General features: G+C 45.1%; 380 protein-coding genes, 7 tRNA genes and 2 riboswitches (2 of these 389 cut by a window edge). Of the genes, 232 read left to right on the top strand and 155 right to left on the bottom strand.

Annotated features, from left to right (window positions below; all coding sequences use genetic code 11):
- Together AAHN97_RS19445 and odhB are read left to right on the top strand one after the other, a co-directional pair.
- Nucleotides 1-2,394, top strand: partial view of a 2-oxoglutarate dehydrogenase E1 component gene (locus tag AAHN97_RS19445; protein ID WP_343303739.1) — the 3' portion only. The gene continues 369 nt to the left of window position 1, outside the view; 2,394 of the gene's 2,763 nt are visible here — the last part of the coding sequence; the start codon falls outside the window, past its left edge; the stop codon is at nt 2,392-2,394.
- Between the two features lie 72 nt (nt 2,395-2,466).
- Nucleotides 2,467-4,041, top strand: coding sequence for a 2-oxoglutarate dehydrogenase complex dihydrolipoyllysine-residue succinyltransferase (gene odhB / locus AAHN97_RS19435; protein WP_430516949.1), 1,575 nt, complete (start codon nt 2,467-2,469; stop codon nt 4,039-4,041).
- 343 nt (nt 4,042-4,384) lie between these two features.
- Here the strand turns inward: odhB and AAHN97_RS19430 are convergent, their stop codons facing one another.
- Genes AAHN97_RS19430 through AAHN97_RS19415 form a run of 4 tightly spaced genes read right to left on the bottom strand, consistent with a single transcriptional unit; the run spans nt 4,385 to nt 10,771 of the window.
- Nucleotides 4,385-5,374, bottom strand: coding sequence for a DUF5007 domain-containing protein (locus AAHN97_RS19430; RefSeq protein ID WP_343303738.1), 990 nt, complete (start codon nt 5,372-5,374; stop codon nt 4,385-4,387).
- Nucleotides 5,375-5,382: 8 nt separating this feature from the next.
- The gene (locus tag AAHN97_RS19425) at nt 5,383-6,066 is read right to left on the bottom strand and encodes a hypothetical protein (protein WP_343303737.1); all 684 of its coding nucleotides are present in this window, start codon (nt 6,064-6,066) and stop codon (nt 5,383-5,385) included.
- A 25-nt stretch (nt 6,067-6,091) separates the two neighbouring features.
- On the bottom strand, nt 6,092-7,594 hold the full coding sequence (locus AAHN97_RS19420; protein WP_343303736.1) for a RagB/SusD family nutrient uptake outer membrane protein: 1,503 nt from the start codon (nt 7,592-7,594) through the stop codon (nt 6,092-6,094).
- A gap of 21 nt (nt 7,595-7,615) precedes the next feature.
- Nucleotides 7,616-10,771, bottom strand: coding sequence for a SusC/RagA family TonB-linked outer membrane protein (locus AAHN97_RS19415; RefSeq protein ID WP_343303735.1), 3,156 nt, complete (start codon nt 10,769-10,771; stop codon nt 7,616-7,618).
- Between the two features lie 984 nt (nt 10,772-11,755).
- Here AAHN97_RS19415 and AAHN97_RS19410 point away from each other — a divergent pair.
- Nucleotides 11,756-12,085 carry a hypothetical protein gene (locus AAHN97_RS19410; protein WP_343303734.1) on the top strand — a complete coding sequence of 110 codons (330 nt, stop codon included), beginning with the start codon at nt 11,756-11,758 and terminating at the stop codon, nt 12,083-12,085.
- A gap of 360 nt (nt 12,086-12,445) precedes the next feature.
- Here the strand turns inward: AAHN97_RS19410 and AAHN97_RS19405 are convergent, their stop codons facing one another.
- The 8 genes from AAHN97_RS19405 to AAHN97_RS19370 all read right to left on the bottom strand — a co-directional run bounded on the left by AAHN97_RS19405 (nt 12,446) and on the right by AAHN97_RS19370 (nt 24,128).
- Nucleotides 12,446-13,534 (bottom strand): TlpA disulfide reductase family protein, encoded by a 1,089-nt coding sequence (locus AAHN97_RS19405; protein ID WP_343303733.1) that lies wholly within the window; start codon nt 13,532-13,534, stop codon nt 12,446-12,448.
- A gap of 17 nt (nt 13,535-13,551) precedes the next feature.
- Nucleotides 13,552-15,048 (bottom strand): PKD-like family lipoprotein, encoded by a 1,497-nt coding sequence (locus AAHN97_RS19400; RefSeq protein WP_343303732.1) that lies wholly within the window; start codon nt 15,046-15,048, stop codon nt 13,552-13,554.
- Nucleotides 15,049-15,066: 18 nt separating this feature from the next.
- A complete protein-coding gene (locus AAHN97_RS19395) occupies nt 15,067-15,780 on the bottom strand; it encodes a DUF4843 domain-containing protein (protein WP_343303731.1) in 714 nt (237 codons plus the stop codon).
- Between the two features lie 14 nt (nt 15,781-15,794).
- The gene (locus AAHN97_RS19390; RefSeq protein WP_343303730.1) at nt 15,795-17,279 is read right to left on the bottom strand and encodes a RagB/SusD family nutrient uptake outer membrane protein; all 1,485 of its coding nucleotides are present in this window, start codon (nt 17,277-17,279) and stop codon (nt 15,795-15,797) included.
- A gap of 17 nt (nt 17,280-17,296) precedes the next feature.
- Nucleotides 17,297-20,737: a SusC/RagA family TonB-linked outer membrane protein gene (locus AAHN97_RS19385; RefSeq protein WP_343303729.1), complete on the bottom strand. Its 3,441-nt coding sequence runs from the start codon at nt 20,735-20,737 to the stop codon at nt 17,297-17,299.
- A gap of 127 nt (nt 20,738-20,864) precedes the next feature.
- Nucleotides 20,865-21,968, bottom strand: coding sequence for a FecR family protein (locus tag AAHN97_RS19380; RefSeq protein WP_343303728.1), 1,104 nt, complete (start codon nt 21,966-21,968; stop codon nt 20,865-20,867).
- Nucleotides 21,969-22,043: 75 nt separating this feature from the next.
- Entirely contained in the window at nt 22,044-22,610 is a 567-nt protein-coding gene (locus tag AAHN97_RS19375; RefSeq protein WP_343303727.1) for an RNA polymerase sigma factor, read from the bottom strand.
- Between the two features lie 102 nt (nt 22,611-22,712).
- Complete coding sequence (locus AAHN97_RS19370) at nt 22,713-24,128, bottom strand: serine hydrolase domain-containing protein (RefSeq protein ID WP_343303726.1); 1,416 nt, start codon at nt 24,126-24,128, stop codon at nt 22,713-22,715.
- A 21-nt stretch (nt 24,129-24,149) separates the two neighbouring features.
- Between AAHN97_RS19370 and AAHN97_RS19365 the strand changes: the two genes are divergently transcribed.
- Nucleotides 24,150-25,340 carry an RsmB/NOP family class I SAM-dependent RNA methyltransferase gene (locus AAHN97_RS19365; RefSeq protein WP_343303725.1) on the top strand — a complete coding sequence of 397 codons (1,191 nt, stop codon included), beginning with the start codon at nt 24,150-24,152 and terminating at the stop codon, nt 25,338-25,340.
- A 354-nt stretch (nt 25,341-25,694) separates the two neighbouring features.
- Here AAHN97_RS19365 and mnmA read toward each other — a convergent pair whose 3' ends face one another.
- Complete coding sequence (mnmA, locus tag AAHN97_RS19360; protein WP_343303724.1) at nt 25,695-26,786, bottom strand: tRNA 2-thiouridine(34) synthase MnmA; 1,092 nt, start codon at nt 26,784-26,786, stop codon at nt 25,695-25,697.
- A 245-nt stretch (nt 26,787-27,031) separates the two neighbouring features.
- Between mnmA and AAHN97_RS19355 the strand changes: the two genes are divergently transcribed.
- The 5 genes from AAHN97_RS19355 to AAHN97_RS19335 are packed head-to-tail and all read left to right on the top strand — an operon-like array spanning nt 27,032 to nt 32,937.
- Nucleotides 27,032-28,531: a tagaturonate reductase gene (locus AAHN97_RS19355; protein WP_343303723.1), complete on the top strand. Its 1,500-nt coding sequence runs from the start codon at nt 27,032-27,034 to the stop codon at nt 28,529-28,531.
- Nucleotides 28,532-28,539: 8 nt separating this feature from the next.
- Nucleotides 28,540-29,934, top strand: coding sequence for a glucuronate isomerase (uxaC, locus tag AAHN97_RS19350; protein WP_343303721.1), 1,395 nt, complete (start codon nt 28,540-28,542; stop codon nt 29,932-29,934).
- The gene (locus AAHN97_RS19345; protein ID WP_343303720.1) at nt 29,934-30,932 is read left to right on the top strand and encodes a sugar kinase; all 999 of its coding nucleotides are present in this window, start codon (nt 29,934-29,936) and stop codon (nt 30,930-30,932) included. Before uxaC ends, AAHN97_RS19345 begins: the two co-directional genes overlap by 1 nt.
- Nucleotides 30,933-30,938: 6 nt before the next feature.
- On the top strand, nt 30,939-31,601 hold the full coding sequence (locus AAHN97_RS19340) for a bifunctional 4-hydroxy-2-oxoglutarate aldolase/2-dehydro-3-deoxy-phosphogluconate aldolase (RefSeq protein WP_343303719.1): 663 nt from the start codon (nt 30,939-30,941) through the stop codon (nt 31,599-31,601).
- A gap of 40 nt (nt 31,602-31,641) precedes the next feature.
- Nucleotides 31,642-32,937 (top strand): MFS transporter, encoded by a 1,296-nt coding sequence (locus AAHN97_RS19335; RefSeq protein WP_343303718.1) that lies wholly within the window; start codon nt 31,642-31,644, stop codon nt 32,935-32,937.
- 71 nt (nt 32,938-33,008) lie between these two features.
- Here AAHN97_RS19335 and AAHN97_RS19330 read toward each other — a convergent pair whose 3' ends face one another.
- The gene (locus AAHN97_RS19330) at nt 33,009-34,655 is read right to left on the bottom strand and encodes a UxaA family hydrolase (protein ID WP_343303717.1); all 1,647 of its coding nucleotides are present in this window, start codon (nt 34,653-34,655) and stop codon (nt 33,009-33,011) included.
- Between the two features lie 260 nt (nt 34,656-34,915).
- Here AAHN97_RS19330 and kduI point away from each other — a divergent pair, with 260 nt between their 5' ends.
- The 9 genes from kduI (at nt 34,916) to AAHN97_RS19285 (ending at nt 44,224) form a co-directional block, all read left to right on the top strand.
- The gene (gene kduI, locus AAHN97_RS19325) at nt 34,916-35,758 is read left to right on the top strand and encodes a 5-dehydro-4-deoxy-D-glucuronate isomerase (protein WP_343303716.1); all 843 of its coding nucleotides are present in this window, start codon (nt 34,916-34,918) and stop codon (nt 35,756-35,758) included.
- 30 nt (nt 35,759-35,788) lie between these two features.
- Complete coding sequence (locus AAHN97_RS19320) at nt 35,789-36,892, top strand: DUF4861 family protein (protein WP_343303714.1); 1,104 nt, start codon at nt 35,789-35,791, stop codon at nt 36,890-36,892.
- Between the two features lie 14 nt (nt 36,893-36,906).
- The gene (locus tag AAHN97_RS19315) at nt 36,907-37,677 is read left to right on the top strand and encodes an SDR family NAD(P)-dependent oxidoreductase (RefSeq protein ID WP_343303713.1); all 771 of its coding nucleotides are present in this window, start codon (nt 36,907-36,909) and stop codon (nt 37,675-37,677) included.
- An 11-nt stretch (nt 37,678-37,688) separates the two neighbouring features.
- Nucleotides 37,689-38,735: a LacI family DNA-binding transcriptional regulator gene (locus AAHN97_RS19310; RefSeq protein WP_343303712.1), complete on the top strand. Its 1,047-nt coding sequence runs from the start codon at nt 37,689-37,691 to the stop codon at nt 38,733-38,735.
- A gap of 18 nt (nt 38,736-38,753) precedes the next feature.
- A complete protein-coding gene (locus AAHN97_RS19305; RefSeq protein WP_343303711.1) occupies nt 38,754-39,944 on the top strand; it encodes a glucuronyl hydrolase in 1,191 nt (396 codons plus the stop codon).
- A 138-nt stretch (nt 39,945-40,082) separates the two neighbouring features.
- Nucleotides 40,083-42,347: a cation:proton antiporter gene (locus AAHN97_RS19300; protein WP_343303710.1), complete on the top strand. Its 2,265-nt coding sequence runs from the start codon at nt 40,083-40,085 to the stop codon at nt 42,345-42,347.
- 10 nt (nt 42,348-42,357) lie between these two features.
- The gene (locus AAHN97_RS19295) at nt 42,358-42,729 is read left to right on the top strand and encodes a hypothetical protein (RefSeq protein ID WP_343303709.1); all 372 of its coding nucleotides are present in this window, start codon (nt 42,358-42,360) and stop codon (nt 42,727-42,729) included.
- Between the two features lie 33 nt (nt 42,730-42,762).
- The gene (locus tag AAHN97_RS19290; RefSeq protein WP_343303708.1) at nt 42,763-43,008 is read left to right on the top strand and encodes a hypothetical protein; all 246 of its coding nucleotides are present in this window, start codon (nt 42,763-42,765) and stop codon (nt 43,006-43,008) included.
- A 178-nt stretch (nt 43,009-43,186) separates the two neighbouring features.
- Nucleotides 43,187-44,224, top strand: coding sequence for a LacI family DNA-binding transcriptional regulator (locus AAHN97_RS19285; RefSeq protein WP_343303707.1), 1,038 nt, complete (start codon nt 43,187-43,189; stop codon nt 44,222-44,224).
- Between the two features lie 394 nt (nt 44,225-44,618).
- Here AAHN97_RS19285 and AAHN97_RS19280 read toward each other — a convergent pair whose 3' ends face one another.
- Nucleotides 44,619-44,924, bottom strand: a complete 306-nt coding sequence (locus AAHN97_RS19280; protein WP_343303706.1) for a hypothetical protein — start codon at nt 44,922-44,924, stop codon at nt 44,619-44,621.
- A gap of 99 nt (nt 44,925-45,023) precedes the next feature.
- On the opposite strand from AAHN97_RS19280, the gene AAHN97_RS19275 reads away from it, so the two are divergent.
- The 3 genes from AAHN97_RS19275 to AAHN97_RS19265 all read left to right on the top strand — a co-directional run bounded on the left by AAHN97_RS19275 (nt 45,024) and on the right by AAHN97_RS19265 (nt 52,017).
- The gene (locus tag AAHN97_RS19275; protein ID WP_343303705.1) at nt 45,024-47,933 is read left to right on the top strand and encodes a SusC/RagA family TonB-linked outer membrane protein; all 2,910 of its coding nucleotides are present in this window, start codon (nt 45,024-45,026) and stop codon (nt 47,931-47,933) included.
- A 23-nt stretch (nt 47,934-47,956) separates the two neighbouring features.
- Complete coding sequence (locus tag AAHN97_RS19270) at nt 47,957-49,603, top strand: RagB/SusD family nutrient uptake outer membrane protein (protein WP_343303704.1); 1,647 nt, start codon at nt 47,957-47,959, stop codon at nt 49,601-49,603.
- A gap of 125 nt (nt 49,604-49,728) precedes the next feature.
- Nucleotides 49,729-52,017: a GH92 family glycosyl hydrolase gene (locus AAHN97_RS19265; protein WP_343303703.1), complete on the top strand. Its 2,289-nt coding sequence runs from the start codon at nt 49,729-49,731 to the stop codon at nt 52,015-52,017.
- A 94-nt stretch (nt 52,018-52,111) separates the two neighbouring features.
- Here AAHN97_RS19265 and AAHN97_RS19260 read toward each other — a convergent pair whose 3' ends face one another.
- The 3 genes from AAHN97_RS19260 to AAHN97_RS19250 form a co-directional block, all read right to left on the bottom strand.
- Nucleotides 52,112-54,394 (bottom strand): GH92 family glycosyl hydrolase, encoded by a 2,283-nt coding sequence (locus AAHN97_RS19260; RefSeq protein ID WP_343303702.1) that lies wholly within the window; start codon nt 54,392-54,394, stop codon nt 52,112-52,114.
- A gap of 62 nt (nt 54,395-54,456) precedes the next feature.
- The gene (locus tag AAHN97_RS19255; RefSeq protein ID WP_343303701.1) at nt 54,457-55,059 is read right to left on the bottom strand and encodes an N-acetyltransferase; all 603 of its coding nucleotides are present in this window, start codon (nt 55,057-55,059) and stop codon (nt 54,457-54,459) included.
- Between the two features lie 2 nt (nt 55,060-55,061).
- The gene (locus tag AAHN97_RS19250) at nt 55,062-55,430 is read right to left on the bottom strand and encodes a DUF7674 family protein (RefSeq protein WP_343303700.1); all 369 of its coding nucleotides are present in this window, start codon (nt 55,428-55,430) and stop codon (nt 55,062-55,064) included.
- 227 nt (nt 55,431-55,657) lie between these two features.
- On the opposite strand from AAHN97_RS19250, the gene AAHN97_RS19245 reads away from it, so the two are divergent.
- The 5 genes from AAHN97_RS19245 to AAHN97_RS19225 all read left to right on the top strand — a co-directional run bounded on the left by AAHN97_RS19245 (nt 55,658) and on the right by AAHN97_RS19225 (nt 63,071).
- The gene (locus AAHN97_RS19245; RefSeq protein WP_343303698.1) at nt 55,658-56,812 is read left to right on the top strand and encodes a FecR family protein; all 1,155 of its coding nucleotides are present in this window, start codon (nt 55,658-55,660) and stop codon (nt 56,810-56,812) included.
- A 48-nt stretch (nt 56,813-56,860) separates the two neighbouring features.
- Nucleotides 56,861-57,067 carry a hypothetical protein gene (locus AAHN97_RS19240; RefSeq protein WP_343303697.1) on the top strand — a complete coding sequence of 69 codons (207 nt, stop codon included), beginning with the start codon at nt 56,861-56,863 and terminating at the stop codon, nt 57,065-57,067.
- Nucleotides 57,068-57,322: 255 nt separating this feature from the next.
- Entirely contained in the window at nt 57,323-57,856 is a 534-nt protein-coding gene (locus AAHN97_RS19235) for a sigma-70 family RNA polymerase sigma factor (protein ID WP_343303696.1), read from the top strand.
- A gap of 246 nt (nt 57,857-58,102) precedes the next feature.
- Nucleotides 58,103-61,669 (top strand): SusC/RagA family TonB-linked outer membrane protein, encoded by a 3,567-nt coding sequence (locus tag AAHN97_RS19230; protein WP_343303695.1) that lies wholly within the window; start codon nt 58,103-58,105, stop codon nt 61,667-61,669.
- A gap of 10 nt (nt 61,670-61,679) precedes the next feature.
- Nucleotides 61,680-63,071, top strand: coding sequence for a RagB/SusD family nutrient uptake outer membrane protein (locus AAHN97_RS19225; RefSeq protein ID WP_343303694.1), 1,392 nt, complete (start codon nt 61,680-61,682; stop codon nt 63,069-63,071).
- Nucleotides 63,072-63,140: 69 nt separating this feature from the next.
- Here AAHN97_RS19225 and AAHN97_RS19220 read toward each other — a convergent pair whose 3' ends face one another.
- From AAHN97_RS19220 to AAHN97_RS19210, 3 genes are all read right to left on the bottom strand, one after another.
- Nucleotides 63,141-63,410: a hypothetical protein gene (locus AAHN97_RS19220; RefSeq protein WP_343303693.1), complete on the bottom strand. Its 270-nt coding sequence runs from the start codon at nt 63,408-63,410 to the stop codon at nt 63,141-63,143.
- Nucleotides 63,411-63,509: 99 nt separating this feature from the next.
- A complete protein-coding gene (locus tag AAHN97_RS19215) occupies nt 63,510-63,959 on the bottom strand; it encodes a MauE/DoxX family redox-associated membrane protein (protein WP_343303691.1) in 450 nt (149 codons plus the stop codon).
- A gap of 248 nt (nt 63,960-64,207) precedes the next feature.
- Complete coding sequence (locus tag AAHN97_RS19210) at nt 64,208-65,182, bottom strand: AraC family transcriptional regulator (protein ID WP_343303690.1); 975 nt, start codon at nt 65,180-65,182, stop codon at nt 64,208-64,210.
- A gap of 852 nt (nt 65,183-66,034) precedes the next feature.
- Between AAHN97_RS19210 and AAHN97_RS19205 the strand changes: the two genes are divergently transcribed.
- Nucleotides 66,035-66,625 (top strand): hypothetical protein, encoded by a 591-nt coding sequence (locus AAHN97_RS19205; protein WP_343303689.1) that lies wholly within the window; start codon nt 66,035-66,037, stop codon nt 66,623-66,625.
- Between the two features lie 187 nt (nt 66,626-66,812).
- Here the strand turns inward: AAHN97_RS19205 and AAHN97_RS19200 are convergent, their stop codons facing one another.
- Nucleotides 66,813-67,184, bottom strand: coding sequence for a winged helix-turn-helix transcriptional regulator (locus AAHN97_RS19200; RefSeq protein WP_343303688.1), 372 nt, complete (start codon nt 67,182-67,184; stop codon nt 66,813-66,815).
- A 123-nt stretch (nt 67,185-67,307) separates the two neighbouring features.
- Here AAHN97_RS19200 and AAHN97_RS19195 point away from each other — a divergent pair, with 123 nt between their 5' ends.
- Together AAHN97_RS19195 and AAHN97_RS19190 are read left to right on the top strand one after the other, a co-directional pair.
- Nucleotides 67,308-67,880, top strand: coding sequence for a YceI family protein (locus AAHN97_RS19195; protein ID WP_343303687.1), 573 nt, complete (start codon nt 67,308-67,310; stop codon nt 67,878-67,880).
- A gap of 163 nt (nt 67,881-68,043) precedes the next feature.
- Nucleotides 68,044-68,679, top strand: coding sequence for a peroxiredoxin family protein (locus tag AAHN97_RS19190; protein ID WP_343303686.1), 636 nt, complete (start codon nt 68,044-68,046; stop codon nt 68,677-68,679).
- On the opposite strand, the gene AAHN97_RS19185 is transcribed toward AAHN97_RS19190, so the two are convergent.
- Nucleotides 68,676-69,149 (bottom strand): acyl-CoA thioesterase, encoded by a 474-nt coding sequence (locus tag AAHN97_RS19185; protein WP_343303685.1) that lies wholly within the window; start codon nt 69,147-69,149, stop codon nt 68,676-68,678. The two genes, AAHN97_RS19190 and AAHN97_RS19185, sit on opposite strands and share 4 nt — an antisense overlap.
- A gap of 56 nt (nt 69,150-69,205) precedes the next feature.
- Here AAHN97_RS19185 and AAHN97_RS19180 point away from each other — a divergent pair, with 56 nt between their 5' ends.
- Complete coding sequence (locus tag AAHN97_RS19180) at nt 69,206-70,165, top strand: hypothetical protein (RefSeq protein WP_343303684.1); 960 nt, start codon at nt 69,206-69,208, stop codon at nt 70,163-70,165.
- Between the two features lie 7 nt (nt 70,166-70,172).
- Here AAHN97_RS19180 and AAHN97_RS19175 read toward each other — a convergent pair whose 3' ends face one another.
- On the bottom strand, nt 70,173-70,643 hold the full coding sequence (locus AAHN97_RS19175) for a thermonuclease family protein (RefSeq protein WP_343303683.1): 471 nt from the start codon (nt 70,641-70,643) through the stop codon (nt 70,173-70,175).
- A 116-nt stretch (nt 70,644-70,759) separates the two neighbouring features.
- On the opposite strand from AAHN97_RS19175, the gene AAHN97_RS19170 reads away from it, so the two are divergent.
- Nucleotides 70,760-71,944, top strand: coding sequence for a glycoside hydrolase family 88 protein (locus tag AAHN97_RS19170; RefSeq protein ID WP_343303682.1), 1,185 nt, complete (start codon nt 70,760-70,762; stop codon nt 71,942-71,944).
- Nucleotides 71,945-72,054: 110 nt separating this feature from the next.
- Here AAHN97_RS19170 and AAHN97_RS19165 read toward each other — a convergent pair whose 3' ends face one another.
- A complete protein-coding gene (locus AAHN97_RS19165) occupies nt 72,055-73,287 on the bottom strand; it encodes a PepSY-associated TM helix domain-containing protein (protein WP_343303681.1) in 1,233 nt (410 codons plus the stop codon).
- Between the two features lie 2 nt (nt 73,288-73,289).
- On the bottom strand, nt 73,290-73,652 hold the full coding sequence (locus AAHN97_RS19160; protein ID WP_343303680.1) for a carboxypeptidase regulatory-like domain-containing protein: 363 nt from the start codon (nt 73,650-73,652) through the stop codon (nt 73,290-73,292).
- Between the two features lie 127 nt (nt 73,653-73,779).
- Here AAHN97_RS19160 and AAHN97_RS19155 point away from each other — a divergent pair, with 127 nt between their 5' ends.
- Entirely contained in the window at nt 73,780-74,007 is a 228-nt protein-coding gene (locus AAHN97_RS19155; protein WP_343303679.1) for a hypothetical protein, read from the top strand.
- On the opposite strand, the gene AAHN97_RS19150 is transcribed toward AAHN97_RS19155, so the two are convergent.
- Genes AAHN97_RS19150 through AAHN97_RS19135 form a run of 4 tightly spaced genes read right to left on the bottom strand, consistent with a single transcriptional unit; the run spans nt 74,004 to nt 78,248 of the window.
- Nucleotides 74,004-76,307 (bottom strand): hypothetical protein, encoded by a 2,304-nt coding sequence (locus tag AAHN97_RS19150; RefSeq protein WP_343303678.1) that lies wholly within the window; start codon nt 76,305-76,307, stop codon nt 74,004-74,006. The genes AAHN97_RS19155 and AAHN97_RS19150 overlap by 4 nt on opposite strands.
- The gene (locus AAHN97_RS19145) at nt 76,273-77,250 is read right to left on the bottom strand and encodes a hypothetical protein (protein WP_343303677.1); all 978 of its coding nucleotides are present in this window, start codon (nt 77,248-77,250) and stop codon (nt 76,273-76,275) included. Before AAHN97_RS19145 ends, AAHN97_RS19150 begins: the two co-directional genes overlap by 35 nt.
- On the bottom strand, nt 77,238-77,741 hold the full coding sequence (locus AAHN97_RS19140) for a class I SAM-dependent methyltransferase (RefSeq protein ID WP_343303676.1): 504 nt from the start codon (nt 77,739-77,741) through the stop codon (nt 77,238-77,240). Before AAHN97_RS19140 ends, AAHN97_RS19145 begins: the two co-directional genes overlap by 13 nt.
- Complete coding sequence (locus tag AAHN97_RS19135) at nt 77,742-78,248, bottom strand: hypothetical protein (protein WP_343303675.1); 507 nt, start codon at nt 78,246-78,248, stop codon at nt 77,742-77,744.
- A 111-nt stretch (nt 78,249-78,359) separates the two neighbouring features.
- Between AAHN97_RS19135 and AAHN97_RS19130 the strand changes: the two genes are divergently transcribed.
- Nucleotides 78,360-78,641 (top strand): DUF1330 domain-containing protein, encoded by a 282-nt coding sequence (locus tag AAHN97_RS19130; RefSeq protein ID WP_343303674.1) that lies wholly within the window; start codon nt 78,360-78,362, stop codon nt 78,639-78,641.
- A gap of 106 nt (nt 78,642-78,747) precedes the next feature.
- A tRNA-Asp gene (locus tag AAHN97_RS19125) sits at nt 78,748-78,821 on the top strand.
- A gap of 44 nt (nt 78,822-78,865) precedes the next feature.
- Here AAHN97_RS19125 and AAHN97_RS19120 read toward each other — a convergent pair.
- Complete coding sequence (locus AAHN97_RS19120) at nt 78,866-79,429, bottom strand: T6SS immunity protein Tdi1 domain-containing protein (RefSeq protein WP_343303673.1); 564 nt, start codon at nt 79,427-79,429, stop codon at nt 78,866-78,868.
- A 69-nt stretch (nt 79,430-79,498) separates the two neighbouring features.
- On the opposite strand from AAHN97_RS19120, the gene AAHN97_RS19115 reads away from it, so the two are divergent.
- Nucleotides 79,499-79,750, top strand: a complete 252-nt coding sequence (locus AAHN97_RS19115; protein WP_343303672.1) for a hypothetical protein — start codon at nt 79,499-79,501, stop codon at nt 79,748-79,750.
- Nucleotides 79,751-79,754: 4 nt separating this feature from the next.
- On the opposite strand, the gene AAHN97_RS19110 is transcribed toward AAHN97_RS19115, so the two are convergent.
- Nucleotides 79,755-80,642 (bottom strand): AraC family transcriptional regulator, encoded by an 888-nt coding sequence (locus AAHN97_RS19110; protein ID WP_343303671.1) that lies wholly within the window; start codon nt 80,640-80,642, stop codon nt 79,755-79,757.
- Nucleotides 80,643-81,091: 449 nt separating this feature from the next.
- Here AAHN97_RS19110 and AAHN97_RS19105 point away from each other — a divergent pair, with 449 nt between their 5' ends.
- The 9 genes from AAHN97_RS19105 (at nt 81,092) to AAHN97_RS19065 (ending at nt 98,957) form a co-directional block, all read left to right on the top strand.
- Nucleotides 81,092-84,373 (top strand): SusC/RagA family TonB-linked outer membrane protein, encoded by a 3,282-nt coding sequence (locus tag AAHN97_RS19105; RefSeq protein ID WP_343303670.1) that lies wholly within the window; start codon nt 81,092-81,094, stop codon nt 84,371-84,373.
- Nucleotides 84,374-84,403: 30 nt separating this feature from the next.
- Nucleotides 84,404-86,338: a RagB/SusD family nutrient uptake outer membrane protein gene (locus tag AAHN97_RS19100; protein ID WP_343303669.1), complete on the top strand. Its 1,935-nt coding sequence runs from the start codon at nt 84,404-84,406 to the stop codon at nt 86,336-86,338.
- Nucleotides 86,339-86,354: 16 nt separating this feature from the next.
- Nucleotides 86,355-87,572, top strand: coding sequence for a DUF4959 domain-containing protein (locus AAHN97_RS19095; protein ID WP_343303668.1), 1,218 nt, complete (start codon nt 86,355-86,357; stop codon nt 87,570-87,572).
- A gap of 30 nt (nt 87,573-87,602) precedes the next feature.
- Complete coding sequence (locus AAHN97_RS19090) at nt 87,603-88,829, top strand: DUF4998 domain-containing protein (RefSeq protein WP_343303667.1); 1,227 nt, start codon at nt 87,603-87,605, stop codon at nt 88,827-88,829.
- 162 nt (nt 88,830-88,991) lie between these two features.
- Nucleotides 88,992-90,023, top strand: coding sequence for an aldose epimerase family protein (locus tag AAHN97_RS19085; protein WP_343303666.1), 1,032 nt, complete (start codon nt 88,992-88,994; stop codon nt 90,021-90,023).
- Nucleotides 90,020-91,990, top strand: a complete 1,971-nt coding sequence (locus tag AAHN97_RS19080) for a glycoside hydrolase family 97 protein (RefSeq protein ID WP_343303665.1) — start codon at nt 90,020-90,022, stop codon at nt 91,988-91,990. Before AAHN97_RS19085 ends, AAHN97_RS19080 begins: the two co-directional genes overlap by 4 nt.
- Before the next feature lie 81 nt (nt 91,991-92,071).
- The gene (locus tag AAHN97_RS19075) at nt 92,072-93,418 is read left to right on the top strand and encodes a sugar porter family MFS transporter (protein WP_343303664.1); all 1,347 of its coding nucleotides are present in this window, start codon (nt 92,072-92,074) and stop codon (nt 93,416-93,418) included.
- A 1-nt stretch (nt 93,419) separates the two neighbouring features.
- Nucleotides 93,420-96,761 carry a DUF5107 domain-containing protein gene (locus AAHN97_RS19070; RefSeq protein WP_343303663.1) on the top strand — a complete coding sequence of 1,114 codons (3,342 nt, stop codon included), beginning with the start codon at nt 93,420-93,422 and terminating at the stop codon, nt 96,759-96,761.
- Between the two features lie 18 nt (nt 96,762-96,779).
- Entirely contained in the window at nt 96,780-98,957 is a 2,178-nt protein-coding gene (locus AAHN97_RS19065; RefSeq protein WP_343303662.1) for an alpha-galactosidase, read from the top strand.
- Nucleotides 98,958-98,971: 14 nt separating this feature from the next.
- Here the strand turns inward: AAHN97_RS19065 and AAHN97_RS19060 are convergent, their stop codons facing one another.
- A complete protein-coding gene (locus AAHN97_RS19060) occupies nt 98,972-101,293 on the bottom strand; it encodes a glycoside hydrolase family 95 protein (RefSeq protein WP_343303661.1) in 2,322 nt (773 codons plus the stop codon).
- A gap of 174 nt (nt 101,294-101,467) precedes the next feature.
- On the opposite strand from AAHN97_RS19060, the gene AAHN97_RS19055 reads away from it, so the two are divergent.
- Nucleotides 101,468-101,833, top strand: coding sequence for an iron chaperone (locus AAHN97_RS19055; protein WP_343303660.1), 366 nt, complete (start codon nt 101,468-101,470; stop codon nt 101,831-101,833).
- Here AAHN97_RS19055 and AAHN97_RS19050 read toward each other — a convergent pair.
- From AAHN97_RS19050 to AAHN97_RS19040, 3 genes are all read right to left on the bottom strand, one after another.
- Nucleotides 101,830-102,111 carry a hypothetical protein gene (locus tag AAHN97_RS19050; protein WP_343303659.1) on the bottom strand — a complete coding sequence of 94 codons (282 nt, stop codon included), beginning with the start codon at nt 102,109-102,111 and terminating at the stop codon, nt 101,830-101,832. The two genes, AAHN97_RS19055 and AAHN97_RS19050, sit on opposite strands and share 4 nt — an antisense overlap.
- A gap of 71 nt (nt 102,112-102,182) precedes the next feature.
- Nucleotides 102,183-102,830: an ankyrin repeat domain-containing protein gene (locus AAHN97_RS19045; protein ID WP_343303658.1), complete on the bottom strand. Its 648-nt coding sequence runs from the start codon at nt 102,828-102,830 to the stop codon at nt 102,183-102,185.
- A 53-nt stretch (nt 102,831-102,883) separates the two neighbouring features.
- On the bottom strand, nt 102,884-103,702 hold the full coding sequence (locus AAHN97_RS19040; RefSeq protein WP_343303657.1) for a phytanoyl-CoA dioxygenase family protein: 819 nt from the start codon (nt 103,700-103,702) through the stop codon (nt 102,884-102,886).
- A gap of 114 nt (nt 103,703-103,816) precedes the next feature.
- Between AAHN97_RS19040 and AAHN97_RS19035 the strand changes: the two genes are divergently transcribed.
- Nucleotides 103,817-104,701, top strand: coding sequence for an AraC family transcriptional regulator (locus AAHN97_RS19035; protein WP_343303656.1), 885 nt, complete (start codon nt 103,817-103,819; stop codon nt 104,699-104,701).
- On the opposite strand, the gene AAHN97_RS19030 is transcribed toward AAHN97_RS19035, so the two are convergent.
- Together AAHN97_RS19030 and AAHN97_RS19025 are read right to left on the bottom strand one after the other, a co-directional pair.
- A complete protein-coding gene (locus tag AAHN97_RS19030; protein ID WP_343303655.1) occupies nt 104,698-107,142 on the bottom strand; it encodes a hypothetical protein in 2,445 nt (814 codons plus the stop codon). The two genes, AAHN97_RS19035 and AAHN97_RS19030, sit on opposite strands and share 4 nt — an antisense overlap.
- A gap of 280 nt (nt 107,143-107,422) precedes the next feature.
- Nucleotides 107,423-107,599, bottom strand: coding sequence for a hypothetical protein (locus AAHN97_RS19025; protein ID WP_343303654.1), 177 nt, complete (start codon nt 107,597-107,599; stop codon nt 107,423-107,425).
- Between the two features lie 208 nt (nt 107,600-107,807).
- Here AAHN97_RS19025 and AAHN97_RS19020 point away from each other — a divergent pair.
- The 9 genes from AAHN97_RS19020 to AAHN97_RS18980 all read left to right on the top strand — a co-directional run bounded on the left by AAHN97_RS19020 (nt 107,808) and on the right by AAHN97_RS18980 (nt 113,459).
- Nucleotides 107,808-107,881 (top strand) — tRNA-Asp (locus AAHN97_RS19020).
- A gap of 168 nt (nt 107,882-108,049) precedes the next feature.
- On the top strand, nt 108,050-108,658 hold the full coding sequence (locus tag AAHN97_RS19015) for a hypothetical protein (protein ID WP_343303653.1): 609 nt from the start codon (nt 108,050-108,052) through the stop codon (nt 108,656-108,658).
- 148 nt (nt 108,659-108,806) lie between these two features.
- Nucleotides 108,807-109,145 carry a ubiquitin-like domain-containing protein gene (locus tag AAHN97_RS19010; protein ID WP_343303652.1) on the top strand — a complete coding sequence of 113 codons (339 nt, stop codon included), beginning with the start codon at nt 108,807-108,809 and terminating at the stop codon, nt 109,143-109,145.
- Between the two features lie 190 nt (nt 109,146-109,335).
- Nucleotides 109,336-109,713 (top strand): hypothetical protein, encoded by a 378-nt coding sequence (locus AAHN97_RS19005; protein ID WP_343303651.1) that lies wholly within the window; start codon nt 109,336-109,338, stop codon nt 109,711-109,713.
- A gap of 109 nt (nt 109,714-109,822) precedes the next feature.
- Nucleotides 109,823-111,223 (top strand): S41 family peptidase, encoded by a 1,401-nt coding sequence (locus AAHN97_RS19000; RefSeq protein WP_343303649.1) that lies wholly within the window; start codon nt 109,823-109,825, stop codon nt 111,221-111,223.
- A 75-nt stretch (nt 111,224-111,298) separates the two neighbouring features.
- Nucleotides 111,299-111,721 (top strand): DoxX family membrane protein, encoded by a 423-nt coding sequence (locus AAHN97_RS18995; RefSeq protein WP_343303648.1) that lies wholly within the window; start codon nt 111,299-111,301, stop codon nt 111,719-111,721.
- A gap of 33 nt (nt 111,722-111,754) precedes the next feature.
- The gene (locus tag AAHN97_RS18990) at nt 111,755-112,327 is read left to right on the top strand and encodes a Crp/Fnr family transcriptional regulator (protein ID WP_343303647.1); all 573 of its coding nucleotides are present in this window, start codon (nt 111,755-111,757) and stop codon (nt 112,325-112,327) included.
- A gap of 53 nt (nt 112,328-112,380) precedes the next feature.
- Nucleotides 112,381-112,824, top strand: coding sequence for a DinB family protein (locus tag AAHN97_RS18985; protein ID WP_343303646.1), 444 nt, complete (start codon nt 112,381-112,383; stop codon nt 112,822-112,824).
- Between the two features lie 5 nt (nt 112,825-112,829).
- On the top strand, nt 112,830-113,459 hold the full coding sequence (locus tag AAHN97_RS18980; RefSeq protein ID WP_343303645.1) for a hypothetical protein: 630 nt from the start codon (nt 112,830-112,832) through the stop codon (nt 113,457-113,459).
- Here AAHN97_RS18980 and AAHN97_RS18975 read toward each other — a convergent pair.
- The 3 genes from AAHN97_RS18975 to AAHN97_RS18965 all read right to left on the bottom strand — a co-directional run bounded on the left by AAHN97_RS18975 (nt 113,430) and on the right by AAHN97_RS18965 (nt 119,062).
- The gene (locus tag AAHN97_RS18975) at nt 113,430-114,077 is read right to left on the bottom strand and encodes a hypothetical protein (RefSeq protein WP_343303644.1); all 648 of its coding nucleotides are present in this window, start codon (nt 114,075-114,077) and stop codon (nt 113,430-113,432) included. The genes AAHN97_RS18980 and AAHN97_RS18975 overlap by 30 nt on opposite strands.
- 16 nt (nt 114,078-114,093) lie before the next feature.
- On the bottom strand, nt 114,094-116,832 hold the full coding sequence (locus AAHN97_RS18970; protein ID WP_343303643.1) for an endopygalactorunase: 2,739 nt from the start codon (nt 116,830-116,832) through the stop codon (nt 114,094-114,096).
- A gap of 124 nt (nt 116,833-116,956) precedes the next feature.
- Nucleotides 116,957-119,062, bottom strand: a complete 2,106-nt coding sequence (locus tag AAHN97_RS18965) for a GDSL-type esterase/lipase family protein (RefSeq protein ID WP_343303642.1) — start codon at nt 119,060-119,062, stop codon at nt 116,957-116,959.
- Between the two features lie 165 nt (nt 119,063-119,227).
- Here AAHN97_RS18965 and AAHN97_RS18960 point away from each other — a divergent pair, with 165 nt between their 5' ends.
- From AAHN97_RS18960 to AAHN97_RS18945, 4 genes are all read left to right on the top strand, one after another.
- Nucleotides 119,228-121,357, top strand: coding sequence for a GH92 family glycosyl hydrolase (locus AAHN97_RS18960; protein WP_343303641.1), 2,130 nt, complete (start codon nt 119,228-119,230; stop codon nt 121,355-121,357).
- 399 nt (nt 121,358-121,756) lie between these two features.
- On the top strand, nt 121,757-123,751 hold the full coding sequence (tkt, locus tag AAHN97_RS18955) for a transketolase (protein WP_343303640.1): 1,995 nt from the start codon (nt 121,757-121,759) through the stop codon (nt 123,749-123,751).
- A complete protein-coding gene (locus AAHN97_RS18950; RefSeq protein ID WP_343303639.1) occupies nt 123,738-124,346 on the top strand; it encodes an HAD family hydrolase in 609 nt (202 codons plus the stop codon). The genes tkt and AAHN97_RS18950 overlap by 14 nt, the downstream gene beginning before the upstream one ends.
- Complete coding sequence (locus AAHN97_RS18945) at nt 124,343-125,098, top strand: HAD-IIB family hydrolase (protein WP_343303638.1); 756 nt, start codon at nt 124,343-124,345, stop codon at nt 125,096-125,098. Before AAHN97_RS18950 ends, AAHN97_RS18945 begins: the two co-directional genes overlap by 4 nt.
- Here AAHN97_RS18945 and AAHN97_RS18940 read toward each other — a convergent pair.
- Nucleotides 125,052-125,561, bottom strand: coding sequence for a PPC domain-containing DNA-binding protein (locus AAHN97_RS18940; protein WP_343303637.1), 510 nt, complete (start codon nt 125,559-125,561; stop codon nt 125,052-125,054). The genes AAHN97_RS18945 and AAHN97_RS18940 overlap by 47 nt on opposite strands.
- A gap of 57 nt (nt 125,562-125,618) precedes the next feature.
- Between AAHN97_RS18940 and AAHN97_RS18935 the strand changes: the two genes are divergently transcribed.
- Nucleotides 125,619-126,830: a DUF763 domain-containing protein gene (locus AAHN97_RS18935; RefSeq protein ID WP_343303636.1), complete on the top strand. Its 1,212-nt coding sequence runs from the start codon at nt 125,619-125,621 to the stop codon at nt 126,828-126,830.
- Between the two features lie 40 nt (nt 126,831-126,870).
- On the opposite strand, the gene AAHN97_RS18930 is transcribed toward AAHN97_RS18935, so the two are convergent.
- Genes AAHN97_RS18930 through AAHN97_RS18920 form a run of 3 tightly spaced genes read right to left on the bottom strand, consistent with a single transcriptional unit; the run spans nt 126,871 to nt 129,394 of the window.
- Nucleotides 126,871-127,653 carry an MBL fold metallo-hydrolase gene (locus AAHN97_RS18930; RefSeq protein WP_343303635.1) on the bottom strand — a complete coding sequence of 261 codons (783 nt, stop codon included), beginning with the start codon at nt 127,651-127,653 and terminating at the stop codon, nt 126,871-126,873.
- Nucleotides 127,650-128,612 carry an alpha/beta hydrolase gene (locus tag AAHN97_RS18925; RefSeq protein ID WP_343303634.1) on the bottom strand — a complete coding sequence of 321 codons (963 nt, stop codon included), beginning with the start codon at nt 128,610-128,612 and terminating at the stop codon, nt 127,650-127,652. The genes AAHN97_RS18930 and AAHN97_RS18925 overlap by 4 nt, the downstream gene beginning before the upstream one ends.
- Nucleotides 128,613-128,614: 2 nt before the next feature.
- Entirely contained in the window at nt 128,615-129,394 is a 780-nt protein-coding gene (locus tag AAHN97_RS18920) for an alpha/beta hydrolase (protein ID WP_343303633.1), read from the bottom strand.
- A 143-nt stretch (nt 129,395-129,537) separates the two neighbouring features.
- On the opposite strand from AAHN97_RS18920, the gene AAHN97_RS18915 reads away from it, so the two are divergent.
- On the top strand, nt 129,538-130,386 hold the full coding sequence (locus AAHN97_RS18915; RefSeq protein WP_343303632.1) for an alpha/beta fold hydrolase: 849 nt from the start codon (nt 129,538-129,540) through the stop codon (nt 130,384-130,386).
- A 35-nt stretch (nt 130,387-130,421) separates the two neighbouring features.
- Here the strand turns inward: AAHN97_RS18915 and AAHN97_RS18910 are convergent, their stop codons facing one another.
- The 3 genes from AAHN97_RS18910 to AAHN97_RS18900 all read right to left on the bottom strand — a co-directional run bounded on the left by AAHN97_RS18910 (nt 130,422) and on the right by AAHN97_RS18900 (nt 134,963).
- The gene (locus tag AAHN97_RS18910; RefSeq protein ID WP_343303631.1) at nt 130,422-131,777 is read right to left on the bottom strand and encodes a sigma-54-dependent transcriptional regulator; all 1,356 of its coding nucleotides are present in this window, start codon (nt 131,775-131,777) and stop codon (nt 130,422-130,424) included.
- On the bottom strand, nt 131,774-134,029 hold the full coding sequence (locus tag AAHN97_RS18905; protein ID WP_343303630.1) for a histidine kinase dimerization/phosphoacceptor domain -containing protein: 2,256 nt from the start codon (nt 134,027-134,029) through the stop codon (nt 131,774-131,776). Before AAHN97_RS18905 ends, AAHN97_RS18910 begins: the two co-directional genes overlap by 4 nt.
- A gap of 118 nt (nt 134,030-134,147) precedes the next feature.
- Nucleotides 134,148-134,963 carry a helix-turn-helix domain-containing protein gene (locus AAHN97_RS18900; protein ID WP_343303629.1) on the bottom strand — a complete coding sequence of 272 codons (816 nt, stop codon included), beginning with the start codon at nt 134,961-134,963 and terminating at the stop codon, nt 134,148-134,150.
- Nucleotides 134,964-135,402: 439 nt separating this feature from the next.
- On the opposite strand from AAHN97_RS18900, the gene AAHN97_RS18895 reads away from it, so the two are divergent.
- Nucleotides 135,403-135,972, top strand: coding sequence for a hypothetical protein (locus tag AAHN97_RS18895; protein ID WP_343303628.1), 570 nt, complete (start codon nt 135,403-135,405; stop codon nt 135,970-135,972).
- A 37-nt stretch (nt 135,973-136,009) separates the two neighbouring features.
- Here AAHN97_RS18895 and AAHN97_RS18890 read toward each other — a convergent pair whose 3' ends face one another.
- On the bottom strand, nt 136,010-136,255 hold the full coding sequence (locus AAHN97_RS18890) for a hypothetical protein (protein ID WP_343303627.1): 246 nt from the start codon (nt 136,253-136,255) through the stop codon (nt 136,010-136,012).
- A 191-nt stretch (nt 136,256-136,446) separates the two neighbouring features.
- Between AAHN97_RS18890 and AAHN97_RS18885 the strand changes: the two genes are divergently transcribed.
- Together AAHN97_RS18885 and dapA are read left to right on the top strand one after the other, a co-directional pair.
- Nucleotides 136,447-137,400 carry an acetyl-CoA carboxylase carboxyltransferase subunit alpha gene (locus AAHN97_RS18885; RefSeq protein WP_343303626.1) on the top strand — a complete coding sequence of 318 codons (954 nt, stop codon included), beginning with the start codon at nt 136,447-136,449 and terminating at the stop codon, nt 137,398-137,400.
- Between the two features lie 91 nt (nt 137,401-137,491).
- The gene (gene dapA / locus AAHN97_RS18880; RefSeq protein ID WP_343303625.1) at nt 137,492-138,373 is read left to right on the top strand and encodes a 4-hydroxy-tetrahydrodipicolinate synthase; all 882 of its coding nucleotides are present in this window, start codon (nt 137,492-137,494) and stop codon (nt 138,371-138,373) included.
- A gap of 147 nt (nt 138,374-138,520) precedes the next feature.
- Here dapA and AAHN97_RS18875 read toward each other — a convergent pair whose 3' ends face one another.
- The 3 genes from AAHN97_RS18875 to AAHN97_RS18865 form a co-directional block, all read right to left on the bottom strand.
- Nucleotides 138,521-139,357, bottom strand: a complete 837-nt coding sequence (locus tag AAHN97_RS18875; RefSeq protein WP_343303624.1) for a hypothetical protein — start codon at nt 139,355-139,357, stop codon at nt 138,521-138,523.
- A 69-nt stretch (nt 139,358-139,426) separates the two neighbouring features.
- On the bottom strand, nt 139,427-140,335 hold the full coding sequence (locus AAHN97_RS18870; RefSeq protein WP_343303623.1) for a ribonuclease Z: 909 nt from the start codon (nt 140,333-140,335) through the stop codon (nt 139,427-139,429).
- 33 nt (nt 140,336-140,368) lie between these two features.
- The gene (locus AAHN97_RS18865; protein ID WP_343303622.1) at nt 140,369-140,740 is read right to left on the bottom strand and encodes an STAS domain-containing protein; all 372 of its coding nucleotides are present in this window, start codon (nt 140,738-140,740) and stop codon (nt 140,369-140,371) included.
- Nucleotides 140,741-140,992: 252 nt separating this feature from the next.
- On the opposite strand from AAHN97_RS18865, the gene AAHN97_RS18860 reads away from it, so the two are divergent.
- From AAHN97_RS18860 to AAHN97_RS18830, 7 genes are all read left to right on the top strand, one after another.
- A complete protein-coding gene (locus AAHN97_RS18860; RefSeq protein ID WP_074242769.1) occupies nt 140,993-143,524 on the top strand; it encodes an ATP-dependent Clp protease ATP-binding subunit in 2,532 nt (843 codons plus the stop codon).
- Between the two features lie 363 nt (nt 143,525-143,887).
- Nucleotides 143,888-145,672 (top strand): hypothetical protein, encoded by a 1,785-nt coding sequence (locus tag AAHN97_RS18855; RefSeq protein ID WP_343303621.1) that lies wholly within the window; start codon nt 143,888-143,890, stop codon nt 145,670-145,672.
- Nucleotides 145,673-145,765: 93 nt separating this feature from the next.
- A complete protein-coding gene (locus AAHN97_RS18850) occupies nt 145,766-147,070 on the top strand; it encodes a hypothetical protein (protein ID WP_343303620.1) in 1,305 nt (434 codons plus the stop codon).
- Between the two features lie 13 nt (nt 147,071-147,083).
- Nucleotides 147,084-148,688, top strand: a complete 1,605-nt coding sequence (locus AAHN97_RS18845) for a T9SS type A sorting domain-containing protein (protein ID WP_343303619.1) — start codon at nt 147,084-147,086, stop codon at nt 148,686-148,688.
- 89 nt (nt 148,689-148,777) lie between these two features.
- The gene (gene cmk, locus AAHN97_RS18840) at nt 148,778-149,467 is read left to right on the top strand and encodes a (d)CMP kinase (RefSeq protein ID WP_343303618.1); all 690 of its coding nucleotides are present in this window, start codon (nt 148,778-148,780) and stop codon (nt 149,465-149,467) included.
- Between the two features lie 577 nt (nt 149,468-150,044).
- Nucleotides 150,045-151,994 carry a tetratricopeptide repeat protein gene (locus AAHN97_RS18835; RefSeq protein ID WP_343303617.1) on the top strand — a complete coding sequence of 650 codons (1,950 nt, stop codon included), beginning with the start codon at nt 150,045-150,047 and terminating at the stop codon, nt 151,992-151,994.
- A 35-nt stretch (nt 151,995-152,029) separates the two neighbouring features.
- On the top strand, nt 152,030-152,791 hold the full coding sequence (locus tag AAHN97_RS18830; protein WP_343303616.1) for a LytR/AlgR family response regulator transcription factor: 762 nt from the start codon (nt 152,030-152,032) through the stop codon (nt 152,789-152,791).
- 211 nt (nt 152,792-153,002) lie between these two features.
- On the opposite strand, the gene AAHN97_RS18825 is transcribed toward AAHN97_RS18830, so the two are convergent.
- Nucleotides 153,003-154,232 (bottom strand): 4-hydroxy-3-methylbut-2-enyl diphosphate reductase, encoded by a 1,230-nt coding sequence (locus tag AAHN97_RS18825; protein WP_343303615.1) that lies wholly within the window; start codon nt 154,230-154,232, stop codon nt 153,003-153,005.
- Nucleotides 154,233-154,325: 93 nt separating this feature from the next.
- Here AAHN97_RS18825 and AAHN97_RS18820 point away from each other — a divergent pair, with 93 nt between their 5' ends.
- Nucleotides 154,326-154,799 carry a DUF4251 domain-containing protein gene (locus AAHN97_RS18820; protein WP_343303614.1) on the top strand — a complete coding sequence of 158 codons (474 nt, stop codon included), beginning with the start codon at nt 154,326-154,328 and terminating at the stop codon, nt 154,797-154,799.
- A gap of 50 nt (nt 154,800-154,849) precedes the next feature.
- Here AAHN97_RS18820 and AAHN97_RS18815 read toward each other — a convergent pair whose 3' ends face one another.
- Nucleotides 154,850-155,767: a bestrophin family protein gene (locus AAHN97_RS18815; RefSeq protein WP_343303613.1), complete on the bottom strand. Its 918-nt coding sequence runs from the start codon at nt 155,765-155,767 to the stop codon at nt 154,850-154,852.
- Between the two features lie 37 nt (nt 155,768-155,804).
- Nucleotides 155,805-156,290 carry a hypothetical protein gene (locus tag AAHN97_RS18810; protein WP_343303612.1) on the bottom strand — a complete coding sequence of 162 codons (486 nt, stop codon included), beginning with the start codon at nt 156,288-156,290 and terminating at the stop codon, nt 155,805-155,807.
- A 168-nt stretch (nt 156,291-156,458) separates the two neighbouring features.
- Here AAHN97_RS18810 and AAHN97_RS18805 point away from each other — a divergent pair, with 168 nt between their 5' ends.
- Entirely contained in the window at nt 156,459-157,166 is a 708-nt protein-coding gene (locus AAHN97_RS18805) for a response regulator transcription factor (RefSeq protein WP_343303611.1), read from the top strand.
- Complete coding sequence (locus AAHN97_RS18800) at nt 157,150-158,511, top strand: sensor histidine kinase (RefSeq protein ID WP_343303609.1); 1,362 nt, start codon at nt 157,150-157,152, stop codon at nt 158,509-158,511. The genes AAHN97_RS18805 and AAHN97_RS18800 overlap by 17 nt, the downstream gene beginning before the upstream one ends.
- A gap of 3 nt (nt 158,512-158,514) precedes the next feature.
- Here the strand turns inward: AAHN97_RS18800 and AAHN97_RS18795 are convergent, their stop codons facing one another.
- Entirely contained in the window at nt 158,515-159,411 is an 897-nt protein-coding gene (locus AAHN97_RS18795) for a rhomboid family intramembrane serine protease (RefSeq protein ID WP_343303608.1), read from the bottom strand.
- A 181-nt stretch (nt 159,412-159,592) separates the two neighbouring features.
- On the opposite strand from AAHN97_RS18795, the gene rpsA reads away from it, so the two are divergent.
- The 4 genes from rpsA to AAHN97_RS18775 all read left to right on the top strand — a co-directional run bounded on the left by rpsA (nt 159,593) and on the right by AAHN97_RS18775 (nt 168,116).
- Nucleotides 159,593-161,491: a 30S ribosomal protein S1 gene (gene rpsA, locus AAHN97_RS18790; protein WP_343303607.1), complete on the top strand. Its 1,899-nt coding sequence runs from the start codon at nt 159,593-159,595 to the stop codon at nt 161,489-161,491.
- Between the two features lie 116 nt (nt 161,492-161,607).
- Complete coding sequence (locus AAHN97_RS18785) at nt 161,608-163,275, top strand: GH39 family glycosyl hydrolase (RefSeq protein ID WP_343303606.1); 1,668 nt, start codon at nt 161,608-161,610, stop codon at nt 163,273-163,275.
- Nucleotides 163,276-163,377: 102 nt separating this feature from the next.
- On the top strand, nt 163,378-166,566 hold the full coding sequence (locus tag AAHN97_RS18780) for a SusC/RagA family TonB-linked outer membrane protein (protein WP_343303605.1): 3,189 nt from the start codon (nt 163,378-163,380) through the stop codon (nt 166,564-166,566).
- A 14-nt stretch (nt 166,567-166,580) separates the two neighbouring features.
- Complete coding sequence (locus AAHN97_RS18775) at nt 166,581-168,116, top strand: SusD/RagB family nutrient-binding outer membrane lipoprotein (RefSeq protein ID WP_343303604.1); 1,536 nt, start codon at nt 166,581-166,583, stop codon at nt 168,114-168,116.
- A gap of 59 nt (nt 168,117-168,175) precedes the next feature.
- Here the strand turns inward: AAHN97_RS18775 and hxpB are convergent, their stop codons facing one another.
- The gene (hxpB, locus tag AAHN97_RS18770; RefSeq protein ID WP_343303603.1) at nt 168,176-168,829 is read right to left on the bottom strand and encodes a hexitol phosphatase HxpB; all 654 of its coding nucleotides are present in this window, start codon (nt 168,827-168,829) and stop codon (nt 168,176-168,178) included.
- A gap of 537 nt (nt 168,830-169,366) precedes the next feature.
- Between hxpB and AAHN97_RS18765 the strand changes: the two genes are divergently transcribed.
- Genes AAHN97_RS18765 through AAHN97_RS18755 form a run of 3 tightly spaced genes read left to right on the top strand, consistent with a single transcriptional unit; the run spans nt 169,367 to nt 172,868 of the window.
- Complete coding sequence (locus AAHN97_RS18765; RefSeq protein WP_343303602.1) at nt 169,367-171,481, top strand: nitrite reductase; 2,115 nt, start codon at nt 169,367-169,369, stop codon at nt 171,479-171,481.
- Nucleotides 171,482-171,495: 14 nt separating this feature from the next.
- Complete coding sequence (gene cobA, locus AAHN97_RS18760) at nt 171,496-172,272, top strand: uroporphyrinogen-III C-methyltransferase (protein WP_343303601.1); 777 nt, start codon at nt 171,496-171,498, stop codon at nt 172,270-172,272.
- Nucleotides 172,273-172,283: 11 nt separating this feature from the next.
- On the top strand, nt 172,284-172,868 hold the full coding sequence (locus AAHN97_RS18755) for a precorrin-2 dehydrogenase/sirohydrochlorin ferrochelatase family protein (protein ID WP_074242786.1): 585 nt from the start codon (nt 172,284-172,286) through the stop codon (nt 172,866-172,868).
- Between the two features lie 167 nt (nt 172,869-173,035).
- Here the strand turns inward: AAHN97_RS18755 and AAHN97_RS18750 are convergent, their stop codons facing one another.
- Nucleotides 173,036-173,557: an acyl-CoA thioesterase gene (locus AAHN97_RS18750; protein ID WP_343303600.1), complete on the bottom strand. Its 522-nt coding sequence runs from the start codon at nt 173,555-173,557 to the stop codon at nt 173,036-173,038.
- Between the two features lie 272 nt (nt 173,558-173,829).
- Here AAHN97_RS18750 and AAHN97_RS18745 point away from each other — a divergent pair, with 272 nt between their 5' ends.
- From AAHN97_RS18745 to AAHN97_RS18730, 4 genes are all read left to right on the top strand, one after another.
- On the top strand, nt 173,830-175,485 hold the full coding sequence (locus tag AAHN97_RS18745) for a CTP synthase (protein ID WP_343303599.1): 1,656 nt from the start codon (nt 173,830-173,832) through the stop codon (nt 175,483-175,485).
- 118 nt (nt 175,486-175,603) lie between these two features.
- Nucleotides 175,604-177,436: a membrane protein insertase YidC gene (gene yidC, locus AAHN97_RS18740; protein WP_343303598.1), complete on the top strand. Its 1,833-nt coding sequence runs from the start codon at nt 175,604-175,606 to the stop codon at nt 177,434-177,436.
- Nucleotides 177,437-177,495: 59 nt separating this feature from the next.
- On the top strand, nt 177,496-178,425 hold the full coding sequence (locus AAHN97_RS18735) for a M20/M25/M40 family metallo-hydrolase (RefSeq protein ID WP_343303597.1): 930 nt from the start codon (nt 177,496-177,498) through the stop codon (nt 178,423-178,425).
- A gap of 77 nt (nt 178,426-178,502) precedes the next feature.
- Nucleotides 178,503-178,694, top strand: coding sequence for a hypothetical protein (locus AAHN97_RS18730; RefSeq protein ID WP_343303596.1), 192 nt, complete (start codon nt 178,503-178,505; stop codon nt 178,692-178,694).
- Nucleotides 178,695-179,119: 425 nt separating this feature from the next.
- On the opposite strand, the gene AAHN97_RS18725 is transcribed toward AAHN97_RS18730, so the two are convergent.
- Nucleotides 179,120-181,531, bottom strand: coding sequence for a penicillin-binding protein 1A (locus tag AAHN97_RS18725; RefSeq protein ID WP_343303595.1), 2,412 nt, complete (start codon nt 181,529-181,531; stop codon nt 179,120-179,122).
- Between the two features lie 165 nt (nt 181,532-181,696).
- Nucleotides 181,697-184,666 carry a tetratricopeptide repeat protein gene (locus tag AAHN97_RS18720; protein WP_343303594.1) on the bottom strand — a complete coding sequence of 990 codons (2,970 nt, stop codon included), beginning with the start codon at nt 184,664-184,666 and terminating at the stop codon, nt 181,697-181,699.
- 211 nt (nt 184,667-184,877) lie between these two features.
- Between AAHN97_RS18720 and AAHN97_RS18715 the strand changes: the two genes are divergently transcribed.
- The 5 genes from AAHN97_RS18715 (at nt 184,878) to AAHN97_RS18695 (ending at nt 187,033) form a co-directional block, all read left to right on the top strand.
- The gene (locus AAHN97_RS18715; RefSeq protein WP_343303592.1) at nt 184,878-185,267 is read left to right on the top strand and encodes a hypothetical protein; all 390 of its coding nucleotides are present in this window, start codon (nt 184,878-184,880) and stop codon (nt 185,265-185,267) included.
- A gap of 120 nt (nt 185,268-185,387) precedes the next feature.
- The gene (locus tag AAHN97_RS18710; protein ID WP_343303591.1) at nt 185,388-185,840 is read left to right on the top strand and encodes a bactofilin family protein; all 453 of its coding nucleotides are present in this window, start codon (nt 185,388-185,390) and stop codon (nt 185,838-185,840) included.
- A 1-nt stretch (nt 185,841) separates the two neighbouring features.
- Complete coding sequence (locus tag AAHN97_RS18705; protein ID WP_143197618.1) at nt 185,842-186,030, top strand: AtpZ/AtpI family protein; 189 nt, start codon at nt 185,842-185,844, stop codon at nt 186,028-186,030.
- Complete coding sequence (locus AAHN97_RS18700) at nt 186,020-186,409, top strand: hypothetical protein (protein ID WP_343303590.1); 390 nt, start codon at nt 186,020-186,022, stop codon at nt 186,407-186,409. Before AAHN97_RS18705 ends, AAHN97_RS18700 begins: the two co-directional genes overlap by 11 nt.
- 3 nt (nt 186,410-186,412) lie before the next feature.
- Nucleotides 186,413-187,033, top strand: coding sequence for a SprT-like domain-containing protein (locus AAHN97_RS18695; RefSeq protein WP_343303589.1), 621 nt, complete (start codon nt 186,413-186,415; stop codon nt 187,031-187,033).
- 56 nt (nt 187,034-187,089) lie between these two features.
- On the opposite strand, the gene AAHN97_RS18690 is transcribed toward AAHN97_RS18695, so the two are convergent.
- The 4 genes from AAHN97_RS18690 to sucC all read right to left on the bottom strand — a co-directional run bounded on the left by AAHN97_RS18690 (nt 187,090) and on the right by sucC (nt 190,443).
- Nucleotides 187,090-187,497 carry an OsmC family protein gene (locus AAHN97_RS18690; RefSeq protein ID WP_343303588.1) on the bottom strand — a complete coding sequence of 136 codons (408 nt, stop codon included), beginning with the start codon at nt 187,495-187,497 and terminating at the stop codon, nt 187,090-187,092.
- Between the two features lie 218 nt (nt 187,498-187,715).
- Nucleotides 187,716-188,741, bottom strand: a complete 1,026-nt coding sequence (locus AAHN97_RS18685) for a DUF4407 domain-containing protein (protein ID WP_343303587.1) — start codon at nt 188,739-188,741, stop codon at nt 187,716-187,718.
- Between the two features lie 143 nt (nt 188,742-188,884).
- Nucleotides 188,885-189,058: an OmpA family protein gene (locus AAHN97_RS18680; RefSeq protein ID WP_343308277.1), complete on the bottom strand. Its 174-nt coding sequence runs from the start codon at nt 189,056-189,058 to the stop codon at nt 188,885-188,887.
- 170 nt (nt 189,059-189,228) lie between these two features.
- Nucleotides 189,229-190,443, bottom strand: coding sequence for an ADP-forming succinate--CoA ligase subunit beta (gene sucC / locus AAHN97_RS18675; RefSeq protein ID WP_343303586.1), 1,215 nt, complete (start codon nt 190,441-190,443; stop codon nt 189,229-189,231).
- A 116-nt stretch (nt 190,444-190,559) separates the two neighbouring features.
- Between sucC and AAHN97_RS18670 the strand changes: the two genes are divergently transcribed.
- The 7 genes from AAHN97_RS18670 (at nt 190,560) to AAHN97_RS18640 (ending at nt 196,521) form a co-directional block, all read left to right on the top strand.
- Entirely contained in the window at nt 190,560-191,372 is an 813-nt protein-coding gene (locus AAHN97_RS18670; protein ID WP_343303585.1) for a purine-nucleoside phosphorylase, read from the top strand.
- A gap of 30 nt (nt 191,373-191,402) precedes the next feature.
- Nucleotides 191,403-193,403, top strand: coding sequence for a putative porin (locus AAHN97_RS18665; protein WP_343303584.1), 2,001 nt, complete (start codon nt 191,403-191,405; stop codon nt 193,401-193,403).
- A gap of 42 nt (nt 193,404-193,445) precedes the next feature.
- Nucleotides 193,446-193,850 (top strand): hypothetical protein, encoded by a 405-nt coding sequence (locus AAHN97_RS18660; RefSeq protein ID WP_343303583.1) that lies wholly within the window; start codon nt 193,446-193,448, stop codon nt 193,848-193,850.
- Nucleotides 193,851-193,906: 56 nt separating this feature from the next.
- A complete protein-coding gene (locus tag AAHN97_RS18655) occupies nt 193,907-194,662 on the top strand; it encodes an oxygenase MpaB family protein (protein ID WP_343303582.1) in 756 nt (251 codons plus the stop codon).
- A 29-nt stretch (nt 194,663-194,691) separates the two neighbouring features.
- Entirely contained in the window at nt 194,692-195,288 is a 597-nt protein-coding gene (locus AAHN97_RS18650) for a 2OG-Fe(II) oxygenase (RefSeq protein ID WP_343303581.1), read from the top strand.
- A 67-nt stretch (nt 195,289-195,355) separates the two neighbouring features.
- On the top strand, nt 195,356-196,069 hold the full coding sequence (locus tag AAHN97_RS18645) for an AraC family transcriptional regulator (protein ID WP_343303580.1): 714 nt from the start codon (nt 195,356-195,358) through the stop codon (nt 196,067-196,069).
- A gap of 38 nt (nt 196,070-196,107) precedes the next feature.
- The gene (locus AAHN97_RS18640; protein ID WP_343303579.1) at nt 196,108-196,521 is read left to right on the top strand and encodes an SRPBCC family protein; all 414 of its coding nucleotides are present in this window, start codon (nt 196,108-196,110) and stop codon (nt 196,519-196,521) included.
- Here AAHN97_RS18640 and AAHN97_RS18635 read toward each other — a convergent pair.
- Nucleotides 196,514-197,761, bottom strand: a complete 1,248-nt coding sequence (locus tag AAHN97_RS18635; protein WP_343303578.1) for a serine hydrolase domain-containing protein — start codon at nt 197,759-197,761, stop codon at nt 196,514-196,516. The genes AAHN97_RS18640 and AAHN97_RS18635 overlap by 8 nt on opposite strands.
- 99 nt (nt 197,762-197,860) lie before the next feature.
- On the opposite strand from AAHN97_RS18635, the gene AAHN97_RS18630 reads away from it, so the two are divergent.
- From AAHN97_RS18630 to AAHN97_RS18595, 8 genes are all read left to right on the top strand, one after another.
- The gene (locus tag AAHN97_RS18630; protein ID WP_343303577.1) at nt 197,861-198,649 is read left to right on the top strand and encodes a helix-turn-helix domain-containing protein; all 789 of its coding nucleotides are present in this window, start codon (nt 197,861-197,863) and stop codon (nt 198,647-198,649) included.
- A 27-nt stretch (nt 198,650-198,676) separates the two neighbouring features.
- Nucleotides 198,677-199,360, top strand: coding sequence for a bleomycin resistance protein (locus AAHN97_RS18625; protein ID WP_343303576.1), 684 nt, complete (start codon nt 198,677-198,679; stop codon nt 199,358-199,360).
- 37 nt (nt 199,361-199,397) lie between these two features.
- Nucleotides 199,398-199,937: an SRPBCC family protein gene (locus AAHN97_RS18620; protein WP_343303575.1), complete on the top strand. Its 540-nt coding sequence runs from the start codon at nt 199,398-199,400 to the stop codon at nt 199,935-199,937.
- Entirely contained in the window at nt 199,934-200,266 is a 333-nt protein-coding gene (locus AAHN97_RS18615) for a DUF1579 family protein (protein WP_343303574.1), read from the top strand. The genes AAHN97_RS18620 and AAHN97_RS18615 overlap by 4 nt, the downstream gene beginning before the upstream one ends.
- An 89-nt stretch (nt 200,267-200,355) precedes the next feature.
- Complete coding sequence (locus tag AAHN97_RS18610; RefSeq protein ID WP_343303573.1) at nt 200,356-200,739, top strand: HYC_CC_PP family protein; 384 nt, start codon at nt 200,356-200,358, stop codon at nt 200,737-200,739.
- Nucleotides 200,740-200,795: 56 nt separating this feature from the next.
- Nucleotides 200,796-201,341: a heavy-metal-associated domain-containing protein gene (locus tag AAHN97_RS18605; RefSeq protein WP_343303572.1), complete on the top strand. Its 546-nt coding sequence runs from the start codon at nt 200,796-200,798 to the stop codon at nt 201,339-201,341.
- Between the two features lie 12 nt (nt 201,342-201,353).
- A complete protein-coding gene (locus AAHN97_RS18600) occupies nt 201,354-202,220 on the top strand; it encodes a hypothetical protein (protein ID WP_343303571.1) in 867 nt (288 codons plus the stop codon).
- A 1-nt stretch (nt 202,221) separates the two neighbouring features.
- A complete protein-coding gene (locus AAHN97_RS18595; protein ID WP_343303570.1) occupies nt 202,222-202,794 on the top strand; it encodes an AraC family transcriptional regulator in 573 nt (190 codons plus the stop codon).
- Here the strand turns inward: AAHN97_RS18595 and AAHN97_RS18590 are convergent.
- From AAHN97_RS18590 to AAHN97_RS18570, 5 genes are all read right to left on the bottom strand, one after another.
- Nucleotides 202,777-203,016 carry a hypothetical protein gene (locus AAHN97_RS18590; RefSeq protein WP_343303569.1) on the bottom strand — a complete coding sequence of 80 codons (240 nt, stop codon included), beginning with the start codon at nt 203,014-203,016 and terminating at the stop codon, nt 202,777-202,779. The two genes, AAHN97_RS18595 and AAHN97_RS18590, sit on opposite strands and share 18 nt — an antisense overlap.
- A 188-nt stretch (nt 203,017-203,204) precedes the next feature.
- Nucleotides 203,205-204,596 (bottom strand): SusD/RagB family nutrient-binding outer membrane lipoprotein, encoded by a 1,392-nt coding sequence (locus AAHN97_RS18585; RefSeq protein ID WP_343303568.1) that lies wholly within the window; start codon nt 204,594-204,596, stop codon nt 203,205-203,207.
- A gap of 9 nt (nt 204,597-204,605) precedes the next feature.
- Nucleotides 204,606-208,088, bottom strand: a complete 3,483-nt coding sequence (locus AAHN97_RS18580) for a SusC/RagA family TonB-linked outer membrane protein (RefSeq protein ID WP_343303567.1) — start codon at nt 208,086-208,088, stop codon at nt 204,606-204,608.
- A gap of 256 nt (nt 208,089-208,344) precedes the next feature.
- Entirely contained in the window at nt 208,345-209,277 is a 933-nt protein-coding gene (locus AAHN97_RS18575; protein WP_343303566.1) for a FecR family protein, read from the bottom strand.
- Between the two features lie 43 nt (nt 209,278-209,320).
- A complete protein-coding gene (locus AAHN97_RS18570) occupies nt 209,321-209,878 on the bottom strand; it encodes an RNA polymerase sigma factor (RefSeq protein WP_343303565.1) in 558 nt (185 codons plus the stop codon).
- A gap of 382 nt (nt 209,879-210,260) precedes the next feature.
- On the opposite strand from AAHN97_RS18570, the gene AAHN97_RS18565 reads away from it, so the two are divergent.
- Together AAHN97_RS18565 and AAHN97_RS18560 are read left to right on the top strand one after the other, a co-directional pair.
- Nucleotides 210,261-211,679: a hypothetical protein gene (locus tag AAHN97_RS18565; protein ID WP_343303564.1), complete on the top strand. Its 1,419-nt coding sequence runs from the start codon at nt 210,261-210,263 to the stop codon at nt 211,677-211,679.
- Nucleotides 211,680-211,742: 63 nt separating this feature from the next.
- Nucleotides 211,743-213,395: a L,D-transpeptidase family protein gene (locus AAHN97_RS18560; RefSeq protein ID WP_343303563.1), complete on the top strand. Its 1,653-nt coding sequence runs from the start codon at nt 211,743-211,745 to the stop codon at nt 213,393-213,395.
- A 95-nt stretch (nt 213,396-213,490) separates the two neighbouring features.
- On the opposite strand, the gene AAHN97_RS18555 is transcribed toward AAHN97_RS18560, so the two are convergent.
- From AAHN97_RS18555 to AAHN97_RS18525, 7 genes are all read right to left on the bottom strand, one after another.
- Nucleotides 213,491-214,252, bottom strand: coding sequence for an SDR family NAD(P)-dependent oxidoreductase (locus AAHN97_RS18555; protein WP_343303562.1), 762 nt, complete (start codon nt 214,250-214,252; stop codon nt 213,491-213,493).
- A gap of 31 nt (nt 214,253-214,283) precedes the next feature.
- Nucleotides 214,284-214,658: a putative quinol monooxygenase gene (locus AAHN97_RS18550; RefSeq protein ID WP_343303561.1), complete on the bottom strand. Its 375-nt coding sequence runs from the start codon at nt 214,656-214,658 to the stop codon at nt 214,284-214,286.
- 98 nt (nt 214,659-214,756) lie between these two features.
- Nucleotides 214,757-215,161 carry a (R)-mandelonitrile lyase gene (locus AAHN97_RS18545; RefSeq protein WP_343303560.1) on the bottom strand — a complete coding sequence of 135 codons (405 nt, stop codon included), beginning with the start codon at nt 215,159-215,161 and terminating at the stop codon, nt 214,757-214,759.
- Between the two features lie 62 nt (nt 215,162-215,223).
- Nucleotides 215,224-216,276 carry an alpha/beta hydrolase gene (locus AAHN97_RS18540; RefSeq protein ID WP_343303559.1) on the bottom strand — a complete coding sequence of 351 codons (1,053 nt, stop codon included), beginning with the start codon at nt 216,274-216,276 and terminating at the stop codon, nt 215,224-215,226.
- 87 nt (nt 216,277-216,363) lie between these two features.
- A complete protein-coding gene (locus AAHN97_RS18535) occupies nt 216,364-217,242 on the bottom strand; it encodes a helix-turn-helix domain-containing protein (protein ID WP_343303558.1) in 879 nt (292 codons plus the stop codon).
- Nucleotides 217,243-217,295: 53 nt separating this feature from the next.
- Nucleotides 217,296-217,898 (bottom strand): class I SAM-dependent methyltransferase, encoded by a 603-nt coding sequence (locus tag AAHN97_RS18530; protein ID WP_343303557.1) that lies wholly within the window; start codon nt 217,896-217,898, stop codon nt 217,296-217,298.
- 67 nt (nt 217,899-217,965) lie between these two features.
- Nucleotides 217,966-221,016 carry a T9SS type A sorting domain-containing protein gene (locus AAHN97_RS18525; protein WP_343303556.1) on the bottom strand — a complete coding sequence of 1,017 codons (3,051 nt, stop codon included), beginning with the start codon at nt 221,014-221,016 and terminating at the stop codon, nt 217,966-217,968.
- Between the two features lie 195 nt (nt 221,017-221,211).
- Between AAHN97_RS18525 and AAHN97_RS18520 the strand changes: the two genes are divergently transcribed.
- Complete coding sequence (locus tag AAHN97_RS18520; protein ID WP_343303555.1) at nt 221,212-221,718, top strand: hypothetical protein; 507 nt, start codon at nt 221,212-221,214, stop codon at nt 221,716-221,718.
- Nucleotides 221,719-222,144: 426 nt separating this feature from the next.
- On the opposite strand, the gene AAHN97_RS18515 is transcribed toward AAHN97_RS18520, so the two are convergent.
- The 3 genes from AAHN97_RS18515 to icd form a co-directional block, all read right to left on the bottom strand.
- Nucleotides 222,145-223,275, bottom strand: coding sequence for a TlpA disulfide reductase family protein (locus AAHN97_RS18515; RefSeq protein WP_343303554.1), 1,131 nt, complete (start codon nt 223,273-223,275; stop codon nt 222,145-222,147).
- Nucleotides 223,276-223,364: 89 nt separating this feature from the next.
- Nucleotides 223,365-224,597: an NADP-dependent isocitrate dehydrogenase gene (locus AAHN97_RS18510; protein ID WP_343303553.1), complete on the bottom strand. Its 1,233-nt coding sequence runs from the start codon at nt 224,595-224,597 to the stop codon at nt 223,365-223,367.
- A gap of 72 nt (nt 224,598-224,669) precedes the next feature.
- Nucleotides 224,670-225,986, bottom strand: a complete 1,317-nt coding sequence (gene icd / locus AAHN97_RS18505; protein WP_343303552.1) for an NADP-dependent isocitrate dehydrogenase — start codon at nt 225,984-225,986, stop codon at nt 224,670-224,672.
- Nucleotides 225,987-226,046: 60 nt separating this feature from the next.
- On the opposite strand from icd, the gene AAHN97_RS18500 reads away from it, so the two are divergent.
- From AAHN97_RS18500 to AAHN97_RS18480, 5 genes are all read left to right on the top strand, one after another.
- Nucleotides 226,047-226,709, top strand: a complete 663-nt coding sequence (locus tag AAHN97_RS18500; RefSeq protein ID WP_343303551.1) for an FAD-binding oxidoreductase — start codon at nt 226,047-226,049, stop codon at nt 226,707-226,709.
- 120 nt (nt 226,710-226,829) lie between these two features.
- Nucleotides 226,830-227,540 carry a LiaF transmembrane domain-containing protein gene (locus AAHN97_RS18495; protein ID WP_343303550.1) on the top strand — a complete coding sequence of 237 codons (711 nt, stop codon included), beginning with the start codon at nt 226,830-226,832 and terminating at the stop codon, nt 227,538-227,540.
- Nucleotides 227,541-227,616: 76 nt separating this feature from the next.
- Nucleotides 227,617-227,970 carry a DUF4288 domain-containing protein gene (locus AAHN97_RS18490; protein WP_343303548.1) on the top strand — a complete coding sequence of 118 codons (354 nt, stop codon included), beginning with the start codon at nt 227,617-227,619 and terminating at the stop codon, nt 227,968-227,970.
- Between the two features lie 3 nt (nt 227,971-227,973).
- Entirely contained in the window at nt 227,974-229,041 is a 1,068-nt protein-coding gene (locus AAHN97_RS18485) for a sensor histidine kinase (protein ID WP_343303547.1), read from the top strand.
- Entirely contained in the window at nt 229,016-229,747 is a 732-nt protein-coding gene (locus tag AAHN97_RS18480; RefSeq protein ID WP_343303546.1) for a LytR/AlgR family response regulator transcription factor, read from the top strand. The genes AAHN97_RS18485 and AAHN97_RS18480 overlap by 26 nt, the downstream gene beginning before the upstream one ends.
- Nucleotides 229,748-229,832: 85 nt before the next feature.
- On the opposite strand, the gene AAHN97_RS18475 is transcribed toward AAHN97_RS18480, so the two are convergent.
- The 3 genes from AAHN97_RS18475 to AAHN97_RS18465 are packed head-to-tail and all read right to left on the bottom strand — an operon-like array spanning nt 229,833 to nt 232,787.
- On the bottom strand, nt 229,833-230,228 hold the full coding sequence (locus tag AAHN97_RS18475; protein WP_343303545.1) for a thioesterase family protein: 396 nt from the start codon (nt 230,226-230,228) through the stop codon (nt 229,833-229,835).
- Nucleotides 230,229-230,237: 9 nt separating this feature from the next.
- Nucleotides 230,238-232,118 (bottom strand): Nramp family divalent metal transporter, encoded by a 1,881-nt coding sequence (locus AAHN97_RS18470; protein WP_343303544.1) that lies wholly within the window; start codon nt 232,116-232,118, stop codon nt 230,238-230,240.
- 9 nt (nt 232,119-232,127) lie between these two features.
- Complete coding sequence (locus AAHN97_RS18465; protein WP_343303543.1) at nt 232,128-232,787, bottom strand: metal-dependent transcriptional regulator; 660 nt, start codon at nt 232,785-232,787, stop codon at nt 232,128-232,130.
- A gap of 107 nt (nt 232,788-232,894) precedes the next feature.
- On the opposite strand from AAHN97_RS18465, the gene AAHN97_RS18460 reads away from it, so the two are divergent.
- Nucleotides 232,895-233,821, top strand: a complete 927-nt coding sequence (locus AAHN97_RS18460; RefSeq protein ID WP_343303542.1) for a hypothetical protein — start codon at nt 232,895-232,897, stop codon at nt 233,819-233,821.
- A gap of 5 nt (nt 233,822-233,826) precedes the next feature.
- Nucleotides 233,827-234,216: a VOC family protein gene (locus AAHN97_RS18455; protein ID WP_343303541.1), complete on the top strand. Its 390-nt coding sequence runs from the start codon at nt 233,827-233,829 to the stop codon at nt 234,214-234,216.
- Here AAHN97_RS18455 and aat read toward each other — a convergent pair.
- Both aat and AAHN97_RS18445 read right to left on the bottom strand, forming a co-directional pair.
- Entirely contained in the window at nt 234,211-234,855 is a 645-nt protein-coding gene (gene aat, locus AAHN97_RS18450; protein WP_343303540.1) for a leucyl/phenylalanyl-tRNA--protein transferase, read from the bottom strand. The two genes, AAHN97_RS18455 and aat, sit on opposite strands and share 6 nt — an antisense overlap.
- A complete protein-coding gene (locus tag AAHN97_RS18445; protein WP_343303539.1) occupies nt 234,856-235,152 on the bottom strand; it encodes an ATP-dependent Clp protease adaptor ClpS in 297 nt (98 codons plus the stop codon).
- An 88-nt stretch (nt 235,153-235,240) separates the two neighbouring features.
- Between AAHN97_RS18445 and AAHN97_RS18440 the strand changes: the two genes are divergently transcribed.
- Nucleotides 235,241-237,415, top strand: coding sequence for a cation:proton antiporter (locus AAHN97_RS18440; protein WP_343303538.1), 2,175 nt, complete (start codon nt 235,241-235,243; stop codon nt 237,413-237,415).
- Between the two features lie 46 nt (nt 237,416-237,461).
- The gene (locus tag AAHN97_RS18435) at nt 237,462-237,629 is read left to right on the top strand and encodes a hypothetical protein (RefSeq protein ID WP_343303537.1); all 168 of its coding nucleotides are present in this window, start codon (nt 237,462-237,464) and stop codon (nt 237,627-237,629) included.
- Here AAHN97_RS18435 and AAHN97_RS18430 read toward each other — a convergent pair.
- Nucleotides 237,610-240,486 (bottom strand): glycosyl hydrolase, encoded by a 2,877-nt coding sequence (locus AAHN97_RS18430; protein WP_343303536.1) that lies wholly within the window; start codon nt 240,484-240,486, stop codon nt 237,610-237,612. The two genes, AAHN97_RS18435 and AAHN97_RS18430, sit on opposite strands and share 20 nt — an antisense overlap.
- Nucleotides 240,487-240,614: 128 nt before the next feature.
- Between AAHN97_RS18430 and AAHN97_RS18425 the strand changes: the two genes are divergently transcribed.
- Entirely contained in the window at nt 240,615-242,111 is a 1,497-nt protein-coding gene (locus tag AAHN97_RS18425; protein WP_343303535.1) for a PepSY-associated TM helix domain-containing protein, read from the top strand.
- Here AAHN97_RS18425 and AAHN97_RS18420 read toward each other — a convergent pair whose 3' ends face one another.
- The gene (locus AAHN97_RS18420) at nt 242,112-242,573 is read right to left on the bottom strand and encodes a YciI family protein (RefSeq protein WP_343303534.1); all 462 of its coding nucleotides are present in this window, start codon (nt 242,571-242,573) and stop codon (nt 242,112-242,114) included.
- Nucleotides 242,574-242,659: 86 nt separating this feature from the next.
- On the opposite strand from AAHN97_RS18420, the gene AAHN97_RS18415 reads away from it, so the two are divergent.
- The 6 genes from AAHN97_RS18415 (at nt 242,660) to AAHN97_RS18390 (ending at nt 247,872) form a co-directional block, all read left to right on the top strand.
- On the top strand, nt 242,660-243,343 hold the full coding sequence (locus AAHN97_RS18415; RefSeq protein ID WP_343303533.1) for an NUDIX hydrolase: 684 nt from the start codon (nt 242,660-242,662) through the stop codon (nt 243,341-243,343).
- 2 nt (nt 243,344-243,345) lie between these two features.
- Nucleotides 243,346-244,821, top strand: coding sequence for a nicotinate phosphoribosyltransferase (locus tag AAHN97_RS18410; RefSeq protein ID WP_343303532.1), 1,476 nt, complete (start codon nt 243,346-243,348; stop codon nt 244,819-244,821).
- Nucleotides 244,818-245,381 (top strand): NADAR family protein, encoded by a 564-nt coding sequence (locus AAHN97_RS18405; RefSeq protein WP_343303531.1) that lies wholly within the window; start codon nt 244,818-244,820, stop codon nt 245,379-245,381. Before AAHN97_RS18410 ends, AAHN97_RS18405 begins: the two co-directional genes overlap by 4 nt.
- A 13-nt stretch (nt 245,382-245,394) precedes the next feature.
- A complete protein-coding gene (prs, locus tag AAHN97_RS18400) occupies nt 245,395-246,237 on the top strand; it encodes a ribose-phosphate diphosphokinase (protein ID WP_343303530.1) in 843 nt (280 codons plus the stop codon).
- A gap of 141 nt (nt 246,238-246,378) precedes the next feature.
- Nucleotides 246,379-246,921 carry an RNA 2'-phosphotransferase gene (locus tag AAHN97_RS18395; protein ID WP_343303529.1) on the top strand — a complete coding sequence of 181 codons (543 nt, stop codon included), beginning with the start codon at nt 246,379-246,381 and terminating at the stop codon, nt 246,919-246,921.
- Between the two features lie 105 nt (nt 246,922-247,026).
- Nucleotides 247,027-247,872 carry a TIM barrel protein gene (locus tag AAHN97_RS18390; protein ID WP_343303528.1) on the top strand — a complete coding sequence of 282 codons (846 nt, stop codon included), beginning with the start codon at nt 247,027-247,029 and terminating at the stop codon, nt 247,870-247,872.
- Nucleotides 247,873-247,915: 43 nt separating this feature from the next.
- Here AAHN97_RS18390 and AAHN97_RS18385 read toward each other — a convergent pair whose 3' ends face one another.
- Entirely contained in the window at nt 247,916-248,353 is a 438-nt protein-coding gene (locus tag AAHN97_RS18385) for a VOC family protein (RefSeq protein WP_074242854.1), read from the bottom strand.
- A 243-nt stretch (nt 248,354-248,596) separates the two neighbouring features.
- Between AAHN97_RS18385 and AAHN97_RS18380 the strand changes: the two genes are divergently transcribed.
- From AAHN97_RS18380 to AAHN97_RS18370, 3 genes are read left to right on the top strand one after another with little or no spacing between them, the layout of a single operon-like run.
- Entirely contained in the window at nt 248,597-250,156 is a 1,560-nt protein-coding gene (locus AAHN97_RS18380; RefSeq protein ID WP_343303527.1) for a sensor histidine kinase, read from the top strand.
- Nucleotides 250,157-250,168: 12 nt separating this feature from the next.
- Nucleotides 250,169-253,705, top strand: a complete 3,537-nt coding sequence (locus AAHN97_RS18375; RefSeq protein ID WP_343303526.1) for a response regulator — start codon at nt 250,169-250,171, stop codon at nt 253,703-253,705.
- Nucleotides 253,702-254,526 (top strand): CheR family methyltransferase, encoded by an 825-nt coding sequence (locus AAHN97_RS18370; RefSeq protein ID WP_343303525.1) that lies wholly within the window; start codon nt 253,702-253,704, stop codon nt 254,524-254,526. The genes AAHN97_RS18375 and AAHN97_RS18370 overlap by 4 nt, the downstream gene beginning before the upstream one ends.
- Here AAHN97_RS18370 and AAHN97_RS18365 read toward each other — a convergent pair.
- On the bottom strand, nt 254,523-254,906 hold the full coding sequence (locus AAHN97_RS18365) for a response regulator (protein WP_343303524.1): 384 nt from the start codon (nt 254,904-254,906) through the stop codon (nt 254,523-254,525). The genes AAHN97_RS18370 and AAHN97_RS18365 overlap by 4 nt on opposite strands.
- A 190-nt stretch (nt 254,907-255,096) precedes the next feature.
- On the opposite strand from AAHN97_RS18365, the gene AAHN97_RS18360 reads away from it, so the two are divergent.
- Nucleotides 255,097-255,603 carry a VOC family protein gene (locus AAHN97_RS18360; protein WP_343303523.1) on the top strand — a complete coding sequence of 169 codons (507 nt, stop codon included), beginning with the start codon at nt 255,097-255,099 and terminating at the stop codon, nt 255,601-255,603.
- Between the two features lie 34 nt (nt 255,604-255,637).
- Here AAHN97_RS18360 and AAHN97_RS18355 read toward each other — a convergent pair whose 3' ends face one another.
- From AAHN97_RS18355 to AAHN97_RS18345, 3 genes are all read right to left on the bottom strand, one after another.
- On the bottom strand, nt 255,638-257,044 hold the full coding sequence (locus tag AAHN97_RS18355; protein WP_343303522.1) for an MFS transporter: 1,407 nt from the start codon (nt 257,042-257,044) through the stop codon (nt 255,638-255,640).
- Nucleotides 257,045-257,061: 17 nt separating this feature from the next.
- Nucleotides 257,062-258,099 (bottom strand): bifunctional transcriptional activator/DNA repair enzyme AdaA, encoded by a 1,038-nt coding sequence (locus tag AAHN97_RS18350; RefSeq protein WP_343303521.1) that lies wholly within the window; start codon nt 258,097-258,099, stop codon nt 257,062-257,064.
- A gap of 72 nt (nt 258,100-258,171) precedes the next feature.
- A complete protein-coding gene (locus tag AAHN97_RS18345; protein ID WP_343303520.1) occupies nt 258,172-258,870 on the bottom strand; it encodes a DUF2071 domain-containing protein in 699 nt (232 codons plus the stop codon).
- A gap of 183 nt (nt 258,871-259,053) precedes the next feature.
- On the opposite strand from AAHN97_RS18345, the gene eat reads away from it, so the two are divergent.
- Genes eat through eutC form a run of 3 tightly spaced genes read left to right on the top strand, consistent with a single transcriptional unit; the run spans nt 259,054 to nt 262,458 of the window.
- The gene (gene eat / locus AAHN97_RS18340; protein ID WP_343303519.1) at nt 259,054-260,364 is read left to right on the top strand and encodes an ethanolamine permease; all 1,311 of its coding nucleotides are present in this window, start codon (nt 259,054-259,056) and stop codon (nt 260,362-260,364) included.
- Nucleotides 260,354-261,727, top strand: coding sequence for an ethanolamine ammonia-lyase subunit EutB (locus AAHN97_RS18335; protein WP_343303518.1), 1,374 nt, complete (start codon nt 260,354-260,356; stop codon nt 261,725-261,727). The genes eat and AAHN97_RS18335 overlap by 11 nt, the downstream gene beginning before the upstream one ends.
- Entirely contained in the window at nt 261,727-262,458 is a 732-nt protein-coding gene (eutC, locus tag AAHN97_RS18330; RefSeq protein ID WP_343303517.1) for an ethanolamine ammonia-lyase subunit EutC, read from the top strand. The genes AAHN97_RS18335 and eutC overlap by 1 nt, the downstream gene beginning before the upstream one ends.
- On the opposite strand, the gene AAHN97_RS18325 is transcribed toward eutC, so the two are convergent.
- Entirely contained in the window at nt 262,453-262,617 is a 165-nt protein-coding gene (locus tag AAHN97_RS18325; RefSeq protein WP_343303516.1) for a hypothetical protein, read from the bottom strand. The genes eutC and AAHN97_RS18325 overlap by 6 nt on opposite strands.
- 88 nt (nt 262,618-262,705) lie before the next feature.
- Between AAHN97_RS18325 and AAHN97_RS18320 the strand changes: the two genes are divergently transcribed.
- The 4 genes from AAHN97_RS18320 to AAHN97_RS18305 all read left to right on the top strand — a co-directional run bounded on the left by AAHN97_RS18320 (nt 262,706) and on the right by AAHN97_RS18305 (nt 266,700).
- Nucleotides 262,706-263,314 carry a phosphatase PAP2 family protein gene (locus AAHN97_RS18320; protein ID WP_343303515.1) on the top strand — a complete coding sequence of 203 codons (609 nt, stop codon included), beginning with the start codon at nt 262,706-262,708 and terminating at the stop codon, nt 263,312-263,314.
- A gap of 5 nt (nt 263,315-263,319) precedes the next feature.
- On the top strand, nt 263,320-264,927 hold the full coding sequence (locus tag AAHN97_RS18315) for an ArnT family glycosyltransferase (protein WP_343303514.1): 1,608 nt from the start codon (nt 263,320-263,322) through the stop codon (nt 264,925-264,927).
- 74 nt (nt 264,928-265,001) lie between these two features.
- Entirely contained in the window at nt 265,002-265,343 is a 342-nt protein-coding gene (locus AAHN97_RS18310) for a YciI family protein (protein WP_343303513.1), read from the top strand.
- 112 nt (nt 265,344-265,455) lie between these two features.
- Complete coding sequence (locus AAHN97_RS18305) at nt 265,456-266,700, top strand: RNA polymerase sigma factor (RefSeq protein WP_343303512.1); 1,245 nt, start codon at nt 265,456-265,458, stop codon at nt 266,698-266,700.
- Here the strand turns inward: AAHN97_RS18305 and AAHN97_RS18300 are convergent.
- Genes AAHN97_RS18300 through AAHN97_RS18285 form a run of 4 tightly spaced genes read right to left on the bottom strand, consistent with a single transcriptional unit; the run spans nt 266,682 to nt 271,440 of the window.
- On the bottom strand, nt 266,682-268,571 hold the full coding sequence (locus AAHN97_RS18300) for a hypothetical protein (protein WP_343303511.1): 1,890 nt from the start codon (nt 268,569-268,571) through the stop codon (nt 266,682-266,684). The two genes, AAHN97_RS18305 and AAHN97_RS18300, sit on opposite strands and share 19 nt — an antisense overlap.
- 10 nt (nt 268,572-268,581) lie before the next feature.
- Nucleotides 268,582-270,702, bottom strand: coding sequence for an alpha-galactosidase (locus AAHN97_RS18295; protein ID WP_343303510.1), 2,121 nt, complete (start codon nt 270,700-270,702; stop codon nt 268,582-268,584).
- Nucleotides 270,703-270,730: 28 nt separating this feature from the next.
- The gene (locus AAHN97_RS18290) at nt 270,731-270,874 is read right to left on the bottom strand and encodes a hypothetical protein (RefSeq protein WP_343303509.1); all 144 of its coding nucleotides are present in this window, start codon (nt 270,872-270,874) and stop codon (nt 270,731-270,733) included.
- Nucleotides 270,871-271,440, bottom strand: a complete 570-nt coding sequence (locus AAHN97_RS18285; protein ID WP_343303508.1) for a winged helix-turn-helix domain-containing protein — start codon at nt 271,438-271,440, stop codon at nt 270,871-270,873. Before AAHN97_RS18285 ends, AAHN97_RS18290 begins: the two co-directional genes overlap by 4 nt.
- Nucleotides 271,441-271,612: 172 nt before the next feature.
- On the opposite strand from AAHN97_RS18285, the gene AAHN97_RS18280 reads away from it, so the two are divergent.
- From AAHN97_RS18280 to AAHN97_RS18210, 15 genes are all read left to right on the top strand, one after another.
- Nucleotides 271,613-272,608 carry a LacI family DNA-binding transcriptional regulator gene (locus AAHN97_RS18280; protein ID WP_074242871.1) on the top strand — a complete coding sequence of 332 codons (996 nt, stop codon included), beginning with the start codon at nt 271,613-271,615 and terminating at the stop codon, nt 272,606-272,608.
- A gap of 242 nt (nt 272,609-272,850) precedes the next feature.
- Nucleotides 272,851-275,964 (top strand): SusC/RagA family TonB-linked outer membrane protein, encoded by a 3,114-nt coding sequence (locus AAHN97_RS18275; RefSeq protein ID WP_343303507.1) that lies wholly within the window; start codon nt 272,851-272,853, stop codon nt 275,962-275,964.
- Between the two features lie 19 nt (nt 275,965-275,983).
- Nucleotides 275,984-277,819, top strand: a complete 1,836-nt coding sequence (locus tag AAHN97_RS18270; protein ID WP_343303506.1) for a RagB/SusD family nutrient uptake outer membrane protein — start codon at nt 275,984-275,986, stop codon at nt 277,817-277,819.
- Between the two features lie 21 nt (nt 277,820-277,840).
- Nucleotides 277,841-279,043 (top strand): glycoside hydrolase family 172 protein, encoded by a 1,203-nt coding sequence (locus AAHN97_RS18265; protein ID WP_343303505.1) that lies wholly within the window; start codon nt 277,841-277,843, stop codon nt 279,041-279,043.
- A 19-nt stretch (nt 279,044-279,062) separates the two neighbouring features.
- Nucleotides 279,063-280,892, top strand: a complete 1,830-nt coding sequence (locus AAHN97_RS18260) for a sodium:solute symporter family transporter (protein WP_343303504.1) — start codon at nt 279,063-279,065, stop codon at nt 280,890-280,892.
- Nucleotides 280,889-281,680 (top strand): glutamine amidotransferase, encoded by a 792-nt coding sequence (locus AAHN97_RS18255; RefSeq protein WP_343303503.1) that lies wholly within the window; start codon nt 280,889-280,891, stop codon nt 281,678-281,680. Before AAHN97_RS18260 ends, AAHN97_RS18255 begins: the two co-directional genes overlap by 4 nt.
- A gap of 1 nt (nt 281,681) precedes the next feature.
- Nucleotides 281,682-282,887, top strand: a complete 1,206-nt coding sequence (locus AAHN97_RS18250) for a hypothetical protein (protein WP_343303502.1) — start codon at nt 281,682-281,684, stop codon at nt 282,885-282,887.
- A gap of 9 nt (nt 282,888-282,896) precedes the next feature.
- Entirely contained in the window at nt 282,897-285,005 is a 2,109-nt protein-coding gene (locus tag AAHN97_RS18245; RefSeq protein WP_343303501.1) for a hypothetical protein, read from the top strand.
- Nucleotides 285,006-285,009: 4 nt separating this feature from the next.
- Nucleotides 285,010-286,182, top strand: a complete 1,173-nt coding sequence (locus AAHN97_RS18240; RefSeq protein WP_343303500.1) for a glycoside hydrolase family 172 protein — start codon at nt 285,010-285,012, stop codon at nt 286,180-286,182.
- 12 nt (nt 286,183-286,194) lie between these two features.
- Entirely contained in the window at nt 286,195-287,346 is a 1,152-nt protein-coding gene (locus AAHN97_RS18235) for a glycoside hydrolase family 172 protein (RefSeq protein ID WP_343303499.1), read from the top strand.
- Between the two features lie 38 nt (nt 287,347-287,384).
- The gene (locus tag AAHN97_RS18230; protein WP_343303497.1) at nt 287,385-288,398 is read left to right on the top strand and encodes a glycoside hydrolase family 43 protein; all 1,014 of its coding nucleotides are present in this window, start codon (nt 287,385-287,387) and stop codon (nt 288,396-288,398) included.
- A 19-nt stretch (nt 288,399-288,417) separates the two neighbouring features.
- Nucleotides 288,418-289,692, top strand: coding sequence for a histidinol dehydrogenase (hisD, locus tag AAHN97_RS18225; RefSeq protein ID WP_343303496.1), 1,275 nt, complete (start codon nt 288,418-288,420; stop codon nt 289,690-289,692).
- Nucleotides 289,689-290,627 carry a family 43 glycosylhydrolase gene (locus AAHN97_RS18220; RefSeq protein WP_343303495.1) on the top strand — a complete coding sequence of 313 codons (939 nt, stop codon included), beginning with the start codon at nt 289,689-289,691 and terminating at the stop codon, nt 290,625-290,627. The genes hisD and AAHN97_RS18220 overlap by 4 nt, the downstream gene beginning before the upstream one ends.
- 14 nt (nt 290,628-290,641) lie before the next feature.
- Complete coding sequence (locus AAHN97_RS18215) at nt 290,642-292,819, top strand: DUF2961 domain-containing protein (RefSeq protein ID WP_343303494.1); 2,178 nt, start codon at nt 290,642-290,644, stop codon at nt 292,817-292,819.
- 5 nt (nt 292,820-292,824) lie between these two features.
- Nucleotides 292,825-294,219: a sialate O-acetylesterase gene (locus tag AAHN97_RS18210; protein WP_343303493.1), complete on the top strand. Its 1,395-nt coding sequence runs from the start codon at nt 292,825-292,827 to the stop codon at nt 294,217-294,219.
- A gap of 202 nt (nt 294,220-294,421) precedes the next feature.
- Here the strand turns inward: AAHN97_RS18210 and AAHN97_RS28990 are convergent, their stop codons facing one another.
- The 7 genes from AAHN97_RS28990 to mtaB all read right to left on the bottom strand — a co-directional run bounded on the left by AAHN97_RS28990 (nt 294,422) and on the right by mtaB (nt 299,008).
- On the bottom strand, nt 294,422-294,688 hold the full coding sequence (locus AAHN97_RS28990; RefSeq protein ID WP_430516948.1) for a GIY-YIG nuclease family protein: 267 nt from the start codon (nt 294,686-294,688) through the stop codon (nt 294,422-294,424).
- 220 nt (nt 294,689-294,908) lie between these two features.
- Nucleotides 294,909-294,981: transfer RNA gene (locus AAHN97_RS18205), tRNA-Val, on the bottom strand.
- 49 nt (nt 294,982-295,030) lie between these two features.
- Nucleotides 295,031-295,103 (bottom strand) — tRNA-Val (locus AAHN97_RS18200).
- Nucleotides 295,104-295,152: 49 nt separating this feature from the next.
- Nucleotides 295,153-295,227, bottom strand: a tRNA-Val gene (locus AAHN97_RS18195).
- Nucleotides 295,228-295,770: 543 nt separating this feature from the next.
- Nucleotides 295,771-297,147, bottom strand: coding sequence for a hypothetical protein (locus AAHN97_RS18190; protein ID WP_343303491.1), 1,377 nt, complete (start codon nt 297,145-297,147; stop codon nt 295,771-295,773).
- A 92-nt stretch (nt 297,148-297,239) separates the two neighbouring features.
- Nucleotides 297,240-297,314, bottom strand: a tRNA-Val gene (locus AAHN97_RS18185).
- 416 nt (nt 297,315-297,730) lie between these two features.
- Nucleotides 297,731-299,008: a tRNA (N(6)-L-threonylcarbamoyladenosine(37)-C(2))-methylthiotransferase MtaB gene (gene mtaB, locus AAHN97_RS18180; protein ID WP_343303490.1), complete on the bottom strand. Its 1,278-nt coding sequence runs from the start codon at nt 299,006-299,008 to the stop codon at nt 297,731-297,733.
- A gap of 116 nt (nt 299,009-299,124) precedes the next feature.
- Between mtaB and AAHN97_RS18175 the strand changes: the two genes are divergently transcribed.
- Complete coding sequence (locus AAHN97_RS18175; RefSeq protein ID WP_343303489.1) at nt 299,125-299,889, top strand: lysophospholipid acyltransferase family protein; 765 nt, start codon at nt 299,125-299,127, stop codon at nt 299,887-299,889.
- Nucleotides 299,886-302,330 carry a replication restart helicase PriA gene (gene priA / locus AAHN97_RS18170; protein ID WP_343303488.1) on the top strand — a complete coding sequence of 815 codons (2,445 nt, stop codon included), beginning with the start codon at nt 299,886-299,888 and terminating at the stop codon, nt 302,328-302,330. The genes AAHN97_RS18175 and priA overlap by 4 nt, the downstream gene beginning before the upstream one ends.
- A 44-nt stretch (nt 302,331-302,374) precedes the next feature.
- Here the strand turns inward: priA and AAHN97_RS18165 are convergent, their stop codons facing one another.
- A complete protein-coding gene (locus tag AAHN97_RS18165; RefSeq protein ID WP_343303487.1) occupies nt 302,375-303,007 on the bottom strand; it encodes an NAD(P)H-binding protein in 633 nt (210 codons plus the stop codon).
- Nucleotides 303,008-303,052: 45 nt separating this feature from the next.
- Here AAHN97_RS18165 and murB point away from each other — a divergent pair, with 45 nt between their 5' ends.
- Nucleotides 303,053-304,069 carry a UDP-N-acetylmuramate dehydrogenase gene (gene murB, locus AAHN97_RS18160; protein WP_343303486.1) on the top strand — a complete coding sequence of 339 codons (1,017 nt, stop codon included), beginning with the start codon at nt 303,053-303,055 and terminating at the stop codon, nt 304,067-304,069.
- Here murB and AAHN97_RS18155 read toward each other — a convergent pair.
- From AAHN97_RS18155 to nagB, 6 genes are all read right to left on the bottom strand, one after another.
- On the bottom strand, nt 304,062-305,018 hold the full coding sequence (locus AAHN97_RS18155) for a YpdA family putative bacillithiol disulfide reductase (protein WP_343303485.1): 957 nt from the start codon (nt 305,016-305,018) through the stop codon (nt 304,062-304,064). The two genes, murB and AAHN97_RS18155, sit on opposite strands and share 8 nt — an antisense overlap.
- A 9-nt stretch (nt 305,019-305,027) precedes the next feature.
- Nucleotides 305,028-305,699 carry a type 1 glutamine amidotransferase gene (locus AAHN97_RS18150; protein ID WP_343303484.1) on the bottom strand — a complete coding sequence of 224 codons (672 nt, stop codon included), beginning with the start codon at nt 305,697-305,699 and terminating at the stop codon, nt 305,028-305,030.
- The gene (locus AAHN97_RS18145; protein WP_343303483.1) at nt 305,672-306,172 is read right to left on the bottom strand and encodes a GNAT family N-acetyltransferase; all 501 of its coding nucleotides are present in this window, start codon (nt 306,170-306,172) and stop codon (nt 305,672-305,674) included. The genes AAHN97_RS18150 and AAHN97_RS18145 overlap by 28 nt, the downstream gene beginning before the upstream one ends.
- Nucleotides 306,169-306,888: a YqjF family protein gene (locus tag AAHN97_RS18140; protein ID WP_343303482.1), complete on the bottom strand. Its 720-nt coding sequence runs from the start codon at nt 306,886-306,888 to the stop codon at nt 306,169-306,171. The genes AAHN97_RS18145 and AAHN97_RS18140 overlap by 4 nt, the downstream gene beginning before the upstream one ends.
- 5 nt (nt 306,889-306,893) lie before the next feature.
- Nucleotides 306,894-308,258 (bottom strand): DNA recombination protein RmuC, encoded by a 1,365-nt coding sequence (locus tag AAHN97_RS18135; RefSeq protein WP_343303481.1) that lies wholly within the window; start codon nt 308,256-308,258, stop codon nt 306,894-306,896.
- A gap of 69 nt (nt 308,259-308,327) precedes the next feature.
- The gene (gene nagB, locus AAHN97_RS18130; protein ID WP_343303480.1) at nt 308,328-310,250 is read right to left on the bottom strand and encodes a glucosamine-6-phosphate deaminase; all 1,923 of its coding nucleotides are present in this window, start codon (nt 310,248-310,250) and stop codon (nt 308,328-308,330) included.
- Nucleotides 310,251-310,605: 355 nt separating this feature from the next.
- Between nagB and AAHN97_RS18125 the strand changes: the two genes are divergently transcribed.
- On the top strand, nt 310,606-311,016 hold the full coding sequence (locus AAHN97_RS18125) for a hypothetical protein (protein ID WP_343303479.1): 411 nt from the start codon (nt 310,606-310,608) through the stop codon (nt 311,014-311,016).
- Between the two features lie 107 nt (nt 311,017-311,123).
- Here the strand turns inward: AAHN97_RS18125 and AAHN97_RS18120 are convergent, their stop codons facing one another.
- The 9 genes from AAHN97_RS18120 to AAHN97_RS18080 all read right to left on the bottom strand — a co-directional run bounded on the left by AAHN97_RS18120 (nt 311,124) and on the right by AAHN97_RS18080 (nt 323,799).
- Nucleotides 311,124-311,879 carry an alpha/beta hydrolase gene (locus AAHN97_RS18120; protein WP_343303478.1) on the bottom strand — a complete coding sequence of 252 codons (756 nt, stop codon included), beginning with the start codon at nt 311,877-311,879 and terminating at the stop codon, nt 311,124-311,126.
- 142 nt (nt 311,880-312,021) lie between these two features.
- Nucleotides 312,022-314,328, bottom strand: a complete 2,307-nt coding sequence (locus AAHN97_RS18115; protein ID WP_343303477.1) for a glycoside hydrolase family 20 protein — start codon at nt 314,326-314,328, stop codon at nt 312,022-312,024.
- 27 nt (nt 314,329-314,355) lie between these two features.
- Nucleotides 314,356-317,268, bottom strand: coding sequence for a GH92 family glycosyl hydrolase (locus tag AAHN97_RS18110; protein WP_343303476.1), 2,913 nt, complete (start codon nt 317,266-317,268; stop codon nt 314,356-314,358).
- A gap of 168 nt (nt 317,269-317,436) precedes the next feature.
- A complete protein-coding gene (locus AAHN97_RS18105) occupies nt 317,437-318,216 on the bottom strand; it encodes an endonuclease/exonuclease/phosphatase family protein (RefSeq protein ID WP_343303475.1) in 780 nt (259 codons plus the stop codon).
- A 91-nt stretch (nt 318,217-318,307) separates the two neighbouring features.
- Nucleotides 318,308-319,192, bottom strand: a complete 885-nt coding sequence (locus tag AAHN97_RS18100; protein WP_343303474.1) for an alkaline phosphatase — start codon at nt 319,190-319,192, stop codon at nt 318,308-318,310.
- Between the two features lie 115 nt (nt 319,193-319,307).
- Nucleotides 319,308-320,069, bottom strand: coding sequence for a copper homeostasis protein CutC (locus AAHN97_RS18095; RefSeq protein ID WP_343303473.1), 762 nt, complete (start codon nt 320,067-320,069; stop codon nt 319,308-319,310).
- Complete coding sequence (locus AAHN97_RS18090; RefSeq protein ID WP_343303472.1) at nt 320,069-321,124, bottom strand: N(4)-(beta-N-acetylglucosaminyl)-L-asparaginase; 1,056 nt, start codon at nt 321,122-321,124, stop codon at nt 320,069-320,071. Before AAHN97_RS18090 ends, AAHN97_RS18095 begins: the two co-directional genes overlap by 1 nt.
- A 97-nt stretch (nt 321,125-321,221) precedes the next feature.
- A complete protein-coding gene (locus tag AAHN97_RS18085) occupies nt 321,222-322,190 on the bottom strand; it encodes an ROK family protein (protein ID WP_074242902.1) in 969 nt (322 codons plus the stop codon).
- Nucleotides 322,162-323,799 carry an MFS transporter gene (locus tag AAHN97_RS18080; protein WP_343303471.1) on the bottom strand — a complete coding sequence of 546 codons (1,638 nt, stop codon included), beginning with the start codon at nt 323,797-323,799 and terminating at the stop codon, nt 322,162-322,164. Before AAHN97_RS18080 ends, AAHN97_RS18085 begins: the two co-directional genes overlap by 29 nt.
- Nucleotides 323,800-323,975: 176 nt before the next feature.
- On the opposite strand from AAHN97_RS18080, the gene AAHN97_RS18075 reads away from it, so the two are divergent.
- Together AAHN97_RS18075 and galK are read left to right on the top strand one after the other, a co-directional pair.
- The gene (locus AAHN97_RS18075) at nt 323,976-325,301 is read left to right on the top strand and encodes a sugar MFS transporter (protein ID WP_343303470.1); all 1,326 of its coding nucleotides are present in this window, start codon (nt 323,976-323,978) and stop codon (nt 325,299-325,301) included.
- A 105-nt stretch (nt 325,302-325,406) separates the two neighbouring features.
- Complete coding sequence (gene galK, locus AAHN97_RS18070) at nt 325,407-326,555, top strand: galactokinase (RefSeq protein ID WP_343303469.1); 1,149 nt, start codon at nt 325,407-325,409, stop codon at nt 326,553-326,555.
- Nucleotides 326,556-326,699: 144 nt separating this feature from the next.
- On the opposite strand, the gene AAHN97_RS18065 is transcribed toward galK, so the two are convergent.
- Nucleotides 326,700-328,097 (bottom strand): Gfo/Idh/MocA family protein, encoded by a 1,398-nt coding sequence (locus AAHN97_RS18065; RefSeq protein WP_343303468.1) that lies wholly within the window; start codon nt 328,095-328,097, stop codon nt 326,700-326,702.
- 205 nt (nt 328,098-328,302) lie between these two features.
- On the opposite strand from AAHN97_RS18065, the gene AAHN97_RS18060 reads away from it, so the two are divergent.
- The 24 genes from AAHN97_RS18060 (at nt 328,303) to AAHN97_RS17945 (ending at nt 363,833) form a co-directional block, all read left to right on the top strand.
- Entirely contained in the window at nt 328,303-330,327 is a 2,025-nt protein-coding gene (locus tag AAHN97_RS18060) for an alpha-L-fucosidase (protein ID WP_343303467.1), read from the top strand.
- A gap of 465 nt (nt 330,328-330,792) precedes the next feature.
- Nucleotides 330,793-331,563, top strand: coding sequence for a GNAT family N-acetyltransferase (locus AAHN97_RS18055; protein ID WP_343303466.1), 771 nt, complete (start codon nt 330,793-330,795; stop codon nt 331,561-331,563).
- 31 nt (nt 331,564-331,594) lie between these two features.
- Nucleotides 331,595-332,788, top strand: a complete 1,194-nt coding sequence (gene argG / locus AAHN97_RS18050; protein ID WP_343303465.1) for an argininosuccinate synthase — start codon at nt 331,595-331,597, stop codon at nt 332,786-332,788.
- A 4-nt stretch (nt 332,789-332,792) separates the two neighbouring features.
- On the top strand, nt 332,793-333,776 hold the full coding sequence (argC, locus tag AAHN97_RS18045) for an N-acetyl-gamma-glutamyl-phosphate reductase (protein WP_343303464.1): 984 nt from the start codon (nt 332,793-332,795) through the stop codon (nt 333,774-333,776).
- Nucleotides 333,777-333,809: 33 nt separating this feature from the next.
- Complete coding sequence (locus AAHN97_RS18040; RefSeq protein WP_343303463.1) at nt 333,810-334,937, top strand: aspartate aminotransferase family protein; 1,128 nt, start codon at nt 333,810-333,812, stop codon at nt 334,935-334,937.
- A gap of 8 nt (nt 334,938-334,945) precedes the next feature.
- Nucleotides 334,946-335,902 carry an acetylornithine carbamoyltransferase gene (locus AAHN97_RS18035; protein WP_343303462.1) on the top strand — a complete coding sequence of 319 codons (957 nt, stop codon included), beginning with the start codon at nt 334,946-334,948 and terminating at the stop codon, nt 335,900-335,902.
- A 49-nt stretch (nt 335,903-335,951) separates the two neighbouring features.
- A complete protein-coding gene (gene argB, locus AAHN97_RS18030; protein ID WP_343303461.1) occupies nt 335,952-336,734 on the top strand; it encodes an acetylglutamate kinase in 783 nt (260 codons plus the stop codon).
- 4 nt (nt 336,735-336,738) lie between these two features.
- On the top strand, nt 336,739-337,812 hold the full coding sequence (locus AAHN97_RS18025; protein WP_343303460.1) for a M20 family metallo-hydrolase: 1,074 nt from the start codon (nt 336,739-336,741) through the stop codon (nt 337,810-337,812).
- 6 nt (nt 337,813-337,818) lie between these two features.
- Nucleotides 337,819-338,400: a GNAT family N-acetyltransferase gene (locus tag AAHN97_RS18020; RefSeq protein WP_343303459.1), complete on the top strand. Its 582-nt coding sequence runs from the start codon at nt 337,819-337,821 to the stop codon at nt 338,398-338,400.
- Nucleotides 338,401-338,411: 11 nt separating this feature from the next.
- Nucleotides 338,412-339,743, top strand: a complete 1,332-nt coding sequence (gene argH, locus AAHN97_RS18015) for an argininosuccinate lyase (RefSeq protein WP_343303458.1) — start codon at nt 338,412-338,414, stop codon at nt 339,741-339,743.
- Nucleotides 339,744-339,851: 108 nt separating this feature from the next.
- Nucleotides 339,852-340,454: an RNA polymerase sigma factor gene (locus tag AAHN97_RS18010; RefSeq protein WP_343303457.1), complete on the top strand. Its 603-nt coding sequence runs from the start codon at nt 339,852-339,854 to the stop codon at nt 340,452-340,454.
- Nucleotides 340,455-340,519: 65 nt separating this feature from the next.
- Nucleotides 340,520-341,506, top strand: coding sequence for a FecR family protein (locus tag AAHN97_RS18005; RefSeq protein WP_343303456.1), 987 nt, complete (start codon nt 340,520-340,522; stop codon nt 341,504-341,506).
- A gap of 148 nt (nt 341,507-341,654) precedes the next feature.
- A complete protein-coding gene (locus tag AAHN97_RS18000) occupies nt 341,655-344,918 on the top strand; it encodes a TonB-dependent receptor (RefSeq protein ID WP_343303455.1) in 3,264 nt (1,087 codons plus the stop codon).
- A gap of 11 nt (nt 344,919-344,929) precedes the next feature.
- Nucleotides 344,930-346,552 (top strand): RagB/SusD family nutrient uptake outer membrane protein, encoded by a 1,623-nt coding sequence (locus AAHN97_RS17995; RefSeq protein WP_343303454.1) that lies wholly within the window; start codon nt 344,930-344,932, stop codon nt 346,550-346,552.
- A gap of 130 nt (nt 346,553-346,682) precedes the next feature.
- The gene (locus AAHN97_RS17990; RefSeq protein ID WP_343303453.1) at nt 346,683-347,282 is read left to right on the top strand and encodes an RNA polymerase sigma-70 factor; all 600 of its coding nucleotides are present in this window, start codon (nt 346,683-346,685) and stop codon (nt 347,280-347,282) included.
- A 67-nt stretch (nt 347,283-347,349) separates the two neighbouring features.
- Nucleotides 347,350-348,342: a FecR family protein gene (locus AAHN97_RS17985; RefSeq protein ID WP_343303452.1), complete on the top strand. Its 993-nt coding sequence runs from the start codon at nt 347,350-347,352 to the stop codon at nt 348,340-348,342.
- A gap of 321 nt (nt 348,343-348,663) precedes the next feature.
- Nucleotides 348,664-352,098 carry a TonB-dependent receptor gene (locus tag AAHN97_RS17980; RefSeq protein ID WP_343303451.1) on the top strand — a complete coding sequence of 1,145 codons (3,435 nt, stop codon included), beginning with the start codon at nt 348,664-348,666 and terminating at the stop codon, nt 352,096-352,098.
- Nucleotides 352,099-352,114: 16 nt separating this feature from the next.
- The gene (locus tag AAHN97_RS17975; protein ID WP_343303450.1) at nt 352,115-353,842 is read left to right on the top strand and encodes a hypothetical protein; all 1,728 of its coding nucleotides are present in this window, start codon (nt 352,115-352,117) and stop codon (nt 353,840-353,842) included.
- Between the two features lie 11 nt (nt 353,843-353,853).
- Complete coding sequence (locus AAHN97_RS17970; RefSeq protein ID WP_343303449.1) at nt 353,854-355,035, top strand: hypothetical protein; 1,182 nt, start codon at nt 353,854-353,856, stop codon at nt 355,033-355,035.
- Nucleotides 355,036-355,059: 24 nt separating this feature from the next.
- A complete protein-coding gene (locus AAHN97_RS17965; RefSeq protein WP_343303448.1) occupies nt 355,060-356,106 on the top strand; it encodes a fasciclin domain-containing protein in 1,047 nt (348 codons plus the stop codon).
- Nucleotides 356,107-356,110: 4 nt separating this feature from the next.
- On the top strand, nt 356,111-357,370 hold the full coding sequence (locus AAHN97_RS17960) for a fasciclin domain-containing protein (RefSeq protein ID WP_343303447.1): 1,260 nt from the start codon (nt 356,111-356,113) through the stop codon (nt 357,368-357,370).
- A gap of 32 nt (nt 357,371-357,402) precedes the next feature.
- Nucleotides 357,403-358,395, top strand: a complete 993-nt coding sequence (locus AAHN97_RS17955; RefSeq protein WP_343303446.1) for a fasciclin domain-containing protein — start codon at nt 357,403-357,405, stop codon at nt 358,393-358,395.
- A gap of 20 nt (nt 358,396-358,415) precedes the next feature.
- Complete coding sequence (locus AAHN97_RS17950) at nt 358,416-361,649, top strand: TonB-dependent receptor (RefSeq protein ID WP_343303445.1); 3,234 nt, start codon at nt 358,416-358,418, stop codon at nt 361,647-361,649.
- A gap of 18 nt (nt 361,650-361,667) precedes the next feature.
- Nucleotides 361,668-363,833: an IPT/TIG domain-containing protein gene (locus AAHN97_RS17945; RefSeq protein ID WP_343303444.1), complete on the top strand. Its 2,166-nt coding sequence runs from the start codon at nt 361,668-361,670 to the stop codon at nt 363,831-363,833.
- A gap of 93 nt (nt 363,834-363,926) precedes the next feature.
- Here the strand turns inward: AAHN97_RS17945 and AAHN97_RS17940 are convergent, their stop codons facing one another.
- The 9 genes from AAHN97_RS17940 to AAHN97_RS17900 form a co-directional block, all read right to left on the bottom strand.
- On the bottom strand, nt 363,927-365,039 hold the full coding sequence (locus AAHN97_RS17940; RefSeq protein ID WP_343303442.1) for a TlpA disulfide reductase family protein: 1,113 nt from the start codon (nt 365,037-365,039) through the stop codon (nt 363,927-363,929).
- A 10-nt stretch (nt 365,040-365,049) separates the two neighbouring features.
- Entirely contained in the window at nt 365,050-366,198 is a 1,149-nt protein-coding gene (locus tag AAHN97_RS17935; protein ID WP_343303441.1) for a TlpA disulfide reductase family protein, read from the bottom strand.
- Complete coding sequence (locus AAHN97_RS17930) at nt 366,195-367,652, bottom strand: RagB/SusD family nutrient uptake outer membrane protein (protein WP_343303440.1); 1,458 nt, start codon at nt 367,650-367,652, stop codon at nt 366,195-366,197. Before AAHN97_RS17930 ends, AAHN97_RS17935 begins: the two co-directional genes overlap by 4 nt.
- A gap of 17 nt (nt 367,653-367,669) precedes the next feature.
- Nucleotides 367,670-371,170 (bottom strand): SusC/RagA family TonB-linked outer membrane protein, encoded by a 3,501-nt coding sequence (locus tag AAHN97_RS17925; RefSeq protein WP_343303439.1) that lies wholly within the window; start codon nt 371,168-371,170, stop codon nt 367,670-367,672.
- A 129-nt stretch (nt 371,171-371,299) separates the two neighbouring features.
- Nucleotides 371,300-372,475 carry a FecR family protein gene (locus AAHN97_RS17920; RefSeq protein WP_343303438.1) on the bottom strand — a complete coding sequence of 392 codons (1,176 nt, stop codon included), beginning with the start codon at nt 372,473-372,475 and terminating at the stop codon, nt 371,300-371,302.
- Nucleotides 372,476-372,537: 62 nt separating this feature from the next.
- Nucleotides 372,538-373,101 (bottom strand): RNA polymerase sigma-70 factor, encoded by a 564-nt coding sequence (locus AAHN97_RS17915; protein ID WP_343303437.1) that lies wholly within the window; start codon nt 373,099-373,101, stop codon nt 372,538-372,540.
- Nucleotides 373,102-373,187: 86 nt separating this feature from the next.
- Entirely contained in the window at nt 373,188-373,925 is a 738-nt protein-coding gene (locus AAHN97_RS17910; protein ID WP_343303436.1) for an SDR family oxidoreductase, read from the bottom strand.
- A gap of 46 nt (nt 373,926-373,971) precedes the next feature.
- Complete coding sequence (locus tag AAHN97_RS17905) at nt 373,972-374,811, bottom strand: SIR2 family NAD-dependent protein deacylase (RefSeq protein ID WP_343303435.1); 840 nt, start codon at nt 374,809-374,811, stop codon at nt 373,972-373,974.
- Nucleotides 374,812-374,890: 79 nt separating this feature from the next.
- On the bottom strand, nt 374,891-377,263 hold the full coding sequence (locus tag AAHN97_RS17900; RefSeq protein WP_343303434.1) for a TonB-dependent receptor: 2,373 nt from the start codon (nt 377,261-377,263) through the stop codon (nt 374,891-374,893).
- 90 nt (nt 377,264-377,353) lie between these two features.
- A riboswitch (TPP riboswitch) is annotated at nt 377,354-377,446 on the bottom strand.
- A 189-nt stretch (nt 377,447-377,635) separates the two neighbouring features.
- Between AAHN97_RS17900 and AAHN97_RS17895 the strand changes: the two genes are divergently transcribed.
- The 6 genes from AAHN97_RS17895 (at nt 377,636) to AAHN97_RS17870 (ending at nt 381,619) form a co-directional block, all read left to right on the top strand.
- Nucleotides 377,636-378,016 (top strand): single-stranded DNA-binding protein, encoded by a 381-nt coding sequence (locus AAHN97_RS17895; protein ID WP_343303433.1) that lies wholly within the window; start codon nt 377,636-377,638, stop codon nt 378,014-378,016.
- Nucleotides 378,017-378,195: 179 nt separating this feature from the next.
- Nucleotides 378,196-378,267 (top strand) — tRNA-Met (locus tag AAHN97_RS17890).
- A gap of 180 nt (nt 378,268-378,447) precedes the next feature.
- Complete coding sequence (gene era / locus AAHN97_RS17885; protein WP_343303432.1) at nt 378,448-379,320, top strand: GTPase Era; 873 nt, start codon at nt 378,448-378,450, stop codon at nt 379,318-379,320.
- A gap of 21 nt (nt 379,321-379,341) precedes the next feature.
- Nucleotides 379,342-380,658, top strand: coding sequence for a ribosome biogenesis GTPase Der (gene der / locus AAHN97_RS17880; RefSeq protein ID WP_343303431.1), 1,317 nt, complete (start codon nt 379,342-379,344; stop codon nt 380,656-380,658).
- Nucleotides 380,659-380,740: 82 nt separating this feature from the next.
- Nucleotides 380,741-380,956: a hypothetical protein gene (locus AAHN97_RS17875; RefSeq protein ID WP_343303430.1), complete on the top strand. Its 216-nt coding sequence runs from the start codon at nt 380,741-380,743 to the stop codon at nt 380,954-380,956.
- 96 nt (nt 380,957-381,052) lie between these two features.
- Nucleotides 381,053-381,619: a hypothetical protein gene (locus AAHN97_RS17870; RefSeq protein WP_343303429.1), complete on the top strand. Its 567-nt coding sequence runs from the start codon at nt 381,053-381,055 to the stop codon at nt 381,617-381,619.
- Nucleotides 381,620-381,656: 37 nt separating this feature from the next.
- On the opposite strand, the gene AAHN97_RS17865 is transcribed toward AAHN97_RS17870, so the two are convergent.
- On the bottom strand, nt 381,657-383,261 hold the full coding sequence (locus AAHN97_RS17865) for a S41 family peptidase (protein WP_343303428.1): 1,605 nt from the start codon (nt 383,259-383,261) through the stop codon (nt 381,657-381,659).
- Nucleotides 383,262-383,374: 113 nt separating this feature from the next.
- Here AAHN97_RS17865 and AAHN97_RS17860 point away from each other — a divergent pair, with 113 nt between their 5' ends.
- The 8 genes from AAHN97_RS17860 (at nt 383,375) to AAHN97_RS17825 (ending at nt 393,011) form a co-directional block, all read left to right on the top strand.
- Nucleotides 383,375-384,223, top strand: coding sequence for an N-acetylglucosamine kinase (locus AAHN97_RS17860; RefSeq protein WP_343303427.1), 849 nt, complete (start codon nt 383,375-383,377; stop codon nt 384,221-384,223).
- Nucleotides 384,224-384,231: 8 nt separating this feature from the next.
- On the top strand, nt 384,232-385,044 hold the full coding sequence (gene murQ, locus AAHN97_RS17855; RefSeq protein ID WP_343303426.1) for an N-acetylmuramic acid 6-phosphate etherase: 813 nt from the start codon (nt 384,232-384,234) through the stop codon (nt 385,042-385,044).
- Between the two features lie 44 nt (nt 385,045-385,088).
- On the top strand, nt 385,089-385,652 hold the full coding sequence (locus AAHN97_RS17850; RefSeq protein ID WP_343303425.1) for a hypothetical protein: 564 nt from the start codon (nt 385,089-385,091) through the stop codon (nt 385,650-385,652).
- Nucleotides 385,653-385,756: 104 nt separating this feature from the next.
- Complete coding sequence (locus AAHN97_RS17845; RefSeq protein ID WP_343303424.1) at nt 385,757-386,440, top strand: succinate dehydrogenase cytochrome b subunit; 684 nt, start codon at nt 385,757-385,759, stop codon at nt 386,438-386,440.
- Between the two features lie 14 nt (nt 386,441-386,454).
- On the top strand, nt 386,455-388,428 hold the full coding sequence (locus AAHN97_RS17840) for a fumarate reductase/succinate dehydrogenase flavoprotein subunit (protein ID WP_343303423.1): 1,974 nt from the start codon (nt 386,455-386,457) through the stop codon (nt 388,426-388,428).
- Between the two features lie 32 nt (nt 388,429-388,460).
- Nucleotides 388,461-389,210, top strand: coding sequence for a succinate dehydrogenase/fumarate reductase iron-sulfur subunit (locus AAHN97_RS17835; protein WP_343303422.1), 750 nt, complete (start codon nt 388,461-388,463; stop codon nt 389,208-389,210).
- A gap of 244 nt (nt 389,211-389,454) precedes the next feature.
- Entirely contained in the window at nt 389,455-390,846 is a 1,392-nt protein-coding gene (locus tag AAHN97_RS17830) for a Gfo/Idh/MocA family oxidoreductase (RefSeq protein WP_343303421.1), read from the top strand.
- A 38-nt stretch (nt 390,847-390,884) separates the two neighbouring features.
- Nucleotides 390,885-393,011, top strand: a complete 2,127-nt coding sequence (locus AAHN97_RS17825; protein WP_343303420.1) for a S9 family peptidase — start codon at nt 390,885-390,887, stop codon at nt 393,009-393,011.
- A gap of 31 nt (nt 393,012-393,042) precedes the next feature.
- Here AAHN97_RS17825 and AAHN97_RS17820 read toward each other — a convergent pair whose 3' ends face one another.
- A complete protein-coding gene (locus AAHN97_RS17820) occupies nt 393,043-393,576 on the bottom strand; it encodes an HdeD family acid-resistance protein (RefSeq protein ID WP_343303419.1) in 534 nt (177 codons plus the stop codon).
- Nucleotides 393,577-393,718: 142 nt separating this feature from the next.
- Here AAHN97_RS17820 and AAHN97_RS17815 point away from each other — a divergent pair, with 142 nt between their 5' ends.
- Nucleotides 393,719-394,309, top strand: a complete 591-nt coding sequence (locus AAHN97_RS17815; protein ID WP_343303418.1) for an RNA polymerase sigma-70 factor — start codon at nt 393,719-393,721, stop codon at nt 394,307-394,309.
- A 32-nt stretch (nt 394,310-394,341) separates the two neighbouring features.
- Here the strand turns inward: AAHN97_RS17815 and AAHN97_RS17810 are convergent, their stop codons facing one another.
- From AAHN97_RS17810 to AAHN97_RS17795, 4 genes are all read right to left on the bottom strand, one after another.
- A complete protein-coding gene (locus tag AAHN97_RS17810; RefSeq protein WP_343303417.1) occupies nt 394,342-395,967 on the bottom strand; it encodes a hypothetical protein in 1,626 nt (541 codons plus the stop codon).
- Between the two features lies 1 nt (nt 395,968).
- A complete protein-coding gene (locus tag AAHN97_RS17805; RefSeq protein ID WP_343303416.1) occupies nt 395,969-397,627 on the bottom strand; it encodes a RagB/SusD family nutrient uptake outer membrane protein in 1,659 nt (552 codons plus the stop codon).
- Nucleotides 397,628-397,638: 11 nt separating this feature from the next.
- Nucleotides 397,639-401,025: a SusC/RagA family TonB-linked outer membrane protein gene (locus AAHN97_RS17800; protein WP_343303414.1), complete on the bottom strand. Its 3,387-nt coding sequence runs from the start codon at nt 401,023-401,025 to the stop codon at nt 397,639-397,641.
- 251 nt (nt 401,026-401,276) lie between these two features.
- Nucleotides 401,277-402,410 (bottom strand): FecR family protein, encoded by a 1,134-nt coding sequence (locus AAHN97_RS17795; protein ID WP_343303413.1) that lies wholly within the window; start codon nt 402,408-402,410, stop codon nt 401,277-401,279.
- A 186-nt stretch (nt 402,411-402,596) separates the two neighbouring features.
- Here AAHN97_RS17795 and AAHN97_RS17790 point away from each other — a divergent pair, with 186 nt between their 5' ends.
- On the top strand, nt 402,597-404,240 hold the full coding sequence (locus AAHN97_RS17790) for an ABC-F family ATP-binding cassette domain-containing protein (protein ID WP_074242941.1): 1,644 nt from the start codon (nt 402,597-402,599) through the stop codon (nt 404,238-404,240).
- Nucleotides 404,241-404,333: 93 nt separating this feature from the next.
- On the opposite strand, the gene AAHN97_RS17785 is transcribed toward AAHN97_RS17790, so the two are convergent.
- On the bottom strand, nt 404,334-404,729 hold the full coding sequence (locus AAHN97_RS17785) for a response regulator (protein WP_343303411.1): 396 nt from the start codon (nt 404,727-404,729) through the stop codon (nt 404,334-404,336).
- Between the two features lie 298 nt (nt 404,730-405,027).
- The gene (locus AAHN97_RS17780) at nt 405,028-405,993 is read right to left on the bottom strand and encodes a hypothetical protein (protein ID WP_343303410.1); all 966 of its coding nucleotides are present in this window, start codon (nt 405,991-405,993) and stop codon (nt 405,028-405,030) included.
- Between the two features lie 99 nt (nt 405,994-406,092).
- Here AAHN97_RS17780 and AAHN97_RS17775 point away from each other — a divergent pair, with 99 nt between their 5' ends.
- Nucleotides 406,093-406,818: a 3'-5' exonuclease gene (locus AAHN97_RS17775; protein ID WP_343303408.1), complete on the top strand. Its 726-nt coding sequence runs from the start codon at nt 406,093-406,095 to the stop codon at nt 406,816-406,818.
- A 7-nt stretch (nt 406,819-406,825) separates the two neighbouring features.
- Nucleotides 406,826-407,824, top strand: a complete 999-nt coding sequence (gene holA / locus AAHN97_RS17770; protein WP_074242944.1) for a DNA polymerase III subunit delta — start codon at nt 406,826-406,828, stop codon at nt 407,822-407,824.
- On the opposite strand, the gene AAHN97_RS17765 is transcribed toward holA, so the two are convergent.
- Nucleotides 407,813-408,742 (bottom strand): bifunctional riboflavin kinase/FAD synthetase, encoded by a 930-nt coding sequence (locus AAHN97_RS17765; RefSeq protein ID WP_343303407.1) that lies wholly within the window; start codon nt 408,740-408,742, stop codon nt 407,813-407,815. The genes holA and AAHN97_RS17765 overlap by 12 nt on opposite strands.
- 100 nt (nt 408,743-408,842) lie before the next feature.
- Between AAHN97_RS17765 and AAHN97_RS17760 the strand changes: the two genes are divergently transcribed.
- Nucleotides 408,843-410,021 carry an AIR synthase related protein gene (locus AAHN97_RS17760; RefSeq protein WP_343303406.1) on the top strand — a complete coding sequence of 393 codons (1,179 nt, stop codon included), beginning with the start codon at nt 408,843-408,845 and terminating at the stop codon, nt 410,019-410,021.
- A gap of 37 nt (nt 410,022-410,058) precedes the next feature.
- Here AAHN97_RS17760 and AAHN97_RS17755 read toward each other — a convergent pair whose 3' ends face one another.
- Nucleotides 410,059-411,747, bottom strand: a complete 1,689-nt coding sequence (locus AAHN97_RS17755) for a M56 family metallopeptidase (RefSeq protein ID WP_343303405.1) — start codon at nt 411,745-411,747, stop codon at nt 410,059-410,061.
- The gene (locus tag AAHN97_RS17750; RefSeq protein WP_074243277.1) at nt 411,744-412,115 is read right to left on the bottom strand and encodes a BlaI/MecI/CopY family transcriptional regulator; all 372 of its coding nucleotides are present in this window, start codon (nt 412,113-412,115) and stop codon (nt 411,744-411,746) included. Before AAHN97_RS17750 ends, AAHN97_RS17755 begins: the two co-directional genes overlap by 4 nt.
- A gap of 134 nt (nt 412,116-412,249) precedes the next feature.
- On the opposite strand from AAHN97_RS17750, the gene AAHN97_RS17745 reads away from it, so the two are divergent.
- The 3 genes from AAHN97_RS17745 to AAHN97_RS17735 all read left to right on the top strand — a co-directional run bounded on the left by AAHN97_RS17745 (nt 412,250) and on the right by AAHN97_RS17735 (nt 415,815).
- The gene (locus AAHN97_RS17745; RefSeq protein ID WP_074242948.1) at nt 412,250-412,942 is read left to right on the top strand and encodes a cell division ATP-binding protein FtsE; all 693 of its coding nucleotides are present in this window, start codon (nt 412,250-412,252) and stop codon (nt 412,940-412,942) included.
- Nucleotides 412,943-413,083: 141 nt separating this feature from the next.
- Nucleotides 413,084-413,356 (top strand): 30S ribosomal protein S15, encoded by a 273-nt coding sequence (gene rpsO / locus AAHN97_RS17740; RefSeq protein WP_074243278.1) that lies wholly within the window; start codon nt 413,084-413,086, stop codon nt 413,354-413,356.
- Nucleotides 413,357-413,442: 86 nt separating this feature from the next.
- Nucleotides 413,443-415,815 carry a polyribonucleotide nucleotidyltransferase gene (locus tag AAHN97_RS17735; protein WP_343303404.1) on the top strand — a complete coding sequence of 791 codons (2,373 nt, stop codon included), beginning with the start codon at nt 413,443-413,445 and terminating at the stop codon, nt 415,813-415,815.
- Nucleotides 415,816-415,987: 172 nt separating this feature from the next.
- On the opposite strand, the gene AAHN97_RS17730 is transcribed toward AAHN97_RS17735, so the two are convergent.
- Nucleotides 415,988-416,563 (bottom strand): hypothetical protein, encoded by a 576-nt coding sequence (locus tag AAHN97_RS17730; protein WP_343303403.1) that lies wholly within the window; start codon nt 416,561-416,563, stop codon nt 415,988-415,990.
- 117 nt (nt 416,564-416,680) lie between these two features.
- On the opposite strand from AAHN97_RS17730, the gene prmA reads away from it, so the two are divergent.
- From prmA to AAHN97_RS17715, 3 genes are all read left to right on the top strand, one after another.
- Complete coding sequence (gene prmA, locus AAHN97_RS17725) at nt 416,681-417,502, top strand: 50S ribosomal protein L11 methyltransferase (protein WP_343303402.1); 822 nt, start codon at nt 416,681-416,683, stop codon at nt 417,500-417,502.
- Between the two features lie 126 nt (nt 417,503-417,628).
- Nucleotides 417,629-418,279: a glycerol-3-phosphate 1-O-acyltransferase PlsY gene (plsY, locus tag AAHN97_RS17720; RefSeq protein WP_343303401.1), complete on the top strand. Its 651-nt coding sequence runs from the start codon at nt 417,629-417,631 to the stop codon at nt 418,277-418,279.
- Between the two features lie 77 nt (nt 418,280-418,356).
- Entirely contained in the window at nt 418,357-419,157 is an 801-nt protein-coding gene (locus AAHN97_RS17715; protein WP_343303399.1) for a M48 family metallopeptidase, read from the top strand.
- Between the two features lie 636 nt (nt 419,158-419,793).
- Here AAHN97_RS17715 and AAHN97_RS17710 read toward each other — a convergent pair.
- On the bottom strand, nt 419,794-420,663 hold the full coding sequence (locus tag AAHN97_RS17710; protein ID WP_343303398.1) for a transglutaminase-like domain-containing protein: 870 nt from the start codon (nt 420,661-420,663) through the stop codon (nt 419,794-419,796).
- 97 nt (nt 420,664-420,760) lie between these two features.
- On the bottom strand, nt 420,761-423,112 hold the full coding sequence (gene topA / locus AAHN97_RS17705; protein WP_343303397.1) for a type I DNA topoisomerase: 2,352 nt from the start codon (nt 423,110-423,112) through the stop codon (nt 420,761-420,763).
- A gap of 279 nt (nt 423,113-423,391) precedes the next feature.
- Here topA and AAHN97_RS17700 point away from each other — a divergent pair, with 279 nt between their 5' ends.
- The 9 genes from AAHN97_RS17700 to AAHN97_RS17660 all read left to right on the top strand — a co-directional run bounded on the left by AAHN97_RS17700 (nt 423,392) and on the right by AAHN97_RS17660 (nt 430,465).
- Complete coding sequence (locus AAHN97_RS17700) at nt 423,392-424,162, top strand: Rossmann-like and DUF2520 domain-containing protein (protein ID WP_343303396.1); 771 nt, start codon at nt 423,392-423,394, stop codon at nt 424,160-424,162.
- 17 nt (nt 424,163-424,179) lie between these two features.
- Entirely contained in the window at nt 424,180-424,713 is a 534-nt protein-coding gene (locus AAHN97_RS17695; protein ID WP_343303395.1) for a KdsC family phosphatase, read from the top strand.
- Nucleotides 424,714-424,748: 35 nt separating this feature from the next.
- On the top strand, nt 424,749-425,693 hold the full coding sequence (locus AAHN97_RS17690; RefSeq protein WP_343303394.1) for a geranylgeranylglycerol-phosphate geranylgeranyltransferase: 945 nt from the start codon (nt 424,749-424,751) through the stop codon (nt 425,691-425,693).
- Nucleotides 425,693-426,262 (top strand): Maf family protein, encoded by a 570-nt coding sequence (locus AAHN97_RS17685; protein ID WP_343303393.1) that lies wholly within the window; start codon nt 425,693-425,695, stop codon nt 426,260-426,262. The genes AAHN97_RS17690 and AAHN97_RS17685 overlap by 1 nt, the downstream gene beginning before the upstream one ends.
- Nucleotides 426,263-426,335: 73 nt before the next feature.
- The gene (locus AAHN97_RS17680; protein WP_343303392.1) at nt 426,336-427,121 is read left to right on the top strand and encodes a hypothetical protein; all 786 of its coding nucleotides are present in this window, start codon (nt 426,336-426,338) and stop codon (nt 427,119-427,121) included.
- Nucleotides 427,122-427,144: 23 nt separating this feature from the next.
- Entirely contained in the window at nt 427,145-427,975 is an 831-nt protein-coding gene (locus AAHN97_RS17675) for a hypothetical protein (protein WP_343303391.1), read from the top strand.
- Between the two features lie 14 nt (nt 427,976-427,989).
- Nucleotides 427,990-428,814 carry a hypothetical protein gene (locus tag AAHN97_RS17670; protein WP_343303390.1) on the top strand — a complete coding sequence of 275 codons (825 nt, stop codon included), beginning with the start codon at nt 427,990-427,992 and terminating at the stop codon, nt 428,812-428,814.
- Between the two features lie 20 nt (nt 428,815-428,834).
- Entirely contained in the window at nt 428,835-429,653 is an 819-nt protein-coding gene (locus AAHN97_RS17665; RefSeq protein WP_343303389.1) for a hypothetical protein, read from the top strand.
- An 8-nt stretch (nt 429,654-429,661) separates the two neighbouring features.
- Nucleotides 429,662-430,465 carry a hypothetical protein gene (locus AAHN97_RS17660; protein ID WP_343303388.1) on the top strand — a complete coding sequence of 268 codons (804 nt, stop codon included), beginning with the start codon at nt 429,662-429,664 and terminating at the stop codon, nt 430,463-430,465.
- 92 nt (nt 430,466-430,557) lie between these two features.
- Here AAHN97_RS17660 and AAHN97_RS17655 read toward each other — a convergent pair whose 3' ends face one another.
- Nucleotides 430,558-431,742, bottom strand: coding sequence for a homoserine dehydrogenase (locus AAHN97_RS17655; protein WP_343303387.1), 1,185 nt, complete (start codon nt 431,740-431,742; stop codon nt 430,558-430,560).
- Nucleotides 431,743-431,745: 3 nt separating this feature from the next.
- Complete coding sequence (locus tag AAHN97_RS17650) at nt 431,746-432,924, bottom strand: trans-sulfuration enzyme family protein (protein ID WP_343303386.1); 1,179 nt, start codon at nt 432,922-432,924, stop codon at nt 431,746-431,748.
- Between the two features lie 171 nt (nt 432,925-433,095).
- A riboswitch (SAM riboswitch) is annotated at nt 433,096-433,207 on the bottom strand.
- 119 nt (nt 433,208-433,326) lie between these two features.
- On the opposite strand from AAHN97_RS17650, the gene AAHN97_RS17645 reads away from it, so the two are divergent.
- Nucleotides 433,327-434,664, top strand: coding sequence for a DUF2851 family protein (locus AAHN97_RS17645; protein WP_343303385.1), 1,338 nt, complete (start codon nt 433,327-433,329; stop codon nt 434,662-434,664).
- A gap of 358 nt (nt 434,665-435,022) precedes the next feature.
- Here the strand turns inward: AAHN97_RS17645 and AAHN97_RS17640 are convergent, their stop codons facing one another.
- Entirely contained in the window at nt 435,023-435,430 is a 408-nt protein-coding gene (locus tag AAHN97_RS17640; protein WP_343303384.1) for an OsmC family protein, read from the bottom strand.
- Nucleotides 435,431-435,592: 162 nt separating this feature from the next.
- On the opposite strand from AAHN97_RS17640, the gene AAHN97_RS17635 reads away from it, so the two are divergent.
- The 3 genes from AAHN97_RS17635 (at nt 435,593) to AAHN97_RS17625 (ending at nt 438,313) form a co-directional block, all read left to right on the top strand.
- Nucleotides 435,593-436,423 (top strand): hypothetical protein, encoded by an 831-nt coding sequence (locus tag AAHN97_RS17635; protein ID WP_343303383.1) that lies wholly within the window; start codon nt 435,593-435,595, stop codon nt 436,421-436,423.
- 30 nt (nt 436,424-436,453) lie between these two features.
- Nucleotides 436,454-437,347, top strand: a complete 894-nt coding sequence (gene lipA, locus AAHN97_RS17630) for a lipoyl synthase (RefSeq protein ID WP_343303381.1) — start codon at nt 436,454-436,456, stop codon at nt 437,345-437,347.
- Nucleotides 437,348-437,419: 72 nt separating this feature from the next.
- Nucleotides 437,420-438,313 (top strand): phosphodiester glycosidase family protein, encoded by an 894-nt coding sequence (locus tag AAHN97_RS17625; protein WP_343303380.1) that lies wholly within the window; start codon nt 437,420-437,422, stop codon nt 438,311-438,313.
- Here AAHN97_RS17625 and AAHN97_RS17620 read toward each other — a convergent pair.
- Together AAHN97_RS17620 and AAHN97_RS17615 are read right to left on the bottom strand one after the other, a co-directional pair.
- Nucleotides 438,310-438,711, bottom strand: coding sequence for an SdpI family protein (locus tag AAHN97_RS17620; protein ID WP_343303379.1), 402 nt, complete (start codon nt 438,709-438,711; stop codon nt 438,310-438,312). The genes AAHN97_RS17625 and AAHN97_RS17620 overlap by 4 nt on opposite strands.
- 155 nt (nt 438,712-438,866) lie before the next feature.
- Entirely contained in the window at nt 438,867-441,578 is a 2,712-nt protein-coding gene (locus AAHN97_RS17615) for an AsmA-like C-terminal region-containing protein (protein ID WP_343303377.1), read from the bottom strand.
- Between the two features lie 88 nt (nt 441,579-441,666).
- On the opposite strand from AAHN97_RS17615, the gene AAHN97_RS17610 reads away from it, so the two are divergent.
- The 6 genes from AAHN97_RS17610 (at nt 441,667) to AAHN97_RS17590 (ending at nt 444,342) form a co-directional block, all read left to right on the top strand.
- The gene (locus AAHN97_RS17610) at nt 441,667-442,263 is read left to right on the top strand and encodes a TrmH family RNA methyltransferase (RefSeq protein WP_343303376.1); all 597 of its coding nucleotides are present in this window, start codon (nt 441,667-441,669) and stop codon (nt 442,261-442,263) included.
- Entirely contained in the window at nt 442,260-442,724 is a 465-nt protein-coding gene (locus AAHN97_RS17605; RefSeq protein ID WP_343303375.1) for a TlpA family protein disulfide reductase, read from the top strand. Before AAHN97_RS17610 ends, AAHN97_RS17605 begins: the two co-directional genes overlap by 4 nt.
- Nucleotides 442,721-443,212 (top strand): hypothetical protein, encoded by a 492-nt coding sequence (locus AAHN97_RS17600; protein ID WP_343303374.1) that lies wholly within the window; start codon nt 442,721-442,723, stop codon nt 443,210-443,212. The genes AAHN97_RS17605 and AAHN97_RS17600 overlap by 4 nt, the downstream gene beginning before the upstream one ends.
- A 46-nt stretch (nt 443,213-443,258) precedes the next feature.
- Complete coding sequence (locus AAHN97_RS17595) at nt 443,259-443,657, top strand: SMI1/KNR4 family protein (protein ID WP_343303373.1); 399 nt, start codon at nt 443,259-443,261, stop codon at nt 443,655-443,657.
- A 121-nt stretch (nt 443,658-443,778) separates the two neighbouring features.
- Entirely contained in the window at nt 443,779-444,051 is a 273-nt protein-coding gene (locus AAHN97_RS28985) for an energy transducer TonB (protein WP_430516947.1), read from the top strand.
- A 33-nt stretch (nt 444,052-444,084) separates the two neighbouring features.
- Nucleotides 444,085-444,342 (top strand): hypothetical protein, encoded by a 258-nt coding sequence (locus AAHN97_RS17590; protein ID WP_343303372.1) that lies wholly within the window; start codon nt 444,085-444,087, stop codon nt 444,340-444,342.
- Between the two features lie 61 nt (nt 444,343-444,403).
- On the opposite strand, the gene AAHN97_RS17585 is transcribed toward AAHN97_RS17590, so the two are convergent.
- The 3 genes from AAHN97_RS17585 to AAHN97_RS17575 form a co-directional block, all read right to left on the bottom strand.
- Entirely contained in the window at nt 444,404-446,776 is a 2,373-nt protein-coding gene (locus AAHN97_RS17585; RefSeq protein WP_343303371.1) for a ribonucleoside-diphosphate reductase subunit alpha, read from the bottom strand.
- Between the two features lie 51 nt (nt 446,777-446,827).
- Nucleotides 446,828-447,799 (bottom strand): ribonucleoside-diphosphate reductase small subunit, encoded by a 972-nt coding sequence (locus AAHN97_RS17580; RefSeq protein WP_343303369.1) that lies wholly within the window; start codon nt 447,797-447,799, stop codon nt 446,828-446,830.
- A 535-nt stretch (nt 447,800-448,334) separates the two neighbouring features.
- Nucleotides 448,335-449,888: a hypothetical protein gene (locus AAHN97_RS17575; RefSeq protein WP_343303368.1), complete on the bottom strand. Its 1,554-nt coding sequence runs from the start codon at nt 449,886-449,888 to the stop codon at nt 448,335-448,337.
- Between the two features lie 172 nt (nt 449,889-450,060).
- On the opposite strand from AAHN97_RS17575, the gene leuC reads away from it, so the two are divergent.
- The 5 genes from leuC to AAHN97_RS17550 all read left to right on the top strand — a co-directional run bounded on the left by leuC (nt 450,061) and on the right by AAHN97_RS17550 (nt 456,036).
- Nucleotides 450,061-451,458 (top strand): 3-isopropylmalate dehydratase large subunit, encoded by a 1,398-nt coding sequence (gene leuC, locus AAHN97_RS17570; RefSeq protein WP_343303367.1) that lies wholly within the window; start codon nt 450,061-450,063, stop codon nt 451,456-451,458.
- A 10-nt stretch (nt 451,459-451,468) separates the two neighbouring features.
- Nucleotides 451,469-452,068 carry a 3-isopropylmalate dehydratase small subunit gene (leuD, locus tag AAHN97_RS17565; RefSeq protein ID WP_343303366.1) on the top strand — a complete coding sequence of 200 codons (600 nt, stop codon included), beginning with the start codon at nt 451,469-451,471 and terminating at the stop codon, nt 452,066-452,068.
- 7 nt (nt 452,069-452,075) lie between these two features.
- The gene (leuB, locus tag AAHN97_RS17560; protein ID WP_343303365.1) at nt 452,076-453,155 is read left to right on the top strand and encodes a 3-isopropylmalate dehydrogenase; all 1,080 of its coding nucleotides are present in this window, start codon (nt 452,076-452,078) and stop codon (nt 453,153-453,155) included.
- Nucleotides 453,156-453,188: 33 nt separating this feature from the next.
- Nucleotides 453,189-454,694, top strand: a complete 1,506-nt coding sequence (locus AAHN97_RS17555) for a 2-isopropylmalate synthase (RefSeq protein ID WP_343303364.1) — start codon at nt 453,189-453,191, stop codon at nt 454,692-454,694.
- 133 nt (nt 454,695-454,827) lie between these two features.
- Nucleotides 454,828-456,036, top strand: coding sequence for a hypothetical protein (locus AAHN97_RS17550; RefSeq protein ID WP_343303363.1), 1,209 nt, complete (start codon nt 454,828-454,830; stop codon nt 456,034-456,036).
- 46 nt (nt 456,037-456,082) lie between these two features.
- Here the strand turns inward: AAHN97_RS17550 and AAHN97_RS17545 are convergent, their stop codons facing one another.
- From AAHN97_RS17545 to AAHN97_RS17535, 3 genes are all read right to left on the bottom strand, one after another.
- On the bottom strand, nt 456,083-457,423 hold the full coding sequence (locus AAHN97_RS17545) for a Gfo/Idh/MocA family protein (protein WP_343303362.1): 1,341 nt from the start codon (nt 457,421-457,423) through the stop codon (nt 456,083-456,085).
- A 104-nt stretch (nt 457,424-457,527) separates the two neighbouring features.
- Nucleotides 457,528-458,367, bottom strand: a complete 840-nt coding sequence (locus AAHN97_RS17540; protein ID WP_343303361.1) for a 3-keto-disaccharide hydrolase — start codon at nt 458,365-458,367, stop codon at nt 457,528-457,530.
- A 30-nt stretch (nt 458,368-458,397) separates the two neighbouring features.
- A complete protein-coding gene (locus AAHN97_RS17535) occupies nt 458,398-459,072 on the bottom strand; it encodes a M15 family metallopeptidase (RefSeq protein ID WP_343303360.1) in 675 nt (224 codons plus the stop codon).
- 115 nt (nt 459,073-459,187) lie between these two features.
- On the opposite strand from AAHN97_RS17535, the gene AAHN97_RS17530 reads away from it, so the two are divergent.
- The 3 genes in view from AAHN97_RS17530 to AAHN97_RS17520 are tightly spaced (at most 8 nt apart) and all read left to right on the top strand, a layout consistent with a single transcriptional unit that may run on beyond the window.
- Nucleotides 459,188-459,970, top strand: coding sequence for an SDR family NAD(P)-dependent oxidoreductase (locus AAHN97_RS17530; RefSeq protein ID WP_343303359.1), 783 nt, complete (start codon nt 459,188-459,190; stop codon nt 459,968-459,970).
- Nucleotides 459,970-460,722 carry a hypothetical protein gene (locus AAHN97_RS17525; protein WP_343303357.1) on the top strand — a complete coding sequence of 251 codons (753 nt, stop codon included), beginning with the start codon at nt 459,970-459,972 and terminating at the stop codon, nt 460,720-460,722. The genes AAHN97_RS17530 and AAHN97_RS17525 overlap by 1 nt, the downstream gene beginning before the upstream one ends.
- An 8-nt stretch (nt 460,723-460,730) precedes the next feature.
- Nucleotides 460,731-461,373, top strand: partial view of a fumarylacetoacetate hydrolase family protein gene (locus tag AAHN97_RS17520; RefSeq protein ID WP_343303356.1) — the 5' portion only. The gene runs 212 nt beyond the window's last position; the window shows 643 of its 855 coding nt (coding positions 1-643); it begins with the start codon at nt 460,731-460,733; the stop codon falls past the right edge of the window.

The following is a 461,373-nucleotide window of genomic DNA, read 5'->3' as shown; positions in this document are numbered from 1 at the left end:
GGCCAGGTGATCGGCCTCGGCAAAACCAGCCTGGATAAGATCTTGCAACACCTTAAATCTGTGTATGCAGCAGCAATAGGCCTGGAATTCACTTATATCAATGATGCCGCAAAGGTAGAATGGCTGCAGAAAGAGATGGAAACAACCATTCGCCAGCCACTCACTGTTGATCAGAAAAAACGCATCCTGCTTAAACTGAACCAGGGTGTGATGTTCGAAAAATTCCTCCATACCAAATATATCGGGCAGAAACGTTTCTCCCTGGAAGGTGGCGAAACCACCATCCCCGCACTGGATGCCATGATCAATACTGCTGCTGAATATAATGTGCAGGAAGTGGTGATAGGTATGGCACACCGCGGCCGTTTGAACGTACTGGCCAATATCCTGGGTAAAACATATGAGCAGATCTTCTCTGAATTTGAAGGAACTGCCATCCCGGATACCACCATGGGCAGTGGTGACGTGAAATACCACCTGGGCTTCCGTTCTACCATTCAAACCCCTGCCGGTAAAGAGGTGAATGTACAGCTCACGCCCAACCCTTCCCACCTGGAAGTGGTAGACCCTGTTGTGGTAGGTTTTGCCCGCAGCAAGGCAGATGTGATCTATAACAGCGATTACGACCAGATACTCCCCATCCTGATCCACGGAGACGCGGCTATTGCAGGCCAGGGCGTAGTATATGAAGTAGCCCAGATGAGTAAGCTCAGGGGTTATTATACCGGTGGTACCATGCACTTTGTGATCAACAACCAGATTGGTTTCACTACTGATTTTGAAGATGCAAGGTCTGCAGATTATTGTACCAGTGTAGCTTCTATTGTACAGGCCCCGGTGTTCCATGTGAACGGGGATGATGTGGAAGCCGCCGTGAAAATTGCGGAGATCGCTACCCGTTACCGCCAGGAGTTCAACTCCGATATCTATATTGATATGGTTTGCTACCGCAAACACGGTCACAACGAGGGAGACGATCCTAAATTCACCCAACCTAAATTGTACACAGAGATAGATAAACACCCTAATCCCCGGGAAGTATATTCCCAGCAGCTGATTGCTAAGGGAGATGTGGATGCTTCCCTGGCACAGGAAATGGAAAAAGCTTTCTGGGCAGACCTGCAGGAACGTTTGGATGATGTAAAACAACATCCGCTTCCATATACTTACCAGACCCCGGAAAAATGGTGGAAAGAACTGCGTAAATCCACACCGGCGGATTTCGATAAATCTCCGGATACGGCTATCTCCAAAGAGCAGCTGGAAAAACTTTTCCAGGGTATAATGGTTATTCCTAAAGGATTCAAACCATTACGTAAAGTGGAGAAACTGTTGCAGGATAAACAAAAACTTTACAGCGAACAGGGGCTGCTGGACTGGTCTTCTGGTGAATTACTGGCTTATGGCAGTATCCTCACAGAAGGCAGGGACGTGCGTTTGAGCGGTCAGGATGTGAAGAGGGGCACCTTCTCTCACCGTCATGCCGTACTGCGTAACGAAGAAACAGACGAAGAATACAGCCGCCTCAGCAAACTGAGCGATGAGCAGGGCAAGTTCCGCATTTACAACTCCCTGCTCAGCGAATTTGCCGTGCTGGGTTTTGAATACGGTTATTCCATTGCCAACCCTTACGCGCTGACCATCTGGGAAGCACAGTTCGGGGATTTCATGAATGGCGCACAAACATTGATAGATCAGTTCATCACATCTGCAGAAACCAAATGGCAAAAGCAAAGCGGCCTGGTGCTGTTGCTGCCGCATGGTTATGAAGGGCAGGGGCCGGAGCACTCCAGCGCCCGCCTAGAACGTTTCCTGCAACAGTGTGCTGAACAGAATATATTCATCACCAACTGTACAACGGCTTCCAGCTTCTTCCATGCTTTACGCCGCCAGCTGGCATTGCCTTTCCGCAAACCCATGATCAACTTCTCACCCAAAGCTAACCTCCGTCACGTAAGGAGTTACAGCCCCATTGCGGAATTTACGCAGGGCGGGTTCAAAGAAGTGCTGGACGATCCGTTTATTACGGATGCAGCCGGTGTGAAGAAAGTATTGTTCTGCAGCGGTAAGGTTTATTTCGACCTGAGCGAGAAGCAAATGAAGGAAGACCGGAAAGATGTGGCCATTGTACGGCTGGAACAGCTATATCCATTGCCGGTAGGGCAACTGGAAGCTATCCAGAAGAAATATAAAGGTGCCGCATGGTCATGGGTACAGGAAGAGCCCCTGAATATGGGTGCTGCCAGCTTCCTGCAAATGAACCTGAGCCAGATCAAATATGATGTAATCAGCCGTCCGGCCAGTGCTGCTACAGCAACTGGTTACAGTAAAGTGCATGCTAAAGAGCAGCAGGATATCGTAGAGGCTGCTTTTAAGGTTAAGCAAAAAAAATAACGCTGGTTTGTAATTCACTAGTAAATTCGCAAAACAAAACTTTACGCATAAGCGGAATGGAGGGTTTAACACATGATAATCGAAATTAAAGTTCCCACGGTAGGAGAATCAATCAGCGAAGTAACACTTGCAAAATGGCTCAAGAAAGACGGAGACGTTGTGAAGCAGGATGAGGTATTATGCGAAATGGAATCAGAAAAAGCCACCTTTGAGCTGAATGCTGAAAAGGCAGGCGTTCTGAAGATCATTGCAAAAGAAGGAGACACCCTGCAAATAGGCGCGGTAGCCTGCACTATTGATACAGATGGCGCAGCCGCCACTACTTCCGCACCTGCGGCAGCAGCACCGGCACCTGCAGCAGCTCCTGAAGCTCCCGCTCCGGCAGCAGCACCTGCAGCACCAGCAGCACCGGCTGTGAACAAAGGCACCATCGATATCAAGGTTCCCACCATCGGAGAATCCATCAGTGAAGTGACCCTCCTGAAATGGCTGAAACAAACCGGCGATTACGTAGAGCGTGATGAAGTATTGTGCGAACTGGAATCTGAGAAGGCTACTTTTGAACTGAATGCAGAAGAAGCCGGCGTACTCAAAACAATAGCGAAAGACGGAGATACTTTAAATATAGGAGACGTGGCCTGCCAGATAGATACGGCTGCACCACGCCCTGCCGGTAAAGCACAACCTGCACAACAACAGGCTGCTGCTGCACCAAAAGCACAGGCATCTGCACAACAGGCACCTGCTGCACCACTCCCCAACGATGTGAAAGCAACCCCGGTTGCTGCTGCTGTGATTGCAGATAAAAAAGTGGATGCTGCTTCTATTAAAGGAAGCGGTGCCCATGGCAAGATCCTGAAAGATGATGTGATGGCAGCCCTGGAAAATCCGGGTGTGGCTATTGGTCATGAACTGTTCAGCCGTGTGGAACGCAGGGAAAAAATGAGCAACCTGCGGAAAGTAGTATCCCGCAGACTGGTGGAAGCCAAGAACACAACAGCCATGCTCACCACGTTCAACGAGGTGGATATGACTAACATCATGGCTATCCGCAGCAAATACAAAGAGGCATTCAAAACAGCACATGGTGTGAACCTGGGCTTTATGAGCTTCTTTGCGAAAGCAGTTTGTTTTGCACTGCAGGAATTCCCTGCTGTAAATGCATACATAGATGGAGAAGAACTGGTGTTCCACGATTTCTGTGATATCTCTATCGCGGTATCTGCTCCTAAAGGACTGGTTGTACCTGTGATCCGTAACGCGGAAAGCATGGGTATGGCAGATATTGAAAAGAAAGTAGTGGAACTGGCTACCAAGGCAAGAGATAACAAACTCTCCATGGAAGAGATGACCGGCGGTACTTTCACCATCACCAATGGTGGCGTGTTCGGTTCTCTTATGAGCACACCGATCATTAATATTCCGCAATCAGCTATCCTGGGTATGCACAAGATCCAGGACCGTCCGATGGCAGTGAATGGCCAGGTGGTGATCCTTCCGATGATGTATGTGGCGCTCAGTTATGATCACCGTATCATTGATGGTAAAGAGTCTGTAAGTTTCCTCGTAAGAGTGAAGGAAATGCTGGAAAACCCTGAGCAGCTGCTGTTCGGAAGGGATCCGGTGAAGGCTTTGCTGAAACTCTAGTTTACCCGTAACGTATAATCGTATATCGTACTGCCTCCGGAAATGGAGGCAGTTTTTTTATGGGGATATGCCTGCAGCAAAGCTGTTTATGCCTGGAGCAAAACTTCTTATGCCGAAATGCCTGCAACAAAGCTGTTTATGCCTGGAGCAAAACTTCTTATGCCGAAATGCCTGCAGCAAAGCTGTTTATGCTTGGAGCAAAACTTCTTATGCCGAAATGCCTGCAGCAAAGCTGTTTATGCTTGCAGCAAAAAGCGTCTTCTTATGCCGTCATGCCTCCAAACAAAACCGCCCGGCCATACGGCCAGGCGATTTCGTCTTGATTGAGATATTAGCGTACTCTCTAAGGTTTTCTGGTCACCTTGGGTAATTTTACGGTGACTTCATATGTTCCTTTCACCAGCAAGCGGAATGCCCAGCGGGGATTCACGTTATAGGTCTGACCGGGAACGGGGTTTGTTACAACGCCCGGGTCAATAATAACTTTGTTACTGGGTATACGGTAATACATCAGGTAACCATAACCCGGATATTCCAGGATGGGGAAGGGGGTCAACTCATAGTTACACACCATGGTTGTATCTGTGTATTCTACCGGATTAAACTTAGCGTAGGTTTCAAATAAAGGCCTGTCCCCGCGTTTTTGCAACTCTGCCAGTTTAGGATTGAATGGCTGACCATTTTTGTCCACTACTTTCAGGCGAACCTGGTAACCATCGCTGGAAACCTTTTTATAGGTCACTGTAGGGGCGCCAATATCACCACTGGTATTGGTGCCATCTATAAAGTAAGCACAACCGCCTCCTTTATCTTCAAAAGGCTGGTCTATCATCTGCAATACAGAAATGTTCTTGAAGGTTTTGGTACCACTGCCATTGGTTACCTGCAGATCGAAAGCATAGTTACCGGCAGGGATCTCCAGCGAACCTTCATTGAGGATCAGTTGCCCGGATTTTTCTACTACTTCCAGGGAAGGCAGGGTTTGCTTGGTCCTTTTTTTGTTCAGTAATGCTACAGTAGTATCTGTATTTACATTGAACAAAGCATTCCAGATATATACCTCATGTGGTTCGTTAAAGAGATTGGTGGGTTTGCCGGTTGCAAGGTCCCGCACTTCCAGCAGTTTTACACTGATGGGGTAGTTGGAGCCATCCAGCTCAAAGCCCTGTGGATCGCTTTTATAATTGGTCCCTCTGGGGATACGGAAAGTATCACTTACATAACGGATCTGATCGCTGATATAACCAATCGGCACTTTTTCACAGGCCGTGATCAAACCAAGACCAAAGGCGCCCAGTATAAGGCAGTTGCGAAGAGTTTTATACTTGTTCATAGATGATCTTATTTAGGTGCAGTTGCAAATGTGAAAGTATGCCCGTTAGCCAGTACATGCAGTACGCCATTCGTTGTGATGATGCCGGAGGTTTGTGCTACAATGCGTGCATCTTTTTCTTCCGAAGGAACGGCTGAATTATCCAGGGGATCCAGGTCGCCAATAACTTTGGTGAAATAAATGTACCTGGGAATATTGGTGAGCCCGCCTGAAGAGTAACCACCGCTTGGGTCGTCACGTAGAGAGATGTGGCGTTTCTCTGCATCTTTCGCGTTATAGTATTTGCCGGTTGCATTAAGGCCTGCTCTTTCTATCTTTTCACCAAAGATGTAAGCGCGTACGGAATCTTTCAGCTGGGCAAAATCGAGGTCTTTGAAATCGAAGACGAGGTTCTCGTCATTTGCTTCCAGGCGTTTGCGTTCCTGTACTACATCCTTCACGTAGCTTTTGATGGAATAATCTGTAGGCGCAAAGAAGGTAGTGCCTGCTGCATTTATTTCATCTTTCAAACCTGTTTTATCTATCAGCAGCACCAGCGTATCAAAGAGCGGATTGGTCTTCAGATAGTCGTAGGTGGTGCCATTGAAATTAGGATTATGCAAACTGCCGCCGATAAAGTAATCGTTCTTTTTGCAGGATGCAAAGGCGGCAAGGAGCAGAAAGGCTGCCAGCCATTTTATGGAAAGTTTCATGATAGTCGTTTTTAGTTGATCAGATTTAGAGCCTGCCATTCCAGTAAGGTGTTTGTTTCATCATCAGGTTGTCTTTAAACAGCACACGCGGAATGGGCCAGTAGTTACGTCCAAAGGTGGCGCTGCCTGGATGCATGGCATCTTTGAAGATTCCATTGAAGGAATCAATACCAATATCAGTGCGTAGCAGGTCCCAGTAGAAATGTCCTTCTGCAAATAATTCGCGGCCTCTTTCCCAGATCAGTTCGTAGAAGAAATTAATACCTACCGCTGCAGGATCCACGTCCCCGATACCTGCACGGTTGCGGGTCTTGTTCAGCAGGATCCTGGCCTCAGGTTCCCTGTTCAGTTTATAGAGCGCTTCCGCCCTGAGCAGGATGATGTCAGACAAACGGAAGATGAGGATATTATTGGAATAGCGGGGATCCCTTCTCAGATCGCCGTCCCTGTAGATCACGTTGGAGTATTTCTTCAGCATCGTCATATCAAGCCTTACATCTTCATATAACCAGATCTTTTCACGCAGGTCGTTTTCTTCCCAAAAGAGGTTGTTCTTTGTACCTGGATGTACTCTCCAGGGCACGCCGTCTTTGTTGTTAGGTTCACGTGTTGCGAGGAAAGGCGCCCATAAAGTTTTCTGGCCTATTCCGTTCCAGGAAGCTTCACTTTGTTCATAGCTGATATTGATCTCAAAAATGGCTTCTGTGGATTTGCCGATGGCCATTTTGGAATATGCTGCGGAGTCTGTGATGAAAGTGAGCCCGTAAGTGCCTGGATTGGCTACCAGGTCGCGGGTGGCTTCTTCACATTTTGCATAATCCTTTATCCATGCATAGATATGTGCTTTCAATGCCAGCGCGCTTGCTTTGGTAGCTCTTATGCCGCGGTCGCTTGAGCTGATGGGGGATTGGGGAAGCATTTCAACTGCTTTGTCCAGATCGGCCAATGCCTGTTTCAGTACTATCTCCTGTTTCTCACGGCCATAGTTTTTAGCTTCTGCAACGTCTTCCACTGCTTCCAATACTAAAGGCACATCTCCCCATACGCGGGAAATAAAGAAGTAATTGTAGGCACGCAGGAAATAGGATTCTCCGAGATAATATTCCTTATGACCGGACTTGAAAGTATTTTCCGGAATGTCGGGGATCTTTTTGATCAGGAGGTTGGCTTGTGCAATGGCTTTGTAGAACTTGGTCCAGTTCTGCAGATTTTCCAGATAGCCATAATACACGCCATCAAAAGAACCATCGCGAAGCTGATGAATGGAATAATCGGAGGTATAGGTGATCTCAAAAGTATTGGCAGGTACATCGCCATACACATAATACCTGTTCTCATCTGTCAATGCATCGCGGAGCATGGAGTAACCACCCAGCAGGCCGGCTAATGCATCTTTATCTGTTTTCCAGAACTTATTGCTGGAAGGCACGTTTTTGCTCTCCAGTTCCAGTATTTTTTTACAGGAACTGCCTGCTATTAAGAACCAGGCGGTCATCAGTGCAGGAAGTATATATTTAAGTCGTTTCATGTTCATTCAGATTTGATGTGATCAGAAGCCAAAGTCTAAACCAATGGTGAATTTCTTGGGGATAGGATATCCGTCGCCGGTGTAAATACCATAGGCGTTCACGCCTTCTGCATCAGGGATATTGCTTTTCTGGAAGGTGTAAAGGTTATCTACTACCCCATACAGGCGGAGACGTTTGATCTTCAGTTTGTTCAACACCTGTTGGTTGAAGCTGTAACCCGCGGTGATGTACTTGATACGGAGATAATCGCCTTTCTCAATATACATGGTGGTCTTATCGAAGAAGCGGTATGGAGAACGTGTTCCATCTACGAGTGAAAAGGTGGGCAGCGTTGCATTGTCTCCGGGTTTCTTCCAGAAGTTCAGTTTGTTGATATCCATGATAGCTCTTGAGGCCAGGTTACGTTCACCATCCTCACCCGTAGCTTCGAAGAGGTATTCCAAACGGCGGTTCTCGTAGCTGTTCATGATATCTCTGCCTAATGTATAGCTCAGGAAAACACCCAGTGAGAAACCTTTATAAGTAAGATTGTTGAGGATACCACCATAGAATTTGGGATTGGGATCGCCACCAATGATCTGGTCCATAGGTTCTTTCAGGTCAAAGTTGCCATCCTGGTCTACCAGGATCGGGTCACCTGCATGGTAGTCCCAACCTACGAAGTTTTTCATCGGCTGACCGGTGAGCAGGTTGTAAGGCACGTCTTCCGGACGGGAGTAAATACCCTTGAATTCAAACACGTAGAACTGGTTTACAGGAAGACCAACTGAAAGCAGATAGTCTGAACCATATACGCCTGTATTATAATTGAAGATGATACTGCGTCCGCCGTTTGGCAATGCGGTGATCACGTTCTGGTTATAAGAGAAGGTAATGTCTGTATTCCATTGCAATGCGCTTTTTGGATTGAGGTTGCGGGTATTGATGGTTACTTCCACACCGGAATTGCGTAACCCGATGGCGTTGGTTTGTGCCAGGGTATAACCGCTCGCGTTAGGAAGCAGGAAGTCAAAGAATCCTTTCGTGAGTTCACGTTTGTATAGATCTACGATCAGGCGGATCCTGTCTTTAAAGAAACCTGCTTCCAACCCAAGGTTACCCTGCCTTGATTCTTCCCAGGAAAGATCTTTCTGCGCAATACCGGAGTAATAGTTTGGCGTGATCACAGAAGTACCGTTGTAAGAGGTTACCTCACCATTGTCTGCAAAGCCGGCCTGGTTCACGGTATAGTTATTGTATCCGAGGTAATTCCTTTCAGGCTGGTTACCGGTAATACCCCAGCTACCGCGGAGTTTCAGGAAGTTCACAAAGCCGAGAGAGTTTTCAAAAGCAGGTTCGTCTGATACGATCCATCCTAATGAAACGGAAGGGAAAGTACCCCAGCGGTTATCTTTACCGAATTTGGAAGACGCGTCCCTGTTGATCACGGCAGATAATAAATAGCGGTCTTTAAAGTCATAGTTCATCCGGAGGAAGATACTTTGCATGCCGGTTTCTTCTGTTGCAGAAGAGGTGTTGGAAAACTGTTTGTTGGCAACGTTCACCGCCCATGCATTGTCATTCGGAATGAGGTCTGCACTACCAAAGTTCCAGTTCCATTTAGTGTATTCCATATTGGTACCACCGATCAGGTTAAGATGGTGATTGCCGAATTTGGTGGAATATTCCAGTGTTGAAAAGAGGGATGCGATCTCTACTTTATCTGAATAGGAAGAAGCATATCCGTAACCATTATTCCGCACTACAGAAGGCTGAAAGTAGTTACGGCTGGAGTTCCTGTTTTCGTAGTTCACCGTTGTGTTGAACAGCAGGCCTTTTGCGAGGTCTACATTAAAGGCATTGGAGAACTGGAGGTTGTTGTTGATGTTTTTATCCTGGCGGTTATCATTGCCAAGCAGGTATTCCCTGGAGCTTTCCGTTAAGGAAAAGAAAGAGGAAGGAAGACTATAAGTGTCGAACGCAAAGAAGCTGCCGGTACGTTCATTGATAGCACGCGGGCGGTCTGTACGTGTTACACGGAAACGGCTTGTGCTGTTCAACCAGGGGGTTACCTTGGCATTGATACTGGCCAGGATGGAGTACCGCTTAAAGCCGGTATTTTTCACCACACCGTCTTCTTTATAGTGACCAAGACTGAGGCGGTAGTTGATAGCATCTGTAGCACCAGCCATGGAAAGATCATAGTTATTGATCATACCGGTCTGGTAGAAATAGCTTTGCCAGTCTGTTGCGTTGTTAAAGTCCGGGTTTAAGCTATCCGTTAACATCATCGGCAGTGTCTGGTTATCTGCAAAGCCGTTATAAAGGTTCAGTACATCCATTTTCATGCGGCGTTCTTCAGCGCCTGCCACTACTTCAATGAGTTTTGGCCTTTGTGTGATACCCACATAGGTGCTGAAATTGAATTCCGGTTTGCCGGTTTTTGCTTTACGGGTTTTGATGATGATGATACCGTTAGAGCCACGGGAACCGTAAATAGCGGCAGCAGAAGCGTCTTTGAGGATATCTATTGATTCTATATCATTGGGGTTGATACCGGCAATGGCGTTGGTACCTGTTCCGGATCCGTCTATACCACCAAATTCCGTCACGGAAGTAGGGATACCATCAATCACATAAAGCGGGGCACTCAATGCGCGTGCTTCATCATAACCACGCAATACAGAAGAGTTACCGCGTATTACAACGGAGTTACGGATCCCTGGTTCACCGGAAAAGTTTTGTACGTTCACACCGGATACACGGCCTTGCAGCATCATATCCACACTGGGGGCAGGAAGGTTGGCAATGGCATCACCTTTAACGGTAGCAATGGCTGCCGTGTTCTTACGGCGGGAAACTTCCTGGTAACCGATCACCACCACATCTCCCAGCATTTTGGAGTTTACTTCCAGCACTACATTCACGGTTGTTCTGCCGGCCACACTTACTTCCTGGTTATCATAACCGATAAAAGAGAATACGATGATCTTTGAATTGCCTTTTACAATGAGTGAGAAATTACCATTGACATCGGTAACCGTGCCAGTGGTTTTCAGGTCTTTGTCTGTGATTGTTACACCGGGTAAAGGAGCGCCGGTCTTGTCCTTCACGGTACCAGTCACCTTCTGTTCCTGTGCGAATCCATGCAGGCAAAGCAGGAGCAGGAACATCAGCTGGAGCGTTCTTTTAAACATAATTTTAAATTTTGGTTGTTGTGATAAGTTTTAGATCAGTGCTAATAATTCAATCAATAATTGGTACTAGGTCATTTTGTGTTTTTATGGTTAGGAATATATTTCAGCTATAAGCAGGCAATAAACGGCCATGCTGCTATGTAGGGATAGCAGTGTATATATTGCCCCGAGGGGCTTTAGAAGATGGCTATGTTGTTGTTAGGTGTTTATATTATCATGGTAAATACGTTAAAGAGTAACTCGTAAAGTCCCGTAATTAGATGCAAAATCGATTTAGTCAAATGTTCTGGAAGATATTCTCATTGGTTCGCTGATGTCTGATGATTAGTGATGTTTGATGATTAGCTGAATTTGTTGTTTTTCTGCGTCAAGTGTTTGATCTACTATCGTAGTAGTTTTTCTGATCACTGTTTTTGATGTACCATTTTTGGTTGATGTATTTGCGGATTGATCACTACATACCTGTTCGGTGTATAATGGCGTCACTATCCTGCTGGTAATCTTTTCTAAACTGATTTCGGTTCGCGATTTTGGTATATGATGCTCTACTCTGTGAATCTCGATCTAGATACTTTTGTTTTCTTATCCCGATTAAAAATGCTCTTTCTGCAACTAAACTATGACCTTATCCGGCAATATTAAAATTTGATAGTCCGATCTGACATAGTTGTGACTGATCCCGATTTCAACGATAAGATAAGCTGTTTTGTCGGTTAATTTTATAATTTCTTTAACAAATATCTGATGAACTTTTCTTGTGGGTGGGTGCCTTCTTAGATTCTTACACTGAACTGCTCATATTTTAACCCAAGTTCATGAGTGCTAAATACCTGGTTTATCAGGTTAGCAGGGCTCTAAATTGTCATGTATCTGTAAAGAGGGTCGCTTAGACGAAGTGTGCCGGTGAAAGCTTAATCGCTTAAAGTTTATTTTTTCGTATTAAACCCTGTTGTTCATTCCACGTCCAAATTCAAAATCACTTATATGAAAACAGGAATATTATTAGCCGCTATTGTTGGTTTCAGTTTTATAACTTCTTCTTCATTTGCACAGAAAAATCCTGACAGGCGTGAAGATGTGCGTGACCGCAGAGAGGATGTGCGTGATAGAAGAGAGAATGTACGCGATCGCCGTGAAGACCGCAGGGATGTACGGGAAGATGTACGTGATGCAAGACATGATGGTGGGATTAAAGACAGGATGGAAGATGTGCGCGATAAACGGGAAGATATACGTGATAGAAGAGAAGATGTGCGTGATCGCAAAGAGAACCGCAGGGATAGAAGGGAGGACAGGAGGGATAGGAAGTACTAAGGAGTATTCGTGAAAAGGAAACACTGAAAGGGATTGGCAATAAAGGAAACACTATTGGCCCATTCACAATAAAGAATACTGGCAATGCTAAGGCACATTCACAATAGAAAATACCGGCACTAAAGTACATTCACAATAAAGAATACTGGCAATGCTAAGGCACATTCACAATAGAAATACCGGCACTAAAGTACATTCACAATAAAGAGTACTGGCAATGCTAAGGCACATTCACAATAGAAAATACCGGCACTAAAGTACATTCACAATAAATATAACCTTGGAAAAAAGCAAAGAGGAATTGCATGTCCATGCAATTCCTCTTTAATTTGGGTTTTTCTATTTAAGAAGATAGCTACACTATTTTGAAAAGATAGCCTCAAGCTTTTTCTGCAATGCTTCTTCCCGAAGATCTTTCGCAATCACTTTACCGGAAGGGTCCAGCAGAAAATTGGTGGGTACAGCCCTGATACCGTATTCTTCTACAATAGCGCTTTTCCAACCTTGCAGATCACCAACATGCGCCCAGGTAAGACCATCCTTGGCAATAGCTGCTAACCACGCATCTTTCTTGGTATCCAGTGTAACACCTACAATAGTGAACCCTTTTTCATGGTACTTGTTGTAAGCAGCCACCACGTTCGGATTTTCCTTCCTGCAGGGACCGCACCAGCTGGCCCAGAAATCTACCAGTACATATTTGCCTTTGAGGCTGGAGAGTTTTAACGGAACGCCTGAAGTATCTGCGAGCGTGAAATCAGGTTTTGCCCCGATCCCAGTCTTAGAAGCAATCCTGCGGGTTTCTGTTATCTCTTTGCCATAAGCTGAATTTTGCGCGGCAGGTTTGAGCATAGCAAAAGTGCGTTCCACTTTTTCAGGTGCAGGATAATTGATGTAACGGTCAATAATGATAAAGGGAGAAACAGGTGAAGCGGGATATTTTCTGATGAAGTTCACTACAGCGGAATCCAGTTCATTGCCGAGATCATCAAAAGCTTTACGGACTGCGGCGCGGGCCACGGTATCCTTTGCTTTGTCAGCAGCAGCTGATTGCTCATATAGCGGCCCTGCCTTTTGCGCGATGGATTGCCAGGTTTTACTCCATTCTTTCCACTGCGCCTGACTTTCACTGCCACTGAACTGAACATCATTAAAAGTGCTGTCTGCCGTAATCGTCATTACTTTATTCTCTGCGAAGAAGCCGAAACCTCTGCGCATGCTATCTACACGGAGGAAATAGAAGTAAGCGCCGGGCGATTTCCCTTTAAAAGTAAAACTGCCATTCTTCATCATCACAGAATCTATGATGTTTTTCTTTCCTTCCTGGTGGGAGAGGTACACTTTTCTGTCAGGAATGTCCTTCACTTTCCCATTAATTACGAAGGACTGCGCTTGGGTTAAAGTGCTGCATCCTATCACGGTCATTAAGCAGGCGATGATCTTTTTCATGCAATGTATTTTTAAGGTTATGGTACTTTGTATCCAAGGTCTACGATCCTTGCAAAGCCACTGTAAACATTTGTATAAGTAGTGAAATCTCCCACGGCGGAAACATCGAAGAAATATACTTTACTTTCTGTGCCCGTCCAGGTCACAGCTACCAGTTGAGAAGTGCCGGCTGGTACGCGGTTGAACTTCATTTTGATAACCGTTTCACCTGCAGGGAAAGTGAATTGCGGAACAGTGATATTGGATGTGGTTTCGTATTTGTATAGCTTGTTACCTACACCGTAATAGATATGCGGAGTGAGGGTGGAAGATGCAGCCGCCGTCATGTTCACAATATCCGGCGCACTCATCTGTGTTTTAAGCAGGGTAATGGCAGGTGCCGCGGTAGTAGCCACTGTTTTGAACTTCAGCAGCCAGGGGGTATTGGTTTCGTCTTTGAATACGCAGTTGTATTCACGTACTACGTTCGCAGAATCCATATACAAGAGGTCCATGCCTACGTTGTTCATATCAAATACAGTACTGGCAGCCCCGGGGAACGCATTCAGCACAGTACCCCCTGCACTGTAGAAACGTTTGTTCAGTGCATCATATACTGTAACGGTATAAGTAGTACCACCGGCTACATATGGTGCCAGGGTATAATTCTGATTACCGGCAGGAGTGAGAAGGGATGCTCCCCATTTCTTCGATCCCGGGAAACCGCCCACCAGGTTGGTATGCAGCTTGCCGTCATTGATAGCCACACCTAATGAACCGGATAAGTTAACACCGGTACTGCTGCTGGCCCATGTATGCCTTGCAGGTTTTACGATGGATGGTGCAGCGTAGAAGAGGTAACCATAGTTGAATTTTTTCAGCATGGTCTGGTAGCTCAGTTCCATACCATCTGTTTCCGTGAGCAGATAGATCTTTTTGGAAGAAGGAGAGAGGTCGTCTGTGATCTGGAAAGGTGTGATCTCCAGTTTCACTGGTTTGCCCATTGGGTTTGCTGCGTTCAGGGAGGAATACACATTCCTTTCAACGCTGCCATTTGGCAGGATCATAGAGAAATCACCTACACCCGCTTTATCTTCCAGGAACATCCATCCCTGTGCATACTTATTAATGATGGTAAGATTGTAAAAGAGGAAAGAACTCACGCCGGTGCGTTTATCCGTTACCTTATAGGTAAGACGGTAGTTCTGGCCTAAAGAGAACGGTGGCTCCGTGATCTTTACCGCGAGGTTGCGGGTGGTAGCGATCACCGTTTTGGGTAAGTTGTAACTGCTGGCCGGAGAATTATCAAACACCATCCATTCAAATGTAAGGTTCTCTTCATTTGGTGCGGTAGTTTGCGTGATCTTCGGATTTATCTTCAGTGTATCCCCAAAAGTGATGGGAACATTAACTGCGCCATAGGTGTCAGTGATCTGCAGTTTGTTGAGCTCTGCATAAGTGTAGTTGCCCTTGTCTTTATAACAACTGCTGAACAACACGGTCAGTATGCATATGATGGTTAGATTAGCTTTCATGTAGATTCATTTGATCTGTTAAGGGAATACAACGCGAACGCCGTTTTCATCCAGCATGGGGCCATTGGCCTGTTCATAATTATAGAGTGCCAGCTTTACGGTTTGGATCAGGAAGTTCTGATCGCCCGGGAAAATGGTACTGTTCCAGTCTGTTTTACCAGTGGCCTGGATCATGAATTTGAACTTTGTAGTAGAGTATACACCAAAGCTTACGGCAAGGCGGGAATCCCATGATGCGGGTTTCAGCAATTGATCATTGAAGCTGATCTTATAATGCTGGCGGTCATACACGTTAAGCCCGGGTTTATCTCCATAACCGGGTTTAAAATCCTTGGATTCCACCACCGTAAAATCGATCGTAACGATGCTGTCTTTCAATCCTGGTTTACGATAGAGGTATACCGGTATCCTTACTTCATATGCATTAGCGGGCATTACCAGCGGCCCCATGTTATAATGGTAACCGGCTTTGGCTTTGGAAGAATCAGCGATCTTTAGTTTGATCTCTCTGTCTTTATCCGTAGCGGTACCCATGATACGTAGGGTGAGGTACACCGTGTCTGTCATCAACGTTGCAGCTTTAACACCGAAGGAATAATCCGTACTGTCAGGATTAGTGGCAAACCTGGAAAAGTAGACCCGGGGATCTTCCTTGTACATGAGCCTGTCGTCTTTGCCACAGGCGGCCAGTATCACTGTAAGCAGCAGGAAATAATATATATATGATCTCATCTTCTTTCCGTTTTTTATTTACCAAATTCAATTTCAGCCAGCGGCCGTGGGAAGATGTATTTCGCTTCCGTCATCGGGTTGCCTACACCATCAGGGATAGTTACCGTATTCTTGCGTTTGAAGTAGTACCATAGTTGTCCTTCTCCATAGAATTCTTTCCGGTATTCTTTCAGTATTTCAGCTTCCAGATTTGCGGATGTTGCCAGGGCAGGTAATCCACGGGCTACCCTCACTGTGTTGAGATAAGGTAATCCCTCATCTGCTGTGGCGGCAGCTTCTGCGGCGATGTAATACATTTCGGACAAACGCATTACAGGGATGAGTTTTTGTTTTACGTTATCCTGGTTATCCGTATGGTATTTCCTCGTGTATACATAAAAGATGTTCACGATGGTAGCGCTTGTCCACAAAGGTTTTGAAGCACCTGGTATACGGATGTCTGTTCCATAACCGGGTTGGGTCACTTCATACATGGCCTCCACTTTTGAGAGCGTGCTGTACAGGTCACGGAGATCGTTGTTGTTGTTGGACGATTGTTTGAAGATGTCTTCCACTACTCTTCTCAGATCAGACACATAAATGGAAAAGATGTGTTCTGATGAAAAGGTCATGTCGGAAGCAACACTGGCAGCATCGTTATTGATCTCTGCGGCGGTGATGAAACGGAACTTCTTACCATCTATCACTTCTTTGGCATACTTCAGGGCATTCACTTTATCTCCTTTATAGAGGTACAGTCTTGCCAGTGCAGCTTTCACCGCCCAGTAGTTCAGGTGGTTCTGGCGGTACATCAGGAAAAGGTCTACAGAAGTAGCGCCCTGGTTCTGAGCGATCTGATCTATGTCTTTATTTACAGCCAGCAATGTTTCTGCTTCCAGTAATTCCTTTTCGCACTTGTTCGTCACAGCAGCTACAGTTAGCCTGTCCTGCGGCAGGATAGTGAACTGCTCCATGTAAGGGATAGCAGGTTTTTCCATGTTGGCTGTATTGTAAGCCGGTGCATAGAGGCGCAGCAGGTCAAAATGCAGGAAGGCACGCATGCCGATGGCTTCTCCTTTAATGATGCTATAGGTATTATCGTCCAGGATATCCCTGCGGCTATCGATGTTTTTCAGGATGTAATTCGCCTGAGCAATGGCGGAATAAGCAGCACCCCATATTTCACTGATCTTACGTTCCACATTCAGCGCGCCGGTTGTAGTGGCCGTGTAATTATACCTGGCCAGGTTGCCATACCAGTTGCCGGTACTTGCTTTATTCTCATACCTGCCGGCCAGTACGTCCAGCACACCAAAACTCAGGCTTTGGCCATACAGGGAGTCTGTTGCTGTACGCTGATAAAGACCGAAGAGGGCATCAATGAACCCCTGACGGCTGGAGAATTGTTCCGATTCCTTGATCTGTGTTCTGGGTTTTACGTCCAGCCATTTTTTACAGGAGGCCAGTGAAATGGCAACTCCCAGTAAACAGATCAGGCTATATTTTCGACTGAATTGCATGTTCGTATTTTTAAGCACTAGAAACTGGTTTGTAATTGCAGGCTGAAAGTGCGGCTGAATGGATAGATCAGGCCGCGTTCCCTTTTAATACTGGTAAAACGGAACAGATCGCTGGTAAAGAAAGTGATGCGGGTATTCTGCAAACGCAATCTTTTATTCAATTGATCCGGGAACCGGTAATAAGCAGATAAGCTTTCGCAGATCAGTTCATTATTATCCTGTACAAACCGGGAAGAGGCTTTGGTTTCGTCTGTTTGCATGCCCCCGGCATTGGTGAAGCCTTTAAAGAAAGTATGGTCACCGGGTTTCATCCAGCGCTCTTCATACACTCTCCTGTCCACATTGTAATAGGTGTACGCCACATTCTCTACGCGGTCGATCAGCGTTTGGTTGTAAGCCTGCCCGCCGTAACGGAAGCGGAAGAATACATTCATCCCAATACCATTGATCTCTACATTGGTACCAAAAGTACCTTCTACACTAGCCCTTGTATCTCCCATGATCACCTGGTCCAGCGGATCGTAAGTATTGGTGAGGGTGCCATCTCTTTTCCTGTAGATCTCCACACCGGTGGATGGATCAATACCCAGTGATTCCACTACCCATATGGCTGAAATGGAACGCCCTGCTGCAAAGCGCGGCAGCGGCAGCGTTGATTTGGAAGTATCTGCCTTTTTGTTCATCTGGGCAATGGTATTCGAGATCCTTTCAATGGTGTTCTTCACAGAGAAAGCATTCACGAATATGGACCAGTTGTTCCTGTTCCTTGGATTATTGATGATATTGTAACGTGCGTTCACTTCCCAGCCTTTGCTCAACACATCGCCCATGTTATCAGAATAAGAGCTGAAGCCGGAAGAAGGAGCGGTGGAAATATTTACTACACTTCCTTTCGTTCTTTCAACAAAATAGTTGGCTGTGATATCCAGCTTATTGAAAAGGGTGATATCTGCGCCGAAGTTATTCTTGAAAGTTTGCTGCCATGCCAGTGCGGAATTGCCATACCCCATTAAACGGCTACCCAGTACGCCACGGTAGTCAACATCTGCATAATAACTACTGGTGGTGATGCCCAGGAAGCTGGGGAAGTTTTGTGAACCTGTGTAACCTACTGAGTAACGCAGTTTAAGACGATTGATGAAACTGAGGTCTCGTAAAAATTTTTCATGATGGAGGTTCCATCCGATACCGGCAGACCAGAAAGGTGCAAAGCGTTTTTCTGCTCCGAACTGGGATGATCCATCGAGGCGGTAGGAGAGATCTAAGAGATAACGGTTGTCATAAGAATAACTCATATTGGCGAGGTAACCTGCCAGCCGGGATATGTTTTCCGATCCGAAAGGTTTACCACCCGTAGGGTAGCGGCTGCCCAGGATGATCTGGTCCAGCCTCGGATTGGGGAAACCCTGTGCTTCATAGTATTCTATACCATTGCCTGTTTCCTGTACATTCAGGCCCAGGGTGGCAAATATAAGATGCCGGTCTATCTTCTTATTGAAATCAGCCATCAGCATCCCTTCCAGCATGTTCTGCCTGCCATAGTTCTTTACATAAGAACCTTTTTCGTAAGTAGGTTTGGCAACGAAAGAAGTATGTTGTGCAGGTTTGAAATCATTTAATTCATCCACCTGTTTTGTATAGGCAAGGCGGCCGGAAAAACGTAACCAGGGAAAGGCCTGCCATTGTGCAGACAAGTTATTGGTGATGGCCTGGTTCTTTGAAAAGCTGGCAATGTTCAGACTGGCATTATACAAAGGATTTACCGGCCTGCCCGCAGCACCGCCATCAAGATTGTCGTACCTGTCAAAGTTGGTTAACCGCACGCCGTCTACTGTACGTACATCTTCCAGGTAGATCAGCGGGTTACCTTTCTCATCATAAGGTGTCCAATAAGGATTTAAGCGGGAATACTGGCTAAAGGAACCGTAGGGGGAATTGTCTCCTCTGTTGAAACTCAGTGTGAGGTCATTCCTGAACTGGAAGTTCTTGAAACGGTAACTGAGATAGGAATTCCCCATGATGTTCGTACGGCTGGAACCTTTCATGGTACCCTGTATATTATCGTAGGTAAGGCCGACGCCATACAGGGCATCATTTGCGCCGCCTTCCACATAGATATTGTGTTTGTGGCCTACGCCGGTGCGCAGTGGTTTGGATAACCAGTCTGTATTCACACCACGTTCCACATTTGCTTTTCTCTGATTATAGTAGTATTTATATTGCTCATCCAAAAAATTGAAAGTGTTATTGTATACGCCTGTTTTCACTTCGAGGTCCAGTTTCTCACGGGCATTCAGCAGATCATAACCGGTAAGGTCTGGTACATCCGTTCTTAAGGTAGCATTATAGGTAACCCTCAATTGCCCGCTGGTAGGGCGGATGGTTTCAATCACTATAACGCCGTTCGCAGCCCGGGAACCATAAATGGCGGTGGCTGCGGCATCTTTAAGGATATCTACTTTAGCAATGCGGTTAAGGTCCAGATTATTGATCCGTGAAAGGGTGGTTTCAAAACCATCCAGGATAAACAGGGGCACATTGGGTGCGTTGGAATAGTTGAATACATTGGAAGTGCTGCTCTGGCTGGGATCAACCAAACTGTTCCCACCTCTCAACACAACTTCCGGCAACTTATTTGGATCGGAACCAAAGCTGATATTCTCCGGCATCTGGAAGGAAGGGTCCAGTGATTTGAGTGCCGTGAGCACATTTGAATTGGTTACTTTATTCAGATCTTCATTAGTGAAGGAAGAAGCAGCACCGGTGAAGTTTTGCTTAGGGCGGCTGAAGATCCCTGTGATCACCACATCCTTAATAGATTGCTGTGATGTTTGCAACTGGTATATAAAACGCCCGTCTTTATCCGGTTTCTGTAATTGCGTTTCATAACCCATGAAGCTGATCTGTAACTGATCGCCTTTATTGATCTTCAATACAAAGTCCCCGTTAAGATCTGTAATGGCACCGGTGCCGGTTCCCTTAACAGCAACGGTGGCACCAACTACCGGCTCTTTTGTTTTAGCATCCAGCACCCTTCCTTTTATTTCAATGGGAAGCACCTGTACCGGCTTTTCCTCTTTTGGTAAAGGAGCGGTTTTGAGGATGATGGTGTTGTTGGAAATAGTGTAGCTGAGCGGCTGACCTTTGAGTGCCAGCGCCATCACTTCTTCCAGTGATGCACCGGAAACCTGTATGGTTACAGGTTTGGTGGCTTGCAAAGAAGCGTTGTTGTAAAGGAAAGCAAAACCTGTTTGTTTCCTTACTTCCCTGAAGAGCCTGGTCAGCGGCATGTCTTTTACAGACAGCGTAACTTTTTGTGCATACACACTGGCAGTTGCCTGCATAAAAACAAGCAATAGGCATAGGGCCAGCAGGTTGGTTCTTTTACCTGGCCGCAAATGGGCAATACGAAGCCCTGCCACCCCGGGAGGTGACTTTAAATAGTCAGTTAGTTTCATACTAGACGATACTTTTTAAAAAGTAATTAATAGCAACAAATGCGCGCTCAGCCCGCGCGGAATAGCCAGTTATATCACTGGTCCTGATTCAATGGTTGATCGTTAATATCTGTTCCTGCCAGTATTATTATGGCATGGCAATAATTTTCTTTCTTTCTATCTCAAAATGTACAGCATCGGTAAGCTCCAGCATCTTCAGGACTTCCGATAATTTCTCATGTCTCGATATTTGGCCAGTGAATTCGTTGTTCCGTATTTTATCGGTTGAAAAACTTATTTCTACATCGTACCAACGGCTTAACCTGCGCATGATATTGTCCAGGTTATCGTTGTTGAAAACAAACATCCCGTCTTTCCAGGCGATGGCATCTTCCATAAATGGATCTGTTACCACTTTGAAGCGACCATCTTTGTAGACCTGCATTTGCTGACCGGGGCGAAGCAGGTTATCCTTTATTTTCACCGCTCCTTCAAACAGGGAAGTTTTGATAGCATGCTCATCCGTATAGGCCATTACATTGAAGTGGGTGCCCAATACTTCCACATTTACATCTGCCACGCTTACAATAAAAGGCGCCTGTGCATTGTGTGCTACTTCAAAGTAAGCTTCTCCGGTAAGTTTCACATTCCGTTCTTTCCCGGTGAATTCTGCAGGGAAGTACAGGGATGATTCTGCATTCAGCCAAACCTTTGTGCCATCGGGCAGCATGATCTGGTATTGTCCTCCGCGGGGCGTTACCACTTTATTATAATGAATCTCCTGGCTTGCAGGCTGGTTGCTGCTTTGGTAAGCGAGCTGTCCGCCGGCTGTTTTTAAGATCGTTGTATTACCCTGTTTGCCTAATGCGCCATTCCGGGAGCTATCCAGTTCAATGGTAGTGCCATCATACAGTGTAAGGATGGCTTTATTGGTACCGGGTGCTGCATCTTCTTTATAAGGATGCGTTTTGGTTGTTTGTACCTGTTTATTTCTTTGCAGGAAATAAGTTCCGGCAGTGATCAATAATAAGATGGCAGCAGCAGCAGTCAGGCGTTTTATCCATGGCTGGCGTTTAACCGTTTTATCGGCGATGGCCTGTTGCATGCGAAGACGGAGGGCTTCTCCGTCCACCGGCAATTCTTCGTGCACCTGAATGCTGTCGTACCAATCGTGCAGCATTTTTTGTTCTGCTTCAGTAGCCGTCCCTTCCAGGAACTTTTGTGCCAGTTTATTGATTTGTTCTTGTTCCATGGTTGATTGTGGAAGGGTGTTTCTTATATAGAGTGCTTTGGAATGCACTTACCCTTAGTGTGGAGAAAATATTTTTTACAGGAACCAGGAAAAGAAGTGAAATGCTTTTCCCAGGTTGAGGCGAATAACTTTTAAAGCTTTGGTGAGGTGGGCTTCTGCGGTTTTGCGGGATATATTCAGTTCACGGGCCACATCTTCAAGGGGCTGGTCATAGAGTTTATTGGCGCGGAATACCAGGCGGCACTTTTCAGGGAGTTCACAACTTAATTTATCCACGATCTCCAGCAGGAGTTTGTGATCTACATCTTTTGCATCCGTAACGGCAGGGTTGAGACCACCGGCGGAAAGCTGATGCTGCTGGCGTTGCTGTTCCCGGGCCATCCTGCGATAGACGGCATAACGGATCATGGCAGCCAGGTATTTGGAAAGACTTTCTATATGGAGGTCATGGCGTTTTTGCCAGATAGTGATAAATGCATCCTGTACTATTTCTTCTGCGGCGGTGGAATCTTTGAGATGATGAAAAGCAGTGGCATACAACCGGTCCCAGTATCGGCTGTAGATCTCATTGAACGCTATCCGGTTGTCTGCTTTGATTAAATCCAGTAATGCGTCATCCTCAAAAGTGGCCAGTGCATGCATAACAAAAACTAATACTGCATCTTATTTTTTGATAATTTCTATCTAAATGGTTGATTATTTGCACAAAATACACAATTATGGCTAATTGGCTGGTAATTTATTTTATTGCTTCGTAAAACGGATCTCCTGGCCGCCTTGCTTTACTACCAGGCCTCCATTCTCAAAACGGTTGTCTGAAGGCGCATCCATAATCACAAAATCCTTGTTGGAAGTAAAGTACATCTGCATGGTATTGCCCATATTCTGCCTGATGAAAAGGGTGTTATCCTTTTCGGTCACGGTAAGCGTGATGTTCTGGAATTTGTAAATGCCCGGGTATTGTTTCAGTGTGTCTGCAGGTACTGTAGCCAGTGAACGAACACTGGTCCTGTTGAATTCATTCCATCCGTAAGTGCTGCCTATGCTCCTCATTACTTCGGAGATCACTTCAAAATTATCAGAATTCACCATTACCACAACGCCATTGCCGCCTTCCAGGCTTCCATAGTATACACATCTGAAACCTGCGTTCCCGCCATTGTGATTAAACCATTTGTTATCCATGATGAAAACCCCCAGCCCTGCACTTTTATCAATATAAGGTGTGAGCCGCTTTTGGGTCATGGCCTGCGATAATACTTTGGAAGACTTGCCTTCATAAGCCAGTTGTGTTTCAATGATGTATTTACTCAGGTCCACCGGATTCGTCCATAAGCCGGCAGCGCCCATTTCAGGATAAACATGGTATTTTCCTTCCACCGGATTACCATTTGCCCGGTACGCCGTGGCCAGCAGGTCTTTTTTGGAAGCAGGGGCAGGTTGTGTATAAAAGCTGCCGGTCATGCCCATAGGGTCCAGCACTTCTTTTTGCTGGTATTGATCATAGGGCCTGCCGGTTTGTTCTGTAAGGATCAGTTGTGATATGGTGGTGCCGCCGCCGGAATACTGAAAGCGTTTGCCTGAAGCAAATGCAGGTTTCACTTCCGGGGAGTTGGCAGGTTTTTTTCCCTGCAGGATCTGTTGCACGGTAGGCAGCGTGTCCTTTACATCATAGCCTCCAAACCCGTGTACCGTAAGGCCCGCCGTATGGCTCAGGAGATTGGCGATAGTGATCTTACCGGAATCTGCAGAAGGATGCCAGCTTTTAAGGTATTTGTTGATGTCTTCGTCCAGGTTCAGTTTATTTTGTTCCACCAGTTTTAAGATGCCCACTGCATTCAGGGATTTACTGATAGAGGCGGCCTGAAAAAGTGTTTGCGTGGTAACGGGCCTTTTTTCTTCCACATCCGCAAAACCATAACCACGTGCCCATTCCAGTTTGTAATTCCTGATCACGGCAATGCTGATACCCGGCACCCTGTAATATTTCATCCGTTCCAGGAGGTTGAGCTTTACGGGAGGCGCATTGTCGAAAGACACCCAGCTGCCCAGGCTGTTTTCTACCTGGCGGATCTTTTCTTCTGTTTCAGCGGAATATTTTTCCTGGGAAAAGCAACTGGCGGTTAAGAACAATAGTAAAATGGATGTAGTGTAGCGCATTGGAGCAAGGTTTAGATTGATATGAAGATAACAAAAAAAGAGGCGAGTATCCCTATCTTTGCGAACATGACGCGTTGGGAAAACTACATCATTGCTGCAGAGAAGATCATCACAGGTTATAACGGAAGTTTACCCCTGCATCATTATCTTAAAACATTCTTCAAGGCGCATCCGCATATGGGAAGCCGTGACAGGAAAAGGGTGCAGCAATTGGTGTATCACTTTTTCCGGTTGGGCAACTGGCAGCAAAACCTGCCGCTTAAAGAAAGGATCTTGCTGGGCACCTTCCTGTGTGAACAGGGGCCGGATGAATTGCTGACCTTCTTTAAACCGGAATGGGATGTAACGGCTTCGTTTGAAGATAAACTTGCGGCCCTGGGGCTCCAATGGTCTGTCTTCCCTTTTGCAAAACATCTGTCTGCCGGCATTGATGCAGAACAGTTTACGCGTTCCTTCCTGCAACAACCTAAATTATTCCTGCGTGCGCGGCCTGGTAAATTAGCTGCCATTCTTCGTTTGCTGGAAGGGAATTACGTCTATGAACAGATCGGCGCTAATACGATTGCATTGCCCAACGGCACAAAAACAGAACTGATCATCCCGGATAAGAGCTGGTATGAAGTGCAGGACCTGTCCTCACAGGAAACCGGCCTCCGTTTTCATCCAAAGGCCGGAGAGCATTGGTGGGATTGCTGTGCTGCCAGTGGTGGTAAATCCATTCTGCTGCATGACCTGCAACCCGCGATTCATCTTTTTGCCAGTGATGTGCGAGCCAGCATCCTGGAGAACCTCCGCAAACGTTTTGCGGAAGCCGGCCTGAAGAATTATAGTTCAAAAGTGCTGGACCTTACTTCGCCTGCTTTGCGGGCATCTATGCCCCGCACCCAATTTTCGGGTATTATACTTGATGCGCCCTGCAGTGGTTCCGGCACCTGGGGGAGAACACCGGAGAGTATCACTTTTTTCAAAGAAGCACAGATCTCAGAATATGCCGCCCTGCAAAAACAGATTGCCCGTAATGTGGTTCCTTTTCTGGCGCCGGGGGGAACATTGATTTATATCACCTGTTCCGTGTTCCGGGAGGAAAATGAGGAGGCTGTGGCCTTCCTGGAGCAGGTCTGTGGGTTGAAGATAGAGGAGAGTGGGATTGTGAGCGGGTATCAGCGGAATGCGGATACCATGTTTGTGGCGGTGGCGAGGAGGGAAGGATAATGGTGGCGAAAGATTAATGGATTGCAGGCTGCTTTTGTGGCAAACAGTATCGAAAAATTAGCCAATAGCAGGCTGCTTTTGTGACAAACAGTATCGAAAAATTAGCCAATAACAGGCTGCTTTTGTGACAACCAGCCTTAGGACTAATTTATTGTCGCAAAACGCCCGCGGCGGGTAATCGACTTTTTAGCGTAAACCTGCCATGGTAGCTTCATCCTTGCTTCATCCTAGCTTCATGTTGCTTGCCAGAGCGGGTTTAAGCTACTTTGAAGCTAGGATGAAGCAAGGATAAGAATAAAAAAAGGGGCTGTTCCATTATGCCGGAACAGCCCCTTTTTGTCTTTATATTAGAATTTAACGGCGAATGATCCCGCCGCCTAATACATCATCTCCTTCATAAAATACGGCAGATTGTCCGGGTGCAATACCCTTCACCTGCTCATAGAAATTCACTTTCACGGTATCATTGGCGCCGGTGTAAACATTGGCCAGGGTACCTTTATCCTTATACCGGATCTTCACAATAGACTCTATGCCCTCCGGCAGATGGTCATATTTGCCGAAATTGATACCGCCTACCGTCATTTCACTGCGGTTCAGTTCATGTTCCTCACCCAGCACAACGGTATTGGTTTCCGGGATGATCTCTGTAACAAAGATGGGTTTGCCCAAAGCAATATCCAGCCCTTTACGCTGCCCGATGGTATAGAAGGGGTAACCTTTATGTTTACCCACGATAGTGCCGTCTGCGAGTACAAAATTGCCTCCGTTCACCCTTTCTTCCAGGCCATCCACTTTACGTTTCAGGAAACCGCGGTAGTCATTATCCGGCACAAAGCAGATCTCGTAGCTTTCCGCCTTTTTGGCCAGTTCAGGATAACCGAAGTCCATAGCCATCTGGCGGATCTCCGTTTTACGGTATCCACCCAGGGGCAGCAGGGTACGTTTCACCACATCCTGGTCCAAACCCCAGAGCACATAACTCTGGTCTTTGGTTTCGTCCACACCTTTGCTGATCACGCCGCGGCCATTCTCCATACGGAGTTTGGCATAATGGCCGGTAGCAATGAATTCACAATCCATCGCATCCGCCCGTTTCATCAGGGCGCGCCATTTTATATGCGTATTGCACAACACACACGGATTGGGTGTGCGGCCGGCAATGTATTCATCCACGAAATTGTTGATCACAAAATCCCCGAATTCATCCCTGATATCTAAAATGAAGTGCGGAAAGCCATGATGTACGGCAGCAGCCCGGGCGTCATTGAAAGAGTCCAGGTTACAGCAGCCCGTTTCCTTTTTGGAAGGTCCGGCAGAAGCGTAATCCCAGGTCTTCATGGTGATGCCCACCACTTCATAGCCTTGCTCATGGAGCATCAGGGCAGTGACTGTACTGTCAATCCCCCCGCTCATGGCAACCAGCACTTTTCCAAGCTTGCTCATCTGTTAATTGGTTAAGGATGCAAAATTACTGAAATCCTGTTAAAGGGGTAGGTTTAGCTTATAGATACTGATGATGGGCATATAGTTGCTAATTACCAGATACTGCATAAATATTAACCAATCAGGTATTTACAACGTTTGATTTGCATTATATCCGCAAATCTTTAGTAAATTGTCAATAATTTCGAATACTAACTATATATTTATCGGCTAAACAGTTTAGTTATTTAATAAATTTCGCATGCATGCTTTCGAGATTGAATAGAAAACACGTTATGAACAATCCCGCCTGGGGCATTACACCTGAATACTTCCATTATCCTGAAAAAGTGCTGCAGTTTGGTACAGGCGTACTTTTAAGAGGACTGGTAGATTACCTGATAGACAAGGCTAACAAAAAAGGTCTCTTCCAGGGAAGGGTGGTAGTGGTAAAATCCACAGATGGGCCGGCAGGCGCTTTTGCTGCACAGGATGGCCTCTTTACTACACATATTAAAGGAATTTCTCAAGGGGAGCCGGTTGATCAATACTTAGTGAACGCTTCTATTAGCCGTACTTTGCAATCGAATGCAGAGTGGGAGGCAATATTGGAAGCTGCCACACAGCCTGGCCTGGAGATTATCGTATCCAACACTACCGAAGTGGGGATCCAGTATGTGGAAGAGAATGTAGCCGCCGGGGTGCCCGTTTCCTTTCCGGGAAAATTGCTGGCCATTCTTTACAAACGATATAAGAAACACCCGGCCCAGGGATTCATTATCATACCAACTGAACTGGTGGTGGATAATGGCAAACTCCTCAAAGAGATCGTATTACAGCTGGCCGCCTTTAATAAAATGCCGGAAGCATTTGTTGAATGGATCTCTTCCGCCAACAAATTCTGCAGTTCCCTGGTAGACAGGATCGTGCCGGGTAAACCCAAGAACCTGAAGGAATGCTGGGAAAAAGCCGGTTATGAAGATGAGTTATGGATCGAATCAGAACCATTCCTCCTCTGGGCCATTGAAGGAGATGCTTCCGTTGCCCAAAAACTCTCTTTCCACCAGGCAGATGCCAGGATGCTGATAGCACCCAGCATTACACCTTATCGTGAGCAAAAATTAAGGATCCTGAATGGTAGCCACACCGCAGCTGTTGCCCTGGGTTACCTTTCCGGTTTGAATACCGTATACGAATGTATGCAGGATGCCTACATGCGCCGTTTCTTTGAAACTGCTGTGTTAGAGGAGATCCTGCCCACACTCAGTGCATTGGGGCCTCAGACTGCAGTATTTGCGCAGGATGTGCTCGACCGTTTTGCCAACCCTTCTATTGAACATAAACTCATAAGTATTACCTTTCAGCAAAGTTCTAAAATGAACGCCCGTAATGTGCAGACCCTGCTGCGCTACCGGGAAGCTAAAGGTGTATTACCCGAAATGCTGATCTTAGGGTTTGCCGCTGCGTTACTTTTCCTGAAACCTGTGCGCGTAACGGATGGTAAATATCAGGGACAACGCAAAGACGCGTTCTACGATATTACTGATGACAATGCACCCATTTTTGCAGCTTATTGGCAGTCCGTTGAAACCCCAGGCTACACGGAGGTTTCCGGTATGGTGCGCAGTATTTGTGGCGACAGCCGCCTGTGGGAAACTGATCTCAATAATATCCCGGGTTTTGCGGATACCGTAACCGATCACCTGGTTGGTATGATGCAGAATGGTGTAAAAGCATACGTTACAAATCACTCTAAGGTTTTATAAGCAGCGCAATGAAAACTTTCTTATCGGAAGACTTTTTACTCAAAACAGAAACGGCTAAAAAGTTATACCACGACTACGCGAAGGACATGCCGGTAATTGATTACCACAATCACCTGCCTCCTGATCAAATAGCGGACAACCATCAATTTGCTACCATCACAGAAGCCTGGTTAAAAGGTGATCACTATAAATGGCGCGCCATGCGTGCAAACGGGGTGAATGAAGAACTCATTACCGGTGGCTCGGATGACTGGACCAAGTTCAAAGTCTGGGCGGAAACGGTTCCCTATACCATGCGTAATCCTTTGTATCACTGGACGCATATGGAACTGCTGAATCCCTTTGGCATAAAAGAGGTACTGAATGGCGATAACGCTAAAAGCATCTACGAAACCTGTAATGCACAGCTGCCAAAATTCAGTACCAAGTCTTTGTTGCAGCATTACAAAGTAGATGCACTCTGCACAACAGACGATCCTGCTGATCCGCTGACGTTTCATGAAGCCATCAGCAAACAGGGTTTTGCCACTAAAGTATTGCCTACTTTCCGTCCGGATAAAGCCATGGCAGTAGAAGATCCTGCCAGCTTTAAAGCCTATCTGCAAAAGCTGGGCGCCGCTGCGGATATTGATATCAACAGTTACAGTGCATTGCTGGCGGCCTTGAAGAAAAGGCACGATTACTTCCATGCAAATGGCGGAAGACTTTCTGACCACGGGCTTAACTTCTTCATATATGCTGATTTTACAGAAGCAGCATTGGAGCAGGCATTTAAAGATGTAATGGCTGGCAAACAACTGGACGATGCTGCTATAGCTATGTTCAAATCTGCCACGCTTCATTTCATCTGCCTTTGGAACCATGAAAAAGGCTGGGCACAACAGTTTCACGCCGGTGCTATCCGCAATAATAATTCCCGTTTACTGAAACGTTTAGGCGCAGACGCGGGTGTGGATTCTATTGGTGACTGGCCTATGGCTGAAGCCATGAGCCGCTTCTTCGACAGGTTGGATAAAGAAGATAAACTGGCAAAGACCATCGTATATAATCTGAATCCTTCTCATAACGAAGTATATGCTACCATGGTGGGTAATTTCCAGGATGGAACGGTTGCAGGTAAAATGCAGTTCGGCTCCGGCTGGTGGTTCCTTGACCAGAAAGATGGCATGGAAAAACAAATGAACGCCCTCAGCAATATGGGCCTTCTGAGCAGGTTTGTAGGTATGTTAACTGATTCCCGCAGTTTCCTGTCATATTCAAGACATGAGTATTTCAGAAGAATATTGTGTAATTTGATCGGTAATGATGTGGAGAACGGCGAACTGCCAGGGGATCTTCCATGGTTAGGAAAGATGGTACAGGATATCAGTTACAATAACGCCAAAGCCTATTTTAATTTCTAATGCAGCCGGTATCAGTTATAACATTTGGAGAAATATTACTGCGCCTTTCCCCGGAATGGGCGCAGCAGCGTGCAGCCATCTTTGTAGGTGGAGCAGAAGCTAATGTGGCCGCAGCTTTAGCTACCTGGGGAAATACCGTGGCATATATCAGTAAAACACCTGAAAATGGCCTGAGCCGCCAGATCCTGGAACAGTTACAAACGATCGGTATTCAAACAGACAGGATGTTATGGGGAGGAGACCGCATTGGTGCTTATTACCTGGCGCAGGGATCTGACCTGAAACATGCAGAAGTGGTGTACGACCGCAAATATTCCAGCTTCAGTGAGATCAAACCCGGAACAGTGAACTGGGATGATCTGCTGGGCGATGCAAAATGGTTCCACTGGAGTGCTATTTCACCAGCCCTCAATCCGGATGCCGTGATCATTTGCAAGGAAGTGCTGGAAGCGGCTACCCGTAAGGGAATGACCATTTCCACAGATCTGAACTATCGCAGCAAACTCTGGCAATATGGTCAGCAGCCCATCAATGTGATGCCGGAACTAACCAAGTATTGCCATGTGATCATGGGCAATATATGGGCCGCCAATATGATGCTGGGCACACCGCTTAACCAGGAAGCCATTGCAGCAGATACAAAAGAACAATACCTGCAGGCCGCGAAAGATGCAGCTGCAGCTATTATAGCGCAATTCCCTGTATGTAACAGGGTAGCATTCACTTTCCGTTTTTCCAGTGCACCCTCGCATAATTTATATTATGCCGTATATTGGAAGGACGGGGAATTGTTTGTTTCCAGGCAATACGAAACAAATGAAGTGGTAGACAGGGTAGGAAGCGGAGACAGTTTTATGGCCGGCCTGATCCATGCCAACCTGAATGGATACTCGAACCAGGAAACTATTTCCTACGCCGCCGCAGCAGCATACACCAAGCTGTTCCGTACCGGTGATTTTAATTTGACAGCAAAGGAATCTATCACACAATTGATGTAAGAGAAAATGACACCACAGCCAGATATTATTTTAAAAGCATTTGAATCCTCCAAAATAGTACCGGTATTCTATCATGATGATCCGGAAGTTTGTTGCGATGTAATGCGTGCCTGTTATGAAGGAGGGATCCGTGTATTTGAATTCACCAACCGCGGAGAAAACGCCAGGCAGAACTTTGCCCGCCTGCGTGACCTGAAAACTACCACCATGCCGGATATGTATCTTGGTATCGGCACCATTAAAAGTGCAGCAGACGCAAAGACCTTCACGGAAATGGGAGCAGACTTTATTGTGAGCCCGATCGTAGATGTTGAAACAGGAAGTTATTGCCAGTCACAGAACATTTTCTGGGTACCGGGTTGTATGACGCCGTCTGAAATAGCAGTGGCAGAGAAAAACGGTGCCACACTCGTTAAATTATTTCCCGGCAGTTCATTAGGGCCGGGTTTTGTAAAAGCCATCAAACCCTTATTCCCCACTACCCGATTTATGCCAACCGGGGGCGTGGAACCGGAACAAAGTAACCTGCAAACCTGGTTTGATGCAGGCGTAGTGTGTGTAGGCATGGGATCTAATCTCCTGGCTAAATCCACTATTGAAAACAAGGACTGGAAAGGATTAAGTGCAAAAGTGGCGCAAACGTTTGCATTTATCAGGGCGTTGCAGTAATTTGACCGAAGAAGTATTTATCCTAAACAATCAATCTGAAATGAATTCCACTGTAATCGGGCGGTATCGCTGGCGCATCTGTGCTTTATTGTTTTTTGCTACCACGATCAATTACATTGATCGTCAGGTAATTGGAATCCTGAAGCCTATTCTGGAGAAAGAATTTAACTGGACTGAAAGTGAATACGGACAGATCGTAATGGTCTTTTCAGGTTGCTATGCACTTGGATTGCTGCTGTTTGGCCGTTTTGTGGACAAAGTAGGTACCAAGGTGGGATATACAGTATCTATTGTTGTATGGAGCATTGCTGCCATGGCGCATGCACTGGCTAAATCCACTTTCGGGTTTGGTGCTGCCCGTGCATTGTTAGGTATTGGCGAAGCGGGTAACTTTCCCGTGGCCGTTAAATCTACAGCAGAGTGGTTCCCTAAAAAAGAAAGAGCTTTAGCTACAGGTATCTTTAACTCCGGTGCTAATATCGGAGCGGTAGCTGCTCCTGCTATTGTGCCCTGGCTGGCAGGAACATACGGCTGGCAGGAAGCGTTTATCTGGACGGGTGTTATTGGTTTCGTATGGCTGGCTTTCTGGCTGGTGATGTATGAAATTCCTTCCAGGCATAAGAAATTATCTAAAGAGGAATATGCCTATATCCATAGCGATCAGGAAGATGAAACACAGAGTGCTAAACGTAAAGTGCCCTGGATGAAACTCTTTGCTATCCGTCAGACATGGGCATTTGTATTCGGTAAGTTACTGACTGATCCCATCTGGTGGTTCTTCCTGTTCTGGCTCCCTTCTTACTTCTCTACCACTTTCAAACTGGATATGAAAAATCTTGGTTTGCCGCTGATCATTGTGTATACAGCAACCACAATAGGTAGTATTGGTGGTGGTTATCTTTCTGGATGGTTCATCAGTAAAGGCTGGCCGGTGTTTAAAGCAAGAAAAGTAGCGATGCTGATCTTCGCGGTTTGTGTGGTGCCGATTGTTTTTGCACGTTACACTACCAATATGTGGTCAGTGGTAGCATTGATCAGTCTGGCTGCCGCAGCGCACCAGGCCTGGTCTGCCAATATCTTCACTACCGCATCTGATATGTTCCCCAAGTTTGCACTGAGCTCTGTAGTAGGGATCGGTGGTATGGCAGGATCAATAGGCGGATTATTATTCCCGATAGTAGTGGGTGGTTTACTGGATCACTTCAAAGCATTGGGTAATATTGGTGCAGGTTATAACATCCTGTTCCTCATCTGCGGTGCTATGTATCTGCTGGCATGGGTAGCGATGCACTTATTTGCGCCGCGTATGGAACAAGTGGTGATCAAAGAAGATTAGATTTTAATACAGCATAAATGAAGAAGGCCCGGAATATAATATTCCGGGCCTTCTTCATTTTTATCTTTTGATTATAAACTCACGCCACGTTTCCATGGAATGAAATCATCCTGGTGTAAGATCTCCGCTTTTGTGAAAATCTCTCCGCTCGCTACTTTCACCACATACTCAAGAATGTCTTCTCCCATTGCTTCAATACTTTTTGCACCGCTGATAATACTGCCGGTATCTATGTCTATGATGTCCGGCATACGTTTAGCGAGCCTGCTATTGGTAGCCAGTTTCACAACAGGTGCAATCGGGTTACCGGTTGGTGTTCCCAATCCTGTGGTGAATAATACTACTGAGGCACCTGAACCAACTTCTGCTGAAGTGGATTCCACATCGTTACCGGGTGTGCAGAGCAGGTTTAACCCTGGCCGCTTCACATATTCCGTATAATCCAGTACATCTGTTACAGGAGAGTTACCACCTTTCTTGGCCGCTCCGGCAGATTTGATAGCATCGGTAATAAGCCCGTCTTTGATATTACCGGGTGAAGGGTTCATATCAAAACCGGAACCTACTGCTTCTGCTGAATTAGCGTAAGCGCGCATGATAGAGATAAACTTATCAGCTGTTTCTTCTTTCTCGCAACGGTTGATCAGCTCCTGTTCCACACCGCAAAGTTCAGGGAACTCGGAAAGAATGGAAGTACCACCCAGTGCGATCAGCATATCTGAAGTATGCCCGATGGCGGGATTGGCGGAGATGCCGGAGAAACCATCTGAACCACCACATTCCAAACCTATCACCACTTTAGAGAGCGGTGCGGGTTTGCGTTCTATTTTGTTAGCTTCTACCAGGGCAAGGAAAGTATCCTTGATGGCATTGGATAACATCCTGAATTCAGAATCACTGGTTTGTTGTTCATACACCAGCAATGGTTTATCAAATTCAGGGTCCAGTTTTTTCAGTGCCGCCTGCAGGATAGAAACCTGCGCATGCTGGCAGCCAAGGCTCAGGATGGTAGCGCCTGCCACATTCGGATGGTGGATGTATCCTGCCAGTAATGCACAGAGTGCATCTGAATCCTGACGGGTACCGCCACAACCTCCTTCATGTATGAGGAATTTGATACCATCAATATTCTGAAATACCGGGTTGCGGTTGGAAGAATGCGTGATCGTTTCCGGTGCGTAATTCTTAATAGCGTCCAGGTCGCCGCTTTTGTACAGGCGCACAAGGTCGTTCACCTGCTCATTGTAAACTTCTGTAGGAGCAAAACCAAGCCCCTTTTCGAATGCAGTTTTGATAACGCCAACATTCCTGTTCTCGCAGAATACCATTGGTATTACGAGCCAGTAATTCCTTGTACCTACCTGCCCGTCTTTCCGGTGAAAACCATTAAAGGTCCTGTTTTTCCAGTGACTAACATCAGGCTGATGCCATTGGTAATTGCCGTCCTTTTCATGAAAAGCATTCGCATCATGGTGAACATTGTTCACGGTGATGGGTTCGCCTTCCTGGATAGGAGATACAGCTTTACCAACTAAAACGCCGTACATTACCACGGAATCTCCGGGCTGCAGGCTTTTCAGAGGGAATTTATGTTTAGCGGGAACGTTCTGCTTCAGTTGTACTGTTGAGCCGTTGAACTGTATTTGCTGCCCTGCCGGTAAGTCTTGTAATGCTACCAGCACATTGTCTTTCGGATGAATCTGAAGATACGTGTTCATGATCTTGCTAAAATAGCGCATTTGCAGACGCTGGTTTAATACTAAAATCTTGATTTTTGATTGGATATTAACCAACTGCAAAGTTAAATAAACACCAGCTCATAACTACGGTTAGATTCCTTTTCCTACGTAGATTTGACCGTTTTATAGCAATATCATGCAAACGTTTGCAATATTCATGTTTTCATATTACCTTTCCAGCGTTATTATATTTTTGTTTATATCTTTTAACTGAACAGGCATTTTATAAATCCACTTTGATGAGCACGTCTATAGAAACCAGATACGCCAGCAGCCCACAGGAAGCTAAATCCTGGGATACGGCACAGGCAAGACAAGCTTTACTGATCACACCTTTATTTGAAGCGGATGCCATCCGCCTGGTGTACAGTCATTATGACCGTTTTATTACCGGAGGCGTTATGCCGGTAAAAAAGGCGGTGAAACTGGAAACAGTAGATCCCCTGAAAGCAGCTTATTTCCTGGAACGCCGGGAACTGGGCATCATTAACACAGGTGGCGCAGGTACTGTAACAGTAGATGGGGAAGTATTCTCCATAGACTACAAGGAAGCTTTATACATTGGAAAAGGTAAACAGGAGGTGATCTTTGCAAGTAAAAATGCTGCAGAGCCCGCCCTTTTTTACATCAATTCCACGCCTGCCCACATGAATTATCCGACCCGCCACATCACCCGCAAAGAGGCAGATGTAGTGGTATTGGGGGCTCAGGAAACTTCCAATCACCGCACCATTAACAAGCTGCTGGTGAATTCTGTATTACCTACCTGCCAGTTGCAGATGGGGATGACAGAACTGAAACCAGGTAATACCTGGAATACCATGCCGGCGCATACACACGATCGCCGTATGGAAGTATATTTCTATTTCGAAGTACCACAGGGGCAGTCCGTTTGCCACTTCTGGGGCCAGCCGCAGGAAACAAGGCACATCTGGATGCAGAATAACGAAGCCGTTATTTCTCCGCCATGGTCTATTCACTCCGGCGCCGGTACCAGCAATTATACCTTTATATGGGGTATGGCAGGTGAGAACCTGGATTACGGAGATATGGACCATTGCGCCATTCCGGACTTACGCTAACGATTATACTTTCATCCTTCAAAACTATTCATGAAGCAAATTATCTCTTTGTGTTTATGGATGGGTGTGGCTTTTATCTGCCAGGCCCAGGATCGTTCCGTTACCTTATCCAATCCTGCAGCTACCACCAGTGACCTCGTGGAATTGGATTATGCACAGGTGGCCGGCTCGCTGAAGAAAGGACCTTTTAAGATCATCAACGCAGCTACCCGCAAGGAGATTGCGTACCAGCTGATCTATGAAGGCGGAAAGGAACCGGTGAAAATATTACTGGGAACACCCGTACCAGCTAAAAGCAAAATCAGCATCACTTTCGTGGCAGGCACTCCGGCGCCGGTACAACAAAAAACGTTTGGCAGATATGTACCGGAAAGGAAAGACGACTTTGCCTGGGAGAACGACCGTGTGGCTTTCCGTATGTATGGCAAGGCATTAGAGGCTACGCCGAAGGAAAATGCCTATGGCGTGGATGTATGGAGTAAACGTACGGAAAAACTGGTGATCAATAACTGGTACAAACGCAGCAATTACCATAAGGATGAAGGGGAAGGACTGGATTATTATCATGTAGGTTATACACTGGGAGGTGGTGGTATTGCTCCTTATCTGAAGGACAGTATCTGGTTCCCTAAGAACTATACCTCCTGGCGTATCCTGGACAGTGGCCCTTTGCGTACTACTTTTGAACTGAGCTATGATGCCTGGCAGGTGGATGGCGCTACGGTGAATGTAACCAAAACCATTTCCCTGGATGCCGGTGCACAGCTTAGCAAAATGCAGATCAGGTTCACAGACACGCTGCCTGTGGCCATTGGTATCATCAAACGGAATGAGCCGGGGAATATTTGGTTGCAGGAAGCAGCGGGTGTGATGGGCTATTGGGAACCTGTACATGGAAAGGATGGCACCACGGGAGTGGGCTGTATCATACTGAACCCCGTGAAGGAGATGGCAGTGGCTAAAGGCCACCTGCTGGCTGTTTCAGCTACAGACAAAAACAAAACAGTAACTTACTATACCGGGGCTGCCTGGGATAAAGCAGGGCGCATCACTAATGCCACCCAATGGTTCCGCTACCTGCAGGACCAGGCTGACAGGTTGAAGGACCCGGTTAAAATATCATTTACCAGATAAAATATTTTTGCACCATGAGCGTATTGAATCTTTTTAGTTTACAAGGTAAGATTGCACTGGTAACCGGTTGTAAGAGAGGGATCGGAAAGGCCATGGCAGTGGCTTTGGCAGAGGCCGGGGCAGATATTATAGGTGTATCTGCATCCCTGGAACTATCCGGCAGCGATGTGGAAAAAGAGGTACTGGCCACGGGCAGAAAGTTTAAAGCCTACCAATGTGATTTTGGGAAGCGCGAAGCATTGCATACTTTTATTGCAACGGTTCAGAAAGACTTCCCGGCAATCGATATCCTGGTGAACAATGCAGGGACTATCATGCGCAAGCCGGCAGCAGAACATCCTGATGAATATTGGGACGAAGTGATTGCCATCAACCAAACCGCTCAGTTCATCCTTACCCGTGAGATAGGGAAAGGGATGATCGCAAGAGGAAAGGGGAAAGTGATCTTCACTGCTTCATTGCTGACCTTCCAGGGTGGAATAAATGTACCGGGTTATGCAGCAAGTAAAGGCGCTGTAGGGCAACTCACCAAAGCATTTGCCAATGAGTGGGCTTCCCGCGGCGTCAATGTAAATGCTATCGCCCCCGGTTATATTTCAACAGATAATACTGCCGCCCTGCGCGCAGACGAGAAACGCAGCCAGGGCATCCTGGAGCGTATACCTGCTTCCCGTTGGGGAGAGCCGGAAGACTTTATGGGACCAGTTGTATTCCTTGCTTCTGACGCATCTGACTATATGCACGGTACCGTTATGACGGTAGACGGCGGTTGGATGGGCAGGTAAAACTTATAACTATGGCCATTCGTACTGAGAAAACAATTGTAGATATCGCCGATGAGCTGGGGCTTTCGGTGTCCACCGTTTCAAGGGCATTGAACGATCACCCCAATATCAGCATCAAAACCAAAGAACGCGTAAAGAAAATGGCCCGCAAGCTGGGCTATCGTCCTAACGCCATGGCAGCCGGTTTGCGGAATAATAAAAGCAAAACCATTGGCCTGATCGTTCCGCGGATCTCTATGTTCTACCCCGCAGCTATCAGTACGATCATTCAGAATAAGTTACAGGAGTATGGCTATAACCTCATCATCTGCCAGAGTAATGATTCCCTTGAACAGGAGATTGCATTGGTGAATACCCTGTATTCAGCAAGGGTGGATGGTCTGGCTGTATCCGCTACACTGTACACTTCTGATTTCTCCCACTTCGATATATTCAAACAACAGAATATTCCGCTGGTATTCTTTGACCGGGTACCACCTAAAGAATACAATGTAAAAGTGATCAAAGGAGATGATTTCCTAGGCGGTTCACTTGCCACGGAACATCTGATAGATAAGGGTTGTAAAGATATTGTACATATCTCCGGGCCGCTTACCTGTAACCTTTATAAGGAACGCCTGGCCGGCTATAAGGATGCTTTGCAAAAAAATAAGCTGCCTTACAAAAAGCCGAGAGTGTTCTTTCATGAACTAACAAAAGAAAATGCATGGCAGACTGCGGAGAAGATCTTCTCGCAGAAGCCTTACCCGGATGGCGTCTTTGCAACAAACGATACCACAGCGCTCACCATTCTGGAATATTGCCGCAAGAATGGCATACAGGTTCCGCAACAGTGTAAGATCGTGGGTTATTCCAACGATCCGCGCACAGAGATTGTAACACCTTCCATTACTTCTGTGGACCAATATCCTTCCACAATGGGAGAAAGGATCGTGGCTGCATTGATGGACCTTATCCAGGCTAAACATCCTGCGGCTTACCGCCATTCACAGGAAATAGTGCCTATTACCCTGGTAGAGCGGGAATCTACTGCAGGGCCAGGCAGGAAAAAGAAGTAATCCACAATTGAAAACGTTATGAAAACAAAGCTGGTCTTTTTATTACTCGCCTGCTGGCTGACCAATACACAGGCGCAAACAAAACTTTCCACGAAAAAAATGTTGTCACTGGTAGATGAGAACTTCCGCTTCTCCGCTGCCCAGTACAAACATATGATGAAGAGCCTGCCGGATTCGCTTTTCCCAAGATCAACGAATAAAGACGGCAGCCTGATGACGGCTAAATTTAACTGGTGGACAGCCGGTTTCTATCCCGGTTCCTGCTGGTACATTTACGAATACACAAAAGATCCTGCATTCAAACAGGAAGCCCTGAAACGCCAGGAATATCTGCTGCCGGATCAGTACAGGACCAATACGCATGACCTTGGCTTTCTGATGTATTGCAGCTTTGGCAATGGCCTGAGACTGGAAGGAACTCCTGCATACAAAGACATCCTGATGACGAGTTCCCGTTCCCTCATCACCCGCTTCAAACCTACTATCGGTGCTATCCGTTCCTGGGATCATGCAGGATGGAAATGCCCTGTGATCATCGATAACATGATGAACCTGGAGATGTTGTGCTGGGCTACAAAGAACAGCGGTGATTCCACTTTCTACAAGATTGCGGTAACACATGCCAACACTACCATGAAGAATCATTACAGGCCTGATTATAGTTCCTATCACGTAGTGGATTATGATACCATCACCGGTAATGTATACGCTAAAAAAACACACCAGGGCCATTCAGATGCTTCTGCATGGAGCCGTGGGCAGGCATGGGGATTGTATGGTTATACCATGATGTACCGGGAAACAAAAGATAAAAAATACCTGGACCAGGCCCGCCATATCGCAGATTTTATGCTGAACCATCCACGTATGCCTAAAGACCTGGTGCCTTATTATGATTATGATGCTCCTGAGATCCCGAATGCTATCAGAGATGCTTCTGCCGCTGCCGTAATGAGTTCTGCCCTGCTTGAATTAAGCCGGTACACGAATAAAGCAGAAAGCAAACGTTACTGGAATGCAGGTGCGGATGTGCTGATCAGCCTGGCCAGTCCTGCTTACAGGGCAAAAGAAGGAGCCAACAATAATTTCATTCTCATGCACAGCACTGGCTCTATGCCGGGTAAATCTGAGCTGGACGTGCCTTTGTCCTATGCAGATTATTACTTCCTGGAAGCTTTGTTGCGCTATAAAGCATGGGCAGCCCGCTAAATATTTTAAGGAAATTTTAATACAAGAATAGTCTGATCATAACAAGGAATGCGGCAGAAATGCTGCATTCCTTGTGCTTTATTAACCCTATCTCCCGGATTTTTTCGCTATTTTAGCCACCAACGAAATGACGGGAGTATGATTCATTTACCAAATCTTATTGCGGATCTGGCCCTTATCCTGGGTGCGGCAGCTATTACAACACTCATCTTTAAAAAGCTGAAACAACCACTGGTGCTTGGTTATTTGATAGCCGGCATCCTGGTAGGTCCGTATTTTGATTTGTTTCCTACCGTTAGAGAAGAAGAGAATATTAAGGTATGGTCTGAGATAGGTGTGATCTTTTTATTGTTCAGCCTTGGACTGGAGTTCAGTTTCAAGAAATTAATGAAAGTAGGCGGATCCGCTTCTATAACCGCATTCGTGGAAGTAGTGGTGATGCTTGCTTTAGGATATGGTACTGGTCAGTTGCTGGGATGGAATACCATGGACAGTATTTTCCTGGGAGGTGTGTTATCTATTTCCTCCACCACCATTATCATCCGTGCCTTTGATGAGTTAGGTGTAAAGGGGAAGAAATTCGCAGGTCTTGTATTTGGTATCCTCGTAGTAGAGGATCTGATCGCTATCGTGTTATTGGTATTGCTTTCCACATTGGCGGTGAGCCAGCAGTTTGCCGGTACTGAAATGCTTATTTCAGTGGTGAAGCTGGTGTTCTTTTTAATCCTCTGGTTCGTAGGCGGTATATTTTTCATTCCCACTTTATTAAAGAAAACCAAATCGCTCATGAGTGAGGAAACATTATTGGTAACCTCACTGGGTTTATGTTTACTGATGGTGGTGCTGGCCACACAGGTAGGTTTTTCAGCTGCATTAGGTGCATTCATCATGGGTTCCATCCTTGCAGAAACCACACAGGCAGAGAAGATAGAACATCTCATCAAATCCGTGAAAGACCTGTTTGGCGCTATCTTCTTCGTATCCGTTGGTATGCTCATTGATCCAAAGATGTTGCAAATGTATATTGGGCCTGTGGTATTGATCACCCTGATCACACTGATAGGTAAAACACTGAGTACCACAGTGGGCGCCGTATTATCCGGCCAGCCGCTGAAATCTTCTGTACAGGCAGGTATGAGCCTTGCGCAGATCGGGGAGTTCTCTTTTATCATTGCTACGCTGGGGCTTACACTGAAAGTAACCAGTGATTTTCTGTATCCCATTGCTGTGGCTGTTTCTGCGGTGACAACCTTCACCACGCCCTATATGATCAAAGTGGCGGAACCTTTCTATAACTGGCTGGATAAACGTTTACCTGAAAAATGGAAAGCCAGTCTGAGCAGGTATAGCAGCGGCGCACAAACCATTTCTGAAGCAAGTGACTGGCAGATAGTGCTGAAGGCCTATCTTACCAACACCGTTATTTGCACAGTGATCATTGTAGCCATTGGCATGCTTTCTTCCTTATACCTGCTGCCGAAAATGAATGAACTGATGGTGCCTTTGTGGGGCAGGATCATTACAGGTATCATCACATTCCTGGTAATGATGCCGTTCCTATGGGCTTTGGCAGTAAGGCAGGTGCAAACCACAGCTTTCTCCAACCTGCGGAAGCAGAATAAATATAAAGGTCCCTTATGGTTACTGCGGATAGCCCGCATTGGATTGGCCGTGTTCATGATCGGATTTATGCTGGACCGGTTCTTCTCTTTTGCCATTGCCCTCTCCGTTACTTTTATAATGGTGGTAGTGCTGGTATTGTTATCCCGCAGGATCCAGGTATTTTATAACAGGCTGGAAGACCGGTTCTTCAAAAACTTCAATGCCCGCGAAACCGCAGAGGCAGCGGCAAAAGCAGCCAAACCTGAAGCTGCCGTACTGGCTCCATGGGATGCGCACCTTGCCGCTTTCCAGGTCCGGCCGGAATGGGATGGTGTGGGCAAAACCCTGGAAGAGCTTATCCTGAGAGAAAAATACGGTGTAAATATAGCCATGATCGAAAGGGGCGAACGCCTGATCCCTATTCCTCCTAAAACGGAACGCCTTTACCCGGGGGACCGTTTGCAGGTAATAGGTACCGATGAGCAGATCATTTCCTTCCGCAATTATATCGACATGCATCTGCCGGAAATCAAACATACCAGAACAGAAGTGGAACTGCGCAGGTTTGATGTGCGTACCGGTTCCGCCGTGTTGGGTAAAAGCATTCGCCAGTCCGGTATCCGGGAACTGGCAAGGAGCATGGTGGTAGGCATTGAACGTGGCGACCAGCGGATCTTGAATCCTATATCAGATACCGTACTGGAAGATGGAGATGTAGTGTGGGTGGTAGGCAATCCTAAACGTACGGCAGCCCTGTTCCGTGTAAAAGGAGAAGCACCTCCCCAGATACAGCCCGCATAATGTTAGCAGTATGAGCAAAATATTCTTCCCTGTATTATTCCTGCTGTTTGCCTGCAATGAAAAGAAACTTTCTGCGGCAGAAGCGTCTTTCCTGTTGCAGTTACAGGATGAATGTGGTTGTGAAGCTTCCCTGATGCATGACAGAACTGCCATAGAAAACAATGCCAGTAATGGTGTTTTTCATATTGACCTTATTAATTCAACGGTATATTACTGCAATATGAGCCCGGCTGAATTAGAACGTATTGCTAACAACCTGGCGCGGAGGTTTGCTGTGATCATGGAACATAAAGGCAACTACAGTAATATACAGGTAGAGTTTTCGCAGATGAAAAAGGATGAGGTGAACTGTTCCCGTAAATTCATGGTGAGAAGGCCCTGATTATCTTCGTACCTTTAGGTAAATACGAAAGGTATGAAAGTTATCTATCGCAAACTGGGGAGAGAAAAGGCCTTTGGCATGTCCGACTATGGTGTAAATACCATTGTAATAGACAGCCGCCTGCATGGGCGCAAACATCTGGAAGTGAGCCTGCATGAATCTCTCCACATTTATTTTCCCGAGAAGAGTGAAACATTTGTAAAGAACACTGCGCGAAAGCTGGCGAATGTATTGTGGCGGATGAACTATCGCAGGGTAGATAATTCTTTGGGAATCTGATGTATGCCAACGGTTGAATGGCCTCCGGCAAAGCCGGTGTTATTTTATTGGGTCTAAGTACCGGCATATTCCGATTATTAACCGTAATTTCCATTCTTAGAAGGTCATTGATCCATTATACTGTAATCGTCAACCTCGAGCCGCAAGTTCCGGCCAATAAAAACAGCGCATAACCACCATGAAAGAAAAAGGCCAGGAAATGAAGCGTCTCTCCCTTAAAGATGTAGCCAGGATGGCTGGTGTAGCGCCATCCACCGTTTCGTTTGTATTAAATGGAAAAGCCCGCCAGATGCGGATCAGCGATGAACTGGCAGAGAAAGTGATGGCCGTAGTGAAGAAAACAGGCTATACCCCCCACTCCGTAGCTGTGAATTTGCGTACCGGTCAGTCCAAAACCCTTGGCCTGATGGTAGAAAGCATCTCCGGTAGTTTTTTTGCCGCATTGGCCAGAGTGATAGAATCGGAGGCAGACAAATATGGTTATAACATTGTGTATTGCAGTACAGAGAATAATCCGCAGAAAGGAGGGGACCTGATCCGCATGCTGGGCCGTCAGCAGGTAGATGGTTACCTGATCACTCCCGCACCCGGTATGGAAAAGGATATTCAGCAATTACAGGCACATAAACGCCCTGTGGTTTTGATGGACAGTTATTTCCCGGAAGTTTCCGTGCCCTATGTACTGATCGATAATGCAGGTGGTGTGAAACAGGGTGTAAAACACCTGGTAGGTAAGGGGTATAAGAAGATTGGATTTGTAACCGTAGATATGGAACTGGTGCAGATCCAGCAGCGTTTGCAGGGATATAAGGATACACTGCGGGATAGCGACATGCCGGTACGGAACAAACAGATCCTCAAACTTAGCTATAATATCCCCAGGGAAGAAGCCGTTAAGACCATCCAGGATTTTATAAAAGAGAATAAGGGCATGGATGCTATTTTCTTTTCCACGAACTACCTGGGTATCCTGGGGCTGGAAAGTATAGCAGGCCTGGGGCTTAGGATTCCTGACGATATGGCCATGATCTGTTTTGACGACCATGATATCTTCCGTTTATATCCCCCCGGTATAACAGTGGTGCAGCAGCCCATAGAAGAGATTGCCAAAACGGCCATGACCCTGTTGATGAACCAATTAGATAAAAGTAAACCCGCCACCCGTAAGAACCAGGTAGAGGTACCCGGAAAATTTATTCAACGGGGATCCGCCTGATAAGGGTATAAAATACCTCTGCCATCCTGTTTTTTTCATATACAGCAAAACCCTTTAGGGTAAAGTGTATACGGAAAACCGGACAATTCGTTTGAAGAAAAAATGTTAAAATTATTTTGATTCAGGCAAATTAATTATACATTTATGGTGTGCTTGTTAAGGTCAATTAACGCGCAGTGATCCTTTTGGGTCTTTTTTTAGAACACTTAGCTAAATCGATTTTGCATTTAGCACCCGGAAGGGAGAAGGTCTTATGGAAAAAGGAAGCCACAAAGAAGAGTGAACAAGGGATTTCAGGTTAACAGCAACCTAACTTTCGTGACGTTTTTGAATACATTTTAGAAGATAAATCGAACTAAACTTTATTTCCTGGTTGGGAGGTGACCCGCTAACGCTATACAGCCAGGGAGGGAATCAATGCTAACGTTAAACTAGAATTACAAAGAAAAATTACAAAGAAAACCTGATGGACTGCCGTGACGATTCCACTTTGGCAGGCATCACTTATTGAAAAGTTCAAATACCAAAAACCTTTATTTACAATGAAAAGATAGCAATCTGGCAACGCAGTATTGCCACCCAGGTTTCCGCCTTTAAAACCATCTGCTAAATCGATTTTGCTTGACATACCCAATATGTCAAGGCTAAATTCTTTTGCCCTTTCCTGACGCGTCCTTTTGGAGGTGAATGGGAATGCCATGCCAGATCATTAGTAACCGGGACGAAAGATTTTATACCCATAGTATTAACCAATTCAATTTCATTTGCAATGAACAAAAAATCCACGTATCTAAAGCGCGTGTGTTGGCTAAGCACCTTATTCCTGCTTATAGCCTCGCTTTCTTTTGCACAGACCCGTACCATCAAGGGCAGGGTAATAGATGCAAAAGACAATACGCCTCTCCCCGGCGTTACCGTTAAACTCAAGAACAGTAACAGTGGTACCGCCACGGGCGTAAACGGTACTTACAGTATTGTTGTTCCGGCTCAGACAACAGCCCTTGAATTTTCTTTTATCGGTTATGAAACAAAAGAAGTAAGGATCGGCTCTGGTGATGAAATAAATGTTGGCCTGGCGCTCTCTTCCAAAACATTGAATGATGTAGTGGTGGTAGGGTATGGTACATTAAAGAGAAGAGAGATCACTTCTGCAGTAACTTCTATTAAAGCAGAAGACTTTAACCAAGGCGGTACACGCAGTGCCATGGACCTTGTACAAGGTAAAGTAGCCGGTTTGAGTATCACCCGCACAAGAGGTAACAACCCTAATGAGGGCGCCTCTTTGCAATTAAGAGGTGTAACCAGTCTCAGTGGTACCAATGGCCCATTGATTGTAATTGATGGTATCCCCGGCGGTAATCTTGACCTGTTAACGCAGGACGATATTGCATCTATCGATGTATTACGGGATGGCTCTGCGGCGGCTATTTATGGTACGCGTGGTAATGGTGGTGTTATACTGGTAACTACCAAAAAAGGTAAATCCGGTGAGCCGCAGTTCAATTATTCTACTTATCTGCAAAGGGAAGTAGTGGACAAAAAGCCGGTAACCCTCACTGCAGAAGAATACAAAGCAGTTACCACACCTACCAATCACCTTGGTGCTGATGTTAACCTGTATGATATGCTGATCAACAAAGACAACCTCAGCCATTATCATAACTTTTCCGCAACCGGTGGTACAGATAAATCCAATTATCGTGCAGCCATTTACTACAGTGATGCGCAGGGTATTGCCATCCGCAATAACCGTCAGCAATATGGTGGCCGTTTGAACCTTAATCAAACAGGTTTGCAAGGCAAGCTCACCATGCAGATCAACCTGGCCACCAACTTCAATAAAGCCGATCTGCTGGGTGGCAGCACCGGGGACTTTGAACAGGCTGTACAAAGGAATCCTACGGCTCCCATCATCGGACCTGACGGCAAATACATTGAAACAACTGCTTTTAATAACTATAACCCTATTGCCCGTTTGCAACAGGAATTATCTGAGCGCGACCAGCAAACATTGTCCGGCGATGCAAAGGTTACCCTTGAAGTGATCAATGGCTTACATGTGTCTGCCTTTGGTGCTATCATGCGTAATAACTGGAACGACCGTCAATATCGCAACAGGGCTTCCCGTTCTTCCCAGAACGATTACCAGGGAGGTGGTTATGCTTACAAAAGGAATGATAACCAGGTGAACCGCATTTTTGAATCTACCATTGATTACTCTAAAAATATCGGTGGAGATCATGATGTACAGGTAGTAGGTGGTTACAGCTATCAGTATGCTACACAGGAATGGTTTTCTGCCAATAACTCCGGTTTCCTGACAGATGCTTTTGCTGACTGGAACCTTGGAAACGGTGTTTATCTCACACAGGGTAAAGCCGGTATGGGCAGTAACAAGGAAGACAATACGCTGATCGCATTCTTCGGAAGGGTGAACTATGCATTCCGTAAAAAATACATGGCGCAATTAAGTTTACGTCACGAAGGTTCTTCCAAGTTCGGCAACAATAATAAGTGGGGTAATTTCCCTTCCGTTTCTGTGGGATGGATGCTGAGTGAAGAAGAATTTATGAAAGCTATTCCTGCAGTGAATGAATTGAAACTGCGTGCAGGTTATGGCGTTACCGGTAACGATGGCTGGGCTAACTACTTATCCCAGGTAATGTTAAGCACCGGCGGTAGTTATCTGCAGAATGGCGTTTGGTACCAGACCTATGGTCCTTCCAAGAACCCCAATCCGGACTTACGCTGGGAGAAAAAGAAAGAGTATAACATTGGTATAGACTTCTCTTTATTAAACCGCCGCCTGGGTGGTTCTATCGACTACTATACCAGGGAAACAAAAGACCTGGCCATCAATGCGGTGGCACAATTACCGCCTTATGTAACAGAGAGTTTGTTCACCAACGTGGGAACTATCACCAATAAAGGGTTTGAGATCTACATCAATGCCATCCCGGTTCAAACCAAAGAAGTGACCTGGCGTACAGACATCACTTTCAACAACCAGAATAACAAACTGAAATCTCTTTCCAACGATAAGTTCAGCATTAACCTGCTGGAGTTTGGTGGTTTGCCTTCTCCCGGTGCTTTGGGTAATGCCATCCGCATCGTAGAAGGTGGAACGATCGGTAATTTCTACGGAAAACGTTTTGCCGGATTTACGGATCAGGGCAAATGGCTGTTCTACAAAAAAGATGGTTCCAAAGCAGAAGCAGCTGCTATGACGGAGGAGGACAAAACAGTACTGGGTAACAGTATTCCCAAATACATGGCTTCCTGGAGCAACACCGTACGTTACAAGAACTTCGATCTCACCATCTTCTTCCGCGGCAAATTCGCTTACAAGATCCTGAACCTTCAGGACCTGTACTTCGCCAACAAACAATGGTTGCCGAACAATATGCTGAAAAGAGGTCTTACTGTACACGGCAAGCTGAACGATGCGCCGCAGTATTCAGATTACTACCTGGAGAAAGGTGATTTCGTGAAACTGGACAACATTACGCTGGGGTATAATTTCAAATTACCTACCAAGTATATCCGCAGCCTGCGGTTGTATGCTACCGGCAGGAACATTGCCACTATCACCAATTACTCCGGGCTGGATCCTGAATTACAGGATAACGGTTTAACCACCGGTATTGATGAAAGAGGTTTCTATCCGAGAACAAAATCATTTGCGGTAGGCCTTCAAGTTGGATTTTAACAGGGATCTAAAAAATGAAAACAATGCAAAAGAAACATATATTATTGGGCCTGGCGGCTATGCTGACAGGTATGAATGCATGTACCAACCTGGATGAGAATGTATACAGCCAGGTGAATGCTGAAAAATTTTACAACAACCGGCAGGAAGTAATGGCCGCGGTGTTACGTCCTTTTACACATGCTAATGCATGGGCTGCTCCCACAGGGCAGGTAGGTTACTGGCGTGTAAATGAACTGGCCGGAGATCAGCTGGCCTGGCCACAGAAAGGAAGGCATGGTTATGATGGAGGGGACTGGATCCGTTTGCACCAGCATACCTGGACGGTAGATGATCCAAATGCCTGGAACCCCTGGAGGCTGATATTCTGGGGTATGGGCTTTTGTAACAACACCATTTCCGATCTTGAAAAGGTTGATTTCACCAAAATAGGAATGACGGAAGCGGACAAAGCCTCTATCATTGCGGAAACCAAAGTGCTCCGTGCCTGGCATTATTTAAAACTCATAGATCTTTACGGAAATATTCCTATTATTACAACCGTTGGAGAACCTTTGAATCCTCCCAATAAGCCCCGGGCAGAAGTCTGGGCCTTTATTGAGAAAGAGTTGAAAGACAATGTGGAACTGCTACAGCCGCTCGCACCGGCCATGGTAGGGAGGATCTCAAAAGCTGGTGGATATGCGATGTTGGCTGAACTATACCTAAATGCGCAGGAATGGGCGGGAACGCCGAAATGGGATGAATGCATTACTTATTGCGACAAGATCATCAATGGCGAAGGTGGTTCCCTTTTTGGAACTGTTCCCAAGCTGGAAACAGATATCATGAAGCCTTTCGGTAATGCCAACCATACTTCCCCGGAAAACCTTTTCCAGATTGCTTATGATTATACGGTAGGGAATGCCAGGTTTGGATGGAGTGGTGACTTATGGCACTATAACCAGCGTTTTGCCTACAATGCCACTTTCGGGGGCAACAACGGTATCGTGGTTATTCCAACAGCATTTGATGCCTTTGAAGACAAGGACCTGCGTAAAAGCAACTGGATGCTAATAGGTCTGCAATACAAACATCCGGCAATGAGAAGTGCAACGGACCCCGGGGATACGGTTTTAAGGGGAACGGAAGAATATAACAATAAGCCGCTTATTTTTGTGAAAGAGATCCGCCGTAATTCAGAAGGAGAAACAGGGCCGGGTGGCATGACAAGGGGAGAAGAGAACAGTGGAGCGCGTTTTGCGAAGTATCTGCCTGGTACTCAATTGGATGTGAATTACTGGAATAACGATTTTGTGTTATACCGCCTGGCGGAGATCTATTACAATAAAGCAGAGGCTTTAACACGTAAAAACAATAATGTGCCCACCCAGACTGCGGTTGACCTGGTGAACGAAGTGCGGAAACGTGCTTTCAGAGTGGAAGACTGGCCGGCAGCAGCTTATACCGTTGCAACATTAACTATGGATGAATTTTTGGCAGAAAGAGGCCGCGAGTTTATCTTTGAAGGGAAACGCAGAAGTGATATGATCCGTTTTGGTAAATTTACAACCAATTCCTGGTGGGATCACACTGCTTCGAACAATAACAAATGGAAGATATTCCCTATTCCCCGCAGGCAGATTACAGCTAATCCCAGCCTGAAACAGAACCCGGGTTATGTCGACTAAAATGTTTATTCTATAGTGCTTATCATACAAACAATAAAGAGTAGCATCTAACGGCTGGCCCATTCCTGGGCCGGCCCCTTTCTTTTTACTAAATCGATTTTGCTAATAAAATCTCAGCGTATATTATGAAAAGAACAGGGTTGATATTAGCCTTATGTGCGGGAATTCAGGTGAATGCACAGACGGTTTCCAAAGTAACAGATCCGGTAGAATGGGTAAATCCGCTAATGGGTACAGATTCTAAAGGAAGTTTATCCAACGGGAACACCTATCCCGCTATTGCCGTGCCCTGGGGTATGAACTTCTGGATGCCCCAGACCAATACCATCGGAAACGGTTGGGCATATCAGTATACCGCAGATAAGATCCGCGGGTTCAAACAAACACATCAGCCCTCTCCCTGGATCAACGATTATGGCCAGTTCGCCATTATGCCCGTAACCGGGAAATTAAAATTCACCCAGGACGACCGTGCCAGCTGGTACTCCCATAAAGCTGAGATCGCAAAACCTTATTACTATAGTGTATACCTGGCGGATGCTGATGTAACCACAGAGATCACCCCTACAGAAAGAGCCGCGCAATTCCGCTTCACCTACCCCCGTACGGATAGTGCTTTTGTAGTAGTAGATGCTTTTGACAGGGGATCTTATATTAAGGTGATCCCTGCTGAGAACAAGATCATCGGTTATACCACCCGTAACAGTGGCGGTGTACCTGAAAATTTCAAGAACTATTTCGTTATCTATTTTGAGAAACCTTTCACTGTATCAAAAACCTTTAATGGTAACCAGCTGGTGAAAGATACGCTTGAATATAAAGCTGGTCACGTTGGCGCTGTTGTTGGATTCAAAACCGGCAAAGGTGAAAAAGTGAACCTGAAAGTAGCCTCTTCCTTTATCAGCTTTGAACAGGCTGAACTGAACCTGCAAAGGGAATTGGGGAAAGATGGCTTTGATGTTACCCGCCAGAAAGCTAAAGACAGCTGGAACAAAGAGTTAAGCCGTATTCAGCCGGAAGGTGGTTCTGTTGATCAAACAAGAACCTTCTATTCCTGCCTATACCGTGTATTGCTGTTCCCGCGCAAGTTCTATGAATTTGATGCACAGAACAAGATCATGCACTACAGTCCGTATAACGGAAAAGTGCTGCCCGGGTACATGTTTACGGATAATGGTTTCTGGGATACTTTCCGTGCCGTTTTCCCTTTCTTCAACATGATGTATCCTGAGCTGAACAGCCATATCATGGAAGGATTGGCCAACACTTACAAAGAAAGCGGCTGGTTGCCTGAGTGGGCAAGTCCCGGTCATAGAGATTGTATGATCGGTTCCAACTCTGCCTCCCTGATTGCAGATGCTTATTTAAAGGGTGTGCGTGGTTTTGATATCAATACTTTATATGAAGCTATTCTGAAAAATACAGAGAATGAAGGTCCGCTCACTTCCGTAGGCCGTAAAGGTGTGAAGTATTATAACGAGCTGGGTTACATTCCCTACGATGTGGATATCAATGAAAATGCTGCCCGTACATTGGAGTATGCATATGACGACTTCACCATCTACAAACTGGCGATTGCGCTGAAACGGCCGCAGGCAGAGATAGACAGGTTTGCCAAGCGCAGCCAGAACTACCGTAATCTGCTTGATCCTGAAACAAAACTGATGAGAGGAAAGAACAAGGACGGAAAATTCCAGGCTCCTTTCAATCCTTTCAAATGGGGAGATGCATTTACCGAAGGTAACAGCTGGCATTACACATGGTCCGTATTCCATGATGTACAAGGCCTTGCTACTTTGATGGGCGGACGGGAGATGTTTGCCAAAATGCTGGACTCTGTTTTCACCATGCCTCCTGTTTATGATGAAAGCTATTACGGCAGTGTGATCCATGAGATCCGCGAAATGCAGATCGGTAACATGGGCCAATATGCACACGGTAACCAGCCTATTCAGCACATGATCTATTTATACAACTATGCCGGCCAGCCATGGAAAGCACAGTACTGGGTACGCCAGGTAATGAATAAATTATATCATGACGGGCCTGATGGATATTGCGGTGACGAAGATAATGGCCAGACCTCTGCATGGTATGTGTTCTCTGCTATGGGCTTTTACCCGGTTTGCCCTGGTACAGACCAGTATGTTTTAGGAGCACCACTGTTCCCGAAACTGACACTTACCCTGGAGAATGGAAAGAAGTTTGTGATCGATGCGGCAGGTAATAGTGCTACCAATATTTACACGCAAAGCATTTTACTGAATGGGAAGCCACTTACAAAGAACTGGATTGCACATGAGGATATTCAGAAAGGTGGCAACATGCGTCTGACAATGGGGTCAGCACCAGAAAGAATAAGGGGTACAAAAGAAGATGCATTCCCTTACTCTTACTCTGTTTCTAAGAAATAAATTGGTTGATTATAAAATCCTGGAATAGTAGCAATTGCTATTTCATTGTTCACTGTAGACATTACATCCCGATTCTTCGGGATGTTTTTTTTGCTTATTTCTTTGGCTTACGGTCCATATAGAAAACGATCTTTCCGCCATTCATGATATCATCGTGGGTAATGAAGCGTTTGTTAAATGGCTGGCCGTTCAGTTCCACTTTACGTACATATACATTTGCGGCACTTTGGTTCACTGCTTCCACCTGGAAGATTTTTCCATTTTCCAGTTGCAGGGTAGCGGATTGTACAGAAGGGCTGCCTAATGCATATTCCACAGAGCCTGGGCAAACCGGGTAAAAACCCAATGAGCTGAAGATATACCAGGCGCTCATTTGCCCACAATCATCATTACCACCCAATCCATCAGAAGAAGGTTTATACATCTTTGGCAGGATCATCCGCACGCGTTCCTGGGTTTTCCAGGGGGCATCCGTCCAGTTATACAAATAAGCTGCATGGTGTGCAGGTTCATTACCATGTACATAGTTTCCGATAATGCCTTCGCGGGTGATGTCTTCTGTTTCTGCAAAGAATTCATCCGGCAGGTGCATGGTGAACAGGGAATCCAGGTGGCCGGTAAATTGTTTCTTACCACCCATCATCTCAATCATTTCCGCAGGATATTGGGGAACGTAGAGACTGTAGTTCCAGGCATTTCCTTCAATATAACCCTGGCCGTGTGTGCTGAGTACATCAAATTCTTTCCTGAATTTACCATCGCTCATTTTAGGGCGCATAAAACCTGTGCTGGCATCAAATACATTGCGGTAGTTGAGGGAGCGTTTAATGAATTCATCATACAGGTCCGTTCTGCCCAGTTTTTTAGCTACCTGTGCAATACACCAGTCGTCATACGCATATTCCAGTGTTTTGGAAACAGAGGAACTGTTCTTGTCTTCCGGCACATAACCCATTTGCATATAATATTCCAGCCCGTCATATTTCTTATAACGTGCAGTATTGGCACATGCTTCCAGGGCTTTATTGGCATCGTACCCCTTGATATTCCCTTTCATGATAGCATCTGCGATCACAGAAACACTGTGATAGCCGATCATACACCAGTTTTCATTGGCATAGTGGCTCCATACAGGCAGCATTTTATGTACGCTTTGGTTATAATGTTCCAGCATGGAGCGTACCATGTCAGCATTCCGTTGTGGTTGCAGGATATTGAACAGCGGGTGTAATGCACGGTAGGTATCCCAAAGGCTGAAAGTGGTATAATTTGTAAAACCTTCTGCTTTATGATTTAACTGGTCCAGGCCACGATATCCGCCATCCACATCCATATAGGTGGTAGGGCTCAGATAAGTATGATAGAGGGCGGTGTAGAAATTGATCATATCGTCTTCAGCAGTTGTTTTGATCGCTACTTTGGACAATTCCTTATTCCATAATTCCTGGCCCTGTTGTTTTACGGCATCAAAATCCCATCCCGGAATTTCAGTACGCAGGTTGAGCAATGCACCTTCGGTGCTTACGGGAGATAATGCAAATTTGATCTTGATCTTTTCGCCCGGTTGGGTATTGAAATCAAACCATGCCCTGATCTGGCGGCCGGCCATTTCAGGGAAATTGGTGGTTTGGTCGAACTTGCGGTAGAAGCCTTTGTACACATCATTCACATTATTCTGGTGACCATACTTTTTAAACGGTTTGGAGAAGGTCATGGCAAAATAAACCGTACGTGTTCTGGCCCATCCGCTGGTTTGGCGATACCCGGTAATGAGGGAATCATTTTCCACCCGAACGAAAGTCCATACATTCTTATTACCATAGTTATAGATGCCGGCCATCAGGTCCAGGATGATATGTGCCTGGTCTGATTGCGGGAAAGTATACTGGTGAAAACCTACGCGGTTGCTGGCAGTCAGTTCAGCCAGGATGTTACCTTCATCCAGTTTCACCTTATAATAAGCTGCTTCCACCGTTTCATTTTCATGAGAGAAGCGGGAGCGGTAACCGCTTTCAGGTTTATCAGCCGTGCCGGGGTTTAGCTGAAGAGGGCCTACAGTAGGCATGATCAGGAAGTCTCCCAGATCAGAGTGGCCTGTTCCGCTAAAATGGGTGTGGCTGAAACCCACGATTGTTTTATCAGTGTACTGGTATCCTGCGCAGTATTTGTATACATCAGGATTGTACTTTCCATTCATTTCATATGGAAGCGTATCTGTTTCCGGACTTAGCTGTACCATCCCGAAAGGCACAGTAGCGCCGGGATATGTATGGCCCATCTTTTCTGTTCCGATGATGGGTTTTACGTATTTCACCGGGTTTTGTGCAAAAAGCAGGGCAGGCCACAAAAATAGGAGGGCGAGGGAAAATCTTCTCATGCGCTAGGAATTGATTTTTATGCTACCAAAGATAAATCGTTTTAGCGTAGATAGGTAGTGATTTACGATGGTTCAAACAACAAAGCTGTGCACAAACAGTTTTGTTTGCCTTTAGCGCAGAGGATGGGATAGTTAACGCAGCTTTTGCATCCTTCCCAGAATGCAGGGTCATGTGTAATGTCCGCATAAGTAACGGGTTCAAAACCCAGTCTTGTATTGAGTTTCATGACAGCGCGGCCGGTGGTGATGCTGAATATTTTAGCGGTTGGGTATAATACGCGGGATAACTGGAAGATCTTTTGTTTAATGGTAGCAGCAATACCCCGGATCCTGAAGGCAGGGGCTACGATCAGTCCGCTGTTGGATATGAATTTATCCTGTTCCCAGGTATCGAGGTAAGAGAAGCCGGCCCAGATACCGGAGACCGTTAATGCAATCACGGCTTTCCCCTGCCGGATCTTTTCAGCGATACTGGAAGGGCTGCGTTTAGCGATACCGGTACCACGCACTTTGGCAGAAGATTCCATTTCTGCAGCTATTTCTTCTGCATAGGGTATGTCTGCAGCAGTAGCAGGGCGTATGATAATATCCTCGGAGGTAATGTTACCAGGTATGATTGTTTCTTCCCGGACGACGACCTCGTCCGATTTTGCAGATGCGTCCATTATTATTTATTTTTCGTTTGTATGTTCAGGTGATGTTGCATGTATAAATTATAGAGAGATGCCGGGATCAGGGAATATAACCTGATACGGCTGATGTTATCCGGTACCGGTTCTTTGGAAAGTTCCGGCACGATGATCTGGGTAACTGCTTTTTGGACGATAGGGTTCCCTCTTTCATAAAGCCGGCCGGCCAGGCGGAGGCATTTTTCGAGGAGGGGGTAGTTTTTATTCCGTAACTGGCGGATAAGGTAGCTATTCAGGCAATCAACAGTCTGGTAAATATGGAAGATAGCCGGGAATTGGTGCAGTGGCCTGCGTAATTCCGGAAGCGTGTCTTCAATGAGTGCGGGTACTTCAAATTGATTGATCATTGTTTAGAAATTAGTGCCCTTCATGGGCCAAATGCTGTTCCATCCTGTGGAAAAATGTTGTGAATGCAGGCCCCTGGCTGAGGATGCTTAAAAGAAGTGTTTGGGATACACGTAGTTACCCTTCCGTTTTTGCATGGTTACTGCAGAAATTGAATTATTTTTCAGATGGGATACACCCTGTCCCCCTTAAAAATTCATCTTATTATTGACATCGCTTAATATCATTTATGGAACCAGATCACAACCATATCAGGCAATTATACCTGCAACAACTTATGGATAGGCTTTCCGAACAGGAAAAGCTGGAGTTGGAGGCGGCTATGGAAGACCCCGGGATCCGGCAAATGTGCCGGGATCTGGATGAATTGTATGCCTCTCCGGAAATGAGGGAGCTTTTAAGGGAGAGGCCTACCAGTACCCGGTGGAATGAATTGATGGAGGTTATTATGGAGCGGGAGGACGAGCCGGTGAGGTACCTGACCGTTCGTAACCTGGTAGCCGCGGCTACTGTTTTATTAGTGATCGGATTAGGCACCTGGTTCCTTTGGGTTAAACCCCAACAACAATTTATTAACTATTCAGCCGCCACCGAAAAAGCGGAGAAATCATATGATATCAGGTTGAAATTATACTCCGGAGAGGAGGTAGCTTTAACCGGACCGGAATCAAATAGTTCCAGGTTGATCGGAGATGTGCAGTTGATGAGTGAGAATAAAACATTGCGTTATCAGCAGCGGCCGGGGGGAGGCAGTTTATGGAATTCCCTTGAAGTACCTGCTAAAAAGGATTACAAGATCCTGCTGGGGGATGGTACGGTTGTAACCCTCAATTCCTCTTCCAGCCTGCGTTTTCCATTCTCCTTCACAGGAAACACCCGGGAGGTGGAAGTGAAAGGAGAGGCCTACTTTGAGGTAGCGAAGAATGCAGAGAAACCTTTTATTGTTCATACACCTAATGGAGATATCCGTGTTTTGGGTACATCCTTTAACGTGAATACATATGAGCCTGGTAAAACAACCACTTCACTTGTAGAGGGTAGTATTAAAGCGGTAGCTGGAGGGAAGGAAGTGCTGTTGCAACCTAACCAGGAGGCCAGCTGGAAAACCGGTGAACCTATTGTGGTTCAAAGGTTTGAAGCATCAAGGGCATTATCATGGATGGACGGGGTGTACTTTTTTGAAGGTGCAAACATGAAGGAGATAGCAGATGTGGTTGACCGCTGGTATGATGTAAAGATGGTGTACGACAACCCGGCTATTGCAGAATATAAATTTGATGTAAAGCTGGATAAATCCCGGCCACTTGAAGAACTCCTTGCCGTGTTGAAAATAGCAAAAGGCGTGAATTACAGATTTGAAGGAAACATACTCCATTTACAATAACAACAGAAGATCTCCAGTAACACGTAACTTATTAATACTGAATTGACCATGAACAACTTTGATCTCATTACGAACCGAATCCAATATATCCTTCTTGAGGACAATCTCAACTGGGAGGAAGTTGCCCGCAGAGCTGGTGAACATGGCTCAAATGTTCGTGAAGAATTAATGGAGAAATTAGATGACGCCAGTGAACTTTTGTCTCTCATGGGATACCATATCGAAATAGTCAGAAATTCCGAACGCATTCGTTAGTAATCCTAATCCCCAAGCTTTTTTTGTGTTGTTACCTTCCCTGTTAAGGGAGCAACCTGCATGGCCTCACCCCAATCCCTGTTAACCGAAGATTAACATCTTTTGTTTAGCCCCTCTTTGCTATTTTCTGTAACTTCAATGAAAACAATCTTTTATTTTTGAATTGTTTTTACCCAAACATGCTCCTGCAGACGAGGGGCTTTGTTTTGGTTTTCTTCCATTTGTTTTATGATTGATATATTATATCCTTGAGCCATGAGGGAAGATCGCACAACTCCAAAGGATTCGGGCCGTTCCCAGGAAATACTGCAAAAGCTATTTTTTAAGTTTCGTGAATCACTGATCATGGAATCTTACGGTATTCTACGTGATCTATATGAAGCTGAAGATGTTGTGCAGGAAACATTTATTATACTTTGGGAGAAGGGTCACCTTGACCGTGTTAAGCCGGCAGCCTACATATCCTACTTATACTGTGCGGTTAGGAATAACTCACTTAGCCGCCAGCGCGTTGTACAGAACAACCAGCGCAAGAAGGACCGTTTTTCCGAAACGGCTCCTCAGTTTGAGCATAAGAACTATGCAGAAGTGTGGGAAATACGCAAAAGGATCAACGAAGCAGTTCAGACATTACCCGAGCAAAGACGATGGGCCTTTATCAAATCCCATCTGGACAGAAAGACTTATCGGGAAGTAGGGCTTGAAATGGGATTGAATATGGAAACCGTTAGAAGTCATGTGAAAATAGCCTTGAAAACGTTGCGGGAATTATTGGGGAATCTAAAGTGATCTCACAGATAGAAGAATTTACCGGGCTTAAGACAATAGCAATCCTATCGCCAGCATAGGATTTTGTTTATTAGAGAATGTTTTTCCGGTATTACATTGTATATCGTCGACCAATTTTTTTATATTCAGGTTGTTATACCTAGAACCAATGTCTGTGGGAATAGAATTTGATTGCCAGTTTATTGCATCCAGGAACCTGTTGCTCCAATGGGCAACAGCACATATGAAAAATTCAAGGAATTAACAATGTCAGGTAAGATTATGCCTTTCATCAGTGGACACCCCAAATGGATGATCATATGCATGTTCATTTCCCTGACAGTGCATGCCCAAAACTCCGCTTCAGAAGAACGTACCCTCACTTATTCCGGTAATGTTTCCATGGCTAATATCTTCAAAGCCATTCAGAAACAGACAGGCCTTACAGTTACTTTTGAAAATTCCATCATTAACAAAGAATCAAAGTTGCGCGTCAACTTCAGAAATGCAAGCATCCGCGATGTGATGAACAAAGTGACAGAGGGTTTGAACGTCAGCTGGGTATTGGTGAATACACAGATCGTGCTGTATCAGAAAGAAACATCTGCTGAAGTGAAGCCTAAGGAAGTACTTAAAGTTTCCGGCATCATCATGGATACAGATGGTAATCCCCTGCCCGGCACTACCATCATCGTGAAAGGAACAAACAAAGGTGCTACCACGGGAGCAAATGGACGTTTTACCATTGATAATGTTCCAAAACGTACCTGGCTGGTGATCAGTTCTGTAGGATATCTCAGCAAACAATTCTTCCTGGAAAATGAAACCGAACTTTCCTTCACCCTCGACGCAGGCGTTACACAAATAGAAGGTGTTACAATTGTATCTACCGGTTACCAAAGCCTGCCCATGGAACGTTCTACAGGTTCCTTCGTACCACTGGACAGCACGCTGGTGCAAAGAAGGGTAGGTACAAATATCCTGGACAGGTTGGATGGAGTGACCAGCGGTCTGTTGAACTTTACCACTTCCACGCCGGGGAATATTTCAAAAATGCCGTCCGTCACCTCTTTTGGTCTTTCCCTCAGAGGTTTAAGTACTTTATCTCCGAACCAGGTAAATGTCAATCCCCTGATTGTATTAGACAATTTCCCTTATGAAGGAGATGTCAGGAATATTAATCCAAATGACATTGAATCCATTACTGTACTGAAGGATGCGGCATCTGCCAGTATCTGGGGTGCAAGAAGCGGTAACGGGGTAATTGTTCTTACTACCAAAAAAGGCAGACTGAATGAGAAGATGAAGATCGACTTCAACACAAACATCACCATTGGAAGCCGGCCGGATCTATATTATGATCCGAACTATCTGAATTCAGCAGATTACATTTCCGTTGAACGGCACCTGTTTAACCTGGGATATTTCAATTCAGATATTAATAATACAACAGGCAGACCTCCATTATCTCCTGTGGTAGAGATCCTCGCGAAAGAAAGAGCACAACAACTGACCAGTGAAGAAGCAGAAGCCCAGATCAATCAGTTAAAAGGTAATGATGTACGAAAGGACTTCCTGAAACATATGTACCAAAGCTCGATCAACCAGCAATATGCAGTTAACCTGCGGGGTGGTTCTAAAGATATTACTTACTATTTATCACTGGGCCACGACAGGAACAGAGATAACCTCGTGAGAAATGGGATGTACAGAACTACGATCACTTCTTCCAGTATGTTCATGCCGGCCAAGAACCTGGAGGTTACAGCATTTATGAATTACAGTTATAGCAAGGTGATGCAGCATAATGAACTGAGGTATGGTGCTGTTAAAACCGGAGGCTCTACTTATGATGTGTTGTACCCGTATGCTAAACTGGCAGATGGGAACGGAGAAGCATTACCTACTATGAGAGATTACAGGACCGACTATACTGACAGTGTCTCAAGGCTGGGATTCCTGGATTGGCGGTACAGGCCATTGGACGAAATTAAGCAAGGGAATAATTATACAACCATCCAGGGTATCGTTCTCCGGGCTGCAGTTAAATATAAGATCGCATCTTTCCTGAATGCAGAAGTTTTATATCAGCATGAAAAACAATTGATTGAGGCAAGGAATTACAGAGGCGAGGAGACGTATTTCACCCGGAACCTGATCAACCGGTTCTCTGTATATGATACCGCTACGCAGACGATCAAGTATAATTTCCCCAGAGGCGGTATTTTGTCCAAAGGCAATTATGACTGGCGGATCCATAATCTCCGGGCAAGTTTGAATTACAACCAGAGCTTTGGTCAGCATGATATTACCAGTATTGTGGGTGCTGAAATAAGGGAGATCTCTGCTACAGGCACGGAAAGGAATACGGTAGGGCATTTTGATGAATTTGGCATGCCGGACGGAAATCTGAACCTGAATATCCTGTACCCTACTAATCCTGTAGGTGTCTCTACCTTGAATACTCCTTTATTACCGCTGAACGGAGCAGTGCTGGGAACTTTAAGCAGATATGTTTCTTATTACGCTAACATCGGATATAGTTATAATAAGCGGTACGACTTTACATTAAGTGGAAGAAAAGATGGCGCTAACCTGTTTGGGGTGAAGGCAAATGAGAAGATCACTCCGCTTTGGTCAGTAGGTGCAGGATGGGAGATGAACAGGGAGATGTTCTATAATATCAAATGGTTGCCCTACCTGAAGTTAAGGGCTTCCTATGGTTTCAATGGGAATGTTTATAACGGCTCTGCATATCTGACGGGGACTAATTTCACTAATCCTTTGACCGGGGCTACTTCCATTATTGCGCTTAACCCGGCTAATGATCAGTTAAGATGGGAGAAGGTGAAACTGATGAATTTTGGGGTTGATTTTAGTACGAAGGGAGCGAGGGTTTCGGGGACGGTTGAGTATTATAGGAAGAATGGGGTTGATCTGGTGGAGAGGGTGACGTTGGCTCCGCAAGTTGGATTTGGTACAATTAACAAAAACTCAGCAAGTATATTGGCCAAAGGATTGGATGTATCTATCACTGGACGTATTATGACTGGAAGAGTAAAATGGAATTCCACAATACTTTTCAATGTATTAAATGATAGGATTACCGCATATTCTTTTAAACCAACTTCTAATTCTGTCATAACTAAAGAGCCAGGAAATTTATTATATGTAGTTGGAAAGCCATTGAGAGGCATGCTAAGCTATAAATGGGCAGGGCTAGATCCTAAAACTGGTGATCCTCAAGGAATGCTGAATGGGCAGATCAGCAAGGATTATAATAGTATTATAAGAAATTCCAATCCAGATAGCCTGGTATTTCATGGTTCGGCTACACCAACTGTTTTTGGATCTGTTAGGAATGATTTATTATACAAGAACTTCTCTTTATCTTTTAATATTACTTATAAACTGGGATATTATTTTAGAAGGCCAAGTGTTAATTTGAATTATCAAGGTATTTTGCTCTTTTACATGAATCGTGATTATTCGAATAGCTGGAAGCAACCGGGAGATGAACTAAAAACAGACGTTCCATCACTAACTTATCCTGGCAATAATCAACGCAGTGACTTTTATCAATATTCTGAATTACTGGTAGAAAGGGGAGATCATGTGAGATTACAGGATATAAGAATTGGGTATACGTTAGGTGATTCAAGGCTGTTTGGAGCAGCATTCAAAAGGGTCCAAGTCTATTCTTATCTAAATAATTTGGGCATTATTTGGCGGGCAAATAAGTTTAAGATTGACCCTGATGTATACCATATTCCAGGCAGTCATAACTTACCTAATCCTTTTACTTTTTCTATAGGTGTTCAAGCTAATTTTTAAATTGGAGGAAATGAAAAATGTGTTAAGAATATTTTTTATTTGTGCACTTGTTTTTTGTAGTTGCAAAAAGCAAAATGAATGGTTGGATGAAAAAAGGCAAATATCAGATAATGTGCCAGAAACATTAAAGGATTTTCAGGCGATACTTGATAACAGCACAATAATGAATGCAAGTTATCCTTCTATTGGTCTATTAGGAGCTGATGATTATTATTTTTTGGACGGCACTGTGCAAATCATAAACACTGTAGGTAGGAATAGTTATTTATGGAACAAAGATATTTTTGAAGGAGAAGCTTCATCAGAGTATAATTCAGCTTATAATATTATTGCCAGTGCAAACATTGTTCTTGAAGGGTTGGCAGCCCTTGATATAGCGACTGAAAAAGTCGCTGATTATAATAATGTGAAGGGGCAGGCATTATTTTTCAGATCGATGATTTTCTATGAGCTGGCAGCGCTGTTTTGTAAACAGTACGATGTAAATACAGCAACTAATGATTTGGGTATTTGTGTTAGGACAAAATCGGATGTGCACCATCTGGAACCACGATCTTCCGTTCAGCAGACTTATAGCCAGATCATTAATGATTTAAAAAATGCGACCTTGCTATTGCCGGTGATAGCTGTATATAAAACCCGGCCTTGTAAGTCTGCTGCATTTACTTTGCTGGCCAAGGCCTATCTCCAAATGGGGGACTATGCAAACGCTAAGAGTTTTTCTGATTCTGCATTAACATATTCTAATAGATTATTGGATTTTAATAGTGATGTGATTTCCATTGCTAAACCCTATAGATTTCCTGACTTTAAGTTGGAGAATCCGGAAATTGTGTTTTACGCAACAGGATTTCAGCATACAGCAATTGCCCCTAGTGTCTCATTTAACAGGTCTTTTGTAGATAGTTTATTGTTTCAATCGTACAATGATAATGATCTTCGAAAAGCATATTTATTTGCTACTGATATTACGGGGAAGGCTAAGTTTAGAGGTGCTTATACTGGTAATGATGTGAACTTTGCCGGTATTGCAATTAATGAAGTCTATTTAATCAGAGCAGAATGCAATGCGAGATTAAATAGCGTGACTTCAGCATTAGAAGACCTGAATAAATTATTGGAAAACCGGTATAGAAGAGGTACCTATATACCCTTTGTTACAACTAATCCCGATTCTGCATTAATTAGAATACTAGAAGAAAGAAGGAAAGAATTGCCTTTTACGGGACAGATCAGATGGCAGGACTTGAGACGTCTCAACAAGGAGACCAGATTTGCACGTGTTCTAAAAAGATTATATAATGGTACTTTAGCCGAACTACCTCCAAATGATAAACGTTACGTTTATCCATTTCCTCAGAATGAAATCGATTTTACAGGGATACAACAGAATGAACGATAATGACTGATAATGGGAAAGGATTACCTCAGATTGACAACCCGAAGTAATCCTTTTTGGCTTTTGTTGGTATTAATTGTAAAGTGTGAAAATGGTCGCTTCGGAAGCAGGTATGAATTGCCCCGAGGAATAGCCGAATGAAGCAACAACAGTGCAAACCAATTCGGCATTGCCGATACATCCTTCAGAAGGAGGGACTGATGCTACCTGATAGCTTGTTTGTGTAGGACTGGTGTTTGGCATAACATAATAAAGAGTATTATTCGCCTTGTAATTCCCATAGGCGCCTACTGCGCTGATAAACATAACTAATGCTAATGATGCGAGCTTGAGCTTTCTCATAATAGTTGATTTTTAATAGAATTGGTCTAATGTATATATTGGCCATTTGACCCAGGTATGGCCATTTCACCTGTCATAAATATAGTTTCGTGCTTTGTTTTAAGACAAACTCATTGTATTGAACTGCCGGGATTGTAGTCCTCTTTTTTCCAGAAGGATCCCCACAATGCTAATACCCATGAAGAATAAATTGAAGAAAAGATGTTTCGTCCAGGTCAGATCTTTTAGTACTCCTCCGCAGGAACAAGGAATTGTTCCATAGTAATTGAGCTTAACCAGAATGATGTAACCCGTGAATAAAGTAAGCAGAAATAAAGATGCCCACAGCCCCTTCAGCAGGGTTCTTTTGAAAATGAGCATTCCGGCCACAATGAACTCAGCAATAGGTATACCCAATACTAAAAAGGGGGTATACTTGTTGTCAAATGGCTGAGCATTCATTTGAAATACAGTGGCGTTGTAATTGATCAGCTTGCTACCTGCTGTGTAAACATATAGAATGAACAGCAGTAGCAGAATGGTCTCCATTATCCATTTACGACGTGACATAGTAATAAATTATTCTGATGACAGGAATTTAGATATGGATTAACTAAAGGATGGAAAGCTGCTTTTCTCGAACGAAAAAAAGTAAATAAAGATGGAGTTTGGCGGATGAATAGTAGATGATGCGATACTCTTTCAGTTACAGGCCATGTAATGCACTCTCATATCAAATGTAAAATTTCTGCCGTAAAAATCGCTATCATTTTTTGAGCTTCTGTTGCCGCAATGAGAAAATCCTTTGCAAGGAAATTTTAACTCGCTTTTCTGTATGATTTGCGGTAGTCCGTGGGAGATTGCCTAAAGGTAAAGGTAAATACCCGTGTAAATCCCGCAGCGGATTCATATCCTACTTCCCAGGCAATCTCATGTACCGGCATTTCTGTTTCCAACAACAATATGGTTGCCCGGTGTAACCTTTCAGTACGAATATACTCCCACATTTGCTGTTTAAACACCTGTAAATAAGTTCTTCGCAGTTGGGCTGGCGGAAGCGAGAATTTCCGGGCCAGCATTGGAACAGAAAGTTTTTTATCTATATTCTCCTTAATGTATACCTGTACTTTTACCATTCGCTCATAATCCGGATGCAGCTGGAATGGCTGTTCTTTTTGCAAAGGAATGCCTATCTCATCCAGCGATTTAAAGAAGAGGTCAAGGATAAGGACTTCTCTTTTTAAACGCCATAATTCCCCGCTGTAATTGTTGCATTGCACATCCTCAATCAACTGCTGACAGGTTTGGTTAATGAGTTTGGCTTCTACTTTTGAAAGGATTGAATATTCATCCGGAACCAGCCTCAGGTCGGTGACCTGGGAAACATAAGGCGGATGGAAAAGCAACAGCAGCACCTTGCTGTAACCCGGGTCCATAACCAAGGTGTGTTGCCCTGGCTGAAGGGAGAGCGGACTGTAGCTTTTTTCCTTCAGTTTCAACTGGTGAGACTTACAGATGCTCAGGGTAGATCCGCCATTTAGGTTGTAAAGCATGGCTGCAGATACCTTTGGCAGTTTTACCGTTAGTTCCTCTTCTTTAACCAGTTCCATGTCATACACCCAAACGGTGTAATTCTGGTCTGAGAAATACCGTGGCCGAATGTTAATGAACTGGCCCTGATTGATGGTGGAGTCTGATCCTTTCAGAATAAGTGGTCCCGTTTCTCCAGGTACTCTACTGACGTTTGTAAAGCATCCCCCCTGGAAAACACTACGCATGTTTTTCATTGACATTACGAAAAATTGAAGGTTTAATAATAGGTACTAAGCTAGTTGGCGATAATTAAGCTAGTTGGGATAAATGTTTATCTCGAACACAATGGAAAAGCCTAATATAGAAACAAAATCTGGTAAGGTTTGTTCCATTTCCATGTGAATTTTCAACAACTCGTAGGTGCGTTTCCGTAGTCTTAAACATTCAATTCATTATGAACTTAAAAAGACGTTTAATGAATATATATTTTTTGAAAACTTAATATCAGTGTGTTTTGATTATGTCATGATACTGTCATGTGAATTGGATGGTTTTATGCCTCCCGATCTGAAAACCATTAAATGGGTGTTTAAAAATGGCTCCTTTTGTGTCATGGAAGAGGGTATTTATTCAGTAAGGGCTAATATTTTGCTATCGGGGGATGCTTGGGTGTCATGATACTTTCACATTAAAAAGTGGGAAAACCGTTTAGCAAATCGAGACGCTATCTTGTGGGCTGTGCGTATGCACTTTTGGTCAACCCAGGTCATTACTTTTTATTGTTTTGTTTCGTTTTTATTGTTTTGTATGTGATTCATTTTGTTTTCCAAACAACTATATTATTCGCGTAAGGTATTATCCGCTGCATTTTGCTGCATGGTATATTCGCGTAAAGTATCTATTTGAACGGTGCTACTCTTTATTGTATTTGTATTTTTGCAACACGTTCTACAGATGGAAAGGCCAGGGCTATTTGCCCTGGCTTCTATAAAAGAAATACCTCCCCGAAAAGCAGCCTGAAAAACACAGAACAATCTGTCAACAGCCTTCGCATTTGCGGAGGCTGTTTTTTTATATTACATTTATATCGATATAAAAACAACATACCGACTATGAAATGCAGAATTTTCTCTTTCCTCCTGTTACTATTGGCTTCTTTTGCAAAGGCACAGGATGTGAAGCTGGCCTCCGGAAAAATTGAAGGGTTGAAGGGAGTGGATACCTTCCATATTGTATTTGACTACACTAAACTTTCTGTGGGGGACGCAGGCCGTGAGGCAAATTACATCAGGCTGAAAAGGGCAGAGGCAGAGAAAAGAGCACCGGGCAGTGCATATGCATGGGAGGAGAAATGGACGAATGATAAAGCGAAATATTACGAACCGAAGTTTGTAGAGCAGTTTAAAAAGGCATCTGATATTCAATTGGGAGATTTTCCGGAAGCCCGTTACCAGCTTATCTTTAAGCCGATGCTCCTGGAGCCGGGTTATAATGCGGGTATTGTGAATAAATCTGCGAAGTTGAATGCAGAGGCCTGGATCGTGGAAAGCAGCAATCCCAAAAAGGCGATCGTGAAGATCAAGATTGAGGATGCAGCCGCTAAAGGGAAGTATGATGAAGATCCGGCACTCCGGATCGCAGATGCATACGGGGATGCGGCAAGAGGATTGAGCAGGTTCCTGGGAACGGCATTGAAGAAATAGGTTCAAGCAATGCCTGAACAGCCTGGCACAGCGTTGAATAGGGTCAGGCAGCAATTGCTGAATAGTATTGAGGAAATGGCGTCAAGGCAATGCCTGAACGATGTTGAAAAATGTCTACAGGCAATGATTGCCGGAACAACTTTGAAAGAATGGTCTGATCTGATTGATTGACTTGTAGCATATGGGCTTACGCCAATTGCTTAAACTGGCTGCGGATCTTTTCGCGATGGAGGGTACCCCATATTCTTAAGGCATCCACTACCTGGCCCAGCGAGTTACTGTATTCCGTTAACTCGTATTCTATCATCACAGGGGTGGAAGTATATACATGGCGTACCACAAAACCATTCAGCTCCAGTTCTTTCAATTCATGGGATAAAACTTTGGCTGCAATGCCCTTCACCGTTTTCTGCAATTCATTAAAACGTTTATTGCCGGTGCTGAGCGCTACAATAATTGGCAGTTTCCATTTACCATTTAAAACGTATAATGCATCCTGAACAGCACTGAGGGCTGTACAAGCTTCCCACTCTGCTGAAATAGTTTGTAACTTTAACATAGCATATCTTTATAAGGAATAACTTACCTTGAAGTAACCACTTACCTTCAGGTAACCGCTTACCAATTGTAAGCAAATGTACATAAGTTTGCAAACCTGTTAAAAATTAAACAAACAGATTTTATGAAAAAGATTACCCTCTTTATCTTCCTGCTGGCAGCATCCGCAACTAGTTTTGCCCAATCTTCCTGGAAAGTAGACAAAGCCCATGCGCAACTGAAATTTGATGTGCAACATATGGGTCTTTCTACCGTATCCGGCTCTTTCACTGATTTCGATGCTACGATCACTTCAGATAAACCCGATTTCAGCGATGCAAAATTTGAGCTGACCGCCCAGGCAACTTCCATTAATACAGGTGTTGGCCAACGTGATGATCATCTGAGAAGCCCTGATTTCTTTGATGTAGCCACTAACCCTACTGTTACTTTCAAAAGCACTTCTCTGCAAAAAGTAAGCGAGGGTAAATATAAAGTAACTGGCGACCTGACCCTGCATGGCGTAACTAAACCTGTAACCCTGGACCTCTGGTACCGTGGTACAGCTAACAGCCCAATGACTAAAAAGCCGGTAGCTGGTTTCCGTGTAACCGGTTCCATCAAACGCAGCGAGTTTAACTTCGGTACCAAATTCCCTGCCGCTGCCCTGAGCGAAGAAATAGCTATTACTGCTGACGGAGAGTTCAATAAGCAATAATTTAAACTTTTTTGAATAGAGAAACCCGCTCCCAGAGCGGGTTTTTTCGTTTATTTATATAAAGTCTACCGGATTGGTAGGATAATAGAAAAATATCCCTATCTTTACATCAGAATATCACCCGTTTTTAAGATCATTATACCAACAACATTAAAGAAAACATATGCGTACTACTAATCGATATGCGGACTTTTTGCCCCAATTCTACGAGATCAGGAACACTAAACCATTAGACAGAACAAAGATCAAACCGATTGTTACCGGAAGTACCTTTCCTTTGTTCCATTTACATAAGGATGATTTTGTAGTACCATTTTCTTTCCTTCGCCAGGAGAGTAGCTACATAGTAGGTAGCGAATTACTGAACCAGCCACTGGTATTGGCATTTTATTCCATTCACTGGAATGATTATGGTGTGAATTACCTGGAACAGCTGGAATCATTGCATGCAGACATCCAGGTAATGGGTGGTCAGTTGCTGGTGGTTTCTGCAGATGACAGGAAAGAACTGGAAGCAGAGTTGGCCAAACATAATTATACTTTCCCTTTAGCGATTGACCATAATCATCAGATTGCACGCGGTGCAGGTATTTATGCAGAAACAGATCCGCTTTGGGACCGTGTTTCAGGTATCGAAGAAAATGCACCATTACCTGCAGTATATGTGATCGGGCAGTCACAAAGACTGACCTATACTTTCATTGATCATTACTTTGAGAAAGAGATCAATGTGCGGGAATTATTATCAGAAGTATATAGCGCAGGGCAGGCACAGGCTTTGAGCCGCGCGATCGCTTAAAGGAATTGCTTCATTTCATCTTCAATATCCTTACGAAGGTCCATCAACCGGTGGGCATATTTTTCCATACTCAGTTCATCTTCTGTTTGCGGTACCCATTTTGGGATAGGTATTGTTTTGCCCTGATCATCAATAGCCGCAAATACCATGATGCAGTGCGTGGTTTTTACTTTCTCTGTTTGCCTTGGATTACCTGCATATACATGGATAGAGATATGCATGCTGGTGTTGCCGGTATAAATAATTGAAGCAGAGATCTCTACCAGGTCTCCGATAGCGATAGGTTTATAAAAACGAATTCCTCCTACATATACTGTTACACAATACTGGCCACTCCAATTGGCCGCACAGGTAAAACCAGCCTGGTCGATCCATTTCATCACGGAGCCACCGTGTACTTTTCCACCAAAATTCACATCAGAAGGTTCAGCTAAGAAGCGGAGTGTTACAGTATGTTGCGGTGTTTTCATGCTGCTATATTAATACATTTCCGGGAATGCAGTATATTGTTATATTGTTTATACCTATGGAAAGTTTTTATAAGAAGGTCCGCCTTGTATTTGTTCCTTACCTGGTACTGCTTGTAATATCTCTGGCAGCTTATTCCTTTTTCAACTGGCGTTTTTACCTGCTTCATCCTTCAGATCATATTCAGGAGGCTGTTATGTTGGTCATTTTACCAATTGGGTTAGCCATTGTAGCGGTGCTTACCTGGTTACGGCCAAGGCTTCGGTTACTGACGGTACCATCACCCAAAACTTCTCCGCAGTTTACGCTGAACATCTTGTCCATCATGGCTGTTGCTATCCCGATCATACTTTTTCAGTATCTGCTGCTGAGCGCCACAGGTGATCTCAGGAAGGTGCATGCACCCTCTGATATAGCAAAGGCGGGTTATGCAAAGTATTATTCGGTGGAGGAGTTTGCTGACCTGAAGAAGTATGCCTACATACGATTTGCCACTACCTCTGCCAACAAGGGCAGAACCTTAATACATCACCAGTATTTTGCTATGCCATTGATTGATAAAAGTACGTTTGCCAATAATTATTTTTCGGAAGATACTTCTCTTACTTTCATGAAATTATTTATTGAAGGCAATTTTCCGCCGGTATGGGCATGTATGGAATATACTTTCCGGATTAAAAAGAAAGAGAACACAAGAGAGAAGGAAGATGAATTTATAGAAAATTGTAAAAAGGATTTTTATCAGAAGGGCTTTTCAAATATAGTTTACATGGATAGGCTCGGCGATAATGGATTACAGCGTGAATACAGGAAAACGATCGTGAAGGAGGATAGGCATCAGGAGCTGATCATCCTGGGTGCTCAGTTCACACCATTTGAAAAAAGGTATGACCGGGAGTTGAAAGTAGCCATCATCGGAACCTTGGTGAGTATGGCTTCCCTGTTATTGGTGTTTGTTATTTTTAAATGGGATGAGGAACGTTTACAGGCATTTGAGAATAAAAACCGGATCTGGTAAGAGCAATTTACCTTCTTGGTTTCTGCTTCCGCCAATCCCAGGGGGCTACCGGATGCGCATCTTTCCATAATCCATTTCCTTCCTTTTTTGCTTTTAATGCAGCGGCCGCCCATGTTTCATTTTTGGAGAAATTGGTATAGTGCCAGGCAAAACCAGCCTGTAGCAAGCGGTAATTGAGAGAGCTGTTATCCGGCAAAAATACTTCTGCCACTACACGCCGGTATTGGTCCCTGCTCTTTTGTATGGCTTTTACCACTTTGCCGAAACACAGGCCTGCTGTGAACTGGCGGGATTTTTCTCCGAAGGGCTGTCCTTTTTCCGGGGCGTCCACTCCGAAGAGCCTTATCCTGATGGGTTTTCCGTTCACCAGCATTTCAATGGTGTCTCCGTCCTTTACGGCGGTCACTTTTCCGGTATAGGTCTGGCTAATGGAAGCGGTAGATATAAAAAGGAGCAGGGTGGTCAGGAAAACTCGCATGGGCGCAAGTATAGAAAAAAAACCTTGCTTAATTCAATCCGTTTGGTATTTTTATCCTCTGTGATGCAAACGTTTGCATCTTAACCACGTTCACAGTCAATAAAATATACTCTCCCATGAGGTCCACATTAGGAAAACTAGCACTATTCCTCGTTCTGCCATTCAGCGCAATGGCACAGCAGCCTTCCAAAAAGCAGATGCAGCAGCTGATAGATGAGAACATGCAATTTGCAGTCAAGCAATACAAAGTACTGCAGGACAGTACACCAGCCAACAGGATGCCCCGCTCCTTTGCAAAAGGCCGGTCTGTTACTTCTGATACAGAATGGTGGTGTAGCGGGTTTTATCCCGGCACGCTCTGGTACCTGTATGAGTATACAAAAGACGCTAATGTAAAAGCTGAAGCGGAACGCAGGCTCGCCATCCTGGAAAAGGAAAAACGCTATACCGGCAACCACGACATTGGCTTTATGATCTATTGCAGCTTTGGAAATGCTTACCGCATCACCGGAGATAAGAAATATAAGGAAGTGATTGACACGGCAGCTGTTTACCAGATCACCCGTTACAGACCATCCATTCATTCTATTCAATCCTGGAATAAAAGCAAGAACCTGAACTGCCCTGTGATCATTGATAATATGATGAACCTGGAGCAATTACTCTGGACGGCTGAAAAGGGAGGTGATAAAAAGTTCCGTGAGATTGCGATCACACATGCGAATACTACTTTGAAGAATCACTACCGCCCGGACCACAGTACTTTCCATATAGTGGATTACGATCTTTCCACTGGCGGTATCATTAAAAAGGTAAACGGACAAGGGGCACATGATACTTCTGCCTGGAGCAGAGGGCAGGCCTGGGGTCTTTATGGATATACCATGATGTACCGTTTTACGAAGGACAAAACCTACCTGGAACAGGCGCAGGGTATTGCAGCATTTATCCTGAACCACCCTAATCTGCCGGCAGATAAGATCCCCTACTGGGATTACAATGCTCCGAAGATCCCTACTTCCCGGGATGCTTCTGCAGGTGCTATTGCAGCTTCTGCTTTATTGGAACTGGGGCAGTATGTGGGTAAAGCAGACAAAGCAAAGTATGTGGATGCGGCGGCTGTGATGCTCCAATCTTTGTCGTCTGACGCGTACAGGGCAAAACTGGGGGAGAACGGAGGATTTTTGTTAAAGAACAGCGTGGGGCATTTCCTGGCTAATTCTGAAGTGGATGTGCCATTGACCTATGCGGATTATTATTTCCTGGAAGGTTTGCTTCGTTATAAGAAATGGTATTTATAACCTTTGTTCAGAGGGTCAGATCACATACTTTGAGCCTATCTTGAGCCTATGTCAAGCCTATCTAAGATATTAAAAAGAAGCGGGTGTCCTACAAGGACACCCGCTTCTTTTTACAATGAGGCGGCTACCCGGGGTAGCCGTTTTGTGGCAGGCTTTACCTGTTTGCCCGATTTCTTCTTTCGTTTCCCCCACCAGACATAGAACCCGGTGATGGGTAAACTGGCACAAATTAGGCTGGCAAAGAAAGCAATGAACTTGCCCGTCAGGCCCAAAACGGCGCCAACGTGTATGTCATAGTTCATCCGGTAGATCTTTTCTCCGGTAGAAGCGTTGGCAAATTTCTTTCCATAAATGCCGCCGCCTTTAACTTCTGCTAAAGAATACCTGTCGAAATACCTGAACTCTCTTTTGTAGTAAGTTCCTTCTGCCGGATTATAGATCACAGTGATGGGATCAGCAGGTAAATACGCAAACTGGATCTGTGTAGTTCCTTTTTGCTCTGGGTATTCTTTTTGCATCCGTGCCCATACTTTGTCTTCCGGAGACACCAGTACTGCAGTCTTTGCCAATAAGGTATCTGAAACGCCCTTTTGGAATTTGGGGAGGGTTTTTCCTCCTGTGAGCGTAAAGTAATAAGATTTTGAAAACCACTGGAAGCCCCAAACGAGCCCTGTTAGCCCAATCACCAGTGCAATGACCATGGCATAAAAGCCCAGCACATTGTGCAGATCGTAATTGATCCTTTTGGGGCCGGCGTCTGTTTTGATCTTGAAGCTTTTGTTCCTGTTGGCTTTGTTCCATTTTTTCGGCCACCACATAATGAGGCCGGTGATGAGCAGCACAACAAATATGAGTACCCCTATGGCTACAATGGGCTGGCCGATCTTCCTGGGCATCCATAACTGGAAATGCCCTTCCAGTACGAAACGGAAGAAATCATGTTTGAGGGCTGTTTTCTTCAGCACGGTACCATTGTAGGGATTGATGTAGATCATGGTGTATCCATCTTTTTTATCCATGAAAGCAGCCAGGGCTGCTTTTTCCGGACTGCCGTAGGATATGCCTATGATCTTGTTGATGCCGGTATCTCTACCAACACCAAAAGCCTCTTTTGCAGCAATCGCTTTCAACTGAGAAGGAGAGAGGTAAGGTTTGGTCTCTGCTTTTACGAACTTGTAGGGCTGGGTAAGATCGGACAATTCATGCTGGAAGGCATACAGGCAGCCTGTAATACTTACAATGAATACGATGATCCCTGATGTGAGTCCCAACCAAAGGTGCAGCCAGTTATTGATGCGGCGCCAGGTTGATTTACCTTTTTTCTTTTGAATGCTTTGCTGCATAATTAGAGTTTATATGAAACGCTACCGATGATCTGTCTTGGATTTTGAGGATCGTTATTAATACCCCGGTATCTTTTGTCTGTTATGTTATTCAGTTTCAGGCCGAGACGGAACTTCTGGTGGTCATAAAAAACAGTGGCATCAAAGTAATTACCGGGCTTCACCTTGCGTATCGTGAATTCACCATTTTCATTGGTGAGGGTACCTTTCAGTTTATCGCCTAACTGTACCGTTACGTCTGAGGCTGGTTTGTTGTCTGATGTGATGATGGTTCCTTTGATGGTTCCGGTCCCATCATTGTCTTCATTTGCAAACGACAAAACAGGAAGGCATAACAGATATAATAAGGTTAGATATCTAAACATGAATTTTTTGTGCAAAGTTCCGTCAGGAGAGGGGGAACCGTCTGCGAAATCGGGAAAAGTATTTACGCAAAAGGGAATCTTTTTCGCAAATTCCCGCTTCCCGTCATAAAAATGTAAATTGTGGGTTATGATGACCTCCTTCAAAGTGACAGTAGACCGGGAAGAATTTGAAGTCCGTTCCGAACTCAGGAACAACATTGCCGTGTTCATTGCGCATGTTCGGGGAGAGGATATTACGTTTGCGCTGGACAGGCAATATGATCTCCGTCCGTATCAGTATACGGGAAAAGTGAGTCCACAGTTGCTGACCAAAATTGCGGATGCTATCCTTAACCTGGAGGAACTGGACGATTAAGGTTTTGTTTTCACGTAGTCTTTCAGGTAACTGCACTGGCCGATGATGTCCCTGTAAAATGCCGTTTGGCTATAATCCTTTGCCAGTGAGGGGAAATAAGGGTTTTCGTAAATAGCTGTTCTTGCCCAGTCTTCTTCCTTGGCGTTTATATGTTTCTGTGCGCAGCGGGCAGCCATGAAGAGGGATTTGGCTTTGGATTCCTTGTCCGGAAAAGCATCTGCTGCTTTCTTGTAATATTCTTCTGCACGATAACAGCCGAAATATTGTTTCAGGAAAGGATTGTTTTCATGTGCAGGCTCATACCACCAGGTGCTGGGGCGGTAATTTACAGAAAACTGATAGGCGTGCCCGTAGTAGGAAATGCTGAATAAGCCGGTGGCATATTCATAATATACATTAGGGTCTACATTCTTCCCTTTCATCTTCTTTTCCAATTCCACCATTTTGATGGCATAATCCAATTGGCTGATACCAACCGTATCTGTTTCATACCCATAGTCCTGCAATTGCTCTGTAAATACATTCTCTGAATGGTTGGAGCTACCGCTGCGTTTGAACCAGGTCACTGCGTTATTGAAATCATGTTGCCGCACGTAATTGATGGCAATGATCTCTCCCAGTTCATTGTCGCTCAACTTCAGTTGATCAAAGAGATATTGCTCGTAGGGCGTTTTGCGTTTCTGTTGTTTAAGATCGTAAAGCGCATGCAGCTGTGTGGTGGGCAGGCTGTCCGAGATAAAATCTTTTCCAGAGACAGTGCCGTAGCGGAAAGCATATTGATCTACTTCATCCCTTTTCATGAGGATCAGGGCCTTTTTAACAGGGTCATTTTGCTTTGCATAACGGGGAGCAATGATGAAATCCAAGAGGTTGCGGTACATCCGGGAAAAGAACATATCGTTAATCTCCTTGCTGCTGCCGAGGTTTTGGAAATAATTGTCCCTTTTGACAGGCGCGAGGCGGGTATCCAGCCATTTGAAGGATTCCAGCAGTTTTGCTTCGAAATCCTTATCTATCCTGGGTTGTTCATTCACGGCAACCAAAAGCCTTACAATTTCCCATTGGTCCTGGATAGCGGTGCGGCTGTTGTTTGATTTACCGGCAGTGAGCCTTTTATTCGCCCCGGCATAATCTTTTAGCATAAACGAAATGTAGGCAGAAGAGGTATGCCATAATGCAGGTTCTTTTACTTTTCCGCCTGTGGCTATACTGTCTAACAGTTGCTGTATACCGGTCACTTTTGTTTGTGGTGGTTTTTCCATAAAACCCCAGGAGCTTGCCTCTCCATCCAGTACGGAATAGAGCAGGCCATCTTCCAGTTTATTTATCTCCCGGCTGAGCAGTACGTCCAGCATGGGTGATTGCGGATTCAGCTTATAAACTTCCCTCAGGCCTTCCGGGTTAAGATCTGCTGCTCTGCAGGCGTACATTGCAGCTACTGTAGCTTTCTCATTATTATTAGCGCATAACTTCATCACCTGTTGAGGATCGGCTGCAGCCCATCCTGTATTGAGATAGGCAAGCGTTCTTTGGGAAGGAGCGTTCTCAAAAACGCGGGAGAAATGGTATACGCTTTGTGCAGGCTGGCCTGTACGTAATAATGCGCCGGCTTTTAATGCCAGGGCTTTATAATGAATGAGGGAAGAAGAAGGGATAGGTGCTGCCAGTGAATCATAGAGCTGAATGGCTTGTTTGAATGCTTTGCTGTAGTGCGCCATGCGTATGGCTTGAAAAGCAAAACGTTCTTTGATGCGGGGATCTTTGCAGGCTTTATATAATTGAACGCCATTACGGGAAAGGCGGCTCATGGTAGCAGAATCCGGAGCGGGAACATTCCAGGCATCGGTACTACCGGTATGTGGTTCGCATTGTTTGGCATACATGAGGTAACCGAGTGTTTCCCGGTCTTTCGTATCAATAAAATAACGGGTAAGACCGTTCTTCATCATATTGTCCGGCAATTGTTGCGGAGTACCTTTATCTATTAGTGTATACAGGGCCGCCATTTCCGGCCGGCTGTAGTTGTAGATAAATACGCGGAGGTCTTGTTCCGCTATTTTGTCCTTGAAGAAAGCACTCCATTCTTTAATGACCACATTTTCTTCCGGTTCTTCCGTTCCGTAATAAACGGAAAGACTGGTATAATAGAAGGGTTCAAATCCTTGCTGGGCGGCTATGCCGGGGTTATAGAAGTTTGGATAATAATCATATGGGTCCGGCTCCGGGCCACAGGAAATGGATTTTCCAAAGAAACAGAGCAAAAAGCTACTTAAAAATATTGTAAATCGTTTCCAGTTCATGCTGATCATACTTTGAATCAAGATGATAAAAGATTATAGTAGGGTTATAGTTTTGCCTTTGCCTTGACAAATAGCGGGCTGCTTTCTTCAGCAGGTCAGGGCTGCATGTCTCGAACCGGATTACATCTCCCCTGCGGATCATATAACCGTTGAGGGTAGTATCCTGCATGCTGGTGTACAATTGTTTGCCGTTACGTGTAAAGAGCGTTGTGTTTTCCAGTTGGGTGCTTTCGATATTACGGAGCAGGCCCGCGTATTGTTTGTTGCGGAACAATACACTCCATTCAAACAGGGGCAAAGCCAGGTCCAAAGATAATGGATAATGGCGGATATGATCATCACCCGTATAGGCTTTCAATTCTTCCATATTAAGGATAGAATTATGATCTCCCCATTTGCGGAGGTCGCCCATGTTGTAACACATCAGCAAACCTTTATCTGCAGGAGGGATGCCGTTGCTGCGGGTATATTTTACCTGGTGCATGCGGATGGTCACGGATAATTGTTTCCCTTTCATGAAGGCCTGTTGGCGCACGTTTCGGAGGAAGGCGAAGTACGTTTCCTTGCTGTTGCGCGTCCAGTCGCAATCCAGTTGCACTTCTTTTGCTTCTTTACAAAGTTGTTCCAGCAATTTGCATACCCGTTGGGCCATTATGAGGGTATCTTCCTTTTGCCAGATCTCATTCATCAGGAATACTACAGGTACAATCTCTATACTGTCCGGAAAGGGGGCACGTTTGTCCAATATGGCAACGGGGACGGCTTTTTGTGCTTTAGCGTCCCAGGTTACATCGAACATTTTTACGTAGAGTTTCCGGGCTAGTGGGTTTGTTTGCCCTTCGTAGCGTTGCTTCCAGAAATAGAAACCGCGTGTGATCTCGCGGGGTTTTGTGGTGCAGGCGGTGAGCAATATTCCCAGAAGGCAGTACTTTAATTTATCCATGAAGCATAGAGATTGGCTTTGCCATAAATGGATGGTTGCTCCTGCAGGCGGTGTACATTTTTAAAACCGGCTTCGAGCAGTATTCTTTTCAACGAGGAAAAGCTGGCAGGGAAGGGTACCCAATGGTTGGGGGTATCCGTATCATATTCCACCAGTAACAGTGTACCATTTGGTTTCAGGGCGGCTTTTACTTTTCTTAAAAAGGAGGGTTTATCTTCCACAAAGTGCAGCGAATTGGCCATTAAGATTCCATCCAGCTTTGGAAAATCCCAGTCTGCCGTGATGAAGTCCATTTGTTTAAGGATCACAGCGGGGTGGTTGATCTTTACGGGATATTGATCTACGGCGTAAACGGTGCTTTTAGGATGAAGGTAGCTCAGCAGGGCATTGGTGAAGAGACCGCTGCCACAACCAAGATCGGCCCATGTTTCAATGGTGTCCTTATTAAAGTCATTGGACCTGATGAGTTCTATGGCTTGTGATAGTTCCATTTATTTATTGATCGCAATTATTCTATATCCTTCCGGAAGGGCGTTGAACCATATCTGTCCGCTTCCGATCATAGCGCCCTGGTAGTTCCGCCAGATCCTGTCCAGCCGCTGGGTTTCCACTACATTTTTCAGGCTGTCATCGAACACTTTGGGATAGGCTTTTCTGAAGGCTTCCGGCGTTTTATAATTTTTTAATGGGAAGCGAATATACGCCGTAATACTATCCACCTGGTCTTTCTTCACCCAATCTTTAAAGGAAAGGAGGAATTCTTTGAAGCCTGCGGGATCATCAAAGCCTGCATTCTGCCAGGAGGAGGGGATGGAACCGTCTTCGAAAGTAGTGTCCTGCGCTTTGATCTGTTCGGCCTGGGGATTCACGACAGGTGTGGGAGCTGGTTGAACAGGGAGGAGTTCTTTGGCGCCGTCCACGATGCTGCTGTCTTGTTTATTATTAGTGGCAGCAGTATTGCAGCTGTAACATAATACGAGGAGGAGGAGGTATCTCATATCTGGTGTTTTGGCTCTCTTAAATTTACTTAATAAAAAGCAGGATATCACAATTACCGGGCCGTAGTGGAGGGTAATTTTGGTGAAAACAACATTTTTATGGTTTATTACATGATTAGTTATGACATCGACAATTGGGAAGGGTTTTCTCAATATGGGCCTGCGCTGATTCCTTTATTTAAGAAGTATGGGGCTGAAGTGCTGGCTTCGGATACTTCGGGGATAGTGATTGAAGGGGAGGGAAGGATGATGAACGCGATTGTGCAGTTTCCCTCGGAGGAAGCGGCCCTGGGAATGTATTATGATCCGGAATATATGTCCATTAAGAAACTGCGTACGGATAATACTAGCCGGTGTACGATGGTTTTGGTGAAAAGGCTGCAACAGGCTTAGATTTGGGCGTGTTGTAAAAAATATTTGCAGGTATGATTTATTTGTGCTTATCTTTGCAATCCCAAAACAGAAGAGCTGTAAGGTTCTGATTGTTAAAGGGTAAGTTGGATCGGTAGTTCAGTTGGTTAGAATGCCGCCCTGTCACGGCGGAGGTCGCGGGTTCGAGTCCCGTCCGGTCCGCAGAAAATGTTTAAAAGCCACGCAGCAATGCGTGGCTTTTCTGTTTACTTGATCTTTCCAAGCGCCTGTGCTATTAAGGAAATGTGCTCTTTTATTTTCACTTTCTGAAGTTTCTCTGCTTTTTCAGCGCCTCCTAAACCTAACAATGGAACATAGCCATAACACTCATCGTATTCCGGCTCACCCAATCGCCCTTTAGCAGCAAGGTATTGCGCATCATCCAGGTTGTCTTTCAAAAAGCCACTGTCAGACAGATCCATATCAAAAAACCATCCCATATCATCACCACTCTCAATAATTGAATCGTAACCGTTCTTAAAATAGATGGCCCGTATGGCATCTCCCGTCCATGTTAGAAAATCTCCCAAGGCAGTCACGCCAAATACGATTTCGTTTCCACTATTGTCGTAGGCCTCATCAAAATACGGTTGAAAATCCCTGGGATTAACAATCTTCAAATAGCCATTCATAAATACTCCGAATCCATAAGTACGCCAGAATTCAATAAGTTGTGCAGGTAGTTTATTATTAAAACTGTTCTGCAGACTTTCGTCAGGTTTTTGTGCCGTAGTAAATTCCGGATATTTATCGAAAAATTTATCAAACATATTGTAGTAAGTTAAAGGTGAAGTATCTAAATTTAAGGGAAGAAGTGAATATCTAAAAGCCAAAATCTAATGGAGCAAAAAAATCTAACAGAATTAACAGACCAGGAATTGTTGCAGGAAGCAAAGAAAAGGAAATCAGCCGCCATCGCCAATGCTGTATTAATTGGATTCCTGGCAGGAATTGTATTTTACAGCGTTATAAAAAACAGTTGGGGATTTTTCACATTGATACCTTTATTTCTTGCATATAAATTGATCAATAATTCCAAATATGATAATAAGGAAATAGAGGCGCTTCTAAAAGAGAGAAATCTGAAATGAATTTTTATCTTTTATAAGTTTTACGATAAGCAGATGGAGATGTTCCAATAAGCTTCGTAAACAATCGCGAAAAATAATACTGATCATCAATACCCAGTAAAGTGCAGATCTCCTTGATGTTTTTATCCGTAAAGTAAAGGTATTGGCAGGACTGCTGCACTTTAAGCTGGTTGAAATACGTGGTAGGCGGTTGCCCGGTCTTTGCTTTGAAGCTGCGTAGATAATGAGAAACAGATAGGTTTTGTTGATCCGCAAGATCTTTTACACTCTTTTTTTTATCAAGGTTCATTTTCATATAGGCAATGGAATTGCTGACCATATCCACACTATACACCATAGGATTGATCTCCTTATAATAGATGAACGAGGTTAGAAAATGAAGGACCCGGAAATTCATAATTTCCATATCCCTGGAGCTAAAACTCCGGTCCAGGGTAGTAAATATCTGGTCGAATGATTTAGTTCTGTATCCCTCAAATGGAATAGCCTGAACCTGATGCTCGCCTTCTATTAAAGAGCGTTCGTAGATCATCCTGGAGTTTGTTCCACTAAAATGCAGCCAGTAAATACTCCAGGGCGCCTTTTCTGAACTATAATAACGGTGAGCCGTGTTTTTGGGGATGATGAAAAAATTATTAGCCCTTAGCACATACTCTTCTCCATTCATTTCTATTCTGCCCTCTCCATCGGTACAGTACAGGAAAATGAACTCGCCGGCACCCCGTGGCCGTTCGCATTCATGGCCCACAGCATGTGGATAATGTCCAATGGCAGTGAGGTAAAGGGTATTTATTAAGGGATTTGATTTGATTTCCTTTCTGATATTGGGTGTTAAAACAATCATCCTTTGCCCAAGAAACCCTTCTTCCATCAGTTTTTTCTGTTCTTCCATACGTGTTATTTAAAAGATGCGGCTGCGCAGCTATCGGCCTGCTTCTGTTTGGGTTGATCATGCCGTTGGCCAGTAGCGAAAATTAATCATTTTTTAGCGATTGGAAAATAGCAGTTGGGATTTCCCAATAATACTATAGTCCATCATTATGATCATTTTATGCATGCCTAAAGGCTTAAATCTGAAAATCCGACCTTGTTTTGAAGATAATGAATGATGTTATTGTCCATCATTATGATTAGTTTATACATTTCCTGAGAGCTGGTTTAGAGTAGTTTTACTTGACCAATTATCTACCAATTATCAACCGACCCAAGCGTTATGAATCTAACTTTTACCCAGCGTATAAAGCTGTTTTATCATTTTTTTCTGTGGAACAGAGGGTGTTTTTATTCCCCTTACCTGCACAAATTCCCCGCTAATCTGTTCACAAACTCAATTCCACTTTTATGAGATACATTTTTAATTTTAGTAAAGGCCACTGGGCTTCAGCATTGCTGCTGATATGCTTTTTTTCAATTGCCGGAAACAAGGCCTACGCACAAGGAACTGCTAAGATCACTGTATCCGGTACAGTATCAGACACACTAAGCAGAAGCATCCCTGGTGCGACAGTAATGGTTGTGGGAACTAAGATCGGGACCCAAACCGATGGAAATGGCAAATTTGTAATCGAGGCGAACGAGGGAGCGGTGCTCAGGATCACTTACATCGGATTTAAAGAGCAGCGCATCACTGTAACGACCACTACCAAAACCCTCAACATCCGCCTGGTAGAAAACAGCATGCAGGCCAACGAGGTAGTGATCACGGCGATGGGGCAAAAACAACGGAGAGAAGCTGTAGTAGGTTCGGTAACCACCATTAAACCTGGTGATCTGAAGATCCCCGCCAGCAACCTGACTGCTGCACTTGCCGGACAGGCAGCGGGAATCATCTCTTATCAGCGTAGCGGACAGCCGGGGCAGGACAACGCCTCTTTCTTTATCAGGGGAGTAACCACTTTTGGTTATAAACAGGACCCGCTTATCCTGATTGACAATGTGGAGTTGACGCCCAATGATCTGGCCCGCTTACAACCTGATGATATCGCCAGTTTTACCATCCTGAAAGATGCCAGTGCAACAGCACTTTATGGTGCCCGTGGTGCCAATGGTGTAATACTGGTAAGTACCAAAGAAGGTAAAGAAGGAAAGGCTAATGTAAATTTCCGATCGGAATACTCCCAGTCGCAATCTACCCAAACACTTAAGCTGGTAGATCCTATTCAGTATATGGAACTGTTTAATGAAGCTTCATTAACACGTGACCCGGCTTTACCCTTGCCTTTTCCAGCGGTTAAAATACAAAATACAAAAGCCACCATTGCCGGCACATCAGGCAATAACCCTTATGTATACCCGGCGGTTGATTGGATCGATATGCTGTTTAAAGATAAGGCCAGTACACAGCGTAACAATTTAAGTATTAGCGGTGGCGGCGGCGTAGCTAAGTATTATATCTCCGGTTCCTATAATGTGGACAATGGAATATTGAAAACGGACATACGCAATAACAATGAGAACAACGTTAATTTTAAGAACTACCAGTTACGTTCAAACGTCAATATTAGTCTTACTAAATCTACGGAGGCGATTGTAAGGCTTTCAGGTACATTTAGTGATTATAACGGGCCCATCACCTTAGATGGATCTTTTGCTTCAGATCTGTATGCCATTGCTTCTCATGCCAGCCCGGTTTTATTTCCGGCATATTATCCTGCCGATGAAGCCAATATGGGAGCCAACCACATCCTGTTTGGAAACATAGGCGGACCCAATGGAACAAGAAGTAACAGTATCCTTTATCCGAACGGAAATCCTTATGCACAACTTTTAAAAGGACATAAGAACTCCTCAGAGTCGCGCATGTCCGCACAACTGGAGATCAATCAGAACTTTGATTTTATCACTAAGGGCCTTAAATTAAGAGGAATATTTAATACCAACAGGTACTCTTATTTTGATTCTCAACTTGCTTACTCCCCTTATTTTTACAGCGCTGATAGCTATAATAAAGAAGACAATACCTATACACTGACCTGGCTTAATCCCATGAAGGGTCCATCATTCAGCAATGTGCCTACAGAATACCTGGAATATTCCAAGAGTGAACCTAATGCTAATTCATTCTACTACATTCAGGCTGCTTTAGACTATAACAGGAAATTTGGTAACCATACCCTCAGTTCTACACTGATCGGTACTTCACAACAAACCTTGTATTCAAGTGCTAAAGATCCCAGAACAAACACAACTACGCTGCCTTATTCTTTGCCTTTCAGAAATCTTGGTTTGGCAGGCAGGGCTACCTATTCATTTAATGACAGGTATTTTGTAGAGTTTAATTTTGGATATAATGGCTCTGAACGTTTTTCATCCAATAACCGCTATGGTTTTTTCCCGACCATCGGAGCAGCTTGGGTACCTTCTAACGAAGCCTTTTGGAAACAGAACGATATCGTGAACCGTTTAAAGTTCCGTTTCAGCCATGGTTTGGTGGGTAATGATGCGATCGGTTCCCAACGTTTCTTTTACCTTTCTGATGTGAATCTGAATGGAGGCAACTTTGCCCAGTTTGGTATCAATAACCAAAACCAGTTGAACGGTGTGACCATTAGAAGTTATGCCAATTCTAATATTACCTGGGAAACTTCAAAACAAACCAATCTGGCAGCGGAGATCACCTTGTTGAAAAACTTCAATATCATAGCGGAAATTTATAAGAATCACCGTTTCGATATCTTACGCAAGCGGAACATACCAGCAACGGAAGGTTTCGAGGCTGATGTTTTAACCAATCTGGGGGAAGTTGATTCAAAAGGTATAGACCTGTCATTGGATTACAAACAGAATTTCAACAATGGTCTTTGGGCTTCAGTCAGGGGTAACTTTACCTATTCAACCAACAAATACACTTATATAGAAGAACCTAATTATCCTGAAACCTGGAGACATTTTATGGGCCAGCCGATCAGCCGTGGCTATGGCTTTATAGCCGAACGCCTGTTTGTAGATGATGCTGAAGTGGCCAACTCGCCAAAACAATTGTTCACCACACAGGATGCTTACGATAATAAAATTACAGGAGTGATACCCAGAGGCGGTGATATTAAATATCGCGACCTGAACGGAGATGGTAAGATTGATGATCTGGATATGGTATTTATGGGCTATCCGAGTACGCCGGAAATTGTATATGGCTTTGGTCTTTCCTCAGGATTTAAGGGATTTGATCTCTCCGCGTTTTTTCAGGGTCAGGCAAGAGTTTCCTTCTTTATTGATCCGAGAAAGGTAAGTCCGTTTTTGGAACGTAATGTAAGATATGTAGAAGGGAGAGCGCAGGTATTGAAAGCTTTTGCAGACAGTCACTGGTCTGAGGAAAACCAGGATGTGTACGCCACTTATCCTCGCCTGGGCACCAGCAATGAATTGATCGCTAATAATTTGCAGCCCAGTTCCTGGTGGCTTCGGGATGGAAGTTTCATCCGGTTAAAATCACTTGAAATTGGTTATACCCTGCCCAAAAACGTCCTGAGGTCTTTAAAGATCTCAAACTGCCGCTTTTACTTCAACGGATTGAATCTGATCACCTGGAGTCCCTTCAAAATGTGGGATCCGGAATTGGGAGGTAATGGATTTGCTTATCCCATACAAAAGGTATTCAATTTGGGTATAAACCTGAATTTGTAATTGTTCATCATAGCAGAAAAAACTAGAGATATGAAATTCTATAATAAACTGGCCAGCGTTGTTGTACTGTGTATCATGGGGGCCTCCTGCCAAAAATACCTGGATGTTGTTCCCAATAATGTGGGCACGCTCGACTACGCTTTTTCGAACAGGAATGAGGCAGAGAATTACCTCTATGGATGTTTTAATGCATATCAGAGTATCAATCGTGATGTGGAGAATAATGTGGGTTTTGTGACCTCATCAGAAGTGGTCTATCCTCTTGGCCTGGATGATAATCCCTTTAACCAGATTAAATCTCCGGGCTTTAAACTTATAAGAGGCGGCGTACAAAATACATCGGATCCGGTGATCAATTACTGGAACGGCTCCAATGGAGGTCAGCCCCTGTATATTGCGCTGAGAAGGTGTAACATCATGCTGGAGAACATTAATAAGCCTTATGATCTGAAAGAGCCTGAGAAGAAAAGATGGATCGCCGAGACTAAGTTTTTAAAAGCATTTTATCATTACTATCTTATTAAGTTATATGGCCCGATTACGCTGGCTAAGGAAAACCGGGCAATTGATGGCCCTATAGAGGCAACAAAAGTTAAAAGAGCAACTGTTGATGAATCCTTTGCCTATGTAACCCAGCTTTTAGAGGAAGCTATACCGGACCTGCCTGTCATTATCGGTAACCGTCTTTTAGAGTTGGGCCGGCCAACAAAAGCCATGGGAATGGCTTTAAAGGCAGAAGTATTAACTACAGCCGCAAGCCCCTTATTTAATGGTAATCCTGACTATGTTGATTTTAAAGACAAAGATGGCCGGAGTTTGTTTTCAGCAACTGCTGATCCTCAGAAATGGTCCCTGGCAGCCAAAGCCTGTAAAGAAGCTATCGATGAGTTTCTTGCACAGGGTGGTGACCTATACAACAGGATCCCTATCGATAAGGTATCTAATGTATCTGATGAACTGAAACAGGTATTGAAGTTACAAGCAGTGATCACCGAAAAATGGGACCAAAATCCAGAACTGATCATTTCTTCACAGTATGATTTTCCGTACCAGGGATTCAGCTTTCCCAAACTGAACCAGGAATCGGTTTCTTTGGGTAACGAGCATCCCTCAAACTGGGCAGTGCCACTATCAACTACTGAATTGTTCTATACCAAAAATGGTGTGCCCATCAATGAGGATAAAAGCGGTGTTTTTGATTACTCCGGGAGGAATACCACGCGACCTGGAGATGCGGATAATAAACATTATATCAAAGAAGGCTACGAAACAGCAAAAGCCAATTTTAATCGCGAACCAAGGTTTTACGCTGCGTTGGGATTCGATGGCGGTATCTGGTTTGGTAATGATAAGATCAATGAAAGCGATGCTTACTATGTGCAGGGCAGGGGACGCTTTGCCCTTGCAGGCCCTAAGAGTCAATATGCCACCAATGTAACCGGATACTGGCCTAAGAAACTGGTGCACTATATGTCAATCATGAATCAGAATGCCAGCTTTACCTCCTTCAAATTACCTGTTGCGCGTTTGGCTGGTTTATACTTATTATATGCGGAGGCTTTAAATGAAGAAGGAGCTGCATCTAAAGCAGATATTTTATCCTGGGTAGACAAAGTGCGCACCAGGGCTGGTTTGGTTGGAGTGGCAACGGCATGGCAGCAGTATTCAAATAAACCCGGTAAGCCCGATACCAAAGAAGGCAGAAGAGAGATCATCCACCAGGAACGAAGGATAGAGTTATGTTTTGAAGGTCAGAGTGGCTGGGATCTGCGCCGCTGGAAGGAACTACAAGGTGTGCTCAGCAGACCGCTGCAAGGTTGGAATGTAAATGAGGATGCCCCGGCAAACTATTACAGACCTGTAACTATAGCTGTGCCAACTTTTGGCCTGAAAGATTATTTATGGCCTATAAAAAATGAAGAGGTGGTTAAGAACGAAAACCTGACCCAAACCATATTTTGGTAATTCAAAATCTACGAAGATGAAAAAACTCAATGATATAAAAAGCCTGCTTTTTTTGATGTTTACCATATTGCTGGCCTCGTGTAAAGAGGAGGACCCCAATATTGATATCATATCAAAGGATATGACAAAACCTGGCGTGGTAAGTAATGTAAGTGTAGAGAACCTGGATGGAGCTGCAAGAATTACCTACAGGTTACCCGATTCAAAGAACCTCTTGTATGTTTTGGCCCGCTATTCTATTAATGATAATCGTGTAAGGGAAACTAAGTCCAGTTATTATACGGATACCATTATGGTAGACGGTTTCGCCAGGGAAAAAGAATACGAAGTTTCCTTATATGCTGTGAGCCGGGCAAACGTGATGTCTGATCCGGTTGTTATAAAGGTACATCCCAAAACGCCCAATTATATTCTGATTAATTCCGGTCTTGCAATTACACCAGATTTTGGAGGAGCTAATTTCTTTGGGCTAAACAAAAATAAATCGCCGCTTGCGCTGCATTTACTGGTATACAACGAAACCACCAAAAAGTACGAAGAGCAGGACCCCGAATATATTAGTACAGACACGATAGATGTTTCTATCAGGAATTTGCCACCGGTGCCGCAGAAGGTTGGCGTATACACCACAGACAGATTTGGCAATGTTTCAGATACGGTATTTAAAACGATAACGCCATTGTTTGAAACGCTTTTGGATAAAAGTAAATTTTCTGTTTATCACCTGGCCAGCGACGCGCCAACCAATCAGTTTGGCTGGGACTTAAAGTATCTCTTCGATGGTAATTTAGGTGAACCGGGCTGGCATACCAATACCAATGTTCCCAAAAGCATCGGCACATTTGGTATAGGCGTATCGGCCAAGATCAGTCGGTTTGTAATGTGGCAAAGGGGATCAAGTTATTATGAATATCAGAACACACGCAAATTTACGCTATGGGGCTCCAATAAGGATAACCCTGCAGATGTAAACCTGCCAACCGGTTCTGCACTGGGCACTGTGGCGGGGGACTGGGTGAATATGGGCAATTTTGTTTTTCCGAATCCGCCATCAGGTTTGGCGCCAAGCCAGGCAAATGAGGCTGATAAAGCCTTTGTGGCTAAAGGTGTCAATTTCACCATGCCAAGATCAGCCGGGCCTGCGAAATACATCAGGCTTGAAGTTACCCAGACCTGGGGTGGTTTAACTTATGTAAATGCTTTAGAAATAAGCATGTATGGTAATCCACTATAAGTGTTAATATTTAATTTAAAGAAATAGGTTATGAAGATCATAAATAATATTGCCCTCATCTGTTTTATATCCCTGGTATTTTGGGGATGTAAAAAGTATGGTGATGATTATAAAGCTTTCCTGGAAGATAAAGAGATTAAATATTCCGGAAAGATCCAGGCGGCGGGTTATAACACGGGTAACTTACGTGCAGAACTGTTTTGGCATCCGAGCCCCGATCCAAGTATTACCAGGTATGTTATTTCCTGGAACAACGGTGTAAATAAAATGGAGGTAGCTGCAACTACGCATGATCCTAAGGATACCGTAAAGGTGATTGTACCTAACCTGAATGAATATGTCTACGCTTTTGTAGTGGTTTCCTATGATAACGAAGGCAATAAATCCATTGCGACCGAGATAAATAACGTGAGGGTATACGGAACAACTTATATCAGTACATTACTGAACAGAGGGATCAATGCAAGCGAGCCCTATATGTTTTTACCTGATGGGACGCTGCAGCTGAACTTTAACAAGAAAGACACGTTGAATGTAGCTACAACGATCCGTTATACCAACAACACCGGAGCAATAGAGGAAAGGCAATTGCTGGCAGAGAATAATAGCATAGTGATCCCAAATTACAAGCTGGGTACAACTATACAATACCGCTCTTCTTATATTCCGGAGCTCGGATCTATTGACAATTTCAACGTTGTGCAGTTTGCAGATTTCCCAACGATCTTTAAGGTCACACAATTAGACAAATCATTATTCAGAACCTATAAGCTTCCTACAGATATCAATGATGAATATGGATGGAAACTGGAGAATTTATGGGACAATAATGATGGTACGGGCGGAGGAGACCCGGCGGGTTTCCACACCGGCGGATCCGGTTTGCCACAATGGTTTACAATAGACATGGGGCAAACTGCAAAGCTGGACCATTTCAGGCTTTGGCAACGCGATAATGCCTTATACGATGTGGGGAACCTTAAGGTGTTTGAAGTATGGGGCAGCAACAATCCAAATACAAACGGAAGTTTTGATAACAGCTGGACAAAATTAGAAACGTTTACTTCGATGAAACCATCGGGCTTACCTAGGGGGCAGCTGAGTGATGCAGACCGTTCATTTGCAAGAGCTGGTGAAAAGTTTACTTTTCCTGCCGGTACTCCCCAGGTAAAATATCTCCGCTTTAAAGTGCTGGAAACATGGGGAGGAGTTAATTACATCCACCTTTTGGAATTGTCGTTCTTTAAAGTGAATTAAATAGATCTGTTGGTTTCTTTTAGTGACATCACTAAAAAGAAACCAACTTTATTTCCTGATAACTATACTCGTTTGAAACCATATCACCGATGCACATTGCAGGCGGATAGCCATAGGTGTGTAATTATAGTTAACCAATCTGCGAGTGTCCTTTAGAAGTTTATGAGTAAGATCACACATCATCCATGGAGTAAACAGAACAATGATACGATTCATCTGTTCAGGATGGAAAATGCCAGCGGTGCTTTTGTAAACCTTAGCAATTATGGGGCGACATTAGTCGCTGCCTATGTTCCTGATAGAAAAGGTTTACTCGGCAATGTTATACTCGGTTTTCCGGACCTGCAGGGATATCTCTGCGATAAAAATTATATCGGGGCCACTATTGGAAGATTTGCTAACAGGATCTCGGGCGCAAAGTTTATCCTCGATGGCCATAGTTATACATTGAATGCTAATGATGGTGGAAATAATATCCATAGTGGCAGTGCCGGATTTAATGCCCGGGTGTTTGATTATGATATTGACCAGCAGACGCTCTCCTTTAGCCTGTTTAGCGAAGATGGTGAAGGAGGTTTTCCGGGTAACCTGGAATTTAAGGTGAGTTACCGCTGGACCGATGACAATGAACTGCTGATTGATTATTGGGCAAGCAGTGATCAGAACACTATCGCCAATTTTACCAATCATGCCTATTTTAACCTTTCAGGCGCTACCACCAAGATATTCGATCACGAACTCACCATCCATTCGAATTACCTGGTTGATGCCGGACCGGACCATATACCTTCCGGCCTGATTATTCCTGCTGCTGACTTGTCTTTTAAGAAGAATAAGATCAGTGAGAAAATAACAGTAAATGATGCCGGTGATGTTTCCGGTCTGAATGTTTGTTATGTGCTGGATGAAGGCGAATGGGCTAAAGTACCGGCTTGTATACTCACATCGCCGCAATCAGGTAGAGTAATGGAGGTGTATACCTCATATCCTGGCTTAATGTTGTATACAGGGGATTATTTGGAAAGCAGCGAAATGGGAAATCACGGAAAGATATACGGACCTTTTGACGGATTGTGTTTAGAATGCCAGTATTTCCCGGATAGCCCCAACCAGTCTTTATTTCCTTCAACAGTATTAACTCCGGGAACTGTTTATCAGCATAGTATTCATTTTAAATTCAGAACAATAACATGAAATTTCTTTTAATTAGCGGGCTTCTCATCATATTCACTTGTAAGGCGGCCAGTGCCATTACGAAACCTAAAAGTTATACACTGGCATCGCCAAATGGCAAACTGCAGTTCAATGTGGTGATAGATGACAGCATTACTTATAGCGTATCGTTAAAAGATCAGCTGGTAATTGCTCCATCTGTAATTTCAATGACATTGGAGAACCAGGTACTGGGAAGGTCCGCAAATATCCGGCAGGTCAGGGAGCATAGATCCAGGGCGCAGATAAAACCCTTGTATGGTAAGGAGGCTGCACTTGATAACGCCTTTAACGAATTGCTGATTGACTTTCAGGGCCATTATGCTATCGCCTTCAGAGCTTATAATGATGGGCTTGCTTATCGTTTCATCACCCACATCGCAGATACGGTAAAAGTAATGGCAGAGCGCGCAGATTTTAACCTTCCTGGCACTCCGCAGGTGATCTTTCCTGAAACAGACAACTTTACTTCCTGGGAAGTTCCCTATGTAACATATAATAAGCTGGCACTGATACCTAACGGGAAAAAGGCCATTACACCCACTTTATTTGCCTATCCGGGATCTGGCCTTAAAGTGGTCATTGCAGAATCAGACCTGTTTGATTATCCCGGTATGTATGTACTTAAAGATAATGGCAAAATGACCGGCTTGTGGTCACGCTATCCTTTAAGTACGGTAATGGGAAGCTGGGGTGATTTTGTATCAGTAGTGAAGGAGAGGTCCGGTTTTATTGCTAAAACCTATGGCGAAAGAAGTTTCCCCTGGAGGGTGATCATAGCTACTGATGACGATAAAACACTGCTTAGCAACCAGCTGATCTACAAATTGGCCACTCCCTCAAAGATCAGCAATACTTCCTGGATAAAACCAGGAAAGGCTGCCTGGGAATGGTGGCATGATGCATTGCTGCCGGGGGCAGCTATTCCCTCCGGTATGGCCAACAGGAACACTGCGCTTTATAACTACTATGTAGATTTTGCAGCAGAAAATCATTTTGAATACCTGATGATCGATGCCGGCTGGTCCGACAATTATAATTTGCTAAAAGTTAACCCAAAGCTGGATGTGCGCAGTGTGATCCAGCGTGCTGCATCAAAACAGGTAGGCGTTTTTCTATGGTGTGTAGCCAGTACATTGATGAAGGACCTTGAAGGACAGCTGGATTTTCTGAAATCTATTGGAGCTGCCGGAATTAAGGTAGATTTTATTGACCGGGACGATCAGCTGGCCATACAATGGTTTGAGCAGATTGCCCGTGAAGCAGCCAAAAGGAACCTGATGGTAAACTTCCATGGTTGCAGCAAACCTACCGGTCTGCAGAGGACCTATCCCAACATTGTAAACTATGAGGCCGTAAGGGGAGCGGAATGTTCAAAATGGGATTATAGTGCCAATCCGGATCATCACTTGCTGATCCCCTTCATCCGCATGCTTGCAGGCCCTATGGATTATACGCCGGGCTCTATGCGGAACAGCAGCAGGGAAACATTTAAACCTGTAGATCCGGGACTACCTTCTACCCAGGGAACAAAGTGTCATGAACTGGCGATGTTTGTGATCTTCGACCAGCCCCTTGCCATGCTTTGTGACTCTCCGGATGAATATCAGAAATACCCGGATGTATTGAAGTTTCTGTCAGCAGTTCCCACTGTATTTGAGGAAACCAGGGTATTGGATGCCCAGGTAGGAGAATATGCTTTAATGGCCAAAAGATATCAGAATAAATGGTTTGTTGGCGCAATGACCAACTGGAATGAACGAACACTACAGCTTGATTTTTCTTTTTTACCTGCCGGCAAAACCTACCTGGTTAATTTATATACGGACGCGGGTAGCATCAATGCTTCAGACTATCATTATCAGACCATGTCAGTTAGCAGCCAAACTAAAATAAAACTCCCGCTGGCTAAGGGAGGAGGAGCGGTTGCTTATATCAATGTAGAATGAGCATATAGTCCATGGTTTAACTGAATATATCCATTGTTCAACTTATAACAAAAAGACAACTTTAAATAACCAAGAAATGACATGACGGACAATAAAAACACATTCAACAGCAGGTACATTATTGGAATTTCATTCATCTCTGCCCTCGGCGGTTATTTGTTTGGGTTCGACTTTGCAGTGATATCTGGAGCCTTGCCGTTCCTGAGAGAACAGTTTATGCTGGATGCCTGGTGGGAGGGTTTTTTAACAGGCTCCTTAGCTTTAGGATGCATAGTGGGCTGTTTAATTGCCGGAAAGCTGGCTGACAGATATGGCAGAAAACCCGGCTTGATGCTCGCTGCTTTTATTTTCGCCATTTCCTCTATCGCAATAGCATTTTCCCCAGGCCTTACTTTCTTCATGCTGATGCGCTTTGCCGCAGGGATCGGCGTTGGAATGGCATCTATGTTATGCCCGATGTACATTGCTGAGATCTCACCTGCAAAAGTACGGGGCCGGAATGTAGCGATCAACCAATTGACTGTGGTGATCGGGATCCTGGTCACCAACCTGGTGAATTACTTTTTGGCTGATACGGGTGAAAATGCCTGGAGGTGGATGTTTGGATTGGGAACAGTACCTTCTGTTTTCTTTTTATTAGGTGTGATGTGGCTTCCAGAAAGCCCGCGTTGGCTACTGAAAGATGGACAGGCTGTAGCAGCCCGGGCAGTTTTAGATAAAATTGGCTCAGCAGAATTTGTTGAAAGTACAGTTTCGGCCATTCAAAGATCGTTGACTGGTACTACTAAACACACTTATAGAGAACTATTTGATAAACGTGTGCGGCCTGCCGTAGCTGTTGGGATCACTTTAGCAGTATTCCAGCAGTTCTGCGGGATCAATGTGGTGTTCAATTATACTTCCACCATATTTGAATCTGTTGGAGCAAATCTCGACAGGCAGCTTTTTGAAACTGTTGCGATCGGATTTGTGAACCTGGTGTTTACCCTGCTGGCCATGTGGCAGGTGGATAAATTGGGCCGCCGCCCACTGATGCTGATCGGCTCATTGGGATTATCTATCGTATACATCATCCTGGCGTTTATGCTGCAAAAACAGTTCCCCGCAGGTATGGTTTCCATTTTTGTTTTATTGGCCATTAGCATGTATGCGATTTCCCTGGCGCCGGTAACCTGGGTGTTGATCTCAGAGATCTTTCCAAACAAGATAAGGGGCATGGCTTCATCAGTGGCCATTGTTTCTCTTTGGGGTGCCTACTTTATCCTGGTGTTTACATTTCCTATCCTCGCTAAAAAATTAGGTGCATACGGGCCGTTCTATCTCTATGCAGGCATCTGTTTCCTGGGCTTTCTCTTTGTGTTAAGGAAAGTCAGGGAAACCAAAGGACAAACCCTTGAAGAACTTGAAGACAATTTAATAAGACATTAGTATGAAAACAGCACAAGTAAACGTGTGGGAAGAAGAAGTGATCATACCCACCTATGGTATCGGTAAACCAGACAAGAACCCTATGTTCTTTGAAAAACGCATTTACCAGGGCAGCAGTGGCGTAGTTTATCCTAACCCGGTTATCGAAAAGATATATGATGAAAAAGCTGACAAGGCTTATAAAGGACTTTTCCTGGAGAACGAATACCTGAAGATCATGATCCTGCCGGAACTTGGAGGCAGGATACAGATGGCATATGATAAGATCAAACAGCGGCATTTTATTTACTACAATCAGGTGATCAAACCTGCGCTGGTGGGACTTACAGGCCCATGGATATCAGGAGGGATCGAGTTCAACTGGCCCCAGCACCATCGTCCCAGTACATTTGATCCTGTGGATTATAAGATTGAAGAAAATCCAGACGGAAGCATGACCGTATGGGTGAACGAAGTGGAGCAGATGTTCCACACAAAGGGGCTTGCTGGTTTTACATTACATCCCGGTAAAGCCTATATTGAGATCAAAGCTAAGCTGCTTAACCGCTCGAGCTTACCCCAGACTTTTCTCTGGTGGGCCAATCCGGCCGTAAAGGTTAATGACCATTATCAGTCTGTATTTCCTCCCGATGTGAATGCTGTGTTTGATCACGGCAAACGTGATGTATCCACTTTTCCAATTGCCACCGGCACTTATTACAAAGTAAATTATGCCCCGGGAACAGATATATCTATGTATAAGAATATTCCCGTCCCTACTTCCTACATGGCCATTAATTCTGCTTATGACTTTGTAGGCGGCTACGAACACGATTCAAGGGGTGGATTACTTCATGTGGCCAACCACCATGTTTCTCCCGGTAAAAAGCAGTGGACATGGGGGCATAGTGATTTTGGACAGGCCTGGGACAGGAACCTTACTGATGAAGACGGGCCTTATATAGAACTGATGACCGGTATGTTTACAGACAATCAGCCGGATTTTACCTGGCTGTTGCCGAATGAAGAAAAATCCTTTACCCAGTATTTTATGCCCTACCGGGAATTGGGTATGGTAAAAAATGCTACCCGGGATATCTTGCTGGCATTGGACGTACACGAGGGCTTAGCAGAACTAAAGATCTATGTAACTTCATTTCAGAAAGACATACGCATTCAGCTCTTTTATGAAGGAACTGAACTCTTCAACGATCAGGTAAGTATTGATCCAAAGCAGGTGTATGTCAAAAAAATAAACCTGCCGGAAGCGGTAAAGGAAAACGGTTTGTTATTGATCATCCACTCCGAAAAGGGCAATGAGCTCATCAGGTACGAACCGGCAGCCAATAAAATGAATGCGATCCCGGAAGCTGCAAAACCAGCAGTTGCACCTGAACTGGCGGAAAATAATGAACAGTTATTTTTAGCTGGCCAGCACCTCGAACAATATCGTCACGCAACCTATAGCCCGGTGCCCTATTATGAAGAAGCCTTAAAACGTGATCCTCAGGACATCAGGTGTAACAATGCACTAGGCCTTTGGTACCTGCGGAGAGGTCAGTTTGGCCAAAGCGAACCCTATTTCAGAAAGGCCATCCAGACAAGTACACAGCGCAATCCAAACCCTTATGATACGGAGCCTTATTACAACCTGGCTTTAAGCCTTAAGTTCCAGAATAAGCCTGATGAAGCCTATCAGTTTTTTTATAAAGCAACATGGGGTAAAGCCTGGAAAGACAGTGGATACTTTGCCGTAGCGCAGATAGACATAGCCCGGGGAGATCACGAACTGGCCTTAGAACACATCAATGCTGCAATAGATAGTAATGCCAACAATAGCAAAGCCTACGTTATCAAAGCTGCTGCATACAGGAAGATGGGACAATATGATCAGGCCATCTCAGTCTGCAAAGCTGCTCTGATCAGAGATCCGTTTAATTTGGGCGCACTATATGAACTTTCACTGGCTTTGGGGGCAACATTTCAAACTGCTGCATGTAGCGCTGCTTTGGAAGAGCTGCTGAAACTGTCCAGGGGATATGAGCATAATTTTATTACCTACGCGCTGGATTATGCTGCGGCAGGATTGTATGGTGAAGCATCAGACCTGCTCCGGCATGCAGTTAAACAAACAGGAACTCATCCGATGGTGTATTATCATATGGCCCTGTTTGCTCATCACCTGCACAAGAAGGATAAGGCCGAAGACCTGCTCAGCAAAGCAGCTGAAGCAGATCCTTATTTATGTTTTCCAAATAGGCTGGAAGATATAAACGCTTTGCAGCTGGCCATATCACTTCGTCCGGAAGATCCCCGGGCCCCTTATTACCTGGGTAACCTGTTTTACGACAAGCGCCAGTATTTACTTGCCATACATTATTGGGAGAACGCTGCCAAGACAGATCCCGGTTTCCCAACGGTATGGAGAAATCTTGGCATTGCATATTTTAATAAGCTGAATGATCAGCAGAAAGCTTTAATGTGCTTTGAAAAAGCATTTGAGCTGGATCCCGAAGATGATCGTGTACTGATGGAGCTTCACCAACTCTACAAAAGATTGAACCATACGCCCTGGGAAAGGCTGAAGTTTTTGGTGAAACATCAGGAAACCGCTGCTCGAAGGGATGATGTTTACCTGGAAATGATTACGATCTATAATTTTATTGGTGATCATGCCAAAGCCATACAACTGCTCAGGAACAGGCAGTTCCATCCCTGGGAAGGCGGAGAAGGTAAAGCTTCCGGACAGTATGTGTATGCGCTGGTACAAACAGCAAAGATGATGATTGCAGATGGGCATCCCGGGCAAGCCATTGAACTGTTGAAACAGGCCCAGATCTATCCCCATAACCTGGGTGAAGGAAAGTTGTTCGGAACACAGGAGAACGAGATATTTTACCTGATGGGCTGCGCTTTTAATGACCTCGGTGATCAGCAGCAGGCCATTACTTATTTCCAAAAAGCGACTATCGGGAGTACGGAACCTGCTGCCGCTATTTTCTATAATGATCAGCAACCGGACAAGATCTTTTACCAGGGGCTGGCATGGAAAAAGCTGGGAGATCAGGAAAAAGCAACCGGAATTTTTAAACGCCTGGTCAATTATGGCCTGCAACACATGACAGACGATGTAAAAATTGATTATTTTGCTGTTTCACTACCCAATCTGCTGGTATTTGAAGATGATCTCCAAATGAGGAATAAGGTCCATTGCCTTTTCATTAGTGGTCTGGGATACCTGGGATTAGGGTCAAATGAACTGGCGAACCGTTCGTTCCTTGATGTGCTCAGTCTTGATGCTGAACACCTGGGAGCTAAACAACATCTTGAAATCCAGAAACCGATAATAGATCTTATAGATTAGTTAGACCACATGAATTACATGAAACAATTTATCCCTGCAGCTTTATTGATGATATGTACACTCCAGAGTGTTGGTCAAACTATCATTCCAATAGAGACCAGGCATAATGCTCTGGTACTTCAGGCTGATGCCAAAAGGAACCTCGCTACTATTTACTTTGGCAGGAAATTGTCCGGCACGGAAGAATATGCACACATTCCGGCTGCTTACAAGCAGGCGGGAGACTATACTGGTAGCCTGAATGCAGCCTATGCCACTTCAGGGTCTAAAAGCCTGTTTGAACCTGCGATAAGTGTCAGCCATGCAGATGGGAATAATTCGCTCGACTTACGGTACGTGAGCCATCATGTAACAAAAGTGGATGACGATGTGTCTTTGACTACGGTACTTTTGAAAGATCCTGTCTATGATTTCCAGGTAACGCTTTATTATAAAACCTATTTCAGAGATGATGTGGTTGAGCAATGGAGTATCGTTAAACATCGGGAAAAAGGGAATGTTTTATTACACAAATATGCATCAGCCAACTTATACCTGAAAGCAGATGGCGGATTCTGGCTGACACAATACCATGGAGACTGGGCTAAAGAAATGCAGCCTGAGGAATCAAAAGTTACCCATGGTATAAAAACGTTAGACAGTAAACTTGGCACAAGAACAAATTTGTTTATGCCATCGGTATTTATGGTGTCATTGAATAAACCTGCTACAGAAGATGAAGGGACTGTACTATATGGTTCCCTGGAGTACAGTGGGAATTTCAGGACTGACCTGGAGCTGGATTATCAGGACAATCTAAAGATCATCTCGGGCATCAATAATTATGCTTCTGTATACACGCTTAAGCCAAATGAAGAATTTGAGACACCGGCATTCCTATACACCTTGTCCAGCACCGGAAAAGGTACTGCAAGCAGGAACATGCACAACTGGGCCAGGCAATATAAATTGCTGGATGGCAAAGGAACAAGACTCACATTGCTGAATAACTGGGAAGCCACTTATTTCGACTTTTCGGAAAGCAAACTATTTGAACTGCTGAAGGATACCAAAAAGCTGGGCGTGGATATGTTTCTGCTGGATGACGGCTGGTTTGCCAACAAGTATCCGCGCAATGGCGATGTTGCCGGCCTGGGCGACTGGGAAGAAAATAAAGCCAAGCTGCCAAACGGGATATCTTCTCTTGTGAGGGAAGCACAAGCCAATGGGGTGAAATTCGGGATCTGGATTGAGCCTGAAATGGTCAACCCTAAAAGTAATTTGTACGAAAAACATCCTGATTGGGTTATCAGGCAGCCCAAACGCGAGGAATATTATTTCAGGAACCAGCTTGTACTGGACCTAAGCAACCCTAAAGTGCAGGACTTTGTGTTCGGCGTAGTCAATGATCTGCTGACCAAAAATCCAGAACTTGCATATATCAAATGGGATTGTAATGCAGTCATCTACAATGCTTATTCTGCCACTTTGGGCAACCAGGATCATTTTTATATTGAATACATGCGCGGTCTGTATAAAGTGCTGGAAAGGATACGCAGTAAATATCCGGCTGTGCCCATGATGCTTTGCTCAGGTGGTGGTGGCCGTGTAGATTATGCAGCCCTGAAATACTTTACGGAATTCTGGCCAAGTGACAATACTGATCCTTTGGAACGGATCTTTATCCAATGGCAGAACTCCTATTTTTATCCGGCCATCACATCTTCCAACCATGTGACCGATTGGGGCAAACAACCCATTAAATTTCGTACGGATGTGGCTATGATGGGTAAGTTGGGTTTTGATATTGTAATAAAGCATCTGAACGGCAATGATCTGAATTATGTGCAGCAGGCAGTAAAAACATATAACAACATCAAATCTATCATCTGGCAAGGTGATCAATACCGGTTGGCTAATCCAACAGAGAGCAGCCTGGCATCCATGCTGTATGTGAACTCAGCGAAAACTTCTGCCGTCATGTTCAATTTCCTGGTGAATAACCGTTACGATCAGGGCAGTAAATTTCCTGTTCGGTTAAAGGGGTTGGATCCAGCCAAACACTATCGCATCAAAGAACTGAATGTATATCCCGGAACCAGCTCAACAATAGATCCGGCCAAAACATATACCGGGGAATTCCTGATGACCATAGGTTTTAATCCTCATGTAAATACAGGCAGAACCAGTGTGATATTGGAAATAGAAAGTAATTAGGTTTTGCATAAGACCTAATTACTTTTGGAAATGACCTCTTTGATCTCCCCGTTTACTTTTACTTTGACTTTCTTTGCTTTTGTTGAGCTGATCCTGTAGGTGATGATCTTTCCATCTTTCCAATTCATATCTACAGTGAAGTTTCCACGGGCTTTCAAACCTTTTACATTTCCATAGGCTTTCCATGCATCTGGCAATGCAGGGATCAGGTCGATAAAGCCATCATGACTTTGTATCAGCATTTCGGCCAGGCCGGCAGCGGCACCAAAGTTTCCGTCTATCTGAAATGGAGGTCCGGCAGACAACATATTTGGGTATACTCCACCGCCTGCTCCATAATTGATATCCAACCTGAGGGTAGGTTTGAGCAGCTCTTTAAAAAGTTTAAAAGCGCGGTTGCCGTCCTGAAGTCTTGCCCAGAACAATAATTTATATGCAATGGTCCAGCTTGGGCCATCATCTCCTCTTACTTCCAGGGTTTTCCTGGCTGCCTGGGCCAGCGCCGGCGTATGGGTTGGTGTAATTAATGAGGCAGGATACAGGCCATATAAGTGGGAGATGTGACGATGCTGAGGATCTGTTTCTTTATAATCCTCTATCCATTCCTGGATACGGCCATCTTTACTGATCACGCCTGCAGGGGGTACCAGCTTCAATCGGTTTTCCAGCTCTTTTCTGAAATCTGCATCGATGCCTAAAACCGTAGAAGCGGTGATCACATTGTTAAACAGTTCTCTGATGATCTGATTGTCGATAGTTGGCCCCATGGAAATACTGGCAGTCTTTCCGTTTGGCAGGTAAAAAGTATTCTCCGGAGATACAGAAGGGGAGGTCAGCATCCAGCCCGTTTTAGGATCTTTAACCTGTGCATTTTTATAGAATAGCGCAGACCCTTTTAACACCGGATAGATCTCTTTGAGGTACTTCAGATCCATGCTAAAAGCATAATGTTCCCAAAGATTGTTGCACAACCAGCCTGAACCTGCATTGGCCGCTCCCCAGGATGCACTTTCTCCCGGCTCTGTAAAACCCCATACATTGGTGATCACATGGGCGATCCAGCCTTCAGCATTATAATATGCCTTTGCTGTTCTTTCACCAGGTTTTACCAGGCCCTTTACCAGATCTGCGAGGGGAAGATTTAGTTCTGAAAGATTAGCTACTTCCACAGGCCAATGGTTCATCTGCACGTTCACATCCAAATGGTAATCTCCGTTCCAGGGTGTGTTAATCTCTTTAGCCCATAATCCCTGCAGGTTTGGAGGGAGCAGGCCAACCCTTGTGCTGCTGATGCTAAGGTACCGTCCATACTGAAAAAAAAGTGCGGCCATCCCCGGATCCAATTCAGAGCGTTTGTAAAAAGCCGCCAGACGGGAATCGGTGGGCTGCTCCTCTATTTTTCCAGATCCAAGATCGATGCTTAATCTTTTAAACAGTTTGCTGAAACTGGCAATGTGCCTGGCCTTCTGTGTTTCATAAGGCTTATTCATCGCCCCCGTCAGATATTGCTGCGTTTTTTCTTTAAATGCATTCCCTCTGAAGTCAGTGGCTGCTGAAACATAAATGATCAGTTCCGTTGCGTCTTTAATGATCAGGGAGTTTTGATCTGAACGTAAGTTTCCTCCCTTTAGCTTAACACTTACCCTGGCCAGGTATTGCATTCCCTTACCATCCGTTCCATTATCAAGCTGCCCCGACATCTGCAACTGTTGACCCTCAGTTTTAACAGTAAACTTTTCAGGACGGTTAATGACGATCCTGCAATTGATCATCCCGGATTTGTCTGAGCTGATCTTTATGATATCCACATCATCATCAAAACTGCTAAAATATTCCCTTTTATATTTTACCTGGTTCAAAGTATAACTGCAGCTGGCAATGGCGCTGTCCAGGGACAGTTCGCGTTTATAGTCTTTCGGAACGGCATCCCCGCCCTTATGGTTATAATGGATCTCAAGAGCGCCCAGGGTTTGGTATTTTCCCCACTGCGCGCCACCGGAGCCGGGGCCTTTACATACAAAATCACGGTTTACCAATTCCTGTGCTTCATCATTTTTTCCTTCAAGGATCAACTTTCTTATAGCCGGAAGGCTTTTGTGAGCTTCATAATTATTTGCATCCTGCTCAGATCCTGACCAGAGCGTGATATCGTTGAGCACAATTTTTTCATTTGTTAGTCCGCCGTCAGGGGTCATTCCCAATCGGCCATTGCCAAGAGGTAAAGTTTCCTCCCATAATTTTGCCGGCTTATCATACCATAACTTTAAGGACTTTTGCTGTGCATGAACAGATGCAGATAAGCAAGACAACAGTATGAATAAAATGCGGTTATACATGGAACTTGATTCAGTTTAAATGATGGAACTCAAAAATATCCTGTATTACCGGACTGTGCAATGGATTATACTTGTTAAATAATGGATAAAATGACCTTGTCCTGCAAAACTTTACAGCATCTCTGAAAGAAATTTTAGTTGTATCTTATATCTGTTATCTCAAAACATATCACTATGGCAAAAACGGATTATAAAACAATTGATGAATATCATAAGGTTCATCCGGCGGAAGTACAGCAAAGAATGCAATCCATTCGTGAAATTGTTCACAAAGTAGTGCCCGAAGCTGAAGAAGTGATAAGTTACCAGATCCCCTGTTTTAAGTATAAAGGTTATCTGGTCTATTATTCCGCAGCTAGTAAACATATTTCCTTATCCAGTCCATGGAGTGCTGAGCTGCTTAAAACGTTTGAAAAGGAACTGAAAGGATATAAGGTATCTAAATCCGCAATTCAGTTTCCTAATCAAGACCCACTGCCTTTGGATCTGATAAAGAAGATCATTGCATACAGGAAAAAGGAGAACGAAGGAAAGGCTTAATGCTGCAACGCTTCACGTAACAGATCATCTGCCTCCGGGTAGCCGGAAGGTAAAGGTATGTTTGCAGGAGATGCTCCGGCATCCAGCAAGGCTTTTATTGAATCAGTTGAACGCCGGTACGTCCAGTAAGAATCTACGCAGGCCTTTACAGCCAACGCTAATGGAGTATTGCCATTCTTATCCGGTACATCAATGTATGCGCCCCGTTCAATGAGTAGTTGCACAATAGCCGGCCAGCCAGGCCAGGTAGCTTTGATAAATGCTGTGCGGAGAGACATATTTAAATATGTTGATCTAAAAGGATCGTATTACCATCAGGGTCCGTGATGATGAAACTCGCAGGGCCGGTTTACCCGATACCAGCTACATTGCCGTAAAGCAGTAGCTTCAATACGTCTGAGTCTCTCAGATGCCAGCTGCCCCAGGAAATAGGGGTGTCTCCATTGGCATCTTTAACGGATGGGTCTGCACCGGCTTCTATCAACAATTTAACAATGGCTACGTTCCCATAGGCCGCAGCTCTATGAAGTGGTGTTTCAGCTTTCAGGAAAGCATCTCTCATGAAGCAAAGCGTTTCCGCACCTTTAATGGTTTTTTTGTTCACATCTGTGCCGGCATTCACCAGTAACCTCACAATTTCAGTTCTTTGATCTATTTCGCTGGTTTTGGAGATGGTGTAATGCAGTGCATTCTCACCAGTATTAACGAAAGTGAAATTTGGGTCTGCGCCTTTTTCCAGGAACCATTTTACGGATGCTGTTTGGCCATTATAGGCGGCATTGCAAAGGAGGTTATTATCTTCCAGGGTTATATCAGCACCTAAATTGTAGTATAGGTCCAGCGCTTCAATATTACCTTCCCAGGCGGCAGAAAACACAGCACAGTATCCCCATTGATCACTGTAGTTAATATTGGCTCCCTGGGAAGCCAGTTTTTCTACGGTGGCCAGATCGCCTTTCAGGGCAGCGTCCAGTAATTGCTGATCTATATCTGACATTATCTTAAAGCTACGAAAAAAATAAGCTCCGGAAGGCTCCGGAGCTTAAAAAACTATTTGGAAGAATAGATCAACGGGTTCTGCAATTCATTTACCAATGGGTCCCCGACTTTCAGGGTTTTCATGTACTCATCAGGCAATACATTCGGTATCCCGTTATAAGTATTCCCGTCCGGCATATAGGCACAGGTCATTGCTCTTCGCTGTCCCGGGGTCATATTTGCATGTGCGCCGTGAATAGTTAATCCGTTATGGAAAGAGCAACTGCCAGCTTTCATGGGAGCAGCAACAGATTTAGAAGTGCGGAAGGAGGGATAGTTAGTAAAAATAGCATCCATGTTTTTGCCAATGCCGGGATTATCAAAACTGGTTTCTTTTTGGGAGCCGGGTATAAAGAATAAACAACCATTTTCAAGTGTGGCATCATCCAATGCTACCCAGATGGACAAAGCCCTCCTGTCTGAAAAAGACCAGAAAGGTGTATCCAGGTGCCAGGAAGTGGGATTCGCCCAGGGCTTTTTGATCAGTGCCTGATCATGCCAGATCCGGATCCCATCAACCCCTGCCAGCTTAGCAGCCATTTCTCCTATCCTGGGATCGAACATGAGTTGCTTAACTTTTTCATTCGTTTGCCATAGATTGATCATCTGATCAAATACTTTATTGAAGTATTCTGCATCATTATTTATACCATCATCTTCTCCTGCTTTAATAGCTTTTCCGGGCATCTTCTGACCTTTCCTTTGCTCCACTGCTTCTGTTACTGCTGATCTCCAGGTCTCCAGTTCTTCCGCATTCAGGAAGTTTTCAATAACAATGTACCCATCATTCTGATAGGATGAAATTTGCTGTGGTGTGATAGTTGTATTCATTGTTCATGGAATTTATTATTATCAAAATTAGGCAAAGCCCCGGTTTACTGGTTTTACCAAAGCAAGCGGTGTTTTACCTTTCTGATATTTTTTACTATCTTAAGTCCATGCCTTATGGAGAACTATCATAAATACCTGAACATCTCGGGGTTTGAAAAAAGCTGGGGCTTTTACGTCAACACCGTGGGGGCTACAAGGGTAGGTCCTAATAAAAATTACCCGGACAATCGTGAGCATCCGAGTGATCACTCCTTTACCTGGAATAAGGGAAGGATACTGGATAGCTATTACATCGTTTATATCACAAAGGGAGAAGGCGTACTGGAATCTGCGAAAACAAAACCGATCCCGATCAAGGCTGGTTCCTGTTTTTTTCTGTATCCGGGTGTATGGCACAGGTATAAGCCACATCCGCGTTCAGGATGGGAAGAATATTGGGTTGGGTTCAATGGCAGTTATCCTGCGGAGCTAATGCAGAAAGGGATTTTTGCTGCAGAAGACCCTTGCCTGCATGTAGGGCTTCATGAAGAATTACTGCAGCTCTTTCATGCACTGATACGGCATGTAAGAATGGCTGAAGTAGGCTACCGCCAGACGGTTACAGGTATTACACTACAGATCCTGGCTGTACTGAATGCTATATCGAAATACAAAACGCCGGATGCAGAGGATCATTCCTCAAAATTAATCTCCAAAGCAAAATTCCTGTTGCAGGAATCCATAGAAACACCGGTCAGCCTGGAGGAAATGGTGAAGGAATTGCCCATGGGTTATTCGAAGTTTAGAAAGCTGTTCAAAGAGGTAACAGGTACTTCTCCTAATCAATACCATCTGGATCTAAGACTGGATAAGGCAAGGGAGTTGATCTTATCTACCAACCTAACCATTAATGAAGTAGCATTTAAGACAGGCTTTAGCTCTATCTTTTATTTCTCCCGTTTGTTCAAGAAAAAGAATGGATTGTCTCCTAAAGAGTATAGGGACGCAGCAGGTGCCTAAAGTATGTCTCCAACAGTAAACCTGGTATTGGGCTGACATTTCCTTTTTATAGAAAGGATGCCATCTTCTTTTATAAAGATGTGCTGAGTTTCATTATTGACAGACACCTGGAAGGTTGAGCGTGGTGGTAATCCTTTCAGTATAAATTGATAATCGCCGGGGGACTTAATGGTCCATGAATAAGCATCTAACCGCAAGGGAGTAATTTCCATAGCAATAACTGGGTTAGAGCTGCTTATTGCAATCGTCCTTGTTTCTTTATTATGAGGATAATAGGTAAGTGTATTCCCTTTCCTGCTTGCCCCAAAGCTTTCGGGGCTTTTGATTGAAAAACTATTCGTGCTCATCAGGTAATCATTCTCACTAAGTTGCAGGTTGTAAACTGTATCGCGAAGGGTATATGAGAACTTGGCCCCATTCAGCGGGCTGCTCATATTCGGCTCAATGCCCATCCTGTTCCATTTTGGGCGGATCCCGTAGATGTCTGTGTAAAGCGCTGTTATGCTGGTGCAGATGCCTGCGAGGATATCATCTCCTAATCCCAGTTGTGTAACCCTGCTGTACCGTTGTGAAGAGAGGCCATCCTTCTTATACTGTTCAAGGATGTTGCGGATGTATTTAAGGGCAATGTCTTTGTTATGCCTGGTATAAGCCCTCACCCCAAGATATCCCCAGGTAGGAAATATATCCCCGTTTTCGTATTTAGGGAAAGGCCAGTTGTTGCTATGCACTTCTTCTCTTTTGAAGGAATCAAAACACAAAGGCCAGTGAAAGAGTTTTTCAGCTGCGGTTCTTTTCTCTATCTGCTCAAGCACCATAGCGATCCGTTGGGGATCATGGCAGATACCGAATGCAATAGCTGCAAAATTAACAGGGGTAACTAGGTTGTCGCCATGAACGGAACCATCTTTATCCCTCCAGTATACATATTGCTGTTTGGCTTCTGACCAGAAACCGCCTTCTTCTACCGGTTTGTTAAAGGCGGTTTTTAACCGCCAGGCTATTGCTGCATAGTGTTCTGCTTTCTCCTGGTTGCCCAGTATCTTTTCACATGAAGACCAGAGCGTTAAAGCTTCGTATAGCTGCGCATTCACAAAAGAATTCTCAAAACTTGCCCATACAATATCTATCCAGTCGCTGGCCTTTTTGTCTGTGATGCCATCATTCATCATTTCAAAGATGCCGTTGTTGTTGGAGTCGCGTTGAATAAGCCAGTCCAATGCTTTTTCGCAACTTAGTTGGTGGGAGCGAAGCCAGTTAGTATCACCATTGAGATCAAATTGCTCGCTGGTGTTGATCACATAACCGGTTTGGGAGTCGATGGTGTATCCCCACACGGCTTCGTAGTATCCGGTTTGGGCATTATAGGTTCCGCGTATTTCATCTCCTGGTACATTATGCCAGCGGGAGAGCACACGGCCATTTTTCAGCATGGCCAGATCACGTTCCTGGTCTAATGTTGCGGACATATTCCTAGTATAGTTTTCATCATTCAACGCTGTTCCGATCTGGGCGAAGAATGGTTCGTGAAGGCATTTCCAATTGGTAAGCCAGCCATTTGCCCCTACAATGTTATTATCTACCACGCCATACCGGCCGGTTGTATTCAACAACTCTCTTACCGCTACTGCATCAATGCCGGGAAGTGTTCCTCTTGAATATTGTTTGTTATAATCCACATACTGTAATTCATAACTGGCGGTTACTTTTCCCTTCCTCACTTCAAAAGGAGCAAATACATCTGCCTTTTTAGCCACATAACGGCTTAAATTATAACGTTGCTGCAATGAGGAGTCAGTAACTAATTGCGTGAAGGTAAATTCATTTTGAGGGCTGTGAGAGTATTTAGCTGCGATCTTGCTGTTGGATGCTGCAGTGATGCGGAGTGCATCTCCTGATATTGTATTCCAGAAAGTAACACCTCCGGTATGAACACCATAAGTATCATTTATTTCTTTGAGATACTTACACCAGACCATACCTCCGTTATCCATAATACCCCCTTTCCAGACATCCAGGCCGGAGAAGTTCCATTGAGGGAATGCCATCTCTTCCAGTGTAGCAGCCTGATTATATTCCCTTATAATGTTCCATTGTATTTTATCTCCCTTTATTTTGAAGACCCATTCTTCTTTTATGGTACTGTAGTTTATTCCGCTAATAGTCACAGTCCCTGCATTTTTGATCACTTTGATATTGCTGGAGGAGTTGAGAGAAGAGGAGCTACCACTTTGGGTACGGATACCTGTATAGATGCCGGAGGGAGACAAGGTATTTTTGCCTTTTATATTCAGCTGCTTAATCATACAGCCATTGGAATAATCGATCGTAATGGAAAGTTTCTTATCAGGAACAGTGAGGGTAATGGTTTTATGCTGTCCTTTTCCCGTTGCATGAAAAAGGAATAATATCGTGGAAAGGATCAGGATGAATCTGGCCATCAGTTAGGATTATCCTTCAAATCTAAATGAATTGGTTTTGCGGAAAGAGCGTTTTCTTTGCACTTTCTGATATTTGCGCATTTATTTATAATTCATAACCGATCCTGTCCTACGAAAATATTATACATGTCCAAACAATCATTTCTTCTTCAAGAATATGCCATCAGGTATGCTGCCTGTCCGGCATTTGGGCAGATCTTTTTCTTTCACACCAAATAACTTGGCAATTACCATTGCTGTATTCTTATTGCTATTATACATACCTGTTATGCCGGATTTTTTAATTCCCGGGCCTCACGGTACCTGCATTTCTTCCATACTGGTGCCTGGCTGTTTTAAATTCATCAACACTGAAGCCGTCAAGGCCAATAATAACAACCCGTTTCTGCGAAAAGGCGTACTGAATGGAGAAATTCATTAAAACGGCTGCCAGGCAGACTAATCTGATTATCTTCATGTTATAGTATATTTTCCCTCATCAAAATAGCAAATATTTCTTAATAGGAATTATTTTTACTTTATAGGAAAATAAATGCATTGGGTAATCTTTAGCCTTAGAATATCAGATTTTTTAGCAGAAATATTTGGAGGTTTGAGATTAAAATTTCTATATTTGCAGCCCCTCAAAGGAATAACAGCAGGTCTTAAAAGCCCGCTGATATTGAGGATCGGTAGTTCAGTTGGTTAGAATGCCGCCCTGTCACGGCGGAGGTCGCGGGTTCGAGTCCCGTCCGGTCCGCAGAAAGCGAAAAGGATTGTTCCTTTTCGCTTTTTTCGTTTAGAAAGCCCTTCAGAAAACAACTTCCCCATATTGCCCTGACTTATAATAAAATATAATATTACTATTATATTAATATAATTTATTACTTTTAACTCCTCATTATAAACCTAAAAATTCTATATCCCTATGAAGTTCTTTAAAGCCAGCTTATTGCTTTTATCTGCTGCTATGTTTACTGTTGACCTGAAAGCCCAGGATTTTGAGAAAGCAGATCTTTCATTTCTTGATGGGCAAACCAAATTCAACATTGAATACAATTATGATAATATGATGGTGGCAGATGCTAAGGAAGAAACATACAAAAAGGAAAAAATTGCCAAGTTCAACGAAAAACAACCAGGTAAAGGTGAACGCTGGGCAGAAAAATGGATCAATGCCCGTGCGCTGACCTATGAACCTATGTTCGAAGAGCTGATCAGTAAATATGTATTTAAAGCCAATGGTGGTGTGATTGCAAAAAATCAGGATGGTGCAAAGTATACAGTGTATGTAAAAACAGTGAACACAGATCCGGGATGGAATGCAGTTGTAATGAAAAGAAATCCGAAATGTGTTTTTGAGATCAGTATTGTAGAAATAGCTACCGGAACAGTAAAAGCAAAAGGTGAATTGAAGGCGAACGGTGTTTTAATGGGAGGCAGCGACTGGGATTTTGACCCCACCAACAGCATCAAGGAATGTTATGCCAAGGCCGGTAAAGAAGTAGGTAAAAAGATCGCAAAAGCGGTTAAATAAACGAAACATACTAATAAAAAAAGCGCCTCCGGAAACAGAGGCGCTTTTTTTATTTCTCAGAAGAGAACATATACTGCTTTGGGCTGATACAAGGATGCAGTAAGTTCTGTTTACTTTGATTATTCAATAAACCCTTAAGAACTATTTTATGAAAAAACTATTGACCATGCTGGCCATCCTGATGGCTATTTCAGGAACTATCACCACTACCGCACAGATCTCTGCATCGGTTACTACAACTGAAGAACCGCAACCACATCCCAATAACCTTTATGTAAAGGGGAAAAGAGCAGATGGCACCACATTTACACTTTGGTTATTAGTATTCCCCACCTCTGTGGTAGGTGATGTGAAAGCCCAGGCAGGGGTAATGGCAGGTGTGGATGTGAGTACTAAATCCCTGTATTACAACGGCCAGGCACTTGATGACAGTCTTACGCTGAGTGCGTATGGTATTGGAAGCAATGTTTGGGTAACATTACGCTAGTTGAAATGGCATAAAGGGTTGCCGGATTCCGGCAACCCTTTATTTAAGATGAAAAACCTGCTGTTCGTGTGATTAAATTGTTGTTGATTATTTTCCCCATAATGCATTACTACGGCTGTTTCGCCTGTTTGGTATGCTAATTGCAAACACTTGGTTAGAACTATTTCTTAATTATTGAAAAACCAAGTGTATGAAACTAACGCTTAAGATTGTCGGAGTACTATTGTTGTCAGCTTTCCTGATGGGGTCCTGCAGTAAGGATACAGACCCTGCTGATGTAGACGTTTTCGCTGGTACATTTAGAGGTAAGATAGGATATACAGATGCTGAGAAAAATATTAGCCAGGATAATGGTAGTGTCTTTGTCACCAAAATAGGTACCCGTTATGATTTCAGATTTTCAGACGGCATTCCGGACCTTACCGGTGTTCAGTTTGAGAGAAAAGATGATAATACTATGGTCAGCGTAGGTTCCGATGGAACCGGCCTTATTACCATCAATAAGGATAGACTGGTGATAGGATTTGCAAGATCCGGCCGGAGCTGGTCGGCAGATTGTGGACGATAGGATATTCAGATACATAAATAAAAGCGCAGAATAGTATCTGCGCTTTTTTTCTGTTTTTTAGATATATTGTAAGCCATAACTGAAGCATGGCATTTAAAAAATGAACGCAATGAAGCTTAAGACCCTTTGCCTGATACTATGTACCGCAACCAGCGCTTTTTCCCAATCCATAACAAAAGACCAGATGCGGGAAGACCTGGATACCTTAATCCACAACATCACCCGCATATCTCCACACATTGCTGTCAAAAAAGATGTCTGGAAATATGACGCTATACAGGAGATGAAGAATTTAAGAAAGAGGATCGATACTATTTCATCTGACCTTTCCTATTATATCCTGTTGCAACAGGCGCTTACACTTTCACAGGATATGCATACCAGCACCTGGTATCCGCTTTCCGACTGGGCACAACCATTGAACAATGCTTACCAGCGTATCCGTAATTCTTTCAGGATGGCTATTCCCAATACTTATATGAACGGAAAATATATCATCCGTGAGGCATTCGTGTATGAAAAAGATACCATTGCGATCGGGTCGGAGATAACGCAAATTGAGGGGCAACCTGTGGATATATATGTACGGCAGCATCTTTCCGGCAGGTATTATTCATATGATATGAAGCAGGGAAAATTCTTTGGTGCCGGGTTCTTCAAGAATTTTGAAACAATTTTCCGTGATAGCCTCTCTTACAGTTTCCGCCTTCCTTCAGGTCTTGTGAAGAATATTACCATGTCCACCCGCGAATTTACACGTTATGTACCAGTGGGGTACAAAAGAAAGAATATGACGCGTGTGGAGTTTTGGGAACCTGAAAACATCCTCTATATCCGCCTGACGGAAATGAACGCAGATTCTATCCCTTTCCTGCAAAGAGAACTTGCCAGGTATAAGAACCGTACACAGGATATCAAACGGATCATCATCGATTTCAGGGGTAATCCGGGGGGAGATGATACTACCTGGCAATCCCTCTATGCAGCAGTACTCCCATCAAAGGTTTCTTATCCTTTAAAACTTAGTGCGAATAAAGGTTTTGGGAAAGAAAAGGAAACGCGTTCCCTCTTAGCCAAATATGGATTACACTCCCTGGTAGATAAAACAGAAAGACTGGAACCCTCGGATTCCTCCCTGCATTTTACCGGCAAGATCTTCGTTTTATTTGAAGATCATTATTCCAGTGCCGGCAGTGCTATGATCATCCCGAATGCCAGGAAGGACGACCAGATCATTTCTGTAGGCCGAAAAACAGGAACCTTCCTGGGAGTAGGTTATGCCCCGCTGGTCTTTACACTTCCTCATTCAAAACTGCGCTACCGCATTGCGCCTTCTATTGAAACTACCGGGGTTGGCCGTGCCGGGGATCTGATGCATGACGACCTTGAGATTGAGGTGCCATACGATATCCGGGATTTCGAAGCTACGGCAACTTACACCGGCAACCTGAACGACAAAGCTTACCTGCTCCATTATGACCCTTTTATCAGGGTTGTTATGCAACATTGAGCCATTTCTTGATCTGGATTAAGATTTCCTGATGCAGAGACTCCTATTTTTACCAGGCAAAACTTAATCAAGATCATGAATAAGCACATAGCAAATGCACAATTTCTGCTGAGGCTCGCACTCGGTATAGGGTTTATCTTACCTGTCCTGGACCGTATGGGAGTAATTGGCGCTCCCGGAAGCAATGGTGTGGCATGGGGTAACTGGAGTAACTTCGTGGACTATACGCATTCCTTAGTACCCTACTTAAGCCGTTCACTGGCAGATATTGCAGGACTGACCGCAACCATCTTAGAAGTAGTATTCGGTGTTCTGCTGATCATAGGTTACAAAACAAAATGGGCAGCACTTGGCAGCTTTGGCCTCACGCTGATCTTTGCTATCAGCATGTTCTTCTTTTCAAATTATAGAGCACCGTTTAGTTATTCCGTGTTCGTGGTGAGCTTTTCCAGTTTATTGCTGGCGGGCCTTCCCCACCATAAATGGAGTCTGGATTAAGATGCCTATATTAGCAGGCAAAACATCCGGCCTATGGCTTTCTTATCAAGTGTTTTTACAGAGAATAGTTATTCAAAGGAAGAACAGGAGAAGATCATTTCTAAGTTTAAAGCAATAGACTTTAAGAAGAATGATTTTCTTTTAAAAGAAGGTAAGACCACCAATGCCTATTGGTTCATGGAAAAGGGTTTTGCCCGTTCTTTTGTGATAGACACAGAAGGAAATGATATCAGTACAAACTTCTTCTCTCCAGGGGACATTGCCATCGACTGGCCTTCTTTTTTCCTGAGGATACCTACCCGGGAAAATATACAGGCCCTCACGGACTGTCATTGCTGGGAAATAAACTTCGATGACTTTCAGGAACTCTTCCACGGTATACAAACCTTCAGGGAACAGGGGAGGGCAAGACTGGTCAGCAGCTACTTTGCATTGAAAACCCACACTATTTCCATGATTGCCGATCAGGCAAAAGACCGGTACAAAAAACTGGAAGCAGAAAAACCACTGCTGCTGCAAAATATATCCCTGAAACAACTCGCCACTTACCTGGGTATCACAGATACTTCTCTCAGCCGCATCCGCAAGGAATTATCGGGCAAATAGATTTCTTGCCATATGGCAAGACCGGAATGTTCCCGGCATGGTAGCTTTATGTCATGAATACGATATTTAATGATGCAGACAGGAACAGCCTGATCGAAAGGCTGAAAGTCCTCCCGCCAAACAGCGAAGCCCAATGGGGCAAAATGACGGTTTACCAGATGCTGAAGCACTGCCGGTTAAACGAAGAAATGCTCCAGGGAAGAAAACATTACCCCAGGTTATTCATCGGCCGCCTCTTCGGAAAAATGGCATTGAAGGGCATATTGAAGGACGACAGCGAGATGAAGAAAAATCAACCTACACATCCGGCGCTTAAAATAAAAGATACCGGGGACTTTGAACAGGAAAAAAAGCAATTGATCAGGCTCCTGACAGCATATGAAAACCTGGTACCGGCGGAGCTCATGCATCCTTTTTTTGGTAAAATGACCCGGCAACAGGTAGGTCAGTTTGCATTTAAACATACGGACCATCACCTCAGACAGTTTAATCATTAGATCTTATGCCCGTAGTTTTTCTCTTTATTGCTTTTCTCTCATTGTACCTGCTGTACTCTGGTACCGGCAGAGATCTGAAAGTATTGACTATATATGGTGTTTGGGGAGCGCTGGTTGCTGTACTTTCGTATGCCGGCTTTTTCAGACATTTTCCTTTTGGTATGCTAATGATCATAGTGTCTGTTACCCTGCTTACCGTTTATTTCTACAGGATTAAAACCCTGAACACTAAATACCTGCTGGCCATTCATATTTTACGGATACCGGTGGAGATCATCCTTTTTCAATTATACCTGCAAAAACAGGTGCCCATTCAGATGACATTCAAAGGCTGGAATTTTGATATCGTTATTGGTATCACTGCAGTGCTGCTGATTTTTAGTAAAAATATCCCTCCGCTGTTATTTAAGATATGGAACGTAGCTGGCCTTTGCTTCCTGGCTACCATAGTGAGTATAGCCATACTGGCGGGGCCTACACCTATCCAGCAGATAGGATTTGAGCAACCCAATGTTGCGATCCTTACTTTCCCCTATACCCTTTTACCTGCTGTGATTGTACCAGCTGTATTGTTATCACATCTGCTTTGTTTAAAAGGACCCGGGTTAAGAAGCAAGTCTGTAGAGCAAAAGTAATGCTAGTATGCAAAAAGCCGCCAATGAGGTCCAGCGCCTTGTCTCTGTTGTTACATTGAAGAATGCCAGTATTTCTTTTTGCCATAAGGAAATAGAAATGAAGAGGTTCAGGAAGGTGATAGCCATAAAAGTAGCGCCTTGAACTGTGTCCAGTCCTATATACTTTAAAAGACTGTCCAGTTGTATGATCCTGCCGCCGGCAGTTATAGAAGCACTGATGAAGGTAAGTATCCAACCCCATGTTTTTCCTTTCAGCAGCAGATAGAATACAAATGCACTATAAACAAAGGGTATGAAAGAAACGAGCAAAACAGAAGTATCCCTTATCGATCCATCGTAGAAAAACACTTTTGCTGTGTTATAGAATTTCCATAAGAATTCCAATGCCAGCAGTACCAGTAAAAGGGTGAGCAGTTTGGGTGGTTTCGCTTCTTCCGTTAGTTCGAAGGAATCCAGCAGGTGAATAGAATTTACCTTTTCCTCTTTTACACCTCTTTCCTTCAGTATCCTCAAAGCGGCATCCACCGCATCCGGCTGATAAGCATCAGGCTGCTGCGTGATCTTCTGTAATTCAGTATCGGGATAATCCTTGTATCGTTCGTAAAAATCGAAATGCATATAGATAAATATACATCTATAACTCCATATTTTCTACAGTTACCCCGGATGAGTTTTTCAGCTTGACCACTACTTTAGTGTCTTTGGACCGTACCACTTTTACATCTTTGATCTTTGCACCTTTCACATCGTCCAGGAATATGGGATACCGGCCATCGGGCTGCTCTACACTAAAGCTGCTTTTGGTAACGGTTAATCCATTTGCATGCCTTACCCAGAGTCCATAGGAAGGCTGTACTTTCAGATTAGAGGCATTGTATTGCCCTACACCCAGTTCAGGAGGAGTGGCTGTGGTATCCGATGCAAGGTTACCACCTTTTACCAATACCTGTACATCATTGAACGTAATGTTTTTGATATACCCGGTATGATTACCATTGGGCAGTTTGAAATCTATTCCGTTATCAGGTAAGCTGTAACCGGCTACTATCGGGGTAGCTCTTCGCTGCGAGCCATCGTAAGCTTTCCAGCGGACCTTTCCGCTGAAGGAACTGCCTGCATATACTTCATACACATCTATGCCGTTGATGATGATATTCTCTACCTGTCCGATGTTCACATTTTTCACCAGTAATTCATTGTGTGGTACGCCATTGTCTGTGAAAGCATACTTTCCTACTTCCGCACCAAGTATACGTGCCCTGTTGGATATTGAAATGAAGAAGGGGGTAAAGGAACGGTACATCTTTGAGCGGGAATGTAAAGTACCGGTATGACCGCAGTTGAGATGGATGTCCTTGATATGGGCACCATCATTGGTAGAAATAGAGAAACCTGCTTTGTTGGCACCGAGTATATATATGTTGTCTACACAGATGTCTTTGATATCATCAGCAGTTTCTGATCCTATCTGGAACAGGTTGCAATTAGTGTCTCCGATCACATTGCGAACACGGTAGTGACTGGCAGGACGGGTAAAGCCCAGGGAACAATCCGATCCTGGTTTTACGATATCGTCTGAACTTACTTTTGAATAGATATTGGTCACTGTCACATTATTGCAGGCCATGAAGTCGTAGATATCCCTTACGGAAGAAGTATTTTGTTTACCGAAATAGGTATCATGCACATGGATGTTATCAGTGCCGGTAGCCAGTAACACAAAGTGTCCTGCACGGTCTATGTGCAGCATATTGTCTGTTTCCCTGTTGTTGCCCAAGTAATAGGGCTCGTCTTTCTTTTCATCATACCAGAGATCTTCTTCCCGGTGGATACCGCCTATTTCAAGATTGGTACACAGTTTCAGGGTGAACATTTTATCGGCACGGCTATCGGGAGCATTGTTCATCACTTTATCGCTGGTATTCAGATTGCCGTTGCCGGTGATGTAACCATTACCTATGATCTTTATATTATCCAGCCGTTCTCCGAAGAACATGGTGTTCCTGAAATAGTGGTGCCCCACATCCTGTTTGGTCATATAGTTTTCAGGATCTTCATAAGGACCGGCATCGGTAGGCGAGAGGCCGGAACGATATTTTTTATCGCTGAACCAGGTGGTTTCAGGCGTATCGGCTCCTTTTAATGCCTGGATGGTAGCGCCTTTTTCAACATAGAGATATACATTGCTTTTCAGGTGAACAGTCCTTACGTTGTAAGTACCATTGCTGAATAATAAGGTGCCGCCTCCAATTTGGTGCAGGTATGCAATGGCTTCATTGATCTTTTCTGTATCATCTTCACCTTTTAAACCGAACGCTTTGATATCCATTTTGCCGGAATAGAAATATACGGTATTGGAAAAGCCGTTGCCTTTTACAGCCAGCCTGAATGCATGTAGTTTATTGGGCTGCAAACCTTCGATGGTAACATTGTTATGCTCAATCTTAACAGGAGAAGGTAACCATGTTTTCCCTTTATCCAATGAATGCATCAGCGTGATGCCGGAAGCTTTGCTCAGGGCACTCCATTTAAAACTGACTTTTGTATAGGTGGAAGGTGTTTCCTTATAGGTAAGACTTTTGTCCAGTTCTCTTTCAAAGTCTGTAATAGTCTGAACAGCCTGAAGATTGGCTGTTGCGGCTGCACTGTTCAGCACTTCGGGCTGGGAAGTGGAATAATCAGCTTTGAAAGCATACGTTCCTGCTTTATTCAGTTGTACATCCCTGATCACAACAATAACATCTTCCCCATTAGCTGGCCGAAGGTCCAGCTGCCCCAAAGTAAGGATCGTACCAGCGTTTGAACGGTTTATATCAGCCACGCCCACTTTTGAATAGGAGTATTTTGTACCTGTACGGCCTATTGACTGGTTCGGCAGGTTTCTTAATAATACCTCACCACGGCCGATCACATTCACGGTTACATTATCCGGCGTAACCTGGATGCCGGCAGGAATATGGAAACGGACTGTTGTCTGCGGACTTCTTTGCCCTGCAGTAAAAAACAGGGAGATATTCCTTTTGGTATTGACGGTGATCCGTTGCTGCGCTAAACGCAATTGCGGGCTGAGTGCGCTGCGCTCTTCTTTTATGTGATAGGCTTTAGCATTAATGAACAGCTTATTGCCTGCTATCTTATATTCACCCGGTCCACGCAGAAAAGCCAGCTCTGCCAGCAATTGTTGCTCATTTGCTTTGGTGGAAACCAGTCCTTCATTTTCCTTGGTATCTACGGTAAAGGCATAAGTAGTTCCGGTGGCTGTCACCAGGGTATCTTTAGTGATCCGGACAATATGAGGTGCCTGTGCTTTTGCTTCAATAGCAAAGCCAATGAAGGAGAAAAAGGGTACCAGTACCCATGACAATTTCTTCATGTGTGTAGTGTAAAGACTATTTTAATAACGTGGCAAATGTGCCGGGGCACATTATGTCTTAAAAGTAGCTGTTAAAAATACGCACTTGTGATATAAAGTTGTCATTTAGTACCCTGATTTTCACCTAAAGCAGGTTGTCTATCACTGGTTTTAAGGCCAATGCCCACAGGCGGTATCCATTTTTTGCCAGGTGGATGCCATCATTGGAATAAGTGCCGGGGATAATATCTCCATCCTCCTGGATAAATGTATTGGATAAAGGGAAGTAAGAGGCTGCGGTTTTACTGGCAGACAGGATCTCGTGGATCCTTTCATATTTCCTGCGGCGGTCTGTATCTTTTTTCAAACTCGTAGGCAGCGGGCCGGTTAATATAATTTTGGTGGAAGGCATATGGGTCTTTGTCCATTTTTCAATGGCCAGGATACCTGTTGCGATCTCTTCGGCACTGTCGTCCCCAAAATTATTCACGCCAATAGTGATCACCATTACTTTGGGTTTCGCTTTAGCATAGTTGCCATGTTGCAGGCGCCATAATATATTCTGGGTACGGTCTCCGGAAATGCCTGCACATTCCCAGCTGCGGCCTGCAAATACAGAATCAAAGATAGCAAAGGCCGGTTTGCTGGTTACATAGGTCCTTGTTCCGCCGGTACCTTGTGTGATGGAATTCCCTAAGAACAGGATATCCAGGTTCTTCCTGGCATCCAGCAGGCTGTCTATGTTCCTGAACTGTGCCCACCAATCCTTTCCTTCCGTCCAGCCTGCACCGGAGCGATATTCAACACCGGGAGCAGCAATGGCTGCGAAGTTGAATTTGTTGCCGGTTGCGTGTAGGATGAAGTCTGCAATGAGCGTAGGATTAGGCAGGCTATGCGGATGATGTTTTCCTTCAGGTTTATGAATAACGGTGATATTTCCTCCCGCAGCTTTTACTTTTTCTTCAAAGGGATTGGTGTTTTCATCTACCGGAACTGCTTCGTCTATATCTCCCACTACATGCAGCATAGGGAATCCCAGTTGGGCAATCTTCGCTGCATTGTCCAGCGGGTTATTGTTAAACCGACTGGCTTGTTCTTCTGTGAGGTTATAATCTTTCTTGAATATCTCCCAGTCGTTTTTGCTGCCCGGGCCTTTTCCTTTTCCGCCGGGCCAGCTTTTCAGATCCAGTACGGGTGCATCAGCATAGATACAGGCTACTTTTCCCGGATTGGCCAATGCCCAGTTATAAATATAGATCCCGCCGCGGCTCATACCTTCCAGGGCTGCTCTTTTAGACAGGCCACGCTGTTGCAGGTAATCATAGAACTTGTTCCATACGCTTATGGCTTCACTATTTCCAAAGAGTTCTGCTACATCACAGAAAGCAATATGATAACCTCTTTCCAGCAGGGCAATATCTGTTTGCGGCTCGTGGCCCCAGAACCTTGCCCGCCATACCCAGGGTTTTCCTTTCACGGCTACTTTAGGCTTCACTATTTTACAACCATGGTTATTTAAAGTGAAATCCACGCATTCAAAACCATAAAAGGAACTACGTTTTTTATCTTCCTTTATCTGGGAAAAGATATCAGATGTTTTGTCTTTATTTATTTTAACCACTTCATATAACCGCCGTGCAATTACGCTGGCGCCAATAGAAGAGGGGTGTATCTTATCCGGGAACATATCTGCCTTATCTATAAACAGGGAGTATAGGTTGATGACCTCCGTACGAGTTTCATAAGCTACTTTCCGGATCATGGGGATGATCCTGTCTTTTATAATGGGATCATAGATCTGGTTGCTGTCCGGCGAAAAAGAAGGGACAGGTAGTAATAGAACGATCCGGGGTTTTGTTGCCAGTTTGCTGAAAGAAGCAATCAATGCGGTATAGTCTTTTTCGAATTCAGGATAAAAAGGCCGGTTCACTGCCTTGCTATCATTCGTGCCTAACTTGATAAAAACAATATCGGGTTTACTGGCCAGTGCTGCGGTATATTGACTGGTTTTCCAGTAAGGGTTGTTGCCGTTTTTCAGCAGGGTAGTGCCATTCACCCCAAAATTCATCACTTCGTATGCATTGCCCAGCATAGCCTGTAACTGCTGCGGATAGTTGTTGTTTTCTCTGTTCACTATACCTGCGCCATAAGTGATGCTATTGCCGATGCAGGCTATCCTGATCTTTTTCTGTGCAAAAGAAGAAAGTGCCGTGAACAGGAAGATGAGTAGGAACGTGGATCTGTGTATCATTTTATGAAAATAGCTTAGCCTGAAATATAAAACTAAGCTAAAAATGGCCATTTCAGATCCTATATTATCATGGCGGGTCACAATGAAATTCAAATTATAGCCGGCTAAATACCTTCTGTCATTTTAGCAATTTGATTATTCCGGTATATTTATATATTGGGCTATATGAGATTCCCGTTTATAGTAATGATGCTGCTGGCCGCAACTTCAGCGTATAGCCAGTCTTACACGAAGTATGTAAATACTTTTATTGGTACCGCACCGCTGACTGATCCCAAAATACTCGGGTACGAATTACCCAGGGGATGGAGATCATGGGCTGGTCTTACTTTTCCCGGATCTTCCCTGCCGAATGCCATGGTGCAGTTAAGCCCCATGACGGAATATGGATCAGGCGCCGGATATGAATATGAGGATACGGTTATTCTCGGTTTTACGCATACCAATAAAGGCCACTGGAACCTTTGCAATATTCCCATTCTGCCATTGTCAAACCCCGGCGAAAAATTTGGTTCCCGGTTCTCACATAAAAAGGAAAATGCTGCACCCGGTTTTTACCAGGTATACCTGGATGATTACAATGTGCAGGTGAACCTTACATCTACTTTAAGATGCGGATACCACCAGTACACCTATAAGAACAATACAGGCAGGCAGATCTTATTCGATCTCGCACGGGCCAATAACAGGGTCTCCAACTGGAACATAGAACAGGTGGGGAATAATGTGCTGCAGGGTTTTCAGCAAATGGGAGAACGGATCTATTTCTATGCCATCCTGAATACAAATATTGAGAAGCTGGAAAAGAAGGATGAAGGTCAACGCAGTGGTTTTGCCATCGTTCACGTAGCAAATGGCCAGGCAGGGAATGTTGAGCTGAAAATAGGATTATCTTTTGTGAGCATCGAAAATGCCAAACAAAATCTGCAGCAGGAAATTGGCAATAAAACCTTCTCACAGGTCCGCAATGAGGCCACGCAGAAATGGGAAACCTTATTATCATCCATCCAGGTGAAGGGAGGAACAGAAAAACAAAAGCAGATGTTCTATTCCTGCTTATACAGATCATTCCTCTGGCCCGCGTTACGCAGTGATGTAAATGGAGAATTCACAGATGCTAAACGCCAGGTGGCAAAAGCAGATTTCAATTACTACACGGAACCCTCTTTATGGGATACCTACCGGAATAAAGATGTGTTGTTGGGATTGATCTCTCCACAGGTAACATTGGATGTGATTAAGTCCATGAAGGATGTGGGAGATAAGAGAGGATTCATTCCTACTTTCTTTCATGGAGACCATGGTGCTTCTTCCATTGCAGGCGCATACCTGAGAGGTATCGACAATTTTGATGTGAAGGGTACTTACGATATCCTGTTAAAGAATGCCAATGTTTCAGGAGGTGCGCGTCCGCATATCACGGAGTACATAGAAAAAGGTTACATCTCTGATCCGGATATCCCGAACCCTAATGTGGAAACAAAGGCAAAAGCCGGCGTATCCAAAACTTTGGAATATTCCTACGATGATTACTCCCTGGCCCAAATGGCAAAGAAATTAGGGGACACCGCCAACTACAGGATACTGATGGCCAGATCTAAGAACTACAAAAATATGTTCGATCCCTCCACCCGGTTTATGAGAGGCCGGTTGGAAAATGGCGAATGGATCAAACCCTTTAACCCGCAGTACCCCTATTATGAATATATGTACAGGGAAGCCAATGCCTGGCAGGTATCTTTCTTCGCACCGCATGATATGAAAGGCCTCATAGAACTATACGGTGGTGCAAAAGGTTTTGAATCTAAACTGGATTCACTTTTTACCGTTCCCTGGAACCCTAAACACATTGCAAGGAATGTGGAAACCATGATAGGCCAATACTGTCATGGCAACCAACCGGATCATGAAGCGCCTTTTGCTTATTACTTTATAGACAAACCGGAAAAGTCCCAGAAAATGATCGATACTATCCTTAATAGCCTGTACGGCATAGGAGAAGAAGGACTGGCACTTTGCGGAATGGACGATGCAGGAGAGATGTCTGCCTGGTATGTGTTTGGCGCACTGGGTTTATACACTTACTCCGCTACCGATCCGGAATATCTTGTAACCGTGCCGCTTTTTGATGAAGTGAAATGGAAAACCAGTACCGGTAAATTATTAACGATAACAAAACCCGGGAAAGGCAGGAGCTTAACGGGCATAAAAGTGAATGGGAAAGAAAACAAAGGATATTTCGTGCCACATGACCTGTTCAAAAACGGGGGTAAGATAGAAATAGCTACAAAGTGACATAAAAAAGCGAAAACGATATCCGTTTTCGCTTTTTAGTTCCTTTTCTGCTGGCCTGGAGCAAATGGCTTGGCAGATTTTGTTCCTGCTGCTTTTTTCATCTGACCAGGTGGTACTTTTCCACTGTTTCCGGCAGTTCTTGGTATATAACATGAGCTTGCCAGCATCATTCCGGCAACTATCAGCACTAAGTATGTTCTTCTCATATCATACTTGCTGCTAATAACATGCCAAATTATGCACCCTTCCGCTTTCACACCAATGCCGGCGCAATTAAGATTGTCTTTTTCATAAGGCAGAGATCCTCCTAAAACAGACTGGCTGTTTTGTTGTGAAGTCCAGATTTTCTTTGTTGTGGAGCCCAGAACTATTTGGCACTATACCTGTTATTCATAGTGTATGAAAACCGTTGAACAATCTGGTATAAATACCGTACGTGTACTGGCTGCGGACGCAGTACAGAAAGCCAAATCCGGCCATCCGGGAACACCCATGGGACTTGCCCCAATTGGCCACGTTTTGTGGACGGAAAGCATGAATTATAATCCACACAATCCTTCCTGGGCCAATCGGGACCGTTTTATTTTATCTGCCGGCCATGCCTGTATGCTGCAATACATCTTTATGCACCTCACAGGTTATGATGTTACCATGGATGATCTTAAAAACTTCCGGCAGTTACACAGTAGAACAGCCGGCCATCCTGAGTATGGTTTATTGCCCGGCATTGAGGTGACCACGGGTCCCCTGGGCCAGGGTTTTGCCAATGGTGTAGGTTTTGCCATTGCGCAGCAATACATGGCCGAACGGTACAACAAACCCGGCTTTGATCTTTTCGACTATAAGATCTACGCCATTTGCAGCGATGGGGATATCATGGAAGGTATAACCGCTGAAGCTGCATCCATAGCAGGGCATCTGCAATTGGGCAATATCATTTATCTCTATGATGATAATCATATCACTATTGAAGGCAGCACTTCCCTGGCTATCGATGAAGATGTGGCCAAACGTTTTGAAGCATATGGCTGGCATGTGCAGGAATTGCCGGATGGTAACGATCTCAAAGCGCTATCTGCTGCTATTAAGAATGCACAGGCTGAAACCAGCCGCCCTTCCCTGATCAAAGTACGTACACATATCGGTTATGGCAGTCCGAATAAAGTAGATACCGCTGCTGCGCATGGCGCCCCCCTCGGAGAAGATGAGGTAAAACTGGTGAAGAAGAATTTCGGCTTTGACCCGGATAAATATTTTGTGGTGCCGGAGGATGTGGCAGACTATTATCAAAAAGCTGGAAACAGAGGCACCGAAAAAGAAAACGCCTGGAACAAGCTATATCAATCCTACAAAGAGAAATACAAAGAGCTGGCAAAGGAATATGAACTGATCAGCAGTGGTAAACTCCCGGATGGCTGGCAGGAAAAATTGCCCGTATTCAAAGCAGGGGAAAAGAAGATGGCCACCCGCAAAGCTTCCGGCAAAGTACTGAATGCTATTGCAGACTACCTGCCCCAGCTGATAGGAGGCTCCGCAGATCTTTCTCCTTCTACAGACACAGATCTCGAAAAGTATGCATCCTTTGCTGCCAACAACCGCAGCGGCCGTATTTTTCATTTCGGGATAAGGGAACATGCCATGGGCGCCATATTGAATGGAATGGCCCTGAGTAAGTATCTTATTCCCTATGGCGCCACCTTCCTGATATTTTACGATTACATGCGGCCACCGGTAAGGTTAGCCGCAATCATGAAAATTCATCCTATCTTTATTTACACACACGATAGTATAGGATTGGGAGAAGACGGTACTACCCATCAGCCCGTAGAACATCTGGCCGGCTTAAGATCTGTTCCTGATCTGATAATGATCCGCCCGGCAGATGCAAATGAAACCGTAGCAGCATGGCGTGTGGCATTGGAACATAAAGATGGCCCGGTAGCTTTGATCTTAACACGCCAGGAAATACCCGTGATCGACCCGAAAAACTGCCAACTGGAAAAAGGCGCATACATCCTCTCCGAATCAGAAAAAACACCGCAGATCATTTTAATAGGTACCGGTTCTGAAGTGCAGTTATTGTTAACAGCACAGGAGCAGTTAAAAGAAGAAGGCATCGCGGCCCGTGTAGTGAGCATGCCATCCTGGGAGCTGTTTGAAAAACAGGATAACGCTTATAAAGAAAAGGTATTGCCCAAAAAACTCCGGTTACGCCTCGCAGTAGAAGCCGGATCTCCCTTAGGCTGGCATAAATATGTAACGGATGATGGTGATATTATAGGTATCGATAAATTCGGTGAATCCGCCCCCGGTGAAGAAGTGCTGAAAGAATACGGGTTCACAACAGATAATGTTGTAAAAAGAGCTAAAGCATTATTGCATGACAAGCGCTAAGGTAAAAGTCGTTTTTTCAGATGTAGGGGGAGTATTGCTGAACAATGGATGGGGACATCAATCACGCCAAAAAGCTGCCCGGGTATTTGGCCTGGATCATACAGAAATGGAAGTACTGCATAACTTCATTTTTAACGTGTATGAAATAGGTAAGATCTCCCTGGACGATTACCTGAACACCGTGGTGTTCAATCACCCCCGGGACTTTACAAAAGAAGAATTCAGAACATTTATGTTCGCAGAATCTGTTGAACTGCCGGATTTCCTGCAATGGTTCAAAGCATGGAAGCAAAGATGCCCTTGCAGGGTTATTTCAATTAATAACGAAGGAAAGGAACTCAACGATTTCCGGATTAAGAAGTTCGGCCTGCATGACTGTTTCGATGCTTTTATCTCCTCCTGTGAAGTAGGATTACGCAAGCCGGACCCTGGCATCTTTACCCTGGCGATGGGCATAGCACAGGTTTCAGCAGAAGAATGCGTTTATTTTGACGACCGGCTGATGATTGTACAGGCAGCCAACAAAATGGGAATAAAAAGTTTCCATCACCAGGATTTTGCATCTACCCGGAAAATATTGGAAGAACTGATATGAAGCAGCTCATAATATTTGATCTCGATGGCACTCTAGCAGAAAGTAAATCAGCGTTGGATGAAGAGATGGCACAGCTGCTGGAAAGTTTGTTCCGTGTAGTAAAGGTAGCGGTCATCTCGGGAGGGGACTGGAGCCAGTTTGAAAAACAGGTGCTGTCTCATATTACCGCGCATGAAAATCTTTCTCTCTTGCCTACCTGCGGTACTAAATATTACCAGTATAAAGGAGAATGGAAACAACTATATGCAGAGAACTTCTCCGTTGAAGAAAAAACAAAGATCCTCACTCAGCTGAACAGGATTGTAAAAGACCTGCCACCTGTGAGAACATGGGGTGAGCAGATCGAAGACCGGGGCAGCCAGATCACCTTTTCCGGTTTAGGCCAGGATGCGCCGCATGAAGTAAAGAAAGACTGGGACCCTGATTTTGCCAAACGTAAAGTGATAAAGGAAGCGCTGGATAAAGTCATCCCTGGATTCTCTGTGCGGATGGGTGGAGAAACATCCATCGATATCACCAAACCCGGCATCGATAAAGCTTACGGTATTCAGAAATTACGTCAGACCCTGAACATCGCAATAAAAGACATGTTATTCATCGGCGATGCATTATTTGAAGGAGGTAATGACTATCCTGCCAGGCAAACAGGAGTGGACTGTATACAGGTAAGAGACCCGCATGAAACTAAAAGAGTGGTGGAAACCATTATTTCCTGCTCGGGCGGTAGCTGGCATCAATCTGCAGCACATTAGCACCTAACGGTTGTTCCATAACCCGTTCCAGCTGTTTATCATGCACTGTAACAAGTATTTCCACAGAACCCGTTCCTACCACTGCACTCAGCAGATGTCCCCCATAAGCTTTAAAATCCCTGTCGGTAACCACGCCATGTGTATGCAGGGAAACTTTTCCTTTTTGCCAGGCAATTGAACCTTGCATGCTGGCTAGTTCTACATTGTTGAATTCCCTGGGTTCGTATTCCTTGGTGTCAAAATTGAAGAAGCCGAATTTGGCATTTACAAAACCCATCCCGCTGAAATTGGCGGAGGGGATCTTTTCTTTCAGGGCCAATGCCTCAATATGCGCTAATACATCATCACCCTGGCGGAGCACCATTAAGAAACCAACCGGCACTTTGGTGTAACGTTTAGTAGTATCCTGCGCAGTAACCTGGCCGGCAAAGAACAGGCAGCAGATAGAAAAGAATGTTTTCATAAGATCTTTAAGCTCATAACGCACTAGTCATGCCAAAAAAATGCTAAATTTGTTAGTATGAAACATGCTGGATCAGCAGATCTGCCCTTGCATTATGGTTACGTTCCCAAATGGCTGGCAGAAAGAATGGCGAAGCTGGGATTAGCTATCACGGAGTCTATCCTCGCAGAATATGGGCAGGTGGCCTTTTTGAGCCGTATGAGCAGCCCGTTCTGGTTCCAGAGCCTGGGGGCGGTGATGGGAATGGACTGGCATTCTTCCGGTATCACCACTTCTGTGATGGGTGCATTAAAAAGAGCAGTTAACCCAAATGCTAAAGAACTTGGGATCTTTATTTGTGGCGGAAAGGGGAAATTTTCCCTGGAAACACCGGATGAATTGTTGAAGATCGCAGACCAGACAGGCCTGGATGGAGAACATCTCGTCAGATGCAGTAAGCTGAGTGCAAAAGTAGATAATACTGCCCTGCAGGATGGCTTCCAGTTATACACCCATAATTTTATTGTAAGTAGTAAAGGTGACTGGACGGTGATCCAGCAGGGCATGAATGCCGGAAATAAAAAAGCACGGCGTTATCACTGGCATTCCGGGCAGATCAGTTCTTTTATTGAAGAACCGCATGCCGCCGTCTGCGGCCACAACCAGGGCCTGATCTTAAACCTCACTGCAAAGGAAGCCGGAGACACACGCCATGGAATGTTACAGCTGATGAAGGAAAAACCGGAACAGATGATACGGGAGATCCAACACCTCATTATGCCGGATAACCATGCATTAGAAGCGAAAGACGTAGACCTTAAAAGATTAGGTGCTGTATTGTGGCTGGCAAACGAACATCCTTTGCATGATTTTGAAGAGCTGTTGCTATTGAAAGGAGTGGGCCCCCGTACAATCCAGTCCTTAACCCTGGTGAGTGAAGTGATCCATGGAACACCATCCCGGTTCAAAGACCCCGCCCGTTTTGCTTTTGCACATGGTGGAAAAGACGGTCATCCTTTTCCCGTTCCCATTAAGGTATATGACGAAACAATTGCTACTCTTCAAACAGCCATACACAAAGCAAAGCTGGGCAACCAGGACAAACAGGATGCGATTAAATCATTGCACAAACTCGCTGCAATAGCAGAAAAAGATTTTGTGCCTAACGATCGTTTCGAAGCGTTGATAGAAAAGGAGCAAAATGATTCCTGGAAATATGGCGGGCGTACTGTGTTTGGAAAAGCAAAGCCACCTGAAAAGGCAAAAGGTTATCAGCTAAGATTGTTCTAAAAAAAAGCCCGTAGCAGTACTACAGGCTTTCTTTGTAATATCATATCTCCGTCCGTTCCCCGGATCTCAGGAACACTGTTCTGTCCCTCGTTACCGCACTTCCCATCAACACGCCCCTCAGCACAGATTCCTTTTCTTTAAAATGAGACCATCCCCTCGAATGTATCGGGATCACTGTTTTCGGCTGCAACACATTCACTGCTTTTATTAATCCCGCGCTATCCATTGTGTATTCACCAAACCCTGAGAGGTAGCGGAACTGCACAGCCCCTACATGAAAAATACCAACATCGATCTTATATCTCCTGCCTACTTCATCAATGCCTGAAAAATAAACCGTATCACCTGAAATATAAATAACGCCATTTTCCTGACCATCAAATTCTATAATAAAACCGATCACTTTACCGGCAATAAATTCCGGTATCCAGGAAGGATGATGTTGTGCCGGAGTGGCCGTGATCCTTAAATTCTTAAGCTTAGGTGTGGGAATGAAATGTGTTTGCCACACATCCAGTCCTGTGATCCCCGGTAATGCCTTACTGGCACTTTTAGTAGAGAGCACATGGGTCACCTTTGAAGTAAATACCTTTCCGTTCGTGTCAAAATTATCTTTGTGCTGATGATGGCTCAGCAGGATCAGATCAATGTTGGTAAGATCTTTTAATGGAATGGCCGGGTTATCCAGTTTGCGGGATACCGCGCCAAATCCATGATGGTAAAGATGCCCTGCATTATCCAGGGTAGGGTCTGTTACTATCCTGTAACCTCCGATCTCCAGGAGTATACAGGCCGTGTCGATATGTGTAACACTTATGTTCATGCAAGTGCTTTTTTCAACTCGGTGGCTGCTGCTCTCAAAGCAGACTGTACAGCCGGGACCTCTGCCAGCGGATTTAATAACCCGTAATCATGGATCATACCCTGTACCCGCATTAAAGTAACAGGCACACCTGCACTGTCCATTTTCCTGGCATAAGCCTCTCCTTCATCTCTCAAAACATCATTCTCCGCTGTTTGTACCAGGGTGGAAGGTAACCCTTTTAACTGATCCGGGGAAGCAGTCAGGGGAGCAGCATAGACCTCGTTCCGCCGGGCTCCCTGTTCCACATAACTATCCCAGAACCAGGTCATCATATTCCTGGTAAGGAAGCGGGAGCTGGCATATTGATGATAGGATTCCGTTTCAAAGTTTGGATAGGTAACGGGCCAGAATAACAACTGGAATTTTATCTCCGGGCCTTTTTTGTCTTTTGCCATCAGTGCTGTTGCCGCAGCCAAGTTGCCTCCTGCACTGTTGCCCACCACTGCTATACGTTTACCATCGATATCAACCTCTGCTCCATGCTCCGCTATCCATTGGGTAACGGCATAACATTCATTCAATGCGGTGGGATATTTTGCTTCCGGAGAACGGCTGTACTCAACAAACACAGCTGCAGCACCGGAGTAAACAACCAGGTCCCGCACAAAACGTTTGTGTGTGGCAAAATCTCCCAGCATCCAACCGCCACCATGAAAGAACATAAAGGCTGGCAATACACCGGTCTGACCTTCCGGGCGAACGATATAGATCTGAACACCATTCACCATCCGGGGCGTTATCACAATGCCGGATACATCTACGGTTACAGAACGTTGTGCATCTTCGAGTACTTTTCGCGCATCGGCAGGCGCTAATTGTTCCATTGGTTTACCATCGCCGCTGTTCAGGATTTTCAGGAATGCTTTGGTATGACTTTCAATGGCAGGATCGTTCAAAGGGTCGATTATTTTATCCATATTTAGTTTTGTTTTATCCAGTTATAAATAAATGCAGCATCTTCTTTCCAGGTGGGCAACCCGAGTACAAAATGATTCCTGTCTTTCTCCACATAATCTGTTACGGAACTTTTGCTTTGGTAATGTTTAAATACCCTTTTACACAAGTGTGCCGGTATACATTGATCCTCTGTGCCGGCCAGTAGTAACAATGGCTCATGTTCTTTGCTGAAATCCACATGCGCCGCCCCGCCAAGCCCGCCTCTGGCTACTCTTTTTGATTCCGGTGTTACTAATTCATAGTAACTGCTTTTTTGCAGATCAAAAGGCAAACCATTGGTAAAGGCATACTGCCATTTTTGAAACGACATCAGAAAAGTTTTCTTAAGGGAAGTAAAGTATCCCAGTGTGGCCGTATTTGATTTTAAGAAAGCAAATTCATAAGGAATTACACCCTGGGGAGGAACAGCATGGATTGCAATGCATGCTGCTGCATACCCTTTGTTCAGTATTACCTGGCTCATCAGTCCGCCAAATGAATGACCGATCAGGATGGGCTTTTCCGGCAGCTTTTTAATAATGTCGATATGATACTGCAACAGGTCAGGCAACGAAACCCCGGCTAATGCAGCATCCGGATGACGGTTGCGGAGTGTGGCCGCATCTGCATTTTTATGCAGCCATGGGGGAGCAATGGTAGTATAGCCCAGTTCCTCAAAATAACTTCTCCAGTGATCCCAACAGGCATGACTCACATAAGCCCCTGTTATGAATACAATGGTTTTTGATTGAATTTTTTTCATGCAGGTTTATGTTTGTTATGTCACAAAACTATTCCTAATAGTAGCGTCAGTCAATTGACAAACAGAAGGAACTATTGTATATATACAACAGATAACGGCACATAGCTATTGATGCCCTTTACAGGCTGAATTAGTTTTGAAGTATGACAACAACTACTACATCAAACGTTCAGACAGCCTACGTAGAAGCCGGTGGAAGAAAACTGGCCTACAGATCAATAGGCAGCGGCACACCTTTCATTTTGTGCAACCGCTTCAGAGGTATCCTGGATACATGGGACCCTGCGTTTATTGATGCCCTGGCCCAAAAATTCCAGGTGATCATTTTTGATTACTCAGGCATCGGGTTATCTGCAGGAGAATTACCCATAGTGATGGCAGAAGTGGCAGAAGATGTGAAACACCTGGCGGCAGCGCTCTCTCTGAAGAAATTCATTATCGGCGGATGGTCTTACGGGGGCATGGTAGCACAAATCTTCTCCACGCATTATCCTGAAATGATCTCCCACACCATCCTGATCGGTACAAAGCCTCCCGGACAGAATGCGCATCCAATGGAACAGATCTTCCTGGAAACTTCTGCTCATCCGGTGAACGACCTGGAAGATGAAATGATCCTGTTCTTTGAACCTGCATCTGCATTGAGCAGAAGAGCAGGAGCCTTTAGCCACGCAAGACTGGCGCAGCGCGTAACGGATCTGGATATACCGGTGGAAGAAGAAAAATGGATACGCTATTTTCAGGGAGGCGCGGATTATATTGAAGATGCATTTAATTCACGAGAAAAAATGGGCCGTTTGAAAACACCTGTGCTGGTCATATCAGGAGATCATGATGTGGTATTCCCTGTAGAGAACTGGTATGTGTTAACAAGGGATTGGCAGAACCTGTACATCATGGTTTTTCCGCAGGCAGGCCATGGCCCGCAACATCAGTATCCGGTATTGTCTGCGGGGCACATCATCAACTTCGTTAATAATTACGCGGAGTAAAGGGAGCGCATGACAGGCTTCACGTAACGCAGGAACTAATAACCTCCCGGATTAACATGGCTCTTTTCAATCCCCAGTTTTTTGATCCGGGAGTTAAGCGTGGAAACCTTCAGCCCCAGCAATTCCGCTGCGCCATTTTTTCCGAAGATCTTACCATTACATTTCCGCAGTGCATCAATGATATGATTCCTTTCATGTTCTTCCATGGAAGCAATCGTTTTGCTTTGTGCAGGAAGGGCGCTGGTTTTTTTGATCAAACCTTCCTGTGCAAGCAGCACTGCTCTTTCAATGGTGTTCTCCAGTTCCCGGATATTCCCCGGCCAGTTGTGATGCATCAACTCATGCATAAAACCATCGGATACCCGCATAGGTGCCTTCCCGATCTTTTGGGAGAAATGCTGAACGAAGTGCTCAACAAGTAAGGGGATATCTTCCTTACGGTCCCTCAGTGCAGGAAGGTACAGTGGAAATACATTCAGCCGGTAATAGAGGTCCATCCGGAAGCGGCCTTCCGCCATTTCTTTTTCAAGGTCACGATTAGTGGCAGCAATGATGCGCACATCTGCTTTGATCACTTCATGCCCGCCCAGCCGTTCTATTTCTTTTTCCTGTAAAGTCCGCAGCAGTTTTACCTGCACATCCGGCGGAAGTTCCCCGATCTCATCTAAGAAAATAGTGCCTTTACCAGCCTGTTCAAACTTTCCGATCTTCCTTTCGGTGGCCCCGGTGAAGGCACCTTTCTCATGACCGAACAGGATCGATTCTATTAAAGTAGAGGGCAGTGCACCGCAATTCACTTTAACCAGTGGATGTGACTTCCTGGGAGATAATGCGTGAATGCATTCCGCAATCCGCTCTTTACCCGTGCCGCTTTCCCCAAGGATCAATACAGATGTGTCCACAGGTGCAACAATCCGGAGATGTTCCAGTACTGTCTGGAGCTTAGGGCTTTTCCCGATAATACCGGAAAAACTATCCGCCGCTACTATCGGGGGCTTTTGCTGCATGATCGCATCCAGGCTGTTCGCATGCAGGTAATGGGCTACTTCCAGCATGATCAGTACATCCTTCTCCCGGAATGGTTTTACCAGGAAGCCATAAGGCCGGGTGGCTTTTGCTGCATCAAGTGTAGCTTTGTTGGAATTGGCGGAAAGATAGATGAAGGCGATTTTTTTTTCTCTTAAGATATGGGCAAGATCAATACCCGTCTGAGGGCCTTTTAAATAAATATCCAGTAGTACCAGGTCTGGTACTTCTTTCTCAATTAAATTCAATGCAATTTCAACGGAACGCGCAATACCACAGACCTCATAGTCTGCTGCTTTAAGCATGCGCTGTAAGTTATTTGCCTCTATGAACTGATCTTCTACGATCAGGATCTTTTCTCTCATACGGCATGACGGGCTTTATGCAGAGGTGTGTTAGCCATAAAATGAATGGAAATGGTAGTACCTTCTGCGGATCTGATGGCAAAGGTACCATTTATATCGTCTACCAGTCCATCCATGAGTTTTAATCCCAAGTGACTGTCCAGGTCCGGTAACATGCCAATACCATTGTCTGCAATGGTAAGGGTTATTTCATTATCAGCTTCCTGTTCCATGCAAACACTGATCTCCTGGCCGATCTCTTTCCGGGGAAAAGCATACCTGATGGAATTGGTGATGGCTTCATTGATGATCAGGGTAACAGGCACCGCTTGTGATACATCCAGTTCAAGAGGAGGGAGGTTCAGATGAATATGGATCTGCCGGCTTACATCAAAGCTTTCGCGCAGGTGGTTCACCAGTTCGGGTAAATAGGAACGGATGTCTACAGCCGCTGCGTTTTCTGATCTCCGGTTGATGAGAGACATCGCGTATATCCTGTTCTGGCTGTCCTGCACGGAAGATTGAGAGCCCAGCAGGCTTACAATGGTCTGAAGATTATTTTTCACCCGGTAATTCGCTTCTTTCAGCAGCCATTCCTTCTCATTTACCAGGTGCTGCAGATCAGTGTGTTTCGCATTTGCCACCTGCTTCAGCCTGTACTGGTTGAAGAGTAATCCTGCAATGATCAGTAAGGCCGCAAGGCTGCCAAGTATAATATTACGCAGGAAACCGGATTGTTGTAAGGCGGCCTCTTGCAGTTTGCCGGATTGTGTGAGTAGCTGGATGTTCTGATCTTTCTTGTCTGTTTCATACTTCGCCATTAACTCCTGCATTTGATTACCGAGAAGGGAATCCCGGTAAAAAGTATATTTGATACGATACTGTAAAGCGGAGGCATATCTCCCCGCGGCCGAATCCAGTTTGGAAAACAGGAGATGAACGCCGGCCAGGTTTTGAAGGCCCATGCTGCCGGAAGTAAAATCAAGGGCTTTCTGGAGATAGGTCCTTGCTTTCGCCATTTGTCCCTGGTTGAAATAAAAAAGGGATACCTGGTAAAACGCTTCCGGTGTTTCTGTATAATTGGTTGGCAATGGAAACTGCTCTGCCATGGAAGTGAAAGCATCATAGTTCACCGCCGCCAGTGTATTATCTTTCAGAAGTTCGTAGCTATGCCCTTTAATGAAAGCCAGGCGCATTTTATCGGAAGTATTGGTAGGAGGGAAGCTGGCTGTTATTTCCTGCATGAGGGATAATGCTTCTTCAGCCTGTCCCAAAAATGCCAGCAGGTTAGCCGCACTGATAAAACCTTTATACCAGAAGTCCTGTGTGGCTGCACTCTTCTTCCCCGCATAGGACTTCTGATACCAGGCCAATGCTTCCTCCGGTTTGTTTAAATGACTGTACACGGTTCCCATCCTGGTGTAAAAAAGACAAGCGAGCGCAGAATCTCCCGTTTCCTGCATATTGTCTAAGGCTTGGCGGGCATAAGAAAGCGCAGATTTCTGATCAGCTAAACAGGAAAGGGCGTAAGCTGTATATAAAGTATGACGGAAACCAATGTTTTGCTGAAGTTGCAATATTTGCTGCCATTGTTTTTCCGCAAGTGAGCGGTCAGCATCCGCGATATACATCCTTACTTCAATTTCCTTTTCCTTCATCCGCAGTTTGCGATAAAGCGCCAGCGCTCTTTCCAGGTAACTTATTTTTTTAGGGTCCTGGTCCGGCAGATATTTCCCCTGGTTTTCATAAGCCGGCGCAAGGTTTGCAGGGTCAGCTCCTGCAGCATCCACCACCTTTGAAAAACACTTTTGACTTTCTGCTATGTTACCGGCCTGGTAGTAATATTTCCCCAGCAGGCTAAGACATTCAGGTTCCCCATTGGTATTTGCCTGTTGAAGGAAAAACCACGCACTGTCCATATCCGTTTTTTCACTGCCGGGTTTAAAAAGATAATAAGTACCCAGCTCCAGCAATATCCTCATCTTGTTCACCCCTTCCGTATAATTCAGGAGATTGGTGATCACCCCTATCTTTCCCGCATCGATCAGTTTGCTGGTGGGAGAAATAACACCATCGCTGAATCCTTCATTGTAAGGTAATAAACGGTTGTATCCATACATCCGGCATGCAAACAGGTTGGCACTGTCCCGGTCTATCAGGCCACGGCTTTCGTTAAAGATAAAATTACCTGTACCGGCCACTAATAACCGTTGTTTAAGCATGTCATAACTGCTCTGGGGAGATTGCCCGTTAACCACATTCTGTAAGAACACACATACGCATAGGAGAAAAAAACATCTTATCAAATATCGTATCATAAGTAGGGACATGTGCTGCTAAGATACGTTTTTCGGATTTTTTTATTTCTTAAATTATTCCCGCAAAGTATTGTTAATGCTGGATCATAACGGAAATGCCTTTCTTGAAATTAGTGAAGTTAACACCGGAATTATTTTTAAAGAACTTGCTGAAATGTGCCATATCATTAAACCCAAGTGCATAGGCAATTTCCTTCATACTGCGGTTGGAATGGATGGCCAGTCTTTTTGCTTCCTTTACCAGGTATTGCTGGATATGGTAACTGGCCGTATAACCGGAGATTTTTTTTACTACCTGGTTGAGATAGCTGGGAGTAATGTTTAATTCATAAGCATAATCTGTAACCATTTTCTTGGTGATGAAATGTTCCTTCAGTAACTGCATAAACCGGCGAAGCAACTCGGCATCTTTTGTAAAGATCACCGTATAGGAATATTTCCGGGAAGTATATAGCAGGAAGATCTTGAACAAACCCTTCAGGATCTCTAAGCGGAACGAAAAATAATTGACGAATTCTTTCCGCATTTTGCTAAGGATCTCTTCCACCTCAGTTTCTGTTTCTTCATCTATCGGTATTTGTAAAAGATCGTTTTGTGCGGACAAAAGAGAAAAGCTCAGGGTGGTTTCCGCCAGCTGCAGGAAATCTGCCGACATGGAAATGTAATACCCCTCCAGTTTTTCGGCCGGGACCAGTTGTTTTAACTGACCAGGCTGTAAACAGTAAACAGTTTGCCGGGTGATCTCAGACTCCTCAGATCCCATTTTCAGGAAACCTTCTCCCCGTTTCACCCACAGGATCTCATATGTATGGTGCTTGGCGTTAACCTGGTTTTTTGCGAACCATTCCAGGGTATGTATTTCAAATTCGCTGATAGTGGATATGTTCATGGCTCATGTAATTAGGCAGTACATTATTCAATCTCTGTGCCCTGATTGCAATCCGTTGAAATACAGTATTTTAAATGAAAATCCGGGGAAAAGATTAGCGATATATCAATAATTTTAACGGGATTATTGATATATCGGTAAAAAATCAGCCCGTAAAAAAGCCATGTAAAAATTGAAAAAAGCATCGATTTTAATTGTAACTTAAATACAGTGAAGATGCAACTGTCGCATGCCCAAATCCTCCATTGTTAGAGAGTACCGTGAAAGAGATTGTTTGAAACCACAATAATATATCAACCAAATTGTAACACATATAATAATTTACCGCCCATGCTTTTTAACGCTACGTTCCCGGAAGTGTTTGATCCCCTGGGCCGATAAACAGAAATAACAACTCTACCTATTTTAATAACCAAATCAACTTTTTTTTATGAAGAGCATGATGACCAGAATCTTATACGTTTCACTAATGGCCGTAGCAGTATTTTTTGTTTCCTGTTCCAAAGATGGATCTGCCGGTCCTGCCGGCCCCGCTGGTCCTGCCGGTCCTGCTGGCCCTGCTGGTCCCGCCGGCCCCGCTGGTCCTGCCGGAACTGCCAATGTGATCTATTCCGCATGGCTGGATGTAACATACGAAGTGGATGATAACGCAGCGGGAGATACTATCTATGGATATTTTGCTTCAATTCCTGCGCCGAAGCTGAACGCCGCCATGTTAACATCCGGAGAAATGAGAGTGTATTTCAACTATGGTACTGCAGCAGCACCCGTAGTAGAGGCTTTGCCTATAGCTGATCCTTTCCTGGGGCTTTATATTACAGCTACTTACTCACCTGCACTGATAGAGCTGTATTCCAATGCTAACGCAAGCACTGGTGTGAATGCCCAGAGTGTGAAGGTCCGTCAATACCGCTACATACTCATACCGGGTGGGCAAACTGCCAGGAAAGCGCCTGTGGACCTGAATAATTACAAAGCTGTGCAGGCATACTATGGCATAAAAGACTAACTATAAAAAAAGAGGCCCTCAAAAGCCTCTTTTCTTTTTATGCTATTCCCTGTAAATGGGAGAGATGTTGTTTTAATGTTTTCAACGCGCGGTTCATATGTACCCCAATTGTTCCCATACTTGTATTCATCCGCGCTGTGGTCTGTTTGTAACTCATTGCATGTTCCGTATGTAAACGGAACCGGATAGCCATATTCAACTCCCTGTTCTTAAAACAATCTTCCGGAGGATCCACTGTTTCTTCCCGCTTCTTTTCAGGTAGAAAACGGGCCTTAAAAACCAAAATATTGTTATATAACCTTAATTGTACTACTTTTGCCGCCCTGAGTTTCTAAAAAGGTTCGGGCATTTTCTGACCCGGGTTTGCCGGGTTTATCTTTTTTTAAGCAACTCCCTGTATCTGAATGCTCTTTGGGGCACTTGTTCAGGGTTTACTATCTTTATGACGTACTTTAACCTTTTTAAATCTGTATAATGCAATTTCTGGATTTTGAAAAACCGATTGCGGATCTGTACGAACAACTGGAAAAACTGAAGGAGAACGGCGTTAAGTCGGGCGTGGATGTTTCTGCAACCGTAAGCGAGTACGAACAAAAAATCAACGACACTAAGCAGAATATCTATAATAATCTGACCAGCTGGCAAAAGGTACAACTGAGCCGCCATCCGGACAGGCCATATACCCTTGAGTACATCGAACGCATGACCACCAACTTCGTGGAAATGCACGGTGACAGGAACGTGAAAGATGATAAAGCGATGGTAGGTGGTTTTGCTGATCTGGATGGTGAAACCGTGATGTTCATCGGGCAGCAGAAAGGTATCAATACCAAAATGCGCCAGATCCGTAATTTCGGGATGGCCAATCCGGAAGGTTACCGCAAAGCCCTCCGCCTCATGAAACTGGCGGAAAGGTTCAACAAACCCATCGTTACCCTCATAGACACTCCGGGAGCTTATCCCGGTCTGGAAGCAGAGGAAAGAGGCCAGGGCGAAGCCATTGCCCGTAACCTGTTTGAAATGGTGAAACTGAGAGTGCCCGTTATCTGCGTGATCATTGGGGAAGGTGCTTCCGGTGGCGCATTGGGAATTGGTATCGGCGACCGTATTTTCATGCTGGAAAACAGCTGGTATACCGTGATCTCCCCGGAAAACTGCTCCACTATCCTCTGGCGCAGCTGGAACTTTAAAGAAAAAGCAGCGGAAGAACTGAAACTCACTTCCACCTATATGAGCCAGTTCGGTCTCGTGGATGGTGTGATCCCGGAACCAATTGGCGGCGCACATTCCAATCATGAAGAAATGGCAGCCATCCTTAAAGCAAAGTTAAAGTCTACCCTCGCAGAAGTAAGAAAGATCGATCCGGATACCCGCATCGAACAACGGATAGACAAATTCTCGAATATGGGCTTTTACGAAGAACGCTAAATAAAATAATGCGCTTTTATTGCGGGAACCGATCCAAATTTTCATATTTGCATTTTTTCAGGGCAGCTAAGCGCTATTTGATACACTAGATATGTTACAGCAACAATTAAGGGGGACTGGTGTTGCACTGGTTACACCCTTTACTACAAACGGAGCGATTGATTGGACAGGCCTGGAGAGGCTGATCAATCATGTGATCGGAGGAGGAGTGGATTATGTGGTTACATTAGGTACCACCGGAGAAACACCCACCCTGTCTTCAGATGAAAAACTGGACCTGATAAAATTTACGTTCGAGAAGGTAAGTAAACGGGTGCCTGTTGTAGTAGGAATTGGTGATTATAGCACCGCGGATGTTGTAAGCCGGCTGGAAAAATGCCCGCTGGACGATGCTGCGGCTATTCTGAGCGTATCTCCTTTTTACAGTAAACCAACACAGGAAGGGATCTTCCAGCACTATAAAGCCATCGCGGCTGCTTCTCCCAAACCCATCATATTGTACAATGTTCCTGCCCGCACCGGCCGTAATATGACCGCAGAAACAACCCTGCGCCTGGCCCATGAGGTAGAAAACATCGTAGCCATGAAAGAAGCTTCCGGCGATATGCTCCAGTGCATGCAGATCATCCGCGATAAACCCAAAGACTTCCTGGTGATCAGCGGAGACGATGGCGTAGCATTTCCACAGCTTGCCTGCGGAATGGACGGCGTTATTTCCGTAGCTGCCAACTACTTCGCCAAAGATTTCTCCGCCATGGTAAAAGCTACCCTGGATGGTAACATAGCAGAAGGCCGCCGCCTCCACTACAAAATGCTGGAAGGCTTTGACCTGATGTTCATGGAAAATAACCCGGCCGGTATCAAAGCATTCCTGTCTTTCGATAAGATAATAGAGAATACTTTCCGCCTGCCCATCATTCCCGTGAGCAACGACCTGCAAACTAAAATAAATACCTTCCTAAAAGGTTACTAATAAGTAAGTTATCGTATTAATAAAGGCCCGTTCTGCTGAAGAACGGGCCTTTATGTATATACCATTCCTATAGTTGACATAGGCTTCACATAGGCTTGACATAGGGGATGCAAAGTTCTCTCATTGCTTTATCCTTGCTCGATCCTCCTAAAAGGATACCCCGATCGTTAACCCAAGTCCCCTCACACCCACAAAAGGCATCTTAACATCTGCCCGCAATCCGTCATCTCTCACCTCTGCCGTAATATTTTTCTTACCACCGATCTCTATCAGTGATTCCACATCATCTTTCAGATCAGCTCTTTGCTGCTCATCAAGATCACTCAGGTCCGTAAGTCCTTCCACTTTCCCACTAAGATTACCATAATGGCCGCCGATGACGAACAGGTCAACAATCACATTTTTGTGGAGGTTGAACTGGCCGCCAAGGATAATTCCTCCGCCAATACCACTGCTTTTGCCAGTTAGGGGTACTAACCTTTTTTCTGTAGGCAGCTCAAAGTCATAGGGGTAATCATATTTAAAGGAAGCATACCTGCCATACACCCCGCCATAAAAACCTTTAGCGCCAGACCTGCGGCCAGTATAGAAGCGGATCTCCGCAGTAATGGCATTTCCGCTCATTTGCAGTTTGTCCAGCTGCTGGGTGATCTCTCCGTCACCCTCCTCAAAGTAATCCATCACTTTCTCAGTTAGTGCCGTTTTTGCCAGGTAGGTTTTAGGCATGAAACGGTAACCCAGGGAAGCAGAGATCTTCCGGGCAATCATCCTTTCATAGGTAAGCCCGTAGTTGTTCAATGCAATGGAAGAGAGGTTCGTTTTAATAATGTTCTTGTTGTAGGGCAGATTACGGAGCCGGTGTTTGCGGGAAGGGGCTTCGGTTGAATCTGTGCCGGCGGTGCTGTTGGCTGTACTGTCTGTTTGAGCCATTACATTCAGGCCAAGGCATAAGGGGAGCATAAGAAGCAGTGCTGCTCTTTTCATAGGAATAGTGATTTTAAATTTAATGCGTAAATATAATGTAACAAAACTACTTACGCAACAATGGAATCACTAGATAAGATAGGTGACGCCTTCTATGGCCAGTTCTGTTTTAGGGAAAACAGGGATGGTTTCATCCAGGAAAGGCTGTAATTCAGTGTATTTGGAAGAGAAATGCCCGATCAGCAAACGGTGTGCACCTGCCATCTTAGCCAGTGTAGCTGCCTGAACAGTAGTACTGTGGAACCTGTCTGCCGCCCGTTGTGAAAGATCATGAAGATAAGTGGTTTCATGATATACGATATCGGCCTCCCGCATATGAGGCACCAGGTCCTCATCATATATGGAGTCCGCACAATATACATAACGTTTGGCCCTGGGAGGAGGAAGGGTTACCCAATCATTTTTGACCAGCTTTCCATCTTTCCGTTCATAATCAGCGCCTTCCTGTAGTTTGGAATAAAAAGAGGCAGGTATTTCATATATGCGTGCCTGTTCTGGTATGATCCTGCGTTTCCTGCGCTGAAGGCTAAAGGAAAAACCATAACAGGGAATGCGGTGCCGGGTAGGGAAGAAGCTGACCTCCATTTCCTTTTCCTTCAATACAATGCCCGTCTGGCCAGGCAGCAGGGGATGGAAGTTTAGCTCGAAGTTGAGGGTAGTGGCGGCAACATGTAACTGGATCTGCAATATCTCCTCCAGCTCCGGCGGACCGTAAACTGATAAAGGCTCTATCCGCCCCAGCAGGCTCATACTGTTGATCAGGCCTATCAGCCCAAAATAGTGATCTCCATGGAGATGACTGATAAAGATATGCCGGATACGCCCCCTTTTTATCTTGTAACGCTGAAGCTGCATCTGCGTGCCTTCTCCGCAATCCACAAGGATCAACTGGTCGTTATAAGTGATCACCTGCGATGTAGGATGCCGGTCTGGTGTAGGTATTGCCGAATTATTGCCTAAAATTGTTACCGCGAACATATCTCTAAAATAAACAAGTAATTGGTAATGATGCTATTCTCCCAGGTCCAGTTCCCGCTCCAGGTCTTCCATCATCACCATATCAATGGCTTCAGATTCTGTAGGCACTATATTCAGCATTTCGGGGTATTTTTCACTTAATACAGCGGATAAGGGAGCGCGAAGCTGAGCAACGGCAGCTGAAAGCCCACGCTCGTACTGGCGGTTGTATACTGCAAAAATGGCTTTAAGGCCCTTTTCATCAGCAGATTGAACGGAATGCAGGTCCAGCACCAGATTCTTATCCTCCAGATCAGGTATTTCAAAAACCGCTTTTTCCAGCTCGGCTGCCAAATTAGCATTCAGTTCGGGTTCTTCCAGCCGGAAAAGCACTATTTTTTCTTTGGTATCAATTTTGAATTGCATAAGCCAGGATGTTATATTTTAATCATTAAAAAAAAGGACAGCCGAACGAACCCGTCCGTAAAACCTTGCCGGAAGTAATCTCACACAAACAAAAACATCCCCCTTCTCGTAAGTATATTTACATCTATACGGCCTTCAGAAGCAAAAGTAAATCTTAAGTATAAATGTGCAAGGATAAAAACTAAATCCAAATTTATTTGGTAATATTGTATAAGCAAGCCCCCGTAAGGGTTTAATCAAAAATCATCTACAATGGATCAGAATTTTTCACCGCAAGTAAAGGAGATCATTTCGTTTAGCAGGGAGGAAGCTTTACGTCTGGGAAATGATTTCATCGGTACGGAACACCTGCTATTGGGCATCATTCGTGAAGGTGAGGGGACGGCTGTTAAAATTCTACAAGCTTTGAACGTAGATCTTTACGAACTGCGCAAAGAAGTGGAACTGGCTATTAAAGATAAGACCGGTAAGAACATTGCCAATATCAATAGCCTCCCTTTAACCAGACAAGCAGAGAAAGTGATCCGTGTGACCGTGCTGGAAGCTAAGGCCCTTAAAAGCCCTACAGTTGAGACAGAACATCTCATGCTTTCCATCCTCAAGAATAAAGAAAACGTATGTACTCAAATCCTTCAACAGTTTGACGTGGACTACGATACATTTAAAAACGAATTGGGCTTCGTAAAATCTGCAGATCCTAAAGCAGAGTTCGATGACCCCGGAGAAGAGGAATTTGAAGACGAACGTAAAAGTTATGCCTCTAAAGCGAAGCAAACCAATACCAAGTCTAAAACTCCTGTACTCGACAATTTTGGCCGTGATATCACCAAACTCGCCGAAAGTGGCAGCCTGGATCCTATCGTTGGCCGTGAGCAGGAAATTGAACGCGTTTCGCAGATCCTTTCCCGCCGTAAAAAGAACAATCCCATCCTCATTGGTGAGCCTGGTGTAGGTAAAACAGCTATCGTGGAAGGCCTGGCCCTCCGCATCGTTCAACGCAAGGTTTCCCGCGTGTTGTTTGATAAAAGAGTAGTAAGCCTCGACCTCGCTGCCCTGGTGGCCGGTACAAAATACCGCGGCCAGTTTGAAGAAAGGATGAAAGCCATCATGAACGAACTCGAAAAGAACCGGGATGTGATCCTGTTCATTGACGAGATCCACACCATTGTTGGTGCAGGTGGCGCTTCCGGTTCCCTGGATGCTTCCAACATCTTCAAACCAGCCCTCGCACGTGGCGAACTCCAATGCATCGGAGCATCCACACTGGATGAATACCGTATGTACATTGAGAAAGATGGCGCTTTAGACCGCCGTTTCCAGAAAGTAATGGTAGATCCTCCATCCGTGGAAGAAACTGTACTGATCCTCAATAACATCAAACAACGCTACGAAGAGTATCACAATGTGAGCTACACGGATGATGCTATCGATGCCTGCGTAAAACTGAGCGACCGTTACATGACGGACCGCCTGTTACCAGACAAAGCGATTGATGTATTGGATGAAGTAGGAGCAAGGGTACACTTAAAGAACATCAATGTTCCGCAAAATATCCTCGACCTGGAAAAACAGATCGAAGACATCAAGCAGGAAAAAAATAAAGTAGTGAAGAGCCAGCGCTTCGAAGAAGCCGCAGCCCTGCGCGATACGGAAAAGAAACTCGGCGAAGACCTGGAAAAGGCCAAAGCCGTGTGGGAAGAAGAAGTAAAGCATAAACGCTACCCCATTGATGAAGAAGCCATCGCAGAAGTAGTGAGTATGATGACCGGCATCCCCGTTAAACGGATGGTGCAGGCTGAAAATGATAAACTTCGCCGCATGGGTGAAGATCTGAAGAGCGCTGTAGTTGGACAGGAAGAGGCCATCAGCAAAGTGACCAAAGCCATCCAGCGTAACAGGGTAGGTCTGAAAGATCCTAAGAAACCAATCGGTACCTTCATCTTCCTCGGGCCAACCGGGGTAGGTAAAACGGAGCTGGCAAAATCACTCGCCCGCTATATGTTCGACTCAGATGATGCACTTATCCGCATAGATATGAGTGAATACATGGAGAAATTCTCTGTAAGCAGGCTGATTGGAGCGCCTCCGGGTTATGTGGGTTATGAAGAAGGTGGTCAGCTGACTGAAAAAGTTCGCCGTAAACCTTACTCTGTGATCCTCCTGGATGAGATCGAGAAAGCCCATCCGGATATCTACAACATCCTGCTGCAAGTGCTGGACGATGGTATCCTCACAGATGGTCTCGGCCGTAAGGTTGACTTCAAGAACACCCTCATCATCATGACCTCTAACATTGGTGTACGCCAGTTGAAAGATTTCGGTGCAGGTGTTGGTTTTACCACCAGTGCAAGAACAGTAAGTGAAGAAGATAACACCAAAGCCGTAATAGAAAAGGCTTTGAAACGTACCTTCTCTCCTGAGTTCCTGAACCGTATTGATGATGTGATCATCTTTAACTCTCTCTCCAAAGAGCATATCTACACCATTATAGATATCACTATGAAAGGTGTACTGGTACGTTTGCAGAACCTGGGCTTCAGCCTGGAACTCACAGACGAGGCCAAAGGTTTCCTCGCAGAGAAAGGGTACGATCAGCAGTTTGGAGCACGTCCACTCCACCGCGCTATCCAGAAATACCTGGAAGATCCGTTAGCAGAAGAGATCCTGAATATGAACATTCATAACGGGGATATTCTCATCGCGGACCTCGATAAAGAAAACCAGAAACTGGTCTTTTCTTTAAAGAATCCTTCCAAGAGTAAATCTGAGAAATCAGAAGCATAATTTATAAAGGACATTATATATAATATAGGTTGCCGGATACCCTCCGGCAACCTTTTTTTATGGACCCCAATCCCACGTAACTAACACTTTTTATTTTTTCCTAATGTTTTCCTTTCTCTTTTTACCTCACTGATCCTCAATAAAATAGTAGCTTGTAAACCTCCATAAAGCTCATTATTGTATTAAATAAATAAAAAACATTATAAATAATACGTATTAATCAAAATATATATGTAATATTGTGAGAGCGTTGTAGCCCTGATACGAGAGAGGGGAAAAACAAAAACCAGTATTCGTCAATAAAATCAATTAAACACATAAACCTTTTATTTTAACAACTCATATTTTTCAACCTATTATCCTATGAGAAAGTCGTTACGTATTGCCAGTATGGTACTGGCTGCGCTGTTGTTCTTTAGCTACGACAGCCTAAAAGCTCAGGTCAAGATCGGGGGAAATCCCGCCTCCATTGATCCTGCTGCTATCCTCGAACTGGAAAGCACCAGAAAAGGATTACTGTTACCCAGAGTAGATGATGCCGGCATGGCTGCAATTTCGAATTCAGCAAATGCTGGTTTCCTGGTTTACTACATAGGTGGTGGCCCCGCAGGTGTTGCAGGTCTCTTTGTGAAAACCGGAGGCGTTGGTGGCGCGATGGTGAGAGTTACTACAGAGGGTGGCCTTGGAGGTCCCTGGAAACAGGATGGTAACCTTGGTACAGCTGGAAGTTTCCTGGGTACTACCAACAACTTCCCTTTAGATTTTAAAACAAATGGCGCCACCAGGCTCACCATTGGTGCAGATGGAAAGTTGGTCTTTGCAGCTGGAGTTGTTGATGATGCAGTGCCTGCTACCGATGGTAATAATGTATTGGTGCTCGCAACTGACGGTACTGTTAAAAAGAGAGATCTGGCACAAAGTTCTGTTACGAGCTTGAACGCCTTGAAAGGTGACTTGGAGATCTCGTTGATGGATAATGCTGGTATAGCACCTGAAATTGTCACTGCGCCGCCAGTTGGTGCTACCCCTGGCCGTATTGAACTAAGCTTTCCTACTTTAACTGGTCAGGTTATAGCTGGTAACACGCCAACTTATGGTTTCATGCACATTGATGATTATACCAAACTGCAGGACCTGATGGCTGCTGATGGTATTAAAGTACTTCCTCCTTTGACAGTTGCTAATGCAGTAGCAGAAGGTGCTGTATTTACAAAGAACGGAAACAAATGGGAACTGGCTTTATCTCCCGCTACTGAAACAACTGCGGGTATTGTTACCCTTGGTGCGCAAACATTCGTAGGAGACAAGACGTTTTCTAATCAGAAGACCATATTTGATGGAAGTGTGGAGATTAAAAGGGTTAATCCGGCATCCGGTGCTCCAACTTTGTTAGTAGAAGGTGCTACAACCTTAAAAAGCGTTGCTGCACAAACACTGGTGAACACTGACAACTACAACCTGTTATTGCAGGATCCATCTGCTACAGGTGATGCACAATACGAACTGAAGAAAGTAACTGTTCCAGGTTGGAAATTAACTTCCACAGGTATCGGACAGATCTCTACAACATCTCCTACTCCTGCTGTAGGTGACGCTACTGGTAACCTCGCTTTTGCAACAGCTACAACCGGAACAGACTTTGCTGTTACATCTACCGGTAGTACAGTTACTTTTGCTTTACCTAACGCAAGTACTGCCGATCGTGGTGTGGTTTCCACAGGTGCACAGGAATTTGGCGGTGATAAATCATTCGCTGGTAAAGTACACGTGGGTGCTGCTTTTGGTACTCCGCAAGTATCTCCCTCTAACCTGATCGTGAACGGTTCCGTTGGTGTTAAATTCCGTACTGCTCCCGCAGGTAGCACAATCGGACCTGATGACTATATCGTTCTCATTGCAGCAGCAGGAGCAGCAACTACTATTTCGCTCCCCAATGCAACAGAATGTTCAGGAAGGATCTATGTGATCAAAAGGATCCCTGGTACCAACCCCGCTACAGAAGAAGATAACAATGTTGTTGTGAATACAACTGGTGGCCAAACCATTAATGGTATAGCAAGTACTACTATCTCCGTTGTACATACTTCCATCACTGTGATGTCTGACGGTACAAACTGGCAGATGCTCAGCAGAGGAACTGGCTTCTAAACCTGATTTACCGGAACGGTTATTATTCGTATAACCGTTCCGGTAAAATCTTAATACAAGCATATGATGTTTCTGTACACCAAAAAAGTTGACATGAATTGGCCGAGAGGATATACATCCCTGTTAATACTGCTGCTCTCCGGATTCGCAGCCATTCCTTCCCGGGCACAAATGAAAATAGGCGGCCAGGCAGAATCTACCAGGCTGGATGCCGCCCTTGAAATAAGCTCACACAAAAAAGGTTTGCTGTTACCACGTGTTACAAGTACTGCATTAACCTCCAATCCACTTGATAGTGCCGCTGCAGGCATGATGGTTTTTAACATCACAGATCAAACGCTGTACGTTAAAAAAACAAATGGTTACACGCCATGGTATAAAGTTCCGGACCTGACCACATACGCATTAGGCGGTTTGTCTGACATTAATTTCCCTATAGCACCATCCACTAATCAATTGCTTCAGTACAATGGTACAAAATGGAGTAACTGGACCCCTGACTATATTAAAACAATCTCCGGAGATGTAACTGCCAGCGCAGTAGACGCCGCCGGAAATGTTGTAACAACTTTATCAAACTTCGGCATTGCCAATACCTATTTCAAAGTAACAACAGATGCCAAAGGCCGTGTACAATCCGGCGCAACAGCACTCGTAGCCGCAGATATTCCAAACTTGGCTACTGCTTATATTCAGAATCAGAATGCAGCCTTACAAACCGGTGATTTCCGTATTAGCGGTAACGGCAACATGGCAAGCCTCTCTGTAACAGGTTTAACTGCACAGGGTGGATTATTGTTCACAAACACGGGTGCTGTAACACAGAAAGCAGGTCAGCTGATCTGGGATAATACCAATAACAGGTTGGGAATAGGTAATGCTGCTCCCAGCACAGCCTTACACGTTACTGGCGGAATAAGGGTAACTGGTTTAAATACAGCCGGAGGTGTATTGTTCGCCAATGGTACAACAGGTGATGTGGCACAAAAAGCCGCGCAACTGATATGGGATAATACAAATGACAGGTTGGGGATCGGACTTGCAGCACCTGCTGCTAAACTGGATGTGGAAGGGACTTTTAAACTTGGTGCTGACGGTACTGTGTTGACAGGTATTACTAAATTAATTTTTAATACACCTGCGAATCAAAACTGTGGCGCACTGGCAACAACAAATGTTACTTATACATTACCTGCAGGAGTTGTTTTGAAAGCAGACGATAATGTGATGATAAGTCCTGGTGCAGCTTTAGCTTCGGGGCTTGCAATAGGATGGGCCAGGGTGAGTAATACCAGTGCTACCACCCCGCAGATAATGGTCGGTTATGTGAATAGCAGCACCGCCACCAGGGCTGTTCCTGGTAATACGAGATTAAATATCGCTATCATCTCATTGTGATAACCAAAAACAAATGCGTTACATTTCACTTACCATATTAGCACTTCTCAGCCTTGTACTGCCACTCGAAGCACAACAGCAAGGCGTGTACATTGCCCCCGATGCCAGGATCCAGGTTGCAACGGGAGAGGTATTCAATATATATGGAAATGTTACTAACGAAGGCGCTTTTGGTACCAACCTCAATTCAATCATTAATTTCTTCGGTAAAACCTGGAATAACGGTAACGGTGCCACGCTTCCTGATGAATCCGCCAGTGGTGTTGATGGAAAAGGCGGCCTCTTCCGCTTTTCCGGAAATAACCCCATGTATGGTAACCTGGGAGCACAACAGTTACTCGGAGGATACAGTGTGGTTGGCCGTACCGGCGCCACCTTTCCTAACTTTGAAGTGAACAACCGCCTGGGAATTTTACTCTCAGACCTAAGTGATGTGAAAGTTCGTAACAATCTCAATTTTGCCAGCGGCCATCTTTTCCTGAATGGATGGAACCTGGTGGTAGGCGATGCCAAACCCGGAACCATCACAGGTTATAACGAAAACTCCTTTATCGTAACAGGCTCTACCGTAGCCGGTGGTTTCCTCTACCGCGAAAGTGTGGATGGCTCCTCCGGTAAAGTAGTATTCCCTATCGGCACCTCTATAGATACTTATGCCCCTGCAGAAATTGAATACACCGGTGTACCGGATGATTTCAGGGCAAGGGTGTTTGACAGCGTATACCAGCATGCAATATCAGGGAATGTGAATAAACTGGATTTTACTAATAAAACATGGAACGTAGCACGTGTAAGAAGTGATCATGCAGAAGCAAAAGTTACTTTACAACACATGGATGCGGAAGAAGGAAAGGACTATATGACCTTCCGTTCTGCCAGTTATGTATCCCGTTACGTGAACAATGCCTGGGATTACTTGGAGCAGCTGGAAACTTTCCCTGTTGCCGGTAATATCACTACTACCAATACATTGAGGAATGCCACTATGCACGTTCGTGTATTTAAAGATGGCCTGAACAATAATGAGTACTTTACGAAGGCGTCCATGATCTATGGACCGTATGCACCTGCTGCTTTTATTTATTTCAACGCTTACCGTCTCTCAGAAAACTTCGCACAACTGGAGTGGTCTGTGATACGTGAGCTGAACAACGACCGCTACGAAATTGAAAGACGTTTTGATAAAGATACCGGTTTCACAAAAGCAGGAGAGGTACGCTCCAAAGCACCCAACGGAAATACCACTTCCCGCCTCGATTATGTACACGCCGATCCTAATAACTACGATGGATGGACTTATTACCGTATCAAAGCAGTCTCTAAAAATGAACGGGTAAGTTATTCCCAGATCAAAGCCGTACCACCCTTCCTGCACATCGATGTATGGCCGAATCCCAACCTGGGCCAGTTCCAGGTACAGGTCCGCGGTGAACATACAGATATGATCATGCAGGTAGTGAACAGCCTGGGGCAGGTTGTGAACCAGTACTCCGTAAAAGGAGAAGCTACCATTCGCGTGAACAATCTCTCCAAAGGCACTTATATATTGGCATTCTACGATCAGAAATCAAACCGCCTAATGCGTACGCATAAAGTGATTGTGATCGATCGCAGATAGAAAAACTCTTTGATTTTTCGCGGAATTACGGCATTTTTGCAGTGGCAATTGTTGCATCAGGCACCTACCTGCACATCAAAAATCCGGGCGTGAAAAAGATTATCATTACAATAGACGGTTATTCTTCCTGTGGGAAGAGCACACTGGCCAGGCAATTGGCTGCTCAGCTGAACTACCTGTACATAGACAGTGGTGCCATGTACCGCGCTATCACGCTTTACTTCATTCAGCACAGGGTTGAATGGAATGATCATGTGCAAGTGAAGAACGCACTCGATAGCATTCACCTGGAATTTGTGCACAACCAGATCTCCGGTTACAGCGATATGTTCCTCAATGATGAAAACGTAGAGCAATTGATCCGTGAAATGCTGGTGGCGGAAAAAGTAAGTGAGGTAGCTGCCATCCGCGCCGTTCGGGAGTTTGCAGTGGCACAACAGCAAAAGATGGGTGCACAGAAAGGTATTGTGATGGATGGCCGGGATATCGGTACCGTAGTTTTTCCGCATGCAGAACTGAAGATCTTTATGACCGCAGACCCCGCTATCAGGGTGGAACGCAGGTTCAAAGAATTATACGCCAAAAACCCGAATATCACCCTCCACGAAGTAAAAGAAAACCTGGAACTCCGCGATTATATAGATGCTAACCGGGAAGTAAGTCCCCTCCGCAGGGCAGATGATGCTATCATCCTGGATAACAGTCAATTAAACATGCAGGAACAGCTCGATCTGGTCATGCAATGGGTAGAAGACGCTATCATGGCACATTCTTCTTGAAATTTTTTTGTATATCAAAAAAACGTTATTACCTTTGGTTCTATAGGGATACTATCCCTGTATATAATTTTATATACCTCATCCTCTCGAAATTCCTGCATTTTTAATGGTCTTGGCCCTGATTCCGTAAACTTACGGACGTGATTGATATTATGCCATGATACTTTGGATCGGATAGACAACATACCTTGAAAAGAACCTGAACTTTGTTGCAAATCATTGAATGATAAAGGCTACCGGATAGCGCTTGGCGGATCCAGTAGCTTTTGTATCGCTGCAAAGTGGTTCTAAGTGATTGTCCAAAGGCTTTTAAACGGCTATATCCAGACAAAAGACCATGCTATTAACCGATTATAAAAAGAACTGTAAAAATAAATCAAACACGCCGGGCTTATGGCGAAGCGTGTCTTAAAACGCAATGTGGAATGCGGTCGCTAGACGGCCCTATTTCATATTTTCAGTAGGTGTATTCGGTTAATAGGAAAGGGGCGAATTCTTTCGCCCCTTCACTTTTTCGTACTACCTGAAATACAATCGTTTATTTTTAATAACTTGTGTATATACTGTTCACCTCACCATGTCTAAAAAAGGCCTTATTCTTATAGTGTTCCTGCACCTTGCATTGTGGATGCACGCATCTGCACAGGATTCTCTGCAGGTTCAGGCGAGCCTGGATTCCATCAAAGGAATGGCGGACGATACGGTTAAAGTGAACCGGCTCATGGCCAGATCTAAAAGTCTTTACCGCTACTTTGATAAACGTAAGGAAGATAACGCCTTCCTCCAGGAAGCCATCAACGTTTCCCATAAGATCCGCTATAACAAAGGATTAGCAGAAGGATATAATGAACTGGGCACGGCTAAACGAAATAAATCCCAATACATCCTCGCAGCCGATTTTCATGAAAGGGCCCTCAAGTATGCGGAAGACGCAAAAGACGTTCGCCTCATCACTATTTCACTCAATAATATCGGGGTGGATTACCGCAGAAGGGATATGCTTCCCAAAGCATTCGACTTCCACTTCCGTGCACTCAAACTGGCTGAAAAAGCCAACGATGTCCGCAATATCTGTATCGCCACTAACTCCATCGGCAATATCAAACTCTCTGATGGTAAGTACAACGATGCCATCCAGGAATTTTCCCGCAGCCTCAGGCTGGAACGGGAAGGCAAAAACGACCTGGGGGTAGCCATTAACCTGGGTAACCTGGGATATGCCTATGAGGGCCTGGGGCAGCTGGATAAAGCCATTGAATACTATAAGAGCTCCCTGGCCGTTAACCAGGCAATGGATAATAAAACAGGGATGTCTATCTGTTATACCTGCCTGGGCACAGCCTATCAGAAAAAGAAGAATTATCCCCTTGCCATGGAATACCTCCAAAAGGCATTACAGGCAAATGATAAAGTAGATGATAAAGTACATGTGGCAGAAAGTTATCTCAGCATCGGGCGTTTATTGAATGAACAGGGTAAACATGAAGAAGCTCGCAAATACATCCAGGAATCGATAGACCTGGGTTTGAAATGGAGCTTCAAATCTACCCTGATGGAGGCTTACAAAGCCATGGCGGATAACTACAAACGGGCTGGTGATTACGATCGTTCCATTGATAATTCCAATCTCTCCCTCCTGTACAAGGATAGTATCCTGAACGAAAGGTCTACCACAGAGTTTGCGCAGATGCAGGCGATGTATGTGGTACACCAGAAAGATAACCAGATCAAACAATTGCAGCAGGAACAGGATATCAGCCAGCTGAGGATCCGCCGTAACCTGGCCCTGGCTATTGCCCTGGCAGGTTTTCTTTTTATGCTGATCGTTGGCGGTTTCTTTTACATCAGGCACCGTAACCTCCAGGCGAACCGCCAGACGCTTCAGCTGGAATTACGTTCCCTTCGTTCTCAAATGAACCCGCATTTCATTTTCAACTCGCTTAGTTCCATCCACCGTTATATCTGGAGCAATAACCAGGAAGAAGCATCGGATTACCTTACCAAGTTTTCCAAACTGATGCGCATGATCCTGGATAACAGCCAGCATACTTTCATTCCTTTGAATAAGGAGTTGGAATCCCTGCGTTTGTATCTTGACCTCGAAGCTTTGCGCTGTAATAATATGTTTGATTACCACATTCATGTGGCAGAGAATATCAATGAAGAAGAAGTGCTGATCCCGCCCATGATCATTCAACCATATGTAGAGAATTCCATTTGGCATGGTTTAGTGCACCGTAAGGATAAAGGCCGTTTGGATATCAATGTGAGCCTCAATGGCAGGGTACTCGAAATACTGGTAACAGATAACGGCATCGGCCGCAAACTGGCGATGGAGATCAAAGCCAAAAAAGACCATCTGCACAATTCCATGGGTATGAAAGTGACTGAGGGCCGTATAGCCCTGATCCGCAAGATCAATAATACCAAAGATGCAAACGTGGTAGTGAACGATCTGCAGGACCATGTAGGCCTGGCTACCGGAACGCAGGTAAAAATCGTATTGCCCGCAGAGTTTTTATTTTAGACAGAGAGGGCAGAGAAATAGCAAAATATCACCACATGAGCGAGATTAAAGCAATTATCGTTGACGATGAACAGCATTGTATTGATGCTTTGCAGACTATGCTGCAGAAAAAATGTCCGGAAGTGACGGTACTGGCCGGCGTAAATAGTGTTCAGGACGCTAAGCAGATCATCGATGACCTGCGGCCGGACCTGGTTTTCCTGGATGTGGAAATGCCTCACCAAAATGGTTTTGAATTATTGAAGCTGTACGATAAAGTGCATTTTGATGTGATCTTTACCACCGCTTACGAACAATACGCCCTGAAAGCTATTAAATTTAATGCCCTCGATTACCTGCTGAAACCATTCAGCGTACAGGAATTACAGGAAGCTCTCCGCAAATTCCACGAAAGACGCCTGAATAAACAGGATAACAGCACTGCCCCGCTGGAAGTGTTCCTGCAGAACATGAAAACTTTACAGCAGACCAATAAAAAGATAGCACTCCCAACAATTAACGGATTGGTGTTCATGCCTGTACAGAATATTGTAAGATGTGAATCCACCGGTAACTATACCAAGATCTTCTTCACAGATAAAAAGCAGCTGCTGGTATCCAAACCACTCAAAGAGTTTGAGGAACTGCTAACGGACGTGGATTTCTTCCGCGTACACAATTCCCACCTGATAAATTTACAACAGATGGAATCCTATATCCAGGGAGAAGGAGGGTTTGCATTGATGAGTGATGGCACACAGGTAGAAGTGTCACGCAGACGTAAAGCAGACTTCCTGAAAAAAGCGATGCAGTTTTAATTGCGATCCCGCCGCACCAAATTTAGTTCCAATCTTACCACTTATCGGCAATACAATACCGGATATTAAATCGAGGTTGCGGACTGCTGTATTGGAATGTACTTTTGTTGCACGTTCAAGGTCATCAATTGTTTGTTATAAGAATTTTCTCTGCATTACTAGCGTTTGATTAGCCCCAAAGGAAAAAGACACCCATCTGGTGTCTTTTTTGTTATCCGAAAGTTTCTATCGCTTCATTCACTTTATGTTCCAGGCCGTAAAAAGAAAGTAGTTTCCGGATCACGCCCTCTACAATGGCATCCGGGCAGGATGCGCCACTGGTAAGGAGAATGGTGGCCGGCGTTTCCTTTTCCGGAAGGAAGTGGGTGCTGTGGAGTTCCTGGTGATGATGAAAATCCCAGTGTAATACCTCCTCGCGGGAGAGGAGTTTTTCTTCTGAGGAAATAAAATAGGTAGGCAGTTTTTCCTCACAGAGTTCTACCAGATGAGAGGTGTTGGAACTGTTGTACCCGCCCACCACAATAGCCAGGTCCGCTTCCACCTCCAGCATCCCGGTAACGGCAGTCTGGTTGTCGTTTGTGGCATAACATAAAGTATCCCTTGTATCCGCAAACCTTTCCCCCACCTGGTTATCCGCCAGCTGGTATTTCTCCTGGATGGTCTGTTTGATATAGTCTGCAATTGCCTGTGTTTCAGATGCCAGCATGGTGGTTTGGTTCACTACACCAACACGTTGGAGGTGTTTGGTAACATCAAAGCCTTCTGAATACTGTCCTTTGAATTCCTCGTAGAACTGTTCCGCCGGCTGTGTGCCTAAGATGTAGGCTGCCAGCCTGTGGGTTTCTTCCATATCCTTTACAACAACCGTAGGGGTATGGTGCCTGCTATGGGAAAAGGTAGCCCGGGTTTCCTCATGTTTGGGTTTACCATGTACGATCACGGTATATTCCTTGGCCGCAATTTGTTCAGCTTTATTCCATACACGTTCAACAAAAGGACAGGTGGTATTATATTGAAGCGGGGTAATGCCCATGTCCTGCAGCCTGCCCTCAATTTCCAGGGTGGTGCCAAAAGCAGGAATGATCACAATATCGTCTGCATTCAATTCATCCCAGGGGATCAGCTGCCGGCCGGAAGTATCCATCAGGAACTTCACACCACGGGAAAGCAGATCGTTGTTCACCTGGGGGTTATGGATCATTTCGCTCAGCAGGAAGATCCTTTTCCCCTCGTTTTCATCCACCGTCTTAAAAGCGATCTCAATAGCATTTTCTACCCCATAACAAAACCCGAAATGCCGGGCCAGTTGTATCCGCACAGGACCAAAATCCAGCAGGGTAGGGGTAAAGTCTTTTTTCATGCGGTCCTGCTGTTTCCGCTGCTGTTTAATAGCAGAGATCAGCGGGCTGCGGTATATAATAGGAACGTTAAATGTCTTCATGTGGTCGTCTGTACGTTGTCTTGTGCCGTACAAAGATAACAAGAATCTGATTGCCCATAATTCGGTAAATTCATATAGCCTAAATCCCCTTCCGTGAACATCTTTAGATCCATATTATGCTTAAGCGCTGCCTTGTTTTTTATGGTCACCTCTTCAAATGCCCAGGATTCCCTCCTCGCCTCCGCCATTAAACAAAGGCTGGATAAGCAGAATTTCCGCTTTTTTGTACAGGCTGTTATGCCGCCCGGAGGCCAAACCACCAGTGTGCCGGGAGAAAATTATACTTTCCGGGTGCAGGGAGACAGCCTGTTGGTGAACCTCCCTTATTATGGCCGGTCTACCCATGTATATGCTGATAATTCCCAGATCGGGTTCACTTTTAAATGGGGGAAATTCGATTACAAACTGCAGGAACGCAAAAAGAGTTGGAATATCACCTTCCGGCAACGCAATTCGCCGGATGTAAGTTATATGGTACTGAATGTATTAAAAACCGGAGAGGCTACCCTGTATGTGGAACCCCGCAATAAACAGCCCATTTCCTACCTGGGGAACATTATAGAGTAAAAAAAGCCCCCGGGAAGATCCTGAGGGCCTGTTCAATCCTTAACCTTACCTTATAAAACATAGTAAGCGGGTTGCTGCTGTTCAAGTTCCACCTCCGGCATCTGCGTTTCTTCCAGCATCTGCAAAAGGTCCCGCTCAACCTTACGGGCAATGCTTGTCATAGGAGTATCAGTTGGTTTATTTTCAAACGGATCCTGCAGGTTGATGGCCATTTTCTCAATCAGCAGAAATGAAGCTGAAATTGCTGCCACCAACGGCACTTCCACAATACCAAGGGAATCTATAAGTGCAAACGGAAGTAACAGGATGAAGAAGATGACCGCAAAATGGGTGTACAGACTGTAAGTGGCCGGAAAGATCGTATTCTTGATCCGCTCACATTTACCCATTGCATCACAAAGCCTGGTAAGTGTTCTGTCCATCTCCACCTGCTGATAATTATTGATCCATTCATGCTGCAGTGCATAACGCAGATCACGGCTATGCATCTGGAGAAGACCGGCAGGAACGTTATCGAATTTCGAAACAAAATTCAGTTCCCGCCGGGAGAGCAGCCGGTCCAATCCTTTAAGTGGATCTTTTTTTCTGAGCGCTTGCCCGAGGGCATAATTCCATGCTATCTGTCTCCTTACGAACTGGTCCCGGAAATGCCTGATCTCCTCCGATTCATTTGTGTTATTGATCATGGATGTTAACTGCCTCACCAGTGAACGGGAATCATTTACGATAGCTCCCCAGATCGTACGTGCTTCCCACCAACGGTCATATGCCTGGTTGGACCTGAAGGCCAGGAGCAGGGATAACACCGTGCCCAGTACCATGGGTATGGCCAGTGGAATAGCAATCTCACGTAATCCGTATTGATAATAAAGGATATTGATCAGCAGCGTGTAAACCGTTACTGCCAGTATCTCATACCGGATTGTACCAAAAATATATCTTAGCGGAATACCTTTCTTTAGCAGCATAATTCATCATTTTTATTTTCACTCGTCAGGCATCATCTTAATTTTGCAGTACTAGCAGCTCAGCAATCGAAGTGGCGGAAGGAGCTGTTTGTTTAGGTGTATGTATGATCAGTTCCTTGATCGGCAACCGGCATTTCTTTAACAGCTTTTCAGGATTATAACTTTCTCTTCCCGGGCACTGATAACCCATTGACTGCGGCATAGCTACTTCATGGATCTCATGTGCTTTCAGGAAGTTCCGCAATGCCGGAGTAGTACTGCCATAAAAGAATTCAACTTTTATTTCGTGGATTGTTTTGGCGTATTTATTCTTCATCACTTCACAGGCTTCCCTGAAATCGCCGGTAACAAGCGTATGATGTCTTCCTGATTTGGTGAACATCCAGAGGTCCAGTATGGAATCCGGCATTTTTAATGCATGCATCAGCGTGATGCTCACCACTTCATCATTCCGCTCTGCCAGGTTGTGCAGATAGTTTAATGAACGAATGGACAGATCAGTGGGTACGAGTATGTTTTTCATGAGCATTTATTTTAAAACAAAACTAGAATGGGGGTGTTAGAAGGAAGTAAATGCACGATTAGAAGATAGTTGCGAAACGATAAAAATATCATGGCAAAGAGGTTAGAATCTGGTAAGAGAATGTGTAAACCCGCTATTTTCTGCGCTTCAGTGTTTAAATTTGGAAAGATGAGGATTTTATTAGTAGAAGATGAGCCTGCTGTGGTATCTGTGATCTCCCGTGGATTAACGGAATCAGGATATGAGGTAAGTGTGGCGCCGGATGGTTTGCTGGGGCTGGATATGGCGCGAAATAACAATTTTGGCCTGATCATCATGGATGTAATGCTGCCCGGAAAGAACGGGATAGAAGTATGCCGGCAGTTAAGGGCTGATCAGGTACAAACGCCTATCCTGATGTTAACAGCATTAGGCACCACAGAAAATGTAGTGATCGGGTTGGACAGTGGGGCAGATGATTACCTCACCAAACCTTTTAAATTCCAGGAACTGGAAGCCCGTATCCGTTCCCTGCTCAGAAGAAGGAATACAATACCCCTGAATGGCAAGGATAGCAATGTGCTGCGAATGGCCGACCTGGAATTGGATACCGATACCAAACAGGCTTCCCGCAAGGGACGGGTCATGACCTTAACTGCTACAGAATACCGCCTGCTGGAATACCTGTTGCGCAATCCCCGGAAAGTATTGTCCAGGGTAGAGATCCTGGAACATGTATGGGGCATTGATTTTAACATGAGCACCAAAGTGGTGGATGTATATGTGAACTACCTCCGCAAAAAAATAAACAAAGACAGTGGGCCGGAACTTATACAAACCGTTGTGGGCCATGGTTACATGCTAAAAGAAACCCTTACCGATGAAAATTCGTACTAAGATCATGCTGCTGTTTGCGATACTCACCGTATCCATCATTTCAGTGATGAGCTTTTTCGTGTACTACCTGGCTACGCAGTATTCTTTTGAAGATTTCTATAAACGGCTTGAAATACGGGCATACCTCACTGCAACAGCTGCTTTCCCGCCTGTTGGAACAGATACACTGGCATATAATTACATACGGGATAAACACCTGGAAAAACTGCCCTCAGAAAATGAATACATCCTGCGCATCCTGCCGGGCAACAAAATAGAAGCGCATCATTATATTGGCCTTCAACCGGAATTCTATGAGGCCGTGATCAGGGAAGGAAGGGAAACATTCCGGAATGGAGACCGGTTCTATGAAGGCATTCTCTACACGAACGGAGATAATAGTTACATCGTGATCGTGTCTGCAGTGAATGAGTATATGTCGCAATACATGACAGACCTGCGGCGGATCCTGCTTACCTGTCTTACAGTAGCGCTGGCACTGATCATAGGAACAGGGCTGTTCTTTTCACGTTATATTTTACTGCCCGTACATCGTATTATAGACCGGGTAAAGGATATCAGTTCCAGTAACCTGCATTTGCGTGTGGAAGCACATGGCGGCAATGATGAGATCCGTGAGCTGGCAGATACTTTTAACAATATGCTGGACCGTTTGGAGATGGCATTTGAAACACAGAATAACTTTGTAAGCAATGCCTCTCATGAGCTGAGTACACCGCTCACGGCTATTATCGGAGAAGCGGAACTGGCATTGAGTAAAGAAAGGGATTGCATGAGTTACCGTACCGCTGTGAGTAATATGCTGCGGGAAGCAGAACGCCTGGAACATATTACACGCAGCCTGTTACACCTGGCGCAAACGGGGTTTGATGGTAAAAAAGAAAGCTGGGACATTGTGCGTACAGACGAATTGCTGTTTGCCGTAAAACATGTGATAGACCGCATCACACCGGATAATAAAGTAGAGATTGATTACAGCCTTTTCCCCGAAGAAGAAGAGAAAATGAATGTGCTGGGTAGTTTTCAGTTACTGGAACTGGCGCTGAGCAATATTGTGAGCAATGCCGTGAAGTATTCCAGCAACCGGCCGGTATCATTGGCATTAGCGGCTACCAATTCCAAGAACATCATTATTGTAAGGGACCTGGGGATCGGGATACCGGTACCGGACATGCCTTATATCTTTTCCCCCTTTTTCCGTGCATCCAATACACAGCCATTTAAAGGTTATGGGATAGGGCTGCCGCTCACAAAGAACATTATCCGCATGCATAAGGGAGAGATCATTGTAAACAGCCGTATGGGGGAGGGAACAGAGATCAGGGTGGAATTGCCTTCTGCTTAAACCTTACTTCTCATCACTATACTTCTTTAACCAGTTCTTCTCTTCTGAAGTGAGGCTCTCATAGCCTTTTTCATTGATCTTATCCAGCAGCTCATCCAGCCGCGTACCAATAGCCACTTCGTTATTCCTCACCACGCGGAGCGGAGATTTTTTGGGTTTGAACTTCTTGGGCGCCCTGGCCTCACGGCGAGTAAATATCCCTTTAACTTTATCAAAAAGCGCGATCAATGGCCCGCAAAGATCAGTTCCCTGCTGCAGGATCCGGATATAACCATAACCAAAAGCAGCACCCCCCAGGTGAGAAATAAGCCCGCCGAGGTTACCATCTGCCATAGAAAATACATCAATCAGCACCAGCGCTATGGCCAGCCATTTTAAGCGGATATTGAAGATCCCGAAAAGCGCTATTTCAAGGTTAGGCATCAGTGTGCTGCTGGCTACAAGAAAAGTCATAACAGCAGCAGAAGCCCCTACCATGGTTCCGTCTATGCCCCTGTAACTGGGAAGGAGATTATAAACCGCCACATAAAGTATACCGCCAACAAGCCCTCCCAGCAGGTATAAAGGCAGCACACGCCGGTTGCCCAGATCAGAACGGAAAAGATTGCCGAAAAAGAAGAATACCATCAGGTTGAACAATACATGCAGCACCATGTAATGTGTGAACATATAGGAAATGAAGCCCCAGGGCTTCATTAGCAGCTGGTCCGGGCTGGAATGCAGGGCCAGGTTGTCATATAGGAAAACGAAAACCGGGTTGGCACTGTCCGATGCAAGGGCAACCAGCCTGATAATACCCAGTAGAAAGAAAATAGCAATATTTGTTACGATCAGGTACGTAACCATATTTTCCTGCCTGATCCAGTTCCGCAATTCCGTTTTGATAGAAGTTCCGTTCATAATGGAAAATTAAAGAAAATTGTTGATCCCGGCGGAAAGAGCTCTCATTAATAACGTTAAATTTAATATGTAACCTGTTTATACACATAGGCTATTTAGCCCAAAAAAAATTGTCCGAAAGGGATTATCTGCGTATCTTTGCCGTCCTTAAAATTCTTTACTTAAAAGGAGGAAACAAAAATTGACAGAAAACAACATTACTAACGAACAAAACGCTGAACAACAGGCCCCCGCAGCTCAGGAAGCTACGGCAGGAACAGCGACACAAAATGTACCTGTTGCCACCGCTCACGATGATTTCGACTGGAGCGTGGACAAACGTAACGTATCTTCTTACAGCAAAGAAGAAAAGGCTAAGTACGACCAAACTTACGAGAGCACTTTCAAAGTGATCGAAGAGAATGGTTTGTTAACTGGTCTTGTGGTTGGTTTAACCAAAACTGACGTAGTGCTGAACATCGGCTTCAAATCCGATGGTCTGATCTCCCTGAACGAGTTCCGCGACATGCCGAACCTGAAGATCGGAGACGATGTAGAAGTATTGGTAGTAGAAAAAGAAGACCGGGACGGTAACCTGCACCTGAGCCGCAAACAAGCGCGCGCACAACGTGCATGGGAACGTATCGTTGAGGTTTACAAAACAGGCGAAGTTGTTACTGGTACCGTTACCAGCAAAACCAAAGGTGGCTTGATCGTAGATGTTCACGGTATGGAAACATTCCTGCCAGGTTCTCAGATCGATGTTAAACCGGTTACCGACTACGATCAGTTTGTAGGCAAAACCATGGAATTCAAGGTGGTGAAAGTAAACGAAGCCATCCGCAACGCCGTGGTATCTCACAAAGCCCTGATCGAAAGCGATATCGAGCAACAACGCGTGGATATCATCTCCAAACTGGAAAAAGGCCAGGTGTTGGAAGGTACTATCAAGAATATCACAGACTTCGGTGCTTTCATCGATCTGGGTGGTCTCGATGGTTTACTGTACATCACAGACATCAGCTGGGGACGTATCTCTCACCCAAGCGAAGTACTCCAGATGGATCAGAAGATCAATGTGGTGGTACTGGACTTCGACGACGAGAAGAAACGTATCAGCTTAGGCTACAAACAACTGACCCCGCATCCTTGGGATACATTGCCTGCAACTATCACCGAAGGTGCAAAAGTGAAAGGCAAAGTGGTAAATATCGAAGATTACGGTGCATTCCTTGAAATTCTGCCTGGTGTAGAAGGTCTGGTTCACGTATCCGAAATCTCCTGGGCTTCCACACCAATCAACGCCAAAGAGTTCTTCAAACTGGGCGAAGAGTACGAAGCAGTGGTAGTTACCCTGAGCAAAGACGAGCGTAAAATGAGCCTGTCTATCAAACAACTCACAGAAGATCCATGGTCTACTATAGAAACTAAATTCCCTCTCGAAAGCCGTCACAAAGGTATCGTGAAGAACATCACTCCTTATGGCGTATTCGTTGAGCTGGAAACCGGTATCGGTGGTATGATCCACATCTCTGACCTGAGCTGGATCAAACGCTTCAATCACCCAAGCGAGTACACGAAAGTGGGTAGCGAGATCGAAGTTGTTATCCTCGGCATAGACAAGGACAACCGCAAACTGAGCCTCGGTCACAAACAGATCGAAGAAGATCCATGGAACACTTTCGAAACTATCTTCCCGATTGGTTCTATCCATGAAGGTACCGTAGTGAAGAAAGATGATAAAGGCGCTACCGTACAACTGCAATACGGACTGGAAGCTTACGCTCCTGCACGTCACCTGCGTACGGAAGATGATAAACCAATTGCTGTTGAAGATGTGAAAGAATTCATGATCATTGAATTCGACCGCAACGAAAAACGCATCCTGGTTTCTCACACTAAAGTTTGGGAACAAATTAAATCAGACGAGAAAGAAGCCGTGAACAAAGAAAAACGTGCTGAAGCGGAAAAAACCCGCAAGTCTGTTAAGAACCTCCAGGCTAAAGTGGAAAAAGCTACCCTGGGTGACCTCGGCGCACTCGCTGAACTGAGAGAAAAATTGAAACAATCAGAAGGTGGTGAAGAAAAGAAAGGTGAATAATTGATTGTTTTAAAAAGATAGAAAGATCCTCCCGATGTATATCGGGAGGATTTTTTTTGCCCCTCCCTATTCCCGGAATTAGTATATTGTATTATTGACACTTAAATAATACAAACATGAGGACCCTTGCCCTTTTACTGCTTATCACGCAATCAGTATTTGCACAACAGGATTCCGTATACATCCACGTTAATACAAACAATTCAAAAGGGCCCATGAAACCCATCTGGGCATGGTTTGGTTATGATGAACCGAACTATACTTACATGAAAGATGGTAAGAAACTCCTCACAGAAATAGCAAAACTCAGCAAAGTACCCGTATACGTCAGAGTGCACAGCCTGCTGGTAACAGGGGATGGAACAGCTGCCCTGAAATGGGGTTCCACCAATGCCTACACAGAAGATGCTAACGGAAACCCCGTTTACAATTGGACCATCATAGACCGGATCTTCGATACCTATATAGAAAGAGGTATGAAGCCCATCGCACAGATCGGTTTTATGCCGCAGGCCCTTTCCTCAAAACCGGAACCATACCGGCATCACTGGAAACCAGGTGATAACTATAATGATATCTACACAGGCTGGGCCTATCCGCCCACCGATTATAAAAAGTTTGCTACCCTCGTGTATGAATGGGTAAAACATTCTGTAGCACGTTATGGCAAAGCAGAAGTGGAAAGCTGGTACTGGGAGTTATGGAACGAGCCGGACATCAGTTACTGGAAAGGCACACCGGAAGAATACATCAAACTATACGATTACGTAGCAGATGCCGTAAAACGTGCCCTGCCGACAGCAAAGATCGGCGGGCCTGAAGTAACCGGCCCACAGGGCCGCAATTCCACCAAATTCTTTAAAACATTCCTGGACCATATTGTGAACGGCAAAAACCATGTAACAGGTAAAAAAGGAGCCCCGCTGGATGTGATCACATTTCACGCAAAGGGATCGCCGAAATTGGTGAATGGCATAGTGCAGATGAATATGGGTACGCAGTTAAGGGATATAGATAAAGGATTTGAAATAATAGCTTCTTATCCTTCTCTCAAACATCTGCCCATTATTATAGGGGAATCAGACCCCGAAGGCTGTGCCGCCTGCTCTGAAGAGTTCAGTCCGCAGAATGCCTACCGGAACGGGACCATGTATTCCAGTTATACCGCTTCTTCTTTTGCACGTAAATATGATCTCGCCGATGAACGAAAAGTCAACCTGGCCGGTGCCGTCACCTGGGCTTTTGAATTTGAAGACCAGCCATGGTTTGCAGGATTCAGGGACCTGGCCACAAATGGCGTGGACAAACCGGTGTTGAACATCTTCAGGATGTTTGGCATGATGCAGGGAAACAGGGTAGCCGTAAGCGGAAAACTCAGTTATGATCATCAACGGATAAAAACAGCCAGTGTGCGCGGAGATTCTGCTGATATTAACGCACTCGCAGCTAAAGATAAAAACAGCGCAACGGTGATGGTCTGGAATTATCACGATAACAACAGCCCCGCACCAGCTGCAATAGTTGTGGTAAAGATCAGCGGATTACCCACTGCTGCATTATTGCAGCACTACCGGGTGGACCAGGAATACAGTAATGCCTATGAAGCCTGGAAGAAAATGGGTTCTCCAAAACAACCGGATGCAGCGCAGATAACGGCTCTAGAGAAAGCCGGCCAGCTGCAACTGCTGCATGCACCGGAGTGGATTAAAACGAAGAATGGGGAAGCAGTGGTCAGGATCTTATTACCACGGCAAGGCGTTTCATTATTGAAGTTCACCTGGTAACAGCCCCTCCATCCCCTCATAGATTTTTTTTATTAGGATAGTTTTAACACATGGCCTACCTTCGCAGCCTATTTAGTCTATATAATTAATAGGGTTTAAGCTATGCGACAGAACTATATACTAACAACCCTGCTTTTGCTCCTAACAACCATTACCCTTCATGCGCAAAGCAGGAAAATCACCGGTAAAGTAATTACCGAAGGCGGACAGCCACTACCCGGCGTTTCCGTATTTATTAAAGGTACCGGAACAGGAACCGCAACTGCCGCAGACGGCACATATGCCCTCCAGCCTCCGGATACCGCAACACTGCTCACCTTCTCCCTGATCGGTATGGAAACACAATCCATACTCATCAACGGCCAGTCAACGATCAACATCACACTGCATGCCGCTGATAAACAATTGCAGGAAGTAGTGGTTACAGCCTTAGGTATCTCCCGCAGCAAAAAAGCACTGGGTTATGCTGTACAGGAAGTGAAAAGCGCAGAACTGCAAACCCGCCCCACCAATGCATTGAGTGCACTCTCCGGCAAAGTTGCCGGTTTGCAGGTGATCACCTCTGGTGGCAATATGGGCGGATCCAGCAGAGTATTATTAAGAGGTATTAATTCTATTTCCGGTAATAACCAGCCACTCTTTGTGATTGACGGTGTTACGATTGACAATGCCGACCTCAATACCAAAAGCACCACTAATGGTTCTGCCGGTAAAGATGTTGGGAACATGGTACAAGACCTCAACCCGGATGACATTGAAAACGTAAGTGTGCTGAAAGGCCCATCTGCCGCAGCTTTGTATGGATCGCGCGCAGCGAATGGCGTTATCCTCATCACTACTAAAAAAGGCCGTACCGGCAGAGGATACGATGTCACCATCAATTCAGGTATTGAACTCGAAAGGATCAACCGCTTACCTGAACGCCAGAAACTATATGGCGGTGGTAAAAGCAATACCTTCCAGGAAGCAGTGATCAACGGGCAAACATACAAGATCGTTGATTACGGTATGGATGAAAGTTGGGGCCCTAAACTGGATGGTACGCCTGTATTAAACTGGTATAACCTGGACCCTGAATACACCGCGGATTACCTGAAAGCAACACCATGGATATATCCTAAAAAGGATGTTACTGATTTCTTCCGTACGGGTATTTCTTCTACCAACAACATTTCTGTTAGCGGCGGCGGAGAAAATCAAACTTTCCGTCTTTCTTATACGAACAAGTCTGTAAGAGGTACTGTACCTAATTCCAGCCTGCAAAGGAATACCATCAACTTCTCCGGCTCCACCCGTTTCTCCCGTTTACTGGCTACTGCCAACTTCAATTATGTGAAGAACAGCAGCACCGGCCGCCCATGGACAGGTGCTTCCAACCGTAACATCATGCTGGAAGCATTTCAATGGGGCCAGGTGCAGGTGGATTATGATAAGCTCAGTGATTACAAACGTCCCGATGGTACACCCCGTTCCTGGAACCGCAACAGCTGGGAAAATACCACAGCAGGCAGGGCTACTAAATACATAGATAACCCTTATTGGTCTGCCCACGAAAGTTACCTCGAGGAAAACCGCGATCGCTTCTACGGAAATATCGGTCTTGCTTACGATGTGAACAACTGGCTGCAGCTGAGTTCCAAAGTGAATGCAGATATTTATAATTATCAGTACCAGGACAGGATCGCTGTATTCTCCCGTAGCCAGAGTAACTACACCGAGTATGCAAATTCATTCAATGAGTTCAACTATGAATTCCTGGCCACTGCCAACAAACGCTGGAGCACTTTATCACTCACAGCTTATGCCGGTGGTAATATCATGGACCAGAAACGCCGTATTTCCAATGCAGCTACACAGGGCGGTTTGATCATTCCCTTGTACTACAATCTGAAGAACGCCACCAGTGTATTGAATGAATCCAACTTCTATCATAAAAGCATCTACTCTTTATTTGGAAGTGTATCCTTAGGCTATAAGAACTTACTCTTCCTGGATGGGACCATCCGCAACGACTGGAGCAGTACGCTGCCACGTGATAAGAACTCCTTTGCTTATCCGTCTGTATCCTCCAGTTTCATCGTCAGCGAACTGGAAGGTCTGAAAGACATATCCTGGCTGAACTTCCTGAAAGTTCGCCTGGGCTGGGCACAGGTGGGTAACGATACAGACCCTTACCAGTTACAGCAGGCTTACGAAGCCCAGCAACCTTTCAATGGCAACCCCGGTTATAAATTACCGGCCGTGCTGGCGAATAAAGACCTGAAACCAGAGATCACCAGCTCATGGGAAACAGGCCTGAACGTAAGAGCTTTCAACAACCGTGTAGGGCTGGACGTTACTTTCTATAATAACGATAGTAAAAACCAGATCATCAATATACCCGTATCCACTGCATTGGGTTATGAATCAAAATTCATCAACGCAGGAAAGATCAATAACCAGGGTGTGGAAGTAACGCTGAACGTTGCACCAATAAGAACAACAGATTTCAATTGGGATGTTAGCTTTAACTGGTCTAAGAACACCAATAAAGTAGTAAAACTTTCTGAAGGTGTAACCAGCTTCCCGCTTACCGATCCAACCGGTTCACTCATTACATTAGTAGCAAGAGAAGGAGAGGCCTACGGTCAGTTGCTGGGATATGATTTTGTGTATGATAATGCCGGCAACAAAGTGATCACCGCTAATGGTGCTTACGCCAGAACAGAACAATTACGCTCTATCGGAAGTGTGTTGCCCAAATGGCAGTTCGGTGTACAACAGCAATTCTCTTATAAACGTTTTGATGCCAGCTTCCTGGTAGACGGGCGTGTAGGAGGAAAGGTATTTTCCCAGACCTATAAAGTAGGTATGCAAACAGGCGTGCTGGAACCTACTGCAGCCAATGGTATCCGTGAGAATGGCCTGGTACTGGAAGGTGTAAATGGCGATGTGGTATTTAAACCAGATGGTTCTTATACCGTAGGCAACACCAAAACAAATACAACAAAGATCTCCGCATACGATTGGGCATATGGATTCTCCAATGGTCCTACCACACAAAGTGTGTTTGATGGTACTTATGTAAAACTGCGCGAAGTAACAGCAGGATATACAATCCCCTTTGCGAAAACATCCGTAGTTCGCCAGATACGCGTAGCCGGTTACGGCCGTAACCTCTGGAACATTTACCAGGCAAACAAATTCATTGATCCGGAACTCACTAACAGCGGCGGAAATATCCAGGGTGTGGAAGGTGGTAACCTGCCTTTGCCCATTACATTTGGTGTAAACGTACAGGTGAAATTCTGATAAAAGTAATCGTCATGAGAAAGAAACATATCTTAATATATAGCTTCACACTGTTAGCAGCAGTATCCCTGATCTCCTGCAGTGATAAGAAGTTGGAGGAGATCAACACAGATCCTAACAGGCCTGTTGATGTACCCACTACCACTATTATTTCTTCTGCACAAAAGCAATTGATGGATAATGCACGCGGTTCCGCAGGCAATATCAGAAGTGCCATGCTGTTTGCACAGTACTTCTCTCAAAATCAATACACCAATGAGAGCAGGTACGATCTGCCGAGAACAAACTCTGATACTTATTGGGACAATGCCTACAAAGCATTGAACAACCTGGAGCAGGTCATCCGCCTGAACACAGACCCGTTGACGAAAGCAAAAGTAACAGCAGGAGTAGGGCCTAATGAAAACCAGATCGCCATTGCGCGCATCCTGAAATCATACACCTTCCTCACTTTAACGGATGCATTCGGCAATGTACCCTACAGCTCTTTCGGCAGCAACGATCCTGATTTCCAGGCATTGAAACTCAACCCGGATATCTCCAAACCAAAGTATGCTTCCCAGGAAAAGATCTATACAGATATCCTGAAAGAACTGAAGGAAGCAGCTGCACAGCTGATCGTAACGGAAAACACCTTCGGGAATTTTGATGGGATCTATAAAGGCAAAGCTGATCTCTGGAAACGTTTTGCGAACTCCCTGCGTTTACGTGTAGCCATCCGGGTTCGTGCAAAACTGCCGCAACTGGCAGCCACGCATATCCAGGAAGCCATTGCAGATGGACTGATCCGCAACAACACAGAGAATGCGGCATTGAAATATGAAGCCAAAGCGCCCAACGAAGCACCACTTTACAGGGCAACTGTAACAGAGAACCGCCGGGACTTTTCTGTATCACATATCCTGATCAATGTGCTGAAAGGCCAGGTAGGTCCATTTACAGCTGCTGATCCCAGGTTGAAAATATATGCCCGGCCCAATAAAGATGGATTGTATATCGGGCAGCCTTATGGTTTGTTGCCAAGCCTGGCTTCCATCCTGAAAGCAGAGGATATCAGTTTACCCGGCACCGTAGTGAATGCAGCTGATTATAGTGAAGTATTAATGGAGTATGCCGAAGTAAACTTCCTGTTGGCAGAATACAACAGTTGGAGCCAGGCAGATTATTTAAACGGTGTAAGGGCCTCCCTGGAAAAATGGGGCGTGGATAAACCTTCGGCAGATGCCTATATAGCATTATTACCTGCCGCTACCCAGGAAACGGTACTGTCTCAGAAGTATCTGGCATTATACATGCAGGGAAATGAAGCCTGGGCAGAGATCCGCCGCACTGGTTTCCCGACATTCCTTATAAAGAAGGGAGATGTTGTTTGGCCAACCGCACCGGCACCTGAAGAAGAAAAGAAATTCATCCCGCTGGCGGGAACCGGTATTCCCCAACGGATCTATTATCCGCAGAAGGAGCAGGCCGTGAACCTGGAAAATTACAGAGAAGCAGTGGGGCAACTGACAGGGGATAACATTGATGCGAAAGTTTGGTGGAATAACTAATCATCCTCCATATATAAGGGCGGCATGGGAAAAGATCTCATGCCGCTTTCTATTTCATGTTACAGCAGTTCCAGCTTTCCCTGATCAAACTCCAGTAAAGAATCCAGTTTCAGATCCGCCAGTACAAACTTCTTTTCCTCCCGCCTGTGTACCTCCGGCACCACCACCACTTTCATCCTGGCAGCCTTGGCGGCTATCATACCAGTTACGGAATCCTCAAAAGCCACGCATTCCAGCGGGGAACTGTTCAATTTCTCCGCGCAGGAAAGGTAAACTGCCGGATGGGGTTTGCCGTAAGGCTCAAATTCTGCAGAAACCACCGCATGCAGGGAAGACCCGATCTGCAAATGGTCTAAAACCGACTGGATCAGCCGCATAGGAGAGGAGGAGGCCAACCCCATTTTGAAATTCCGTTGTGCAAAGAAGTCCAGTATATAATGAAGTCCTTCCATGGCCCGGCCCTCCCGGAGGATTTTGGCCGTCACACCTTCGATGATCTCATCCGTCACCTGCTCAGCACTTTTGGCATCCCACTTGAAATAATTGTGCCAGTAGCTTACTACTTCCTTGGTTCTCAGGCCGGTAGTATGGCTGGCCAGTTCAGCCGAAAGCTCTACCCCTACTGTTGAAAACACCTCCCGCATGGCCAGGCCCCAAAGAGGTTCCGAGTCAATCAGCAGGCCATCCATATCAAAAATCACGGTATTGATCATATAGTCGTTTTTCGCCGCCGCAAAGGTAACGCGAAACTACCGCATGCAAAAGTCTCCTCCACAGAACTTCCTGCTGCATACAGAAGCCGTTGATCTCCTGCAAAAGCCTCCTCTGCAGAAGTTCCTGCCGCATTCAGAAGCCCCCTCAGCAGAACTTCCTGCCCCAGCCAGCCGCCTTTTCAGCAGCCACGCGAAACCTCCACCCTCCAAAAACACCCCGCCGCAACCCACCTTTCGAAAATTTCTAATTTATACCCCCCTTTTTTATTAAAAAAAGTTTTGCCATTCGTCACGGGACCTATATCTTTGTATTACTCTACAAAATCTATAGGAATATGGGTAATCAAGTATCAATGGGTTTGAATATGTGCATGTGCTGTTGGGCTCACTCAACGGACTAGGAGGTTTATACATATGAAGTATCTGTTTTCAGAATCATACAAGTTTAAGCCTCCGATATGCCAACGGAGGTTTTGTTTTTTTAGGCATTTGCCGCACGTTATATGAATACATTTTATCACGAGCAATTCAATTATCATGCAAAGTTTCAGAACTGAACTGGAAAATCCGATTGTAGAAAAGGACATCATCGAACTGGAGCAAAAGATCAGGCTGTTTAGAGAAGGAAAGATGTCTGACGAGAAATTTCGCAGCCTGCGTTTAGCCCGTGGCGTTTACGGACAACGCCAGCAAGGTGTGCAAATGGTGCGCATCAAACTTCCTTATGGTAAAATGACTTTACAGCAATGGAAACGTATTGCTGACATCTCGGATGAATACTCCACCGGGAACCTCCACCTGACCACCCGTCAGGATATACAGATCCACTTTGTTTCCCTGGACAAAACTCCTGAACTCTGGGCGAAACTCGAAATAGACGATATCACTTTACGCGAAGCCTGCGGTAACACCGTGAGGAATATCACCGCTTCTGATAAAGCAGGAATAGATCCGGAAGAACCATTTGACATCACGCCATATGCGGATGCCGCCTTCCGTTATTTCCTCCGCAACCCCGTTTGCCAGGATATGGGCCGTAAGTTCAAGATCTCTTACTCTTCCAGCGACAGGGATACTGCCTTCTCTTTCATGCACGACCTCGGTGTGATCCCTAAGATCCGCATCATAGATGGTAAAGAAGTTCGTGGCTTCAAAGTATTGGTAGGTGGCGGATTAGGTGCACAACCTTATCTCGCGAAAGTAGCTTTTGAATTCCTGGAAGCAGATCAGCTGATCCCTTACACAGAAAGTATCCTGCGTGTATTCGACCGTCATGGTGAAAGGACCAGCAGGCATAAAGCCCGTATGAAATTCCTCATCGCCAAGATCGGTATGGAAGAATTCGAGCGCCTGGTGAAAGAAGAATATAAAGCGGTTAAACTGAAATCAGTGCCGGTAGATCACGCTGCATGGAAAGAGCCAGCGCTGCCTGCAGCCAACCCTGCATTGCCTTCTTATACAATTAAAGATCCTAAGCAATACGAAGCCTGGAAGAAAACCAACACCTTCGAGCAAAAGCAAAAAGGTTATTATGGTGCTTATGTACGGGTACCGTTAGGTAATATCAGTTCCGTAGATTCCCGCACCCTGCTGGAAAAACTGGCGCCTGTTGTTGCTGATGATGTACGCGTAACCGTTAACCAGGGCTTATTGCTGAAATATATCCTTCCTGAACACCTGCCTTACGTTTTCAGTTTACTGGAAGAAGTAGGTTTCCAGGCCGCAGGTTTCGATAGTATTGCAGACATCACTGCCTGCCCTGGTACAGATACCTGTAACCTGGGTATTTCCAGCAGCACCGGTATCGCCGCTGCACTGGAAGAAGTGATCCACAACGAATTCCCCGATCTCATTTATAATAATGATATCAAAATAAAGATCAGCGGCTGTATGAACTCCTGCGGTCAGCATGGTATGGCACATATTGGTTTCCATGGTTCTTCCATGAAGAGCGGTGGTAAAGTATTGCCAGCCCTGCAGGTATTGCTGGGTGGTGGTCTTGTTGGCGATGGTGTAGGCCGTGTTTCTGATAAAGTACTGAAAGTGCCCAGCCGTAAAGGTCCTGATGTACTGCGCACCCTGCTGCATGATTATGAATCCAACAGCGAGAAGAAAGAACTGTTCAATGATTACTACGATCGTAAAGGAGAGAAATACTTCTATGAACTGCTGAAACCACTGGCAGACCTGAGTGTTTTGGGAGACAGTGATTTCATCGACTGGGGCCAGGCAGAAACTTTCAGCACTGCTATCGGTGTGGGAGAATGTGCCGGTGTAATGATCGATCTCATTGCTACTTTATTATTTGAAGCGGAAGAAAAACTGGAATGGGCAGCACAATCTTTTGCCAACAATTCATGGGCAGACGGTATCTATCATTCATATGCATGTATGATCCAAACCGCTAAAACCATGTTGCTGGATGAAAACGTGAACTGTAATACACAACACGGTATCATCGCTGATTTTGACAAACACTTTGTAGAAACAGGCCGCTTTAAAATAGACAGTTTCAAAACACTGGTGCTGCAGATCAACCAGCACGAACCAACTGAAAGCTTTGCCAAACAATACTATCAACAGGCAAAGGCATTTTATGACAGAGCGCAGGAATACCGTCTTGAAAAACAGGCGGCGAGTGCAAACGCTTAATAAACTAACCGATCATGCAAACAATACAACCGAAAGTGACACTGGTAGGCGCGGGACCCGGAGACCCGGAACTGATCACTGTAAAAGGACTGAAGGCCATTCAAAATGCCCGGGTGATCCTCTATGATGCTTTATCCAACAATGAACTGCTGGACAATGCACCACAGAACTGTCTGAAACGTTTTGTAGGCAAACGCGCAGGTATGCATGTGTACACACAGGCTGAGATTAACCGCATGATCGTTAAATATGCATTAACCTATGGGAGTGTAGTCCGGCTGAAAGGCGGCGATTCCTTTGTATTTGGCCGTGGTCAGGAAGAACTGGCTTCTGCACAGCAGTATGGTATAGAAACAGAAGTGATCCCCGGCATCAGCAGTGCTATTTCCGTACCGGGTGTGAATAAAATTCCTGTAACCGCACGTAACGTGAGTGAAGGGTTTTGGGTGATCACGGGTACCACCCAGGATGGAAAACTTTCCCGTGACCTGGAATTTGCTATCCAGGCAAATACTACGGTAGTGATCCTCATGGGCATGAGTAAACTGGATGAAATTGCTGCTATTTACACCCAACAGGGTAAAGGCCAGACGCCTGCCGCGATTATTCAGAACGGAACACTCCCTACCCAGAAAATGGGTGTGGGAAATGTGTCTGATCTGGGTACATTTGCAAGAGAGCAGGGGCTGAAGAATCCCGCAATCATTGTGATAGGGGAAGTGGTAAGGTTCCATGAAGCGTTTCAGGACCTGCAGGCAAAGCTCGCGGAGAATTACAAGCAAATAGCATAAAATGTGATCTTATGGAAGAGAATCATTTATTTCCTGTTTTCTTTAAGCTGGATCAGTTACAGGTACTGGTAGTAGGAGGTGGAAATGTGGGTACGGAAAAAGTGAACGCCATCTTACAGAATTGCCCCGCAGCAAGGGTAACCGTTGTGGCTACCTGGTTTGCACCTGAACTGGAAAGCCTCACGGCCGGGTTCCCTAATGTAACGCTCATCCAAAAAGCGTTCTCCTGTGGAGACCTGTTCGGAAAAGACCTGGTGATTGCCGCCACGGCAGACAGGGAATTAAATGCATGCATCTGGGAAAAAGCAAAAGCCAGCAAGGTGCTGATCAATGTAGCAGATACCCCCGGCTTATGCGATTTCTACCTGGGTTCCATTGTACAGAAAGGAAACCTGAAGATCGCCATTTCCACAAACGGCAAATCCCCCACCATCGCAAAAAGATTAAAAGAGGTACTGAACGATGCCATCCCCGATACCCTGGAATCTGTTTTACAGCATTTGCAGATCCTGAGGGACAGGCTGAAAGGTGATTTCAATGATAAAGTGAAGAAATTGAATGAATTGACCAGCGTACTGGTGAGCAGGGATCATTGATACCGGGCTTAAATCATAAAAAAAGACCGTCTCGGGTATAACTGAGGCGGTCTTTTCATTTCCTGACATAGGCTCCATATAGGGTATCCCTATAAGCATCCTATACACAAAGAAGGGCTGTTCCATAAAAGAACAGCCCTTTGCGTATTAATTACATGAAAGTAAACTTATTGCTCGTAAAACAAGGCCTTCAGTTCTCCCGCATCTGCAGGTTTCATCTTCCCGCCCAGGATCAGCCTTAACTGTCTGCGGCGGAGCGCCCCTTCATACAGTTTCACCTCATCCTCAGATTCCGGGATGATAGCCGGTACGTGACGGGCCTTGCCATTAGGGTCCAGGGCCACAAAGGTCATAAAGGCTTCGTTGGATTTATACCGGTACTGCTGCACAGGATCTTCCCCCCATACTTTCATATGTACTTCCATGGAAGTAGTGAAAGCACGGGTAACCTGGGCTTCAATATGTACCACGTTCCCCAGTTTAATGGGATTTTCAAAGGAGATATTATCTACAGAAGCAGTAACAACAGGGGCAGCACAATGTTTCATGCAGGCAAGGGCGGCAGCAATGTCCATCCAGTACATTAAACGGCCCCCCATCAGGTTGGCAAAAGTATTGGTGTCGTTCGGAAGCACCAGCTCAGTCATATTGATCAGGGAGTCATGTGCCTTCTTGGGCGTCAAGGTCATATCGAATGTATTTCAGGTCGCAAATTACGGGAATGCTGCGATAATTCCCGTGAACAAATAAAGTTACACTTCGGTGAAGTTTTTTGAAACGCTTGCCAGTAAAGGATTTGAATTGATATTGAAGGGGCTCCGCGAAAAATTGGCTTGGGTGCGAGGCAAATTTGTGTAACTTTGCATGACCTTACGGAAGTAAATTACTTGACAGGATACACCAAACAGTCCGGCATCACTTCCTCTTTGGTCAAGTAAAAATTTCGGGAACTTAGTTTTTTATGGCAAAATATATCTTCGTTACGGGAGGTGTTACTTCCTCATTGGGTAAAGGAATTATCGCAGCATCCCTCGCAAAACTATTGCAGGCACGCGGCTTTAAAGTGACAATTCAGAAATTTGATCCGTATATCAATGTGGATCCCGGTACACTCAACCCCTACGAACACGGGGAATGTTACGTAACCGAAGATGGCGCCGAAACAGATCTCGATCTGGGCCACTACGAGCGTTTCCTCAACACTCCTACTTCCCAGGCTAACAACGTTACCACCGGGCGTATCTATCAAACCGTGATCAACAAAGAAAGAGAAGGGGCCTACCTGGGTAAAACCGTTCAGGTGATCCCGCACATCACGGATGAGATCAAACGCCGCATCCTCCTCCTGGGCAAGGATAATAAATTCGACATCGTGATCACCGAACTCGGTGGTACCGTGGGGGATATTGAATCCCTCCCTTATATAGAAGCAGTTCGTCAGTTGCAATGGGAACTGGGGGAAGAAGATTGCCTCGTTGTGCACCTCACCCTCATTCCGTACCTGCGTGCGGCGAAAGAGCTGAAAACCAAACCTACACAACACTCCGTAAGATTATTAAGCGAAAACGGCGTGCACCCGGATATTATCGTGTGCCGTACCGAAGAACCCTTATATCGTGAACTGAAGAAAAAGATCGCCCTGTTCTGTAATGTACAGGTAGATGCTGTGATAGAAGCGCAGGACGTGGGAACCATCTATGAAGTGCCCCTGGAAATGATGCGCGAGAAACTGGATGTGATCTGCCTGAAAAAGCTGAACCTCCCCGTAGAAAAAGAACCCGAACTCATCAAATGGCGCGAGTTCCTGGATAAACTGAAATATCCTAAAACCAAAGTGACCATTGGTTTGATCGGTAAATACGTGGAATTACAGGATGCCTACAAATCCATCCTGGAATCATTTGTTCATGCAGGTGCCGTGAATGAATGCAAAGTGATCGTACAAAACATTCACTCTGAACATATTACACCGGAAAACGTAAGTGAGAAACTGAAAAACCTGGATGGTTTGCTGGTTGCTCCCGGTTTTGGCCACAGGGGAATAGAAGGAAAGATCACCGCTATCCAGTACGCCCGCGAAAACCACCTGCCTTTCTTTGGTATCTGTTTAGGTATGCAAATGGCAGTAGTGGAGTATTCCCGGAACGTACTCGGCCTCCGCGATGCACACTCCACAGAAATGAACCCGGAAACTCCTTACCCGGTGATCAACCTGATGGAAGAACAAAAGAAGATCACCAAAATGGGCGGTACCATGCGTTTGGGTTCCTATGCCTGCGAACTGAAACCCGGCTCGCAAGCTGCCCAGATCTACCATAACCAGGCCTCTATTAATGAACGCCACCGTCACCGCTACGAATTTAATAACGACTTCCTGGACCAGTTAGAAGAGGGCGGCCTTGTTGCCTCCGGTAAAAACCCGGAAACCGGCCTCGTGGAAATGATCGAACTGCCAGGCCATCCCTTCTTTATAGGCGGCCAGTTCCACCCGGAACTGAAAAGTACCGTAGAAAGCCCGGCGCCTATATTTGTCAGCTTCATCGCTGCCGCCAAGAATTTTGCCGAAAGCAGGAACGGCAAAGCTAAACAGGCGGAAGAGAAGATGATACATGATTGATATTTTTTATAAGTGATAGCGGATTCCGGCAGATGAATACTTTAACAATTCATCTGCCGGAATTCGTACATATTGCTACCTTATATATTACCTTTGCTCCTTAAATTTTAAAATCGACATGGACAGAAATTCGGTCATTGGTTTTGTGTTGCTTGGCGCTTTGCTGATTGGATATATTTTCTGGAATCAACAAAGCACTAATACTGCAAAGCTGGAGAAGGCCCGCCAGGATTCCATCGCCAACCTGAATAAGCCTAAGGAAGAACAGGCCAAAGTAATTGATTCTACAGGCAGCAATACTGTACTGGACTCAGCCCGTCTGCAAAGCGAATACGGTCCTTTTGCCGCAGCCGCCAGCGGAACGGAACAACAACAGGTACTGGAGAACAAACTGGTAAAGATCACTTTTAGCAATAAAGGTGGTGAACCACGTACTATTCAACTGCTTGATTTTAAAACCTCTGATGGCAAGCCCCTGTTCCTGCAACAAGGTTCCTTTAACAGAACAGGCCTTAAAATACCTTTAGCGAATAACCAGTCGCTCAATACTTCAGATGCCTACTTTGCACCACAGCCGGTACAAAAGAACGCAGATGGCAGTCAGACCATCAGCTACCGCCTCGGTACCAGCGCTAACCAATACCTGGAATATGTATACACCCTGAAAGCAGACAGCTACCTCGTGGATTATACCATCAACCTCATTGGTATGCAGAACGTATTGCCGAAAGGTAATATCAACTTCCAGTGGAACAGCCAGGCAGACCGCCAGGAGCATAACATGGAACAGGAGCGTTTAAATAACCAGATCCATTACCGCTTTGCGAATAAGGACCATGATTATTTCACCCTCACTAACCGCAGCCAGGAAAAACTGGATAAACCTATTCAGTGGATCAGCTTCAAGCAGCAATTCTTCAACATCACCCTGCTGGCCCGCAAAGAAAACTTTGCATCCGCAGAGATCAATACCAAAGTACCTGAAAGTGGCAACATCGTTGGTCAGAACATGACCACCCTGGCGATCCCTTATAATGGTGCTGCCGCTTACAGCTTCCCAATGGAAGTGTTTTACGGTCCTAACCACTACCAGACTTTGAAAAGAATGGATGTGGACCTGGAAAAGATCATCCCCCTGGGCTCCGGTATCTTTGCCTTTGTGAAGTACGTGAACAAATGGATCATCATCCCTGTGTTCAACTTCCTGGGTAGTCTTACTTCCAACTATGGTCTCATCATCCTGTTGCTCACCATCTTCATCCGCCTGATCATTGCTCCGTTCACTTATCAGAGTTATGTATCCGCTGCAAAGATGAAAGTGCTGAAACCTGAACTGGATGAACTGCGTGCCAAATACAAAGATGATCAGCAATCCTTTGGTGTGGAACAAATGAAACTCTTCCGCAGCGCCGGTGTGAACCCGCTGGGAGGTTGTTTGCCTGCACTGATGCAATTGCCCATCCTCGTAGCGATGTACTCTTTCTTCCCCTCTTCCATTGAGTTGAGACAGGAAAGTTTCCTCTGGGCAAAAGACCTTTCCACTTACGATTCCATCTATACCTTCGGTTTCAATATTCCTTTCTACGGAGATCACATCAGCTTGTTCACCATCCTGATGACCATCACCAGTTTGATCCTCGCTTTCTACAACCGTGGAATGACGGACCAAAGCAACCCTGTGATGAAATACATGCCATATGTATTCCCCGTAATGTTGCTAGGTATCTTCAATAAATTGGCAGCAGCGCTTACTTATTACTACTTCCTGAGTAACGTGATCAGTATCCTGTTGCAATGGGTGATCCAGACTTTTGTGATCAACCACGACAAGATCCACGCAAAGATCCAGGCGAATAAATCGAAGCCGAAAACCCAATCCAAATGGGCGGCGAAACTGGAAGAAATGCAGAAACGCCAGCAGGAAATACAGAAAACACCCAAGAAGAAATAAAATAAAAATATCCCAAAGGCCCCACGAAACTGGGGCCTTTGTTTTTTAACAGTGAACACATGAGAGTTATTCTATTAGCAGGTTTATTATTAACTGGTGCTGCCAGTTACGCACAAACTTATATGCCCTCTGCGGAGCGCATTACCAAAACAGTGAGTTATCTCGCTTCTGATAAATTGAAAGGAAGAGGTACAGCAGAAAAAGGAGGGGAGAAAGCAAGTAAGTATGTAGCAAAGAAATTTGCTGCCATGGGCCTGGAGCCCGGTTTTAACGGCAAATATTATCAACCCTTCACCTTTACCCGTGGCAAACATGTTGACGTACCCAGCAGGAATGTGATCGGCTTCCTGGATAACGGAGCACCCTATACGATCATCATTGGCGCACATTATGATCACCTGGGCCGTGCCGGTCTGTTCGATGGAAAATATCCCGTCGGTGAGATCCATAACGGGGCTGATGATAATGCCTCCGGTGTGGCAGGTTTACTGGAACTGGCAAGGTATTACACAGAGAATGGAACGAAAGAAGATTTCAATTTTATGTTCATTGCTTTTGGCGGAGAAGAACTGGGATTACAAGGCTCAAAGTATTATGTGAAGAACCCGGTTGATTCGCTGGATAATATCCATTTCATGCTGAACATGGATATGATAGGGCGGTATAATGCTGAACGTGGTGTAGGCATTGGCGGATATGGCAGTGCGGAAGAATGGCCGGCCATTTTTAAAGATGTTAAAGGAAATGGGGTGAAGTTCTTTACAGATGCAGCCGGTAAGGGTGGATCAGATCATCATAGTTTTTATGTATCAGGAGTACCCGTATTATTCTTTCACACCGGCGGGCACGATGATTACCACAAACCTACAGATGATATTGCTAAGCTGAAAGCCAAAGAGGAAGCCGGTATCCTGGATGTTGCCATACAACTGATCAACAATGCCATGAAGGAAAAGAAGCTGACTTATAAGGAAGTGGAAGAAAAGTAGTAGTGGGTAATTAACAGGAGAATAACAACCATTTTATTTCCAGATGGGTTGTACCTAAGTATTAAATCTTACGTACAATGAAAAAGAGGTTACACATCAACCCCGAACTGCAACTGCTTACCACCACACAAATGAATGAGATTTCGGGTGGAGATGTTATTGATGTTAACGAAGTTCAGGGTGAAATTGAATTACCCAAACTGCCTAACCTGCCAGCATCCCAGCCAACACCGGTACCAACATTTACGCCGGTATACATTAATCAATGATCCAATAAAAAAAGCGTTCCGATCGGAACGCTTTTTTTATTGGATATCTTTAAAATTTCTTTAGAATTGACTTCTATTTGTACCGGCTCAGTGTTTTTTTCCTTAAGAATTAACCCTCATTAGTTATCCTTCTTCACCCACTCAGTATTTCATCTTCCTTAAAAAAATAGCCCCCACAAACCTTTTTGCAACTGGTTATTTTCTGTGAACACAAAGCCTCGCAATTAGTTTTCCTTCTTCACCCACTCAGTATTTCATCTTCCTTAAAAAAAATAGCCCCCACAAATCTTTTTGCAACTGGTTATTTTCTGTGAACACAAAGCCTCGCAATTAGTTTTCCTTCTTTACCAGCTCAATGTCTTTATCTTCCTTAAAAAAATAGCCCCCACAAACCTTTTTGCAACTGGTTATTTTCGAAACATCAACTAATTATCCTTCTTCACCGGCTTCGGCGGCATCAAAGCCTTCGGATCCTTTGGCTGCGTAGCCGGATCTTTTGCCGGTTTATCTTTCTCTTTCACCGGTTCTTTCTCTTTCGCCGGCTCTTCCTTTTTCTGATTCTCTACCGGTTCTCCATACTGCCCTACATCCACTACCGGTTCATAATCCGTAGCAGCACCATTCCCCACATCTTCAGCTTCTGCACCGGGCTGTACATTGGAATCATAATTAAAGTACAGATCATTATGCAGGTTAGCAGGAATAGGGAATGTAGAATTAGGATCTACCCCCAGTGTTTTATCTGCATATACCTTCTGCATGAAATAAGCCCAGATAGGTAAACCTGTATTCGCACCCTGTCCCAATGCCGTACTCGCAAAACGCAGGTAGTTGTTTTCGCAGCCTACCCATGCACCAGCCAGCAATTGCGGTGTATAACCCAGGAACCATCCATCTGTATTATCATTCGTAGTACCTGTCTTACCACCGATCTCTCCGGGAATATTAAAACGGAAACGTAATCTCGCACCGGTACCACCTGGGGCAGTTACCCCTTCCATCATCTTCACCATCGTATAAGAATCTGTTTCACTGATCACTTCTCTTTTTTCAGGAACAGAAGTTTCCAGGATATTACCATTACGGTCTTCAATACGTGTGATGTAAATAGGTTTGGTGATCACCCCTCTTGCAGGGAACATGGTATACGCACGCAGCATTTCAAACAGAGAAAGCTCCGGTGTACCCAATGCAATAGATGGATACTCAGGGATCTTACTTTCAAATCCGATCTTGTTCTGCGCAAAATCCGCAAAAGCTTTGGCGCCTATTTGTTTGATGAGGTAAACACTCACCAGGTTCAGCGATTTAGCCAATGCACCTGCCATGGAAATAGAACCACCCACACTTCCTTCAGAATTACGGCTCACCGTCCAGTTACCAATGGTAACAGGTTCGTTGGGCAGCATCGCATTCGGACTGAAACCATTCATCAAAGCAAAGCAGTAAAGGAATGGTTTGAAGGTGGAACCCACCTGGCGTTTGGTTTTATAAACGTGATCATTTTTGAAATAACGGAAGTTAGGACCACCTACCCACGCTTTCACTTCTCCGCTTTCAGGGTCCATCGCCATGAAACCTGCCTGCAGTACAGCACGCATGTATTTGATGGAATCCATCGGCGTCATCACGGTATCAATATCATTCAGGTCTGGTTCAGTGAAACTGCGCCACGAGAATACTTTCATTTTAGTTGGCGTACTGAAAGCTTTTTTGATCTCTTCGTCCGTAGCTTCGTCATCCTTCATTTGTTTGTAACGGTCGGATTCTTTCATGAAAGACTCCAGGTCTTTTTGCCTTTTGTCCCACACTTTGCCGGACTTGATATTAGACTGCTGCGCGAAAGATTTTTGCAGGTCTTTCAGATGTTTGGCCACTGCTTCCTCCGCATACAATTGCATCCGGGGATTGATAGTGGTGTAGATCTTCAGGCCATCACGATAGAGATTGTATTCTGTACCGTCTGCTTTTTTATGGTCTTTACACCAGGTTTTTAATTCAGCCCGCAGTACCTCACGGAAGTAAGGAGCCAGTCCTTTATTATGATCTATTTTATTATAGCGTAAAACGATGGGGCGGTTTTTAGCAGCTTCACCTTCCGCCTTAGTGATGTAGCCTTCATCCATCATGTTCTCGATCACCGTGTTCCTTCTGTCCCGCGCCATTTGAGGATTCCTCCTGGGATTGAACTGGGAAGGGCCTTTCAGCATACCTACCAGCATAGCTGCCTCTTCGAGTGACAAACGGCTGGGATCTTTACTGAAGAAAGTACGTGCACCGTTTTCAATGCCATATACGTTATCTCCGAAAGTAACGGTATTCAGATAGAGCGTAATGATCTCTTCTTTGGTGAAATTCCTTTCCAGTTTGATAGAGATCACCCATTCCGGTAATTTCTGAAAAGCACGTGCAAAGAAATTCCTGGCCCTTTGTTTTCCTTCTGCATCCGCTTGCAGGTTCAGTGCCAGCTGCTGTGTAATGGTACTGGACCCTCTTTTTTTACCGATCAGCAGGTAAAAAGGGATCGCAAGAGTGCCTTTGGCAGAAATACCGGAGTGTTCATAGAAACCACGGTCTTCCGTAGCCAGGAGGGCATTGATAACGTTTTTGGAGATATCCTTATAGTCGATATTGGAACGGTCTACGGAAAGATATTTTCCCATAACGGTACCATCCTCAGCAAGTACCTGCGAGGCAAGGGCCGTTCTGGGGTTCTCCAGTTCCTCAATACTGGGCATATGCCCAATGAGGCGGAGGTTGATGAGTAAAATAAGGATCACCAGGAAGGCAAGCCCTCCCCCGAATACCCACCATAATAATTTTACGGATTTCTTCATATGTTAAATTGTGTGAAACAGTCTGTATGGTGCAAAAATATCTAAATTCCCCGGCTTTCATAGGCCTTGCCCAATGAGGATTTCTCTTCATTGGGCACCATTATTTAGATAAAACGCAAATAATATTAAACGTAGTGCAAATAGTTTTAAGTGATAACGCAAAAACTATTCCGTTATGTAGTTGGTATTGAAGAATTTCTTGTAGCCCTCTATGTCTTTTGTATTGTTGAGAAGAATGAAGTTTTCTCTTGATATGATAAAGAATTTATACTCAGTAGGTTTGATCCTTGGAATAATCACGGAACTGGCTGATTTAGAGATCTCATCCAGGTAATCCAGCGCTTTATCCTCAGTCGGGAATAACCGGAAGATCACCATGATATCAGTAGGTGTGAGCACAAAACTGCTCGTTTCCACTTTATCTGCCACATGTTTCTCCGCATTGTACTTGGAGAACTGCGCAAGTGCTTCATCTACAAGTACTTTAGACACCCTGGTGAAATACATCACCACAAAATGCGGATTCGCCGCCTTTTCGTCACCCAGTTTATAAGGCGTAACAGGAGGTGGAGGAGGAGGGGCTACAGCAACTGCCGCAGAATCTGTGGCTGGTTTTTGCACTACAGCAGCAGAATCTTTCAGATCAGGTTTAGGCGACTGCCATGGGTAACGGATGGAAATATTCTCGTCCACAATAGCATTCCCTGCACTATCGCGCGCAACCTGTAAGTTGGAGAGGTAGTCCACCACTTCCTTTTTCTTATTCAGTGCATCCGCGATCATATTAGCCTGGCGGAGGATGATATCATCTCCCGGATACTTTTTGATCACAGCTGCAATGGCATTTTTGCCTTCATCTTCTGTACCGGTTTTAATGATGGTCATGGCTTCCAGCAGGTCAAAACGGGATTGTAAAGAACTGAACTGGAAGGCAGAATCCGCCTGTCTCTTCAAAGTGAGCACCGTATCGTAATTGCCCGTGAGATAAGCCATGTAAGCGGATTCATAAATAGCACTTACAGCTTTTGTCCGCTCTTTATTTTCATCCTTCGGTAAACCGAACTGGATATAATTAGCATAACTGGTACCACCGAACTGGCTCAGCACAATCTGTTTGTAACGGGCTGCTTCCTGTGTATGGCCCATTTTTTCATGCCATACATACAGGGAATACATGATCTCTGCTTTACGCGGATTATCCGGGAATTTCGCCAGCAGCGAATCGTAAGAAGCGATCGCATCCCGGGGATTTTCCAGTTTATCATGGTATAACTTACCCAGTTCGTACCAGGCATCCATTTGTTTGGTACGGGATTCCGCCAGTTTTTCCGGTGTTACGGGAAGATTAGCAGCCAGCACATTGCTGTTGATGCTATCTGCAGGTAAACGGTCAATATTGGCAGCTACATTATCTGTAGCAGGTACCTCATCCGTAAGCGGTTGGTTATTGGCGGAAGAGGCAATGGAAGCTCCCTGGCTCCTGCGCCAGTTATCACCTAACTGGCGGTTTCCCCATCTGCGTTTAAATTCAGAATAACCACTGGATTTACTGCCGGCATTATAAAAATACCAATCACCTGCAGCATCCCCGTTATTAGTGGGAGAATTGGAATTATTGTAACGGCTGTTATTGTTGTAAGCCTGGTATTGCTGTTGTTCTTCCCCTTTCTTTGCGGGCGCATTTTTTTCATTACGGATGCTCGTTACCTTCCTGGCCAGCAGGGCTTCCCTTTGATCTGCAGGTAGTGCAGCAATCGCCTGGAGACTGTCTTCCTGGTGGATCAGGTCTATCCTTTTGGCTACTTCCGTCAACACTTCCTTGCGGGTGTTCACCAGTTCTGCATCTGTAAACTCAGGCCCCATGATACTGGCTGTACTGTCGTAATAACGCTGGGCAATGAGATAGTTCTTCTGGAAGTAATGTATATCCGCGATTGCTTTGAAAGTCAGTGTTTTCTGCAGCATGTTGGGGTTTTCCACCTTCAGTGCTTTATGCAGGTAATCCAATGCCCTGTTGGGATCATCGTTGGCAACAATGGAGGCCATGTTGTAATAGAGCGCATCTTTGAAAGGCAGGAAACGCTCTTTGCGCATCATGCGCTGCAAAGCAGCCAGGCTTTGCTCCATATTGGCACCACTCACTTTTGCATTGGCACGGGCTATCTGAACCCGGGCATTGAAGTCCATCAGCGCATCCGGCTTACGGGCAATTACATCCCGGAATGCATCCATAGCGGAATCCGGTACATTTTGTGAAAAGTAGATCTGGCCCAGGATATAGCTCATACGTGCTCTTTCGTCCCGGCTGCCTTTACCTTTTTGAATAGCCACCTTTAAAGGTTCTATGGTTTCCCTGTACAGGCCCTGTTTATAAAAACGGTAAGCCTGTAATTCTGCCAGCTGGCCTTCCAGCCTGCGGGGGAAATAAGGGTCTGTTTCCAGTATATTCAAAAGGGATTGTGCTTCGTCATGTTTCTTTTCTTCCAGGTAAACGCGTGCCTGCCAGAGGAAGGCATCATTCCTGGCAGACTTATGCCGGAAGCGGCTAAACCAGTTCTTTTCCTTTTCGCGGGAGGAAACGGACAGCTGGGAATCTTCACTTCTGCCGATCACCGTGCTGTATTCAGATTTCTTTTTAGGGGCAAAAGTGGTATTGATATACTTAAAAGTATTGTTCGCATTCTCCCAGTCGCCTTTATAATAATAAGCCTTGCCTACCAGCAGGTAACAGTCGTCTATCCATTTACTGCGCGGATCGTGGATCTGTACGGCTACAGAGGCTTTCTGGATCACGGAGTCCAGGTCTGTGGTATTCAGGTTCAGTTTATCAACAGAAAAAGGGTAGAAGGGGAGGAATACATTATAGTTATCCTGCCGTTGGGTGTTAATGCCTTTCAGCACACCCTCCAGCTTGAGTTTGGCGTGATAGTAATAGTTGTACCGGGTCACAGTGTTCTGCACCAGCTTTCGCTTGATGGTCCAGCGTTTTTCGGCCATTTTTTCAGAAGGAGGGCGCCGATCTTCTACTTTAACAGGTTTATTAACCTGGCTTTGCCCAAATACGGCCTGTGCCCCGCAACACATTATCAGACTTACCACACAAGCGCGTACATATAAGGATCTAGAACAATTCATGTATTTAACCAGGGTCAATAAGAACTATTATATAAACTAAGGAATTGGAAAAAATATTTTAAAGATATGATTATTTTTTTCTTTGCCGAGAGGAAGAGCGTACCCATATTATTGCCTAACTTTATGAGAATTACGATTTTTGATTGATTTTTCGGGAAATTCCACAATCTTTACATTAACAAAAAAGAATACATCTCCGTAACTGAACGCAATGGCAGAAGACAAAAACAAAAGGAGCCTCGACAGGTTAAACCACAAATACAGGCTGGTGATCATGAATGACGATACCTATGAAGAGGTAACGGCATTCCGCCTCTCCCGTATGAGTGTATATATAGCATTGAGCACCCTGTTCGTTTTACTGGTAGCCATTACAGTGGCCACTGTTGTGTTCACTCCCCTGCGTTACTACATTCCCGGTTACGGGGACCTGAAGCAAAGGAAGGAGTTCCTGCAGTTACGGATGAGGGCCGATTCCCTGGAAAGGTCCATCGTTACCCGCGACCAATACCTGGATAACCTGAAAAACGTGATCGGCGGCAATATCCAACTGGATACAAATATGCTCAAAGTGCCCAAAGTGGACAATAGTACCTATTAACGCAATGCAGCTCCCGGGAGATTTAATAATATTATAATACACATATCAATATATTTAACTATCTTACCAACGTCTTTAATTTTGACCATATTATCTTAAAAACTGAAAACCTTCGAACCTATGTTTAACCAAACAAAGAAAGGCGATGCCAAGGGGCTCATGCCTACGTCCAACATTAACCTTATCGGTAACGGCACCACTATCAATGGCGATATTGCGTGCGAGGGTGATATTCGTATAGATGGCCAGGTGAACGGACTGGTATCCACAAAGGCAAAGATCGTTGTGGGACCGGAAGGGGAGATCAATGGCGATCTGGTCTGCCAGAGTGCAGACGTCCTGGGGAAAGTGACGGGTATTATTAAGGTAGAGGAATTACTCTTCCTGAAAGGCAATGCTTTGATCAAAGGAGATATATACACAGCACATTTTGAAATGGAGCCTACGGTAAAGTTCAATGGCCGTTGCTATATGGATCCTAATGATGCGCCTGCAGCAGCTTCTGCTTCATCATCCTATAATCATTCGGATTCTAAAAATGGAAGAACAGTCCTCCAGGAAGAGACCGTATAACATGCTCTGGCGTTACGCCGGACTTGCATTTCAAATGATGGCGGCCATTGGTATTTCCTTATGGCTGGGGTATCTGTTGGATCAGTGGCTGGGCATGAAGTTCCCGCTGTTCATGATCATTTTTTCTTTACTGGCTTTAGCACTACTTTTGTGGAAGATTGTTAAAGATACCAGTAAGCATGACCGATAAATTTATTCTCTGGCTGGCAGTTGTTTTCATAGGGATCACTGCCGCCTTATTTCTCTTAAAGACCTGGCTGCTCCAAACGCTGGGCGTACATTATGAAGTGCTGGTGGCAGGCAACATTGTCATGGCACTGATCACACTCATCAGTTATTCACTGAACCGCAAAGGCATGACGAGCGAAAACGCGAATGTCATTGTGCGTTCTGTTTATGCGTCTACCCTGGCTAAATTGATGCTTTGCGTAGTAGCGATTGCGGTCTATGTGATCGTAAACCGTACCCGTGTAAGCAAAGCCACTATCTTTCTGTTCATGTTCTTCTATCTTGTATACACCGTATTCGAGACCAGTCATTTGATCCGAACCAGCAAAAAGAAATCGTAGCGCTTGAAGCAGGAAGCTCCATTACATGCATTGGCCGGTTATCTGCCGGATGGGACCTTTGAGCAGGTGATTGAATACATCACCCACTATAAAGTGCATCTGACCATTACCAGGGAAAGGCAGAGCGTATTGGGAGATTATCGTCATCCTTACCAGGAAAAAGGCCACCGCATCAGTATCAATGGTGGTCTGAATAAATATGCCTTCCTCCTTACTTTACTGCACGAGATAGCTCACCTGGTCACTTTCATGATCTATGGGAACAGGGTATCTGCCCATGGAAAGGAATGGAAACAGGAATACAGCAAGATCCTCCGGGAGTTTGTGGGTAAACAATACATGCCGCCGGATGTGGAAGCCGCTGTAAGGGAAAGCCTGCATAATCCCGGTGCCAGCTCCTGTGCGGATGAAGGTTTAATGAGAGTATTAAAACGGTACGACCGGAAAAAAGATAATCATTACCTGGTAGAGCAATTGCCGCCGGGTCAGTTATTTAAAACGAAGGACGGAAGGATATTCCGGAAAGGAGAAAGGATCCGCAAACGGTACCGTTGCGAAGAAGTACCATCGAAAAAAGTATACCTCTTCAGCCCGGTATACGAAGTGGAACTGGTGAGCGAGTAAGTGAAGCAGATATTGAACTGCTTAGCCGGTGTTCAAAATAAGCCCCCCTGTTTAACTCATCGTATCACTTCCACATGATTCAGTTTCACAGCTGCCCCCGATCTTAATGAAAGCGGGATCTCTGCAATCTGGTCCGTATGCCGGATCAGCTCTTCAATCTTTTCACGGGGCGCAGCAGACTCCACTTTGATGTCGTAACGTATATTGCTGGCCTTTGCAGGTTCTCCGCCCCAGTCGCCATTCACAATGATCTCCACATGCCGGATAACTACCTGCCATAGTGCAGCTTCCCGATACAGATCATTACAGATACTGGCACCGATAGCCATCATAAAGAGCTCTTCTCCGCTGAACCCGATCCCCAATCCTCCGGCCCTGGGCGTACGATCTATCACCAGGCTGCGCGGCCCCGCCCAACCAGCCGCAGCGCTGCTTTCATGAATTGTTTTGATATGTACTTGCATAATTTAATGTACGGAAAGTTGAGGGGATAAACAAAAACAAATGCCCCCCGTAAACGGAGGGCAAGGGGTAACATTTGCTACTAGTTAACGTTTCTTGAATGGTTTTAGAAAATGGACCGGCGATATATAAATTCTTTGCGTTTTCGTTTGCACATAGCCGTTAGTTTTACAAAGGATGAAATAATCCACCTGATTCCATAAACCCGGTTAAAATATTTTTAAGAAAAAGCGGCATTTTTTATCCTGTGTTCACTTTCTCCCGTCCGCACTGCAATACGTTCATCCGTTTCAAGTGTAAGCATGGCCTTTCTTTCCTTATTATGCATGGTGAATCCGTATTCATGTTGTTCCAGCAGATCGTCATAAGGCCCCCGGGGCGAGATCAGTTTTACAAATACAGGCGCTGTTTCAATGGCAATGAATAACAAGATAATGAACCAGTTGGCCCAACGGATAGGCGTACTGTTTTTTGTAATAGTACCCAGTGCATCCAGCCGGGAAGCAAAGCCATTCAGCTGATCTCTTTTCAACTGTGCAATGGTATTGGTAACCGCTGAATCCACGGTTGCCAGTTCAGCCCGGCCTGCCGCATACTGTTCGTTTAAAGCTTCCCAGGCAGCCTGCGCACTATCCGCATCTGCTTTTTTGGCTTTATAGATAGGGCCCAGGTTTTTGAGCCTGGAGCCACCGGTGCCATCTGCTTCCTGCTGTGCCAGTAATTGTAAGGTATCCCTGCGTGCCGCCTGCGTGGCCATTTGCTGCTGTAATGTTTGCAAACGTGCATTCAGGGTAGCGCTGCGGGCCTGAAAACGTTCTTTCACCTTATCTTCCTGGGCTTTGAATTTCTGTTGCTCCATGATCACCAGTTCTGCCTGGATCTCTTTATTAAAGATCTGCAGTTCCAGTGGTTTGGAAATAACAATAGCGATCAGCAATGCCAGGACGATACGTGGCAGGGCCATGAGGAATTCATCCCGGAAGCGTTCCCGCTTTTTCATGCTGGAAACAATGTACCGGTCCAGGTTGAAGATCATCAGGCCCCAGACGAGTGCAAATACCACAGCAGCCCAGGGTTGCTGAAACACCGTCCAGAGGGCATAACCTCCCGAAAGAGCTGCCAGTAATCCTGTGAAGAAAATAGTAGCGCCAATACCTGCGTACTTGTTCAGTTCTGAAGGAGCGCGTTTCAGCATCGGCAGATGAGCGCCGGAGCAGATGAGAAAAAATTGGCGGATGCGTAACATGCGTATATTATGTTAAAGGATAAGACCAATAACCGTTTGCACATTTTAAGTAAGAAGGATGGAAACCAAAGATACTGGATTTTCACAATCTCCACGCTGCGGTTCTTTCCTTTGCCTTCTTCTAAGCATTATCTGCAACAGGTTTATCCTTGCCCGATACCTTTTGCGGTTAAACGGCCGGCCTCAATCCCTTTTGCCGTCAGCGCAGCCTTTACGGCCTGGGCTCTTTCTTCAGAAAGTTTTTTATTACGGGCGGGCGTGCCACTGTTATCCGTATGTGCTTTATACCCTGCATTGGCAGTCAGCAATTTCTGGATCTTATCAATAGTAGGCTGGGGCTAACAGAACGGTAACGGATGCTGCAATGGTTAGAATACGGAGGTACATATATTGGGGTTTTATGGATACCAAATATAGGGGAAAGGCATAAAAAAATGGCCAGCATATTTGCTGGCCACTTATTATCAAAACATTATCTCTGTGTTTATTAAGCGTTTACCGCTTTGTTCACCAGGGCAGCTGCTTCACTCAGCAGGATGGCAGACTGTACTTTCAGGCCGCTTTCCTCGATAAGTTGCTTCGCTTCTTCTGCATTGGTACCTTGTAAACGTACAATGATAGGAACCTTGATGGTGCCGATGGATTGGTAAGCATCAATAACACCCTGTGCCACCCTGTCGCAACGAACGATACCACCAAAGATATTGATGAGGATCGCCTTCACTTTAGGATCTTTCAGGATGATGCGGAAACCTGCTTCAACGGTTTGTGCGTTTGCAGAACCTCCTACGTCCAGGAAGTTAGCTGGTTCACCACCGCTCAGTTTGATCATGTCCATGGTAGCCATGGCCAGACCGGCACCGTTTACCATACAACCTACGTTACCATCCAGCTTCACAAAGTTCAGGTTGTGTTTACCGGCTTCTACTTCGGTAGCATCTTCTTCTGTTGTATCACGCAGGGCCACCAGGTCAGGATGACGGAGCAATGCGTTATCGTCCAGGTTCAGTTTGCAATCCACCGCAATGATCTTTTCATCGCTGGTTTTGAAGAGGGGGTTGATCTCCAGCATGGCAGCATCCAGTCCAACATAAGCATTATACAGGTTGGTCACGAATTTCACCATGTTTTTGAAAGCTTCACCGCTCAAACCAAAGTTGAAAGCGATTTTGCGCGCCTGGAATGGTTCCAGTTTACCGCCTGGGTATACCCACTCTTTGAATATTTTTTCAGGAGTACTGTGTGCTACTTCTTCAATATCCATACCGCCTTCGGTAGAATACATGATCACATTGGTACCTTTAGCCCTGTCCAGCAGGATAGAGAGGTATAATTCCTTGATAGGATTGGGACCGGGATAGTAAACGTCCTGGGCTACCAGTACTTTATTCACCACTTTACCGGCTTCACCTGTTTGTATGGTCACCAGTGTACCGCCAAGGATATTGCCGGCTATGGTCTTAACATCTTCTGCATTTTTTCCTACCGCTACGCCACGTTGCTCAGTTCCTACAATTTTGCCTTTACCACGACCACCAGCGTGGATTTGCGCTTTCACTACGGAAAACTCGTTGCCAAACTGAACTTTCAGTTGCTTGTAAGCCTCAGCTGCAGCTTCCGGAGTATCTACCGGGATACCTTCCTGCACCGGTACGTTATATTTTTTCAACAGTTCTTTCGCCTGGTACTCGTGTAAATTCATCGGTATTTAAATTTGGGCGCTAAAATAGGCAATTTATGTTTTAGAAAGGTGAATTCTTTGGGGGAAGCTCTTCATATGTAATATAGGATTAACTTTGCCGGGCATAAATTTTTGCCATGCCCGCACAGATCAACGAAGCAACCGCATTTATACAGCAATATGCAAAGGAAGCGCCACAGGTGGGCATTATCCTGGGCAGCGGCCTGGGAAACCTGGCCGGGGAGATAACGGATAAAACGGAGATCTCTTATAATGATATCCCCCATTTTCCACCCGCCACCGTGGAAGGCCATTCCGGAAAACTCATCCTGGGCAGGCTCAATGGCCGTTCTGTAGTGGCAATGGCTGGCCGTTTTCATTATTATGAAGGCCTCAGCATGCAGCAGGTGACCTTTCCCGTAAGGGTTATGAAAGCCCTGGGCATTCACACCCTCCTTATTTCCAATGCAGCAGGGGGAATGAACAAAGCTTTCAGGGTAGGAGACCTGATGATCATCACAGACCACATCAACCTGCAGCCGGAACATCCGCTCAGAGGGCGTAACGATGATACCCTGGGACCCCGGTTCCCGGATATGAGTGAGCCTTATGCCAAAACCCTGGTCGCCAAAGCCCAAAGTATTGCTGCCGCTAAAGGTATATCTTTACATACCGGCGTTTACGTGGGCGTACAGGGACCTACTTTTGAAACCCGCGCCGAATATAAGTTCATGCATATCATAGGAGGCGATGCCGTTGGAATGAGTACCGTACCGGAAGTGATTGTGGCCATCCACAGCGGATTAAAGGTTTTTGCCATGAGCGTGATCACGGACCTGGGCATACGGGAGGAAGACAATGTGATCACACATGAAGAGGTACTGGCAGCCGCCAAAGCAGCAGAACCACATTTAACATATATTTTCAGGGAATTGGTTCAACAATTGTAGAGAATTGCGGGCCATATACGAATCATCAGAATGAGGCAGTTCACCATTATTTTACTTTTGCTGGTTTGTTCCGGCACCGCCCTGCGGGCTCAGATCAACACCGGCCGTATTCCTACTGGCGCTGGCGGTGGCAATTCCCGTATGCAAAGGGATACCACCAAACATGATCATGAACCGGATACCCTTACCCTCAGGTTCCGCTACCTGGATGAGCCTACCGATTTCATGCTGGATTCCTCTATCACCGATTTCAACCTGAACTACCTCAACGTTCCGGCTAATTATACCACCCTGGGCAATAACGGAAGCGCAGCCCGCAACCAGATCTTCAGCCCAAGAATGGTGCCCGGCTTTGATCCCGGTTTTCATGCATTTGATGTATACGGCTTCAATCACCAGAATGCCCGTTTCTATAATACTAACAGACCTTATTCAGAACTGGGATACCTTATCGGCAGCAAGCAGGAACAAATGATCAACCTCATGCATACCCAGAACCGCGGAGAGAAATTCAATTTCTCCTTTGCGTACCGCAAAATAAATTCCCAGGGGTATTACAGGAACCAAAGCACCAACCACGATAATTATAAAGTAACTGCAAATTATAATAGCCAGAATAAACGGTATCACATCCTGATGAGCTATTATCTGAATAAGATAAATGGTGGTGAGAACGGCGGGATCACAAATATCGCAGAACTGAAAGATCCTGAAAATACACAGCTCCGGCTGATCCCCACCAACCTGGGTGGCAGCAATCCTGCATCAAGTACAATATTTAATACAAACATCCCCGTAAAGAATGCTTACCAGGAAGCCAGTTTCCTGTTCCGGCATCAGTACGACTGGGGCAAGGGAGACACCATTCACGTGAACGATACCACGGATGTATACAAGTTCGATCCTGTTTTCCGTGTAGAACATACTTTCACGTATACACAGAACACCTATGAATATATAGACAGGAATGTAGATACTACTTTCTACAAGAAGAACTACGGTTTTGTATTTCCTCCGCCTGCCACCACCGGTTTTACAGATACCATATTAACACGTCATCAATGGCGCATCCTCAGTAATGATCTTTCCTTCATCCAGTTCCCGATACGCGGTAATATGGCCCACTTCATTAAAATAGGTGGAGGGTTTGATAATATCATAGGTGAGTTTATTGATAATACCGGTATCACGTTCCAGAACCTCCGCATCCATGGGGAATACCGGAATAAAACAAAGAACCAGAAATGGGACCTCTCTGCCAAAGGTGAGTTTTACCTGCTGGGTGAAAATGCCGGAGATTACAGTGTGAGCGCCAGCCTGCGCCGTTACCTCAACAGCACATTAGGCAACATTACCCTGATGGGCTTAAATGTGAACAGGGAGCCTTCATATGTGTACCGTTACTTTGCTACCGATCCCGAACACAACAAGGTGTACAGGAACCCTAACATACAGAAAGAAAATACCACGCTGTTACAGGTACGTTCAGATAACCCGAAGCTGAAGTATAGCATAGTGGGTAGTTATTATCTCTTTAATAAATACACCTATTTTAAAAGTTATTCAGAGAGTGAGCAGTTCACCGGATTGTTCAATCTTTTGCAGATCGTTGGACAGAAACGTTTTGATGTGCGCAGCTTCTCTTTCCTGGCAGACCTGGCTTTCCAGCAACTGGCAGGTAATGCGCCCATTCAGCTCCCAACTTTCTGGGGCCGTGTAAGGGCAGGTTACAATGCCCGCCTCTTCAAGAACCTGAACCTCTTCACTGGTATTGAAGGGAAGTATAACACACCTTATTACACGGATGATTATTCTCCCATGTTCGGCCAGTTCGTTTACCAGACCGCCATCAAACGGGAAGTATATCCCGATCTGGCAGGCTTCGTGCATTTCAGGATCAAATCCTTCACTGCATATGTACGGGCAGAGAACCTGAACACTTTCTTATGGGATCAGAATTTCTTTGCACCGCAGTATCCGAGTAACGATTTCTCCCTTCGGGTAGGTTTGCGCTGGTGGTTCATTAATTAAAACTATCTTTAGCTGCGTACAGTTGTATAATTATCCCAATAAATGCAATATCGTATGTTCAGCTCCCTCACTTTATGGTTACGTATCAGCGTGGCTATTATCCTTTTTACACATAGCATCCCCGGAATGTTTGACGGAGGCATCAATGCCTTTGGAAACCTGTATCTGAACGAGATCGGTTTTGCCCCGTTCGGACTGGCACTCGCATGGGCAATAAAGTTATCGCATGTTGTATGCGCTGTGTTACTACTCCTGAACAAACAGATACTCCTGGCCTGCCTTACCACTATTGCTATTTTAATTATGGGCATCATCATGGTGCATTTCAGGGAAGGTTGGTTTGTGGTAGGAGGGGGCAGGAACGGCGTAGAATACAATTTTCTGCTGATTGCCGTGCTGGTACAGATTATGGTGAATGAAAGAAGAACACCTCCTGCCACCAGATAAATATTTGCCTGATATTGTTTTTTATGGTTACTTTGTAGTGCAAAGTGAATCCAATAATGGAGCAATTCGTAAAAGAAGATAGTATTGTAAGGGAGATCTGGGGAAAGGCAGATACTATACTCTTTGTTTTTGCAGGATCTGCTGCGGAGTTTGCCCTGAACAAGGCAGTGGACTGGCTTTACTTTACCGGTAAGTTACCGGCCGACCCATTGAAAAGATTGTTCTCTACAGTTACTTATGCACAACGTATTGTTTTTGCAACAAAAGAAAATGCCTTTACTGCCATAGATCAGATCACTGCCATTCACCGGCAGGTGGAAACTTCCCGTGATATGAAAATACCCGATTGGGCATACAGGGATGTATTATTCATGCTCATCGATTATTCCATTCGTGCTTATGAATTGCTGGAACGCAAGCTGAGCCTGAATGAAAGGACGGAAGTTTTTAATACTTTTTATGAGGTGGGTGTGCGCATGGAACTGAAAGACCTGCCGGCCAGCTACAGTGAATGGGAACTAATGCGGGAGACACACCTGAAGCAGGATCTCCGGTTCAGTGACCTTACAAAAGACCTGTTCGAAAAATACCGTGAACATTTAGGTGAAATACGATACAGATTGTTAAAACAGGTACAGGCATTGCTGGTGCCGGAAACAGTAAAAGGCCTGCTTTCCCTGGATAACGGGGAATTATTATTGCCGGTGCTTTACCTGTATAAATTGAGCGGAACATTTAATATGCAGGATCTGCTGCGGAATATGCTGCTGCCTGCAGAATACAGGATGCAGGTACAACAGTTGAATAAATAAAACTACCTTTAGCAGATAATCCACCCTTATTGCAACAGATCTTTGATACACTCATCAATAGTTTTATAGAAAGTAAAGTAGGCATAGCAGAACATTTTTTGAGCGACCGGCTGGCGGGTCACCTGAAAGAAAATTTGAATACCCTATACAAAGAAAATAACATGCTTGCTGCCGGAACCGGCAACAAAGAGCTGGTGCTAAAAGATAAATTAGTACGAAGTGATGTGATCTACTGGCTGGACAGGAAACATAATAACCCCTACGAAAATGAATTCTTCGATCTGATGGATGCTTTTATATTGTATCTCAACAGTGAATGTTATACAGGTATCACAGGATATGAATTTCACTACACTTTATACGAAGAAGGCAGCTTTTACAAAAAACACCTGGATCAGTTCCACAATAATGAAAGCCGGCAATTCTCTATGATCATGTACCTGAATGCTGATTGGGTAGAAGAGGATGGCGGGCAGTTATCCATTACACGTGCAGAGGGTGATCAGCAGATAACACCCGTGAATGGGAAAACGGTGTTTTTCAGAAGTAATGAAATGGAACACGAGGTATTGGTAACGAACAAACCAAGGCTGAGTATTACCGGGTGGTTGAAGCGGGATCGTTAATAATTGACGAAGTATCCGAAATATAGAACGTTTTTGGAAAATAAAGTATAATTACCTTTGAATAGCCATGAGCTATCAGCAGTACAAACCACACCCGGCCCTGCATCCATATATCGATGCATACTGGACGGTTAGATCCGGCCAGGCTAACAGCCGTATCCTCCCGGATGGTTGTGTTGATCTCATCTGTAATTTCGGTTCTCCCATCACCAGTGATAACAATATCCTGGCCCCGGATCATGTGTACCTCATTGGCACCATGACACGTTTCTCAGACACCGTCAACACAGCAGACACAAACCTCCTGGGTATCCGTTTCAAACCCGGCGCTTTTAATTTGTTCTATGACCAGGCTCTCCACGAAGCCGCAGATCAATGCATAGAATTTGAGCGGTCATTACTAAGTGTAACGAACCTGGATCAATATTTTCTCCATAAACAAAAGAAAGCAACGCACGCGTTATTGCCCATCATCACAGATATCGTTGCCCAAAAAGGCAACACCAGGATAAGCACACTAACTAAAAAGCACTTCATCACAGAACGCCAGCTGGAAAGGAATTTCAAACAATATACCGGCATCAGTCCCAAAGCATTTTCAAACATCATCCGTTTTTGTTCCATTATGGATCAGATAAAGCATAACCCCGCAAAGGAGAGTTTTGAAACCATCGCTTTCAGGAACGGCTATTATGATCATGCACATCTCACAAATGAAATAAGGAAATACACCGGCCAAACACCAGCAAATTTGTCGGGTTTTTCCAAAAATGGGCAGTAAGGCCATCATTAAATTTGTAAGAAAAAATGAATGCTCTAATGCTTGTATTAAGTATGACCATGAACCTCAGCATTTCCATCAACCGCAGTGCGGACGATGTATATGCATACATGTCCAACCCGGAAAACCTCCCCCAATGGGCAGCGGGCTTATGTACATCCATACAGAAAACCGGAACAGAAAATGTATGGCAGATCAATAACGGGGAAGCCAGGGTACGCTTTGTAGAAAAGAATAAATTCCGGGTAGTGGACCATTACGTACGTGCAAAACCCGGAGAAAAGGAAGTTTACATTCCCATCCGTGTTATAGAACACGATGATGCCTGCGAAGTAGTGTTCACACTCTTCCGCTTACCGGGCATGACAGACGAAGAATTTAAAAGGGACATGGGGAACGTACAGAAAGACCTGGATACCATCAAAGTAATTATGGAGCGTAAGGCTAATTGATCTTCAGCGCAATAGCTGTTTTCCCATTGTTGTTGATGATCAGCTTTTCTCCTGCTACAAATATCACTTCAAAGTCTTCCTCGCCTTTCAGGAAGAAATGTGTTTCGTCAACAGCGCAAAGTACAGACTGCGGCCCTCTGTTGGGGGCTGCTATCAGCTTCCCATCTTCAAGTCTGATCTCTACCACAAGTCCGCGTTCTTTGGCTTCATAAGTACCCACATACTTTTGCAGAACTGTGGCGCCCAGCGTAATCTCCTTCTTATTACCCGGTAGCTGATATGGCTGATGATAAAGTATGGCAAATATCTTACGCGTTATAGTTTCCAAAAGCGGAGTTTCTGTATTGCTCAGCATTACAATGCATATATCGTCCGCAGGTACCCTGGCAAAATTGCTTCTGAAGCCCCAGATGCCGCCACTATGTGATACTGACTTATGCCCAAAAACGGTATCAATGATCCAGCCATAACCATAGTTCCCTTTGAATGGAGTATAGGCTGGTTCCATCACGCTTGTTTGCCTTTGCAATAGCTGATGCCATTTGTATAGGTCGCCCACCGTGGAATAGATAGAGCCTGCTGCATAGGATACAGATGAATCCACCAGCGGAAGATCACTGGATGCTTTTAATGGAGCATTCAGCCCTGCAAAATCAAAACCGGAATCATGCATATCTTCCGGGTCAAAAAGATATTTCCTTAGGGCTTCCTGGTAAGTTATGCCGGTTACCTTCTGAATGATATACCCCAATAGCATATAGCCTGAATTGCTATAGTTCCAGCCGGTGCCGGGTGAAAAATCAAGTGGTTTGTCTTTGAAGAGTGCAAGCATCTGTTCTTCTGTAGCTGGCTGACCAGCTGCTGTTTCCATGAACTCACGGTTCATGGTATAGTTATAAATACCCGAGGTATGTGTTAACAGATGTTGAATTGTAATGCTGTCCCCTTTAGGATAATCAGGATAGTATTTACTCAGCTTATCCTGTAACGATAACCTGCCTCTTTCTGCCAGCTTTAAGATCGCTGTAGCTGTAAATGTTTTGGTAACGGAAGCAATCTGGTAGATCGTATTCTCCTGGTTGCCATAACCTTTCTTCAGCAGAACGGTTCCTCCGCGGGCTACAAGTGCCGTGCCCCGGAAGTCTTTATAAGCACTCATGAGGGTATCTAATTCTGCCGGAATGTTCTGTGCCGTGGCAGAGGTCCAGGTAAGCAGGAAAAGGAAGAGTATACGTTTCATTGGATAAATATGACCATTAAAACCACAGGTCTGAACCAAATGTGACAAGTCCGGCAGAAAATGTGACGGGATTCTTCAAAGCTGGTGTAAATTAGTAGCATGAAATACCTCCGGATCAAACCTCCCTCAAGTCTGTCTGCCTATGTCAGGTATTTTTGGGTAGGAGAGGTGGAGGCACAATTCATACATCATGCTATTGCCGCCAGTTCCCCCAGGATGATCTTTCACTACAAGGGAAGTTTTGACGAAATAACAGCATCCGGTAAGCTGCAACGCTCTTACTCATCCGGTATTCAGGGTCAGTCAAAAAAACATACACAGTTCATTACTCAGCAACCCGCAGCCATGTTCGGGATTGAATTCTTTCCTTACGTGATCCCTTCCTTGTTTGCTATTCCTGCAACAGCACTCACAGATCAGTATATAGATCTTACTGTTTTTCTGGGAAGGAAAGGAAGGGAACTGGAAGCGCGTATACAAGAGGCCTGCACAGATGAAGAAAGGATCCTCATCGCTACCCGGTTCCTGGAATCCCGCCTCAATGGAATCAGCCACCCCTTTATCATAGACGCGATAGATCAGATCAATGCAAAAGGAGGCCTGGTGAATATTGCGGAACTGGCAAAGAACAGCCCTGTATCACAAAGGCAGTTTGAAAGACTGTTTAAAGAAGTAGCCGGGTTTACGCCTAAATTATATGCACGTGTTAAACGGTTCGAAACAGCTTTATGCCAGCAAACGGGTTCTTTAACACAAAGGGCGCTGGATGCGGGATATGCAGACCAGTCGCATTTTATCCGGGACTTCCGGGATTTCACAGGCCTTCAGCCCAGGAACTATTTTAAAGCTATGGCTAACCTGGCGGATGTCGAAAACGTACAATTCTGAACAAAAACTGTTATTCATCTTTGCAGGATGAACCTTATAACACCAATCTTCCCCTGCAAGTCACTGGATGAATTGCTGGCGTTCTACCAGTCATTGGGATTTACTGTCACCTATCAGCAGAAAAGCCCCAACCCCTACGCCATCCTGGAAAGGGACTGGATCCGGCTGGACTTCTACGGCATCAAACACCACGATCCTGCTAAATGTTATCACACCTGTTACATCCTCACAGATGAAGTGGATGACCTGTACGAAGCATTCACCAACGCACTCCGCAAAAGGAGTGGAAAACTGCCTACACGTGGTCTTCCAAGGATCAGCGAGATAAGGGATAAATCATACGGTGTAAGGGAATTTATGTTCTCTGATATTGCAGGCACCTGCATCAGGATAGGAAAGAAGATCGGGTTACAACAGGAAAGCCCCGCCAGTAAACGTTTATCCCTCACATTGGATTTCGCCTATAAGAGTGAGGATGAACCTTTAGAAGTAATAATTCCCGTATTAGATAAAGCCATCGAAAAAGAAAAAGACAGCGATTGCCTTAATCTATACAAAGTGATGACCATAAGAGCCGACATTGCTATTGAACAGGGAGATCATCAACTGGCACAGGAGTTACTGGAAAAGGTGAAAGCAGGTTTAGGGGCAGAACACAAGGCAGAACGCCAAAGGGTAAACGACCTGGAGCAGAAGATCATAAAACCATGAAAAATACCGTAAATTGGTAAGGTAAAACCACCAATTAATGAGCATCCTAATTACTGCCTTCACCATCCTCATCGGCATTATCCTGCTGTTACTGATCATCGCACTGTTCATAAAAAAGGAATACACCATCGAACAGGCTATTGTTATCAACAAGCCCAAAGCGTTTGTGTACGACTATCTGCGGCTGCTTCGTAACCACGATAACTTTGTCAAATGGTCAATGATAGATCCCAATATGAAAAAGACCTATACAGGAACAGATGGTACCGTAGGTTTTGTTTCTGCATGGGACAGTACAAATAAACAGGTAGGAAAAGGAGAACAGGAGGTCATTAAAATGGCAGAAGGAGAGAAGATAGATTATGAACTGCGTTTTATCCGTCCATTCGAAGGGATATCTTATGCCTCCATTGCTACGGTTGCAGTAGGTGAACAGCAAACCAGGGTAATATGGGTATTCAATGGAAAGATGAAGTACCCCATGAACCTGATGCTGTTGTTCATGAACCTGGAGAAGATGCTGGCAAAAGATCTCGATGAAGGCCTGGCAACGCTGAAAAATATCCTTGAAAAATGACACCCATTCAGAAACTACAGCCTTTCATTGGCACCTGGAAAACAGAAGGTCAAACCAGTACCGGTGAAAAGATAACCGGTACGGATAGTTATGAATGGTTCCCTGGCGGCCATTTCATTCAGCACAACATCCATGTGCAAATGGGCGGCCAGCAGGTAATTGGCCTCGAAATGATCAGTTTCGATGCTTCCACCGGCAAATACCCCATGCATTTCTATGATAACCAGGGAAATAACACCATAAGCCAGGCCACCGAACACAATGGCGCATGGACCTTCACGGGAGAAAAAGAACGGGGCACTTTTACCTCAGCGAAGGGGGAAATGTGATCCAGGGCACCTGGGAAGGTTCAGAGAACGGAAAGGACTGGGCACCCATCATGGACATAAAACTCACCAAAATACCGTAACTTTACAGGGTGAAAAAACTGCTCACCATATGTTTGGCCGTTCTGTACACGCTGATAACCAGCGGGTTCACGGTAAATATGCACTATTGCATGGGTGAGCTGGCTGCCGTAGAACTGCATGATACCCATAACGACAGCTGCCCGAAATGCGGCATGGATGTTAAAGGGGATTGCTGTAAGGACGAAGCCAAATTCGTGAAGCTGGATAACTCCCACCAGGCAGCAAAAGCCTTTGTGGAACTTTCCGCTACTGTTTCCCTGGTTCCCGCTGTTATGCAACCCATATGGCTGGCACCTGTTGCTGAAACGGTTGTATTAACTCCCCGTGCTCACGGTCCACCCATCGCCCCCTCTACACCACTCTACATGAGCAACTGTATTTTCCTGATCTGATATAAATACCCGTCCAAACAGGTATTTATTTAATCATTTCATTTAATACAACCATCATGAAAACATTACTCATAGCCTTCGCGCTGATAGGTGTACAATTCACCGCATCCGCTCAATATAAGAAAGCATCTTTACAGGCTGCCGGTCTTACCTGCGCCATGTGTTCCAACGCTACTTTCAAAGCACTGAAAACATTACCTTTCATAGACAAGATCGATACCGATCTGAACAACACTACCTTCATCCTCCATTTCAAACCCAACAGCAATGTGAACCTCGATCAGATCAAAGGGAAAGTGGAAGGCGCCGGTTTCTCCGTAGCCAAACTGATCGTTACCGCCAACTTCGATAAGATTAAAGTGGAAAACGATACGCACATTCCTTTTGCCGGTCAAACGCTGCACTTCATGAACGTAAAACCCCAGACGCTGCAGGGAGATAAGGACATTACCGTGATCGATAAAGATTTCGTGTCCGGCAAAGCATTTAAGCAATATAGCACCCAGACTAAAATGAGCTGCTATAAGACCGGTATCATGGAAAGCTGCTGCAAACCTGAAAGCGGATCAGCAGGTAAACGAGTGTATCACGTAACCATTTAACCCCTGCCTTACATGAAGAAATATATCATATTGCTGGCATTCGTCAGCATCAACCTGGTTGCGCAGGCACAGGAACTGTATGTGAATACGGAGCCAGCCAGTAACATGCCAGCCAATTCCATGGGCATCCGCCTCACCAACAAGTTCTTCAACATGAAGTTTGAAGGCAATACCGGTATGCGTTTTGAACCGGAAGTAATGTTCGGTATCTCAAAGAACCTGATGGTGCACGGAATCGGATACCTCTCGAATAATATGCAGGAAGATATCCGTTTTGAAGGAGGAAGTATTTATGCTAAATACCGCTTCCTCTCCAAGGATGATCTGCATTCCCATTTCAGGATGGCTGCCTATGCAAAAGGTTCTTTGATCGATAATCCGTACTACCCCGTCCTTAATGCCGGGCACGATCATAGTGGCAGGAATTATGAGAATGAAGAACTGGACCTTGAAGGAATGACTTCAGGTGCAGGGGCTGGTATCATTGCCACGCAGCTGATCCATAAACTCGCTATCTCAGGTATCGTAGGTTACAACCGCCACATGAAGAATCTCAAGAATGAGCTGCCTTCCAATGTGTCCCGCAGTATGGTGAATTACAGCCTGTCTGCCGGTTACCTGTTATTGCCGGTGAAATACAGGAGTTATGAGCAAACGAACCTGAACCTTTACGTGGAATTCCTTGGTAAATCCAATATAGATCAATACCGTGCAGGTTATTATGTGGATGTAGCCCCGGCTATCCAGTTCATCTTTAACAGCACTACGCGGCTGGACCTTTCCTATCGTACACAGCTGTTCGGAGATATGGCACGTAATATGGATAGGAGTTTTCTGATCAGGTTAGAACACAATATCTTCAATCTTAGAAATAAATAGGATGAAAAGTACTGTATTGCATATCAAAAATATGGTTTGTCCGCGCTGTATCAAAGCAGTGCGGCAGGTGTTGGAGCAGGAAGGAAAAGAAGTGACGGAGGTGGGCCTGGGTAGTGCCACGGTAAAAGGTACACTCAGTGCAGCACAAACAGAAGGTATCGCAAAAGCTTTACAGGAAGAAGGATTTGTATTGCTGGATGATCGCAGGCACCAGATAGTGGAAGGTATCAAAAATTTCATTGTGGAAACGGTGCACTACGGTGAACTGGATGAGCTGAATGAAAACTTCTCCACGCTGTTGTCCCAACGCCTGCAAAAGGATTATCACTTGCTCAGTAAACTATTCTCTGAGGTGGAAGGTACTACCATCGAGCAGTTCATCATTCAGCAGAAGATTGAACGGGTAAAGGAACTACTGGCGTATAATGAATTAACGCTGAGTGAAATTGCCTATAAGATGGGATACAGCAGCGTGGCCCATTTATCCGGGCAGTTTAAAAAGGTGACAGGACTTACGCCCAGCCAGTTTAAACAGCTGAAAGAGGATAAGCGGAAATCATTGGATACGATCTAGGAGATAGGGGATAATCAAAAAATCCTCCCTTGGATCTGTCATCGCAAGTGTAAAATCTCCTGGCTCTATCTTCAAAAAAATATAAGCCCTCGGATCTGTCATTGCAAGTGTAAAATCTCCTGGCTCTATCTTCAAAAAAATATAAGCCCTCGGATCTGTCATTGCAAGTGTAAAATCTCCTGGCTCTATCTTCAAAAAAATAAAAGCTCCTGGATTTATCATCGTAAAAAATAAATCTTCTGGATCTATCCTCACAAAAATAAAAGCTCCCCGATACTGGATCAGGGGGCTTTTTTATTTGAGGGGGAACAGATATCTTTTTATTTAAAGGAGACAAGGCTTCATTTATCTAAAGGGAACAACCCCATTTTTTTATCCCGGAACAAGCTTTCTCAAGGATCAACCGCTCCTTACTTATCCCACCACAACCTGCCATACAAATTATCTCCACCCGGGAACTGCCGCTTCACTGCATCCTCATAATGTTTCTTATTATTAAACACTTCATCCTGCGGATACCCTTGTCTTAATGGAACATCCTTCCCATCCGGTTTAATCAACCCTGCCGGAAAACCAGTTCTCCTCCATTCAGCCCATGCTTCAAAACCATGCATGAACAAATGCACCCAGCGCTGATTACCGATCTGCTCATAACCATTGGCAGCAACATACGGCATGCCGGCACTGGCCATCATTACACCATACCCTGTGGTATCATTATTTTTCCATTGACGAACAGAATGCTCAATCGCCATTTTATAATTAGCTTCAGCAGCAACATCGCCATCAGGGATCCAACCCAATTTAGCAGCTTCTGCTTTTGCAAAAAGCGCCTGCGCATAGGTTACGAGGTACACATTCGCATTCTGCTTTCTGATCTCTAAGCCCAGTAAGGAATAGGCGGTTGTACTCAATCCGCTTGTTGCGCCGTAGGTTAATCCTACATATTGCCCCGCGGAATTCTTATCACCATAAACAGGCAAACGCGGATCGTTCACCGGTTTCATTTTGCTTACCAGGCTTTCACTCAAAGCCCACCATTTGCGGTTCTGGTCCGTGATCTGATCATACCAGTAACTTTCATTCGCAGCTTCTGCAAGATGACTGAAAACAAAATTATCTGCATTGGAGGTCATGATACCTGCCGTCAATGCTTTATTGAATTCTGTTTTTGCTTTTTCCGGTGCCGCAGCAGATAAACGTAGGGCCATCAGTAAACGGATGGTATTACCAAGTTTTTTCCAGCGCGTCATATTACCCTGGTAGATGATATCGTTGATGATATCTCCCGCCACGATGGATTTATCTGCCTGGTCTAACAACAGAAAGAGACTGTCGTAAATAACGGCCTGGAGATCATAAACAGGTGTTGTATTGGCACGTCCTTTTAAAGCCTCTGTGTAAGGCACATCTCCCCAACGGTCTGTAATATGCCAGAAGTAATAAGCTTTGAGGATCTTGGCCACTGCCAGCTGATTGGGGATGGGCCCTTCATTGGCATCCATGCTGGTAGTACGGATCACGGAATCCAGGTTCATCAATGGCCCGTAATACATACTGTAGAAATTAGCACTTACCTGGTTGTATAAAGAAAGGTTGGGATATTGTGTTTCAGATAAGTATTGCGCAAAATATTCCGCCTGTGGGGATTCTCCCAGTACAGGCAGGAATAGTTCCGCACTGGCGATCAGCTGTGTGCTGGAAGTTTTAGACGGCAGGTTCGGGTTCACATTCATGTCACCAAACTTATTACAAGCCGCTAAAAGCAAACTGATACCTATGATATAATAAAGTCTTTTCATGATCATCGATTAAAAGTTAATGGTGAGGTTCGCGCCGAAAGAACGTACGGTGTTAGACTGACCGGATTCCAGCCAGCTGATACCCTGTGAGCCACTGGAAAGTTCTGTAGGATCAAGTCCTTTAGGTGCTTTCTGCCAGATCATGGCGGGGTTGCGTGCAATCAGTGCAATGTTCACTTTGCTGAAAGGCAACCTGCCCAATGCCGCTTTATCCAGTGTATAACCCAGCCTGATCTCGCGGAGTTTGATGTAGTCTGCACCATATAACCATTCTTCATACACATGTGTGGCCAGCACTGTTCTGTAATAACTGCGTGCATCCACATAAGCTGTTACTTCTTGTTTTGTAGCTGCGGAAATACCATTCACTTTGATGCCACCACCATCTGCTAAAGGATCACGGATATTTTTGCCTTTATCATTCAGCACGGCTGTTTCTTCTGCCATACCGGTTTTCATCGCCAGCATTTTAGAACGGCTGAAGAACTGTCCGCCGAATTGATAATCGATCATCACGCCGAGATCAAATTTCCCGAGGCGGAACATATTCTGGAATCCACCGGTAACATCAGGCAATGCACTGCCGAAGTTGTGATTGGCTTCTGTATACAAGGGCATATTGTTAGCACCCAGTAATATCTTGCCGGTAGCGGAATCACGCTGATATGCTTTCCCGATAAGACTGCCAAACGCTTGTCCTTTATATGCATTGAGATAAGCGGTAACGCCTGAATAGGTAGAGGAATAGAGTGGATACACACTTTGTCCGGGCCCCAGTTCCACCACCTGGCTTTTGTTCCTGCTCAGGTTGAAAATGGTGTTCCAGGAAAAGTTCTTGCTTTGTATGGGCGTAGCCGTTAGTGCTATTTCAAATCCTTTGTTTTCGATCAGGCCGGCATTGATAGTAGTACTGGCAAAACCGCTGGTGCCTGATAAAGCCAATGGAATGATCTGGTTTTTATTTTTCTGCGTATAATAAGTGAACTCAAATCCCAGCCGGTTGTCCAGGAATTTCAGGTCAATACCTGCTTCATAAGAATGTGCGAAAGATGGTTTGATATTGGCATTCGCCAGGTCATCCAGAATGTACAGTGAATTTACAATGGATTTATCCGGCATCGTGTAGTTACTACCTACCCCATAGTTCAGGGAAGTTTCGTACACACCCAGGTCAGAACCTGCCTGTGCATAACTCAATCTGAGTTTACCGTAGGAGAGTGCATTCCATTTGATCAATTCACTGAAAACAAAACTACCGGATAAGGAAGGGTACCAGTAAGAGTTGTTCTGTTGTGGCAGGGTAGAAGAGTTGTCGTTCCGCAGTGATACATCCACAAAGTAAGTGTTCTTATAACCGAAGGAGGCCATACCATAAGCACTCCTGATCTGTTTTCTTAATAAATAAGAATTACTGAGCGGCCGGTCTTTGGAAGCAGAGAGGCTATAGAATCCGGGGCTGGAAAGCCCGCCCTGTGTTTCTCCGGTTACATAGGTGTATCTCCTGTTGTAAACATTGCCACCGAGGTTGGCGTTGAAGGAGAAGTCGTCCCAGTTTTTATTGTATTGGGCCAGGAACTCATAGTTCATTTCCTTGTTCTGATATTTACCGGAGGAATACGCCGGTACCCTTCTGCCATTGAAAGCAATCCTTGTTTCAATATTCTGCGTGTACATATCGCCGCGTACAAATCCGCTCAGTTTTAAACCGGGTAATACCTGGTAGCTGAGGCCCACATCTCCGAAGAAACGATCACGACTGTCACTGCTGAAATTCTCATAAGCATCGAAGTACGGATTGTCCCAGTACAAAGCACTGAGGTCTGTGAGTACGCCACTGCTGCCGGTTGCAGGAGGGGAGATGTTCCAGTGTTTGATGGTACCATCTGCATAACGGTAATCCTTCATCCGTTTCATATCCATATTACGTTGAAACCATTGTACAATGTAACGCGCGCCCCATTCGGAACCCTGCGATGGGCGTTGCGCGCTGTTGTTAGCGTAATTGATATTTGTTGAAACCGTCAGCTTGGGGGTAAGGTCGAGAGATGCATTTACACCCAGGTTATTTCTTTTTAACCAGGTGTTGGGTTCCACCCCTCCGATATTCGTATTGTTATAGCTCAGGCGGAAAGTAGAATTCTCATTGCCACCGGAAACGGTGATGCCATTGTTTAAACTATATCCTGTTTCATAAAAATCTTCGATGTTGCTGGGATGCGGAACAAAAGGTGTTTCCTTTCCATATTCAGGGTCCTGCGGGAAAAAGCTGAATACCTGGCGAACAGGTGTGCCATCCATTTTAGGTCCCCAGCTTTCATCATAATCCAGTTGTACAAATTTCTGCCCATTGGCGAGGGTACGCCATGTTTGTGTAGAACCGGCACCATAAAGGTTTTGAAGGGGGAGGAAGTTAGCTGCCTTCTCAATAGAGTAAGCGCTGTTCAGTTGCACATCTACTTTCTTTGCGCCTCTTTTTCCTTTTTTAGTGGTGATCATGATCACGCCATACTGACCGCGTATACCATATAATGCAGAAGCTGCGGGGCCTTTCAGCACATTCACTGTTTCAATATCTTCAGGGTTCACATCCTGGCCCAGGTTACCATAGTCTGCCCTGTCGCTGGATGCAAAGTTAGCGTTGGAGATAGGCGTTCCATCTACAACTATCAGTGGCTGATCGCCACCGGAAATAGAGTTCACACCACGGATCTTGATCTTTTGTGTTCCGCCAAGGCTGGCACCGGAAGAACCTGTCACCTGCACCCCGGCAATTTTACCGGCCAGTGAACCGATCACATTCTGTTCTTTGGTAAGTGTGAGGTTTTCTCCTTTCACCTGTTGGGTGGAATATCCCAGGGAACGCTGACTGCGCGAGATACCCAATGCAGTCACTACCACTTCAGATAAACGGGTATCACCTTCCAGCATTTGGAAGTTGAGCTGTACTACTTCATTATTTTGAACGGTCACATTTTGTATTACCGGGCTGAAACCCACGGCAGAAGCCTGTAAACGGTAAGTGCCTGCTTTGAGGTTATTCAAAGTGAATTCACCCTGTGCATTGGCTACCGTGCCATGGGTAGTACCAACAACGGTTACGGTAGCAAAGGGTACAACTGCGCCTGTTGGATCAGTTACCTTTCCTTTAACACCTCCATCATACACAGTTACAGTAAGTGAGGGTGCTTTTTTGATGATGATGTTATCATTCACCACTTCATACCGGAGGTTGGCTGGCTTTAACAGGTCATCGAGGATCCGGGCAACGGTTTCGCTATTTGCCTGGTAAGTAATGCTGGTGTAGGCAGCAATGTCTTCCGTCTTATACGTAAAGGAGAATTTGGCGTGGGACTCTATCTTGCGCAGGATCTGTTTCAGACTCATGTTCTTTATGTCTAAAGACATCGTCTTATTCAGGTTCTGGCCGGAGCCGGTACCTGCCATCAGCAATCCGCTTAGGGTAAGAAGAATGGCAAGAATGGATATCCTCATAAGTAACCGTTTGTTTTTGAACAACTTAGGTAGTTGTTGCATGGCACAAAACAGCGCAGCAATACTGCTGTACGTTTTTACATACAAATTCATAGCTTTGATAAGTTTAATAATTCTATGACGGGATTATTTAAATGCACAAAAAGAGCCGTTTCCTGCTCGTAACAGGAACGGCTCTTACATGTTTTTTTAATCCGGTGCAAACACTGCATGGATATTCATAACATTAGATTTTGGTTGAAGATCGATTTACGCTTTATTGGATCACATATACACCCGCTATGTCCAGTAGTTGACTGTCCGTCAGCTTGCATAATATATGTAATGCTTCCTTTATGCCGATATCCCTTCTGAATGAAGTGGAAATATTGATCGCACTGATATTTTTATTATCTATTCTGATCGCTACGTTGTACACCCTTTCCAGGTCTGCGGCAATCTCTGCCATGGTTTCTCCATCGTAGGCCAGGCTGCCGTCTTTCCAGGGAGCTGTTTCTACCAGCGTTGCTTTTTTAGTGATAGCAGATTCCGTTACCTCATTCACTTTTACCTGCTGGCCCCGTGTAAGTAATGCCGGTGTTTTATCGCCACCATAATTCACACGCACTTTACCATGGCTCACAGAAACAATGATGTTCTCCTGCCCCGGATAGGCCTTTATATTAAAGGCGGTACCCAGTACCGTGGTAGATACTTTCCCGGTATGAATAATAAATGGCGCATTCTCTGCATGCTGTACATCAAAGTACGCCTCCCCGGAAAGCGTTACTTCTCTTTTGCCGGAACCGAAGCTTGTCGGGAATTCCAGTGTACTGGCTGCATTCAGCCATACTTTGGTACTATCCGGTAATACGAGGTATTTATATTCAGAACGTTCTGTGACCTTTTTCGTTAATGCGGGTGCCTGAGATGGCAGCAGGAACCAGGCAGCGGCAGCCAGTACAATAACGGCGGCAGCAATTGCAGGCATCATCCTCATCCTGCGGCGTTTGGGATGCAGCAGTACAAGGTTCCCCATTTCATCAATATAAGAAGCGTCCCCGGTCTGCGCATAAGCTGCTTTTACCAGATTACGGATAGCTTCATCATACTCGGATTGGCGGACGTAACTAAAGAACTCTTCATACTCCTCGTGGGAGCATTTATTGTCCATGTATTGCCTGAATAAATACTTTATCCGTTCCTCCATATACCTGTTAGACGAAGCAACGAACAAATGTTCCTATCCGGGATCAAAAAAAATTGAAAAAAAGTAAACTGAGGGGGCCGGTAGTTCTGATCACAAAACTACGAATGGTCTGTAATGCTGAAGAGAGCTGGTTTTTTACCGTATGCCGGGAGATGTGGAGCTCGGAAGCTATTTCCTGGTAATTCATGCCGGCTTCCCGGTTCAGGCAATAGATCAGTTTCCGCTGAGGGGGGAGGAGGGCAATTGCTTTCTGAAGGATGTGTTCATATTCATTCCCCGTTACTATGGTTTCAGTAGAATGGGCGTTTTGGGGAAGGTTGTTCCAGATAGTTTCCCGGAGACGTTCGTCAGCAGCAGCTTTGCGGAGGAAGTCGATCACTTTGTTCTCGGTGAGCCGGTAAAGCCATGCTTCCATGTTCCGGATCTGGCGGATGTCTTCCCTTTGTTCCCAGAGTTTCAGAAATACTTCCTGGATAATGTCCTGTGCATGAGGCGCTGATTTTGTGAGTTTTAACGCCAGGGCATATAACCTGCCTTCATGTTTACGGAAGATGTCCATAAACAGTAGCTCCTGGTCCATATTTGGCTGTTGGTTACTCATGAATAGCGGGGAATAGTTCTGCAAACGCCGTGCATTTAAAAATAGTTAAAAAAAGTTACAATTCCTGCTACTTCTTTTACGGAAAAACTAAATCCCGCTGCTGAACGATGTCTTTTGAGGTAGATTCCGCCACAAATGTGCATCAAAGACCATACAAATATTGCGGATGAAGGGAGCTCCTTTTTCGGATACCACCAATCTCCCCGGTTCTATACTTACCAAGCGCAGTGGACACATTGTTGTTGCATACCCAAAAGTACCGGCTGTTAACTCCCCGGCCGATGAGTGCCGTCACGAGAAAAGAGGATTATGGTCATAATCTTACAACAGACCGCCATAATTGTATAACAATCAGTTAGGAGGATGGCCGTATTTTTGCCCTATGGGAAATGTTATTATGAAAGTGCTCCGGTTCTTCGGATCACTGTTCGTTAAAAAGGATTGTTGCAAAGCGCTTATTGGGTTAACATTGTTAACATCATTAAGCGCACAGGCACAGCATGACCATCACATGCCGGCGAAGAAGGATACGGTACCTGCAAAGAAAAAGCACGACCATGCCGCCATGATGCAACAGGATGAACATGCCGGGCATAACATGCATACCATGACCCACGCCTATTCCAAAAACCTTCCCATGAACCGCAACGGCTCCGGTACCAGCTGGCTGCCGGATAACAGCCCGATGTACATGTATATGGCTCAGAAAGGCAACACCAGCTTCATGTTGCATGGGAACATCTTTTTAAGATACACTTCCACAGACTTCAGCGCCAAAGGCTCCCGCGGCGCCACTAAATTGGACGCACCCAACTGGCTCATGGGTATGATGAACCACCAGGTAGGAAAGAAAGGATTGCTCAATGCCACAGTCATGCTGAGTTTCGACCGTCCCATCATGGGCGGGGAAGGTTATCCGCTCTTATTCCAATCGGGTGAAACCTGGCAGGGCAAAGCTTTGGTAGACCGCCAGCATCCCCATGATATGTTTGCCGCTATCAGTGTCGGCTACACTTATGCGATCAACAAAAACATGGATGTATATGGTTATATAGGATATCCCGGAGAACCAACTATCAGTGCCCCTGCTTTTATGCACCGTGTATCTGCCATGAATAATCCTGATGCCCCCTTAGGTCATCACTGGCAGGATGCTACGCATATCACCTTTGGCGTAGGTACAGTAGGTTTCCGCTACAAACAGGTAAAAGCAGAATTCTCTTCCTTCACTGGCCGCGAACCGGATGAAGATCGCTACAACTTTGATAAACCTTTATTCGACAGCTACGCCTACCGCGTAAGCTACAACCCAAATAAAGCATGGGCCTTACAATTCTCGCAAGCCTTTGTACACAGCCCCGAAGCACTGGAGCCTGACGAAGATGTAACCCGCACCACCGCATCCGTTATTCATACCGTTCCTTTGCAAAAACAGGGTAGCTTCATTGCCTCCTCTGCTGTATGGGGCCTCAATACCCGCGACCATGGCCATAAGGAACATTCCTTTCTTGCAGAATCCAATCTGCAACTACAAAAAAATGCCATATATGGCCGATACGAGTTCGTAGAAAAATCCACCCATGAACTACAATTGGAAGATACTTTCGGCGAAGCAAAATTCAACGTTCACGCCTTCACGTTAGGTTATGCAAGAACCCTGGCTACCGTATGGAAAACCAATCTGGCAATAGGTGCGCAGGGAACTGTAAATGTGGAGGATAAAGCCTTGTATGGCATTTATGGAAAGAACCCGCTCAGCGCACAGATCTATTTAAGGATCAGTCCTGCTATACATAAATAAGTTAATATAAAATCCCACATTAATTTCAACACAGTTTTTGCAATTTATCCTACTTTAGCTGTGATGAAGTATCTTTCGAAGGGCTGGATATTACTCATCATCATAGCAATCGCTGCCTGTGGCCGTAAAAAAGGGCAACCCAGGCAGCAGGAGATCGTAAAAGACCTCCGGCAGCTGGATGAAGTGGTACCTGAGCAAATAGCAGAGCGACTGGAATATATTGCAGGCAACGATGGGGCTATGGAGGACAGTATAGCTGTTTTCCGCCTTTCCGCCCTTCAATATGTATACCAGCAGAACAATGGAGCCGCAAAATGGTCCAAAGACGGCAGAGCGAACGCCGCCGTAGCTTCCATGTTGCAGCTTATCAGCAAGGCAGATGATTACGGCCTTGTAAAAGCCCACTATCACGCCGGGCCCCTCCATACCTCATCAGCACAGTTAAAGAACGAAAAGCGCGATGCCGCACTCTGGGCCAAAATGGATGTATTCCTGACAGATGCATTCCTTAGGATGGCTTACCAGTTACATTACGGCATAGCTCCCCGGGATAGTATCACCCTCCGTAAAGATTCCGTTCTCTCAGATACAGTACTGGCAGGTCTTCTGCAGGAGGCGCTCCAGAGAGGAAATGTAACCGCCGTTCTTGAACAACAGGAACCCATCCACCCCGGATATGCTGCTCTCAAAGAAGGCATACAATTGTATAAACAACAATACGGCAACCGCCACTGGGATACGCTGCCACAGGTATATACAGATACCCTGCAATTCCGCCGTCAGTTAGGATTGCGCTTATTACAAAGCGGGCACCTGGATACCACAGGCGTAGGGTTAACAGATTCCCTCACCCTCAGAAAAGCCGTAAAAGCATTTCAGAATGAATTCAACATCTACCCGGATGGTGTAGCAGGAAAACGAACCATCCAGGTACTCAATAAACAACCGGAAGACTGGCTCCTGCAAGCTGCCATCAACTTAGACCGCTGGCGTAAACTTCCGGATACACTGCCACAACGTTACCTGATGGTAAACATTCCCGCTTTCCGTTTAAACGTAATGGAAAATGGAGACTCAATGGTAGAATCCCGCGTAATAGTAGGTACACCACGCACACGCACACCCGTCCTGAATTCAGTAATGACCAATTTCGTGTTGTACCCTTACTGGCGTGTGCCATACAGCATTGTATTCAAAGAAATGCTGCCGCAGATCAAGAAAGATGTGAACTACCTCGCAGAAAAGAATTTGGAAGTAGTAGATCATCAGGGCAATGTAGTAAGTCCTGATTCCGTGAACTGGTCAAAGCTGGGGAGAAATTACTTCCCTTATGTATTGCGGCAGATGGATGGCCTGGATAATTCCCTCGGCATCATGAAGTTCAACTTTTCCAACAAGTTCAGCGTATATCTTCACGACACCAATAACCGTAGCCTGTTCAGCAATTCCAACCGCGCACTCAGCCATGGCTGCGTACGTGTGCAGCAATGGGATAGCCTGGCCATGTACATGGTCAGCCATGATCCCAAACCTGATATCCGGGATAGTGTACGTACCTGGCTGGATCGGGAGGAAAAGAAACAGTATAATCTCACGGAAAGGATCCCCATCTATATCCGTTACTTCACAGCTGAATTGTGTAATCATAGGATGCAGTTCTACGAAGATATCTATGGAGAAGATAAAACGCTGATGAAGTACTTTACGGCTAAATAAGATGTTGGGCCAAACGGCAGCTTATTAATGGAGCCGCCGTTGCGTCGCACACTTGTACGATAGTTCACTGCACGGCGGGAAGAATTTTTTTTACATTACGTCAATCTTACACCTGTCAATTTCTCACACTTGGTCATAAAAACCTCCTGTACAGTTGCATCCATGGATATTGGGAGAAAATGATCCTGCCTTTTATGGTGAAAATACTTACCACTTACACATGCTTCAGGATCATTACTTACCGCAAGCCATACCTGCGTCTCAAATCCCTTTTCAAGGTTGTCAGGTGCACCTGTCCCACCCATTTTTGTAGGTACCCATCCGGGATCAACAGCATTAGAATAAACATCTGCCCATCTGCGTGCTACAGCCATAGACAAGATCACATCATGTAGTTTTGTATCTGAATAGGTAATCCGGCTGGACTCGGAATGTATGTTCAATGGGAGATTTTCCAATGTTGTATTACCCTGAAGATGCATACCGGAACTCAGATAAACGAGCCGTTTCGGTTTGTGCATCAAACAGGTTAGTAAATAAGGTGCAATACTGTTTACAGCATATAATAGCGGCAAACCATCAACACTTTGCCCCGATACCTGGTATACACCGGCATTATGGATCACTACATCGAAAGAGCCCAAAGCATTAGCCTTTGAAGCCAATAACTTTGTTTCTGCTATACTGGAAAGATCTGCTATTAATGCTTCCTTTGCACCCGGTATTTTCTCTAATGCCTGTTTTGCCCTCACTTCATTGCGTGCATGGAGAACAACCTCATGTCCCAACTTAATCAACGCCTTTGCTGCCAAATGCCCAAGCCCATCTGCTGAGCCGGTAATAAATATTCTCGCCATATTCTATTCGTTAAATAGCCTGGTTGCAAAATCAGCGTTTCTCCGGAACAAATTTGGTTTGCAGTGAAATGGGTTCAACATCTGTAAGTTGAAGCGACTTTACCATTTTCAGTGTCCCATTTTTATACTTCAGAAAGTGATCTGTTTTCAAATGTTTTTGATAAGCCTCCTCGCTGGCATAAATCTCAAAAACGGTTACATGTGTTGGATGCTCCTTATCATATACGGCGTTCAGTGTCAATACACCGGGTTCCACTTTCACAGCAGCTTCAGCATGCTCAGCTAAAGCCGCCTGGTATGCTGTCAGATATGTAGGATCAATTTCAATCTTTGCGATCCTTATCTTCAGTTTGCTTTGCTGAGCCATAGCACTGAAAGTAGAAAGCATCATCAATAAAATCGCCACCGCAAGGGAGAATGACTTTCGAATATCAGGTTGAAATTTATACAACCTTAGGCGCCCCTGATTCATATAAATAGTATTTTTATGAAGAGAATGACAGGCTAATCATTGTTTCCTTTATATTGCTCATCTGTAACTTTCTCCATCCATTCCACCACTTTGCCGTTCAGGTTTTCCTGAATAGCAATATGGGTCATTCCTGTAGTTGTTGTAGCGCCATGCCAATGTTTTTCATTCGGCTCAAACCACACCACATCTCCAGGATGTATCGTTTCCACCGGACTGCCTTCACGCTGCACCCATCCACAACCAGCTGTTACAATTAATGTTTGCCCAAATGGATGCGTATGCCATGCCGTTCTTGCACCCGGCTCAAAAGTCACACTGGCCGCTGCGCCGCGTCTTGCCTCATTGTAGTCAAACAGGGGATCTACTCTTACAGCACCGGTAAACCAATCTTCCGGTCCCTTACCGGAAGGTCTCGAACCTATTCTTGTTATTTCCATGGCTTTAGGTTTAACTCAATCTAACAAAATTTTATTACAAACAGTTAATAGAAGAAAGCTGCCTATTTAAGACATTCAGTAAAGAATACAGTGAGCTTATCGAAGGGAATTAATTCAATTTTATCGTAAAGATCTACGTGGCCAGCACCCGGCACGTAATATAGTTCTTTTGGTTCAGCTGCACGCTTGTAAGCATCTTCACTAAACTCCTTTGAGTGTGCCTGATCGCCCGTAATAAAAAGCAGAGGACGGGGAGAGATTGTTTCTATGTCATTGAAGGGATAGAAGTTCATAAACTTAGTGTTGCTGCTTAGGGTTGGATGTGTAGTGAGTTCAGGAAACCCGCCTTTTGGAGTGTACTCACCTCTTGGTGTACGATAGAAATCAAAAAACTCACTCTGAACAGGATGTGTGTTTTCATCCAGGTTATCTACAGTTCCACTGGTGTATTTTGTTGCATCACCATTGAACTCTGCATAACGCTGCTCAGCAGCTTCCGCAATAATTTTCTTTCGTTGCTCAAGTGTTTGTGAGTGATTAAGCGCATTTCGATTGGCAGCCCCCATGTCGTACATGCTGATAGTTGCAACAGCTTTTAATCGGGGATCTATCTTAGCGGCACTGATGACAAAACTTCCGCTGCCGCAAACGCCAATCACACCAATCCTGTTCCTGTCAATAAATGGGCGAGTACCAAGAAAGTCTACCGCCGCACTGAAATCTTCAGCATAAATATCAGGCGCAACAACATTTCGTGGCTTTCCTTCACTTTCCCCCCAGAAAGACAAATCGATAGCTAAGGTAATAAAACCACGCTCAGCCATATTGGAGGCATATACATCTGCACTCTGCTCTTTAACGGCCCCCATAGGATGTCCAACAATAATAGCAGCATGCTTTTTACTTTGATCCAGGCGCTTTGGAATAAAAAGATGCCCGGCAACATTCATATCGTACTGGTTCCTAAAAATAACTTCATGCATTGTTATGCTATCGTTCACCCTGAAGGTGGTATAGCTTTTTGGATCTATCTGTTTCATTGTTGTTTTTGTTTGGGCTGAGGCCCGTCCAATTAAAATGGACGAAACAGCAAGCATTATTATTTTTCTGATCATTGGTTTCTGTTTTATTTGTAAACAACACAAAGTTACCCCGAAGCCAACCCCTGATGGTAACGATTATCAAACCAATGATTAAGAAATTCAAACTAACGCCTCCCGAAATGTGGTTGGATTCATTCCGGTGATCTTTTTGAAGAAATTATTGAAATATGTAGGGTATTCGAAACCAAGGGAGTAGGCGATTTCCGCAACGTTCCAGTCAGTATGTTGCAAAAGCGCTTTGGCTTCACGGGCAATGCGCTCTGTGATATGCGTAGTGGTAGATCTGCCGGTTGTTTCCTTCACGGCGCGGTTAAGGTAGTTCGCATGAATAGCAAGGGAATTAGCGTAATCCTGGGCAGTCCGTAAAGAAAGGGGCCGGTCGCTGTTCTCAACAGGAAACTGTCTTTCCAGTAATTCAAGGAAAACAGAAGTGATGCGCGATAAAGCGTTCTTCTGCTGCTCAAAGTTTTCCGAAGGTTGAAGTTTCAGCGCTTCATGGATAATGAGGTGAATATAATTGCGGATCAGATCGTCTTTATAGGTATAGTCAGTCTGCTGCTCTTCCATCATCTTTTGAAAGATAGTATTTAGAAACAGCCTTTGCGACTCTGTAATCTTCAAAATAGATGTGCCGCCGATCTTAAAGAATGGCGATTGCTGCAGACTTTCAGACCGTTCAGACAGCCTCAGGAAATCTTCCGAAAACAGGCAGGTATAGCCTACATATGTAGTTGAAAGCGTTTCCCAGGAATACGGTACATGTGGGTTACCAAAGAATAGTACAGTTCCCTCTGCCTCAAAACTGCGGTCCGCATAATGGATAATGCTCTTTCCCGTAGTTAGGCAGATCTTGTAAAAGTCTTTCCTGCTATAGATCTTGGTGGCATTACTATCACTTTCAAGTTGCCAGACATTGAAACCTCGTAGTTTCAACTCATTATTGAATTCGGATACGGAACGTCCAATTTTAGCAGCCATACGGCAAAGTTAAGAAATTCAAACTTATGGACTGCATCGCTGGAATAACTTCCCTAATCACTTTTCCTGCATTTGATCAGAAAGAAAGGATAGTTCTCAGTAACCTCAGTGATCTCAAACAGCCCGGCCTGATCAAACTCTGCGTGAATGGATGCCCTGTCATAAAAGAACATCTTAACACCACCAAACATCTCATAACGGTCCTTGCTTATTAAGGTACCCTGTCCATAGGTCTGTGCTTCCTTCGAGATAACCGTAAATACCATATGGCCATTCTCCGATAACTGATCATAACAATCACGGATCAGTTTCGCTCTTTCAGTACTATCCAGGAGATGTATTAAAGCATAGCAGAATATTCCATCATAACGCTTATTGTCATATGGCATATCAGTTACTGACCCATGATGGATCACCATGTCCTCACCATAATGTTTCCGCGCCATTTCAATAGCCGTTTTGGATATCTCAATACCCGTTACTGCCATCCCGCTATCTATGAATACTTTTGCATTCCGCCCATAGCCAATTCCGGGAATAAGCACGTGCCTCACCGACTTCTCAACAAAAAGATCCTTTGTCAATACAGCAGACTTTGCAGGCTCGAATCCCCACATTTCCTTTTTTTCATTAAAAGCAGATTCCCAGAATTCCATCATCAAATATAAAGAAAGCCCCCAGGAAAACGTGTTTCCTGAGGGCTTTAATAAAACACTCCGTTACTTAATACTTCACAATGATCCGCATTACGTTACGTGTTCCTTCCAATACATGCAGGTAATAGATGCCATCTATTGAAGAACTGATATTAAGACTTACTTCAAAATATTTAGCACCATTCGGCGTAGCTACTGTAGATAAGACAACGTTTCCGCGATAATCAACCACCATAAATGTATGCGGCCGTACCGGCGCATTTTCCAGTTTCACTTTAAACTGCCCTGATGTAGGGTTCGGATATACTATTGCCTTGATCTCCGGGATCAATGTGCCGAGTCCTAATACAAGGATCTGTTGCGGAACAGGAACAGCAGGCTCATAGTTGTCATTACCTGCCTGATCCGCCTGGATAGTGATTAAACCTTCATAGTTTAACTTGAGCACATTGCCACTGAGGTTCCCATTTCCTGATACAATCGAAAACCCAACCGGTAAACCGGAAGAAGCCGTAGCAGTCAGATACACCGTTTGTCCTTTTACCTTCGCAGGAATAGCATCGAATGTGATGGTCTGTTGCGCTTTATGCACTACAATAGCCTGTTCCACAGCTATGGAATCATAATTCTCATTCCCTGCCTGTATCGCTCTCACAATGATGGACCCTGCTCCGGTGATGGCTACCAATGAATCAGTTAACACGCCGGGTCCGCTAACCAATTCAAAGGTTACCGGTAAACCGGCATCAGAACTGGCATGCAGCACAAAAGCGCTATCCCCGAAAGTTTTCTCAGGCACCGCTTCAAAACTGATCTCCTGTGCAGCTTTAGCCACGTTAATAGAGAGCTCCGCAGTTGCCGGGAAATAATCTGTTGACCCTGCCTGTGTGCCCCTGATCACAATCGTTCCTGCACCTGTAAAATGTAAAGCAGAATCCGTTAATGTACCGGGCCCGGAGATCACTTCTAAAGAAACCGGTAAGCCAGATGTACTCACTGCTCCAAAAAGTTCCAGTGGCTCATCACCATAAGTGATGTCAGGTACTTCGTTGAAAGAAACAGATTGATGACGGCGCTCAAATAATTCCCATTCTGAAAACTGCGTACCCGTATGTCCATTGTTAGCCGTAACATTCAGCCGGTAATAACGATAGGGAATAGTATTGCTGTCTACAGAGAATGTTCTGGTCAGTTTCCTCGTAGCAAAACTTTGATTGATCTGGCTATCGATCAGTGCCCATGTTACACCATCATTAGAACCAACCAGGTTCCAGTTCTTAGGATCACGCTCCGGAACATCATTCCCCGATGTTAAAGTGTAACGCGTAACAATCCCTGGTTGCGTGGAAGCATATTGTACCCACAGTGCTTTTCTTCCACTGATATAATATTTGGTACTGGTATTGTTATCAATAAGACTTGTAAAATTCTCAGTAGGTTTGGAAGTATTGGGATATTGCCCTGTAATAACCCCGCCATTATCAGTGAGGTCAAAAGAAGCAATGACAGTATCAGCACCATACCGCACCGGAGGTTCCGCAAGAATGCTTTGTCCACGCGCGCGGAGAGAATCCCACAAAGGAGCCACGAGCTGTTTGGGAATAGCAATATTCCCCACCGCAGAATCTCCAAGACGCTCCCGTAACTGTTGCAGGTAAAGGCTCCTGGGTATTACATGTGTACCCCAGCTTTCCCAATACCCGTTGCCGCTTTGCTTTTTCCCGATGTTACCGATACCCCAGTTCCTCGCACCAAAAGGACTGGACACGAGTATATCGCTTGTATAGGAATAAACATTCCAGAATAAAGTCTGTGCACCAGACCATCCATGCCCTGTTCCAGACGCTCCTCTGTTCTGCACCCTGATCTGTCCGCCATAGATATTATCATACAACTGTCCGGTAGACCATCTGTGATGCGGCCCGATATCAGCCCGGGTATTTTCAGAACTGCAATCCAGGAACACATTCGGACCGGGAACTTTGGAACCGCTCACCAGGTCGTGACGGCCTCCCCAGGTAATGCAGCGCTGATATAAATTACTGGTAGCATTGCCATCCAGGTTAAAGGAATATTTCCTTCCGCCGGTGGTAATGGATTTGGGATCTATCATCGCACAATCTTCTACCGTATTAAAACGACTCATATTACTAAGACTTACCAGCCCATTTCCAAAGTACTTACCGGTTACATGTTTGATCCAGCTGTTTTCCGTACGGGTAAAAACAATCGCATACCAGCCATGGCTTTCATCTTCATCATTCTGAAAATAAGATTCGATCCGCAATTGCTCCAGGCCGCATTCACTGATCCTGCCCGTAATATTGGAACGGTACACCTCACCACCGCCTAATGTAGTTTCAATCGGGTCTACAATAGGAATATCAATAGTGATGGTAGCTCCGCTAACCGCTGTGATAGTTCTTTCATAAGTAGTTTTATACCCTGAAGCCGTCCAGCCATACTGCCGCATATCCAGTGTATCGATCCAGAGATCGTTCGGCGTTTTCTGTACCACCACTTTATCACCTACGTGGAAAGTGTGATTGGCAGCCACATCAAAAGTTTTACTACCGGTAGGCACATACGAAGAAGTAATGCGGAATTTGCTGCCGCTCACTTCTCCATAACCACTACCGGCACCCTGTACTTTGATCAGGTCATGCTGTGTTTTCTGCGTGGCAATGATCACCGTTCCATTCACCCCGTTTCCAGCTCCCCGTAGCACAACCCCGCTGGCCTTAATGAAAATGGAACCTTCCACAGGATACACGCCTGCTTTTAATAACAACACCCCACGATGTCCGTTAGCCTGTAAAGGCAATGCAGATACTCTGTCTATTGCAGCCTGGATGTTAGCGCGGTTATCTCCCTCAACAGGAGAGATACTGTCAGATACTTCCCATACCGGAATGCGCACCCCGCCACCACGATAACCTGCATTCGAAAAGTCAGGTATCTGGTTGACCGTATCGGTCTGTCCCTGGTTGGCGTATTTTTTATACACCAACTGTCCATTTTCCATGGAGATCAATTGTGCTTTGGTGCTGTGGCCAACAGCGAGCAAAATAGGCAATAGCAACCCGGCCAAAAATCCTTTGAGTGTAGATTTTTTCATAAGTGGAATTTTAATATCCCAAAAAATAGAAATATTATCCCAGCCATGTTAATAGCATATTCGCTTCCTGCAATGACATTTTCATTTCCGGGCAATTCAGCAGGGCACTCCTTGTGTTCTCCCATATCTAAGATTCGCTTGACATAGGCTCAAGATTCGCATTGTTATATGCCATCTTTGTCTTATCTTAGCAATATGGCAGTATCTGAACATAACGTCATCACAAAAGGAGCCACCGGCACCTTCGGCAAACAGATCGTCTTCCGCCAGCGGAACGGCAAAACTGTAATGTGCGCTCCCCCTTGCAAGTATCCTCCCAAAACCGCCAAACAGATAGCCAACCAGGAGCGCTTCAAAAGGGCCAATGATTTCGCGAAAGCCGCCATCAAAGACCCCGAAAAGAAAGCTTACTATCAATCCATCGCCAAACCCACCCAAACAGCCTTTAACGCAGCTTTTCAGGATGCTTATAATAAACCGGAAATAGAAGTAAGTGTAGAAAATGAAACAGTGATCGTAAAAACAAAAGCTAAACATCGCATTGAAAAAGTAAAGATCATTACCCCCAAAGCAACAGGGTTTGCAGTTTGGAAAAACAACCGCTGGGAACACAAACTCGTAGAAATCCCCTTTACAGTGGTCGTATATGACATCGCAGGTAATATCTGCACACAGGAAATAAGTCAGGAAATAAGAACATAGCCCCCATCAGTAATAAATTCCCTTCTGCGTAAATCTAATTCCTGATCATTAAGATCAGCGATAAGGATTCCCTGTACCTTGTGCATATATTCACACCACGTGTGAATTCCCCCTTAAGCATCGGCATAAAAGCCAGCAACCCCGGCAACAAACAATACCGGGATGGGATGGCTACCCCGGAGCCCAAAAACCACGCAACCTGACGTTTAAGTTCTAATAAAAAGAGCGCCGCTATTATCAGCGCCGCTCTTTGCAATTTTACGTTATTCCCCAGCTCTTAAAAAAAGCTTGCTAAAAACCCCCTATACCAGCGGAAATAAGCATAAAAAAAATTCGACCGAAAACTGTTCCCTATTGCCTCTTATAACCAATGGGCTAGTTTTTTCGGTCGAATTTTTTTTATGCTTATTGGGAGCGGCGGAATGATTATTTAATCACCTCAGCCAGCTTATCCTCCAGGTTCTTCCCACGAAGGTTCTTAGCAATGATCTTCCCATTAGGATCCAGCAGGAAATTCTGCGGAATAGAATTCACCGCATACTGCTGAGCCACCGCATTCTTCCAGAAAGCCAGGTCAGAAACCTGCGTCCAGGTAAGATTATCATCAGCGATCGCCTTCACCCATTTATCATGCGCACCTTCCTGGTCCAGAGAAACCCCCAGCACCGTAAAGTTCTTGTCTTTATAAGCATTATACGCCTTCACCACTGTAGGATTCTCCGCACGGCAAGGTCCACACCAGGAAGCCCAGAAATCGATCAACACATATTTACCTCTGAAAGAAGCCAGCGAAACCGGTTTACCTTCAGGGTCATTCTGTGTGAAACCAGGCGCAATAGCCCCAATAGCCACAGCCTTCACCCGCTCAAGACGTTCAGCATACTTCACACCCGCCTCGCTTTTTTGCACACCGGCAGCCAGGGTATTGAAGAGAGGTTTTACTTCCTCATAATCAGGGAAAGAACCTGCATATTCCTGTAAAGCCTCAAGACCAAGAACAGATTTAGGTTTGGAAGCAATGAACTTCTTCAGCACTTCTTTACGGTCTTTTATGATAGCATCGTTAGTAGCCATTATACCAGCATAGAACACAGAATCCTTACGCTCAGCTTCTGATTTGCTCATCCAAAGCTCCATCAGATCGGAGTTACGTTTCTCCAATGGCTTCAGCAAAACATCCAGGTCATTACTTTCCTGGTTGGCAACACCGCCTTTCACTTTGGAAAATTTGATGGAATCCGCGCTCTCAATAGAGATCGTACCATTTTCCAGGTATACTTTAACACGTTCCGTACCGTTCACAAAGCGGGAAGCAGTAGGACCATAATATAAGGATACCATAGCTCTGGTCGGTTCTTTCACAGTACCTGTGAACTCAAAGGAACCATTTGTAAGCGTAGCGGAATCCGTTACCTGTTTACCATCTGCCGCATAACGGAGGTAAGCTTTGATAGGAGCATTCAATTGCCCCACCTTGCCTTTAATGGTATAATTAGTTTGTGCTCCGGCCAAAGCGGGTAACAACAGTAGGCCGGGGAGGATAGATGATAGTTTCATTTTAATGTTTTGTTGGTTTTGATTTAGTCCCCGTAAAATAAAAAAAGTCCCGCAATTCCTGCGGGACTTTGTGATTATCGGTCAAAGCCTTATTTGTTCAGCTTAATTTTCAACGCTTTATCCAGTTCCTCCAGGAATTCCTCTGTATAGAGGTAATGTTTGCCATGTTCCACTTTGTTACCATGGATACATACTGCGAGGTCCTTCGTCATTTTACCGCTTTCCACCACTTCGATACAAACCTGCTCGAGTGACTGGCAGAAGTTGATCAGGTCCTGGTTGTTATCCAGCTTACCACGGAATTCCAGACCGCGGGTCCATGCAAAGATGGAAGCGATAGGGTTGGTGGAAGTTGGTTTACCAGCCTGGTGATCACGATAGTGACGGGTAACGGTACCATGTGCTGCTTCTGCTTCCATGGTTTTACCATCAGGTGTAACCAGGGTAGAAGTCATCAGACCCAGGGAACCAAAACCTTGTGCTACAGTATCAGACTGTACATCACCATCATAGTTCTTACAAGCCCATACAAAGTTACCATGCCATTTCAGTGCACTGGCCACCATGTCATCGATGAGGCGGTGCTCATAAGTAAGACCGGCTTTATCGAATTCAGCTTTGAACTCCTGTTGGTAAGTTTCTTCGAAGATATCTTTAAAACGGCCATCGTATTTTTTCAGGATGGTGTTCTTGGTGCTGAGATACAAAGGCCATTTTTTGATCAGGGCCTGGTTGAAACATGCACGTGCAAAACCACGGATAGATTCATCCGTATTATACATGGCCAGCGCAACACCATCACCTTTGAACTGGTATACTTCATGTTCAATCACTTCACCGTTCTCACCTTCAAATTTGATAGTGAGTTTACCTTTACCTTTTACTACGAAATCGGTTGCACGATACTGATCACCAAAAGCGTGACGGCCGATACAGATAGGGGCAGTCCAGTTAGGCACTAAACGCGGAACGTTCTTCATCACAATAGGCTCACGGAACACAGTACCATCCAGGATGTTACGGATAGTTCCGTTCGGTGATTTCCACATTTGTTTCAGCTTAAATTCCTTTACGCGTTCTTCGTCAGGCGTAATGGTAGCACATTTGATACCAACGTTATATTGTTTGATAGCATTGGCCGCATCGATCGTAACCTGGTCATTTGTCTCGTCACGGTATTCCATGCCAAGGTCATAATACTTTATATCTAACTCCAGGTAGGGGAGGATCAGTTTGTCTTTAATGAACTTCCAGATGATCCGCGTCATTTCGTCGCCATCCAGTTCAACCACAGGGTTTGCTACTTTGATTTTTTGAGACATTGATTAATAATTTTTTAAATGTGTGTCGATAGTAAACACGAAATATACAAATAGCCTGAATAATATGCAAACTTAGAGCTGTTTGATGATCTCATCCGCAAACTCACTGCATTTTACCAGGGTGGCATCATCCATTAGTTTGTAGAAGTCGATCGTTACTCTTTTACGCATGATAGCAGTGCTGAGGCCATGTACAATGATCTCTGCAGCTTCCTTCCAGCCCATGTATTCCAGCATCATTACGCCGGAAAGGATCACGGAAGAAGGGTTCATGGTATCTGTGTTGGCAAAGCGGGGAGCTGTGCCGTGTGTTGCTTCAAATACAGCGTGGCCGGTAGCATAGTTGATGTTACCACCTGGTGCAATACCAATACCACCTACAGCAGCGGCGAGGGCATCAGAGATATAGTCGCCGTTCAGGTTGAGGGTAGCGATCACGGAGAAGTCCTGTGGTGCCAGCAGGATCTGCTGCAGGAAGTTATCTGCGATCACATCGTTAATGATGATCTTGTTATGCGCCTGTGCTACTTTGATCTCGCGGTTGGCTTCATCTTCCCCTTTCTCAGCTTTGGTTTTCTCCCATTGCTCCCAGGTATACACTTTATCGCCAAATTCACGTACAGCCAGTTCATAACCCCAATTCTTGAAGCCACCTTCCGTGAACTTCATGATATTTCCTTTGTGCACGATGGTCACAGTGGGTTTTTTATGCTCAACGGCATAAGTGATGGCCGCACGTACCAGCCTTTCCGTACCTTCTTTAGATACCGGTTTGATACCAAAAGAAGAAGTTTCAGGGAAACGGATCTGTTTAACGCCCAGTTCTTCCTGTAAGAACTTCAGGAGTTTGTCCGCATCAGGTGTGCCATACATATATTCAATACCGGCGTAGATATCCTCTGTGTTTTCACGGAAGATCACCATGTCTACCTTCTCAGGATGTTTAACGGGAGAGGGTACTTTGTTGAACCAGCGTACAGGACGAACGCAGGCATAGAGGTCAAGCTCCTGGCGCATGGCCACGTTCAGGGAACGGATACCGCCACCCACCGGTGTACTCAGCGGGCCTTTGATAGATACGAGGTACTCTTTCAGCGCATCCAGCGTAGCTTTGGGGAGCCATTCGCCTGTTTCTTTAAAAGCCTTTTCGCCAGCCAGTACTTCTTTCCATTCAATCTTACGATCGCTGCCGTAAGCCTTTTCAATAGCTGCATCAAACACGCGGACACTGGCACGCCAGATATCCGGCCCGATGCCATCACCAATAATGAACGGAATAATAGGATGGGCAGGGACCTTGATCTGCCCGTTAATCATCTGAATTTTTTCTGCCGGCATATTCTGAGTTATTGTTTTATTAATTGACCGCAAAGGTAACACATTTGTCATACGGATAGGGTATCCCAATTGTGATAATTACCTTAAATTAGATGAACAATTGGGCGAGTCATGACAGAACATATTGTTGCAATATTGGATATAACCCCTGTAACCCATAACGTTAAGAGATTCAGGATAGAAAAGCCCGCCGGCTACAAGTTTGTGCCGGGGCAGGCAACAGATGTGTCCATTAACAAACCCGGCTGGGAAGCAGAACTCCGCCCTTTTACTTTCACCGCCCTCAACCATTGGGATTTCCTGGAATTCACCATCAAGATCTATAACGACCATCCCGGCGTCACCAATCAACTGGGCAAACTTAAGGTGGGAGACAGTCTCCGGATCCATGATGTATGGGGAGCTATCCATTACCAGGGGGAAGGGGTTTTTATTGCCGGAGGAGCCGGTGTCACTCCTTTTATTGCCATTTTCCGGGACCTGGAAAAAGAAGGCAAAGTGGGTAATAATAAACTGATCTTTTCCAACAAAACCCGCCAGGACATTATCCTGGAAGAGGAATTTCAACGCATTCTCGGCCCAAATTTCATCAATACCCTCACAGATGAAGCCATTCCCGGGTATGATAATCACCGGGTAGACGAAGTGTACCTTCGGGCCAAAGTGAAGGATTTTAACCAGAATTTCTATATCTGTGGCCCCGATCCCATGGTGGCTGCTATCCAATCCACCCTCAAAAAATTAGGCGGTAAATCCATCGTGGTGGAATTGTGATCATTTTCACCGGCAATTTCCCCGGTTTTACCGGTAATACCCCCATTCCTGCCTAAGCAGTATTGATACAGATACAGCCCCGGAGTAGATTTGTATCATAAAATTCAAAAACACAAAATAATGAGCAGACTTAATCGTCAACAAGATAATAGCGGTAATGGTCTTTGGGCCGGCGTGATAGTTCTTTGTATTGGTCTATTCTTTTTCCTGGACCGCCTGGACCTCCGCATGCCGCACTGGGTATTTAGCTGGCCTATGTTGCTGATCGTGATCGGTTTTATAATGGGCGCAAAACGTAAATTCCAGGGGCCGGCATGGTTCATCCTGATGCTGGTAGGTACCGTGTTCCTGGTAGATGACATTGTTCCTTTTGCATGGGACCTGCGCCGGTTCATGTGGCCGATCATCCTGATAGTTATAGGTGTATACCTGATCGGTAAAGCTTCCAGCCGCAGACAGCAATATGATGAATATCTGCGGGGAGGAAGCACCAGCGATGATTATTTACAGGCCACTACTATTTTCAGCGGCTCCAATAAAGTAGTGCTGTCCAAAGATTTCAAAGGAGGTAATATCACCACCGTTTTCGGCGGCACAGAACTGAACTTTATGCAGGCAGACATTCACGGAGAAGTTATACTCGATATCACCACTTTATTTGGTGGCGTTGAATTAGTAGTTCCTTCCAACTGGGATGTGAAGTTAGATGTGAACACCGTATTCGGTGGAATTGAAGATAAACGGGGGATAAACCCCATGCCAAATTCCGGCAAAACTTTGATCATCAAAGGTTCCTGCACATTTGGCGGGGTAGACCTGAGAAGCTTTTAACCTTTCCTTCCGCCATCCTTTTTATTCATTGTTTTTTACCCCTCCATCCTTATCATCACCTGTAAACCATAATAACATGTATTGGTTTGTTGCAAAGATCGTTTACCAGATAATATGCGGAAAAGGAGAACACCTCCCGCAATTCGATGAGCAGTTACGCCTGATCAGTGCTATCAATAAACAAGAGGCCTGGAAAAAAGCACTGCAGATCGGAGAACAGGAGCAATACGCATTTAAGAATCAAAGAGAGGAACTGGTAGAATGGCGCTTTATCAATGTGCCTGAATTGTATACACTGGACGATCTGAAAGACGGAATGGAACTGTATTCCCGTGTAGAAGAGCCTGAAAATGCCAGCAACTATATTGCCCTGTTGCAGATGAAAGCAGCCCAGTTACAATCACAGAAGTCTTTTGAATTAAACGTATAGAACTTGGCTACACATCTGTTAAAAGAAAAGCCTTACCGCTGGACCTTCGTCATTGGTTTCATCGTTTTTCTCAACCTGCACCGCGTTATTTTATACAACTGGCTGCACCTGAGATTAACGATTGCCGTAACGGAAAGTCTTGTTCATAATATCCTGCTTTTTTTAGCCGTAGCGGCCATCACACAAATGCAGGCATATTACCGGCCGGTTAACAGGAGATATGTGAATGTGGCCGTCCTTACCACCGTAGTAAGTTTGATCTGGCTGGCAAGTGTATATTGCCTTTTAAAGGCCTTCTTCGGAAATGAAGTAATATATACACAATGGTTATCAGACACACTGCCCATCCGTTTCGCATTAGGCTGGATGCTGATCACCGGTACCGGTTTTATCAGCTTCTTCATGTACGAAATGGAAGAAACGCGGGAGGTCCTCGCCCGGAAAGAAGCAGCAGAGAAATTATCCAAAGAAGCAGAACTCTATAAACTGCGGCAGCAATTGCAGCCGCACTTCCTGTTTAACAGCCTGAACTCTATCAATGCCCTCGTATCCATCCGCCCGGAAGAAGCCAGGCAGATGATCCAGAAACTGAGTGACTTCCTGCGGGGCACACTCAAAAAAGAAGACCAGCTCTGGATACCGTTGAAGGAAGAACTGGTGTACCTGGAATTGTATCTCGATATTGAAAAAGTTCGTTTCCGTCACCGTTTAACCACTACCGTTAATACGGCAGAGGATGTTTCAAACATGCAGATCCCGCCCATGCTGCTGCAGCCCGTGGTAGAAAATGCCATTAAATTCGGGTTGTATGATACAACAGAGGCGATCAATATAGCGATCGAAGCCAGGAAAGAAAACGAGGTGCTGATCGTATCCGTTTCCAATCCATTCGATCCGTCTTTACAACAACAGCCTTACCAGGGAACAGGCTTTGGCCTGAACTCTATCAGCAGAAGATTGTTTTTATTATTTGCGCGGCAGGACCTGTTGGAAACGAAGATCAACGACAACATATTTACCACCATCATTAAAGTACCACAACTCCATGATAAAAACAGTTCTGATAGATGACGAGCCGCTGGCCAGGGAACTGGTGAAAGAATTTCTGCTGGCGCACCCGCAGATAGAAGTAGTAGCGGAATGTAATGATGGCTTTGAAGGACTGAAAGCCATCCAGCAGTATCAACCCGATCTGATCTTCCTGGACATCCAGATGCCGAAGATCAATGGATTTGAAATGCTGGAACTTGTGGATAAAATTCCCTGCGTGATCTTCACCACCGCTTTTGAAGAATATGCCATCCGCGCGTTTGAAGTGAATGCCATTGACTACCTGCTCAAACCCTTCTCCCGCGACCGGTTTGATAAAGCCTTACAGAAAATGCTGGAACGGCGGACAGAAGTAACCGCTGCCTTACTGGAAAGCACTTCGCAGGAAATGCCCATGCAGCATAACAGGGTAGTGGTAAAGATCAATGGAAAGATCAAGATCATCCCGGTACAGGATATTCATTACCTGGAAGCAGCAGATGATTATGTGAAGATCGTTACACAGGAGGGGCCTTTCCTGAAGAATAAAACAATGACTTTCTTTGAGAAGATGCTGGACCCGCAGCAATTTATCAGGGTGCATCGCTCTTTTATCCTGAACGTGAGCCAGATCACACGTATTGATCCTTATGAGAAAGAAACTTATCTCGCTATCCTGCGGGATGGCAGTAAAATATTAGTGAGCAAAACAGGATATCCAAAACTGAAGGAAGTGCTGGGGCTATAAACGCTGGCACTTCTTAAAAAAAGAATAAACCTTAATTCCGCAGTTGCTGAAAGAGGTTTTCTTTTTTAACAGTCCATGCCAGATGTTAGCGCTGCAACTTTTGAAACACAGCCTCCAGCTTCTCTTTTTTCAGGACCTTCTGCCCATTCTCCCCTGTGGCAATAACCCTGTCCCCCACCTTTATTTCCAGCGTACAAATGATCTCATGCCCGTTTAATGTTTTTACGGTAGCCCTGAAATCAACCGTACTACCTTCCAATGCAGGAGATACATGTTGCAGACTCAGCATTGTTCCGATCCCTTCTTCATCCGCCTCTTTCATTTCCAGTACAAACAAGCGGCAACACCATTCTGCATCCCGTGCCAGTGCAAACGTAGCATATACCGGATGCACCAGCCCGCTGTCAAATGCAGCACAATCTTCTTTCCGTACTACACGCTGGAAAGTTTTAACATCACCTGGTTGAAATAAAGCTTGCATGTAATGTTTTTATTGAACTACTAACACAGGAATATGAACATAGTGCCGTACGTTGTTCACCGTTTCCCCATAGATCCAATCCTTGATGCCCGTATGCCCATGCCCGCCCAGGATCAGCAGGTCTGCCTTTTCCTGTTTCACGATCCGTACAATTTCTTTTGCACGGTGGCGGTATCCCAATATTCCTTTTGCATGGATGTTCTTGCTTTTCAGCAACTCGAGATAAGTATCTAACTGCTCCTGGTCTTTCCGTGTTTCGAAGTCATCCGCATCTTTCCCGAAATACCGCGCGGAAGCACTCTCTACTATGTGTATCAGTACATACTCCGTATCCGGTTGCCCTTGCGCCAGGGCATTGGCAATGATCTTTTCATCAAACTGTGAAAAGTCGAGCGCCAGGGCAATCCTTTTGTACTTCGGCGCTTCCAGGTTGCCCAATGTAACCTGCGTAGGATGCATACGTGCTGAACCTTTCTGACGGTAGCGGCTGAGGAAAGGATAGATAATAGTGATCACCAGCAATGCCACAAATACCACCCCGATGAAGATGATCAGGGCATCTACCCATCCATTTTGGTTTTCACTGATAAAGGTACTGGCTTCGGAATATACCATACGTATATTAAGGTACACCAAAATGGTGGCAATCAGCCATGCAAGCAATTTTACATGCCACCTGATAGCAAACTGCCCCATCGTTTGTTTATCACTTACAAAGTGTATCAATGGAATAACGGCAAAGCCTAATTGTAAACTCAGCAGTACCTGGCTGAACACCAGCAACTGGCCTATCTTTTCTTCTCCTGAAACCCATATCACGATCAATGCCGGTACAATAGCCACCAGCCTTGTGAGTAATCTCCGCAACCAGGGATTGATCCGTAAACGCAGATATCCTTCCATGACGATCTGTCCTGCGAGGGTGCCTGTAACTGTAGAGCTTTGTCCTGCTGCGATCAATGCCACCGCAAAGAGGATCGGCGCTAGCTTGCCGCCCAGCAAAGGTTCCAGCATACGATGTGCTTCATGCAGGTCCGCAATTTCCGTATGCCCTGCTTTAAAGAAAACAGTGGCGGCAAGAATGAGGATGGCTGCGTTTACAAAGAAGGCAAGGTTCAAAGCAATGGTGGTATCCCAGAAATTTATTTTGATGGCCTGTTTAATACCGGCCTCTGTTTTTTTGATCTTGCGTGTTTGCACCAATGCAGAATGCAGGTATAAATTATGCGGCATCACCGTAGCACCGATGATACCGATGGCAATATATAAAGCTGTTTCATCCGGCAGGGAAGGAACAAAACCTGTTACCACTTCTGATACATCCGGTTTGGCGAGTAATAACTGTATGAGGAAAGAAGTACCCACAATGGCCACCAGCGCAATGATAAATGCTTCCATCTTGCGGATGCCATAACGTTGTAACAGCAATAGGAGGAAAGTATCCAGTACTGTCAGCGAAACACCCCACATCAAAGGCATGCCCGTTAAAAGTTGTATCCCGATGGCCATGCCCAGCACCTCTGCCAGGTCAGTAGCAGCAATGGCTATTTCCGCCAGGATATACAAAACAAAGTTTACCGGCGCGGGATAAGTTTCCCGGTTAGCCTGTGCAAGGTCCCTTCCGCGAACAATGCCCAGGCGGGCACTGAGACTTTGCAGCAGCAGGGCCATCATATTGCTCATCAATAAAACCCAGAGGAGCGTGTAGCCGAATTTACTACCACCGGCAAGGTCTGTAGCCCAGTTTCCCGGGTCCATATATCCTACACTCACTAAATATGCGGGGCCGAAGAATGCTAATATCCTGCGCCATTTGCTGGTGCTTTGGCCGGTTGTATCTATGCTTTGATGTACTTCGCTGAGAGATGCCGCGTGGTCCTGCAGTTTCATAAGGTCTTCTTACAATGATTTTACCATGATTGTTTTCGATACCTGCTCACTGATCGTAAAGGCAGATTGATTCTTGATCTTGATCTCTACAGAGTTGTCAAAATCGTAGCGTTCAATGATCTCGATCTGTGTGCCCAGCCTGATGCCTTTGGCATTCAGGAATTCCAGCAGGGAGGAGGATTGGTCAGACACCCCGGCCACTTCCAGCCTTTTGGCCGTAGCTTTGTCCAGCGAAACAAGCTGTTTCGATTTGCTCATTTTGCCCTGTGCATCCGGAATGGGATCACCATGCGGATCCGTAGTAGGGTTCCCCAGGAATTCGCTGAGGCGGTTCACGAGTTTTTCACTTTTCACATGTTCCAGTTCTTCCGCAATCTCATGTACCTCATTCCAGCTGAAAGCCAGTTTATCTACCAGGAAACATTCCCACAGCCGGTGGCGGCGAACAATCTGCAAAGCATACCTGCGCCCTTCCGCTGTAAGCGTAATGCCCTGGTATTTTTCATAGTCTATCAGTTTCTTCTCCTTCAGCTTTTTGGCCATATCCGTCACCGAAGCCGGTTTGGTATCCAGGTCATAAGCGATGGCATTGGTACTCACCACTGCAGTACCATCCTGTAGCTTGAAAATAGCTTTGATGTAGTTCTCCTCCGCGTTCGTCAAATTCATGGTATCTAAAATATAATTTAGACAAATCTAAATAATAATTTTCAAATTAGGAAGTTCTGGGAGATATATGGAATTATATTTACCTTTTCGCCCAATTATAGCATGATATGAGCAGAATCCTACTCCTGACACTGATGTTTGGCCTGTTTGTGGCCTGTACGAATACTTCCAAACCAGCCAATGATGAAGATCGTGTGCTCACTTTTAAAGATTTCAGGGAGTTTTTTCCTGAAACTGCTTTAACCTACCGGCTCAACGCGGATTCGCTGAAACACCGTATTCCGGATACATTTGCCCTCAAAGCAAAGGTGGTAAAGCAATTCCTGCCGGATACCCTGGCAAAGGGTTCTTTTACAGCGGCAGAGAAACCTAAATTCTTCCCCCGCGCCTATATCAAAAAAGGAGATCAACAGTTTTTTATCGTGGAAGGAGCTACCAAAGCAGGTAGTGTTGCCTGGTTATGTATATATGATAAAGAAGGAAAATTCCTGCAACGCCATCTGGCAGCAAAAAATACCGCCGCAAACAATACCCGCATGGGGCTTGTGATGGATGCCAGGAACGACCTGAGGGTGACCACGGAAACCCAAAAGGCTCCCGGCCAGATCTCCACCCGTGATGATGTATACGCTATCAACCCGGACGGCAGTCTGGCGCTGATCATGACCAATTCCAATGAACCTGCTGCCACCGGTTTATACAATCCCATAGATACCCTGCCCCGTAAACACAAGTTCTCCGCCAATTACGCTTCCGGAGAACAGAACCTTGTATCCATCCGTGACGGGGAAACACCGAAAGAGTTTTTATTTTTTATACATTTTTCACGTGATAAAGGCGAATGTGTAGGAGAATTAGATGGTGTGGGCCGTTTCACCACAGCTACTACCGGCCAGTTCAGAGATAAACACACTTCCTGCATTGTGGATTTCAAATTCAGCAGCGGAAAGGTGAGCATCAAAGAAACCAGCTGTGGAGCTTACCGTGGGATCAAATGTTTCTTTGAAGGTACTTTTATCAAAAAGAAAAAATAACACACATGAAACGTGTAACCGGTATCGGCGGCGTCTTCTTTAAATGCGAGGATCCTGCAAAAATGAAGGAATGGTATGGTAAACATCTGGGTTTACCTGTTACCGACTGGGGCGCCAGTTTCAGATGGAGAACGGTAGAAGATCCGGAAAAAGTAGGCCGCACGGAATGGAGCACCATGAAAAATGATACGGACTATCTGCAACCCAGCGATAAACCTTTTATGATCAATTACCGGGTAGACAACCTGGTGGCATTGCTGGAACAACTTAAAACAGAAGGTGTGCAGATAGCAGGAGAGATCCAGGAATCTGAATATGGCAAGTTTGCCTGGATCATGGATCCGGAAGGGCATAAGATAGAATTGTGGGAACCACCTGCGGATGAGTCATTATAGGTTCCGCTGCACAATATCCGTAAAGGTGATCCTGCTGATAAAACGGGCTCCCAATGAAGCCAGGTGATGTGTATGTACCTGGCAATCCACCATGGCCAGTTCATTTTCATATTGCCGTATAAAAGTGATGAAAGCAGCTTTGGAAGCATTACTTACTTTCGCAAACATACTTTCCCCAAAAAAGCATCGCCCTATTTTTACGCCATACAAACCGCCCACCAGTTCTTCATTTTGCCAGCATTCCACAGAGAGGGCATATCCCGCTTTATGTAACCGCAGATAAGCTGCCATCATATCTTTTGTGATCCAGCTGCCATCCTGCCCCTCTCTTTCAATACTGCTGCAATTACTGATCACCCCTGCAAAGTTTTCATTGACGGAAATACGGAACGGCGATTTCTTCAACAGCTGTTTCATACTGTTGGATACTTTCAATTCGGAAGGGAACAATACAAAACGGGGATCGGGAGACCACCAGAGGATGGGTTTACGGTTATACCAGGGAAATATGCCGGAGCGGTAGGCCAGTAACAGCCTTTCCATACTGAGGTCCCCACCGATGGCCAGCAGGCCATCCGGTTCCGCCTTATGGAGGGGAGGAAAGATCAGTTCATTATCAGGTATCTGGAAAAGGGGCATTTATGAAGCTACAGTTTCTTCCAGGGTGGCGCTGATCCCTCTGTCGAGCAATGCTTCGAGCATGGGTTTCAGATCCGTGTATTCACCTTCTTTCACGGCGTATTTACCATTATGATGAATAATGAGCGCACATTGTTCCGCCTGCTGTTCCGTATGTCCGCAAACTTCCACTAACGACTGTATCACCCAGTCGAAAGTATTTACGTCATCATTCCAAACTACCAGGCTGAATGGATATTGTTCTTCTGTTTCTACCAGCACTTCCGATTTTTCCTGAACGGAGGTCCTCGTGCCCATATAACTCATATTCTGCAGATGTTTACACAAAGTTACATTTTTTTGGCAATGACCATGGTTTTGGCAGAATGATCGTAAATTAACAGCCATGAAAGGATTGGTTTTATTAATGGATTTCAGCCTGCCGCTGAAGGATCCAGTGCCTATATTCTCGTTGGTTTTGTTCATTATATTGCTGGCGCCCATTATTTTGCGAAAATTCCGTATCCCCAGCATCATAGGACTCATATTAGCGGGAATGACCATTGGAGACCATGGATTCAAGATCGTAGAGAAAGGAAGTATCGACCTCTTCGGAAATGCCGGTTTATTATACATCATGTTCCTCGCGGGCCTGGAACTGGACATGACGGAATTCCGGAAGAACCGTCACCGCAGTCTTGTTTTCGGCGCCTTTACCTTTTTTATTCCGCTCATCATGGGATATGTGCTTTGCACTTATGTGCTGCACTTCAATCTCATGGCCACCCTGCTGATATCCAGCATGTTCGCCACCCATACCCTGGTAGCTTATCCATTGGCCAGCCGCCTGGGCATCACCAAAAACGAAGCGGTGACGGTAGCCGTAGGGGGTACCATTATTACAGATACTGCCGTACTATTAATACTAGCCATTATCACCGGTGCCGAAGCCGGTAATCTGAACACCGCCTTCTGGTTAAAACTGGGGATCTCCCTGGTTATTTTTGCAGGCATTGTGTTGTGGGGATTCCCCATTATCGGCAGATGGTTCTTTAAAAAGATCAAAGACGATAAAACCTCCCATTTCATATTTGTACTGGCGCTGGTTTTCCTGGCAGGTTTCCTGGCAGAACTGGCTGGCGTGGAAGCCATCATTGGCGCTTTCCTCGCAGGGCTTGCCCTCAACCAGTTGATCCCGCATACATCCCCCCTGATGAACAGGATGGAATTTGTAGGCAGTGCTTTATTCATTCCTTTCTTCCTGATCAGTGTGGGGATGATCGTAGACCTCAGGGTATTGATGAAAGGCCCTGAAGCATTGATCATCGCTGGCGCTTTAACAGCCATGGCTTTATTCAGCAAATGGCTGGCTGCATTTTTCACACAGCTTTCCTTTGGGTATTCTGCCACACAGCGGAACATTATATTCGGCCTCAGCAGTTCGCATGCTGCTGCAACCATTGCTGTGATACTGATCGGTTTTAAGATGGGCATCATCAATGAAAATGTGCTCAACGGCACCATCATACTTATACTCGTTACCTGTATGGTAGGCTCGTTTGTAACAGAAAGTGCCGGCCGTAAACTTGCTATCAGGGAAGCAGAGAAAAAACCGGAGATCACCGGTGGCCCTGAAAAGATCCTGATCCCCATTGCCAATCCGGAACGCATGGAATCCCTCATAGATTTTGCACTGATGATAAAAGACCCTGCCAGCAGGGAACCTATTCATCCATTGGTAGTAGTGCAGGACGATGCGGAAGCCCGTGATAAGATATTTGTCAGTAATAAAATGATGGAGAAAGCAGTGATCCATGCTGCCGCTTCTGAAAGCAACGTCCAGGTAGTAACGCGTGTAGACCTGAACGTTACAGATGGTATTTCCCGCACGGTGAAAGAATTACTCATCTCTGACGTGATCCTGGGCTGGAGTGATAAGAATAGTGCCACAGACCGCCTCTTCGGCAATATCTTTGGTACCACCACTGATAACGTTTTGCAGAGCGTATGGGAAACCGTATTCATCTGTCATTTTAATCATCCCCTCAATACCACCAAAAAGCTGGTGCTGGTATTACCGAAGAACACGGAATACGAACTGGGTTTTGCGCATTACCTGCAAAAGATTGTGCTGCTTGCCAAACAGGCCGGTGCTAAAATGGTGATCTATGCAGGCCGTAAAACACAGGCTGCCGTGCAGAAGTTTATCAGCAATACCAAGATCAGCGTGGAAGTAACTTTCCGCGATCTGGAAAACCTGGAAGATTTCTTAGGACTGGCCCGCAGCATTTCCCGCGATGATCTGCTGGTAGTGGTTTCTGCCCGTAAAGGAACCCTGTCCTATCAACCATACCTGGAAGGAACACCGGCAAGGCTGGGCAGGCATTTTAAAGACAACAACGTACTGCTGATCTATCCTGAACAAACAGCCACAGAGAACAGTGAGCCGGGTATCCAGGATGGTGATATCACCCTGATGCCGATACAGGAGCAACTGGTAAATATCAACAGGATCCGTAAAGCTGTCAGCCGCATTTTTAAAGGAAATAGACCGAAAGGGAAAATAGAGGAAGAAGAGTAGGCTGGCACGGTTTTTCTGGCTCTTTGAGTTCATCAAATCCTTGGAAATGAAAACTTCGAAAACGCAGAACGACCGTCAGTCCAATATGCCAAAGCCTGAGATCAGGGATAACCTGGACAGCCGTAAGAATGAGGAGCAGGATTTTAAAGGGGATGATATGACCCATAATAAAAAAGCCCTCAAGGACGATAAGCCTAAAAAGAAGAAGTCCTGATAGTCACCGGGCCTGTAAGTCCTGATGGCAGCAAAGGTGAATCCGGTTTATAGGGGCTATATGTTGTAAAAGTATATCGCCCGCTTGTCCGCTTTTTACCTTCCAGCAACCACGCAGGCCATTGGCCATTCTTCACACCATCATCCGGTAGTTTTGCATCCCCTATCAGCCTGTTGGGCCAGAGGTTCACCACTTCTATTTCCAACAGGTTGTTTTTTTGCAGCGCTGCTGTGATATCTACACGCCATGGAGCCGTCCACAACACGCCGAGGTCTTTGCCATTCAATCTTATACGGGCCAGGTTCTTTACTTCTCCCAGGTCTAAATAATAGCGTTGATTATTTTTTGCTAAGCTGAATTGCTTGCGGTAAGTAGCCGTACCAGAATAATATTTAATCCCTTCCTCCGGCCGTGTAGTCCAGTCCTGTAATTGATCAAAGGTGATCTTGGAGGGGCCGCCCCATTTGGGATCAAATGAAACCTGCCATGCGCCTTCTAATGTATCTGCAATGTTTGTTTGTATAAAGTTCTTTTTGCCGGCGCTTGCGATTTTTCCTTTTTCAAATACGATAAAGAAACTCTGGTATGGTTCAAATTGCAGCGGAATAGTAGTAGTACCATTCTCTGTTTTAAACTCAGGCAATATGCGGGTAGTACCTGTCAAGGGGTCCCATAATTCTGGTGCACCTGATGTTGTGCGGAAAGTGTTGGTTGTTTGTATCGCTTTATCTGTACGATTGGATACAAAATAAATATCCCTGTTCTCCGTAACGCGATGTGTATAACGGATAGCTCCTGTTGAGCTGAAATCTTCTTTCACATCCAGCAGCTGGGTAATGGTATCATAAGAGGGATACAATGAATCATAGGGAACAGCCAGCAACTTCGTTTCTTTCGCGATGGCCTGTAATTGCTGGTCTGCTTTGGGGTAGTCCATCAAACCTGGTGTTCGTAGAGGAGGTATGCCCACTACCAATGCACCTTCCTTCACAAGAGATTGGATCTTTTTCAATAAAGGGATTGTCATTGTTTCTGAAGCAGGCAACACCAATACCCTGTAAGTAGCACCGCCGGGAAATACAATCTGTTTATCTTTTACGCTGGCTTTGTATAATTGCCCGGGAGAGCAGCCATCAAAATTATATCCTCTTCTGTCCGGCAGAAATTCATCTTCCGTTAATGCAGATAAAGGAGGTCTGAAAACATGTGGTGCCCCTTCCGGTGTGAGGTACAATATGTCAGCTACCGCACGCCCCTGTTGCAGGATGTATTGGCATCTTGAAATATACCGGTGGTAAGCATCTGCCATGGGCCACCAGGTTTGGCCTCTGTCCCAATGCACACCATAAGGCCCCATCGTCATGCCGGGTCTTAAAGAATCGTTCAGTGACTGATTAATAAAAGTATGATAGAAAAAACGGTTAATGCCCATGGCAAAAGCCCAGTCTCCCTGGTTCTTTACAGACCCGGGGTATTGTTTCCAGGATTCATTGTTCTCTGCCGTAAAAGCTTCTGCTGCAATTACAGAAGAGCCATTGACATGCCCGATGGAAGTGGCTTCGATGCAACTGAAGGAAGTATTATAACCATATCCTTTACTCCAGAACTCACACATGGGAATATCCGCAAGCGCACCTTGTTCCAGGTCTGCTGTGGGATTCATATCATAAGGTTCAATGGATAATTTAAATCCATTCCGGTGGCTGTAATCCTTTAAATGTTTTACGTGGAAATCGAGTACCAGCTCCTGTGATGTCTGCCGGAGGTCCCAAAGGAAACGTTCGCTGATAGCTGCACTTTCCACCACCATACCTAAGTATACGGGATAAAAAGGCTGGGGATCATATCCTCTCCGTTTGATGAATTCCTGCCTGAATGCTGCCGTCCAATTCTGTGCACCCATTTCCCAGCTATCCATATGCAGGTTCCTGAGCCCGCCACCACTTGTTTTGCGGGGTCCTATCTTACGTAAGAGTTTCCCCGTATAGGCTTCCAGGTGAGCATTCATGGCCACGGTATCAAACTTATCCGCTTCGAATCCTAATCCGGGAAAAGGGGCAGGCCTTGTTACGGCACCATTATTCCTGCTGCCGAAACGCAGGATGGTCCAGTTGCCGGGAGGTGCTTTCCACTGAAGTGTACCATCCTTTTGTAATTTATCCGTGAGTACAATGATCTGATCTTTGGTGATAGCAAGGCCTTCAGTTATTACCGGTGTGAGATAAGGTTTCACACCTTTTACAGAGCTGAAGGGTGCCCGGTAATACAGGGCTTTTTCATCTGCATCCTTTATTTTATGTTCGGCGGAAGGAGTGGGGAAAGCCAATACGGCCACATCTTCATAGAATGCTTTCCACTGTGTTTTCATCAGAGGTGTTAAACCACCTTCTCCAAAAAATGGTTTGCGGGGTTCCGGTACAGGGAGTTGTATCGGCGTTGATGATCCACCACTAACTTTGGTGGTACTGGCCACCAGGTGTTGCATTGATTGGTTGGGAGCTACCCATGGCCCGCCACTGCCACTCCATCCGGGGCCTACACCCAATGTTATTTCAATCCCTAATCTTTCCGCTTCATGAACTGCATGTGCAAATAAATCCTGCCATTCTTCACTCAGAAAATCCACCTTACCACGCGGAACACCCACATTCACTTCCAGGAATACCAGGTGCCCGATGCCCGCACGTTTCATGGATTCCAGGTCTGCGGTCATGGAAGCTTTGGATTGATTGCCATCCATAAAGTACCAGTAAACACCAGGTCTTGCAGAAGGAGGTGGTTGCAGGAACCCGGCTTTTAAACTATCCGGTTTTTGCTGCAAAAGCAGGAGGAACAGAAAGAGTTGTGTGAGCGTCATAAACCTAAGATAACTTTTAGGAGGCGGTAGGGCATCCTGTAGCTTCCTGCCCTTCTTTTTCCTTATTGCGTAAAACTCTTTCCCTTTTGCGTAAACCATGCATGATGTTTTTCAGCACATTTACGCCCATGAGACTTCAATGGGCAAAACATCAACAACGCTGGTTTGGAAAATGGCATGTATACCTGGGAATTATTGCAGGCGCTATTGTGGCATTTGTAGGAGTTACCGGGAGCATATTGGTATTTCAGGATGAAATAGACCGCGCTTTGAACCCAGAACTGTTCCTTGTTATGGAGCAGCAACATAAGATGTCCTTTGCCGAGATCCTTCCCCTGATCCGCGAAAAACATCCCCAGCTGAAGTTTAGCTATATGATGATGGAAGTGGACGATAAGCCCAACCTCGCCTACCGTCTATTCAATTTTAAAACAGAAGATGAATATTTCATCAACCCTTATACCGCAGAATTAAGTGGCAAACGCCTGCATGAAAGTTCTTTTATCCATATCGTAACAGAACTGCACCGCACTTTGCTTGTTCCAACAGTGGGCAGGTACATTGTTGGCATAGCCACACTCTGCCTTTTGATCCTCACCATCAGTGGCCTGCGTTTATGGATCCCTGCCAAATGGAACCAGTTAAGATCCGTACTCACTGTAAAGTTCAGCGCTGGTTTCAAACGGCAGAATTACGACTGGCACAACGTACTCGGTTTTTATTCTGCTCCCGTGGTAACCCTGCTCTCCCTCACCGGTGTTTGTATTACTTTTTCTCCATTGGTGATCGCATTACTTTTTGTATTGAATGGCCAATCGCCACAGGGCGTGGCGGCATTGTTAGGCGCAAAATCCACTTATACGGAAGGAGCGCGCACGCTGCCTTTGAAAGATATTGTATCGCTGGCCAATGAAACCATGCCCGGCGGAAGGGTTGCCGGAGTGGCTTTCCCTTCAGACAGTACCGGTAACTACCGTTTGGATATAATAGGAGAGGGCCTGCCCAAAAGTGGTAAACGTGAAATGCTGATCCTTGATCAATACAGTGGTAAGGTTTTACTGAACAGCCGCACGGATTTTCCCAACTCCGGCAGTGCCTACCTGAGCTGGCTTACGCCTATTCACTATGGCAGCTTTGGTGGTATGCCTACAAAAATATTAGCGCTGCTGGGTGGCCTGATGCCACTCGTGCTTTTTGTAACCGGCTTCATTATCTGGTGGCCACGTTTCCGCAAGCAGAAACAAAAAGTGCACAATGCAGAGATAGCAGACCTGATCACATTGACCTTCCGCTATCGCTGGCATTATTTTTATTTCAACCTGAAGAAAGGATTCCGTTATGCATTTTGGGTCGTGCTGAGTAGTATTGCCATTGGGGCATTGTATGGTCTTCCCTCAGGTATAGTAATACAACCTGCTGTATTTGCCATTGCCTTCACCTGCCTGCTGGTGGTGGTCAATTTTGTAGTGGCGCTGCCTGTCTGGGGCATCAACCTGCTCTTTTTTGCACCTTTCCGGAAAGGCAGCCGGGGTATCATCCGCTATTTCGCCTGGTCTTTTTCTTTCCTGGTAGTATACCTTGCCTGTTATTTGTTATTGATGAATACAGGCATGCAGATCTTTTAATCAGGGTTTCGTCTGCTCTACTTTTTCATGGAACTCCAGGTATTTAGGCAGCGCAGCGGAACCATACCAGGGAAATATTTCAACATCGAATACTTTTTCTTTGATGGCTGCATCTCCCTGCAGCATAACATCCACTTCCTCTTTCGTTTTGGCATTTAATACAAATATGCCACGATACTGTTTGTCGTTTTTACCCAGCGGCCCCGCAATAACCATCTTGCCATCCTTTACCAGTTTGTTGATATTATCCATATGGCCTTTGAAAAGTTCCGTCATTTTTTCTTTGTCCGTCACCTGGTTACTGCCTGTTTTCAGGATCACCAGGTAATACATTTTCATACCGTATTTATCGGCACCAAGGCTGTCCGCAAGTGCTTTATCGTATTTGGGATTTTCTGACTGTGCGGAGGAATGTAAATAAGATGCGCAAATGAGTAGCAGGGGTAGAATGAGATGTTTCATGGTAGCACTGTTTGGCTCAAATATAAAAGGAAAAATTGGTAGTGTGATAAACTTTACATTACTTTGCGTCATAATAACGCAAACAAATGGCTAAATCTTTTACTTCATATAAGAATCCTTCGCTGGCAGTGGATCTTGTGGTATTTGGTTACCATGATAACAGATTGTCTGTATTGCTGCTGAACAGGAACGAGGAACCATTTAAGGACCAATGGACTTTGCCGGGAGCCTTCCTCCAAATGGATGAAACCTTTCAGCAAACCTGTTCGAGGGTATTGTCTACCAAGCTGGGGATGGATAAAGTGTACCTGGAGCAATTGTATTCATTTGACGAACCGGAGAGGGATCCCAGAGGAAGGGTGATAGCTGTTGCTTATTATGCCTTGGTTAATCCCCGTAAGTTTGAGATAGCCGCAGGTAAAATGACTAACGATGTGAAATGGTTTGACTGTAAGGAATTGCCGGAATTAGGGTTTGATCATACTGACATCTTTAATAAAGCATTACAGCGTTTGCAGTCCAAGATCATCTATTTCCCGGTAGGGTTTGAATTGCTGGATGAGTTGTTCACTATGACGGAGTTGCATGACTTGTATGAATGCATCCTGGATATATCCATAGACAGAAGGAATTTCAGAAGAAAGATCCTGGATGCAGACTATCTTATCAATACCGGTACCAAGCGGGAGGGTTTACAGAACAGGCCCGCGGACTTATATAAATTCAATAAAAAATTAAAACAGTATAATTTCCAACTTAACATTATTTAGACATGAGAACATCTCCTATACTATTGAAAGATGGTTATAAAGTAGGGCACAAATTCCAATATCCGGAGGGAACTATATTGGTATATTCTAACCTTACTCCCCGTAAATCCAGAAACGCCGAAGTAGACGAGATCGTTTTTTTCGGGTTGCAATATTTCATCAAAGAATACCTGATCAGGCAGTTTGATGAACTTTTCTTCAAAAGACCACAGGCTGAAGTGTTGCAGCAATATGCAAGGATCATGGATAACTATCTGGGGAAAGACAGCATCAGCTATCAGCACATTGCTGACCTACATAAACTGGGGTATTTACCGCTGGAGATTAAAGCATTGCCGGAAGGTAGCCTGGTGCCCATGAGAGTGCCGGTATTCACTATCAAAAATACCGTACCGGAATTCTTCTGGCTTACCAATATGCTGGAAACATTGCTGAGTGCTATTTTATGGAAGCCTTGTACTTCAGCCACTACCGCTTTCCAATATCTCAAAACCTTTACAAAATATGCAGAGGAAACAGTAGGAAATGATATGGGCTTTATTCCATGGCAGGGGCACGATTTTTCTTTCCGTGGCATGAGTGGAATTGAAGATGCTGCCATGAGCGGCGCAGCGCATTTGCTTTCCTTTGCAGGAACAGATACGATCCCTGCCATTGATTTCCTGGAAACATACTATCACGCAGATTGTGAAAAAGAACTCGTTGGTGGTTCCGTTCCTGCCACGGAACACAGTGTAATGTGTATGGGTACGCAGGATGATGAGATCAAAACCTTCGAACGCCTGATAAATGATATCTACCCTGCCGGTATAGTGTCCATTGTGAGTGATACCTGGGATTTCTGGAAAGTGATCACCGTATTCCTTCCGCAGTTGAAAGACAAAATACTGGCACGTAATGGTAAAGTGGTGATCCGCCCTGATAGCGGAGATCCGGTAAAGATCATTATTGGCGACAAAGATGCGCCCATTGGCAGTCCTGAATACAAAGGTGCTATAGAATGTATGTGGGAAACCTTTGGTGGTACCATAACAGAAATGGGCTATAAACTATTAGATAGCCATATTGGATTGATATATGGCGACAGTATCACCACGGAAAGACAGGTAGCCATTCTTGAAGGATTGAAAGAAAAAGATTTCTCCAGCTACAATGTGGTATTGGGTATTGGCTCTTTTACTTATGAATATGTAACACGGGATACTTTTGGTTTCGCTATGAAAGCTACTTATGGCGAAGTGAATGGAGAAGGAAGAGATATTTTCAAAGATCCTAAAACGGATGATGGTACAAAGAAATCTGCCAAAGGATTAATGCAGGTGTACAGAGATAATGCTACTGGAAAACTTACTTTAAAAGACCAGTGCACCTGGGCGGAAGAAGAACAGGGAGAATTGAAAACAGTGTTCAAAGATGGCGCATTGTTAGTAGATGTTACATTGGCGGAAATCAGGAATAGAATAAAAGAATTGATATGAAGTATTCAAATCAATGGCTGATAGAAAAATACCAGCAGGAAGAGCAGATAAAATTCCTCTTTTTCTGGGGTCACAGGCCCACCAGGGATGGCAGTATTTCTGCCAGCTGCTTTAGCCAGTGGTGGCCGGCAGACTTTGTGGTAAATGATATCACTTATAAAACAGCAGAACATTGGATGATGGCAGGAAAAGCCCGACTGTTCAATGATGAAGTGGTATTTGGGAAAATCATTAAATGTACTGAGCCAGGTGAAGCTAAAAAACTAGGGCGGGAGATATCCAACTTTGATCCCGCCACATGGGACGAACATAAATTTAATATCGTAGTAGAAGGAAATGTTTTCAAATTCTCACAACATCAACCCTTACAGGATTTCCTGCTCAATACCCAGAACAGGGTATTAGTAGAAGCAAGTCCTGTGGATAGTATCTGGGGTAACGGCATGGCCGCAGATCACCCGGATATCAACAATCCATTAAAATGGAAAGGCCAGAACCTGCTGGGTTATGCATTGATGGAGGTCAGAGATAAACTCATGAAAAATGGGAGAACAATATAAAAGCAAATCAGACATGAATTCATTTAATCTCATTTATCCGGATAGATCTGATATCCGTTTTGAAACAATGATCTTCCCGGATGGCCAGCCCCATATAAAACTGGATGTGAAAAGTGTTCAGTACATCAGCAGGAAAGAACCCCTGCAAATAATCTGTAGGATCAATAATCCCAATGATCTGATGATGGTGCTGTTTATCAAAAGCACACTGGATTACATGGAGTTTGAGCATATAGAATTGTGTGTTTCTTATTTGATGGCCGCACGGATGGACAGGGTGATGTTGGATGGAGAACCCTTTTCCCTGAAAGTGGTGGCAGGGATCTTAAATCAGGGAAATTTTAAGAAGATAAAGATCTTTGATCCACATTCAGAAGTTGCAACAGCTTTGATAGACAGGTCTTATGCCGTTACTAATCACCTGTTCGTTAAAGACGCACTTGAAGATTATTTCCAACATAATAAGCCTGCTGAATATTGTTTGGTGTCTCCGGATGCAGGTGCGCTGAAGAAGATCCATAAGCTCGCGCATTTCTTACAAATAGAAAATGTGGTAGAGTGTATGAAAGAGCGGGACCTTAAAACCGGAGCGCTCACCAGTTTTAAAACCATCACCGCAGACCTCTCTGGGCAAACCTGTTTTATTATAGACGATATCTGTGATGGCGGCGGCACTTTTGCGGGCACAGCAAAAATGCTGAAAGAGAAAGGAGCACAAAAAGTTGTGCTCATCGTTAGCCACGGTATCTTCAGTAAAGGAAATACGATTGCCTTTATAGATGAGATCTATTCCACCGATTCATTTAATAGCATGGCAGGCATCAAAACCTTCCCTGTGGACAGGTATATCCAATAATGGCTGAAGAGTTGCCTGCTTTTAATGATCAGATTGTGGAGGGCATAAAAGTGATAAAGGTGTTTTTTGGTGAGCAGTTTGTAATGCCGGTACATCCGCAATTGGCAACATTATTATCAAAATTCAAAAGAGATGTACAATATGAATGAGCAACATAAAAAGAGCATCAGTAAATTCCTCAGCCTGATATTGCGCCATAGCCCACAAACGATCGGTTTGCAACTGGATGAGAATGGATGGGCAGATATTGAGGAGCTCCTGGTAAAGTCAGCAGATCATGGAAATCCGTTTTCAAGAGCTGAACTGGAGGAAATTGTAGACACAAATGATAAAAGACGTTTTGCATTCAATGATGCATACACGCATATCAGGGCAAGCCAGGGACATTCAGTCAACATTGATCTTGATCTGCAGCAAAGTGAGCCACCGGAATATTTATACCATGGTACTGTATCAAAGTTCCTGCAAAATATAAAAGAAGAAGGCCTGTTGAAAATGAGCCGGCAACATGTTCACCTGAGCAGCGATAAGGAAACGGCTACAAAAGTAGGCAGTCGCAGGGGAGTGCCTGTTATATTGGAAATAAAAAGTGGCCAGATGTATAAAGAAGGTATCTCTTTCTACCTTTCAGCAAATAATGTCTGGCTGACGGAAGCTGTGCCCAGTCAGTACATTGTATTCTAAATAGTTGAAAATCATCCACTTGACTATTTTAATTGCAATCCATTGCAAAAGCCGATTTTTTTAGAGAACTTGGCTTATCAGTCATTTACAATTAATCCATCAAACATGTCATCAAGAAGGGATTTTCTATTGCATGCCGCATTGGGTGTAGCAGCTACCACTGTTGCTCCGTTCGTGGCCTCTGCCAGCAACGCTACTCGGAATATTGATAAGAAAGACCACCTGCCGGTAGGGATGGCAGGTTACACATTTGCAAAATTCGATGTGGATAAGGCCATCGCCATCATGAACAGGGTAGCCATTAAGTATATTTCCATTAAGGATATCCATTTGCCGCTGAACAGCAGCGAGGAAAAGATCAAGGAAGTGCTGGGTAAATTCTCTGCAGGTGGTATTAATGTTTATGCAGTAGGTGTTATCTATATGAAAACAAAAGCTGCGGTAGACGATGCATTCGCCTATGCAAAGAAAGTAGGCGTTCCTTTGATCGTGGGCGTACCGAATCCGGAATTACTGGATTATACAGAAGAGAAAGTAAAAGAATACAATATTAAGATTGCTATCCATAACCATGGTCCGGAGGATAAATTGTATCCCGGCCCCAAAAATGTATATGACCTGATCAAAAACAGGGATGCCCGTATGGGGATCTGCCTGGATATAGGTCATGCTATGCGTGCCGGTGAAGAGCCTGGAAAAGCCATCCGCGAATACAAGAACAGGATCTTCGATCTGCATATCAAAGATGTGACCCTGGCCGCGAAAGACGGAAAAGCAACAGAGATCGGAAGAGGTGTGATAGATTTCCCGGGTTTGATAGCAGCGTTGGATAAAGTGAAGTATCAGGGTATCTGCGCTATAGAATTTGAAAAGGATATGAGTGATCCTTTACCTGGTATTGCTGAATCCACCGGTTATTTCAGAGGTGTGATCAATACAGTTGAAAAATAATCAGCAAAGAGGGAAGTACACAAATACTTCCCTCTTCTTTTATTTATGATGCATATGCCTGCTGCAATCCTTTCACATCTATCTTATTCATGGTGAGCATGGCATCCACTACTTTTTTCGATTTAACAGGATCTTTATCTCCCATCAGTTTTCCAAGAATAGAAGGGATGATCTGCCACGACAGGCCAAACTTATCCTTCAGCCATCCGCATCTTCCTTCTGATCCTCCGTCCGCTGTTAATTTATTCCAGTAGTAATCCACTTCCTCCTGCGTTTCAACATTCACATAAAAGGAAACCGCTTCATTGAATTTAAAATGCGGCCCGCCGTTCAGTGCCATGAATTGCTGTCCTTCTAACTCAAAGGTGGCGGACATAGGATTGATATTACTGATCTTCGCATTTGTAAAAACGGTAGAATAGAAATTAATGGCTTCTTCGAGATTGTTATCGAACCATAAGAATGGGGTGATCTTTTGCATTTTTATTGTTTTAGGATACAAAACTACTGGCTGAAAACAAATTGCAGTGGTGGTAAACGCGACATTAAAGAGGTGGTTCACGACAATCTCAGAAAACCCTGACGACAGCCGCGGGTTTCCACATTACATATACTGTGCCAATGTTAATCAGCTGTGAGACAGTGCTTTAGGTGTAGAGAAGAATCTACAGCCCCAAGGCTGTAAAATGTAATAAATTGCCTCCCTTTAGCTGCCCATTAAGTTATGATTCTAATTGTAGATGACCGTCCCGAAAATATTTATTCCCTACAAAAGCTGCTGGAATTAAACCGTTATAGGGTTGATACCGCTTCTTCGGGGGAAGAAGCTTTACGGAAGATCTTAAAGAATACCTACTTTCTGATCATCCTCGATGTGCAAATGCCCGGCATGGATGGATTTGAAGTAGCAGAAGCGATCACAGGATATAGTAAATCGAAAGATATCCCTATCATCTTTCTTTCCGCGGTTAACGTGGAAAAGAAATTCATTGAAAAGGGTTATCTCACTGGTGGTTTGGATTATGTCACCAAACCTTTTGATCCGGACATCCTCTTATTAAAGGTGGGTACTTTCTACCGGCTGCATCAGCAGGCCCGGGAATTAAATGAAATGCAGAAAGTGTTGCAGGATGAGATCGCCGAACGTAAGAATGCGCAGGAGGCACTTGTGCAAAGCCTGGAAGAGCTGCGTTCCGTACTTGAATCTATTCCTCAAATTGCCTTCACATTGAATGAACAGGGCCATATCGAGTATGTGAACCAGTATTGGTATCGTTTTTCACCTGATAAATCGCAATTCCCGGATAATGACTACACGGTAATTCACAGTGTGGCCAAAGCTGTGGAAGATGGCCAGCCACAGGCTGCGGAAGTTTTACTAAAATTACTGGATACACAGGAATACAGGTATCACTCCCTTACTTTAACGCCTATACGCAAACAGGGCCAGGTAGTGAAATGGGTAGGGATGTTCACGGATATCCATGAGCAGAAAAAAACTACCCAGTTACTGGAGGAACGGGTGCATGAACGTACCAAAGCCTTACAGGAGGCAAATAAGGAACTGGCGAACAGCAACCATGAATTGCAGCAATTTGCTTACGTGGCTTCGCATGATCTCAAGGAACCACTCCGCAAGATCCAGGTGTTCAGCAATATGATCAGCAGCAAATTCGGGCATGAACAGCCGGAAGCGAATGGATACCTGAACAGGGTGGTCCATTCTGCCGCCAGGATGAATAAGCTGATCACAGACCTGCTTGATTATTCCAAATTAGCGATAACAGATGTTTATCAACCTGCCAACTTCAATACCATCATCCTGGAGATCATGGATGATATGGAATTATTGATACAGGAAAAACAGGCAGTAATTGAGGTAGGAGAAATACCCGTCATAGATGCCATCGCTGCGCAGATCCGCCAGGTTTTTCAGAACATACTCAGCAATGCGCTTAAGTTCTCCCGGGAAGGGATACCACCGGATATCCGAATTACTGCAGATATCGTACGTGACCTGTCACCGGATAGCATAACAGATGCGCATGGTGCGTATTGCCGCATTGCAGTGCAGGATAACGGGATAGGGTTTAATGAAGCCTATCTTCATAAGATCTTCGTGATCTTCCAGCGCCTGCATGGCAGGGCGGAATATGAGGGCACAGGTATAGGATTAGCCATCGTGAAGAAGATCATTGATACTCACGGCGGATTGATCACCGCCAGCAGCGAAGAAGGAAAAGGCAGCACTTTTTACATTTTACTACCCTTAAAACAATCATAATTGTACAGGAAAATGAAATCAACTTTCCAGCGGAACCTGTTAATAGGTTTCGGGTTTTCATTAGTGTTGCTCATTTTTACCTCGGTTGCCTCTTATCTGAGTATACAGAATCTGATCTTTAGTGCAGACATGGTAGATCATACCAACGAGGTACTGCATGAGCTGGAAGCATCTATTTCAGTGATGAAAGACGCAGAAACCGCACAACGTGGCTTCCTGATCACAGGTAACGCTGATTTCCTGGAACCTTATAATGGCGCTGAAGATTCCATTAAAGCACATATCAATAACTTCCGGGACCTTACTACGGATAACCCTGCTCAGCAGGAGGATGCTAAACAACTGCTGGAAGCATCCACACAAAGGATGAAGTTACTGAAGGCCAATATCGAGAAAAACAAAAGCGGCCAGGAGGTAACAGTGGCCGACATGGAAAAGGGCAAACAGTACATGGACCAGGCACGTGACCTGGTAACCGCGATGAGGGACCGCGAACAAAAACTGTTACTCACCCGCACAGAAAGACTGAACGATTTTGCCGCTACTACCCCCACATTCATTATTATCGCTGCTTTACTGGCCATACTGATCACCGTAGTTTCATTCCTGAAAATAAATGCAGATTTCAGGCACCGCCTGGAAATGCAGTTGGAACTGGAAGGGAAGGATGCAGATATCAGCAGGCGGATCAGGATCATCCAGGGAGTAGCAGCCAGGATATCTGAGGGTGATTATGAAGTTCGGGTGCCTGATGAAGGAAAGGACGGATTAGGCATCCTCTCTGTTTCTTTGAATAAAATGGCCGGCGCACTGAAATTTTCATTTGATCAGCTGAAAGATAAAGAATGGCTGCAAACAGGAATTGCCACACTCAACGACCGGATGCTGGGAGAATATAATATGCAAGTACTGGCCGGCCAGATCGTAGATCATATCACTGCTTATACGGAAAGCCATATAGCAGGATTTTATGTTGCAGAGAATCACAACACCCTTCGTTTTGTAAAAGGTTTTGGTTTTGATGGAGAAGGATATGAATATATCCCTTATGGAAAAGGACTGGCAGGGCAGGCTGCGGAAAGCAAACGCATCCTGCACCTGAAGGAAGTAAAGGAGGACCTGCTGTTATTACACCATGCCTCCGGTACCATCAAACCAGTGAATATCATTGCCGTACCTATGTTCCATGAACGTAAAGTGGTAGGGGTGATAGAACTGGCTGCTGCACAACCTTACCCGCAGCGGGTACTGGAATTCCTCGAAGCTGCCTCTCACACTATCGGTACGGTTCTGTTTGGTGTTGAAGGCCGCAAACGCTTACAGGAGTTACTGGAAGAAACCCAGTCGCAAGCCGAAGAGCTACAGGCACAACATAACGAACTGGAAAATATCAACAGCGAACTGGAAGCACAGGCAGAGAAATTGCAGGCCTCGGAAGAAGAACTGCGCGTGCAGCAGGAAGAATTGGTACAAGCCAATGAAGAACTGGAGGAACGTAATCAGTTGATCTATGAACGGAACAGGGACATCCAACAGAAAGTTTCTGAACTGGCACTGAGCTCTAAATATAAATCAGAGTTCCTGGCTAATATGAGCCACGAATTACGGACACCACTGAATTCTATCCTCCTCTTATCCCGCCTCATGGGAGAGAACAACAAACAGAACCTCACGGAAGAACAGTTGGAATACGCCGATGTGATCCAGAATTCCGGAAAAGGCCTGCTGTCTCTCATAGACGAAATATTAGACCTCTCCCGCATTGAAGCCGGTAAAATGGACCTCAGTTTCTCTGAAGTGAACCTTCGGGAAGTAGCACAGGAAATGAATGCCTTGTTTGCTCCTGTGGCCAAAGAAAAAGGACTGGTCTTCGAAGTACATACAGATACAAGGATGCCTGCGATGATTGAAACAGACCGGCAAAGACTGGAGCAGATCATCCGCAACCTGCTTTCCAATGCTTTGAAATTTACAGCAGAGGGAATGGTGGCATTGAATATCGCGCAGGATGATAAAGATCCCGGCATGGTGATCTTTACCGTAAAAGACACGGGCATCGGCATCTCAAAAGATAAACAGGAAGTGATCTTTGAAGCCTTCCAGCAGGAAGATGGCTCTACCCGCAGAAAATTCGGCGGCACGGGATTGGGCCTTTCCATCAGCAAAGAACTGGTGAAATTGTTAGGCGGCAGCATCCGGGTAAGAAGCGAACAGGGTGCTGGCAGTGAATTTGAGGTACGCATACCTGTTACACCGGCGGCCTATACTTCCGCCATGGCGGAAACAATATTACAACCTGCAAAAGAACAGCGTTTTGTTAGTGCCGTGATACCGGAACATGTGCCGGACGACCGTAAGGATGTAAACCCCGGTGATCCTGTGATCCTGATCATTGAAGACGACAGGGCTTTTGCACAATACCTGCTCGACTTCACCCGTCAGAAGGGATACAAAGGTATTGTAACCGTAAGGGGAGATGAAGCGCTGCCACTTACACTGCAATACCAGCCTAAGGGCATTCTGCTGGATATTCAGTTGCCGGTGAAGGATGGCTGGGAGATAATGGAAGAACTGAAAAATAACAGTGCTACCCGTCACATTCCGGTGCATATCATGTCTTCTTACGAAAGCAGGTTTAAAAGTCTTTCTAAAGGAGCCGTTGATTTTATTGATAAACCGGTATCCTACAGCCGGATGGATGATGTGTTCGCAAGGATAGAACATATCCTGAATAGCAACTCCCGCAAGGTGCTGATCGTGGAAGAGAATGTAAAACATGCCAAAGCACTGGCTTATTACCTGGAAAATTTCTCAGTACATACACAGATCAGGAACAGTATTACAGATAGCATAGACAGCCTGCAGCAAAAAGAGGTAAACTGTGTGATCCTGGATATGGGCGCCTCCGGAGAGCAATCATATGATATGCTGGACGAGGTGAAGAAACATCCCGGCCTGGAAAACATTCCTATCATCATTTTTACCGGCAAAAATATTTCCGGCGAAGAGGAACAGCGCATCAGGCAGTATGCAGATTCTATTGTTATAAAAGTGGCCAACTCCTATCAGCGTATCATGGATGAAGTATCGCTGTTCCTGCACCTGATGCAGGCCAAAAAAGAAGGCGAGCGCACGGGGAATGGGCTTGGTTTACTACAGGATGTATTGAAGAATAAAACAGTGCTGCTGGCGGATGACGATGTAAGGAACATCTTTGCGCTCACCAAAGCACTGGAAACATACCATATGCATGTGATCTCTGCCATGGATGGAAAAGAAGCACTGAAGCAACTGAAGAAGAACCCACAGGTAGATATTGTATTGATGGATATGATGATGCCTGAGATGGATGGATATGAGTCTACCCGCCAGATCAAGGCAGACCCGCAATTCAAAAAACTGCCGGTAATAGCCGTAACGGCAAAAGCCATGAAAGGGGACAGGGAGAAATGTATAGCAGCAGGCGCTTCCGATTATATCAGCAAGCCGGTGGACATCGATCAGCTATTATCATTATTACGGGTGTGGTTATACGACAGCAACAAATGAGTGAACTTGAATTGACGGATGAACAGATAGATCTCCTGCTCAGAGATGTGATGGAGGAGTATGGTTATGATTTTAATGATTATGCCCTGCCTTCCCTGAAAAGAAGGTTGAACAGGTTATATACGCTGGATAAATTCCCGCATTTTGAGGGATTCCATCAGAAGGTGATGCAGGATGCTGTTTACTTCCGGTACTTTGTAGAGGAACTGACAGTGAATGTAACGGAGATGTTCCGGGACCCGGTATTCTTTCAACGCCTGCGCGAAGAGGTATTGCCGGAACTGGCGCGCCATCCTTTTATCCGTATCTGGCATGCAGGCTGTTCCACAGGGGAGGAAGTATATTCCATGGCTATTCTATTGAAGGAAGCCGGTCTGCTCCAACGATCGCTGTTATATGCAACAGACATTAATCCGGCGGTACTGGAAGTTTTAAAGAAGGGCATATATCCGCTTCGTTATATGAAGCAATATTCTGAAAACTATATTCAGTCTGGCGGTACGCAGGATTTTTCCAGGTACTATACCGCTAAATATGATTGGGCGAAACTGGATGAAGGGTTGCAGAAACGTATGGTGATCTCCCCGCACAACCTGGTATCTGATGGTTCATTCAATGAATTTCAACTGATCATTTGCAGGAATGTGCTCATCTACTTCTCCAGAAAATTACAGAATAAAGCGCTGCAACTGATTGATAATAGCCTTGAGCCCATGGGCTTTATTGCATTAGGCGGGAAAGAAAGCCTCAAATACTCGGCTATTGCACCCAGATATAAACAGTTACAGCAGCGGCAAAGGATCTGGCGGAAGATGGCTTAGAAATACTGTGCGAGGATATCCTTTAAAGAATTGATGTCGAATTGCTTGACGATATAATCACTGGCGCCCAGCGACTTTGTTTCCCTGATATCCCTGGGATCGGAAGATGTAGAGTAAATGATCACGGGGGTCTTTGAAAGATGTGGAATGTTGCGGATAGCCGTCAGGCAATCCTTCCCACCCATGCGTGGCATGTTGAGATCAAGGAAAATATAATGCGGTGTAAGATTTTCCGGCGCGCTTAATAATTGCAGGCCGGCAGCGCCATCATTGGCAGTAAGGAAGTGTACATCATCATTTACATCCTGTAAAGCAAGTTTAAATATCTCCTGGTCATCCAGGTCATCGTCTATGAGCAGACAGGTGATTTTTTCCGCCATGGTTGTTTATTGTCTTAAGTAATCAAATATAACAAATCCCACATGGAGATTTGTATATTTAGTAATAATCCCCCGCGTTGACGCAATTTATACCCGCATGTCGCAATAACCCCTTTTAATGTCGCCGTTACACCTCCTCTAAGTTAAATGCCGGGCCTATTTTTGTGTTACAATACCAAAAATAGCAACAATGGAAAAGAGACTTTCAACGCAGAAGATCACCTCAAACCTCTGGTTTAACATGCAGGCAGAGGAAGCGGTAAATTTTTACCTCACTGTTTTCAAGGATGGGAAAACTGCCCGGAAAACTTATTATGGTGCTGAAGGATTTGAATTTCATGGTATCCCGGAAGGTACTGTAATGACAATAGAATTCATCATTGCCGGACAGGAGTTCGTAGCACTGAATGGTGGTCCGCACTTCCAGTTCACAGAAGCTATTTCTTTCATCGTTAATTGCAAGGACCAGAAAGAAGTAGACTATTACTGGGAAAAACTCAGCGAAGGCGGAGATGAAAAAGCACAGATGTGTGGCTGGCTGAAAGATAAGTTTGGTGTATCCTGGCAGGTTGTTCCGGAAGGACTGACCGAAATGCTGCAAAACCCTGATAAGGCTAAAGTAGCCAGTATGACCAAGGCTATGTTCCAGATGAAGAAACTGGATATTGCAGCATTGGAAAAGGCATTCGGAAAATAGAATAAATGCGGTCTGTAAAGACCGCATTTATTTTTCAGGGAAGGAAATCCCCTTCCGGCATGGACTTTACCTTTCCCGGAAGCAGATGTAACATAACTGCCACTATACCAAGACAAATAATATTTGCAATGATGCCATTCTCAAATGCCTTGAAATAATCATGATGCCTGCTCAGTGCATAATAAAATACACCGCCCAGTATACTTATCCCTAATGCAGAAGCTGTTTGCTGGAATGTAGAAAATACCCCAGCTGCAACACCTGCAAATTTAACCGGTACACTTCCCAGTGCTATGTTCAGCAGGGAAGGAAGTATCATGCCATTGCCAAGCCCATAAATTCCTATCAGCAACATTACATGAAAGCCACTGACGGAGGGACCGAAAAGGAACAGTTGTAATACAAAGGATAACAGGATGATCAGCAATCCGATCTGTAAAACCCTTTTCCCGAAACGAACGATGAGTTTAGATGCGGCAAAGGCCGATCCCATAAACAACATAGCATGGAGTATAAAATACAACCCGCATTCCAATGCAGATAATCCCAGCCCGTTCTGCAGGTATACAGCACTCATCAGCAGATATGCAGTATGCATCATAAAATGAAATAACACCGCCAGCATACCAATATTAAATCCTCCAATCTTAAAAAGCGACATATCGATCAGGGGATTAGGTTTCCTTTTCTGATCATAGATAAAGCCCGAGAAGATGATGCCGGATAATAACAGCAGACCAATGCTCCATAAAGGCCATCCTGCTTCACGCCCTTCTGTTAAGGGGTAGATGAGGCTGATGAGGCCTGCTGTTAAGATCAGGGCACCGCTGTAATCGAATGTGTGCCGGGTATCCTTGGGTGTTTCATCCAGGTACTTCCACATCGCCCATATCGTAATTATGCCTACCGGCAGATTGATGAAGAAGATCAGTCGCCAGCCTTCTATGGCAAAATCCGTTTCTGCCAGGTAACCACCTAATACCTGCCCTATGATGGCGGCAATGCTTAATGTAATGCCATACCATCCCACTGCTTTTGCCCTTTCTTTATCATCCGTAAATAACACATGAATGTAGGCAATAGATTGTGGTACCATAAAGGAAGAGCTGATGCCCTGGAAGAACCGGGTAACATTCAATTGCAGTGCTGTTTGCGACAAACCGCAGAGGCAGGAGGTGAGTGTGAAGAAGAACATGCCCCAGAGAAATACTTTTTTCTTACCCAGGTAATCACCTGCTCTGCCACCGATAATTAAGAAGGAAGCGCTTCCCAGCAGATATCCGGCTATTACTAATTGTACCTCTCTATCTGTGGCATGTACGCCTTTTTGAATAGCGGGAATGACCATGTTGATAATGAAGATATCGATAACATAAAGGAGGGGTGCAGACAATACAATCCCTAACGCAAGCCATCTTGCGTCATTTTTTTTCTTTTCCATATTTTCTAGTGATTACCTTATTGATGTGATCTTTCGAAATCCAGCAGCCATTGCTTTCTGAATATGCCGCCGCCATATCCTGTGAGGTGCCCGTCTTCCCCGATCACCCTGTGGCAGGGGATGATGATAGAGATCCTGTTCATACCGTTTGCATTGCCAACAGCGCGTACTGCCTGTGGTTTACCAAGAATAACAGCCTGTTGGGAGTAAGAGCGGGTAGTACCGTAGGGGATGGTTTGGAGTTTCTCCCATACTGCCTGTTGGAACTCCGTGCCGGGAATGAATAAGGGAACAGTGAATACTTTTCTTTTACCTTCAAAATATTCTTCCAGTTCTTTCCTTAACTGATCAAAGTGTTTGTTGGCTCCCTGGATAATATTGGCATTGACCCTTTTAGCCAGGATCTTTAACTGGGATTCCAGCATTTTACGGTCTGTGAATTCCAGGAGGCAGATACCTTCCTCTGTTGCGCAGGCAAACATGGTGCCTAATGGTGTTTCGATGCGGGTGATATTGATGATCTTTTTATCCTTGCTGTGAGAAGGAGATACACCGAATATAGATTTGAAGGAATCTGAAAACCCACTCAATGATTCGTATCCGGCATCATAGGCAACGGAGCTAATGGCTTCCCCGTTTTGTATCTTGTTGAACGCGGAATTGATCCGGAACATCCTTTGGTAAGCATGAAAGGTAACACCGTGGTTCTTAAGGAACCACCTTCTTATTTTGCTGGGTTCAATTCCTTTCTGCAGCAGGTCCCAGTCTTTAAACTTTAAAGAAGGATCAGCGTTCAGGGCATCCAGTATCTCTTTAATTTCATCCGGTGTTTCGCCCATTTTTTCTAATGGGCTACAAACCTTACAAGGCCTGTAACCTCTTAAGATAGCTTCCTTCGGGGTCTTGAAGAATTCAACATTTTCCTTTTTTGGTTTTCTTGCGGTGCAGGTTGGCCGGCAGAATATACCGGTGGTTTTGACAGCTGCTATGAATGTTCCCTCATAGGAAACATCCTTGTTCAGCAGTGCATCATACATCATATCGTTCGTCAGCATTTCTCAATTCTTTTTATCAAAAGTAGGCCAGGCAGACCGGCTGAACAACCGAAAAATTGACAAGCATTTTTTTTAGCAAGCTTTGCTGCCTGCACCATGCCATTCGTGTTCAATCTTCGTCATTAACAGCGCATTGTCAAATTGAACAGACTTATTTTCAAAGAAACTGGAATGTACATTCAATACTTCAAGCGGTTGTACTTTCCATTCCCGGATCTGAAGCTTTAAACCTTCAAACTTGTTGTTGCCATTGGGAGAATAGCCAAGGGATCCGTTTTTGAAGAAGTTGGAGGCATTTTCCAGTGTCTGGAAAATGGAGCCGGACGGAAATAAATCCGTTGTTTTCGCATCTATTGAGATCTTCGTATGGTCTGAACTGGTAAAGTCTACATGATAAGCCCCATTGGCTTCTTTTACGTTGAACCTTGCCAGGTAATGTTTACCCGGGAAGATCCTTCCTCCGGCAAATGCATTGAGCCTGGAAGACGTATCCCGGCGCGGAACATATACCCCTTCCTTCGTTTTACCTTCTTCATCCCATTCAACCGCTATACGGTGTGCGCCATTTTCAGAGGCGATTCCCAGAAAATCCGGAAGGCCTTTGGGTTTGATGTTTTTTAACCTGATCAGGCATACACCCACAATTGCTTTGTTCTGATAGATCTTAGGCCGGAAGGGAGCGGGGAGCATATCCTGAACAATAGCAGGGTCGGCAGTGAAGTTGATCAGGATGCGGCGGTCAATAATGCCGTGTATGGCAGGGAAGTTCATGTTACTAAGATAAGTAACTAAATGTTGATTGTGTTAATGAATAATAGTTATTTATATTTATTTGAATGGGTGCGCTTGAAGTTGTTTTCCGTGTTAAATAATTACTGATAATTAAAAGTTTGTTGTATTTTATTCAAATCGTTGAAATAGTGATATTATTATTTACATAGTTAAAATGTTCATATGGCTGAAGCCCATACCTCTTCCTTAAAAAAAGCTATCCGCCCTGTCCATTTATGGGCTATTTCAGTTGGCCTTGTTATATCAGGTGAATATTTTGGCTGGAACTACGGATGGGGAGTAGCAGGTACAATCGGCTTCCTGCTGGCCACTATCATCATCACCATTTTGTACATTACTTTCATCTTCAGTTTCACAGAACTTACTACGGCCATTCCTCAGGCCGGTGGTCCTTTTTCATATGCTCAAAGAGCGCTGGGCCCTACCGGAGGTCTGATAGCCGGTTATGCAACACTGATTGAATTTTTACTGGCCACACCGGCGATTGCTTTAGCCCTGGGTAATTACCTGCATTTCCTGCATCCTGCCATTCCTGTATTATGGTCGGGCATAGCTGTATATGTAATACTGACCGCCATTAACCTGCTGGGCATTAAAGAATCTGCTTCGTTTACGCTGCTCTTTACTTTGCTGGCGGTAGTGGAACTGTTGATATACCTGGGAATAGTAGCACCTCATTTCCAGGCGGCGAATTTCCTGAAAGATGCATTACCTTTTGGCTACAGTGGGGTTTTTGCGGCCCTGCCTTTTGCGATATGGTTATACGTATGTATTGAAGGGGTAGCCATGGTGGCGGAAGAAGTAAAGAACCCAGCACGCAATATTCCCATTGGATATATTTCAGGAATATTAACGCTGGTGGTATTGGCTGTTGCCGTGATGGTCTTTACAGGCGGCATTACTAACTGGCAACGTTTATCAACTATTGATTATCCATTGCCGGAAGCTATCGGCATTGTACTGGGTAAAGATAACAGCATCACTAAAATATTTGCAGGCATCGGATTGTTTGGACTGATAGCATCCTTTAACGGCATTATCATCAGTTATTCCCGTCAGATCTTTGCACTGGCAAGGGAAGGCTATTTGCCTGGTATACTGGCTATGATCAGCCGGAAAAGACAAACACCTTACATGGCTTTGATCATTGGCGCATTAGCTGGTATGGTTGCACTTGTTGTAGGAAGAACAGACCAGCTGGTGATCCTTTCCGTATTAGGCGCTATTGTGATGTATGTGATCAGTATGATCAGTCTTTTTGTGTTGAGAAAAAAAGAGCCTCAATTGGAAAGACCTTTCAAAGTACCTTTTTATCCCGTATTCCCTATCATTGCATTAAGTTTATCAATTGTTTCCCTGGTAGCCATCGTTTATTATAATTACTGGTTGAGTATTATCTTTTTTACAGGATTGCTGGTTGTCTGGCTTTCTTATGTACTGGTACAGAAACAAAAAGTAAAGTATGGCTTATAAAACCACCATACAGCAACATACTTATGTTTTCAGTGATCTGAAAACATTGTTGGCAAAAGCCTCTCCATACAGATCAGGAGATGTATTGGCCGGGCTGGCTGCTGATAGTTATGAAGAAAGAGTGGCTGCTCAGATGGCATTGGCGGAAGTGCCGCTAAAGAACTTCCTGCAGGAAACAGTGATCCCCTATGAAACAGATGAGATCACCAGGCTGATCATAGATACACACAATACAACGGCTTTCGAGCCTATCTCTCATTTTTCAGTAGGTGCTTTCCGGGATTGGTTGCTTAGTGACTATGCAGACCTGTTTACGTTACAGCAGATCGCAAAAGGGATCACCCCTGAAATGGCAGCGGCGGTATCAAAACTAATGCGTAACCAGGACCTTATCAGCGTTGCGAAGAAGATAGAAGTGATCACCCGTTTTCGTAATACGATCGGCATGAAAGGGCGGCTGTCTGTACGTTTACAACCTAATCATAATACAGATGATGCAAAAGGTATTGCTGCTGCTATGATGGATGGATTACTATATGGCAGCGGGGATGCGGTGATCGGGATAAATCCTGCTACTGACAGTCCTGCTGCAGTAACAAGCCTGTTAACACTCATCGATCAACTGCGGCAGCAGTTTGATATTCCTACGCAGTCCTGTGTATTATGCCATGTTACCACTGCATTGCAGATCATGCATAAAGCACCGGTCGACCTGGTTTTTCAGTCTATTGGCGGTACGGAGAAAACAAACAGGAGTTTTGGCATACAGCTTTCTCTTTTGGAAGAAGCCTATCATGCCGCTTTATCTCTTCAGCGCGGCACGGCAGGAAATAATGTGATGTATTTCGAAACGGGGCAGGGAAGTAGTTTATCTGCCAACGCACATGAAGGAGTAGATCAGCAAACCTGCGAGGCGAGAGCATATGCTGTGGCCCGGCATTTCAATCCCCTGCTTGTGAATACCGTGGTGGGATTTATTGGTCCTGAATATTTGTTTGACGGCAAACAGATCATCCGGGCTGCATTGGAAGATCATTTCTGTGGTAAACTGCTTGGATTACCGATGGGGGTGGATGTATGTTATACAAATCATGCCAATGCAGATCAGGACGATATGGATAATCTTTTAACACTTTTAGGCGTAGCCGGTTGTAACTTTATCATGGGTGTGCCGGGTGCAGATGATATTATGTTGAATTATCAATCCACTTCTTTTCATGATGCCCTCTATATCAGGCAGGTATTAGGTTTACGACCTGCACCGGAATTTGAGCAATGGTTGATAAAATATGGACTGATGGATGAGAATGGCAAGTCGTTGCCAGTAACCGCTTCCCATTTGTTGCTTAAAAATTACCTGTAATGAACGATCTGATCATAGCTGACCCATGGCATGAATTAAAAGTATTTACCGCGGCACGTATTGCATTGGGCCGTACAGGTACGGCTATGCCATTGCAGGAAGTGCTGCGTTTTAAACTGGCGCATGCACATGCCAGGGATGCCGTTTATTCTTCTTTGGATATCGCAACATTGAGCAAACAGCCCTGGGAAACAAACCTCCTGCATAGCAATGCAGCAGACCGTGCAGTATATCTGCAACGGCCGGATAAAGGCCGCCAGCTGAATGAAAGCTCCCGGTTATCATTAACCCCGGAAAATACAGACATCGGAATAATACTGGTAGATGGTTTGTCCGCCACCGCCATTAATCATCATGCAGTTCCCGTAATGGCATACCTGTATCCTATGTTGCAGGCAAAGAAAATATCCTGTGCGCGGATACAACTGGTGGAACAGGGGCGTGTTGCCATAGGAGATGAAATAGGTGAATTGCTGGGAGTAAAGCTGGTATTGGTTTTAATAGGAGAGCGGCCTGGCCTTACTTCTCCTGACAGCCTGGGCGCATACCTTACCTGGCAGCCACGGCCGGGCTTAACAGATGAAGCCAGGAATTGTATTTCGAACATCAGGCCTGAAGGATTACCTTATAAACTGGCAGCAGAGAAAATGTTCTATCTCATCAGCGAGGCCCTGAGGCTGCAGCTTACGGGCGTTATGCTGAAAGATAATTACAGCCTGCGCATCTCATAACTCTTCTTTGTTTTCCAGTTGCTCCTTCTTCTCATCAGACACAGCATCGCCGGACCCGGGAGGGAAGAGTTCTTTCCTGTCACGGCGGTTCCTGCTGATCAGGAATGCCAGTAATGCTACAACAGCCAGTGCAATAACAACAATAATAGCAGCGTCCATATTCCTAATTTAAGCCCTTTTCATTAATTCCATGTTAAGGAATGCTTCTCTTAACAATAAGGAAACATCCATGTAGGAATTTCAGAGGATGAACTGGAAAGATTGGTTACAAAACTTCGATGAAAACCTTTTCATCCATATTCACGATATAGGTACCAGTGAATACCTGGACCCATTTATGCTGCTGCTGCGCAATGCACTCACCTGGGTACCCTTATACCTTTTTGTACTGATATACCTCATCAAATACCGCCGGAATAAAGCCCTGTTTTTCCTGATCGGTACCCTGATCACATTCGCCATTGCTGATTATGGAAGTGCCAGTATCCTGAAGCCTTTATTCCAAAGGGTTCGCCCCTGTTATAATGAAGACCTGGAGGGGCACCTCCGTCATATAATAGGTTGCGGCGGACGATATGGTTTTCCTTCCTCCCATGCCTCTAATCATTTCGCCCTGGCTGCATTCTGGTTCTGGAGTTTCCGTTATATGGGGATCCGCAACTGGTATTGGGTTTGGGTCTGGGCATTCATGATCGGGTATGCGCAGGTGTATGTGGGGAAACATTATCCGCTGGATATATTAGGCGGAGCCATCTTTGGATTAATAACAGGCTTTTTGATCTCCCGCCTCTTTATCTGGTGGAACGAATCCGGTATCAGCTTTCGTAAGCACCCTCATCCCGATGCATTATCTTAGTACACATGCAAACCTATCCTCTTACTACCAGGTATACCTGGTGTGTTGCTATTATCATCCTATCCCTTATTCCGGGATTATTCACCACATTAATGGAGCCGGACGCGGCGCTCTATGCAGGAATCGCAAAACAGATCGTATGGCGTAATGATTGGGTGAACCTGTTTGCAGATGGAACAGACTGGCTGGATAAACCACACCTGCCTTTCTGGATCAGCGCCCTGAGTTTTAAAATATTCGGCATCAGTACATTTGCCTATAAATTGCCTGCCTTTCTCTGTTGGCTGTTAGGTGCAAGATTTACTTATCTCTTTGCCCGGCACTTTTATGGCACAGGTACTGCACAAATAGCAGCACTCATTTATCTCACCGCATTGCATGCCATCATCAGCAGTAATGATGTAAGGGCCGAACCTTATCTTACCTGTTTCCTGATTGCGGCATCCTGGTACCTGGTGCAGGCTGTAAGATCTGCCTGGTACATTATACCTGCTGCCCTTTTTACCGCCTTTGCATTAATGACCAAAGGCCCCTTTGTACTGATCACCATTGGAAGTGGATTATTGCTGCATTGGATCATTCAAAAGGACTGGCGGCAGTTCCTGCAATGGAAATGGTACGTTTATCTGTTGCTCACAGTTGTTTTTACCTTACCGGAGATCTGGTGCCTGTACCTTCAGTTTGATGCACATCCGGAGAAAGTGATCTTTGGCCGGCAGGGAGTTTCCGGTATCCGGTTCTTCCTTTGGGAAAGCCAGTTCGGGCGTTTCTTTAATACCGGCCCCATTAAGGGTCATGGAGATCCTTTCTTCTTTTTACATACCCTGCTCTGGGCCTTTTTACCCTGGAGCCTGTTGTTTTACCTGGCACTTTTTCAGCGGCTCAGGAAATTAAAGAAGGGGGCGGAATGGATCACACTGGGTGCTTCGCTGTTCACACTTTTGGTGTTCTCTCTTTCCAGTTTTCAGTTACCGCATTACCTGAATATTTTATTTCCTTATTTCAGTATCCTCCTGGCGGCATGGCTGATCGATCTGCCCTTGAAAAAAGTAGCGATCACACAGCGTGTGATTGCATTGCTGATGGTGATCCTGCTGTTGGGAATAACCCTGTTGTTCCGTCCTCATTACTGGATAGCCTATGTTGTGGTAAGTGCCGTTGCGCTAATAGCATGGTGGCTGCTTCGTTCTCCCAATGATCTGATAAAGGTTAGCATGCTGGGCAGTGTATGCGTAGCTATTTTCATCAATCTTTTCTTTTACCCTACACTACTGGATTACCAGGGAGGGTCAACAGCTGCTGAATGGAAGAACAGGCAATTCCCCGGAGAGATCGTTCACTTTTACAGAAGTAACTCCCAGGCATTTGAATTTTATGCTGACGCACAGGTAGAAAGAAGAGATACTTCTTTTAATAAAAAGGAATTGATATTCACCGGCAGGGCAGGAAGAGCAGCATTGGACCTTGCAGGAAAGAAATATAAAGAAGAAGCTGTATTTTCAAGTTACCCTGTTACCAGGCTGGACGGACAATTTATCAATCCCGCTACCCGTCACGAAGGGTTGGATACCGTCTGGTTGTTACGTGTGAATGCTTTATATAGCAATAAATAAAAAATATATTATTCCTGTCCAAGGCTTGGGCATTGAGTTGTTATGATGTTTTAAAACAATTAAAATTTAAAACAATGAAAGAATTCTTATTTGTATTCAGAGCGGACTTTAGCAAAATGGGTGAACGTTCTCCAGAACAATTACAGGCCTCTATGAAAAAGTGGATGGACTGGATCAGTGGTATCGCTGCCCAGAACAAGCTGGTGGATCGCGGGAACCGCCTTGAGCCGGCAGGAAAAGTATTGAGACCGGATAACATTGTAACGGACGGGCCTTTTACGGAGATAAAAGAAACACTGGCCGGTTACACTATCGTGAAAGCTGATACATTGGAAGAGGCTACCGAATTGGCAAAGGGCTGCCCTGTTCTTGAAACCGGCGGAAATGTAGAGATCCGCGAAATAGGCAAGATGTAAGTTATCCGCTGATAAGATCGCAAGATCCCATCAGGCAAATAAAAAGACAGACAACTACTGATGAAATCGCAAAAGCCTTTGTAATTTACAGGATTACAAAGGCTTTTATCTTATGGCCAATGATGAATTGATACCACATTTATTCAGGACCGAATACAGCAAGATAACGGTTGTGTTGTGCAAACTTTTCGGCTTTGAGAACATTGAGATGGCAGAAGATATTGCCAGTGACACCTTCCTCTCTGCTTCAGAGTTATGGGGATTGAATGGCCCGCCCGAAAACCCCGTGGCCTGGCTTTATACCGTTGCAAAGAACAAAGCGAAGAATCACCTCAAACACCAGGCTGTTTTCCAGAACAGGGTTGCCGGGCATCTCAGCCGTTCTGTAGAAGGAATGGAGCTGCCGGAAATTGATCTGTCTGCCGGAAACATCAGGGACAGCCAGTTGCAAATGATCTTTGCTATCTGCCATCCCGCAATCCTGGCAGAGGCACAGATTGGCTTGGCGTTGCGTATCCTTTGTGGCTTTGGTATCGGAGAGATCGCAGATGCCTTTTTGACGAATAAGGAAACGATCAATAAAAGATTGCTGCGGGCAAAAGATAAACTCAGGGCAGAGAGCATAAAAATAGAATTCCCCGGTAAAGTTGAAATAAACAAAAGACTGGAAACGGTACTCAGAACGCTCTACCTGATCTTTAACGAAGGATATTATTCTGCCAGCAGTAATATGATCCTGCGGAAAGACCTTTGTTTTGAAGCCATGCGCTTAACACATTTACTGCTTGAAAATGAAGCCACGAATAAACCTGCGGTAAATGCATTGTTTTCATTAATGAGCTTTCAGTCATCAAGGTTTGAAGCAAGAATGGATCAGCAGGGGGAGGTCATTTTGTATGATGATCAGGATGCCGGTCTATGGAATAAAGAGATGATCGAACAGGGGGAACAGTTCCTCAATCTTGCATCAGAAGGAGATAAACTTTCAAAGTACCACTTAGAGGCAGGGATTGCTTATTGGCATACCATCAAAGCTGATACCGCAGAAAAGTGGGAGAACATCCTGCAGTTGTATAATCACTTATTGCAACTGGAATATTCACCCATTGCTGCATTGAACAGAACATATGCCCTCTCAAAAGCAAATGGCAAAGCAGCAGCCATCACAGAAGCAAAAAAGTTGAACCTGGCTAACCTGCATCTCTATCACCTGCTCCTGGGAGAACTTTATACAGGCATTGATAACGGTGAAGCGAAATCATATTTGGAACAGGCATTAAAACTTGCGAGTTCCACTGCGGATAAAAAGATCATTACACAGAAGCTCGAAAAGTTGAGTTATTTGGATAACCTGTAGATAACAGCATCTGCAGGGCCAACAGTGATACTCGTTTTTCCTTTGAAACTGGTTGTTTTGCCGGAGAATAGTTCCTTTGCTTTAGATACATTCAGGTCCACTGTAAATACCGTCGGTTGGTTGCTATAGTTTACAATAGCCAGGTAAGCATCATTCAAAAAAATGTTGGAAGGCGTTTCTCCCATATGATGGTCAACCGGACGGAAGATCCCTTCCTGCTGTGCTGCTTTGAGGATATCCGGGTTTTGCAGCAGGAGTTGTGCAGCCGGTGAGGCATTACTGTATACCGAATAGTCATCGCCGGTGATGAGTGTACCGGTAACAATGGAAGATGTTAACCTGGCCCTGTTGGCGCCGGGTGTTTCTTCAGCAAATACCACATGGTCCGCATCCGCGAAATCATATACTTTATTCTGCCACCAGCCCAGACTGGTACCGTTGAGTGTATATGCTGTTTCCTGGATACTCTTATAGGCATCACAAGCAATACGGCGCATGTGTACATATCTGCCGGTTGCCATATTCGGTGAAATAGCTGCATATACCAGCATTTTCCCTTCCAGCTGGTCTATGAGGAATTCCATACCCTTCCGGAAAGCCTGCATGCCTGTACGCACGGAAGTATCATAGAATGAATCCGCTTCAATGGCAGCATGCCCGATGAAATCTATTTTGATCATTTCAAATCCGGCATCTTTAAATTGTTTGATGCGATAAATGATCCTTTCCCTGGTAGCAGGGTGGGTAGGGTCCATTGCACGGGCACCATCAAAATCATGGTATTCACCTTTTGCCTTCGTCCATGTTTCTTTATAATTATAATTGCTGCCTTCCACTGTTCTGGCCTGCTTTCCCCAATCCACAAATGGTGCCCAGTAAATACCGGCTTTGCATCCTTTCTGTTTGCAATAGGTGACGAATGCGGCCAGTTCCTGCTGCGTCATGTTATCCCAGTAGGAATCAAGGTCAATGTATACCTGGCCATCTTTACTACGGAATGCCTTACAGGAGTCTGCAAAGAAATCAACCACCTTTTTGGCTTTGGCCAGCGATAGTTTTGTTTGCATGCTTCCCCAGCTATTCCAGCCGAAAGGTTTAGCAGCCGTCCATGAATGGATGTAACGGGGTTCTGCCAAACGGTTGGCACTGCCATATTCTTCCATGCCGATACGCCAGTCTGCAGCCGGTAATACCAATATCTTCGGAGAGATCCCCGTAGTAACAACACCATGTTTTATCCTGTCCCGGGTGCCTGTGCTATCCGTCCAACCGGCTATGACTGAGATATTATTCCCTGTTACCTGAATGCCCGTCTTCCAGTTATTATGCTCTACTGATCCGATGATCAGCCCTTTATTGCTGACACTATCATACATAGCCGTTACTTCTGAACTGGTGAAAGAGGGTTGTTGCAGATCGGCTACCTTATATTTAACCCAGGCATCATTGTCAAATGGAACAACCACAGCACTGGTGAAAAAATTCCTTTTACCTGTAAGAGGACTCATATAACGCGAGCTTGCACCCTTTAATATAAGTGCAGTATAGAAACCATCTGTTCCATTGTATACATAGAATACCTGTTGTTGCTGACTACCATTCGCAATCACATATTGCTTCCCGTTTTTTATAGATGAAACGGTAAAAGTACGGGTTGCCTTTCCGGTATCGGGTTGTTGTGTTTCATCATAAAAAGCATAGGCATCCTTTATCACTTCTTTTCCCCCTATCCATACGGAATAAATGCCCCTTTGCAGATCATAGACAATACGGTCATTTTTCCCGAAAGGAATGTTCTTTACATGTTGCGCCTGTGCAGTTAATAATGAACAAAGCAGTATTACAAGTGATAAAGGATATCTAAGTTTCATGCTGTTAAAATTACATTGCCGTTATTTCAAACACCTTGCTGGTTAATTCTTTTTCTGAAGAAACAGGTAAACCTATTTTCATCAGGTAGTCCCCTGAATAGTCTGCTTCCTTTCCATCCGCATTGATCTCTTTCACCTTATATTTCTTTTGAGGGTCAAGCCCGTTTAACCGCACTTTTCGGAACTGTTCTCCATACTGTGTATGAAGATTGTATGCGAATAATACCGACTTCGTTTTATCATTACTAACATACATCAGTACAGCCCTTCTTTCTTTATAAGGAGATATCAGGCGGTATAATGCACCATGTGCGATCACCTCTTTTAAGCGGTTGTAATTTTTGATGGCCTCCTGGCTGAAACGCCACTCTTCTTCCGTGAATTTACTCACATCTATGTCATAACCCAGGCGGCCCATCATCGCTACATCCGTTCTGAACTTCAGGGATTGTTTACCCCAGGAGGTAACGTGACTGGAGATGGTAAAGGAAGGGAAGAAGTAAGAATATCCCCACTGCATGAACACCCTTTCCAATCCGTCTGTATTATCGCTGGGCCAGAATTCAGTAAAGTAACGCAATGCGCCATAATCCACACGCCCGCCGCCACCGGAACAAAGCATCATGGGAAGATGCGGATACTTTGTACGCAGCTTCTCCAGTATTTTATACAGGCTTTGTGTGTAGGCAATAGATAAGGTGGATTGTTGTTCTTTCAGGAAGGGAGACCATGCATTCGTCATCATACGGTTGCAATCCCATTTGATATAAGCGATACCGGGATTTTTTGTCAGCAGTTTATCTACCACATCATATACGAAATCCTGCACGGCGGGATTTACAAGGTCCAGCACCAGTTGATTGCGGAAGTAATCTTCCGGGCGGTTAGGTAATTTCAATACCCAGTCCGGATGGTCTTCATACAATTTACTCTTGGGGTTTATCATCTCCGGCTCCAGCCAGATACCGAACTTTATCTGGTTGGCAGTAGCTTCCTTCACCAGGTGCCCAATGCCATGTGGCAGTTTGGCTTTATTTTCCTCCCAGTCACCCAACCCGGTATGATCACTATTGCGGGGATATTTATTGGCAAACCAGCCGTCGTCCAACAGGAAGAGGTCTGCACCGAGTTTGCGGGTTTCAGCAAAGAGGGAAGTCAGTTTTTGTTCATCAAAGTCAAAACCCGTGGCTTCCCAGTTATTGAGCAATACCATCCTGGAGCTGTCTCCATCCATTACGCCATATTTAGCTGCCCAGCTATGAAAACTGCGGCTGGCGGTTCCTTTACCGGTAGTGGAATAAGTGAAGATGAATGCCGGTGTGACAAAAGATTTGCCTGCGATTAATGGATAATCGGCAGCATAATTATTCATACCTGCTATCATCCGCAAAGAGTTCTGTTCGTCCACTTCAAACGCAAACCGGAAATTACCGGACCATGCCAGTGTGCCTGCCAGTACTTCTCCGTTGTTTTCGTCAGCCGGCTGATCTAAAGAGAGAAAGAAAAAAGGTGGTTGATACATATGTGCCCGGGAGCCTAATTTACTATCCAGGATCTTGATCCCGCTGGTTAGTTCAGTTTCCTGGATTTTCATTTCCTCTGCCCAGTCGCCATGGAATTGTGTGAGCCAGTAATGCGGCGCATCAAAATGCAACATCGCGGAAGCGTAGTTATGCAGGGTCACAGTTCCTTTTTCCCGGTGTGTGACCTCTGTAAAGCTCTTGAAGATATTCTCCCGATAGTAAGCGGTGAGATGCAGCTTTACCTGGATAGCGTATTGTGGATCTTTTAAAGTGATAATAGTTGTGCTGGTATTGGCATCTTCTTTTTTTGTTTCTACCCCTGCAAACACCAGGTCTAAAGAAGGATTGCCATCTTTATGGGTAACGCTTATGGCGGGTTCAAATAAGTCGTTCATACCGGCTGCTATGTAGGCCTGGTGCCTTCCGGCCTTTACTTCTGCAGGTGTTGATAGTTTTTCACCAAGATAACTTTGGTACAGTTTTCCTTTTTCATTTACCTGCAGTAACCATTGCAGCTGATTTGTTTCAATTGCGATCTGCTGCTGCGCCAATAGCTGCGCAGCCGGATAACATACAGACAATACGATGATGAGTAGTTTCCTTTTCATTACTTTGTTTTAGGCCAGTCAGATTATTTTACAATGATTTCCTTCTGATAAGGATAGTGGGTAATACTTCCTGAATCTTTTCCCTACTCAGTACAAAGTCTGTGGCTTTCACTGCCATGAGTTCAAAATCCGTGGAATAAGTAGTGATACCGTTACAGATGATCTCCTTCACGATATCATCATTATGTGAGAATAGTCAGCCGCTAAGGGCTCATACCGGTCTATCATCAGGAATTTATCCATGGGCAGCACTTTCAGGATCTCCGCTGTTTTGGGATGTGGAATGGGCGCTACGACATACATGCCGTATCGCCCTTTAATGGTAGAAACAATGGATTCAAATACCTCTATATTATTATGATGGAAGAAAACATCCAGCTGAATGTTCTCGCCGATATTTGCCCGGAACGTTTTATAAAAAGTTTCCTGGAAGGTGTCAAATGCAAATAACAGCAAAGCCACTTTCAGTTGCTGACCTGTATCATTGCTGCTCACAAAGAAACCTTTCCTGTTACGGGAAGTCACAATACCTCTTTCCACCAGCTCCTTATATCCCCTGGCAATTGTTTCCCGGGCAAAGCCCAGTTTGCTGATCAGTTTATTGACAGAAGGCAGGGCATCCCCTCTGGACAATAACCTGGCGTTAATAGTATTGATGATCCCCTGCACCAGCTGCTCGTGTTTGGACATACCCGGTATCCCCTCCAGCTCATGTATCTGTTCATATATATCCTGCATCTGTTCTGTACTATACTATTCTACTAAACTAATGTCTTTTTTTAATTCCTGCAACTCTTTTCCCAAAAAATAGAATTTCTGAGATTTATGTTCTTTTTTCCAAAAAGGCTATTATATTTGTATAAATGAATGCGTAGTCATTTTTTATTCCACCTTCAGAAAAGACATTCTATTGGAGAAGAAAAATTATACATCACAGGATGTAGCAGATATGGCTGGGGTTTCCCAGTCTACTGTTTCAAGGGTTTTTGCCGGAAATACGAATGTTTCTGCCAAGAAGAGGAAAAAGATCCTCGAAGTGGCAGAGAAGTTGGATTATCAGCCTAATGCTATCGCCAGGGGCCTGATAACCAATAAAACAAAGATGGTGGGTATTGTGATCAAGTATTTTCATAATCCCTTTTATTCTGAAGTGCTTTCTGCATTTTATAACAGGTTATCCTCATTAGGCTATCACCTTATTTTTATCAACTCAGATAATGATGAGATCCAGGCCAGCGAGATCAACCTTTTGATTGATTATAAGGTAGAAGGAGTGATCATTACAGATGCGATCCTCTCTTCTTCCGCAGCCAAGAAACTATCGCGTAATAATACCACCGTTGTACTGTTCAACCGCTATATCAAAGACTCTGAGTCTAAAGCGGTGTACTGTGATAACTACTTTGCAGGCCGGCAGCTGGCCACCTATCTTGTAGAGATGGGGCATAAGTCGATCGCGTTTATATCAGGACCATTCAATACCTCTACCACAATAGACAGGAAACAGGGCTTCGAAGAAGTGCTGGCAGAAAGAGGGCTTCCTCCTTTACACGTTGAAAGCGGAATATATACATATGAGAGCGGGTTTAAAGCAGCCCAGGCTTTAGTGGCCATGAAAGAAAAAGTGGATTGCATCTTCTGTGCAAATGACATTACAGCCCTTGGTGCCATTGAAGCGATCCGGGAAATGGGGTTAAGCATACCCGAAGACATTTCTGTTGTTGGATTTGACGATATCAATATGGCAAACTGGCCATCCTATTCCTTAACCACCTGGAAGCAGCCGATAGATGAAATGGTAGACAATGCCGTAAAACTATTATTGGGAGAAGAAACAAATCAGGAGAATGTCGTGAAATTAAAAGGGAACCTGGTGATCAGAAAATCAGTAAAGGCAAAGAAGTAACGTGCCCTTTTTTTTGAATTAATATGACTACGTATTCAAACTAGTATTTAATATACTGAAATTGAATGGCTGACCAGGTACCGGTCAACCAAACGATACACTATTGACCAAAATCAGCCATAGCTGTCCCTTGTAGCTATGCAGCAGATCAATCTATGTCCGTAAGAGAGGCAAGGAATGTATGATTCCTTACACGTGCGCAATTGTTAAATAAGGCTGAACCTTTTTAAACCTATTTCTTTATGCAATTGTTTACAAGTTCCATGTTTACCGACCGTCTGTTCGGAAAATGTTTACTACTGATGCTGCTATGTTATGGCATCAGCCCACTTTCAACCAAAGCCACCATTACGCCCCTTTCTTTTGTTGTTTCCGGAACGGTTACCAATGAAAAGGATGAAGCGTTACCCGGATCATCGGTACGTATTAAAGGATCCGCCAAAGGTGTTACCACAGACATGAATGGAAAGTTCATGATTGAAGTGGAAAGGGAAGATGATTCCCTGATAGTTAGCTTTGTTGGTTATAAGAACACCACCATTCTTGTAGGCAGCCAAAGGACCGTCATTGTTAAATTAATGCCGGATGAAGAAAGCCAGAAGTTAAATGAAGTACAGGTAGTAGGTTTCGGAACGCAAAGAAAAAGTACCATGGTAGGTGCGGTATCTTCTGTTTCCGTAAAAGAGATCCAGAAAGTGGCCACACCCTCCCTTACCAATGCCATTGGCGGTAAACTTGCTGGTGTGATCACCCGCCAGACTTCCGGTGAGCCGGGATATGATGCCGCCAAGATCTTCATCCGCGGCCTGGTTTCACAAAGCGGTACCAACAAACCACTGATCATTGTGGATGGTGCAGAACGTGAACTGCAGGATTACTGGACCACCATGAACATACAGGAGATAGAAAGCTTTTCTGTATTGAAAGATGCTTCTGCCACAGCGGTATATGGTAACAGAGGTGCCAATGGTGTGGTGTTGATCACCACCAGGAAAGGTACTGTCGGCAAACCCACAGTAACCCTGCGTTCAGAAATGGCTGCGATAGTACCCATGCGCATAGAAGATAACATAGATGGCTTTGAGTATGCATCGCTGCATAATGAAGCATTGGCGAATGTTGGCTTGCCACCTAAATATTCCCCGCAGGAACTGCAGAAGTATAAGGATGGATCTGATCCTTATTTATACCCCAATGTGAACTGGTATGATGTTGTGCTGAAAAGGCGCACCCGCCAGCTGATGAATAACCTGGGTGTATCCGGCGGTACGGAGGCTGTGAGATATTATGTGAACCTGGGATATACCATCCAGGAAGGTATCTATAATGAAGATCCCAGCAATGCCTATAAAACAAACGCTGCGCTGAAACGATATAACTTCAGGTCTAACGTAGATATCAAACTGCGGAAGAACCTTACACTGGAATTAGGACTGTCTGGTATCATCTCAGGTGCTAATTTCCCCGGCCGTGATGCAGGCGGTATTTTCACTTCGCTGAAACTTACAGCGCCCAATGCTTATCCTATCAAAAACCCCAATGGCAGCCAACCCGGCGCATTCGGTGATCTGGCATTGAATCCTTATGCAGTGGTTACACAAACAGGCTACACCAAACAGTTCTACAATACACTGGTCAGCAACCTGGGTGTTAAATGGGACCTCTCGTCTGTAACGCCGGGATTATCTGTACGCGGCCTTACTGCTTTTGATGTGGTGGATATCACGCAGAACGTAAGACAGAAAAGTCCGGCTACTTTCTTCTATACAAAAGATCCTGTCACTGGCGCCGAATCATACAGGCCAATTGCATCTGAGTCTGCATTGGGTTTCTTTAACCTGAATGAAACTTACAGGACCATCTATGGGCAGGTATCTGCTAATTACGACCGCTCTTTTGGAAATCATAATGTAACAGGATTATTGGCCGCGGAAAGAAGGGAGTACGTGAATGTGAACACCACCAGTTCTATCGCTAATTTACCCGAACGCCGCCAGGGATTGGTAGGCCGTTTTACCTATAACTACGATTTCCGTTACCTCTTTGAAGTAAGTGCGGGTTATAATGGATCGGAGAATTTCCCTAAAGGCAAACAATATGGATTGTTCCCTTCAGTAGGTGTTGGCTGGTTGATCTCCAATGAAAACTTCTGGAACAAGAATGTGGTGAGCACATTGAAAATAAGAGGGAACTACGGCGTAGTGGGTAACGACAGGATAGGAGGAGCGAGATTCCTGTTCCTTTCAACATATAATAAATCTGCCGGTGGTTATACATTCGGTCTGAACCAGAATATTAATCCCGGTGGTAAAAGTGAAGCCCGCATCGGTAATGAGAATGTGACCTGGGAAACGGCGTATAAATCAGATATAGGGCTTGATCTTGAATTGTTCCAGGGTAAGGTCACCCTTACTGCAGATGTATTCCATGAGCGCAGGGAAGGTCAGTTACTGGAGCGTAAGATCTTCCCGATCTACACCGGTTACCCTTCAGGATCTATTCCTTATGGTAACGTAGGTATCACCACTAACAAGGGAATAGATGGAAGTATCCAGATCAGGAACACTACCAAAAGCGGTTTCTATTATTCTTTCAATGGAACATTCACCTATGCTAAGAATGTGATCATAGAAAACGATGCGCCCAAAGCTTTATATCCGTACCAGGACCTTAGAGGAAGTGCTATTGGATCAAACCTGGGTTACAGGGCATTGGGTTTCTTCGAGGATCAGCGGGATATAGATAACAGTCCTACTCAGACAGACCTTCAGTCTATCATCCGCCCCGGAGATATTAAATATGAAGATATCAACAAGGATGGCCGGATCAATGATGCAGACCGGGTGATCATTGGAAGTTATGGTTCTGAACCACAGATCATGTTTGGCTTTGGTGCTACGGCAGGATGGAAAGGTTTTGATGCTACGATCTTCTTCACGGGCGCAGCCAGGAGAGACTTTTTCTTCACACAGGGCTGGACGGCCTGGGCATTCTCTGGTACTGTTGGCAGTTATAATGTAATGCAGCAGGTATATGATAAACGCTGGGTTGCAGGAGCAGATAATTCAAACGCTGAATTCCCTGCTGTAAGGGCCGGTAGTACCAATAACTACATCGGCTCCACCCTCTGGCAGCGGAGTGGAGATTACCTGCGGATCAAAAATGCGGAGATCGGATATACCATCCCTGTGAGCATCACACACAAAGCCACGCTTAAAAGCATCAGGGTATTTGTGCAGGGAACTAACCTGGCTACCTGGGATCATATAAAAGTGATCGATCCTGAATCCAATTTTGGAACGGGCAACTATCCTGTTACGCAGAATTTCAATTTTGGATTAGAAGTTAATTTTTAGCCATTCAAAACAAGCTATTATGAAATCTATTACAACGCTGGTGCTCATTACGCTGCTTTTGATAACACCGTCCTGCATGAAGGACTACCTGAATAAAACACCGGATGAAGATCTGACAGTTGATAAGGTATTTACCAACCCTACTTTTGCGGAGCAATACCTGGCCAATATTTACTGGCATCTGCCCAAGGAGATCGCTTTTGTAGATAATCCGGGTGCAGGTAATCCGCCCAATAATCCATTTACAGCAGCATCTGATGAAATGGAATTGAGTTATGAGAATAACTTCGCCCAGGTGATGAATACAGGTAACTGGAATCCTACTACTTACACACAGGATATCTGGTCGCAATGTTACATCGCTATCAGAAAAGCGAACATCTTCCTGGAAAACATTGATAAACTGCAACCTTCAGAACTGGCCACTGCCGAAAGGATCAGCCATTGGAGAGGGGAAGCACTTTTCCTCCGGGCATTCTATCACTTTTGCCTGATCAGGGTATATGGACCTGCTCCGATAGTAGATAAAACAGTTCCGCTGGACGATGACTTTAAGGCCACTAGGCGCCAGCCTATCGACAAATGTGTTGATTTTATTGTCAGTGAATGTGATAAAGCCGCTGCATTATTACAGCCAAGGATCACAGCGGAGAATGATTATGGAAGACCATCGAAGGCAGCTGCAGCAGCCCTGAAAGCAAGAGTGCTTTTGTATATGGCCAGTCCTTTGTGGAATGGTAACCCTGAGTATGCAGGATTGAAGGATAAAGAAGGTATGCGCTTATTCCCGGATGCGCAGCCTGCCAGATGGCAAACAGCCGCTACTGCTGCTAAAGCCTGTATTGATCTGGCAGAATCCGTAGGGTTTAAAATATACAAGTCTGCTACCAACGATCCTGTAAAGAATTACCAGGAAGTATTTTATGTTAACTTTAATGACGAGGTATTTTTTACCAGCAATGATCCCGGCTACAATAATATTGATGCCTACAGCGAGCCGAGAGGTATGCCAGGTGCCTTTTGGCCACTGCAAACACCTTCTCAGGATATTGTAGATGATTATGAAATGGCGAACGGCCTGCGTCCTATCCTTGGATACAATGCAGATATGACGCCTGTCATCAACCCGGCCTCAGGATATAGTGAGAATGCACAGGCAGCTGCCGCCACTGCCTATTATTATGCCGGTACCCGTACAATGTATGTAGGCAGGGAACCACGTTTTTATGCAAGTATCAATTTCACCGGTGCAAAATTTAAAACAACACCTCCACAGAGCAGGACCACGCCATTACAGTTTTGGAAAGGAGGGCTTGATGGCCGTCCTGTTGCAAGTGGTGAAAATTTCAGCAGAACGGGGTATCTTCTGAAGAAACTTACACAGCCGGCATTTGTGATGCAGCCCAAGGCTGACCCGCCCAGGGTATGGATCTTCTTCAGACTGGGAGAACAATACCTGAATTACGCAGAAGCACTGAACGAAGCACAAGGACCCGTTGCGGATGTTTATAAATACGTGAACCTGATCAGGGAACGTAGCGGCCTGCCTGGTTTACCATCAGGATTATCACAGGCGGATATGAGAGAAAGGATACGTCACGAACGCAGGATAGAACTGGCATTTGAAACACACCGCTATTTTGATACACACCGCTGGCTGACCGCAGAAAGTATTGATAACAAAAACATTTATGGCCTCGATGTATTGACCTCAGGATATAACATCGCCAGCGATGCATTTTATAAGAGAACAGCAATAGAGAAAAGGGTTTTTCAGAAGAAGCATTACTTATGGCCGATCCAGCAGCGGGAAATAGAGAAGAACCCGAACCTGGTACAAAACCCCGGCTGGTAGAATTGATAAATTATTTTTCGGATGATAAGAACATTGTACAGTACGCTCCTGCTAATCCTTTTTTGTGGAATAGCACAGGCACAGGAGTTATACGATCTGCCAGCCGGAGCTGAAACCCGTTGGATCAGTTTAGAGAACATTGCCGGTGCCAAAGGAAAAGGTGGCATGGAAAACAAGGGCGCGAAGGGCCATGCTTCCGAATGGCTGAAAGCAGGAGAAAGCAAAGTAATGATGGACTATGATGGTGCCGGTGTGATCAACCGCATCTGGCTGACCATTATAGACAGAAGCCCGGCAGCGCTACGTTCTATGTATATAGAAATGTATTGGGACGGTGCCACCAAACCAGCGGTATCTGTGCCGCTGGGGGATTTCTTTGGAATTGGCTTAGGCCGCAGAACAGCCTTTCAAAGTGCATTGTTCTCAGATCCTGAAGGCAGGTCTTTCAACTGTAATATTCCCATGCCTTTTAAGAAGCATGCAAAGATCGTACTGGTGAATGCTTCAAAAGTTAACCAGCTGTTGTTCTATGATGTGAACCTCACACGCCTGAAAAAGCATCCGAAAGAGATTGCTTATTTCCATGCATGGTGGAGCACGAATAGTAATAACAGCAAATTGGGAGATGACTTTGAAATACTGCCACGTATAAAAGGGAAGGGCCGCTTTTTGGGCACTAACCTCAGCATTATCGCAGACCCGATCTATGGTGATACCTGGTTTGGAGAAGGAGAAGTAAAAGCTTACCTGGATGGTGATAAGGAATATCCTACACTGGTAGGCACAGGTACAGAAGACTATATAGGCTCTGCCTGGAACCTCGGTGCTTTTTCACACCTGTACCAGGGCGCACCTATTGTTGATAAAGCGAAGAAACAATTTGCTTTCTACCGTTATCACATCCCTGATCCCATATACTTTAATACAGACTGTAAGATCACCATCCAGCAAATGGGTGGGGCAGGAAGAGACCTGATCAGGGGGATCGCCAAGGCAGGTGGTAAAGTAAAGCCGAATTCGGTGATGACGCCCAAAGGATTGATCAAGTTATTTGAAGATTCCTCTTTCCCGGATATCAATGATGATAAATTCCCGGCGGATGAATGGGTGAACTTTTACAGGGTGGATAATTATTCTGCCACCGCATATTTCTACCTGGATAAACCAGAGAATGAACTGCCTCCGTTGCAGCCATTGACAGAACGACTGATAGGCATACTTTGATAAACCGGAAATGTTGCATATGAATTGGCATCAATTAGACATTTTGATCGTAGCTGCGTACATCCTGCTGATGCTCGGAATCGGGTTCTGGCACCGCCGCTTTGCTAACAAAAGCATGGATAATTTTTTCCTGGGTGGCCGTAAGATCCCCGGGTGGTTAAATGGCGTGTCTTATACTTCAGCATTGGTGAGTCCGGATGCGGCTACCGGTTACGGAGGATTGGCTGTGGCAACAGGAGGTTTTATCTGCTGGTGGTACCTGAGCCGTTTTGGCCTGGCGCTGTTCCTGGGAGGTGTGTTGTTTGCGGTTTTCTGGAGAAGGTTGAATTTATTCACCACACTGGAATTCTATGATCTGCGTTTTCCTAAAAGAGCAGCAGCTGCCATGCGGTTATGGATTGCTATCCGGACTTCATTGATAGCCATGCCGGCCTGGACGGGGATTACCTTACTGGCAGCTTACAAGATCATGGGGCCCGCCTTTGATCTTACCAAACTGCAAACACTTTATCTCGTTGTTCCTATATCCCTGTTATTTGTTTTTTCTTCTGGATACAAGGGAGTAGTTGTATCCAACTTCATACAGATGATCATTTTCCTGGCTGGTACTTTAATGCTGGCCTATCTCACCCTTGATCACTTTGGAGGAGCAGCTGCGATGGTGGAAGCCATTGGCAATAAATTCGGACCCACTGGTAAGGAAATTCTGGGTTCGGTACCACCTGAAGATCATGCAATATTCCCCTTGGCTGCAGCCTTCGGCTGGCTCCTGGGGCAAAGTATTGGTTATGGTGGAGACGCTGCTCCAATGGGTGGCGCGATGGAGGGGCAACGTATCCTCTCCACGCGTACGCCCGCAGAAGCATTAACCATGTATGTTGTGGCAGCTATCAGCATGTTCTTATTGCTTTTACTGGTTACGCTGCCCAGTATAAGCGCAGCGGTGATCTGGCCGGAATTGCGTGAGACCGGAGCAGACCGGGAATTGGTGTATGGACGATTAATGAAACTCTTATTACCCACTGGTGCCATGGGATTAATGGTGGCAGCGATGCTTGCCGCAACTATGTCTACCGTTGGAGACAACCTGAACTTTGGCAGCCAGGTATTGGTGAGTGATATCTACCGCAGATGGTTTGTACCCAAAGCAAAAGAAGCACATTATATGCTGATGGGAAAAATAGGCATGGTGGTTATCCTGGCTTTGTCTGTAGCAGTGGTATTCAATGTACTGATCATTACGGACGTGGCCATATTCATGCTTTCACTCAGTGCAGCGGAATTACCGGCAAACTGGGCACAGTGGTGGTGGTGGCGGTTCAATGGACCGGCACGCGTAGCAGCATCTTTTGGCGGGGCCGGTGTTTTTTGTCTTGTTGTTGTGGGGCCTAAGTTACTTGCTTATTTCGGCGTGCCATGGGCAGACAGCCTTATCATTGCCTGGTATTGGCAAACATTGTTAGTGATGGGCTTAACCACTGTACTCTGGGTAACAGTTGCCCTGCTCACCAAACCAGATCCTGAAGAGTTATTACAGAGCTTCTATCTCAGGGCACATCCATTGGGATGCTGGACGCCATTTAAACACCTGGATAAACCAGGTACGGAAGGCGAATTTAAACCTGTTTTCCAGGGCATCTTTATTGCCATCATCGGAACAGGATCTGTTTCATTTTTTATTCTCGGGCTAACGCATGTCTGGTTTGCAAAATACCTTTCCGGCGCATTAACAATAGGGGCATCTGTGATCGCATTTATTGTTTTCTGGCAGCTGGCAAAGAGGTATCTCGCCTTCCTGGCTACCCGTGCTGCAGATAACACAATAACGTATAAAAATAGTGCAACATGAAACAACGCGATCATTTACTTTACCTCGGAGATTGGGTATTCAGCGTAGGACCATTATTTATTGAAACACCTTTTGGAACAGAAACAAAAGATGCAGACCTGCATTTCTATGGCAGAAGGCTGGTAAAAGCCATTGATCCGGTAATGGATGTAACCAGCATGGCTAACTGGGAACTATATCGCATGCAGCCAGGCAGACTGGAGGAGATCCTGGAAACCTCTGTAGGGCTGATCATCAGTGATGTGGAAGCAAAATGTTTTCACCTGTTCCCCAGCTTCTTTGACCGCGCACTGCGCAAAGACACAGTGGTTACTTTCCCTGACAGGCTTACTTCTATAAAAAGCTGGATAGAAAATGGAGGTGGATTAATGATGCTGGGAGGCTGGTTATCTTTCAGTGGCGCATTAGGCAAATCAGGCTGGGGAAGAAGTTCTTTTTCCAATGCATTACCTGTTCAATGTATGGCTACAGAAGACCTTGTGGAATCTTCCGCAGGTTTCACTGCAGAAGTATTGGTGCCTGATCATCCAGTTGTAAAAGGACTTTCATGGGAAACCTTCCCACCGATCTTCGGGTACAATGAAGTGACCGAAAAACCGGAAGGAGAGGTGCTGGTACGGGTAAAAGAAACCGGGCATCCGCTGGTAGTGGTAGGAACATATGGTAAAGGACGTGTACTCACTTATATGTCTGACCCCGCACCACACTGGGGGATCAATTTTGAGCTGTGGGATAGCTATGATGCATTCTGGCAGCAATCGCTGAACTGGATTAAAAAGCAAAGCTGAAATGAATAGTTTACAAGCAGGTACTGCTCAGGTAGATATTACGCCACCACTTGAAGTAGGATTACTGACTTCATCGGTGAAGGGGCTCTATGAACCATTTCAATCGGTAAGGCTTCCATTGAAAGCACGCATACTGGTATTGAAATCAGGAAAAGATATACTGGCATTAGTATCTCTGGACCTGCTGGCCCTCAACGATACTGCTGTTGGTGGATGGTATAGTTTCAAAAAGGCATTGTCTGATATTATTCCGCCTGAAAAGATCATTATCACTTGTACACATACGCATAATGCGCCGGAATCTGTGGCTTTATCCGATCTATATCTGGATACAGCCTACAGAAAATGGTTGTCGCGCATACAGGATGGCATTAAAAACGCCATCCTGCAGGCAGCCATTGCCACAAAACCCTGCAGCGTGGCGGTAGCTTCTTCCAGGCTGGAAGGTTATTCCATGCAACGCCGTATACCAACGCCGGAAGGGATCATTATGTCTGATTCAATTCAGCCTATAGCTCCGGAATTATTGAACAGGGAACCGGTAGACAGGCGGGTGCGTTCTGTTATTTTCCAGGATGCAACAGGCAATGTGATCGCTACCTTGGTACATGCTATTTGTCATCCTGTACATGAAATGTGCATGCCACATATCTCTGCAGAGTTCCCGGGTGAAATGTGTTTGGCCCTGGAAACGAATGCGGAGAACGGAATGCCCCTATTCTTAAATGGTGCAGCAGGAGATATTAATCCTCCCACTGTTTCCGAAGGGCCTGCATCTGCACAACGCCATGGCCATGCTTTGGCAGAACTGGTGCAGGAACAGGGAAGGCTGTTTATTGGATCATCCGGATTCAGGTCGCTATATCAGGAAATAAAAATGCCGGTGAGGGATGAAGTGAAACTGGCTAATGATAAGGATGCATTGGCCCGCTTAAATGTGATCAGTATCGGACCCTTGGCGATCGTATTTATACCTGGTGAACCATTTGTAGAAACGGCATTGGCCATTGAAAAGGATTCTCCTTTTAAACATACCATCGTAGCAGCCTATGCTGAAAATACGATAGGATATATTCCCACATTGCAGGCATCCCTTGAGGGTGGCTATGAGGCAGGGCCTGGTAAATGGTCGTTCCTGGAAAAAGGAACGGATGCATTGATCACAAAAGAAGCACTAAGGTTGTTGAAGGAATTGTTTAGTAAATAATTAATCAAGATGAAGAAATTCTCATGGATATGTATCCTCCTGCTTACAGGGTTGGTGGCAAGTGCTAAAGACATCTATTGTTATGGCAGCCTGCAGAATGATCTGTACCAGTTGCTGAAGCGGGAAGGATTTTCCATCAAACAATATAATACACCGGAAGCTGCAGTAAAAGCTGCACCTAAAGGAGCAGGCGTGTTTATCATAGCTGCTAAATACCCAGCAATAGACCCGCAGAATAAGATCAGCCAGCAACTGCTGGATGAAGCGGGTAAAAAGTCACTAAGGCTATACATCGAATATCCTGCTGCATTTCCGGGCTTGAGCATTCCTGCCAAACCGCTGGAAACTCATCTGGAACGTGGTGTTATCACGGCAGGTGTTTTTGGCGCACAACTACCACCGATGAGTTTGCTGGGTATTCATAACTGCCATGTGTTACCTGTTGAAATAAAAGACCCATTGATCGTACTGGCAAAGGTGGTGGGGTTTGATAAAGCAGAATATGGGCTTTCTGACACCAGATCCTACCCCTTGCTTTTTGAACAGGGTAATGCATTGGTATGTATGACCGGGCTCAGCAATTTTGAAACAGGGCGGTATGGACCGCAGAGTTCCATTAAAGCTGTATGGAGTTATATCCTCTCCCGCATGGGTGTTAACAGGCTGGATGGCTGGAAAGAAGATGTACACCCCATGTTCGGGCGTAACGAAAAACTCCCCCCAACAGCCAGAGCTAACAGCATCAAAAAAGGCGTGGCCTGGTTTGATAACGGGCGTTTCTTTATTCATCCCAGCTGGAAGCAGGACTGGCTTAAATACGGATCCAATGGCTTAACACCTGTAGGTCCAATGGTAAGTCAGCGTAAACCTAACGGAGATGGTAGTCTGGGTATACTGGAAGGACATACCTCTACAATTTATTACGATGGGACACAGCAATACCGTTACTGGATGCGCGCGGATGTGCAGGGTGAAGTAAGTATGGCACTTGCTGCTGCAGGAAGTTTTTTAAACAACAAAATATACAAAGAGAAATCTGCGAACCTAATAGATTATCTCTTTAAAACCTCCAATATGCGCGCCGATGCAAAGAATGATCCGGCCAGTGCAGCTTATGGTCTCATTGGCTGGGCTACTACTAATGCCGGCACATTTTACGGAGATGATAATGCACGCGCAATATTAGGCATGATAGGTGCCGCCGGATATCTGAAAACCAATAAGTGGGATAAAGAACTGGCCGAAGCCATCATGGGTAATTTCAGAACAACGGGTAAACATGGTTTCAGGGGAGAGCGGCTGGAAGAAGGAGACATCATTAAGAATGGCTGGCAGTATTACGAGAACAGGGATATCATATTTCCTTCTCCTCACTTTGAATCCTGGATGTGGGCCTGTTATTTATGGCTGTACAATAAAACCAACTATACACCATTGCTGACCAAAACCAAAGAAGCTATCCGGATCACCATGGAGTCCTACCCCGATAAATGGAAATGGGGAAGCAGCATGCAAACGCAACGTGCCCGTATGATCCTGCCACTGGCCTGGCTGGTGAGAGTGGAAGACACAGAAGAGCACAGGCAATGGTTAGATAAAATGGTGCATGAAATAACAAAGTACCAGGATGAAAGTGGCGCTATCCAGGAAGAGTTAGGCAAAGGGAAAGGCATGTTCAAATCACTAAGCAAAAATGAGGATTATGGTACAGATGAAGGCTCACTCATCTTCCGCAACGGAGAGAAAGCGGCCTGCATGTTGTACACCTGCAACTTTGCCTTGTTCAGTTTGAATGAAGCATACACAGCAACAGGAAAGTATAAAGCGGTGGTGGATAAACTTTCAGATTTCCTCACAAGGGTACAGGTGAGCAGCAAAGTGCATAATGACCTTGATGGTGCCTGGTTCAGAGGTTTCGATTACGGCCGCTGGGATTACTGGGCCTCTAACTCTGATGCCGGCTGGGGTACCTGGTGTACATTAACCGGATGGATCCAAAGCTGGATCGTTACCACGCAGGTACAGATCCAGCAAAAGCAAAGCTTCTGGGAAGTGACGAAAAATTCTGCCATTGGCGGACCCGGTAAAGCGGTTATCGAATCAATGATGAAAAAGTAAAAGCATGAAAATAAAAATGATCGTATGCCTGCTTGGTATTTTGACTACGCATGCATTTGGACAAACACCACAGAATGATCTTTCCTCACTGGCGCAAATACAGCAGGGCGTAACATCAAAGCGCGTAAGCAGTTATGATAAGAGTGGTGGTAACGATGACTTTCTGAAGATCGCAGACGGCGAGAAGAAGGTGATATTTGATGAAAGCGGTGCAGGTATCATCAATCATATCTGGATCACCATGGCCCCTCATCCCGGAGCCATGAATCGCAATGATATTATTATCAGGATGTATTGGGATGGAAAAGAGTATCCCTCGGTTGTATCTCCTATCGGCCCCTTCTTTGGCCAGGGCTGGAATGAAGCGTATGAATTCAATGCCTTACCTATATCTGCGAGCCCTGATCATGGAAAAGGACTGGTCAGTTATTTCAATATGCCTTTTAGTAAAGGTGCAAGGATTGAAATAGAGAACCAATCCGGCAGGGCCATAGATGCCTTTTACTTTTATGTGGATTATGTAAGCATGGATAAACTCCCTGCGGGTATGGGCCGTTTTCACAGTTGGTATAACAAACAGCTGATGGGTGCATCAAAGGAAGAAGGAGAGAACGAATGGGCCATTTTAGGTAAATACGGCAATAACACTACGGGTAAGGATAATTATGTTTTTGCAGACATCAAAGGGAAAGGGCATTTCGTAGGGGTGAACTATTATGTACATTCTCCCTCACCCATGTGGTATGGAGAAGGAGATGATATGATCTATATCGATGGAGCTGAGAAACCCACGCTTCATGGTACAGGAACAGAAGATTACTTCAACACCGCCTTCTGCCCGAAAAATGTTTTCTCTCATCCTTATTATGGTTATGCAAGAGTAAACAACGATATGGGATGGCTGGGCAGAACACATCTGTACCGCTTCCATGTTACAGATCCCTTATTCTTCAACAAGTCACTTAAGTTCACGATAGAACATGGCCATAATAATGTGCTGACGCTCGATCTTGCCAGTGTAGCGTACTGGTATCAAAATGAAGCATCACCTGTTCCGCCTATTCCTGATAAGGAAAGCAGAAGGCCTAAACCTTTCATTGGTATCGGGGATTTTCATAAATGGCGGAACGAGTGGAGGAAAAGCAAAGGCAATGATCCTCAGTTATGGGGTAACTAATAACACAGGCTTATGAAATGGACATTCCTTATCATTATGATATGCAGCTGCTCATCTCTTTATGCACAGGAGATGACGGACCTGAGTATCATCCAACAACAGGTGAAGTCGAAACGCATCAGTAGTTACGACAGGTCCGGCGATAACCATGATAATTTACAGCATATCAAACATGGAGAGAAGCGCGTGATCTTTGATGTGAAAGGCACAGGTATCATCAAACATATCTGGATGACCATGGGCCCGGAACCTGCTGTACTGAGCCGGAATGATATTATCATCCGCATGTACTGGGATGGTCAGGAATATCCTTCTGTTGAATCACCTATAGGCCCTTTTTTCGGGCAGGGATGGAATGAAACTTACCTGTTCACTTCAGCGCCACTGGTTGCAGCACCCATGGATGGCATGGGCCTGGTCAGTTATTTCGCCATGCCTTTTCAAAAGGGAGGAAAGGTAGAAATTGAAAACCAATCCGGCAGAGAGATCAATACGCTGTATTTCTATATTGATTATGTGGAAATGAAACAACTGCCACAACACGCCGGGAGGTTCCATGCCTGGTATAACAAACAACTGACGGCTTCCGTAGATAGTATTGAAAACGAACATTGGATGTTTGGTCCGGGCAAACCCAATAAAACAGGAAAGGATAATTATTTGATCGCGAATATAAAAGGTAAGGGACATTTTGTGGGGGTGAATTACTACGTTCATTCTCCCACACCTTACTGGTATGGAGAAGGTGACGATATGATCTTTGTGGATGACAATATTCTATATGGCACCGGAACAGAAGATTACTTCAATACATCATGGGGCGCCCCTAAAACACCCTATGCCACACCCTATTTCGGTTATGCGCGGGTGAATAACGACATCGGTTTCCTCGGCAGAACACACATCTACCGGTTTAACATCGCTGACCCGATCCATTTCGATTCTCTGTTCAGGTTTACCATAGAACATGGCAGCATGAATGTGCTCACACTGGATCTGGCCAGTGTTGCTTACTGGTATCAGGATAAGGCCTCGCCGGTTCCTGCCATCCCGGATGCGGCAGCAAGAAAGCCACAGCCAATGATCGGGCCATCGGATATACACAGGTGGCGTAACGAATGGAGAAAAAGTAAAGGTAATAATCCAACACTATGGGGGAATTAGTATTCAAACGAAGTTATATAGCTAGCCTTATGGCCCTTATGCTCTCTTGTTCGGAAACAAAGAAAGCAACTGATAATCCGCCGCCGGACAGAATAACATCATTTTATAATCCACTGCTCAGCAGTGGCCCTGATCCATGGGTATATAAAAAGGATGGCAGCTTCTACTATATGCATACCATGGTAAATAGTATTGCCATCTGGAAAACACGCGCTATCTCCGAACTGGGTAAAGCAGCTGTTAAAACAGTATGGACGCCACCAGCTACCGGTAATAATGCAAAGAATATCTGGGCGCCGGAATTACATTTCCTGCAAGGAAAGTGGTACCTGTATTATACTGCCGGTGCTACTACCAATCTGGCCACGCAGCGGTGTTTTGTATTAGAGAATCCCAATCCTGATCCAACTACGGGCACCTGGGCAGATAAAGGAAAACTGGCTGATCCATTGGGTGATTATTTTGCCATCGATGGTACGATACTCGAATACAAAGACAAACTTTATTTCATCTGGAGCGGACAGATCTCAGGAACAGACATCAGCCAGCGGATCTATATAGCAGAGATGGAAAACCCCTGGACGCTGAAGTCCTCCCGCGTACAACTTTCCTTCCCGCAGTATGACTGGGAAAAGAAAGGCTCTGCCGTGAATGAAGGGCCGGAGGTACTAAAGAACCCTGCCGGGAATGTTTTTGTAGTATACTCCGGCAGTAATTGCGCAACAGATGATTACGGGTTAGGTATGTTGAGACTGAAAGAGAACGGCGATCCTTTAAATCCGGCAGACTGGGCGAAAAGCCCGATACCCGTATTTACAAAGAGCATCAATAACAACGTATTCGGCCCCGGCCATAATGGCTTCTTCAAATCGAAAGATGATAAGGAAGATTGGATCATCTACCACGCCAATATACAAAGCGGGCAGGGCTGTGGTGGTACACGGAGCCCAAGGATACAGCGGTTCACCTGGAAGAATGACGGTACACCGGATTTTGGAGAACCGCTTGATGTGTCCCAGAAATTAACAAAGCCTTCGGGCGAATCAGAGTGAAAAAAAATAAATCATACGAATGACCAGGTTTTTGAAAAAAGGGAAAAGTGAATCTGATATTAAAAATGCAGATTCAGGCGTGAGAAAAACAGTAGGGAAGATCATTAAAGACATTGAGGAGAACGGAGACCTTGCTGTTAGAAAATATGCCGCATCGTTTGATAGCTGGCCGCCGGATGCATTCCGGCTGACGGAAGACCAGATTAAGGAAATCGTGCAGCGTACACCGGAACAGGTGATACAGGACATCCTGTTTGCACAGCAACAGATCAGGTTTTTTGCAGAAAAGCAACTGGCTTCTATTTCAGATATAGAGGTGGAAACCTTACCAGGCGTTTTCCTGGGGCATAAGAACATCCCGGTTAATAGCGTAGGCTGTTATATCCCGGGTGGAAGATATCCCATGGTAGCCTCCGCACACATGAGTATCCTAACGGCAAAAGTAGCTGGCGTGAAAAGAGTAATAGCCTGCACACCGCCTATCAATGGAAAAATACCCGAAGCTACTGTATGTGCCATGTATTTTGCAGGAGCAGATGAGATCTATATCCTTGGAGGCGTGCAGGCATTATGTGCCATGGCCATCGGTACAGATTCCATTAAAGCCGTGGATATGCTGGTAGGCCCTGGTAATGCCTATGTAGCAGAAGCTAAAAGGCAATTGTTTGGAAGAGTAGGGATCGATCTCTTTGCCGGACCTACAGAAGTATTGGTGATCGCGGATGAAACTGCCGATGCTGAAATGATCGCCTGCGATTTGTTAGGGCAGGCTGAACATGGCCCAACCTCTCCCGCAGCCCTCATCACTACTTCAGAAAAACTTGCAGCGGAAACTTTAGTGGAGATTGAAAGACAACTGAAACATTTATCTACTGCTGATATTGCAGGTGTTGCATGGGAAGAGTATGGCTCGATCATATTAGTGGATTCTCTTGAAGAAGCTGTAAAGGAAGCAGACGCGCTGGCATATGAACATGTTGAAGTGTTAACCCGCGATCCACAATACTTCCTGGATAATATGACCAATTACGGCGCATTATTCCTGGGCCCTGAAACCAATGTGGCCTACGGTGATAAAGTGATCGGTACTAATCACACCCTGCCTACCATGAAAGCTGCCAGGTATACCGGCGGATTGTGGGTAGGCAAGTTCCTCAAGAACTGCACTTACCAGAGATGTACACCGGAAGCAAGTGCGATGATCGGTAAATACGCGATGCGTTTATGTGAGCTGGAAGGATTTGCAGCACATAAAGAACAGGCTGCCTTACGGGTAAAACGATACAATAAATGAAATATTCTTTGATCATACTCTTACTGCTGAATTGCATTCATTCATTCGCGCAACTCATTCCGGAGATAAGCGGGCCATTCGTTCACATATTCAACCCGAATGATCTGCGTACAGAAGGAGACAGTTCATGGTATACAAATGATCATACTTTTATCAAGGGAGAAGATGGTACATGGCATGCCTATGGCATTATTCATCATTTACCAATTGCACCCTGGAAGGAAACACGGCTTTTTCATATCTCTGCGAAATCTATTAAACAGAAGAAATGGGAAGATCATGGTTATGCATTAACTGCGAAACCCGGTGTGGAAAGAGTGCTATGGGCACCTTATGTGATGAATGAAAAAGGAACGTATTATATGTTCTACAACGTAGGCAATATGCAGAAGAATGCACCTGACTACGCTTCCTGGGGGCAATTGTGCATGGCAGTCAGTAAGGACCTGTACACATGGGAGCGGCATCAGCGTAATCCGCTTTTCAGTGATCCCGGGCATGCAAGGGATTCCTACATCATGCATTACAAAGGAAAGTATTATTACTACTACACAAAAACATATAGCGAAACAGACTTTCGTTCTGCTGTTGCTGTAAGGACAGGCCCGGACCTGTTCCATTGGAGCGGGCCGCAGATAGCTCATGTGCAACCTTATGAAGTTTACTGGGGAGGAGATGCCGAGAGCCCCTTTGTGATACAGAAAGATGGTTTGTTTTACCTGTTCATCTGTAAAGCCATGACGGAATATAATCTGACCGCCGTATTTTGGTCTAAAGACCCGGAGAACTTCCCGATAGAAAATCTGGTATGTACTTTACCCGTGCATGCTGCTGAAATAATTTACGATAAAAAGGAAGGCTGGTTTATTTCAAACACAGGATGGGATAAGAAGGGGCTTTACCTTGCTCCCTTACGGTGGAAGCCAGCCAAATAAAATAAAGAAAAAGTATGCGGTATTTATTGATCCTGGTATGTTGCATACCTGTTTATACAAATGCACAGAAAATTCCCGTTGGCTACGATGCCTTCCGGTTATGGGAACAGTTACCACAGCAACGGATAGGCGTGCGGGCATATATGCGCAGCACTTATTCCCGTACAGGCGGTTCCTATGATGCCTCCAATTTCCTCTTCATGAATAAAGAAGATGAAAATGTAACACTGGATGTAAAAGGAAATGGAATCTTGTATTTCTTTCGTACCAATCACTGGCATGGGAGTCCATGGCATTTTGTGGTAGACGGAAAAGATAACATCGTGTCTGAAACAGCTACCGCAGATCCTGTTGATGCTGTAAAGAAATTTAAGAATACTGTTTTTATTCCGGCCAGTACTTTCCCGGAACCCATGGCATGGACCTGGGGAACAACCAAAGGCGCCAATCTTATCTGGACGCCGATGCCCTTCAGGGATTCCCTGCGGATAGCCTATTCCCGCACGTTTTATGGAACAGGTTATTACATCTATCATCTGTACGCCAATCCAACCGGCCTGCCTTCATGGGATCTCAATAAAGCACCTGATAAAGATGTGGTAGACCTTGTGAGCCGCGCAGGTACAGACATCGCTCCAAAGAATATCAAAAAGCTGCGGGGCACTGTAAAGCTGGATAAGGACCAGGTCGTACTGGCTAACATTACATCCTCTTCTTCTATCAGGGCTTTAAAGTTAAGTCTGCCCCTTGATAAGGCTGAAGCACTGGAACGCATCCGTTTAAAAGTGACCTGGGATAATGCAGCGCATCCATCTATCGATGCACCGATCTGCCTTTTCTTTGGTGCCGGTACTTTCTTTAACAGGGAGCGCAAGGAATACTTAGTAAAAGGACTGCCCATAAATATCCGTTACGATTATCCAAATAATAAAGTAGAACTGGCCTGTTATTATCCCATGCCATTCTTTAAATCAGCAAAGTTTGAATTAACAGGCATCACTCCCGGAGATGCAGCCATCGATTATGAGATCCGTTATGAACGTTCCAAAATACCCGCTAACCAAAGCAGTTATTTTCATGCTACCTACCGCGATTTCCCCAAACCGGATTTCGGGCAGGATATGACCTGGCTGGATACCAAAGGAGAGGAAGGGCAGGAAGAATGGACGGGCAGTTTTCTTGGTACCTCCTTCATCTTTTCCCATAATGCAAACCTGCATACATTAGAAGGGGATCCGCGTTTCTTCTTTGATAATAGCCAGTCGCCACAGGCATATGGCACAGGTACGGAAGAATGGGCCGGTGGTGGAGATTACTGGGGCGGAGAGAATATGACCCTTCCATTAGCCGGACATCCCTGTGGCGCTACAGAAAAGAAAACAGCCGTTAACGATAAAGACCTCATCCAATCTGCCTATCGTTTCTTAGTGGCAGACCTGATGCCTTTCGGGAACAGGGCCGTTATCCGCTTTGAGCATAACGAAAATGTATCACAGGAACATTACGAAGCCGTATCATACTGGTATGGCCTCCCCACATCCTCCTTAGTTAAAACAGATTCCATTGATATCGGTAAACCGGAAGACGAACAAAGGCATGCCTATCATTCCCCACAGGCTTCCGAAGTGGAGACCATCCGCTCGAAATATGAATGGGGCCCTGATGTGTATCCTGCACAGACATGGGGATATGATCTGCGAAAGAGAGATGAATATAAAGATCTGATCGGCAAGGAAATTTATCCAGCCCAGGAACAGGATGGCCGCCATACTACCGGCACTTCTGAGTTCAAGGTTAAACTCCGTAAAGATAACAGGGGAGTACTCCTGCGCCGTACGCTGGACTACAGCTATCCAAACCAGCAGGCCGAAATATTTGTTTCAACAGATGGGAAAAACTGGCAGAAAGCCGGCAACTGGTACCTGGCCGGCGCAAACACCTATATGATCTCCCGCCCGGAAGGAGAACTCTCCCCACGGAAATACAAAGTGGAGACCTCCAACCGCCGTTTGCGGGACGATGAATTCTTAATTCCCGCTAACTTGACAAAAGGCAAACCAGCAATACGTATAAAGATTAAATTTGTTCCCGGAAACCAGGAATTGTATCCCGGTCACCCCTTTCCTAACGGAAGTGCCTGGAGTGAGCTGAAATATGATGTCTACAATTACGTATTGCCAAACTTTAAATGACCGTTATGCGCAGAGTACTTACGATGGCACTTTTATGTGTTACTCTTTCTTCATTCAGTAATGTCCGGCTGCCCAGTATTATCAGCAGCAACATGGTATTACAGCAGCAAAGCAAAGTAAAGTTCTGGGGCGCTGCAGATCCTAATGAAAAGATCTCCATCACTACTTCATGGAATAACAAAACCTACGAAGCTGTTACCACCAATAATGCCCGCTGGGAGGTACTCATTGAAACACCCGCAGCAGGAGGTCCTTTTACCATTACCCTGAAAGGAAAGAACACGATCGTACTGAATAATATCCTGATAGGAGAGGTGTGGGTATGCTCAGGACAAAGCAATATGGAAATGCGTTTAGGTAGTTTGAAGGATATCAAAGAAGAAGCGCCGGTTGCCTACAATCCGAATATCCGTTTCTTCGACATCCCTAAAACCACTTCTTTGCACCCACAGGATAATTGTGAAGGAGAATGGACTATCTGCGACAGCAATACCGTCAAATCGTTTAGTGCTGTAGGTTATTACTTTGGCAAGAACCTGAACAAAAAACTGAATGTTCCGATCGGCCTGGTGGATGCCAGCTGGGGAGGTACTGCAGCTGAGGTATGGACACCGGATAGTATTATTTATGCTGATCCTGTGTTAAAACAGGCTGCTTCAAAGATCTCTATTCCCGGAGGCCGCCCTTATATTCCGGGATATGCATATAACGGTATGATCGCTCCTATCACGAATTATGATATTGCCGGTGCCATCTGGTACCAGGGAGAGAATAACACGGGCCAGGCTAAGACCTATGCTAAATTGCTTCCTACAATGATTGATAGCTGGCGCAATGCATGGAAGAAAGAATTTCCTTTCTACTTAGTGCAGATAGCACCCTATAAATATGGTCTTAAAAATAGCGGTGCCATACTGCGTGAGGCACAGACGCAGGTGGCAGATCATCATCCCCATACCGGTATGGTAGTGATCACAGACCTCGTTGCCGATACAAATGATGTACATCCTACCAACAAAAAAGATGTAGGATTACGCCTGGCGAACCTGGCACTGGCGGATACCTATCATAAAGAGGGCATTGTTTACAAAAGCCCTTCCTTCAAAAGCCTAAGCATAAAAGGAAATAAAGCAACGATTGTTATAGACCATGCAGAAAAAGGCCTTGTGATAAAAGGAAAAACAGCCACCGAATTTTTGATTGCGGGGGAAGATCAGGTATTTTATCCTGCAGACGTTACAATTAAAAATAATACCCTGATTGTTTCCAGCAAGGAAGTGAAGGTTCCCGTAGCGGTACGTTTTGGTTTCCGCAACACGGCAGTCGGGAATGTGTTCGGTAAAGATGGGCTTCCATTAGCGCCCTTCCGAACAGATACCTGGGAGGTAGAAATGAAGTAATTAAAAGGGCTGTTTCTTTACCGGAGCAGCCCTTTTTTAAATTTTTCAGATGGGCCATGGTAGCTTCATCCTTGCTTTATCCTTGCTTCATGTTGTGGTTTGGCGCGGGTTTAAGCTACTTTCAAGCAAGGATGAAGCAAGGATAAACCCTTTGTAGTTGTATATTTGTTTTTTTTGAATATTAACTAAGACGGACTACATTTTAAAGGTCCGTATGTGTAAGTGCTGAATTGACTAATACTTGTACTTTCTTTCTGCTTTTCCAGGATTTAATTTTTCTTTCCCGTTCACTGGCTTCTTTTTTAGTTGGATAGGCTTCCGTATAAACTATTTTCCAATCTTCTGATTTTCCTGTAAATCCTCTATGATTAGAGTTGTGTTTGCGTAGACGTTCACTTAAGTCATCGCCGGTATAACCGATATAATAAACATTACGAGAATTCGAGTAGAGGACATAAACGTGAAACATCTGGTTAGTTTTTGGATTAACAATGACAAATAATTTATGGGATAACTAATTATAAATAAAAAAAGGTCTTCGTAATTTATGAAATCTTTTTTATTTCTGAGAGTTAACGGGGTCTAATCGCCGATTCTTCCGATGTAGTCGGAAGGCTCTGAACCAACTGAGCTAAACTCGCAAATATCTAATTGCAATAAAAAAGGCCTTCGTAAACGAAGACCTTTTGTGGGAGTTGACGGGGTCGAACCGCCGACCCTTCCGATGTAGTCGGAATGCTCTGAACCAACTGAGCTAAACCCGCAAAGATCTAATTGCATAAAAAAAGGCCTTCGTAAACGAAGACCTTTGTGGGAGTTGACGGGGTCGAACCGCCGACCCTTCCGATGTAGTCGGAATGCTCTGAACCAACTGAGCTAAACCCGCAAAGATCTAATTGCATAAAAAAAGGCCTTCGTAAACGAAGACCTTTGTGGGAGTTGACGGGGTCGAACCGCCGACCCTCTGCTTGTAAGGCAGATGCTCTGAACCAACTGAGCTAAACTCCCAATATTTTCAAAACTCCTGTGATCCGCCGACTCTTCTGACTTAAGTCGGAATGCTCTGAGCCAACTGAGCTAAACTCCCAATATTTTCAAAACTCCTGTGATCCGCCGACTCTTCCGACTTAAGTCGGAATGCTCTGAACCAACTGAGCTAAACTCCCAATATTTTCAAAACTCCTGTGATCCGCCGACTCTTCCGACTTAAGTCGGAATGCTCTGAACCAACTGAGCTAAACTCCCAATATTTTCAAAACTCCTGTGATCCGCCGACTCTTCCGACTTAAGTCGGAATGCTCTGAACCAACTGAGCTAAACTCCCAATATTTTCAAAACTCCTGTGATCCGCCGACTCTTCCGACTTAAGTCGGAATGCTCTGAACCAACTGAGCTAAACTCCCAATATTTTCAAACTCTTGTGATCCGCCGACTCTTCCGACTTAAGTCGGAATGCTCTGAACCAACTGAGCTAAACTCCCATTCCCTCTTTAAGAGGGTGCAAATATATAGAGTTTTTTATTTTAAAAAAATTTAGGTTAATTTTTTTTGTCAACCTTCAGTATATGCACTGGCGGGAACTGCTGCAGCATCTTCTTTAAATAAAGTAGGATGGAATATTTCCAGCAACAGGTACAGGGACATATAGCAAATGCCTACACGCAGTGAGAGCAATTCCAAGGAACCGAAGAGCAGCACGCATATTGACAGCAGGTTGATCGTGAACAATATGTACACCGCTTTCCTTGAATTACGCAGCATTAAAAAGTTGATCAGCCTGATGAACTGGAAAAGCGTAACAACGGCAACCATTATAGGCAATACTTTGTTTTCTTTATAATATGACAGGTACTGGTATTGATTGTATCCTTGGTATAGCCCATAGACAGACATAATAAAGCCTATTACAATGATCCAGTTCGCCATTTTTGAATCATCTCTCAGTACATAGGCCAGCGCATTTTCAGAAACAGTAGTATGAACGTTTTTCTTGGTGCTGTAGATCAACAAAGGGATCAGGTTTAAAAAAGGCAAACAGTGCAGATAGTATAAAAAGCCGTTATGGAGATCGATCGTCAAAGAACGGGAAACCATAATATTCCGTAGCAGGTAACCACTCAGCACAATGGTAAGTATCGGGCAAAGCATATGAAATATTATTACTATGGCTGATACGAACGCTGGTTGAAAATTATATTCGAGCATTTCCCAGGCTTGCGTCAACTGGCCAACTGCAGCGGAACTTCCTATCACGAACATAAAGAATACACAATAGAAAAAGACATATTCCCCTCTGCCAATAACGAGGATCTTCGAATGGAACTTCTTACGGAAAGCATCTACATCATTCAGGTAGTTCTCCGTAAAATACAGGATGATATAATAGAAACAGGGGAGCAGGAATTGATAAAGGCCATAGACGAAGTTGCCAATGTAGCGGGATCCATTGAATGGACCATCTGTCAGCCAGTCGACCACGATATCAACAATGAAGAAAAGGCCCCTCATATCCCCGGTACCATAGAGCCAGATGAAGATAGTCAGCAGGGCTGTTTTAACGAAGAACTTATCCTTCAGCAGAATACCCCTGATCAACAACATACCCCAGAATGCGAGAAAGGTGAATCCCTGGTAAAAGATATTGAAAAAGCTGGCTCTCGTTCCTAAATGCAGACGATTGAAGATTAGCATCACGAGAAAATATAGTAGCGCTGCTGCGATAACAAAAATGCCAGCCCGTTTGAAATCTTTCCGGATCAGGAATTCCCAGCTTATGATCATTCCAATAAATCCGGCCTTTAAATACTCGCTCATAGAATTGGAAGCAGAGAATTCTGCTTTTAGGACGAAATGGTAATATAACATGAGCAGGCCGGGTATGGCGCTGTATTTAAGTACCCTGAATTGAAGAGGTGACAGGTAGTTCATAGGTGGGTTTCGGTTTATTGTACAAATATATGATTTATTGAATATAAGGGAGCGGGCATAAAAAAAGGCCTTCGTAAACGAAGACCTTTTCGTGGGAGTTGACGGGGTCGAACCGCCGACCCTCTGCTTGTAAGGCAGATGCTCTGAACCAACTGAGCTAAACTCCCAATATTTTCAAAACTCCTGTGATCCGCCGACTCTTCCGACCTAAGTCGGAATGCTCTGAACCAACTGAGCTAAACTCCCAATATTTTCAAAACTCCTGTGATTCGCCGACTCTTCCGACTTAAGTCGGAATGCTCTGAACCAACTGAGCTAAACTCCCAATATTTTCAAAACTCCTGTGATCCGCCGACTCTTCCGACTTAAGTCGGAATGCTCTGAACCAACTGAGCTAAACTCCCTTTCTTTTGATCGTCTAACGCTTTTTCGTTTGACGGGATTGCAAAGGTAAAAACTATTTTTATTTTGCCAAATATATTTTTGAAATTCCTCTTATCTCAGCTCCCAGTCTATGATTTTGTTCTTCTATTTGCCTGGGGAGGGTGTGGTTAATTATTAATAAAATACATAATCCCCCCTCTTATCTCAGCTCCCAGTCTATAATTTTATTCTTCCATTCGTCCCGGAAAGGGGTGCTTACTTTGATATAATTATCAGTAAAACCTTCCATAATCCCATCCTTGCCATGCTGCTCAAACAACACCTTCCGGGTTTGCCCGATATGCTGTTCATTAAAATACTGCTGTTTCTTATGGCTCAGATTCCTTAAAGCTTTATTCCGTTCATTCCGCAGCTGAACGGGCACGATGGGTTTGATCTCCAGGGCATGCGTATTGGGCCTTTCGGAATAAGTGAAAACATGCAGATAGGATACATCCAGGTCATGCAGGAAATCATAGGTTTCTTTGAAATGCGCCTCGGTTTCAGAAGGGAAACCCACAATCACATCCACGCCAATACTGCAATGCGGCATGAATTGTTTGATACAGGCCACTTTTTCAGCATATAATTCCCTGCGGTAGCGGCGGCGCATAGCAGCCAGGATATCATTACTGCCACTCTGGAGGGGAATATGGAAATGCGGCATGAACTTCTTACTGCCGGACACAAATTCTATAATATCGTTGCTGAGCAGGTTCGGCTCAATGGAGGAGATCCGGTACCGTTCAATACCTTCTACATTATCCAGGGCCTGGATCAACTCATAAAACGATTCTTCCCGTTTCTTGCCACCCTCAAATCCTTTCCCGAAATCCCCCAGGTTCACGCCTGTGAGCACTATTTCCTTCACTCCGGTAGCCGCAAGGGTTTGTGCATGGCCAATCACATTGGCCACACTATCACTTCTGCTGATCCCGCGGGCCATGGGAATGGTACAAAAAGAGCAGTTGTAATCACAGCCGTCCTGTACTTTCAGGAAAGTACGGGTACGGTCGTTCAGAGAATAGGAGGCATGGAAGGTATGAACGTCTTCAATATCGCAGGAGCAGATCTTAGCACTGTCTCCCTTGGAGAGTTCGCGGATGTGTTCCACGATATTGAACTTTTCGGCGGCGCCTAAAACCAGGTCTACCCCTGGAATTTCGGCTATTTCTTTGGGTTTCAGTTGCGCATAACATCCTGTGATCACTACAAAGCTCTCCGGGGCACGGCGTTGAATGCGGCGCACTAACATGCGGCATTCTTTGTCTGCATTATCCGTTACAGAGCAGGTATTGATCACATACACGTCCGCCGTTTCTTCAAAATCCCTCTTCTCGAAACCGTCCTTCTCCAATAACCTGCTGATAGTAGAGGTCTCGGAAAAGTTCAGCTTACAGCCGAGTGTATGAAATGCTACTGATTTTACCGCTGTCATAAGGAGGGCAAAGGTACGACATTCAAGGCATTTCAGCTATGCAGATATGTGTAATATTTAATATGGATGCCAAAACGCTTTCGCCTGAACCTATTATTCTGTATCTTTCCGGTTTTATGCGTGTGCTATTGAAATGTTTGCAGGCTCTCTATAGCCTTTATGCCCTCATCGTTTGGCTGGGTATTATGTTCCTGATCCTACCGCCCATCGTCCTGGTATCTTTTCTGGGAAAAGTGAGGGGAGGGAATATCGTATTTTATTTTCTCCGTTTCTGGGCGCATGTCTGGTTCCCTGCCGTGGGTATTTGGGTCACCAAAAAATGGAAATCTCCTAAAACCAACGATCCCTGCATTTATCTCGCAAACCATTCCTCTTACCTGGATGCTGCCCTGGCAGTAAAAGTAATGCCGCTGGCATTCCGCCCGCTGGGCAAAAGTGAACTTTCAAAGATCCCGTTATTTGGACTGATCTACAGCAGATCAGTAGTGCCGGTGGATAGAAAAACGGCGAAGGGGAGAGCACAGAGCATGAAGGATATGATGTACATGCTGCAACATCGCGTGTCCTTACTGATCTTTCCGGAAGGTACTACCAACGAAACGGAGCAGCCATTGCTTCCTTTTCATAGCGGGGCTTTCAGGATTGCTATTGAAACACAGACGCCTATCCGCCCGGTATTATACGTTGATAATCATGCACGGCTGGCTAAGATTAAGTTTATGTCCCTCAACCCGGGTCCCTGCCGTGTTATATTTCTGCCTGCTGTTCCTGTGGCAGGGTTAACCATGGAAGATGTGCCGCATCTGAAAAAGCAGGTAAGACAAATGATGGAAGAAGAATTGCGTAAATACCGCCACTACCCGTCCTATCAGGCAATATGAAATATGTAGATGTCATATTACCTCTGGCTTTGCCGAGGAATTACACGTATGCCGTGCCCCCGGAAATGGAAAGTTCCATCCAGGTAGGGAGCCGTGTTGCCGTGCAATTGGGGAAAGCAAAGAAATATACCGGCATCGTTAAATCTATTCATGAACAGGCGCCTTCAGCATATAAGACCAAACCGCTGATGGACCTGCTGGATAAAGACCCTGTGGTCTATCCCACGCAGCTGGCCTTCTGGGAATGGATCGCGCAGTATTACATGTGTAATGAAGGAGATGTGCTTAATGCTGCATTACCTGCTCACCTGAAACTTTCCAGTGAAACAGTATTACTGATCAATGATGCATTCGGGGATGATTTCACCATGCTGGATGATCATGAATACCTGGTAGCAGAAGCATTGAACATCCGCAAGGAACTGCGCATCGGTGAGGTGCAATTGATCCTGGATAAATCAGATGTATACTCCGTGATCAAAAAACTGATCGAGAAGAAGGTATGCCTGGTGTATGAAGAGTTAAAGGAAGTTTATAAAGAAAAGAAGGAAAACTATATACTGCTGAACCCGCTTTACGAAAGTGATGAGCAGATGGCGCCCTTGTTTGATGAGCTGGCACGGGCACCTAAGCAGATGGAATTATTACTGGCTTACCTGCACCTGTTAAAAACACAGGGGGAAGTGATCCAGAGTGAGCTGCTGAAAAAATCAGGGGCTTCCGCCGCACAACTGAAAGGCCTGGTGGAAAAACAGATCCTGCAGGTGGAGAAACGCACGGTGGACCGTGTGCCTATGGGAAAGATAGAAGCCCAGCTGGACTTTGATCTAAGCCCCGCACAGGAAGTTGCATTAACCAAAGTAAAAGAATGTTTCAATGAAAAACAGGTGACGCTATTGCATGGTGTTACTTCCAGCGGTAAAACACAGATCTATGTGAAACTGATGGAGGAGTGCCTCGCTGCGGGCAAACAGGTATTGTACCTGCTGCCGGAAATTGCGCTCACGGCACAGATCATCCGGCGATTGAAAAAACATTTCGGCGGACAGATAGGTATTTACCATTCCCGTTTTTCAAATAATGAAAGAGTAGAGATCTGGAACAAAGTAAAGAGTGGTGAGATCCGTATCGTATTAGGTGCGAGGTCCAGCCTGTTATTGCCTTTCCGGGATCTGGGGCTTATTATCCTGGATGAAGAGCACGACCCTTCTTTCAAACAGCAGGAGCCTGCTCCGCGCTACCATGCAAGGGATGCGGCCATTTATTATGCCAGCCTTTTTAAAGCGAAAGTATTATTAGGTTCAGCAACACCGGCTATCGAATCTTACTTCAATGCAAAACAGGGTAAGTACGGATTGGTGGAATTGAATGAACGTTTTGGCGGTATTGCCATGCCGGTGATAGAGATCGTGGACCTCAAACAGGAAACTGCTTTGAAAGAAGTGATCGGTAATTTCACTTCTGTATTACGGCAGAATATCACACAGGCTTTACAGGAAGGCAAACAGGTGATCCTCTTCCAGAACAGAAGAGGGTATGCACCTTTCCTTTTATGTACTACCTGCGGCTGGATACCTAACTGTAAACAATGTGATGTATCGCTCACCTATCACAAACACCAGGATAACCTGCATTGCCATTATTGTGGTACAAGATATCCTTATGTATATACCTGTGCTGCATGTGGCAGCCAGACTTTAGTGCCCAAGAACTTCGGTACGGAAAAGATTGAAGAGGACCTTCAACAATTGTTCCCTGAAGCTCGTATTGCACGGATGGATATGGATGCTATCCGTAATAAGGACAGTCATAATAAGATGATCCAGTCACTGGAACAAAGAGAGATTGATATCCTTGTGGGTACGCAGATGGTAGTAAAGGGATTGGATTTTGAGAATGTGAACCTGGTAGGTATTATCAGTGCGGATAGTTTATTGAGCTTCCCTGATTTCCGTGTGAATGAGCGGGCCTTCCAGCTGATGGAGCAGGTAAGTGGCCGTTCCGGCAGAAAAGATGGTTTGGGGAAAGTGATCATCCAGGCCAACAACACCAAACATCCTGTATTACAGTATGTGACGGCACATGATTATAAAGCGATGTTTGATACGGAAATAGCGGAACGGGAACAATTCGGATATCCGCCATTTTCCCGTTTGCTGAAAGTGACCATCAAACATAAGAAACAGCAGACCACGGAGCAGGCGGCATTGATCTTAGGGAACTGGTTAAGGAGTTTTCTGGCGTATCAGCTGGTAGGGCCGGCGGCACCTTTGGTGAGCCGTGTGCGTGGGTTTTATTTACAGGAGATGCTGATCAAATTACCACGCGATAGTAAGAAGATCACGCAGATCAAGAACAAGGTGAAAGAATTTTTCTCTCAGTTGCAGATAGAAAAACAGTTCCGCTCGGTGGTGATCATTCCGGATGTGGATTGTGTATGATCCCGATTGTCAGATCTATTCCTGCATGCAGGATGTCTGTAACCTCAATCGTCAAACCCTTCAATAGCATGCACACCCGGCTGCGGGTTTTTATCCAACTCTATCATTTTACGGGCTACGGTCGCTGCTTTCACCGGACGGTATTTCTTTGGAAAGATTCTCATCAGCGGTGCAAACAATGCGGCTAACTGTTCTCCTACGCGTACTTCAGAGCGGCTACCGATTAAAAAGGAAGGACGAAGGAAATAGAGGCTTTCAAAACCAATTTTTCGCAGTCCGTTTTCTGTTTCCCCTTTTGTACGCAGGTAGAAATTAGAAGAAGATGCTTTGGCGCCCACAGCGGATACCAGCTGGAAATGTGCCACGCCATTTTTATGCGCCACGGCAGCACATTTAAGGGGAAGATCCCTGTCTACCGCCCTGAAAGCCGCCTGGCTACCGGCTTTTTTGATGGTAGTGCCTACACAGCAGAACACTACATCCCCGGTGAGGGCTATTTGAAGCGCGTTTTCGTCATCAAACCTTAAGACAAGGTTGGTAAGTTTTGGGTGTTGGATCGCCAGGGGCTTGCGTACCAAGGCTCTTACGGAAGAATAGGTTTCATCCTGCAATAAAGCCTGGATCAGTAAATTCCCGATAAGACCAGATCCCCCGACCACAATAGCTGTTTTTGGCATTTTATAGTTAACTATATTTGTTCCGTTATTAAAGATAGGATTTCTATGAGCGTTTTAGAAAATGTTTCACTCCGGCCATATAATACTTTCGGCATTGATGCAACGGCCCGTTATTTCGCCTCTTTCGATTCTCCTGCAGCATTGCAGGCTATATTAGAAGACCCGAAATGGGCGGCAGTTCCAAAGGTGATCCTGGGGGGCGGCAGTAATATATTGCTCACAAAGGACTATGAAGGACTGGTACTGAAGAATGAGATCAAAGGGATCCATATCATCAAAGAAGACGAAGCGCATGTATATGTGCAGGCTGGGGCTGGAGAGAACTGGCACCAGTTTGTGATGTATTGCATTGATAAGAACCTGGCCGGCCTGGAGAACCTGTCTTTAATACCCGGTAATGTAGGCGCCAGCCCCATGCAAAACATCGGGGCATATGGCGTAGAGATAAAGGATGTTTTTTATGAACTGGATGCCTGGCATGTGAAGGAGCAGCAATTGATAAAGTTCAATAAAGAGGCCTGCGAATTCGGTTACCGGGAGAGTGTGTTCAAACGTAAATACAAAGATCAGTTCGTTATCCTGCAGGTGACCTATCGTTTAAATAAAACCCCGCATTTCAATACCAGCTATGGCGCTATAGAGCAGGAAATGGAAAGGATGGGCGTGAAGGAATTATCTATTCGCGCTATCAGTGATGCGGTGATCCATATCCGTTCTTCCAAATTACCTAACCCCGCTGAAATAGGGAATGCCGGTAGTTTCTTTAAGAATCCCGAGATCAGTAAAGAGAAATATGAAGCACTGAAAGAAGCCTTTCCTGCTATTGTAGCATATCCTTTACCCCATGATCAGTATAAACTGGCGGCAGGCTGGCTGATAGAGCAGGCCGGCTGGAAGGGCTACAGGGATGGCGATGCCGGTGTGCATGCCAAACAGGCGCTGGTACTGGTGAATTATGGCCATGCTTCAGGAGAAGAGCTGGTAGAGCTATCCTGGAAGGTGATTGAAAGTGTGAAAGAGAAATTCGGCGTGGTACTGGAAAGGGAAGTGAATATTATTTAGTAACAATATGCCGGATGATCTTATCCGCATGCTCCCTTGAATTCTCAATAAACCATACATGTGTGTTCATGCCACCACAAACCACTCCGGCCAGGTATATACCGGGCAGGTTGGTTTCCATGGTATCCGGATTGTAATAAGGTGCTCTGATAGCATCATCGGATAAACGAATCTTTGCTTTTTCGAGGAAGCTAAAGTCCGGCTGATAACCTGTGGCTGCGATCACAAAATCGTTGGGGATGGTGATCAGTCCTTCAGGGGTTTGAATATCTACTTCTGTTTCCCGGATGGCGGTTAAGTTGGAATGGTAATATGCTTTGATGCTGCCTTCGCTGATCCTGTTCTCCATATCAGGTTTTACCCAATATTTCACTCTTTTGCCAATACCTTCTTCGCGGATCACCATGGTTACATCTGCTCCTTTGCGGTAAGTTTCCAGTGCTGCATCTACAGAGGAATTGTTTGCGCCCACTACCACTACTTTTTGCGTGGCATAATAGTGGGGGTCTTTATAATAGTGTGTTACCTTGGGTAACGCTTCTCCGGGAATGTTCAGCAGGTTGGGAATATCATAGAAGCCGGTGGCAATAATCACATTGGCTGCATGATAGGTTTGTTTGGAAGTGATCACCTCGTAACCACCATTAGCGGCTTGAATGGTTTCTACTTTTTCAAATAAGCGGATGTTCAGTTCCTGGGAAGAAGCTACTCTTCTGTAATATTCCAGGGATTCTGGCCGGGTAGGTTTTGCATTATTGGATACAAACGGAATACCACCAATTTCCAGTCTTTCGCTGGTAGAGAAGAAGGTCATATTGATGGGATACCGGTATAATGAGTTCACCAGGCATCCTTTTTCAATGATCAGGTAATCGATTCCTTCTTTTTTCGCAGCTAACGCGCAAGCCAGTCCTATAGGGCCTCCACCGATGATCAATAACTTATACATTCCTCTAATTTAAGCCAATTTTTCCAACCCGTCCAGCAGTTGGCTGATCAGGATATTGGTGTTTTGTGCATGATGTGCATGGGCACGTATCTCTGCGGCTGTTTGCACATAAGTGTTTGGTACCAGTTCATGACCGCAGTGACTGATCATTCCTTCCAGTGCTTCGGGCGTGATTTCAAAATGAAACTGTAATCCTATCACACGATCTCCGATGCGGTAAGCCTGGTTTTTACAGGCTGAAGTTTCTGCAAGATGCACTGCGTTTTCCGGCAGATCAAAGGTATCTCCGTGCCAGTGAAATACAGTGGTAGGAGAGGGCGCTATCCCATCATGGAACTGAACAGGAAACCAGCCGATCTCCTTTTGCTTGTTGGGGTATACGCGTGCCCCCAGTGCCGCAGCTATCAGTTGCGAGCCAAGGCAGATACCCAGTACGGGTTTTCCTGCTGCAATGGCCTGGCGGATGAATTCCTTTTCAGTACTGAGCCATGGGTGAATATCTTCTTCATAAACACCCATAGGGCCGCCCATTACGATCAGCATGTCAAAGTCTTCCAAAGCAGGCGGCACCTGACCCTCATACCATTTGGTTACCGTAATGGTATGGCCTTTTGCTTTAGCCCAGTCTGCAATATAGCCGAGGCCTTCAAATGTTACGTGTTGGAAATAGTGGATACGCATAAATGATAAAATTTTGTATCAACAGGCATGATGTATTTACCATCAGGCACCTCATTTCTTGCAACCAGCTCAAAACCATTCTTTTCATAGAAACGATGTGCGGCATGCAGCTTGTCTGCTGTTCCGAGATAGAGATCGGAAAAATGTTTTTCTTTTGCCCAGTTGATCAGTGTGTCTAATAACTTTTTGGCGAGGCCATGTGCAGCACCTCTGTAGTCTCTGTGCACAAACATTTTGCGCAGGGCACCTTTGCCGGCGCCCAGATCTGTCAATGCAATAGTGCCGATCAGTTGATCGCCATCTACGGCTATCCAGAAATTACTGTTACCCTGTTGAAATTCAGCAGGGATATTGGCCAGATCAGGTTGGTCTTCTCTTTTGATGGGCAGGTTGAATTCATTCTGCTGAATGTCCAGTATGAATGAGATCAATGCTTCTGTAAATATGGGCTCAAATGGTTTGATCACTATCATGTCAATGTGGTTCCTTTCATTACTTCAATGCCTGATCCTTCTGCGAGGAAAACAGATGCGGGTGTTTGAGATAAACTCTCCGTAAAGTGCCTGCCATAAATGACTTCCGTATCACAATGAAAAGAAAATTCATGCACGGGATGTATCCGCCAGCTGGGATGTGTTACCTGGTATTCAGATGTTTGCTGTGTATTCAGTTGCGTATATCCCCAGTAATGTTCTGTAATAAAATGCTCTTTGCTACCGGGAGCAACAAGCGCTGCTGCTTTATCGGCGATGGCTTCAATATGGTTCCATTGCTGGCCGGATTGCCATTCATAGCGCACTTTCATGCGTTGCTGGTCAAAATCTTCCCAGGTATGGCGCATGGGGAGGGTGGCATATTTTTCACCATACAGCGTATTCGCTACCATGGTGATCATTCGTTTGGGCACCAGTTCTTTTACAAACACCACACCTCTCCGCCAGCCTTCTGCATGTTTGTACCGCACATAAAAGCGAAGGTTCACTTCTTCAAAGTTTTTATGAAAGGGGATGGAAAGTCCTCTTACACGGGTATCTTTAAACAGGAACCCAACAAGGCTCACATAATGTTTACCATTCCATTCATCCAGCTCTGTGCCATAGGGAACATAATTACGCAGTACCGCCGGGTCTGTTTCAAAGTTGGCCATGAGTAAATTTCTCCATTGGGCCGTCAGAAATTTTTTAGGCATAGACTTTATTCTGCTTTAATCTGCTCTTCCGGAAAGAGCAGGTCTATTTCTGTTAAGAGATTATCCGGTAAATGTTTTGTTGTTTTTGCATCGAGGTCTTTGATCACCTCAAATTTCCCGATAATGGTATCGCTTTTTCGTTTGCCATCTTTCAGCCGCTTCATGGCATCGTCATAGGCATTGCCGGCCTGGCGGAGATTATGGCCGATCTTATTCATTTCATCCAGGAATGAAATAAACTTATCGTACAGCAGGCCACATTGCCGGAAGATCTCTTCCACATTACGCACACGGTTCTCATTCTGCCACAGGAGCCGCACGATCTTAAATGTAGCTACTAATGTGGAAGGTGTGATCAGTACGATCTTTTTCTTGAGAGCACGATTGAAGATCTCCGGATTTTCGTTTAATGCCAGTGTGAGTGCAGATTCAAAATGCATGAACATGAAAACGAAATCCGGTGTGTTGAGGCCATTGAGCGATTGGTAATTTTTGGCAGACAGTTCATTGATGTGCTCAGTGATGTTCTGCACCAGTTGCTTCATGTACGTTTTCTTTTCTTCGGGATCGCTGGCATTGAAATAAGACACATAAGCATTCAGCGATACTTTACTGTCTATCACCAGGTGTTTGCCATCCGGCAGCCTGAGGATAATATCCGGGCGGCGGTTACGATCTTCTTCTGTATCCCGTAAAACTTCTTCACTAGTGAAGTCGATGTATTTCTGGAGGCCTTCAGATTCCAGGATGAGGCGTAGTCTGTCTTCTCCCCAATTTCCCTGTACTTTTACATCGGAACGTAAAGCTCCGGCGAGGCGTTGCGCATCTTCGCTGAGTTGTATGTTAAGTTTGGAAAGGGATTCTATTTCTTTTTTGAGCGAAGTGAATTCCTGGATATCTTCTTTACGGGTGTCTTCTATGGTTTTCTTAAACTGGCCGATATCTGTTTTCAGCGGGGCGAGGATATGGTCCAGGGATGTTTTGTTGCTTTCTTCGAAGTCTTTGCTTTTTTCCCGAAGGATATCTGTAGCCATGTTCCGGAACTGCTCCCGGTTGTTTTCCTGCATTCTGAGCAATTCCTGTCCAAAATCGCTGAGTTTTTCGTTGAGCTTGTCTTTCTCTACCTGGAGGCCGGAGAGCTGACTGCTGAGGCTGATAATCTCCTTTGCCTTGCGTTCTATCTCCTTCTCTCTTTCCAGCAGGGTGTATTGGAGATTATCGTACATATCCCGGACCACATACTCCTCATTTACCTGTTGGCGTGTAAGGGCCTGATGGAGCGGCATGTAATGTTTCCGGAAGAAGAGCCAGGTCAGCAGGCCGCCGGAAAACAGCCCGATGATCAAACCAGCTAAAAGGGTAACATTCATAGATCGCAAAGTTAATAAAAAAGGGCCCAACACCGTTGAGCCCTTTTTACATATAAAATCTGTTATTTATCAGAAGTGATAGCGAACGAATGCTTCCATGGCTGCATACTTCTGTAAACCGAGGCGGTCGTACAGGTCTGCAGTATTGGCGTTACGTTCTTCCGCACGTTGCCAGAACTCGCGTGCATCCGTTCCCTGGAACGGTACAACGTCTTTCTGACTTTGGTGAATAAAGATACCCAGGCGTTTTTGCATGATCTGATCAGGGCTCATAGGCACTGCCATTTCAATTTCATGGATATCCCATTCCTGCCATGCGCCTTTGTACAGCCATACCCAGCAATCCTTCATCCACTCTTCATGTTTCAGCCTGTTCAGGGCTTCAAAGATCACATCCAGGCAAACTTTGTGGGTACCATGCGGGTCAGCGAGGTCCCCTGCACAGAAGATCTGTTGTGGTTTCAACTGGCGAAGGAGGTCTACTGTAAGTTGAACATCTTCTTCACCCATTGGCTTCTTTTCAACCAGGCCGGTTTCGTAGAAAGGCAGGTTCTGGAAGTGTGCATTCTCTTCTTTAATACCTACATAACGGCAAGTGGCTTTTGCTTCACAACGGCGGATCAGCCCTTTAATGGCGCGGATCTCGGCAGTATCTTTCTGGCTCGGCTTCTTGATCTGGATGAAGGCTTTCGCATCTTCCAGGATCTGGGAGCTTTTGCTTCTGTCTATGTCGAACATTCCTTCAAAACCTACGGCGAAATCGATGAAACGCAGCAGGAATTCATCCGTTACGGCAATGTTACCGGAAGTCTGGTAAGCAACGTGTACATCATGCCCCTGTTCGTGCAGGCGGATGAAAGTACCACCCATGGAGATGATATCATCATCAGGGTGGGGAGAGAAGATCAAGGCGCGTTTACGTTCCGGCTGGGAACGTTCAGGATGATTAGGCAGCTGTGTACCGGGTTTTCCACCAGGCCAGCCGGTAATGGTATCCCGGATTGCGTTGAATTCTTCGATATTCAGCTCATAGGCAGAACCATATTGTACAATAAGATCATTCAGACCATTATTGTTATAGTCCTTATCCGTGAGCATCAGGATGGGCTTGTTGAGTTTCAGGGCCAGGCCGGTCACCGCTTTGCGGATCAGTTTAGGCGTCCATTCGCAATCGCCCGTGAGCCATGGTTCTTTATTACGGGTGAGTTCTGCTGCCGCCTGCTCATCTATTACAAATGTGCAATTGCGATGTTGCTGGAGGAGAGAAGCTGGCACCTGATCACTGCTGTGACCTTCTACAGAGCGGCAAACGATCTTGGCTTTGTGGGAACCCCAGGCCAGCAGGATCACCTTTTTGGCTTTCATGATGGTGTTGATCCCCATGGTTACTGCCAGGCGGGGAACAGCGCTCATGTTAGAAAATTCATATGCGTTGGCCAGGCGGGTGGAATTATCCAATGTTACCAGGCGGGTGTGGGAGTTGATGTTAGCGCCCGGTTCGTTAAAACCGATGTGGCCGTTGTTGCCGATACCCAGGATCTGGATATCAATGCCACCGGCTTCTTCTATCTTACGTTCGTAAGCTTCTGCGTAGGCTTTGATCTTTTCCTTGGGGATGGTGCCGTCCGGAACATGGTAATTCCCTTCCGGGATATCAATATGATTGAATAATTGTTCTTTCATGAAGCGGTTGTAGCTCTGTAAAGCATCCGGTTCAATGGGGTAGTACTCATCCAGGTTAAAGGTTACCACGTTCTTAAAACTGAGGCCTTCTTCTTTGTGGAGGCGTACCAATTCAGCATACAGGTATTTGGGTGTTGATCCGGTAGCTAAACCCAGTACTGCTGGTTCTTTTGCTGCTTGTTTCTCACGGATGAGGGCGGCAATTTGCTGTGCCACTGCTTTCGATCCGTCCTTTGCTGTAGGGTGGATGTCCACGGAAATCTGCTCAAAACTGTCTATCAGTTCAATTTCCTGGTGATTAATGGTCATTGTTCAAGTATTTTAAATGCGTTTTTAAAAACGAGCCCGAAAATTAGTTAAAATCTAGGGAATGTTGTTGAAAATTTATGATTTACTATTGAAAACCCCCTGCTAACGGGAGAAATTAACATATTAGCAAGTTCCTGCAATGGATTGCGGTAGAAATGTTAATTGGCCTGTTTAAATCCAAATTCTTTTAAGCTGCGTACTTATATTCAGCAACTTAATTACAAACCCTGCAGGAAAGTAATAACATTCAGCGCCGGACCTGGATGGTAAGAATGAAAAATTCTAACCGATCGGCCGGGAAGAAGCAATCGTCCGGATGCATTCTTCTACGGCAAATAATCAAAAAGAATTACTGATGAAAAAGATGTTATTAGTAGTATCGGGTGTTTTCCTGATGCTTATGACAAGTATTGCCGTAACCCATGCGGTTACACCTGCCGGTCACATTACCATCAATGACGCTGATTGGATGAAATCCAAAACAGGTACATGGGCAGGGTTGAAAGATGGAAAAACCTATTGGTACAAATTAGATAAGAATGCGCAGTTATGGTGGAGCACTGACTGTAAAAAATGGGCTGCCGTAGCAGGTGGTATGTGGGCTGATAAAGATGGCAAATGGCTCAAGATAGGTGAAGGCAAATTGTGGTGGACTGCAGATGGTGGTAAAAACTTCAGCGAAGTACCGGAATGGAAATGGGAGGGACCTAAAGGTGAATGGTACAAGTTTGATGCTAAATGGACTTTGTGGGTAAACTCAAAATAATGACTCGGGGTGTAACAAGAGTCACGAATAGCAAACAGTAAGATAAACAACCGGTACTTTTCAGTACCGGTTATTTTTTGCCACTAATAAACGGAACCTCCGCTTTTTTATTTACTGATTGCTGCAACCGCGGTTTCGATCACATCCGAAACTGCTTTTGGTTTAGACATAAATACAAGATGACTGGCTTTGATCTCTGTAACTTTTGCACCGGCCCTTTTTGCCATGAAACGTTCTGCATCCGGAGGGATCGTCTGATCTTCCGTAGCTACGATATACCAGCTGGGCTTGGACTTCCAGGCGGGGTTGGCAAATGAACTGCCAAACACGGATGCGGAAACCGGGATCTGGGAATCGGCCAGGAATTCAGCCTGTTCTTTAGGCAGGTCTGCACAGAAACCGGAATGATATTTTTTAACATCATACCAGATGTAACCATGTTCATCAGGAGGCAGTATTCCTGAATTCGGGGCAGGAGGGCCGGATTGCAGCAACTTCAGCAATGTTTCATTGGCATCAGGAACAAATGCGGCAATATAAAAAAGCCCTGCTACTTTAGGATGATTCCCTGCTTCCGTAATAATAGCACCACCATAAGAATGGCCTACCAGTAACGCAGGGCCGGATTGCCTGTCCAGTACCCGGTGTGTGGCAGCTACATCATCTGCGAGGCCGGTATTGGGATTACCTACCACGCTTACATTATATCCTTTCGCTTTTAATATTTTATACACCGCTTCCCAACCGGAACCATCAGCAAAAGCGCCATGTACCAGTACGATGTTTTTAACGGGGCCTTGCGCATAGGTTGCGCCCATAAATAAGAGCGCCGCAAGGATAGCAAACCAGGTTTTCTTTTTCATTGGTATTTTTTATTCAAAGCTATTTTACACAGCTGCCAAAGGCAATGGCCGCATCAGGGATTCAGTTGTACATCCTCCAATAGAAAAGGGCCGATCTGTCAGATCAGCCCTCTTTTTATACAATTACCTGGTGGTAGTAATGTTAGTTGATGATGATCTCATCCACAAATAACCATGCAGGATTTCCTGCTCCCTGTGCACCTGTTGGGATCTTACCTGCATTGAGTGCGATCACTTTTACGTAACGTGCTTTCACATCTGTTAAAGCATGACGCAGTTTAAGGATGCCACTGCCATCAAAGGTAGTTTCTTTATATACTTCTTTGTAATTCTTCCCATCAACAGATACCAGGAAGGTAACCTGTTTAGGAGGATAGATCCATTGGTCTTTAAAGCTCAGTGTGTTCAATCCTACCTGTTTGATCTCTGTTGAGTCTCCCAGATCCACTACAGCTTCCAGGTTATCTCCGCTGTAACCGGTCCATTGATTATCGTTGTAGGCTTTCACACCTTCAATGCCGTTCACCAATGAAAAAGCACTACCAGGGTTATAGCTCTGGTGAGGTGGCTTAGCCAGGGTAATATTTTTACCTACTGCTTTATGCAATACAAATGCCTGGTAGAATTCGTTGCCATATTGTTTGCCATCCTGGAAAACCGCAGCACGTACCACACCTGTTTGCTGAACAGGGATAGGAGCCGTGTAGGCTGCAGATGCAGCAGTAGGACCACTGCTATCTAGAGTAAAAGTGATCTTACCTCCATCCAGCTTGCTATCCAGTTTAACCTGCACGCCGCCTTTTCCATCACTTTCCACTACGCCACGCACTTCAAATACATGTTTGGCATAATTCACGCCCTTCATGGCCAGCAGTGGCAGATGCCCTTTTAAACGTTCCAGGAAGTTGTCGTAATCCTTCTTTTCTTTTGGCGACCATAATACTTCAGCTAAGGCTATAGCACGTGGGTATACCATGTATTCCACATGTTCGGAGTTCTTCATGTATTCCGTCCATACATTGCCTTGTGCACCGCGGATGAATGTAGCTTCTTCTCTGCTGAGTTCATCGGGAACAGGTTCGTAAGAATATACTTCACTCACAGGTGTAAAACCACCAATAGCCAAAGGTTCATTTTTACCCTGGGATTGATAATGATCCAGGTAACAATAATTGCCGGGCGTCATGATCACATCGTGATGTTGTTTTGCCGCGGCGATACCTCCTTCAATTCCGCGCCAGCTCATTACGGTAGCATTGGGAGCAAGACCACCTTCCAGGATCTCGTCCCAGCCAATGATCTGGCGGCCTTTGCTGTTGAGGTATTTTTCAATGCGCTGAATGAAATAACTCTGTAAGGCATGTTCATCTTTCAGCCCTTCATCTTTTATGCGCTTCTGGCATTTAGGACATTTCTCCCAACGTACTTTCGGGCTTTCATCTCCGCCGATGTGAATGTATTTGCCGGGGAAAAGCAGCATCACTTCATCCAATACATCCTGGTTGAAAGCAAATACAGAATCGTTGCCTGCGCAATACACATCATCATATACTCCCCAACGGGTGCCTACTTCATATGGTCCGCCTGTACAACCCAGGTGAGGATATGCAGTTAAGGCTGCGAGCGCGTGGCCGGGCATTTCAATTTCCGGGATCACGGTCACATGTCTTTCTGTAGCATATTTCACTACGTCTCTGATCTGTTCCTGCGTATAGAAACCGCCATAAGGTTTGCCATCATATTTTTGATCGTTGTAATGGCCCAGCATGGTTTCTTTGCGGCGGGAAGCTACTTCCTGCAGCTTAGGATATTTTTTGATCTCTATCCGCCAGCCCTGATCGTCTGTGAGGTGCCAGTGGAAAGTGTTCATTTTGTGCATCGCCAGCAGGTCGATATATTTTTTGACAAACTCTACCGGGAAAAAGTGCCTGCCCACATCGAGGTGTAAACCGCGATAAGGGAAACGGGGCTGATCGTAGATGTCAACGCCGGTTATCCAGAATGCTTTGGCTTTCTGCAAGGGCAATAACTGGATGAGGGTTTGCATGCCGTAGAAGGTACCTGCTGCATCATCCCCATGGATCCTGATAAAGTCTTTCCCCACTTTCAGGCTATAGGCTTCTGGCGTGCCGGGAGCGTCTTTGAACTGGGTTTGGAAAACGATAGCGTTCGGGGTACCGCTCCCCACTATCTTTAATTCATATCCGCTTAATTCTTTAAAGAAAGTATTGAAGAGTGCGGCGGTCTGTTTGTCTTCCGGAGAAACTGCTACCAGTGCCGTCTGCTTGTCCAGCAGAAAAGAATCTGGAAGGGTGGTGAGCCTTACCGGTAAAGGGATGATGCTCAATTTGGCTTTGTGTGCAGTGGAATCGTTTCCTGTTCCTGTACAGGAAACAAACCCTAATACAGCACAGCATGCAGCCATGTGTAATAATCTTTTTATGGTCATGTCCTTATGATTAGCTTCCGGAAAATACTATTCTATTATGATTTCATCTGCAAAAATATGACAGGGTTCTCCCTTGCCGGGATGCCAATCTGGAATTACGCCATGGGTAAGGGCTACAACTTTCAGGTAGCGGGTTTTGGTTTGCACCGGCAGGCTCAATACCTGTGTGAAACTGCCATATTCCTTATCGGAGAAAGTGTTTTTTACCACACCCAGGGAAGTGAATTGCTGCCCATCGTCAGAAGCAAAGAATTCTACCTGTGTGGGATACCAGATCCATACACCTAAATCCTGCAGCACGCTTAAGCCCAGCTTTTTCAGATTGCGGGGCGCTTTCAGGTCTACGATGGCTTCCAGGTTGCCGGGATAATGACTTTGCCATGCGCCCAGGCGGAAATCTTCCTGTCCGCGGATCCCATCTATCAATGCATCTGGTCCGCCAGCTGTGAATTGCGGGTTGATCTTAGAGGTCACTTTGATGGTTTTATCTGTTGGTATCAGGAAGAAAGGAGTTTGCATTAACTGGCTGTACTGGCCATTTCTGAAAGCAATGGCTTTCAGAGTAACGGACTTGCTGATGTTAAATGGCTGCGTGTATTTCGTTGATTTGTTGGTAGGAGTAGAGCCATCCAGCGTGTAATAGATCAGGGTGTTCGGTTCTACAGCTTTCAGCGAAACTTTCATGGAATGATTGAACCTGTCTGAATCTGCTAATGCAAATGGCACCGGTACGATCATATCATCTTTTACACTGCTCACCGGAACATTGTTACCACTGGCCCAGGTTTTATTGGCGGTAGCGCCCATGTTGAATTCCAATACACCACCATTCATGATAGCCGTGTGCGGAATGCTGGAAACAGGCAATGCTGCACCATCCAGTTTTACAGATTGTATATAGTAATTTTTAGCACTGCGGTCTTTTGCTTTGATGGTGAAAGTTTTTCCATTTTCCAGGTGGATTTTTACTTCATCAAACAATGGACTGCCGAGTGCATATTTCCCATCACCGGGTGTTACAGGGTAAATGCCCATAGCGCTCATTACATACCAGGCACTCATTTGACCACAGTCTTCGTTTCCACTTAAACCATCCGGTGCATTGTGATAGAGGGTTGTTAATACCTGATGTACCAGTTCCTGTGTGCGCCAGGGTTGGCCCACATAATTGAACAGGTAAGCAATATGATGACTCGGTTCATTGCCATGTGCATATTGCCCGATCAGCCCTGTAATATCAGATTGATGACGGCCGGATAATTTATCTTCTGTGGTGAATAAGTGATTTAGTTTGTCTGTGAACTTTGCGGTGCCCCCTTGCAGTTTTACAAGACCACTTACATCATGCGGTACGGCAAAGCTGTATTGCCAGGAGTTGGCTTCTGTAAAGAAGTTGTTCACTTCCGTTGGATCGAAGGGACTCATCCAGCGGCCACCTATTTTACCACGCATAAAACCGGTGGAGGCATCAAATATATTCTTGTAGGATTGTGCTCTGCGCATATAGCGCTTGTAGACTTCATCCTGCCCCAGCATTTTACCCATTTGCGCAATACACCAGTCGTCATAAGAGTATTCCAATGTACGGGAAACGGATTCCGGTTGTGTATCCATGCTCAGGTAACCCTGCCGGATGTAATGCTGCATGCCGAACTGTGTTCCTTCCGCATAACTGCGCATGGCTTCCAGCGCATACTTTGCATCGTATCCGCGAATACCTTTCTGGTAAGCATCCACGATCACGGGAACGGAATGATAACCGATCATACAGAAGGTTTCATTCGCGCTGAGTTCCCATACCGGCAGCATGCCGCCATATTTATATTGTACAAGGAAGGTATTGATCCAGTCGTTTGTTTTCTGCTGGTTGATGAGGGTCATCAAAGGGTGCAAAGCACGATGGGTATCCCATAAAGAGAACACGCTGTAGTTCTCAAAACCTTCAGCTTTATGGATCTTCTGATCCGTACCGCGATACTGGCCATCCACATCCATATAGAGGTTAGGGTTCAGGCAGGCATGGTATAATGCACTGTAGAAGATGGTTTGCTGATCAGGAGTACCGCCTTTTATTTCGATCTTGCTTAATTCTTTGTTCCAGGCACTCTTAGCGTCTGCGAGCGTTTTATTAAAGTTGAAGCCGGGCATTTCTGCATCGAGGTTTTTCATGGCGCCTTCTTCACTTACGCCGGAGATGGCCACTTTCACATACACAGGATCTTTTACATCGAAGGTGAAGTATGCTTTGATATTACGGCCTTCTGCCTGTTTCAGTGCGCCATTCTCTACATCCATCAATGCTACGTTGTGAGATTTGAAGGGTTTGGAGAATTTCATGGCAAAGAATAACACCTGGTCCTTTGCCCAGGAAGTAGAACGGCGCATACCGATCACGGTACTATCGTTCACTATTTTCAGATTGGAATTGATCACAATGTCGCGGTGATAGAGGTCCAGTAAAACATGACCCTCTTTAGCGGATGCCGGGAATTCGTATTTATGAAGGCCCACTCTTTTGGTGGCGGTGAGCGAAGCCTGGATATCGTATTTATCCAGCTTTACGCTATAAAAACCTGCGTAGGCTTTTTCGTTTTTATGGGAGAAGGGAGAAGCGTATTGTTCATTGTTCCAGGCGGGTTTTCCTGTGAGGGGCATCAGGAGTATGTCGCAATAATCTTCGATACCGGTGCCACTTAAATGTGTGTGAGAGAAACCGTACATGATGGAGTCCGTATAATGATAACCGGAGCATCCGTCCCATCCTTTCAGCCTTGTATCAGGACTTAACTGTACCATTCCAAAAGGTAGGCTGGGACCGGGATAAGTGTGACCGTGACCACCTGTACCAATAAAGGGATTTACCTTTTCTGCATAATTCACTTGCTGAGCCTGCGTTGCAGACACTAGCCCCAGGGCTAGTACAACCAACCATTTTTTCATTCACTGTTTTTTAATAAGACTCTAAAAAGCTAAAATAAACAAAATAGGGCTAAAACGTTTTAGTGTTCGGTTTTTTGATGTTGTGAGGATGTTAAAAAACAACAAAAAGGTGTTTAGATACTATAGGAAACTAAAAAAAAGCTCCCTGTTTGGAGCTTTTCAGACATTCTATTTTAATAATAATTCACAAATGACCGGCCGGTGATCTGAGGCAATGGTTTCTTCCACCACAAAGGCATTGATCACATGCCATTGCAGTTTGTTTGCCAGGAAAACATAATCCAGTTTCTGTGTTGGTTTGTCTGAAGGCCAGGTGGGGCCCAGCTTTTCAGTAGCATCCAGGAAAATATTCTTAACAGATGTGATCTCTTTTGATGGCGGCAAGGCATTAAAATCTCCGGCAATGATAACCGGTAGCTGGTTTGCAGAGAAATGCTGATTGAGCAGTGCGGATTGCGCCAGGCGGTCTGCAGGATCTTCCAGATGGTCCAGATGTGTGCTGGCAAATTGCAGCAGGCTGTCTCCCGGTAATTTAACAGTTATCACAGCTGCGTTACGTGGTTCACTGCCATTGCCTTTAGCAGGTAAGGCAATGTTGTAGCTTTTTTCAATAGGGAAGCGGGAAAGAACGCCGTTACCAAATCCACCACCATCATGTTCCATGGCTTTACCGAAATAAATGTACATACCGGTTGCTTCTGCCAGCTGTTTCAACTGGTTGGCTTTTTTAACCCGGTTGGTAGAACTATCAACTTCCTGCAAAGCAACCAGATCTGGATTGGTAGCGAGGATAATGTTGGCAATGCCCTGGATATCCACTTCGCCCTTCATGTTTTCAGCATGATGAATATTGTAACTGAGCACCTTGATCACCTGCCCTTGTACCTGTGCTGATACAGACGCAGTGGTGGTGAGGGTTAGCATTAAAATAAAGATAAGTCGATGCATATATTAAAATTGAAATTTCCGGATCGTATATAATATGGTCTCTATAGCGTTTACAAGTTTAGTGCCATGCCCAACACGTCCGGAAATCAAATTACTTTTCAAACGCATCTTCCACCGGCCGGCCTGTCCACACCTGGGGCATTTTCAGACCAAAGATCCATGCTATGGTTGCGGCGGTATCGTACGTCACCACACTTTCTTTCACTTCATGCCCTTTTTTGATACCTTTTCCACGGATGATCCAGGGGATCTGCATTTCCACCATGGTTTTACCACCATGGCCTTTGTTAATTCCCCCGTGATCAGAGCTCAGCATGATCACGCTGTTTTCCCACATGCCGGCATCTTTTACAGCCTGCAGGATCTGGCCTAATAAAACATCGTTCTTATGCACTTGTTCGTAATACTCGGGAATATTGTGCCCGATATTATGACCCACTCCATCCGGCTGATCGAAATGTATGAACAGGAAATCAGGTTTCTTCTCTTTGATATAGTTAATAGACGCTTCTGTGGTTGCGGTGTCGTTAGGGCACCCCTGATCTTTGTTCACTGCCTTTTTCGGGAAAAGGTAGCCAATGCCTCCCCAACTATATATAACGCCTACTTCGACCATTGGTTTTTGCTGGCGCAATAAAGTAAAGATCGAAGGGAAAAGACCATACTGGTCAAGCTCCCGGGATTCTGCCTCAGGGGTTTTACTTCCCCATTCCGTAAACCCGTGCAGTTCTGATCCAGCACCCATTAACATGGAAGCCCAGTTCACTGCACTGGATGATGGTAATACGCTGCGTGCTTTTAAGCTCCAGCTGCCTTCTGCCATTAATTGCTTCATATTCGGATTGTCTGCTTTTTGGATCGCATACGCACCCAATCCGTCCATCCCAATGAGGATGACATGTTTAACGCCTTTTAATTGTGCCTGCACTGTTAAACTGCATAACAATACTAAGGCAATGAAGCCTGCTTTTCTCATGTCTTGTCCAATTTAAAAATTATTTAATATAAAGAGCAGGAAGAAGCCTTCCTTTTATCCAGTGTGGATAAAAGTAGTGAATAAATACTATACTTTGTTTAATATTTATAAATAATTAACCGGCATTTAATGCTGCTTCGGCATTGCTGCGTATGAGTTTTACCTGCTCTGCCTGGCTTACGGCAATACCATATTCCGGAACACCGGGAATACCTCCCATGCTTACATTGGGATTGCGGTATTGCATCTGGCTGTCTATATATGCTTTTGCGGTGGTATGATATTCTTTAGCGTGGGTGGTGTTTACCAGTTCTGCTACATTATTGGCCCTTACGCCGGACCCGGCCATAATGGCAATGCGCCCTTCTGCTTTTTGCACGAGATCGGCAATGAGGGAAGAACCTTCTGCTGCTGTATTCCTTTGACCGGAAGTGAGGATACGTTCACAACCGGCAGCGATCACATCTTCCAATGCCTGAAAGGGATCGTCTGTCATATCAAAAGCACGGTGAAATGTAACACCCATGGGCCATGCCAGCTCCACGAGTTCTTTCGTGCGGGGGAGATCTATTTTACCTGCTGCGGTGAGGAGGCCAATCACTACTCCTTCGCAGCCGAGTTGTTTACAGAGCTGGATGTCTTTTTTCATGATCTCAAACTCCAGTTCATCATATAGGAAATCTCCACCACGCGGGCGAATGATCGGATACAATGCAATGTTCACTTTTTCCCTTGCGAGTGCAATAGTGGCATAACTGGGGGTGGTACCACCTTCCAGCAGGTTATCACATAACTCTATCCTGTTTGCCCCGCCTTCCTGCGCAGCGATGCAGGAAGCTACAGAGGCTGCACATATTTCCAGTGTGATCTTTTCCATTATTTGAAGTAATGTTTCCCTTTAATGAGTTGTTCCTGCTCAGGCATTTCTCCGGTGGTAACAGCATAACTGAAACCTTGTTGTAAACAGAATGCGCCATGTTCTCCTTTTTTATTCAAAGCGAGGAAACCGATCTGGATCTCTTTTGCTTTTTCCGGTTTCTTCTTCACAATACGCATCACGGCTTCTTTGCAGGCAGCTTCAGGAGAATAGCCCTGGCGCATTAATTCCACTACCAGGAAACTTCCTACCACACGGATCACTTCTTCTCCTACACCCGTGGCAGTAGCTGCTCCTACTTCATTATCTACATACAAACCGGCACCAATGATAGGAGAGTCTCCCACACGACCATGCAGTTTAAAAGCCATACCGCTGGTTGTGCAGGCGCCGGATAAATTACCCTGTGCATCCAAAGCTACCATGCCAATGGTGTCGTGATTATAAACGTTCCCCGGTAATTGTAAAGGATTGAAGGCGGTGGTGCCTTTGCTGTCGTAAGATTTATTTTCGATGTTGATCACGGGTTTATATTCCGCTTTCTTCAACCATTCTTTCCATGCTTTTTCTGATTCCGGCGTGAGCAGGTTTTCTTTCTTAAAACCATTTTCCAGTGCAAACTGTAACGCACCATCGCCTACCAGCATTACGTGTGGTGTTTTCTCCATCACTTTACGGGCTACTGAAATAGGATGTACGATATGTTCCAGTGCAGCTACAGATCCGCAATTCCCGAATTCATCCATAATGCAGGCATCCAGCGTTACACGGCCATCCCGGTCAGGAAAACCACTGAAACCTACGGTGTGATTATTGGGATCAGATTCCGGTACATGCACACCTGCTTCTACTGCATCCAAAGCACGGCCACCTTTTTTCAATACTTCCCAGGCAGCTTTGTTGGCTGCAATGCCAAAATCCCAGGTAGATACTACAATGGGTTTCTTTACTTTACCTGTTGCTTTTTTTGATTGTGCGATGGTGGATGGGCCATCCAGGGATAATACGGCGGCGCCTAATGCTGCGGTCCTGAGGAAATTGCGTCTGCTACTCATTGTTCACTGTTTTAAAGAAGAAAGTCAATTACAAGATACCAATTTTTACATTCGTACTTTGTAATTGACTTTCGCTATACTAAGATAAGAAGATCTGTTATGCTTCTTTCATTTCCCAGGCCAATGCGCTGGCGCCTAAAATGGCGGCATCACTTTCTTTCAGCTCTGAGAAAACGAGTTTTACTTTGTTCTGGAAGATCGGTAAAAGATTGAGTTCCATGTGATGGCGTACAGGGCGCATGATCAGATCGCCGGCCTGTGTAAGACCACCAAAGAGAACAATAGCTTCAGGACTGGAGAACATCACAAAGTTCGCCAATGCTTCTCCCAATACTTTGCCGGTGTATTCATAGATCTCCATAGCCAGCTTATCACCTTTGATAGCGGCTTCATAGATCATTTTAGAATCAATTTCTTCCCTGGTATGATTACGCAGCAGACTGGGTTCATCCGGGCGGGCTTCCAGTAATTCAAGGGCTGTGTTGGTTACACCAGTGGCAGAAGCATAAGCTTCCAAAGAGCCACGGGCACCTGTTCCAGGGTGATAACGACCACCGGGGATAACAATCACGTGACCCAGTTCACCAGCAAATCCATCATGACCATAGATCAACTGACCATTGGCAACAATTCCACTTCCCACACCTGTTCCCAGTGTGATGGTAATGAAATCCTTCATGCCACGTGCAGAGCCGTACGTCATTTCACCAATAGCAGCTGCATTGGCGTCATTGGTTAATACGGCCGGGATCCCAAAAAGGTCCTGCAGCATCTGTGCTAAAGGTACAATACCCTTCCAGCGCAGATTTGGTGCGTATTCAATATTACCGGTATAAAAGTTCCCATTGGGCGCACCTACACCTATTCCTTTAATGTTCGATATTCCCCCAACCTGGTCTATCAGCTTTGATAAACGCTGATGAAGTTCTTCCAGGAACATCGTTACTTCTTCGTGAGCTTTGGTCGACATCCTGTCCTGGCATAATATATTACCACGACGGTCTACAACTCCAAATTTTGTATTAGTACCTCCAATATCAATGCCCACCGCTAATTGCTGACTCATAGTCTATTCCTTGGGATTTTAAGATTGATTTTACACGAATTGCGAAAAACGCTAAATAAGCAAAACAGATAACCGGCACAATATAAGACATATGAATGCCTATTTCTTCAATATCTACCAAACCACCCTGAACCGGAGGAATTAATGCACCTCCGAGGATCATCATGATGAGGAAGGAAGAAGCCTGACCGGTGTATTTCCCAAGGCCTGCAATAGACAGGGAGAAGATACAAGGCCACATTACGGAACAGAAAAGCCCGCCGCTGATGAAAGCGAAAGTGGCTACCTGCCCTTCAGTGAACAAGCCAACAATCATCGCTGCGGTACCCATGATACCAAAGGTCATCAGGGTTTTGGCAGGTTTGTCCTGGCCATAGAAGAATCCCAGGATCTGTATAGCGATGCAGATAGCAAAGGGATACAGTTTGGTAATATCATTGCCTTTAAAATGGTTCACAGCAAGGATGACGCCGTAAGCCACAAAAGGTACTATTACAGATAAGATCTGGCGGGTACTTTTAGAGATGTTGAAAACGCTGATGGCACCAGTCCACCTGCCTACCATCAATCCTCCCCAGAACAATGCGATGTAAGGGTCTATTTCAGATTCTTTCAAACCATCCATGGTAAGGAAGCCCGGTTTCTTTAACAGTTCTCCCATGTTACTACCCACACTCACTTCCACGCCTACATATACAAATATGGCGATCATACCCATGATCAGCTGTGGATATTTCATAGCACCCCAACCTTCTCCGGAAGATTTACGGGCAGAGATCTGAGAGTAGAAGAGGATACCCAGGATACCAACAATACCTGCAATGAAGAACGGCAAAGGTTTTTCCTGTGAGATACCTATTGTGATCAGGATGAACATGGCTGCAATACCTATCAGGGAGCGGGTAGCTTTGGAAGAGTTTTCAAAATGATCATCTTCTGTGCCTTTAGGCATTTTAGTGATGGCAAATATACCGGCAGCAGCCAGGAATAAACATACCAATACTATATAGAGCACGTTGATCTTACTGATATCTGTATCACCACTGCTGGCAGCTGCATCAGCAGCTCTGCCGAAGAGGAGGATACTGATCACCAGCGGACCGATAGTGGTACCAAAAGAATTCACACCACCTGCAAAGTTCAGCCTGTGCGAACCTTTGGCGGGGTCTCCCAGCAAAATAGCAAAAGGATTTGCTGCGGTTTGTTGCAGTGAAAACCCTAAGGCAATAATAAAATATGCTCCCAGGAAAAGATAGAAAGCACTGGTTTTATCTTCCATCCCCAAACCAACGTTCACGGCAGCGATGGTGATACCAGCACCAACACCTGAAAGGAGGAGACCATATATAATACCTTTCTTAAAACCTATCCTGTTCAGGATGTCCACGCCTTTTAAAGCAGACAACAGATAGAGGATGAGGGAACCAACAAAGTAGGCACCATAGAATGCAAAGTCAACCAACTGAGATTGGATCTGCGTAAGGTCGAAATGTTTTTTACAAAAGGGAATCAAGATACTGTTAGACGCTGCAACAAATCCCCAGAAGAAGAATACAAGAACGAGTACAAAAAACGTGGGATGGGTGCCTTGCTTGGTTTGCTGAGACATATTCCTGTTAAATTTTGGTTCTAAATGTATAATTTATTTTTTGACAAAAGGCTAAAAAACGCAATAAATGTCCTGATTTTTTTCACTGCTCAAACGTTTTAGCTAAAATATTTAAAAAATATGAGAATTGTTGATTAAGTTCGTGGCATTCTTGAACAAATCAACCCTTGCAGCTCATGACAAGTAAAACCGCTACTCTGGCCGCTCCGCAAGAAGGAGGGTATAAGCAGGCTATGATCATCATCGGAGGTTTATTCTTCGTTTTTGGTTTTGTTACCTGGCTTAATGGCGCACTTATTCCATTTCTACAGATCGCCTGTGAACTAACTGTATCCCAGGCCTTAATGGTTACTTTGGCCTTTTACATGGCTTATTTCTTTTTATCTATTCCTTCATCTTTCATTCTTAACAAAACAGGATTCAAGAACGGGATGGCACTTGGTTTAGTGGTGATGGCCGTAGGCTCACTTATTTTTATTCCAGCAGCCAATAGCCGGAACTTTACCATGTTCCTGACCGGATTATTTGTTCAGGGGGCAGGACTTTCCTTATTGCAAACGGCTTCTAACCCATATATCAGTGTAGTAGGCCCTATTGAAAGTGCAGCTAAACGCATTAGCATCATGGGGATCTGTAATAAAGTAGCAGGTGCCCTCAGCCCGTTGATCCTCAGTACCATCGTATTAAAAAATGCGAGTGCATTGGAAGAACAGATCAAAGCGGCAACAGATGCTACCTTGAAAGCACAGTTACTGGATGATCTGGCCGGAAGGGTTATTCCTCCTTATATTGTAATGGCAGTTATATTGTTGATACTGGCTTTCTTCCTGAAACGTTCTTCTTTACCTGAGATCAATACAGATGGTGATGATAGCGCAACTGGTGCAGCCCCGGCAAGAAGCAGTGTGTTTGCTTATCCTTACCTCTTCCTGGGTGTGCTTTGCATTTTTATGTATGTAGGTGTGGAAGTAATGGCTGGTGATGTGATCGGTACTTATGGTAAAGCACTGGGGATGAGCCTGGACAAAACCAAATACTTCACTTCTTTCACCCTGGTAGCGATGCTGGTAGGGTATATTATTGGTATTGCCACTATTCCTAAGATCATCAGCCAGGATATGGGGCTCCGTATCTCTGCGATCCTGGGTGTGCTATTCACTTTCGGTGCTTATTTTACGGATGGTAACCTGGCTGTAACTTTCATTGCGTTGCTGGGTTTAGCCAATGCATTGATGTGGCCCGCAATTTTCCCGCTGGCAATTGATGGTTTGGGCAAGTATACAAAGATCGGTTCTGCTTTCCTGATCATGGGTATTGCGGGAGGAGCTATCCTGCCACAGATTTATACAGGATTATTTGACCCTGAAGGAATGTTCAGCTTCCTGTACAGCAGCAGTATCGATTTCAGACATGCCTTCCTGTATTGCATGGTGCCCTGCTATCTATACATTTTATTCTTTGCACTGGCAGGGCATAAACTGGGTAAAGCACGCGCAAAATAACTATTTTATATAATGTGAAAAGGCGTTCCGGAAGGAGCGCCTTTTTTATTTATTGGGAATACTCCCGCTTTTTTATATTTTTAGGTGTAAAACGTACGCTTAAAGATGATCGCGCAAGTTAAGGAAGAATTCCACCGTTTATTTGGGAAGGACCCATTGATCGTAAGCTCTCCCGGCAGGATTAACCTGATCGGAGAACATACTGACTATAATGAAGGTTTTGTATTGCCCGCTGCTATTGATAAAAAGATAGTGTATGCCATTGCTCTGAATGGCACCAATACCTGTAACGCATATGCCCTTTTCAATAATGAAAAGGTGTCTTTTCCCCTGGAGAATATCAAACCTACAGCGGGTTGGATCAACTACCTGCTGGGAGTTGTTTACCAGCTTCAGCAACAGGGGCATGAGATAAAAGGCTTTGATTGTGTGATCACGGGCAATATTCCCATTGGCGCAGGCATGAGTAGTTCTGCTGCTGTGGAGGGAGGTCTGGTAGTGGGTTTGGATCATTTACTGGGTTTAGGCATCGGCCGTATGGCTATGGCTAAAGTGGGTCAGCTGGCGGAGCATACTTTCCCGGGTGTAAAATGCGGGATTATGGACCAGTTTGCTAACCTGCATGGTAAAAAGGACAGGGTGATGCTCCTGGATTGCCGCAGCCTGGAGTTCCAGTATTTCCCCTTTGAGTTTTCCCGGGATTATAAGATTGTACTGGTGAATTCCATGGTGCACCATTCCCTGGCCTCTTCAGAGTATAATGTACGCCGGGCGCAATGTGAGGAAGGAGTTAAGATCCTCCAGGAGTTCTTCCCGGATATCAATAGCCTGCGTAATGTAACACCGGAGCAGGTGGAGCAATATAAACATAAATTATCTCCCAAGGTATATGACCGCTGCCTGTATGTAACGCAGGAGAATGAGCGGGTAACAAAAGCCTGTGCGCATCTTCAAAAGAATGAACTGAAAGAAGCCGGAGCTTTGATGTATGCATCTCATGAAGGATTGAGCAAACTGTACGAGGTAAGCTGTCCTGAGCTGGATTTCTTAGCCAACCTGGCAAAAGAGCGGGAAGAGGTAGCAGGAGCCCGTATGATGGGAGGAGGTTTTGGAGGTTGTACCATTAACCTGGTAAGGATGGATAAGGTGGATGAGTTTATCTCCTTTGTGCAAACCCGTTACCAAGAACATTATGGTAAGATCCCGGAGGTGTATGTGACCTCCATTGAGGATGGAACGAAAGTTGAAGCGTAAGGAGTACTAACATACTAATATAAAGGGCCGTTCTTCACAGAACGGCCCTTGCTTATAAGGATACCCTATGTCGAGCCTATGTCAAGCGAATGTTGGGTATAAGATGACAATACCTCGATAGCAAGAAGATACTGTTATTAATTACTAATATTCCCCGTCCAGCGCAAAGTTTGGTTTACGGTTGATCCACCGGCCTCTTGTAAAGTCAGGGATATATTGAACGGTACCGCCTTCCTGGATGGATTGCTCACTCAGGGGAGTGATGGCATACCAGGTGGCCAGGTCATACACATCCATTTGATAAGGAGTGCCGCGTTTGATGGATTCTATGAAGGAGTTGATCACGAACCAGTCCATACCTCCGTGGCCTGCGCCGGAAGCATCATTGGCATATTTCTTCCAGAGCGGGTGATCGTATTTAGCCATGTAACTGCTGGCATCGTTGGGATCGCCGGTTTTTTCCCAGGCGTGGGCTTTGCTTTTTCCTTCGATATGAATGGAATCAAAATCATCCATCCAGAGACCGTTAGTACCCTGTACGCGGAAGTTCAGGGAATAGGGGCGAGGGAGGTTGGTGTCGTGAGACAGCAGGATACTTTCGCCATTGTTGGTTTTGATGAGGGTGCTCACCACATCGCCGAGTTTAAATTCAACTTTGGCGTTAGGGTGATTAGGGCCACCCTGTGGGTGTTCTACAATATATTTATGCAGGCCGCGGGATTTGGTAGCTACTGAAGTGAGGGACAGTAAACGGTTACCGCGGTTGATATTGATCATGTTGTTCACCGGGCCGAGACCATGGGTGGGATACAGATCGCCATTACGATGTACGGAATGGTTGGTGCGCCATTTGGCTTCAGAGAGGCCTTTTTCGCCAAACTCCACACCACCGCCATAGAGCTGTTTGCCATCATTGAATTTTACGGCACGGAGATCGTGCTGATAACCTCCCTGCAGATGCAGCAATTCTCCAAAGAGTCCCTGGCGTACCATGTTCAGTACAGCCAATACATCCCTGCGATAGTTTACATTTTCCATGCCGAATAAAGGAATACCGGTGGCTTCAGAAGTATTCACCAGTTCCCAGCATTCCTGTATGTCTGCTGCGCCGCAAACTTCCACAGCAGGTGTTTTGCCGGCCCTCATGGCTGCAATGGCCTGAATGCTGTGCCATTCCCATGGAGAGGCAATGATCACGGCATCAATGTCCGAACGTTTTAACAGGTTGCGGAAATCTTCCGGGCCGTTGGTGTATTCAGCCACTTTTCTTTTTGCGCCATAATGTTTCTGGATCAGGTCCCGGCATTTGGGAATGGCATAATCAGTATCCGGGTCTGCGATGGCTACTACGTCTACATCGCTGCGGCGGAGACAGAGATCGAGATGATCAATACCACGGGCGCCGACACCTATCAGGCCAACCCTTACTTTTTCTTTTTTCTCAGCGGCAAAAAGCATGGCAGGCGAATTCAAAAGAGAAAGGCCCACACCTGCTGCTACGCTGTTCCTGATGAACTTTCTACGATGCAAGTGCTTATTCATACGATAACAATATTGAGATTGAGTTAAGAGTAAACTGCTTTAAATGTAGGGCTTTAACAAGGTTATCCGCAACCACTTTTTATGAATTTTGACATTTTTGTGATAGACGGGTATTATTTTACCATTCTCTATCCTGATATTACCAAAGTGCTGATAAATAAACGACTGTAACTTATTTTTATGAACACGTCATATATACAGTAAAATGAGAAAAGTAGCTTTATTCCTCCTGTTATGTAGTTTCACGAAAGCATGGGCACAACCAGAGATCAAGCCTTACGGCGCTTTGCCTTCAGCTGCACAGCTGAAATGGCAGAAACTGGAGTATTACATGTTTATTCACTTTGGCCCGAATACCTTTACGGATAAGGAATGGGGGCATGGTGATGAAGATCCGAAAGTTTTCAATCCTACCCAGCTGGATGCCCGCCAATGGGCGCGCACAGCAAAAAATGCCGGTATGAAAGGTATTATCATCACGGCTAAACACCATGATGGTTTTTGCCTCTGGCCCAGTGCATACAGTAAACATACGGTAAGAGAAAGTGCCTGGAAGAACGGCAAGGGAGATGTGCTGGCTGAATTGTCTGCTGCATGTAAGGAGTATGGATTGCTCTTCGGTGTTTATTTGTCTCCCTGGGACCGTAACCATCCTGCTTACGGCACACCGGAGTACAATCAGATCTTCGCCAACCAGTTGAAAGAAGCACATACCAAATATGGTGATGTTTTCGAGCAATGGTTTGATGGCGCAAATGGAGAAGGCCCTAATGGTAAAAAACAAGTGTACGACTGGCCGCTGTTTGAAGGCACGGTTACAAAAATACATCCTAATGTGATCTTCTTTAGTGATGCTGGCCCCGGTTGCCGCTGGATCGGTAATGAGAATGGTTTTGCAGGTACTACTATGTGGAGCACACTGAACAGGAAAGAGTTTGCACCTGGTATGAGTGGCATTCAGCAGATCTTAAATAAAGGGCAGGAAGATGGAACAGACTGGGTTCCGGGAGAAGCTGATGTTTCTATCCGGCCGGGATGGTTCTACAGTCCTTCTACAGATGATAAAGTGAAAACATTACCCTGGCTGCTGGATATCTATTATGGTTCCGTTGGGCGTAATGCCAATCTGCTGCTGAATGTTCCGGTGGACCGCCGCGGGCTGATCCACAAGAACGATTCTTTGCGTTTGATGGAGCTGCGGAAAGTGCTGGATGAATCTTTCAAAACCAACCTGGCAGTGCGTGCACGTACTGCTGCTACCAATACCCGTCCACTGAGTCCTTTAACCAGTGCGGCTTACCTCACAGATAATAATCCCAATACTTATTGGGCAACTGCTGAAGGGCAATTGCAGGGAGTGATCACGCTGAGCTTTGAAAAGGCGGTTACTTTCAACCGGGTGGAACTGCAGGAATTTATTGCGCTGGGCCAGCGGGTAAAGGCTTTCAGCGTGAGTGTGCTGGATGGAAAGGAGTATCGTGAGATCGCGAATGAAACAACCATCGGTTACAAACGTATTTTAAGATTACCGAATACAACTACTAAAAGTGTACGCATCAGCATCCTGGATGCTAAGGCCAGTCCTGTTATCAGTGAAGTGAAGCTGTTCAGGGCACCTGAGTTGCTGGCTGATCCTGTTATTAAAAGGGATAAAGCGGGCATGGTAACTATTACCAGTGCTTCTACGGATCCTGTTTTCTACTATACAACAAATGGTACGGAACCTACTACGGCATCTGCCAAATTCACAAAAGCATTTTCTTTCCCGCAAAGCGGTACCATCAAGGCGAAGGCCTTTATTGATAATGGTAAGAAGTCCGGCGCAACGATAACTACCCGTTTTGACCTGGCTCCATCTTCCTGGAGCAGTGAGGCTGCAAAGGCAATAGACGGAGATCCCGGTACTTTCTGGATCAGCGAGCAGGGGAGTAATTATCCGCATGAGGTGCTGGTGGATATGGGAAGTGTTACAGCCGTGAAGGGTTTTACCTACACACCAAGAGAAAGAGGGGGTATTATCTATACTTTCGCATTTTACCTGAGCCAGGATGGCAAAAACTGGGGAGCGCCTGTGGCGAAAGGAAGTTTTGCCAATATCCTGAACAGCCCGGTGAAGCAAACGATAACGCTCTATCAACCAGTACAGGCGCGGTATTTCAAGCTGGTGGCGGTTGCTCCGGCTGATGAGAAGGAGACGCGTGCGGCGGTTGGGGAGATTGGGGTATTTTAAAACAACTGGTAACAGCGCCAATGTTAATTTAACAAAACGGCTGAAGGCCCACCCTGGGCGAAAAATTAACTGAATAACAATTACTTCTGGTAAAAAGGGAGGAAACACCGGCCGGTTCGGGGTTCCTCCCTTTCTTGTGTCCACCAAAAAAAATGATTACCATATTTAAATATGTTATAACTTTGCAGATACTTTAATGAAAAAGACAGAATTTCTATAACAATTTAACTACGAACTGAAGTTGGAATATATCACAACCCATACCAACATCTCCGCTTATCATCCTTCTTTTGAAGAGGGTGTGTATGCTATTGGGTTTCCTGTCCTTAGATATCTCTCCCGACGACCTCGTATTTGATAGCGCCGTCACAGACCCGCTATCGCAACCATGATTCCCCATCATTGGTAGTTCCGGCAACGGATTTCAAATTAACTTATTGAATCACAATTTTCAATTTTAACAAGTTGGAAAATAAGGATATAATCGTTAGGGCAGCTACTGCCGACGATAAGCATTATGCTAAAACCATCACTGACGAAATGGAAGCTTCTGCAAAAGCCCGGGGAACCGGAATTGCAAAACGTTCTCCCGAATACGTGCAGCTGAAGATGGATGAAGGTAAAGCAGTAATTGCACTCACCGCGTCTGGCGACTGGGTTGGATTCTGTTATATTGAGGCCTGGGGTCATGAAAAGTTCGTGGCCAACTCCGGTCTTATTGTGAACCCTGCTTTCCGTGGCCATGGTGTTGCCAAGGCTATCAAGGAAAAGATCTTCGAACTCTCCCGTAAAAAATATCCGGATGCCAAGATCTTTGGTCTTACTACAGGACTTGCTGTAATGAAGATCAATTCCGATCTGGGTTATGAGCCGGTTACCTATTCTGAACTTACAGATGATGAAGAGTTCTGGAAAGGTTGCCAGAGCTGTGTGAACTTTGACGTGCTCACCAGCAAAAAACGTACGAACTGCCTTTGTACTGCTATGCTGTATGATCCCGTGGAAAAGGAAAAAGAAGCGCAGGAGAAAGCAGAAGCAGAAAAGAACAAGCTGGTGGTTACACTAAATGGTAACATACACGAACAAAGGAAGAAGCGTAGATTTAAGGAGAATTTTTCGCTGTTTGAAAGATGGCTGCGGTTCAAAAAATATGTACTGTTAAAAGCTGTCAGGAAAAACGGAGGAAGCGGTGCTGCCGGTACTTCTAAAAAGCGGTTTTTCTTTGGATGGTTGTGATCAATAACTGAATTAATTACGAATAACGAATATGAAAAAAGTTGTACTGGGTTTTAGCGGCGGGCTTGATACCTCTTATTGTGTAAAATATCTTTCTGAAGAGAAGGGGTATGAAGTGCACTCCGTGATCGTGAATACGGGTGGTTTTTCTGCTGAAGAATTGCAGGAGATCGAGAAACGCGCCTACAGTCTGGGTGTGAAAAGTCACAAGACAGTAGATGCGGTTCGCTCTTATTATGATAAAGTGATCCGGTACCTCATTTTCGGAAACGTGTTAAAGAACAATACTTATCCGCTGAGCGTAAGTGCTGAACGGATGAGCCAGGCCCTCGCCATTGCAGAATATGTAAAGGAAGTAGGAGCGGATGCCGTAGCACATGGCAGTACCGGTGCGGGTAACGACCAGGTTCGTTTTGATATGATCTTTCATATCATGATCCCCGGTGTGGAGATCATCACACCTATCCGTGATCTGAAGCTGAGCAGGGAAGAAGAGATTGCTTATCTCCAGGCTAAAGGTGTGCAGGTGAATTTTGAAAAGGCGATGTACTCTATCAACAAAGGTATCTGGGGTACGTCTGTAGGTGGAAAGGAAACGCTTACCTCCAATGGTATGTTGCCGGAACATGCATGGCCTACACAATTAACGAAAAACGAACCTGAGCAGGTAGAACTTTCTTTTGAGAAAGGTGAACTGCTGGGTGTGAACGATAAAAAATTCTCTCATCCCGCGGAAGCGATCCAGTACCTGCAAACACTGGCAGGTGCATTTGCTATCGGCAGGGACATACATGTGGGCGATACCATCATTGGTATTAAAGGCCGTGTGGGTTTTGAAGCCGCAGCACCCATGGTGATCTTGAAAGCACACCATGCGCTGGAAAAACATGTGCTTACAAAATGGCAGCTGAGCTGGAAAGATCAGCTGGCGCAATTCTACGGTAACTGGATGCATGAAGGCCAGATCCTGGATCCTGTGATGCGCGACATCGAAGCATTCCTGCAAAACAGCCAGCAGCATGTAACCGGTAAAGTATTTGTGACCCTGTTGCCATACCGCTTCCAGGTGACCGGTATCTCTTCTGCTTTTGATCTGATGAGCAGCAAGTTTGGCAAATACGGAGAGATGAACCAGGGCTGGAGTGGAGAAGATGTACGTGGTTTCAGCAAGATCTTTGGTAATCAAACAATGATCTGGAACCAGGTGAACGAAGAAAATAAATAAACTAATGGGAACTTCAAATAAGAAAAGGGCAGGCATTATTGGCGGGGCAGGTTACACAGGCGGAGAAACCATCCGGTTACTGTTAAACCACCCTGATGTGGAACTGGCATTTGTGCACAGCCGCAGTAATGTAGGCAATCCTTTATACGCTGTTCATAGTGATCTGCTGGGTGAAACAGATCTGCAATTCACAGGAGAGATCCTGGGAGATGTAGATGTGATCTTCCTTTGCCTGGGTCATGGTGAATCTGTGAAGTTCCTCGAAAGCAACGATATTCCTGCCGCTGTAAGGATCATTGATCTCAGCCAGGATTTTCGTTTGGGCGAAAGTGTGAAAGGCAGAATGTTTGTATACGGTTTGCCGGAGTGGCACAGGGACGAAATTAAAAAAGCATCAAACATTGCTAACCCAGGTTGTTTTGCTACGGGCATTCAACTAGGTCTTCTGCCATTGGCGAAAGCAGGTTTGCTGAATGAAGTACATACTACCGGCATTACCGGTTCTACGGGAGCAGGACAAAGCTTACAATCCACCTCCCACTTTACCTGGAGGGCGAATAATATTTCTACTTACAAAGTGCTCACGCACCAGCATCTGAAGGAGATACGACGAACTTTGCAGGCGCTCCAGCCTGCCTATTCAGGAGCGCTCAACTTTGTACCCGTACGTGGGGATTTTCCACGGGGTATCTGGGTCACTTCATATCTGGAATGCGCATTGTCACTGGAAGAGGCTTACGAATTATACACTAAGTATTACGAAGATCATCCTTTCACACATGTGAGCCTGAAACAAATTGATCTGAAACAGGTGGTGAACACCAATAAATGCATCATCCAACTGGAAAAAGTGGATGGCAAACTGGTGATCCATTCTATTGAGGACAATCTGATAAAAGGTGCATCAGGACAAGCAGTACAGAATATGAACCTGATACTGGGGCTGGAAGAAACAGCCGGGTTGAAGCTCAAATCCATCGTGTTCTAATCTTCTTTTTATCATTCTATCATTTCTCTTTGTATGAAATTATTCGATGTATATCCGGTTAACGATATCACTATTATAAAAGCACAGGGCTCTAACGTATGGGACGATAAAGGCCAGGAGTACCTGGACCTCTATGGTGGCCACGCTGTAATTTCTATTGGTCATACCCATCCTCATTACGTTAAACGGTTAACAGACCAGTTAAGTAAAGTTGGATTCTATTCCAATTCTATTCATATTCCTTTGCAGAAAGAACTGGCGGAAAAGCTGGGCAAGGTTTCCGGTAAGGAAGATTACCAGTTGTTCCTGGTGAATTCCGGTGCGGAAGCCAATGAAAATGCGCTGAAGCTGGCATCTTTCTACAACGGCAGGAAAAAGATCATTGCATTTAAAAAGGCATTCCACGGCAGAACTTCCCTCGCAGTGGCAGCTACAGATAATCCAAAGATCGTAGCGCCGGTGAATGAAACAGATAATGTGATCTTTCTGCCATGGGAAGATCAGGCAGCACTGGAAAAAACTTTCCAGGAGAACGAAATTTCTTCTGTGATCATTGAAGGTATTCAGGGCGTGGGTGGCATCAATGTAGCCTCTGCGGCCTTCCTGCAAAAGATCAGGAGCCTGTGTGATCAATACAATGCAGTATACATTGCGGATAGCGTACAGTGTGGTTATGGCAGAAGCGGTAAATTCTTCTCTCATGATCATGCCGGTGTGAATGCAGATATTTATACGATGGCGAAAGGCATGGGCAATGGTTTCCCGATAGGAGGCATTATCATTGCACCTAAGTTTCAACCTGCGTACGGTATGCTGGGTACTACCTTTGGTGGTAATCACCTGGCTTGTGCAGCAGCACTGGCTGTGCTGGAAGTGATAGAGCAGGAAGGCCTGATTGCGAATGCTGCGGCTATCGGCGAATACCTGACCAGTGAACTGAAGAAGATACCACAGGTGAAAGAAGTAAGAGGTGCGGGGTTGATGATTGGTATAGACCTGCCGGATGAACTGGCGCATGTTAAGAAGGAATTGTTATTTAAACATAAAATATTCACCGGCGAAGCGAAACCTAATGTGATCAGGTTATTGCCTTCACTGGCTTTGAATAAGGAACAGGCAGACCATTTTTTAAATGCATTTAAAAAAGAACTAGCAAACTAACGCCGCCGATGAAACAATTTATTTCCGTGGAGGATGTTCCGGGTGTCCCGCAAATCGCGGACATAGCACTGGACTACAAAAAAAATCCTTTTAAAGATAAAGGACTGGGTGAAAACAAAACCCTGGGCATGATCTTCCTGAACCCAAGCTTGCGAACACGTTTAAGTACGCAGGTTGCGGCCAGGAACCTGGGCATGGAAGTGGTGGTATTTAACATCGACAAAGAAGGCTGGGCGCTGGAAATGAACGATGGTGTGGTGATGAACGGAAGTACTACGGAACACGTGAAAGAAGCAGCAGCGGTGATGGGGCAGTATTTCGATATCATGGCCATCCGTACATTCCCCGGTTTGAAGGATAAAGAAGAAGATTATACGGAGAAATATATCAATCAGTTCATTAAGTATGCAGGTAAACCGATTGTGAGCCTGGAAAGTGCTACCCTGCATCCTTTACAGAGTTTAACAGATGTGATCACTATTAAGGAACGCTGGAACCAACCGCGTAAACCCAAAGTGGTGATGACCTGGGCGCCTCACGTAAGAGCGCTACCACAGGCTGTACCTAACTCTTTTGCACAGTGGATGAATGCATGGGGAGAAGTGGATTTTGTGATCACACATCCTGAAGGTTACGAGCTGGACCCTAAATTCAGTGGTAAAGCGCCCATAATTCATAATCAAAAGCAAGCATTGGAAGGAGCGGATTTTGTGTATGTGAAGAACTGGTCGTCCTACAAAGATTATGGCAAGATCACCTGTACAGATCAAAGCTGGATGGTGACGAATGAAACATTGAAGAATACAAATAACGCATCTGTGATGCACTGCCTGCCTGTAAGAAGGAATGTGGTGATTGCAGATGAAGTACTCGATGGCGCTAATTCTATTGTGATCCAGGAAGCGGGTAACCGTACCTGGGCTGCTCAGGCGGTGTTAAGTGAGATCTTAAAAGCAAAAAGATAAAGGAGATGATACCCGCTTTTTGGCGGGGCATTGAAAAATAAAAGCAATCATGGTATATGTGATCAAAGTAGGCGGTAATGTGATCGATAATCCTGTTTTACTGGAAAAGTTCCTCGCGGATTTTGCGAAGATCCCGGGAAAGAAGATATTGATCCATGGCGGCGGAAAGATTGCTACACGCATCGGAGATAAATTAGGCATTACAGCTAATTATGTAGATGGCCGGCGCATTACAGATGCAGCTACAATAGATGTGGTGACAATGGTGTATGGTGGTTTAGTGAATAAACAGATCGTTGCAAAACTACAGGCTGTTGGCTGTAATGCCATTGGATTAACAGGAGCGGATGCGAACATCATCCCTGCTTCTAAACGCCCTGTGAAAGAGATCGATTATGGGTTTGTGGGGGATATTGCTACAGCGGATCTGCAGGTAGACCCCGTGAAGTTATTACTGGATGCAGGCCTCACCCCTGTATTCTCTCCACTGACACATGACGGAAAAGGACAGATACTGAATACAAATGCAGATACCATTGCCTCTTCACTGGCTATCGCTTTATCCGGCAGTTACGCAGTACGCCTGATCTATTGTTTTGAGAAGAAGGGAGTGTTGCGTAATGCAGCAGACGATGATTCCGTGATCAATCTTATCAACCGGGAAATCTATCAAACGCTACTGGCAGAGGGCGTATTAACAGACGGTATTTTGCCGAAACTGCAGAATGCTTTCAGTGCCATTGAAAGTGGTGTGAAGGAAGTACTGATCGGCCATGCTGATGATGTGCGGAAGAATACCACCGATGCTGTAGCGGGGACTTTAATATGCTAACTATATGTGTACCGAAAAACACTATGAAGATGCAGTACAGCTTTTAAAACAACTGATCGCCACGCCTTCCTTTAGCAAGGAGGAGCAGGGCACTGCGAAAATCCTGGGCCAGTTTATGACAGACAAAGGGGTAGCTTATAACCAGCACCTCAACAACATCTGGGCACTGAATAAACATTTTGATCCGGCCAAACCCACTATCTTACTGAATTCTCATCACGACACGGTTAAACCCAATCCTCAATATACCCGTGATCCATTTACACCCACAGTGGAAGATGGTAAACTTTTTGGTCTTGGTAGTAATGATGCAGGCGGATGTTTAGTAAGCCTTATTACTGCGTTCCTGCATTTCTACGAAAAGGAAGGACTGCCTTATAACATCATCGTTGCCATCACGGCAGAAGAAGAGATCAGCGGCGTGAACGGTATTGAGAGTATCCTGAACGTATTGCCGAAGATAGACCTGGCCATTGTAGGGGAACCTACTAAAACAGACCTGGCCGTTGCAGAAAAAGGACTGATGGTGCTGGATTGTGTAGCACATGGTAAAGCAGGGCACGCAGCAAGGGATGAAGGAGAGAATGCTTTGTACAATGCTATGGATGATATCAACTGGTTCCGCACTTACCGTTTCCCTAAAGTATCTGAAGCCTTAGGCCCGGTGAAAATGAGTGTAACGGTGGTGCAAACTTCCAATAAAGCACATAACGTGGTGCCTGCTGAATGTTCCTTTGTAGTGGACATCCGGGCAACAGATCAATATACGCTGGAAGAAATGCTGGAGGTGATCAAGCAAAACGTGAAATGTGATGTAACGCCCCGCTCTATGCGGATGCGGCCTTCTTTCATTCCACGGGATCATGCACTGGTAACAGCCGGATTATCTTTAGGCAAACAACTGTATGGTTCGCCCACTACATCTGATCAGGCATTGATACCGGCAACTTCTGTAAAAGTAGGGCCTGGTGATTCTGCCCGTTCGCATACAGCGGATGAATTCATTTACCTGGAGGAGATCAGGCAGGGGATTGATACGTACATTAAATTGCTATCCATTGTGAATGGCGTAAATTAGCGGAGCATGAATACTGCACCCATACTGGAAAATAAACGTGTACTGCTGCGGCCCTTGCAGGCATCCGATGTGGATGCATTACTGGAAGTGGCGCTGGAACCTTCTCTTTGGGAAGTGGGCCTTACGCGTGTGAGCAACCGGGAAGAACTGGAACAGTATATAGCCATCGCACTGAAAGAGCGGGAGCAGGGAACAAGTATCCCTTTTGTGGTGATCGATAAAACAACAGGCAAAGTAGCAGGCAGCACACGTTTCTGCGCGCTGGTGCCACAACATAAACGTACGGAAATAGGTTATACCTGGATCCATCCTTCTTATCAGCGTTCCGGTCTTAACAGGGCCATGAAGTTTGAAATGCTTCGCTACGCATTTGAAGTGATGGACCTGAACCGGGTGGAACTGAAAACGGACGAACGTAATTTGAAATCGCGCAATGCCATGCTGGCTATTGGTTGTAAGGAAGAAGGTATCTTCCGTCACCATTGCGTTACATGGTCTGGCTGGTTGCGTAATTCTGTTTATTTCAGCATATTGAAAGAGGAATGGCCGGAGATCAAAGAACGTGTATTTGGTAAGTATGATCTTTAAACTGATGCAGTATGAAATTATGGCAAAAAGATAAAGCAGCATTGGCTGCAGTTGAGCAGTTCACGGTTGGCCGGGATCGTGAAATGGATGCCTACCTGGCTCCCTTTGATGTGCAGGGCTCACTGGCACATATTGCCATGCTGGAATCTATCGGCCTGCTCGAAAAAGAAGACCTTAATGTATTGCAGCAGGAACTGAAGAACATCTACCGCGAAATACTTGATGGCAATTTTAAACTGGAAGACGGCGTAGAGGATATTCATTCCCAGGTAGAATTATTACTCACCCGCAGATTGGGTGAGTCCGGTAAAAAGATCCACAGCGGCCGTTCCCGGAATGACCAGGTGCTGGTGGATCTAAAACTCTTTTTGAGAAGTGAACTGGAATCCATTGTTACGGAAACCAAATTGCTCTTCGATCTGTTACAACAGCAAAGCGAAAAATATAAAGCGCATCTATTACCGGGTTATACGCATCTGCAGATTGCCATGCCTTCCTCTTTCGGATTGTGGTTTGGCGCTTATGCGGAAAGCCTGGTAGATGATCTCACCATGTTGCATGGTGCTTATACTGTAGTGAACAAAAACCCTCTGGGTTCTGCTGCAGGTTATGGATCATCCTTTCCCCTGAACCGTACCATGACCACTGAGCTGCTGGGTTTTGAAACACTCAATTACAATGTGGTGTATGCACAAATGGGCCGTGGTAAAACGGAAAAACTGGTAGCCTTTGCCCTCGCAGGTATTGCTGCTACACTTTCTAAAATGGCGATGGATGCCTGTTTGTTCATGAACCAGAACTTCGGGTTCATCAGCTTCCCGGATGAACTGACCACAGGTTCTTCCATCATGCCGCATAAAAAGAATCCGGATGTATGGGAACTGATCCGTTCGCATACGAATAAACTGCAGGCACTGCCGAATGAAATTGCTATGATGACGGTGAACTTACCTTCTGGTTATCACCGCGATCTGCAATTGCTGAAAGAAAACCTTTTCCCTGCATTTACCACGCTGCGGAATTGTTTACAAATGAGCCGCCTGATGCTGGAGAATATCCGCATCAAAGAAGATATACTGAAAGATGAAAAGTACCAGTACCTTTTCAGCGTAGAAGTGGTGAACAGGTTAGTGCTGGAAGGCACTCCTTTCAGAGAGGCTTATAAACAAGTAGGGCATGATATTGAGAATGGGGTATTTAAGCCGGACACGAACATTCAGCATACGCATGAAGGGAGTATTGGGAATTTGTGCACTGCGGAGATTACATCGCAAATGGAAGCGGTGATAAAACAGTTCCCTTTTGAGAAAGTGCATAAAGCTATTGCGGCGCTGGTGAAATGATAGTATTTTAACCAGAAACAAAAAAATCCCTCACCTGTTTCCGGGTGAGGGATTTTTAATTTATACTTAATACGGGATTTAAGATTATTTAACTTTCTTTGTTCTTACATGAAAAGCAGACCTATAATCAGTGAAAGGGAATTGCTGCTTCAGCTCCGGGCTGGGGATAAAGATTCTTTTGCGCAATTGTATGATCTGTACAGCCCCAGGATGTTCGGTTTTCTCCTGAAACTGACAAAGAGCGAAGAAACTGTCCGGGAAATATTACAAGAGGTATTTATCCGGTTATGGGAAAAGCGCGAGACGCTTGACCCTGATAAATCTTTCCGCTCCTACCTTTTCCGTATTGCAGAGAACTGTGTGGTTGACTTCTTCAGAAAAGCCGCCCAGGACAAAAAGCTGGGTAAACAGCTGATGGACCTTGCTTCTGAACGTTACCTGCATGTGGAGGAAAATATCTATGAGCGGGAGAAGAACGCTCTCCTGAACCAGGCTATTAACCTTTTGCCACCTCAGCGCAAACGTGTATTTGAACTCTGTAAGGTGGAAGGAAAAAGTTACAAAGAGGTCAGCCTGATGATGGGGATCTCCGTATCTACCATCAGCGACCATCTCCTCAAAGCTACCCGCGCTATCCGGCAACATATACTTCTTTCTGATCATATTGCTACCCTGCTTTCCTTTTGTATCATACGTCTTCTCTTCCCCTGAAATATTTTTTTCTCCGCAGCAGGGAAAAAGGTCAATAACCCCGTATTAGCTATTAAAGCAAAAAATTGGAGGATAAGAATTACCTGGAAGGACTGTTTAAACGGTATCTGAATAATGAATGCTCTCCGGAGGAGATCGCCTTTTTATTGCAGTACTTTGATTCCGGAGAGGGCGAAAGCGATCTCAGGAGATTAGTGCGCAATGAATTGCTGGCGTATACCACGTCTGACGCTGAGCAGGAAGCTATGAAGGATACGCTGAAACAGGTATATCAGCAGGTAGCAGATAAAACCTTCCTCAAAGAAAAGCCGGTTGTTCGTTCACACAGACGTACTATCGTCAGTTTGTCCATCGCTGCTTCACTGGCGCTATTAGTTACTACACTTTACCTGGGCCGCCATTATTTGACGGGGATATTCAACCCTGAGGTACAAGTGTCTACCGTAAAAGGGGAAAGAAAACAATTTCAGCTGGCAGATGGTACAAGTGTATGGCTTGCACCTGCCAGTAAGTTGATCTACCGGGAGCATTCGAGAGAAATAACGCTCCAGGGGGAGGCCTTTTTTGATGTAGCCAAAGATGATCAACATCCTTTCATTGTACATACGGGCAAAACAAATACTACTGTACTTGGTACCAGCTTTAATATACAGGCTTATAGCGATCGTGCTGATATTGAAATAGTGCTGCTTACCGGTAAAGTGAAGGTGGATGCAAGTAATAACGAAGTATTGTTATCTCCTTATCAGCGGGCAGTTTTTAATACTTCAAGCGGTATGCTGAAGAAAGAAGATTATCCCGATGCAACAGCTGCACTGGCGCGTAAAGAAGGACAATTCAAATATGAGGGAGAAGTTCTGAAAAATGTTATCAGCGATATCGAAAGGGCCTACAATACAACCATCAGGCTTAATAAACAACTTCAGGGGATCACTTACTACGGGGACTTTGATCAGAAAAAGGACAAACTGGAAACGGTGCTGCAACAAATAAGCTTAACGTATAATGCGCGTTTAAAACAAACCTCCACGGGATGGGAAATACATAAATAGATCTTTCACTAAAACTATTCCACCATGATAAGATAGCGCCAGATAAAAATCCCGGCGTGACCGGGATCATTATGCATTGACATTAAAAGAATAACTGCTGTACTGCATATACAAGCAGTAATTACTAATTACGTAACGAAATAAAGGTATGAAAAAAAATATACCTGACGCAGGTTTTTTGCTTTCGGGAATGAAAAGCAGGTTGCTTCCTGCATTAATTGTTATATCGTTCTTTTCTTTTCGCACCGCATCTGCACAAGGTGTATTGAATAATCCTGTTACTATTGAGCTGAAACAGGAAACGCTTAAAAATGCGTTGGACAAGATTGCCACGCAGGGAAAGGTTTCATTTACCTATGGAGGCAATGTGCTGCAGAACAGAAATAAAGTAAGCCTCTCTGCCAGTAACAAACCACTCAAAAATGTATTGGATGAATTACTTCGTCCGTTTCCATTGAAATATACGGCCCTTGAGAATAAGATCATTATTCGGGAGGACGAAAGCAAAACCAGCACATCATCACCCGCAGATAGCCTTTTTAAGATAAACGGGCGGGTATTTGATACGGGAGAACCGCCCACACCTTTACCCGGTGCCACCGTAATCGTAAAAGGTGAAAGCCGTGCAACCACAACGGACGATAAAGGTAACTTTGAGCTGAGAGTGCGTATTGGTGAAGTACTTATCTTTTCCCATACCGGTTACAAATCTTTTGAATATCCGGTTATCAATAACAGGGACAACCTTACGATTGCATTGCCGGAAAATGTTTCCACGCTGGACCAGGTAGTGGTAACAGGTTACTCCGAACAGAAGATGAAACACCTGGCCAATTCCATCAGCGCACTGAATGTAAAGTCGAATATAGAAGGTAAACCTATTACACAATTATCCCAGGCTTTACAGGGAGGTATTACAGGGCTTACCGTAACTCAAAGTTCCGGCCTTCCCGGCGGCGATGCTGCTGCCATTAAAATACGCGGTATATCTACACTCGGTACAACAGCTCCGCTGGTACTGGTAGATGGTGTTCCCACCAATATTAATGATGTGGATCCTGTAACGGTAGAAAGCGTAACGGTACTGAAGGATGCAGCTGCTGCAGCTATATACGGGTCAAGGGCTGCCAATGGCGTAATCATCGTTACTACCAAGCGTGGCCAGGCAGGCCAGGTACATATTGTGTACGATGGATTTGCCGGTTTTCAGAAAGCAGCATACCTGCCTGATTTTGTAGACGCGCCTACTTATATGGAAATGGTGAATGCTGCACAGACCAATATCGGAGGCAATCCCATTTATACAAATGATGTTATCCAGAAAACACGCGAGGGAGTTGATCCATTGCTTTATCCTAATACCGACTGGAAAAAACTGGTGCTTAAAAACCGGGCATTTTCCCAGCAACATTCTCTTGGTGTAACGGGAGGTAACAGCCAGGCCCGTTTTGCGGTGAATGGTACTTACCTGCAGCAGGATGGTATTATTAATCAGACCTCTGCCGAAAGATATTCCCTGAGAGCCAATACGAGTGTTACACTGCGGAAGAATTTATCCATGTACCTTGATCTGTCCCTTTCAAGAAGAGAAACTAACCGTCCTATTAATCGCTATACCAACTTCCAGGACGGAGATGGGGCAGGATATATTCTGTACGAAACATTCAGGATCCCACCGAATATTGTATCTAAATATCCTTTGCGCGCAGATGGTTACCAGGCTTACGGTAACTATGCAGAAATGCTGAACCCTGTGGCTGAACTGGAACAGGGCGGTTTTACCAAATCCCGTGAAGATAATATCTCGATTAACTTTCAGCCTCAGTGGGAGATCCTTCCTGGCCTGAAACTCAAAGGCCAATACCTGTTCCGCTTATTAAGCACAGGTAATATCACTTCCCGTGATGCTTATAACTTCCTGGATTATTATACCAACGCCCTGCTTTTTCAATATGGTTCTACGCATACTTCCGCCATTTACAAACGGAACTATCAATACATGGCTGCTACGCTTGATTATACCAGAACGTACAATAAACATACGATCTATGCTGTAGGTGGTATCACCCGTGAAACAGACAATCCTGATCAGTCCAACCAGTTCGCGGAAGCTACACTGGCATCTTATTTCGTGAAGGTGAACTATATCTTCAATGATAAATATTTGCTGGAAAGTACCTTGCGTGCGGATGGTTCATCGAAGTTCGGTCCCGGCAATAAGTGGGGGTATTTTCCTTCAGTGGCCGCAGGCTGGAATGTGCATAAAGAGCCATTTATGAAGGATATGAAATTTATCAGCAACCTCAAACTGCGTACTTCTTACGGTCTTTTAGGAAATAACCAGGGCATTGGATTGTACAAATACCAAAGTACTACCAATACTAACGGTACAGAGGCTACTATTGGTAATCCAGACCTCACATGGGAAAGTGTAAAAATGCTGGATGCAGGTGTGGACGTTGGTTTGTTAAATGACAAACTGAGCTTTACGTTCGACTGGTTCAACAAACTCACAGAAAACATCCTGCTGAATGCTCCGCTTTCCTACTCCTCCGGTATAGGTCCCCAACCTATCAATGCAGGTAGCGTGCGAAACAAAGGATGGGAGTTTGCAATGAACTACGCTACTAATATCAAAGCAGTTTCTCTTGGTATTAATGCCGGTTATTCTTACTATAAGAATTCCATCCTTACCCTTAAAGACGGGCCTTATTATGATAAGAATACTATTCAGAAAGAAGGCCTGCCAATAGGAAGCGCTTATGGGTACCGTACTATGGGCCTTTTGCAGCAGAAGGATGTGGATGCTGGGGTTCCTATGATAGGATCAAAAACGCCTTCAGGACCAACGCAGGTAGCAGGGGATATACGGTACATGGACCTGAATAATGATGGTACTATTACTGAAGCGGACCAAACGATAATTGGTAACACCAATCCGCAGGGTAATTACTTCCTGAACTTACGCCTTGGATTCAAAAACTTTGATGTTGAAACATTGCTGAACGGCTTTACTGCATCGGATGTATTTTATACCGGCAGGTACATTACGCCACTGAATCTCAGTGGTGGCGGCGGGACTCCCATGGTATGGCAACAGGATACCTGGACGCCAACTAACACAGATGCAGCCTATCCCCGCATAACACCCAGCCCTACAGATAACGCCCGTTTCTCTGATTACTGGCGTACGCAGGGGGCTTTTGTCCGGGTACGTTTTATTCAGCTCGGCTATACTATTAAGTCGCCACTCTTTACCAGGGCAGGCATTACCAATGCCCGTATTTATTTCAACACTCAGAATCCTTTCACCTTTACCGGCATGAAATACCTTGACCCGGAAACAAAAGGATCGGATAATACTTATCCGCTCATGCGATTCTATACACTGGGTGTGAATATTAAATTATAAAGTAATTTTTTATGAAAAAAACATGGTTACTGTGCCTATTGCTGCTGATCAGTGTTACTTCCTGCGATAAGGATTTTCTTACCAGGGACAACCCCAGTGATACGGTAGATGAAAAATTCTGGCAAACAGATCAACAACTCATCGCGGTAATGCAGTTCCTTGCGGGGCAGCTTCCTACCGGCGGTTTTCAATATGGACCTAACAGCCGGATATCGATCAGCGCATTAACAGATGATGCAGTATGGACGGCCAATTTTTTGCCTGAGATCAACCAGTTTGCACTGGGCAATGGCAACTCCAATCCGCCGTCTTCCGCTTATATGCTGATATTCCCTTTCTGGAGGGATGGATTTCTGAAGATACGTACCTGCAACAGGTTCCTCAAATATGCGGGTAAGGCCTATGTAGATGCAGACAAACTTGCACAGTACATGCTGGAAGTAAGGGCATACAGGGCATTATTTCACCTGGAGCTGTTCATGTATTATGGAGAAATTCCTATCATAAAAGAAGACGTAGGCCCTAACGATTCTTATCTGAAGAGAAATACCAAAGAGGAGATCATCAACTTTATTACTTCCGAACTTACAGAATGTGCGGCAGGCCTTCCATACAGTTATAGTGGCGACCTTCCTTACCGTGTTACAAAAGGTGCAGCATTGTCTATAAAAACATTTGCTTTGCTGAATGCACTTAAATATAATGAAGCAGCCGCAACAGCTAAGGAAGTGGTAGATCTTACTGATCCTGCAGGCGGAAAAATGTACGAATTATACAAACCCGCGGCCACGGACAATTACCTGAACCTCTTTTTGTATAAAGGAGAATTCAATAAAGAAAGGATACTCTCTAATCAATTGCAGCAGGGTGTATATTTAAGGCTTGCGCCACCCAATGCTGCTGGTTCAGCTAATGTGAATCCTACGCAGAGTTTTGTGGACGAATATGAAACGAGGCAGGGTAAAACCATCTTCGAACTGGGTGCAGATAGTATTGCAGCCTACAGGAAAGATCCCAATTTTAAGAATAACCGGGATCCCCGCATGGCCGCTACGATCGTTTATCCCGGAGCCACTTTTTATACGGTTGTAAATCCCTTTGCACCTGCTCCAAATCCATGTGCAATAGGTGCTGTAAACTCATCACGTACAGGATATTTTGTAAGGAAGTATTGCGATGTGTCTATGGACAGGACCAGGCCTTCAACCGGAACCCTGGACTTTATGATCTTTCGCCTGGCGGACCTTATGTTGATGAGAGTGGAAGCATTGGTGGAAGGTGGTCAATGGAACCATCCGGATGTAATTGATTATCTGAACCAGATCCGTAACCGCTCCAACATGCCTAATGTGGATGCAGCTGTTTACAACAGCGAAGCAAAGATGCGTGAGTTGTACAGGCGTGAAAGGAGAGTAGAACTGGCTTTTGAAGGCAGTCGCTGGTTCGATATCAGAAGGTGGAAAATAGCAGATAAGGTAATGGGTGTAACAGTGATGGGGGCTACCAATCCTGCCACCGGGCAAGCTGTGGTGGTGGAAACCCGTAAGTTCAACAAGGACCGCGATTATGTGTGGCCAATTCCTATCCAGGAAATACAGGGGAATAGTAATATGGTGCAGAATCCGGGGTACTAAAGTAAATTACAGATACGCCGTTCCGATGAAAATCGGAACGGTTTTTTATTTCGGGAGAGAATTAATATTTACATAATACAGAACACAAATTTTTGCTGTTAAGTTTGCCTGAGGAAAAAGTGGTTGACTTATGGCGTTAACTTTACCCGAATTATCAGATAAGTTATTACTGGAGAAATGCAGAGAAGGCAATACAAAAGCCTTCGATGTTTTATTTGACCGCTATTCCGCCAAGCTCTATCACTATGCATTGAAGTATATTAAGGATGAAGCAGTGGCGGAGGAAAGCATGATGGACCTGATGTTGTGGGTATGGGAAAAAAGGCATCAGCTGGACCCTGACATACAATTTGCCCCATATATCTTCCGGGCAATGAAGAACGCCATTATAAAAGTATTAACCCGGAAACCCTTTGTTACCTACTCTTTTGATGATCTTTCGCCAGACCTCAGTACATCTATGGCCTATAATGCAGATCACCGGATCCAGGTGAATGAGCTGAGCGGTATATATCTTGAAAAGCTCGATGAACTAAGCCGTCAGCGTAAGATCGTTTTTAAAATGAGCCGTGAGGACAACCTCAGCCATGCTGAGATTGCGAAAGAAATGAACCTGTCCCTATCTACTGTAAAGAACCATATTAAAGCTTCTCTCTCCCATTTCCGCCACCATCTTAAGGATTATGTGGATATTACAACTGTTATACTGCTTTGCTTTTTCCCCAGATAATTTTTTATCACAGATTAGCCCCTCCCTCCATTTTCCGGCCTTTATATAGTAGGCATCTATATAAGCAATGGCAAACTCAGTTAACAAAGCACTATTAGAAAAATACCTGAACAATACCTGCACTCCTGAGGAAAGAGCGCGGGTAGCCCTTTTTCTACAGGAACCGGACGGCAAAGCATTGCTGGATGAGTTCCTTACGGAAAGGCTGCCTGCAGACATGCAGGCAACAGAAGAAAATACCATAGACACCGCCAGGGTAGCGAACTGGAAAGCTGAAATACAGGCCCGCATGGAACAACAGCAGATCCCTGAGAAAAAGGTGAAATACCTGCCACGGTTGCGCCAGGTAGCCATGTGGGCAGCTATTTTGTTTGGTGTGGGTTATTATGCGATCCACTTCTCCAATAAGAATGGAAAGCAACCATTGGCTTTACTGAAGAAGGAAACCCCTTTCGGTCAAAGATCAATGATCACCTTAACAGATGGCTCAACAGTATTACTGGGTGCCGGCAGCAGATTCACTTACCCGGAGAATTTTACGGACAGTATCAGGGAAGTAACGCTGGAAGGGGAGGCTTTTTTTGAAGTGAGCCATAATCCTTCCAAACCTTTCATTATACATACGGGTGAAATTCAAACGCGGGTGTTAGGAACCTCCTTCAGAATCAGTGCATTTCATGGATTGCCTGTAACGGTGGCCGTGGCCACAGGGAAGGTAAGGGTAGAAGGTTTAACGGAAATGGCAGTATTAACGCCGGGGAATCAACTCACCTGGCATCCTTCTGATCATAGTGCCATAAAAGCAACCGTGGATGTGGCAGATATAGAAGGATGGAAGAAAGGCCGTATTGCTTTTAACAACACGAAATTAAAAGATGTGGCTACTGAACTGGAAAGATGGTACGATGTGAAGATCGTATTCAAACAGTTGAAAAAAGCAGAAGAGGGTATAACGGTTACGCTGTTTGCAAGTGCCCCGCTGGAGAAAACATTGGAGGTACTCGCGGCTGGTAATGGTTTCAGGTATACGATCAACAAGAAGGAAATAATTATTCACTAACCTTTAAATCGCTGTATGTAATAAAAAAGTACATAAAAAAACGTTCCCGTCAGCATTGGACCGCCTTCAGGAACGCGTGTTTTAATTCATTTACCCGTAAAGTTTTCGACGACAAACAGGTAAACGAACCGTAGTTAACAGATTCCCGGCAAGCCGGGTTAACCAGTAACAATCAAAAGTATGAAAAAAGGATTAAACCATGATCCTTTAGGATTTATTGTGGAATCTATTCCCTTTGACCTTAACCATGCGTCGGAGGCTGAATGCGCCGCATGGTTCAAGCATGCGGTGAACAAGCATAGATGCAAAATTTACTTCCTGATGAGATGCTCATTTATTATGCTGATCGTTCATCTAACCTTCATAAGCCTGCTGTTTGCAGATAACCTGAAGGGCCAGGACCTTACGCTCAAAATGAACCTGCGGTTGGAAAATTCGGGGCTGAAAGAAAGCCTGCTTACCATAGAAAAGCAAACCGGGGTCAGGTTCCTTTTACCGGAAGAGTTATTAGCGGGTGCTTCCAAAAGCATTAACCTTTACCGTGAAGATATCAGTGTTAAGGATGCTTTATCTCTTCTCCTTAATAACACACCGCTTTCTTACCGTTCTTTGAACGGATATGTGGTGATCATCCGGAAACCTGTACAGGTAAAAACTACAGGCAGGGTAACAGATGGTAAAACAAAGGAGCCGATACCAGGTGTTTCCATCAGGATCAAAGGATCGGCTGTTGGTGCTACTACAGATGCGAATGGTTATTTCAGCCTCAGTGTTCCGGAAACGGGCGCCACCCTTGTATTTACATTTTTAGGGTATGAGGCCCGGGAAGTGAAAGTAACGGGAACATCCGGGCATCTCAATATCATATTGAATGCATCCAGCCGCCAGTTAGGAGAAGTAACCGTTCAGGCACGCAGAAAAGCGAATACGGAAATAGCTGTATTGCAGGAACGGAAGAATGCATCTATTGTGCAGGATGCTATTTCCGCACAGCAAATTGAACGTACAGCCAGTATTACTACCACACAGGCATTACAACGTGTGAGTGGTGTTACGGTTACAGATGAAAAATATGTAGCTATCCGCGGCCTGGGAGACAGGAGCGTGATAGGGCAATTGAATGGTGTGCGGCTTGCATCTTCAGATCCTGACAGGAGTTCCATTCCGCTGGACCTTGTTCCTGCTTCATTGCTGGATAACATTACCATCTATAAAACGGTTACACCAGATAAACCGGCAGATGCAGCAGCAGGGATCATAGAACTGAAAACAAAATCGGTTCCTGATAAAAGAACACTGGAAGTGATTGTTCAATCCGGCTTTAATTCCAATATAGGAATTGGTGGCCGCGTGAACAGTTTTTATAACAGTGACCTCGGCTTCTTTGGTGGTAAAGTGAATGATAAAAACCTTTCCAATGAATTTCTCGATCTCTCCCATCAATATCCCGGCGGTCTTGCTGAGATACAACGGCTGATCACCAGCAGCAATGCAGATCCTGTACTGCGTAAGGAAGCAAACCGCATCAACAATATCATGCATAGTTTTGATCCGGTGCTGACCACCCGTTTCAAAAATGCATCGCTGAATCAATTGTATTCTGTTACCTATGGAAATAGCTTTAATGTTTTCAAATCCCATAAGATAGGTATTGTTGCGGGTGCTAATTACTATCGCCGTTCAACGGATGTATATGGCGGAGATCTTACACAGTATAGTATTTACCAGGGTGTGATCACAGGTAACCCACAGGTGTACAGCCCGCGGAATATCCCAAACTACATCACACCAAACAGTCTCTATATGGGTAAATACCAAACCTATAAGGAGAATACAGGTACGGAAACCCTGAACTATGGCACACTGGGAGGTATCACCTACAGGTTCAGCCCCCGCCATGAGATCAGCTTCCAGTATTTAGGCAGTTGGGGAAGTGAAGCGCAGGCTGTGAATATGTATGGTGAGTACCAGTATACAGGTTTACCAGGCGCCGTAGCCAGTACTATCTATTCCCTGAAACAAACACGCCGTAATCTTAACACCTATAATTTACAGGGAGAACATAAGTTCCTCGCGGGAGAATATTCCCCACGTTTGAGTTATAACCTGGCTACTTCTACTTCTTCACAGAATGATCCGGATTTCCGCTTTGTTACACTCACGGATTACAAGCCTCGCGGTGGTGCCTGGTATGTAAGGCCAGCCAGCGAACAGGGAGGTTCAGAGTCATTTGTTTATACAGATCATCTCTATGCGCTTAATTCAGGTTATGTGAATGGCTATGGTACTTATGGTATTATCCAGGCGGAACCTAATGGCCGCAGATGGAGAAAGCTGAATGAAACGAACTACAACTACAAAGCCGATCTCACTATTCCGTTCCGTTTATTGGGACAGCGGCAGGAGTTTAAAACAGGTGTAAACTACCTGAACCGTGACCGTACTTTCCGGGAGAACATGTTCTTTCTGCCAGGTTCCAACTTTACACCTTATGGTGCACTTACCCTGTATGATGTTGAAGGTAACCTGGATAAACTGGTGAGCCCTGCGATAGTAGGTATCCGCGAGCCATCAGGCAGTTCAGGTGAAGGGGTGGGCAGAACCGGAGGATTCCTGTACAATAGTCAGAAATCACCCAATAACTATACCGGTTTCTTTGAAACGAATGCGCTGTATGGTATGCTTGATCTTAGATTGAGGGATAACCTTCGCATAGCAGGTGGCGTTCGTTTTGAGAAAACCAATATACAGTCTGCCGTAGATACTTCTAATGTATTCCTTGATCCGGCCCTGACTAAAAAGGATGAGAATGGTAATACGGTACCTGTAGTGCTCATAGATCCTAATACAGTTTATAAAACGGAATATAAACCCTATTACTCTGCCAATCTTACTTATACGCTGAAGGGGAATATGAATTTCCGCTTAGCTTATAATACAACACTGGCACGCCCTGAATTACGTGAGCTGACGAATGTATTTGAATTTGATGCTTTTCAGATGGGACTGGTTGTGGGTAACCCCAAACTGGTGAACCAGCATACAGAGAACCTTGATTTCAGATGGGAATGGTTCCCTGCCAGCGGAGAAGTTATTTCTGCATCGCTCTTCGGGAAACGGATTAATAACCAGCTGGTGAAAGTGTTCAGCCTGAAAACGGATGGTCTTGCTGCAAAATATCCTGAGTATCCTACCATTCAATTCCAGAACGATCCTAATACCGGTACGGTATGGGGCGTAGAGCTGGAAGTGGTGAAAGACCTGGGCAAATTATGGGCGCCTTTAAACAATTTCTTCTTTGGCTCTAACCTGCTGCTGGCGCAAAGCAATATTAAAAAAACAAAGACACGGTATGATGCCAATAAATCCCTGGATAGGCATACGCCGGAAAACAGCCCCCTGTTTGAACAGGCGCCTTATTCTGTTAACCTGTGGATGAACTATGCCAATAAGAAAAGCGGTACAGACCTTACCGCCACTTTTAACATGGTGGGAGAACGCCTGATACAGATCAACCTAACGGGAGAACCGGATCTGTACACACGTCCGGTTCCTGTACTGGATTTGGTTTTCACCCAACGCCTTTCCAAACGGATACTGTTTAAGGGATATGCCAAGAATGTACTGAACCCCGCTATTGAAACAGTATACGCCAATCCCGGCACAGGTGGTCTCTGGTATGGAGGCAGTTATGTGAACAGGAGTTTTAAGAAGGGCAGTGAGATCATGATGGGCTTTACAATGAACCTGTTTTAATTAAAAATATTTACGGATGAAACAGAAACTATTATCACTGGCGATGCTGCTCGTTATGCTCTCCTGCAAAAAGGAGAAGGTGGATCATGAGCAGGATAACAGGGCGGTGACGGATGCACACAAAAATTCAGGTGTAAGGCTGGTGAATGTTGGCGGGTATCAGCAGGTAATAATAAACAACGATACACTTACCAATTACAAAATAATACCTCCGGACCCTCAGTACAACCAATACGAATACCCTGCTACCAAATATTTTACATTGGATGGGAGACTGGGCAGAACATGGTATGTCCCGGCTACTTTTATAAAAAGAGATGGCACTGCTTTAATTAAAACGGAGAACGTCAGCCAACAGTCGTTTCACCGCCAGCTGGAATTTTCCATCCTGGAGGAGTACAATAAACCCATGGATTATTACCTGCTGAGGGGAACGGATGAGCCCAATATAATAGATGCCCCACCCAGCCTAATGGCTATTCCGAGGGATGTAACGGCACCATCCCGCCCGGATCATTTTAAGATCCGTGTGGTGAATATGGCTGCAAAGGTTAGTACGCAATTTCAGGATGTAGAAGATGTGGCGTTTCCGCTTACACTGGCATGGGCAGATGGTACAGCTGTAAGTTCGGCCACCAGCGCTATTGCGCCCGGAACCTGGTCTGAATACATTGAATTACCTTACGGCGCCTACCAGTTTAAATTACTTACACCCGCAGGTATACAGGTAACCGGCTACGGCGGTTCCCGTACAGAGGGTGTTGAGCTCGTTGACCCAGCTACTTCCACACTGGTTAAAGGTGCAACCGGAAGACCGCATACGGTTAGTATAAACCTTACGTATGCGCCTATACGCACTTATCAGCCCGGTGGCATCTATACGATCGTGGTATCACCGCAGCTTTTCCCGACTCCTTATTATAATGGTAATCCCGGTGAAGAAGTATCCATGGATCAAAATGGCTTCCAGGTAATAAGTGATATCAGCGAACCGCTGAATAGCACCTATACCCGTGTGCAGGGAGTGAATGCATTACCCGGTACTGGAACTGTTTCCATTACAGCTAATGGTAAGGTATTAGGAGGTCCGTTAAATTATGCAACAGCTGGCGGTTACGAAAGGCTGATCGCAGAAAATGTGCGTTTCCGTGCGCAGGATGCATCCGGCACATTGCTGGCAGAAAAAGAAGTACCACTTATAGCGGGGCAGAACTATACAACGTGGCTGTACCGGGATGGATCAGGGAAGGCAGTACTTTCTGTTGTAGCCAATAATTTGTCCGGTACTATCCAATACCCTGGAGCAGATGGGCAGGATGGAGCTTATGCAAACGGGAGCAGGAGTTATCCTTTTGATATCCGTTTTCTGAATTTCTGTGCAGAGATCCCTTATGCCACATTTACACTGAATAACGGACAGTCATTCTACTCCGGCATATCTGAGAATATTCAATCCGGCGTGATTCCTGTCATGGGACATCCCTACGTTGCTATACAGCAGAGCAGTGCAGCTTACCAGGTTATGCTTTATCAGTCTGCCCCGGGCATCGTTCCCGGAAAATGGTTATCTGATATACCGGTTGTAAAAAGTACAGACCTGATAGCCCGGAAAGAATTGTATGTAAGAGGGCCTCTGCCTGAACATGAACCTGGTATTTATACCATTGCGCTGATCGGCAGATATGGTGCTGCTGTACCGGCAGAGCAAAAAGCGAAGATGATCATCGTAAAACATATCAAATAACGAATATGCGCATGAAATTCATACACTGCATTGCGTTGGCCATATTACTGTTTGGCATGACTGCATGTAGTAAAGTAGAATATACTAAAATAGATGAACCTGCTTACCTCCGGGTATTTAATAACCTCAACTACTCAATAGGATTGGCCAATAAGGATGAACAGCGTCCTTTTCTGACTATGCTCATAGATCCGGTGCTGGATAAGGATGGTATGCCGATAGGAGCTGCCGTTATAGGAGACTTTCTGGATCAGCGGGCTTTCTATGCACCACCCTATCCTTCTCATATAGGTAGCAGTACTTCTGTAAATAATCCTGAATATCCAGGTAAGGAAAATGTACTTGTTGGACCTGTTTTAAATGGGTTTGATCTTTCCAGCTGGGCGCAGGTGGCCTCGGGAAAACACAGATACCTCTTCCTGTACAGGCCAACAAACAGTATTCCTTTCTTTAACCTGGAAACGTCACTAAAGAAAAAGGTGCTGCTGGATACAACCATTCAGTTGGATGCCGGTGAAGTATATACCATGCATATCCTTCAGAAGGATTTTACCACAAAGGAGAATGGCATATTACTGCGCCAGGAGAACTTTCATAAACTGCCGCTTTCAGATTCCCTGCTGTACGTTAATTTCTATAACTACAGCTCAGATGGTTTCTGGCAGGCGGACAAAAGTTTGAAAAAGGAACAGCCGTTAAAGAATATGCTGCAATATGGTATTAAGGATGAGATGAACGTATGGAGCTCTCTTTTTAAAGGGCAAACACTTGGTACAGCGGTTCCCGGGTACCTGTTCAATTACATGACCACGATACGCAGGAACACGGGAACAGGTGAGGTCACACGGTATTATAGCATTCCACTATTTGCGGATCCTGCTTCAGACGGGATCTCTACAGACATCTGGCAGCGCTTTAACATATTAGCGCCAGGCATGCATCCTACCAATATGCCTTATAATGACAATGCAGATGATACGCATTGCAACTATGGTGTCATTTCCTGCTACAGCAATGGAACCCAAAAGCCGGCCAGGGAAGAGTCTGCTTTCATGCTGCCTAACATGATCGTCAATGTTCATTCCGGCACGCACAATCCCCGTTCATTCGCTACGATAAATACGATTGAGTTCGTGAACGGCTATGCGTATTTAACTACCGTTCAGCGGAAATATCCACCACCGGTATATTGATTTTATTACAAAAGAAAATTAAGGATGAGAACGAATCATACTTTTTTATTCAGACTGCTGCTGGTGGTTTTACCCGTACTGGCTTCCTGCAAGCATGAGCAGCTGGAAGTGTACGAGGAAAATATCAGGTACCGCCCCGGAGCAGACTTCCTGAAGAATAACTACGACCTTTCCCTGTTTGCCGCCGCCGTGGAAAAGGCAGGCATGATGGAAGAGCTGAGTGGTCCGGGGCCTTTCACCATACTGGCTCCTAATAATGCTGCATTTCATGAACTGGGAATTCAACGCCCTGCAGACTTTGATAAAATGAACAAAGATAGCTTGCGGTTAATGGTAAGGTATCATATACTGAACAGAAAATTACTGACATCAGATATACCGGTTATGGGTGTAGATGTGAGATATACTACCCTGGCTGAAGGCCGGCAGTTATATGTCTCCCATGAGAATTACTATGTGGGCTATTATTATTTCAATGGTTCCATCGTGGAGGTGCGGGATGTGGTGATCACCAATGGTACGCTGCATGTACTGGGCAAAGTAATGAAATATGAAAAGGGGACTGTGCGGGACTGGCTGGAAAAGCACAAGGAATATAGCTTGCTGGTGGCCGCATTTAAGAAGTATGGCTTTTGGGACCAGCTGCTGCAGGATGGGCCGTTCACCATTTTTGCACCGGATAACGATGCCTTTGCAGCAGATGGAATGACCCTGGAACGATTAACACAAATGGATACTTCCCGTTATATCGGCAACAGGTTGTTTGGGGTTTACATCCAGCGGCAGCGGAATATTTTTATTTCCGACTTCAAGGTTTTCAGGTCCAATAATGCAGAATATGGTCTGGATGCACCTGTTTACGGAGATAGTTATTACCTGAACATCGGCGGAGATCAGACTTTTCCGACCAGGTACAGCTTTCAACTTCGCAGCAAGAAAGATTATCCATTTATGCAGTTGAAGTTAGTAGCAGGCAAGGAGTATGCCTCATTTTCAGATAACCTCACAGATAACGGGCTTATTCAGCCGCTTACAGGTTTGGCTGTAATGCCGGAAGAAGCAAAAAAATAACAACATGAAAGCTATAAAGATATTATCACTCGCTTTGCTCGTGCTGGCAGCTTCCTGCAAGAAGGAAGAATTTATGCCGGTACCGGAAGGAGGAAAAATACCTTATGAAGAGGTGACCACAGCATTGCAGGAATTGCTGAACGGAACTAATTACCAGCTTTTCAAACAAGCCTGGAACAAAAGCAATATGAACAGCATCCTTGCACTGAAAGGCGCAAAGGCCTCTTATACTCTATTGGTACCGGATGATGCAGCCATGAAAGCAGCAGGATGGAATGAGAACAGCATCAACAATGCTGCACAGGAAGATCTGGATACCCTGTTGATGTACCATACGCTCAATGGTATGCTGGATTCCACAGCTATCCGGGAGCAGATAGGTAATGTGGGCAGGATAAGCCTGCTAACAAACCCGCGTTTTACAGAACAATTAAATGGCCCGGGGAATGCGGTTCCCTATCCGTTACCCTCTGAATACAGGCAGTATATTGGTATTACAAGAGAAGGAGAGCTGCTTGTTAACGGCAAAGGAGCTGGCACAGCTAAACCTTTGATGGCAAAGAACGGAGTTATCTGGCCGATCAATAAAGTGCAGGTGCAGCCCGGGAAAACAATATTGGAGATCCTGCAGGCAGACGGGCGGTTTGGATTATACCTTGAAGCACTACGTATAAATGATAGCCTGTATTCTGCTGTAGATGGCCTGGACGTATTCAGCATGATGGATTACCTGTTCCTGCCTGGCCTGGATTGCCGGAAGGCTGAAATTGACTGGGATTGTTTCTGCCCCAAATATACACCAGGCATGCTGAGCAGGTTCTCACTGTTTGCTCCTACGGACGATGCCTTTAAAAAGGAGGGCCTGTTTACACCGGAGGATATCAGAGAACTGGCCTCCCGCTCTAAACCGGCATACATCGATTATGTACTGCAAGGACGTATGACAACAGATTCCCTGCTGAGTATGCATGTATGGGGAATGCAGGGGCAGCTAATGCGTGTGGATGTGCCGCCTGTCTTCTATTCAAACGACCTTACACCGGAAAAACTGAAATTTCATGATATCCAGTCCGGAGGTATTTTTTCCCCTGTCACAGGAACAACACCGCTTGAATTTTCAAAAGATGCGAATGGCCGGGTACAGGTAAAGTATAAGGACAGTCAGTATGAGAAAGCCACGGTGATCGAAGGGGATATTCAAGCCATGCAAGGCCCTATACATGTGGTAGACCGGTTGATCATACCTAAAAACTTTGTTTTCTAAAGGGAGCATCAGCTTCTAAAATATCAAATGATATGAATTACAAACATGGATATCTCCTGATATTCTCCCTGTGCTTTTGCTTGCTATTCAGTTGCAGCAAAAAGGAGAATGTGAAAGTGAGAGACAATAATATCATTCCATCTGTAGTAGCAGATAACTTCAATCTTACATCTTTCCGTGCAGCCCTTGACCGTAGTAATCTACGTACAGTAGTATCAGCTGCCGGCCCTTATACAGTGCTGGTTCCCTCTGATGCTGCATTCATAGCTGCCGGTTTTAATGGCCCTACTGGTGTAACTATTACGAGTCAGGCAGAGATCATCCGCCTCACAGGTTATCATATCCTGGAAGGCGCTTATGAGTTGGATAAATTGCCCTTCCTCTTTAACCAGGAGATCAGTTCTTACGGTGGAGGAAAATTATATGTGACAAGATGGATAAAAGAAGGAGATACCATCATCACCGTAAATGGTAGCCGGATATTATCAGAAAGTATGCATGCTTCTAACGGTATCATTGAAGTGATAGACCGTTTGCTGCAACCTTACCGCTTTGATAATATCATTGATGCTATAGCTGCTGATCGCGACCTGAGCCTCTTTTACCAGGCCATACAGCGCGCGGGATTGGCAGATCAATTGCGTGGTAAAGGGCCTTATACCATTTTTGCACCGGTGAATGCTGCCATGACAGCAGCCGGATATGCCACACTTGAAACAATCAATAGTACAGATCCTGTTGTAATAGCCACGCTTGTGAAATACCATATTGCGGCAGACAGAAGATTTCTGAATGACTATGTGTTAAGCACAGGCAGCACAGCCACAAGTACACAGACTATGTTAGATAATAACACGGTGAAGATCACGCTGATCCCTAACAGTTCTGCGCCGGGTGGATACGAAGGCATTACATTACTGGGAACAGGTAATGGAGGTGTATCGGTACAAACCGTGCAGCAAGACAGGATCACCGGTAATGGCGTATTACACACGATCAACAGTGTTTTGAAGGTAACGCAATGACATCATTTAACTATTACAAAATGAAAATTAAACAATACCTCCTGATGATGTTCCTGCTTGTATGCTCTGCTACGGCAAATGCACAGGAAACAAGCGGTGGCATCACAGGAAAGATCACGGATGAAAAGGGCGAACCGCTGGATGGGGCTTCTATCATTGCAGTACACATCCCTTCCGGTACACCTTATCCTGCCACTACTGGTAAAGACGGGCGTTATCGCCTGCCAGGCATGCGGCCGGGCGGACCATATAGCATTACAGTAACCATGGTCAGCAAAGTAACACAGCAATTCAGCGATATCGCTGTTAAACTGGGGGAACCTTTATTGCTGAATATTGTGATGAAAAATGGGGCAGAACAGCTCAGCGAAGTAGTGGTTTCCGGTGCCCGGCGCAAATCTCCCAATGCCAATACTTATGGCGCAGGCCAAAATATCGGCAGCACGCAGATCAGGAATATGCCTACTATCAGCAGAAGTATCCAGGATATGACAAGGCTGGTGCCGCAGGGAAGTAAGGATAATAGTTTTGGAGGTAGCAGCTTCCGCTATAATAACGTTACCATCGATGGTGCCATCAACAATGATGCAATTGGCTTCAGTCCTTCTATGGGAGGTCAAAGTGGTACTTCCGGCCAACCAGGCAGCAGTACCCGCACCAATCCTGTTTCACTGGATGCTATTGAAGATATACAGGTATATCTCGCACCGTATAATGTGAAGATCGGGAATTTTACAGGGGGCAGTGTAAACGCTGTAACCCGCAGTGGTACCAATAAATTCAGCGGATCTATCTATGGTTTCGGAAGGAATGCTACATTGATTGCTAAAGATAAAACCGGTTCCTCCGGTAAAATGCCGGATAGTTTTGAAGACTATCAGGCAGGTTTTCGCCTTGGTTTCCCTATTATTAAAAACAAGCTGTTCTTTTTCACCAATATGGAGATCACGCGCAGAACGGATCCGGTATTGCTGAAAGCAGGCATGCCTGAAACCGCCAATATCCTTAGCACAGAAGATGCAACTGCTATTATCAATGCCACAAAAGCCCGTTATACTGGATTTGATCCGGGCACCGCTGATGCATTTAATACTTCTTCCCGCTCTGATAAGTTTTTTAACCGTATTGACTGGAACATTAATTCCAAACACCAGCTCTCTGTCAGAAATAATACCATTTTTTCAAAAGCTGTACATATGGACCGGGACCAGCAGGATTTCCGGTTTAGCAGCATGGCATTTGATCAGAAAAATGATCAGATCAGTACCGTGGCGGAATTGAAAAGCCGTTTTAGCAATACTTTATCCAATAGTCTTGTGATCGGCTACACTACCGTGAAAGACAGCAGAGATCCTCTCAGTGATCCCAATCTTCCACAGGTACAGATCATGGGCCGTTCTCCCGGAACTACTATCTACATTGGTACGGACAGGGAAGCCTCCATTTTCAACATGAAACAGCAAACGCTGGAGATCAGCAACAACCTGACGTGGAGCAAAGGAAAACATACCTTCCTTTTTGGAACACATAATGAGTTGTATAAGATTAATTATGGGTTTGTGAACAGCTGGAATGGGAGGATAGATTACCTCAACCTTGACGATTATCTTCAGAACCGCCCATACCGGGTAAGAGGAAGTTATAACTACATCAATAACTCCCGTGATTATATATTGGCTAATCCTGCAGCTGTGTTCAACGTTAATCTTTACAGCATATACGCACAGGATGAGATCCAGGTTACGGAGAAACTGAAGATAACACCAGGGCTTCGTGCAGACTATACACATCTGCCACAGAAACCGGAACTGACGGATAAAGTAGCTAATTCCCCGGCTGATCCGAATTTTGGTACTTCTTACTACTATACTCCGTTAAGCCGTATCACCAATAACTATTTTAACAAGGTACAGATCTCACCAAGGATAGGGATCCGTTATGATATAAAAGGAGATCAGTCGCTGATACTTCGTGGTGGTGCCGGGATCTTTACCGGCAGGATACCATTTGCATGGCTGGCCTATGCTTATTATAACAATGGTCTCAGTTATGGTTCATTTGATCAGCGGGCAGAGCAAAAGCCATTTACGCCGGGTACGGATGCTGCAAAACCAGGGAATAATGGCATCGCGGATTTTGTGCAGCAGAATGGTGTGGTGATCAATAATCCCCGTGCCGGTAAAACACAGGTAGACCTTATTGATAATAATTTTACCGCACCTAAGGTGCTCCGCGCCAGCATAGCCCTTGATCACATTACTGCTGATCAATGGAAATTAGGTGTGGAAGGAATGATCACCAAAACCCTGAAAGACGTGTTTTTTCAGCAGGTGAATATTACCGATAATCCTGTTTACCATGCTTACGATATTCATAAACAGCAGCCTGTTTATTCCGGCACAGTGAATCCTGCTTTTTCAAATGCTTACCTGCTGAGCAATACCAACAAAGGTTTCCGCTATAGCGTTACTGGTACCATCAGTAAAGTATTTCCCTTTGGCCTTTCAGCTTCTGCTGCCTATACTTATGGACAAAGCAAAGATGTGTTCAATGGTGTGCGCAACTCTATGGAATCCAACTGGCAGCTGAACCAGGCATTGAGCCCTAATGATGCGGGTTTGGCCTATTCAAACTTTGATATCCGTCACAGAATGGTGTTCAACCTGGATTACAAAAAAGCATGGAGCGATAGCTGGATCAGTTCTCTTAATTTATTCGTCAGTGCCCAGTCCGGCAGTCCCTTTACCTATGGAATTGTAAATAACAGTGTGCAAGGTTTGCCACAACAGGTAAGCCTTGCCTATATTCCTGCCAGGGAGGAAGCGGTTGATTTCTTTACCACGGCGGAACAGGCGGATGCTTTCAATAAATTCATTGACGGGAATGCTTATCTCAGCAGCAGAAGAGGCAATTTCACAGAACGCAATATGGGCAGAACTCCCTGGAATGTGCAGGCAGATCTGCACTTTGCCCAGGAGTTCCATTTCGCGAAGCTGAAAACCAACTACATCACTTTTTCAATTGATGTGATCAATCTTACAAACCTGATCAGCAGCAACTGGGGTATACAATATTTTTCTCCCAACACCTTTAATTCTACGGCCAGCGTGGGAATGGTGCCTACTTTATATCCTCCCCAGCAAGGTAAGGAGAACATTCCTGTCTATACATTTTCCCAACCGGGCAAACCATATGCTATAGATTATTTCGGTTCAAGGAGCCAGGTGCAGTTAGGATTGCGATACTCTTTTTAACATGATAAACATCAACTGATGAAGAAAATAATTATTTATACCCTTTTAGTCAGCCTCTTTCTGGTACAGGCTTGTAAAAAGAAAGAGGACATACAACAGGTACCGCCTAAAGTGGAAAGTTATTATCCGAATAGCGGGAAAGGAGGTACACTGGTCACTATTGAAGGAACAGGTTTCGGTAAAGATGCATCCGGCATAAAGGTAACTTTCTCCGGCAAGGAAGCAACTATTGTAGATGCACAGCAGCATAAACTGGTGGTGCGTGTTCCGGAGGAAGGTAGTACAGGTGTTATTGCACTTACTGTTGGTACATCGCCTGCACAGGTAGGGAACTTTACTTATCAGACCCTGAGTATAAGCAGTATCTCTCCGGCTAACGGACCTGCAGGATCTCATATCCGCATCAACGGTAAAGGGTTTGGCAGTCTTAAAGCACCGGCAGAAGTAACAATGAATGGTAAAATGGCAAATGTTGTGAGTGCAGGAGATACCTTGCTCGTGATAGAAGTGCCGGAGAAAGCAGGCCGTGGTCCCATCAAAGTAAAGGTAGATGGTATGGAATCTACCGGGCAGGATTTCCTTTACCAGGAGATCGTATCTGTTAAACCGCTGACGGGTGGCAAAGGAACGCGTGTGGTTATCAAAGGTGAAGGATTTGATCCGGCAATAGCAGGTAATGTTGTAGACTTTAACGGACAGATCGCAGTAGTGGAAGAGGCTACGGAAACGCAGCTGACGGTAAGGGCACCGGATGAATTTAAGACCGGCCCGCTTTCTGTATCAATTAACGGCCAAAAGATCATAGGCCCGGAGTTTAAACTTGTACCACTTCCGGTAATTAAAACCGTTAGCCCCTTAAGCGGACCAAAGGGCCAGGTGATGACTATCTCCGGTCTTTATTTCAGCGAGGTAGCCGATGAAAACGTAGTCACCATCAATAATGTAGTAGTTCCTGTAACAGCAGCCACTGCCAATGCTATCACACTTGCCATCCCGGGAGGTACCGGTGATGGCAAGGTTAAACTTTCTGTAAATGACCAGGTAGTGGAAGGACCATTGTTTAAAGACCAGACGCTGGGTATCAGTAAAATGACGCCTGATAATGGTCTGGCAGGTTCTCAGATAACTATTACAGGTACTGGTTTTAGTGCCGTGGCAACTGAAAATATTGTCACCTTTAATGGTGTAGCAGCAACTGTTTCCAGTGTGAATGCTGAAGGTACTGAAATTGTGCTGGATGCACCTGTTGGCTTAAGCACCGGACTTGTAAGGATTTCACGTAATGGACAGACAGCAGAGAGTGCTCAGCCATTCAAACGTGCAGGAGTGATGACCCTGGCAGGTGGACCGCTTGACAATACTTTGCCCACTAATCTGAAATCAATAGCTGTAGACTCGAAGGGGAATGTTTATGTTACGCAGGGTACGTATGTGCAGAAAGTAACGCCTGATGGACAGGTATCTCTTTTTGCAGGCAGTACTACGGAAACCGGAATGAATGTAAATGGTACAGGCACAGATGCAAGGTTTTTCAGTATCAGGGCATTGGTGATAGATGCACAGGATAATTTAGTGATAACAGACTATCTGTTCATCAGGAAAATAACACCTGCAGCAGTGGTTACTACGATGTTGGAGTTAACTGGTGTGGCAGCAGGCAATATGACCATGGACAATAAAGGCAACTTCTATTTTACCCAGAGTTATTCAGGCATGATGAAACTATATCCCGGTGGAGCTTCGGAAAGAGTGGTAACAAGAGGTGGCAACGATGCCTGCCGTCCTGCAGTGGATGCATCGGGGAATATATTTATGGGTTTAGATATGTATGAGTCTACGATCATAAGATTTCAGCCCGGTGGTGCGCAGAATACCTGGTTCTTTGCTCCCGGTTATCAGGATGGTCCGCTGCAAACAGCACAGATCTCATATGGCCCGACTGCACTGTATGCTGCACCAGATGGTACCTTAACGATCCTGGATGCCAATAACTTTGCACTCAGGAGTGTGGATTATGTAAACGGTCAGGTAAGCACAATCTTTAAACTGGAATCCGGTTTTGCAGATGGCAGTTTTTCAGAAGCTAAAATGCGCCCCGCTGTAGATATGGCATTTGACAAAGATGGGAATATCTATTTGCTGGATGCCTGGAATAAAGCGATCCGTAAGGTATTCATGAAATAAATAGTAGGTTTAGCATCACTTTAAATATAATCAAAAAGAATCCCTCACCCATTCCTGGGTGAGGGAATTTTCTTTTGTTTTACAGGGGGTCAATCACTTTAGTACTTCTTCCAGTTTCTTCTCTAATTCCTCACCTCTCAGGTTCTTTGCCAGTATCACACCATCAGGTCCCAGCAGATAATTCGCCGGGATAGACCGGATATCATATTGCCGGGAAACCGCATTATCCCACCAGTTCAGATCAGATACATGCGTCCAGGCAAGCCCGTCATCATGGATAGCTTTCAGCCATTTCTCTTTTGCACCGGGTTGATCCAGTGATACGCTCAGGATGGTGAAGTTTTTATCCTTATAAGCATTGAAAGCTTTTACAACAGCCGGGTTTTCCTGGCGGCAGGGTACACACCAGCTTGCCCAGAAGTCAATCAGCAGGTATTTTCCTTTGAAGTCTTTTAAGGAAACCGGCCTGCCAAGCGTATCATTCTGTGTGAACTCAGGGGCTGGTTTGCCGATGGCGGTTGCTTTAGCTGCATCTATGCTATGCTGCATTTTTTTACCCAGTGCGTTCTTCTTGGCAACAGGTTTTAAGGTATTGAGTTGCTGTTGCAATACATTCATATCCTTCTCCCGCAGATAGAAAGATAGTACCATGGCACTTACAGGAGAAGCAGGATGTTCTTTTACCCAGTTCCTGTAATAGATATTTTTTACCGAATCTACAAGAGCGTATTTCTTCTCTAATGCTTTCAGCTTAATAGTATCCTTTACCCTGTAAGCCTCGTTCATTTCTTTCCCCAGCGCACTGGCTTCAATAAAAGCTGGTTCGGTTTTAGCTGCTTTGCTAAGACTGTTCAGATCGTTGGCGTAGTTACTGCCGCTGTATACCGCATCCGTTAATAACGGGCCTTTAGCGGTAACTTTTAAACTGCCTGGTTCCAGGTAGAAGAAAGTAAGATATCCTGCTGCGTTCCTGTCTTTTCCGATCCTGAGCAGATATATATCTCCTTCTTCCAGGTTGAGGCTGAAACGGAAATTGCCGGAACCTGCAATTACTGAATCAGGTTTGCCGGAAGAACTCATTTTTGAAAGGTAAACGGGTGTTCCTTCTTTGAGATCAGGAAGTTTACCTTCCAGTGTGGTGTTGGATTGTGCAAACAACGTTGTGCCTGATAATAGCAACGCTAATGATAACCATGTGTTTTTCATGTTACATAATTTATTGACCAAATACTGCTTTAAATTTTTCATCCATTTTGGCTTCATCCTTATCATCTCCTTCATATCGGGCAATCACTTTACCCTGTGGATCGATCAGTATTTTAGTAGGGAGGGAATAGATGCCGTACTTTTTGGAAATATCTCTTTCATTATAAATGCCGGCTCTTAACTTCTCCATATCCAGACCCCGTAAGACGTGTTTCCACATACTGATCCCATCTTGTTCTACTGCTTTCTTCCAGGCATCTGGTTTCCTGTCGTCATCAGAAACGCCAATGATCTCAAGGCCTTTATCCTTGTATGCAGCATAGAGTTTCTTTAAGTGTGGATTCCCTTTGCGGCAGGGTAAACACCAGCTTGCCCAGAAATCTATCAATACATATTTTCCTTTGAAATCGGAGAGCTTTAATGGCTGGCCATTGATATCCGGTGCGGAGAAATCAGCAGCAACAGTGCCTTCCACACCCAGCTTCCTTCTTTCCAATTCTTCATGGATGGTTTTCCCGGCGGTCGCTTTCACCTTTTCGGGAAACTGATTGTAATATGCCGTTAGCTTTTCTGTGCTGATGGAATGGAGATATCCTCTAAGTAAATGAGCGCTCAGGAAGGAAGTCGGGTGTTTGTCGATATAAGCGAAATCGATCTTCTCCATCGCTGCGTAATAAGGCTTCAGTCCGCTTTTAGCTTCCTGGAACTTGAAGTTGTCTATCTTGTTGACAGAATCCAGCATTTTGAAAAAAGGTTCCCATTCTTTCTGGATGGGTGCTTTCTGCTTCTTTAATTCGTCCATATCTGCCTGGGTGACGGAACCTTTGATACGGCTGTTGTTAACCTCATGCTCTTTCACCTCTGCAGTAAGTGCGCCTGGTTCCAGGAAGAAAGAATAAAGATTAGGATCTTCACTACGCCAGGTAACAGGATTACGATAGAGGTAGGCATTGGTTGGTCCGCTTACTGTTCCCTTAAAGGAGAAGCGGCCATCTTTAATAACAGTACTATCCAACACATTATTATAACGGAGATAGATGTAAGGAGTTGCAGTGCCTGAGAATTTCCCGGACAGGGTGAACTGGTCATTCGTGGTTTGGGCAATGGACGTATTGTAGATACATCCTGCTAATCCAAGGATAGCAATAGCTTTTCTCATTGTTCGTTCTGTTTAAGATTAGGATTACCGATAATTTCATCTGAAGGCAGCCGTAATAGTATTTTGGGATTTGTTGCCTGGATGGTCATAGTACCTGAGCTGTTGGAAATGTAATTACGTACCATGGGTAAGCCATTACGGAAATAATCATAACTCACGTGGCCTTCAAAAGCCAGTTCCAGCCGCCGTTGTTTTACTATTTCATTAAAGAGTGCTTCTCCACTGATACCTGTGGTGTCACCAATCCCTGCACGGGAGCGGATGGCATTCAGGCTGATCAGTGCGGTATTGTTATCACCTCCTTTCACGGCTGCTTCTGCTTTATTCAGGTACATTTCTGCCAGGCGGAGATACCTTGCAGGAGAAGGGCTGTACAAGGATACATAACCCATCATATATTTTACACTTGCCAATGAATCATTTGGATTACCCGGTGTTACATTCTTTACATAGAATTTGCTGCGCAGGTCCTGTGTTCTCAGCTGACCCAGCAGATCAGGAGAAGGGCGGTAAAGGCCTCCGGAATAGTTGATCTGCGAAGGCATCGCATACAGATTGCTGATCAATCCATTTTTGTATTGGGTATTCACTGCAAAAATATCTTCCTTATTGCCCGGGTTGTCTGTACTGTAGTAACTGGTATACGCAGCTCCCTGCAATAAAGTGTATCCGCCATTAAGGATAACGGAATCAGCATATTCCTTTGCTATGGCATTGGCTGCATTATCCGGTTGGGTAAAGGTGCCGCCCATATACAGATACACCCTGGAGAGTAAAGCATAGGCAGGATACTTTCCTGCGAAGCTGTTGGTCCGGGGCTGCGTGAGGAGCGGGATGGCAGCCAAAAGGTCTTTTGTAACCTGTTCATACACTTCTTTTACAGTAGCACGCGGTGGTGCAAAACCAAGCCCGTTATTGTCTGTAATGATCAGCATTACACCGGGGCTTGCTGCTGCATCCTGGTAATAAGGTTTCCCATACAGGCGAACCAGGTTGAAGTAAACATATGCCCGCAGGAAAAGGGCTTCGCCTTTTGCCTGTAAGATCTCCGGATTGGTTTCACCATCTTTTACATTCGCCAGGATCTTGTTGATCAGGAGGATGATGTTGTAACTTCCCCTCCAGTAATCGTAAGAATAGGAGAGATCTTTCTCGGCTGAATTGAGGTAGTTGAAAGCGTCTGTATTCTTGTTGACTGTTGCATCGAGGGCTTTGAGTGTATTGCCATGTGCTTCGGAAAGATAAAGCTGCAGGTCGTTATAGTTGAAAGAACTGCTAATAGCACTGCCTGCTACGGATGCATACACCCCCCATATTGCTTTTGTAAAACCAGTGGGGGAGGAGAACTGCTGGTCCTCATATGTGACGTTATGCGGGCGTAATTTATCCAGTTCTTTGTTACAGGCAAATAATCCTGTCAACACCATCAGTCCTAGTATATTTATAAGTTTCATCTTCGCTTTTTTAATGATTAGAATGCTACATTAAGACCTGCCAGAAAACGCCTTGGATTAGCAAAACCTGTTCCCACACCCCCATAGGCAGTGCTGGTATTGAGCACGGCACCTTCAGGATCAGCTCCCACAAAATCTTTATGTTTGATCACAGCCAGGTTATCGCCACTTACATAAGCAGTGATATTCTGCAGTTTCCATCTTTGTATGAGGGCACGTGGCAGGTCGTAGGATAACCTGACGTTGCGCAATCTTGCATGGCTGGCATCTCCCCAAAGACGGGAAGAACGGAAGGTGAGCGCGGACCAGGCATTGGGACTGGTACTGAAAACATCCGGGTAGTTGGCTTCCGTATCACCAGCACCTTTCCATACATGCTGATTGTCGCCAAACAATACGTTGTTCCTGCCCAGTCTTGGTGCACTGGGGGATTGGAAGTTATTTACCAGGGACATCATTACATAGTTCCCATATTGGAACCACCACTCCATGCTCAGTGTGAAATTCTGGTACTTGAAAGTATTGGTGATACCGCCGAAGAATTTTGGTGTGGCAGAACCTACTACCTGCCAGTTGGCCAGGTTAGTGGTATTGCCGATACCTTCCACATTGGTTACTTTGCCGGAGGCATCTACGTTCTGATGGAGCATATTCCCGTTAGCAGGATTGATACCTACAAATTTGATGGCTTTGATCACATTGATATCTTCGCCGATCTTGCGGTAGTAGGCTCCGGAATAACTATCACGGAGAGAATCCTGGTAAAGTGCAGAGATGTGATTTTTATTAAAGCTGATGTTGAAGTTGGTATACCAGTTGAATTTATGGCTTTTCACCGTGTGGGTGTTGAGCATGATCTCCAGCCCTTTATTGATGATCTCTCCAATGTTCTGATATTGCATGAGAGAGCCTTGTGCCGATGTGAGGTTTACATTTTGCAACAGACCGGCACTTCTTTTATGGTATGCATCAACCGTGAGTTCAATCCTGTTCCATACACCCAGGTCCAGCCCTATGTTACTATTATACATGGTTTCCCAGGAAATGCCCGGATTGGCTAACTGTGAAATGGTAGAACCAACATTGGTTTGTGTACCGTAACGTAAACCATCTGTATAAAAAGTAGTGTTCAGGTAACCATCGCCCAGATCACGGCCGGAAGTACCGTATACTGCACGTAATTTCAAATTGTTGATCACGCTGTTGCCTGCCAGGAATGCTTCATTGGATAACAACCATCCACCACTCACAGAATAGAAAGTACCATATCGTTTATCCCTTCCGAAATTTGTTGTGGCATCTGTACGTATGGCAACGGAAGCATAATAACGCTGATCATAATTATAGTCGGCCTGTCCGAAAGTGGAGAAGGTAGCACGCTCCTGGTAACTGCCGGCAGGTGCATAGGGAGCAGTAGCAGGGGTGATGTAAGCAAGATATACTGCTGTGCCATAACCTTTGGCAGCACCCATATTTCTTTCGCCGGGTAACATATTGTACATATCCGTAGTCATTACTTCGGTTGTACGTTTCCCCCATTCCTGACCTATCAGTGCAAATACGGAATGTTTGCCGAAGGATCTGCGGAAGTTCAATGTATTGGAAGTAAGATAATCGGTGTACTTGGTTTCTCTAATGGATAAAGTACCATTGGGGATTACGAGGCTCGCAGCTGTGAACAGGTAAGGGTAGCCACCGTATTTGCCGGAATAGGAACGGGGATCGAAATAAGAATTGAAGGAAGTGCCCATGTAGTTCAGCGAGTTGGAGCTCTGGATATACAACCAGGGGAAAATGTCATATCTCAACCGCAATGAACCCAGATGATTTTGTACGTTGGTAATGGCGGTATTATCATATTGTGTTTCCGCCAGGAAGTTCTGCGTCCAGGTAGTGTAAGCTGGACCGTAGTTGTTGGACTGTTTAACAGGAAGGCTATCCGCCAGTTTGCCATTTGCACCATAGGGATTCTGGAAAGGCTGGATCATGTACAATTCCGGTATGCCGTTGCGCTTTACTGTTTTGTCCAGAATGGAGCTGATGCCTATGCTGGCAGTGAACTTATCAGAAAGTGCCTGATCGATATTCAGGCGGATGCTTTTTCTGTCGAAGGTATTATCATACAGTGCGCCGTTTTCTTTATACCAGGCTACACTGCCATAGAACTTCGTTTTGTCTGTACCACTGTTGATACTCAGTTCTGTATTACGGAAATTACCATTGCTGTAAATGGCATCTTCCCAATTGAAGTTATTATTACGATCAGCATCTGTATAAGTTCTGCGCTGATTGATGAAGTCTGCCACATTAGGGAATGTTGCTTGAATAGATGGCGTTTGTTCCCAGTAACGTTGCATTTGCTTATCCATAAAGGAGATCAGCTCGGTGGTATTCATGAAACGGATATCGCGGACCGGTTGCACACTGCCATATTGCATGGTAAGGTTTACCCCCAGCTTTCCTCTTTTACCCCGTTTGGTGGTTACTACAATTACGCCCTGTGCAGCACGGGAGCCATAAATAGCAGTAGAGGACGCATCTTTGAGGATGGTGATATCTTCTACGTCAGCAGGGTTCACGGCATCCTGCAATGATTGATAGTTAGTGATCACACCATCTACAACATAGAGCGGGCCGTAGTAACTATTAGTAGCGGTAGCCATGGAAGACTGGCCACGTTCTATTACTTGTCCTTTTGCACCGGCTTCGCCGCTGGTTTCTGTGATATATAAACCGGTGGTTTTACCCTTCAGCATAGATAGTGCATTTGGGGTGGTAACGCTGCTTCTTAGCTGATCTCCTGTAACTTTCTGAACAGAGCCGGTTAGTTCTTTGGCGCTTTTGGCAGTATAACCGGTGATCACCAGTTCATCCAGTTTCGCAGGAACTATTTCCAGCACTACATTGTAGCGGCCACCGGCTTTTACGGTGATGTTTTTTGACTGGTAACCAATAAAGCTGAATTCAAGATTGGTGTTATCTGCTACATTGATCTTGTAATCACCGTTCTGATCGGTATTCACGATCTTTATTGCGTTGGTGGCTTTGTATGCCGTTCTTACAGTAACACCTTCCAGCGGCTGGTCTTTATCATCTGTGACACGGCCTGTAACTTCAGTTGTCCGGATAGGTGTGGTTGTAGTTATATTTCCTCTGTCGCTGATATAGCGTTCTCTTTTGATCACCACTATATACTTTTCATCTCTTATATAGTACCGGAGTTCCTGGTCCATGAAGCAATAATCAAGTGCTATTTTCAGCGGCACTTTTTCCACAGTGATGTCTACTGTTTTTGCATTGTCCAGTTGTGTTTTTCCATAGATAAAGGTGAATCCGGTCTGCTTTTCTATTTCTTTGAAAACTTTGGCCAGTGGTTCATTGTGAAGCTTCAATGTTACCACTTGCGCATGAACGCCTAACCCGGAAAAAACAAGCAGTAATAACAGACCTAATTTTTTGACTTTGGTTGGCAGGCATAAGGTACCTGGCTTCGTTTGGCACCAAGCGTTTAAAATCATACAGTTGATTTTGGGTGATTAAAAATTGATATCCCGATCCGGTTTTTCTAAATGGCCGATTTGCTCCCGTAATGGGATGTCTACAGTCTAATGTTTATAATGGTTGATCTTTGCCTGATAGTTTATTTATCAGGATGTGACTATTATTCTTTTCCCCTCGATTTTAAAATGTACAAGACCGGTAAGTTCCAGCAGTTCCAATACTTTTGAGACAGGAACATTCCTTGGAATAGTGCCGTTGAAATATTCTTTTACAGGACTACCCTCGTATACGATCTCTATATCATACCAGCGTGAAAGCTGTTTCATCACGGTTTCAATATCCGCATCATTAAATTTGAACACGCCCTCTTTCCAGGCCGTCACGGCAGCTATATCTGCATTTTTCACCAGTTTCAGGCTGTTATTATTTTGACCGGCTAAGCTTTGCTGACCTGGCTGTAATACGTTGGCTATTTCATTATTCTTTATCAACACCGCGCCTTCCACAAGGGTGGTGGCAATATTCTTTTCATCGCTATAGGCATTTACATTGAATTGTGTGCCTAATACCTTTACTTCCACACCATTGTTCAGTGTTACATAAAATGGCATGGCCGCGTTTTTCGCTACATCAAAATAACCTTCCCCTTTCAGTTCCACTTTTCGCTCCTTTCCTGAAAAAGCAGTAGGATAACGCAGGGAGCTGCCGGCATTGAGCCAAACGCTGGTGCCATCCGGTAAAGTGATCCGGTATTGACCGCCGAGCGGTGTGGTCAGTGTATTATATTGTATCTCTTCACCCTGCAGCCCGTTTTTATTATAAGCCAGTTCTCCATCTGCTGATTTGATCACCTGCGAACCTCCCTGTTGTGCAAGGGAGCCTTGTTGGGCATCTTCCAGGCTGATGGTGCTGCCATCACCTAAAGTCAGCATGGCTTTATTTCCTCCGGGCAATACATCATTTTTATACCGTTTTACCTGCACCTGCCTTTCAGCGGAGGGTATACCGCTGAACATGAAATATCCTCCTATGCCCAGCATTAACAGCACTGCTGCTGCAATCCGGGTAAATGACAGCCTTTTGATATTAGCCCGATCGCCGGAAACCTCTTTCACATTACGGATCAAACGCTGCATATCAGCCATATCCACATCTGCCGGAGCAACTTCTGCAGACAGACCTGTTAAGATCTGCCGGATGGCATCGTTGTTCCGGTCATCCTTCAGATAAAAGGATAACTCTTCTGCATCGGCTTCTGCCATGTTACCTTTATAATAACGGGTAAGCAGGTCGGAAAGCCTTTCCTGTTGCTGTATGCTCATAGTGGTGGAATAATTGCGCTGTACATATATAACTATCGAACCAGTCTATCGTACTAGTCCGGTTAAAAAAAAATTAAGGTGGCCCGCCGGATAAAGACGCGGATGGACTGAATAGCCTTTACCAGGTGGTTTTTCACGGTATTGGGGGATAGTTTCAGTCTTTCGGCTATTTCCGGATTGCTCAATCCTTCCTGGCGGCTGAGTTGGTAGATGAGTTGTTGTTGGGGTGGGAGGCGTTTAACAGCCTCGTAGATCAGCAGGCCGCTTTCTTTCCAGTTGAGCCTTTCTTCTGCATCCAATGTACTGTCTGCCTGGCTGCTCTGTATCAGTTTGAGCAGTTTGCCTTCCATGGCGGCTCTTTTAATATAGGTAAGGGAAAGATTGGAAGCGATGGTGAATAACCAGGAGCTGAGGTTATAAATACGCTCATGCTCATGGCGGTGTTGCCAGAGGCGCAGAAATACCTCCTGTACTATTTCTTCGGCTGCGTATTTTGTTTTTGTTATGTTAATAACAAAGGGGAGCAGCCGGGGATAATAATGATGAACGATCTTTTCGAAAGCTCTCTCATCTGCCCGTGCTACACTGGCCAGCAGCTCCCTTTCATTGTTTATCTTTTCGCTCATTCTCCCTCAGGCAGTTGGATTGGTTGATTTTAGGCTAAAAGTAGTAAAAAGATCAATTGGTTATGTCTGCCGGAGGGAGGGAAATGTTACTTTATGGTGGAGTAGCCACCATCTACGATCAATTCTGTTGCGTGTAAATAGGACGCATCGTCAGAAGCCAGAAAACTAACAGCTTTGGCAATTTCCATGGCTTTTCCAAAACGCTTAAAGGGTAATGTGGGAATAACGGATTGTTTAACGCCTTCAATCTGTTCTGCAGACATGCCGGTTTTTTCAAAACCTTTCGATTCTGTATAACCGGGGCTTACGCCATTGACGCGTATTCCCTTTGCTGTACATTCTGCAGCGAAGGTTTTGATGAAAGATGCTACTGCTGATTTAGCTGCTGAATAAACGGAGGCGTAAGGTGAACCATATAGTGTAACAACCGAGGTGTTAAAGATGATGGAACCACCTTCTTTCATTAACGGGAGTACAGCCTGCGTAGTAAAGAAAACGCCTTTCACCAGTATATCAAACAGTTCATCAAACTGTTCAACTGTTACGGCTTCAATAGGAGCGAATTTACCGTAACCGGCATTGCAGAAAAGAATATCAATGGATGTTAGTTTCACTGGTAACGCAAGGATGTCGTGGATATTTCCTGCATCGCAAACTATCCCGGATGCGTTTTCTCCGAGTTGCTGAACGACCTCATGCAATGTAATTTCATCACGACCGGTAATGATCACTTTTGCGCCTTCGCGGATAAAGTCCTGTGCTGTTGCTAAACCGATGCCACTGGTTCCACCAGTGATCAGGGCTGTTTTGTTTTGTAGTTTCATACAGCAAAGGTTGCTGATCTGAGGGGGATTTAAAACCCGAAACTTGCTATATTGTCTTAGTAAAGCCTTTGAATAGTTCTACAAACTCCGGTAAGATATCACTACTGCTGCCTTTAAGCGCATAGCCATACATTTTATCGCTGGCCATATCTGAAAAATGGTTAGGGTGTTTATTAATATCAATAATAAACCCACCGCTGTTTAAAACCTGGGTGGCAATCCTTACAGGAAGATTGGTAGAACCTGATGTGCCTACAACAAGCAATAACCCTGTTTGTTTGGCCGCACGCAGAGAGCTATCCAGCTTATAGTACATTTCATTATAGTATTCATCGAACCACAACACATGCGGTCTTAAATAAGAGCGGCATACAGGGCATTTTAATGTCTCTATTTGTTCCGGTGTGAGCTCATCTCCTTTTTCCATCGGAAGGTTGGGATAGGGGTAAAGATCATCGGAGCACCCTTCTCCGCAACGGGAATATTCAAGCGTGCCATGTATCAGGTAGGCAGCATCTCTTGCGCTTCCGGCTTTAAAATGAAGTCCGTCCACATTCTGTGTGATCAGCTGGAACCTGCTGCCGAAAAGATCTTCCAGTTCTTTTATGGCATAATGCCCAACATTGGGGTTCGCTTTGGAACAAATACCCAGTCTGTACAGGAACCATTTCCATACATCGAGCGGTTGTTTAAGGAACATTTTGTAGGTGCCCATTTCTTCAGGCATGTAGTTGACGGAGCCAACGGTCCAGAATCCATCTTTATCCCGGAAGGTTGGAATACCACTGTCGGCAGAAAGCCCTGCCCCTGTAAGTACGGTTAATTTGCCTTGGCCTTTGTAAAAATTAAGGAGTCTTTCCTGCAGTTCGTTGTCGATAAATTTCATGTTCAAATATACGAAAAAAAACTCCTTATGTCATGAATTGACAGCAATAAAAAACCCGCTGTGGTAGCGGGTTTTAATGTTATAAGCCGATCCTTATTCCGGCCATAAAATTGAAGCCGGCCATGGGGAAATAGGTGTTCGAAGATTTTACGGTCCCACCTTCCAGGTAACCATAAGTATACCCGTTCGGCTCGTACATTTCATTGAACACGTTGTTCAACATCAGTTGCAAACCTAACTCCTTAAATAATTGCTGCGGAACGATATAATTGATGCGGATATCGTTCACCAGGAAAGCATCCAGTGTACGTGCTTTATCAGAAGAATTATCCAGGAACTGGCGGCTCACGTATTTACCAACCCAGTCAACCGACAAGCCTGCAACAGGTTTGACGCTGACTGTATAGCCGGCCACCAGGTTAGGAGAGAAGGAAATATCAGATTCTTTATGCGTAACAGGTTTCTGACCACCATTATCCCAATCATCCAGGAACTCTGTGTAATCAAATACGCGGTTGCGGCTCAAAGCAATGTTCCCGGCCAGCGTGAGCTGGGGGAATAGATTGTAATGGCCATCCAGCTCAAGCCCAAGGCGATAGCTTTTCGGGATATTGGTTCTGGCGTATGCGCCTACATCATTGATCTGGCCGGTGAGCACCAGTTGATTACGGTAGTTCATGTAATACACGTTTGCCTGCACACCACCTTTCTGGCTGCGAAGTACGTAGCCCGCTTCCAGGTTACGCAGGGTTTCGTGCTTAGGAGCTTGTAATAAACCCACTTCAAAATCATCCCTGTTAGGTTCTTTATTGCCGATGGCGTAGGAAGCATAGAGATGTTGTTTGTTGTTCAGCTGGAAAGTAAAACCTCCTTTGGGATTGAAGAAATCATACCGTTTCTTCTGGCGGATCTCCGGGTTCTTGCGGAAGCCGTTCAGTTCATAAACTACATGCCTGTACTGCACATCTGCAAATGCTTTCAGTTTTTCAGTGATGGCGTATTCACCTTTCCAGTAGAAGTTGAGATCTGTTTTAAAAGAATTCAGGTTGTACCAGCGGTAATCTTTTTCAATAGCCTGCTCTGCCCAGATGATCTTGCCGTAATGTTTACCATCATAACGGTTCCAGCCGCCACCTGCACTCCAGCTGAATTTGCCGGCATTGTGATTAACGGAGAATATACCGCCATAGAAATGATTGTCCAGCCATAGCTGACGGATCAGGTCTGTTTCGGTAACAGGTGCGCCGTTGATGATGGGTGCTGACAGGCCATAATCTGTATAGAGCTGATCCGCAAGATAATTCTCATAATAACCGCGGCCACGTGTGTAATGCAGCGCTACGTTGAAGTTCAGGTTATTGTGAATAGCGTGATTAAAGAACAGCTGATAATGATCCTGCTGGTAGTTGTCCGTTTCATTATCATAAGGAGCGCCTGGTTTTTGGGTGCCACTTGAGTTGTATGTTCTGTTAGTATCAAGATCGCCTTTTGAAATACCATTCCATGCCTGGTATGTTTTTTCCTTTCCGGAGAATACATTCAGGCGGATAGCCGTTTTTTCAGAGATGTATGCAGCGGAGGTATAGAAGGAACGTAAGTCTGATGCAGCTCTGTCAACATACCCGTTCGAAGAGATCTTTGATAAACGTGCATCTACTGTGAAATGCCCGTTAATAAGGCCGCTACCGGCTTTTACCGTGTGTTTCCAGGTATCAAAAGAGCCGTAGCTATTATCAATTTCAGCATATGCTTTATCATTGAACTGATTGGTGCTGAGGTTCAGTGAAGCTCCGAAAGCCCCGGCGCCATTGGTAGAAGTGCCTACACCACGTTGCAGCTGGATGCTGTTCACGGAAGAAGCAAAGTCCGGCATATTCACAAAGAAGGTACCCTGGGATTCTGCATCGTTCACGGGAATACCATTGATGGTAACATTGATGCGGGTAATGTCACTGCCACGTACCCTCAGCCCCGTATATCCTACACCGGCACCTGCATCCGAATTGGTTACTACGGAAGGCAGCTGGTTGAGCAGTAGTGGCAGGTCCTGCCCGAGGTTCTGTTTGGCAATATCTTCTTTACTCAGTTCTGATTTGGTGAAAGGAGCGTTCCTGCCTGCACGCAGACTGGAGATCTCCACAGGTTTTACAAAGAGGCCAGTTTCCTGTAATGCAATATTTAATTCAGTTGTTTTCTGTTGCACTTTGATGGTTTCCTGTATAGTAATGAAGCCCAGAAAGCTTGCCTGCAGCGTATAGGAACCATGCCCGGGAACAGTGATGCGGTATTGTCCTTTAGTATCTGTATGTGTACCGGAGCCGTTGTAAATAGAGATGCTGGCGCCTTCCAGCGGTTTACCGGATGTTTTATCTGTTACTACACCGGTGATAACTACCTGCGCCTGTGTAAATACAGATACGCACAGCAGCGCTAAGAGCATGAATTTTTTCATGGTAGATCCTGTTTGTTCAAATGATTCAAAATGATGCATAGCCATAGTAGCACGGTGTGCTGCAATGGTCAAACTATCGTAAACAGGTAAGGAAACGTCACTTACCTTTCCTAAACAGCATTACCTGGTCAGGTTCAACGGGTGTGATCTCAGCCTGATAGTAAGGCACCCCGAGGTGAAAAGGATAAGCTGTGCTTATCCGGTTTCTATTGCAAAGGTAGACACACAGCAGGAATTCTGCACAAATTTTTTTCAGGATGTATTTTTTCCATTATCTTCATCCCGTTAATCCAGGAACAGTACTCCCCACTTTTTTCCAGCAGAGATCATTTTGAGAAACAATTATTGTTAACCGAAACAATCATTTATCAAATGATCAAACTTCAAATCATCGGCCACCTTGGCAAAAACGCTGTGCAGAACACAGTGAACGGAAAACAAGTCCTGAATTTTAATGTTGCACACAACGAAAGGTACAGGAACGCGCAGGGCGTTCAAACAGACCGGACGGTCTGGGTAGATTGCGCCATGTGGTATCCAAATGCCGTGGGGCCTTACATGTTACAGGGTACCTATGTATTTGTGGAAGGCGTTCCTGTAGTGGACACTTATAACAACAATGCAGGAGGAGTAACTGCGGTGCTGAAATTAAGGGTTACAGACCTGAAATTACTGCCGGGTGGTCAACGGACAAATGGAAGCAGAACAGCAGAACCGGAGATAGAAAATCCGGCGGATGACCTGCCATTTTAAGCAGGGCCCCGACTGTGATCTCTTTACATATTATACTTACTCATTATTACATGTCATAAAAGACTTCCTTTGTAAGACCCGGCTGGCAAGCTTCTTCACGGATAAGGCTGAATTATTTTTCGCCAAAGGATGAAAAATATTTGGTGAGTATTAAAATTCGTTTACCTTTGCACCCACATTGCGAGGTAGAGCAGAGGTAGCTCGTCGGGCTCATAACCCGAAGGTCAGAGGTTCGAATCCTCTCCTCGCTACAAAAGAAAGTAAAGAGGAAGGCTGAAACGCCAACGGCGAAAAAGTTAAATCCTTACAAAAAAGTAAAAGAGATCACAGTCTCCAAACTTCTAAAAAGTTAAAAAGCCGAAGCAATTCGGCTTTTTTTATTTGTACTAAATTGCACCCACAGCTTAGTTCACACGTAAAAATCAGATAGTATGCATCGTGCTGGATTTGTAAACATCTTTGGTAAACCTAATGCCGGAAAAAGTACCTTGCTCAACGCATTGTTGGGTGAGAAACTGGCAATTGTAACCCCCAAGGTGCAAACCACCCGGCACAGGATCATGGCTGTAGTAACGGAACCCGGTTACCAGATCGTGTTCTCCGATACCCCCGGTATCATTGATCCCAAATACAAGATGCATGAGAAAATGATGGGCGCCGTACGTTCCGCACTGGAAGATGCAGATGTAGCCCTGCTGATGATGGAGGCAAAAGATAATGTGGAAGAATGCCTGGCGATGTTTGATTCCCTCAAGCTGAAAGCCACCTGCCTGCTGGTGATCAATAAAATGGATGTGCTGGAAAAGGCTGAACTGGATGCATTGACCGAACGCTGCAAAGTATGGGGCAAAGCCAAAGCAGTGATCACCATTTCTGCTTTGCAGAAAAAGGGCCTGGATGTACTCTTAAAACAGATCCTCGAATTCCTGCCGGAAAGCGAGGCATTTTACCCGGAAGACACGCTCACAGACCGTTCTACACGTTTCTTCGTGGGAGAGATCATCCGTGAAAAGATATTTTTACTCTTCGAAGAAGAGATACCATATCATACGGCGGTGTTGGTTACACAGTTTGAAGAAAAGACCACGCTGACCAAGATCTCCGCAGAGATCATCGTTACCCGCGAAACACAAAAGGGTATCATCCTTGGCGAAAAAGGAAAGTCTATTAAAGAAATAGGTTCCAGGGCAAGGGTGGATATAGAAAAGTTCCTGGACCGTAAAGTGTTCCTGGAATTACATGTAAAAGTGCGTCCTAAATGGCGCGACAACGATCTGTATCTGAAAGAATACGGATTGATTTAAGTACAATTTAAATAGTATAATATGCCTGGTTTTACAGTAGCAATTGTAGGCCGCCCGAACGTAGGGAAATCAACTTTATTTAACCGTTTGCTGGAGCAGCGGAAGGCTATCGTTGATGACTCAAGTGGGGTAACCCGCGACCGGCAGTACGGGATCGCTGAATGGAACGGTAAGTCCTTCAACGTGATAGATACTGGCGGTTTTGTTGCCAAAAGCGAAGATGTATTTGAACGTGAGATACGCAAACAAGTGAAGATTGCCATGGAAGAAGCCAACCTGGTGCTTTTCATGTGTGATGTTACTACAGGTATTACAGACCTGGATGCTGACGTGGCAGATCTGCTGCGCCGCTCCAATAAACCTGTTTTCCTGGCAGTAAATAAAGTAGATAATCATGAGCGCCAGCTGGAAGCATCTGAGTTCTATGGCCTCGGCTTTGAACATGTGCATTTCCTTTCTTCCATGAGCGGAAGCGGCACCGGTGAGCTACTGGATGAAATAACAGCGCTGATCAAAGAAGATGATGAACAGGCGGAAGGCCCGGACAGCGGTATTCCTAAGATTGCCATCATCGGCCAGCCGAATGTAGGTAAATCATCCCTGCTGAATGCACTCATAGGAGAGGAGCGGAATATCGTTTCAGATATTGCCGGTACCACCCGTGATACCATTCACACCAGGTATAATCTCTACCAGAAAGAATTTATCCTGATAGATACCGCCGGTATCCGCCGTAAGAATAAAGTGCATGAGGACCTGGAGTTCTATTCCGTGATCCGGGCCGTAAGGGCTTTGGATGAAGCAGATATCTGTATGCTGCTGCTGGATGCTGAAAAAGGCATCACCGCACAGGATATCAGCATCTTCAGCCTGGCTGCCCGTAAAGGGAAAGGCATCGTGATCCTGGTAAATAAATGGGACCTGGTGGAAAAACACACCAACTCCGCCCGCGATTACGAAAAGGAACTCAAAGAGCGCATAGCACCCTTTAATGATGTACCGATCGTTTTCACTTCCGTACCTGACAAACAACGGATTTTCAAAGCGATAGAAGTAGCGCTGGATGTGTATGAGAACAGGAAACGTAAGATCCAGACCTCCAAACTGAACGAGATCATGCTTAAAGCCATAGATGCGTTCAAACCACCCGTGGTAAGAGGTACACCTATCAAGATCAAATATGTAACGCAATTGCCTACGCATACCCCCGCCTTTGCTTTCTTTGCCAATTTGCCGGACGATATAAAAACGCCCTACAGGAACTACCTGGAGAACAAATTGCGCGAAAACTTTAATTTTCAGGGGGTCCCACTGAAAATTTTCTTTAGAAAGAAGTAGTTCAGTGCATATTATATAAAATTATATTTTGTATAATAAGATTTTTGCATAACTTTGCGGCGATTTAAAACACAAAATCAACATGAAAAAATTATTTGTATTAGCTATCGCTACCGGTATGTTTGTTGCTTGTAACAATGCTTCAACTTCAACTACTGATTCAACTACAACAACACCTGCTGATTCTCAAGCGCTGAACGCAGCTCCTGCTGTTGATTCTGCTGCAACTGTTGATTCTGCTGCTCTGGCTCCGGTTGATTCTGCTGCTGCTCACGCTGATAGCACCCACAAGCACTAAGCTAAGCTTACAGAAAGTATATGGTCCTCCCGGTGCAAACCGGGAGGATTTTTTTGGCATACCTCTTGTTTTATGGGAGCAAATTTTACCGTTTGCATGAAAAAGCTCCTGATTACCTTTTTACTGCTGGCTGGTTTCCAGTCTTTTACAACAGCACAGGAAACAGCCCCCGGCCACCCCGACAAAGATTTCAAGTTTCAGTTCCCGGGCACTAACCTGCATGGGCTGGCAAAACTTCCCCAGCCGCGCAGGGATAGTATGCTCCTGGCTTTTACTAAATTCGACCCCGCCCAGATCTCCTTTTCCGGTACTGGTATTTCGGAATCCCTGCAAAAACAATTCAGGTCCGTGTTACTGGACATGATGGAAGTGGTGAAGAATGTGATCAAAGAGCCGGCAACCGTGTCAGATATGGAAAAGAAAATGAATACCCTGAGCCGGAAGATGGAGGGCCTGCAGGAGGATATGGAGTACGAAATGGAACTGGTTGAATTGAAGAAAGAGTATGAGGAAGATGTAAAACAAAGAACGAAAGAATACGAGGACGGAAAATATGAAACGAAGAAAGAGAAAAAGGTAGCAAAAAGGGAACTGGACCAGGAGCTGCGGGACAGGAAACATGAATTTGAGGAAGACAGGATAAGGCTACGCAAAGAGCGATAAAAAAAAGCGGGTGCATCATTTGATACACCCGCTTTTTTTATTTCAATTTCTTTACTTCTTCCACTGCTTTTAATATCACCGGATCGTCTGTATTACTTACCATATAGAATCCCTCACTTCGCCATAACTGCCTTGCCAGCAGGGCTTTGATCCTTACCCTTATTTCCGCCTCATCCTTTGCATTCATTTTGGCGGTGCTCACCTTTGCAGCTTCAGCATGTGCCCTGAAGGCATTGATCAGGCTATTATCTACCTGGAACTGCCGGTTGAAAGTGGCGGCATCTTTGTATTGTGAAAAGGATGCTGCATTGGCCGTATAATACTCATAGATAAAATCACCGAAGATGTTACGTGTGTACAGTTCCGTTAGGAAAGCAGAGTAACGCGTAGTATCAAAAGGCAGGAATACATCCGGCATGATCCCGCCGCCTGCATACACTGTTTTACCACCCGCTGTTTCATATTTGATGGTATCAACCGGGCGGATGCTGTCGCGGTTCAGGAACTCACCATGATTAAAGCGGTTGGCGATATCTTCGTCATAAGCCTCGCGGCCGTTCTGGTAGCTCTTTTGGATACTTCTGCCGGAGGGGAGATAATAACGGGCAATGGTCAGACGTAAAGTGCCGCCATTACTGAGGTCGAAAGGTTCCTGCACCAGGCCTTTACCAAAAGTACGGCGTCCGATGATCTCTCCGCGGTCCCAGTCCTGTATAGCACCGGAGAGCACTTCACTTGCAGAGGCAGAACCTTCATCCACCAGGATGGTGAGGCCGCCTTTCTCGAACAGACCGGGTTTGCTGCATTTGTAATCCTGCCTGGGAGAGCTTTTGCCCTGGGTATAAACAATCAGTTTATTGCCGTCCAGCAACTCATCTGCTATGCGGGTAGCCGCATCCAGCAAACCGCCGCCATTCTGGCGAAGGTCTATGATCAGTTTATCCATGCCTTCTTTCTGCAACTTGCGCACAGCCTGTACAAACTCTGTGTAAGTGGTAGCGGAGAATTTGTTTATCTTGATGTAACCGGTGCCGGGAGCAGTAATATAAGCTGCGTCCACACTGTATAAAGGAATAACGCCTCTCTTGATATTCACGTCCACCTTTTTGCTTCCACGCAGCATGGTCGCTTTCACGATGGAATTGCGGGGGCCGCGTAACAGTTTCCGGATCTTGTCGTTCGTAATGTTTTTACCTGCAACCTGAACAGTATCGTTCACCACCAGTATTTTATCTCCTGTGAGCACGCCTGCCAGATCTGAAGGCCCGCCGCTGATCACATTCATAATATTTACCGTGTCACGGATGATATTGAATTCAACGCCTATCCCTTCAAAGTTACCATCCAGGTCTTCATTCACAGCCTGCACTTTGGCGGGCGGGATGTAAATAGAGTGAGGGTCCAGGTGGCTGAGCAATCCTTCAATGGCTTCTTCCTGTGCGTCACCGAGGTCCAGCGTATCCACATATTTATACTTCAAAAGATCCATGACCTCCTGTAATGACCCCCGTTTATTGCTGAAAAAGATAGCGGAATCGCTGTTGCGCGCGGCCGGCATCTTATGCCCCAGATACATGCCCAGCGCTAATACCAGGGCAAATAACAACGGCAGGAACACTTTTAACTTTCTATTGTCCGACATATGATTTTTTAAATCGTTGACAGGGAAACCCCTTTTGCTTAACTTGTGACAAAAATAGCACATTCATAAGCAAAACATCTACATCTATTCTTTAATTTCATAAACGATCGGATATGGCTTCTAAAGTTAAGCTGGTAGCGGATAGCGGTTCAACAAAAACGGAATGGTGCCTGATGGACGGTAAGGAACGCCGCACGTTCTTTACACAGGGTATGAGCCCTTATTTCCTGACGAGTTTGCAGATTGAGGAACTCGTACGGGCGGAACTGTTACCTCAGCTGGGTGATACCATGCCTGATCTCGTTTTCTATTATGGAACAGGATGTGGTACAGAACAGAACCGTAACCTGGTACATAAAAGTCTTCACGGCATATGGCCTCATGCCAAAATAGAAGTGAATCACGACCTGATGGCAGCAGCCCGTGCGCTTTGCGGCCGTAGCAGCGGAATAGTCAGCATCCTGGGAACGGGTTCCAATTCCGGTTATTACGATGGAAAGGAGATTGTAAAGAACAATCCCGGTCTGGGTTATATCCTGGGAGATGAAGGCAGCGGCGCATTCCTGGGTAAAAAAGTAGTACAGTACTACCTCTATCAAACCTTTGATGACGAAATGCGTTTCCGCTTTGAGCAGAAATTCAATGTCTCCCAGGCAGATATACTGGAAAGTGTGTACCGCCAGCCACTTCCAAACCGTTACCTGGCTTCATTTACCCCTTTTCTCGCAGAGAACCGCGGGCATTATATGATTGAAAATATACTGGAAGACGGATTGAATGAATTCTTCTTCACACATCTTTATAAATACAGTGAAAGCTGGACAAGCCCTTTACATTTCACCGGAAGCATTGCATGGCACTTCCGCGATATCCTGGAAGAACTGTGCCAGTTGTACGAATTACAGCTGGGCCGGATCCTTAAAAATCCTATGGATGGGTTGGCCGTTTATCACGAGGAATAAAATCAGATATGGCATTTACTAAAGTAACCGAACAGGCAAGCAATTATCATCACCTGGAAACTATGAGCATCCAGGAAGTATTGACCAACATTAATAGCGAAGACAAAACCGTTCCCCTGGCTGTTGAAAAAGCCATTCCACAGATCACTGCACTCACTTCCGCCATTGCAGATAAAATGCTGGCAGGAGGCCGTTTGTTCTATATGGGCGCTGGGACCAGTGGCCGCCTTGGCATCCTGGATGCTTCTGAATGCCCTCCCACTTATGGTGTGCCGCAGGGGCTGGTAGTAGGATTGATAGCAGGAGGGGATTCTGCCATCCGCAGAGCAGTGGAAAATGCGGAAGACGACAGGGAACAGGGCTGGAGGGATCTGCAGCAATGGGCCATCAGCGATAAAGATGTAGTGGTAGGCATTGCCGCCAGCGGAAGCACTCCTTATGTATTGGGTGCGCTGGAAGCCTGTCAGAAACATGGTATCATTACAGGCAGCATCAGTTGTAACCCCGGATCACCCGTATCCCAATTTGCAGATTTTCCCATAGAAGTGGTAGTAGGCCCTGAATTTGTAACCGGCAGCACCCGTATGAAAAGCGGTACCGCGCAAAAGCTGGTATTGAATATGATCTCAACAACTGTAATGATCCAGCTGGGCAGGGTAGAAGACAATAAAATGGTGAACATGCAGCTCAGCAATGAAAAGCTGGTGGACAGAGGGGTGAAAATGGTGATGGAAGAGCTGGAACTGGCTGACTACGATACCGCCAAAACCTTACTGCTGGAGTTTGGCAGCGTAAAAAGGGCAGTCGATAGCAGACAATAAAAAAATTCCTAAATTGCCCTCCGGTAAACAGCTTTTGAACGATCATGCAGGACATAGAACCATTCTATAACTGGCGGCATTTATATACGGCCGAAGAGGATGAACTCTCTCCATTTTATGGACGGGAGTATAGCGAATTTGAATATTCCAATACCATATATAATTACTACATCCATCCCCAATGGGATGATTTTGGTGCCCCTAACCTATACATGAAGATCCTGTTTGTGGATTACCAGTTTAACTATGCCATTATAGAATTGCTGGGGGAATGGAATGATGCGGTGGAAAATAATGTCATGACCCTGAAACGGGATATTATTGACCTGATGACGGCCCAGGGGATCTATAAATTCATTTTCATAGGAGAGAACGTACTCAATTTCTATTCCTCCGATGATTGTTATTATGAGGAATGGTGGGAAGATATCCGTGATGAAGGTGGCTGGATAGTACTCCTCAATACCCCTCAGCAAACCCGGGATGAGTTCGAGAGCGCCCGGTTGTACAATTACGTCCACCTGCTGGATGAGCCTAAGTGGCGAACTTTTTTACCACAGCACTTGTTTAATCTGGTAGATAATAGCATGATGAAGCTACTAGAATAAGCCTTTTTAGTGATAAATATCATTTTGTTTTAATTTTTCATCTATTAAATTTGCCCGACATTTCACTTATTTATTCATACTAAAGGAAGCTTAGAACGTATCTTATGAAATGGTCGCAATTCTTCAATACCTCTATTGGTAAAAAATTGCTGGTAGGTGCTACCGGTTTGTTCCTGTGCTCGTTTGTGATCGTGCACCTGGCCGGAAACATCGCATTGCTCAAAGAAGACGGAGGTGAAGCCTTCAACACGTATGCGGCCTTCATGGGTCATAATCCCTTAATCCAGTTCATCGCATGGGGGTTAAAGATCATCATCATCGTGCACGCATTCCTGGCTATTCAGCTCACTATTCGTAACAGAGCCGCACGCCCCGTTAAATACGCGGTGAAGCCCGGTAACAAAACATCTTCCTGGTATAGCCGTCAGATGGCTGTCATGGGCAGTATCCTCTTCATCTTCATTGTAGTTCACCTTGCACAGTTCTGGTGGAGGATGCACTATGGGGAAATGAATGTTGCGCTCTATGAAGGCAAAGAGTACGGCAACCTCTACGAGGTAGTATGGTTCGCTTTTAAAGAATCCTGGATCGTGGCGCTGTATGTGATCGGTATGTTCGCACTGGCTTTCCACCTGATCCATGGGTTTAAAAGTTCCTGCCAGACCTTTGGCCTGAATCACAAAAAGTACAATGGTATCATCAACTTCATCGGGGTTTGGTTATTTGGTGTATTGATCCCGCTTGGTTTTGCTGTTATCCCTGTAGTTATTTACATTAAACAAATCTGATAAAGCTAGGATATATGTTAAACGCAAAGATTCCTGCAGGCCCAATGGAAGCTAAGTGGGCAGACTATAAAAGCCACGTGAAACTGGTGAATCCGGCTAACAAACGTAAGCTGGAGGTAATTATAGTAGGAACCGGTCTTGCCGGAGCCTCTGCTGCTGCTGCTTTGGCTGAACTGGGGTATAAAGTAAAAGCGTTTTGTTTTCAGGATAGCGCCCGCCGCGCGCACAGTATTGCTGCGCAGGGAGGTATCAATGCTGCAAAGAATTACCAGAACGATGGAGACTCTGTTTTCCGTTTGTTTTATGATACAGTAAAAGGCGGTGACTATCGTGCCCGTGAAGGAAATGTTTACCGCCTGGCGGAAGTAAGTGCTGCCATCATTGACCAATGCGTGGCGCAGGGTGTTCCCTTTGCCCGTGAATATGGTGGATTGTTGAGCAACCGTTCTTTTGGTGGTACACAGGTACAACGTACCTTCTACGCCGCCGGCCAAACAGGTCAGCAATTATTACTGGGTGCCTATTCTGCGCTGCAACGTCAGGTAGCATTAGGTAATGTGAAATTATACAGCCGCCACGAAATGCTGGATGTGGTAACGATAGACGGCAAAGCCCGTGGTATTATTGCCCGCGATCTGATCAGTGGTAAACTGGAAAGGCATTTCGGCCATGCCGTATTGCTTTGCACAGGTGGTTATGGTAACGTGTTCTACCTGTCTACCAATGCCATGGGCTCAAACGTAACAGCAGCCTGGAAAGCACACAAACGTGGTGCTTACTTTGGCAACCCCTGCTTTACACAGATCCACCCAACCTGCATCCCCGTTTCAGGAGATCATCAGAGTAAACTCACCCTGATGTCTGAATCCCTGCGGAACGATGGACGCATCTGGGTTCCCAAGAAAAAAGACGACAATCGCAAAGCTGTTGATATTCCCGAAGAAGAAAGGGATTACTACCTGGAAAGAAGGTATCCTGCCTTCGGTAACCTCGTTCCCCGCGATGTGGCCTCCCGTGCTGCAAAGGAAAGATGCGATGCCGGTTATGGTGTAGGCACTTCCAAAATGGCGGTATACCTGGATTATGCAGATGCTATCGTACGTTATGGCCAGATCGAAGCCAGCAAGAAAGGCCAGGATCATGCCAGCAAAGAAGATATCATCACATGGGGTAAAGCAGTAGTAGCCGAGAAATACGGCAACCTGTTCGACATGTACGCCAAGATCACTGGCGAAAACCCATATGAAATGCCCATGCGTATCTACCCTGCGGTACACTATACCATGGGAGGTCTCTGGGTGGATTATGAACTGATGACCACTGTACCTGGTTTGTATGCACTGGGAGAAGCTAACTTCTCAGACCACGGTGCTAACCGCCTTGGTGCTTCTGCACTGATGCAGGGGCTCGCAGATGGTTACTTCGTAATTCCTTATACTATTGGTAACTACCTGGCTGATGAAATTCATACCAAACCTATTCCGCTGGATCACCCTGCTTTCGTTGAAACAGAGAAAGCCGTACAGGATCAGCTGAATACCCTGATGAATATCAAAGGAGAACATTCCGTAGACCATTTCCACAAAGCCCTGGGCAAGATCATGTGGGATAAATGCGGTATGGCCAGGAATGAAGAAGGACTGAAAGAAGCTATCAAAGAAATACAGGCGCTGAAAGCGGAATTCTGGAGGAACGTAAGGATTCCCGGCAGTCAGAATGAATTCAACCCTGAGTTGGAAAAAGCTGGCCGTGTGGCAGATTTCATTGAACTGGGTGAGCTGATGTGCATGGATGCCCTGCAAAGAAGGGAGTCCTGCGGTGGTCACTTCCGTGAAGAATCACAGGAAGACGGCGGAGAAGCTTTAAGGGACGATAAGAACTTCCAGTTCGTAGCTGCATGGGAGTATAAAGGCCCGAGCAGCTTTGAATTGCATAAAGAAGCCCTGGAGTTTGAGATCGTGAAACCAACCCAGCGTAATTACAAATAAGGTTTGATAAGGAAAACATAAATCATTTCATTATGAAGCTCACATTAAAGATTTGGCGTCAGCAAAACACCCAGGCGAAAGGGAAGTTCGAATCCTACGAGGTTCCGGACGTTTCCAAAGACATGTCTTTCCTGGAAGTGTTTGATGTGCTGAATGAGCGTTTGATCAACGAAGGAAAGGACCCGGTTGCATTTGACCACGATTGCCGTGAAGGTATCTGTGGCGCATGCTCTATGTATATTAATGGCCGTGCACACGGTCCCTGGAATGAAACAACTACCTGTCAGCTGCACATGCGTGCATACAACGATGGCGATACCATTGTTGTAGAACCCTGGCGTGCAGCTGCTTTCCCTGTGATCAAAGACCTGACGGTAGACCGTTCAGCATTTGACCGCATCATCCAGGCAGGTGGTTACATCTCTGTAAACACAGGTAACGCCGTAGATGCCAACGCTATTCCCATTGATAAATTTGATGCGGACAATGCATTTGCAGCAGCAGCCTGTATCGGTTGCGGTGCTTGCGTCGCAGCTTGTAAGAACTCTTCTGCCATGCTGTTCACTTCCGCTAAAGTATCTCAACTGGCTTTATTACCACAAGGGCATCCTGAACGTAAACAACGTGCTATGGACATGGTAGCCCAGATGGATAAAGAAGGTTTCGGTAGTTGTACAAACACCGGCGCCTGTGAAGCAGAATGCCCTAAAGGTATTTCGCTCACGAACATTGCCCGCCTGAACCGTGAATTCATTGGAGCCGGTTTGAGCTCAGAAAAATAATTTGTATCACAAATTCAATATGGTTAAGCAAAAAAAGGAACCGTCTCAAATTAACTGGGACGGTTTTTTTCTTACCTTTAAGTACATCTTCCCATAGTTCTGATACTTTCTTACCCCTTCTTCACATAGGCTTCTCCTTGTCTTCTCCTTGTGTTCAGGTTGTCTTCTCCTTGCTCCGGGCATATTGTTAATTTAATATCATTATTTATTATCTTGGTACTGGACCCAATAACTTGAACAGATTATGTCAGATAATTCCCGCCGTAAGTTTATCAAGCAACTAGGCAGCACAGCAGCATTAATAGGAGCAGGTTCCCTCAGTGGCCTGGCCGCTGACCCTGCAAAGCAATATATCATTCAGCCCGCTAAACACAATATCAGCCCGAATGATAAGATCCGCATAGCAGGTATTGGTATGGGCATCATGGGCTTTGGGGATGTGAGCACAGCCCTGAAAGTACCGGGTGTGGAATTGGTAGCCGTGGCCGATCTGTATGATGGCCACCTGGAAAAAGCTAAAACCGTGTATGGTAACCATATTTTCACCACCCGTGATTACAGGGAGATCCTGGAACGGAAAGATGTGGATGCCGTGATCATTGCCACACCAGACCATTGGCATGATACCCAGGCTATTGCCGCCATGGAAAAAGGCAAAGCAGTATACTGCGAAAAACCCATGGTGCAACAGATAGAGGAAGGCCATAAAGTGATTGCCACACAAAAACGCACCAAAATGGTACTCCAGGTAGGCAGCCAGCGGGTAAGCAGCATAGCCCTGGCAGAAGCCCGGAAACGTTACCTGGCAGGGGATATCGGGCAACTGAACATGGTGGAGGCTAAAATGGACAGGCATAGCGCATTAGGCGCATGGCAGTATTCCATTCCACCGGATGCCTCTCCCAAAACAATTGATTTTGACACCTTCCTGAAAGATACAGCCAAGCTGCCTTTTGATCCCGTACGCTTTTTCCGCTGGCGGAATTACAAGGCCTATGGCACCGGGGTTCCGGGAGACCTCTTTGTACACCTCATCACAGGTTTGCATTTCATAACAGGCTCCAAAGGCCCTGAACGCATTTTTGCCAGCGGCAACCTGGTACAGTGGAAAGATGGCAGGGATGTACCGGATGTGATGGTAGCGGTATTTGATTACCCCGCTACTAAAGAACATCCGGCCTTCCAGATGACGTTGCGGGTGAATTTTGCCGATGGCAGCGGGGGAGGGGAATATACCCGCCTGATAGGAACGGAAGGTGTTCTGGAAATGGGATGGAACGATTTTAAGCTCAAACAGCATAAAGTACCCAAGGCTCCGGGTTATGGTGGCTGGGATACCTATAATACTTTCACAAAGGCCCAGCAGGAGGAATTTGCGAAACAATACAATGCCAAATACAGCGCAGCAGACCAGGCTGAACACAAGCCGGAAGAGTCTGTTTATAAGGCCCCTGCGGGTTATGACGACCGTTACGACCATTTCGTGAACTTCTTTGAGTCCATCCGCAACGGTAAACCCGTTGTAGAAGATGCCACCTTTGGTTTACGCGCTGCCGGCCCGGCTTTGGCAGTTAACGAAAGCTACTTTAAGAAGAAGGTGATCAACTGGGACCCGGAGAATATGCGAATTATCTGATTTATCGTTAAATTCAGTGATCCTAAACCTGTATCATTATGAAGCATTATGTTTTCCCACTACTTGCCATTACCACTATGATGGCTTGCAACACTACAGAAAAAAAGATTGAGCAAATGAATGTGACGCCGCCGACAGTTGAAAAGATCAAAAAAGAATTAACGGCCAACGGAGATACCCGTATCGATTATTATTACTGGCTGAATGAACGCGAGAACCCAAAAGTGATCGCATATCTTACAGCAGAGAATAAGTACCTGGACACGATGCTGTCTCCCGTAAAAGGATTCAGGGAAAAACTGTATGAAGAAATGAAAGGCCGCATCAAAGAAAAAGATGAAAGCGTGCCCTATTTCGAAAACGGTTACCTGTATTACACCCGCTTTGAAGAAGGACAGGATTATCCGATTCACTGCCGCAAAAAAGGCAGCGGCAGCGCTCCTGAAGAAGTAATGCTGAATGTGAATGATATGGCAAAAGGCCATGAATTCTTCAACGTGGCAGGGCTGAATGTGAGTCCTGATAACAAGCTGCTCGCTTATGGCGTGGATACAGTCAGCCGCAGAAAATACACCCTGTATGTAAAGAACCTGGAAACAGGCGAATTACTGAAAGACGTGATCTCCGAAACAACCGGTGGTTCCACCTGGGCGAACGATAACAAAACATTGTTCTATACCCGTAAGAACCCCACCACGCTTCGTTCTGAAAGGATTGTAAAACACCTGTTAGGAACAGCAGCTGCTGCTGATATGGAAGTATACTTTGAAAAGGATGAAACGTACAATACCTACGTGTATAAGACCAAATCAAAGAAGTACATCGTGATCGGCAGTGGCAGTACGCTTTCTTCCGAATACCGTATCCTGGATGCGGATAAACCCGGGGGAGCATTCAATGTATTTCATCCCCGTGAAAAAGATATGTTGTACGACATTGATCACAGGGGTGATAAATTCTTTATCGTTACCAACTGGGAAGCAAAGAATTTCCGTTTGATGGAATCCCCGCTGGATAAGACTTCTAAAGAAAACTGGAAAGAAGTGATCCCTCACCGCAGCGATGTATTACTGCAGGGGCTGGACCTCTTTACAGATCATATGGTACTGAGCGAACGCAGGAATGGATTATCCCAGCTGCGGATCATCAACACTACCACCAAACAGGAACACTATCTTGATTTTGGCGAACCGGCATATGTAGCCTACAGTGGTACCAATCCTGAAATGGATTCTAAAATACTGCGTTACGGATACACTTCCCTCACTACGCCCAGCTCTACTTTTGATTACAACATGGATACAAAAGAAAAAGAGCTGAAGAAACAACAGGAAGTGATCGGTGGATATGATCCGAAGAATTACGTAACGGAAAGACTGATGGCGAAAGCCACAGATGGTACAATGGTACCCATCTCCCTGGTGTATAAAAAAGGGTTTGAGAAGAACGGCCAGAAACCCTTGCTGCTATATGGTTACGGCTCTTACGGCAACTCTATTGAACCAACATTTTCTTCCAACCGCATCAGCCTGCTGGACCGCGGATTCTGTTATGCGATTGCGCACATCAGAGGCGGACAGGAAATGGGAAGGTATTGGTATGAAGATGGAAAGATGTTTAAAAAGAAGAACACTTTTACGGACTTCATTGATTGTGCAGAATACCTGATCGCACAGAAGTTCACCAGCAAAGAACATCTCTATGCAATGGGCGGAAGCGCAGGCGGATTACTGATGGGTGCTGTGGTAAATATGCGTCCTGATCTCTGGCATGGTATCGTAGCTGCAGTACCTTTCGTAGATGTGGTGACCACTATGCTGGATGAAAGCATTCCTTTAACAACCGGTGAATTTGATGAATGGGGTAATCCAAAGAACAAAGCTTCTTATGATTACATGAAATCTTATTCTCCTTATGATAACGTGGAGAAGAAAGCATATCCTAATATGCTGGTAACAACTGGTCTGCATGATTCCCAGGTGCAATATTTTGAACCTGCGAAATGGGTAGCCAAGTTGCGTGAACTGAAAACAGATAATAACCTGTTACTGATGGAAACCAATATGGAAGCCGGCCACGGCGGTGCTTCCGGAAGGTTTAAAGCCATTAAGGACGTTGCATTACAATACGCCTTCCTGCTGCACCTGGAGGGAATCGACAAATAGATCTGAGTTTGCGTAGGGATGTGCATCATTCCTACGCAAATTTCTTTAACCGCGCACCAACCGTGATCATAAAGATCCCAAAGAACAATGCGTAGATGCCCAGCCACCAGGAAATAACAACTACACCGGCCAGCGGTTGCATAAAGAGTAACACCCCAAAGATGATAGAGAAAACCCCTGCTACCACGAGCATCCATTCATTCTGAATTTCTTTTCGCAGGCGTACGGCCAGTATAATTTCAAGGATGCCGGTCACTACAGACCAGAGTGCTATCAGCCCAACCATAAAAACAACGGTAATACCAGGCATAGATAAACAAACAATGCCGGCTACTATACCCAGCAGGCCTTCCAGCACCAAAACCCACCAATGTGTATCCGTTTTCCGGATCCTGAATCCATGAGCGAGGGAGAAGATCCCATCCACTAAAAAATATGCGCCCAGGAACACCACGAGAATGGAAAGGGTAATAGATGGCCAGACAAAAGCCATGACGGCAAAAAGTATAGCCAGTACACCCCGCAGGACCACCAGCCACCAGTATTTAGCAAGTTCACGGATCATAAGAACATTTTTGATTAAACAGTTCATAATGAAAAATTGTTCAATATGGCTCCGCGGTATTAAGCGTTCCTTTGACCATTAACTGAATGTTCTTTATATTTGTTTAGGCATCATCCGGATTCACTTTTTATCTATTTCATAAATGGAACTTAGCGATATAGAACTGATCCTTTTATGGCAAAAGGGGGAAGAACTGGCATTTGAGGCGATCTATAAAAGATACGCAGTTCAGTTATTGTCCATTGCTTATCAGAAGGTAGGGGAGCGCGATATTGCTGAGGATATTGTGCAGGAAGTTTTCATTACACTGTTCAGGAATAAGGAAGCCGCGGATAGTATTTCTTCCTTGTTCGCTTACTTATATGTTACCCTCAAGAATAAGATCCTCGATGCCTATCGCAGAGATGTACTGCAAAGAAAATATCTTCATCATGTGAATACCAGTTTTGTTGATGAAAGGGATAACTCTCCTTATTTTCAGATAGAAACGAGAGACCTGGAGAAAAAGCTGGAATTTGAAATTGAAAGGCTGCCGCCGCAATGCGGAAAGGTATTCAAACTAAGCCGTCAGAAACATTTATCTAATAAAGAGATAGCGCTGCAACTGGGGATCTCTGAAAATACGGTAGAGCAGCATATGCGCAAAGCACTGCGGATACTAAGAGGTAACCTGCTCTACTACGATAAGAGCATGATGTTACTGCTCGTTATGCTGCATACACATCTTAATTAAAAAGTCCCGGTAGTATCGCCGGGACTTTTAATTTAATTACCGTTTGAAAGGTCTAAGGTTAGTACATTGGACCGGGGAGATATTCTGAAAGCAGTTCCTTCTAATGTAGAAAAATTCCCACTCACCGCTTTCACCACATATGGCATGCCTTCTGACTCACATTCAATACGGTCTGGTTTAATGTTTTTGTACGGCAGTGCCATATTACCTGCTGTCGTCATTTCGAGGAACCAGCTCACTTTTCCTTTCAGCTGTATCTTCATCGTTTTTTCACTGATCACCATCTCCAGTTTTCCGGGAATGCTCTGCAAAGGCCAGGACACACGCAGCTTATCTGCACCTGCTGAAGTGACAACAGGATCACCACCCTGAATGATCTCTTCTTTTCCATTCACCAGCGCCTTAAACCGTATACCTGCAAAAAGATCGCTTTTACTCCATAGATAACCATCCACAAAAGGGAGCGTGAAAAAGGTGCACTCATTGGAAGTGGCTTTCTGCGTGGTATAAACAGACGGGAATTTTTCATCGAAGAGATGTATATCCCTGATGCGTAATTGCCCGTTTTCCCAAAGGAGGTTCAGCCTGTAGAAACGGCTGTTGTACCACACCGTTTTTTTATCGCTGCCAGGCAGATCGTTATTCACCGTAAATGCAGTGGCAGGTGTTACCTTGAATTGCTTTTTAAACCAGGTACCGGAGGCCTCCAGTGTTTCCACTTTGATCTTTCCTTCATTCCGTAAACGTGCGATCAATGGCATTTGTATAAGGAATCCTTTTTCCATGGCTTCCCATGTGAATGAATTTTCCTGTCCTGCCTGTGTATAATTGAAGGCAAGAGACGCGCCTTCCACTAACTCCCTCATGAACCAGTATACCCAGGTGGAATCTCCTCCTGCTTTTGGATAAACCGGCTCCAGTGAGATCACGCCCTGCCTTTTTGAACCCAGGTTGGCATCATACTGCCGCACGGGATCGCTGCCCAGCATCCTGAATACAGGTACGGGTAACTGCTGTGCTGCATGTTGTGCAGGCATGTAGGAATTGAGCCTGCTGGGATAGTAAGCCTGGTTCCAGTAACCGCCCCATAAAGTATAACCATCAGTTCCATATTGGTCCTTGCAGTTGGCAGATGCCACGATGCCGTATTTATCATACATGTAATTCAATGTATGCGCATCAATGAACCAGGAAGCTACAGAACGGGGATAGTATCCAAATATCGCTTTGAAATCAGCCATGTACACATCCACGATCTTTTCGCGTTCCTCAGGTGTATAGCCTGTTGAAAAACCAACATCCGCATGCCAGTCCCAGGGATAACGGCCCCGCCATTTCAAACCGGCCTTTTCAATTAAAGGTTGCGGAAGTTCCCACCAGGCGCCTATTTCATATTCACCGCGTGGCAGTTTTTTTAATAAACTTTGGTACCGCTGGTCCATCAGCGCATCGTACTGCAACAGGAATGAACCACCAAGTTTATACTGCTGCATAATCTCCACCTGTTTTACCACCGTTTGATATAGTACATCCTGCGTGATCTTTGCATCACGTGGTTCCAGCAGGCGGATGAAATTAACGATGTTCACGATCTTTGGGCCATCGGCTTTCCCTATAAGCGGGAGAAACATGATCAGGCAAATCCAGATTTTCCTCATATTACCATTGTGGGTTTTGTGGCAGCGAATAACCGCTGGCCTGATAAAATGCTACTTCTTTTGTAGGCAGTGGCTGCCAGTAATGTTTAAGTGGATCGAATTTTCTATTGGACTCTGAGATCAGGAAACCATTGGCATCTGTTCTGTTCTGATACACGGGGTCACTGTAAGGCGCTCTCGTTTGCCAGTCTGTTCCTTTGATCCTGATGCCTTTTACATCTTGCGGTAATTCTGTTTCCGCTGTTTTCCAACGGCGCAGATCATCATACCGGAAACCTTCCAGCGCCAGTTCAATAGTTCTTTCCCGCCTGATCTCTTCCCGCATATTCAAACCGTTGCCGCTTACAAATGCATTGGTGAGCCGGGGCATGTTTACCCTGTTGCGGATGATGTTGATGGACTTGTCCAGATCATCATCTGAAATAGCCGCATTCTTTTCATACATCGCCTCTGCATAAGTAAGCAGGATCTCTGCATAACGGATCAGGTGCCGGTCAAATTCAAAGAGGCTCGCATCTCCGTTACGGCCGGAGTTATTGGCAGTAGCGTCTTCAGACATGTATTTGTAAAGGATGTACCCCGTATTGAAATTACGCTGTGGTTTATCCGGCCAGTTGGCCACTTTTACAATAGGATTGAATACACGGTTAGTTAAAGTGCCGGGGATGATCATGGTCATGGTCATACGCGGGTCCCTGTCATCGAATTCGGAAGAGAAGGTTGCATAGCCTTTGAACACAGTAGCGGGGTTAGTAATGGGAAGGCCGGTAGTATCCAGGTACATGTCTGCCAGTTTGCGGGTTGGGTTGTAACCAGACTGATCATATCCATAAGGAATATCCTGCCCCAGGATATTCCTGGCATAACGGCGGTCCAGGATAGATTCAGGAGAATCATCACCAGCTTCAATAAACAGGTAACGATAGCTTTGTGCACCGCTGCCTGTGTATAATCCATATTGCGTGCTGTTCATCACAGCAGTGGAGGCGGCAATGGCAGCATCAAGGTATTTATTGGCATTGGCTTCTCCATGGAACTTCTGCCAGGTACCTTCAAATAATGCCACCCTTGCAGCAAGCGCTGCTGCAGTACCACGGGTGATACGGCCAATGTCACCAGCTGCCAGTTCACTTCTCAGTTGAAGATCAGGTCCCGCATCCGCCAGGTCTTTCAAAATGAAGTCTACTGTTTCCGTACGGGTAGACCTTGCTGTGAAAAGTTCCTTATCGCCGGTGTTCAAAACTTTGGTGATAAGAGGTACACCACCGAACACGCGCAGCAGTTTGTAATAATACCAGGCCCTGAAGAACCGTGCTTCTGCTACATATCGTTTGATCAATGGATCTGTTGTGGCTGCACCTTTTTCGATCACATTATTAGCTGCGCGGATGTTATTATAGCTGCCCGTCCACTGACCGTTGTTTTCAGTTGGCTGATAGTTACCGTTGCTCACGGAGTTGGGATCATTGAAAGCAATATCGGATTCTGTATCCTCAAATCCGAACCTGTCCAGACCGTTGTACAGATTGTTGGCACCCAGCTTAAAGTCATTGGGTGTTTTCCAGAAGATGCCGTCTGTGATGGTGTCCTGCGAAACCAGGTCCAATTCTTTATTGCAACCCAGTATTAAGAATAGTATGATGAGATATTTTGATTTCATGTGTGCGTGGATTAAAATTTAACATTCAGACCTACTGCGTATATTTTGCTGAAAGGATAAGTTCCCTCATTCCGGAAACCATCTTCCGGATCGAAGTTATTCCCCAGCGTTCCTTTGGATATGGTGAACAGGTCCTGCCCGCTGAAATATACCCTTGCGCTCTTCATCCTGATTCTGGAAGTAACTGTTTGAGGCAGATCGTATCCCAGTGTGATCACCTTGAAACGCAGGTAAGCAACATTCTGCATCACAAGAGAAGAGGTACGGTAATTGTAATTCTTCAGGTCATCATACCCCATGTTTCCCGGAATGTAACGGGGATACTGTGCATCAGGTCTTTCAGGACTCCATGTTTTACCATAGTAGTATGCCAGTGAAGGCCAGAAGAAGGTGTTGGGTGTACTGATAGCACCGCTGTATTGAATGTTGCGTTTACCAACTCCCTGCAGGAAAACAGTCAGGTCAAACTGTTTCCAGCCAACATTGATGTTAGAAGAGAAAGTATAACGGGGCAATAAGTTACCTAGGTATTTCATATCACCTGCCAGTCCTTTTGTTTTATCACCAAATGCAGTGAGCTTACCATCACCATCCAGGTCTTTGTACATCACATCACCAATTGCGATCCTGGAGGGGACCCCCTGAAGGGTTTTGTATTTATCCAGTTCTGCCTGTGTGCGGATGATGCCTGCATATTCATATCCGAAATAAGAATAGATAGAATAACCCTGCCTTACGAAGTTCAATCCTTCCTGGTAGTTGTCACTGTTCTTCAACTCTACTAATTTGTTTTTGCTATCGCTCAGTTGCAGGTTAATGCTATAACGGAAATCGTTGATCTTATCCTTCCATGTCAGTGATGTTTCAAAACCTTTGGTAATAAGCCGGCCCTGGTTGGAAGAAGGAGCAGTACCACCATAGGTAGCAGGCACCGCAATGCCCACCAGCATATCATCATTTACCTTGGTAAAATAATCAAAAGTGAAGGAGAGGCGGGATTGTAAGAGTGATACATCTACACCGATGTTCCTGTTCTCGATAGTCTCCCATGTTCTGTCTGCGGAAGCAGGGCTGGAAGAAGCTCCGGTAAGACCAGCATTAGGTGAACCAATTGGATAGTTGCCACCAATGGATACCAGCGGGATGTAATCATACAAACCCAATGAACCTATTTCCTGGTTACCCATTTTACCCCATGTTGCTCTTACTTTCAGCAGATCGAACATTTGCAGGGATTCAATGAAACGTTCATTAGTGAGGTTATATGCCAGTGCCACAGAAGGGAACACAGCACTCCATCTTTTATCCGGTGCAAATTTGGAACTGCCATCTGCCCGTGCTGTAACGTCTAAAATGATCTTTTCTTTATAGGAATAACTTAAGCGTCCGAAGTAAGAGGCCAGTGCTGAATTGGTGAGACTGCCTGTGAAATTAGCATAGGCTGTTTTAGTACGGTCTGCCAGGTTCAGTGTAAAGATGTCGTTACTCAGGAAGTTGTAACCCCAGGTAGTTTGGCCGTTGGCATTATTCTGTTCAAGGGAAGTTCCGCCGGTGAGGTTAATTCCATGATGCCTTGCAAAAGTTTTATTGTAATCAAAATAGAATTGGTATAATTTATTCAGTGTTTTTCGATTGCTGAAATAAGCAGAGTTAGGATTCTGTCTTACATCCTGTACATCGCCGGCATAATTCCAGCGGGTGAAGGTGCGGTAGTTTGCATTGTCATTGTAGTAATCCATTTTCACAGATGCCTGACCGGTAAGTTTGAGCCCTTCTATGATTTGGTAATCGATCTTCAGGTTAGTGGTGAACCTGGAGTAATTGATATCCCGTTTACCGGTTTCTGTTAATGTCTGCGCAGGGTTTTCATATCCCTGGTAGCCATAGAACTGGCCTTTGGGATTGAATACCGGCTGATAGGGGAACTGGCGTGGTACATTGGTTAATGCATTACCGAGATTGCTCGGTTCGCGGGTCACCTGGTTTTCAAAACTTGTCCTTGTTTCTACCGTTACATTTTTCAATAACCTGAAATCATAGTTGAGGCGCATGTTATAACGGTCCAGGTTATTTACGCCGTAACGCAGATTACCATTATCCCGGTTATAACCAAGGGATAACAGGTAGCTGTTATTTTCACCACCGCCGGATACAGAGATGTTGTGAATGTGTTGTGTACCATTCTTGTAGATCTCTTTATTCCAGTCAGTATAACCGTAGAACCCGGGATAGTTTGTTACGCCATAGTTCCATCCTCCGGTAAGGTCTGGTGGGGCACCGGCTTTGATCTTATCAAACACAGTTTGATTAAAACCTGCCTGGCCTACTGTGCGTAATCCTTCATCCATCATTTCCGCGAACTGCAAAGTGTTGGTGATCTTGCGAAGGTAAGTAGGTGTCTTTATCCCGAAGTTGAGTGTGTACAATATTTCAGGTGGTCCTTTCTTTCCTTTTTTAGTGGTTACAAGAATAACCCCGTCTGCAGCTCTGGCTCCATAAATGGAAGCTGCTGCATCCTTCAGTACAGTGATCTCAGCAATGTCATTTGGATTGATCACACTCAGATCTCCCGGAATTCCATCTATCATTACCAGCGGTACATTACCATTGATGGAAGAATAACCGCGCGTTTGCAATGTGTAGCCCTGGTTGCCGGGTTGCCCGCTTGCTCTTGTGATCGTAACACCGGGAATGGTTCCCTGTAAGGCATCGAAGCTGTTATTCAAAGGACGGTTTTCAAACACTTCAGATTTTACAGTTGAAATAGCGCCGGTTACGGCTCCTTTTGTACGGGTACCATAACCTACCACAATCACTTCATCCAGTTTGTTATTTCCTTTCTTCAGCAGGATATTGATAGTGGTCTGCCCATTGATGGGGATCCTTTTCGTTTCATATCCGATATACGATACGATCAGCACAGCAGAGGTTCCCGGGAGGTTCAGGGTGAATGCGCCGTTTTCATCTGTATTGGCACCAAGGCTGGTTCCTTCCACGCCAACAGATACACCTATCAAGGCCTCTCCCGTGATCGTATCTTTCACAACACCTGTGAGTTTCTGAAACTGCACACTGGCAGTAGCAGGTACTGGTAGCGGCGCAGCAAACTTCGTAACGATCAGGATGGTCTTGTTCTTTACTTTGTATTCAAATGGCTGATCCCTGAAACAACTGTCCAGGAAATGAAGGATGTCCATATCCTTTGCCTCGATCGTGATCGGTTTGGCATGTTTAATGGTGGCGTTGTTATATAGAAAATCGAGACGGGTCTGCTTACGGAGTTTGGCGATCACTTCCGTTATGGGCGCATCTTTAACCGTAACAGTTACTTTCTGCGCAAAGCTTTCGGCCCTGGCCTGCAAAAACGTGGCAGTTAGGAAAATGAAGATCAGTTTCATGGTTAGCAATAATCTGGGAAACACATAGGAATCCCACCTGAAAAACAATTCAGTGAATTTTTTGTACATTTGAATGTGATTAATGTTAATAGATAATTTAGTCCATAAATTATTTATTACCCTTGTTAGCAATCGCTAATAGAACCAGGGGCGCTCCAACGTCCCTGGTTTTGGTAATTTTGGTTGTTACTGTACTTCTCCTGATTAGGTACCTCCTTTTTATAGTTAGTGTTATTCAATTTCAAACGTGGCTATTTAGTTACGATGATCTTTCTGTCAGCGATGTTGAAATGTACGGCCCCAAGTTCCTGCAGGTTATTCAGGATGTCCTGGAGGTCAGATGAGCGGGAAAAGGTGCCGCCGAATTTTTCATATTTACCGGTGTACTGATATTCTATTTCTACATCGTACCACCGGCTGATAGCCCTTAAAATACTGGGCAGGTCCTGATCATCGAACAGGAAGTACCCGTTCTTCCAGGCCATCACTTCCTCTGTATTGGCTTTTCTTATTGCTATATCTCCTTTGCTCCTGCTAAAGCTGGATTGCTGGCCGGGCACCAGTAATTGTTCCTGTTGTGTAAGGATGTTGCGCACTTTTACGCTGCCTTCCAGTAAGGTGGTATGGATCGCCTGTTCATCTTCATAACCATTCACATTGAAATGAGTACCCAATACTTCTATGGTCTGGTTACCGGTGGTGATGATAAAAGGGATGTCTTTCAAATGCCGTACTTCAAAATAAGCTTCCCCTGTCAGCGAGATCTTTCTTTCCTTTCCGGAAAACACTACAGGGAACTTAAGCCTGGAATCTGAGTTCAGCCAGGCTTTTGTACCATCCGGTAATATCACGGCATATTGACCGCCTTTGGGCGTATACAGGGTATTAAATACTGTTTCGTTTCCCTGCTGATCACCTGAAAAATCATAGGTCAGCTGTCCGTTGGCAGACTTGGTTACATTAATGCCCCGCTGGCTGGCAATTTTGCCATCTGTTGCATCATCCAGTGTGATCTGTGAGCCATCGGCTAAAGTGAGGATAGCTTTATTGGTCCCCGGTTTTATAGCCGATTGAACAGCAAGCCCTGTTGACTGATCAACTTTAGTTTTATAAAGCAGTGCCGAACCTGCCAGGATCACAATAATTGCAGCAGCGGTTATTTGCCAGATAAGTCTCTTTTTCCGGGGAGCTGTTCTGCTGCTGAAATTACTATACAGCTGTTCCGCCAGTACTTTCTCTCCACTGGCTTCTGCCAGCCATTGATGAAAATCTGCGGGGCTGTATTTCAGGGAATGGTACCATTCATTGAGTTCGGCCAGTTCCTCCTCATCACATTGTTCACTGCGGTAACGGTCTAAGAGGTATTGTAGTCTTTCTTGGTTCATGGAATTGATGGCTTATTTAAGAAAGACGTACGGTAGAAACTTAACCGTTACCCGGGCAGGATGGGGCAGGATGCCAATAGGTAGTTATTAGTAAAAAAACACATGCGAACAGCCCTTCAGGATTCTAAAAAGATATCCCCGATATTTCGTAACTTTGCGGCTTCAAAATTTCAATCAGTCAGCACAATGATCAGTGTAAAAAACGTCACGCTCTCTTTCGGTAAAAGGGTATTGTTCGATGAAGTGAACCTCAACTTTACGAAGGGGAACTGTTATGGTGTTATCGGCGCCAACGGAGCGGGGAAATCTACTTTCCTCAAGATACTTTCCGGAGAGATAGAGCCTAATAAAGGTACCGTAGAGATTACGCCGGGTGAACGTATGTCCGTGCTCAAGCAGAACCACTATGAGTTTGATGAAGTTACCGTATTGAATGCGGTGCTTATGGGAAATAAAAAGCTTTGGGAAATTGCCCACGAGCGTGATACCATTTACGCTAAGGAGGACTTTACCGAAGAAGATGGCATGCGTGCAGGGGAACTGGAAGCAGAATATGGCGAAATGGGCGGTTATACCGCAGAAAGTGATGCCGGCGTGCTGTTGGGTGACCTGGGTGTGAAAGAAGATATGCACGGTATTCTCATGAAGGAACTGAGTGGGGCCCTGAAAGTTAGGGTGTTGCTGGCGCAGGCCCTGTTCGGTAATCCGGACATTCTGCTGCTGGATGAGCCTACCAACCACCTGGACGTTGAAACGATCGGCTGGTTGGAGAACTTCCTCGCTGATTATGAGAACATTGTGATTGTTGTGAGCCACGACCGGCACTTCCTCGATGCGGTTTGTACTCATGTGGCAGACGTTGACCGTGCTAAGATCAAGATCTTCACCGGTAACTATACTTTCTGGTACGAATCCAGCCAGTTGATTGCCCGTCAGGTGAATGATAAGAACAAGAAGATGGAAGAGAAGCGGAAAGACCTCCTGGACTTTATCGCCCGGTTCAGTGCTAACGCCTCTAAATCCAAACAGGCTACTTCCCGTAAGAAAGCTTTGGAAAAACTGGTGATAGAAGATATCGAACCATCCAGCCGTAAATATCCGGGTATCATCTTCAAGCAACAGCGGGAAGTGGGTAACCAGATCCTGAATGTAGAGAAACTGGAGAAAACCATCGATGGCCGTAAGATCTTCAGCGATGTAAGCTTCTCTGTAAATAAAGGGGATAAGATTGCCTTCCTGTCTAAAGACCACCTGGCCCTCACTACTTTCTTTGATATCATCAACGGAGAGCAGCAGGCAGACAGTGGTAAGCTGGAATGGGGTACTACCGTTACCAAAGCATACCTGCCTGATGATAACGCCAAGTTCTTTACAGGTGATTATAACCTGATGGACTGGCTGCGCCAATTCGTTCCACCACACATTACAACAGATGTGGATGAACCATTCCTGCGCGGTTTCCTGGGTAAAATGCTCTTCAGTGGCGATGAGGTGATGAAGAAAACTTCCGTATTGAGCGGAGGGGAGAAAGTGCGTTGCATGGTTTCCCGTATGATGCTGCAGGACCCTAACGTGGTGATCCTGGACGAACCTACGAACCACCTGGACCTGGAATCTATCCAGTCCTTCAACGAAAGCATGAAAGACTTCAAGGGTATTGTGCTCTTCACCACCCATGACCATACTTTCATGCAGTCCGTGGCCACCCGTATTATTGAGATCACACCGGCTGGTATTATCGACCGCCTGACCACCTTTGATGAATACCTGGCGGATGAACGCATCAAAGCCCTGCGTGCTGAGATGTACGGAGAAGCAGTAACAGCGTAAATAGAAATGAGAAATAATATAAAATGCAAAAGAGCGGAGGTTTACTTCCGCTCTTTTTTTATTGGGTTACTTTTTTGGGTATTAGCTCTCTGTTCAGAGATATTCTTCAATTACTTTCATCTTTGATTTGTCCAGTGGCTTAGTGATATAAGCCATCAGCTCAGGTGTTTTCTTCACTTTTTCCATATCCTGGATGTTCATGGAAGAAGAACACATAATAATAGGTACATGCTGCCGGAGGCGTGTTTTTAACTCCCGGAAAGCCTCAATGAAATCCCACCCGTTCATTCTTTGCATATTCATATCAAGGATGATCAGGCAGGGCAGGTTCTTGGCTGCAAATGAATTCAGGTTCTCAATGGCATCCTCGGCAGACAAAAAAGAATTCACAGCCACATCCCAACCCTGTAAACCGAACATCTTCTTTACAATAAAGTGGAAAATCTCATCGTCGTCGATCACATAAACTACCTTATTCGTATTTGCCATGTCATAAATATTATCGAATAGCTCCATAATTTAGTCTGGTTTCAAAAGGCTAACCTGCAATTCAGGTTCACAAGCAACTTGGTTTCAGCATATTTTGAACATGCACCCCCGGGAAAACGCTGTATAAATGTTCCGCAAAGAAAGTTAAATTTATTATATTATTATATATATTTTTTATTCAATAACCAATCTTTAACAACCACATAGGTGCCAAATGGCCGCCCCGGGCAAAAAGAAAAGGTGCGACTACAGCCGCACCTTTCTCAGATGAATGTTGGATATATCTATCTAAAGTTTCCTAGTTAAATAAGCCACCTTTTTTCAGGTGAACTTTTCCAGCCCCGATCTTGAAGCCATCGTGGTAGATTTCCACTGTATAATCTCCGGCTTTAAAATCAGAGTTTTGTTTCCAGTCCATGCTAACCGGTTGATTGGTACCCGTGCTGTAAGCAACAGTTTTCTTCACGGTGTAAAGCTTTTCAGTACCATCTTCCAAAGTGAAGCGGCCACTGCCTAAAGCTTCTACAGCCAGCGGAGAACCATCCGGAGCGGTAATGGCTACATAGATCTCTTTATCACCTGCCTGTGCAATACGGTTATCCAGGTCAAAAGACACCCGCATCATATCAGCACGTTTAGCTTTGGAAGTCACTTCTTCTTTGCCATTACGCTTAACATTGATAGGGGAGAGCTGAATGTTGGATGCGTGCAGTACAGAACCGAGGTCTACTTTCTTACCCAGGCTGTCTTTCACCACTACTACGGAATCACGCTCTTTACGGGCATAATCACGTTCGCCGGTGATCACCAGTTTTTCTCCTTCCAGTCTTTCAATTGTTTGTACATACCCTTCGGTAGTGGATTTCAATTGTTCGATCAGGCGTTTTGCTTCTGCCAGCTCAGCTGCAGTTGCGTTCTTATTGCTCAGGATACCTTTGATCCGGCCCTTCATGTCTGCAATTTCCTTGTCTTTAGTCTTCACGAGGCTGTCCATCCGGCTGTTCTGAGAGATCAGATCATCCAGGCGGGCTTGTGCCGCATCATATTCAGATTGCAGTTCATTACGGGATGTAGTGAGTGTATCTAATTGATTTTCTTTAGTTACCAGTTCTTTACTGGTTTGACTTTTGTCGTAGAACATATACCCCCAGGTTCCCACCAGGGCGGCAATGAGAACGCCGTAAATCACTCCGTTTTTGTTGCTTTTTGGTTTTTCAGGTCCGGAATTACTGGGCGTACCAGTCGTAAATGTGTTTTCCGCCATAATAGTGATGTTTTATTTTTGATTGTTTATATGGGTAAAATTTTCTAAAAATCCGAAACGTTAAAATTTGTTTAAATTACACGTTTTAAAACTTTTGCCGTGCTCAATAACGTTGCCCTCGATCAATTATTACTCCTCGATATAGAAACCACTCCGCTCACTGCATCCTTTGATCACCTGCCAGACGAGCTTCAGGCTCTCTGGTTGGAGAAAAACGCAAAAACTGCGCCAGAATCTGAAAACGCTTTTGAAAATTTCAGTGAGAAAGCTGGTTTAATGGCAGAATTCGGAAGGATCGTTTGTATCTCCGCTGGTTTCTTCTTTACAGAAAATGGTCATTATCAACTTCGTATCAAATCTTTTTATGGAAATGACGAAAAAGAGCTGCTCTCCGGATTTTTGGAACTAACACATAAGTTTTTTACCCGCCACCCCCGTTTTCAATTTGCAGGGCATAACATCCGCGAATTTGATATTCCCTATATTTGCCGCCGCGCACTTATCAATGGTCTTTCTTTACCCGTTTCCCTGCAATTGTATAACTTCAAACCCTGGGAACAACCCTTGCTGGATACCATGCAGTTATGGCGTTTTGGAGAGTTCCGGAATTATACTTCCCTCAAACTCCTGGCGGCTGTGATGGGTATTCCCACACCAAAAGATGATATCGATGGCAGTATGGTGGGCAAAGTATACTGGGAAACCGGAGACGTAAAAAGGATCGCAGATTACTGCCAGAAAGATGTGCTGACTGTAGCACAATTGTTATTGAAATTCAAAGGTTTGCCTTTGATCGAAAAAGATGGAATTTCTATCGTAGCTTAAATATAAAATGGACTACCAGGATATTATAAAAGATTGGAAGAGTAATAAGTTCCGGCCGCTTTACTGGCTGGAAGGAGAGGAGGATTTCTTCATTGACCAGGTGGTGGACTATGCAGAACATCATTTGCTCAGCGAAGCAGAACAGGGTTTTAACCTCACCGTATTATATGGAAAGGATACAGACTGGGCCACGGTAGTGAATGCCTGCCGCCGTTATCCCATGTTCGCTGAACGCCAGGTGGTGATCCTCAAAGAAGCACAGGCTATGAAAGACCTGTTGAAACTGGAAGCTTACATTGAGCAGCCTCTGGGTTCCACCATTTTTGTAGTGGCGCATAAACAAGGTAAAATAGATGGGCGCAGTAAAACGGCCAAGCTGATCAAGGATAAAGGAGTGGTGTTGTCTACCAAAAAAATGTACGATAACCAGATCCCTGCCTGGGCGGAAGCTTATGTAAGAAGCCAGGGGCTGGGTATTTCGGAAAAAGCCTGTGTGCTGCTGGCAGACCATATCGGTAATGACCTGTCCCGCATTGCCAATGAAATAGATAAATTAAAAGTGAACCTGCCTGCCGGCAAGAAGATAGATGAGGCGGACATTGAGAAATATGTAGGCATCAGCAAGGAATACAATGTATTTGAATTGCAGAATGCACTGGGTATGCAGGATATGGGGAAAGTGATGCGCATCATTAAATACTTCTCTGCCAATCCCAAAGCAGCGCCCATTCAAATGGTGATCCCCGCATTGTATAATTATTTCGCCAAGATCAGCTTACTGTTTGGTGTAAAAGGAGGGGAGAAGGAAATGGCATCCGCTATAGGCGTGCATCCTTTCTTCGTGAAAGATTATATGGCAGCGGCAAGGAAATTTGGTCCTGATGGCACGGAAAGAGCGTTGCTGTTATTGCATCAGTACAACCTGCGCAGTATTGGTATCAATGATAGCGGAACGGAAGATGGGGAGTTGATGAAGGAAATGGCGTACAGGATGTTAAGACCTTAATATCTCACGCGCCTTCACCACATCATCTGTGATCTGCACCACCAGCGCATCCACAGCATCAAACTTTTTATCTGCACGGATAAATTCTATGAAGGAAACATGGATCTCTGCTCCATAGATCTCTTCATTAAAATCAAGGATGTAAACTTCTATCCTCAGCTCACTACCATTAAAAGTAGGGCGGGTACCTATATTCAGCGCACCTTTCCATTCTTTGCCGGCTACTGTAACCTTCACAGCATATACTCCCTGGGCAGGAATCAATTTGCGGCTGTCGTGCAAAGCGATATTGGCCGTGGGGAAACCCAGCTGGCGGCCCATTTTATCTCCATGTACCACTTTTCCGTTAATGAAATAAGGGTATCCCAGCAATTCATTGGCCAGCAGAATAGCTCCTTCCTGCAGGCTATTCCTGATCTTGGTGGAACTTACCGTGAGGTCATGTACCACTTGTTGCGGGATCTCCAGCAACTGGAAACCGAATTTCTGCTGTTCCGCCTCCAGTAATTCCAATCCCCCTTCCCGGTTGTGCCCGAAACGGTGATCGTATCCTATAATAATAGTATGTGGGCGGAAAGTGCTGATGAGGAAGTCTTCCAGATATGCAGTGGCAGAGAGTTCTGAGAAAGCTTTGGTGAATGGTACCACCACCAGGTGGTGAATGCCCCATTTTTCCAGCAGCTGGATCTTTTCATCCAGCGTGGTCAGCAGGTGTACCGTTTTATTCTGGGGAGCCAGTACTTCCCGCGGGTGAGGATCAAAGGTAATGATCACCGTTTCTCCATGGCAGGCCTCCGCAGCCTCTTGCAATTGCTGCAAAATGTACTGATGGCCTGTATGCACTCCGTCGAAAGTACCGATGGTGATCACGGCATTCCTGAAATCGGGCAATTGTTGTAAATCTCTGTGAACCTGCATCGTTAGATGATCATATTTTCAAAAACGCCGGTGCAAATCTAAATGTTTTGAACGGATTCCAATACTTTTGCAATTCATTCAGTTAATACATAGGAACATCGTGGATCAAAACCTTTACGCCCAAAGAGGCGTTTCTGCCGGCAAAGAGGATGTGCATAACGCCATCCGGCATATAGATAAGGGATTATTCCCCCAGGCTTTTTGCAAGATCATCCCGGATATACTGGGCGGAGATGCAGACTGGTGCAATATTATGCATGCAGACGGGGCCGGCACCAAATCTTCCCTCGCTTACGCCTATTGGAAAGAAACAGGCGATATCAGTGTTTGGCGGGGTATTGCCCAGGATGCCATTATCATGAATACAGACGATCTGCTGTGTGTAGGCGCTACAGATAACATCCTGCTGTCTTCCACCATAGGCCGGAATAAGAACCTGGTTCCCGGAGAAGTGATTGCCGCCATCATCAATGGTACGGAAGAAATACTGGAAGAATTGAGAAGTTATGGCATGGGCATTTACTCCACCGGCGGGGAAACTGCTGATGTGGGAGACCTGGTACGCACCATTATTGTGGATTCTACCGTTACCTGCCGCATGAAAAGGTCCGATGTTATTTCTAACGATCGTATCAAAGCAGGCGATGTGGTAGTAGGTTTGTCCTCTTCAGGCCAGGCCACTTATGAACGGGAATACAATGGAGGTATGGGCAGCAATGGCCTTACTTCTGCAAGGCACGATGTTTTCAATAAAACAGTTGCACAGAAATTCCCCGAAAGCTATGATCCTTCCATTCCTCAGGAATTGGTGTTCAGCGGTAAAAAAGCACTGACTGATATGGTCAATGTGCCGGGAGTGGGTAACGTTACTGCCGGAAAACTGGTATTATCACCTACCCGTACATATGCCCCTGTGATCAAACAGATCCTGGAACAATACCGTTCCCAGGTGAATGGCATGGTACATTGCAGTGGTGGCGCACAAACCAAAGTGCTGCACTTCATCAATAACCTGCATGTGATCAAGGATAACTTATTCCCCATACCCCCTTTATTCTCCCTGATCCAGGAACAGTCCGGCACCAGCTGGAAGGAAATGTACCAGGTGTTTAATATGGGCCACCGCATGGAGTTGTACGTGCCGGAGCAGATTGCAGAAGATATCATCCGCATCAGCCAGACTTACAACATTGATGCACAGATTGTAGGAAGGGTTACAGATAGTCCTGCTAAGAAAGTAACGGTGAAGAGTGAATTCGGAACTTTTGAATATGCATAATAAAAAAGGCCTCAGTAATTACTGAGGCCTTTTCGTTTTATTTAGCACTTAATCTGAATGCAACCGGTAATACAAACCTTACCCGCACTGGTTGGCCCTTTTCCCTGCCGGGATTCCAGTTAGGCATTTTCTTCACTACCCTGATCGCTTCTTCTTCCAGGCCACCACCAATCGCTTTATTCACTGACTGTACATTGCTGATAGCACCATCTGTATCAATGTCAAACCTCACATATACCGTACCCGCCAGGTTCTTGTCTACAGCGGATTTGGGATAGCGTACATTGGAAGAAAGGTATTGCATCATAGCATTCTGACCACCCGGATAAGTTGGCATTTCTTCTACCATTAAGTAAGCGCCGTCATCCGCTATTTTCTTTTTAGGCCCGCCACTCTCCTGCAAGGTAAAGCGGATAGGCAGGTTGAACTGTACACTTACCAGCCGGCCATTCTGCTTGCCTGGTACCCACTTCGGCATTTTTTCCACCACACGTTTAGCTTCTTCTTCCAGCCCGCCGCCTTTTGGCGCACCAACTGTTTTTACATCCATTACATTACCAGCATCATCTACAATAAAAGAAACGAAAACGGTCCCCTGGATATTATTCTCTGTAGCAGCATGCGGATACCTGATATTGGAGGCCAGGAACTTATTTAGTGCTACATCCCCGCCGGCAAAAGAAGGCGGCTGTTCCACGAAAGTGAATACCTCTTTTCCGTTTACCTTTATGGGTTTGTAAGGTGCTTTCGGATTCTTGGGAGGAGCAGGTGGCGGCGGTGGTTTGATACTATCCTTCTTTTGCTGAATGGGAATGTCCAGCGGCGCAGAAACAAGTTTATCAATGTTCTCTTCCGTGATAACAAAAGCAAGTGAGGAAAATATCATGATGGCTATGGGCAGGATCATTAACCTGCGCAGATAGCTGAATCTCAGTTTACGTGATTGCGTGAGCATAAGGATGCGTCGTTTAATAGGTTGATGAGAGAAATTGTTAGTCATGCTGAAGCTGCGGTTCGTTTGCAAAGCCATCTGCAGTATGGTTTGTGCATAGTCCGCCACATTACCGTTCACAACCGATTTTTTATCAGCAATAAATTCGTGGATAAGCGAAAGTTCCCGTTTGATAAGATGAAAGAATGGATTGATCCAGCAAACAGCCGTGATGATCTCCATAAAAAGTTTATCAGTACTGTGTTTTTCCTGCATGTGCACCATTTCATGCCGCAACATCTGCCGCCCTTCAGGTGTGGTGGCATTCACCCGCTTGTTCCAGAAAATGTATTTAAAGAAAGAGAAGGGTGCAGTGATCTGCTCTGAAAGCACCAGCCAGTAGGGTTTTACAAATTCCACACGGCTCATATGGATCAACCTTACAATCTTCCAGTAACCATATAATAACCTGCCTGTTAAACCTGCTATCACAACTGAATATAAAAACAACACCCAGTTGAAATGTGTGACCGGTAAAGGTCCCGCAGGCGTGAACACCTGCTCGCGAAGGGTAACTACCTGGCTGGTATATACGAAGATGGTATCAGCATCCTCCGGAGTAAAGGAGATCGGAATGCGCAGCAAAGGCACCACCAGGCTAAGCAGGGTGCAAAGCAACAGGTAAAACCTGTTCCACTGGTGAAAACGGTTATTACGTAAAGCAATGTGATAATAAGCATACAGGATCCCTGAGCAGATGATCACTTTAGCGAGATAGGCCAGGAGCGGTGTCATTTTTCAGTGTTTTTGGCGTTCTTGATCTGTTGCAGTAATTTTTCGAGATCGGCTACACTCATATCTTTCTCCTTCACAAAGAATGAAACCATGTTACTGAAAGACCCCTCAAAATAACCGGATACCAAATGTTTCACTGTTTTATGACTGTATTCGTCCTTAGTGATCAGCGCATAGTACTGATGACTTTTCCCGTATGCTTTAAAGCTGACAAAACCTTTATCCACCAGTATCTTCACCAATGTGGAAATGGTGTTGTAATGAGGCCGCGGCTCCGGCATCTCATCTATCATATCTTTTACGAATGAAGGACCCAGCTTCCATAATACCTGCATGATCTGCTCTTCAGCTTTTGTCAGTGTTTTCATAATCGGGAGCATATTTTCGCGCTCAATTCAAATGTAAAACTATTTATTTAGTTTTCAAACTATTTTTTTAGTTAATAACCTTAGCGGATCAATAACAGGGAATTAGTTATTTTTGAATTTCTAAAAGGAAATAAATGGTGGATCAACCCATAGTTCAACTGACGAATGTTAATATATACCAGGGCCATTCATTGATCTTATCAGATGTGAATATTACGGTCAACAGGGGTGAATTTGTTTACCTGATCGGCAAAACGGGTACAGGTAAATCAAGCCTGCTGAAGACTTTGTATGGGGACCTCACCCTGAAAGAGGGGAACGGCCAGGTTGTAGGGTTTGATCTGAAAAAGATGGACTGGAAGAAAGTACCCTATCTGCGCAGGAACCTGGGCGTAGTGTTCCAGGATTTTCAACTGCTCACTGATCGTAATGTGCACGATAACCTCAAGTTTGCCCTCAAAGCCACCGGCTGGCAGGAACCCAAGCAGATCGAGGACAAGATCCACGATGTACTGGAAAAGGTAGGCCTGGGCACCAAGGGTTTCAAAATGCCTTATGAACTATCTGGCGGAGAGCAGCAAAGGGTAGACATTGCCCGTGCCCTGCTCAATTCCCCCAAACTGATCCTGGCTGATGAACCTACCGGTAACCTGGACCCCGAAACCTCAGACGGCATTATGCAGCTGCTGTTCAGGATTTGCCGGGAAGATGGTACTGCCCTTATCATGGCTACCCACGACTACATTGTACTCCAGAAGTTCCCTTCCCGTGTTTTACGGACAGAAAACGGACAGGTAACGGACAATGCAGCCGTAAGTTTTGTTTAAAATTTTATATTGGTATAAAGCTGATCCTCAAGGCAAAGGGGAGAAAGTATGTACATTTTGATTTGTATTTGCTAATACAAACGTAACTTCATACCTTTGCACCGGAAAAATAGCGAGTTAAAAAAATTATTTTTATTCAAGATGCCTTACTTAACAGTAGAAAAGAAAGCTAACATTTTCAAAGAATTTGGTGGTAGCGAAAAGAACACCGGTTCCGTGGAAGCGCAAATCGCTTTAGTAACTGAGCGGATCAACAGTATCTCTGCTCACCTGAAACAAAACAAAAAAGATTTCTCTACGCACCGTGGTCTGATGAAAATGGTAGGACAAAGAAAGCGTTTGCTGTCTTATCTCTCCAAAACCAACCTCTCTGGCTACCGCGCCCTCATTGAGAAGTTAGGAATCAGAAAGTAATCTGAAACTTATTATAGCGCTATTCCCAACTATATTAGTTGGGAATAGTTTTTTTGTATGTGTACCTTATTAATCCTCACACAAGTATGAATCTTACACCTGCTTCGGTTAAATTTGATATAGGCGGTGGTCGCGAGGTAACGATAGAAACCGGCAAAATGGCCCGTCAGGCCGATGGTTCGGTTACTGTGCGCTTGGGAAATTGCATCCTTCTGGCTACCGTTGTTGCCAGCCAAAAACCCAAACCCGGCCAATCTTTCTTTCCCCTTACTGTTGATTACCAGGAAAAATTTGCTTCTGCCGGTCGTATCCCCGGTTCTTTCTTCAAAAGAGAAGGTAAACTGAGCGACTACGAAGTTTTGATCTCCCGTTTGATTGACCGCGCTTTGCGCCCTTTATTCCCTGACGATTATTTATGTGATGTGCAGGTTCTCGTAACCCTCATCTCTTCAGATAAAGAAGTTATGCCCGATGCATTGGCTGCTCTCGCTGCCTCTGCTGCACTGGCCGTTTCTGATGTTCCCATCCAGGAGATCATTTCAGAAGTACGCGTTGCCCGTGTTGAAGGTGAATTTGTTATAAACCCTACCCGCACACAGTTAGCTGTAGCGGATATGGACTTCATCGTTGCAGCTACCGCCAAAAACATCATGATGGTGGAAGGCGAAAGCAAGGAGTGCAGTGAAGAAGACCTGGTGAAAGTAATTGAACTCGGCCACGAAGCCATTAAAGTTCAAGTGAAAGCCCAGGAAGATCTCCGCGCCCTGGTAGGTAACCCTGCTAAACGCGAATACGAAAAGCCTCATCAGAACGAAGAACTGAAAGCGAAAGTAGTTGCATTTGCGCAGGCTAAGATCCTCGAAGTTTCTAAAGGTGCCCTCGGTAAACACGCCCGTACAGATGCTTTCAAAAAGATCGCAGAAGAACTCGTGGAATCCCTGGGAGAATTACCGGAAGAAGATGCACCATTAGTAGGTGAATACTTCCACGACCTGGAAAAAGAAACCGTACGTAACATGATCCTGGACGAGAAGATCCGTCTGGATGGCCGCGTACTGGACCAGGTTCGTCCCCTGGCGATGGAAGTAGACCTGCTGCCATCTCCTCACGGTTCTGCATTATTCACCCGTGGTGAAACGCAATCCCTCACAACTGTTACACTGGGCACACCGGATGACGAGTTGCTGATTGAAAGCGCTGCAAACTCTGCTTATACTAAATTTATCCTGCACTATAATTTCCCTCCCTTCTCAACCGGTGAGGTGAAAATGATGCGCGGCCCCGGCCGTCGTGAAGTTGGGCATGGTAACCTTGCCCTCCGTTCCCTGAAACAAATGATGCCCGGTAGCGATTACGCTTACACGGTGCGCGTTGTGTCAGACATCCTGGAATCTAACGGTTCCTCTTCCATGGCTACCGTTTGCGCGGGTTCATTAGCTCTCATGGATGCAGGCGTTCCTTTACCTAAACACGTTTCCGGTATCGCTATGGGATTGATCTCCCGTGCAAGCGATGGAAAATGGGCGGTATTGAGCGACATCCTTGGTGATGAAGATCACCTGGGTGATATGGACTTTAAAGTAACCGGTACCCGCGATGGTATCTGTGGTGTTCAAATGGACATTAAAGTAGATGGCCTGAGCATGGATGTAATGCGCGCTGCGCTTGCACAAGCCCGTCAGGGTCGTTTACATATCCTGGAAGCCATGTACACAGCAATGCCCGCTTACCGTCCTGAACCTAAACCACATGCACCACGCATGGAAAAACTGATCATCGACCGTGAATTTATCGGCGCTGTGATTGGGCCAGGTGGTAAAGTAATTCAGGAGATCCAACGTGAAACAGGTACTACTATCAATATCGAAGAAGTTGGCCAGACCGGTGAAGTAAGCATCTTCTCTGCACAGAAAGAAAACCTGGACAAGGCAATGGCCTGGGTGAAAGGTATCGTTTCTGTTCCTGAAGTAGGTGAAGTATATGAATCTACCGTGAAGAGCGTAATGCCTTATGGTGCTTTCGTAGAATTCATGCCTGGTAAACAAGGTTTGCTGCACATCTCCGAAGTTTCCTGGAAACGCCTGGAAACAATGGATGGTGTACTCGCTGAAGGTGACAAAGTGAAAGTGAAACTGGTAGGTACAGATCCTAAAACCGGTAAATTCAAACTCAGCCGCAAAGTGCTGATGGATAAACCAGAAGGATATGTAGAAAGGCCAGAACGTGAAGATCGTGGAGAACGCGGTGATCGCGGAGACCGTGGTGGAGATCGTGGAGATCGCAGAGGTGGTGGAGACCGTCCTCGCGGAGACCGTGATCGTGGCGGAGACCGTGGTGGTGACCGTCCTCGTTTTGACCGTGGTGGTGACAGAGGTGATCGTGGAGACCGTGGTGGTTACAACCGCCCTCCGCAACAAACCGAAGGTCCTATTGAAGGTCCGGTGTTCGATGAACAATAGAAATTATCAGTATAAAAAAAGGGCAGTTCATTTTGAACTGCCCTTTTTCTTTTTTAAGAAGAAATTCAATATAAAAAGAACTCATCGTCTTACTAAAAAACTCCACCAAAAAAGCTTCTTCCTTCAAAATAAAAAACTCCCGCCCTCTGCAGCGCGGCAGGCTTCCAGCATCTTAATTCCCTACAGTAGACATCTGCTCCACAAATACCTCACTTTCCCGCCACATAATTCTTCCTTTAATGAACTTGAAGATCTTGTAAGACTTCACACCCACCTCCTCAAAATTCATTTCATACTTCTGCACGCGTTTGTTCGTAGAACGGTCCACCACCTGTATCTTACCACCTTCCAGCAGGTCGGGCAATATTTCATCCAGGTAAGGCATTAATACAGTTTCATTATCATTCCAGAAAAGCGTGATCCGATCTGTACTATAATTCATCGGATTGCTCTTGTTGGCCGCCCAGAATTTGGATACCATTTTGTAATGCCTTTGCACTTCCTCCGGATTCAAATGCAGGAACTGGATATTCCGGAAAACATCTTTAGAATATTTACGTTGTGGAAGGATCGTATCAAGCCCTTTAAAATAGTCTTCCACATCCTGTTTGTCAATAATGAAAACAGCTGTTTGTACCTGGTAAAAAATAGAATCCTTCAGTTCGATCTCATATGGTTTGATAATGGTTTGGGCGGAACCACACAGATAAAAGGCCATTGCGGCCAGGAGGGTGAATAGATTTTTCATAGGATAAGGTTATATTATTATAATCCAAATATAAGGCTTGGGGCTGAATCTGGCAAAGGATTTTGAAAAATGCGTTTTCCGTATTGGCACTGAGGAATTTGTAACTATCTTGCGGATATGTCACATATCGCGATCACGGTATCCGCTCCATCAGCTTTGAAAGACATTTTAGTGGCTCAACTGGCAGATGCGGGTTATGAAGGGTTTGAAGAAACGGCAGACACACTCGTTGCTTATATCCCTGCTACACAATTTGAAGAGAATATATTACTCGGTATTTTAGGAAGTCACGGGTTAGACTACACGAAAGAAACCATTGCACAGGCTAACTGGAATGCCGTATGGGAAAGCAACTTTCAGCCAGTATTGGTAGATAATTTTTGCGGTATCCGCGCCGGCTTTCATGAATCATTGCAGGGGCAGGTGTTACATGAGATCATCATCACACCAAAAATGTCCTTCGGCACAGGGCACCATGCCACAACATACTCTGTGATCAGGTTGATGGAAAACATCAACATCAAAGGAAAAAAGGTATTTGATTTTGGCACCGGCACCGGCATCCTGGCAATCCTTGCAGATCAACTGGGTGCAGCGCAGGCTGATGCCATCGACAATGATTCCTGGGCGGTGGATAATGCCATTGAGAATGTAGTAGCCAATGGTGCCAGGAATGTACGCATCTGGCGGGCAGATAACCTGGAGGCCATTGCAGACGGCACGTACGACATCCTCCTGGCCAATATCAACCGTAACATACTGCTGGCCAATATGGCCCACATGAAAAGAATTATGAAATCGGACGGATTATTGATTTTGAGTGGTATATTGCAAGAGGATGAAACAGTGATCGTTACAGCTGCCGAAGGCCAGAATCTGCGCCTGGAAAGGAAAGCATCGAGAGACAATTGGTTGGCCATATCCTTTTTAGCGGTGTAAAACCGGCCATATGGAAAAAATCATATATTTTAATTGCTGATTGACGAGTATTTGTCTTATTATTGCAGTCAATTTTGTAATTTTATTAACACGAGATTTACTATCTTAGCACTCTAACTTATTGTGATGACTGAATTATTGCTACTAATAGGTGCCTATCTTATTGGCTCTTTTGCCACCGCTGTATGGGTGAGTAAGGGAGTTTATGGAATGGATATTCGCGAACACGGTTCCGGTAATGCCGGTGCCACCAACACATTCCGTGTACTCGGCCCTAAAGCCGGTACTTTCGTAATGCTCGTGGATATGTTTAAAGGTGTATTAGCCGTAAGATTATCTTATTTATTACCTATTTACAACGAACCGGATCAGATTACGCAATTAGTGAACCTCCAGGTAGGTTTAGGCCTTGCCGCCGTAGTGGGTCATATCTTCCCCATCTGGGCAGGTTTCCGTGGCGGTAAAGGTATTGCCACCCTCTTTGGTATGGTGCTCGCCATTCAGCCCTTAGTGGCCTTGTGTTGCGTAGGCGTATTCCTCATGATCCTTTTCCTCACCAGGTACGTTTCTTTAAGTTCTATTATTGCCAGTATCGCATTCCCAGTGCTGATACTTTTCATATTCCGTGAAAAAGAGGTATTCTATCGCATCTTCGCCATAGCTGTTGCTTTGATGGTGGTATTAACCCACCAGAAGAACATTGCCAGGTTACTCACCGGCAGTGAAAGCAAAGTACCCCTGTTCAAGAATCGCAAAAACAAGCACGACAGAGCGTAGTGCCTAAATCCGGCACAGCGATTGCTCTATGTGAAGAAAGCGGTATTTTCGGATATCCATCTTCAAAATATTAACCGATGAAAAAAATTGCATTGTTATTTGTAGCCGGTACAGGTCTGCTATATGCATGTACCCGTGTACCGATTACCGGCCGTAGCCAGTTAAACCTCATCCCTGAAAGCACCATACAATCCATGGCTTTGCAGGAGTATCAGACCTTTCTTTCTCAGAATAAAACTATTTCTCCTACCGGCAGCAAGGATGCTGAAATGGTAAGGAGGGTAGGAGGCCGCATTGCTCAGGCCGTAACCACTTATATGGCGCAGAACAACCTGGGTAATGAAGTGGCTAACTACAAATGGGAATTCAATCTCGTGAACGATAAACAGGTGAACGCCTGGTGTATGCCCGGCGGCAAGGTGGTTGTATATACCGGCCTCTTACCCGTAACGCAGAACGAAACCGCGCTCGCTTGCGTAATGGGCCACGAAATAGCCCATGCCATTGCCCGCCATGGTAATGAACGCATGAGCCAGGGACTCGTAGCCCAGGGGATCCAGGTAGCAGGTGCCGTAGCCTTGAACAAAAACCCCCAGGCCCAGAACATCTTCATGCAGGCATTTAACGTAGGGGGCCCCCTCGGCCTCATGGCCTATGGCCGCCAAAATGAGCTGGAAGCAGACCATCTCGGCCTGATCTTCATGGCCATGGCAGGTTACAATCCGCAGGAAGCCGTTCCCTTCTGGACGCGTATGGCCAGTACAGGCGGTCAAAAACCACCCGAACTGCTCAGCACGCACCCCAGCGATGATCGCCGTATCGCCCAATTACAAAAACTGATGCCCGAAGCCATGAAGTACTACCGTACCCAGCGCTAAAGGACCTATCATAACTTACCCAAGAGGGTGCCTCCACAAAGGCACCCTCTTTCTTTTTGTATAACATTCCAATACCTGAGATAGGCTTGACATAGGCTCAAGATAGGGGTATTCTTCTTCTATCCTATACCCAGGGTAGTACCATAGTAGTATGTAGTAGCCAGCTTTCACCTTCCTATCAGCCGCCGTTGTGTCACTCCCTTCAGCGGAGGTATATAATTGAACAAAGGGTTTTATTTTATAGAATAAAATATGGCCAAAGCCCACGAAAAACCATCATAAAACCATCATAAACCATCGCAGGCCCGTAGTAACCCGGGGGTGGCCCATGGCAGGCCCATGGTAGAGCCATAGATGACCTCCGTTTACCGGCCAAAACGGACACCCCAAAGACATCCCCCGGCCCAATCCCCCTTCAAACAAAAACCTCCCTCAAAACACCCCCCTTTCCACCTAAAAAGCCCACCAGCGGAAATAAGCATAAAAAAAATTCGTCCGAAAACTGTTCCCTCTTGCCTCTTATAACCACTGGGCTAGTTTTTTCGGTCGAATTTTTTTTATGCTTATTGGGAGCGGAGCAGGAATAAAAAAAGGCCATCCCCCAGGACAGCCTTCAAACGTTATACAAAGAAGAATTTATTCCAGTATCTGCGAAAGATTATTCAGCTCATCAAACTTATACTGCTCCTTATCATTCCTGAAACACTTAGCCAGCTCAGACATGAGAAACTGAATGATCCGCTGATTGCTCATCGGTTTATAGTACTCCGGCAACTGCGGCACGTTCACCCGTTTAAAGTAAGTCTCCACATCCTGCTGTGTATAGATCTGCCCCTGAATAGGGTCAATAAAGAAGAGTATCCTGTAATCCCCCGGATCAGTAGGCTCCGTAAAATCGTAGAAAGTATCGAAATAAGCGAGGATAAACTGCCGCGGAATATTCACTGCATATACAGGAAGGTCCAGCATGGAACAAAGGCTCTGATAGATAATGCCATTCGTGATAGGATTCCCTTTCTTCGCCTCCATTACCTGGTTAAGGAAGAACTGGTTCTTACGCTGATAGGACACCTCTTCGCCCTTTAATCCAAAATAATTATAGATCATGCTGTTCAGCACGTTGATCTGCTCCAGCGGAGTGAGGTAGTTATTTAATTCAAGCCAGATATTACGTTTGATACGCTCTATTTCAGTATTCACCTGCTGTGCAGCAAGGTCCGGATACTGATAACGCGCCGCAAGGATAGCCCCCTGCACCAGGTCCTGTGTACCGGTATTCCCCCAGATACGTACAGCCTCCTGCAGGTCCTGGTAATGAACACGGTGAATGAGCAGTTCTATTCTTTCCTGGATAGACTCATCGTAGGTAGTTTCCCAGAGATGCTCCAGGTTCGGAATGATCTCTTTTCCGAACAGAAGGATCTTGTTGGCCACCGTATCAAATACTTCCTGATCCGGATCATCCAGCAGATGGAACAATGCGTTTATTTCCCTGGTCTCGTTCAATGCAGCTAAGTTAGATTCTGGTAAACAATTTACGAATTGTCATCTGAATTGGTACCATTGTATTTCTACAATTAAATCAGTATCTTCTATCAAACGATCATTCTGCTTTCTTCTTGCGTGCAGGCGCTTTCTTTTTCGGAGGATTGGCTTTGATCTCTTCAATGATCGCTTTCGCCTCTTCCACCGTAAGGTCTGCCGCTGTATCTATCTTCTCCTTTGGTATCTTAAAATTCCTCAGTCCTACTTTGAGATAAGGACCATAAGGTCCTTTCAGCACCTGGATCTTTTCTTTCTCAAATACCTTGATGGTCCGTTCATCCTTGGCCGTACGTTTCTCAGCGATCAGTGGCGCTACTTCTTCCAGCTCTACAGAATAAGGGTCCATTTCCTTTTTCAGGGAATAGAATTTCTTGTCATGTTGGGCATAAGGACCAAAACGGCCAATATTCACCAGCACATCTGTTCCTTCAAAGAGGCCCAGGTTACGCGGAAGGCGGAACAGGTCCATGGCTTCCTCCATGCTAATGGTTTCAATGCTTTGTGTTTGTTTTAATTTGGCGAAGCGTGGTTTCTCTTCATCTTCCACTTTACCGATCTGCACCATGGGGCCAAAACGTCCCATACGGGCTACAACCGGTTTGCCGGTGGCAGGATCTTCTCCCAGCAGCCTTTCTCCTTTCACCCTTTCCGCTTTCTCCAGTGTTTCTTCCACCGTGTGGTGGAAAGGATTATAGAACTCATCCAGCATGATGTTCCATACCTTCTTGCCATGGGCTATTTCATCAAACTGCTGCTCAATGTTGGCTGTGAAGCTATAGTCCATTACCTTTTCGAAGTATTGTTTCAGGAAGTCCGTTACCAGCATTCCAAGGTCTGTAGGGAACAGCTTGGATTTCTCAGCACCGGTATTCTCCTGGTCCGTTTGTTTGGTGATCTGGTCCTTTTTCAGGAACAGGATGCGCACATCCCTTTTCACCCCTTCCTTATCACGCTTTTCTACATAACCACGTTTCTGAACAGTAGTAATGGTGGGTGCGTAAGTAGACGGGCGGCCGATTCCCAGCTCTTCCAGTTTCTTTACCAGGCTGGCCTCCGTATAACGGGGAGCAGGACGGGTAAAACGTTCTGTAGCTTTCATTTCCTTCAGTTCCAGCGCCTGTTTAACCGTGAGCGGTGGTAATACACCCTCCTGATCTTCATCCGCTTCATCCTCATCATCCTGGCCTTCCATGTATATTTTCAGGAACCCATCGAACTTCAACACTTCACCGCTGGCAGTGAGTTCTTCCTTATTAGTGGAAATCTCAATTTTAGCGATAGTTTTTTCCAGTTCGGCATCACTCATCTGGCTGGCGATGGTCCGTTTCCAGATCAGTTCATATAATCTTTTGAGGTCGGAATCGTCCACGGTAGCGTTCTCCATGTAAGTAGGACGGATGGCTTCGTGGGCTTCCTGTGCATTCTCGTTTTTGTTCTTGTATTTGCGGGACTGATAGTAACGTTCTCCATAATTTTTATGAATGGCGTTACTGATATCCGTCATGGCGGTTTCCGAGAGGTTCACGGAATCCGTTCTCATGTAGGTGATCTGCCCGCTTTCATAAAGCTTCTGAGCCAGGAGCATGGTTTTGGAAACGCTGTAACCCAGTTTCCGGCTGGCTTCCTGTTGAAGGGTAGAAGTGGTAAAAGGAGCTGAAGGGCTCTTCTTACCCGGTTTTACCTGTATGTCTTTCACGGTATACGCAGCACCTACACATTGTTGCAGGAACTTTTCCGCGTCATCCGCAGTTTTGAACTTGGTAGGTCCTTCCGCTTTAAAAGTGATCGTTTTCCCGGTAATGTCCTTCGCCAGGAAGAAAGCTTCCACTTTAAAGGTGCTGGTAGTAGTAAAGCTATTGATCTCCCTTTCCCTTTCCACGATCAGGCGTACGGCAACAGATTGAACACGGCCGGCGGAAAGAGAATTGCGCATGCTCATCTTTCTCCATAATACAGGCGATAGCTCAAAACCAACAATACGGTCAAGAATCCGGCGGGCTTGCTGTGCGTTCACGAGATCCATGTTCAGCAGGCGGGGATTCAGAACGGCTTTTTCAATGGCAGGCTTCGTAATCTCATGAAATACAATGCGTTTGGTAGTGGCAGGGTCTAGTTTGAGTACTTCGCAAAGGTGCCAGGATATGGCTTCCCCTTCACGGTCCTCATCCGTTGCCAACCAAACCTCATCGGAGTCCTTAGCTATTTTTTTTAAGTCCTTTACAACCTTTTCCTTATCTTCTGGTATTATATACTTGGGTTTGAAGCTGTTCTGAATATCAATACCCATGTCATCCTTTTCAAGATCCCGGATATGACCGAAACAAGATTTAACCTCAAAGTCTTTACCTAAAATTTTTTCTATCGTTTTTGCCTTTGCCGGGGACTCAACAATTACAAGATTTTTAGCCATGAACGCCTGCTTTATTTACTATAATTACGCCAAAATTTGCACAAAAGGTGCGAATCCGCATTCTGCAAGTATATAAAAGTAGGTTGATATAAAAAATATTATCCGGTAAATAGTTGATTTCGAGCCGGCAACGGCAGAACGCAATCCTACATATCATATATTTAATCTCCTATTAGCTGTAAAGGCAGTAATATTACATGTTAAAATATAACCATGTATCTGGGGCTTGGCATAGAATTGGGGGCCAGGTTACCGTTAACCGAATTTTAAATAAGTATCATGGACATAGTTATTATAGGAGCTGGTAATGTGGCACACTGTTTTGGTCACCTGATGAAGTTACATGGTCACCACGTAACCCAGGTGATCAGCAGGCGGAAAGAAAATGCCCGGGAACTGGCTGAATTGCTGGGAGGAGAATACGCCACTGATCTGTTAGATATTAATATGGAGGCAGACGTTTACCTGCTGGCTGTAACTGATAGCGTTATTCCTGAATTGAACGACCTCCTGAGGCTTGGAAGAAGGATTGTGGTCCATACCGCCGGAGCAGTTCCCATGGAAGCCATTGCCCGCATTTCCACCAATGTGGGGGTCATGTATCCCCTGCAAAGTATCCGGAAGGAGATCAAAAGCTATCCCGCCATCCCCCTGATCCTGGAAGGCCGGAACGAGGAAGTATTAAAAAGGCTCCATGCCCTCGCGCAAAGCATTTCTCCCGTTACAGCGACCATGGACTCAGCCCAACGCCTCCAGATGCACCTGGCGGCTGTATTCTGTAATAACTTCACCAACCACCTCATTGCCCTCGCTAAATTCTATTGTGAACAGGAAGGAAGGGATTTTTCACTGCTGGCTCCCATTATCCGGGAAACTTTCCAGCGGCTGGATAAATATCCGCCGGAATCTGTACAGACCGGGCCGGCTTTAAGGCATGATGAACAGACCATGGCCCTTCATGAATCCATCCTGGCACAGTATCCTGCCATGCAGCAGATCTATCCCATGTTATCTGAAAGTATTTACCAGTTCCACCACGCAGAAAAATAGCCTATTTTTGCCCATTCATGGAAAAACAGATGAATGTATTGGAACAATTCAGGCACATCCGCACCTTCGTATTCGATGTGGATGGTGTACTGACAGACGGAACGGTACAACTGCTCCCTAATGGGGAACAAAGCCGCAGAATGAATATCCGGGATGGTTATGCCCTGCAGCTTGCGGTTAAAAAAGGCTATCGCATAGCCGTTATTTCCGGCGGACGTTCTGAAAGTGTAATAACACGCCTTAACGGCTTAGGCATCACAGACATTTTCACCGGCGTGAACAATAAACAGGAGAAACTGGAAGATTATGCCCTTGAGCATGACCTGCGCTGGGAAGAAGTACTGTTCATGGGAGACGATATTCCGGATTACAGGGCCATGCAGTTATGTGGTTTGCCGGTTTGCCCCGGAGATGCTGCACCGGAGATCAAAAGTATCAGTAAATATATTTCCCCTGTTGCCGGCGGCCAGGGTTGTGTGCGGGATGTGATTGAAAAAGTACTGAAACTCAACGATCACTGGACAATGGATGAAGGGGTACCATCAAGATAGTAGCTCATTACAATAATTCTACATAGAAACTAAATATGACTCTCCTCGCGGCTTTTTTCAGAATGATACGTTACCCGAACCTGATCTATATTGCACTGACGCAACTGTTACTGCAATATTGCGTGGTGCGGCCCGTATTATTAAATAGTGGTGCGGAGCCTTCCCTCACTCTCCCGCATTTCCTGATGTTAACCCTGTCTACCATACTGGTAGCAGCCGCCGGATATATCATCAATGATTATTTCGACATCAATATAGACCTCGTTAATAAACCGGATAAAATGGTGGTGGACAGGATCATCAACCGCCGCTGGGCCATGGCATGGCATACCATATTAAATATGGCCGGCGTATCGCTTGGTTTCCTGGTTGCTTTCCAGATCGGGCAGTTCTACCTTGGTTTTGTTCAGGTGATCTGTACCCTGCTCCTCTGGTTCTATTCCACTTCTTTCAAACGCCAGGTACTGATCGGCAACGTAGTGATCTCCATCCTCACTGCACTGAGTGTAGTAGTGGTAGGCTTTTATGAAAAGCAGATCTATTCCAGCTTTGAAGCCATCATGTCCTTCGAGGGCAGAAAGCTTATTAAGATCATTGGCGTATACGCCACCTTTGCTTTCGTATTATCCATGATCCGCGAGATCGTGAAAGATATGGAAGACATGATAGGGGACAGTAAAGATGGTTGCCGCACATTACCCATTGTATGGGGATTGAAGAAAACAAAACGTTTTACCATTCTCCTCATGGTGATCCTGCAGGCCCTGCTGATCACTATCATGATCGTCACAGGCCTGAAGGAATGGTATGCAGCTGTTGCCTACATCTTCGTTTTCGTACTCGTACCCTTTACGTTTTTTGTGCAGAAACCATTTCTCACGGCCTATTCGCCGGAACAATATCATAAGATCAGTACCTGGATCAAGATCGTTATGCTCACAGGTATCCTTTCCATGATCTTCTTTAAAATCATGTTATAATGTACGCTGGTAAACGTGTGATCCTGGCATCGCAATCTCCGCGCCGCAGGCAGTTACTGGAACAGGCCGGTATTCCTTTTGAAGTGATGGTAAGCGATGCGGAAGAAACCTTCCCGCCGGAAATGACACTCGCTGAAGTGCCTATTCATATTGCCCGCCTGAAAGCCAATGCCGTCAGCGCATCTTTTGGGGAAGAAGATGTGGTTATTGCCGCAGATACTATTGTACTCCTGGATAAAAAGATCATCGGCAAACCAGTGGACAGAACGGATGCCATCAAGATCCTTTCCAGCTTAAGCGGACGTATACACGAAGTGATCACCGGGGTAGTGATCCGTTTCAATGGTTCGGAAGATGCCTTCTCCCAAACAACGGAAGTGCATTTCAAACCCCTCAGCCGGGAGCAGATCGAGTACTATGTGGATCATTATCAACCTTTTGATAAAGCCGGGGCCTATGCCATCCAGGAATGGATAGGGGCTGTGGGCATCGACCGCATCAATGGCTGCTTCTATAACGTAATGGGCCTCCCCATCAGCCAGGTGGCGGAACGGTTATCCAGATTATAATTATCTATACATTATAAAAATAATATTTATATTTGTCCCCGAAATGCAAAAAATTATAATGTAAGGATGCGCTATGCTGAAAACCATTGGATGCTTAACAGTGTTGACAATAGCCCTGTCCGCCTGTAGGAAAAAAGATACTCCGCCTGCTCCTCCAGTGGACTACTGGTTGGTTTCCAGCATAATAAGAGAAACAGATACCATCCGCCTTACATACCATTCCAACAGAACAGTGAAACAAGTAAATGAAGCCAATGATTCATGCCGGATCGTGTATGAAAATGGCCGCATCAAACAGTTCGTGTACCTGATGGAATACGTTAAGAACCTGCCTTTTAAGTCGTTCAATTATAACGGAGACAATATCGTGCGCATCAACCAGTACGGCTGGAACCTGCAGAATCAATGGGTGATACTGGATTATGATTCCCTGGTTTACAAGAGTGGCCGCCTGGCAGAATATCACCAGATCAGCGGAGGGGTACGCAGCAGGGTGAATAAATTCACCTGGGAAGGGAAGAACATTATAAAAGAGGAAGGTTTTGATGTTAACCAGGAAACAGATATACCGGCTTATGTGAATACCTATACGTATGCGGAGGAAGCTGGTGTGCAGCACCGCATCAATGGCCAGTTCCTCTTCCTTTACCTGTTCCGGGACTTTACCCTCCTGAGTGATAAGATGCTGGCCAAAGCAGAGCGTACAAGGTTACCCGGTGGTGTGCTTTTCTCCCGTACGGTGAAAGAGTTTGTGCTGGAAGATAAGAACGTTGTAAAAACAATGGAAACAATAGAAGATATCGATAACAACCAAACATCAACATTGAATACCGTGTTCGAATACACGAAGTTTAACTAGTAAAACCTTACAGATCCTATCCTATGAAAAAGACACTATTAAGTATCACGGTTGTGATGCTGCTCTTTGCGGGCTGCAACGACAAAGATGATACAACACCCAAAGCTGAAAAATGGTACATCAGCAAATCCATCGAGAAAAGAGGAAGCGGAAACGCAGATGATACAACCACAGTAACTTACAATGCGGATAACACCGTTAAAGAATTCTCCAGCGGTTCCGGTGATGACTACCAGGCTTCAGGTCCCGTATATGAAGGAGGGAAGATCATCCGTATCCAGGAAAAAAGATCTGAACAGGGTACTGCCGGTACCCGGGCATCATTTGTTTACACCGGCGATCAGCTGACCAGGATCAATAATTTTGGGTACGATGGCGAACGCAATGAATGGTACGATCAGAGCTACGATTCTTTGGTGTACAAAAACGGTAAATTGTCCGAATTCTACGAATTCGAAAAAACCGGGTATGTATTATTCTTCAAACTCACCTGGGAGGGCAGCAATGTTAAAACAGTGGAGCGTTCTTCCAAAACACCGGAAGATGCCGGTTATACTTTGCATAGCATAGCCACCAACACCTATGATAACAAGGACGCCCTCCATCTCCTGCTGAACAATAATTACATCTGGCTGGTGAATATGACGAACTTCGAAAACCTGAGTGCCAATAACCTCATTAAACAGGAAGTTCACTATCAACCATCGGGCATACTCAATGACCGCACTACCATTACTTTAACGTACAACAACGCAGGCCTTCCGGAAGGAATAGATACCAAATGGGAATACCTGCAGGCAGATCCACCACTGGTAGAGAACAGCCAGACATTATTTATATATAGCAAACGCTAAATCAATCCTATCCTATGAAAAAAATATTGCTGGCATTTACTGCCATCACACTCCTTTTTACTGCCTGTAAAAAAGAGGATGATCCGGCCGCAGAAAAATGGTATTTAACCAAATTGATAGATGTGTACGGAGAAAGGAAGGATACCACTTTTGTCTCCTGGCATCCGGATAATACTTTGAAGGAATTTAATTATTCATTTTTATACAATGGTGCCCCGGCATTTAACGCTTTTTTACCGGTTTACGAAGGCGGTAAAATTACAGGCATTCAAATGAGAACACAAAACCGCCCGGTAGCACATACTATTACCTCTTTTGTTTATACGGGCAACCTGGTGACCAGTGCTGAGAATCAGGCGTATGATCAGGACCTGGCAGATTGGGTGATCAATAGTCGTGATTCACTGGTATATGCAGGAGGAAAACTGGCAGAGTTATATGTGAAATACAGGAACGGCTCCACTACCTTTTATAAACTTACCTGGGAAGGAGATAATGTGAAGCGTTGCGATATTTCTTCAAAACAACAGGATACAGAGTTTATACCCTACCAGACCATCAATTATACCTATGATACAAAACCGGCATTTCACCGGTTAGTGAATAATAATTACCAATGGCTGGCCGATGTGTCAAATTTCAAATATCTCAGTGCCAATAATCTCCTGAAATCTCAGATGATAAGGCAGCCGGAAGGAACACTGGAACTCACTACCACCAATGTATTCACGTATGATGATGATAATCTGCTAAAGGCGGTTGATACAAAAGTAGAAATGGTATACCCGGAAGCACGTGTGGAAGATTACAAAACTATAATGGAATACACAAAACGATAAATCAGATAAACCAATACCCTATGAAAAAAACACTGTTGGGCTTAACAGCCATGACCCTCTTTTTTGCGGCCTGTAAAAAAGATGATGCCACACCCGGAACGTATTACCTGAGCAAACTGATCCAGGTAGGAGAAGATGGTAATGATACCACATTGATCTCCTGGAATGCAGATAACACTTTCAAAGAAACCTACAGTTCCGCCATGAACAACGGCCAACTGGAATTCTTTGCGGAAGGGCCGGTATATGAAGGAGGGAAAATAGTGGGTATCAAGGAAAGAAGCAGTTTTAATCCTAATTCACACTATACTAAATCCTTTGTTTATACAGGTACCCAGGTAACCAAAGTGCATTACTATTGGGACAATGATCAGGATGGGGAATATATTGTGTCTCCCAGGTATGATTCCCTGGTATATACCTCCGGAAAACTGGCTGAAGTATGGGGACTGCATGCAGAGCAACCAGAAAATGTAACCAAATACATCCTTACCTGGGAAGGTAATAATGTGAAGACCTGCAGTCTTTATTTAAAAAACGTGGCTGTTGTGGAGTTTACACTACATAGCGTAAACAAATACACCTATGATAACAGGCCAGGGTTTCAATACCTCCTGGGAGATTACAACTGGTTAAGTGATATGAACTCCTTTGAACTCCTGAGTGCTAATAACCTGGTAAAAGAAGAAGTGTACAGCGATGATGTGCTGCGTTCTACTTATACCAATGTATACACATACGAAGGTAACCTGCTGAAAGCAATTGATGCAGAGGATAAATACATCGATCCGCCAAGCACAGAAACCTACAAAGTAAAATTTGAATACATCACCAAGTAAAAACCCCTATGAAAAAAACACTGTTAGGCTTAACTGCCATTACCTTTCTTTTTGGAGCATGTAAAAAAGACGATGCTTCACCTGAAACCTGGTACCTGAGTAAAATGATCGAAATAGGAGAAGATAGCAACGATACTACCCTCATCTCCTATAATACAGATAATACTTTCAAAGAATTATCCTATGCCTACACCAGTAACGGGCAATATGTATCCTATTCGGAAGGTGCGGTTTATGAAGGAGGAAAAATAGTATCCATTTACGAAAAAAGTAACGGCACTTCTAAAACTACCAGGACCATTGTTTATACAGGCGATGCTGTAACCAGGGTAGTATACAATGGAGATATTAACGGAGATGGTATTGAAGATAATCGTTATGATTCCCTCGTATACACTTCAGGAAAGCTCTCTGAAATTTATTCGATAGACGGATCTAACCCTGGTTATATTTACAAATATCTCCTTACCTGGGAAGGTAATAATGTGAAGACGCGCAGTACTTTCTATAAGTTTACTGGTACTGATTACACAGCAGATGTTGTATCTAAATATACCTATGATAATAAGCCGGGTTTCCAGAAACTCTTTGGCAACTATCAGTGGTTAAATGACCTGGGCAGCGTTGAAAACCTGAGCGCCAATAACATCACAAAAGAAGAATCCTACAGGGATGGTGTGCTGCATGCGACTTATACCAATGTATATACTTATGAAGGTAACCTGTTGAAAGAGGTAAATTCTGAGAATACATACCCGGATCCTGCGTATAATGAAACCTACAAAGTGAAACTTGAATATACCAGGAAATAAGAAAGATAAATATCCTTATTTACAAGGAGGCTTGCTGAGAAAAAAGGCTGTATCATATTTGATACAGCCTTTTCTAATTTTATGAAGAGCTACTAATGTTCCAACACCAGCAAATTCACTTCTTTATTCTTCAACCACGCAGCATCTTTTAATTTATCAAGATTGATAGTCCCCACCACATAACGATAGGTAGGCGACTCATACTTCTCCGAAATATTGTAGAACTCTGTAAGATCAACCTGGTCTGGCCTGCTGTACCGCACATAAACCTGCAATTGAAGATCATTGGTAAAAGCAGGCTGGTTGGATTGTTTGATCTTCTTATACTCATAACGGTAGTTATACAGCAATGCAGAAATATCGCTCAGTACAGCACTACCGGTAGCAGTACCACCTGCACCTTTACCCACGAAGAACTGTTTATCCGTAAAAGCACTTTCCAGCAGAATGCCATTGTATTCATTATACACATCATAAAGCAGGTTATGCTCTTTAATGAGATGCGGTAATACATAAGCATTCACATGCCCGTTCTGCCTGCGGCAGGTACCGATCAGTTTGATGGTACAGTTACGCTGACGCGCAAACTGAATATCGAAATCATTCAGGTGGCTGATACCGAAGTTGTATACATTCTCCGGTTTCACAAACGTACCAAATGCATGCAGCAGCAGGATCACGATCTTAAATTTAGGATCATATCCTTCAATATCCAGTGTAGGATCTGTTTCTGCGAAACCCAGGTCCTGTGCCTGTTGTAAGGCAGTTTCAAAACTCAGGTTCTCTTCAAATATCTTGGTGAGAATGAAGTTGGTGGAACCGTTGCAGATACCTTCCACTGCATTCAGCAGGTCGTTATCATAATATTCTTCCAGGTTACGGATGATGGGAATACTCGCGCAGCTGGATGCTTCGTAGAGGAACGGAACTTTGTTCTCAACCTGCAGCTGATACAGCGCAGGCAGGTTCTCTGCGATCATACGTTTGCTGGCACTTACCACCGCTTTACCATTTTTCAGGGCAGTGCTTACAATATTAAATGCAGCATCTGTTTCGTTGATCAATTCCACTACCACATCGATAGTAGGATCGTTAAGGATATCGTTAGGGTCCGTCGTGAAATAGCTCATGTCTATCGGACGGGGTTTACTGGGGTCTTTAATACAGATCTTTTTGATCCTTGCGTTGATACCTTTTGTTCGGTTCAGTACTTCATAGAGGCCCTGGCCTACACAGCCAAATCCGAAAATGCCAAGATTAATGTTCTTCTTTTCCATAGTTTATTGCAGTACAGTAATTTGTTTGCCTATCGGCTGATTAAGTTTATCCAAAGCTTGTTTAAGGTCATTGATGAGATCTTCCGCATCTTCGATACCTACAGACAAACGGATGCAGGAATCCTGCAGCCCGGCCTTGCGGCGGAATTCTTCAGGTATATTGCGGTGCGTCATTGTCACCGGGTGATTGAGCATGCTTTTTACACCGCCAAAACTTTCCGCCAGCTTAAACAGCTTAGTGGCGTTTACAATGCGGATCGCATTTTTGATCTGATCTTCCTTCAGCGAAAAGCTCACCATACCGCCATATCCTTTTTGCTGCTTGCGCGCAATATGATGGTTCTTATGCGTAGGCAGTCCGGGATAGAACACTTTATCCACCGCAGGATGATCCGCCAGGAAAGTGGCCACCGCTGTAGCATTGGCACATTGTTTCTCCAACCGGAGAGACATTGTTTCAATTCCTCTTATGGTAAGCCATGCTTCAAAAGGACTGAGGATGCTACCGGAGATATTCTGGTTGAACCTGATCTGATCAGCCAGCGCTTTATTATTCACCACAACCAGTCCTGCTATTACATCAGAATGGCCGGAGAGATATTTGGATGCACTGTGGATCACAATATCAGCGCCCAGGGGAATAGGTTTCAGCAACAGGGGAGTGGAGAAAGTATTGTCCACCACCAGCAGGATGTTATGCTGTTTGGCGATCTTGCTGATAGATTTGATATCAGAGATCTTTAAAGTGGGATTAGTAGGAGATTCCAGCCAAATGATCTTCGTTTTCGGTGTGATCTTTTCCAACACTTTATCAATATCGCTGGTATCAACAAAATTCACTTTGATGCCAAAGCGTTCGAACATGGCGTTAAAGATCTGGAAGATGCCGCCATAGGTATCTTCCACAGCCATGATCTCATCACCGCTCTTTAATAATTTCAATACGGCATCTATGGCAGACATTCCACTGGCAAAGGCGAATCCTGCAAAGCCCTCTTCCAGGCTGCAGATAAGGTCTTCCAGCACTTTCCGTGTGGGATTGTTGGCCCGCGAAAATTCGAATCCTTTATTAATGCCCGGGCTTTCCTGCACAAACGTTGAAGTTTGGTAGATCGGCACCGAAATGGCTCCCGTCAGTTCATCTATCGGGATGCTGTGGATCAGTTGCGTAGATGGTTTCATGGTCGATCAATGTTTTTACGAAACGAACAAGCCGTTGCGGTTGCGATTCACTGTAAACGTGTAAGTTCTGAATTTTCGACTTAATGTGCAGAAAGGAGCAGGCATAAAAAAAGCCCTTCCGGGGTTGGAAGAGCCTAAGCAATATAGTGATGCTGTAGTAATATCTCTGCCAACTTATCTTTCCCCTAATATAGGGGCCGGAATTAGCACCTTTTTTCCGTGTAACCGGAATTGGTTGCTAAGGCTTCGCAGGGCCAGTACCCTCTGCCTTTCTGGATAAGTGATGTTTAAGAACTGTGCGCAAAGGTAATGGTAGAAGAGCCAAATTTCCAAATACGGTCTCAGAATTTCGATTTTTAATAATTTTTGTAGTAATTTATTGACGGTTTGTAATAGTATTTTATGTTTGTTGACCCATTATTCTCAGAAGAATTGCTGCAGCATATCTGGCAATTCGGTTTGTTCGACCAGCGCCACCTTTCCACCATTAAGGGAGAGCCTATCAGCATTATCAAAGCCGGAACCCTCAACCGGGATGCCGGACCAGACTTTACAGCCGCCAGGGTTCGTATTGGCGGAGTAGAGTGGGCCGGGAATGTAGAATTGCATTACCGCAGCTCGGATTGGCGCAAACATGGCCACCATCGCAATCAGCGTTATGATAATGTGATCCTGCATGTTGTTTTTGAACATGATACAGATGCCCTGAACATTCCCTGCCTGGAATTACAGCAGCGGATCCCCAAAATGCTGCTGAAGCGCTACCAGCAACTGAAAGAGGAGGCTGCCTTTGTTCCCTGCACCCCTTTATTACACCGGATCACGGAAGAGGATTGGCAAACCTGGAAGGGCAAACTCATACGGGAAAGGTTTGAACGTAAAACCAGCCTTTTTATGAACTGGCTGCAGCAGAATCATTTTAATTGGGAGGAAGTTTGTTTTCGGGCAATGGCACAGGGTTTTGGCATGCCGGTGAATACGGAGGCCTTTCTGCAACTGGCCCAATCCATGCCCTTTGTATTACTGGCCCGTCAGCGGCCGCATTTACAAAGACTGGAATCTTTATTGTTCGGACAAGCGGGTATGCTGGCAGGAAGTTTTAAAGATGCTTATCCGCGACAGTTACAGGAAGAATATCGTTTCCTGCAGCATAAACATCAACTGGAACCTTTACCGTCCCATGGCTGGCGTTGGCTGAGGATGCGGCCCTCCGCTTTCCCAACTATGCGGATCGCCTGTTTTTCCATGCTGCTGCATCATACACCACATCTCTTTTCCCGCATCCTTGAAACAGAAGACCTGCCATCATTGGAAAAACTCTTTTTCGTAGCACCTTCCCCGTATTGGGAAGATCATTACCGTTTTGATATTCCCGCTGTGCGTACTGCCGGCATTGGAAAAGGTACAGTACATCATATCCTTATTAACACCGTCATCCCCTTATTGCATTTATACGGCAAACACATGGGCCTGCCCCAATACCAGCAAAGGGCCGCGAGGTTCCTTCAGCAATTGCCTGCTGAAAATAACCGTATCATCCGCGGCTGGGCGGCAGAAAATACCATAGCGGCTTCCGCCTGGGATTCCCAGTCCTTGCTGCAATTGAAACAATATTACTGTGAGGAGAAAAAGTGCCTGGATTGTATGGTCGGCCGGCGTTTGATCAGAGGGGCTGATGTAAATGAATGCCGGGAAGATGAATTGGGTTGGACGGGAGAGGAGGAATGGGAGCTGGCGTGAATCAACCTGCCTAAGCATAATAAAAATGCCCGCCGCAGGCATAGAACCGGAATGAATTCCTTCCGGCAAAAAGCATAAAAGCCGGCCGCAGGCACGAAGTCAGAATGAATTCCTTTCGTCAAAAACAAAAATACCCACCACGGGCATAGAACCGGAATGAATTCCTTCCGGCAAGGAACATCAAAAGCCCTCCGCAGGCACGAAGTCAGAATGAATTCCTTTCGTCAAAAAACAAAAAATGCCCACCACTGGCACGAAACCGGAATGAATTCCTTCCTTCAAAAAACATCAAAAGCCCGCCGCAGGCGTAAACCCGGCATAAACAGAACGCAGTTCTGTTTATGCCGCCTGAAAAATATTACCAGTTAAAGGTCACATCCTGCTTAATATCCGGATGCACACTCTCCGCCACAGGGCAGGTATAAGCCACATTCTCCAGGATCTTCTGATCTTTCTCCTCCAATCCATGCCCCGCCGGAAAATCAAACTGGATCTTCACCCCAACAATCCTCCGCGGCTCCGTTCCCATGATCTTTTCCACACTCACCGCCGTACCATCAATATTCCATCCCTTATCCCTTGCCTTAATCCCCATGATCGTAAGCATACAGGAACCAAGGGCCGCTGCCACCAGGTCACTCGGCGAAAACCGCTCTCCTTTTCCGTTATTATCCACCGGTGCATCTGTTTCTATAACCGTACCTGACCGGAGATGCTTTGCCGTAGTTCTGAGTTCGCCATTGTAAAGGATCGCTGCTGTTTGCATGATATATGAATTTGTCTGTAAAATAAGTGTATTTTTAGTAAATCCGCCTATACGAAGGTACGTCTGAACTACTGCCAACTCTCAACAAATTTGTCTATGTTTGTATAGGAATAAAACATAAAACGTATTCAGGCGTTTAATTAAAATATAATCGCGCTCACGGTGAAAAAAATAAATGTACTCTTACTATTATTGCTGACTTCCACCATGCTCTATGCCCAAAGTAGCCGGCAATCCAAAAAGGAGGAAAAGGAAGAGAAAAGGCTCAGGAAGATCTCACTTTTCAGGGAGATCGAAGAAGGGGATAACCTCTTTAACAGGGAATTTTCCGGTGGCGCCCGCCTTAATACAGACGGATGGACAGGTTTCCTGGAAATGGGCTTCCGTAAGAACGCCTCTTTCGTGAACTACTTCCAGTTCGAATTTTCAGAAAAAAGAGATCCCAAACAGGACCGTGCTTCCAGGGTATTGAATTCCCAGATGGGTTACACCATCAGCACCACCCCCTTTGTATATGGGAAAAAGAATAATTTCTACCAGGCCAAACTGGGCGTGGGACAGAAATACCTTATTGGAGGAAAAGGGAATAAGAACGGCGTGGAAGTGAATGCCATCTACTATGGTGGCCTGGCTTTCGGCCTCATGAAGCCTTATTACCTGGACCTTATGAACGATTCCGGTGATCCCAATAACCGCCGGACAGTAAAATATTCCGAAGACATACGGGAAGATTTCCTGAACCGTGACCTGATATATGGCGCCGGCGGCTTTACCAAAGGCTGGAGCGAATTGAAACTGAACCCCGGGCTGCATGCCAAAGTAGGGTTCCGCTTCGATTGGGCCAAGTTCAACGAAGTGGTCTCCGCCCTGGAAGTAGGTATAAATGCCGAATATTACACCAAAAAGGTGGAAATCATGGTGGATGACGCTGGTAAGTCCTTCTTTTTCAATGCTTATGTAGGAATACAACTGGGGAAACGTTGGAATAAGTAACTTTGTATCTTATTAAAGAAAGGATTTGCGATGCAAGAATTACCCGTAATCGCAGCTGAACCAGCTGCGCCGAGAGTGAAAAAGCCCGACTGGCTGCGTGTGAAACTGCCGATCGGAGAGAATTACAGGCAGGTAAGGAACCTGGTAGACACACATAAACTACACACCATCTGCGAAAGCGGAAATTGTCCAAATATGGGCGAGTGCTGGGGAGCCGGTACTGCCACTTTCATGATCCTGGGCAATGTCTGTACCCGAAGCTGCGGATTTTGTGCCGTAGCAACCGGCCGACCTGAACCTGTTGATTGGGATGAACCCCAAAGGGTGGCAGAAGCCATCTACCTGATGAAGGTAAAACACGCCGTTATCACTTCAGTAGACCGCGACGAATTAAAAGATGGGGGTTCCATCATCTGGGCCAATACCATCAAAGCTGTTCGCGCCCTCAATCCTGATACCACCATGGAAACCCTGATCCCTGACTTCAGAGGCATCTGGGAAAACCTGGAACGTGTGATCGAAGCTGCGCCGGAAGTGGTATCCCACAACCTGGAAACAGTGGAACGCATGACCAAACAGGTACGTATCCAGGCTAAATATCACCGCAGCCTTGAAGTGATCCGCCGTTTGAAAGAAGGTGGCATGCGTACCAAAAGCGGTATCATGTTAGGCCTTGGCGAAACCAAGGAAGAAGTGGTACAGGCTATGCAGGACCTGGCAGACAATGGTTGTGATGTAGTGACCCTGGGCCAATACCTTCAACCTACTCCCAAACATCTCCCGGTGATCCGCTTTGTACATCCTGATGAATTTGCAGAACTGAGAGAGATCGGTTACAACATGGGGCTGGATTATGTAGAAGCCGGACCGTTGGTTCGTTCTTCCTACCATGCTGAAAAACACATTTTCAGCGGCAGAAAATAACAACACTATTACCATGATATTAAAAGGCTAAAGAGGTATACTCTTTGGCCTTTTATTTTTCTATTTTGCGGCATGAAACGGATACTAATACTGCTATTGACACTGCCCGCCTTCGCATCTGCTCAACTGCGCTGGCACCTCTCCGAAACACATAACCAGGGCCTGCCAAACGGCGTGAAGGTATATGAAACAACGGATTCATTAGACGGTAAAGCATTCAGGGCTTTTTACCTGGAAGCAGACCTGAAAGATCCGCAACTGGAAATCAGTGTAAGAGAAGGGAAAGGAAAACGTTATACACCTGCACAGTATGATAGCATCGAAGGGCCTAATGTGGTAGCTGTAATGAATACTACCTTTTTCTCTTTTACCACCAACAGAAGTCTCAACCTGGTAGTGCATGAAGGGAAAGTAGTGGATGTGAACCCAAAATCCGTAAAGAACAAATACTTCACCCGCTCTGCTTTTGGCCTCGACCGTAAAGGCCGCCCGGATATTGCCTGGGTATATAATGTCGGTAAAAAAGAAGTGCCTTATGTATATGAAGTACCCAATACCGATACTACTAATCAACCCGGAAAAAAGGGTGCACATAAATGGAAGATGAGAGAAGCCGTAGGCGGAGGCCCCATCCTCGTGCAAAACGGACAACCTTATATAACCGCTGCAGAAGAAGGTATGGGAGGAACATTATTGGCTTTCCATCCCAGAACAGCGATCGGTTATACCGCAGATCACAAACTGATCATGATGGTGATTGAAGGAAGAAATAAAGGAGTAGCAGAAGGCGCAATTTTTCCGCAAATGGCAAAGATCTTTACAGACCTGCATTGTGTGGAAGCCATGAATATGGACGGCGGTGGTTCTTCCGCTTTGTTTGTAAACGGAAAGAATACCATCAAAACATCTGATGGATCACAAAGACCGGTACCTGCTGTGTTAATGATCAAACGTAAAACACCTTAACCAACATCCACACCATTTCTCTTATCTCCCTTTCGTTCCCCGTCTTCATCAAAGACCTGTAACAGGTGCCACTCGGTCATACCCGTCATCAGCAACGCGCAGAAAATAACCGGGCAGATGGTGAGGTACAGAAAGGCATCCGTTTGCGTTTTGAACAACAAGGCCATTAACAGGCCGAAAGGGATCAGCACGTAAGCCATACACCGGGAAAGATAGGCGGCATACTGATTGGCTTCATGCCAGGTTTTTTCATTAATCGTAGAGGAGAAGGTGCGGTAGCCATACCAGGCTTTCATACTGCGAGGGGGGTACTTCCGGATCATGAAACCCATGAAAAGGAAGAGCAGTCCTGCTAACAAACTGGCATTACAGAAGGGGCTGTAGATGATGCTTTGCATAAAAAACGTGGTATAACGTATTTACACCGCTATACCACGTATTTAAAACACAAAAAATTACTGTTTTGTTGAGTTGGCTGATGCTTTTTTATAATTCACCAGTCGTTCTATTGTTTTGGTGATTGGGCTGATGCATTTTAGCGGTTCACCAAACCTTATTGTTTTGTTGAGTCTGCCGGCGCTTTTTTACGGTTCAGCAGTCCTTTTAATGTATTATTCAGTGTTTTCTCTGCAGCTTTCCCCGCATCCTGCAACGGTTTGCCTGATTGGGTACTATCCTTACCACCCAGCAGTTGTTTTTTCAACTCATCTTTCACGGCAGATGCCACTTCTTTCTTCACCGATTGTAAAGAATCTTTTACAGTGTTCTTAATGGTATCCACTTTATTCTTTACCAATGCCGTAGCCTGATCTTTCAGGTTATTGGCCGCATTACCGGCAACCTCTTTCAGATCAGTTTTCAGGGCTGGTTTCAATAGACTTCCACCCATCAATACATTGAGATAAACCGTATCGCTGATGGTAACAGGAATGCCTTTATTGTTAGCCTGTGTAACCAGGTTATTTACCAGGCTGTTTCCCTGCTGCCCTAGCAATGCACGGGGCAATGCCAATTGCATGGTATAGTCCATAGACTGATCAAAACCATGCGATCCGCCAATTAACATGTTCATGTTAGAGAGCTTCACACGGAATGGATTCACCTTCATGCGCCCGTTCTCAAATGCGAAATAGTTCTTGATATCTCTTACAGAAATATCCTTCAGGGAATTTACATTCAATTGTGTAGCCAGTTGGTCCAGTGGCGCAAATTTCTTCAGAAAGCCCTGTATCAGCAAGAGGTTACCATCTCCTGTAAGCGTACTGAGGTCTGGCGACATATCCTTACCCAGTTTACCTTTCATCGTCAGTTGTGAACTCAGTTTACCACTCAGGAATTGAGCGATAGGCATGAGTTTCTGTACCGTGTTGAAAGCTTTAAAGGTTTGCTGGATATCCAGTTCCTTTACATCGTAGGTAAGACTGATATCAGGATGCAGTTTGTCTGTTTTTGTAGAGTAAGTACCATCTACTTTCATGCTTCCCTGCAGTGCATTCCCTTTGATATCTTTCATTGTTACCGTCTGATCACTGATCAGTAAAGTACCGGATAAGCCGGTGAGGTCTACTTTATCATAATGCACTTTATCTGCCTGGGCCTGGATTGTGAAATCGAGGTTATTGGGAACAGCAAAAGGAATTGCAGCTGCAGTGTCCGCAGTTTTGGCAGGAGTAGCTTCCGTATTGCCGGTAGCCATCCATTTATCCAGGTTAATGTTATCAGCTTTCAGAGCCAGCCGGCCATTCAGCGCATCATTGCGGAGTACATAAGCCAGCAGGTTATTTACTTCACCGGTTGCGGAGAAATTAGTTCCCAGGTATTGCCCCATGAATTCCTGCACTGTTACATTCTTTGGATTGAACTGCATCAGCAGGCTGGATACTTTCACCCCATCAGGATAATCCTTGCTGCTATATGCCAGGTTATTCACCGCCAGTTTACCGGAGGCATCGAAGTTTTCATATTGCTGCTTTTCAATCGCACTCATATAACCCCGTGCTTTCAGGTCCGCATCCAGCAAGCCGCTGAGTTTGGTACCTGCTTCCAGTTTCACGAACTGCATCACTTTGCTGAGGTCCAGTTTACCCTTGGCGGCTGCATCCAGGTAAAGATCAGATACCGGTGTTTTTACCATCAGGCGGAGGTCTACAGGGCTGTCATCCATTTCAAGATGCGCCTGTGGTACATCCACTATCGTATGATCAGGTACGCCATCCGGGTTACTAACGTTCACGGCTAACTGAATGTTCTTCACTGGCTTAGGCAGGTCAGGATATTGGAAGAAGCCATTCTTGATAGTGAGGTGTAAACCGTATGCCGGTAATTGCTGCGGTGTATAAGTGCCTTTTACGAAGCCTTTAAAAGTGGTGCTGCCACTGGTTTTGATGCTTGCAAAATCCTGCGAATAAATCACCGGGATCAGGGAGAGGATTTCTTTGAAGTCCGTAGAAGGCGCATCAAATTTGATATCCATTTTATAGGTGCTGTCCGTCAGCAATTGGATAAATCCTTCTGTGGCAATCTTCAGGTTATTCACAGAGATCTTATCCGTTTTGAAAGCATAGGTGCTTGTTTTATTAGCGATATTGATATCCGCGAGTATTTCTGCCTTTGCATTGACCAAGTAAGGAATGGACCCTTGTGCATAACCCACTGATTCCGCAGTAGTAGTGGTTTGCAGGGTGAATTCATCCTGGGAGAAATCTCCTTTCCCTTTATGGTTTAGTTGCTCAATGTTCAGTGCCATATGTCCCTGGCGGTCAGTGTATTTGATAGTGGCATCCTCAATACTGTATTGTTGCAGGCTGAGGGCAAATTCACTCTGGGCAGTATCTGCAGGTGCTGCAGTAGAAGTGGTGGTATCAGGTTTGGTGATATCCCAGTTGGCACGGCCTTGTTCATCCACGGTAGCGTAGATGTGAGGCTGTTGCAAAACCACGTTATAGATCTCAATATTATCCCCTTTAATGGCGCTCATGAGGTTCATGGCCAGGTCCAGGCGGCGTACAGCCAGCAGCGTATCACCTTCAAAATGATTCACGCCGGTGATGGATAATTCTTCCAAGGCTACCGCCAGGCGGGGAAATCTGCGGAAGAGACTGATATCCACATCTTTAAAATCTACTTTGGCATTCAGGTTTTTGTTCAGCTCAGTCTTCAGTTTCGCCATGATCTGTCCCTTAAAGAAATAGGGAATGGCGATCAGTAATCCAATTAATACGAGCAATGTGATCCCGATACCTTTCAGTACCTTTTTTAACTTCATAGGATGCTTTTTATTAAACAATATCTAAAGATAGCAAATCACCCCACCTAAACTTAATTTCTGTTAATTTTGCCATTAAATTAACAACATGACGCCGGAAAGGAAAGAAAGGCTTTTATCAGTATTAAACAAACGGCAGGCCAATCTGACAGTGGTATTGGAAAACGTGGAAGACCCGCATAATATTTCAGCCGCCATGCGAACCTGCGATGCCGTTGGTATCCAGGATATGTATGTACTCACCAACAAAACACCCCGCCGCCATTGGGGCAGAAGAAGTTCTTCCAGTGCAGACAAATGGCTGACCATCCATCAATACACAGATGTGAACGAACTCTTTGCCGTATTGCGCCAGCGCTTCGACAAAATATACACCACCCATCTTTCTTCAGATGCTGTAAGCCTCTATGAACTGGATTTTACCGGTTCCGTAGCTTTAATATTCGGCAGCGAGCATTATGGCATCAGTGAAGAAACCCGTGCCCTGGCAGACGGGAATTTTATTATTCCCATGCAGGGGATCATCCGTTCCCTGAATATCTCTGTGGCCTGCGCTATCAGCATCTATGAGGCCATGCGCCAGAAAATGGCCGCCGGTCATTATAAACAACCCAGCCTGCCTGCAGCACAAAGAGAAACACTCCTGAATGAATGGGGATTTAAAGAAGAAGACCTTGCAACATGAAAAAGTTACTGCCCATCCTGCTATTGTCTTGCCTTCCTGCCTTTTCGTTTTCGCAGGAAGTGACCCGTATCAAAGTATCGGAATTGGATCAGTTAATGCAGCATAAGGACAGCCCTGTGGTGGTCAACCTCTGGGCCACCTGGTGCGGGCCTTGTATTAAAGAAATGCCCCATTTCGTAAAACAGGCGGCTAAATTCCCCCAGGTGAAATTCGTTTTTTTAAGTCTTGATATGAAGGATGCCTATCCTGCGCAGATCACTAAGTTTGCCCGCAGGCATAAGATCCGTTCCTCAGTAGTTTGGCTGGATGAACCCAATGCCAATAAATACGCCGCTAAGATTGACCCGCGTTGGGAAGGGAGTATACCTGCTACTATTTTTATTAATAAAGGGGGGTATAGGAAGTTTGTGGAAGGAGAAATGAAAGAAGAAGAATTGATCAAAGAACTGCGTTCTCTATGAAAATGCGTGATTACCTTCAGCAGAAGAAGTCTGAGAATTACCAGGATGCAGAGGTCAAAGGTTTGCTGAAAGCCGGTGCCGTAGCCAGCCTGCTGTCCAAAAAATTCAATACAAAGATCTCTGCGAAAGAGTTGATACCCTTTGCCAGGGAATGGCACCATGCCGGTATTTTCAAAGTGGGAGAACGGTTGAAAGGGAAGAGAGTGTATTTCTTTCATACAGACGATGTGGACAAGGTACCATTAGAAAAAATACTACAGAACAGGGCCCCGGTTGTAAAAGAGATCGTACAAGGCTGGTACCCACAATTCTTCAAAATGACAGACCCGGCTACCAGGAGAACATCTTCCAAGCCCTTCCTGGGCATTTATAAAGGCCCAGCGAATAAAGCTCCGAAGGGATTCAAATCATTGAATGAAGAACAGTTCGCAAGTGCGGAGAAACAGCGGGGGAGGGCTTTGAAGCCTTTTGAGGACTGTAAGTTTTAATAGCAGGGAAGGAAATTACCTTAGCCATGAAAAATTATCTGGTCTTATGAATAAAACAATAGATCAATTAACAGCACATTTCAGTAGGAATGAATTATTGAATAATTCGCGGTACGCTGAATGGCTGGCAAAGATCGATCTGAATTTTGAAGCAGATTATCTGGAGTTCATGAAGGTAAGAAATGGAGGTGAAGGTACCATAGGGAAAGATGGATATGTATGTTTCTGGCCACTGGAAGAACTCATCCAGATAAATGAAGATTATGCAGTTAATGAGTTTGCTCCTGAACTTTTCTTTATAGGCACAAATCTCGGGGGGACCGCATACGGTATCAGGAAAAGATCAGGCGCTTTTATTGAAACCGAATTCGTTGGCATGTCTGACGAAGCTGCAATTGTTCATGGGCAGAGTTTTGCAGAATTCTTATTGGCTTTATCGGAATAAATAGCAGTATTATGAGAAGAATAATAATGATTGCCATGTTGATCCTAAACTATCTTCTACTGTCCGGCCAAAGCCTGAAAAGAAAAAGCCTGACAAAAAGTGATAAGGAGAATGACGTCAGATGGCGTTGTTCTTTATGAAAAACTTTCAATACCCTCGTCAGCAGGAGTCCGTTCAAGGCCGTGTTAACCTGGTATTTATAGTAATGGAAGATGGCAGGATAAAAGGAGAACGTATTCCTCACAAAAAAGAGGATGAGCTTACACCCATCGATAGAGAAGCCTTGAGAGTCCTGAGAAAAATGCCTGCCTGGAAAGCGGGGAGATGCGGGGGAAAGAAGGTGCCGGTTAAATTTAGTTTACCTATCGGTTGTATAATGCCCCAAGAGGAATAACATTTGTTTTGTTCATAGTTATTTAATTATGCCATGATAACACTTGAGAAATTGGACATTTATAAACGCTATGATGGAAGTGTAGACGGTTGGAGCCATTCGGGATCTTCCCGGCAGAAACAAGCAATGACGGATAAAGATTGGTTTGTGATTGAAAGTTTCATTCAAGACCTTACACTTGTGAAACGGGGGCTTGCTTCAGAAAGCTTTCAGGAGAGCCTGAATAATAGATTAAAGGGTGAATGTGATAATGAAGGCGCTCTTGAGGAGATTAAAAGAATGATAAAATAAACCAACAAAAAAGCCCTGGAAGCACAAACTCCCAGGGCTTTCTAATATCTAAAGTCAGCAATTATGCACTGCAGGTAACACAACCTTCTTCCATCGTGCACACAGCCCCCTCAGGAACTTCCAGCTCCATCACATCTCCGGAATTAACCACAGGCACCATATTCTGGCCACCTTGTTTTTCCACCGTGAACTGAACCGCTTGCGTTGCAGCTTGCGTACGCAGGTAGTACATACCGGTTTTGAGACCTTTCTTCCAGGCGTAGAAGTGCATGGAAGTAAGTTTAGATGCAGATGGTGTATCTACGAACAGGTTGAGACTTTGTGACTGGCAGATGAATGCGCCACGGTCTGCTGCCATATCAATGATCGTACGCTGTTTGATCTCCCATACTGTTTTGTACAGTTCCTTGATATTGGAAGGGATCTCTGCAATATTCTGTACAGAACCATTCGCTGCGATGATCTTGTTCTTCATATCATTATCCCACAGGCCCAGTTCCACCAGGTCTTTCAGCAGGTGTTTGTTCACTACCACAAACTCACCGCTCAATACACGGCGGGTGTAGATGTTGGAAGTGTAGGGCTCAAAGCACTCGTTGTTACCCAGGATCTGAGAAGTAGAGGCAGTTGGCATGGGTGCCAGCAACAGGGAGTTACGCACACCATGTTTTTTGATCTCTGCTTTCAGGCCAGCCCAATCCCAGCGTGGAGATGGCGTAACGCCCCACATATCATACTGCAGGATGCCTTTGGAAACAGGAGAACCTTCATATGTTTCATATGCACCATCTTTCGCAGCGAGGTCTTTAGAAGCAGTCAATGCAGCGAAGTAGATGGTTTCAAAGATCTCTTTATTCAGTTGTTGTGCCTGTGCGCTTTCAAATGGATAACGCAGCAGGAAGAACGCATCGGCCAAACCTTGTACGCCCAATCCGATAGGACGGTGACGCATGTTACTGCGGCGTGCTTCTTCAACAGGGTAGTAGTTGGTATCGATGATAACGTTCAGGTTCAATGCAGCCTGGTAAGTTACTTCATACAATTTCTGATGATCGAACTTGCCATCGATCACAAAGCGTGGTAATGCCAGTGATGCGAGGTTACATACGGCTACTTCATCAGGAGAAGTGTATTCGATGATCTCTGTGCAGAGGTTGGAACTCTTGATAGTACCCAGGTTCTGCTGGTTGGATTTGCGGTTGGCAGAATCTTTATACAGCAGGTAAGGTGTACCGGTTTCGATCTGTGCATCGAGGATGGCGAACCAGAGGTCCTGTGCTTTCACGGTTTTGCGTGCACGGCCTTCCTGTTCGTATTGTGCGTACAGTTTTTCGAATTCTTCACCCCATGTATCTGCTAAGCCTGGTGCTTCGTGAGGGCAGAACAGGCTCCAGTCTCCACCAGCTTCAACACGTTGCATGAAGAGGTCCGGCATCCAGAGGGCATAGAACAAGTCGCGTGCGCGCATTTCTTCTTTACCGTGATTTTTACGGAGGTCCAGGAATTCAAATACATCAGCATGCCATGGCTCCAGGTAGATAGCGAAAGCGCCTTTGCGTTTTCCACCACCCTGGTCTACATAACGTGCAGTATCATTGAATACACGCAGCATAGGGATGATACCATTAGAAGTACCATTGGTGCCGCTGATGTAAGAACCTGTTGCACGGATATTGTGAATGCTCAAACCGATACCGCCGGCGCTCTGAGAGATCTTGGCAGTTTGTTTCAGCGTATCATAGATACCTTCAATGCTATCTCCCTGCATCGTCAGCAGGAAGCAGCTGCTCATTTGTGGTTTAGGAGTTCCTGCGTTGAAGAGGGTAGGCGTGGCATGTGTGAACCAGCGCTCGCTCATCAGGTTATATGTTTTGATGGCAGCATCGATATCGTTTCTGTGGATGCCAACAGATACACGCATGAACATATGCTGAGGACGCTCAGCGATCTTACCGTCTATTTTCAGCAGGTAAGAACGTTCCAGTGTTTTGAAACCGAAGTAGTCAAAAGCAAAGTCGCGGTCGTAAATGATCGTTGAATCCAGGATGTCTGCATTATCCCTGATAATTTCCCATACATCATCGCTCAGCATACCGGCTGGTTTGCCGGTTTTAGGATCGATGTAATCGTACAGTTTCTTCATCGTTTTGGAAAACGACTTCTCAGTATTCTTATGCAGGTTGCTCACCGCAATACGGGAAGCAAGCTGTGCGTAATCAGGATGTTTGGTGGTAAGTGAAGCAGCGGTTTCTGCAGCCAGGTTATCTAATTCAGTGGTTGTAACACCATCGTACAGACCCTGAATTACCTTTTTAGCCACATCAATAGAATCAACATATTCCGGCGCGAGTCCATAGCACAATTTCTCTACTCTTGCGGTGATCTTGTCAAATTTGACAGACTCTTTTCTGCCGTCTCTTTTTATAACGAACATGGTGTAATGGATTTAATGGGTGATGAATATATGGAGGTTAGTAGTATTTTCTTAAAAGTCTTCATCAAGGCTGAACGTATTTGCTTCTTTGCCGCCGATCACGCCTGATTTTTGATAGTCACCTACCCGTTTTTCGAAGAAATTGGTTTTTCCCTGTAAGGATATCATTTCCATAAAGTCGAAAGGATTGGTTGCATTGTAGATCTTCTTGCAGCCGAGCTCGCTGATCCAGCGGTCTGCCACAAATTCAATGTATTGTTTCATCAGCTCGCTGTTCATGCCGATCAATGCAGCAGGTAAAGCGTCTGTAATGAATTCTTTTTCTATCTCTACGGCATCGCGGATGATCTCGTGTACTTCTTTTTCATCCAGTTTGCCATTGAGCATGCTGTAAAGCAGGCAGGCAAATTCGCAGTGTAATCCTTCATCACGGCTGATCAGTTCATTAGAGAAGGTCAGGCCGGGCATGAGGCCGCGTTTTTTCAGCCAGAAGATGGAGCAGAAACTTCCACTGAAGAAAATACCTTCCACGGCAGCAAAAGCTACCAGGCGCTGTGCGAATGTACCGTTGTTGATCCAGCGTAAAGCCCATTCTGCCTTTTTGGTAACAGCAGGGATGGTATCAATCGCATGGAAGAGGCGGTTCTTCTCCACAGGATCGCTGATATAAGTATCGATCAGCAATGCATATGTTTCAGAGTGGATGTTTTCCATCATGATCTGGAAACCATAGAAACAACGCGCTTCAGGGATCTGAACTTCACTCATGAAGTTCACGGCCAGGTTCTCATTCACAATCCCGTCAGACGCAGCAAAAAATGCCAGTACATGCGAAATGAAATGACGTTCTCCGTCATTCATATTGGCCCAGTCTTTCAGATCACTGGAAAGATCAATTTCTTCAGCAGTCCAGAAACTGGCTTCGTGGCGTTTATAGTGTTCCCAGATGGCGGGGTAGTTTATCGGGAGGATTACAAACCGGTCTTTGTTTTCCTTCAGTAATATCTCATTCTCGTTACTCATAAAAAATTTATAATATGGTTATGACTGTCCAGTGTTTTTCGAATAAAGACGCGGGTCCGACGGTAGATAATCAATCCGTAAAATTGGAAGGGTCACTCACACCATAACCTTAACTCGCGAAATACTTTGAAAATTAAGTCCTAAAGGTTGTTTTTCTAACGATAGAAAGCCCCGAAAACTTAATAAGACTGTTTGCAAATCTAACGATCAAAGGGCTGCGGAAAAGGTAAAAGTTCCTAACAGGTGTGGATAAAGAATGAGGCTTTTTTCAAGAGTTAGCAGGGGTGTACAATACGGACTTTTGCACATGTAAAAGCAGGTCTTTGGTATAATATATTTGTAAAATGTGTCGAAAATCTGGCACGAAAAATATAAATAAAGATTACAGAAAATATGCATTTCTGAAATGCTGATCAACAATGTTTTGATTGATTCTGGAACAGCAGTGATGTGTTTCGGCCACGATTTAATCTTCTATGGAATATTAATTTAATATTACCAATTGGGAATGGCATAAAACAGGGCTGTGGATAACTCAGATCCGGGGTACTTTCGCTATGAATTTCTTCCTGATCACCGTCTGCACCGGAATGCCCTCAATCTTGCTTTCCAGCCAGGAAACAATATCCAGGTACAGGTAACTCCTGCGCTCAAAAGGATTCTTCGCGATCTGTTCCAGTTTCCCTTTCAGGTCCTTAAACGCCGTACGCAGCGCTTTGGGATTGGCATACATGTTCTTCCGGAGGAATTTCAATATTTCCTCCAATACAAGACTAAGGTCTTTATGTTTCGCAATGAAGTGGTATACAGACTTGATCAGGTATTCCACCAGGCTGTAATTCTCCAGTTCATAGTGTGCTATCAGATGAAGGATCCGCGCAAAACATTGGATATCTGCACGCAGATTACCAATGCGCAGCTGAATGATCTTATTCAGGTACACAATGGCATTGTCGTTATCCCCGCTGCCAAAATACAAACACGCGATCTTGTAATAGAAGACCAATACCCGGTGCTGATCTACTGTTAGCTGGTGCTCTGATATTTTCTCTTCCACTTCGGCCACTAACGAAAGCCCCTCTGTGAAGGTGCCATCCAGGAAGTGGCTGTTGATTTTGCCGGTATAGAGGTATACGAATGCAGAAGTACGGGTGTTTTCGTTGAGGCTTTCCTCTTTTTCAATGATGAACTTCTCCATCACCCCCAGCACCTCTATGAACCTGTCGTGGTTCATGGTGTGGAAATGTGCCGTGAGCAGATTATGCAATGCCTTGATGTACAGGTCTACATCCGTATCCTTCAAAGCAGGGTATTCCGTAAAGAGGTCCACCCACTTCTGCGTATAACGGTAATACATCAGAAAATCCTGGAGGATGTAGTAATACCAGCAATAGGCCTGGTACAGGTATACTCTTTCGTAGAAGCTCATGCCCTGGGATGGTACCACCGGCAGGTTGGAGTCGAAAAAGCTTTTCAGCATGTGTACGTCCTTCATATCCCTGGCATGCCCCAGTTTAAGGTACATCCCATACATGCGGAGAGCAAGTGTGGACAACTTACTAACGTTATTGAGCTGCTCGTTGATAATGCGGGATTCGTCACTGAGTTCATCTGCGCGGTTATCCAGGCTGCGGGTGATATGCCGGGTTTCGATCAGTTTTTCAAACTCCACGATCTCAAAATACAGCATCACCTCTTCCTGCTCCCGGGCACTCACTTTGGCTTTGGCCAGGATCTTCAGGCTTTGGTTATATAAGCCTTTATTGTAAAGCACCCTGGCATAATCCAACTGTTCCCGCAGCTCGATCAGTGGGTCCTTGGTTTTATACAGGAGCCGTAAGGTAGTGAGTAAATGTTTATATAAATGGGCCTTTACATTGCTTAACTGTTGTTTCTTCAGGTCCGGAATACGCTTCAATACCTCTGCTTCGTCATACTCCTTCAACTTGTCCAATGTCTGGAACAACTGAATGAACAGTACGTCCTCTTTAGTGTTATCCCGGTTAAAAGCCAGTTGGAAATTCCTTTTTTCGGCCTTCGTAAGCGTTTTAATCAATATAAATAGCGCATCATTCTGCGAGTTGGACATCGTTGATACTGGATTATAAATAATTGATCCTTAATAGGTTAATGGCAATACCTAGCGGTTGCGAATCGTAATAATGACAAATTTAACGAACTGTGGTTTAAATGTGTCAATTAGATTTGAATGAGTAAAACTGATAAGAAAAGCAAATATAGGGTGTAAACCTAAACTACACATGGGTAAAACATTATTTGACAAGATTTGGGATAGTCACATTGTGGCTGCTAAGCCGGGTTTCCCGGATGCCGTGTACATCAATACACATTTTATACATGAAGTAACCAGCCCGCAGGCTTTTGACGGATTAAGGAAAAGGAATATACCTGTTTTCAGACCTGCCAAAACCAGGGCTACTGCAGATCATAACGTACCTACCCTGGAACAGCATCTTCCCATCAAGGAAGCGCTGAGCAGGAAACAGGTAGAAATGCTGACAAAGAACACCGCAGAGTTTGGGGTAGAGTTATACGGACTGGGCCATCCTTACCAGGGGATTGTGCACGTGATAGGCCCGGAACTGGGTATTACCCTTCCCGGCATGACGATAGTTTGCGGGGACAGTCATACTTCCACACATGGGGCCTTTGGTACCGTTGCCTTCGGGATCGGTACTTCCGAAGTGGAGCAGGTACTGGCCACCCAGTGCATCCTGCAATACAAGCCCAAAAGGATGAAGATTGAGGTGAACGGGCAATTGAAAAAAGGTGTGGTGTCCAAGGACATTATCCTCTATATTATTGCACAGATCTCTGCTTCCGGCGCTACAGGTTACTTTGTGGAATATGCCGGAGAGGCCATCCGCAACCTGAGCATGGAAGCCAGGATGACCATCTGTAATATGAGTATCGAAATGGGTGCACGCGGTGGATTGATTGCACCGGATGCTACCACTTTTGAATATATCAAAGGCCGTGAGTTTGCACCAAAGGGGGCAGACTGGGATAAAGCCCTTGCTTACTGGGAAACACTGAAAACGGATGAAGATGCTGTGTTTGATGCAGTGCTTACCTTTGACGCAGCGGATATTGAACCCCAGATCACTTATGGTACTAACCCGGGAATGGGCATAGGGGTTACCCAACACATTCCTGCCCTGGGAGAGATTGATGACAAGGAAAAACCATCTTTCTCCAAATCCCTGCAGTACATGGATCTGGAGCCAGGCAGCCGGCTGCTGGGGAAAAAAGTGGATTATGTGTTCATCGGCAGCTGTACAAATTCCCGGATCGAAGACCTCCGCATGGTGGCAGACTTCGTAAAAGGAAAACGCAAAGCAGATGATGTAATCGTATGGATCGTGCCGGGTTCCAAACAAGTGGAAGCACAGGCCATTGCAGAGGGGATAGACAAAGTGTTTGAAGCCGCCGGATTCCAGCTGCGCCAGCCGGGTTGTTCTGCCTGCCTGGCTATGAATGAGGACAAAATACCGGCAGGGAAGTATTGCATTGCCACTTCCAACCGTAATTTTGAAGGCCGCCAGGGTCCCAATGCCCGTACTTTCCTGGCAAGTCCGCTAACTGCAGCAGCTGCCGCTATTACCGGAAATGTAACGGACGTGAGAGACCTGATCTAATTAAAACACCATGGACAAGAAATTTTCAAACCTGGTATCCACAGTGGTACCTTTACCGATAGAAAACATAGACACAGACCAGATCATCCCGGCCCGGTTCCTGAAAGCTACTACCCGTGAGGGTTTTGGCGAAAACCTGTTCCGCGACTGGCGTTTTGATGATCAACAGGTGCCGAAAAAGGATTTCGTACTCAACAACCCCCTCTACAAAGGGCGCGTACTGGTAGCCGGCAAAAATTTCGGTTGTGGCTCTTCCAGGGAACATGCTGCCTGGGCATTGGGCGATTACGGATTCAAAGTAGTGGTCAGCAGTTTCTTTGCAGATATCTTTAAGAACAATGCATTGAATAACTTCATCCTGCCCATCCAGGTAAGTGATGATTTCCTGCAAAAGATCTTTGCCGCTGTTGAAAAAGATCCTGCCGCCGAACTTGAAATTAACCTGGAAGAGCAGTATATTAAAATATTGGCTTCCGGCGAAAAGGCATCTTTCGATATCAACGCATACAAAAAAACGTGCCTCCTGAACGGTTATGACGACATCGATTACCTGCTCAGCCTCAGCAATGAAGTAGCAGCTTATGAAAAAACAAGACCATTTAATTTCTAAATAACATATGGGAGTCACAAAGAAAATTCTGGTAATACCCGGAGACGGGATCGGGCAGGAAGTAACAGCCTGGGGAAAGAAAGTATTGGAAACAATTGCGGAGAACTACAAACACACGTTTACATTCCACGAAGGCATCATGGGCCATGTAGCCATTGAGGCCACCGGTAATCCGCTGCCGGATGAAACACTGGAAAAAGCACGCCAGAGCGATGCCATCCTGTTTGGTGCCATCGGCCATGCTAAATACGATAATGACCCTACCCTGAAAGTACGCCCTGAACAGGGATTGCTGAAGATCAGGAAAGAACTGGGCCTTTATGCCAACCTTCGCCCCATCAAATTATTCGATGACCTGCTGCATGCCTCCAGCATTAAACCGGAGATCCTGCAGGGCGCAGATATCCTTTTCTTCCGTGAACTCACAGGTGATGTATATTTTGGAGAGAAACAAAGAAGTGAAGACCGCAGTTCTGCATCTGACCTGATGATCTATCATAAGTACGAAGTAGAACGCATTGCCCGCAAAGCATATGATGCTGCCCGTACCCGCCGCAAAAAACTCTGCTCTGTAGATAAAGCCAACGTGCTGGAAGCATCCCGCCTCTGGAGAGAAGTAGTACAGGAAATTGCGAAAGAATATCCTGATGTGGAAACAGAACATATGTTCATTGATAATGCTGCCATGCAATTGATCAAGGACCCTAAGCGTTTTGATGTGGTGGTGACCGGCAACCTGTTTGGAGACATCCTCACAGATGAAGCCTCTCAGATCGCAGGATCTATGGGTATGCTGGCATCTGCATCCGTAGGAGATTCCATTGGTTTCTATGAACCTATTCACGGCTCTGCGCACGACATCACCGGAAAAGGTATTGCCAACCCGCTGGCTTCTATCTTATCTGCTGCGCTGCTGCTGGATATCTCATTCGGATTAAAAGAAGAATCACAACGTGTGATCCGTGCAGTAGATGCCACCCTGCGCCAGGGTTACCGTACAATGGATATTGCCAACAAACATACACCCAACGAATTTTTACTGGGCACAGACGCCATGGGCGCCAAAGTGCTGGAAAACCTGAATTAATTATTATTAGCTCATTTGAAATAGTATAAAACCATGGATAAAAATCGTGTTTACGTTTTTGATACAACCCTGCGTGATGGAGAACAAGTGCCGGGTTGCCAGCTAACGACCGTGGAAAAGATCATTGTAGCGAAAGAACTGGAAGCCCTGGGTGTGGACGTGATAGAAGCAGGCTTTCCCATCTCCAGTCCCGGCGATTTTCAAAGCGTTGTTGAAATCTCCAAAGCAGTAAGCGAACCGGTGATCTGTGCACTCACACGTGCCAATACAGCAGATATTGATGCCGCCGCCGCAGCACTTAAATATGCTAAACGCAAACGCATCCATACCGGTATCGGTGCTTCAGATATGCACATCAAATACAAATTCAACAGCACCCGCGAGAATATCCTGGAACGTGCAGTAGAAGCAGTGAAGTATTCCCGCAAGTTTGTAGATGATGTGGAATTCTACGCAGAAGATGCCGGCCGTGCAGATAATGCTTACCTCGCACAAATGATCGAAGCGGTGATCGCTGCAGGCGCTACCGTAGTGAACATCCCTGATACCAACGGTTACTGCCTGCCGGAACAATACGGTGCCAAGATCAAATACCTGATGGATCATGTCTCCAATATCGATAAAGCCATTATTTCCGTACACTGCCACAACGATCTCGGGCTGGCTACTGCCAACACCATCGCCGGTGTATTCAATGGCGCGCGCCAGGTAGAATGTACCATTAACGGTATTGGTGAACGTGCAGGCAACACTTCCCTGGAAGAAGTAGCCATGATCCTCAAAACCCACCACGCACTGGGTTATACCACAGGTATCAACAGCAAACGTATCTATGAGTTGAGCAATTTAGTGTCCAACATGATGCGTATGCCGGTACAGCCGAATAAAGCCATCGTTGGCCGTAATGCATTTGCACACAGCTCCGGTATTCACCAGGATGGTGTGCTGAAGCATCGTGAAAACTACGAGATCCTTGATCCGGAAGATATCGGGCTGCAATCCAACTCCATTATCCTCACTGCACGCAGTGGCCGCCATGCATTGAAACACCACCTGGAAAGGCTGGGTTACAAACTGGAAAAGATCAATATTGATGATGTATATGCCCGTTTCCTGGAAATGGCAGATACCCGCAAAGAGATCACAGATCACGATCTGCTCACACTCATGGGCGATGGTGCGGATAGCAATTATGATGATAAGGCCATCAAAGTAACCCTGTTACAGGTAGTATGTGGTGATCCTTTACGTCCGATGGCTACGGTAAAACTGCGGATCAACGGGGAAGAGAAAGAAGGTAGTGCAGCTGGTAACGGTCCTGTGAATGCAACCATCAATGCCATCCATACCATCATACAGGATGATATTGAGCTGGATGAATTCAGTATTCAGGCAATGCGCGGTGGTAGTGAAGATGTAAGTAAAGTGAATATGCGCGTGAACCACAATGGTAAATCCTATTATGGATTTGGTTATTCAACAGACATTGTGAATGCCAGTGTGCATGCTTATGTAGATGCTTTGAATAAGATTTTCTAAGAAGTTTTTTCGATGTATGTAATAGCTAAACTGCTCCGGGAGACCGGAGCAGTTTTTTTTGCTTTTTTCTGCTTATATTGTCTCCACAATAGCCCATATAAAAATCCTTAATACCTTGAAACAAGACATCAAAATGAAAAAGTTAACCGGTATCATGCTTTTGCTGTTTGCAGCGTTAAGCACCCATGCGCAATTTACACAGGAAGTAAGTGTTGTAAACAATGGCAGATATTATTACATAAACAAAACAATAGCTGGCCAAACACGTGATGGCATTGGGCCTGATTATATTTTGTTGCACAAATCCTATGCGGGTGTAGCCATGAGTGACCACTTTGTAATGGGAAAGATCACAGCAATCCGTGGAACTACAGGGTCTTATAATCGTAAATGGACCGTGGAAGTGAATACTGCTTCTGCTTATCATGAAGATAGAGGTACATTGATCGCGTATAATGAAGCTGCGCGTTTGGTGTTACTTACTTATAATGGAGAAAAGTACATGGCAGCCGAGATTAGTACCGCGGCCCTTGTTCATAACTTATCCTTCACGGGGTACACGAGTGCTGAAACACTTCTTCTTGTTACAGGAGATCAGGTAAGTAATGTACAAGAGTTCAGTAACGGATCTGATAATATGGTATTGCAGGGGCAGACCACTATCAAAAATGAAGGCATAAACTCAACCCTAACGGTAATTGCTCCTGCAGCAAGCGTAAATGTGGGAAATGAAAAGATACATGCAGGAGGAGTGGCCATCAGGGCTGATCAAACCGGGCGCAATATGAGTACAGGTGCTACACTGGAGTTTGTTTTGCCTGCAGAGCACAATGGTGGTAATCTTTGGGGGCAGGGCCGTATCATGACTGTACCTGGTAATACATTAAACGGTCATGCCTCCGGAAAGATGATCATCGGTACCAGAAGGTTCTTCAATAAAATAAATGCCGGACATCAATGGTACTACGGAGATGATATTGTTATAGATGCCATCGGCAACGTAGGCATTGGTACCTTATACCCAGACCCCGAGGCAAAACTCGCCGTGAAAGGAAATATTTTCGCGCAAAAGGTAAAAGTAACCCTCACCGGCTGGTCTGATTTTGTATTTGAACCGGATTATAAATTGCCTTCCATCTATGAAATGGAACAATACATTAAAGAAAACAAACATCTGCCTGGCATTCCCAGTGAAACAGAAGTGAAAGAGAAAGGTATTGACGTGGGAGAGATGAATAAGTTATTGCTGCAAAAGGTAGAAGAGCAAATGCTGTATATAATTGAGATGAAGAAGCAGATGGATGAAATGAGGAAGGAGATGGATACTTACAAGAAGAAATAGTTCAAACAACAGCAGGGATACTGGAAAGTATCCCTGCTGTATTAAGTTATAATTTAGGTTCCCAGCCCGGCTGATAATCCCGTTTCCAGAACTTCATAGCCGCAGCATCGTTTTTGATATGTCCGTTGGAAGGATCAATACGCAGCGCATTACCCGTAAGCAGGGCAATATTGCCTAACTGGCAAAGCAGAGTGCTTTGATGTCCGCTGAGAATATCTGAATTAAGCGCAGTACCATTTTTAATGCCGTCAAAGAAGTTCTGGAAATGCAGTGCATCCAGGTCAGCCGCAGGATTGGTCACATTCCGGGCATCAATGGATTTAGTATTCTTCACTTCCTTCACCACTTTACTTTTCAGATCATACACGGTATAAGCATTTCCATCGATCACCAGTGATCCTGTTTCTCCGTAGAAAATAACACCTACAGAACTGCCTTCCACATACTGTCCGTTACAGCTGCGGCCTTCCCATACCATGCTGGTATTATTGGCAAATTCGAGGGAGATCACTTGCGTGTCCGGTGTTTCCCAATCATCTTTATAACGGTATCGTCCACCGGAGGAGGTAACGCGTGTAGGATAATCCACCTGCAGGCCCCATCGCATGAGGTCTACCATATGTGTTCCGTTATTACAGGCTTCACCGGTACCCCAGTTCCAGAACCAATGCCAGTTATAGTGAATAAGATTATCCTGGAATGCACGGCGTGGTGCAGGGCCTTGCCAGAGATCATAATTCAACCAGGCAGGAACGTCTGTTTTTTTACCAATGCCAATGGATTCACGGTTATTGGTATACCAGCCTTTGGCAAAATAAGCACGGCCGATAGTACCGCTGTGTATCTCTTTGATAGCTGCTATCACATTGGGCCAGGAGCGACGCTGATTACCCATCTGGATAACCTTGTTGTATTTCTTCTGCACCTGTATCAGCAGTTCCCCCTCATGTGGATTATGGCTGCAGGGCTTTTCCAGGTATACGTGTTTACCGGCTTTGGCAGCCAGTATAGCAGCAGGGGCATGCCAATGGTCCGGTGCAGCTACTACCAGCGCATCCAGGTTTTTATTCTCCAGCGCTTTCCTGAAGTCAGGAATAGCAGCGGGCGCTTTTTGCTGCACTTCCTTTACTTTCTCTATACACTTCTCCGCAGCGCGGGTATCCACGTCAGAAACAGAGATCACTTCGCAGTTGGGCTGGCGTGCATAGTTGGTAGCCAGGGCAAGGCCTCTGGCATTTACGCCCATCATGCCAACCCGGATACGGTCGTTGGCACCCAGGATGCTGGCATAACTTTTTGCACTCATGCCGGGGAGTATGCTGCCGATCATCAAGGCTGCTGAGCCTTTTACGGTATTCTTGAGGAAAGTTCTGCGGGACTTTTTCATATTTTAAGGTAGTTTAAGTAAAAACGGGTACGTACCTCAAAATAGCAAAAGATTTTGTTCTTTCATAAGTAAAAAAGCCCCCGATCACATCGGAGGCTTTTTAATTATTTCCTGTTTTGTAATTCTTTCAGCTTCGCTGCGAGTTTCCTGGGGTCCTTCATATAAGGCTTCAGATCAAACAACTCCACCTTCCTGTATTGTATGGGATGGCTTTCGCTCTGTAAAGCAATGTATCCTTCAGATAAAAGCTGTCCGTCTTTTTTCAAAGCAGGATCGTAATTGGAAACATTCCCGCCGCCGATCTGTGGTTTTTCATACATCAGTACCGTATCCTTCTCCACAATATGTTTAACGATGGAATCTCCCAGCACCAATACTTCCGCTCTCACCCAGATATCATTATCATACGTTTTGGAATTTGAATTCACGCAATGTGCAGTGATCAGCTGATTCTTCATTACCACATTCGTGCCTGGGGTACAGAGGTTAGAGGTGGTACGTTTCCCTTTCCCGTCACCACCCAGTAACTGCACTTCAATGGAAATAGGAAAATCCTGCTTTACACCCATGCTCTTGGCAGATTGGGAATGGATCATAGCCCCGCTGTTGCGATAAGCCCATCCGGGGCCACCTTTCACCTGTTCACCTACAAAGCGGTATTCCATCACCAGTAAGTAAGCAGAGAATTTTTGCTTGTGGAAGATGTGGCCGTACTGTTCATCAAATGCTTTGTATCCATCATAGGATACGGTGAGTTTGCCGTCTTTCACGCTGAAAGTATTGCCATTGTTGTCGTTCAGCTGATGCCCGGTGATTTTGATGTCCCAGTTTTTCAGGTCTTTCCCGTTAAAAAGTTGCTGCCATCCCTTTTGAGATTTCTGTGCGGTGCTTATCCCTGATGTTAACGCAAGAGCAAGCGTCATCAGTAATTTTATTTTTTGCATAGACGTGTATTAGGCTGTTAAGCTATGAAATTACTTTAACTCATCAAACCAGATATCCATCAACGGATATTTTTCGGGGTCTTTCAGGTAATAATGCCACCATTCCGTTTCCAGTGCCATAAAGCCATGCGCTTCCATCATCGTGCGCAGGAGCACCCGGTTCTCTTTTTCTTCATCTGTTATCTGCGCATAGGCATGATGGGCTTTTTCCGAAAGATCATCGTAATCTGTTCCCATAGGAAATTCCTTGCCGGTTTTAAGATAAATGAGGGTAAGATCTACTGCTATACCCCTGTTGTGGCCGGACCCTTTTTTAGGATCTGCGGCATAACGTTCGTCCGGCATCACTTTCCACATTTTCTCTGTCACCCGGTAAGGCCGGTACCCGTCAAATATTTTGAGGCCCACACCCATAGGTTCCAGTACCATTTGCAAAGCCTGTAATGCCTGGTAGGCGGGAAGCCTTAACCATACTACAGGGTAGGGGTACAGTTGCTCACGGGTGAAATTATTAGCAGTAGCATAACGTACATCCTGCGCAATATCATCGATCTTTATTAAGCGAAGATCTTTGTTCTGTTTTACCAGTTCTTTGTATAATTGAAGGGAATTCACAACAGGCAGGCCGTGTTTGTTCAATGGAATTTCCTGAGCCCAAAGATTTAAGGGTAGCAGGAATAAGTATAAAATGTATATATTTTTCACAGCATTGGGTTTAATTACACATGAAAATAGTCAAGAAAGTACAAAATCAGGGTAAAAAAGGATTGCAATAACGCTTATAATTACGGTATTTTAGAACCCTTAAAATAAGTAAAAGATGAGTTTGTTCCGTTTAGATGGGAAAATTGCTGTGGTAACTGGTGCCGGAAGCGGCATCGGACAGGCAATTGCGCGGTGTTTTGCCGGCAGTGGGGCTATTGTTCACGTGCTGGAATTAAATGAGGATGCCGGGAAGGGTACAGTAGATGAAATTGCTGCCACAGGGGGTAAAGGATTTGTACATGCCGTGAATGTGGCAGACCAGGCTGCAGTGGTAGCCGTTATGCAAAAGATCATACAAACATCCGGTAAACTGGATATACTGGTGAACTGCGCCGGTATTGCACACGTGGGAAAACTGGAAACTACTGCTGAGCAGGATTTCGACCGCGTATTCTCCGTGAATGTAAAAGGCACTTATAACTGCATGTACGCAGTAATTGAACAAATGAAAAAACAAGGTGGCGGTGTGATCCTCAATATCGCTTCCATTGCTTCCAGCGTGGGGATCCCTGACAGGTTTGCCTACTCTATGAGCAAAGGCGCCGTATATACTATGACGCTCTCTGTAGCAAAAGATTACCTCGCTGATAAGATCCGCGTGAACAGTATTTCTCCTGCCCGTGTGCATACACCATTTGTGGATGGTTTCATTGCCAAGAACTATCCCGGCAAAGAAGCAGAAATGTTTGAGAAACTGTCCAAAACACAACCTATCGGCCGCATGGCTAAACCGGATGAAGTGGGCTATCTCGCTTTGTATCTCTGCTCTGATGAAGCAGGTTTTATCACCGGTTGCGATTATCCACTAGACGGAGGCTTTATAAAACTGAATAACTAATGAAACAATTCCTCGCCGCATGTGCGCTGGCAACAGGTATCATGGCCTGTAACAATTCCACGGACCAGAAAGAAACAAGTGCCACTTCCACTGTAACAGACGATGCAGTGAAAGAAGCCACTCCCGCCGGAACCATCAATGTAGCTTTTAGCCAAAAAGACAAAGACACTTCCACCGTTACTTTCAATTTCACGGTAGACACACTTAAATATGAAAAATCATTTGATGATCTGCCCCTGATGAAAGGATTCGCAGATACTGCCATATACCGCGTCCTCTGGGATAAACCCAACAGCGTATGGATAGGCATTGTCAAAGCTAACAGGGATAACCGTTATTATCACGGCACACAGGATGGTGCATCATTAAGGATCCTATGGGTACCCTCCCCGCCGGCACGTATCTATGAATACATCGATAAAAAACTGGGATTGGGTGATGTGATCCGCCAGCAGCCACTGGTAGAAAAATATAAAGAGAACTTCCAGTCAGGCCTGATCATCTCTGATTTCATTGTAGAACTAAGACCTTCCACCACGCCTAACTCTATCGATGTCTATATCAAATTCGGCGGTGCGGAACGTACACTGAATATGCCGGTATACAGCAAGGGCAAACCTTACATCCAGGCTTATAAAAAGGATGATGTGTTTGTTGGTTTGCAGATAGATGGAGAACTGGAAGAATATTATGAAATAAAGGTAGTAGAAGGCCGCATTGGCGCTAAACAATTAAAATCAGTCGTAAAATAATATAGCATATGAAACTTATCAGGTTCGGATTGTTGGGAGAGGAAAAACCAGGCATTATAACAGATGCCGGTATGTTTGATGTATCTGCTTTTGGAGAGGATTACGGAGAGCGCTTTTTTGAAACAAATGGTTTGGTACGCTTAACTGAATGGTGGGCAGCCAATAGCAATAACTGTCCAAAAGTAGCAGAAGGCACCAGGCTGGGTTCCTGCGTAGCGCGCCCATCCAAGATCATTTGTATTGGATTGAACTATGCAGACCATGCAAGAGAAACCAACGCTGCCATCCCCAAAGAGCCGATCGTGTTCTTCAAATCCACCTCCTCTCTCGTAGGACCAAATGATAATCTCGTGATCCCGCGCAATAGTGTGAAAACTGACTGGGAAGTGGAACTGGCAGTAGTGATAGGAAAGAAAGCCAGTTATGTGGAAGAAAAAGATGCTTTGCAATATGTTGCCGGTTACAGCCTGCATAACGATTACAGCGAACGTGAATTCCAGATAGAAAGAGGTGGTCAGTGGGTGAAAGGAAAGAGCTGCGATACTTTTGCTCCCCTTGGCCCATGGATGGCTACACAGGATGAAATAGAAAATATCGACAACCTGCGCCTCTGGTTAACCGTGAATGGTAAAAAGATGCAGGATGGTAATA

The organism is Chitinophaga niabensis (assembly GCF_039545795.1).
Lineage (GTDB): Bacteria > Bacteroidota > Bacteroidia > Chitinophagales > Chitinophagaceae > Chitinophaga > Chitinophaga niabensis_B.
The sequence above is the reverse complement of the archived record's forward strand: the minus strand, read 5'-3'. Positions and strand labels throughout refer to the sequence as shown.

Excerpts from the sequence above, each read along its gene's own strand:
- AAHN97_RS17895 (WP_343303433.1), top strand. The coding sequence starts at position 377,636 with ATGATCAAACTTCAAATCATCGGCCACCTTGGCAAAAACGCTGTGCAG.
- AAHN97_RS18800 (WP_343303609.1), top strand. The coding sequence starts at position 157,150 with ATGAAAATTCGTACTAAGATCATGCTGCTGTTTGCGATACTCACCGTA.
- AAHN97_RS18035 (WP_343303462.1), top strand. The coding sequence starts at position 334,946 with ATGAAACAATTTATTTCCGTGGAGGATGTTCCGGGTGTCCCGCAAATC.
- AAHN97_RS18745 (WP_343303599.1), top strand. The coding sequence starts at position 173,830 with ATGGCAAAATATATCTTCGTTACGGGAGGTGTTACTTCCTCATTGGGT.
- AAHN97_RS18575 (WP_343303566.1), bottom strand. The coding sequence starts at position 209,277 with ATGGAGGAACGGATAAAGTATTTATTCAGGCAATACATGGACAATAAA.
- AAHN97_RS18190 (WP_343303491.1), bottom strand. The coding sequence starts at position 297,147 with ATGAACTACCTGTCACCTCTTCAATTCAGGGTACTTAAATACAGCGCC.
- dapA (WP_343303625.1), top strand. The coding sequence starts at position 137,492 with ATGTTACAGCAACAATTAAGGGGGACTGGTGTTGCACTGGTTACACCC.
- AAHN97_RS18845 (WP_343303619.1), top strand. The coding sequence starts at position 147,084 with ATGCGTTACATTTCACTTACCATATTAGCACTTCTCAGCCTTGTACTG.
- AAHN97_RS18060 (WP_343303467.1), top strand. The coding sequence starts at position 328,303 with ATGAGAAAAGTAGCTTTATTCCTCCTGTTATGTAGTTTCACGAAAGCA.
- AAHN97_RS19050 (WP_343303659.1), bottom strand. The coding sequence starts at position 102,111 with ATGTCTCTCCGCACAGCATTTATCAAAGCTACCTGGCCTGGCTGGCCG.
- AAHN97_RS19185 (WP_343303685.1), bottom strand. The coding sequence starts at position 69,149 with ATGAAAACACCGCAACATACTGTAACACTCCGCTTCTTAGCTGAACCT.
- AAHN97_RS18750 (WP_343303600.1), bottom strand. The coding sequence starts at position 173,557 with ATGACCTTGACGCCCAAGAAGGCACATGACTCCCTGATCAATATGACT.
- AAHN97_RS18230 (WP_343303497.1), top strand. The coding sequence starts at position 287,385 with ATGCTCTCTTGTTCGGAAACAAAGAAAGCAACTGATAATCCGCCGCCG.
- AAHN97_RS17990 (WP_343303453.1), top strand. The coding sequence starts at position 346,683 with ATGGCGTTAACTTTACCCGAATTATCAGATAAGTTATTACTGGAGAAA.
- AAHN97_RS19250 (WP_343303700.1), bottom strand. The coding sequence starts at position 55,430 with ATGATCAATCAATTTGAAGTACCCGCACTCATTGAAGACACGCTTCCG.
- AAHN97_RS18950 (WP_343303639.1), top strand. The coding sequence starts at position 123,738 with ATGACAAGCGCTAAGGTAAAAGTCGTTTTTTCAGATGTAGGGGGAGTA.
- AAHN97_RS18925 (WP_343303634.1), bottom strand. The coding sequence starts at position 128,612 with ATGGATAAAATAATCGACCCTTTGAACGATCCTGCCATTGAAAGTCAT.
- AAHN97_RS19270 (WP_343303704.1), top strand. The coding sequence starts at position 47,957 with ATGCAAAAGAAACATATATTATTGGGCCTGGCGGCTATGCTGACAGGT.
- AAHN97_RS18475 (WP_343303545.1), bottom strand. The coding sequence starts at position 230,228 with ATGCAAGCTTTATTTCAACCAGGTGATGTTAAAACTTTCCAGCGTGTA.
- argG (WP_343303465.1), top strand. The coding sequence starts at position 331,595 with ATGAAAAAAGTTGTACTGGGTTTTAGCGGCGGGCTTGATACCTCTTAT.
- AAHN97_RS17965 (WP_343303448.1), top strand. The coding sequence starts at position 355,060 with ATGAGAACGAATCATACTTTTTTATTCAGACTGCTGCTGGTGGTTTTA.
- AAHN97_RS18620 (WP_343303575.1), top strand. The coding sequence starts at position 199,398 with ATGAGCATCCTAATTACTGCCTTCACCATCCTCATCGGCATTATCCTG.
- AAHN97_RS17655 (WP_343303387.1), bottom strand. The coding sequence starts at position 431,742 with ATGGAAAAGAAGAACATTAATCTTGGCATTTTCGGATTTGGCTGTGTA.
- AAHN97_RS17825 (WP_343303420.1), top strand. The coding sequence starts at position 390,885 with ATGAAGCATTATGTTTTCCCACTACTTGCCATTACCACTATGATGGCT.
- AAHN97_RS19095 (WP_343303668.1), top strand. The coding sequence starts at position 86,355 with ATGAAAAAACTCAATGATATAAAAAGCCTGCTTTTTTTGATGTTTACC.
- AAHN97_RS18025 (WP_343303460.1), top strand. The coding sequence starts at position 336,739 with ATGTGTACCGAAAAACACTATGAAGATGCAGTACAGCTTTTAAAACAA.
- AAHN97_RS28990 (WP_430516948.1), bottom strand. The coding sequence starts at position 294,688 with ATGTTTCACGTTTATGTCCTCTACTCGAATTCTCGTAATGTTTATTAT.
- AAHN97_RS18660 (WP_343303583.1), top strand. The coding sequence starts at position 193,446 with ATGCAATATCGTATGTTCAGCTCCCTCACTTTATGGTTACGTATCAGC.
- AAHN97_RS17840 (WP_343303423.1), top strand. The coding sequence starts at position 386,455 with ATGTTAAACGCAAAGATTCCTGCAGGCCCAATGGAAGCTAAGTGGGCA.
- AAHN97_RS18585 (WP_343303568.1), bottom strand. The coding sequence starts at position 204,596 with ATGAAAAGACTTTATTATATCATAGGTATCAGTTTGCTTTTAGCGGCT.
- AAHN97_RS18125 (WP_343303479.1), top strand. The coding sequence starts at position 310,606 with ATGAAAAAGATGTTATTAGTAGTATCGGGTGTTTTCCTGATGCTTATG.
- AAHN97_RS18775 (WP_343303604.1), top strand. The coding sequence starts at position 166,581 with ATGAGAAAGAAACATATCTTAATATATAGCTTCACACTGTTAGCAGCA.
- AAHN97_RS19090 (WP_343303667.1), top strand. The coding sequence starts at position 87,603 with ATGAAGATCATAAATAATATTGCCCTCATCTGTTTTATATCCCTGGTA.
- AAHN97_RS17575 (WP_343303368.1), bottom strand. The coding sequence starts at position 449,888 with ATGTCCAACTCGCAGAATGATGCGCTATTTATATTGATTAAAACGCTT.
- AAHN97_RS18615 (WP_343303574.1), top strand. The coding sequence starts at position 199,934 with ATGACACCCATTCAGAAACTACAGCCTTTCATTGGCACCTGGAAAACA.
- AAHN97_RS19285 (WP_343303707.1), top strand. The coding sequence starts at position 43,187 with ATGAAAGAAAAAGGCCAGGAAATGAAGCGTCTCTCCCTTAAAGATGTA.
- AAHN97_RS17540 (WP_343303361.1), bottom strand. The coding sequence starts at position 458,367 with ATGCAAAAAATAAAATTACTGATGACGCTTGCTCTTGCGTTAACATCA.
- AAHN97_RS19385 (WP_343303729.1), bottom strand. The coding sequence starts at position 20,737 with ATGAAACTAACTGACTATTTAAAGTCACCTCCCGGGGTGGCAGGGCTT.
- AAHN97_RS18145 (WP_343303483.1), bottom strand. The coding sequence starts at position 306,172 with ATGATAGTGATCAAACCATTTGAGCCCATATTTACAGAAGCATTGATC.
- AAHN97_RS18960 (WP_343303641.1), top strand. The coding sequence starts at position 119,228 with ATGAGATTCCCGTTTATAGTAATGATGCTGCTGGCCGCAACTTCAGCG.
- AAHN97_RS18040 (WP_343303463.1), top strand. The coding sequence starts at position 333,810 with ATGAAATTATTCGATGTATATCCGGTTAACGATATCACTATTATAAAA.
- AAHN97_RS17905 (WP_343303435.1), bottom strand. The coding sequence starts at position 374,811 with ATGAAATTTATCGACAACGAACTGCAGGAAAGACTCCTTAATTTTTAC.
- AAHN97_RS18415 (WP_343303533.1), top strand. The coding sequence starts at position 242,660 with ATGGCTAAATCTTTTACTTCATATAAGAATCCTTCGCTGGCAGTGGAT.
- AAHN97_RS18500 (WP_343303551.1), top strand. The coding sequence starts at position 226,047 with ATGACAGAACATATTGTTGCAATATTGGATATAACCCCTGTAACCCAT.
- AAHN97_RS18305 (WP_343303512.1), top strand. The coding sequence starts at position 265,456 with ATGGCCAATGATGAATTGATACCACATTTATTCAGGACCGAATACAGC.
- AAHN97_RS18930 (WP_343303635.1), bottom strand. The coding sequence starts at position 127,653 with ATGAACATAAGTGTTACACATATCGACACGGCCTGTATACTCCTGGAG.
- topA (WP_343303397.1), bottom strand. The coding sequence starts at position 423,112 with ATGGCTAAAAATCTTGTAATTGTTGAGTCCCCGGCAAAGGCAAAAACG.
- AAHN97_RS17910 (WP_343303436.1), bottom strand. The coding sequence starts at position 373,925 with ATGAAACTACAAAACAAAACAGCCCTGATCACTGGTGGAACCAGTGGC.
- leuB (WP_343303365.1), top strand. The coding sequence starts at position 452,076 with ATGGGAGTCACAAAGAAAATTCTGGTAATACCCGGAGACGGGATCGGG.
- AAHN97_RS18850 (WP_343303620.1), top strand. The coding sequence starts at position 145,766 with ATGAATTGGCCGAGAGGATATACATCCCTGTTAATACTGCTGCTCTCC.
- AAHN97_RS19000 (WP_343303649.1), top strand. The coding sequence starts at position 109,823 with ATGAAGCTTAAGACCCTTTGCCTGATACTATGTACCGCAACCAGCGCT.
- AAHN97_RS17995 (WP_343303454.1), top strand. The coding sequence starts at position 344,930 with ATGAAAAAAACATGGTTACTGTGCCTATTGCTGCTGATCAGTGTTACT.
- AAHN97_RS17600 (WP_343303374.1), top strand. The coding sequence starts at position 442,721 with ATGAAAATGCGTGATTACCTTCAGCAGAAGAAGTCTGAGAATTACCAG.
- AAHN97_RS19135 (WP_343303675.1), bottom strand. The coding sequence starts at position 78,248 with ATGAGATACCTCCTCCTCCTCGTATTATGTTACAGCTGCAATACTGCT.
- AAHN97_RS19255 (WP_343303701.1), bottom strand. The coding sequence starts at position 55,059 with ATGGACGCATCTGCAAAATCGGACGAGGTCGTCGTCCGGGAAGAAACA.
- AAHN97_RS17935 (WP_343303441.1), bottom strand. The coding sequence starts at position 366,198 with ATGAGAAAAGCTATTGCTATCCTTGGATTAGCAGGATGTATCTACAAT.
- AAHN97_RS17645 (WP_343303385.1), top strand. The coding sequence starts at position 433,327 with ATGTTTGTTGACCCATTATTCTCAGAAGAATTGCTGCAGCATATCTGG.
- AAHN97_RS19225 (WP_343303694.1), top strand. The coding sequence starts at position 61,680 with ATGAAAAATGTGTTAAGAATATTTTTTATTTGTGCACTTGTTTTTTGT.
- AAHN97_RS18540 (WP_343303559.1), bottom strand. The coding sequence starts at position 216,276 with ATGATCAGAAAAATAATAATGCTTGCTGTTTCGTCCATTTTAATTGGA.
- AAHN97_RS17845 (WP_343303424.1), top strand. The coding sequence starts at position 385,757 with ATGAAATGGTCGCAATTCTTCAATACCTCTATTGGTAAAAAATTGCTG.
- AAHN97_RS19035 (WP_343303656.1), top strand. The coding sequence starts at position 103,817 with ATGGAGAACTATCATAAATACCTGAACATCTCGGGGTTTGAAAAAAGC.
- AAHN97_RS18690 (WP_343303588.1), bottom strand. The coding sequence starts at position 187,497 with ATGCAAGTACATATCAAAACAATTCATGAAAGCAGCGCTGCGGCTGGT.
- AAHN97_RS17690 (WP_343303394.1), top strand. The coding sequence starts at position 424,749 with ATGACTCTCCTCGCGGCTTTTTTCAGAATGATACGTTACCCGAACCTG.
- cobA (WP_343303601.1), top strand. The coding sequence starts at position 171,496 with ATGCAAACAATACAACCGAAAGTGACACTGGTAGGCGCGGGACCCGGA.
- leuC (WP_343303367.1), top strand. The coding sequence starts at position 450,061 with ATGGGTAAAACATTATTTGACAAGATTTGGGATAGTCACATTGTGGCT.
- AAHN97_RS18365 (WP_343303524.1), bottom strand. The coding sequence starts at position 254,906 with ATGGCGGAAAAAATCACCTGTCTGCTCATAGACGATGACCTGGATGAC.
- AAHN97_RS18345 (WP_343303520.1), bottom strand. The coding sequence starts at position 258,870 with ATGAACTTCCCTGCCATACACGGCATTATTGACCGCCGCATCCTGATC.
- AAHN97_RS19025 (WP_343303654.1), bottom strand. The coding sequence starts at position 107,599 with ATGAAGATAATCAGATTAGTCTGCCTGGCAGCCGTTTTAATGAATTTC.
- AAHN97_RS18495 (WP_343303550.1), top strand. The coding sequence starts at position 226,830 with ATGAGCAGACTTAATCGTCAACAAGATAATAGCGGTAATGGTCTTTGG.
- AAHN97_RS17610 (WP_343303376.1), top strand. The coding sequence starts at position 441,667 with ATGACGCCGGAAAGGAAAGAAAGGCTTTTATCAGTATTAAACAAACGG.
- AAHN97_RS19070 (WP_343303663.1), top strand. The coding sequence starts at position 93,420 with ATGAAAACAGCACAAGTAAACGTGTGGGAAGAAGAAGTGATCATACCC.
- AAHN97_RS17820 (WP_343303419.1), bottom strand. The coding sequence starts at position 393,576 with ATGATCCGTGAACTTGCTAAATACTGGTGGCTGGTGGTCCTGCGGGGT.
- AAHN97_RS19315 (WP_343303713.1), top strand. The coding sequence starts at position 36,907 with ATGAGCGTATTGAATCTTTTTAGTTTACAAGGTAAGATTGCACTGGTA.
- AAHN97_RS19080 (WP_343303665.1), top strand. The coding sequence starts at position 90,020 with ATGAAATTTCTTTTAATTAGCGGGCTTCTCATCATATTCACTTGTAAG.
- AAHN97_RS19045 (WP_343303658.1), bottom strand. The coding sequence starts at position 102,830 with ATGTCAGATATAGATCAGCAATTACTGGACGCTGCCCTGAAAGGCGAT.
- AAHN97_RS17785 (WP_343303411.1), bottom strand. The coding sequence starts at position 404,729 with ATGGCAAATACGAATAAGGTAGTTTATGTGATCGACGACGATGAGATT.
- AAHN97_RS18535 (WP_343303558.1), bottom strand. The coding sequence starts at position 217,242 with ATGGCTGCTAAAATTGGACGTTCCGTATCCGAATTCAATAATGAGTTG.
- AAHN97_RS17850 (WP_343303425.1), top strand. The coding sequence starts at position 385,089 with ATGCAGGACATAGAACCATTCTATAACTGGCGGCATTTATATACGGCC.
- AAHN97_RS17830 (WP_343303421.1), top strand. The coding sequence starts at position 389,455 with ATGTCAGATAATTCCCGCCGTAAGTTTATCAAGCAACTAGGCAGCACA.
- AAHN97_RS19210 (WP_343303690.1), bottom strand. The coding sequence starts at position 65,182 with ATGTCAATGAAAAACATGCGTAGTGTTTTCCAGGGGGGATGCTTTACA.
- AAHN97_RS18455 (WP_343303541.1), top strand. The coding sequence starts at position 233,827 with ATGAAACGTGTAACCGGTATCGGCGGCGTCTTCTTTAAATGCGAGGAT.
- AAHN97_RS18210 (WP_343303493.1), top strand. The coding sequence starts at position 292,825 with ATGCGCAGAGTACTTACGATGGCACTTTTATGTGTTACTCTTTCTTCA.
- AAHN97_RS18725 (WP_343303595.1), bottom strand. The coding sequence starts at position 181,531 with ATGAAGAAATCCGTAAAATTATTATGGTGGGTATTCGGGGGAGGGCTT.
- aat (WP_343303540.1), bottom strand. The coding sequence starts at position 234,855 with ATGCCCCTTTTCCAGATACCTGATAATGAACTGATCTTTCCTCCCCTC.
- AAHN97_RS19205 (WP_343303689.1), top strand. The coding sequence starts at position 66,035 with ATGAAATGCAGAATTTTCTCTTTCCTCCTGTTACTATTGGCTTCTTTT.
- AAHN97_RS19175 (WP_343303683.1), bottom strand. The coding sequence starts at position 70,643 with ATGCGAGTTTTCCTGACCACCCTGCTCCTTTTTATATCTACCGCTTCC.
- AAHN97_RS18285 (WP_343303508.1), bottom strand. The coding sequence starts at position 271,440 with ATGCAGGATATATATGAACAGATACATGAGCTGGAGGGGATACCGGGT.
- AAHN97_RS19395 (WP_343303731.1), bottom strand. The coding sequence starts at position 15,780 with ATGAGATCATATATATATTATTTCCTGCTGCTTACAGTGATACTGGCC.
- AAHN97_RS19085 (WP_343303666.1), top strand. The coding sequence starts at position 88,992 with ATGAGTAAGATCACACATCATCCATGGAGTAAACAGAACAATGATACG.
- AAHN97_RS17625 (WP_343303380.1), top strand. The coding sequence starts at position 437,420 with ATGAAACGGATACTAATACTGCTATTGACACTGCCCGCCTTCGCATCT.
- AAHN97_RS17735 (WP_343303404.1), top strand. The coding sequence starts at position 413,443 with ATGAATCTTACACCTGCTTCGGTTAAATTTGATATAGGCGGTGGTCGC.
- hisD (WP_343303496.1), top strand. The coding sequence starts at position 288,418 with ATGACCAGGTTTTTGAAAAAAGGGAAAAGTGAATCTGATATTAAAAAT.
- AAHN97_RS18310 (WP_343303513.1), top strand. The coding sequence starts at position 265,002 with ATGAAAGAATTCTTATTTGTATTCAGAGCGGACTTTAGCAAAATGGGT.
- prmA (WP_343303402.1), top strand. The coding sequence starts at position 416,681 with ATGTCACATATCGCGATCACGGTATCCGCTCCATCAGCTTTGAAAGAC.
- AAHN97_RS17665 (WP_343303389.1), top strand. The coding sequence starts at position 428,835 with ATGAAAAAAACACTGTTGGGCTTAACAGCCATGACCCTCTTTTTTGCG.
- AAHN97_RS19320 (WP_343303714.1), top strand. The coding sequence starts at position 35,789 with ATGAAGCAAATTATCTCTTTGTGTTTATGGATGGGTGTGGCTTTTATC.
- AAHN97_RS19060 (WP_343303661.1), bottom strand. The coding sequence starts at position 101,293 with ATGTATAACCGCATTTTATTCATACTGTTGTCTTGCTTATCTGCATCT.
- AAHN97_RS18855 (WP_343303621.1), top strand. The coding sequence starts at position 143,888 with ATGAGAAAGTCGTTACGTATTGCCAGTATGGTACTGGCTGCGCTGTTG.
- AAHN97_RS19345 (WP_343303720.1), top strand. The coding sequence starts at position 29,934 with ATGCAGCCGGTATCAGTTATAACATTTGGAGAAATATTACTGCGCCTT.
- AAHN97_RS18980 (WP_343303645.1), top strand. The coding sequence starts at position 112,830 with ATGCCCGTAGTTTTTCTCTTTATTGCTTTTCTCTCATTGTACCTGCTG.
- AAHN97_RS18945 (WP_343303638.1), top strand. The coding sequence starts at position 124,343 with ATGAAGCAGCTCATAATATTTGATCTCGATGGCACTCTAGCAGAAAGT.
- AAHN97_RS18655 (WP_343303582.1), top strand. The coding sequence starts at position 193,907 with ATGGAGCAATTCGTAAAAGAAGATAGTATTGTAAGGGAGATCTGGGGA.
- AAHN97_RS19400 (WP_343303732.1), bottom strand. The coding sequence starts at position 15,048 with ATGAAAGCTAATCTAACCATCATATGCATACTGACCGTGTTGTTCAGC.
- AAHN97_RS18630 (WP_343303577.1), top strand. The coding sequence starts at position 197,861 with ATGAAATACCTCCGGATCAAACCTCCCTCAAGTCTGTCTGCCTATGTC.
- AAHN97_RS18115 (WP_343303477.1), bottom strand. The coding sequence starts at position 314,328 with ATGACCATAAAAAGATTATTACACATGGCTGCATGCTGTGCTGTATTA.
- AAHN97_RS18275 (WP_343303507.1), top strand. The coding sequence starts at position 272,851 with ATGCAATTGTTTACAAGTTCCATGTTTACCGACCGTCTGTTCGGAAAA.
- AAHN97_RS17960 (WP_343303447.1), top strand. The coding sequence starts at position 356,111 with ATGAAAGCTATAAAGATATTATCACTCGCTTTGCTCGTGCTGGCAGCT.
- AAHN97_RS18395 (WP_343303529.1), top strand. The coding sequence starts at position 246,379 with ATGAATGAGCAACATAAAAAGAGCATCAGTAAATTCCTCAGCCTGATA.
- AAHN97_RS17660 (WP_343303388.1), top strand. The coding sequence starts at position 429,662 with ATGAAAAAAACACTGTTAGGCTTAACTGCCATTACCTTTCTTTTTGGA.
- AAHN97_RS17675 (WP_343303391.1), top strand. The coding sequence starts at position 427,145 with ATGAAAAAGACACTATTAAGTATCACGGTTGTGATGCTGCTCTTTGCG.
- AAHN97_RS17930 (WP_343303440.1), bottom strand. The coding sequence starts at position 367,652 with ATGAAACTTATAAATATACTAGGACTGATGGTGTTGACAGGATTATTT.
- AAHN97_RS18380 (WP_343303527.1), top strand. The coding sequence starts at position 248,597 with ATGATTCTAATTGTAGATGACCGTCCCGAAAATATTTATTCCCTACAA.
- AAHN97_RS18645 (WP_343303580.1), top strand. The coding sequence starts at position 195,356 with ATGAGCTATCAGCAGTACAAACCACACCCGGCCCTGCATCCATATATC.
- AAHN97_RS18010 (WP_343303457.1), top strand. The coding sequence starts at position 339,852 with ATGAAAAGCAGACCTATAATCAGTGAAAGGGAATTGCTGCTTCAGCTC.
- AAHN97_RS19130 (WP_343303674.1), top strand. The coding sequence starts at position 78,360 with ATGATTAGTTATGACATCGACAATTGGGAAGGGTTTTCTCAATATGGG.
- AAHN97_RS18325 (WP_343303516.1), bottom strand. The coding sequence starts at position 262,617 with ATGGACGCTGCTATTATTGTTGTTATTGCACTGGCTGTTGTAGCATTA.
- leuD (WP_343303366.1), top strand. The coding sequence starts at position 451,469 with ATGGACAAGAAATTTTCAAACCTGGTATCCACAGTGGTACCTTTACCG.
- AAHN97_RS19100 (WP_343303669.1), top strand. The coding sequence starts at position 84,404 with ATGAAATTCTATAATAAACTGGCCAGCGTTGTTGTACTGTGTATCATG.
- AAHN97_RS18155 (WP_343303485.1), bottom strand. The coding sequence starts at position 305,018 with ATGTATAAGTTATTGATCATCGGTGGAGGCCCTATAGGACTGGCTTGC.
- murB (WP_343303486.1), top strand. The coding sequence starts at position 303,053 with ATGAGCGTTTTAGAAAATGTTTCACTCCGGCCATATAATACTTTCGGC.
- AAHN97_RS18080 (WP_343303471.1), bottom strand. The coding sequence starts at position 323,799 with ATGTCTCAGCAAACCAAGCAAGGCACCCATCCCACGTTTTTTGTACTC.
- AAHN97_RS18990 (WP_343303647.1), top strand. The coding sequence starts at position 111,755 with ATGGCTTTCTTATCAAGTGTTTTTACAGAGAATAGTTATTCAAAGGAA.
- argH (WP_343303458.1), top strand. The coding sequence starts at position 338,412 with ATGAAATTATGGCAAAAAGATAAAGCAGCATTGGCTGCAGTTGAGCAG.
- AAHN97_RS19335 (WP_343303718.1), top strand. The coding sequence starts at position 31,642 with ATGAATTCCACTGTAATCGGGCGGTATCGCTGGCGCATCTGTGCTTTA.
- lipA (WP_343303381.1), top strand. The coding sequence starts at position 436,454 with ATGCAAGAATTACCCGTAATCGCAGCTGAACCAGCTGCGCCGAGAGTG.
- AAHN97_RS18520 (WP_343303555.1), top strand. The coding sequence starts at position 221,212 with ATGGCAGTATCTGAACATAACGTCATCACAAAAGGAGCCACCGGCACC.
- AAHN97_RS19180 (WP_343303684.1), top strand. The coding sequence starts at position 69,206 with ATGGAAAGTTTTTATAAGAAGGTCCGCCTTGTATTTGTTCCTTACCTG.
- AAHN97_RS19410 (WP_343303734.1), top strand. The coding sequence starts at position 11,756 with ATGAAAACAGGAATATTATTAGCCGCTATTGTTGGTTTCAGTTTTATA.
- AAHN97_RS17580 (WP_343303369.1), bottom strand. The coding sequence starts at position 447,799 with ATGAGTAACGAGAATGAGATATTACTGAAGGAAAACAAAGACCGGTTT.
- AAHN97_RS18370 (WP_343303525.1), top strand. The coding sequence starts at position 253,702 with ATGAGTGAACTTGAATTGACGGATGAACAGATAGATCTCCTGCTCAGA.
- AAHN97_RS18715 (WP_343303592.1), top strand. The coding sequence starts at position 184,878 with ATGGCAGAAGACAAAAACAAAAGGAGCCTCGACAGGTTAAACCACAAA.
- AAHN97_RS19200 (WP_343303688.1), bottom strand. The coding sequence starts at position 67,184 with ATGTTAAAGTTACAAACTATTTCAGCAGAGTGGGAAGCTTGTACAGCC.
- AAHN97_RS17955 (WP_343303446.1), top strand. The coding sequence starts at position 357,403 with ATGAATTACAAACATGGATATCTCCTGATATTCTCCCTGTGCTTTTGC.
- AAHN97_RS19340 (WP_343303719.1), top strand. The coding sequence starts at position 30,939 with ATGACACCACAGCCAGATATTATTTTAAAAGCATTTGAATCCTCCAAA.
- AAHN97_RS18320 (WP_343303515.1), top strand. The coding sequence starts at position 262,706 with ATGAACTGGAAAGATTGGTTACAAAACTTCGATGAAAACCTTTTCATC.
- AAHN97_RS18150 (WP_343303484.1), bottom strand. The coding sequence starts at position 305,699 with ATGCGTATCCACTATTTCCAACACGTAACATTTGAAGGCCTCGGCTAT.
- AAHN97_RS18240 (WP_343303500.1), top strand. The coding sequence starts at position 285,010 with ATGAAAATAAAAATGATCGTATGCCTGCTTGGTATTTTGACTACGCAT.
- tkt (WP_343303640.1), top strand. The coding sequence starts at position 121,757 with ATGAAAACCGTTGAACAATCTGGTATAAATACCGTACGTGTACTGGCT.
- AAHN97_RS17780 (WP_343303410.1), bottom strand. The coding sequence starts at position 405,993 with ATGGCGGAAAACACATTTACGACTGGTACGCCCAGTAATTCCGGACCT.
- AAHN97_RS18390 (WP_343303528.1), top strand. The coding sequence starts at position 247,027 with ATGTCATCAAGAAGGGATTTTCTATTGCATGCCGCATTGGGTGTAGCA.
- AAHN97_RS18295 (WP_343303510.1), bottom strand. The coding sequence starts at position 270,702 with ATGAAAAGGAAACTACTCATCATCGTATTGTCTGTATGTTATCCGGCT.
- AAHN97_RS18705 (WP_143197618.1), top strand. The coding sequence starts at position 185,842 with ATGCTCTGGCGTTACGCCGGACTTGCATTTCAAATGATGGCGGCCATT.
- AAHN97_RS18140 (WP_343303482.1), bottom strand. The coding sequence starts at position 306,888 with ATGCCTAAAAAATTTCTGACGGCCCAATGGAGAAATTTACTCATGGCC.
- eat (WP_343303519.1), top strand. The coding sequence starts at position 259,054 with ATGGCTGAAGCCCATACCTCTTCCTTAAAAAAAGCTATCCGCCCTGTC.
- AAHN97_RS18825 (WP_343303615.1), bottom strand. The coding sequence starts at position 154,232 with ATGAAGACATTTAACGTTCCTATTATATACCGCAGCCCGCTGATCTCT.
- AAHN97_RS18020 (WP_343303459.1), top strand. The coding sequence starts at position 337,819 with ATGAATACTGCACCCATACTGGAAAATAAACGTGTACTGCTGCGGCCC.
- AAHN97_RS19065 (WP_343303662.1), top strand. The coding sequence starts at position 96,780 with ATGAAACAATTTATCCCTGCAGCTTTATTGATGATATGTACACTCCAG.
- AAHN97_RS17835 (WP_343303422.1), top strand. The coding sequence starts at position 388,461 with ATGAAGCTCACATTAAAGATTTGGCGTCAGCAAAACACCCAGGCGAAA.
- AAHN97_RS18570 (WP_343303565.1), bottom strand. The coding sequence starts at position 209,878 with ATGAGTAACCAACAGCCAAATATGGACCAGGAGCTACTGTTTATGGAC.
- AAHN97_RS18735 (WP_343303597.1), top strand. The coding sequence starts at position 177,496 with ATGAGAGTTATTCTATTAGCAGGTTTATTATTAACTGGTGCTGCCAGT.
- AAHN97_RS18720 (WP_343303594.1), bottom strand. The coding sequence starts at position 184,666 with ATGAATTGTTCTAGATCCTTATATGTACGCGCTTGTGTGGTAAGTCTG.
- prs (WP_343303530.1), top strand. The coding sequence starts at position 245,395 with ATGAATTCATTTAATCTCATTTATCCGGATAGATCTGATATCCGTTTT.
- AAHN97_RS19425 (WP_343303737.1), bottom strand. The coding sequence starts at position 6,066 with ATGAAACTTTCCATAAAATGGCTGGCAGCCTTTCTGCTCCTTGCCGCC.
- AAHN97_RS19155 (WP_343303679.1), top strand. The coding sequence starts at position 73,780 with ATGATGACCTCCTTCAAAGTGACAGTAGACCGGGAAGAATTTGAAGTC.
- AAHN97_RS18350 (WP_343303521.1), bottom strand. The coding sequence starts at position 258,099 with ATGCTGACGAACGATATGATGTATGATGCACTGCTGAACAAGGATGTT.
- AAHN97_RS17870 (WP_343303429.1), top strand. The coding sequence starts at position 381,053 with ATGAAAAAGCTCCTGATTACCTTTTTACTGCTGGCTGGTTTCCAGTCT.
- AAHN97_RS18885 (WP_343303626.1), top strand. The coding sequence starts at position 136,447 with ATGCAATTTCTGGATTTTGAAAAACCGATTGCGGATCTGTACGAACAA.
- AAHN97_RS18985 (WP_343303646.1), top strand. The coding sequence starts at position 112,381 with ATGAATACGATATTTAATGATGCAGACAGGAACAGCCTGATCGAAAGG.
- AAHN97_RS19170 (WP_343303682.1), top strand. The coding sequence starts at position 70,760 with ATGAGGTCCACATTAGGAAAACTAGCACTATTCCTCGTTCTGCCATTC.
- AAHN97_RS18605 (WP_343303572.1), top strand. The coding sequence starts at position 200,796 with ATGAAAACATTACTCATAGCCTTCGCGCTGATAGGTGTACAATTCACC.
- AAHN97_RS18935 (WP_343303636.1), top strand. The coding sequence starts at position 125,619 with ATGAAACATGCTGGATCAGCAGATCTGCCCTTGCATTATGGTTACGTT.
- AAHN97_RS17975 (WP_343303450.1), top strand. The coding sequence starts at position 352,115 with ATGAAACAGAAACTATTATCACTGGCGATGCTGCTCGTTATGCTCTCC.
- AAHN97_RS18385 (WP_074242854.1), bottom strand. The coding sequence starts at position 248,353 with ATGCAAAAGATCACCCCATTCTTATGGTTCGATAACAATCTCGAAGAA.
- AAHN97_RS18970 (WP_343303643.1), bottom strand. The coding sequence starts at position 116,832 with ATGAAGAAATTGTCATGGGTACTGGTACCCTTTTTCTCCTTCATTGGC.
- AAHN97_RS17650 (WP_343303386.1), bottom strand. The coding sequence starts at position 432,924 with ATGAAACCATCTACGCAACTGATCCACAGCATCCCGATAGATGAACTG.
- AAHN97_RS19245 (WP_343303698.1), top strand. The coding sequence starts at position 55,658 with ATGGAACCAGATCACAACCATATCAGGCAATTATACCTGCAACAACTT.
- AAHN97_RS17805 (WP_343303416.1), bottom strand. The coding sequence starts at position 397,627 with ATGAAATCAAAATATCTCATCATACTATTCTTAATACTGGGTTGCAAT.
- AAHN97_RS18105 (WP_343303475.1), bottom strand. The coding sequence starts at position 318,216 with ATGCATCGACTTATCTTTATTTTAATGCTAACCCTCACCACCACTGCG.
- AAHN97_RS18440 (WP_343303538.1), top strand. The coding sequence starts at position 235,241 with ATGAAAGGATTGGTTTTATTAATGGATTTCAGCCTGCCGCTGAAGGAT.
- uxaC (WP_343303721.1), top strand. The coding sequence starts at position 28,540 with ATGAAAACTTTCTTATCGGAAGACTTTTTACTCAAAACAGAAACGGCT.
- AAHN97_RS18795 (WP_343303608.1), bottom strand. The coding sequence starts at position 159,411 with ATGAACGGAACTTCTATCAAAACGGAATTGCGGAACTGGATCAGGCAG.
- AAHN97_RS19190 (WP_343303686.1), top strand. The coding sequence starts at position 68,044 with ATGCGTACTACTAATCGATATGCGGACTTTTTGCCCCAATTCTACGAG.
- AAHN97_RS19290 (WP_343303708.1), top strand. The coding sequence starts at position 42,763 with ATGAAAGTTATCTATCGCAAACTGGGGAGAGAAAAGGCCTTTGGCATG.
- mnmA (WP_343303724.1), bottom strand. The coding sequence starts at position 26,786 with ATGAGCAAGCTTGGAAAAGTGCTGGTTGCCATGAGCGGGGGGATTGAC.
- AAHN97_RS19235 (WP_343303696.1), top strand. The coding sequence starts at position 57,323 with ATGAGGGAAGATCGCACAACTCCAAAGGATTCGGGCCGTTCCCAGGAA.
- AAHN97_RS17900 (WP_343303434.1), bottom strand. The coding sequence starts at position 377,263 with ATGAAAAAATTCATGCTCTTAGCGCTGCTGTGCGTATCTGTATTTACA.
- AAHN97_RS17750 (WP_074243277.1), bottom strand. The coding sequence starts at position 412,115 with ATGAAAACACTGACAAAAGCTGAAGAGCAGATCATGCAGGTATTATGG.
- era (WP_343303432.1), top strand. The coding sequence starts at position 378,448 with ATGCATCGTGCTGGATTTGTAAACATCTTTGGTAAACCTAATGCCGGA.
- AAHN97_RS18065 (WP_343303468.1), bottom strand. The coding sequence starts at position 328,097 with ATGAATAAGCACTTGCATCGTAGAAAGTTCATCAGGAACAGCGTAGCA.
- AAHN97_RS17925 (WP_343303439.1), bottom strand. The coding sequence starts at position 371,170 with ATGATTTTAAACGCTTGGTGCCAAACGAAGCCAGGTACCTTATGCCTG.
- AAHN97_RS18435 (WP_343303537.1), top strand. The coding sequence starts at position 237,462 with ATGAAAACTTCGAAAACGCAGAACGACCGTCAGTCCAATATGCCAAAG.
- AAHN97_RS19115 (WP_343303672.1), top strand. The coding sequence starts at position 79,499 with ATGGAGCAAAAAAATCTAACAGAATTAACAGACCAGGAATTGTTGCAG.
- AAHN97_RS18920 (WP_343303633.1), bottom strand. The coding sequence starts at position 129,394 with ATGAAAAAAATTCAATCAAAAACCATTGTATTCATAACAGGGGCTTAT.
- AAHN97_RS18915 (WP_343303632.1), top strand. The coding sequence starts at position 129,538 with ATGACAACAACTACTACATCAAACGTTCAGACAGCCTACGTAGAAGCC.
- AAHN97_RS19415 (WP_343303735.1), bottom strand. The coding sequence starts at position 10,771 with ATGTTTAAAAGAACGCTCCAGCTGATGTTCCTGCTCCTGCTTTGCCTG.
- AAHN97_RS17530 (WP_343303359.1), top strand. The coding sequence starts at position 459,188 with ATGAGTTTGTTCCGTTTAGATGGGAAAATTGCTGTGGTAACTGGTGCC.
- AAHN97_RS18685 (WP_343303587.1), bottom strand. The coding sequence starts at position 188,741 with ATGTTACGCATCCGCCAATTTTTTCTCATCTGCTCCGGCGCTCATCTG.
- AAHN97_RS17680 (WP_343303392.1), top strand. The coding sequence starts at position 426,336 with ATGCTGAAAACCATTGGATGCTTAACAGTGTTGACAATAGCCCTGTCC.
- AAHN97_RS18565 (WP_343303564.1), top strand. The coding sequence starts at position 210,261 with ATGGGAAATGTTATTATGAAAGTGCTCCGGTTCTTCGGATCACTGTTC.
- AAHN97_RS17970 (WP_343303449.1), top strand. The coding sequence starts at position 353,854 with ATGAAATTCATACACTGCATTGCGTTGGCCATATTACTGTTTGGCATG.
- AAHN97_RS17700 (WP_343303396.1), top strand. The coding sequence starts at position 423,392 with ATGGACATAGTTATTATAGGAGCTGGTAATGTGGCACACTGTTTTGGT.
- AAHN97_RS18730 (WP_343303596.1), top strand. The coding sequence starts at position 178,503 with ATGAAAAAGAGGTTACACATCAACCCCGAACTGCAACTGCTTACCACC.
- AAHN97_RS17695 (WP_343303395.1), top strand. The coding sequence starts at position 424,180 with ATGGAAAAACAGATGAATGTATTGGAACAATTCAGGCACATCCGCACC.
- AAHN97_RS17615 (WP_343303377.1), bottom strand. The coding sequence starts at position 441,578 with ATGAAGTTAAAAAAGGTACTGAAAGGTATCGGGATCACATTGCTCGTA.
- argC (WP_343303464.1), top strand. The coding sequence starts at position 332,793 with ATGGGAACTTCAAATAAGAAAAGGGCAGGCATTATTGGCGGGGCAGGT.
- icd (WP_343303552.1), bottom strand. The coding sequence starts at position 225,986 with ATGACAAATGTGTTACCTTTGCGGTCAATTAATAAAACAATAACTCAG.
- AAHN97_RS18835 (WP_343303617.1), top strand. The coding sequence starts at position 150,045 with ATGTCTAAAAAAGGCCTTATTCTTATAGTGTTCCTGCACCTTGCATTG.
- kduI (WP_343303716.1), top strand. The coding sequence starts at position 34,916 with ATGAGCACGTCTATAGAAACCAGATACGCCAGCAGCCCACAGGAAGCT.
- AAHN97_RS18515 (WP_343303554.1), bottom strand. The coding sequence starts at position 223,275 with ATGAAACTATCATCTATCCTCCCCGGCCTACTGTTGTTACCCGCTTTG.
- AAHN97_RS18640 (WP_343303579.1), top strand. The coding sequence starts at position 196,108 with ATGCTTGTATTAAGTATGACCATGAACCTCAGCATTTCCATCAACCGC.
- priA (WP_343303488.1), top strand. The coding sequence starts at position 299,886 with ATGAAATATGTAGATGTCATATTACCTCTGGCTTTGCCGAGGAATTAC.
- AAHN97_RS19120 (WP_343303673.1), bottom strand. The coding sequence starts at position 79,429 with ATGTTTGATAAATTTTTCGATAAATATCCGGAATTTACTACGGCACAA.
- AAHN97_RS19300 (WP_343303710.1), top strand. The coding sequence starts at position 40,083 with ATGATTCATTTACCAAATCTTATTGCGGATCTGGCCCTTATCCTGGGT.
- AAHN97_RS18670 (WP_343303585.1), top strand. The coding sequence starts at position 190,560 with ATGCCCGCACAGATCAACGAAGCAACCGCATTTATACAGCAATATGCA.
- AAHN97_RS18895 (WP_343303628.1), top strand. The coding sequence starts at position 135,403 with ATGATGACCAGAATCTTATACGTTTCACTAATGGCCGTAGCAGTATTT.
- galK (WP_343303469.1), top strand. The coding sequence starts at position 325,407 with ATGATCGCGCAAGTTAAGGAAGAATTCCACCGTTTATTTGGGAAGGAC.
- AAHN97_RS18530 (WP_343303557.1), bottom strand. The coding sequence starts at position 217,898 with ATGGAATTCTGGGAATCTGCTTTTAATGAAAAAAAGGAAATGTGGGGA.
- AAHN97_RS17595 (WP_343303373.1), top strand. The coding sequence starts at position 443,259 with ATGAATAAAACAATAGATCAATTAACAGCACATTTCAGTAGGAATGAA.
- AAHN97_RS19230 (WP_343303695.1), top strand. The coding sequence starts at position 58,103 with ATGTCAGGTAAGATTATGCCTTTCATCAGTGGACACCCCAAATGGATG.
- AAHN97_RS19040 (WP_343303657.1), bottom strand. The coding sequence starts at position 103,702 with ATGAATACAACTATCACACCACAGCAAATTTCATCCTATCAGAATGAT.
- AAHN97_RS18430 (WP_343303536.1), bottom strand. The coding sequence starts at position 240,486 with ATGACGCTCACACAACTCTTTCTGTTCCTCCTGCTTTTGCAGCAAAAA.
- AAHN97_RS19150 (WP_343303678.1), bottom strand. The coding sequence starts at position 76,307 with ATGAACTGGAAACGATTTACAATATTTTTAAGTAGCTTTTTGCTCTGT.
- AAHN97_RS18870 (WP_343303623.1), bottom strand. The coding sequence starts at position 140,335 with ATGTTCGCGGTAACAATTTTAGGCAATAATTCGGCAATACCTACACCA.
- AAHN97_RS19215 (WP_343303691.1), bottom strand. The coding sequence starts at position 63,959 with ATGTCACGTCGTAAATGGATAATGGAGACCATTCTGCTACTGCTGTTC.
- AAHN97_RS18865 (WP_343303622.1), bottom strand. The coding sequence starts at position 140,740 with ATGCAATTCAAAATTGATACCAAAGAAAAAATAGTGCTTTTCCGGCTG.
- AAHN97_RS17985 (WP_343303452.1), top strand. The coding sequence starts at position 347,350 with ATGGCAAACTCAGTTAACAAAGCACTATTAGAAAAATACCTGAACAAT.
- AAHN97_RS19105 (WP_343303670.1), top strand. The coding sequence starts at position 81,092 with ATGAGATACATTTTTAATTTTAGTAAAGGCCACTGGGCTTCAGCATTG.
- AAHN97_RS19405 (WP_343303733.1), bottom strand. The coding sequence starts at position 13,534 with ATGAAAAAGATCATCGCCTGCTTAATGACCGTGATAGGATGCAGCACT.
- AAHN97_RS17865 (WP_343303428.1), bottom strand. The coding sequence starts at position 383,261 with ATGTCGGACAATAGAAAGTTAAAAGTGTTCCTGCCGTTGTTATTTGCC.
- AAHN97_RS18555 (WP_343303562.1), bottom strand. The coding sequence starts at position 214,252 with ATGGCGAGAATATTTATTACCGGCTCAGCAGATGGGCTTGGGCATTTG.
- AAHN97_RS18465 (WP_343303543.1), bottom strand. The coding sequence starts at position 232,787 with ATGAATTTGACGAACGCGGAGGAGAACTACATCAAAGCTATTTTCAAG.
- AAHN97_RS17685 (WP_343303393.1), top strand. The coding sequence starts at position 425,693 with ATGTACGCTGGTAAACGTGTGATCCTGGCATCGCAATCTCCGCGCCGC.
- AAHN97_RS17550 (WP_343303363.1), top strand. The coding sequence starts at position 454,828 with ATGAAAAAGTTAACCGGTATCATGCTTTTGCTGTTTGCAGCGTTAAGC.
- eutC (WP_343303517.1), top strand. The coding sequence starts at position 261,727 with ATGAACGATCTGATCATAGCTGACCCATGGCATGAATTAAAAGTATTT.
- mtaB (WP_343303490.1), bottom strand. The coding sequence starts at position 299,008 with ATGACAGCGGTAAAATCAGTAGCATTTCATACACTCGGCTGTAAGCTG.
- AAHN97_RS18860 (WP_074242769.1), top strand. The coding sequence starts at position 140,993 with ATGGATCAGAATTTTTCACCGCAAGTAAAGGAGATCATTTCGTTTAGC.
- AAHN97_RS18560 (WP_343303563.1), top strand. The coding sequence starts at position 211,743 with ATGAAGTATCTTTCGAAGGGCTGGATATTACTCATCATCATAGCAATC.
- hxpB (WP_343303603.1), bottom strand. The coding sequence starts at position 168,829 with ATGATCAATACCGTGATTTTTGATATGGATGGCCTGCTGATTGACTCG.
- argB (WP_343303461.1), top strand. The coding sequence starts at position 335,952 with ATGGTATATGTGATCAAAGTAGGCGGTAATGTGATCGATAATCCTGTT.
- AAHN97_RS19240 (WP_343303697.1), top strand. The coding sequence starts at position 56,861 with ATGAACAACTTTGATCTCATTACGAACCGAATCCAATATATCCTTCTT.
- AAHN97_RS18255 (WP_343303503.1), top strand. The coding sequence starts at position 280,889 with ATGAAACAACGCGATCATTTACTTTACCTCGGAGATTGGGTATTCAGC.
- AAHN97_RS19280 (WP_343303706.1), bottom strand. The coding sequence starts at position 44,924 with ATGGCATTCCCATTCACCTCCAAAAGGACGCGTCAGGAAAGGGCAAAA.
- AAHN97_RS17790 (WP_074242941.1), top strand. The coding sequence starts at position 402,597 with ATGATCAGTGTAAAAAACGTCACGCTCTCTTTCGGTAAAAGGGTATTG.
- AAHN97_RS18235 (WP_343303499.1), top strand. The coding sequence starts at position 286,195 with ATGAAATGGACATTCCTTATCATTATGATATGCAGCTGCTCATCTCTT.
- AAHN97_RS19390 (WP_343303730.1), bottom strand. The coding sequence starts at position 17,279 with ATGCAATTCAGTCGAAAATATAGCCTGATCTGTTTACTGGGAGTTGCC.
- AAHN97_RS18100 (WP_343303474.1), bottom strand. The coding sequence starts at position 319,192 with ATGAGAAAAGCAGGCTTCATTGCCTTAGTATTGTTATGCAGTTTAACA.
- AAHN97_RS18755 (WP_074242786.1), top strand. The coding sequence starts at position 172,284 with ATGGAAGAGAATCATTTATTTCCTGTTTTCTTTAAGCTGGATCAGTTA.
- AAHN97_RS17945 (WP_343303444.1), top strand. The coding sequence starts at position 361,668 with ATGAAGAAAATAATTATTTATACCCTTTTAGTCAGCCTCTTTCTGGTA.
- AAHN97_RS17555 (WP_343303364.1), top strand. The coding sequence starts at position 453,189 with ATGGATAAAAATCGTGTTTACGTTTTTGATACAACCCTGCGTGATGGA.
- AAHN97_RS18470 (WP_343303544.1), bottom strand. The coding sequence starts at position 232,118 with ATGAAACTGCAGGACCACGCGGCATCTCTCAGCGAAGTACATCAAAGC.
- AAHN97_RS18910 (WP_343303631.1), bottom strand. The coding sequence starts at position 131,777 with ATGAGAGAAAAGATCCTGATCGTAGAAGATCAGTTCATAGAGGCAAAT.
- AAHN97_RS19365 (WP_343303725.1), top strand. The coding sequence starts at position 24,150 with ATGAAGATAACAAAAAAAGAGGCGAGTATCCCTATCTTTGCGAACATG.
- AAHN97_RS18245 (WP_343303501.1), top strand. The coding sequence starts at position 282,897 with ATGAAGAAATTCTCATGGATATGTATCCTCCTGCTTACAGGGTTGGTG.
- AAHN97_RS18460 (WP_343303542.1), top strand. The coding sequence starts at position 232,895 with ATGAGCAGAATCCTACTCCTGACACTGATGTTTGGCCTGTTTGTGGCC.
- AAHN97_RS19005 (WP_343303651.1), top strand. The coding sequence starts at position 109,336 with ATGAAACTAACGCTTAAGATTGTCGGAGTACTATTGTTGTCAGCTTTC.
- AAHN97_RS19010 (WP_343303652.1), top strand. The coding sequence starts at position 108,807 with ATGAAAAAACTATTGACCATGCTGGCCATCCTGATGGCTATTTCAGGA.
- AAHN97_RS18830 (WP_343303616.1), top strand. The coding sequence starts at position 152,030 with ATGAGCGAGATTAAAGCAATTATCGTTGACGATGAACAGCATTGTATT.
- AAHN97_RS18665 (WP_343303584.1), top strand. The coding sequence starts at position 191,403 with ATGAGGCAGTTCACCATTATTTTACTTTTGCTGGTTTGTTCCGGCACC.
- AAHN97_RS19305 (WP_343303711.1), top strand. The coding sequence starts at position 38,754 with ATGAAAACAAAGCTGGTCTTTTTATTACTCGCCTGCTGGCTGACCAAT.
- AAHN97_RS28985 (WP_430516947.1), top strand. The coding sequence starts at position 443,779 with ATGGCGTTGTTCTTTATGAAAAACTTTCAATACCCTCGTCAGCAGGAG.
- AAHN97_RS18480 (WP_343303546.1), top strand. The coding sequence starts at position 229,016 with ATGATAAAAACAGTTCTGATAGATGACGAGCCGCTGGCCAGGGAACTG.
- AAHN97_RS17590 (WP_343303372.1), top strand. The coding sequence starts at position 444,085 with ATGATAACACTTGAGAAATTGGACATTTATAAACGCTATGATGGAAGT.
- AAHN97_RS18700 (WP_343303590.1), top strand. The coding sequence starts at position 186,020 with ATGACCGATAAATTTATTCTCTGGCTGGCAGTTGTTTTCATAGGGATC.
- rpsO (WP_074243278.1), top strand. The coding sequence starts at position 413,084 with ATGCCTTACTTAACAGTAGAAAAGAAAGCTAACATTTTCAAAGAATTT.
- AAHN97_RS19375 (WP_343303727.1), bottom strand. The coding sequence starts at position 22,610 with ATGCATGCACTGGCCACTTTTGAGGATGACGCATTACTGGATTTAATC.
- odhB (WP_430516949.1), top strand. The coding sequence starts at position 2,467 with ATGATAATCGAAATTAAAGTTCCCACGGTAGGAGAATCAATCAGCGAA.
- AAHN97_RS19145 (WP_343303677.1), bottom strand. The coding sequence starts at position 77,250 with ATGGATAAATTAAAGTACTGCCTTCTGGGAATATTGCTCACCGCCTGC.
- AAHN97_RS18580 (WP_343303567.1), bottom strand. The coding sequence starts at position 208,088 with ATGAGGATATCCATTCTTGCCATTCTTCTTACCCTAAGCGGATTGCTG.
- AAHN97_RS18940 (WP_343303637.1), bottom strand. The coding sequence starts at position 125,561 with ATGAAAACATTCTTTTCTATCTGCTGCCTGTTCTTTGCCGGCCAGGTT.
- AAHN97_RS18995 (WP_343303648.1), top strand. The coding sequence starts at position 111,299 with ATGAATAAGCACATAGCAAATGCACAATTTCTGCTGAGGCTCGCACTC.
- AAHN97_RS18315 (WP_343303514.1), top strand. The coding sequence starts at position 263,320 with ATGCAAACCTATCCTCTTACTACCAGGTATACCTGGTGTGTTGCTATT.
- AAHN97_RS18975 (WP_343303644.1), bottom strand. The coding sequence starts at position 114,077 with ATGCATTTCGATTTTTACGAACGATACAAGGATTATCCCGATACTGAA.
- AAHN97_RS18425 (WP_343303535.1), top strand. The coding sequence starts at position 240,615 with ATGAGACTTCAATGGGCAAAACATCAACAACGCTGGTTTGGAAAATGG.
- AAHN97_RS19160 (WP_343303680.1), bottom strand. The coding sequence starts at position 73,652 with ATGTTTAGATATCTAACCTTATTATATCTGTTATGCCTTCCTGTTTTG.
- AAHN97_RS17755 (WP_343303405.1), bottom strand. The coding sequence starts at position 411,747 with ATGACACCGCTCCTGGCCTATCTCGCTAAAGTGATCATCTGCTCAGGG.
- AAHN97_RS17940 (WP_343303442.1), bottom strand. The coding sequence starts at position 365,039 with ATGAAAAACACATGGTTATCATTAGCGTTGCTATTATCAGGCACAACG.
- AAHN97_RS19355 (WP_343303723.1), top strand. The coding sequence starts at position 27,032 with ATGCTTTCGAGATTGAATAGAAAACACGTTATGAACAATCCCGCCTGG.
- AAHN97_RS19055 (WP_343303660.1), top strand. The coding sequence starts at position 101,468 with ATGGCAAAAACGGATTATAAAACAATTGATGAATATCATAAGGTTCAT.
- AAHN97_RS19265 (WP_343303703.1), top strand. The coding sequence starts at position 49,729 with ATGAAAAGAACAGGGTTGATATTAGCCTTATGTGCGGGAATTCAGGTG.
- AAHN97_RS17730 (WP_343303403.1), bottom strand. The coding sequence starts at position 416,563 with ATGAAAAATCTATTCACCCTCCTGGCCGCAATGGCCTTTTATCTGTGT.
- AAHN97_RS17810 (WP_343303417.1), bottom strand. The coding sequence starts at position 395,967 with ATGAGGAAAATCTGGATTTGCCTGATCATGTTTCTCCCGCTTATAGGG.
- AAHN97_RS18525 (WP_343303556.1), bottom strand. The coding sequence starts at position 221,016 with ATGAAAAAATCTACACTCAAAGGATTTTTGGCCGGGTTGCTATTGCCT.
- AAHN97_RS18250 (WP_343303502.1), top strand. The coding sequence starts at position 281,682 with ATGAATAGTTTACAAGCAGGTACTGCTCAGGTAGATATTACGCCACCA.
- AAHN97_RS19030 (WP_343303655.1), bottom strand. The coding sequence starts at position 107,142 with ATGGCCAGATTCATCCTGATCCTTTCCACGATATTATTCCTTTTTCAT.
- AAHN97_RS19380 (WP_343303728.1), bottom strand. The coding sequence starts at position 21,968 with ATGGAACAAGAACAAATCAATAAACTGGCACAAAAGTTCCTGGAAGGG.
- AAHN97_RS17980 (WP_343303451.1), top strand. The coding sequence starts at position 348,664 with ATGAGATGCTCATTTATTATGCTGATCGTTCATCTAACCTTCATAAGC.
- AAHN97_RS18270 (WP_343303506.1), top strand. The coding sequence starts at position 275,984 with ATGAAATCTATTACAACGCTGGTGCTCATTACGCTGCTTTTGATAACA.
- AAHN97_RS18490 (WP_343303548.1), top strand. The coding sequence starts at position 227,617 with ATGTATTGGTTTGTTGCAAAGATCGTTTACCAGATAATATGCGGAAAA.
- AAHN97_RS18900 (WP_343303629.1), bottom strand. The coding sequence starts at position 134,963 with ATGAACATATCCACTATCAGCGAATTTGAAATACATACCCTGGAATGG.
- AAHN97_RS18260 (WP_343303504.1), top strand. The coding sequence starts at position 279,063 with ATGAATTGGCATCAATTAGACATTTTGATCGTAGCTGCGTACATCCTG.
- AAHN97_RS17620 (WP_343303379.1), bottom strand. The coding sequence starts at position 438,711 with ATGCAAAGCATCATCTACAGCCCCTTCTGTAATGCCAGTTTGTTAGCA.
- AAHN97_RS18110 (WP_343303476.1), bottom strand. The coding sequence starts at position 317,268 with ATGAAAAAATGGTTGGTTGTACTAGCCCTGGGGCTAGTGTCTGCAACG.
- AAHN97_RS17875 (WP_343303430.1), top strand. The coding sequence starts at position 380,741 with ATGAAAAAATTATTTGTATTAGCTATCGCTACCGGTATGTTTGTTGCT.
- sucC (WP_343303586.1), bottom strand. The coding sequence starts at position 190,443 with ATGAATTTACACGAGTACCAGGCGAAAGAACTGTTGAAAAAATATAAC.
- AAHN97_RS17670 (WP_343303390.1), top strand. The coding sequence starts at position 427,990 with ATGAAAAAAATATTGCTGGCATTTACTGCCATCACACTCCTTTTTACT.
- AAHN97_RS17920 (WP_343303438.1), bottom strand. The coding sequence starts at position 372,475 with ATGAGCATACAGCAACAGGAAAGGCTTTCCGACCTGCTTACCCGTTAT.
- AAHN97_RS19260 (WP_343303702.1), bottom strand. The coding sequence starts at position 54,394 with ATGAGAAGATTTTCCCTCGCCCTCCTATTTTTGTGGCCTGCCCTGCTT.
- AAHN97_RS18000 (WP_343303455.1), top strand. The coding sequence starts at position 341,655 with ATGAAAAAAAATATACCTGACGCAGGTTTTTTGCTTTCGGGAATGAAA.
- AAHN97_RS17745 (WP_074242948.1), top strand. The coding sequence starts at position 412,250 with ATGGTGGATCAACCCATAGTTCAACTGACGAATGTTAATATATACCAG.
- AAHN97_RS17640 (WP_343303384.1), bottom strand. The coding sequence starts at position 435,430 with ATGCAAACAGCAGCGATCCTTTACAATGGCGAACTCAGAACTACGGCA.
- AAHN97_RS18075 (WP_343303470.1), top strand. The coding sequence starts at position 323,976 with ATGACAAGTAAAACCGCTACTCTGGCCGCTCCGCAAGAAGGAGGGTAT.
- AAHN97_RS18875 (WP_343303624.1), bottom strand. The coding sequence starts at position 139,357 with ATGAAAAGAGCAGCACTGCTTCTTATGCTCCCCTTATGCCTTGGCCTG.
- AAHN97_RS18410 (WP_343303532.1), top strand. The coding sequence starts at position 243,346 with ATGAGAACATCTCCTATACTATTGAAAGATGGTTATAAAGTAGGGCAC.
- AAHN97_RS18780 (WP_343303605.1), top strand. The coding sequence starts at position 163,378 with ATGCGACAGAACTATATACTAACAACCCTGCTTTTGCTCCTAACAACC.
- AAHN97_RS19165 (WP_343303681.1), bottom strand. The coding sequence starts at position 73,287 with ATGCAGCAAAGCATTCAAAAGAAAAAAGGTAAATCAACCTGGCGCCGC.
- AAHN97_RS19310 (WP_343303712.1), top strand. The coding sequence starts at position 37,689 with ATGGCCATTCGTACTGAGAAAACAATTGTAGATATCGCCGATGAGCTG.
- AAHN97_RS17860 (WP_343303427.1), top strand. The coding sequence starts at position 383,375 with ATGGCTTCTAAAGTTAAGCTGGTAGCGGATAGCGGTTCAACAAAAACG.
- AAHN97_RS18810 (WP_343303612.1), bottom strand. The coding sequence starts at position 156,290 with ATGAAAAACATACTCGTACCCACTGATCTGTCCATTCGTTCATTAAAC.
- AAHN97_RS18805 (WP_343303611.1), top strand. The coding sequence starts at position 156,459 with ATGAGGATTTTATTAGTAGAAGATGAGCCTGCTGTGGTATCTGTGATC.
- nagB (WP_343303480.1), bottom strand. The coding sequence starts at position 310,250 with ATGACCATTAATCACCAGGAAATTGAACTGATAGACAGTTTTGAGCAG.
- AAHN97_RS19110 (WP_343303671.1), bottom strand. The coding sequence starts at position 80,642 with ATGGAAGAACAGAAAAAACTGATGGAAGAAGGGTTTCTTGGGCAAAGG.
- AAHN97_RS18300 (WP_343303511.1), bottom strand. The coding sequence starts at position 268,571 with ATGAAACTTAGATATCCTTTATCACTTGTAATACTGCTTTGTTCATTA.
- AAHN97_RS18095 (WP_343303473.1), bottom strand. The coding sequence starts at position 320,069 with ATGGAAAAGATCACACTGGAAATATGTGCAGCCTCTGTAGCTTCCTGC.
- AAHN97_RS18135 (WP_343303481.1), bottom strand. The coding sequence starts at position 308,258 with ATGAATGTTACCCTTTTAGCTGGTTTGATCATCGGGCTGTTTTCCGGC.
- AAHN97_RS19220 (WP_343303693.1), bottom strand. The coding sequence starts at position 63,410 with ATGAGAAAGCTCAAGCTCGCATCATTAGCATTAGTTATGTTTATCAGC.
- AAHN97_RS17800 (WP_343303414.1), bottom strand. The coding sequence starts at position 401,025 with ATGAAACTGATCTTCATTTTCCTAACTGCCACGTTTTTGCAGGCCAGG.
- AAHN97_RS17795 (WP_343303413.1), bottom strand. The coding sequence starts at position 402,410 with ATGAACCAAGAAAGACTACAATACCTCTTAGACCGTTACCGCAGTGAA.
- AAHN97_RS18600 (WP_343303571.1), top strand. The coding sequence starts at position 201,354 with ATGAAGAAATATATCATATTGCTGGCATTCGTCAGCATCAACCTGGTT.
- AAHN97_RS18215 (WP_343303494.1), top strand. The coding sequence starts at position 290,642 with ATGCGGTATTTATTGATCCTGGTATGTTGCATACCTGTTTATACAAAT.
- AAHN97_RS18545 (WP_343303560.1), bottom strand. The coding sequence starts at position 215,161 with ATGGAAATAACAAGAATAGGTTCGAGACCTTCCGGTAAGGGACCGGAA.
- AAHN97_RS18220 (WP_343303495.1), top strand. The coding sequence starts at position 289,689 with ATGAAATATTCTTTGATCATACTCTTACTGCTGAATTGCATTCATTCA.
- AAHN97_RS19195 (WP_343303687.1), top strand. The coding sequence starts at position 67,308 with ATGAAAAAGATTACCCTCTTTATCTTCCTGCTGGCAGCATCCGCAACT.
- AAHN97_RS17715 (WP_343303399.1), top strand. The coding sequence starts at position 418,357 with ATGAAAAAAATTGCATTGTTATTTGTAGCCGGTACAGGTCTGCTATAT.
- AAHN97_RS18815 (WP_343303613.1), bottom strand. The coding sequence starts at position 155,767 with ATGCTGCTAAAGAAAGGTATTCCGCTAAGATATATTTTTGGTACAATC.
- AAHN97_RS18635 (WP_343303578.1), bottom strand. The coding sequence starts at position 197,761 with ATGAAACGTATACTCTTCCTTTTCCTGCTTACCTGGACCTCTGCCACG.
- AAHN97_RS19370 (WP_343303726.1), bottom strand. The coding sequence starts at position 24,128 with ATGCGCTACACTACATCCATTTTACTATTGTTCTTAACCGCCAGTTGC.
- AAHN97_RS18625 (WP_343303576.1), top strand. The coding sequence starts at position 198,677 with ATGAACCTTATAACACCAATCTTCCCCTGCAAGTCACTGGATGAATTG.
- AAHN97_RS17765 (WP_343303407.1), bottom strand. The coding sequence starts at position 408,742 with ATGCAGGTTCACAGAGATTTACAACAATTGCCCGATTTCAGGAATGCC.
- AAHN97_RS18965 (WP_343303642.1), bottom strand. The coding sequence starts at position 119,062 with ATGATACACAGATCCACGTTCCTACTCATCTTCCTGTTCACGGCACTT.
- AAHN97_RS19420 (WP_343303736.1), bottom strand. The coding sequence starts at position 7,594 with ATGAAACGACTTAAATATATACTTCCTGCACTGATGACCGCCTGGTTC.
- AAHN97_RS18590 (WP_343303569.1), bottom strand. The coding sequence starts at position 203,016 with ATGATAAATCCAGGAGCTTTTATTTTTTTGAAGATAGAGCCAGGAGAT.
- AAHN97_RS18510 (WP_343303553.1), bottom strand. The coding sequence starts at position 224,597 with ATGTCTCAAAAAATCAAAGTAGCAAACCCTGTGGTTGAACTGGATGGC.
- holA (WP_074242944.1), top strand. The coding sequence starts at position 406,826 with ATGGACTACCAGGATATTATAAAAGATTGGAAGAGTAATAAGTTCCGG.
- murQ (WP_343303426.1), top strand. The coding sequence starts at position 384,232 with ATGGCATTTACTAAAGTAACCGAACAGGCAAGCAATTATCATCACCTG.
- AAHN97_RS18785 (WP_343303606.1), top strand. The coding sequence starts at position 161,608 with ATGAGGACCCTTGCCCTTTTACTGCTTATCACGCAATCAGTATTTGCA.
- AAHN97_RS17525 (WP_343303357.1), top strand. The coding sequence starts at position 459,970 with ATGAAACAATTCCTCGCCGCATGTGCGCTGGCAACAGGTATCATGGCC.
- AAHN97_RS18175 (WP_343303489.1), top strand. The coding sequence starts at position 299,125 with ATGCGTGTGCTATTGAAATGTTTGCAGGCTCTCTATAGCCTTTATGCC.
- AAHN97_RS18445 (WP_343303539.1), bottom strand. The coding sequence starts at position 235,152 with ATGGGCACGAGGACCTCCGTTCAGGAAAAATCGGAAGTGCTGGTAGAA.
- AAHN97_RS18360 (WP_343303523.1), top strand. The coding sequence starts at position 255,097 with ATGGAAAAGAGACTTTCAACGCAGAAGATCACCTCAAACCTCTGGTTT.
- AAHN97_RS17915 (WP_343303437.1), bottom strand. The coding sequence starts at position 373,101 with ATGAGCGAAAAGATAAACAATGAAAGGGAGCTGCTGGCCAGTGTAGCA.
- AAHN97_RS18085 (WP_074242902.1), bottom strand. The coding sequence starts at position 322,190 with ATGAGTCAGCAATTAGCGGTGGGCATTGATATTGGAGGTACTAATACA.
- AAHN97_RS19075 (WP_343303664.1), top strand. The coding sequence starts at position 92,072 with ATGACGGACAATAAAAACACATTCAACAGCAGGTACATTATTGGAATT.
- AAHN97_RS19330 (WP_343303717.1), bottom strand. The coding sequence starts at position 34,655 with ATGAACACGTATCTTCAGATTCATCCGAAAGACAATGTGCTGGTAGCA.
- AAHN97_RS18765 (WP_343303602.1), top strand. The coding sequence starts at position 169,367 with ATGCAAAGTTTCAGAACTGAACTGGAAAATCCGATTGTAGAAAAGGAC.
- AAHN97_RS18420 (WP_343303534.1), bottom strand. The coding sequence starts at position 242,573 with ATGAAACATCTCATTCTACCCCTGCTACTCATTTGCGCATCTTATTTA.
- AAHN97_RS18355 (WP_343303522.1), bottom strand. The coding sequence starts at position 257,044 with ATGGAAAAGAAAAAAAATGACGCAAGATGGCTTGCGTTAGGGATTGTA.
- AAHN97_RS17950 (WP_343303445.1), top strand. The coding sequence starts at position 358,416 with ATGAAAATTAAACAATACCTCCTGATGATGTTCCTGCTTGTATGCTCT.
- AAHN97_RS19015 (WP_343303653.1), top strand. The coding sequence starts at position 108,050 with ATGAAGTTCTTTAAAGCCAGCTTATTGCTTTTATCTGCTGCTATGTTT.
- yidC (WP_343303598.1), top strand. The coding sequence starts at position 175,604 with ATGGACAGAAATTCGGTCATTGGTTTTGTGTTGCTTGGCGCTTTGCTG.
- AAHN97_RS18265 (WP_343303505.1), top strand. The coding sequence starts at position 277,841 with ATGATAAGAACATTGTACAGTACGCTCCTGCTAATCCTTTTTTGTGGA.
- AAHN97_RS18375 (WP_343303526.1), top strand. The coding sequence starts at position 250,169 with ATGAAATCAACTTTCCAGCGGAACCTGTTAATAGGTTTCGGGTTTTCA.
- AAHN97_RS19295 (WP_343303709.1), top strand. The coding sequence starts at position 42,358 with ATGAGCAAAATATTCTTCCCTGTATTATTCCTGCTGTTTGCCTGCAAT.
- AAHN97_RS18710 (WP_343303591.1), top strand. The coding sequence starts at position 185,388 with ATGTTTAACCAAACAAAGAAAGGCGATGCCAAGGGGCTCATGCCTACG.
- AAHN97_RS18120 (WP_343303478.1), bottom strand. The coding sequence starts at position 311,879 with ATGAAAAAGAAAACCTGGTTTGCTATCCTTGCGGCGCTCTTATTTATG.
- AAHN97_RS19430 (WP_343303738.1), bottom strand. The coding sequence starts at position 5,374 with ATGAACAAGTATAAAACTCTTCGCAACTGCCTTATACTGGGCGCCTTT.
- AAHN97_RS17545 (WP_343303362.1), bottom strand. The coding sequence starts at position 457,423 with ATGAAAAAGTCCCGCAGAACTTTCCTCAAGAATACCGTAAAAGGCTCA.
- AAHN97_RS17605 (WP_343303375.1), top strand. The coding sequence starts at position 442,260 with ATGAAAAAGTTACTGCCCATCCTGCTATTGTCTTGCCTTCCTGCCTTT.
- der (WP_343303431.1), top strand. The coding sequence starts at position 379,342 with ATGCCTGGTTTTACAGTAGCAATTGTAGGCCGCCCGAACGTAGGGAAA.
- AAHN97_RS18595 (WP_343303570.1), top strand. The coding sequence starts at position 202,222 with ATGAAAAGTACTGTATTGCATATCAAAAATATGGTTTGTCCGCGCTGT.
- AAHN97_RS18090 (WP_343303472.1), bottom strand. The coding sequence starts at position 321,124 with ATGAGTAGCAGACGCAATTTCCTCAGGACCGCAGCATTAGGCGCCGCC.
- AAHN97_RS18405 (WP_343303531.1), top strand. The coding sequence starts at position 244,818 with ATGAAGTATTCAAATCAATGGCTGATAGAAAAATACCAGCAGGAAGAG.
- AAHN97_RS17815 (WP_343303418.1), top strand. The coding sequence starts at position 393,719 with ATGGAACTTAGCGATATAGAACTGATCCTTTTATGGCAAAAGGGGGAA.
- AAHN97_RS19140 (WP_343303676.1), bottom strand. The coding sequence starts at position 77,741 with ATGGAACTATCACAAGCCATAGAACTCATCAGGTCCAATGACTTTAAT.
- plsY (WP_343303401.1), top strand. The coding sequence starts at position 417,629 with ATGACTGAATTATTGCTACTAATAGGTGCCTATCTTATTGGCTCTTTT.
- AAHN97_RS17585 (WP_343303371.1), bottom strand. The coding sequence starts at position 446,776 with ATGTTCGTTATAAAAAGAGACGGCAGAAAAGAGTCTGTCAAATTTGAC.
- AAHN97_RS18335 (WP_343303518.1), top strand. The coding sequence starts at position 260,354 with ATGGCTTATAAAACCACCATACAGCAACATACTTATGTTTTCAGTGAT.
- AAHN97_RS18165 (WP_343303487.1), bottom strand. The coding sequence starts at position 303,007 with ATGCCAAAAACAGCTATTGTGGTCGGGGGATCTGGTCTTATCGGGAAT.